This window comes from Paenibacillus sp. FSL H7-0918, assembly GCF_038007025.1.
In the GTDB taxonomy this organism is placed as follows: domain Bacteria; phylum Bacillota; class Bacilli; order Paenibacillales; family Paenibacillaceae; genus Paenibacillus_AQ; species Paenibacillus_AQ odorifer.
Genome location: NZ_JBBOWJ010000002.1, coordinates 864,390 through 1,325,762, shown reverse-complemented (window position 1 = coordinate 1,325,762; position 461,373 = coordinate 864,390). Strand labels below are relative to the sequence as shown.

General features: G+C 45.3%; 358 protein-coding genes, 15 tRNA genes, 6 rRNA genes, 3 pseudogenes, 7 riboswitches and 2 other annotated features (1 of these 391 cut by a window edge). Of the genes and pseudogenes, 292 read left to right on the top strand and 90 right to left on the bottom strand.

The window, feature by feature from the left end; genetic code table 11:
- On the bottom strand, window positions 1–325 hold the start of the coding sequence (locus MHI15_RS19770) for a DedA family protein (RefSeq protein WP_076106058.1). The gene continues 344 nt to the left of window position 1, outside the view; 325 of the gene's 669 nt are visible here — the first part of the coding sequence; its start codon is at window positions 323–325; its stop codon lies off the left edge, out of view.
- 107 nt (window positions 326–432) lie between these two features.
- Here MHI15_RS19770 and MHI15_RS19765 point away from each other — a divergent pair, with 107 nt between their 5' ends.
- From MHI15_RS19765 to MHI15_RS19755, 3 genes are all read left to right on the top strand, one after another.
- Window positions 433–1,806: a polysaccharide deacetylase gene (locus tag MHI15_RS19765; protein ID WP_341001102.1), complete on the top strand. Its 1,374-nt coding sequence runs from the start codon at window positions 433–435 to the stop codon at window positions 1,804–1,806.
- Between the two features lie 132 nt (window positions 1,807–1,938).
- Window positions 1,939–3,297 carry a DUF58 domain-containing protein gene (locus tag MHI15_RS19760; RefSeq protein ID WP_076305524.1) on the top strand — a complete coding sequence of 453 codons (1,359 nt, stop codon included), beginning with the start codon at window positions 1,939–1,941 and terminating at the stop codon, window positions 3,295–3,297.
- On the top strand, window positions 3,266–5,284 hold the full coding sequence (locus tag MHI15_RS19755) for a transglutaminase family protein (RefSeq protein ID WP_341164750.1): 2,019 nt from the start codon (window positions 3,266–3,268) through the stop codon (window positions 5,282–5,284). Before MHI15_RS19760 ends, MHI15_RS19755 begins: the two co-directional genes overlap by 32 nt.
- Window positions 5,285–5,396: 112 nt before the next feature.
- On the opposite strand, the gene MHI15_RS19750 is transcribed toward MHI15_RS19755, so the two are convergent.
- Window positions 5,397–5,585 (bottom strand): hypothetical protein, encoded by a 189-nt coding sequence (locus MHI15_RS19750; RefSeq protein WP_312151757.1) that lies wholly within the window; start codon window positions 5,583–5,585, stop codon window positions 5,397–5,399.
- Window positions 5,586–5,766: 181 nt separating this feature from the next.
- Between MHI15_RS19750 and guaA the strand changes: the two genes are divergently transcribed.
- From guaA to MHI15_RS19675, 15 genes are all read left to right on the top strand, one after another.
- Window positions 5,767–7,305 carry a glutamine-hydrolyzing GMP synthase gene (gene guaA, locus MHI15_RS19745; RefSeq protein WP_341164749.1) on the top strand — a complete coding sequence of 513 codons (1,539 nt, stop codon included), beginning with the start codon at window positions 5,767–5,769 and terminating at the stop codon, window positions 7,303–7,305.
- Between the two features lie 146 nt (window positions 7,306–7,451).
- Window positions 7,452–7,916 carry a hypothetical protein gene (locus MHI15_RS19740; protein WP_341164748.1) on the top strand — a complete coding sequence of 155 codons (465 nt, stop codon included), beginning with the start codon at window positions 7,452–7,454 and terminating at the stop codon, window positions 7,914–7,916.
- A 202-nt stretch (window positions 7,917–8,118) separates the two neighbouring features.
- Window positions 8,119–8,218, top strand: a riboswitch (purine riboswitch).
- A 122-nt stretch (window positions 8,219–8,340) separates the two neighbouring features.
- Entirely contained in the window at window positions 8,341–9,741 is a 1,401-nt protein-coding gene (locus tag MHI15_RS19735) for an NCS2 family permease (protein WP_036679893.1), read from the top strand.
- 400 nt (window positions 9,742–10,141) lie between these two features.
- Window positions 10,142–12,397, top strand: a complete 2,256-nt coding sequence (locus MHI15_RS19730) for a glycosyltransferase 87 family protein (protein WP_341164747.1) — start codon at window positions 10,142–10,144, stop codon at window positions 12,395–12,397.
- Window positions 12,387–14,165 (top strand): phospholipid carrier-dependent glycosyltransferase, encoded by a 1,779-nt coding sequence (locus tag MHI15_RS19725; protein ID WP_341164746.1) that lies wholly within the window; start codon window positions 12,387–12,389, stop codon window positions 14,163–14,165. Before MHI15_RS19730 ends, MHI15_RS19725 begins: the two co-directional genes overlap by 11 nt.
- Window positions 14,166–14,262: 97 nt before the next feature.
- Window positions 14,263–15,243: a glycosyltransferase family 2 protein gene (locus MHI15_RS19720; protein ID WP_341164745.1), complete on the top strand. Its 981-nt coding sequence runs from the start codon at window positions 14,263–14,265 to the stop codon at window positions 15,241–15,243.
- Window positions 15,230–15,637 carry a GtrA family protein gene (locus tag MHI15_RS19715; protein WP_076130538.1) on the top strand — a complete coding sequence of 136 codons (408 nt, stop codon included), beginning with the start codon at window positions 15,230–15,232 and terminating at the stop codon, window positions 15,635–15,637. The genes MHI15_RS19720 and MHI15_RS19715 overlap by 14 nt, the downstream gene beginning before the upstream one ends.
- A 102-nt stretch (window positions 15,638–15,739) precedes the next feature.
- Window positions 15,740–16,405 carry a class D sortase gene (locus MHI15_RS19710; RefSeq protein ID WP_254848855.1) on the top strand — a complete coding sequence of 222 codons (666 nt, stop codon included), beginning with the start codon at window positions 15,740–15,742 and terminating at the stop codon, window positions 16,403–16,405.
- Window positions 16,406–16,518: 113 nt separating this feature from the next.
- Window positions 16,519–16,601: riboswitch (cyclic di-GMP riboswitch) on the top strand.
- A 74-nt stretch (window positions 16,602–16,675) separates the two neighbouring features.
- A riboswitch (cyclic di-GMP riboswitch) is annotated at window positions 16,676–16,756 on the top strand.
- Between the two features lie 13 nt (window positions 16,757–16,769).
- Window positions 16,770–17,579 carry a transglutaminase-like domain-containing protein gene (locus tag MHI15_RS19705; protein ID WP_038568647.1) on the top strand — a complete coding sequence of 270 codons (810 nt, stop codon included), beginning with the start codon at window positions 16,770–16,772 and terminating at the stop codon, window positions 17,577–17,579.
- A gap of 367 nt (window positions 17,580–17,946) precedes the next feature.
- Window positions 17,947–19,504: ribosomal RNA gene (locus MHI15_RS19700) — 16S ribosomal RNA — on the top strand.
- Between the two features lie 232 nt (window positions 19,505–19,736).
- A 23S ribosomal RNA gene (locus MHI15_RS19695) occupies window positions 19,737–22,663 on the top strand.
- Window positions 22,664–22,791: 128 nt separating this feature from the next.
- A 5S ribosomal RNA gene (gene rrf / locus MHI15_RS19690) occupies window positions 22,792–22,908 on the top strand.
- The 16S, 23S and 5S rRNA genes sit together here, the layout of an rRNA operon.
- A 238-nt stretch (window positions 22,909–23,146) precedes the next feature.
- Entirely contained in the window at window positions 23,147–23,899 is a 753-nt protein-coding gene (locus MHI15_RS19685) for an acyl-[acyl-carrier-protein] thioesterase (protein ID WP_341164744.1), read from the top strand.
- A 196-nt stretch (window positions 23,900–24,095) separates the two neighbouring features.
- Window positions 24,096–24,683, top strand: a complete 588-nt coding sequence (locus MHI15_RS19680) for an RNA polymerase sigma factor (RefSeq protein ID WP_076128449.1) — start codon at window positions 24,096–24,098, stop codon at window positions 24,681–24,683.
- Entirely contained in the window at window positions 24,658–25,845 is a 1,188-nt protein-coding gene (locus MHI15_RS19675) for a DUF4179 domain-containing protein (RefSeq protein ID WP_076128451.1), read from the top strand. Before MHI15_RS19680 ends, MHI15_RS19675 begins: the two co-directional genes overlap by 26 nt.
- A 107-nt stretch (window positions 25,846–25,952) precedes the next feature.
- Here the strand turns inward: MHI15_RS19675 and MHI15_RS19670 are convergent, their stop codons facing one another.
- Together MHI15_RS19670 and tsaA are read right to left on the bottom strand one after the other, a co-directional pair.
- The gene (locus MHI15_RS19670; RefSeq protein ID WP_341164743.1) at window positions 25,953–26,870 is read right to left on the bottom strand and encodes an AraC family transcriptional regulator; all 918 of its coding nucleotides are present in this window, start codon (window positions 26,868–26,870) and stop codon (window positions 25,953–25,955) included.
- A 50-nt stretch (window positions 26,871–26,920) separates the two neighbouring features.
- A complete protein-coding gene (gene tsaA, locus MHI15_RS19665) occupies window positions 26,921–27,367 on the bottom strand; it encodes a tRNA (N6-threonylcarbamoyladenosine(37)-N6)-methyltransferase TrmO (RefSeq protein ID WP_341164742.1) in 447 nt (148 codons plus the stop codon).
- A 127-nt stretch (window positions 27,368–27,494) separates the two neighbouring features.
- On the opposite strand from tsaA, the gene MHI15_RS19660 reads away from it, so the two are divergent.
- From MHI15_RS19660 to ilvA, 18 genes are all read left to right on the top strand, one after another.
- A complete protein-coding gene (locus MHI15_RS19660; protein ID WP_341164741.1) occupies window positions 27,495–29,630 on the top strand; it encodes a DNA topoisomerase III in 2,136 nt (711 codons plus the stop codon).
- A gap of 161 nt (window positions 29,631–29,791) precedes the next feature.
- Window positions 29,792–31,015, top strand: coding sequence for an MFS transporter (locus MHI15_RS19655; protein WP_081387210.1), 1,224 nt, complete (start codon window positions 29,792–29,794; stop codon window positions 31,013–31,015).
- Between the two features lie 91 nt (window positions 31,016–31,106).
- Entirely contained in the window at window positions 31,107–31,370 is a 264-nt protein-coding gene (locus MHI15_RS19650; protein WP_036680925.1) for a DUF1294 domain-containing protein, read from the top strand.
- A 40-nt stretch (window positions 31,371–31,410) separates the two neighbouring features.
- On the top strand, window positions 31,411–31,845 hold the full coding sequence (locus MHI15_RS19645) for a universal stress protein (protein ID WP_036680923.1): 435 nt from the start codon (window positions 31,411–31,413) through the stop codon (window positions 31,843–31,845).
- Window positions 31,846–32,078: 233 nt separating this feature from the next.
- Window positions 32,079–32,180: riboswitch (purine riboswitch) on the top strand.
- A gap of 305 nt (window positions 32,181–32,485) precedes the next feature.
- Complete coding sequence (gene purE, locus MHI15_RS19640; protein WP_036680920.1) at window positions 32,486–32,971, top strand: 5-(carboxyamino)imidazole ribonucleotide mutase; 486 nt, start codon at window positions 32,486–32,488, stop codon at window positions 32,969–32,971.
- Window positions 32,968–34,200, top strand: a complete 1,233-nt coding sequence (gene purK, locus MHI15_RS19635; RefSeq protein ID WP_076136917.1) for a 5-(carboxyamino)imidazole ribonucleotide synthase — start codon at window positions 32,968–32,970, stop codon at window positions 34,198–34,200. The genes purE and purK overlap by 4 nt, the downstream gene beginning before the upstream one ends.
- A gap of 5 nt (window positions 34,201–34,205) precedes the next feature.
- Window positions 34,206–35,501, top strand: a complete 1,296-nt coding sequence (purB, locus tag MHI15_RS19630) for an adenylosuccinate lyase (RefSeq protein WP_036680917.1) — start codon at window positions 34,206–34,208, stop codon at window positions 35,499–35,501.
- Window positions 35,502–35,985: 484 nt separating this feature from the next.
- Entirely contained in the window at window positions 35,986–36,876 is an 891-nt protein-coding gene (locus MHI15_RS19625) for a phosphoribosylaminoimidazolesuccinocarboxamide synthase (RefSeq protein WP_341164740.1), read from the top strand.
- Between the two features lie 124 nt (window positions 36,877–37,000).
- Window positions 37,001–37,246, top strand: a complete 246-nt coding sequence (gene purS / locus MHI15_RS19620) for a phosphoribosylformylglycinamidine synthase subunit PurS (RefSeq protein ID WP_036680912.1) — start codon at window positions 37,001–37,003, stop codon at window positions 37,244–37,246.
- A 5-nt stretch (window positions 37,247–37,251) separates the two neighbouring features.
- A complete protein-coding gene (purQ, locus tag MHI15_RS19615) occupies window positions 37,252–37,941 on the top strand; it encodes a phosphoribosylformylglycinamidine synthase subunit PurQ (protein WP_340950278.1) in 690 nt (229 codons plus the stop codon).
- On the top strand, window positions 37,919–40,165 hold the full coding sequence (purL, locus tag MHI15_RS19610; RefSeq protein ID WP_341164739.1) for a phosphoribosylformylglycinamidine synthase subunit PurL: 2,247 nt from the start codon (window positions 37,919–37,921) through the stop codon (window positions 40,163–40,165). Before purQ ends, purL begins: the two co-directional genes overlap by 23 nt.
- The gene (gene purF / locus MHI15_RS19605) at window positions 40,150–41,646 is read left to right on the top strand and encodes an amidophosphoribosyltransferase (RefSeq protein ID WP_036680905.1); all 1,497 of its coding nucleotides are present in this window, start codon (window positions 40,150–40,152) and stop codon (window positions 41,644–41,646) included. The genes purL and purF overlap by 16 nt, the downstream gene beginning before the upstream one ends.
- Window positions 41,647–42,198: 552 nt before the next feature.
- Window positions 42,199–43,239, top strand: coding sequence for a phosphoribosylformylglycinamidine cyclo-ligase (gene purM, locus MHI15_RS19600; protein WP_340034578.1), 1,041 nt, complete (start codon window positions 42,199–42,201; stop codon window positions 43,237–43,239).
- On the top strand, window positions 43,239–43,856 hold the full coding sequence (gene purN, locus MHI15_RS19595) for a phosphoribosylglycinamide formyltransferase (RefSeq protein ID WP_076128467.1): 618 nt from the start codon (window positions 43,239–43,241) through the stop codon (window positions 43,854–43,856). Before purM ends, purN begins: the two co-directional genes overlap by 1 nt.
- Before the next feature lie 206 nt (window positions 43,857–44,062).
- Window positions 44,063–45,610, top strand: coding sequence for a bifunctional phosphoribosylaminoimidazolecarboxamide formyltransferase/IMP cyclohydrolase (gene purH / locus MHI15_RS19590; protein ID WP_340033930.1), 1,548 nt, complete (start codon window positions 44,063–44,065; stop codon window positions 45,608–45,610).
- 23 nt (window positions 45,611–45,633) lie between these two features.
- Complete coding sequence (purD, locus tag MHI15_RS19585; RefSeq protein ID WP_076142419.1) at window positions 45,634–46,899, top strand: phosphoribosylamine--glycine ligase; 1,266 nt, start codon at window positions 45,634–45,636, stop codon at window positions 46,897–46,899.
- A 287-nt stretch (window positions 46,900–47,186) separates the two neighbouring features.
- A complete protein-coding gene (locus MHI15_RS19580) occupies window positions 47,187–48,482 on the top strand; it encodes an SEC-C metal-binding domain-containing protein (RefSeq protein WP_076128473.1) in 1,296 nt (431 codons plus the stop codon).
- Between the two features lie 158 nt (window positions 48,483–48,640).
- Entirely contained in the window at window positions 48,641–49,903 is a 1,263-nt protein-coding gene (gene ilvA / locus MHI15_RS19575) for a threonine ammonia-lyase IlvA (protein ID WP_076104158.1), read from the top strand.
- Between the two features lie 87 nt (window positions 49,904–49,990).
- On the opposite strand, the gene MHI15_RS19570 is transcribed toward ilvA, so the two are convergent.
- Both MHI15_RS19570 and MHI15_RS19565 read right to left on the bottom strand, forming a co-directional pair.
- Entirely contained in the window at window positions 49,991–50,929 is a 939-nt protein-coding gene (locus MHI15_RS19570) for a hypothetical protein (protein ID WP_081383423.1), read from the bottom strand.
- Between the two features lie 50 nt (window positions 50,930–50,979).
- Complete coding sequence (locus MHI15_RS19565) at window positions 50,980–51,642, bottom strand: DUF1129 family protein (RefSeq protein ID WP_340033932.1); 663 nt, start codon at window positions 51,640–51,642, stop codon at window positions 50,980–50,982.
- A gap of 183 nt (window positions 51,643–51,825) precedes the next feature.
- Between MHI15_RS19565 and MHI15_RS19560 the strand changes: the two genes are divergently transcribed.
- Window positions 51,826–52,026, top strand: a complete 201-nt coding sequence (locus MHI15_RS19560; RefSeq protein WP_036680885.1) for a hypothetical protein — start codon at window positions 51,826–51,828, stop codon at window positions 52,024–52,026.
- A 13-nt stretch (window positions 52,027–52,039) separates the two neighbouring features.
- Here MHI15_RS19560 and MHI15_RS19555 read toward each other — a convergent pair whose 3' ends face one another.
- A complete protein-coding gene (locus tag MHI15_RS19555) occupies window positions 52,040–52,183 on the bottom strand; it encodes a hypothetical protein (RefSeq protein WP_341164738.1) in 144 nt (47 codons plus the stop codon).
- Between the two features lie 524 nt (window positions 52,184–52,707).
- On the opposite strand from MHI15_RS19555, the gene MHI15_RS19550 reads away from it, so the two are divergent.
- The 8 genes from MHI15_RS19550 to corA all read left to right on the top strand — a co-directional run bounded on the left by MHI15_RS19550 (window position 52,708) and on the right by corA (window position 60,627).
- Window positions 52,708–53,253, top strand: a complete 546-nt coding sequence (locus MHI15_RS19550; protein WP_341164737.1) for a hypothetical protein — start codon at window positions 52,708–52,710, stop codon at window positions 53,251–53,253.
- Between the two features lie 88 nt (window positions 53,254–53,341).
- A complete protein-coding gene (locus MHI15_RS19545; RefSeq protein ID WP_076195105.1) occupies window positions 53,342–54,172 on the top strand; it encodes an alpha/beta hydrolase family protein in 831 nt (276 codons plus the stop codon).
- 85 nt (window positions 54,173–54,257) lie between these two features.
- Window positions 54,258–55,034, top strand: a complete 777-nt coding sequence (locus tag MHI15_RS19540) for a DODA-type extradiol aromatic ring-opening family dioxygenase (protein ID WP_038568677.1) — start codon at window positions 54,258–54,260, stop codon at window positions 55,032–55,034.
- 204 nt (window positions 55,035–55,238) lie between these two features.
- Window positions 55,239–56,336, top strand: coding sequence for a DUF3048 domain-containing protein (locus MHI15_RS19535; RefSeq protein WP_076305709.1), 1,098 nt, complete (start codon window positions 55,239–55,241; stop codon window positions 56,334–56,336).
- Between the two features lie 202 nt (window positions 56,337–56,538).
- The gene (locus MHI15_RS19530; RefSeq protein WP_036686871.1) at window positions 56,539–57,156 is read left to right on the top strand and encodes a DUF47 domain-containing protein; all 618 of its coding nucleotides are present in this window, start codon (window positions 56,539–56,541) and stop codon (window positions 57,154–57,156) included.
- A gap of 13 nt (window positions 57,157–57,169) precedes the next feature.
- Window positions 57,170–58,162 carry an inorganic phosphate transporter gene (locus MHI15_RS19525; RefSeq protein ID WP_036686873.1) on the top strand — a complete coding sequence of 331 codons (993 nt, stop codon included), beginning with the start codon at window positions 57,170–57,172 and terminating at the stop codon, window positions 58,160–58,162.
- 81 nt (window positions 58,163–58,243) lie between these two features.
- On the top strand, window positions 58,244–58,789 hold the full coding sequence (locus MHI15_RS19520; protein ID WP_341164736.1) for a hypothetical protein: 546 nt from the start codon (window positions 58,244–58,246) through the stop codon (window positions 58,787–58,789).
- Window positions 58,790–59,667: 878 nt separating this feature from the next.
- Window positions 59,668–60,627, top strand: a complete 960-nt coding sequence (corA, locus tag MHI15_RS19515; protein WP_076136897.1) for a magnesium/cobalt transporter CorA — start codon at window positions 59,668–59,670, stop codon at window positions 60,625–60,627.
- An 82-nt stretch (window positions 60,628–60,709) separates the two neighbouring features.
- Here corA and MHI15_RS19510 read toward each other — a convergent pair whose 3' ends face one another.
- Entirely contained in the window at window positions 60,710–61,270 is a 561-nt protein-coding gene (locus MHI15_RS19510; RefSeq protein ID WP_038568686.1) for a hypothetical protein, read from the bottom strand.
- Between the two features lie 429 nt (window positions 61,271–61,699).
- Between MHI15_RS19510 and MHI15_RS19505 the strand changes: the two genes are divergently transcribed.
- The 4 genes from MHI15_RS19505 to rlmD all read left to right on the top strand — a co-directional run bounded on the left by MHI15_RS19505 (window position 61,700) and on the right by rlmD (window position 65,508).
- Window positions 61,700–61,990 carry a YerC/YecD family TrpR-related protein gene (locus tag MHI15_RS19505; RefSeq protein WP_019913624.1) on the top strand — a complete coding sequence of 97 codons (291 nt, stop codon included), beginning with the start codon at window positions 61,700–61,702 and terminating at the stop codon, window positions 61,988–61,990.
- Window positions 61,991–61,993: 3 nt separating this feature from the next.
- Complete coding sequence (locus tag MHI15_RS19500) at window positions 61,994–62,764, top strand: sirohydrochlorin chelatase (protein WP_340397714.1); 771 nt, start codon at window positions 61,994–61,996, stop codon at window positions 62,762–62,764.
- 229 nt (window positions 62,765–62,993) lie between these two features.
- Window positions 62,994–63,884: a diacylglycerol kinase gene (locus tag MHI15_RS19495; RefSeq protein ID WP_036680719.1), complete on the top strand. Its 891-nt coding sequence runs from the start codon at window positions 62,994–62,996 to the stop codon at window positions 63,882–63,884.
- A gap of 64 nt (window positions 63,885–63,948) precedes the next feature.
- Window positions 63,949–65,508 (top strand): 23S rRNA (uracil(1939)-C(5))-methyltransferase RlmD, encoded by a 1,560-nt coding sequence (gene rlmD / locus MHI15_RS19490; RefSeq protein ID WP_341164735.1) that lies wholly within the window; start codon window positions 63,949–63,951, stop codon window positions 65,506–65,508.
- Window positions 65,509–65,516: 8 nt separating this feature from the next.
- Here rlmD and MHI15_RS19485 read toward each other — a convergent pair whose 3' ends face one another.
- The gene (locus MHI15_RS19485; RefSeq protein WP_340397736.1) at window positions 65,517–66,635 is read right to left on the bottom strand and encodes a recombinase family protein; all 1,119 of its coding nucleotides are present in this window, start codon (window positions 66,633–66,635) and stop codon (window positions 65,517–65,519) included.
- Window positions 66,636–66,802: 167 nt separating this feature from the next.
- On the opposite strand from MHI15_RS19485, the gene MHI15_RS19480 reads away from it, so the two are divergent.
- Both MHI15_RS19480 and MHI15_RS19475 read left to right on the top strand, forming a co-directional pair.
- Window positions 66,803–67,363: a hypothetical protein gene (locus tag MHI15_RS19480; RefSeq protein ID WP_076282538.1), complete on the top strand. Its 561-nt coding sequence runs from the start codon at window positions 66,803–66,805 to the stop codon at window positions 67,361–67,363.
- 143 nt (window positions 67,364–67,506) lie between these two features.
- A pseudogene (locus MHI15_RS19475) lies at window positions 67,507–68,863 on the top strand (IS3 family transposase); the annotation flags it as partial.
- Window positions 68,864–69,034: 171 nt separating this feature from the next.
- On the opposite strand, the gene MHI15_RS19470 reads toward MHI15_RS19475, so the two are convergent.
- A complete protein-coding gene (locus MHI15_RS19470) occupies window positions 69,035–70,825 on the bottom strand; it encodes a flavocytochrome c (protein WP_076276947.1) in 1,791 nt (596 codons plus the stop codon).
- A 224-nt stretch (window positions 70,826–71,049) separates the two neighbouring features.
- On the opposite strand from MHI15_RS19470, the gene MHI15_RS19465 reads away from it, so the two are divergent.
- The 5 genes from MHI15_RS19465 to MHI15_RS19445 all read left to right on the top strand — a co-directional run bounded on the left by MHI15_RS19465 (window position 71,050) and on the right by MHI15_RS19445 (window position 76,255).
- Window positions 71,050–72,684 carry a histidine kinase gene (locus MHI15_RS19465; RefSeq protein ID WP_339281659.1) on the top strand — a complete coding sequence of 545 codons (1,635 nt, stop codon included), beginning with the start codon at window positions 71,050–71,052 and terminating at the stop codon, window positions 72,682–72,684.
- Complete coding sequence (locus tag MHI15_RS19460) at window positions 72,659–73,441, top strand: response regulator transcription factor (protein ID WP_076128491.1); 783 nt, start codon at window positions 72,659–72,661, stop codon at window positions 73,439–73,441. The genes MHI15_RS19465 and MHI15_RS19460 overlap by 26 nt, the downstream gene beginning before the upstream one ends.
- Window positions 73,442–74,006: 565 nt before the next feature.
- Window positions 74,007–74,156: a six-cysteine ranthipeptide SCIFF gene (scfA, locus tag MHI15_RS19455; RefSeq protein WP_076098734.1), complete on the top strand. Its 150-nt coding sequence runs from the start codon at window positions 74,007–74,009 to the stop codon at window positions 74,154–74,156.
- Between the two features lie 122 nt (window positions 74,157–74,278).
- Window positions 74,279–75,673 (top strand): thioether cross-link-forming SCIFF peptide maturase, encoded by a 1,395-nt coding sequence (scfB, locus tag MHI15_RS19450; protein ID WP_341164734.1) that lies wholly within the window; start codon window positions 74,279–74,281, stop codon window positions 75,671–75,673.
- A gap of 354 nt (window positions 75,674–76,027) precedes the next feature.
- Window positions 76,028–76,255 carry a hypothetical protein gene (locus MHI15_RS19445; RefSeq protein WP_341164733.1) on the top strand — a complete coding sequence of 76 codons (228 nt, stop codon included), beginning with the start codon at window positions 76,028–76,030 and terminating at the stop codon, window positions 76,253–76,255.
- Window positions 76,256–76,700: 445 nt separating this feature from the next.
- On the opposite strand, the gene MHI15_RS19440 is transcribed toward MHI15_RS19445, so the two are convergent.
- Complete coding sequence (locus MHI15_RS19440; RefSeq protein ID WP_341164732.1) at window positions 76,701–78,350, bottom strand: DUF2075 domain-containing protein; 1,650 nt, start codon at window positions 78,348–78,350, stop codon at window positions 76,701–76,703.
- A gap of 167 nt (window positions 78,351–78,517) precedes the next feature.
- The gene (locus MHI15_RS19435; protein ID WP_076128498.1) at window positions 78,518–78,862 is read right to left on the bottom strand and encodes a helix-turn-helix domain-containing protein; all 345 of its coding nucleotides are present in this window, start codon (window positions 78,860–78,862) and stop codon (window positions 78,518–78,520) included.
- Between the two features lie 178 nt (window positions 78,863–79,040).
- On the opposite strand from MHI15_RS19435, the gene MHI15_RS19430 reads away from it, so the two are divergent.
- The 17 genes from MHI15_RS19430 to MHI15_RS19350 all read left to right on the top strand — a co-directional run bounded on the left by MHI15_RS19430 (window position 79,041) and on the right by MHI15_RS19350 (window position 98,064).
- Complete coding sequence (locus MHI15_RS19430; RefSeq protein WP_076128501.1) at window positions 79,041–79,679, top strand: hypothetical protein; 639 nt, start codon at window positions 79,041–79,043, stop codon at window positions 79,677–79,679.
- Between the two features lie 178 nt (window positions 79,680–79,857).
- Complete coding sequence (locus tag MHI15_RS19425; protein ID WP_076128503.1) at window positions 79,858–80,190, top strand: nucleotide pyrophosphohydrolase; 333 nt, start codon at window positions 79,858–79,860, stop codon at window positions 80,188–80,190.
- Between the two features lie 218 nt (window positions 80,191–80,408).
- A complete protein-coding gene (locus MHI15_RS19420) occupies window positions 80,409–81,122 on the top strand; it encodes a restriction endonuclease (protein WP_076128508.1) in 714 nt (237 codons plus the stop codon).
- A 135-nt stretch (window positions 81,123–81,257) separates the two neighbouring features.
- A complete protein-coding gene (locus MHI15_RS19415; protein WP_341164731.1) occupies window positions 81,258–83,495 on the top strand; it encodes an MrcB family domain-containing protein in 2,238 nt (745 codons plus the stop codon).
- On the top strand, window positions 83,467–85,881 hold the full coding sequence (locus MHI15_RS19410) for a restriction endonuclease-like protein (RefSeq protein ID WP_341164730.1): 2,415 nt from the start codon (window positions 83,467–83,469) through the stop codon (window positions 85,879–85,881). Before MHI15_RS19415 ends, MHI15_RS19410 begins: the two co-directional genes overlap by 29 nt.
- Window positions 85,882–86,144: 263 nt before the next feature.
- Window positions 86,145–86,954, top strand: coding sequence for an ABC transporter ATP-binding protein (locus MHI15_RS19405; RefSeq protein WP_081387204.1), 810 nt, complete (start codon window positions 86,145–86,147; stop codon window positions 86,952–86,954).
- Window positions 86,955–87,044: 90 nt separating this feature from the next.
- Window positions 87,045–87,800 carry an ABC transporter permease gene (locus MHI15_RS19400; protein WP_370510809.1) on the top strand — a complete coding sequence of 252 codons (756 nt, stop codon included), beginning with the start codon at window positions 87,045–87,047 and terminating at the stop codon, window positions 87,798–87,800.
- Between the two features lie 153 nt (window positions 87,801–87,953).
- Window positions 87,954–88,961: an ABC transporter substrate-binding protein gene (locus MHI15_RS19395; RefSeq protein ID WP_076128516.1), complete on the top strand. Its 1,008-nt coding sequence runs from the start codon at window positions 87,954–87,956 to the stop codon at window positions 88,959–88,961.
- Between the two features lie 138 nt (window positions 88,962–89,099).
- Window positions 89,100–90,458, top strand: a complete 1,359-nt coding sequence (locus MHI15_RS19390) for an LLM class flavin-dependent oxidoreductase (protein WP_076279462.1) — start codon at window positions 89,100–89,102, stop codon at window positions 90,456–90,458.
- Window positions 90,458–90,991, top strand: coding sequence for an NADPH-dependent FMN reductase (gene ssuE / locus MHI15_RS19385; RefSeq protein WP_341164729.1), 534 nt, complete (start codon window positions 90,458–90,460; stop codon window positions 90,989–90,991). The genes MHI15_RS19390 and ssuE overlap by 1 nt, the downstream gene beginning before the upstream one ends.
- Before the next feature lie 283 nt (window positions 90,992–91,274).
- Window positions 91,275–91,853 carry a sigma-70 family RNA polymerase sigma factor gene (locus MHI15_RS19380; RefSeq protein WP_081387731.1) on the top strand — a complete coding sequence of 193 codons (579 nt, stop codon included), beginning with the start codon at window positions 91,275–91,277 and terminating at the stop codon, window positions 91,851–91,853.
- Window positions 91,846–92,697, top strand: a complete 852-nt coding sequence (locus tag MHI15_RS19375; RefSeq protein WP_341164728.1) for a hypothetical protein — start codon at window positions 91,846–91,848, stop codon at window positions 92,695–92,697. Before MHI15_RS19380 ends, MHI15_RS19375 begins: the two co-directional genes overlap by 8 nt.
- A gap of 213 nt (window positions 92,698–92,910) precedes the next feature.
- Window positions 92,911–94,023, top strand: a complete 1,113-nt coding sequence (locus tag MHI15_RS19370; protein WP_341164727.1) for a helix-turn-helix domain-containing protein — start codon at window positions 92,911–92,913, stop codon at window positions 94,021–94,023.
- Between the two features lie 112 nt (window positions 94,024–94,135).
- The gene (locus MHI15_RS19365) at window positions 94,136–95,152 is read left to right on the top strand and encodes an ABC transporter substrate-binding protein (RefSeq protein ID WP_341164726.1); all 1,017 of its coding nucleotides are present in this window, start codon (window positions 94,136–94,138) and stop codon (window positions 95,150–95,152) included.
- Window positions 95,149–95,970, top strand: coding sequence for an alpha/beta hydrolase (locus tag MHI15_RS19360; RefSeq protein WP_341164725.1), 822 nt, complete (start codon window positions 95,149–95,151; stop codon window positions 95,968–95,970). Before MHI15_RS19365 ends, MHI15_RS19360 begins: the two co-directional genes overlap by 4 nt.
- Before the next feature lie 67 nt (window positions 95,971–96,037).
- Complete coding sequence (locus MHI15_RS19355; RefSeq protein ID WP_036684813.1) at window positions 96,038–97,078, top strand: FecCD family ABC transporter permease; 1,041 nt, start codon at window positions 96,038–96,040, stop codon at window positions 97,076–97,078.
- A complete protein-coding gene (locus MHI15_RS19350) occupies window positions 97,078–98,064 on the top strand; it encodes a FecCD family ABC transporter permease (protein ID WP_170914305.1) in 987 nt (328 codons plus the stop codon). Before MHI15_RS19355 ends, MHI15_RS19350 begins: the two co-directional genes overlap by 1 nt.
- An 80-nt stretch (window positions 98,065–98,144) precedes the next feature.
- Here MHI15_RS19350 and MHI15_RS19345 read toward each other — a convergent pair whose 3' ends face one another.
- Both MHI15_RS19345 and MHI15_RS19340 read right to left on the bottom strand, forming a co-directional pair.
- Window positions 98,145–98,684, bottom strand: coding sequence for a PadR family transcriptional regulator (locus MHI15_RS19345; RefSeq protein ID WP_076128531.1), 540 nt, complete (start codon window positions 98,682–98,684; stop codon window positions 98,145–98,147).
- 46 nt (window positions 98,685–98,730) lie between these two features.
- On the bottom strand, window positions 98,731–99,918 hold the full coding sequence (locus tag MHI15_RS19340; protein ID WP_076185138.1) for a YhgE/Pip domain-containing protein: 1,188 nt from the start codon (window positions 99,916–99,918) through the stop codon (window positions 98,731–98,733).
- A 169-nt stretch (window positions 99,919–100,087) separates the two neighbouring features.
- Between MHI15_RS19340 and MHI15_RS19335 the strand changes: the two genes are divergently transcribed.
- Window positions 100,088–101,218, top strand: coding sequence for an NAD(P)/FAD-dependent oxidoreductase (locus MHI15_RS19335; RefSeq protein ID WP_341164724.1), 1,131 nt, complete (start codon window positions 100,088–100,090; stop codon window positions 101,216–101,218).
- A gap of 216 nt (window positions 101,219–101,434) precedes the next feature.
- A complete protein-coding gene (locus tag MHI15_RS19330) occupies window positions 101,435–102,601 on the top strand; it encodes a DUF4317 domain-containing protein (protein ID WP_076185135.1) in 1,167 nt (388 codons plus the stop codon).
- Window positions 102,602–102,674: 73 nt separating this feature from the next.
- Here MHI15_RS19330 and MHI15_RS19325 read toward each other — a convergent pair whose 3' ends face one another.
- Window positions 102,675–103,208 (bottom strand): NAD(P)H-dependent oxidoreductase, encoded by a 534-nt coding sequence (locus MHI15_RS19325; RefSeq protein WP_341164723.1) that lies wholly within the window; start codon window positions 103,206–103,208, stop codon window positions 102,675–102,677.
- Between the two features lie 191 nt (window positions 103,209–103,399).
- On the opposite strand from MHI15_RS19325, the gene MHI15_RS19320 reads away from it, so the two are divergent.
- The 4 genes from MHI15_RS19320 to MHI15_RS19305 all read left to right on the top strand — a co-directional run bounded on the left by MHI15_RS19320 (window position 103,400) and on the right by MHI15_RS19305 (window position 106,163).
- The gene (locus MHI15_RS19320; protein WP_076128545.1) at window positions 103,400–103,765 is read left to right on the top strand and encodes a winged helix-turn-helix transcriptional regulator; all 366 of its coding nucleotides are present in this window, start codon (window positions 103,400–103,402) and stop codon (window positions 103,763–103,765) included.
- On the top strand, window positions 103,747–104,316 hold the full coding sequence (locus MHI15_RS19315; RefSeq protein ID WP_076185132.1) for an SF0329 family protein: 570 nt from the start codon (window positions 103,747–103,749) through the stop codon (window positions 104,314–104,316). The genes MHI15_RS19320 and MHI15_RS19315 overlap by 19 nt, the downstream gene beginning before the upstream one ends.
- A 113-nt stretch (window positions 104,317–104,429) precedes the next feature.
- Window positions 104,430–105,152: an MBL fold metallo-hydrolase gene (locus tag MHI15_RS19310; protein ID WP_340395015.1), complete on the top strand. Its 723-nt coding sequence runs from the start codon at window positions 104,430–104,432 to the stop codon at window positions 105,150–105,152.
- A 252-nt stretch (window positions 105,153–105,404) separates the two neighbouring features.
- Window positions 105,405–106,163 (top strand): hypothetical protein, encoded by a 759-nt coding sequence (locus MHI15_RS19305; protein ID WP_341164722.1) that lies wholly within the window; start codon window positions 105,405–105,407, stop codon window positions 106,161–106,163.
- Window positions 106,164–106,177: 14 nt separating this feature from the next.
- Here the strand turns inward: MHI15_RS19305 and MHI15_RS19300 are convergent, their stop codons facing one another.
- A complete protein-coding gene (locus tag MHI15_RS19300; protein WP_076279451.1) occupies window positions 106,178–107,119 on the bottom strand; it encodes a helix-turn-helix domain-containing protein in 942 nt (313 codons plus the stop codon).
- A gap of 422 nt (window positions 107,120–107,541) precedes the next feature.
- Between MHI15_RS19300 and MHI15_RS19295 the strand changes: the two genes are divergently transcribed.
- Together MHI15_RS19295 and gnpA are read left to right on the top strand one after the other, a co-directional pair.
- Window positions 107,542–108,561: a glycoside hydrolase family 88/105 protein gene (locus MHI15_RS19295; protein ID WP_076128555.1), complete on the top strand. Its 1,020-nt coding sequence runs from the start codon at window positions 107,542–107,544 to the stop codon at window positions 108,559–108,561.
- A gap of 12 nt (window positions 108,562–108,573) precedes the next feature.
- Window positions 108,574–110,736: a 1,3-beta-galactosyl-N-acetylhexosamine phosphorylase gene (gnpA, locus tag MHI15_RS19290; RefSeq protein ID WP_076276968.1), complete on the top strand. Its 2,163-nt coding sequence runs from the start codon at window positions 108,574–108,576 to the stop codon at window positions 110,734–110,736.
- An 83-nt stretch (window positions 110,737–110,819) separates the two neighbouring features.
- Here the strand turns inward: gnpA and MHI15_RS19285 are convergent, their stop codons facing one another.
- Entirely contained in the window at window positions 110,820–112,343 is a 1,524-nt protein-coding gene (locus MHI15_RS19285; protein ID WP_076190098.1) for a flavocytochrome c, read from the bottom strand.
- Between the two features lie 483 nt (window positions 112,344–112,826).
- Between MHI15_RS19285 and MHI15_RS19280 the strand changes: the two genes are divergently transcribed.
- Together MHI15_RS19280 and MHI15_RS19275 are read left to right on the top strand one after the other, a co-directional pair.
- Window positions 112,827–113,714 (top strand): spermine/spermidine synthase domain-containing protein, encoded by an 888-nt coding sequence (locus MHI15_RS19280; RefSeq protein WP_254847754.1) that lies wholly within the window; start codon window positions 112,827–112,829, stop codon window positions 113,712–113,714.
- 51 nt (window positions 113,715–113,765) lie between these two features.
- Complete coding sequence (locus MHI15_RS19275) at window positions 113,766–114,635, top strand: aminoglycoside phosphotransferase family protein (RefSeq protein WP_076128561.1); 870 nt, start codon at window positions 113,766–113,768, stop codon at window positions 114,633–114,635.
- Window positions 114,636–114,861: 226 nt separating this feature from the next.
- Here the strand turns inward: MHI15_RS19275 and MHI15_RS30795 are convergent, their stop codons facing one another.
- Entirely contained in the window at window positions 114,862–114,936 is a 75-nt protein-coding gene (locus MHI15_RS30795) for a putative holin-like toxin (protein ID WP_367946837.1), read from the bottom strand.
- A 371-nt stretch (window positions 114,937–115,307) separates the two neighbouring features.
- Between MHI15_RS30795 and MHI15_RS19270 the strand changes: the two genes are divergently transcribed.
- The 4 genes from MHI15_RS19270 to MHI15_RS19255 all read left to right on the top strand — a co-directional run bounded on the left by MHI15_RS19270 (window position 115,308) and on the right by MHI15_RS19255 (window position 121,534).
- Window positions 115,308–116,864 (top strand): glycosyltransferase family 39 protein, encoded by a 1,557-nt coding sequence (locus MHI15_RS19270; RefSeq protein ID WP_341164721.1) that lies wholly within the window; start codon window positions 115,308–115,310, stop codon window positions 116,862–116,864.
- Between the two features lie 31 nt (window positions 116,865–116,895).
- The gene (locus tag MHI15_RS19265) at window positions 116,896–117,144 is read left to right on the top strand and encodes a hypothetical protein (RefSeq protein ID WP_076190102.1); all 249 of its coding nucleotides are present in this window, start codon (window positions 116,896–116,898) and stop codon (window positions 117,142–117,144) included.
- 96 nt (window positions 117,145–117,240) lie between these two features.
- A complete protein-coding gene (gene yaaA / locus MHI15_RS19260; protein ID WP_076185122.1) occupies window positions 117,241–117,993 on the top strand; it encodes a peroxide stress protein YaaA in 753 nt (250 codons plus the stop codon).
- A gap of 175 nt (window positions 117,994–118,168) precedes the next feature.
- Window positions 118,169–121,534: a HEAT repeat domain-containing protein gene (locus MHI15_RS19255; protein WP_341164720.1), complete on the top strand. Its 3,366-nt coding sequence runs from the start codon at window positions 118,169–118,171 to the stop codon at window positions 121,532–121,534.
- Between the two features lie 81 nt (window positions 121,535–121,615).
- Here MHI15_RS19255 and MHI15_RS19250 read toward each other — a convergent pair whose 3' ends face one another.
- Window positions 121,616–123,391 carry an ABC transporter ATP-binding protein gene (locus MHI15_RS19250; protein WP_036684845.1) on the bottom strand — a complete coding sequence of 592 codons (1,776 nt, stop codon included), beginning with the start codon at window positions 123,389–123,391 and terminating at the stop codon, window positions 121,616–121,618.
- Entirely contained in the window at window positions 123,378–125,153 is a 1,776-nt protein-coding gene (locus MHI15_RS19245) for an ABC transporter ATP-binding protein (RefSeq protein WP_076098706.1), read from the bottom strand. The genes MHI15_RS19250 and MHI15_RS19245 overlap by 14 nt, the downstream gene beginning before the upstream one ends.
- Window positions 125,154–125,427: 274 nt before the next feature.
- Between MHI15_RS19245 and MHI15_RS19240 the strand changes: the two genes are divergently transcribed.
- From MHI15_RS19240 to MHI15_RS19230, 3 genes are all read left to right on the top strand, one after another.
- On the top strand, window positions 125,428–126,129 hold the full coding sequence (locus tag MHI15_RS19240; RefSeq protein ID WP_036684849.1) for an ABC transporter ATP-binding protein: 702 nt from the start codon (window positions 125,428–125,430) through the stop codon (window positions 126,127–126,129).
- A gap of 13 nt (window positions 126,130–126,142) precedes the next feature.
- Window positions 126,143–128,788 (top strand): FtsX-like permease family protein, encoded by a 2,646-nt coding sequence (locus MHI15_RS19235; protein ID WP_341164719.1) that lies wholly within the window; start codon window positions 126,143–126,145, stop codon window positions 128,786–128,788.
- 728 nt (window positions 128,789–129,516) lie between these two features.
- Window positions 129,517–129,891 (top strand): hypothetical protein, encoded by a 375-nt coding sequence (locus MHI15_RS19230; protein WP_341164718.1) that lies wholly within the window; start codon window positions 129,517–129,519, stop codon window positions 129,889–129,891.
- A 162-nt stretch (window positions 129,892–130,053) separates the two neighbouring features.
- Here the strand turns inward: MHI15_RS19230 and MHI15_RS19225 are convergent, their stop codons facing one another.
- Both MHI15_RS19225 and MHI15_RS19220 read right to left on the bottom strand, forming a co-directional pair.
- Window positions 130,054–130,500, bottom strand: a complete 447-nt coding sequence (locus MHI15_RS19225; RefSeq protein ID WP_340395023.1) for a GNAT family N-acetyltransferase — start codon at window positions 130,498–130,500, stop codon at window positions 130,054–130,056.
- A gap of 21 nt (window positions 130,501–130,521) precedes the next feature.
- Window positions 130,522–131,511 (bottom strand): annotated as a pseudogene (locus MHI15_RS19220) (DUF4003 family protein).
- Window positions 131,512–131,734: 223 nt separating this feature from the next.
- Here MHI15_RS19220 and MHI15_RS19215 point away from each other — a divergent pair.
- Window positions 131,735–132,577, top strand: coding sequence for an aldo/keto reductase (locus MHI15_RS19215; RefSeq protein ID WP_076305172.1), 843 nt, complete (start codon window positions 131,735–131,737; stop codon window positions 132,575–132,577).
- A 44-nt stretch (window positions 132,578–132,621) separates the two neighbouring features.
- On the opposite strand, the gene MHI15_RS19210 is transcribed toward MHI15_RS19215, so the two are convergent.
- The gene (locus MHI15_RS19210) at window positions 132,622–133,188 is read right to left on the bottom strand and encodes a TetR/AcrR family transcriptional regulator (RefSeq protein ID WP_076305173.1); all 567 of its coding nucleotides are present in this window, start codon (window positions 133,186–133,188) and stop codon (window positions 132,622–132,624) included.
- 192 nt (window positions 133,189–133,380) lie between these two features.
- On the opposite strand from MHI15_RS19210, the gene lpdA reads away from it, so the two are divergent.
- From lpdA to MHI15_RS19195, 3 genes are read left to right on the top strand one after another with little or no spacing between them, the layout of a single operon-like run.
- Window positions 133,381–134,775 (top strand): dihydrolipoyl dehydrogenase, encoded by a 1,395-nt coding sequence (lpdA, locus tag MHI15_RS19205; RefSeq protein WP_341164717.1) that lies wholly within the window; start codon window positions 133,381–133,383, stop codon window positions 134,773–134,775.
- Window positions 134,772–135,401, top strand: coding sequence for an HlyD family efflux transporter periplasmic adaptor subunit (locus MHI15_RS19200; RefSeq protein ID WP_076128586.1), 630 nt, complete (start codon window positions 134,772–134,774; stop codon window positions 135,399–135,401). The genes lpdA and MHI15_RS19200 overlap by 4 nt, the downstream gene beginning before the upstream one ends.
- Window positions 135,385–136,536: an ABC transporter permease gene (locus MHI15_RS19195; RefSeq protein ID WP_341164716.1), complete on the top strand. Its 1,152-nt coding sequence runs from the start codon at window positions 135,385–135,387 to the stop codon at window positions 136,534–136,536. Before MHI15_RS19200 ends, MHI15_RS19195 begins: the two co-directional genes overlap by 17 nt.
- Window positions 136,537–136,556: 20 nt before the next feature.
- Here MHI15_RS19195 and MHI15_RS19190 read toward each other — a convergent pair whose 3' ends face one another.
- Window positions 136,557–137,009: an NAD(P)H-dependent oxidoreductase gene (locus tag MHI15_RS19190; protein ID WP_081387515.1), complete on the bottom strand. Its 453-nt coding sequence runs from the start codon at window positions 137,007–137,009 to the stop codon at window positions 136,557–136,559.
- A 134-nt stretch (window positions 137,010–137,143) separates the two neighbouring features.
- On the opposite strand from MHI15_RS19190, the gene MHI15_RS19185 reads away from it, so the two are divergent.
- Window positions 137,144–137,413, top strand: coding sequence for a hypothetical protein (locus tag MHI15_RS19185; protein WP_341164715.1), 270 nt, complete (start codon window positions 137,144–137,146; stop codon window positions 137,411–137,413).
- 2 nt (window positions 137,414–137,415) lie between these two features.
- Here the strand turns inward: MHI15_RS19185 and MHI15_RS19180 are convergent, their stop codons facing one another.
- Window positions 137,416–138,354: a helix-turn-helix transcriptional regulator gene (locus MHI15_RS19180; RefSeq protein WP_076308498.1), complete on the bottom strand. Its 939-nt coding sequence runs from the start codon at window positions 138,352–138,354 to the stop codon at window positions 137,416–137,418.
- A gap of 99 nt (window positions 138,355–138,453) precedes the next feature.
- Between MHI15_RS19180 and MHI15_RS19175 the strand changes: the two genes are divergently transcribed.
- From MHI15_RS19175 to MHI15_RS19140, 8 genes are all read left to right on the top strand, one after another.
- Window positions 138,454–138,903 (top strand): VOC family protein, encoded by a 450-nt coding sequence (locus MHI15_RS19175; protein ID WP_076128596.1) that lies wholly within the window; start codon window positions 138,454–138,456, stop codon window positions 138,901–138,903.
- Between the two features lie 240 nt (window positions 138,904–139,143).
- Window positions 139,144–140,841, top strand: a complete 1,698-nt coding sequence (locus tag MHI15_RS19170; RefSeq protein WP_341164714.1) for a hypothetical protein — start codon at window positions 139,144–139,146, stop codon at window positions 140,839–140,841.
- Between the two features lie 113 nt (window positions 140,842–140,954).
- Window positions 140,955–142,835: a PAS domain S-box protein gene (locus MHI15_RS19165; RefSeq protein ID WP_076220374.1), complete on the top strand. Its 1,881-nt coding sequence runs from the start codon at window positions 140,955–140,957 to the stop codon at window positions 142,833–142,835.
- Between the two features lie 233 nt (window positions 142,836–143,068).
- A complete protein-coding gene (locus MHI15_RS19160; RefSeq protein ID WP_076128602.1) occupies window positions 143,069–143,413 on the top strand; it encodes a YojF family protein in 345 nt (114 codons plus the stop codon).
- Window positions 143,414–143,436: 23 nt separating this feature from the next.
- Window positions 143,437–144,090 (top strand): bacillithiol biosynthesis deacetylase BshB2, encoded by a 654-nt coding sequence (bshB2, locus tag MHI15_RS19155; protein ID WP_038574105.1) that lies wholly within the window; start codon window positions 143,437–143,439, stop codon window positions 144,088–144,090.
- Between the two features lie 239 nt (window positions 144,091–144,329).
- Complete coding sequence (locus MHI15_RS19150; protein ID WP_445668007.1) at window positions 144,330–146,201, top strand: flagellin N-terminal helical domain-containing protein; 1,872 nt, start codon at window positions 144,330–144,332, stop codon at window positions 146,199–146,201.
- A 165-nt stretch (window positions 146,202–146,366) separates the two neighbouring features.
- Window positions 146,367–147,740 (top strand): hypothetical protein, encoded by a 1,374-nt coding sequence (locus tag MHI15_RS19145; RefSeq protein WP_341164712.1) that lies wholly within the window; start codon window positions 146,367–146,369, stop codon window positions 147,738–147,740.
- 80 nt (window positions 147,741–147,820) lie between these two features.
- The gene (locus tag MHI15_RS19140) at window positions 147,821–148,477 is read left to right on the top strand and encodes a M48 family metallopeptidase (protein ID WP_038574107.1); all 657 of its coding nucleotides are present in this window, start codon (window positions 147,821–147,823) and stop codon (window positions 148,475–148,477) included.
- A gap of 58 nt (window positions 148,478–148,535) precedes the next feature.
- Here MHI15_RS19140 and MHI15_RS19135 read toward each other — a convergent pair whose 3' ends face one another.
- Window positions 148,536–150,233: a PucR family transcriptional regulator gene (locus tag MHI15_RS19135; protein WP_339189592.1), complete on the bottom strand. Its 1,698-nt coding sequence runs from the start codon at window positions 150,231–150,233 to the stop codon at window positions 148,536–148,538.
- A gap of 583 nt (window positions 150,234–150,816) precedes the next feature.
- Here MHI15_RS19135 and MHI15_RS19130 point away from each other — a divergent pair.
- From MHI15_RS19130 to MHI15_RS19095, 8 genes are all read left to right on the top strand, one after another.
- A complete protein-coding gene (locus MHI15_RS19130; RefSeq protein ID WP_341164711.1) occupies window positions 150,817–151,485 on the top strand; it encodes a DUF2877 domain-containing protein in 669 nt (222 codons plus the stop codon).
- A gap of 3 nt (window positions 151,486–151,488) precedes the next feature.
- Window positions 151,489–153,033 (top strand): acyl-CoA synthetase FdrA, encoded by a 1,545-nt coding sequence (fdrA, locus tag MHI15_RS19125; RefSeq protein ID WP_076308503.1) that lies wholly within the window; start codon window positions 151,489–151,491, stop codon window positions 153,031–153,033.
- Window position 153,034: 1 nt separating this feature from the next.
- Window positions 153,035–154,465 (top strand): YlbE family protein, encoded by a 1,431-nt coding sequence (locus MHI15_RS19120; protein WP_341164710.1) that lies wholly within the window; start codon window positions 153,035–153,037, stop codon window positions 154,463–154,465.
- Between the two features lie 89 nt (window positions 154,466–154,554).
- Complete coding sequence (locus MHI15_RS19115; RefSeq protein WP_036684876.1) at window positions 154,555–156,096, top strand: hypothetical protein; 1,542 nt, start codon at window positions 154,555–154,557, stop codon at window positions 156,094–156,096.
- A 34-nt stretch (window positions 156,097–156,130) separates the two neighbouring features.
- The gene (locus tag MHI15_RS19110) at window positions 156,131–157,396 is read left to right on the top strand and encodes a tetratricopeptide repeat protein (RefSeq protein WP_076308505.1); all 1,266 of its coding nucleotides are present in this window, start codon (window positions 156,131–156,133) and stop codon (window positions 157,394–157,396) included.
- A 36-nt stretch (window positions 157,397–157,432) separates the two neighbouring features.
- Window positions 157,433–158,383, top strand: a complete 951-nt coding sequence (gene arcC / locus MHI15_RS19105) for a carbamate kinase (RefSeq protein WP_076128616.1) — start codon at window positions 157,433–157,435, stop codon at window positions 158,381–158,383.
- 192 nt (window positions 158,384–158,575) lie between these two features.
- Entirely contained in the window at window positions 158,576–159,157 is a 582-nt protein-coding gene (locus MHI15_RS19100; protein WP_076128618.1) for a hypothetical protein, read from the top strand.
- A gap of 21 nt (window positions 159,158–159,178) precedes the next feature.
- Window positions 159,179–159,472 carry a transposase gene (locus tag MHI15_RS19095; protein WP_076136793.1) on the top strand — a complete coding sequence of 98 codons (294 nt, stop codon included), beginning with the start codon at window positions 159,179–159,181 and terminating at the stop codon, window positions 159,470–159,472.
- 69 nt (window positions 159,473–159,541) lie between these two features.
- On the opposite strand, the gene MHI15_RS19090 is transcribed toward MHI15_RS19095, so the two are convergent.
- Entirely contained in the window at window positions 159,542–161,263 is a 1,722-nt protein-coding gene (locus MHI15_RS19090) for a cellulase family glycosylhydrolase (protein WP_341164709.1), read from the bottom strand.
- A 341-nt stretch (window positions 161,264–161,604) separates the two neighbouring features.
- Window positions 161,605–161,805, top strand: a riboswitch (cobalamin riboswitch).
- A 163-nt stretch (window positions 161,806–161,968) separates the two neighbouring features.
- Here MHI15_RS19090 and MHI15_RS19085 point away from each other — a divergent pair.
- The 5 genes from MHI15_RS19085 to MHI15_RS19065 all read left to right on the top strand — a co-directional run bounded on the left by MHI15_RS19085 (window position 161,969) and on the right by MHI15_RS19065 (window position 170,952).
- Complete coding sequence (locus MHI15_RS19085) at window positions 161,969–166,648, top strand: S-layer homology domain-containing protein (RefSeq protein ID WP_341164708.1); 4,680 nt, start codon at window positions 161,969–161,971, stop codon at window positions 166,646–166,648.
- A 71-nt stretch (window positions 166,649–166,719) separates the two neighbouring features.
- Window positions 166,720–167,709 carry a DUF4430 domain-containing protein gene (locus tag MHI15_RS19080; protein WP_076190128.1) on the top strand — a complete coding sequence of 330 codons (990 nt, stop codon included), beginning with the start codon at window positions 166,720–166,722 and terminating at the stop codon, window positions 167,707–167,709.
- On the top strand, window positions 167,709–168,599 hold the full coding sequence (locus MHI15_RS19075; protein WP_081392600.1) for an energy-coupling factor transporter transmembrane component T: 891 nt from the start codon (window positions 167,709–167,711) through the stop codon (window positions 168,597–168,599). Before MHI15_RS19080 ends, MHI15_RS19075 begins: the two co-directional genes overlap by 1 nt.
- Complete coding sequence (locus tag MHI15_RS19070; protein WP_339246472.1) at window positions 168,572–170,242, top strand: ABC transporter ATP-binding protein; 1,671 nt, start codon at window positions 168,572–168,574, stop codon at window positions 170,240–170,242. Before MHI15_RS19075 ends, MHI15_RS19070 begins: the two co-directional genes overlap by 28 nt.
- The gene (locus MHI15_RS19065; protein ID WP_076282586.1) at window positions 170,224–170,952 is read left to right on the top strand and encodes an ECF transporter S component; all 729 of its coding nucleotides are present in this window, start codon (window positions 170,224–170,226) and stop codon (window positions 170,950–170,952) included. Before MHI15_RS19070 ends, MHI15_RS19065 begins: the two co-directional genes overlap by 19 nt.
- Before the next feature lie 318 nt (window positions 170,953–171,270).
- Here the strand turns inward: MHI15_RS19065 and MHI15_RS19060 are convergent, their stop codons facing one another.
- Together MHI15_RS19060 and MHI15_RS19055 are read right to left on the bottom strand one after the other, a co-directional pair.
- Complete coding sequence (locus MHI15_RS19060) at window positions 171,271–172,545, bottom strand: MFS transporter (RefSeq protein WP_076279426.1); 1,275 nt, start codon at window positions 172,543–172,545, stop codon at window positions 171,271–171,273.
- A gap of 69 nt (window positions 172,546–172,614) precedes the next feature.
- Complete coding sequence (locus MHI15_RS19055; protein ID WP_076130090.1) at window positions 172,615–173,526, bottom strand: ArsR/SmtB family transcription factor; 912 nt, start codon at window positions 173,524–173,526, stop codon at window positions 172,615–172,617.
- A gap of 297 nt (window positions 173,527–173,823) precedes the next feature.
- Between MHI15_RS19055 and MHI15_RS19050 the strand changes: the two genes are divergently transcribed.
- The gene (locus MHI15_RS19050; RefSeq protein WP_341164707.1) at window positions 173,824–175,197 is read left to right on the top strand and encodes an MATE family efflux transporter; all 1,374 of its coding nucleotides are present in this window, start codon (window positions 173,824–173,826) and stop codon (window positions 175,195–175,197) included.
- A 19-nt stretch (window positions 175,198–175,216) separates the two neighbouring features.
- Window positions 175,217–177,547 carry a bifunctional glutamate--cysteine ligase GshA/glutathione synthetase GshB gene (gene gshAB, locus MHI15_RS19045; RefSeq protein WP_340393365.1) on the top strand — a complete coding sequence of 777 codons (2,331 nt, stop codon included), beginning with the start codon at window positions 175,217–175,219 and terminating at the stop codon, window positions 177,545–177,547.
- A gap of 80 nt (window positions 177,548–177,627) precedes the next feature.
- Here the strand turns inward: gshAB and MHI15_RS19040 are convergent, their stop codons facing one another.
- The gene (locus MHI15_RS19040; protein WP_036684901.1) at window positions 177,628–178,071 is read right to left on the bottom strand and encodes a hypothetical protein; all 444 of its coding nucleotides are present in this window, start codon (window positions 178,069–178,071) and stop codon (window positions 177,628–177,630) included.
- 196 nt (window positions 178,072–178,267) lie between these two features.
- Here MHI15_RS19040 and MHI15_RS19035 point away from each other — a divergent pair, with 196 nt between their 5' ends.
- From MHI15_RS19035 to MHI15_RS19005, 7 genes are all read left to right on the top strand, one after another.
- On the top strand, window positions 178,268–178,810 hold the full coding sequence (locus MHI15_RS19035) for a hypothetical protein (protein WP_341164706.1): 543 nt from the start codon (window positions 178,268–178,270) through the stop codon (window positions 178,808–178,810).
- A gap of 239 nt (window positions 178,811–179,049) precedes the next feature.
- Complete coding sequence (locus MHI15_RS19030) at window positions 179,050–180,414, top strand: Dyp-type peroxidase (RefSeq protein WP_081383601.1); 1,365 nt, start codon at window positions 179,050–179,052, stop codon at window positions 180,412–180,414.
- Between the two features lie 2 nt (window positions 180,415–180,416).
- Window positions 180,417–180,911, top strand: a complete 495-nt coding sequence (locus MHI15_RS19025; RefSeq protein ID WP_076179118.1) for a hypothetical protein — start codon at window positions 180,417–180,419, stop codon at window positions 180,909–180,911.
- Window positions 180,912–180,975: 64 nt separating this feature from the next.
- A complete protein-coding gene (locus tag MHI15_RS19020; protein ID WP_076282591.1) occupies window positions 180,976–181,911 on the top strand; it encodes a catalase family peroxidase in 936 nt (311 codons plus the stop codon).
- 136 nt (window positions 181,912–182,047) lie between these two features.
- Window positions 182,048–183,325: a glycoside hydrolase family 5 protein gene (locus MHI15_RS19015; protein ID WP_076282592.1), complete on the top strand. Its 1,278-nt coding sequence runs from the start codon at window positions 182,048–182,050 to the stop codon at window positions 183,323–183,325.
- A gap of 84 nt (window positions 183,326–183,409) precedes the next feature.
- Window positions 183,410–184,057: a response regulator transcription factor gene (locus tag MHI15_RS19010; RefSeq protein WP_341164705.1), complete on the top strand. Its 648-nt coding sequence runs from the start codon at window positions 183,410–183,412 to the stop codon at window positions 184,055–184,057.
- Window positions 184,041–185,450 (top strand): HAMP domain-containing sensor histidine kinase, encoded by a 1,410-nt coding sequence (locus MHI15_RS19005; RefSeq protein WP_081383430.1) that lies wholly within the window; start codon window positions 184,041–184,043, stop codon window positions 185,448–185,450. Before MHI15_RS19010 ends, MHI15_RS19005 begins: the two co-directional genes overlap by 17 nt.
- 192 nt (window positions 185,451–185,642) lie before the next feature.
- Here MHI15_RS19005 and MHI15_RS19000 read toward each other — a convergent pair whose 3' ends face one another.
- Genes MHI15_RS19000 through MHI15_RS18990 form a run of 3 tightly spaced genes read right to left on the bottom strand, consistent with a single transcriptional unit; the run spans window position 185,643 to window position 188,695 of the window.
- On the bottom strand, window positions 185,643–186,782 hold the full coding sequence (locus tag MHI15_RS19000; protein WP_076308512.1) for a DHHW family protein: 1,140 nt from the start codon (window positions 186,780–186,782) through the stop codon (window positions 185,643–185,645).
- Between the two features lie 20 nt (window positions 186,783–186,802).
- A complete protein-coding gene (locus MHI15_RS18995; protein ID WP_341164704.1) occupies window positions 186,803–188,188 on the bottom strand; it encodes an MBOAT family O-acyltransferase in 1,386 nt (461 codons plus the stop codon).
- Window positions 188,189–188,194: 6 nt separating this feature from the next.
- Window positions 188,195–188,695, bottom strand: a complete 501-nt coding sequence (locus MHI15_RS18990) for a DUF4358 domain-containing protein (protein ID WP_036684911.1) — start codon at window positions 188,693–188,695, stop codon at window positions 188,195–188,197.
- Window positions 188,696–188,922: 227 nt separating this feature from the next.
- Here MHI15_RS18990 and MHI15_RS18985 point away from each other — a divergent pair, with 227 nt between their 5' ends.
- Together MHI15_RS18985 and MHI15_RS18980 are read left to right on the top strand one after the other, a co-directional pair.
- Complete coding sequence (locus MHI15_RS18985) at window positions 188,923–189,360, top strand: HEAT repeat domain-containing protein (protein WP_036684913.1); 438 nt, start codon at window positions 188,923–188,925, stop codon at window positions 189,358–189,360.
- Between the two features lie 11 nt (window positions 189,361–189,371).
- The gene (locus MHI15_RS18980; protein ID WP_076190140.1) at window positions 189,372–189,950 is read left to right on the top strand and encodes an SMI1/KNR4 family protein; all 579 of its coding nucleotides are present in this window, start codon (window positions 189,372–189,374) and stop codon (window positions 189,948–189,950) included.
- 88 nt (window positions 189,951–190,038) lie between these two features.
- Here MHI15_RS18980 and mbcS read toward each other — a convergent pair whose 3' ends face one another.
- Window positions 190,039–191,634: an acyl-CoA synthetase MbcS gene (gene mbcS / locus MHI15_RS18975; RefSeq protein WP_076282593.1), complete on the bottom strand. Its 1,596-nt coding sequence runs from the start codon at window positions 191,632–191,634 to the stop codon at window positions 190,039–190,041.
- Between the two features lie 169 nt (window positions 191,635–191,803).
- On the opposite strand from mbcS, the gene MHI15_RS18970 reads away from it, so the two are divergent.
- A complete protein-coding gene (locus MHI15_RS18970) occupies window positions 191,804–192,325 on the top strand; it encodes a GNAT family N-acetyltransferase (RefSeq protein ID WP_036684918.1) in 522 nt (173 codons plus the stop codon).
- 186 nt (window positions 192,326–192,511) lie between these two features.
- Complete coding sequence (locus tag MHI15_RS18965; RefSeq protein ID WP_076130101.1) at window positions 192,512–193,216, top strand: hypothetical protein; 705 nt, start codon at window positions 192,512–192,514, stop codon at window positions 193,214–193,216.
- A 98-nt stretch (window positions 193,217–193,314) separates the two neighbouring features.
- Here MHI15_RS18965 and MHI15_RS18960 read toward each other — a convergent pair whose 3' ends face one another.
- Window positions 193,315–193,440 carry a DUF4023 domain-containing protein gene (locus tag MHI15_RS18960; RefSeq protein ID WP_051491363.1) on the bottom strand — a complete coding sequence of 42 codons (126 nt, stop codon included), beginning with the start codon at window positions 193,438–193,440 and terminating at the stop codon, window positions 193,315–193,317.
- A gap of 168 nt (window positions 193,441–193,608) precedes the next feature.
- On the opposite strand from MHI15_RS18960, the gene MHI15_RS18955 reads away from it, so the two are divergent.
- From MHI15_RS18955 to MHI15_RS18890, 14 genes are all read left to right on the top strand, one after another.
- Window positions 193,609–197,991 carry an S-layer homology domain-containing protein gene (locus tag MHI15_RS18955; protein WP_081383431.1) on the top strand — a complete coding sequence of 1,461 codons (4,383 nt, stop codon included), beginning with the start codon at window positions 193,609–193,611 and terminating at the stop codon, window positions 197,989–197,991.
- 244 nt (window positions 197,992–198,235) lie between these two features.
- On the top strand, window positions 198,236–198,364 hold the full coding sequence (locus MHI15_RS18950) for a hypothetical protein (protein ID WP_341164703.1): 129 nt from the start codon (window positions 198,236–198,238) through the stop codon (window positions 198,362–198,364).
- A gap of 405 nt (window positions 198,365–198,769) precedes the next feature.
- Window positions 198,770–198,970: a hypothetical protein gene (locus tag MHI15_RS18945; protein ID WP_341164702.1), complete on the top strand. Its 201-nt coding sequence runs from the start codon at window positions 198,770–198,772 to the stop codon at window positions 198,968–198,970.
- An 88-nt stretch (window positions 198,971–199,058) separates the two neighbouring features.
- Window positions 199,059–204,113, top strand: a complete 5,055-nt coding sequence (locus MHI15_RS18940) for an endo-beta-N-acetylglucosaminidase (protein ID WP_341164701.1) — start codon at window positions 199,059–199,061, stop codon at window positions 204,111–204,113.
- Between the two features lie 178 nt (window positions 204,114–204,291).
- Window positions 204,292–206,115, top strand: coding sequence for a cache domain-containing sensor histidine kinase (locus MHI15_RS18935; protein ID WP_076195153.1), 1,824 nt, complete (start codon window positions 204,292–204,294; stop codon window positions 206,113–206,115).
- Window positions 206,108–207,628: a response regulator transcription factor gene (locus MHI15_RS18930; protein WP_076195154.1), complete on the top strand. Its 1,521-nt coding sequence runs from the start codon at window positions 206,108–206,110 to the stop codon at window positions 207,626–207,628. The genes MHI15_RS18935 and MHI15_RS18930 overlap by 8 nt, the downstream gene beginning before the upstream one ends.
- A 175-nt stretch (window positions 207,629–207,803) precedes the next feature.
- The gene (locus MHI15_RS18925) at window positions 207,804–209,306 is read left to right on the top strand and encodes an ABC transporter substrate-binding protein (RefSeq protein WP_076130103.1); all 1,503 of its coding nucleotides are present in this window, start codon (window positions 207,804–207,806) and stop codon (window positions 209,304–209,306) included.
- A 124-nt stretch (window positions 209,307–209,430) separates the two neighbouring features.
- On the top strand, window positions 209,431–210,336 hold the full coding sequence (locus MHI15_RS18920) for an ABC transporter permease (RefSeq protein WP_282579979.1): 906 nt from the start codon (window positions 209,431–209,433) through the stop codon (window positions 210,334–210,336).
- A gap of 24 nt (window positions 210,337–210,360) precedes the next feature.
- Window positions 210,361–211,284, top strand: coding sequence for a carbohydrate ABC transporter permease (locus tag MHI15_RS18915; protein ID WP_076219931.1), 924 nt, complete (start codon window positions 210,361–210,363; stop codon window positions 211,282–211,284).
- Window positions 211,281–213,575, top strand: a complete 2,295-nt coding sequence (locus MHI15_RS18910) for a glycoside hydrolase family 3 N-terminal domain-containing protein (protein ID WP_341164700.1) — start codon at window positions 211,281–211,283, stop codon at window positions 213,573–213,575. Before MHI15_RS18915 ends, MHI15_RS18910 begins: the two co-directional genes overlap by 4 nt.
- Window positions 213,576–213,579: 4 nt before the next feature.
- Complete coding sequence (locus tag MHI15_RS18905; RefSeq protein WP_341164699.1) at window positions 213,580–216,738, top strand: alpha-mannosidase; 3,159 nt, start codon at window positions 213,580–213,582, stop codon at window positions 216,736–216,738.
- Window positions 216,739–216,774: 36 nt separating this feature from the next.
- Window positions 216,775–218,094, top strand: coding sequence for a glycoside hydrolase family 125 protein (locus MHI15_RS18900; RefSeq protein ID WP_076130111.1), 1,320 nt, complete (start codon window positions 216,775–216,777; stop codon window positions 218,092–218,094).
- Window positions 218,091–221,252 carry a beta-galactosidase gene (locus tag MHI15_RS18895; RefSeq protein ID WP_445668006.1) on the top strand — a complete coding sequence of 1,054 codons (3,162 nt, stop codon included), beginning with the start codon at window positions 218,091–218,093 and terminating at the stop codon, window positions 221,250–221,252. The genes MHI15_RS18900 and MHI15_RS18895 overlap by 4 nt, the downstream gene beginning before the upstream one ends.
- A gap of 21 nt (window positions 221,253–221,273) precedes the next feature.
- Window positions 221,274–224,021, top strand: a complete 2,748-nt coding sequence (locus MHI15_RS18890) for an alpha-mannosidase (RefSeq protein ID WP_341164697.1) — start codon at window positions 221,274–221,276, stop codon at window positions 224,019–224,021.
- Between the two features lie 44 nt (window positions 224,022–224,065).
- Here the strand turns inward: MHI15_RS18890 and MHI15_RS18885 are convergent, their stop codons facing one another.
- Window positions 224,066–224,353 (bottom strand): hypothetical protein, encoded by a 288-nt coding sequence (locus MHI15_RS18885; RefSeq protein WP_312151109.1) that lies wholly within the window; start codon window positions 224,351–224,353, stop codon window positions 224,066–224,068.
- A gap of 470 nt (window positions 224,354–224,823) precedes the next feature.
- Here MHI15_RS18885 and MHI15_RS18880 point away from each other — a divergent pair.
- The 19 genes from MHI15_RS18880 to MHI15_RS18790 all read left to right on the top strand — a co-directional run bounded on the left by MHI15_RS18880 (window position 224,824) and on the right by MHI15_RS18790 (window position 231,842).
- A 16S ribosomal RNA gene (locus MHI15_RS18880) occupies window positions 224,824–226,377 on the top strand.
- Window positions 226,378–226,635: 258 nt separating this feature from the next.
- Window positions 226,636–229,558, top strand: a 23S ribosomal RNA gene (locus MHI15_RS18875).
- A gap of 145 nt (window positions 229,559–229,703) precedes the next feature.
- Window positions 229,704–229,820: ribosomal RNA gene (gene rrf, locus MHI15_RS18870) — 5S ribosomal RNA — on the top strand.
- 57 nt (window positions 229,821–229,877) lie between these two features.
- A tRNA-Ile gene (locus MHI15_RS18865) sits at window positions 229,878–229,954 on the top strand.
- A gap of 3 nt (window positions 229,955–229,957) precedes the next feature.
- Window positions 229,958–230,033 (top strand) — tRNA-Asn (locus MHI15_RS18860).
- A gap of 5 nt (window positions 230,034–230,038) precedes the next feature.
- Window positions 230,039–230,131, top strand: a tRNA-Ser gene (locus tag MHI15_RS18855).
- Window positions 230,132–230,147: 16 nt separating this feature from the next.
- Window positions 230,148–230,219, top strand: a tRNA-Glu gene (locus tag MHI15_RS18850).
- 6 nt (window positions 230,220–230,225) lie between these two features.
- Window positions 230,226–230,301 (top strand) — tRNA-Val (locus MHI15_RS18845).
- Window positions 230,302–230,316: 15 nt separating this feature from the next.
- A tRNA-Met gene (locus MHI15_RS18840) sits at window positions 230,317–230,393 on the top strand.
- Window positions 230,394–230,464: 71 nt separating this feature from the next.
- Window positions 230,465–230,541 (top strand) — tRNA-Met (locus MHI15_RS18835).
- A 25-nt stretch (window positions 230,542–230,566) separates the two neighbouring features.
- Window positions 230,567–230,644, top strand: a tRNA-Asp gene (locus tag MHI15_RS18830).
- Window positions 230,645–230,660: 16 nt separating this feature from the next.
- A tRNA-Gln gene (locus tag MHI15_RS18825) sits at window positions 230,661–230,735 on the top strand.
- Window positions 230,736–230,742: 7 nt separating this feature from the next.
- Window positions 230,743–230,818: transfer RNA gene (locus MHI15_RS18820), tRNA-Lys, on the top strand.
- 15 nt (window positions 230,819–230,833) lie between these two features.
- A tRNA-Leu gene (locus MHI15_RS18815) sits at window positions 230,834–230,918 on the top strand.
- Window positions 230,919–230,925: 7 nt separating this feature from the next.
- A tRNA-Gly gene (locus MHI15_RS18810) sits at window positions 230,926–231,000 on the top strand.
- A 10-nt stretch (window positions 231,001–231,010) separates the two neighbouring features.
- Window positions 231,011–231,087, top strand: a tRNA-Arg gene (locus MHI15_RS18805).
- A gap of 32 nt (window positions 231,088–231,119) precedes the next feature.
- A tRNA-Pro gene (locus MHI15_RS18800) sits at window positions 231,120–231,193 on the top strand.
- A gap of 12 nt (window positions 231,194–231,205) precedes the next feature.
- Window positions 231,206–231,276 (top strand) — tRNA-Gly (locus MHI15_RS18795).
- A 101-nt stretch (window positions 231,277–231,377) separates the two neighbouring features.
- The gene (locus MHI15_RS18790; protein ID WP_341164696.1) at window positions 231,378–231,842 is read left to right on the top strand and encodes a YdeI/OmpD-associated family protein; all 465 of its coding nucleotides are present in this window, start codon (window positions 231,378–231,380) and stop codon (window positions 231,840–231,842) included.
- A gap of 69 nt (window positions 231,843–231,911) precedes the next feature.
- On the opposite strand, the gene MHI15_RS18785 is transcribed toward MHI15_RS18790, so the two are convergent.
- On the bottom strand, window positions 231,912–232,367 hold the full coding sequence (locus tag MHI15_RS18785; RefSeq protein ID WP_036686880.1) for a GreA/GreB family elongation factor: 456 nt from the start codon (window positions 232,365–232,367) through the stop codon (window positions 231,912–231,914).
- 396 nt (window positions 232,368–232,763) lie between these two features.
- Here MHI15_RS18785 and MHI15_RS18780 point away from each other — a divergent pair, with 396 nt between their 5' ends.
- Window positions 232,764–232,958: a sporulation protein Cse60 gene (locus MHI15_RS18780; protein ID WP_036686883.1), complete on the top strand. Its 195-nt coding sequence runs from the start codon at window positions 232,764–232,766 to the stop codon at window positions 232,956–232,958.
- Between the two features lie 151 nt (window positions 232,959–233,109).
- On the opposite strand, the gene katA is transcribed toward MHI15_RS18780, so the two are convergent.
- Both katA and glgP read right to left on the bottom strand, forming a co-directional pair.
- Window positions 233,110–234,567, bottom strand: a complete 1,458-nt coding sequence (gene katA, locus MHI15_RS18775) for a catalase KatA (protein ID WP_341164695.1) — start codon at window positions 234,565–234,567, stop codon at window positions 233,110–233,112.
- Between the two features lie 262 nt (window positions 234,568–234,829).
- Window positions 234,830–236,446 carry an alpha-glucan family phosphorylase gene (gene glgP, locus MHI15_RS18770; RefSeq protein ID WP_341164694.1) on the bottom strand — a complete coding sequence of 539 codons (1,617 nt, stop codon included), beginning with the start codon at window positions 236,444–236,446 and terminating at the stop codon, window positions 234,830–234,832.
- Window positions 236,447–236,702: 256 nt separating this feature from the next.
- Here glgP and rbsK point away from each other — a divergent pair, with 256 nt between their 5' ends.
- Together rbsK and aroD are read left to right on the top strand one after the other, a co-directional pair.
- Window positions 236,703–237,632 carry a ribokinase gene (rbsK, locus tag MHI15_RS18765; RefSeq protein WP_218640948.1) on the top strand — a complete coding sequence of 310 codons (930 nt, stop codon included), beginning with the start codon at window positions 236,703–236,705 and terminating at the stop codon, window positions 237,630–237,632.
- A gap of 61 nt (window positions 237,633–237,693) precedes the next feature.
- A complete protein-coding gene (gene aroD / locus MHI15_RS18760; RefSeq protein ID WP_076130672.1) occupies window positions 237,694–238,458 on the top strand; it encodes a type I 3-dehydroquinate dehydratase in 765 nt (254 codons plus the stop codon).
- 84 nt (window positions 238,459–238,542) lie between these two features.
- Here aroD and MHI15_RS18755 read toward each other — a convergent pair whose 3' ends face one another.
- The 4 genes from MHI15_RS18755 to bglX all read right to left on the bottom strand — a co-directional run bounded on the left by MHI15_RS18755 (window position 238,543) and on the right by bglX (window position 243,652).
- Window positions 238,543–239,295 (bottom strand): MerR family transcriptional regulator, encoded by a 753-nt coding sequence (locus MHI15_RS18755; protein ID WP_076282127.1) that lies wholly within the window; start codon window positions 239,293–239,295, stop codon window positions 238,543–238,545.
- 173 nt (window positions 239,296–239,468) lie between these two features.
- Window positions 239,469–240,221 carry a 3'-5' exonuclease gene (locus tag MHI15_RS18750; protein WP_036686897.1) on the bottom strand — a complete coding sequence of 251 codons (753 nt, stop codon included), beginning with the start codon at window positions 240,219–240,221 and terminating at the stop codon, window positions 239,469–239,471.
- A gap of 186 nt (window positions 240,222–240,407) precedes the next feature.
- Complete coding sequence (locus MHI15_RS18745; RefSeq protein WP_341164693.1) at window positions 240,408–241,376, bottom strand: metallophosphoesterase family protein; 969 nt, start codon at window positions 241,374–241,376, stop codon at window positions 240,408–240,410.
- A 116-nt stretch (window positions 241,377–241,492) separates the two neighbouring features.
- Entirely contained in the window at window positions 241,493–243,652 is a 2,160-nt protein-coding gene (gene bglX, locus MHI15_RS18740; RefSeq protein ID WP_341164692.1) for a beta-glucosidase BglX, read from the bottom strand.
- A 643-nt stretch (window positions 243,653–244,295) separates the two neighbouring features.
- On the opposite strand from bglX, the gene MHI15_RS18735 reads away from it, so the two are divergent.
- The 5 genes from MHI15_RS18735 (at window position 244,296) to MHI15_RS18715 (ending at window position 249,838) form a co-directional block, all read left to right on the top strand.
- Window positions 244,296–245,240 (top strand): ABC transporter permease, encoded by a 945-nt coding sequence (locus MHI15_RS18735; protein ID WP_305953532.1) that lies wholly within the window; start codon window positions 244,296–244,298, stop codon window positions 245,238–245,240.
- A gap of 28 nt (window positions 245,241–245,268) precedes the next feature.
- Window positions 245,269–246,165 (top strand): carbohydrate ABC transporter permease, encoded by an 897-nt coding sequence (locus MHI15_RS18730; protein WP_076105429.1) that lies wholly within the window; start codon window positions 245,269–245,271, stop codon window positions 246,163–246,165.
- Window positions 246,166–246,245: 80 nt separating this feature from the next.
- Window positions 246,246–247,823, top strand: coding sequence for a DUF3502 domain-containing protein (locus MHI15_RS18725; protein ID WP_076105428.1), 1,578 nt, complete (start codon window positions 246,246–246,248; stop codon window positions 247,821–247,823).
- A 68-nt stretch (window positions 247,824–247,891) separates the two neighbouring features.
- Window positions 247,892–248,914 carry a LacI family DNA-binding transcriptional regulator gene (locus MHI15_RS18720; RefSeq protein ID WP_341164691.1) on the top strand — a complete coding sequence of 341 codons (1,023 nt, stop codon included), beginning with the start codon at window positions 247,892–247,894 and terminating at the stop codon, window positions 248,912–248,914.
- A gap of 36 nt (window positions 248,915–248,950) precedes the next feature.
- A complete protein-coding gene (locus tag MHI15_RS18715; protein WP_076194375.1) occupies window positions 248,951–249,838 on the top strand; it encodes a sugar phosphate isomerase/epimerase family protein in 888 nt (295 codons plus the stop codon).
- An 87-nt stretch (window positions 249,839–249,925) separates the two neighbouring features.
- Here the strand turns inward: MHI15_RS18715 and MHI15_RS18710 are convergent, their stop codons facing one another.
- The 6 genes from MHI15_RS18710 to MHI15_RS18685 all read right to left on the bottom strand — a co-directional run bounded on the left by MHI15_RS18710 (window position 249,926) and on the right by MHI15_RS18685 (window position 257,257).
- Window positions 249,926–250,705 (bottom strand): spermidine synthase, encoded by a 780-nt coding sequence (locus MHI15_RS18710; RefSeq protein WP_341164690.1) that lies wholly within the window; start codon window positions 250,703–250,705, stop codon window positions 249,926–249,928.
- Entirely contained in the window at window positions 250,677–252,176 is a 1,500-nt protein-coding gene (locus tag MHI15_RS18705) for a response regulator transcription factor (protein WP_341164689.1), read from the bottom strand. Before MHI15_RS18705 ends, MHI15_RS18710 begins: the two co-directional genes overlap by 29 nt.
- A gap of 17 nt (window positions 252,177–252,193) precedes the next feature.
- Window positions 252,194–254,026, bottom strand: a complete 1,833-nt coding sequence (locus MHI15_RS18700; RefSeq protein WP_076130665.1) for a cache domain-containing sensor histidine kinase — start codon at window positions 254,024–254,026, stop codon at window positions 252,194–252,196.
- 35 nt (window positions 254,027–254,061) lie between these two features.
- Entirely contained in the window at window positions 254,062–254,895 is an 834-nt protein-coding gene (locus MHI15_RS18695; protein ID WP_076130664.1) for a carbohydrate ABC transporter permease, read from the bottom strand.
- A gap of 2 nt (window positions 254,896–254,897) precedes the next feature.
- Complete coding sequence (locus MHI15_RS18690) at window positions 254,898–255,791, bottom strand: carbohydrate ABC transporter permease (RefSeq protein WP_076105422.1); 894 nt, start codon at window positions 255,789–255,791, stop codon at window positions 254,898–254,900.
- Window positions 255,792–255,898: 107 nt separating this feature from the next.
- Window positions 255,899–257,257 (bottom strand): ABC transporter substrate-binding protein, encoded by a 1,359-nt coding sequence (locus MHI15_RS18685; RefSeq protein WP_341164688.1) that lies wholly within the window; start codon window positions 257,255–257,257, stop codon window positions 255,899–255,901.
- 312 nt (window positions 257,258–257,569) lie between these two features.
- Between MHI15_RS18685 and MHI15_RS18680 the strand changes: the two genes are divergently transcribed.
- From MHI15_RS18680 to thrC, 5 genes are all read left to right on the top strand, one after another.
- Window positions 257,570–260,122, top strand: a complete 2,553-nt coding sequence (locus tag MHI15_RS18680; protein WP_341164687.1) for a beta-mannosidase — start codon at window positions 257,570–257,572, stop codon at window positions 260,120–260,122.
- 25 nt (window positions 260,123–260,147) lie between these two features.
- Complete coding sequence (locus MHI15_RS18675; RefSeq protein WP_341088542.1) at window positions 260,148–262,301, top strand: alpha-galactosidase; 2,154 nt, start codon at window positions 260,148–260,150, stop codon at window positions 262,299–262,301.
- A gap of 324 nt (window positions 262,302–262,625) precedes the next feature.
- Window positions 262,626–263,591 carry an alpha/beta hydrolase gene (locus tag MHI15_RS18670; protein ID WP_076282136.1) on the top strand — a complete coding sequence of 322 codons (966 nt, stop codon included), beginning with the start codon at window positions 262,626–262,628 and terminating at the stop codon, window positions 263,589–263,591.
- A gap of 3,223 nt (window positions 263,592–266,814) precedes the next feature.
- Window positions 266,815–267,318, top strand: a complete 504-nt coding sequence (locus MHI15_RS18665; RefSeq protein WP_036680734.1) for a CYTH domain-containing protein — start codon at window positions 266,815–266,817, stop codon at window positions 267,316–267,318.
- A gap of 248 nt (window positions 267,319–267,566) precedes the next feature.
- Window positions 267,567–268,958 carry a threonine synthase gene (gene thrC / locus MHI15_RS18660; protein WP_076307163.1) on the top strand — a complete coding sequence of 464 codons (1,392 nt, stop codon included), beginning with the start codon at window positions 267,567–267,569 and terminating at the stop codon, window positions 268,956–268,958.
- 87 nt (window positions 268,959–269,045) lie between these two features.
- Here the strand turns inward: thrC and MHI15_RS18655 are convergent, their stop codons facing one another.
- Window positions 269,046–270,320, bottom strand: coding sequence for a PucR family transcriptional regulator (locus MHI15_RS18655; RefSeq protein ID WP_339189652.1), 1,275 nt, complete (start codon window positions 270,318–270,320; stop codon window positions 269,046–269,048).
- 121 nt (window positions 270,321–270,441) lie between these two features.
- On the opposite strand from MHI15_RS18655, the gene MHI15_RS18650 reads away from it, so the two are divergent.
- The 6 genes from MHI15_RS18650 (at window position 270,442) to MHI15_RS18625 (ending at window position 278,410) form a co-directional block, all read left to right on the top strand.
- The gene (locus tag MHI15_RS18650) at window positions 270,442–272,382 is read left to right on the top strand and encodes an NAD(P)/FAD-dependent oxidoreductase (RefSeq protein WP_076219701.1); all 1,941 of its coding nucleotides are present in this window, start codon (window positions 270,442–270,444) and stop codon (window positions 272,380–272,382) included.
- 29 nt (window positions 272,383–272,411) lie between these two features.
- Window positions 272,412–273,224 (top strand): acetoacetate decarboxylase family protein, encoded by an 813-nt coding sequence (locus MHI15_RS18645; RefSeq protein ID WP_081386450.1) that lies wholly within the window; start codon window positions 272,412–272,414, stop codon window positions 273,222–273,224.
- A gap of 77 nt (window positions 273,225–273,301) precedes the next feature.
- Window positions 273,302–274,075: an SDR family NAD(P)-dependent oxidoreductase gene (locus tag MHI15_RS18640; protein ID WP_036680744.1), complete on the top strand. Its 774-nt coding sequence runs from the start codon at window positions 273,302–273,304 to the stop codon at window positions 274,073–274,075.
- 251 nt (window positions 274,076–274,326) lie between these two features.
- Window positions 274,327–275,313: a Gfo/Idh/MocA family protein gene (locus MHI15_RS18635; RefSeq protein WP_038568824.1), complete on the top strand. Its 987-nt coding sequence runs from the start codon at window positions 274,327–274,329 to the stop codon at window positions 275,311–275,313.
- 22 nt (window positions 275,314–275,335) lie between these two features.
- Window positions 275,336–276,211, top strand: a complete 876-nt coding sequence (locus MHI15_RS18630; RefSeq protein WP_076105414.1) for a radical SAM/SPASM domain-containing protein — start codon at window positions 275,336–275,338, stop codon at window positions 276,209–276,211.
- Between the two features lie 129 nt (window positions 276,212–276,340).
- Window positions 276,341–278,410: a class I SAM-dependent methyltransferase gene (locus tag MHI15_RS18625; RefSeq protein WP_076129614.1), complete on the top strand. Its 2,070-nt coding sequence runs from the start codon at window positions 276,341–276,343 to the stop codon at window positions 278,408–278,410.
- 97 nt (window positions 278,411–278,507) lie between these two features.
- Here the strand turns inward: MHI15_RS18625 and MHI15_RS18620 are convergent, their stop codons facing one another.
- From MHI15_RS18620 to MHI15_RS18610, 3 genes are all read right to left on the bottom strand, one after another.
- On the bottom strand, window positions 278,508–279,323 hold the full coding sequence (locus tag MHI15_RS18620; protein WP_076129613.1) for a hypothetical protein: 816 nt from the start codon (window positions 279,321–279,323) through the stop codon (window positions 278,508–278,510).
- Between the two features lie 174 nt (window positions 279,324–279,497).
- A complete protein-coding gene (locus MHI15_RS18615) occupies window positions 279,498–280,385 on the bottom strand; it encodes a helix-turn-helix transcriptional regulator (protein ID WP_076129612.1) in 888 nt (295 codons plus the stop codon).
- 73 nt (window positions 280,386–280,458) lie between these two features.
- The gene (locus tag MHI15_RS18610; protein ID WP_341164686.1) at window positions 280,459–281,349 is read right to left on the bottom strand and encodes an AraC family transcriptional regulator; all 891 of its coding nucleotides are present in this window, start codon (window positions 281,347–281,349) and stop codon (window positions 280,459–280,461) included.
- A gap of 128 nt (window positions 281,350–281,477) precedes the next feature.
- On the opposite strand from MHI15_RS18610, the gene yicI reads away from it, so the two are divergent.
- Both yicI and MHI15_RS18600 read left to right on the top strand, forming a co-directional pair.
- Window positions 281,478–283,799, top strand: coding sequence for an alpha-xylosidase (gene yicI / locus MHI15_RS18605; protein WP_076129610.1), 2,322 nt, complete (start codon window positions 281,478–281,480; stop codon window positions 283,797–283,799).
- 124 nt (window positions 283,800–283,923) lie between these two features.
- On the top strand, window positions 283,924–285,093 hold the full coding sequence (locus MHI15_RS18600) for an SGNH/GDSL hydrolase family protein (RefSeq protein WP_076129609.1): 1,170 nt from the start codon (window positions 283,924–283,926) through the stop codon (window positions 285,091–285,093).
- On the opposite strand, the gene MHI15_RS18595 is transcribed toward MHI15_RS18600, so the two are convergent.
- The gene (locus MHI15_RS18595) at window positions 285,094–286,755 is read right to left on the bottom strand and encodes a response regulator transcription factor (protein ID WP_076129608.1); all 1,662 of its coding nucleotides are present in this window, start codon (window positions 286,753–286,755) and stop codon (window positions 285,094–285,096) included.
- Window positions 286,752–288,572 carry a cache domain-containing sensor histidine kinase gene (locus MHI15_RS18590; RefSeq protein ID WP_076194393.1) on the bottom strand — a complete coding sequence of 607 codons (1,821 nt, stop codon included), beginning with the start codon at window positions 288,570–288,572 and terminating at the stop codon, window positions 286,752–286,754. Before MHI15_RS18590 ends, MHI15_RS18595 begins: the two co-directional genes overlap by 4 nt.
- A 136-nt stretch (window positions 288,573–288,708) precedes the next feature.
- On the opposite strand from MHI15_RS18590, the gene MHI15_RS18585 reads away from it, so the two are divergent.
- The 4 genes from MHI15_RS18585 (at window position 288,709) to MHI15_RS18570 (ending at window position 293,915) form a co-directional block, all read left to right on the top strand.
- Window positions 288,709–289,590, top strand: a complete 882-nt coding sequence (locus MHI15_RS18585) for a carbohydrate ABC transporter permease (protein ID WP_036680772.1) — start codon at window positions 288,709–288,711, stop codon at window positions 289,588–289,590.
- Window positions 289,590–290,423, top strand: coding sequence for a carbohydrate ABC transporter permease (locus tag MHI15_RS18580; protein WP_036680774.1), 834 nt, complete (start codon window positions 289,590–289,592; stop codon window positions 290,421–290,423). Before MHI15_RS18585 ends, MHI15_RS18580 begins: the two co-directional genes overlap by 1 nt.
- A gap of 61 nt (window positions 290,424–290,484) precedes the next feature.
- The gene (locus tag MHI15_RS18575; protein ID WP_094902687.1) at window positions 290,485–291,786 is read left to right on the top strand and encodes an ABC transporter substrate-binding protein; all 1,302 of its coding nucleotides are present in this window, start codon (window positions 290,485–290,487) and stop codon (window positions 291,784–291,786) included.
- A gap of 137 nt (window positions 291,787–291,923) precedes the next feature.
- On the top strand, window positions 291,924–293,915 hold the full coding sequence (locus tag MHI15_RS18570; RefSeq protein ID WP_340916554.1) for a beta-galactosidase: 1,992 nt from the start codon (window positions 291,924–291,926) through the stop codon (window positions 293,913–293,915).
- A 754-nt stretch (window positions 293,916–294,669) separates the two neighbouring features.
- Here MHI15_RS18570 and MHI15_RS18565 read toward each other — a convergent pair.
- Window positions 294,670–295,503 (bottom strand): AraC family transcriptional regulator, encoded by an 834-nt coding sequence (locus MHI15_RS18565; protein WP_254848824.1) that lies wholly within the window; start codon window positions 295,501–295,503, stop codon window positions 294,670–294,672.
- Window positions 295,504–295,622: 119 nt separating this feature from the next.
- Between MHI15_RS18565 and MHI15_RS18560 the strand changes: the two genes are divergently transcribed.
- Window positions 295,623–297,653 (top strand): beta-galactosidase, encoded by a 2,031-nt coding sequence (locus MHI15_RS18560; protein ID WP_341164685.1) that lies wholly within the window; start codon window positions 295,623–295,625, stop codon window positions 297,651–297,653.
- 100 nt (window positions 297,654–297,753) lie between these two features.
- Here the strand turns inward: MHI15_RS18560 and MHI15_RS18555 are convergent, their stop codons facing one another.
- Window positions 297,754–298,437, bottom strand: coding sequence for a hypothetical protein (locus MHI15_RS18555; protein WP_341164684.1), 684 nt, complete (start codon window positions 298,435–298,437; stop codon window positions 297,754–297,756).
- A gap of 199 nt (window positions 298,438–298,636) precedes the next feature.
- Here MHI15_RS18555 and MHI15_RS18550 point away from each other — a divergent pair, with 199 nt between their 5' ends.
- Both MHI15_RS18550 and MHI15_RS18545 read left to right on the top strand, forming a co-directional pair.
- Window positions 298,637–299,194 carry a DUF1273 domain-containing protein gene (locus MHI15_RS18550; protein WP_036680784.1) on the top strand — a complete coding sequence of 186 codons (558 nt, stop codon included), beginning with the start codon at window positions 298,637–298,639 and terminating at the stop codon, window positions 299,192–299,194.
- A 102-nt stretch (window positions 299,195–299,296) separates the two neighbouring features.
- Window positions 299,297–299,620 (top strand): YciI family protein, encoded by a 324-nt coding sequence (locus tag MHI15_RS18545; RefSeq protein WP_051491142.1) that lies wholly within the window; start codon window positions 299,297–299,299, stop codon window positions 299,618–299,620.
- 6 nt (window positions 299,621–299,626) lie between these two features.
- On the opposite strand, the gene MHI15_RS18540 is transcribed toward MHI15_RS18545, so the two are convergent.
- The gene (locus MHI15_RS18540) at window positions 299,627–301,084 is read right to left on the bottom strand and encodes an amidase family protein (protein WP_341164683.1); all 1,458 of its coding nucleotides are present in this window, start codon (window positions 301,082–301,084) and stop codon (window positions 299,627–299,629) included.
- A gap of 170 nt (window positions 301,085–301,254) precedes the next feature.
- On the opposite strand from MHI15_RS18540, the gene MHI15_RS18535 reads away from it, so the two are divergent.
- Window positions 301,255–302,382 carry a copper amine oxidase N-terminal domain-containing protein gene (locus MHI15_RS18535; protein WP_341164682.1) on the top strand — a complete coding sequence of 376 codons (1,128 nt, stop codon included), beginning with the start codon at window positions 301,255–301,257 and terminating at the stop codon, window positions 302,380–302,382.
- Between the two features lie 96 nt (window positions 302,383–302,478).
- Here the strand turns inward: MHI15_RS18535 and MHI15_RS18530 are convergent, their stop codons facing one another.
- From MHI15_RS18530 to MHI15_RS18520, 3 genes are all read right to left on the bottom strand, one after another.
- Window positions 302,479–302,973: a hypothetical protein gene (locus MHI15_RS18530; RefSeq protein ID WP_076099543.1), complete on the bottom strand. Its 495-nt coding sequence runs from the start codon at window positions 302,971–302,973 to the stop codon at window positions 302,479–302,481.
- A gap of 69 nt (window positions 302,974–303,042) precedes the next feature.
- Window positions 303,043–304,458: a HAMP domain-containing sensor histidine kinase gene (locus MHI15_RS18525; RefSeq protein ID WP_340977401.1), complete on the bottom strand. Its 1,416-nt coding sequence runs from the start codon at window positions 304,456–304,458 to the stop codon at window positions 303,043–303,045.
- The gene (locus tag MHI15_RS18520; RefSeq protein WP_036680796.1) at window positions 304,446–305,150 is read right to left on the bottom strand and encodes a response regulator transcription factor; all 705 of its coding nucleotides are present in this window, start codon (window positions 305,148–305,150) and stop codon (window positions 304,446–304,448) included. The genes MHI15_RS18525 and MHI15_RS18520 overlap by 13 nt, the downstream gene beginning before the upstream one ends.
- A 126-nt stretch (window positions 305,151–305,276) precedes the next feature.
- Here MHI15_RS18520 and MHI15_RS18515 point away from each other — a divergent pair, with 126 nt between their 5' ends.
- The 5 genes from MHI15_RS18515 (at window position 305,277) to MHI15_RS18495 (ending at window position 308,351) form a co-directional block, all read left to right on the top strand.
- Window positions 305,277–305,990, top strand: a complete 714-nt coding sequence (locus MHI15_RS18515) for a YceI family protein (RefSeq protein WP_076129600.1) — start codon at window positions 305,277–305,279, stop codon at window positions 305,988–305,990.
- A gap of 167 nt (window positions 305,991–306,157) precedes the next feature.
- Window positions 306,158–306,553, top strand: coding sequence for an 8-oxo-dGTP diphosphatase MutT (gene mutT, locus MHI15_RS18510; RefSeq protein ID WP_076129599.1), 396 nt, complete (start codon window positions 306,158–306,160; stop codon window positions 306,551–306,553).
- Between the two features lie 40 nt (window positions 306,554–306,593).
- Window positions 306,594–306,920, top strand: coding sequence for a nucleoside triphosphate pyrophosphohydrolase (locus MHI15_RS18505; RefSeq protein ID WP_076129598.1), 327 nt, complete (start codon window positions 306,594–306,596; stop codon window positions 306,918–306,920).
- Between the two features lie 37 nt (window positions 306,921–306,957).
- The gene (locus MHI15_RS18500) at window positions 306,958–307,308 is read left to right on the top strand and encodes a DUF1648 domain-containing protein (protein WP_081387265.1); all 351 of its coding nucleotides are present in this window, start codon (window positions 306,958–306,960) and stop codon (window positions 307,306–307,308) included.
- Between the two features lie 44 nt (window positions 307,309–307,352).
- Window positions 307,353–308,351 (top strand): Gfo/Idh/MocA family protein, encoded by a 999-nt coding sequence (locus MHI15_RS18495; RefSeq protein WP_438269054.1) that lies wholly within the window; start codon window positions 307,353–307,355, stop codon window positions 308,349–308,351.
- Between the two features lie 80 nt (window positions 308,352–308,431).
- Here MHI15_RS18495 and wrbA read toward each other — a convergent pair whose 3' ends face one another.
- Window positions 308,432–309,067, bottom strand: a complete 636-nt coding sequence (gene wrbA / locus MHI15_RS18490) for an NAD(P)H:quinone oxidoreductase type IV (protein WP_076129597.1) — start codon at window positions 309,065–309,067, stop codon at window positions 308,432–308,434.
- Between the two features lie 156 nt (window positions 309,068–309,223).
- Between wrbA and MHI15_RS18485 the strand changes: the two genes are divergently transcribed.
- From MHI15_RS18485 to MHI15_RS18470, 4 genes are all read left to right on the top strand, one after another.
- Window positions 309,224–309,811, top strand: a complete 588-nt coding sequence (locus tag MHI15_RS18485; RefSeq protein ID WP_341164681.1) for a GyrI-like domain-containing protein — start codon at window positions 309,224–309,226, stop codon at window positions 309,809–309,811.
- 393 nt (window positions 309,812–310,204) lie between these two features.
- Window positions 310,205–310,411, top strand: a complete 207-nt coding sequence (locus MHI15_RS18480; RefSeq protein WP_341164680.1) for a hypothetical protein — start codon at window positions 310,205–310,207, stop codon at window positions 310,409–310,411.
- 544 nt (window positions 310,412–310,955) lie between these two features.
- The gene (locus tag MHI15_RS18475; protein WP_340033996.1) at window positions 310,956–311,510 is read left to right on the top strand and encodes a pyridoxamine 5'-phosphate oxidase family protein; all 555 of its coding nucleotides are present in this window, start codon (window positions 310,956–310,958) and stop codon (window positions 311,508–311,510) included.
- Between the two features lie 553 nt (window positions 311,511–312,063).
- Complete coding sequence (locus MHI15_RS18470; RefSeq protein ID WP_341164679.1) at window positions 312,064–313,464, top strand: ADP-ribosylglycohydrolase family protein; 1,401 nt, start codon at window positions 312,064–312,066, stop codon at window positions 313,462–313,464.
- A 679-nt stretch (window positions 313,465–314,143) separates the two neighbouring features.
- Here the strand turns inward: MHI15_RS18470 and MHI15_RS18465 are convergent.
- From MHI15_RS18465 to MHI15_RS18455, 3 genes are all read right to left on the bottom strand, one after another.
- Complete coding sequence (locus MHI15_RS18465; protein WP_341164678.1) at window positions 314,144–315,916, bottom strand: hypothetical protein; 1,773 nt, start codon at window positions 315,914–315,916, stop codon at window positions 314,144–314,146.
- Window positions 315,917–316,063: 147 nt separating this feature from the next.
- A complete protein-coding gene (locus tag MHI15_RS18460; RefSeq protein ID WP_076308978.1) occupies window positions 316,064–316,990 on the bottom strand; it encodes a hypothetical protein in 927 nt (308 codons plus the stop codon).
- Entirely contained in the window at window positions 316,983–317,135 is a 153-nt protein-coding gene (locus tag MHI15_RS18455; RefSeq protein ID WP_155986556.1) for a hypothetical protein, read from the bottom strand. Before MHI15_RS18455 ends, MHI15_RS18460 begins: the two co-directional genes overlap by 8 nt.
- Window positions 317,136–317,340: 205 nt before the next feature.
- Between MHI15_RS18455 and MHI15_RS18450 the strand changes: the two genes are divergently transcribed.
- The 9 genes from MHI15_RS18450 to MHI15_RS18410 all read left to right on the top strand — a co-directional run bounded on the left by MHI15_RS18450 (window position 317,341) and on the right by MHI15_RS18410 (window position 336,590).
- Window positions 317,341–319,158 (top strand): vWA domain-containing protein, encoded by a 1,818-nt coding sequence (locus MHI15_RS18450; RefSeq protein ID WP_312151118.1) that lies wholly within the window; start codon window positions 317,341–317,343, stop codon window positions 319,156–319,158.
- An 88-nt stretch (window positions 319,159–319,246) separates the two neighbouring features.
- Window positions 319,247–322,636 (top strand): tubulin-like doman-containing protein, encoded by a 3,390-nt coding sequence (locus MHI15_RS18445; RefSeq protein ID WP_341164677.1) that lies wholly within the window; start codon window positions 319,247–319,249, stop codon window positions 322,634–322,636.
- A 4-nt stretch (window positions 322,637–322,640) separates the two neighbouring features.
- Window positions 322,641–325,043, top strand: a complete 2,403-nt coding sequence (locus MHI15_RS18440) for a transcription initiation factor TFIID (RefSeq protein ID WP_341164676.1) — start codon at window positions 322,641–322,643, stop codon at window positions 325,041–325,043.
- 293 nt (window positions 325,044–325,336) lie between these two features.
- A complete protein-coding gene (locus tag MHI15_RS18435; RefSeq protein WP_076129588.1) occupies window positions 325,337–326,611 on the top strand; it encodes a vWA domain-containing protein in 1,275 nt (424 codons plus the stop codon).
- Window positions 326,612–326,635: 24 nt separating this feature from the next.
- Window positions 326,636–327,277, top strand: a complete 642-nt coding sequence (locus MHI15_RS18430) for a beta-mannanase (RefSeq protein ID WP_076099551.1) — start codon at window positions 326,636–326,638, stop codon at window positions 327,275–327,277.
- An 83-nt stretch (window positions 327,278–327,360) separates the two neighbouring features.
- Complete coding sequence (locus MHI15_RS18425) at window positions 327,361–328,623, top strand: hypothetical protein (protein ID WP_076129587.1); 1,263 nt, start codon at window positions 327,361–327,363, stop codon at window positions 328,621–328,623.
- The gene (locus MHI15_RS18420) at window positions 328,620–331,616 is read left to right on the top strand and encodes a GAP1-N2 domain-containing protein (RefSeq protein WP_076279866.1); all 2,997 of its coding nucleotides are present in this window, start codon (window positions 328,620–328,622) and stop codon (window positions 331,614–331,616) included. The genes MHI15_RS18425 and MHI15_RS18420 overlap by 4 nt, the downstream gene beginning before the upstream one ends.
- A gap of 127 nt (window positions 331,617–331,743) precedes the next feature.
- A riboswitch (cobalamin riboswitch) is annotated at window positions 331,744–331,946 on the top strand.
- Between the two features lie 170 nt (window positions 331,947–332,116).
- Window positions 332,117–334,681 carry a DUF4430 domain-containing protein gene (locus MHI15_RS18415; RefSeq protein WP_341164675.1) on the top strand — a complete coding sequence of 855 codons (2,565 nt, stop codon included), beginning with the start codon at window positions 332,117–332,119 and terminating at the stop codon, window positions 334,679–334,681.
- Between the two features lie 202 nt (window positions 334,682–334,883).
- Window positions 334,884–336,590 (top strand): methyl-accepting chemotaxis protein, encoded by a 1,707-nt coding sequence (locus MHI15_RS18410; RefSeq protein ID WP_341164674.1) that lies wholly within the window; start codon window positions 334,884–334,886, stop codon window positions 336,588–336,590.
- A 1,425-nt stretch (window positions 336,591–338,015) separates the two neighbouring features.
- On the opposite strand, the gene MHI15_RS18405 is transcribed toward MHI15_RS18410, so the two are convergent.
- A complete protein-coding gene (locus MHI15_RS18405) occupies window positions 338,016–339,152 on the bottom strand; it encodes a polysaccharide deacetylase (RefSeq protein ID WP_076194154.1) in 1,137 nt (378 codons plus the stop codon).
- 487 nt (window positions 339,153–339,639) lie between these two features.
- Between MHI15_RS18405 and qoxA the strand changes: the two genes are divergently transcribed.
- The 11 genes from qoxA to MHI15_RS18350 all read left to right on the top strand — a co-directional run bounded on the left by qoxA (window position 339,640) and on the right by MHI15_RS18350 (window position 350,857).
- A complete protein-coding gene (gene qoxA, locus MHI15_RS18400; RefSeq protein ID WP_036680822.1) occupies window positions 339,640–340,659 on the top strand; it encodes a cytochrome aa3 quinol oxidase subunit II in 1,020 nt (339 codons plus the stop codon).
- Between the two features lie 38 nt (window positions 340,660–340,697).
- Window positions 340,698–342,641 (top strand): cytochrome aa3 quinol oxidase subunit I, encoded by a 1,944-nt coding sequence (gene qoxB / locus MHI15_RS18395; RefSeq protein ID WP_076194156.1) that lies wholly within the window; start codon window positions 340,698–340,700, stop codon window positions 342,639–342,641.
- The gene (gene qoxC, locus MHI15_RS18390; RefSeq protein ID WP_042124373.1) at window positions 342,638–343,234 is read left to right on the top strand and encodes a cytochrome aa3 quinol oxidase subunit III; all 597 of its coding nucleotides are present in this window, start codon (window positions 342,638–342,640) and stop codon (window positions 343,232–343,234) included. The genes qoxB and qoxC overlap by 4 nt, the downstream gene beginning before the upstream one ends.
- Window positions 343,235–343,238: 4 nt before the next feature.
- Window positions 343,239–343,529, top strand: a complete 291-nt coding sequence (gene qoxD / locus MHI15_RS18385; protein ID WP_036680878.1) for a cytochrome aa3 quinol oxidase subunit IV — start codon at window positions 343,239–343,241, stop codon at window positions 343,527–343,529.
- A 1,379-nt stretch (window positions 343,530–344,908) separates the two neighbouring features.
- Window positions 344,909–345,298 (top strand): GntR family transcriptional regulator, encoded by a 390-nt coding sequence (locus MHI15_RS18380; RefSeq protein WP_036680827.1) that lies wholly within the window; start codon window positions 344,909–344,911, stop codon window positions 345,296–345,298.
- Complete coding sequence (locus MHI15_RS18375) at window positions 345,291–346,193, top strand: ABC transporter ATP-binding protein (RefSeq protein ID WP_076194159.1); 903 nt, start codon at window positions 345,291–345,293, stop codon at window positions 346,191–346,193. Before MHI15_RS18380 ends, MHI15_RS18375 begins: the two co-directional genes overlap by 8 nt.
- Entirely contained in the window at window positions 346,147–348,189 is a 2,043-nt protein-coding gene (locus tag MHI15_RS18370; protein WP_143762782.1) for a hypothetical protein, read from the top strand. Before MHI15_RS18375 ends, MHI15_RS18370 begins: the two co-directional genes overlap by 47 nt.
- A 355-nt stretch (window positions 348,190–348,544) precedes the next feature.
- Window positions 348,545–349,099, top strand: a complete 555-nt coding sequence (locus MHI15_RS18365) for an RNA 2'-phosphotransferase (protein WP_076194165.1) — start codon at window positions 348,545–348,547, stop codon at window positions 349,097–349,099.
- A 39-nt stretch (window positions 349,100–349,138) separates the two neighbouring features.
- Window positions 349,139–349,660 (top strand): mismatch-specific DNA-glycosylase, encoded by a 522-nt coding sequence (locus tag MHI15_RS18360; RefSeq protein WP_076129577.1) that lies wholly within the window; start codon window positions 349,139–349,141, stop codon window positions 349,658–349,660.
- A 240-nt stretch (window positions 349,661–349,900) separates the two neighbouring features.
- Entirely contained in the window at window positions 349,901–350,071 is a 171-nt protein-coding gene (locus MHI15_RS18355) for a hypothetical protein (RefSeq protein ID WP_341164673.1), read from the top strand.
- 564 nt (window positions 350,072–350,635) lie between these two features.
- Complete coding sequence (locus MHI15_RS18350) at window positions 350,636–350,857, top strand: hypothetical protein (protein ID WP_341164672.1); 222 nt, start codon at window positions 350,636–350,638, stop codon at window positions 350,855–350,857.
- Between the two features lie 50 nt (window positions 350,858–350,907).
- Here the strand turns inward: MHI15_RS18350 and MHI15_RS18345 are convergent, their stop codons facing one another.
- Window positions 350,908–351,843 carry an MraY family glycosyltransferase gene (locus MHI15_RS18345; RefSeq protein WP_076129282.1) on the bottom strand — a complete coding sequence of 312 codons (936 nt, stop codon included), beginning with the start codon at window positions 351,841–351,843 and terminating at the stop codon, window positions 350,908–350,910.
- A gap of 168 nt (window positions 351,844–352,011) precedes the next feature.
- Between MHI15_RS18345 and MHI15_RS18340 the strand changes: the two genes are divergently transcribed.
- Window positions 352,012–352,713 carry a YjjG family noncanonical pyrimidine nucleotidase gene (locus MHI15_RS18340; protein ID WP_076194170.1) on the top strand — a complete coding sequence of 234 codons (702 nt, stop codon included), beginning with the start codon at window positions 352,012–352,014 and terminating at the stop codon, window positions 352,711–352,713.
- A gap of 59 nt (window positions 352,714–352,772) precedes the next feature.
- Here MHI15_RS18340 and MHI15_RS18335 read toward each other — a convergent pair whose 3' ends face one another.
- Entirely contained in the window at window positions 352,773–353,750 is a 978-nt protein-coding gene (locus MHI15_RS18335; RefSeq protein ID WP_076194173.1) for a ring-cleaving dioxygenase, read from the bottom strand.
- A 179-nt stretch (window positions 353,751–353,929) separates the two neighbouring features.
- On the opposite strand from MHI15_RS18335, the gene MHI15_RS18330 reads away from it, so the two are divergent.
- The 3 genes from MHI15_RS18330 (at window position 353,930) to MHI15_RS18320 (ending at window position 357,107) form a co-directional block, all read left to right on the top strand.
- Window positions 353,930–354,736 (top strand): AAC(3) family N-acetyltransferase, encoded by an 807-nt coding sequence (locus tag MHI15_RS18330; protein ID WP_076129279.1) that lies wholly within the window; start codon window positions 353,930–353,932, stop codon window positions 354,734–354,736.
- 99 nt (window positions 354,737–354,835) lie between these two features.
- Window positions 354,836–355,768, top strand: coding sequence for a manganese-dependent inorganic pyrophosphatase (locus tag MHI15_RS18325; protein WP_076129278.1), 933 nt, complete (start codon window positions 354,836–354,838; stop codon window positions 355,766–355,768).
- Window positions 355,769–356,000: 232 nt separating this feature from the next.
- The gene (locus MHI15_RS18320; RefSeq protein ID WP_076129277.1) at window positions 356,001–357,107 is read left to right on the top strand and encodes a Glu/Leu/Phe/Val family dehydrogenase; all 1,107 of its coding nucleotides are present in this window, start codon (window positions 356,001–356,003) and stop codon (window positions 357,105–357,107) included.
- 135 nt (window positions 357,108–357,242) lie between these two features.
- On the opposite strand, the gene MHI15_RS18315 is transcribed toward MHI15_RS18320, so the two are convergent.
- On the bottom strand, window positions 357,243–357,902 hold the full coding sequence (locus MHI15_RS18315; protein ID WP_339191122.1) for a peptidylprolyl isomerase: 660 nt from the start codon (window positions 357,900–357,902) through the stop codon (window positions 357,243–357,245).
- Window positions 357,903–358,112: 210 nt separating this feature from the next.
- Here MHI15_RS18315 and MHI15_RS18310 point away from each other — a divergent pair, with 210 nt between their 5' ends.
- Window positions 358,113–359,339, top strand: a complete 1,227-nt coding sequence (locus tag MHI15_RS18310; RefSeq protein WP_076194175.1) for an MFS transporter — start codon at window positions 358,113–358,115, stop codon at window positions 359,337–359,339.
- Between the two features lie 86 nt (window positions 359,340–359,425).
- Here MHI15_RS18310 and MHI15_RS18305 read toward each other — a convergent pair whose 3' ends face one another.
- A complete protein-coding gene (locus MHI15_RS18305; RefSeq protein ID WP_051490926.1) occupies window positions 359,426–359,830 on the bottom strand; it encodes a hypothetical protein in 405 nt (134 codons plus the stop codon).
- Window positions 359,831–360,087: 257 nt separating this feature from the next.
- Here MHI15_RS18305 and MHI15_RS18300 point away from each other — a divergent pair, with 257 nt between their 5' ends.
- Together MHI15_RS18300 and MHI15_RS18295 are read left to right on the top strand one after the other, a co-directional pair.
- On the top strand, window positions 360,088–361,986 hold the full coding sequence (locus tag MHI15_RS18300) for a sensor histidine kinase (protein ID WP_076309546.1): 1,899 nt from the start codon (window positions 360,088–360,090) through the stop codon (window positions 361,984–361,986).
- Window positions 361,987–362,099: 113 nt separating this feature from the next.
- Window positions 362,100–364,016 carry a sensor histidine kinase gene (locus MHI15_RS18295; RefSeq protein ID WP_256717070.1) on the top strand — a complete coding sequence of 639 codons (1,917 nt, stop codon included), beginning with the start codon at window positions 362,100–362,102 and terminating at the stop codon, window positions 364,014–364,016.
- Between the two features lie 10 nt (window positions 364,017–364,026).
- Here MHI15_RS18295 and MHI15_RS18290 read toward each other — a convergent pair whose 3' ends face one another.
- Window positions 364,027–364,266 (bottom strand): NHLP leader peptide family RiPP precursor, encoded by a 240-nt coding sequence (locus MHI15_RS18290; RefSeq protein ID WP_170914256.1) that lies wholly within the window; start codon window positions 364,264–364,266, stop codon window positions 364,027–364,029.
- Window positions 364,267–364,360: 94 nt separating this feature from the next.
- On the bottom strand, window positions 364,361–365,296 hold the full coding sequence (locus tag MHI15_RS18285) for a hypothetical protein (RefSeq protein WP_341164671.1): 936 nt from the start codon (window positions 365,294–365,296) through the stop codon (window positions 364,361–364,363).
- 101 nt (window positions 365,297–365,397) lie between these two features.
- Here MHI15_RS18285 and MHI15_RS18280 point away from each other — a divergent pair, with 101 nt between their 5' ends.
- The gene (locus tag MHI15_RS18280; protein WP_341164670.1) at window positions 365,398–365,691 is read left to right on the top strand and encodes a hypothetical protein; all 294 of its coding nucleotides are present in this window, start codon (window positions 365,398–365,400) and stop codon (window positions 365,689–365,691) included.
- A 53-nt stretch (window positions 365,692–365,744) separates the two neighbouring features.
- Here MHI15_RS18280 and MHI15_RS18275 read toward each other — a convergent pair whose 3' ends face one another.
- Window positions 365,745–367,676, bottom strand: coding sequence for a glycoside hydrolase family 20 zincin-like fold domain-containing protein (locus MHI15_RS18275; RefSeq protein ID WP_341164669.1), 1,932 nt, complete (start codon window positions 367,674–367,676; stop codon window positions 365,745–365,747).
- An 84-nt stretch (window positions 367,677–367,760) separates the two neighbouring features.
- Between MHI15_RS18275 and MHI15_RS18270 the strand changes: the two genes are divergently transcribed.
- The 21 genes from MHI15_RS18270 to MHI15_RS18170 all read left to right on the top strand — a co-directional run bounded on the left by MHI15_RS18270 (window position 367,761) and on the right by MHI15_RS18170 (window position 394,635).
- Complete coding sequence (locus MHI15_RS18270) at window positions 367,761–368,615, top strand: helix-turn-helix transcriptional regulator (protein WP_038568894.1); 855 nt, start codon at window positions 367,761–367,763, stop codon at window positions 368,613–368,615.
- A gap of 317 nt (window positions 368,616–368,932) precedes the next feature.
- Window positions 368,933–370,579 (top strand): sensor histidine kinase, encoded by a 1,647-nt coding sequence (locus tag MHI15_RS18265; protein WP_076137153.1) that lies wholly within the window; start codon window positions 368,933–368,935, stop codon window positions 370,577–370,579.
- A gap of 23 nt (window positions 370,580–370,602) precedes the next feature.
- Window positions 370,603–371,238, top strand: coding sequence for a response regulator (locus MHI15_RS18260; RefSeq protein WP_036676623.1), 636 nt, complete (start codon window positions 370,603–370,605; stop codon window positions 371,236–371,238).
- Between the two features lie 265 nt (window positions 371,239–371,503).
- Window positions 371,504–372,241, top strand: a complete 738-nt coding sequence (locus MHI15_RS18255) for a YveK family protein (protein ID WP_076129269.1) — start codon at window positions 371,504–371,506, stop codon at window positions 372,239–372,241.
- A complete protein-coding gene (locus MHI15_RS18250; RefSeq protein ID WP_341164668.1) occupies window positions 372,225–372,866 on the top strand; it encodes a CpsD/CapB family tyrosine-protein kinase in 642 nt (213 codons plus the stop codon). The genes MHI15_RS18255 and MHI15_RS18250 overlap by 17 nt, the downstream gene beginning before the upstream one ends.
- A 215-nt stretch (window positions 372,867–373,081) precedes the next feature.
- Complete coding sequence (galU, locus tag MHI15_RS18245) at window positions 373,082–373,972, top strand: UTP--glucose-1-phosphate uridylyltransferase GalU (protein WP_042185171.1); 891 nt, start codon at window positions 373,082–373,084, stop codon at window positions 373,970–373,972.
- A 30-nt stretch (window positions 373,973–374,002) separates the two neighbouring features.
- Window positions 374,003–374,695 carry a sugar transferase gene (locus tag MHI15_RS18240; RefSeq protein WP_076129267.1) on the top strand — a complete coding sequence of 231 codons (693 nt, stop codon included), beginning with the start codon at window positions 374,003–374,005 and terminating at the stop codon, window positions 374,693–374,695.
- A gap of 25 nt (window positions 374,696–374,720) precedes the next feature.
- On the top strand, window positions 374,721–375,656 hold the full coding sequence (locus tag MHI15_RS18235) for a glycosyltransferase (RefSeq protein ID WP_036676610.1): 936 nt from the start codon (window positions 374,721–374,723) through the stop codon (window positions 375,654–375,656).
- Window positions 375,657–375,665: 9 nt separating this feature from the next.
- The gene (locus MHI15_RS18230) at window positions 375,666–377,012 is read left to right on the top strand and encodes an O-antigen ligase family protein (RefSeq protein ID WP_076194187.1); all 1,347 of its coding nucleotides are present in this window, start codon (window positions 375,666–375,668) and stop codon (window positions 377,010–377,012) included.
- Complete coding sequence (locus MHI15_RS18225; RefSeq protein WP_036676606.1) at window positions 377,009–377,782, top strand: WecB/TagA/CpsF family glycosyltransferase; 774 nt, start codon at window positions 377,009–377,011, stop codon at window positions 377,780–377,782. Before MHI15_RS18230 ends, MHI15_RS18225 begins: the two co-directional genes overlap by 4 nt.
- The gene (locus tag MHI15_RS18220; RefSeq protein WP_076129265.1) at window positions 377,779–379,257 is read left to right on the top strand and encodes an O-antigen ligase family protein; all 1,479 of its coding nucleotides are present in this window, start codon (window positions 377,779–377,781) and stop codon (window positions 379,255–379,257) included. The genes MHI15_RS18225 and MHI15_RS18220 overlap by 4 nt, the downstream gene beginning before the upstream one ends.
- Window positions 379,223–380,608, top strand: a complete 1,386-nt coding sequence (locus MHI15_RS18215) for an oligosaccharide flippase family protein (RefSeq protein WP_076129264.1) — start codon at window positions 379,223–379,225, stop codon at window positions 380,606–380,608. Before MHI15_RS18220 ends, MHI15_RS18215 begins: the two co-directional genes overlap by 35 nt.
- 26 nt (window positions 380,609–380,634) lie before the next feature.
- Window positions 380,635–381,492, top strand: a complete 858-nt coding sequence (locus MHI15_RS18210; RefSeq protein ID WP_340395082.1) for a glycosyltransferase family 2 protein — start codon at window positions 380,635–380,637, stop codon at window positions 381,490–381,492.
- Window positions 381,479–382,666, top strand: coding sequence for a glycosyltransferase family 4 protein (locus MHI15_RS18205; protein ID WP_036676596.1), 1,188 nt, complete (start codon window positions 381,479–381,481; stop codon window positions 382,664–382,666). Before MHI15_RS18210 ends, MHI15_RS18205 begins: the two co-directional genes overlap by 14 nt.
- Window positions 382,666–383,805 carry a glycosyltransferase family 4 protein gene (locus MHI15_RS18200; protein WP_036676593.1) on the top strand — a complete coding sequence of 380 codons (1,140 nt, stop codon included), beginning with the start codon at window positions 382,666–382,668 and terminating at the stop codon, window positions 383,803–383,805. Before MHI15_RS18205 ends, MHI15_RS18200 begins: the two co-directional genes overlap by 1 nt.
- A 61-nt stretch (window positions 383,806–383,866) precedes the next feature.
- Window positions 383,867–384,967 (top strand): glycosyltransferase, encoded by a 1,101-nt coding sequence (locus MHI15_RS18195; protein WP_036676592.1) that lies wholly within the window; start codon window positions 383,867–383,869, stop codon window positions 384,965–384,967.
- Window positions 384,968–384,971: 4 nt separating this feature from the next.
- A complete protein-coding gene (locus tag MHI15_RS18190; protein ID WP_076129263.1) occupies window positions 384,972–386,312 on the top strand; it encodes a UDP-glucose dehydrogenase family protein in 1,341 nt (446 codons plus the stop codon).
- Between the two features lie 741 nt (window positions 386,313–387,053).
- Window positions 387,054–388,427, top strand: a complete 1,374-nt coding sequence (locus MHI15_RS18185; RefSeq protein ID WP_076129262.1) for a sugar phosphate nucleotidyltransferase — start codon at window positions 387,054–387,056, stop codon at window positions 388,425–388,427.
- A gap of 136 nt (window positions 388,428–388,563) precedes the next feature.
- A riboswitch (cyclic di-GMP riboswitch) is annotated at window positions 388,564–388,643 on the top strand.
- Window positions 388,644–388,655: 12 nt separating this feature from the next.
- On the top strand, window positions 388,656–390,206 hold the full coding sequence (locus tag MHI15_RS18180; RefSeq protein WP_081383414.1) for a glycosyl hydrolase: 1,551 nt from the start codon (window positions 388,656–388,658) through the stop codon (window positions 390,204–390,206).
- Between the two features lie 151 nt (window positions 390,207–390,357).
- Complete coding sequence (locus MHI15_RS18175) at window positions 390,358–391,878, top strand: glycosyl hydrolase (protein WP_340395083.1); 1,521 nt, start codon at window positions 390,358–390,360, stop codon at window positions 391,876–391,878.
- A 51-nt stretch (window positions 391,879–391,929) separates the two neighbouring features.
- Entirely contained in the window at window positions 391,930–394,635 is a 2,706-nt protein-coding gene (locus tag MHI15_RS18170) for a discoidin domain-containing protein (RefSeq protein ID WP_340011987.1), read from the top strand.
- Between the two features lie 87 nt (window positions 394,636–394,722).
- Here the strand turns inward: MHI15_RS18170 and MHI15_RS18165 are convergent, their stop codons facing one another.
- Window positions 394,723–395,787, bottom strand: a complete 1,065-nt coding sequence (locus MHI15_RS18165; RefSeq protein ID WP_341164667.1) for a GNAT family N-acetyltransferase — start codon at window positions 395,785–395,787, stop codon at window positions 394,723–394,725.
- A gap of 194 nt (window positions 395,788–395,981) precedes the next feature.
- Here MHI15_RS18165 and MHI15_RS18160 point away from each other — a divergent pair, with 194 nt between their 5' ends.
- Window positions 395,982–397,460, top strand: coding sequence for a potassium/proton antiporter (locus tag MHI15_RS18160; protein WP_076279908.1), 1,479 nt, complete (start codon window positions 395,982–395,984; stop codon window positions 397,458–397,460).
- Window positions 397,461–397,647: 187 nt separating this feature from the next.
- On the top strand, window positions 397,648–398,103 hold the full coding sequence (locus MHI15_RS18155; protein WP_076129259.1) for a Dps family protein: 456 nt from the start codon (window positions 397,648–397,650) through the stop codon (window positions 398,101–398,103).
- A gap of 94 nt (window positions 398,104–398,197) precedes the next feature.
- Here the strand turns inward: MHI15_RS18155 and MHI15_RS18150 are convergent, their stop codons facing one another.
- Window positions 398,198–398,902, bottom strand: coding sequence for an AIM24 family protein (locus MHI15_RS18150; protein WP_076129258.1), 705 nt, complete (start codon window positions 398,900–398,902; stop codon window positions 398,198–398,200).
- A gap of 49 nt (window positions 398,903–398,951) precedes the next feature.
- Window positions 398,952–399,419: a hypothetical protein gene (locus tag MHI15_RS18145; RefSeq protein WP_076129257.1), complete on the bottom strand. Its 468-nt coding sequence runs from the start codon at window positions 399,417–399,419 to the stop codon at window positions 398,952–398,954.
- 225 nt (window positions 399,420–399,644) lie between these two features.
- On the opposite strand from MHI15_RS18145, the gene MHI15_RS18140 reads away from it, so the two are divergent.
- The 5 genes from MHI15_RS18140 (at window position 399,645) to modB (ending at window position 404,373) form a co-directional block, all read left to right on the top strand.
- Window positions 399,645–400,331, top strand: coding sequence for a M50 family metallopeptidase (locus tag MHI15_RS18140; protein WP_341164666.1), 687 nt, complete (start codon window positions 399,645–399,647; stop codon window positions 400,329–400,331).
- A gap of 190 nt (window positions 400,332–400,521) precedes the next feature.
- A complete protein-coding gene (locus tag MHI15_RS18135) occupies window positions 400,522–401,208 on the top strand; it encodes a hypothetical protein (protein WP_076129255.1) in 687 nt (228 codons plus the stop codon).
- A gap of 199 nt (window positions 401,209–401,407) precedes the next feature.
- A complete protein-coding gene (locus tag MHI15_RS18130) occupies window positions 401,408–402,373 on the top strand; it encodes a helix-turn-helix transcriptional regulator (RefSeq protein ID WP_076129254.1) in 966 nt (321 codons plus the stop codon).
- A 508-nt stretch (window positions 402,374–402,881) separates the two neighbouring features.
- Complete coding sequence (modA, locus tag MHI15_RS18125; RefSeq protein ID WP_370511265.1) at window positions 402,882–403,676, top strand: molybdate ABC transporter substrate-binding protein; 795 nt, start codon at window positions 402,882–402,884, stop codon at window positions 403,674–403,676.
- 40 nt (window positions 403,677–403,716) lie between these two features.
- Window positions 403,717–404,373 (top strand): molybdate ABC transporter permease subunit, encoded by a 657-nt coding sequence (modB, locus tag MHI15_RS18120; protein ID WP_172628881.1) that lies wholly within the window; start codon window positions 403,717–403,719, stop codon window positions 404,371–404,373.
- 378 nt (window positions 404,374–404,751) lie between these two features.
- Here the strand turns inward: modB and MHI15_RS18115 are convergent, their stop codons facing one another.
- Window positions 404,752–405,750, bottom strand: coding sequence for a substrate-binding domain-containing protein (locus tag MHI15_RS18115; protein ID WP_076279905.1), 999 nt, complete (start codon window positions 405,748–405,750; stop codon window positions 404,752–404,754).
- A 66-nt stretch (window positions 405,751–405,816) separates the two neighbouring features.
- Window positions 405,817–406,566: a polysaccharide deacetylase family protein gene (locus tag MHI15_RS18110; RefSeq protein WP_076129284.1), complete on the bottom strand. Its 750-nt coding sequence runs from the start codon at window positions 406,564–406,566 to the stop codon at window positions 405,817–405,819.
- Between the two features lie 279 nt (window positions 406,567–406,845).
- On the opposite strand from MHI15_RS18110, the gene MHI15_RS18105 reads away from it, so the two are divergent.
- Window positions 406,846–408,255 carry a deoxyguanosinetriphosphate triphosphohydrolase family protein gene (locus MHI15_RS18105; RefSeq protein WP_038568916.1) on the top strand — a complete coding sequence of 470 codons (1,410 nt, stop codon included), beginning with the start codon at window positions 406,846–406,848 and terminating at the stop codon, window positions 408,253–408,255.
- A gap of 74 nt (window positions 408,256–408,329) precedes the next feature.
- Here MHI15_RS18105 and MHI15_RS18100 read toward each other — a convergent pair whose 3' ends face one another.
- Together MHI15_RS18100 and MHI15_RS18095 are read right to left on the bottom strand one after the other, a co-directional pair.
- Complete coding sequence (locus tag MHI15_RS18100; protein WP_076279904.1) at window positions 408,330–408,845, bottom strand: GrpB family protein; 516 nt, start codon at window positions 408,843–408,845, stop codon at window positions 408,330–408,332.
- A 78-nt stretch (window positions 408,846–408,923) separates the two neighbouring features.
- Window positions 408,924–409,880, bottom strand: a complete 957-nt coding sequence (locus tag MHI15_RS18095; RefSeq protein WP_076129248.1) for a D-2-hydroxyacid dehydrogenase — start codon at window positions 409,878–409,880, stop codon at window positions 408,924–408,926.
- A gap of 89 nt (window positions 409,881–409,969) precedes the next feature.
- Between MHI15_RS18095 and thpR the strand changes: the two genes are divergently transcribed.
- The 3 genes from thpR to MHI15_RS18080 all read left to right on the top strand — a co-directional run bounded on the left by thpR (window position 409,970) and on the right by MHI15_RS18080 (window position 412,334).
- Window positions 409,970–410,572, top strand: a complete 603-nt coding sequence (gene thpR, locus MHI15_RS18090) for an RNA 2',3'-cyclic phosphodiesterase (RefSeq protein ID WP_076309551.1) — start codon at window positions 409,970–409,972, stop codon at window positions 410,570–410,572.
- Between the two features lie 77 nt (window positions 410,573–410,649).
- Window positions 410,650–411,576, top strand: coding sequence for a cell wall hydrolase (locus MHI15_RS18085; RefSeq protein WP_076137184.1), 927 nt, complete (start codon window positions 410,650–410,652; stop codon window positions 411,574–411,576).
- 74 nt (window positions 411,577–411,650) lie between these two features.
- Entirely contained in the window at window positions 411,651–412,334 is a 684-nt protein-coding gene (locus MHI15_RS18080; RefSeq protein ID WP_076129245.1) for a metal-dependent hydrolase, read from the top strand.
- 66 nt (window positions 412,335–412,400) lie between these two features.
- Here MHI15_RS18080 and MHI15_RS18075 read toward each other — a convergent pair whose 3' ends face one another.
- Window positions 412,401–413,588 (bottom strand): MGDG synthase family glycosyltransferase, encoded by a 1,188-nt coding sequence (locus MHI15_RS18075; protein WP_076129244.1) that lies wholly within the window; start codon window positions 413,586–413,588, stop codon window positions 412,401–412,403.
- 265 nt (window positions 413,589–413,853) lie between these two features.
- Between MHI15_RS18075 and MHI15_RS18070 the strand changes: the two genes are divergently transcribed.
- The 5 genes from MHI15_RS18070 to MHI15_RS18050 all read left to right on the top strand — a co-directional run bounded on the left by MHI15_RS18070 (window position 413,854) and on the right by MHI15_RS18050 (window position 423,845).
- The gene (locus MHI15_RS18070; protein WP_076129243.1) at window positions 413,854–414,429 is read left to right on the top strand and encodes a TetR/AcrR family transcriptional regulator; all 576 of its coding nucleotides are present in this window, start codon (window positions 413,854–413,856) and stop codon (window positions 414,427–414,429) included.
- Between the two features lie 212 nt (window positions 414,430–414,641).
- On the top strand, window positions 414,642–416,996 hold the full coding sequence (locus tag MHI15_RS18065) for a YhgE/Pip domain-containing protein (protein WP_076129242.1): 2,355 nt from the start codon (window positions 414,642–414,644) through the stop codon (window positions 416,994–416,996).
- 376 nt (window positions 416,997–417,372) lie between these two features.
- Window positions 417,373–421,968, top strand: a complete 4,596-nt coding sequence (gene gltB / locus MHI15_RS18060) for a glutamate synthase large subunit (protein WP_076129241.1) — start codon at window positions 417,373–417,375, stop codon at window positions 421,966–421,968.
- Window positions 421,969–422,137: 169 nt separating this feature from the next.
- On the top strand, window positions 422,138–423,064 hold the full coding sequence (locus tag MHI15_RS18055) for an ABC transporter ATP-binding protein (protein ID WP_232061156.1): 927 nt from the start codon (window positions 422,138–422,140) through the stop codon (window positions 423,062–423,064).
- Window positions 423,057–423,845 carry an ABC transporter permease gene (locus tag MHI15_RS18050; protein WP_076185050.1) on the top strand — a complete coding sequence of 263 codons (789 nt, stop codon included), beginning with the start codon at window positions 423,057–423,059 and terminating at the stop codon, window positions 423,843–423,845. Before MHI15_RS18055 ends, MHI15_RS18050 begins: the two co-directional genes overlap by 8 nt.
- Window positions 423,846–423,853: 8 nt before the next feature.
- Here MHI15_RS18050 and MHI15_RS18045 read toward each other — a convergent pair whose 3' ends face one another.
- Window positions 423,854–424,303 carry a bactofilin family protein gene (locus MHI15_RS18045; RefSeq protein WP_038568928.1) on the bottom strand — a complete coding sequence of 150 codons (450 nt, stop codon included), beginning with the start codon at window positions 424,301–424,303 and terminating at the stop codon, window positions 423,854–423,856.
- Window positions 424,304–424,341: 38 nt separating this feature from the next.
- Window positions 424,342–425,622 carry a M23 family metallopeptidase gene (locus MHI15_RS18040; RefSeq protein WP_076185051.1) on the bottom strand — a complete coding sequence of 427 codons (1,281 nt, stop codon included), beginning with the start codon at window positions 425,620–425,622 and terminating at the stop codon, window positions 424,342–424,344.
- Window positions 425,623–425,783: 161 nt separating this feature from the next.
- Between MHI15_RS18040 and cls the strand changes: the two genes are divergently transcribed.
- Both cls and MHI15_RS18030 read left to right on the top strand, forming a co-directional pair.
- The gene (gene cls, locus MHI15_RS18035; protein WP_076129238.1) at window positions 425,784–427,214 is read left to right on the top strand and encodes a cardiolipin synthase; all 1,431 of its coding nucleotides are present in this window, start codon (window positions 425,784–425,786) and stop codon (window positions 427,212–427,214) included.
- Window positions 427,215–427,454: 240 nt separating this feature from the next.
- Window positions 427,455–428,294 (top strand): YitT family protein, encoded by an 840-nt coding sequence (locus MHI15_RS18030; protein WP_248547977.1) that lies wholly within the window; start codon window positions 427,455–427,457, stop codon window positions 428,292–428,294.
- A 204-nt stretch (window positions 428,295–428,498) separates the two neighbouring features.
- Here MHI15_RS18030 and ligD read toward each other — a convergent pair whose 3' ends face one another.
- Window positions 428,499–429,383 carry a non-homologous end-joining DNA ligase gene (ligD, locus tag MHI15_RS18025; RefSeq protein WP_076185052.1) on the bottom strand — a complete coding sequence of 295 codons (885 nt, stop codon included), beginning with the start codon at window positions 429,381–429,383 and terminating at the stop codon, window positions 428,499–428,501.
- A gap of 123 nt (window positions 429,384–429,506) precedes the next feature.
- On the opposite strand from ligD, the gene MHI15_RS18020 reads away from it, so the two are divergent.
- From MHI15_RS18020 to MHI15_RS18005, 4 genes are all read left to right on the top strand, one after another.
- Complete coding sequence (locus MHI15_RS18020; protein ID WP_256717243.1) at window positions 429,507–430,109, top strand: RNA polymerase sigma factor; 603 nt, start codon at window positions 429,507–429,509, stop codon at window positions 430,107–430,109.
- Window positions 430,073–431,257 carry a hypothetical protein gene (locus MHI15_RS18015; protein ID WP_076194211.1) on the top strand — a complete coding sequence of 395 codons (1,185 nt, stop codon included), beginning with the start codon at window positions 430,073–430,075 and terminating at the stop codon, window positions 431,255–431,257. The genes MHI15_RS18020 and MHI15_RS18015 overlap by 37 nt, the downstream gene beginning before the upstream one ends.
- A 704-nt stretch (window positions 431,258–431,961) precedes the next feature.
- A complete protein-coding gene (locus MHI15_RS18010) occupies window positions 431,962–432,777 on the top strand; it encodes a hypothetical protein (RefSeq protein WP_076194215.1) in 816 nt (271 codons plus the stop codon).
- Window positions 432,778–432,803: 26 nt separating this feature from the next.
- Entirely contained in the window at window positions 432,804–433,610 is an 807-nt protein-coding gene (locus MHI15_RS18005; protein WP_076194217.1) for a hypothetical protein, read from the top strand.
- 37 nt (window positions 433,611–433,647) lie between these two features.
- Here the strand turns inward: MHI15_RS18005 and MHI15_RS18000 are convergent, their stop codons facing one another.
- On the bottom strand, window positions 433,648–434,595 hold the full coding sequence (locus tag MHI15_RS18000) for an ATP-dependent DNA ligase (protein WP_076194219.1): 948 nt from the start codon (window positions 434,593–434,595) through the stop codon (window positions 433,648–433,650).
- 12 nt (window positions 434,596–434,607) lie between these two features.
- A complete protein-coding gene (gene ku / locus MHI15_RS17995; protein ID WP_076185058.1) occupies window positions 434,608–435,579 on the bottom strand; it encodes a non-homologous end joining protein Ku in 972 nt (323 codons plus the stop codon).
- A 139-nt stretch (window positions 435,580–435,718) separates the two neighbouring features.
- On the opposite strand from ku, the gene MHI15_RS17990 reads away from it, so the two are divergent.
- From MHI15_RS17990 to MHI15_RS17955, 8 genes and pseudogenes are all read left to right on the top strand, one after another.
- On the top strand, window positions 435,719–435,889 hold the full coding sequence (locus tag MHI15_RS17990; protein WP_175617343.1) for a hypothetical protein: 171 nt from the start codon (window positions 435,719–435,721) through the stop codon (window positions 435,887–435,889).
- Between the two features lie 31 nt (window positions 435,890–435,920).
- Window positions 435,921–436,106, top strand: coding sequence for an H-type small acid-soluble spore protein (locus MHI15_RS17985; RefSeq protein ID WP_036676525.1), 186 nt, complete (start codon window positions 435,921–435,923; stop codon window positions 436,104–436,106).
- A gap of 149 nt (window positions 436,107–436,255) precedes the next feature.
- Window positions 436,256–436,575, top strand: a pseudogene (locus tag MHI15_RS17980) (multidrug resistance efflux transporter family protein); the annotation flags it as partial.
- Between the two features lie 98 nt (window positions 436,576–436,673).
- Window positions 436,674–437,156: a tRNA (adenosine(37)-N6)-threonylcarbamoyltransferase complex ATPase subunit type 1 TsaE gene (gene tsaE / locus MHI15_RS17975; RefSeq protein ID WP_076137213.1), complete on the top strand. Its 483-nt coding sequence runs from the start codon at window positions 436,674–436,676 to the stop codon at window positions 437,154–437,156.
- 5 nt (window positions 437,157–437,161) lie between these two features.
- The gene (tsaB, locus tag MHI15_RS17970; RefSeq protein ID WP_076282079.1) at window positions 437,162–437,992 is read left to right on the top strand and encodes a tRNA (adenosine(37)-N6)-threonylcarbamoyltransferase complex dimerization subunit type 1 TsaB; all 831 of its coding nucleotides are present in this window, start codon (window positions 437,162–437,164) and stop codon (window positions 437,990–437,992) included.
- Window positions 437,989–438,513, top strand: a complete 525-nt coding sequence (gene rimI, locus MHI15_RS17965; protein WP_036676521.1) for a ribosomal protein S18-alanine N-acetyltransferase — start codon at window positions 437,989–437,991, stop codon at window positions 438,511–438,513. The genes tsaB and rimI overlap by 4 nt, the downstream gene beginning before the upstream one ends.
- Entirely contained in the window at window positions 438,510–439,559 is a 1,050-nt protein-coding gene (gene tsaD, locus MHI15_RS17960) for a tRNA (adenosine(37)-N6)-threonylcarbamoyltransferase complex transferase subunit TsaD (RefSeq protein WP_076099403.1), read from the top strand. The genes rimI and tsaD overlap by 4 nt, the downstream gene beginning before the upstream one ends.
- 42 nt (window positions 439,560–439,601) lie before the next feature.
- Window positions 439,602–439,896: a binding site (T-box leader), on the top strand.
- A 52-nt stretch (window positions 439,897–439,948) separates the two neighbouring features.
- Window positions 439,949–440,230: a binding site (T-box leader), on the top strand.
- Between the two features lie 236 nt (window positions 440,231–440,466).
- Window positions 440,467–442,002 carry a 2-isopropylmalate synthase gene (locus tag MHI15_RS17955; RefSeq protein ID WP_036676518.1) on the top strand — a complete coding sequence of 512 codons (1,536 nt, stop codon included), beginning with the start codon at window positions 440,467–440,469 and terminating at the stop codon, window positions 442,000–442,002.
- Between the two features lie 406 nt (window positions 442,003–442,408).
- On the opposite strand, the gene MHI15_RS17950 is transcribed toward MHI15_RS17955, so the two are convergent.
- Window positions 442,409–444,349 (bottom strand): ABC-F family ATP-binding cassette domain-containing protein, encoded by a 1,941-nt coding sequence (locus MHI15_RS17950; protein WP_076219612.1) that lies wholly within the window; start codon window positions 444,347–444,349, stop codon window positions 442,409–442,411.
- 244 nt (window positions 444,350–444,593) lie between these two features.
- On the opposite strand from MHI15_RS17950, the gene MHI15_RS17945 reads away from it, so the two are divergent.
- The 7 genes from MHI15_RS17945 (at window position 444,594) to groL (ending at window position 450,067) form a co-directional block, all read left to right on the top strand.
- Window positions 444,594–445,229: a 5-formyltetrahydrofolate cyclo-ligase gene (locus MHI15_RS17945; protein ID WP_341164665.1), complete on the top strand. Its 636-nt coding sequence runs from the start codon at window positions 444,594–444,596 to the stop codon at window positions 445,227–445,229.
- Between the two features lie 3 nt (window positions 445,230–445,232).
- Window positions 445,233–445,703 (top strand): cyclic pyranopterin monophosphate synthase MoaC, encoded by a 471-nt coding sequence (gene moaC / locus MHI15_RS17940; protein WP_076129224.1) that lies wholly within the window; start codon window positions 445,233–445,235, stop codon window positions 445,701–445,703.
- An 85-nt stretch (window positions 445,704–445,788) separates the two neighbouring features.
- Window positions 445,789–446,274, top strand: a complete 486-nt coding sequence (locus MHI15_RS17935) for a MogA/MoaB family molybdenum cofactor biosynthesis protein (protein WP_036676512.1) — start codon at window positions 445,789–445,791, stop codon at window positions 446,272–446,274.
- 139 nt (window positions 446,275–446,413) lie between these two features.
- Complete coding sequence (locus tag MHI15_RS17930) at window positions 446,414–446,656, top strand: twin-arginine translocase TatA/TatE family subunit (protein WP_036676510.1); 243 nt, start codon at window positions 446,414–446,416, stop codon at window positions 446,654–446,656.
- A 143-nt stretch (window positions 446,657–446,799) separates the two neighbouring features.
- Entirely contained in the window at window positions 446,800–447,567 is a 768-nt protein-coding gene (tatC, locus tag MHI15_RS17925) for a twin-arginine translocase subunit TatC (protein ID WP_076305009.1), read from the top strand.
- A gap of 508 nt (window positions 447,568–448,075) precedes the next feature.
- Window positions 448,076–448,357, top strand: a complete 282-nt coding sequence (groES, locus tag MHI15_RS17920) for a co-chaperone GroES (protein ID WP_036676506.1) — start codon at window positions 448,076–448,078, stop codon at window positions 448,355–448,357.
- 78 nt (window positions 448,358–448,435) lie between these two features.
- Window positions 448,436–450,067, top strand: coding sequence for a chaperonin GroEL (gene groL, locus MHI15_RS17915; RefSeq protein ID WP_076129222.1), 1,632 nt, complete (start codon window positions 448,436–448,438; stop codon window positions 450,065–450,067).
- Window positions 450,068–450,205: 138 nt separating this feature from the next.
- Here groL and MHI15_RS17910 read toward each other — a convergent pair whose 3' ends face one another.
- On the bottom strand, window positions 450,206–451,183 hold the full coding sequence (locus tag MHI15_RS17910) for a tRNA dihydrouridine synthase (protein WP_076129221.1): 978 nt from the start codon (window positions 451,181–451,183) through the stop codon (window positions 450,206–450,208).
- A 264-nt stretch (window positions 451,184–451,447) separates the two neighbouring features.
- On the opposite strand from MHI15_RS17910, the gene MHI15_RS17905 reads away from it, so the two are divergent.
- The 4 genes from MHI15_RS17905 (at window position 451,448) to MHI15_RS17890 (ending at window position 457,635) form a co-directional block, all read left to right on the top strand.
- On the top strand, window positions 451,448–454,384 hold the full coding sequence (locus MHI15_RS17905; protein WP_341164664.1) for an S-layer homology domain-containing protein: 2,937 nt from the start codon (window positions 451,448–451,450) through the stop codon (window positions 454,382–454,384).
- A 141-nt stretch (window positions 454,385–454,525) separates the two neighbouring features.
- Window positions 454,526–455,734: an MFS transporter gene (locus MHI15_RS17900; protein WP_036676501.1), complete on the top strand. Its 1,209-nt coding sequence runs from the start codon at window positions 454,526–454,528 to the stop codon at window positions 455,732–455,734.
- A gap of 300 nt (window positions 455,735–456,034) precedes the next feature.
- A complete protein-coding gene (locus MHI15_RS17895; protein ID WP_076187299.1) occupies window positions 456,035–457,012 on the top strand; it encodes a ring-cleaving dioxygenase in 978 nt (325 codons plus the stop codon).
- A gap of 17 nt (window positions 457,013–457,029) precedes the next feature.
- A complete protein-coding gene (locus tag MHI15_RS17890; RefSeq protein WP_038568951.1) occupies window positions 457,030–457,635 on the top strand; it encodes a flavin reductase family protein in 606 nt (201 codons plus the stop codon).
- 67 nt (window positions 457,636–457,702) lie between these two features.
- On the opposite strand, the gene MHI15_RS17885 is transcribed toward MHI15_RS17890, so the two are convergent.
- Both MHI15_RS17885 and MHI15_RS17880 read right to left on the bottom strand, forming a co-directional pair.
- On the bottom strand, window positions 457,703–458,611 hold the full coding sequence (locus tag MHI15_RS17885; RefSeq protein ID WP_341164663.1) for a DMT family transporter: 909 nt from the start codon (window positions 458,609–458,611) through the stop codon (window positions 457,703–457,705).
- A gap of 186 nt (window positions 458,612–458,797) precedes the next feature.
- On the bottom strand, window positions 458,798–459,337 hold the full coding sequence (locus MHI15_RS17880; RefSeq protein WP_036676495.1) for an NADPH-dependent FMN reductase: 540 nt from the start codon (window positions 459,335–459,337) through the stop codon (window positions 458,798–458,800).
- A gap of 281 nt (window positions 459,338–459,618) precedes the next feature.
- Here MHI15_RS17880 and MHI15_RS17875 point away from each other — a divergent pair, with 281 nt between their 5' ends.
- Window positions 459,619–460,071 (top strand): MarR family winged helix-turn-helix transcriptional regulator, encoded by a 453-nt coding sequence (locus MHI15_RS17875; RefSeq protein ID WP_036676493.1) that lies wholly within the window; start codon window positions 459,619–459,621, stop codon window positions 460,069–460,071.
- 11 nt (window positions 460,072–460,082) lie between these two features.
- A complete protein-coding gene (locus tag MHI15_RS17870) occupies window positions 460,083–461,294 on the top strand; it encodes an MFS transporter (protein WP_076130619.1) in 1,212 nt (403 codons plus the stop codon).
- The last annotated feature ends 79 nt before the right edge of the window (window positions 461,295–461,373 follow it).

Sequence of the window (461,373 nt, the reverse complement as noted above, 5' to 3'; positions counted from 1 at the left end):
TACTGCCGTATTTCTCGAACCATTTTTGCGTTTTATCCAGCTTGGCAGGGGAGAACAGCAACCACTTTCCGTATCGCTGGATGAAGGGCATTCCGGCTTTTAAGCCGACAAAATAGGTGAGGGTCATCCCGGCTGTGGTCCCAGCAAACGCCACTAGAATCAACGTTATGAAATCAAGTCTTCCCGTATAGGAAAGAAAACCTGCAAAAGCCATGGTAGTTTCTCCGGGAAACGGCAAGGCAACGAATTCGAGCAGCAATCCAAAAAACAATACGCTATATCCATATTTGCTGAATAATTCTTGTATAAAGTTCAGCATTTCCATAAGATTCTCACTCTCCAAGGGGCAGTTGCCTTATTCTATTTTGAAGCTTGTCTTCATACAATCTACCAAATGGCTTTTGAGCCAATAGAATGCTGGAGGTAGAGAAGATGAAAGGTAACAAAAACACTCACGGCCGCCGAAACTTGATAAGCGGATTGCTTGTTATGGTTGTAATCGTCATCGTAATGCTGGGATGGAACGCAGGGGAGAGTGTAGATTCTTGGATGAATCGTTCATTACAGTCCGCAAGTGCGGAGTCTGTCTCTGTTAAGAATAATCTCCCGTTAGTGGCGATGCAAGAATTGCCTCCTAAAGCAGAGTCCATTGTGACTGCTTCTCCAGAAGTTAAATTGAATTCCAGTACGGCACAAGTATCCAAGGTGTCGACAACATATTCAGCAATTACGGCCGCAAAGAAAGCTTCAAAAACGGTCTATATTACATTTGACGACGGACCGAGTGACAATACCTTCAACGTTCTAAAAATTTTACAGCAGCAAGGTGTGAAGGCGACCTTTTTTGTCCTTGGTAATCAAGCGAAAAGCCATCCAGAGCTAATTAATGCCATATGGGAACAAGGACATGCTATTGGCAATCATACCTATAATCATAATTACCATGATTTATATAGTGGATTCACTGAATTTTGGAGCCAGATTAAAAAGACCGAAGAAATTGTTCGGGGCATTACAGGGGTTCGCCCACAACTTATCCGCGCCCCGGGCGGAACCTTTGATCACTTTGATAATACCTACTTCAATTTGTTGAAGCAAGCCGGTTATATCGTTACGGATTGGACGGTGGACAGCGGGGATTCTAAACGCAAAGGGGTACCGGCGTCAGAAATCTTAAAAGAGTCAACTGCAGATCTGAAGTCCTCTCGGGTTATTCTTCTGCTGCATGATGGCGGCGGCCATCAGGAGAGTGTTAAAGCACTGCCTGATATTATTGCGCGTTATAAGGCTGCTGGGTACAGCTTTGGCCTTTTAGATGAGACGGTGGAGCCTGTACAATTCAGAGTCTCCTCAAAAGCAAATAGCTTGGGCAGAGTGAAACCTTCGGAAGCTTGGATCACCTCGAATATCATACCGAATGCAGAGCTGTTTGCGCCCGGCAAACCTTTGGTGCTGGAGGTTGGAAAGCTGGAGACGAAGCTGGCGCCAGGTGAATATGCTCTGCAAAAAGGGAAATATATGGTGCCACTTCGCGCTGTGATCGAACGGTTGGGAGGGCAGATTAGTTGGGATGCGGGCAGTCGCAGTGGGAAGATTGCCTGGAACGGCAAAGATATCATCGCGGATGTGGCGAACAAGGAACTCCTGTTAAATCTTCCTGATCATGTTCAAAAGATAAACGGTGCCAGTGTGGAGATGATTGGCGGTTCTATCTGGGTATCGCTGCGTGAGCTGCTGGAGACAGCCGATCATCCTCCTTTAAATATAAGCGTGACGGAAGGTGAGCGCCGGGTAATAGCCTTCTGAGATTTAGCGCTCAGGCAGTTTTTTTAAAAGAAAAAAACAATGTCTGGGCACCCTTTTTCATGGGAAGAATAGATAGTAATAAGTTCCTCAGCTGGGAACAAGTCTAGACCCAAAGGAAGGGTGTTCGTTCCATTGTCCTCTTCAAAAAAAGTAGAACACAAATTAAATAACAAGACTGAAAGAGTTAGAAGCTATCCGCGTAGCCGTAGTGCGTTGGGTGAATGGTTGCGGATGCTGGCTGTGGCTGGAATTATAGGTGTTTTATATGCATGGCGCGGAGGCGCATCACTCTTATTTCTGCTGATCGCTGTAGGCGTTATCATGGTTGGCGGACTGATTGTTCAACTTTCAGGTCCACGGGCGATAAAGATTGAACGGACAATCACTCCAGTAAGACCGATAGCTGGAAGTACATTGCTTGTGAAGGTGCGGGTGAATTTCTCTGCCCGGCTTCCACTGCCATGGCTGACTATCGCTGATTTTTGGGGGGACAGAGGACATCACAAGCTACTGTTTCCGGGATTCAGACGCTCTTTTGAATACACCTACCTTCTTGAGAATATGCCGCGGGGACATCATCATTTGCAGGGCTGTAGAGTAACCTGGGGAGATTTGCCCGGCTGGTTCACAGGCCGATCTGAGCCTGCTGAAGAGCATAGCGTTAAAGTGCTGCCAGCCCCCCTATATTATGGCGGAGCAGTCCCGGACAGCGGCTTTATTAGCGGTGATTCGCGCTATTCTAGAAGGGGAAGAAGCAGCAATGATGAGACCATGGAATCGCGGGAATATGAGCCCGGTGATCCGCTTAGCCGAATTCATTGGAAGAACAGCGCCCGGCTAGGAAATCTGCAGAGCAAAGTTCCGGAGCGTGAAAAGGCAAGAATGAGCTGTATCGTGTTGGCTAATGATCCCAAAAGCTATGAGATTCCAGCCAATGCACTTACACCTCGTGGCAGTCGGGAGGAGCAGCCTCCGGTATTTGAGAAGGCGGTGTCAACGGCGATGGGGCTGATGCTCTTTGCTGAGCAGTCAGGTGCTTATGTCCAGTTATTTAGCGGAGGCTGGCCGGAAGGAATGGCTAGGCATGAAGGACTGGGTAAAATCCCAGGGAGAGTGCTGGATATTCTAACTGATATTTCTCCGAATGGAACAAGAACCCTGTCCGAGCTGTTGGAGGATGCTTCTAGAGGCTGGATTCCGGGAATGACCGTTGCTATAGTGACCGGAAGATTAGAGGAACAATCCGCTAAGGTTATCGCTAAATTCTTAGTGCAAGGTGTAAAAGTTGAGCTCTATTATGCTTGGGATCAGCCAGCTCCGCTGCCTGCTGAGGTAATGCTGCAGGAGATCCGCCAGCCTGTGCGGGGAACGGTCGGGGATAGTCTGGGTCGTCTGGGAGCACGGATGTTTTGTCTGGATGATGCATTGCCAGCTTACAGGCTCAGGGAGGTAGAGTACCATGAATCATCCGGAAAACCAACGCTACGGTAAGCGGATACCGGGTGACACAAGCTTCTCTATGAATGAGCACAGTGGGAAGGAACCAAAGCAGCTCCATTTGGAAAAACTGGAGAACAGTCATGCCGGTAAACAGAGAAAGATACCTCTGTATTATCGCATGCTGTTCTCTTTGGCTATTTTGGGGCTGTTTTTAGAATGGCTGCTCCCTTTATATAGAACGACTTCATTGGAAGATACTGCTAGATTGCTGCAGATTCTGATGATTTCTGCTGCCGTGCTGTTGATGTGGGGAATCCTTCAGATTCCCGGGTGGCTATTGCTAAGTATCCAATGTTTGATGATCGGCACAGCTTGGCTATATCTATGCAGCGAGAGCGTAGGGACAGGATGGCTGGGCATTTATGCAGTAGAAATTCCAAATGATCTGATTTTGCTCTTTTCCGGGCATGTTTCTCAGCTAAGCGAGATCAGCAGACTTTTGATTTTGATTGTTGGCTGGGGGCTGCTGGTATCTTCGGTGCAGCAGCTTGCACTTTTCAGAGGTAGTACGCTGCTGTTTACAGCGGTGACCCTCATTTATCTATTAGTTCTGGATATTGGCTTTGGCGTTAATACGACAACGGATGTTGTAATATCAGTCGGGCTTATTGTATGGATGCAAGCAATGAGTGGTTTGCTCCGTCTGCGGGAACGGGTGGGCAGCATTCACCTGCCGTATGCCCGATGGGGAGTTTTGGCATTAGCAACTGCTATATTCGTCATGATGACAGCATGGTTTGGTGGGCAGGTATATGAAGTACGACCGCCTAACCAAACTACACTCCAGTCAACCTTTGAAAAGCTGCAGGAATGGGCTTCGGGCCATATGCCGGAAGATAATGAGGCTATACCTGCAGGAACAACAGGGTATAGTACAAATGATGGAGAACTGGGTGCTCCATTATCACGCAATACCGAGCCAGTCTTCACAGCGTTGACCAGTCAGCGTACCTATTGGCGCGGGGAGAGCATTGCCTACTATGACGGTCGCCGTTGGATCAGAGGGGGTGAGGAGTTTACTCCGCTTAACTTGTCCAGCCTGCCTCAGATTCCGGCGACGGTAACCACTACTAATGGGGGGCGGACTTTGCAACAGCGGATACAATTTGCTATTCCCTCTTCCGGTGGAATTCCTGTATTCAATGCGGGCACCCTAACAGATGTTGAGACAGTTCAACTATCCAATGGCAGCCAGCTTGGTTATGTTCTGGCGAATAAGGACAGGGATACCTTTCGTCTGCCAGATTCGGTGGGGTCAACTCGGATCACTGAGTATATAGTTGATTCTATACTTCCCGAGAGTAATCCAGTACTGCTGCGCGGGTTGGGTGATGCTGATCCTCAAGAGATAAAGAACAAATATTTGCAGCTGCCTGATTTATTACCTGAGCGAGTGAAAGCTCTGGCAGAGAAGCTCACAGCTTCCTCGGGCAACCGATATGACTCCGCAACCGCCATTCGGGATTATTTGCAAAACGGGTATTCTTACACGCTGGATACCATGGTTCCGCCAGCTGGGGCTGATTTTGTGGATCATTTCCTGTTTGAGACCAAACAAGGTTACTGTGTGCATTTTGCCACAGCGATGACCGTATTGCTGCGAAGCACAGGTATTCCAGCGCGGTATGTTCAAGGCTACGGACCTGGAACCCAGCAGGAGGAAGCCATGCCGGCGAAGTATTTAGTCACCCAAGGGGATGCGCATGCTTGGGTAGAGGTTTATTTTGCCGGCGCAGGTTGGGTTCCTTTCGATCCGACGCCGGGTCCTGCGCTTGCGGCTGGCTTCCCCGCGCCGGCACGGCCTGCGGCCGCGGCGATTGCACCGCAAGCAACGCGCAGCGCGGAACTGCCCGTCCTGCCGCTGGCGGGCGGGCCTTTTCAGCGCCGCTCGCGGCCGCGGCGCTGCTTCCCGCCGCCGCTTGGCGCTGGCGGCGCAGCCTGGCTCTGCTGCTGGCCGCGCGTCGCGGCAGCAGCTTGAGCCGTGAGAGGCAGCTGCGCGCGGCCTCTCTGGCTTGGCACGGGCTGGCGGAGCGGTTTGGACCGCCGCCGCCCGGCGTTACTGGCAGGGAGTATGTGGACTCCCTGCGGATTTACGATGCCGGACTAGATGTAGCCGTCCGGCAGTTTGTCCGCCAGTGGGAGACCCTGGCGTACGCGCCAGCTTCGGCCTCCACAGCCGTGATCTCTGCCCGCGACAATCCCGTAGACTCCGCTCCCGCCCTTGGCGGCGAACCTGCGGCTTCTGATGCGGCCGCGTTTATTCGCGAATGTCTGCTCATTACCTTCCGTTTAACATAAACGGCTAATAACGCTTAGATCCGCTATCTAATTTATGCCATAGCAAGGAAGGTTCTGCATGAAGTTTTATCACTCTCTGATTATGAGAGGCGTGTCCTCCTTTCCTTGACGATGAGAATTAACCATGAGTATAATGAATCCAATAATCAAGGGAGGCACGTAATGAACAAGCCAAATGAAATTATCGTCGTTCTCGATTTTGGGGGACAATACAACCAACTTATCGCGCGCAGAATTCGGGACCTGGGAGTATACAGCGAACTTTTGCCGTACAATACGCCAGTTGACAAGATTAAAGCACTTTCGCCTAAAGGAATTGTCTTCTCCGGCGGACCTAGCAGTGTATACGCTGAAGAAGCACCACACGTAGATCCGGCTATTTATGATCTAGGAGTGCCGATCTTCGGTATTTGTTATGGTATGCAGCTGATGGCTCATCAGCTTGATGGTAAAGTAGAACGTTCGGCTAAACGGGAATATGGTAAAGCTGATGTTGACTTTGCAGAAGGAACTGCTTTAGTTGCAGGATTGGAGAACCGCCAGACTGTATGGATGAGCCACGGTGACCATGTAGTTGAGCTTCCAACAGGCTTCAAGCTGGATGCAGGTACAGAAAGTGCTCCAATTGCAGCAATGAGCAACGCGGAGCGCAAACTGTTCGCTGTGCAATTCCACCCAGAAGTACGTCACTCCGTTCAAGGTAACGAGATGATCTCGAACTTCTTATACCAAGTTTGTGGTTGCGACGGCAAATGGACAATGGAATCGTTTATCGATGAAGCCGTTCAAGATATTCGCAATCAAGTCGGAGATAAAAAAGTACTCTGCGCTCTTAGTGGCGGAGTGGATTCTTCCGTTGTGGCTATGCTTATCCACCGTGCAATCGGAGATCAATTGACCTGTATGTTTATTGACCACGGCCTTCTGCGTAAAGGTGAAGCAGAAAGCGTTATGGAGACTTTCGTAGGCAAATTCGATATTCATGTAGTGAAAATCGATGCACGCGATCGCTTCATGAGCAAACTTGCAGGTGTTGAAGACCCTGAGCAAAAACGTAAAATCATTGGTAACGAGTTTATCTACTGCTTCGACGAAGAGTCAGCTAAGCTCGGAGATTTTTCATTCCTTGCACAAGGTACGCTTTATACGGATATCGTTGAGAGTGGAACAGCTACAGCGCAAACCATTAAATCCCACCACAATGTGGGCGGCCTGCCAGAAGATATGAAATTTAGCTTGATCGAGCCGCTAAACACCTTGTTTAAGGACGAAGTTCGTAAACTCGGTGAAGAGCTGGGCATGCCACGTGCGATCGTATGGCGTCAGCCTTTCCCAGGTCCAGGTCTTGCTATTCGTGTCTTGGGTGAAGTAACAGAGGACAAGCTTACCATCGTTCGTGATTCTGACTACATTCTGCAAGAAGAAATTGCTAAAGCGGGATTAGACCGTGAAATTTGGCAATACTTCACTGCCCTGCCTAACATGAAGAGTGTCGGAGTTATGGGTGATGCTCGTACGTATTCCTACACAGTAGGTGTTCGTGCAGTAACTTCCATCGATGGCATGACCGCTGACTGGGCACGTATCCCATGGGATGTTCTTGAGAAAATCTCTGTACGTATTGTCAACGAAGTTGAGAATGTAAACCGCGTAGTGTATGACATTACTTCGAAACCACCTGCAACGATTGAGTGGGAATAGCATATAGCAATAACAAACCTGCAGCTCCTTATTTATTAAGGGACTGCAGGTTTTTTTTATTAACCGTGAAGCTTGTGACGGACCCTATATAGCAACTTTAGAGAATGTGATAAACTGGGAAAAATAAACTTACAGGAGCCATTAGAATGGGATTCTCACTTATTGGAACACTAATAGCTATGGTTATTCTTGCCCCAAGTTTACTGATGATTAAGTTTCCGCCCAATCATGTTCCCAGCGGTTTAAAAGATGCCGGCATCGTCTACACTCTTTTGGAGAGAGTAGGGCAGTTGGGGTGTATAGCCATTCTTGCGATTTCAAAGGATAACTTTGAAAATGTAGAATTCGGGATCTGGGCTGCACTTATCTTTGTGTTTATCACGATTTATTACGGTTTATGGATTCGTTATATGGTTAAGGGACAGCAATTCAGATTATTATGGGCTCCACTATTGTTTCTTCCGATTCCCATGGCAGTTCTCCCTGTTTGTGCATTTGGATTTGCGGCTATATGGGGCAGATCTTTCTGGTTGGGTATTGCAGTGGTTTGTTTAGCTATAGGGCATTTTGCTAATTCTTGGCATAGCTATCAGTATTCCAAAGGCCAATAAGCCAGGGAACATCGAAATTGTTTTATAGGGAAAAATACCCGTTTGAAAAGGCCTTTGATAGTTAATAAGCTGCATGATTTAAAGGATTTTGGGGTTGAAGTTAAAGATAAAAATGTATGAATTACGAACAATAGAAAAAATAAAGTCGAAAATGTTCGCTTTTTTCATTGACAACTTATGTGATGTCCACCTAAAATGATAAAGCACAACAACATAATTCTTTCGTATATTTCCGGGAATAGGCCTGGAAGTTTCTACGAGGTCACCGTAATGACCTGGCTACGATTAAGAAGAGCTGAGCAACCTGTATCGTCCTGAATCTAGGGCTATAGTCATGGGTGCTACTCTTTTTTTCGAGCCGGTGTCGATCAGATACCGGCTTTTTGTTGCTGTCAGCCACAACATACCTTAGGGGGAGAACAATTTGAATCGGTTTTTCAAGTTGAAAGAGAACGGCACTACAGTACGTACAGAGATAATGGCCGGCTTGACTACGTTCATGGCTATGGCTTACATCCTGTCGGTTAATCCGAGCACATTAACAGCATTTGGCCGCATCGATATGGGCTGGTACTCTGTATTTCTAGCGACTGCGCTGGCAGCAGGTATTTTCACCATTGCAATGGGCGTGTTTATAAACTTTCCAGTAGCATTGGCACCAGGTATGGGACTTAATGCATACTTTGCTTCCGTAATTTTGTCTTCTGCAACCTCAGAACATCCATTCACTTGGCAAATGGGTCTGACCGCAGTATTTATTTCCGGTTTGATCTTCATCCTGCTTACGGTTACCCGAGTGCGGCAGATCTTACTGACAGCCATTCCTGACAGCTTAAAGCATGCCATTACCGTAGGTATCGGGATGTTCATTACAATCCTTGGGCTTAAGAACAGTGGTTTGATGACGATTGGTGTCGAAGCTGGTAAAGATATTTCCGCCAATACATTCACAGATGTCCTATCCTTTGAAACAATCATTCATATGGGTAGTCTAGAGAACACTGATGTACAGTTGGTAATTATCGGATTGCTTCTTATTTCCATCCTGATGGTACTGCAAGTTAAAGGTGCGATTTTATTCGGTATCTTGGGTACAACCCTCGCGGGTATACTGATGGGTGTAGTTGATTTTGGCTCATTGTCCAGTCCGACAACCCCTTGGGTGCCTGACCTGACGCAATTGAACTTTTTCGAGTTTGACTGGGATGGTATCCTGCACACCGGTATTGTTTCAGCAATCGCAACATTCACTTTTGTAGAATTGTTCGATACATTTGGTACACTTGTAGGTACTGCTCAACGCGCTGGTATTATGGACAACCCTGAAGAAGGTAACAAACGTGTAGGTAATGCAATGTTTGTCGATGCCATTGCTGTTGCTGGTGGTGCGGCATTGGGTACTTCCACTACTACTGCTTTTGTAGAAAGCGCGGCAGGTGTTGCTGAAGGTGGACGTACAGGTCTTACAGCTGTAACAACGGGTGTGTGCTTCTTGCTTGCGTTGTTCCTTGCACCAATAGTAGCTCTGATCCCTGGATCTGCTACAGCCGCAGCATTGATTGTCGTAGGCGTGCTCATGGCACAATCGATTCGCGAAATTGATTTTCAAGATATGGTTGTTGCGATTCCAGCGTTCCTTACTCTAGTAATCATGCCTTTCACTTATAATATTGCTAATGGTATTTCCTTTGGTATCGTAACTTATGTAATCCTTGCTTGTGTAGCTAACCTTGCTGGCAAGAAAAAATACGATATTCACTGGATGATGTGGGTACTTGCTATTCTGATTATTCTCCGTTATGTATTTCTTGGTAGTGCGGGCTAACTCATATATAGCATACAGATGTGCATTCAACGGCTCCTTCATAACTGAGGGGGCCCTTTTTTTATATTTTTGTTGGCACTTAACCATTCAGCCTAGTCTATGTTTCTAGCTTTTCATCATCTATGATTTAGATTATATTGTTGAAGAGGTGATGTTCAGGACGAGGCAGCCTTGGCGTTAGAGTCCAATTTGTTCCCTCCTTGATCCTGATCTCTGTTTATTTTGTACTGAAAATACTTCAAACCCCTAGGTGGTCCTATGGTCTTACCATTTTGTTAGTTCTCTCGCTTTATGCTGATAGAATGGCCTGTTTTTTTGCTCCGGTATTTGCTTTAGCCACTGCGATTCTTCTATTCTATATAAGAGTCTATATAAGAGCCTTGAGGCTTAGGGCGATCCTATGGAATGGAATATTGTGGATGGAAGGGTCTGCGATCCAGATAAGGTTAACATACCCTATATTTATATGCTCTTTTATGAGAAAATCAATCCAAATGATTTCTTAGCAACGGTGAAATACACTAATTCGGGAGTTGTTTTTCAGAAGGGATATGCTTTTGGCTGGACTAAGATGAATATAGGACGAGGTGAGGTTGGGACGATGATCAAGAGTACACGTGCGGCCGTAATGACTGTATTGATGCTGTTATTGTTTGTGCTTCCTGTAACAAGCATTTATGCAGAGGGGAATCTATTGCAGAACCCTAGCTTTGAGGAGGGGGGAGATGATGCGCCTTCTAACTGGACTAAGGATATGTGGATTTCAGGAGATAATTCAGGCCTACTTTCAATCCAATCGGAGGAAGTTCATTCAGGCAGCAAGGCGGCAGTCATTGAGAATATCGAGCCCAATCATTCGAAATGGGTGCAGACGATTGAGGCTACGCCGAATAGTTATTATAAAATCTCTGGATGGATCAAAGTAGTAAGTACAGCAGGGGAGGGAATGGGCGCCAACATTCTTGCCGTTGGAGTAGGCGGGGGGTATCCCAGCGTAACTGATACGGCAGGTGAATGGCAGTATCTTGAATATATCGGCCAGACAGGACCGGAGCAGAAGTCATTTGGCATAGGCGCAAGTCTGGGCGGCTACTCTAGCTTGATTCAAGGTAAGGCTTATTTTGATGATTTTGCTGTAGAAAAATTAGACGCGGCTCCCGAAGGGGCTAACGTTATTTCGCTGGATAGTTCAGCGGTTAGTCCAGATGCCGGCGACAAGAAGGCAGACACTCCACATAAAGTATCTCCAACTAAGATGTTGCTGATCTCAGCGCTGTTTAGCGTGTTTTTTGCAGTGCTTTATACTAAGGCATTCCGTAGTGAGAAGCTTATGAAGCAGCCTGAGAATATTTATTCCAAATGGCTGAGCATTGCCATCGGAATTGCTTTTATCCTGAGAGTGTGGATTGGTCTTACCGCGCAAGGATATCAGAATGATATGAATACCTTTATTTCTTGGGGACAGCGTATGGTGGATTTAGGTCCAGGCAAATTTTATGAAGAAGGTTATTTTGCCGATTATCCTCCTGGCTATTTGTACATATTGTACGTGCTTAGCGCCATTCGTGGCGTTTTAGGATTCACTCAGGGCTCAGGTGGAGAGAATTTGCTCTTCAAGCTCCCTGCGATCCTTTCTGATTTGGTGCTCGGCTACTTCATTTATCAAATGTCACGCAAAAAACTCGGCACAGGAATAGCTTTCGGCTTAATGTTGTTGTTTCTGTTTAACCCAGCGGTACTTATTAATTCAGCGGCTTGGGGACAAGCAGATTCATTCTTTTTGATCTTCCTGCTGCTCAGTATCCATGGCGCTGCGAACAAAAAGTTTGTCCGCTCCGCAATTTTGTTTGCCTTAGCGACGCTAATTAAACCGCAAGCGTTGATATTCACGCCGGTATTGTTGTTTGCTTTTTATCATCACCGCGCTTGGAAGCAGCTTGGATTCGGAGCTTTGTATGGATTAGGGATCTTCGGATTGCTTGCGGCACCGTTTTTCTGGAATAACGGAGGATTGGTAGGGGTTATTGATCTTTACAAGAGTACGTTATCTTCCTATCCGTATTCTTCAGTGAATGCATTTAATCTGTATGCACTGACTGATCCGATGTGGTCATCCCTTGATCTAACCTGGCTTGGCATTCCATACCGTGTATGGGGCTTCATATTTATTTTAGTGGCTGTAGCTGTTGCGGCATTTTATTCCTTTAAAAAGGATCGCTTGGACCTGACCAAATCCTATTTTATCGGGATGGTGCTTATAGTAGTGGTCTTTGTGCTTGGCACCAAAATGCATGAACGTTATATGTTCCCTGCTCTTATTCTTTGTTTGTTTACTTATATAGAAAGTCGGGACCGCCGCTTTTTATCGCTATTTCTCGGATTCAGCTTAACGCAATACATCAATGTGGCGTACACCTTATCCCACCTGAATGCAGATGTTAGCCCGGGTGCAGACGGAATCGTATTAGTGACTGCTATAGCTAATCTAGCATTACTGCTTTATATGCTGAATATCGGATACGATGTGTATGTCCGCAAGGGAATAAAACCTCTTCCAGCACCAATTACACCGGAAGAACAATATGAAGAAGACTTGAGAGTTGTCGGGCAAATTAAACCGCATCAGAAGGGAGGGCGATTTAACGATGAAGTTTAAGCGTATAGATTGGATATGCATAATAGCTATTACGGCCGTTTACGCAGCGCTTGCTTTATATAATCTTGGCTCTACTAAATCTCCAGAGACCTTATGGGAGCCTGCTGCCAGTGGTGAAAGCTTCTATGTAGATTTGGGGCAGAGTAAACCATTGGAACGGGTCAATATCTTTGGAGGCGTGGGCACGGGGAAGTTCAAGCTGGAATTCAGCGACAATCCTGAGGTCTGGAGCAGTCCGATGGATGTGAGTGAGGATGTTGGGAATGTCTTCATCTGGAAAAGCCAACCCCTGAACGTTACTGCGAGATATGTGAAGTTTACAGTTACCTCTCCAGGGTTCACTTTGAACGAAATGGCCTTTTATGAGCAGGGGGGAGAAAGAATCCCCCTTCCTATTGCCGGTGTGACACCGGATGCTAACGCAGTACCTAAAAGAGGAGCAGCGGCCAATCTTTTTGACGAGCAGTCGCTCATTCCGGAATATTCTAACTTTATGAATAGCACTTATTTTGACGAGATCTATCATGCGCGAACAGCTTATGAATATACACACGGGATAGTGCCTTACGAGAATACGCATCCACCGCTTGGCAAGCTGTTGATTGCCATAGGTATGGAGCTGTTCGGAGTCAATCCATTCGGCTGGCGTATTATCGGAACCTTGTTCGGAGTTGCCATGTTACCTCTTATATATGTAATGGCGCTGCGTTTGTTTAAGAAAAGCAAATACGCCGCTCTCGCGGCAGGATTGTTTTCGCTGGATTTCATGCATTTCACACAGACAAGAATCTCCACGATTGACGTATACGGAGTATTCTTCATTATGTTGATGTTCTATTTTATGCAGCGGTATTACACAATGAATTTCTACAAGCAGCCTTTAAGAAAAACATTAATTCCGTTATTCTGGTCTGGCTTATTCTTCGGAATCGGCGTAGCTTCGAAATGGATTGTGCTCTATGGAGGAGCAGGGCTGGCCATTATGCTGGCTATCTCCCTTTTTGAACGCTACAGAGAATACCAAGCCTCCGGACGCCTGCTGGCAGAGGGGAAGATTAAAGACAAGGAATTGCTGGGCACCTGTCGTGAAGCAGTAGATTCTTTTTGGAAAAAGACTATTATTACGTTGGCTAGTTGTATCGGGTTCTTTGTAATTATTCCAGTAATTATTTATAGCTTATCTTTTGTGCCAGGGTTATCTGCATCAGCAGAGGGCTTCACTATAAAAGGTTTGATTGATTCCCAAAAGAATATGTACAACTACCACAGCCAGCTTGTAGCTACACATCCTTTTGCTTCCTCATGGTGGCAATGGCCGTTTATGAAGAGACCGGTCTGGTTCTTTAGCGGCGGTGAAGGTTTGCCGGAAGGTCAGGTCAGCAGTATAGTGACTATGGGGAATCCTCTTATCTGGTGGACGGGTATTTTTGCGATGCTGGCAACGCTGTGGATTACGCTGAAACGTAAAGATAAGAACCTCTACATGATCTGGATCGCCTTCTTCTCGCAATATGTTCCGTGGATGCTTGTCCCAAGAGAAACATTTATTTACCATTATTTTGCTATGGTACCATTTATGATTCTTGGTATTGTATATATAATGAAGTTGCTGGATAGTAAATTCCCTGAGGCCCGTTACGTACAGTATGTCTATGTAGCCGTTGCTTTGCTGCTCTTTATCGCTTTCTACCCGGTACTGTCAGGGATGCAGGTCAGTGGAGATTACGTGAAAGATATGCTGCGTTGGTTCCCTACTTGGGTTTTCTAGGATTTAATAAAAATCTATAAAATAAGTTTATGAATGCAGCGTTATTATGAAGTGTAGATGGATGTAACGCTCCAAAAAGCTTGTAGGAGGAATAAAGGTGAAAGCCAGATATAGTGTGATTGTACCCATGTTCAATGAGGAGCAAGTAATTAGCCATACTTATGAACGTTTGAAAAAAGTAATGGACGAGTGCGGCGATACTTATGAGCTGGTCTTCGTCAATGACGGCAGTCGTGATCGTTCCGCCCAGATGATTCGGGAGATCTGTGAACGAGACGAGCATGTCAAGCTGATTGACTTCTCGCGTAATTTCGGACATCAGGTAGCGATTACAGCTGGCATGGACTATGCCGAAGGTCAAGCGGTTGTTGTTATTGACGCTGATCTTCAGGATCCTCCGGAGGTCATTCTGCAAATGATCGAGAAGTGGAAAGAGGGCTACGACGTTGTATATGCGAAACGCCTGAAGCGCCACGGAGAAACGATGTTCAAAAAGGTCACCGCGAAGCTTTTTTACCGCCTGCTCAGCAGTATGACAAGTGTGGATATTCCTACGGATACAGGCGATTTCCGTCTTATTGACCGTAAGGTATGTGATGTCCTGCGGGGACTTAAAGAAAAGAACCGCTATGTCAGAGGTTTGGTGAGCTGGGTTGGCTTCAAGCAGACTATGGTGGAATATGAACGGGAAGAACGTTTTGCCGGAGAAACCAAATATCCGCTGAAGAAAATGATTCGTTTTGCGTTAGATGGCATCACCTCTTTTTCATATAAGCCCCTTAAGATTGCTACGTATATTGGATTCTTTCTTTCATTTTCTAGCTTTCTCTATTTATTTTTCGTCTTGTTCCAAAGGATATTTTTCACCTCCTGGACGGTTCCGGGCTGGGCTTCCATTGTAGGTGTCAATCTGCTCTTTAACGGTATTGTTCTGATGCTGTTGGGTGTGATTGGGGAGTATATCGGACGGATTTATGACGAGTCTAAAGATAGACCGCTATATATTGTTAGTGAGACTAAAGGCTACCAGAACGAAGAACAACTGGACCGCCGGAAGGACCACAATGATGTCAGATAAGAACTTGCGCGCTGCATTCATACAGTTCCTCAAATTTAATGCCGTAGGTTTGCTCAATACGCTTATTGATTTTGTGATTTTCACATTGTTGAATTCACTAGGGATGGTATACGCATTGGCGCAGGTGATCTCCTATAGTGCAGGCACGGCGAATAGCTTTATTTTGAATAAAAAAGTTACCTTTCGTGATCGCAACCGGGGGAATAAAGAAGGCTTCGACCGCGTACAGCTGGTCAAGTTTATCGTGCTGAATCTGGTAGTGCTCGGAATATCACTGCTGTTAATGCATCTGTTGACAGACAAACTAGGTATTCAAGTCTTGATCTCCAAGGTGCTGGTTACCTTTATCACGGTGATCATCAATTTCTTTGGAAGTCGTAAATGGGTATTTTAAACATTAATTTCAGGCAGAAGGAGTTGCTATGCTTAAAGGCAAGTAGCTGTTTCTGCTTGATTTGTATATAACCATAGAAACAATATACGGAGGTGAATAACATTGCGTAAATTCTCCTATCTACTCATACTGGCTGGGATACTTATCATGTTATATCCGACAGCTAACGAGTGGTACAACGACAGGCAGCAGGAGAAGTTATTAGAAACGGCTGAACTAAGCACTGCCGATAGTACTCCCCAGCCAGATCTAAAGAGCAGGTATGCTGAAGTTACTCAGCTGTTAGCAGAGGAATCGGTTCTGGATGCTCAGGCACAGCCCCAACCCCAAGAGACAGAAAAGCCTGAACCGGAGATTGCAGTCGGTGGCAAAGTAATCGCACTAATTGAAATCGATAAGATTGATTTGAAGCTGCCTGTATTAGAAGGGGCTACAAAAGCTAATATGAAACATGCTGCAGCCCATATGAAAGAAACGGCACCCCTTGGAGAGATCGGGAATGCTGCAATCGCGGCGCATCGGGCTAGAACTACGGGGCGTTTGTTTAACAGATTGAATGAGGTTGTTGTGGGGGATGTTATCACGGTAAAGACTAGTGATCAGGTGTTTAACTATGAGGTATACGATATTTCTGTTGTAGATCCGAGTGATGTCTCCGTTCTTGACGGGAATGACAAGGATAAGATTCTTACTCTGATTACATGTGATCCGCTAGTGAATCCAACGCATCGGCTGATTGTTCATGCCAAATTAACAAAAGGAGAATAGTGAATGACAAGAAAACACAAATACCGGGAGATATTTATAAAATAATGGGTAATCTAGTAAATTAGGTCTTGTTCACAACTATAAATATGATAGTATTATACTATGAAAGCTAAACACGATAACGGCAAACCTTCCGAAAGGTAGGGACGCAAAGCTAAAGGGCCTTTTCCCGAAAGGATGGCAGCCAGCTACCGAATGAAGAGGCTTTTTTTGTTTGTTTCAAATGGATTCTATCAATTATATCTAGTAAAGCTAGAACAGATAGAGCTTATACGATAACGGCAAACCTATCGAAAGGTAGGGACGCAAAGCTAAAGGGCCTTCCCGAAAGGATGGCAGCCAGCTACCGAAAGGAGTTTTATCCGTGAAAAAGGTTTATTTTATGCTGGTGGCGTTGTTCGTCCTAATGACTTCAGTTCCGGTAAGTACAGCTCAAGCTGCAAGTGCAGATGCCAGCTGGTTGATTACATCCAAAGTGGCTCAAGGTGTGATTGGTATTAACTATGATATTCCGAAAGATAAAAGAATCAAACTCATGATCACCAAAGATAACAGCAGCTATACATATAACTTGTATGCTTCTGGACAAGCTGAGGACTTCCCTTTGCAACAAGGAAATGGGACTTATAAGGTTTCTGTTCTGGAGAACACAACCGGCAATAAATACAAAGCATTATATTCCGAAGTAGTAGACGTAACCATGAGTGACTCGAATTCCGTATATTTGGGCTCCGTACAGAATGTGAAATGGAGTTCTTCTGATAAAGCGATTGTCAAAGCTAAACAATTAGTACAAGGCAAAACAACAGACGAAGAGAAAGTTAAAGCGATCTATAACTATGTAGTTGCGAATGTACAATATGATTACTCTCTTGCAAATAGTGTAACTACTGATTATATTCCAAGCATCGATAAGACATTGACTACTAAAAAAGGGATTTGCTATGATTACGCTTCTCTTTTTGCCGCAATGCTGCGGAGTGTAGATGTTCCTGCTAAGTTGGTAATGGGGAATACAAGCTACGTTACGCAATATCATGCATGGAACGAAGTGTTGCTTAATGGGAAGTGGGTTACCATTGATACTACAGTGGATGCAGGACTTGCAAAGAGTGATAAGAAAACCGATTTAATTAAAGCCTCAAGCAAATATACTGCGGCAAAATACTATTAAGTTCGTCGCTAGAAACATAACTCTATTAAATAAACAACTGGCTTAATTATTAAGCCAGTTGTTTATTTTTATATTAGGGGTTGCTTTTCTATTAATAGTTGGGGTATTATAGGTAAGCGTTGTTAGACAGCGTACAGGCGATATAGACGAGGCTGATAAAAAGCTTCGAAAAATAAAGCTTGCATTTCTGAAAACAACATGATATATTATAAGAGTTGCTGCTGAGACATTAAACGGCGCCAACGAGAACTTGATCTTTGAAAACTGAACAACGAGTGAGTAGGAAATCACGCAAGTGAAATCCAAAATTAGAGAATTAATTTTCTCGTCAGATGTTTCAAAATGAGCATATCGCTCTTTTCAATACTAATTGGAGAGTTTGATCCTGGCTCAGGACGAACGCTGGCGGCGTGCCTAATACATGCAAGTCGAGCGGAGTTATTTTGAAAGCTTGCTTTCAAAATAACTTAGCGGCGGACGGGTGAGTAACACGTAGGCAACCTGCCCTTCAGACTGGGATAACTACCGGAAACGGTAGCTAATACCGGATAATTTCTTTTTTCTCCTGAGAGAAGAATGAAAGACGGAGCAATCTGTCACTGAGGGATGGGCCTGCGGCGCATTAGCTAGTTGGTGGGGTAACGGCCCACCAAGGCGACGATGCGTAGCCGACCTGAGAGGGTGAACGGCCACACTGGGACTGAGACACGGCCCAGACTCCTACGGGAGGCAGCAGTAGGGAATCTTCCGCAATGGGCGAAAGCCTGACGGAGCAACGCCGCGTGAGTGATGAAGGTTTTCGGATCGTAAAGCTCTGTTGCCAGGGAAGAACGTCCGGTAGAGTAACTGCTACCGGAGTGACGGTACCTGAGAAGAAAGCCCCGGCTAACTACGTGCCAGCAGCCGCGGTAATACGTAGGGGGCAAGCGTTGTCCGGAATTATTGGGCGTAAAGCGCGCGCAGGCGGCTATTTAAGTCTGGTGTTTAAACCTTGGGCTCAACCTGAGGTCGCACTGGAAACTGGGTGGCTTGAGTACAGAAGAGGAAAGTGGAATTCCACGTGTAGCGGTGAAATGCGTAGATATGTGGAGGAACACCAGTGGCGAAGGCGACTTTCTGGGCTGTAACTGACGCTGAGGCGCGAAAGCGTGGGGAGCAAACAGGATTAGATACCCTGGTAGTCCACGCCGTAAACGATGAGTGCTAGGTGTTAGGGGTTTCGATACCCTTGGTGCCGAAGTTAACACAGTAAGCACTCCGCCTGGGGAGTACGGTCGCAAGACTGAAACTCAAAGGAATTGACGGGGACCCGCACAAGCAGTGGAGTATGTGGTTTAATTCGAAGCAACGCGAAGAACCTTACCAGGTCTTGACATCCCTCTGAATCTGCTAGAGATAGCAGCGGCCTTCGGGACAGAGGAGACAGGTGGTGCATGGTTGTCGTCAGCTCGTGTCGTGAGATGTTGGGTTAAGTCCCGCAACGAGCGCAACCCTTAACTTTAGTTGCCAGCAAGTAATGTTGGGCACTCTAGAGTGACTGCCGGTGACAAACCGGAGGAAGGTGGGGATGACGTCAAATCATCATGCCCCTTATGACCTGGGCTACACACGTACTACAATGGCCGGTACAACGGGAAGCGAAGCCGCGAGGTGGAGCCAATCCCATCAAAGCCGGTCTCAGTTCGGATTGCAGGCTGCAACTCGCCTGCATGAAGTCGGAATTGCTAGTAATCGCGGATCAGCATGCCGCGGTGAATACGTTCCCGGGTCTTGTACACACCGCCCGTCACACCACGAGAGTTTACAACACCCGAAGTCGGTGGGGTAACCCGCAAGGGAGCCAGCCGCCGAAGGTGGGGTAGATGATTGGGGTGAAGTCGTAACAAGGTAGCCGTATCGGAAGGTGCGGCTGGATCACCTCCTTTCTATGGAGAATCGTTCTCTGCAATGAGGACATTCAAATCGGAAGCTAAGCTTCCAAAACTCAGGTTTAGGCCTGTTACTCACTCGTTGCTCAGTTTTGAGAGTTTAAGCTCTCAAGTAAGACTTGATCCTTGAAAACTGGATACCGAAACGAATTTGCGTTTTAGAACATCTTTTAGCAACTTGTGCAAACAAGTAAATGTTATTAGTGAGATTTTTCTTCGGAAGAATCAAGGTTAAGCTAATAAGAGCACACGGAGGATGCCTAGGCGCCAGGAGCCGACGAAGGACGTGGCGAACAACGAAACTGCCTCGGGGAGCTGTAAGCAAGCTTTGATCCGGGGGTGTCCGAATGGGGAAACCCAGCTGTGGTAATTCGCAGTTACTCATACCTGAATACATAGGGTGTGTAGAGGCAGACCAGGGGAACTGAAACATCTAAGTACCCTGAGGAAGAGAAAACAATAGTGATTCCGTCAGTAGCGGCGAGCGAACGCGGAACAGCCTAAACCTAAGAGCTTGCTCTTAGGGGTTGTGGGACGTCTCACATGGAGTTACAAAGGAATATGGTAGGTGAAGAGGTCTGGAAAGGCCCGCGATAGAGGTAAAAGCCCTGTAACCTAAACTGTATTCTCTCCGAGACGGATCCCGAGTAGTGCGGGGCACGTGAAACCCCGTATGAATCCAGCAGGACCATCTGCTAAGGCTAAATACTACCTGGCGACCGATAGTGAAACAGTACCGTGAGGGAAAGGTGAAAAGCACCCCGGAAGGGGAGTGAAATAGAACCTGAAACCGTGTGCTTACAAAAAGTCAGAGCCCTATTAATGGGTGATGGCGTGCCTTTTGTAGAATGAACCGGCGAGTTACGTTTAACATGCAAGGTTAAGCCGAGAAGGTGGAGCCGCAGCGAAAGCGAGTCTGAATAGGGCGAATTAGTATGTGGACGTAGACCCGAAACCGTGTGATCTACCCCTGTCCAGGGTGAAGGTGCGGTAACACGCACTGGAGGCCCGAACCCACGTACGTTGAAAAGTGCGGGGATGAGGTGGGGGTAGCGGAGAAATTCCAATCGAACTCGGAGATAGCTGGTTCTCCCCGAAATAGCTTTAGGGCTAGCCTCGGTATAAGAGTAGTGGAGGTAGAGCACTGATTGGGTGCGGGGTCCGCAAGGATTACCAAGCTCAGTCAAACTCCGAATGCCATATACTTATTGCCGGGAGTCAGACAGTGAGTGCTAAGATCCATTGTCAAAAGGGAAACAGCCCAGACCATCAGCTAAGGTCCCCAAGTGTGTGTTAAGTGGGAAAGGATGTGGAGTTGCACAGACAACCAGGATGTTGGCTTAGAAGCAGCCACCATTGAAAGAGTGCGTAATAGCTCACTGGTCGAGTGACTCTGCGCCGAAAATGTAACGGGGCTAAACACACCACCGAAGCTATGGCTAGATACGTATGTATCTGGGGTAGGGGAGCGTTGTGTAGGGGTTGAAGGTGTACTGAAAAGAGCGCTGGACACTACACAAGTGAGAATGCCGGTATGAGTAACGAAAAGATCAGTGAGAATCTGATCCGCCGAAAGCCCAAGGTTTCCTGAGGAAGGCTCGTCCGCTCAGGGTAAGTCGGGACCTAAGGCGAGGCCGAAAGGCGTAGTCGAAGGACAACAGTTTGAAATTACTGTACCACCGTAATCCGCTATGAGCGATGGGGTGACGCAGGAGGGTAGTGACGCGGACTGATGGATGTCCGTCTAAGCAGTGAGGCTGATGTGTAGGCAAATCCGCACATCATTAAGGCTGGGCTGTGATGGGGAGCGAAAATTGTAGTAGCGAAGGTCATGATCTCACACTGCCAAGAAAAGCCTCTAGCCAGGAGAAGGTGCCCGTACCGCAAACCGACACAGGTAGGCGAGAAGAGAATTCTAAGGCGCGCGGAAGAACTCTCGTTAAGGAACTCGGCAAAATGACCCCGTAACTTCGGGAGAAGGGGTGCCCCGGTAGTGTGAATAGCACGAGGGGGCCGCAGTGAAAAGGCCCAAGCGACTGTTTAGCAAAAACACAGGTCTGTGCGAAGCCGCAAGGCGAAGTATACGGGCTGACGCCTGCCCGGTGCTGGAAGGTTAAGGGGAGTGGTTAGGGGTAACCCGAAGCTATGAACCGAAGCCCCAGTAAACGGCGGCCGTAACTATAACGGTCCTAAGGTAGCGAAATTCCTTGTCAGGTAAATTCTGACCCGCACGAATGGCGTAACGACTTGGGCGCTGTCTCAACGAGAGATCCGGTGAAATTTTAATACCTGTGAAGATGCAGGTTACCCGCGACAAGACGGAAAGACCCCATGGAGCTTTACTGCAGCTTGATATTGAATTTGGGTACGATCTGTACAGGATAGGTGGGAGCCGTAGAAATCGGAGCGCAAGCTTCGGTGGAGGCGCCGTTGGGATACCACCCTGATCGTATCTAGGTTCTAACCTAGTGCCCTTATCGGGTACGGGGACCGTGTCAGGCGGGCAGTTTGACTGGGGCGGTCGCCTCCTAAAGAGTAACGGAGGCGTTCCAAGGTTCCCTCAGAATGGTTGGAAATCATTCGCAGAGTGCAAAGGCATAAGGGAGCTTGACTGCGAGACCTACAAGTCGAGCAGGGACGAAAGTCGGACTTAGTGATCCGGTGGTACCGCATGGAAGGGCCATCGCTCAACGGATAAAAGCTACCCTGGGGATAACAGGCTTATCTCCCCCAAGAGTCCACATCGACGGGGAGGTTTGGCACCTCGATGTCGGCTCATCGCATCCTGGGGCTGAAGTAGGTCCCAAGGGTTGGGCTGTTCGCCCATTAAAGCGGTACGCGAGCTGGGTTCAGAACGTCGTGAGACAGTTCGGTCCCTATCTGTCGTGGGCGCAGGAAATTTGAGAGGAGCTGTCCTTAGTACGAGAGGACCGGGATGGACGTACCGCTGGTGCACCAGTTGTTCCGCCAGGAGCATGGCTGGGTAGCTACGTACGGACGGGATAAGCGCTGAAAGCATCTAAGCGTGAAGCCCCCCTCAAGATGAGATTTCCCAATTAGTAAGACCCCTTGAAGACGACGAGGTAGATAGGTTGGAGGTGGAAGTGCAGCAATGCATGGAGCTGACCAATACTAATCGGTCGAGGGCTTATCCTATACGTAGAATGCAGATTCGTTTCGGATTCAGTTTTCAGGCATCAAGCCTGTAACACGCTTAGAAATTCATTGTCACTTCTGGTGATGAACTGAATTTCACGCGGCAGCGTCTGTTTCACAGACGCATGTTTGGTGGCGATAGCGGAGGGGTTCCACGCGTACCCATCCCGAACACGACCGTTAAGCCCTCCAGCGCCGATGGTACTTGGACCGAAGGGTCCTGGGAGAGTAGGACGTTGCCAAGCACACGAAGCCATTGTTGATTTATCAACAATGGCTTTTTTGTTCCCTTTATCACTTAATTTAAATAATGTGGATAAGTTATGGGGAATTAACGGAATTATAAAAGTTACTAACATGTGGATGAAATAATAAAATATATTCAAAAATGAAAGTAGTCCCCAATTTATGTGGATAGAGCAGTGGTATATGTGGATACTTCAAGTAAATGCAAGGATATTTTGCATGGCAGGAGGATAAACAATGGACAACAGTAGCAATCTTGTGTGGATAGAAGATTTTTCTGTACATGCGAGCGACACGGATTATCGTTCGCAGGGTAAGTTATCCTTTGTTCTGGATATCATGCAATGTGCGGCAGACTTCGCAGTGGGTAATTTGGGGATAAGTGTGGAAGAAATTCTGAATGCAGGAATGGGCTGGATGATGATTACGTTAGATCTTGATTTTAAGCGTATTCCCCGCCCGAATGATGTGCTTAGCGTACATACCTGGAGCAAAGGCACTAAAGGGGCACTGTGGCAACGGGATTATCGTATTTTCGATGCAGATCATATAGAAATCGCCACAGCACGATCCATATGGGCTTTAGTAGATATTGAGAAGAGAAAGATACTTAGACCGAATGCCCTTCCAGTTCAGGTTAAGCACTATAATGGCGATTCAGTAGGCGATATGCCTGTTAAGGTAACGATCCCTTCTGATATTACTATGGAAGAAGCTTATCGGTATCAGGTAAGATATAGTGGGCTGGACAGCAACGGACATTTGAATAATGCCCGATACGGGGATTTATGTTGTGATTCGCTCACTTTAGCGGAATGGGATAATGCAGAGTTCACACGCTTCCGGATTACTTATCTACAAGAAGCTAAGTTTGGGGATGAACTGACTATTTTACGTTCAGCTGTAACGGATGATGGTATATATGTACGCGGTCAGAATAGTGATACTGTATATTTTGAAGCATGTATAGCGTTAAAAAGTGTCCAATAGTACGAATAAGTAAGTAATTTATAAATATGGAATATTATTATAAAAGCGATTTCTCCGAACATCAATCGGGGCAATCGCTTTTTTTATTGAAAACGGATGATGTTTCTAACATATTTGGAAAATTTTTTTGAGCCTGTCACAATTAAAGGGATCACATTCGTTATATAGTTGTAGTCAATAACAAGGAGGTGATTCTTTGGAACGTCGCAGCCCCGGGGTCCAAGTGAATCAAACAATAATTGAAGAGGCTATCGATCAGGTTCTTGCGGGTAACCGCGAAGCCTATAGAACTATAATACAAGCCTATGAAAGAAAGATTTATACGTATTGCTATTATATTTTGAGAAGTCATGAAGAAGCAGAGGATGCTGTGCAAGATATATTTGTAAAAGTGTATCAGGAACTCAGACGTTATGAGAAACGAGTCTCTTTTAGTGCATGGCTGTATAAAGTGGCCTATCATCATTGTCTGGATCAGGTTCGCAAACGCAAGCGAAGAAACCGTCTGTTGTCGCTATATAAAGAGCAGCAGCCCAAAGCCTATTATAATCCTAACGATGAGGAGCCATTGCAGAAGTTATTTATGGATGACCTGACAGCCGAAGAGAGTAATCTCCTGATTCTTAAGGTGGTTGAGCAGTACAGCTTTGAAGAAATGGGTCAGATTATGGATTGTAATTCAGCTACTTTACGCAAGAAATTTGAACGTCTACGCAAAAAGTTAGTCCGGCAAAGAATGAATGAAGGAGGCAGCCCTCATGGAGAAATGGCAAGATCGAACTGAAAGTCAGAAGATGGAGCACATTCGTCAAACATTCCAAAATCATGAAATGCCGGTAGACAGTTTCAGCGATTCAATTATGAAGCGAATAGGAGACGAGGGAATGGAAAAACGAGCGTCAAGAAAGAATGGAAATAAGTTTCTGAAAAAATCATTGGTGGCTGCCTCGGCAGCAGCAGTGTTGGGTGCGGGGATAATCGGTAGCGGATTTGTATCCCCGGTCATGGCTGAAACATTGAAGCAGATTCCTGTTGTAGGAAGTATTTTTAAGGGGATTGACGATAAAGGTCTAAATGCTGCTGAGGAAAAAGGATTATCTACTGCCCCTAACCAAAGCGTTACCCATGATGGAGTGACCTTAAAGGTTACCGATGCCTATTATGACGGCTCGCGGTTGGCTTTTGCGATTGAACGGGAAGGCATTGATAATGATAAGATGATGGCTGAGATGATTATTGAACCGATTGAGTTCGATCCATCGCTAACAGAACAACATGCGAAAGTGACAATGAACCAGTCCGAAAAAGGGTTGTTGGGTTCAGCAGAAGTGAAATTGCCGAATGGGAAAAAACTGGAGAGCCAAATGTCATCTTTTGGTGATGTTGAGGGAAAAAAGAATGCTATTTTATACGATTACAGAAATCTAAATAATATAGAGGCTTTGGGGGATGAATTTGAATTAAGCATCAGTGTGCCGGTTACACAAATTGCAGAGCCTTTTGTAATCAAGGTGCCGGTGAAAAAAGTAACGGAAGGAATTATCAAGCTTGATCTGAACCAAACAAAAGAGGCAGAAGAATTCAGTTATACGATTACCAAGCTGGAATTAACTCCAGCCACAAGCAGATTACAGCTCAGCGAAGAAGGTAAAGCGCCAACTGTGAAAGAAAAGGATGGATACACAACCTCTGAAATGTTCTATGAAATCGTTGATGAACTAGGTAATGCGTTCTCATCGGGTGGTTCATTTAACTTGCCAGCTATAGTCTATCCTTTGGTAGACAAAGATTTCATACCGTTCGCGCAAACACCAAAGACAATTACAGTTAAGCCGTTTACTTACTCCATTGATGAAAATCATAAAGCATTAAGGGATGAAGAAGGAAAACAAGTTAAACATTATTATCCGGAGCTTGAACAAACGATTCAGGTGGAGCAAAAGTAACTATTAATCCCATAAGCAAAAAGAAGCCCGTGTCTGCATAGCAGATACGGGCTTTTTGTTAAAAAATGAGAATTTATAAGCTGAAAAACTATAATATCTTTATATTTCTAAGAGTAACGGTTGTCATCTATAAAAGACGACAACGTAGTCTCTTCTTGTAAAAATTCTAATGGAATGTAGATTTCACTCACCGAGTTTTCGTTATCTGGTCCAAGGTACAATTCACCATAATATTCCAATTTAAATGGAATGGACATCCTGTATTCTGTTTTCGGCAGCCAGATTCCGTAGATATATTTATAGGTAGAAGGGATATCACAAGAGCGGCCTTTATGGATGAATTTCAGATAACGTATGGGTGGTAAGATCTGAAGGGGGAAAGTCTGATTGTGGTCTGCTTTTATAGGACTAAGTTCGCAGGCACACATGATCGAAAACCCATTACTCTCATAGTCATCTGGCCAGAAGCCAAGCTGATAATATTTTTCAGGCTGTATTCTATCCGATATAGTGGCTACCTTATTGAAAAGCAAAGGCCAAGTATCAGAAATGACGGAGAAATCTAGGTCTACTTTAACTACGGGTCCTTGAAGTATAATTTCTCCGAAATCAACGAGCTGGGGGGAGAGATCACTATCAGAAAGGACTTGAAGTAGATCCTGTTCATATAGTCTAGGGAGCAAAGGGAGTTTCGTTTCAGTAAGTCTTTTTCGAACAAGAGAGGGAGTCGTGTGCAGCATTCTTTTGAAGGCACGGGTAAAGGTCTCATAGTTACTAAAGTTATAGTCTAAGGAGATGTCCTGGAGTGAACGTTCTGGCATTCGATGAATGTCTAAGGCTGCTTCAGTGATTTTGCGTCTGGCTATATAGTCTCCGGGTGCTATCCCAGTGACTGTTTGAAATAGACGGGTGAAATGATAAAGGGAGTATCCCATTTCTTTGGAGAGGACAGCTACAGGAAGAATCGTGGTTAAGCGATCCTCAATGAGATCTAAGGCTTGAATGATTAGTTGGCGATTGTTCAAGAGATGTCCTCCCATAACAGTTAATAGAAATGGTGTCTAGCACGATTACTTCAATGATTTGCTGTCCAGTCGCCCCAAGCAGCAGCCCAATCGGGAACAGTCACTTCCATTACGCGATCTGCACTAGGAAAATAGGCTTTGATGTCGAGAACCGGTGTGCCCGGATAGGCATCAAGCCCGGCCACCTCTACTATTCCAGAGTCTACATCGACAGACAGGATTGCTGCTACACTTAGCCCAATCGGATTAGGGCGAATAGGGGAACGGGAAGCGAATACTCCAGTTAAGGTCGCATCATAAGGAGGCTGAATCTGTGTAGTCTGCCGGAAATGATCATCTGCAAACTCATGCAGCCACCAAAGCACTTGGCAATGACTAAACTGAGATAAACCTTTAAGCGCTGGTCTGAATTCCGGGTTGATTTCAAGCCGCAAATTATGTGCTGTACCTCTAACCGATCCTATAGATAATATATTATAGCTTTCTTGTTCATTCATTGACTATGACTCCTTTCGGGTATCAGATATGATCTAGTGTATAACAGAGGCATACGGTAAAGCCTGACGATATTTGCTAACATTCATTTAATGCTATAATGAAATTTGATGTGGAAAGGGGAGCATTATGAAGACATTAGTATTGGCTGAGAAGCCGTCTGTTGCACGCGAGATTGCACGGGTCATGGGATGTAATAATAAACAGAAGAGTTATATTGAAGGTCCAAAATATGTGGTTACCTGGGCGCTGGGTCATTTGGTCGGCCTGGCAGAACCAGAGGATTATAATAAAAAGTTTGCAACTTGGGCCTTGGAGGATCTGCCGATTTTGCCGGAGAAGACCAAGCTGAAGGTGCTGCGGGAGACCAACCAGCAATACAAAGCTGTCCAGCATCTAATGAAGCGTCAGGACATTGAGGAGCTTATTGTTGCTACAGATGCTGCCCGTGAAGGGGAGCTGCTGGCTCGTTGGATTATGAATATGGCAGGGTGGAAAAAGCCATTCCGGCGGTTATGGATATCCTCGCAGACTGATAAGGCAATTAAAGAGGGATTTGCAAAACTCCGTCCGGGCCGGGAATTTGATCGGTTGTATGAATCTGCACGTTGCCGCGCAGAGGCGGATTGGATGATTGGACTGAATGTCACAAGAGCTTTGACCTGTAAGTTCGGTTCGCCGCTCTCAGCAGGACGGGTACAAACGCCGACATTAGGGATGATCATGGATCGTGAACAGGAGATTACGGGTTTCCGTTCCGTCGATTTTGAGACGCTGACTGCTGATTTTGGGGATTTCCAAGCGGCATGGCGGGCCAGTAACGGTGATGGTCGAATATTCGAAAAGGATAAGACAGCCAGCTTAAAGGATAAGCTTACAGGACGCAGCGGCCGTATTATTAAGGTACAGAAGAGTGAGAAAAGTGAACCTCATCCACTGGCTTATGATCTGACTGAACTGCAGCGTGATGCGAACCGGAAGTTCGGCTTCTCCGCGAAGCAGACCTCCAGTGTGCTGCAGCGGTTATATGAGCAGCATAAACTTGTCACATACCCGCGTACGGACAGTCGTTACTTAACTTCAGATATGACGGGCACACTCAAGGAAAGACTGGACAGTGTTGCGGTCGGTCCATATGCAGCGTTAGCACGTCCATTGCTGCGCAAGCAGCTGCCGATTACGAAGCGAATCGTGGATGACAGTAAAGTCAGCGATCACCACGCTATTATTCCTACAGAACAGACCGTATTGTTAAATGGTCTGAGTACTGAAGAACGTAAGTTGTATGATCTGATTGTGCGGCGTTTTATAAGCTTGTTCTATCCGCCAGCTCGTTATGATGCGGTAGCTGTAACCGTCAATGTGGAAGGCGAAAGCTTCCATGTCAAAGGGACGACAGTAAAAGATGCCGGCTGGCGCGAAGTATACGGCGGGGATATGAGTAGTGATGACGAGGAGGAATCTGCGGACGAGCCGGCAGTGGGCAGTGTAAAGCTGCCTGAGCTGCGCGAAGGGGCTACTGTCACGATTGGCCGCTGTATGGTGCGTGCTGGCCGAACACAGGCACCGAAGCGTTATAATGAAGCTTCGCTGTTGACGCAAATGGAGAAGCACGGCCTCGGAACCCCGGCTACACGCGCGGATATTATTGAGAAGCTGGTAAGCTCCGATACGATTGAGCGGCAAGGTAATCTCCTGCATCCGACAGGAAAAGGTAAGCAGTTAATCGAGCTGGTATCCACTCAGCTACGAACCCCGGATCTAACCGCACGTTGGGAAGCTGAGCTGGAGAAAATAGCGCGTGGTCAAGGCAAACCGGAGCTCTTTTTACAAGGTATCCGCAGTATGGCACAGGAATTGGTAACAGGTGTGAAAACTAGCGGAGCAGAATATAAGCCGCATAATGTCTCTAACAGTCATTGTCCGGAATGCGGTACAAGACTGCTCGAGAAGAAGAGCAAACGAGGGAAGCTGCTGGTGTGTCCTGCAGATAACTGTGGTTACACCCGTGCAGGTGAGAAAAGACTATCGAATCGCCGCTGCCCACAGTGCCATAAGAAAATGGAGCTTAAAGAGGGTAAAGCAGGCATGTTCGTACAATGTCTAGGCTGTGGAATCACAGAGACCTTAGATAAGGATCACAAGCATGTTAATAAACGTGAACAGCAAAAGCTGGTGCAGCAATACAGCAAGCAGGAAAGCATTGGTTCTAACCTTGGGGAACTGCTGAAAGCAGCGCTTGAAGGACAAAAGAAGGATAAGTAGTAGGAATCATCGGATGGTTAGCTTCAATTAAAACGAATGATTAGAATAATGAAGGCTGCTGAGTGTGCTCAGCAGTCTTTTTTCTATCCTAGTAAGTTTATGTGGTCTACGGATAGGCTTTGAATTAGAATGGTAAGCAAATGAGTGGAGCAGGTGATTAGGTGGCAGCTGAGCAGCAGGCGAATCCGTTGAAAGCGGCAGATCGCCCACAGGGGCAAGGAAGCAGCAGGTTTTTCTTTTTGGTTATTGTATTTATGTTTTGGTTCTCTTCTTATATTTATGTGCCGGTGCTTTCACCATATGTTGAGCATTTGGGAGCATCGTATTTTATGGTGGGCATGGTGCTTGGGATATATGGGTTAATGCAGATTCTATTCCGTATACCCATTGGCATCGGTTCAGATTATTTAAATAGGCGGCGGCCGTTTATCTATCTGGGATTAATTGCGAGTGGAGTCAGCTGTTTTCTTTTTATGTGGGGAGCACAGCCGGGTTGGGCGTTGGCAGCACGTGCGGTATCCGGGATAGCAGCATCGGCATGGGTTGTGTACTCTGTAATGTTCGCAGGATATTTTCCAAAAGAGGAAGCTGGAAAAGCGATGGGCATGCTGCAATTCACTACAGTAATCGCCCAATTGACCAGCATGATGATCAGCGGCTATATGGTAGAGCATTGGGGCTGGAATGCCCCCTTCCTGATTGGTGGAATTGTAGCTATTGCGGCACTAATACTTGCGCTTCGGTTACCGGAACAAAAGCAGGAAAAACGGCAAAATGCCATACAGATCAAGGAACTGGCTGGTGTCGTAAAGGAACCTCTGCTGGTAAGAGTATCACTGTTGTCTGTGCTGGCGCACTGTGTGCTATTTATAACGATGTTCGGATATACTCCGAACCAGGCGCTGAATATCGGAGCAAGCAAAGAAAGCTTGGGCTGGCTAACACTGGCTTTTATGATTCCGCATGCCATCGCAACGCTCTACGGCTCACGTCTGTTTGGAGGGCTGCTGGGTGATAGAGGGAAGCTTATGCTAGGCTTTGCGGGAAGCGCACTGTTTACGCTGCTCATTCCTTCTATGCCGACGTTAGCGGCGCTTTGTCTGACTCAGGTGGGGAATGGTTTTATGCAGGGACTTATTTTTCCGCTGCTGTTGAGTAAATCCGTATCAGAAATAGATCCTTTTAAACGGGCTACAGCTATGGGCTTCTATCAGGCCGTTTATGCGATAGGGATGTCAGCAGGGCCATTCGTAGCAGGTTGGATGAGCTCTGTATATGGCTTGACCGGAGGATTCTGGTTAGGTGGGATTGCGGCGGCGTTGGCTACAATTTTATCCTGGGTATGGATGAAGGATACGAAGCAGAAGCAGCTAAAAGCAACTTAACAGACTTGGCAGAGCGTGTAAGGATGATTGGTTTTTTGTGCAAAAGGGGAATATAATAAAGATAGGAAGCAAGGAGGAGGAGCCCGGGAGAATGGTCAAGGTTGTAATGTTGTGGTTTGTGGTAATTAATATAATCGGGTATGTAGTGATGTCCGAGGACAAGAACAAAGCCCGCAAAAGGCGGGAACGTGTACCTGAGAAAACACTTTTTCTGCTGGCAGCCATGGGCGGCGCACTAGGTGTGCTGATTGCCATGTACCGTAAGCGCCACAAGACGCGTCATACATCCTTCAGGATCGGAATTCCGCTTCTGCTGCTGCTGAATATCTTTTTGTACAGCTATTTTTTAAGATAATAGTCTTTAGGATTACAAACTAGAAAAAGAGGTGGCGTACATGTTATTCTCTAAAATTTTGCTAGCCTATGACGGTTCAAAGGCTTCTAATCAAGCATTGGAGCGCGCAATTGAACTCGCTAAAGTCACACCAGGTTCTATATTGCATGTCGTACACGCATTTGAATTCCCAAGATTTTTTATCGGAGAAGCTCTTGCACCACTACCAGCTTCAGTAAATAAAGAATATTATGATTTGGCGGTGCAGACTACAGAAGAAGTGAAGGGACGTCTTGAGGCTGAAGGCCTGAATGCTGAGGTTGAGCTTTTACAAGGATCTCCTGCGGAAGTGATTTTGAAATATGCTAAGGAAAATGCTATAGACATCATAGTTATCGGCAGCCGCGGGCTTGGCGGTATACGTGAATTTGTTCTGGGCAGTGTCAGCCATAATGTAGTACAAAGCGCTCGTATTCCAGTGCTGGTTGTAAAATAATATAGAGTTCAAAGGGACGCTGATAGCGTTCCTTTTTTTCAATTTAAGGAAGTACAGGTCGTATTCTGGAGCTTAAACATCATAGAGCATTAGAGTTAGGAGTGTACGGAAAGAAGTCTTTCTTCACAAAATATAAGGTTATTGAGAATTCAAATCCGCCCAAAAGCGAACGTTTATTATGGTGATTTTACCAATGTTCGTGTTTGAGTTGACATCATGTGTAGGGGATTGTTAAACTGATGTCATGAAGAGCTCGTATAAAACCGGGAATATGGCCCGGAAGTTTCTACCCGGGAACCGTAAATTACCGGACTACGAGGAAATAGGATGCTAGAATGCGATAATGCAGTCCAGATAATGGAGTGATGCATTGTGCAGCTTTCCGCGCTTAATGCCAGTTTGGTGAGAGGCAAGCGGGAGTGTTTTTTCCTAATTCCTTTACTAGTCCGATCCTCCCGCAGCAAAATGCGTCTGGACATCGGGCTTTTTTAATATAAGGAATAAGTTACACGTAATACATCAACCTTATATTATTAAGGAAAACGATAGTCATCCCTGAAGGACGAGAATGTAGTCTCTGCTTGTTCGGATTTACAAGATAAAGATATCTCATACTAGTGATTGGAAGGTAGGTCGAATCATGTCTGTGCAGGTAGCTGTCATCATGGGTAGTAAGTCGGATTGGGATACGATGGAGCACGCTTGTGGGGTGCTGGAAGAGCTGGGTTTGTCTTATGAGAAGAAGGTAGTATCCGCGCACCGTACACCGGACTTGATGTTCCGCTATGCGGAGGAAGCCGCTGGCCGCGGCATTCGCGTGATTATTGCAGGAGCAGGCGGCGCCGCGCATTTGCCGGGTATGGTGGCTGCAAAGACGATCCTGCCAGTGATTGGAGTGCCCGTGCAGTCGAAAGCACTTAATGGGCTGGACTCGCTGCTCTCCATCGTGCAGATGCCTGGAGGCATACCGGTAGCAACGGTAGCTATTGGTAAGGCAGGCGCTGTAAATGCAGGCCTGCTGGCCGCACAGATCATCGGAGCGTTCGACCCCGAAGTGCAGCAGCGTGTGCAGCTGCGTCGGGATGCGATCCGCGATGAAGTATTGGAAAGCAGCGACAGCTTATGAGGCCGGAGGAGCTGAAGCTGCAGGAGGCTGGCGGCGCAGCTTCGCCAGCTGCACAAGCGTCCGGTGCGGACACCGTCCGGACGCTGCTGCCCGGCTCGACCGTCGGCGTGCTCGGCGGCGGGCAGCTCGGGCGCATGATGGCGCTGGCCGGCAGCGCCATGGGGTACCGCTTCGTGGCGCTGGATCCTGCGCCGGATGCGCCTAGCGGTCAAGTTACGCCGCAGATTACGGCGGCGTATAACGACCGGGACGCGGCGCGGGAGCTGGCCCGCCGCGCGGACGTCATCACGTACGAGTTCGAGAACGTCGATGCGGGCGTAGCCGCGCTGCTGGCGGAGGAATCGTACGTGCCGCAGGGCAGCGCGTTGCTGTATACCACGCAGCATCGGCTGCGCGAAAAAGCCGCTATCGAGGCGGCGGGCGTTCCGGTCGCCCCGTACCGGAAGGTGGACAGCCTTGCGGAGCTAAAAGAGGCGGCGGCTGAACTTGGACTACCTTGTGTGCTCAAGACAGCCACAGGCGGTTATGACGGCAAGGGTCAAGCTGTGATTCGTCAGGAAGAAGAGCTGGAAGAAGCTTTTCGGCAGGTTGCACCCGGTGAGGTGATTCCGGAGCTAGTGCTTGAGAAGTTTGTAGCTTTTCAATGCGAAATATCCGTTGTTGCTGCACGTAGTGCATCTGGGGAGGTCAAAAGCTTCCCGCCTTCTGAGAACATTCATGTAAACAATATTTTGCATCTGTCCATTGTGCCTGCAAGAGTGTCAGCGGACATTCAGCGCAGAGCTTGCGAGCTGGCTGAGACTTTAATCGCAGGCCTGAATGCGGTTGGACTGCTTGCCGTGGAAATGTTCGTCACAGCGGACGGTGAATTGTTCGTCAATGAGCTGGCACCAAGACCGCATAATTCCGGCCATTACACCATGGATGCTTGCGTGACCTCACAGTTCGAGCAGCATGTCCGGGCGATTTGTAATCTGCCGCTGGGCGATACAACGCTTTTGACACCTGTAGTTATGGTAAATGTATTAGGTCAGCATTTGGATGGTGCGATTAAAGCGACCTGTACACATGAGGAAAAAGATAATAAGCTGGGTATTGTACCTAAGCTTCATATATATGGCAAGACTGAGAGTAAGACTGGTCGTAAGATGGGTCATATCAATCTGCTGTGCAAGGATACCGGAGACGGCCTATCCTGGGTGGAGCAATCTAAACTTTGGAGGAACTAAAGAATATGATCGAACGTTACAGCAGACCCGAGATGCGGGCCATTTGGACTGAGGAGAATAAATTCAAAGCGTGGCTGGAAGTGGAAATTTGCGCTTGTGAAGCATGGGCGGAGCTGGGAGTCATCCCACATGAAGACGCTGCTAAGCTGCGTAAGGATGCTAAATTCGACATCGCACGTATTGATGAAATCGAACAGGAAACACGTCATGACGTAATCGCCTTTACTCGTGCGGTTTCCGAAAGCCTTGGCGCAGAACGCAAATGGGTACACTACGGCCTTACTTCCACAGATGTGGTGGATACAGCACTGGGTTACTTGTTGCGTCAAGCGAATGAGATTCTAGAGAAGGATATTATTAACTTCATTGAGATCCTTAAAGATAAAGCTATTGCTTATAAAGATACACCGATGATGGGCCGTACACATGGGGTTCATGCTGAGCCAACTACTTTTGGTCTGAAAATGGCATTGTGGTACGAAGAAATGAAACGTAACCTGGAGCGTTTCCGCCATGCTGCGAACGGTGTGCAATTTGGCAAAATCTCCGGAGCCGTTGGTACGTATGCCAACATCGATCCATTCGTAGAAGAATTTGTCTGCCGTAAGCTGGGTACAAGCCCTGCACCGATCTCGACACAAACTCTACAGCGCGACCGTCACGCTGAATATATGGCAGCTCTTGCTCTGGTAGCAACCTCGCTAGACAAATTCGCTACCGAAATCCGCGCTCTGCAAAAGAGTGAGATTCGCGAAGTAGAAGAAGCTTTTGCCAAAGGTCAAAAGGGTTCATCTGCTATGCCGCATAAACGGAATCCTATTGGCTGCGAGAATATTTCCGGTCTGTCCCGCGTGATTCGCGGACATATGGTTACAGCTTACGAGAACGTGCCGCTCTGGCATGAACGAGATATCTCGCACTCTTCAGTGGAGCGTATCATCCTTCCGGATGCAACGATGCTGCTGAACTACATGCTGAACCGTTTCGGAAACATCGTGAAGAACCTGACTGTATTCCCAGAGAATATGAAGCGTAACATGAATCGTACCTTCGGCGTTCCTTTCTCTGGCCGGATCTTAACCAAGCTGATTGATAAAGGCTTCAGCCGCGAGCAAGCGTACGATACCGTCCAACCACGTGCGATGCAAGCTTGGGAAGAGCAAAAGCAGTTCCGTGATATCGTGGAAGCTACACCTGAAATCACTAATGTCCTCACCCCAGAAGAGATTGAAGATGCATTTAACCCTTCTTGGCACCTTAAGCATGTGGATACCATCTTCCGCAAGCTAGAACTTATCTAAGAAAAGATAAGTTAGTGGTGAACTAAGGAGCTAGGAATAGTACGAGCGGTTAAGGTTGTGCAGAATTGAAATGCAACTGGTCGATAAGGAACGGAGAGAAATTTTGGAACTGTAGAAGCGTTAGCGTTCGCCTTTATCCTCGGATTTCTACCGCAGCAGCGGTTCAATCAGGAAATCTGAGGATAACAGCGATCGGAAGTCCAAACATTCCTCGGAGTTACGCCTTTGAGACTCTAAAAAAGATAAGTTAGTGGTGAACTAAGGAACTAGGAATAAAAGAAATCGGTCGAAGGAGTAATGGAGAGGAAGTTTGGAACTGTAGAAGCGTAGCGTTCGCCTTTATCCTCGGATTTCTACCGCGAGAAGCGGTTCAAATCAAGAAATCTGAGGATAACAGCGATCGGAAGTCCAAACATTCCTCGGAAGTGCTTCCTCCTAGACCAGCCCAACTTAGGAAGATCATTAGTTCAAGGGAGGAAAGGTCATGACATCATCGGCCGTATCCACAGCCGTGGAACTCATCAATGCGCCGCTGCTCTACAAAGGGAAGGTTCGTGAGCTATACGATTTAGGGGGAAATGTACTGATCGTAGTTACAGATCGGATATCTGCTTTTGACTATGTGCTGGACCCGGCAGTCCCTGAAAAGGGCAATGTGCTTAACCGTCTGAGCGCGTTCTGGTTCGGACAGACTAAAGAGCTGATGGAGAATCATGTCGTTCATATCGATGTGGATCTGCTCGGCGACGTAGTTAAGGACAAAGAGGCTCTCAGAAACCGTGTTATGGTGGTACGCAAAGCTGAGCGTATTGATATCGAATGCGTAGTGCGTGGATGCATCACTGGCGGCGGCTGGAGACAGTATCAAGAAACCGGCAAGGTAAATGGTATTGAACTTCCTGCTAACCTCCGCAAAAACGCGCTGCTGGCAGAACCGATTTTTACTCCTGCGGCTAAAAATGATGTAGGTCACGATGAGGATATTCCGTTTGAGAAAATGCAGGAATTAATCGGAGCTGATCTGGCGCTTGAGCTGCAGGAAAAGAGCTTAAAGCTGTTCGCTTTTGCTAGAGAGTATTGTGCTGAGCGTGGGATCATTCTTGCGGACTGCAAATTCGAATTCGGCTTGTTGGACGGTAAGGTGATTCTGATCGATGAGATTTTTACACCGGATGCTTCCCGCTTCTGGGCTAAGGATAAATACGCGCTTGATATTGAAATTGATAGTATGGATAAAGAGCCTGTTCGTACGTATCTATCTGCATCTTCCTGGGACAAGAATAGTAAACCTGATCCGCTCCCACTGGAAGTAGTAGAAGAAACTACACGGCGTTATCTGGACATTTATCATCGTCTTACTGGCAAGTCTTTATAGTTCAACATAGTGTGTGCACTCATGGGAATAAATTCAGTATATATTTTTGAAGCTAAATGTACTCATTGTAGAATTTCAGTTTCAGAGGGTATGCTCATTAAAATTTAGGAGGAACTACAAGCATATGTTAAAAGCGACGGTATATGTCACCATAAAGAAAAGCGTTCTTGATCCACAAGGGGTAGCAGTACAAGGAGCACTTCATTCGGTAGGCTTCCAAGAAGTTGAAAGCTTGCGTATCGGGAAATATATGGAGCTGACTTTGGATACGGATAACCGTGCTGAAGCGGAAGTTCGTCTCAAGGAAATGTGCGAAAAGCTACTTGCCAACACGGTGATCGAGGATTACCGCTACGAATTGGAGGACTAAACGACATGAAATTTGCTGTACTTGTCTTCCCAGGCTCCAACTGTGATATTGATTGCTACAAGGCGGTAGAGGACAGTCTCGGCGAACCAGTCGACTATGTGTGGCATACAGCGACGGATTTGTCGGCGTATGATTGCATTTTGGTTCCAGGCGGATTCTCATATGGTGATTACCTGCGCTGTGGCGCGATTTCGAGATTTGCTCCTGTTATGGCGGAAGTTGCTAAAGCAGCAGAGCAAGGGAAATACGTGCTAGGCATTTGCAATGGGTTCCAAATTCTTACTGAGGCTGGTTTGCTGCCAGGTGCGCTTCGCCGCAACATGTCGATGAAGTTCCGCTGTCACGATACAGTGCTTAAGGTTGTTAATAATGAAACCCCATTTACTATTGACTATGCTAAAGATGAAAAAATCATCATCCCAATCGCACACGGTGAAGGCAACTACTACTGTGATGACGAGACTTTAGCAGAGCTGAAAGCTAACAATCAGATCGTGTTTACCTATAGCGATAATCCTAACGGCTCCGTAGCCGATATTGCGGGTGTTAGTAACGTACAAGGGAATGTGGTTGGCATGATGCCTCACCCTGAGCGCGCGGCTAATAGTTTACTTGGTTCAGAAGACGGCAAAAGAATGTTTACATCCATACTGAAGACTTGGAGGGATCGTCATGACGCAGCAAGTATCCGTTAAGGAACCGACCGCAGAACAGATTGCGGAGCAGAAAATTTACAGCCAGTTCGGTGTGTCGGACAGCGAATATGAGCTGATCAAGTCTTTTATGGGACGTTTGCCGAACTACACTGAAATCGGCGTATTCAGCGTAATGTGGTCCGAGCACTGTGCCTATAAGAACTCCAAACCCCTCCTGAAACGTTTCCCAATTTCCGGACCACGTGTCCTGATGGGACCTGGCGAGGGCGCAGGGATTGTAGATATCGGTGACAACCAAGCGGTTGTTTTCAAAATCGAAAGTCATAACCACCCTTCAGCGGTAGAACCTTTCCAAGGTGCGGCAACGGGTGTCGGCGGGATTATTCGTGATATTTTCTCCATGGGCTCCAGACCTATCGCAATCCTCAATTCACTACGTTTCGGGAAGCTGGAAAGTGATCGAGTGAAGTATTTGTTCGAACATGTAGTGTCTGGTATTGCTGGTTATGGTAACTGTATCGGGATTCCAACGGTTGGCGGCGAAATCATGTTTGATGATAGCTATGACGGCAATCCGCTAGTTAACGCAATGTGTGTGGGTCTGATCGATCATGACAAAATCCAACGTGGTGTAGCTAAGGGCGTAGGCAACCCTGTCTTCTATGTAGGCCCTCCTACAGGACGTGATGGAATTCATGGTGCTACTTTTGCATCGGTAGAGCTTAGTGAGGAATCAGAAGCTAAACGTACCGCTGTACAAGTCGGCGATCCATTTATGGAAAAGCTCGTTATGGAATCTTGTCTAGAACTGATCGACAGCGGCATCGTTATCGGGATTCAGGATATGGGCGCAGCGGGTCTTACATGCTCTAGTGCGGAGATGGCAAGTAAAGCAGGCAATGGTCTGGAGCTGTATCTTGATCAGGTGCCACAACGTGAAGAGGGCATGACGCCTTACGAAATGATGCTTTCAGAATCACAAGAACGGATGTTGTTCGTCGTTGAGCCGAAGGATGAGGCCCAGGCACAAGAGATTTTTGACCGCTGGGGTGTTATCTGCTGTAAAGTCGGTAAAGTTACGGATGATGGCCGCTTGAAATTGTATCATCACGGCGAGGTTGTTGGTGACATGCCAGTAACGGCGCTCGTGGATGAGTGTCCAGTATATAACAAACCTTCTGAGGTTCCTGCTTATTATATTGCGAATGAAAAGGTAGATACCCTTCGTTACGAGGAAGTTACGGATCTGGGCGGTGCATTGCGTACAGTACTTGGATCACCAACCGTAGCAAGTAAAGCATGGGTATACAATCAATACGATTACATGGTGCGGACGAGCACAGCTGTACGCCCTGGATCTGACGCGGCTGTAGTTACCATTCATGGTACTCGTAAAGGACTTGCGATGACTACAGACTGTAATGGCCGTTATGTTCATCTTGATCCTGAAGTGGGCGGACGTATTGCAGTAAGCGAAGCGGCACGTAACATCGTTTGTTCCGGTGCTGAACCGCTGGCTATTACGGATAATCTGAACTTTGGAAATCCTGAGAAGCCTGATGTGTTCTGGCAAATGGAGCGTGCGGTTGATGGTATGGCTGAAGCATGTCGTGTGCTGGATACTCCGGTTATCGGTGGTAATGTCAGTCTTTATAACGAAAATACTACGGGGTCCATCTATCCAACGCCGGTTGTCGGCATGGTTGGTTTAGTAGCGGACACGGATCATATTACGACTCAAGGGTTCAAGCAAGAAGGAGATTCTATTCTTCTGCTGGGAGTGACCAAGGCTGAGCTGGGCGGCAGTGAATTCCAATATGCTGTTCATGGTGTGACCGAAGGTCGTCCTCCGGCTTTGGATTTGGCTACTGAGAAAAAACTACTGAACGCAGTCCTTACCTCAATTCGTGGCGGTCTGGTGCGTTCCGCACATGACTTGTCCGAAGGTGGACTTGCCGTAGCGCTTGCAGAGAGCTGTATCAGCGGCGAAATCGGAGCGAACGTTGAACTTTCAGCTAACGGTCTTAGATCTGATGTAGCATTTTTTAGCGAAAGCCAATCACGCATTGTGCTGACAGCCGCTCCTGAACGTGCGGAAGAGCTGAAAGCAGCGATTGCAGCCAGCGGTGTTCCCGTGGAGATCATCGGAACTGTAGGTGGAGACAGACTGCGCGTAAATCTGGACGGTGTGTCCGCACTAGATGAAGCTGTAGCAGAATTGAAATTCGTTTGGGAGGATGCTATTCCATGTCTTATGAAATAAAGACCGGGAAAGAGCAGGAGACTCCTATCCTGTGGACTGGTGACTTTTACAATGAAGGAACGGGCTCGGGAGATATTTTTGACACATTAAAAGAAGAATGCGGCGTTTTCGGGGTCTTCGGACACCCGGAAGCGGCGTCCATGTCTTATTACGGCTTACACGCCTTACAACATCGTGGAGAAGAAAGCGCGGGAATCTGCGTAGCAGACGGTCGCGATTTCAACTATCACCGCGGGATGGGGTTAGTAAAAGAAGTATTCGACAAGGACAAAATTGCCTCATTGGTTGGAGACATGTCCATTGGGCATGTACGTTATTCCACTAGTGGAGACAGTCGCTTAACCAATGCGCAGCCACTGGTATTTAAATATCGTGACGGCGATTTGGCGATTGCTACGAACGGCAACATAGTAAATGAACCGTTGATCCGCAAACAGCTGGAGCAAAGCGGATCGATCTTTCAAACTACGAGTGATACAGAAGTGCTGGCGCATCTGATTGCCCGTTCGCCAAAGGATTTTGTTGAGGCGGCAAAAGATGCGCTGCAGCAGCTCGTTGGCGGGTTTGCTTTTCTGCTTATGACAAATGATAAGTTAATTGTCGCTTCAGATTCCCATGGCTTGCGTCCGCTAGTGATGGGACGGATTGGTGAAGCGTATATTTTTGCTTCCGAGTCCTGCGCATTAGAGGTCATTGGGGCACAGCTGGTTCGTGATATTGAGCCGGGCGAACTGCTAGTCCTCGACAAAAACGGTCTCTTGGAGGACCGTTTTACCGAACCCAAACGTAAAGCGCTGTGCGCGATGGAGTATATTTACTTCTCACGCCCAGACAGTGATATGAACGGCTCTAACCTGCACTCCGCCCGTAAGCGGATGGGTAGCCGCATGGCACTGGAAGCTTTTGTCGATGCTGATCTTGTAACCGGGGTGCCGGATTCCAGTATTTCAGCAGCCATCGGGTATGCCGAGCAAACGGGAATTCCTTATGAGCTTGGGCTCATTAAGAATAAGTACACTGGACGGACCTTCATCCAGCCGAGCCAAGAACTGCGTGAGCAAGGTGTGAAGATGAAGCTGAGCGCCGTGCGCAGCGTAGTTGATGGCAAACGTGTCGTTATGATCGATGATTCTATCGTTCGTGGCACGACCTCACGCCGAATCGTCAATCTGCTTAGGGAAGCGGGAGCTGTTGAAGTGCATGTGCGGATTACTTCGCCACCGTTCAAGAATCCTTGCTTCTACGGCATTGATACACCAGACCGCCGCGACCTCATCGCGTCCTACAAGACCATTGAGGAAATGTGCGAAGAGATCAACGCCGATTCCTTGGCATTTTTGTCGCCGGAAGGCTTAATCTCTTCCATTGGTGGACACAACAAAGATGACTATAAAGGCGGACTTTGCCTTTCTTGCTTTGATAATGATTACCCGACGCAGGTGGATTTTGGCGGGGCAGAGAAAGATGGCTGCTCGTGTTGACATCCCCCTAAGTCCCCCTTTCAAAGGGGGATTCCGAAGGGCTCTGCCCTCCGGCCACCCGAAAGCTCGGCGGTAGGAGTTAGGTTATAACTTGCTAAGAAGACTTGGGTACGAGTGCTCGCTTTGTCCCTGTGTGCTGCGCACGGACGGGACACGGCTCCGCCCCCCGCTGCATCCGCCGCCGGGACTGGCTCGCCAAGCTTCCCTCTGTTTGCTTCGCAAATACGAGGGCCGCTTGTCTCGCTTAAGGAGGTGCATGGCGCAGCTCATGCACCGAGGTCTTGAGGTCCGTGTGCAAGGCGCGCACTGCGGCTTGCAGTAGGGACAAACCGGTGGTTGGAGGGAGTTATGGAGAGGAAGTTTGGAACTGTAGAAGCGTAGCGTTCGCCTTTATGGTTGGATTTCTACCGCGAAGAGCGGTTCGAATCAGGAAATCCAACCATAACAGCGATCGGAAGTCCAAACATTCCTCGCAGTAACTCCCCTACAACCACCCAAAAGCCGAATGCGCCCAAACGCGCTCTAAACTATTAAAAGATGAGGTGTCCAATAGTGTCGGAAGCTTATAAAAACGCCGGAGTGGATATTGCGGCTGGTAATGAAGCGGTAGAACGCATGAAAAAGCACGTAAAACGTACTTACCGTCCAGAAGTAATGACGGATCTTGGTGGGTTCGGAGCGCTGTTTGGCCTCAATAAAGATAAATATGAAGAGCCAGTGCTTGTATCGGGAACCGATGGTGTAGGCACAAAGCTCAAAATCGCGTTCGCGGCGGATCGCCATGATACGATTGGCATCGATGCTGTAGCTATGTGCGTGAACGACATTGTAGTGCAAGGCGCAGAGCCACTCTTTTTCCTCGACTATCTGGCTTGCGACAAAGTGGTGCCGGAGAAAATCGAGGCTATCGTAGCCGGAATCGCTGAAGGCTGTCACCAAGCGGGTTGTGCACTGATTGGCGGCGAAACGGCTGAGATGCCGGGTATGTATTCAGCAGGTGAATATGATATTGCTGGATTCACAGTGGGCGTAGCTGACAAAGCGAAGCTGGTAACAGGCGCTAACATCGCTGCTGGAGACACAGTGATTGGTCTGGCTTCCAGTGGTGTGCACAGCAATGGCTTCTCGCTGGTGCGCAAGCTTTTGCTTGAGCAAGAGGGTTATAGCCTGAATGACGTGCTTCCTGAGCTTGGTGCTCCGCTGGCGGATGTACTCCTTGCACCAACTAAGATTTATGTGAAGCCTTTGCTGGCACTGCTGGAGCAGCTTCCGGTAAAAGGTATGGCTCATATTACGGGTGGCGGATTCATCGAGAATATCCCACGCGTATTGCCTGATAATGTAGATGTGGAGATCAATTACGGATCGTGGCCGATTCTGCCAATCTTCGGGTTGATGCAGAACAAAGGTAACGTAAGCAACCGTGATATGTTCACTACTTTTAATATGGGAATTGGTCTTGTTCTGGTAGTTAGCGCTGCTGATGGAGAACGCGCTCTTGAACTGCTTAAAGCTAGCGGAGAAGAGGCGTATATCATTGGTAAAGTAACAGAAGGGGAACGCAAAGTAACCTTTACTGGAGCTGAAGTGTGATGCAATCAAGTCGAATCGCTGTTTTTGCTTCGGGGCAGGGCAGCAATTTTGCAGCACTGATCGAGGCACAGAAAGCAGGTTTGCTTGGAGACGGCAGGATTGAATTGCTTGTCTCGGACAAGCCGGAAGCGCCTGTAGCACAACGTGCGGAGGATGCGGGAATTCCCGCCCTCTTGCTGCGGCCAAAAGACTTCGCCAGCCGTGAACTCTACGAAGCAGAGATTGTAGCAGAGCTTCAGCGGCGGGAAATCGGGCTGGTTGTGCTGGCAGGGTATATGCGCCTCATTACACCAGTGCTTTTAACGCCGTATGCGGGTCGGATTATTAACATTCACCCATCGCTGCTGCCTGCTTTTGCTGGAAAGGATGCGATCGGACAAGCGCTGGATTATGGCGTGAAGCTGACGGGAGTCACTGTGCATTTTGTCGATGGAGGTATGGATACCGGGCCGGTTATTGCTCAGCGTAGCGTAGTTGTGTTGGATAACGACACGGCAGATTCATTGGCGGAACGGATTCATAAGGTTGAGTATGAGTTGTACCCTGAAGTGGTTGGCGCTTTTGCCAGCGGGAAAGTGGAACTGAGTGGAAGAAAGACGATTATCCGCGAAAAGTAAGCCACACTGTAGCCATTCGAAGTTTTGGATCGACATTTGGTGACAGGCGGAGAGATTTCAGGGTATTTCTCGGGAAATATTGCATAAGCGGCATTATGTGTCGTGTAGTAGGTAATAGAGTCAGATTCTTTCTTATAGTAATTTCCCAAGCTTTTAGATGTCATCACATTAAATCGCACGTACAACCCGAAGGAGGACTATTCAAAGTGAGTATCAAAAGAGCGCTAGTTAGCGTATCGGATAAACAAGGTATCGTGGATTTTTGCCGCGAGTTGTCTGCATTAGGCGTAGAGATTATTTCCACAGGTGGAACAAGCACGCTTTTGGCTAAGGAAGGTGTTCCAGTCATCGGTATTTCCGATGTTACAGGATTCCCGGAAATCATGGATGGACGTGTCAAAACCTTGCACCCGGCTGTACACAGCGGATTGCTAGCGGTTCGTGACAATGAGGAACACACGCGTCAAATGAAAGAGCTTGGTCTGGACTACATTGATCTGGTAGTAGTAAATCTGTATCCGTTCGCGGAAACCATTGTTAAACCGGATGTATCGTATGAAGAAGCCATCGAGAATATCGATATCGGCGGACCGACGATGCTGCGTTCTGCGGCGAAGAACCATGCTTTTGTAAGTGTAGTGGTAGATGCTAACGACTATGCTACAGTGCTTGAAGAGGTTCGCGCAGGTGGAGATACAACGCTGGAAACACGCAAACGTCTTGCGGCAAAAGTGTTCCGTCATACGGCGGCTTACGATGCCTTAATTTCCGATTATTTGGCTAATGTTACTGGCGAACCGCTTCCTGAGCGCTACACCGTGACTTATGAGAAAATTCAGGATCTGCGCTATGGCGAGAATCCGCATCAAAAAGCGGCTTTCTATCGCAAGCCTTTGGCTGCGGGGGATACTCTTACAGCAGCTGAGCAATTGCATGGCAAAGAATTATCCTACAACAATATCAACGATGCTAACGCAGCGCTGCAAATCGTGAAAGAATTTGAAGAACCTGCTGTCGTAGCCATTAAACATATGAATCCTTGTGGTGTAGGTGTCGGTGAAAGTGTATACGAAGCTTATCAAAAAGCTTACAACGCAGACCCAACCTCTATCTTTGGCGGAATTGTAGCCGCTAACCGGATTATCGATGCAGACACTGCTAATCTGCTGAAAGAGATTTTCCTCGAAATCGTATTGGCGCCAGGGTTTACGGATGAAGCACTGGAAATCCTTACGAAGAAAAAGAACCTGCGTTTGCTCAAAATCGGCAATCTTAGCACGGCTAGCGCGCGTAAGAGCAGCTTCGTAGTCACCTCTATTGATGGAGGAATGGTTGTACAGGAGAGCGATGTGCATTCTGTGAACCCGGATGATCTGCAAGTTGTTACGGACCGTAAGCCAACCGAAGAAGAATTGAAACAGCTGTTGTTCGGCTGGAAGGTAGTTAAGCATGTGAAATCTAATGCGATTGTATTAGCGGCGGATGATATGACAGTTGGCGTAGGTGCAGGGCAAATGAACCGCGTTGGCGCGGCAAAAATTGCGATTGAACAAGCTGGCGAGAAGTCCAAAGGATCAGTCCTTGCCTCTGACGCCTTCTTCCCAATGGGAGATACACTTGAAATGGCAGCTAAAGCAGGCATTACCGCAGTTATTCAGCCAGGCGGCTCCATTAAAGATGAAGAATCGATCAAGGTCGCGAATGAGTATGGAATTGCTATGGTCTTCACAGGCGTCCGTCATTTCAAACACTAGAACGCTGGGAGGATTTTATTCTAATGGATATTTTAGTGGTTGGCGGCGGCGGCCGGGAGCATGCGATTATTTGGAGCCTGTCCCAAAGCCCCAAGGTTGGTAAAATCTATTGCGCACCCGGCAACGCCGGGATCGCGCAGCTAGCAGAATGTGTGCCTATCGGTGTGTTTGAGTTCGACCGTCTGACGGCTTTTGCCAAAGAGAAGGAAGTAGGTCTTGTTGTAATCGGACCGGATGATCCGTTAGCAGGGGGCATTGTGGATGCTTTTGAAGCACAGGCTATTCCAGTGTTTGGTCCACGTAAGAATGCAGCTGAGATCGAAGGCAGCAAAACCTTTATGAAGGATCTTTTGCACAAATATAATATTCCGACAGCAGCCTATGAAAAATTTGATGGCTATGAAGCTGCACTGGCTTACTTACGCGAGCAACCGCTGCCGATCGTAATCAAGGCAGATGGGCTTGCCGCAGGAAAAGGCGTGACCGTTGCCTATTCACGGGAAGAGGCAGAGCAGGCACTAGCTGATATTATGGTAACCAAAGTGTTTGGTGAGGCTGGCGCTCAGGTTGTCATTGAAGAGTTCCTAGCGGGTCAGGAAATGTCGATTTTGGCTTTTGTTGATGGAGAGACAGTTCGTCCGATGGCTGCCGCTCAGGATCATAAGCCCGCTTACGATGGAGATAAAGGCCCTAATACCGGTGGAATGGGTACCTATTCGCCTCTGCCGCATATCGACGAGGCGATTATCCAAGAAGCGATTGAGACCATCATTAAGCCAACAGCCAAGGCTATGGTAGCTGAAGGCCGTTCTTTCAGCGGCGTTTTGTTCGCAGGGCTGATGATTTCTCCAGAAGGTAAACCAAAGACCATCGAATTTAATGCCCGGTTTGGGGATCCGGAGACACAGGTCGTGCTGCCTAGATTGAAGAGCGACTTGTTAGAAATCTTTTTGGCAGTAACCGAGGGTAGACTTGCGGATATCGACATTGAATGGAGCGACGAAGCAGCGGTGTGCGTGGTTCTCGCTTCTGGAGGATATCCAGGCTCTTATCCTAAGGGAGTGCCGATCGAAGGGCTTGAGGACAGCCAAGGAGGGCTGATCTTCCATGCCGGTACAGCACGGGGGGCAGATGGCAGCTGGGTAACGAACGGCGGACGGGTCTTAGGCGTGGTAGGCCTGGGTGCTACGATTGCCGAAGCTCGTTCAGCAGCCTATGCTAGGGCTGAAGGAATCTCTTTTTCCGGGAAACAGAATCGCAGCGACATCGCTATGAAGGCTCTGGTATAAGGATAAAGCACTGTATCTAGCAATTTTTTGCGCTTTAAGTCCTAAAAAAGGACTGACAAGTGATAGAAGAAGTGCTATAATACTACACGTACGGGGGAAAATGTGCGGATATATACAGATAAGGGCCTTTCCGATCATGGGAAGGCCCTTTTAAATCGGAGTCCTTCAGACTTTGTGCAGTAACCTTATAAAGGATGCCTCGTGCCTGAAAATGTTGATACTTATAGTGCATACTAGCGATACGCTTATGGCGAATGGCTACTCACAGATTTAAGGGGGAATTCGTTTTGAGTAAGATTGGAAGAAATGATATGTGTCCTTGCGGAAGCGGGAAAAAATATAAGAAATGCTGCCTAGGGAAAGAAACTTCTGCAGTGGAATCCATCATGCGACTGGTAACAACGGAAGAATCCGCTGCTACTGTGGCTGTGGCCGAGAAACCAGAAGCGGCAGCAATTCCTGAAGCTAAGCTTACCCTAACTACGCTCAAAAAAAAGGTGTCACGTGATCTGAAATGGGAGCATCCGGCGCATGAACAATTGGCTCTGCATCTTATTGAGACCATGAGAGACAGCTATGACCGGGAGCTAATCTGGGAAGGTCTGGTTCTATGGAATGGTTATTCCCGTCACATCAAGCCTGCAGTGAAGAAAATGGGCTCCTTCTGTGCAGCTATCGAGTTTATCTTGTCTGAGGAATATGGATTCCTTCAAACTCAAGCTGATCTAGCGATCAAACATGAGGTTACTGCACCTACCATCTCCAGAAAAGTTAAAGAGATGCTTAATTATATCGAACAGTACGGCATGGGCGGGGCAGAGGAAGAATTACTTTTGCTCAACGTTTCAGGCACTCCGAAGGATCAGGAACAGGCTTTGCTGCAAAAAGCAATGGAAACTAAAGCATCCAATCGCCGGATCCAGCTAGCAGAAGCGGCATTGGAAGTTTATCCGGACAGTCCGGATGCCTATCTCATTTTGGCTGAGGAAGCTGAGAATGAAGCAGATGCCCGTGCTTATCTGAAAGCAGGGATGGAAGCGGGTGCGCGTGAGCTTGGAGAAGCCTTTTTCACTGAGAACAAAGGACATTTCTGGGGTCTTTACGAGACACGTTCGTACATTCGAATCTGCAAAAGCTACGCTGACTCCTGCTGGTTTAGCGGAAATGCAGAAGAAGCACAAAAGACGCTGGAGCACATTCTAGAATTGAACCCAGAAGATAACACAGGTGCACGTTACCTTCTAACGGCAACGTACCTTTACACTAATAAGCTTAAGAAGACCGAGAAGGTACTGGAGAAGTTCGGCAAGGATGCAGCAGCAACAGTAGCATATGACCGTATGGTTTTAGAATATAAGAAGAACGGGATTACTTCCCAGCTCAAAATGCTATACCGCGTGGCGAAGAATGTGAACAAGCATGTGCCAGATTATCTGTTAGGTATCAAAAGATTGCCGCATAACCTGCCTGATTTTGTAGGCGTGGGTGACGCTAACGAGGCTATCGAATATGTTATTGTACATTCACGTTTGTGGACAAGCTTACCAGACCTGGTGAAGTGGATGCTGAAGCAACAAGACTAGTAGGTTTCATAGCGTAGGGATAGCAAATATTAGTAAGAGACTATAGGGTTCCTTTAGTCTCTTTTTCTTTATCACTGATTAGGATGCTTGAAAAAATGTCCTCGGGAGAGTATGTTACAAGAAGTAGAATAACAGATAGATAGTGAGGCGAGAGGGTTATGAGAGAAGAGGAAGACCGAATCGTAGGAATGGAAGATATTGTGCGGGCTCATCACGTACTGCGTGAAGTCATAATCCGGACACCTCTACAACGTGATGCTGTATTGTCAGCCAAGTATGATTGTGATGTGTATTTGAAGCGCGAGGATTTGCAGATTGTACGTTCTTTCAAAATCCGCGGAGCTTATAATATGATTCGTAGTTTGTCAGCAGAAGATAGAGCAAAAGGGATTGTCTGTGCGAGTGCGGGCAACCATGCACAAGGCGTAGCCTATTCCTGTAAAGCGCTTGGAATTAAAGGCAAGGTCTATATGCCAAGCACTACGCCTAACCAGAAGGTTAAGCAGGTTCGGCGGTTCGGCGGTGAGTTTGTTGAGGTCATTCTGAAGGGCGATACCTTTGATGACGCTTATGATGAAGCACTGCAAGCTTGTATAGATCATGGGATGACGTTGATCCATCCCTTTGATGAGCCACGAATCATTGCGGGCAACGGCACCATTGCAATGGAAGTGATGGAGAGTCTGGACAACCCTGCAGACTTTATGTTCGTAACCATTGGTGGAGGCGGCCTGGCAGCGGGCATAGCCACCTATGTGAAGACAGTTAGTCCTTCTACCAAGTTGATTGGTGTGGAGCCACTCGGAGCAGCTTCTATGACGGAAGCGATTAAGCTTGGAGAAGTGGTGACTCTAAAGGAAATTAATAAGTTCGTGGACGGAGCGGCTGTAAAACGTGTTGGCGGATTGACGTACGATATTTGTTCCCGTCATCTGGATGACATCGTGATGGTGCCTGAAGGTAAAGCTTGTACCACGATTCTGGAACTATATAACGAGAATGCCATAGTGGTTGAGCCAGCAGGTTCGCTGCCTATCGCAGCGCTTGATCAATATCGTGATCAAATCCGCGGCAAAACAGTTGTCTGTATCATAAGCGGCGGCAACAACGATATTGACCGGATGCAGGAGATCAAAGAGCGTTCATTGATTTACGAAGGCTTAAAACACTATTTCATGGTGAACTTCCCGCAACGGGCAGGTGCGCTGCGTGAGTTCTTGGGCGAAATCCTTGGACCTCACGATGATATTACCCGTTTCGAGTATATCAAGAAGCATGATAAAGAAAATGGTCCCGCGCTTGTTGGCATTGAATTATTGTCAACGGATGCCTACGAACCTCTCATCGAACGGATGCAGCAGAAGGGCGTCGATTATGTAGAGATCAATAAGGATTCTAATCTCTTTAACATCCTTATTTAATTCTCGCATCCACTTCATAATCACGTTAATGAACATAAACAAGCCCGTCCCTATTCATTTCAGGGACGGGCTTTTGTGATTTCTTTATTAGAGAGGTAACGAAGTCTTACGATATTGCTCGACCTCATCGGTCAATTTATAGCTATTATCTTTCATTAATTTCATGAAGCTATCCAGCTTTTGTAGAAATGGGCTGTTGTCATTATTTTTGGTCAGAATACTGGAGTAAGCCTTTTGCGCCTCCAAATCCATTTCCAGATTGTCATAATGGAAGAGAGGAGTGTTATTCTGGCCGTAAAACGTATTATTCACGTACTTAGTATACAAGGCTTTTACAGCAGAAATTCGGTTTGATTTCGGATGATTTTGAATGAATTGCTCTTGAGATAAAGCTCTGGCTGCTACCTCAGTCCAGGCGATAACTAGCCCGTTGTCCTTGGAAGAGGGCAGGTCCGATTCGGTGGCCATAATGGTTATATAAGCGCTGATATCATTGGTGACGTATAGCTTATACTTGCGGTAAGCCCCATAATCGATCACCGGGAAAAAAGTACCCTCTGCGGTCTCCAGCTTATATCCGCTTTCGCTGGCACTTTTCAGCAGTGTACGCAGCTGGAGATCATCGGTAATAGCGGCAAGAGAAGACATGCTGGCGCCTGCTTTATAAATGGCGGTGAGCTTCCGCTGGACAGTGCTGGTACTGAATTTACTTTCCCAGGCTTGCAGCGCAGCTTTATGCAGATTCTCAAGCTTCAGCGTCATCATTGTTGCACGATACGAACCTACCGCATACATATTGGAGTTCAAATATTTTATGGCTTCGGGTAACTTGTCAGAGGTAGATAACAGCGGTAACGCAGCTTTATAGACAGCCTCTGCATGATTATTGCTAGCTGCTTGGGTTATTGCCTTAGCGCCTTCCCCAGGAGGGCTGGTAGCACCTTCGGCGTGAATAGCACTGGGCACTATGCCTAGCCCTAAGGCTATAGCTAGAACGGAGTAGAGAATATAATGCTTCTTAATCATGGAAGTTTCCCCCTATCTATCGGATGGAATAAAATTTTCAGCCTAGAACTTTATTTTTTGAAAAATATAAACTTCAGTCCCAACCCCCCAATGATGCACAGAATTAAGCTTACCCACGGGGATATTGTAATGACCGGAAATAACCGATCGAGGAACATACCGATAAATACAGCAGCTACTGCGATGCCAATATAGATGCCAAGGCTTTTTATATCAAAAGGTTTGGCACTGGGTGCATCGCTTTCCGACAAGGAAGACATCCATTTCATAATAAGTTCAATTAAGATAATAGAGCCTACTCCCACAGCGAGCAGGGTGAAAAGGCTGATCTGTCCGAACATTCCCGATGAACCGTCAGTCCATTGGAAGAAGAGTCCACCGATTGCCAATATCCCAAAAAGACAGGTCAGAGCTGCGCAGGGAATCATCAAGTAATAGTTCCATTTACTGCGCACCGGGCGCCCGGGAACACTGTCTATGATTTCTTTAAAATAATCGTGCGGATTCTCGCCGAATACTTGCTTGGCATTTTTCCCTTTACGTTGTTCCTTCAACATCAGCTTGGCCGCATCCAGCAAAAGTTCTTCTCCGCGCAGGGGTTCAATTCGACTGGCCCGCACCGCAAGAATCATATCTTCTAAATAGGAGCGATTGAAAGGCGTCAACTGCTCACGCAGGGCGTTATTTTCCTTAATCATATCTTTCACTTTCATAATTTGGATGTAAACCTCCAGTGTTGTTAATCGGTATAGTCTTTAACCTAGAGTATACGTTTGCATGACAGGTCTACGCAAGGACAACCATTTCTATGGCGATATGCATAATCCTTTTAGAAGAGTGAACACTGATAATGTTGTTGCTTGATCAATATAGCATTGGGAAAGGTTGGGAGCTTTATGGAACATGAGAACAAGAAAGAACAGGGAAGATCCATGGGCAACGGTTTCGAGCCTACGCCCAATAATTCAATGGGGGATTGGGGCGGCTCCGATGGATTCAGCATGTGGGATTCCGCGGAAGATGCTCCCGAGGGCTTGCTTAAGGATTGGGAAGGCAGCCATGAAACCCATGAGATGTTTAACGACAGCTACGATTGATTAACAACCCTGGTCATTCATCTCGAAAAAACAACAGAGCAGCGATCCTCCGATACTGGGGATCGCTGCTTTTTGTTTTTTGGTGGGGTTCTTTGGGTTGAGCTGTTGGAATGGTAGGTGCCGCAAGACCTGAAGCCAAAGCTAAAGCCAAAGCCAAACCCAAGCACCCCCGGAACCCGGGAATCCCAGAACCCCAGAACCCCAGAACCCCGGAACTCCGGAACCCGGAACCCGGAACTCCGGAACCCGGAACCCGGAACTCCGGAACCCGGAACCCGGAACTCCGGAACCCGGAACCCGGAACTCCGGAACCCGGAACCCGGAACTCCGGAACCCGGAACCCGGAACTCCGGAACCCGGAACCCGGAACTCCGGAACCCGGAACCCGGAACTCCGGAACCCGGAACCCGGAACTCCGGAACCCGGAACCCGGAACTCCGGAACCCGGAACCCGGAACTCCGGAACCCGGAACCCGGAACCCCGGAACCCGGAACCCCGGAACCCGGAACCCCCGGTTTCGTAGAATCCACCATCTTTCGGACTCAGATGACGTTATTAGCCAAATTATCGCCTTTTCAGTACAGTTTCGGACCCCAGTGACGCTATTGCTCGAAAAGTAGCTCTTATTTGCTGTTTTACAGGGTGATAGCGACTATGGGGTCCGATAGAATTCAAAAAGTGTGCTAAATCTGCGAATAGGGTCTTCTGAGTCCGCTGGAGCTACTGAGTCCGCTGGAGCTACTGAGTCCGAAGGAGCTACTGAGTCCGCTGGAGCTACTGAGTCCGCTGGAGCTACTGAGTCCGCTGGAGCTACTGAGTCCGAAGGAGCTACTGAGTCCGCTGGAGCTACTGAGTCCGCTGGAGCTACTGAGTCCGAAGGAGCTACTGAGTCCGAAGGAGCTACTGAGTCCGATGAAGCTACTGAGTCCGAAGGAGCTGCTGAGTCCGATGTAGTTACTGAGTCCGAAGGAGCTACTGAGTCCGATGTAGTTTCTGAGTCCGAAGTAGCCGCTGAGTCCGATGAAGCTACTGAACTAGAGGGAGCTGCTGAATCCCGGATTGGCGGTTTCAATCCACTCGACGTGGGAGCCCTAGAGTCATGTTCATATCTTACGGGACACCCTGATTGTCGCGCAGACTCTAATGCCCAAATACTCCGTGCGTTTATTAAGAATTGTCCCCTTGCTGTTGACAATATGAACGAAATCTTTATAATTAGATTATAATTCATACTAAGTTAATCGGAATTCTAATAAATTAAAATAAATTAAATTATAAATATAAATATAAATATAATTATAGGAGGATGCGGCAATGGAACGGAATATTGTAATCCGGCATAACGGAGAAGAATTGACGGCGAGCATACATTACCCGAACAAAGAGAAGGGAACCTCTTCGCGTTGCAAGGATAGACTGCCATTAGCCGTGATCTGCCACGGATTTGTGGGGAATCGTATTGGCGTAGACCGGATTTTTGTGAAGGCTGCTCGTGAGCTGGCACAAGAGGGATATATGGTTATTCGTTTTGATTATGTGGGCTGCGGCGAGAGCAGCGGGAATTATGGCGGCGAAGACATGGAATCGATGATCGCTCAGACTAGAGCGGTGCTTGATTACGGAATTAGCTCTGCTGATGTGGACCCACAGCGCGTGACGCTGATTGGCCATAGCCTGGGTGGCGCGGTGGCGTTGCTGACAAGTATTCGCGATCGCCGCGTGAAGAATCTCGTGTTATGGGCCTCTGTTGGTTATCCTTTCAATGATATTGTGAAAATTGTAGGGCGGGAGGCGTATGATCGTGCTGTGAAGAATGGGTCAGCGGATTATGTGGGCTATTCGTTTACACCGGTATATTTTAATTCTTTGGCGGCTTTTCAGCCCTTCCAAGAAGCGAGCAAATTTAGCGGCGATGTACTCGTCATTCATGGCACCTCTGATGATGTCATTCCGGTGGATTACGCTTTTCTTTACCAGAAGCTGTTCTGGACACGTCCCGAAGGACGTTGCGACAAAGAGATCATTTTTCAAGGGGATCACACCTTTTCTTCTGGACCGGCGCAGCAGCAGCTGCTTAAGCGGACTATAGAATGGATGAACGAACAAGAGCATCTGCAGACAGAGTGGCAGAATTGGATGATTTAGGAGAAGGTTTTTATTCGCATTAACTTGCAATAAGCGGTAAAATAAAGATGCACACCATATACTGGGTTATGGAGGTTGGCATCCTATGAAATTACCGTCATTTTTTATTGCGCACGGTTCTCCGCTCCTCGCACTGGAGGATAACGAGTATACCCGTTTTCTGGAGCGGCTTGGTCAAGAACTTGAAGCGCCACGCGGTATAGTAGTTTTCTCAGCGCATTGGGATAGCCCTGAACAGCTACTTACCGTTGATGAACTGCACGAGACACAGCATGACTTCTACGGATTCCCTGAAGAAGTTTACACGCTGACCTATCCGGCCCCGGGCGATCCGGCCCTAACAAGACGGATTTCTGAGCTCTTCAAGGATAACAATCTATCACATCAGCCCGTTCTGGGGCGAGGACTCGATCATGGAGTCTGGGTGATACTGAAAAAAATGTTCCCGAACGCCGACATTCCGGTAGTTGCTTTATCCGTCGATTCCCTGCGCTCTCCCAAGGAGCAGTACAATATCGGGCGGATGTTAGCACCGCTTCGTGACGAAGGCATACTGCTGATTGGAAGCGGTGGACTTGTTCACAACTTGCGGATGCTAAGTGAAAGTGAGCAGCCTGAGGATTGGGCACTTGAATTCGATGCCTGGATTGCCAAGGGACTAGAAGCCTGGGATTTGCCTTCACTTTTTGCGTATGAGAAAAAAGCTCCACATGTACGCGATGCGGTTCCTTCTTATGGAAGAGAGCATTTTGCACCTCTCTTTTACGCGATGGGAACAGCGGATGGCAGCAGGAAGGCAGAGCGGATTTTTCAGGCTTATCAGTATGGGACATTAAGTCTTAATTGCTGGAAGCTAGACTAACTGAATGAATAAGAGACCCGCAGGGTGCAGCCCCAATGGCTGTACCCTTTTTTTTATATAAGAATTTATCTATTCCATGATATAAAATTTCCTTATGCTTGCTATGAAAAAAGGGAGAAGGTGATCAAGACAAATGGGACTGACTGTGATTAAATGGAAGGAATCAGTGAGTTTCATAAAACGTTTAGGAGGAACTACAAGCTTATGAAAGTAAATTGCTCTTCTTCCCGTCTATTATCTGCCATTGTATTGACCACCCTATTGCTCTCCGCTTGCGGAACACAGAGTGCAAATAATGAGATCACCCCGACACAGCAGCCTACCGCAGAGCCCACGCCTATCGAAACGATTCAACCCTCACCTACTATTGATCCCGCTGCTGAGCTCGTATCCGGATTAACAGGTCTTCCAGTTTCTGAAGACAGTCTTCCACGTCCCTTGGCCGTAATGATAAATAATGCTCCTGCCGCCCGGCCGCAATCGGGGGTTAGTGAAGCAGATATTTTGTATGAGATTCTTGCCGAAGGTGGCATCACACGTTTGATTGGTATTTTTCAGAGCCATACAGGTGTGGTGAAAATCGGACCGATTCGCAGCATCCGCCCCTATCTGCTGGATATTGGCGAGAGCTACGGTGGTGTGACGGTGCATGCCGGAGGGAGTCCGGCGGCTTATGCCATTTTGCAAAAAGAGAAAAAAGAAGATATGGACGAGATCGGCCGTGCCGGAGCTTATTTTTGGCGGGATAAAGCGCGAAAAGCACCACATAACCTGTACAGCAACGCAGCCAAACTGCGGGAAGGTGCCGAGAAGCTTGGGTTTGCGCAAAGTGTGAAGGTACCTGGGTATCTTTTTAACAATCCAGATTACATACCGGCGGACGGAGAGAAAGCCGCTGAATTTAGCATAAACTATCTGCTCAAAAGTTATAAAGTTGACTATAAATATGATCCTAAACGTCAGACCTATCAGCGTTATGTGAATGACAAACCTCATTTGGATCTAAATAACGATAATCCGGTGGAAGCGGCCAATGTGATGGTTATAGGAGCCGATCATAAAGTGCTTGATGATGTCGGAAGACTTCAGATTGATGTGGAGCTTGGCGGGGAAGCGTTGCTTTTTCAGCGGGGACAGGTCACCAAAGGCAGATGGTCGCGTGAACCAGAGGATGTGATCCGCTTTGTGAGGGATGGAAAAGAAGAGCTGATGTATCAAGGAATTACCCATATTTTGGTGGTCCCTAATGCGCCTTCATTTAGCAGTCATGTGGTATATGGCGGGGCGGATGGTACAACATAAGAAAGTCGGAATATCCAGTGTTATACAGATTTGTGTTCGGAATAATGGGTATGTGTTAATAGAGTGTAAAAAAGTTCATTTCTATAGCTTCTATACCTTGTACGGATATGATAAGATAACAAGGGTTGTCATTCATTTTCATGCTTTTTACATATGAATGGCTCTGTATTCACGGTAATTTTATGTAAAGGGGTTTAAAACAATGAAGTTGAGAAAAAAGGACATATTCTTTGAGACGCTGGAAAATATGGCCGATACTATTGTCCAAGCTGCAGATTATTTTGCTCAGAATATCACTGATCTCCGGAATAATGTCGATAATTTCGCTGCAGAGATGAAAAAGTACGAATCCCAATGTGATACTTACACGCACACCGTCATCAAAGAATTGAACAAGACGTTTATTACGCCGCTTGAACGTGACGACATTATGGACTTGATCACAAGCATGGATGATGTCATCGATGGTCTGGAGGCATCCGCCTCACGTTTCTATATGTACAACCTTCTTGACCCGGATGAATACATTGTGCAATTCGCCGAAATTCTTCGCCAGTGTGCTTATGAAATCCAAAAAGCGGTTCATTTGCTCTCCCAGAAGAAATTGTTGGCGATCCGTGAATATACAATCCGTCTGAATGACCTTGAGAATCAAGGGGACGAAGTGCTGCGTATTTGTACTAAGGTCCTGTTCGAAACTGTAAAAGACCCGATTGAGCTGATTAAACGCAAGGAACTGTATGAGCGGCTCGAGACCACTACAGACAAATGTGAAGATGTAGCCAACATGTTGGAATCGATCATCATGCGCAACTCATAAGGGGTACTAGAATATGGAAACATCTATATGGATTCTTGGAATTGTTATATTTCTCGCGCTTGCGTTTGACTTTATCAATGGATTCCATGATACGGCCAACGCAATTGCTACCTCTGTCTCAACACGTGCCTTAAAACCGCGAACAGCAATTATTATGGCAGCACTGATGAACTTTGTTGGGGCCTTGATGTTTACAGGTGTGGCCAAAAAAATCGGCGGAAGTATCACCGACCCGACCTTGCTTGAAAATGGGTTGGATATCATAATAGCCACGCTGATTGCTTCGATTATTTGGAATTTGATCACTTGGTGGCTCGGGATTCCATCCTCATCGTCTCATGCACTGATCGGCGCTTTAGCGGGTGCAGTATACGTGGGGGCAGGCTCAGCACACATCAATTGGGGCGGGTTTGTGGAAATTGTCGAAGGACTGATTTTCTCCCCAATCATTGCGTTTGTTATCGGTTATATTATCATGACCATCCTGAAATGGATCTTTGCTAAGCGTAGTCCGCATACGGTCAACAAGGGCTTCCGCTCTATGCAGGTCCTTACGGCAGCGTTACAGTCGTTCACACATGGTACGAATGATGCGCAAAAAGCGATGGGGATCATTACTTTTGCACTCGTTACCTCAGGACGTCAAGAAACTATGGATGTTATCCCTTTGTGGGTTAAGATAGCTGCAGCTACGGCTATGGCGCTCGGTACCTCCATCGGTGGTTGGAAGATTATTAAGACTATGGGTACGAAGATTTTCAAAATCGAACCTATTAACGGTTTCGCGGCTGATATTTCCGCGGCATCTGTTATTTTCTCAGCAACGCTGCTGCATTTGCCAGTAAGCTCAACGCATGCGATCACATCAGCGATCCTTGGGGTAGGCTCTGCCAAACGTTTCTCTGCAGTGAAATGGGGAGTAGCCGGACGTATTGTGGTCACTTGGTTCATCACGATTCCAATCAGTGCGGTATTAGCAGGTCTGATTTTCAAAATCATTTTTTAAACACCCTTTAATAAAGATGTCAGTTAGCCATTGGGCTGCGGACATCTTTTTTTGTTGTGTGGACATGAGGATGGGTGAAGAATGTACGGTATAAATCCCGTAGAAATGACGAAGTTTGGCGCTAGAGGGGGAATGTACGGTATAAATCCCGTAGAAATGATGGAGTTTGGCGCTGGAGGGGGAATGTACGTTATAAATCCCGTAGAAATGACGAAGTTTGGCGCTGGAGGGGGAATGTACGGTATAAATCCCGTAGAAGTGACGAAGTTTGGCGTCGGAGGGAGAATGTGCGGTATAAATCCCGCAGAAGTGGCGGAGTTTGGCGATGGAGGGAAAATGTACGGTATAAATCCCGTAGAAATGACGGAGTTTGGCGTTGGAGGGGGAATGTACGGTATAAATCCCGTAGAAGTGACGAAGTTTGGCTATGGATGGGGATTGTGCGGTATATATCCCGTAGAAATGACGAAGTTTGGCGTTGGAGGGGGAATGTACGGTATAAATCCCGTAGAATTTACGAAATTCGAGGATGGTGACAAAAAGAAGAGCATAATTGCCCTAGAATTGGAGACACTTCGTCGAAGAAGCAGAAAGAAAGGCATAAATGCCTTAGAATTGGTGAACTAACGTCGAAGAAGCAAAAATAAAGACATAAATGCCTTAGAATTAGTAGAATAGGGTCGAAGAAGTAAAAGGAAGGGCATATATGTCTTAGAACGATGGAACCTGACTTGTATGAGGTTGGACCAGCCCAACTTAACACATTTCAAGGGAACCCAGCGCACCTAAATCCAGTCCATCGTAACGTAACCTAGCCCAAATTAAATCAGCACTGTCCAACTTGTCTCATTTCAGCAGAATCGAGCACATCGAAGTCCAGCCCTGCACAAAGTAACCTAACACAAATTAACTCAACAGCCTAACGTAATACATTTCAACGGAATCCAGTGCACCCAACCCAACCCAACCCAACCCAACCCAACCCAACCCTTACCTTTCTCCCTGCTTTTCTGCCGTCGAAGAATATCGCCTTATTTCCATTATCCCGCCCGCACTCAACTTGAACTTTACAGTCAAGAATTGCATCCCTATCCCACGGTCACTACCAGCCCAAAGTAAACCATATGTTACTTACGTTAAATGAACGCGAGGCGATGAACTTAATCTTTTGCGAAATCAAGGTCAGTCTGCTTACGATCGAAGGGTTGTTTACCATTCCTAATGAGCACTTTTTCACCAACTAATTAGTAAAAATAGCGATAGTAATTCACAGCTATGAATTCATCTCACTCATAAACCCGATACCGACAGCAGAGAATAAGGACAGCTCGCCCCCAGCGCAACCAACCTTACACAAATGAATCGAGCATTAACGAACGACGAAGCACCAAATGTTTCTTAGTCTAGCTTGAGCGGTGCTGCTGGCTATGTTTTTTGCTTTTTGGAAGACTTGTCTTCTTGCTGTACAATAGAGGCGTGGAAGAAGATGAAGCGGAGGAACATTTATGATACGTACACTTGTTGTCACACATAAAGGTGAGGTGCTGACAGAGATCCCTCTGCAAAATATCCGGCTGGAGGATTATGCTTGGATATGGGCAGATTTTGCTACGCCTACGCCAGAAGAAACGCTTTTGCTGGATCAATATTTTCATTTTCACCCCTTGGCGATAGAGGACTGTATGCATGTATTGCAGCGGCCGAAGCTGGATCATTACGAGAATGTGCAGTTTTTTGTGCTGCATGCACTGAATGAGCGGACGTTGGATGCTGAGGAGGTTGACCTATTTTTAAGCGCGAACTTTCTTGTCTCCTATCACCATCAGGAAAAAGCAGAGATGAATGAAGCGTGGGAACAGGTGAAGAGCGAAATACATAGTCGAAAAGGCTGGTCGGGTGGGCCGATGGCAGCTGCATATACGGTAATGGACAAGTTGGTGGATAAATATTTTCCATGTCTCTACAGTTTAGAGGACGAGCTTGCGGATCTGGAGAGCAGCGGTAGCAGTGAGTCGGTGGAGGAATTGATGAGCCAGGTGTTTGGCGTGCGCGGAAGACTCCTCAAAATGCGGCGGACGATTGTGCCAATGCGCGATTTGATGTACCGGATCGTGAATTCACAGCATGTCCAGAGCAATGGCGAGGAACGGATTTATTTTGGCGATATTTATGACCATCTGCTAAAACTCTCCGATATGATTGAGGCTGATCGGGAAATGACAGCGGATTTGCGTGACAGCTACATTTCACTCAATTCCAACCGGATGAATTCGATTATGAAAACACTAACGGTAATCACCACCGTATTCATGCCGCTGACGCTTATCGCCGGGATCTACGGGATGAACTTTGTGAAGATGCCTGAACTAGAGTGGAAGTATGGTTATTTTGGTGTGCTGCTGTTTATGCTGGTAGTTGGTTTTGGGATGTTCCGATGGTTTCGACGGAGTGGCTGGTTTAAGTAAAAATAGAGCAGAAGCGCTAACAGCAAATCTCTTTCCTGCGAGAATTGCTGTTTTTCTGATACATAGCTAGAAAACGTCACCGCTATTTGCGGCGACGTTTTCCGGTGGAAGAAGTAGAGCGCCGGCGAGTAGTTGTAGTAGATTTGCGACGGGGTGAGGTGGAACGCTTTTTTTTGCGGCGATTAGGACTGTACAGGGCGGCATCCTCTTCGGCGGCTAGTGCGCCTGCTGCGCCTTTGTTTTTACCGAAGCTACCCATGAACAGCTTAACCATTGGAGCCATCTGCTGGAAGCCGGACATCACCTTTTGTACTTTACCCATAGAGTTTACGATCCCGTCAATGCCGCCCATACGATCGATGATGCCTTTGATTTGCTCCATATTCCCACCAATTCCGCCACCGCCGCCTAAGCCGCTGAGCAGTCCGGCAAGCCCGCCGCTTGCCTTTGTTGCAGCTTCAGCTGCAGGGAGCGCTAGCGCAGTTTCGGTGGCAGCTTCTGCTCCTAAAGCAGGAAGGATTCCGGTCTCACCTGGGAGAGCTGAGGGCGCATATGAGCTGAGGCCAGGATAGGCAGAGGCATTATACGAATCGCTCAGTGAACGCTGATTCCGGCGGGAATGATTATAGTAATGATCAGGCATAATATCACATTCCTTTGTTAGTGGTCTGCTATACTGTATGTCATGGGCGAACATACGGTATAGACGAATGCCCGGGTAATAGGGATAGGAGCGGAAAAGGGCGTATGCCTATAAACAGGTTAAAGTAGTGAAGAAACCGTGTACGAGCTTGATTTTCGGCGCTTTTGTAGTACTATAGTGTAGGCGATAATTCTTATGTAGAGAAAAATACTTGTATTGGGGTACATAAATGGTGTGCGCGTGGGGTGGACGTTTGTCCGTCATTTTCGTTCTTTACAGCGTGAAATCGTTAATGCTTGAAAAATGCGCTCCAGTGCAATATAGTAAAGGCAGGATAGTGACATTAGGTTGATGTTTCCGGAGCTAGTTTTGTACGGAGCTTAATCAGAGAAACTAATGCTGATAGAACTTTTAGGGGATGAAAAATTGATGCAACTTAAGAAGTTAAATGATAAAAGTATAGACCAATTATTTGAAGCCATTTTAACATTAAAGAATATGGAAGAATGTTATGTTTTCTTTGATGATTTGTGCACCGTGAACGAGATTCAATCGCTGTCGCAACGACTGGAAGTAGCGCGTATGCTTGGCAAAGGTTCGACCTACAATCAGATCGAAGCAGAGACAGGAGCAAGTACAGCTACTATTTCCCGTGTAAAACGTTGCCTGAACTACGGAAATGATGGTTATAAATTAACGCTGGAACGTTTGGGACGCTAATTTATGGTACCGGGCGTACTTATTATCAGTCACGGCTCCCGCGACGAGGTTTGGGTGTCGATCGTGGAAGAGGCCGTAAGCGAATTATCGCTAGATGAAGAGATGCCAGTGGTGATCTCTTTTTTAGAGCTGGTAGAGGGCCGTCTGATTCAAGATGGAATAAATGAACTGGAACATGCAGGGGTCACAGATATAATTGTGATCCCATTGTTCGTTTCCTCGGGAAGCACACATGTCGATGAAATAGAATATGCACTAGGGGCTAAACCTGCACCTGAACGTGAGACCGATTTAGAGCCGTTCCACGTGAAGGCTAAGGTTCACTATGGTTATCCTGTCGACGATGACCCGGACATCGCTGTGATGATCTGGGACAAGCTCCGTAAGCTGTCTACGGAACCTGAACGTGAGACGATTCTGTTGGTAGGTCACGGCAGCATTTATGATGGCTTCCGCCAGCGTTGGCAGCAGGGCATCTCTTCACTGGCAGGACGTGTACGTGAGGTGAGCGGCGTAGCGGCGGCCGATTATGGTCTGCTGAATCCGGACAGTGTAAGAAGCAAAGTGGAGTATTGGCAGGAGCAGGGTCACGAGGTATTGGTGGCGCCGCTTTTTTTGAGTGAAGGTTATTTCACTAAACATGTGGTTCCGAACAGACTAAAAGGGTTAACCTATAAGTATTCTGGCCAGACGCTTTTGCCGCACCCGCTTCTTCCGCATTGGATTGAGAGACAGGTAGAGACACTCCTCGAACAGATTCGAAAAAAGAGTTAAAAAGTTTCTTTTTAGCCCACTTAATCATGAAAAATAGTGCCCATTTCCGTGGATAATACGGGATTTGCTGCATAGACATATATATAGTTATTTTTGCCTAATAAGGTGTCGTGAATTGTTGTATAATGGAATATTTACGATAAATGTCCTCTGACATTGATTGTAGTGGTCCGAATTAGGTATAATCAATTAGGTTATTCTATTATAAAAAACAGGTGGCGTTCCGGTAATGAAAACTGCGAGATTGATTTATAATCCCACTTCTGGACGGGAAGAAATGAAGAAGCGGCTCGCCGACATTTTGGACCGGCTGGATACGGGTGGCATTGAAGCCTCCTGCCATGCAACGACCGGAGAAGGCGATGCTATGTTAGCTGCTGCGGATGCAGTAGAGCGCGGTTATGATCTAATCATAGCAGCCGGTGGGGATGGCACTTTAAATGAGGTTATCAATGGTATGGCGGAGAAACCTAATCTCCCCCCGCTTGGCGTATTGCCACTTGGGACTACCAATGATTTTGCACGTGCGATGGGTATCCCGAAGAATTGGGAAGATTCCGTTGATTTGATCCTTCGTCAAGAGTCGCGTCCGATTGATATCGGTAAAGCCAATGATCGTTATTTCATTAATATAGCAGGCGGTGGCAGTCTAACCGAACTGACCTATGAAGTTCCAAGTAAGCTGAAGACCATGATAGGGCAGCTTGCGTACTATTTAAAAGGTATTGAAAAAATGGTCAGCCTATCTCCTCAGGAACTAATCATTCGTGCCAATGGGCAGGAGGTTATTCATGATGAGTTCATGCTGTTCCTGATTGCAAATACGAATTCTGTTGGCGGCTTTGAAAAGCTTGCTCCCGGCGCTCGAATCGATGACGGTCTGTTAGATGTTATTGCGGTTAAAAAATGCAACTTGGCAGAGTTTGTCCGTTTGGTTAGATTGGCCCTTCGTGGCGAGCATTTGCAGGATAAAAAGGTTGTGTATTTCCGTACGGATGCAATGGATGTAATCTCTCCAGGGCATGTCCAATTGAACTTGGATGGAGAACTTGGCGGAGAGCTGCCGGGTCGTTTTCGGATTTTGCCGCAGCATCTGCGGATTTTTGCTCAGAATAATTAGGTTGATTGAAAGCAAGAGTGTGGGATTATACAGCGATGATAATGAAAGAAGTGAACTATAAATAATGAGTAAACACCGCAGTGGACGCAGCACCAGCCGCCCAGCCGGCAAGGCGCCTGTCGCCGGACTGCCTGTGAATAAAAATGATGAGGTTATGCTCGATATTATCGGCATGACCCATGAAGGTGAAGGGGTAGGCCGCGTAGAAGGCTTTACCCTTTTTGTGCAGGGAGCCCTTCCCGGAGAGAAAGTCCGGGCAAGGGTGCTCAAGACCAAAAAGCAGTATGGCTACGCCAAACTGCTGAATATAGTAGAAGCGAGCAGCGCCCGCATCGCGGCGCCTTGCGAGATCTATGACCAATGCGGCGGCTGCCAGCTGCAGCATATGGACTACACTGCTCAGCTGGCGTGGAAACGGCAGCTGGTGGTGGACAACCTGGAGCGGATTGGGAAGCTTCGGGTGAGTGGTGGCGGGGATAGCGGAAAGAGCAAAGAGAATGAAGCTGTTGAGAGTCAGATAGATAGTGCTAACGATGGTGGCATCGTGGATGGTACGACTGATGGCGCTGGAGTAGCTCAGACAGATGGCATTCTTGTTCGCCCTACACTCGGCATGGACGAACCTTGGCGTTACCGCAACAAGGCTCAGGTACCAATTGGCGTAACCGAAGGTGGCCTTGTAGGCGGTTTTTACGCACGGGGAAGTCACCGTATCATCGATATGGAGACGTGCTTAATCCAGCACGAAGATAATGATGACGTTGTGCGCAAGGTGAAAGACATTGGCAGAGAACTTGGCATCTCTGCTTATAGTGAAGAAACCGGTCGTGGCCTGCTGCGTCATGTCGTCGTGAAGAAAGCTTTCCGCACCGGTGAAATGATGGTCGTCCTCGTAACCAACGGCCGCGACATCCCGCATCTGGACGCCTGGATTGGCAGCATCCGCGAACAGCTGCCGCATGTAGTCAGCATCTGCCAGAACGTCAACACTCAGCGTACGAATGTCATCTTCGGTGGCGAAACCCGCGTCCTGTGGGGCAGAGACGTCATCTATGACTACATCGGCGATGTACAGTTCGCTATCTCAGCGCGTTCGTTCTATCAAGTGAACCCGGCACAGACTGAGGTGCTGTACGGAAAAACCGTAGAATACGCCGGACTGACTGGCAATGAAACGGTTATCGATGCCTATTGCGGCATCGGTACGATCTCCCTCTTCCTGGCACAGCACGCAGCCAAGGTATATGGAGTAGAGATTGTGCCTGAGGCAATTGAGGATGCTCGGGCGAATGCGAAGTTAAATGAGATGAAGAATGTAGTGTTCGAGGTTGGTGCCTCTGAGGATGTAATCCCTAACTGGAAAGAGCAGGGGATTACGGCAGATGTTATCGTTGTCGATCCACCGCGTAAGGGTTGCGATCCGCGGTTGTTAGAGACGATTCTGGCGATGAAGCCAGAGCGTGTGGTGTATGTGTCGTGTAATCCATCGACACTGGCAAGAGACTTGCGGGTGCTCGAAGATGGAGGGTACAAGACAGTGGAGGTAACTCCGGTGGACATGTTCCCGCATACGGTGCATGTGGAGTGTACAGTAAGACTTGAAAGAAAAGACACAGCCGATTAAACTGTATCTTAGTTCTGTGGAAGAGGGTTAGAGAGATTATAGTGAATTTTAATCTTTTCGCCCTCGAATACTTCAATTTTCTGTATTAACCTTTTTAGAACGTGTTTCACGACCTGTACATCGCTAATGTCGAGGGTCGAGAACCGTTCTATTTCTTTTTTGAAAACTTGTAATTGTTCGGTGAGGTCTTGCCTTGCTTCAAACAATACAATTAGTTCAGCTTTTCTATTCGATAATTCTTGTTGTTGCTTTACTATTCGTTCGTTTTGTTGCTTGAATTGCTCTGACGTAATCTTATCATCAACGTGTAGACTTAACAGCTTGTCAAAGCGTTTATCCATTTCGGCTAATTCTTTGTCAATACGCGCCAATTCCTTTTTGGTATTAGTGTGTACCGAATTAGCTTTTTCCTCGGCAATACCGTATAGCCTATCCATACTTACGTTATCCCTAACCAACGCCGCTAGGTCGTCCTTAACTGCTTGTAGTAATTCTTTTTCTGCGATAATATGCGACGAGCAGTAACTAGATGTATATTTAACGTATCCGCCGCAAACATACGCCCCTTTACGTCTATCGGGCTTGAAGTGCATTCCGCTACCACAAGCAGGACAAACAACGATATAGGAAAACAGGCTTTCTTTACCGTTGCTTTTATGCGTACCCTTCTTACGCATGAGTACTTGAATCACTTCGAAATCTTCGTCAGACACTAATGCAGGATGAGTGTTTACGGTAATAATTTGCTTATCCGCTTCGACTTTTCTGCGAATTTTATATAGTTCCGATTCTGCAAGCGTTCCTGTCGTTTCTTCACGCCGATAAACAAGATTACCTAGATATACGGGATTGGATAAAATGCCCTTAATCGTGCTCTGTTGCCATTTGGTGCCTGCATTTGAAACACCCGCGCTAGCCCTTGGTGTCGGAATACTCCTACGCATTAGGACATTGCTTATCGTGAACATTCTCCGACCTTTGTGTAAGTATAACTCGAATATTTCTCGCACGATTGGGGCGGTATTCTCGTCAATTTCAAGGGCGTTTGTCGTCTCGTTGAACGTGTATCCGTATGGCGGAATTGAAACTCGACGTGTACCCTGTCTTGCACTAGATTGTAGTCCCAACTTTATACGTTCGGATAACTTAGCGTTCTCCTATAGATGTTCACGTTAAGCTAACTGGCAGGATTGTTGAATAAAGTTGGTAGCTTCTTCATATTACTTCCACAAACTTACAACTTTATAAGCGTATATATAGTCTAAAGCAATAATAACAAATACAGGAGGTATTTATGAGAAACAAAGCTATTAGCTCATGCCTTTTAATTTTTATGCTGATCTGTTCGGCTTGTTCTAATGTCGAAGCTCTGCAGCGGGAAGGAATATCAACCTCAACCAACCAAGCAAAACAAAATAATGGAGAGTCTTCTAACGAGATTGTAAACAATCAAGATAGTTTAACATTGTTAAATATTGTGTTACCTAAAGATTGGAAGCTTGATAAAAGTGAAACTGTTGTATATAATTTTTTAGATGAAAACGACGAGAATAGAGGAACAGTTAGTGCAATTAACTACATGGATAACTTTAATTTTCTAACACAAATGCCTAATCATAGTAGTGTAACTAATGATGAATATATTGATCTACCTTTGGGTAAATCTAGATTAATTACATTAGATTCCGATAATGGTTCTGCTGCCTCAGGTATTACAGGAACACATGATATTTATTATGCATCACTACCTATAAAAGGAAAGGCTATTTATATGTTAAACTTCACAAAAAATGATAAGAAGCCTGAAACTAAAAGTCAATTTATAGAGATATTAAATAAGTTAAGTTTAAAGTAATTAGGCAAAAGAATTTATAGCTCAATCACAAATTAAAAAGAACTATTACGCTAATGGGACACGATAGTTCAAAATTGACCGCCTAATTATGAACTGCACCCCAATTGTTAGACATAACTAACATTTGGAGGTGCAGTTTTTTTATGACCAGGTACAGTACAGACGAAAAAATCCAAGCTATTATGCGTTATAAAAGGGATCCGAGAGCTTGAAAACCATTGCAAAATCAATCGGGATTCACCATTCTGTCTTTTCAAACTGGATTAGTCAATATGAGCATCATGGTGAAGAAGCTTTTAAAAAGGGCTATACATCATATCCTGCACAGATTAAACTAGACGTACTTAATTATATGAACGAATTCGGGACGTCTGTTAGAGTAACGGCTGCGATATTTAATATTGCGAGTCATAGTACCATTTTAAGCTGGCATAGAAGCTTAGAGTTACATGGAATGGACGCCCTACAACCAAAGAAGAAGGGGCGTCCATCCATGAAAAAAGAACCTAATAAACGAAAGATTCAAACGTTAAAAGAAGGGTCTGCTGAGGCATTACAAGCAGAGGTAGAGCGTTTGAGAATGGAAAATGCATATTTAAAAAAGTTGAATGCCTTAATTCAAAACAAGGAAAAATCACCAAACAAGACAAAGCACGAGTAGTCTATGAACTAAGGAACGAATTTTCGGTGAAAGCCCTCCTGCAGCTAGCAGATATCCCTCGTAGTACGTATTATTTCGTGGTAAAAACGTTTGGTATGCCCGATAGAGATAAGGAGCTAAAAGACATTATTCAAGCGATTTACGAGGAGCATGAGGGTCGTTATGGTTATCGTCGTATTCGTGACGAGTTAGTGAATCGAGGACACCATGTGAATCATAAAAAGGTACAACGCTTGATGAAGGTATTGGGTTTAAAGTGTGTGGTACGTATGAAGAAATATCGTTCCTATAAAGGGACGATTGGCAAACTCGCACCGAACATATTAGAACGTAACTTCCACGCTGAGAATCCAAATGAGAAGTGGGTTACGGATATTACAGAGTTTAAATTATTTGGAGAAAAGCTGTACTTATCTCCAATTCTAGATCTATATAATGGTGAGATTATTACGTATACAATCGGTTCAAGGCCGGTCTACTCGCTTGTTTCAACGATGTTAGATCAAGCATTCCGTCGATTAACCGATGAAGATAACCTCCTTATTCATTCTGACCAAGGCTGGCACTATCAGATGAAGCAGTATCGTCATGCCCTTGAAGAACGAGATATCAAGCAAAGTATGTCCCGTAAAGGTAATTGCTACGACAACGCCGTCATTGAGAACTTCTTTGGTATCATGAAATCTGAATTTCTATATTTAAAGGAATTCGAAAGTATCACACATTTCAAACAAGAGCTATCAAAATACATCGATTATTACAACAACAAGCGAATTAAGGCAAAACTAAAAGGCCTGAGTCCGGTACAGTACCGAACTCAGGCCCAACAAGTCGCTTAATTATATACCTGTCTAACTTTAAGGGGGCACTTCATTCGCAATGTTGCTAACAGGGCGGTTTGCTATGTCATAGAGGGCAGCATGAAAGTTAGAGTCAACCTGCACTTTACGAACTATCTTGCACGTTTTTAAGGCTAACTTATTAATAGAGCAGTTACACAAAAAATAAGATTACTCTGCTACAACTTGTTTGCCTGCAATCCGGCCGAATGTGAAGATATCAGCGATGGCATTACCGCCAAGACGGTTTGTACCATGAATGACCCCTGTTACTTCACCTGCAGCGAACAACCCAGGGATGACTTCGCCTTTTTCATTCAAAACGCGAGTCTTCTCGTCGATCACCAAGCCGCCCATTGTATGGTGAACGGAGGGTACAGCTTTTTCGATGTAGTAAGGGCCTTTTTCAAGAGATTTCAATCCACCGCGATGTTTGAAATCAAGGTCTTTACCTGTTTTCGCATAATCATTTACTTTATTAATCGTTTCTTTCAAAGTGTTCACGTCAATTTTAAAGAAATCAGCGGCCTCTTCAATCGTATCGGCTTTAAAGAGCAAGCCTTGTTTAACGAGTTGATCGTATTCGTCTTGATGAACTTCTATCGTTTTACCGATATCCTCAATGCCTTGATTCCATAATTGATACGTATATCCACCCGTTTGGGCAAGAATTGCTTTAGAAATAACGTCACGACGTTCTAATTCCTCAACGAAGCGCTTGCCTTCTTGGTTAATCAGGATTGCACCATCGAAGCGGGAGTCTGCAACCAGAGAAATAACACCTGTCTCAGGATTACAGATTGGATACGTTTGAATACTCTCCATGTTTGTCAGTTTGGCGCCAATCGTTTCTGCCATAACGATACCATCACCTGTAGATCCTGGTGTATCGGTAGTCATATATTTTTCATCCATTGTAGGGTTATACTTCTTACGCATCTCTACATTGGATCCAAAACCACCGGTAGCGATGATGACGCCTTTGTTCGCATGGAATGTGATTTTGTCGCCAGTACCCGAAGTCGCAGTTACACCTGTTACTTTGCCGCTTTCGTCCTTCAGCAAGGTTTCGGCTTTCATATTCGTTTTGATCGTGATTTGATCAGCGTCTGTTTTGGCTTTTAACTTAGTAATCAATTCAACACCTGTATGACCTACAGGAATCAACGCACGTTTTCTGGAATGGCCTCCAAATTGGAACAGATGATCAGGTAAGAACTCTACCTTGATATCATCGCGCAGCCATTCGGCAGATGCTAGAGCATTGTCGGCAAGAATACGAACCATCTTTGGATCCCCGAGGTTGTCTCCGCCTTTCATCGTATCATTATAGAACAAGTCAGCCGTGTCATCTGTGATGCCAAGAGCACGTTCAACCCAGTTGTCAGGCGCATTCATCTCACCACCGGAGATCAATGTGTTGCCGCCAACAGCTGGCATTTTCTCGAGCAGAACTACATTAGCTCCAGCACTCTTCGCTTCGATAGCCGCACTAAAGCCAGCACCCCCGGCACCGATGACGACAACATCATAGGTTTGCTCGACTTCTTCTTTGTCTTTGCTTCCACTGACTGCAGCGCCAGCGACAAGGGTAAGTCCAGACTTCGTAATTGCATCTTGAATGGCTTCGAGATATCCTTTGCTTGTAACTGTAGATCCGCTAATGGCATCAACTTTTGCGCTGTTAGTTGCCATGACCTCTTGCTTGAGCTGTGTATAAACAGGTTCTGCAAGTACTTCATTTTCCTTATGCTCTGTCACTTTAATGTCAGTGATCTTGTTATCTAATAAGGAGACTTGTACTTTAATATCGCCATGTTTACCTTGCCCAACTCCTTCAAAGACTTGAACTCCGTTTGCATCTGCAGCGGGTTCTGCATCTTTACTGCCGCAAGCAGCAAGCGTGAACATAAGACTGAGGACTAGTAGAATAGATAACAGCTTTTTCGTGTGAGTTCGCATAATATCTCCTTCATTCTGTTGTGGATTGGTTACATACACTAGGGAGAGGAAGATTTGCTAGGCAAATCCTTTATCTCTAGCCTAGACATGAATGTTATTTCATGTGAAAATATGCACAAGACCTATTATAGATTTAGTACAGCATTATGTATTTGCACAGATTAGTGTTTTTTTGTCTTTTTCGGGCATGTAAGAAACGGATATTGTGAAGGGCTATGATTACAATGAAATCAATTCACTTAAAAATTACGTTAATCGCAGGAGGCTGCTTCTTGCTGCTGTTCGTTGCATTGCTTGTAACAATATATTTGGAGATGAACCATACGGTTGTCCCTTTGAATAAGAACTTAACGCAGCAAGTGGTTACTGCACGCAGCGACCAGATTGATTATTGGTTTAATCAGCGCATTGGAGAGATAGACATGCTTGCTTCTCTAGCTTCGGACCATCAGTGGACACGAGATGAATTGCTACAAGAGTTCGATAAGTTCGAGGCGAAGAAGAAAGTAGAGTACGAATCCATACGCGTGGTGGATATTCACGGAAATTCCTGGTCAGCAAGGGACAAGCCTTTTTCGATACTAAACCGACCCTACTATCGAAAACTGCTGAATTCAGATTCCAATTATGTGGTAAGCAATCCGATCGTATCCAAAGCGAATGCAGCCGAAATCGTCGTCATTCTTTATCGCGTGAATCCATCGGTGAATGATGAGGTAGCTTATATTGCCGCAGCCGTCTCCGTCAAGAAGATGAGGGAGATTGCTCAAGATGTAATGCTATATGACCAGTCAGGCCAGCTTATCGTCGATTGCAGAGAGCTGGGTGAAGAAGATGGAGCGGAGGATACAGCAGATAAGAAGAACATGAGTGTATTTGAGGCTCCAATTCAAAATGTGGAAGGCTGGAAGTTAGTACTCAAAGTACCGAATTCAAGTCTATCGTTAGCGGTGATCAAAACCCAGCGGACTGCATTGCTGGTAGGCGTTCTTATCGGTAGTGCGTTTATCGTCTTTCTGGTGCTGCTTGCTTCTTCCATTATTCGTCCAATTCAGTCGCTTCGCCAGGTAATGGAAAATGTGCAGAACGGCAACCAAACCATACGAGCAGATGTTACGCGCTCGGATGAGATCGGCGATCTTGGACGAAGCTTCAATGACATGCTTGTTCAATTATACGCTGTGGAGCAGGACCGAAAGGAGATGGAACTCAGACTGATTCATGAGCAGATCAAGCCGCACTTTTTATACAACACATTGGATACGATCCAGTGGATGGCAACGGAACATGGAGCAGACAATGTGGTGGAGATGGTGGAAGCGCTTAGCGCGTATTTCCGATTAGGGCTTGGCACAGGCAGTCCATACATTCTGCTTGATCAGGAGTTGTACCATGTCGAGAGTTATCTTCATATTCAAGGTGTGCGATATGAGGAGATTCTGGACTACGAGCTTCGATATGATGAAAAGCTTGCTCAGTGCCAAGTCGTTCGCTTCATACTGCAGCCTTTGGTGGAAAATGCGATTTATCACGGGATTAAGCCACTTGGGGATCAAAAGTGCAAAATTTCGATTACAGCATATAAACAGGCCGATTATTTGGTCATTAAGGTTGAAAATAATGGGGTTATGATTCCGGAAGAGAAGCTTGAGCAGATAAATCAAGCCCTTCTTGATGATACATATGATCGTTCTGCCACAGGCTTTGGGCTATACAGTGTAAACCATCGCATTCGACTAGCTTACGGAGTGCCATATGGCCTTGCAGTGAAGAGCGAAGATGGCATTACCGTTATGGTCATTCGAATACCTTTGGACGGGGAGTGGAATGAAGATGTGGAAGATTGTCATCGTCGATGATGAAACGATCATTCGCAAAGGCTTGCGACAATACATTGAGGAGAGTCCGTATCTTTTTGAGGTTGCAGGAGAAGCGAAAAGTGCAAACGAAGCATTGAATATGGTGGAGGAAGCCCCACCACATGTATGTCTTGTGGACATCAACATGCCGAATATGAATGGGCTCGATCTGATGAATATATTGCGCGAACGCTGCCCGTCGGTTCTGGTTGTCATCATCAGCGGGTACGATAACTTTGAATATGCGCGTCAAGCCGTGCAACTGCAAGCATTCGATTATGTATTGAAACCTGTGCCGAAGAGTGATCTGAACAAGCTGCTTCATCGGATCGATGAGCATCTTCAGGTAAAATATCCTTTGCATTCACATGAAGACAGGGTGGATAAGGAGCGGGAGCTTCCCGGGTATACAGGGGATGGAACAGTGCTTATCCAAAAAGTGACCGAGTATATTGACAGTCATTATCAGGATCCGGAGCTGTCTATTACTCGAGTAGCAGCACTATTTCATATCAACCAAACCTATCTTAGTAAGCGTATGAAGCAAGAAATCGGTGCTTCATTCCTTGACTATGTCACCGAGCTTCGGATATCGAAGGCGAAGGAGATTCTGGATGACGTAATGCCGAATATCAAAATCGGGGATCTGGCCGTGAAGGTAGGGTATAAGAGCCAGTACTATTTTAGTCGTGTGTTCAAAAATAGAGTCGGCTCAAGCCCCTTAGAGTACAAAAAGCATCCGTTCGGTTATGGATAGGAGGGCCATTCTCGTCCCTCTGCAGCACGCCATAGATGCTATGCTCGGAGCCGCCTTCTATCAAAACGGTTGGATTTTAAACATGAGCGAGAAGATGAAGTTAAAGCATCCAATTGTGCAATATTTTTATGAACTAAGGCGTCAAGAGCAGATAAACTGTCTGGAAGTGTCTTAGGGCTCCTCATATAAGTTTGTTCACATTGTCCACCCACGCATGTGGAGAGTGTCGCTCTACTGGTAAGGAAGGATACAGTGCTATGAAATCCTTATATTTATTGGACTTTACGGACAAGTATGAGAAAAAATGTTGTTAAAGAGATGGCATCATTGCTGTCTCTTTTTTGTTTCACTTTTTTAGCATTGCTCTGACTCTGGTTCCCGCTGCCGCATCCTACGATTACAAGCATGAAAGACTGCACGAAAATTAGTGTTGATGCTTATGTTTAACCCCTCTCTGCTCTGCTAGGTGACAGGCATCATAGACGTACCTGCGTGATGTTGCTACGATGTTCCATGGAAATTAAGTGAAAGTGATCACAAGAAATTACAGAAGGAGTCATTTATCGTGAAAAGAATCGTAACACTGAGCACCCGCAAACTGATGGATACCGCAAAACACGGCGGATGCGGCGCATGCCAGACCTCTTGCCAGTCCGCTTGTAAAACTTCCTGCGGCGTTGCAAACCAGAAGTGTGAAAATGCAATGAACAGATAGGATTCGGAATTTTACCGCCCATTGCTCTGCTGATGGGCGGCTATTTTTAAGAAATGGATACTATCCCTAAAGGATGGCGAAGCCGTTTCTACTTGTGTGCAAAAGGAGCTTGATTAGTAAGTATGATTCATCAATATAAACTAAACGGATACAATATCGTGCTCGATACCTATAGTGGCTCGGTGCATGTTGTTGATGACCTAGCATATGAAATTATAGCGGATTATGAGAAAACTTCTGTCGATCAAATCGTGACAACAATGTTGGATAAATATAAAGATGATTCCAGCATTTCCGAGAGCGACATTCGAGAAACCATCGTGGATATCGAGGAGCTTATAAATGATGGACAGCTTTTTACAAAAGATGAGTATGAGAACCTCTCGCTCGATTTAAAAAAACGAAAAACTTATGTCAAGGCACTCTGCCTCAATGTTGCGCATACCTGTAATTTGTCATGTGACTATTGCTTCGCTAGTCAGGGGAAATACAACGGAGATCGAGCAATCATGAGCTATGAGGTTGGACAAAAAGCTATCGATTATCTGCTTGAAAACTCAGGTCATCATCGAAACCTGGACATTGACTTTTTCGGCGGGGAACCACTTTTAGCCTGGAAAGTGGTTAAACAGATCGTAGCTTATGCAAGAAGCAAAGAACAAGAATACAAAAAGAAGTTCCGCTTCACCTTCACGACGAACGGGATGCTGCTGAACGATGAGGTCACCGAGTTTTTAAATCAGGAAATGTACAATGTCGTATTAAGCCTGGATGGAAGAAAAGAGGTTCATGACCGGCTTCGCCAAACGGTTAACGGAAAAGGCAGCTATGATCATATTCTTCCGAAGTTCCAGGAATTCGTTCGTAAGCGCGGAGACCAAGAGTACTATGTACGAGGAACTTACACTCGTAACAATGTCGATTTCACCAACGATATATTTCATATCGCAGACCTTGGTTTTGACAAAATTTCGATGGAACCGGTCATCTGTGATCCAAAGGAGCCCTATGCACTTACCGAGGAGGACCTGCCGGAGATATACAACCAGTACGAAATTCTCGCGAAGGAAATGATCGGTCGCGGTGAACAAGGCAAGGGTTTTACCTTTTATCACTACATGCTAGACCTCTCGGAAGGACCTTGCATCCAGAAGAGAATCACTGGCTGTGGGTCAGGAACCGAATATCTTGCCGTCACCCCTTGGGGAGAGCTTTTTCCTTGCCACCAGTTCGTAGGGGATGAAGAGTATAGCATGGGGAACCTCTGGGATGGCATCACAAAACCTGAGCTGCAATGTCAATTCCAAGAGAGCAACTGCTACTCGAAGCCGGAATGCAAGGACTGCTGGGCTAAACTCTACTGCAGCGGTGGTTGTCCAGCCAATGCACTGCACGCGACGGGTTCCCTGGTCGGAACCTATGATTTCAGCTGTGACGTCTTCCGCAAAAGAGTCGAATGTTCCATGATGGTGAAGGTGGATGAATCTATTAGAGCGATGGAAGAGCAACCTAACTAATTAAAATAACGAATGAATACACGATAACCGAGAAATAGACACTTATAAATGAAGTGACTTTTCTCGGTTTTTGTATGAATTTAGAGAAGGAAAACCGTAAAACGAGCGAGACTACCGGTTTCTGCATTTGAGAACGAGATAAAAATGAACGGGTGTTTGGAGGATATGAATCATGAGGGTTAAAATATTTCTTATCGTGACTATATTGTCTGCCTGTTTGGTTGGATGTAGTAATGGAACAGTATTTAAAGATCAAAATGATGGAATTGCAAAGAATATCCCTACGATTGAACCATCAATGGAGATGATCTTATTCCAAGTAATACATCTGAACCTTTTGTAGGAAGTAAGGATTTGGATAGTGAAACTGAGAAGTTCTTCTATGGAACTTGGAAAGTTGAAAACCTTTTAGGATTTGCAAATTCTTACAATGATGCTTCGGAATATCCAACAGGGCAAAACGTTATTGGTGATGAAATTTTAATCAAAAAAGATTCCTTTTTATCAAAAGGGTTTGAACACTATCCTGTTTATCAATATCAGCTAGAAGCTCCACTCTATAACATTACAGAAGTACACTAAAATAATGACTCTTCTTATAGAGTTTATAAAATGGATATGCCGAGTTTAAGCATGAATGATGAAGTAAAAGTATTAAGTATCTCCGACTCTTCTACAGGACTTGCTATACCCCTAAGTTTTTTGGATCTGAATAATGACAGACTTATCTTGATATTAGAGGCAACACAATTTGAACTGAAAAGAGTCATGAAGTAAAGGTTATACCAATTGGTTAACGGTGAGCGACCCTCGACAGAACCATTCAGCATTGTTTCACCTGAGGCGTTAATTCTAATAGAGAATGTTCTGAATGATAAGTTTTTAGTGAAAAAATTGAACCATGGTTTTCTGATAATTAGAAGGACAATGGCGTGCAATTTGAATGATGTGGATTAATGATCGATGAAATAGGCAATAAAAGATGTAGTTAGAGAAGTGAAGTGAGAGAGAAGGTTATTGCAGACTCCTAAGAGTCTGCATCGGGACGGCATGATAATAATCTTGCTCTTAGCTTTGGGTCGGTAGCATAAATATAGAGTCCATGGATGCCACGTTTCATTAAAACATTGAGCGAATTCAATATGATCTCTTCTTTAATCTGTTTTATTTTCTCATTGGCGAAATCAGTTCGTGAGGTAAAGGCACCTACGTCCTTGTACTTAGTGACGTCAATTAGAATTTGATCTGTTTTCTCATCGTATCTAATGGATGGGCCAAGGATTACACCAACATAATTCAAGTCAAAACCCTGGATCGTATAAATAGAACCTACTTCTTGAATAGTATGAACTTCTTCGGCCCAAGTAGTATTGTTTCTCGTTATATTCCACGGCATTTTCAGCCCATCAGCTTCTACGTAGTATATCTCCCCATCCTTTTTATGTTCATAATCAAAGGTAGATACCATTCTGGATAAACCGAATTCCTGATTCTTGTCTTCAATCGCTTTCTTTAATTTATGTATGTCACTGAAGATTTGTAGATCATATGCATTATTGCTTACTGTAGGAATCTTGACAAGCTTCTTAGAAAGAAAACTGTCGATCCAATTTATGATTTCTGGACCTGCATCCATTCGAAATTGGTCGGTTAACAGGAATTTTTTGGTGTGATATTTTTCTGTTATTTCATTTAGCATTTGTTTATTCCAATAACTTTTAATCTTGAGAACCTGCCTCGGATCAAAGATTACAATAGTTACAGCACTTCTTTTAATGATCTCCTCCAATTGATTCGCATACCGGAAGTTGTTATAAGAGTCTTCTTTAGTTAAGAGTAAGTGTGCTTCATCTACTAATACAATATTAGCTGGTTTGGTATTTGGATCAACTGTTTTGTTTATGAAAGATGTTGGTTTCAAAAAGTTTTTCTTTTTCAAATTAGGGAGACTCTTAGCTATACTTTGATAGGTTTTTAACATTTCGCTATGATTTACCAATAAGTAATTATTTGTACCATTCAAATTGGAGCTATCATCGTTAGCATAATCTTGAATAGTGTTAAATAGAGAACTTAATAATACACTTTTGCCTGTGCCTGCGTTGCCTTCAATTAATAGTACGTGAGGAGTAGTTTTTTTAGCGTGCTTTTTGCAAAACTCGATAACCGAATTTTTTACTTCTAGTTGCTGTTCCGAGAGCTCTCTATACGGAGAAAGCTTATACGTATCCTTATTTCTTAAGTTCTCAAGTGTCTGCTCTACAATATGTTCTTGCTTCAACCTTTCCCATATTTGCATGAATATTTCTTGGTTGTAATATTCCTTTTGGTAATAATTGTGCATCTGGGTTTTTACTGTTTGGCTTACATTTTGGAGTTTGAATTGATTTTCAGCAATAAAATAATTAATTAGATTGGTCTCGATGTTATAAGTAGCAGATTGATGAAACCTCTCGTCCCCAATAATTATTGTTTGATTATGGATTTTGCGTTGTGGATTTTTAAGGTGCTCATTTAGTCGTCTCTTCACGTGAACAGTTTGTCCAATATAAGCTTGGGACAACTTTTGATTATAAAGAATATAGATGACTGGATGGTTGATTAAATAATCTGCTTGGATGTGATCAGAATCCCATTTATTAAAGCCTATTTTCTCAAAAACAAGTTCTCTCGCCATTTTAGTCTCCTGCATGATTGGATTTTCATAGAGATTGAATACAAAGCTTCGATGTTCCAATATTTGCAATCAACTCCAAAATACTAAAGCCATTTTTAGACTTTTACAGAAAAAAACGTTTATGTATGAAGGGAAAATAACAAAGATAACCTAAAAGAGCTAGTGCACTATTTTAGGACCCCGCTTACCTCTTTTACAATCCTCATCATAGCCTCAATTTGCTTAATACTTAAGCCGCTCACAGCAACCATATACTCATCAACTGCCGCTTGTTGAGCAGCTTCAACCTCATTTTGTTTATCGTAATTCTGAAAAAACTCACTTGGCTGAACCTTTAAGGCTATCACAATTTTCTCAAGTGAATCTATGGAAAAGTTTCGTTCTCCTCGTTCTACTGACCCTATATAAGCATCATCCAGATTTGATAACTCCGCAAGTTTTTGTTGGGTTAAGCCCTTTGATTTCCGAATATCCCTTACTCTATCTCCAACCAAGTTGCGTAACTTTGTCATTATTATTCACCTCTCCTAAAGGGTAGGAGAGTAAAGGTATAAATAGCAGGGATTCATAGGCGGTAAAATTTATTGAAAAAACTGCTTATGAGTAGTATATTTTATTTATTCTACTACTTGCATATGAATCGAGAAAGAAGCTTTTTCTGGAAAAACCCTTTATAAGGAGGTTATACTTATGCACCTCTCAATTCTTAAGTCCTTCAACCCAGATTTTCTTGTCGAAATGCTGGAAACTGCGCACTATTTCGAACAGTGGAACAAGTTGCTATACACTGCAGATATTTTGCATAGCTATGCCCAGCGTATTTATGAAGAGCGGTTGTACTGTAAAGCGATGGGGACAACGATCCCCTTAGTTAAGATGCAACGCCCTCTTGTTTATTATTTTGGTTTCAGTCAACAGATGCGGGGAGTTGCATATCAGCATCTGGGGGATTACGAGCAGGCCAGGGATAGTATTTATAGATATGTAGAACTTGGGTGGTTAGAGGACTTAGGAACGGAGGGGCAAGAAATTGCTTGTAAATTTCGACATTTGGCAAAAGTGAATTTATATGCTGTAGAGATTTTATCTGGAAAAATAGAACTCTTGGATGAGTATGTTCGCTTTCTTCATACCTATCCAAAGGGATTGCTTGATGGGTTGGTTGTGATTATGAAAACTGCAATTTGTTATGGATTGAACGTGGACGAGCATTTGAACAACTTAACTGATGATATAAGTGAAATCAAATCAGTACAGGATAATACCACGCAGTTGAAGTACAGAAGGTTTTGTTATCTAGTGAATCTATATAATATGCGGAAGGTTTAATAGAGTTGTCTACCTTATTTAGTTTGACTATTCCTGGTCTCCATAATATTCTTAATTAAGAAGCATATAACAAGGCCAAAGCGTGGCCATGAGTGACCATTCAGAGGCGAATCCTAGGTAAAGGGAGAACTGCCTCTTTTTGCGTTCTTTACTTATTTATCATGACAGGAGCACACAGATGAGAGAAGAGCTTTTAAAACAAATCTTGGCCTTTCGAGACAATAGGAACTGGGAACAGTTCCACAATCCGAAGGATTTGGCGATTTCGTTGAGTATTGAAGCGTCTGAATTGCTAGAAATCTTTCAGTGGAAGTCTTCCGAGGAAGCAGTTCAGTCCAAAAAGGAACAGATCGCCGATGAAATTGCAGATGTACTAGTGTACGCAGTGTACTTAGCACAGTCATTAGAGCTAGACCTTGAAGATATAATACTCGCTAAGCTGAAGAAGAATGAAGCCAAGTATCCAATTGAAAAGGCGTTTGGGAAGAAAGAAAAATATACTGATTTATAGGGAGCATACATGATCATTTGCAGCAGCTGTGCACTAGCTTTCCAGGAGAAAGTTGATAGCAACCAGCCAACAGTGGAAATTGAGAATGCATTTATCAAATGGGGATGCGGCTCAGTGCCGGGAAAGAAAAGCCTAAAATTGAGAGTACCTGGAAGGTCAACTCAAGCGAGTAATGGCATAGCCAACGTAATTATACTAATGAATCAGAGGAGTATTTAATGCCATCAATTATTGGATTTATAGTAGCTATCATCGTTTTATCCATCTTGTCCGGACTAATACAAGGAAATAAGAGAAAAAAACGTAGTTCAGTCAAACGGAAAACACCTGTAAAGAAAAGTACTGCCACTGCCTTTAACCGTTCCTCGACAACGTGTAGACCTGATGAATTGCTCTTAAAAGCGCCTCTAGATCAAATTAACGGTGCTGAGTTTGAAAGATTGCTGTCTTTATATTTTCGGGATCAAGGCTATATCGTCAAAGAAGTAGGAGTAGGTGGCAAAGATGGGGGTGTAGACTTGGTTATTATCGATAAGCGCGGAGAGAAAACCGCGGTGCAAGCCAAGTGTTATGCTGAACACAACAAAGTGCAGGTTATGACGGTTCGTGAATTGGTAGGTGCTAAAAGAAACCATGACTGCATCTTGTCTCTGCTTATCACCACTTCTGATCTTACGGTGGATGCAAAACGGGAGGCAGAGCAATTTAAAGTCGATTACTGGCATGGAGCTCTAATCGAGAACAAGCTTCGAGCCTGGGGAAAATGGCAGCCTACAAAAGGCAAATTAAAGCCTAAAAAAGCTAGTAGTAGCAAAGTCAAAGCCGCAACCTGCGCATGCGGGGCACAAATGGTTCAGCGTAAAAGTAAGGAGGGCACAACTTTCTGGGGCTGTAGTAATTATCCAAGCTGTCGTAAGACAAAGGCTATGTAAACCCAGTGAATCATATCTCAAACAATTGTATAAGTGAGAGAAAGCTAATTATATATTGTTGTCCGACCAAAGATTCGCAAACTTCATGTAAAAAAATATGACTACTAGAATCGTTAACTAGTCTTGGAGGTCAACATGCCATTACCGGAATCAGTCACGCAGATTTTCAAGCGTAAGCAAAAATCATACAAAATGGTCCTCATCCTATCCTTAATTGAAGAGCTGAGAGCAACCAATCTGGAGCGCGTTTCGTTCGATCACGTTAAGGATCGGTTTCTTGAATACTTTATAGCTGAACAGGAAAGAGGAAATCGGGTGGATCAGCCACCAGGACGGGAGCTATGGAAGGATGCACCTAAAAGCCAGCTTAAAGATATTATTAACAGTCCAGTTAATGCGCTCTCGCATATTTTGTTTGTGAACTCGGAAGATAACACCATAGGATTTCATAGCCAGCTTCGAAGCCAGCTAGGGGAAGAGGGGCTTTTGCAATTGGAAAGTCTGGCCTATAACGAACTGGGTTCTTATAACGGCGCTTTGCAGCATTTCTCTTTGCAAGGTTATCTGGAGAAGATCATGGCGGAGTACACTTCTGCCAAAAAAGAAACCTTTGCAAGTCATGCACTAGGTACGTTATTTCGTCAGACACTTCCTTCTGAGCTCAAAGCGTTACCATTCTTAGATGATCAATATAAAATTCAAGGTTCTGTTGGTCAAGGGAATTGGGCAACAGTTCCTTGGCTTGCAATACTGGATAAGCGGATCACGGAAACGACTCAGCGTGGGGAGTATGTTGTGTATCTGTTTGCTGAGGATATGAGTGCTGTCTATCTTACTTTTAACCAAGGAGTGACGGCGCCTATTCAAGAGAAGGGGCGTAGAGATGGCTATGCCTATCTGCGAACTCGAACACAAGAAATACAAGGGCTCCTTTCACTGAACCATATGAATAAGGATGATAATATTCACCTGGTAGACAGCGGTCTAGGTCAAGATTATCAGGTGTCTACTGTCGCTTACATCAAGTATGAAAGAGGAGCCGTTCCGAATGACGAGCAACTAATTCAAGATCTCGAGAATGTGATGGAAGATTACCGTCTATATGTGGACACTGTGACTTCTACAGGTAATGTAGCTGATAATGAGGAAGTGGAAGTAGTGACACAAGAAGCTGATCTGCTGAAGGATGAACAAGTAACAGGTATGCTCCACCAAATCCAATCCCACATCCGTCGCAAAGGTTTCTTCTTCCCTGAGCACCTTATCGAGAATTTTTACCTCTCGCTAAAGACTAAGCCTTTTGTCATCCTGGCGGGGATATCGGGAACAGGGAAGACTCGGTTGGTGAAGCTGTTTGCAGAAGCTCTTGGTGCAACGGGGACTAACGGACAGTTTACCTTGATCCCAGTGCGGCCGGATTGGAGTGATCCTGCGGATCTGCTGGGGTACAAGGATCTTTCGGGCAGGTTCAAACCGGGTCCGCTTACGGAAGTATTAGTAGAGGCGCGGAAGCAGGAGAATGGACATAAACCATATTTTATCTGTTTGGATGAGATGAATCTGGCGCGGGTAGAGCATTATTTCAGTGATCTGCTAAGTGTGCTGGAAACACAGGACTGGCAGGAGGGTAAGATCCAGACACAGGATCTCATATCTTCTACCATGCTGGATACGCCTGAGGATCAAGGGAAGTTTGGCAGCCTCGGTATCCCGGAGAATGTGTTCTTGATCGGGACTGTGAACATGGACGAAACGACACATCCTTTTAGCAAAAAGGTACTGGACCGAGCTAACACACTGGAGTTCAATTACATCAATCTGCAGCAGTACCCGGACATGAGTGAGCAGGAAGAGACGGACCCCGCTGATCTTGCCGAACTGAATCATCTTTTTCTGCGCTCCGATTATTTGCAGCTAGTGGATGCCTATGATGCCAATAAAGAGCTAGTTGTCCGGACGACAGAGAGATTGGTTAAGATCAATGCTCTGCTTGAGGATGTCCATGCTCATGTAGGTTTCCGGGTACGCGATGCGATTTGCTTCTATATGATCTATAACGAACGGTACAAGCTGATGAATGAGGAAGAAGCTTTTGACTGGCAACTGCTGCAAAAGATACTGCCGCGCATTCAAGGGAGCCATTCTTCGGTTCGCCGGGTATTGTTGAACTTGATGAAAGGGGCTCTTGGTACAGGATCTGGTGTGACGGTAAATATTGAAGATCTTATGGACAATGATGCTTCTCCACTCTACCTGAGATGGGCTGCTGGACAAACTCCCCCTACAGCCAAACATCCACAAAGTGCGCGTAAATTGGCTTTTATGCTTAGGAGGCTGGAAGAAGATGGATTCACCTCATACTGGCTCTCTTAATCAGGCGGTAGAATTGCTCCGTGTAGAAACGGAGCTTTTTACGCTTTTTCTTCAAGGAAGGCCATATCATCCTACTGTGGAGACCTTGCAGCTTCATCGTTCTTCTAGTCAGGAGTGGGTAAATGCTCAGTTTGGGATTACATGCTCCGAACGGCTTGGTAATGTTCAGATTAAAGTGTTTTCTCCTGAAGCTCACGGGATGGTGGACTGGCAGCCGGGGGAGTCTGTTTTTCCTTGTTTTTATGAGACACAGTCGTATGAGCTGGTGATCCAGAGGAAGACCGCTGCTAACCTCTCTTTTTATCATGAAAATGTGCTGCTTCGGCAGGCAATTAAGCCCCTAGGTGAGTCTATTCTTGCGGGTGTGCTGAACTTTGGGAATGAGGTCGGTTTGACGGAATGGGAGATCCGCAGTTCGGGACAGGCTTTGCTGCGGGTAGAGATGGAGATCTTCCCCTCTAAAATGGATTACAAGCTGGATTACCAGAATATTTTAAATGAAGTGAATGAGCAGATTTATAACTTGGCTTTTGATTTTTTGCGCAAAACCTACCAACTAACAGGCTTGCGGGAGACGCAGCATCAGAGCCTGACGGAGTTTTTCACCATACTTCAGCATGTGTTTAGACAGCTCTTGGATGCCGTTGAGCGGATTAACAAGAATCCCAATTACGCTCTGCTTCAGGACCGCCGACTAGTGGATGCCAACCGGGTCAAAAAGGCAGGAAGAGAGAACATCCGCGAGCTCGCGAAGCATCCCGAACGATTAAGAGAAGACATGAACCATGGATTCTTGACCATCGGCAGCCGAAATTACACAGCCACACATTTAATGGAGACACGAAGACGCCTCGCCTATGATACTAATGAGAACCGGTTCATCCGCTGGATGCTGGAACGCATTCATGGAAAGCTGAAAGAGCTCAAGGGTCGCTGGAAGATTAAAAACCGAACCCCAGATCCATTACTTATAAAAAGGTTAGACACCATGCTCACTCAACTAGAGCGGGTGCTCAAGATGGATTTTTTGCGTGAGGCTGGAGTACTGAGGCAGATGTCCGTTACACTGGTGCTGCAGATGGCCCCTGGATACCGCGAAGTCTACCGCTGTTATCTCATGCTGCTCAAAGGCTTGTCGATCCAAGGTGATCTGCTGCGCCTGTCTATGAAGGATGTCGCGCAGCTCTATGAATACTGGTGCTTCCTCAAGTTGAATCAGCTTCTGGGTCAGAAGTATAAGCTGGTGAAGCAGGATATTATTAAGGTGAATCGGAATGGTATTTTTGTTACCCTTGACCGCTCGCAGAGCGCTAAGATGGTGTACGAGAATCCAGTTAACGGAGAGCAGTTCATCCTGTATTATAATGCGATTCCTAACTCGGATAAGGCACCGACGCTCAATCAGCGTCCGGATAATGTGCTGACACTGAAGAAGAAGGATGCTGGCAAAATCAAAGAGTATAAGTATGTTTTTGATGCGAAATACCGATTAAATCCGGCTTATGAAGGGACTTCCTATCACCGCACTTATAGGCAGCCTGGTCCTGAAGAGGATGACATCAACACCATGCACCGTTATCGGGATGCCATTGTGTATCAGGAGAAGGGATCGGAAGAATATGAGCGAAGCATGTTTGGCGCCTATGTGTTATTCCCCTACCCGGATGAGGAGCGGTATAAGACCCACCGATTCTATAAAAGCATCGAGCTATTGAACATTGGCGCTTTGCCATTCCTACCGAATTCTACGAGCCTAGTTGAGCGATTCTTGGAAGAGATTATTCAGGATAGTCCGGAAAAAGCTTATGAACGCTCGACTCGTCCGCGCGGCACGAAAGAATACTATGCCAACCAACTCGCGGGCAAAAATGTGCTTGTTGGTTCTGTCCGGGGACCCGAACAAGTGGAGGTGGCGCTGGGGAAAGCTTTTTATCATATGCCGTTAAGGAATCTTGCAAATCAGAAGATCCTAACGCAAATTGAATACGTAGCGATGTGCCAATCCCGCAAAAAGTTCATTGATCCTGCAAAAACGGGGATTCACTGGGTAGGGAAAGTAGCGGATTGGAAGGTGCTGCGGCGTAATGAGATTAAAGAGGTTCCTTGTCGCCCGGGTACTGAAGAAGATCTGTATGTACGATTTACGGTCGAGGAATGGAAAGCAATTACGTCTCCTATCATGCTAGGTGGTCAAAGAATACAAACGGTGCTCTATACGAGTAAATATATTCTGGATCGTGCCTTGGAAATCGCGGAGCTTCGCTTAGAAACGGAGGGAGATCTTCGTGAATGGCGTGAGAAACGCCGAAGGGGCAGAGTGAAGGTGAAGTTGGATCATGAGCAGTATGTGGACTTGGGAAAGGTTGTTGAAGTTCGGAATATTTAAGGTTAGTGAACATGAAGTAAGGTTTGTTTAGTTAATTCCATAATTATGAATTTATTGTTGACAACCCCAGCGGATTAAAATATAGTAATCCCATCAGATTAATACAAATTATTGATGTTTAAATTTTAGTGATTGTGAGTACGAAACGGAATATGCTGACTGGTTCCACCAGAGGCTCAGGGGACAAACGCTAGTCGTTGTCATCTGAGCCTTTTTGGTGAACAATCACTTTCCCGTAATAATAACTAAAAGAGGTGAAGTCAATGGCTGCTGCTGAAAAAATCAGATTTGAGAGTGTCACCAAAACGTTCAGTGTCCGAGATTCTAAGCAAAAGGAGGGAACGCAGCAATTCACGGCGGTAAAAGAGTTGGACTTTTCCGTAAGAAAAGGTGAATTCATAACGATAGTGGGGCCAAGCGGGTGCGGTAAGTCAACTTTGCTTGATTTGATTAGTGGTTTATCATCCCCCACACAGGGTCGCATTTTAATAGATGGTCACCCAATAACAGGTCCAGGGCTTGATCGAGGTATTGTGTTTCAGCAGTATGCTTTATTTCCTTGGAAGACGGCGCGTGGCAATATTGAATTTGGGTTAGAGGCAAAGGGGATTCCGAAGCATGAACGTAGCGAGCAGGTTGGGCATTTTCTTTCGTTAGTTGGGCTTAGTGATTTCGGAGACCGTTATCCACATGAGCTTTCCGGAGGGATGAAGCAGCGTGTAGCCATTGCCAGAAGTCTTGCCTTTAACCCGGACGTCTTGTTAATGGATGAGCCTTTTGCCGCACTGGACGCCCAAACACGTGAATCCCTGCAAAGTGAGCTTTTACGGATTTGGCAGAAGACCCAAAAAACCATCATATTTATTACGCATGGCATTGATGAGGCCGTTTATCTTGGGGAGCGGGTAGTCGTCCTGACACCAGGGCCCGGGACGGTGAGGAAGATTGTAGATATTCCGCTTCAATCACGATTGGAAGATGCGGATATTCGCTCACATCCTGATTTTGTGAAGGCTCGACATGAGGTATGGGGTTATTTGCATGAACCTGAATACAAAGGTGCATATATTTAATCTATAAAGGGGGGGATTCCCATCGAATCCGTTAAGTCTGTTCATTCAACGTTACAGCTAAAGAAACGAAATCCTATTTCTTTTTCCGGCGTGCTTAAGGTGTTCAAACAGTCCATTGTCTTAGTCTTATTGTTCTTACTATGGGAAGTCGCACCACGGACCGGCTTAGTTGACGCAGCATTTTTCCCGCCTATTTCTGAGGTAATCACCGCCTTATGGAATTTGATAGCTTCAGGTGAGCTATTCACTCATTTCTTAGCGAGTATCATTCGCTCGTTCAGTGGATTTGCATTAGCGTTAGTGATTGCGATCCCATTAGGTTTATTAATTGGCTGGTATCCCTTAGCTAGGGAGCTATTAAATCCAGTGTTGGAATTGTTCCGAAATACAGCTGCGCTCGCTTTACTTCCGGTATTTATGCTGCTGTTAGGGATTGGTGAAACCTCTAAGATTACAATCGTCTTATTTGCTTGCACATGGCCTATTCTTCTAAACACGATTGCTGCTGTAGGTAACGTCGATCCCTTACTTATTAAAGCGGCTAAATCCATGAATATTAAGTCGTTCAAATTATTTCTGAAGGTCATTTTGCCGGCATCCGTGCCAACTATTTTTACAGGGATTCGAATGGCAGGAACAGGGGCGATATTAGTATTGATTGCGGCAGAAATGGTAGGTGCAAAAGAAGGCTTAGGCTATTTAATCACTTATTCTCAATATAACTTTCAGATCCCTCAAATGTACGCCGGTATATTAACCATTGCTTTGTTGGGTTTGCTAATCAACCAAGGCTTGACCATGCTTGAGCGTAAATTTTCTAAATGGAAGCAACCGGTGAATGAATAGAAGGATGATTTTGAATGATATTTTTTTGGAATAATACCAACTAAACAAATTGAATTAATTGTACTTAAAACAATCTAAAAAGGAAGAGTGGCGGAGGGAAGTTTGGAACTGTAGCTCAGAAAAATACAATTCATTTGGAAAAGGAGAAGTGAGATGAACAAAACAGTAGCACTGCTTATACTTGTAGGCTTGGTTAGTGGTATTTTATCTGGCTGCTCAGAGGGGAAGTCCTCCGCCAAAAGTGGAGAAGATCAGATCCTGCAATATCAGTCTGCACCTGGAAGTGTCTCTTTCCCAGAGCTGGCCGCCGATTTAGGTTACCTAGGAGATTTGAAGTTAGAGTCTATAGGTGACAGCGTGGGTGGTCCGGAAAGTATTCAGTTAACCGCGACGAAACAAATTGACTTTGGTGCAGCATTCAATGGAGCCATTATTAAATCCTACGCCAAGAATGTAAAAATAAAGTCGGTCATTGGCTCCTACGGCAGTGATCAAAATACGTATGTAGGTGCATATGCCCTCGAGGGGGGAGCTATAAAGTCGGCTAAAGATTTTATTGGTAAAAAAGTAGGGGTGAATATTCTCGGTGCCCATTCGGAATTCGTCATTAAAGATTATTTACGCCAAGGTAACTTGACCGAAAAGGAAATTGAACAAGTAACCTTAGTGACAGTTCCAAGTTCTAGTGCAGAACAGATTCTGCGAAATCATCAGATCGATGTGGTTATGTTAAGCGGGATTGCCCGGGATCGGGCTTTAACAACAGGTGGGGTCGCAGAAATTTTTAAGGATATTGATGTGTTTGGCACAGAGTTTACTGCGGGTGATTATTTCTTTACAGATCAGTATATCAAGGATAATCCGAATACCGTCAGGCAATTTGTAGATGGAGTTGCAAAAGCCATTGAATGGGCCCGAACGACACCTAGGGAGGAAGTAATTAAACGATTCGAGGAAATTATTAATAAGCGTGAACGCAAGGAAACCACAGATAATCTTAAGTTTTGGAAGAGTACGGGCATCTCTGAAAAAGGCGGCGTGATTACACCCTCGGAATACGATGTCTGGATTGATTGGCTTGTGGCAAATGGGGAGCTAAAGGAAGGCCAAGTGAAGCCGGAAGAGTTATATACGAACGAATTTAATCCATTTGCTAAATAATTTTTTATATGAGTTGACTCTACAACAATCTAAAAAGGAAGAGTGGCGGAGGGGAAGTTTGGAACTGTAGGAGCGTGAGCGTCCGCCTTTGTGTACGGATTTCCTTAATAGAAAATCAAACAATAGGGAGTGGTTAACATGACAAAAAAACAAATGAAATTAGGGGCATTCATTAATCTACCCGGTCATCATGTAGCAAGCTGGCGTCATCCTGCTTCAGGGGCAAGTCGGGCATTTGATTTGGAGTATTTAACGGAGATTGCACAAACGGCGGAGCGCGGCAAGTTCGATATGATATTTTTTGCAGATGTATTAGGTCAAAAGCTGTCCGGAAATGCACAATCATCATTAAAGCTAGATCCCGTTATTATTATCTCAGCACTTGCAGCAGTGACTAAGCATATCGGGCTAACGGCGACCTTGACTACTACCTATAACGATCCATACCATGTAGCGCGTAAATTCGCAGCGATTGATCATTTGTCCAAGGGGCGTGCCGCCTGGAATGTAGTAACATCAGCCAATGAGGGTGAAGCTCTCCTGTTTGGTAAGGATAAACATTTGCAGCATGCGTCCCGCTATGAACGTGCTGAGGAATTTGTGGAGGTTGTCAAACAACTCTGGTTGTCTATTGAGTCTGAGGCGCTGGTCATCGACAAGGAGCAAGGTCGGTATTTAGATGTAGAAAAGGTACATCCTGTTGATCATCAGGGAGCTTGGTTTAAGGTACAGGGTTCACTGGATTCCTCAACTACACCACAAGGGCATCCCGTGATTGTTCAAGCTGGATCATCGGAATCTGGAAAAGAGTTAGCTGCGAAGACCGCAGAAGTTATTTTTACAGCATGGCAGACGCTTGAAGAAGCGCAAACCTTTTATCGTGATGTGAAAGGGCGGTTGGCTAAATATGGACGTAAACCGGAGGACTTGAAGATCATGCCGGGTGTGTTTATTACTGTAGCGAAAACAGAGGAAGAAGCTTTGTTGAAGCAGCAGCAATTAAACAGCTATATTTTACCTGAAGTAGGACTATCGTATTTGTCGTCTTTCACTAATATTGATCTGTCAGGGTATGATGTCGAAGAACCACTTCCGGAATTCAGTTCAATTGAAGATGACACCAATCCGCGGATCCGCTACAACATTATTCGTGATATCGCTAAACGTGAGAATCTGCAATCTATTCGTGCAATCTATGAGCGTATCGCTGGAGCACGCGGACACCGGGAAATCGTTGGAACCCCTGAACAAATCGTAGATCAATTAGAAGAATGGTTCTTAAACGATGGTGCAGATGGATTTAATGTGATGCCTCCCCATTTCCCGGAGGGCTTTAACGATATTGTTGAATTAGTGATTCCTGAATTGCAGCGTAGAGGCTTATTCCGTACTGAATATGAGAGTTATACGCTTCGAGGAAATTTAGGGCTATCTGTACCTGTTGTAACAACACTTGAAAAAGCACTAACCGGTGCGAGTACAGGAGGGAATGTGTAATGAGCAAAGCAGTCATTATTAATGGAGGAAATACTAGAAAATCTCGATTAACAGCTATTCATCAGCAGGTTGAAAGATTTCTAACGCAAGAGGGGATTTGGCATCATTCGATCTATGTACATGAGTTACCAGCGGACGATTTGCTTACGGCCAATTTCGCCAGTGAGGCGATTCTGCGGGCCAATGCGCTAGTGGAAGAAGCGGATATTGTCGCCGTATTAACGCCTATCTATAAAGCCTCCTATACGGGAATCTTGAAGACCTATTTAGATCTCCTTCCGCAAAAAGCGCTGGTTGGTAAGCGAATTGTACCTATTGCTATTGGGGGTTCGTTAGGCCATCTTCTAGCGATTGAATATGCATTAGAACCCGTCTTATCTGTACTGGGTGCTACTGAGATTTTAAATACGGTTTATTTCTTGGATCGGCAAATTGAACGTTTAGAAGCTGATGGGTATCGTATTGATGAGGAAGCGGAGCAGCGGCTAACCGTGGAATTACTAAAGCTTGCACCTGCAAAAATAACTAATTAGACTAGGGAGAACAGGAAGTTAGGGGTTAACGTTAACGCAGCCTTTCGGGGTTGCGTTTTTTGTGTTGTAATTGTTAATCTCATGAACCAACGTTGAAAAAGGTCCCTAGTCTCCATTTGGTGAACTATAAGTTGTATGATGGTTTTTTGCCATTCCACGATTACATCAAAACATTTGTTAATGGTTTGGGCGTTTCTCCGTATTAACATATGTAAGTTTCTTCACAACAAATTGCGCAATTTGTTTAGCTTTTCGATGAAGGTGAGGTGGAAGGAGGGTGGAGATGGAGGTTATCCAGGGTAAAGTGGAGCGTTACATGAATAATGAAAGATCACGTGAAGCTATCATGTCCAAAGAGGAATTTACCCGGATGTATGATACGTACTACCAACGTGTTTACAAATATATCTGTTATCGGATTAATAACCACCACGCGGCAGAGGACATATGCAGTCAGGTGTTTGAGACGGTGATGTGTAAGTATTATAGTTTTTCACAAGAAAAATCGAATTTTGAGGTGTGGCTGTTTGCCATTGTAAGAAATGCTGTGACGGACTACTTTCGGGCGCAGAAGAAAAGAAGCTATACCTCACTGGATTCGTTGCTGGAACTTATATTTCCCAAGCCGTCTCCTGAGGAGCTGGCGATCCGTGAGGATAATAATCAAGCACTGTTCAAGGCGCTCTCCAAGCTGCGTGAGAAGGAACGAAATATCATTGCAATGAAATATGGGGCTGGGCTGAAAAATTCCGAAATTGCACAGATCATGGGAGTTAGTGAGTCCAATATCGGTGTCGTAGTATATAGAAGCTTGAAAAAACTGCATATTTCCTTAAAGGCAGGAGGGTTCAAAAATGAATAAGAAAGATGATCTCACCAAATTCAGCAAAACCATAGAACTGCTTGAGAATGCCGAACAGGGCAGCACTACCGATAAAGAAAGAATCTATAACCGCTTGATATACAAATTGGACCATGGGGCACTTAACCCCCAATCAGAGATAAAGGACGGGATAACGATGAAAAAAAGCAGCTGGAGAAATGCAATAGTGATTGGCAGTGCAGTAATTTGTCTGGGTGGAGCATTCTCTGCAACCTCCTATGCACAGGATATGTTCCAGTCGATCATGGCAAAGTTTGAAGTGGGAAATCTCGAAATCACACAATACGATAAGGAAATCCCATCGGCTGCACAGTCAATGACTCCATCTGAAGATGCCCAAGGTGGGGAGAATGCGGTCATTGAATTGCCGGTTGCAGCTAAGTTGAGCCTAGATGAAGCACGTGCAGCACTTGGCATGAACTTCCCGGCACCCGATTGGATGGGAGACTATGAGTTTGTGAATTGTGTTCTTCAGGGTACCAGCATGGTTGAAGTGCAGTATAATTCCGGTGAGAATGCTGTGAATTTTCTAATCTCCAAGGGCGGGGACAATGGGATCAGCACTACGGAAGAAGTGAAGACAGAAGTAATTAACGGGACTAAGGTTTATTATGCAAATGGAATTGTGATTTGGGAAGAGGATGGCTATACAGTAGAGTTGTATTCCCAAGTAGACTTTGACCAAGCTACACTAGGGGAAATCATTGATAGCTTTAACATTGGTGCTCCTGTTCAGCCTTTAGAGCAAGGTCAAGTGAAGGAGAACTCGCAAAAGAATGGCGCAGCAGTTGCAGCTCCGGCTCCGGCTGTAGATTCAAAATAAAAGACTTACTCTGGGCAGCAGCAGCCTATAGTTACACACAGAAGACGCGAGGGGATTAGTCCCCTGAGCGTCTTCTTTTTTGAGCACACTTTTATAGAACGTTCCCCAACCATTGCCACCCCCCAAAAACAAAAGTATAATTGATAATGATTATCAATTAATGAATGAATAAAGAGTTAAGTGTATTTATATAAGCAGTAAAGAGGTGACAGCATGCAAAAACAATCGCAAAAGACGGATTTAAGCGAGGTTAGAAAATATATAGAAGAGAATTTCACGAAGCACTTGTCTTTAGCACATTTAGCTAATCTTTCTGGACTTAGTTCCAGTTATTTTTCCTCGGCGTTTAAACAGGAATATATACAAAGTCCAATGGAGTTTGTTACCCAGCTGCGGATTCAAAAGGCTAAACAATTATTGCAAAAGGAAGATGTTCGCTTAAAGTTTATAGCAGAGGCGGTTGGATATAGTGATGAGTTTTATTTTAGCCGAGTGTTCAAAAAGGTTGAAGGGATATCCCCAACGATGTATTCCAGCCAGCAAAAATCTCATATCGGTGTTGTAACTGGGAACATGATGGGGTATTTACATGCGGCAGGAGTCATTCCGTTTGCTGCACCCTTAAGTGCAAAGTGGACACCGTACTACTATAATTTGTGGGCGCAAGAAATCGAGCATAAGGTAACCTTGACACAAAACAAAAATTATTGCAGCCCCAATGAGCTATTGCATTTGCCAATTGATCTTCTTATTTCTCCCAAAGATTTGTCGTCAGAGCTGGTAAAACGGATAGAGGATCATTTTCCAATCTATTGGCTGGATGATAAGCAAGATTGTTTAGTAGCCTTAACTGAACTTGCTGCCCGACTAAATAAACAAGAAGAAGCGAAACAGTGGATCACACAGTATAGGGCAAGATTGGAAGACGTTCGGCGCAGGTTAGACTGGACCTCTACACCACCTAAAGTTCTAGTTATACGTATCTATCAGCAGCAAATCTTTGCTTATTGTAATACAGGCATTCAGCATCTTTTATTTCAGGATTTGGGAGCGGAATCTAGTTATGAGCAGCCCGGTCTATATAATGCAGAGATTACTTTTGAAGAGTTAAGTAGATTGAAGGTGGATAAGCTGTTTACGATTATTTGCCCCGATGATGAGTCACGAGCAACTTGGCATCATTTGCAGAGAGAGGTTGGGTTCAGACAGTTAGAGGCTATTAAGCAGCAACAAATCTATGTTATTCACTCCGATCCTTGGTTTGAATACTCTCCTGTGGCTTTAAAACGAATGCTAGAGGAAGTTGCAGTAATGATGATACCTTGAAAATGTACATGTCTAATCATAAGATGTTACATGGTCAATGCGTCCTATCTCTTATACACTCAATACTGAGAATGATTATTATTGAGAATATAGGAAAGAGGGAAGGTCTATCATGAAGGGGTTTAATACAAAAACAATAAGTTATGTTGTAATGGTTGCTTTATTATCCATTCTACTGACAGCTTGCGGCGGCAATAATACAGCTGATCAGCAAGCAACAGATACTCCAGTAACAACCAGTGAAACGAGTGCAACTGCAACGGATGAACCCGCTGTACAAGAACCGGAAGTAGCGGCTAGAGATGCGTTTGTAGTAACAGACCAAGTAGGCAATACAGTAAACATCCCGGGGACTGTACAAAAGGTGTATGCCCCTGGTCTGGAGGATTACTTAGTTACCCTTGGTGTAACCCCAGTAGCCCAATGGTCCACGGGTGAAAGACCGCAGCAGTATCTACAGGATACGTTAAGTGGTGTAAAAGAAATCAGCTTCGCTAATGGTGTTCCCTCTCCAGAATCTGTAGTAGATTTGGAGCCGGAATTAATTATATTCCCCACTGCTTTTTATGCACAAAATGGTGTTTATGAAAACTACTCGCAAATTGCTCCAACTTACGTGTTTAAGAATGCACTCGGCAATGTAGTGGAGGCCACAGAAACGATTGCGAAATTGCTAGGTTTAGAGGATAAAGCAACAGAAGCTATTGCTGCTTACGATACAAAGCTAGAAGCAACTAAAGCACAGTTAGCCAGCGTTTCTGCCGGTAAAAAAGCAATTTATATTAATGCGAATGCCCGTGCAATCTTTTTAGTGGGTAACTTCCATTACGGGGGTTATGTGCTGAGTGAGCTAGGCTTTGCTCAAAGTGCTCTTGTAGAAGGAGAAATGTCCGCTGATATTTCGCTGGAAATGTTGTCTGATTTAGACGCTGATTATATCTTTATTAACGATAATGATGGTCTGGGAGATGCTTTCCTGGCAGACATTAAAGCTAGTCCTTTATGGAAGGCGCTGCCTGCAGTTCAAGCAGGTAAAGTGTTCGAGGTGGATGGCGATCACTGGAGATCCAGTGGATTAATTGCTTATCAAAAAACGATGGACGATATTGTAGCGTTCCTGCTGCCATGATTATCAAACCGTACGTAAAACCAAACTATGAAACGATGTTGATCACGAGTAAAGCTAATCATAAGGACTATGAAATCTTTATTGCAAAACCGTTGGATGAGTCTGCAAAAGATGGCTACGGCGTCATTTATGTTCTTGACGGCAATGGGCTTTTTGAAACCGCTGCTGAAATCACCCGATTGCTGACGCGTAAGCCTAAAGGCTATCCACCCGCGATTGTTGTTGGCATTGGTTATCCTGGAGGTGAGGCGTTTGATACCGTGCGTCGAACCTATGATTTAACCATGCCAGCTGAGCTCGCGAATTTACCGAAACGTCCCAATGGGGAGCCTTGGCCTGAATTTGGCGGGGCAGATGAGCTGCTAGCTTTTTTTGAAAAAGAGTTAATGCCAGCCATTGCCCAGCGGTTCGTTATCAATAAGCAGAAGCAAGCATTGTTCGGCCATTCCTTTGGCGGATTATTTGTTCTGCATGCGTTGTTTACTCAACCCACCTTGTTCTCACATTATATTGCAAGTAGTGCTTCCATCTGGTGGAATGATTACGCACTTTTAAAGGAGTATGAGAGTTTTAAAGCTGATTTACACAGCGATACACTAAGTCAGTTACCTAAAACGCTTATGATTGCCGGTGGAGAAGAGCTGGATTATATGGTCAAGGATAGCTTGGATTTATGTAACAGCATGATGGCCTTACACCTTCCAAGCTTTGAAGTAAGCTGGGCATTGCTTGAGCAAGAGGAGCATGTGAGTGTAATCTCGGGTGCGATTAGTCGGGCCGTCAAATTTTTGCTCACCACATCCTCTGACTTGCGTTAGAAATCATATTATTTTGCAACCTGAGCTGGCCCTTGGCTGGCTCTTTTTGTAAAGTGAAGGGAAAGGGTTGGAAACATTGGCCGCAAATGTTCAGAAATCATCACTAGCAGGAGAAAAAAAGTTCTCCTTTTTATTATTGCTAATCCTCATGCTCCTCCTATTAATTGGCGTATTAGTGCTTGCTATGGCCCTTGGCGCGAAAAAAATACCCTTCGCAGATGTATTCATGTCGATCATCGCTTTTGATGATAAGGCGTCTACTCATCAGGTGATCCAGTCGATTCGTTTACCCCGGGTACTTGCCGCTATGGCAACAGGCGCTGGATTTGCAGTAAGTGGAGCGATTATTCAAGGGATTAGTCGCAATCCTTTAGCCGATTCGGGGATTCTTGGATTAAATGCTGGGGCAGGGGTCACGTTAGTTATTGCTATGGTTTTCCTGCCGACGATTTCATTCACAGGTACACTTTGGCTCTGTATTCTAGGTGCGGGATTGGGCGCAGGTTTAGTCTTTAGTGTGGGCTTATTAAGTAAACGAGGCATGACGCCTATTCGGCTTGTATTGGCGGGTGCTGCCATCTCTGCTATGCTAACTGCCCTAAGTGAAGGAATAAGTATCTTTTTTTCAGTGGCTCAGCAGGTGGCTTTTTGGTATGGAGGAGGTTTAAGTGGCATTAGCATGGCCCATCTACAGCAAATGTTGCCTTGGATGCTTCTTGCGCTATTACTTGCCATCGTAATTTCAAAGTCGATTACTATACTTTCTGTAGGGGATGAGACAGCGGAAGGGTTAGGCGTTAATATAAAACTTATCAAAAATCTCTCGCTTTTAGCCGCATTCATGTTAGCCGGGATCTCATGTGCTTTAGCCGGATCTGTAAGCTTTGTGGGCTTAATTGCTCCTCATTTGGTACGTTACATAGTGGGTGTGGATTATCGTTATATTATTCCATTATCCGCAATTCTGGGAGCCACCCTTGTTGTGCTTGCTGATTTAGTGGCACGTATCGTAAATGCCCCTTATGAAATCCCTGTAGGTGCTGTAATTGCGGTTATTGGTGTTCCGTTCTTTCTATATTTGGCTCGTAAAGAAAGGCGGGAGCTATAGTGAAGCTAAGATGGAAGTTTATAATTATAGCAATCATTTTACTGCTAGGCTTTATATATAGTGTATCTACTGGTCAAAGTAGCTTAAGCTTACAAGAGTTATGGCAAACCGTATTAGGAAAGGGAACACCGAGGCAGGAGCTTGTACTTTTTCAGTTCCGTATTCCACGTATGATCTTGGGTTTTCTAGTAGGTGGCGCGTTGGCAATAGCAGGAATGCTGCTGCAAGCTATAAGCCGAAATGCTTTGGCCGACCCGGGCATACTGGGGATAAATGCTGGTGCTGGATTATCCATGATGTTATTTTTACTCTTACAAAATAGCTCAACCGGCTTACATACTTATGTTCAGCCACTGTATGCTTTATTGGGCGGATTTATCGTTGTCGCTCTATTATTTATGCTTTCCTATGATCGCAATCAAGGCATTATTCCCATTCGATTAATTTATACTGGTATTGCTGTTGCGGCTGCGATTAGTGCATTTATGATTGTGTTAACCTTCGTACTAGATCCTTCGCAATATCAGATGATTAAGGTGTGGCTGGCAGGGAACATAGGGAATAGTAATTGGAGCCACGTGTATGCTATGCTGCCTTGGTTACTTCTTATTGTGCCTTTATTAATTCGGAATCATCTTATATTGGATGTACTAAGGCTTAACGATCCTGTAGTCATTAGTTTAGGGGTATCTCTAAATAAGTATCGCGTTTGGTTTTTAGTATGTAGTGTATTATTGGCGGCACCAGCGGTTGCTGTCAGTGGGAGCATTGGATTTGTAGGACTAGTAGTTCCACATTTAGTTAGACGACTCTTTCGTGGCCATAAAATAATGATTCCCGCATGTTTATTAATCGGTGGCGGATTAGTTGTTATTGCAGATGCGCTTGGTAAAATGGTAGTAGCCAATACTGAAATACCAGCAGGAGTAATCGTGGCTTTAATCGGTGCTCCATACTTTTTATATTTATTAATTAAAAGTGAATAACTGAAAAAAGCTATTGTGTGATTGATGCTGGAAATAAAAAAAGAATGCCTTGATTATGCAATAATCCAAGGCATTCTTTTTTATATCGTTTTCGTTTTCAGCTTTTCTAAAAGAACTTTCCACCAGTGTATAGATTGCTCAAGTTGAGAAGCGTAGTAGCTTTCCATGAAATCTACACTTTCACGAGTGGAGCTATCTACATCTATTTGCTGGTAGATTTGATTTAATTGATCTTTTTTTATAAGTGACTGTTCAATTTTCTTCTCGATAATCGGGATCACTTTATCAGTCTCTACAAAACGAAGATTCACAAGAGCGACAATCATATCTGAAATAGATTCTGCATCTTCTATTACCTTATAAATTTTGAGCGGGAGCTGCTTGCGCCCTTTATCGGTAATGGAAAACACCTGTTTGTCTGGACGATGTTCTTCTTTGATAATCTCTACCTGTTCAACTAAGCCCTGTTTCGTAAGAGATTCAAAGTGATAATACAGTTTGCTTTCAGATAGATTGAGCAATTTATCAAAAGGAATAGGGGTGGATAGTTCTTTTTTTAATTTATAAGGATAATTATTTTCATCCATTAACTTACTTAAGATATAAATTTGAATTGACATCACAGAACCCACTCCTAATTGTTGGCTAAACTCTATCTTACCAAACCTAGGCGGTTATTTCAGCTGTATTTTTAACTTCAACGGGCAGTATAGTTTCTTTAGTCACAGGTACAGGTTTATGAACAAACCGGACGATTACAATGTTAATCATCATAGCCCCGGCAAATACGCCTGCTAATCCCCATAAGAAGGGGGCTGGACTAATGGAACCAAACATTTGTGCCAAATAAGCTTGCACAGAATAATACATCGGGGTGATGCGCCCGAACCAATCGTATGGTGTATACATCATATCACGAGGCATGGTAGCACCATTGGCGATGGTTTGCATGAGCAGGATTGGAATATTTAAGACCATACCGCCTTCGCCAACTAGGAAGACCATAATCGCACACACGTTGAATGCAGCCATATACATTAGAATTTGTTGAGCAGCAACTGGTAACAGTAAGGATAGGTCTACATCTGCAACAGAGAAGGCAATGGTTAAAGCAACGACTGTTGATAATACAGCGATTAATAAAGCTGTGAATTGAACGAACATAAACAGTTTTGTCTTGCTTGCTTTCCCGCGGTTTGCTTTAAAAGAAGCAACTAATTGCATGGAGGCAATCATTGCCCCAACATAACCAGCCATAGTTAAGAACATAGGTAACATGTTGTTGTGCATGCCGTCCGGAACATCATTGATGACAACATAATTCCCGACATAGCTATTTTCAATTTGTGTAGCCATTGCGGTGGCTTGTTCTTCTGGTACGTTAAAGTTCATTAACACACCTTTTGCGGTTTGCTCTGAGAAGTTCGCGCTTAATTGTTTGTTAATTTCTCCTACAACGGAAGACATGGCTGAAGATACCATGGTGGCAGAAGCTTCGTTGACTGTGAAATCAATACTTGCGGATACCTTACCGCTTTGAACGTTGGCTGAAAATTCTTCTGGAATATGGACAACTAGAGCTAACTTATTATGTTCTAATTCATCCATCGCTTTTTTATTCGATACATCGGTTTTTATCGTTTTGAATGGTAAGCTCTCCGAGAACTGACTCGAAATCTGAGCCCCATATTGACCTGCATCATCATTGACAATAGCAATTTTTAAATCATCCATGTTTCCTGGAAGTGCTGTATACCCTGGTAAGAAAATTCCAAGCATCGCAATGGCATAGAACACCCCCATAAAAATAGAACCAATGGCCCCTTTGGACTTCAAAAACTGTGAAAACTTCAACTGTATTCCTTCTTTCTTCTGAATAACGCTTTTATTTTAGTACTTCAATTAAAGTACTTTTAACTGAGTGAAATTTATAGTACGATAATTCATTAGAAATGTCAAATTTAAGATACAATGGGTAAGTAGTGAATGATTAAAAAAATGGATAACTGAAGGGACTTCGAATATGAACAAGGTTATTGTAATTGGTGCAGGCATATTAGGGGCTTCAGCAGCTTATCAGCTAAGTAAGTTAGGTGCTGAGGTCATCATTATAGATCGTAAGGATGTTGGACAAGCAACGGATGCAGCAGCAGGGATTATTTGTCCATGGTTGTCTCAACGCAGAAACAAAGCATGGTATCGTCTTGCTAAAGCGGGAGCAAGCTTTTATCCGGCACTTATTCAAGAGTTGGAAGAGGCTGGAGAAACCGAGACTGGATACGCAAAAGTTGGAGCGATATGTATCCATGAGGATTTGAAAAAGTTACTCGCGATGAAAGAAAGAGCGGAGCTGCGCAGAGAGGACGCCCCTGAAATAGGGGAACTTACGATGCTGACGGATCTTGAAGCGCAAGAGAAGTTTCCATTATTGTCGGAAGGTTACCATGCGCTGCATGTATCGGGTGCAGCAAGAGTGAACGGACGTGAATTACGTGATGCTTTGCTAAGGGCTGCTCAGCGTAATGGTGCGCAAATGATTGAGGGAGATGCTATTTTAGAACATGATGAACATGAAATTAAAGGGGTTAGTGTAGGAGAACAGACATTCACAGCGGATGAAGTGATTGTGTGCGCAGGGGCTTGGTCTAACGCTTTGCTTCATCCGCTTGGGATCATGCTTCAGGTGCGTTATCAAAAAGCTCAAATTATGCATTTGAAGCTTGCTCAACAAGCGAGTACAGAGCAATGGCCTGTGGTAATGCCGCCTACAGATCAATATATACTCGCATTTGCGGATCAAAATATCGTGGTAGGTGCTACTCACGAAAATGATGTCGTAGGTTATGATACTGCTGTAACCGCAGGAGGAATGCAAGAAATTCTGAATAAAGGTCTGCAAACGGCTGCCGGTCTTGCGGATTGTAGCCTAAATGAGATAAGAGTAGGGTTCCGTCCATTTACAGCAGATTTTCTTCCCGTGTTGGGCAGGGTTCAAGGATGGAATAAACTAATTGTTGCTAATGGACTAGGGTCATCCGGATTAACGATGGGACCCTTTCTTGGTGAGCAGCTAGCCAAGCTGGCCATGAATCAACAGGTAGATATTCAGCTTGAAGACTATACATTAGAGCATGCGATAAGTTTGGAACTGTAGGAACGTAGTGTCCGCCTTTGTCACCGGATTTCAACCATGAAACATGGTAATAATCGAGAAATCTGGTGACAACAACGGCCGGAAGTCCAAACATTCACCGGAGTCACGACCTTACCTTAATAGAAAAATCTTAAGTTCAACTAGTATAGCGAAGCTTTTTTTTATCCTTTATACTGAAAAGACCAATTAATCTTCCTAGGAGTTGTCTAACGAATCATGATAAAGAAAGAAGTCGCGCATATACGCAAGCAATTTAAGCTGGATCACGATTTAATGAGTATTTACGATATTCTCAACGTGTATATTATGAAGGAAAGCAACGAGATCTATCATTGGGAGCGCCAGCCATTTGGAATGGTGGACAGAGAGAAGCAGGAGCTGTATATGGGCAATTTCAAAAAACTCCTGACCGGTGAACTGGATCAGAAATTGTTCGAGTTGAAGTTTCAAGCGGAAGCGGAGGAGCCAGCGCAGGTGATGCTTCATCAAGCTTTGGTGACAGGGGATCCAGATGAATGGCAGGACCTGATGCTACTGTTGGTGGACAGAATGATGGCGGATACTCATTATGAACGGGATACGGTGATCACTTTCGTTCGAGGACAGTATTTCCGCCCGACTAAAGATAGAAACGATGAAGCCGAGGAAAGTGAGAAAAACGAATTATTCGCGCATCCTTTTATCCTATGCAGCGTGAATTCCACGGAGAAACAACGGAAGGCTCTCTTGTTTGATTACGTGGAGCGGGAGTTCAAGTACAATGTCATTGTAGATCCGATCGTCAAGTTAAGCACACCGGAGCAAGGTTTCTTTTACCCAAGTGTGACGGACAATTATTCCGATGTGAACCGTATTCTGTATTGTACGGGGAAATCGAACTTTCCAGATCCGCATTTTGTCGGAGAGGTCTTGAATGCCGAAAGATCCATGACAGCACTGGAAGAGAGAGCTATATTCGAAGACATCGTGAAGGAAGTGGCGGGCGAACAGCTTGATGCAACCACTCTCGCACAGGTGTACGAGGAGATCCATCAGGTCATCGAAACCAACGACGATAAGGAAGAACCTCCAAAGCTCGATTATAGAGACCTGGAACGTGTACTAACGGTAAGTGGCGTTGAGAACGTGACAATGGAAAAAGTGGAACGGGCGTTTGAAACGATCGTTGACGATAAGCATTATGAGATGAAGGCGAGCAGCGTAATGCCGAAATTCACTACCAAATCGATTAAGATCGATACAAAGGTAGCTACGATTTCGGTCAGCCCGCAGGATTTAAAATATGTGAAGCAAGTGAATTATCATGGGAGACGCTGCATTTTGATTGAGGTTGACGAAGATGCCGTGATCGAAGGCTTCACCCTTACTACAGAGAATCTTTAGACTGCTTCAACAATGCTATGGGCTATCCTTAAAGTCTTTGAACAAGACTAAGGATAGCCCAATTTGTTTTGTATCAAATACGGTGATTAAAGATATATTCGATATATTCTTTTGCGCTAGTATTAATTTCTTCATCGCTGGCTTGAAATGAAGCTCCAAAAACAGCAAAGTACGGTAGGGCTTCTGCGCCTACATGTTTGGCACTGGCTTTAAAGGGTGCGATCACTTGGTCTACGGTAAAAGAAACAGAGCCCGCTGGCTGATAATTTTCTTTTTTATCACCGATGGATAGGGCCAGCCCTAACTTTTTCCCGTTAAGCTTGTTCCCGTTTGATCCATAAGCCCATCCGTAAGCCAACACATCGTCAAACCATTTTTTCAATAGCGGCGGATAACTGTACCAATACAACGGGAATTGAAAGATCACATGGTCATAAGCTTCCATTAGATTCTGCTCTCTAGAAACATCAATATTCCAGTCAGGATACTCTTTATAAATCTCATGAAGGGTAATATCGTTGGGATATAACAGCAGTTCTTCTTTCCAGCGCTGGTTGACCCTCGAATTCTCAAGGTTCGGATGCGCCAAAATCACTAGTGTTTTCATGATGAATCTCCATTCTCAGGCCTATATTATTTATGAATATTATTATTATCTTGCAGGTTGTAAAAAAAGAAAATACACACAATAAAGTAAGATGGTTACTTCGAGGTGTGTACTGGACTCCGAAAAAAATATATGCAACAATGAAGTTTTGAGTAAGCTTAATTTGATCAGCATGAACGAGGTGTTATTCTATGAAACAATATCATTTAGGGATAGAGGCAACACTAGAAATCATCGGCGGAAAGTGGAAAGCTTTGATCATTTGCTTTTTGATGTCCGGTGCCAAAAGAACAAGTGAATTACAGCGTAATATTCAGGGCATCTCACAAAAGGTTCTGATCCAGCAGCTTCGTGAACTTGAGAGGGATGGGCTTGTCAAAAGATTCGTGTACCAGCAGATGCCGCCAAAAGTTGAATACAGCCTCACGGAATATGGCGTTACAGCCAATAAGATCGTGGATGTTATGTGTTCTTGGGGAAAAGAAAATATAAAAATAAGACAAAGACGAGGAGAAGAGATCGTCTTGTTGGAGGATACATGTCCTGGAGCAAATTAAAGCAACAACTGGAGAGTTTTCTATGTCCTGCGTTATCCGGCAAGGTTGAATATCGCGCAAGCAGCTACCGTTATTTACCTGATAAATCAGGGAGCTGTTATATTTCGGTAGATAAAAAGAACGTACTCAATATGAATGATAGAACTAACTCAATCAGATGGTATCAGACGGAGCAGGAGATTAAGAATGATTCAGAACTCCAAATTCCAATCCACCCTGAAGACATTGAAGCTGTTAGAAAAGATAGTAAAGGGAACATCCCGGAGGATCGTCTAATAGTCATTGCAAGAAGCAGAAAGATATCAGAAGTTGCAAAGGAGCTTTTGTCAGCACAGACGTCATTAAGTAAATCGAATTTTATCGTTATAGCTAATAAGTTTTTATCTACTTCTATAGAGGAAAGCATAGAGAGCGATGATATCTTATTGAATATTCTGGCTTTAGTGGACAGACGGGTTGGGAAAAAGCGGATTTTAAACATGAGCGAGAAGATGCAGTTAAAGCATCCGATTGTGCAATATTTTTATGAACTACGGCGTAGTACATTGTGAATATAACTAAACTCTCCCTTGCTCAATGGCACCTGCTTCATCCATTATAAATAGGTAATCATCTCCCCCATAGAGCGTATCTTTACCTGTATCCATAAAGGAGAGAAAATAGGATGGAACTCAAAAAAATAAATGACTCTATTTATTATTTGGAAAGTGTCCGAGAAACAGACAGACCTGTTTTGGGATATGTTGTAGGTGACAGCTTTTCAATTATGATTGATTGTGGCAATTCAGAATCGCATTTAGATGCCTTTATAAAGTGTTTGGATGATAACAATCTGCCACGTCCCAAATATGCTTTGATCACGCACTGGCATTGGGATCATACCTTTGGTATGCATGCTTTTGACGGGGAAACTATAGTCTCTTCAGCAACGAATGAGGCACTAAAGCGCCTGAAAGAATGGGAATGGGATGAAGAAGCTGTGGTAAAACGCTTAGAGACCAAAGAAGAAATAGCATTCGCCTATAACTGTATGAAAAAAGAATATGATACGTTTGATAAGATTAAGGTTAGCACAGGAAATATTATGTTCGAGGATGCTTTAACGCTGGATTTAGGGGGCACCACTTGCCAGATTATAAAGGTAGGAGGGCCACATGAAGACGATTCTTGTGTTGTATATATAAAAGAAGCGGGAGTATTATTCGCAGGCGATGCACATAGCGGGGATTATTATCATGGAGAAGGTAAAATTGATCCGATAAAAATGAAAGAATATATTGAGCTTTTATCGACTCTTTCATTTACTACGTATATCCCGGGGCACGACGCCCCTATGAGCAAGGAACAAATCATTCCCTTGTTAAATAGATTTTGTGAGGTCAAGTAAGGGCTAGCCTTACCACATAACAGCTTATTTTATTAGGCGACTTGTTAGGTATGAATTCGGTAGTGTACCGGACGCATGCCTTTTTGTTGTGCCTGATGGGGCAGTTCATAGAGGGGGCTTATTTGCGTTTATTGGGAAGCAGCGTTACGATTAACCATAAGCAGCCTTGCTTCAGACCCCTTCCGAGCTATTAGAAATCTTAGACGAATTATACATCGATGGCTGGGGACTTGTACAGAAAGGGAAACAGAAATGAATAAGAAAATAAGCGTAGAGAATCTAAAACTGACACCACAAAATGATACATATTATATTGCTTGGAGTATCGGAGTCGATAAGAAGTATAAAAAGCATATGAAAAAAGAAATAAAGAGCCAACTCACAGACGTTCTAGGATCCATGACTCAAAATAATGCTGTGGAGGATATTTCAGTTTACAGTCATAACAAAACAGCCGAAAAACATGGAGAATTCATTATATGGGATTATCTTATCCTAATGCAGATCAAGGAAAAAGAAGATGCCGAAATCATTTTACCTAACTTAAAAAATGTGAATATACCTTTCGTGCTCGAAACAATCCGTATAGAGTTACTTGTAACCACACCAAACAGCACGTACCCTACACCAGGGGAAGGCGCGCGAAAACGGCATGTAAAGCCATTTTATGCAATTGAATATGTCGATGTTCAGCCTAATCATTTAGATGAATTCCGAGACATAATGATTAACAATAACGGACCGGCAATGAAGTACATAATGGAGGAAGCGAGATGGTGTCATAATTTTTATGCATTAGAAACGCTGACTGTCTTCTATCATCATTCAAGTTATCCTACTTGGAATCAGATTCATGTCATAGGTTTGTATTTGGAATCAATTTTTCTATATAAAAAAGATTTCTCAAAAGGGCTGGCACTGACCCACAGCATTTCATTTGAAGAAAACTTTGCGCAGTTAAAGAAGATAAGAACCATGTTATATAAAACAATCGGGAGAAAGATGATCTAGAATAGATCAATGGATCATACCCACCCCGTAAACTCCAATATAGACGCTTTAGCGGATTGTGCTTCGGATTGTGCGCCTTTACGCCATTGTTTAGGTGAATCACCCATAAGCTTGGAGAAACATCGGTTGAAGCTGGATATGGACTGAAAACCTACTTGCTCAGAGATGGAGAGAATGGAATCATCCGTACTTTTTAACTGCTTGCAGGCCTCTTCAATACGGGTACTGTTTAGGAAGTCGAGAGGTGCGGACCCCATAATCTCATGGAATTTCCTGCGGAAATGAGTGGTACTTAGGTGGCACAGATCAGCTAAAAAATCGATGGTAATCGGCATCATGTAGTTTGTAGTGATGTATTCCAGAACGGGTGAGATGACAAAATCGCCCTTCAGGCTATGCTCTGTGTCTTGATTAACCAAGGGTTCATTCCGGGAATGAATTCTAAGAAGCTCTATATAAAGCGATAATAATAAGCCGTAAGCACTTTCTTGATAGTAAGGATTTTTTTGTTTCAATTCCTCTACGACCGATGTCGCAAGGGTATATACCTTGGGATGTTCCTCTTTATTCAAAATACAGTTTGTTCCCTTAATTGCCCACAGATTCGGCTCAAAGTTGCTGTAAGCGCTTTTGAAGGATTGCTGAAAAAGATCCTCAGGCGAAAAAAAGATATAAGACCACAGACTGGCTTCATTCGGCGAACTATAAGTTGTATGAGGGAGATACCTAGGGATGAAGGTCACATCTCCGGCTTTAAAAGGCACAGATTCTCCTTTGATCTCCATGATGCCGCTATCCGAATGGCAAATGCCAATCTCCAAATGATTATGGAAATGCAGATGTTCACTTTTAATATCAGAAATCTTCCAACGTTCACCACTTAACAGCAAGATAGGAAAGTTTATCGGTAAGCTGTAGTGGCGGTATTCAATGATGGGTTTCTTTTTTCTGGGCATATACTCAATACTCCCATTCTTATTACGTAGGTTGAGTAGATTATAGGTTAACGTTATATCAAATTCAACTATATAAAGAGAACTTGATATTATACAATTTGAGGAAAAGTGGCGGAGGAGAATCTTGGAACTTTAGGGGCGTAGCGTCCGCCTTTGTCTCCGGATTTCAACCGCTAATAGCATTACAAATCAAGAAATTCTTACGACAACAGCGGCCGGAAGTCCAAACTTTCTCTGTAGTCACGGCCAATCCCGAAATATAAGAACTACTAGTTAATGGTTGAAATTGCACAGTTTAGTTATGAATATGCTTAGAATCAGACCATTTTACTACTTACAATAGAGTTAGTAAAGCGTTTACAATATGGACGGACAGCTCTCAAGCGCCTTTGGGGGCGTGTGCGAAAGAGAGGAGAAACAAGATGCTTCAATTAACTTATGACAGAGAAGAGATTTTAAGGGTCATCGACAAAGTGGTCAGAAAAACAATGGCGATGGATTTAACATGGGACTGGCCTTGTGGTGTGGCTTATTATGGGGTAACCAGAGCTTATGAAACTACAGGAAATAAAGAGTATTTGGATATGCTTGTCCAGTGGGCAGATGAATATATCGAGCTGGGTCTGCCGGATTGGACGGTAAATACCTGTGCCATGGGTCATATGCTGATCACTTTGTATGAGGAAACAGGCAATCAGAAATATTGGGATATTGTGATGAGCAAAGTAGATTATCTGCAGAACAATGCGCTTAGATTCGGAGATCATGTGTTGCAGCATACCGTCTCTATTTCTAATGATTTTCCAGAACAGGCATGGGCGGATACCCTGTTTATGGCGGCATTTTTCCTGCTCCGTGTAGGAAGCAAATTAAAGGATCAGGAAATGATTCAAGATGCCTTGAATCAATATTATTGGCATATCAAATACCTGCAAGATCCTAGCAGCGGGTTTTGGTACCATGGCTACAATAATGTGAAGCAGGATCACATGTCTGGACTATTCTGGGGCAGAGCGAATGCTTGGGGCGCATACACCATGTCGCAAGTCAAAAAGCTTTTGAAAGAATGGTATCTGTATCCGCAGTGTATGGACGTGGAGTGTTCGCTGCGCGATCAGCTGGCCGCACTCAAGCTGGTGCAAACGGAGAACGGCCTGTGGCGGACAGTACTCGATGACGAGGAGTCTTATGAAGAAGTATCCGCGTCTTGCGGCATTGCGGCTGCTATGATCAATAACGGCAATCCGCTGCATACCAAATATGTGCAAAAGGCCCTGAAAGGTATTTTGAACAATATCAGCGAAGACGGACGGGTACTGGGTGTCTCTGGCGGAACAGCGGTTATGAAGGATCGAGAAGGTTACCGTAATATTCCAAAAGACTGGATTCAAGGCTGGGGTCAAGGCTTAGCATTAGCTTTTCTATCCGATATGCTTAAATAGGAGGGATCCAAGTTGTCCAAACAAACAACGGGGGCCTTTACACTGCCGGGAGAATCCGGTTATGAGGCATTGACCCTGGAATTAGCTGAACGTTGGGGTGCCGATGTCATCCGTGACAGTGACGGCACACAGTTGTCCGATGAGATTATCAACGCAGGATACGGCATTTATTCTACAATCTGCATCATCAGAGATCATAACGAATGGGCGTCCCAGAATTCAGACAAGCTGCAGCAGAGCTTTTTAATAACTAATCCGAAGGTAGCGGTACAAGATTATTTATCCATCTATCTGATGGAGGATTTTTTTGCTGAACAATTCCGAGTGAATGATTCCAAAGAGGCGTTTAAGTACTGGCAGGTTTTTGACCGAACGACGGGCGAAGAGGTTCCAAGAGAACTGTGGAATTATGAGCGGGAATCGGGAAATGTAGTCATTACTGGAATAACGCCTTGGCATAAATACACAGTCAGCTTCATGGTCTACCGGATTTGGGAAGAGATCTCCATGTACAATCACACCACGAATCACTGGGAAAAAGAGCATCTGATGCAGATTGATCCCATCTATGTAGAAACGCAAAAATATTTACTCCATTGGATTGAAGATTGGTGTCGTAAGCATAAGGAAACAACAGTGGTTCGGTTCACCTCCCTCTTTTATAATTTCGCCTGGATCTGGGGCAGTGATGAGCGCAATCGCCATTTGTTCTCGGACTGGGGTTCATATGATTTTACGGTAAGCTCAAGGGCGCTTGATCTGTTTGCCAAGAAATATGGGTATTCGCTCACGGCCGAGGATTTTGTGAATGGTGGGAAATATCGGGTCAGTCATATCCCGGCGCAGCAGCGGAAGCTGGACTATATGGCATTTATCAATGATTTTGTCATCGAATTTGGTAAGCAATTAATTGATATTGTGCATAAGCACGATAAGCTGGCGTATGTCTTCTATGATGATAGTTGGGTTGGCATGGAGCCTTACAATGACCGTTTTGAGGAGTTTGGTTTTGACGGGATGATTAAATGTGTGTTCTCAGGGTATGAGGCAAGGCTTTGCTCTGGTGTAAAAGTAGATACCCATGAGATTCGGCTGCATCCCTATTTATTTCCGGTTGGATTGGGAGGGCTTCCTACGTTTATGGAGGGAGGTAACCCTACGCTCGATGCCAAAAAGTATTGGATTAATATCCGGCGCGCCTTGCTCAGAGAGCCTATAGATCGGATTGGTCTGGGCGGATATTTGCATCTTGTAGAGCCTTATCCGGATTTTTGTGATTATATCGAAAAGATCGCGGATGAATTCAGAGAAATTAAAGAGCTGCATCATAAAGGCAAACCGTATCACATTAAGACGAAGGTAGCCATTTTGCACGCTTGGGGCAAATTGAGATCGTGGACCTTGTCCGGGCATTTCCATGAAACGTATATGCATGATCTGATTCATATCAACGAGGCTTTGTCCGGGTTGCCGGTTGAGGTGCAGTTCATTGATTTTGAAGATATCCGTAAGGGAGTATTACAAGAGTGTGATGTAGTGATCAATGCCGGCTCGGCAGGTTCAGCATGGAGTGGTGGAGAATATTGGAGTGACCATAAGTGCGTGGACTTACTGACAGAATGGGTTTATGAGGGCGGTACTTTTATAGGTATCAATCAGCCTTCGGCGCTTGATGGTTATGACAGCTTTTTCAGAATGGCACATGTGCTTGGTCTGGATGAGGATACAGGCTCCAAGGTAGCTCATGGAAGATGGACATTTGAGGCTAGAGATGAGCAAGGTTTAGTGCCTGAAGGAGCCAGCATAACACCTAAAAATAACATCTATCTTACGGATGGCTCAGCAGCGGTATTGTGTGAAAAGAGTGGGATGATAACATTGTCCACCCATGCCTTTGGTAAAGGAACGGGGATCTACCTGCCTTCTTTCACCTTAAGCTTTGAAAATACAAGATTGCTGTTAAATGTGATCCGTTTTGCCGGCAATGAGTTAAAGGAAACAAAGTATATTACGGATAATTTATATACAGAGTGTGCTTATTATCCAGAAAGTAAAATACTCGTCGTGATTAACAATAGCGACCAGCTTCAAAAAACTACGATTGATACGGAATATGGACAACAAACCCTGGAATTAGATCCGTTTGATACTATTATCCGAACTATTGGCGATTAATCCCATTAAAAAAGCTCAAGCCAGCGGCTAACTTGCCGATGCTTGAGCTTTTTGCTGTGAGGCCTATAGTATCTGTTATCTACTTATTTTGCTTTTATGAATTCAGCAGATTTGATCCCAGCTTGACGGCCGAAAATAATGATTTCGGCAACAGAGTTGCCGCCAATCCGGTTTTGTCCGTGTAAGCCGCCTGTAACTTCGCCTGCCGCAAACAGACCAGGGATAGCTTCACCGTCTTTATTTAGAACCTCTGTGTTCGTATTGATCTTCACGCCACCCATGGTGTAGTGAATCCCAGGAGCAATTTTAATAGCGTAGAAAGGACCAGTGGACAGGTCATTGTCCATTCCTGTAGTTCTGCCAAATTCGGCATCCTTTTTATTCTTAACGGCGCTGTTCCAAGTATCAAGCGTTGTTGCCAGCTTATCCTCTGGAACACCGATTTCTTTGGCCAAAGCTTCGATGGAATCCGCCTGAATCACGAAGCCCATTTTGTCATATTGTTCAACAGCCTTCACACGGGATTTAACACCGGAATCAAAGACCAGCGTAGCTGCTTTTTCAGGTAGTGTATTGATGGAAGCTGTTACTTTATCACGGGTATCCAATTCATTGGTGAACCGTGTACCTTCACTGGAAACAAGGATAGCGCCTTCCCCACGAACAGCTTCGCCGATGAGGTAGGATTTTTCTTGCTGCACAGTCGGGTGAACTTGGATTTGATCCATATCGACGGTTGTGCCGCCGAGTTTCTCAATCATCTTGATGCCGTCTCCGGTACTGCCGATTTGGTTAGTAGTAACGTAGCCTTCCAAGTCAGGTCTTACTTCGGAGATCAAATCCATATTGGCACCGAATCCGCCAGTGGTTACAACGACAGCATCTGCCGTAATTGTTTTTTCCTCTGTTTGGTTAAAGAGGACCTTGACGCCATTTACTTTGCCATCTTTTTCAGTGATTTCTTTGACATCAGCATTCACGAAAAGTGGGATTTCTTTCTCTTGTACGTTTTTTACTAAACCTTTGACAAGGTATTGACCCACAGCAGAGCCATCTTCAGGACGGTGTGTACGTTTTTCGTTCATGCCGCCTGTAATGGTGATATTGTTCAAGCGGATTCCGATGGAATCCAGCCAATCGATCGCACTCGCGGAATTATCAACGAAGAAACGAAGCATTTCTTTGTCGTTAGTGTCATGGCCACCTTTTAATGACTCTTCATAAAATAAATCATTGCTGTCTTCAATGTTTTGTTCTTTTTGGAATTTCGTTTCAGAAGCGTTCATCCCCGAAGAGGATTTGGTTGTGTTCCCGCCGGCAACCGGCATTTTTTCCAAAATAACAGGGTTCATGCCTTTCTCTTTGGCCTCAAGCGCCGCGGACATTCCCGCACCACCCGCACCGACAATGATGATATCATATTTATCTTTTAATTGATCGAATGGTGTGTAGCTTGCTTCAGATGCCCCGGAGACGGCTTCAACTTCTTTTTTCTCGTTGTTATTACTCTTGCTCTCGTTCACCTTGTCGTTTCCATTACCGCAACCTGCGGTAACGAGCATGACAGAGAGGACGAGACTCAGAGCACCAGCTGCTTTCTTTTTCATTGTTAACCCTCCACTTTTATATTTCTCTATTAAGATGTACCAAAAGAACCCGACAAAAAAGAAAGGAAGTATCAGAGGGAGTTGGAAGTGGAGAAGCGCGCGCGTCGCTGTTATTCTCCTAACTTCAAATCTTCTACGGTTACGTCCACAGTTTCCATCGTTATTCTCTTTAGTTCATCTTCTTATTAAGTATACCATCAATCATGACTATTAGTGAAAGTTTTCACAAATTATACAAGTCGTCTATTCTAACATAGGGTAACGAAATATTGAGCGGATTAGGCGGAAAATGGACCATAAACCATATAACTAGAAGATTTGGCGTGAGATTTTCTCACTGTAGAAGTGGTAACTGTCACGGATTAGTAAAGCGGTTTTTGTTCTTCTGGATTTTTAAATGGTAAAATGAGAGTATTGCCTACTAGTCAATCCGGAAAGACTAACATGAGACATAGAAACAAATTCTAATTAATAGGTGAGAATATGGAATTTAATAATGTAATAAAAGAAAAAGTAAAAGAAGATAACTATAAAGTGTTTGCTTTACTAAGCCGCTATTTGAATAATACCCCCGACTTTATTAACAAAGAAGAAATTGAAGAAATCGTAAACTGTGGTGTATCTTATGAATACGCTTTTGGTTTAATGCTGGCTGCTGCTTTTGGGATGGATACGGTTGATAATGTTGATGATAAGGAATTGTTCAACCAATATTTTAGCAATATGCTTCATAAGCTTGATGCAAATGAATATTATGACAATCCATATTATAAAAATATCAAGATACCAACTATAAAGATTAATAATAGTGAATTAAAATATGAAAAATATAAACCTTTTGAAGGTTTTGTTTGCAATGATATCATCCGGACAGAAGAGGGAAGACAAATTCCTCAGGTTGGTTTTTTTCAAACTGAATTCATGTTCCCGGCTGTCTTGGAGAATGAAAGAATATGGATGACGATCACACCAAATGAAATAGAAACAATGAAAGAAGCTGTTGATAAAGCGTTTGGGAATGTTCTTACGTTTGGGCTTGGACTTGGCTATTATGCTTATATGGTTTCTGAAAAAGTTAATGTTGAAAGCATAACGGTTGTTGAAAAAAATCAAGATGTCATTGATTTATTTAATAAATATGTACTGCCACAATTCAGTAATGCTCACAAGATCAGGCTTATCCAAGCAGATGCTTTCGAATATGCAGAACAACATATGTCTAAGGAAAAATATGATTTTGTATTTACGGATTTATGGCATGATGTTTCTGATGGAATGGATATGTATTTAAAAATGAAAAAGTTTGAAAAGGAAAGCCCAGATACTGTATTTATGTACTGGATAGAACAATCTATTTTATGTTATTTATAATTTTGAGTTCCGTTAATCTGTTGTAGCTGACTCCGAAAGGAAGACCCATTTTTGAAAACTCCTATATCTATCATAAATTGGCTAGAGCACAACGAAATCATAAACGACTTATTAAATCAGGAAGACAGCTTAACTGCGCATACAATGGATCAAGGATTTGAAGCTGAGGTCATGAGGATTAATTCTGATCAAGAGAGCTATGTACTGAAAACATGGAATAAGGAATCCAGACCGGATGTCCAGTTTCAATATCGTTTATTGGATGTTCTATCCGAACGAGGAGTAGCCGTCTCTAAACCAGTGGGCTGGGGAATCAATCCGGAGGGACATAAGGTGTTGTTAACAAGTTTTGACGGAACCCCTATTCATAAAATGAATACCAGGAAAATGAAGGAACTCGCAAGCCTATTAGCAAAAATACATAAAATTCGCGTTGAAGAGATTGGAAATATACAACTGCCAAAATACGATTTCATCGGCTACTTTTTCCCTGAAGCTAAAGAACAATCTGATATTTATAATGTATTGACTTCTCTGGTTGAGCAAACTCCAATGAAGCAAGACTGTATCATTCATGGGGATTTTCATATCGGAAATATAGTGGAGGATAAAGAGCGATATACCATAATCGATTGGACGAACGGCCAGTTGGGAGACTCTAGATATGATTTTGCCTGGTCACTTATTCTGCTGAAAATATATATCTCTGAGCGTTATGCTGATGTGTTCAGAACTGCTTATCTATTGGAAAATGATATGGATCAGGAAGAACTTGAGATCTTTGAAGCCTGGGCATGTCTACGGTGGATTTTGCTGAATAGAAGAGGTAGCACACCGAAAGGGCCTAATACAACGAAGAGAGTGAAAGGCTTAATCGCTAATAATCGGTTTTTAAAAAAGATGGATAGTAAATTGTTCTGATGTACGCAAGGATGGATGGATTTTCTGGGAGATTGGAAATGTAGTGTAACACCGTACATTATTACGTTATTAAATTATTTGTGGTATATTAAAGGTAGAAAAGACGTAAAATGCAAAGAGAGCCGTGCTGTAACACGACTCCCAAGGCAATAGCCGCTTTTAAGGGCGGTAGGCTTCAGCAAATAGGACACGACAGATAGACCGCATGCCTTTGTGAGTGGGCGGTCTATTTGCGTTTATTGGACAGCAGCGCTACGATAAGCGAACCAAAGGTTAGCATAAGCATCATTGCTTCAAACACTGTCACAAGGCATCCCTCCCTTCGGTGAGAGGTAGCCGACCGACCCTTTAAGCCTATTCTATTTGCTCCACCAGTATAGCATAATCGTTTGAAAGAGAATTAAGACTCTTGTCATAATACTCCCTAGGATTGGAGTAGTTTTCCATTTCCTCTCTTTGTCTCCGCAACTCTCTCCATTTTGAAACTTCCGTATCACATTTGCGACTTTTTGATTCCCAATTGTAGGACGTACCTCTCTTTCTAAATCTCTTCTTTGCGAATTCCCAAACATCCGATTTTCATTGGATTTTCAGTTTGGGTGTTTATAATGCTTTTTATGAATCGGGGCAGCGGATTGTAAAGGGCTTTCGATTGCGCAAAGGAGGTTTTCCATGATAAGAGGAATTCTAAAAACATTGTATCTCATACTTGCATTCTTTATCGGTCTTTTTATCGCATCCTCCTTTTTTATTAGGGCGAAATATAATTATTTCGTATATGGGGACACGCCAATTTTGGAGAGACAACAGCTGGGTCTTTTTATTCTAGTGATCGCAGTGGTGCTGGCATTAAGCGTTATTTTGTATAAAATGTGCCTGAAGCTTAATAAGTACAGTTGGAAAATAGTCATTCCAGCCATACTGCTGTTTTCTTTTGCAATCCAGATGGTGATTATCTTTCTGTTTCCACGCTTGCCGACGGATGATTCGCAGACAGTCCTTTCATTGGCACTCGACATGCTGTACAGGAATGATTATTCGTCTTTTGACACGAACGGCTATCTGCATATGTTTCCGTTTAATTTTTCGATCGTTTTATATTTAAGGACGTTGTTGTTGATCTTTCCGGATAATTATCTGGTAATCAAAATATTTAATATTCTGTTTACACTCTTAACCTCATTAATGATTTACATGCTGTATAAAGAGCTCAATTATAAGTCTAAGGATAGGGATTATGGCATCCTCGTGTTTGCTGCAACCTATATCCCTTCATTGTTTATGAGTAATTTTATCTATAACGATGTGATCGCTACCGCCTTTCTGACAAGTGCTTTATATTTTGCCATAAGATTTATTAAAAGAAGGTCCATTAAGGATATTCTCTTCGCAGCTCTCTTACTGGCAATAGGCAACTATTTCCGCAGTATCGGTGTTATTTTTCTGATTACCGTGGTGGCGGGTCTTTTATTCAACATACGTTCTATCGGGGTGAAAAAGGTTTTTAGCGCTTTGGTTATCACGGCCATATTGTTTAATGTTCCTGGCTGGACGCAAAATGCAGTGCTGCAGGCGACGAATGTTGCAGATGAACCGATGAACGAAAATTCCGCACCTGTCTACATGTGGCTGAATATGGGGATCAATCTGGAGACGTTTGGGTTCTGGGACAACCGGGAGAGCTACGCTATCTATCAGCAGGATGCAAATTATAATAAGGCAGAAAGTACGGAGTTATTTAAAGAAGAAATCAGTAATAAACTCTCCGAGGCGGGCCTAAGTGACTTAGTGAAGATGTATTATAAAAAAATCGTTTGGACCTGGACGGAAGGAACCTACCAGATGGAACGATATGGGCTCGGAAATGACGGATCATCCAGTAACGGGGGAAGAATGGGCTTTGTCATGGACCGTTATAGCTACACTAATGCTGCTACGGATTTGTTTAAGGCAGACTCCAATTATAGAAGTGGAATGTTGTGGCTGCTGTATGTTCTGAATTTTCTGATGTATGTATTTATACTCGTTCGCTTAATGGGTGGAATAAGAGCCAAAAGATTCGAAGAGACCTCTTTGATTCTTGTGGTGCTGGGCTTTATCGGATTCTATCTTTTATGGGAGATCAAGTCCCGGTATATTTACCCGGTGTATCCGCTGCTGATCGTATTATCCTACATGGGTTTTAAGGACGTATACGATTATATGTTAAAAAGATGTTTTCCACGTTAACTATGTTCGCTCGGAAAGAGGGGATTCAAAGATGCGGACCAAGCGGTATTTCGCTTTGCTCATAGCAGTGCTAAGTTGTTCCATGGTGCTCGTCTCCTGCGATGCTATTACCGCACAGAAGATAACGAGTACTGACTCCGGGTCAAGAGCGAACGGGGGACAGGGCTTCACCGGCGGGCGGGGGAAAGATGGGGGCGGATCTCCCAACATGAATGGTGGGACAAGGAGAAACGGCAACCCAGGTACAGATGGCGGTGGCGCACAAGGTGGGCGGCAGTGAACAAATTTCATGAACTTGCCCCAAGCCTACGAAGATTAAGTGTGATAGGATAAGGTTACATTTAAAATCCCCGCGGGGGTAAGAAAAGGGAGCACCATGAGAATCATTATATCGCCTGCCAAGAAGATGAAGATGGATACGGATTTCTTGGATTGCCGCCAGATGCCGCAATTCATAAGCGAGTCGCAGACTCTTCTGGCCTTATTACAAAAGTTGAATTATGAAGAAGCCAAATCGTTATGGAAATGCAATGATGCCATCGCCACGCTGAATGTGGAGCGGATTCGGGATATGGATGTAACACGGGATCTTACACCGGCTATCTTTTCTTATGAGGGTATCCAGTACCAGTACATGGCACCAGGGGTACTTCAAATGGAGGAGCTGGAATATCTTCAGCAGCATTTACGGATATTATCCGGATTCTATGGAATCGTCCGGCCATTTGACGGCGTTGTGCCGTACAGGCTGGAGATGCAGGCAAAGCTTAGCGGACCTGGTTTCAAGTCTATCTACGAGTTTTGGAACAGGAAGCTGGCAGATCAGCTGTTTTCGGAGACTGACATCATTCTGAATCTGGCCTCTAAGGAATACAGCAAGTGCATCTCCCCTTACATTGGCGGGAATGTTCGCATGGTTAGTTGTGTATTCGGGCAGGAGATCGGCGGTAAGGTAGTAGAGAGAGCGACCCTGGTCAAGATGGCCAGAGGTGAAATGGTACGCTTCATGGCTGAGCGGCAAATCAGCTGTGTGGAGGATATCAAAGGCTTCGACGGATTTGATTTCAGCTTTGCTGATGAGCTGTCGGATGAGCGTACGTATGTGTTTATTCAGAAAAAGAATGACTAGAGCAAGCAGTACATGATGGGTAATTCTGAAGGGGGTTGAATAACCAGCTTCAGGGTTACCTTTATTTTTTGATCAACGAAACCAGATGCTGAATTCTAGTTTTTTTAAAGGGGATAGATTAGGGTATAGAGAATAAAGTTCGGGTGGAATAAGAACAGGTTAACGAGGAGGACTTATGATTTTCAAAAGAGATCCATTGGATAAACAGAGCTTACTTAAAGAATTGGATTCGCTAGGTTATTCCGACAGAATCAAAAAAGTAGCAATCCTAGGCCGTGATCATCTCGGATCTGTCCAGTACTCCCAATTACTAGCCTCTTTGCTGGAGGATGGTGTTTATGAAGCACGACTTGCCTTAATCGGCGCCATTGCAACACAAGATGCTGCTATTATTCTATCAGCACTGCGGCATCCCAAGGCAAGTATCAGAAATACGGCTGCGGGTCTTTTGGCAAAGGTGGCTTCGGATGCTGATATTGAACGTGAGCTCCCCCATTTATCCCATGATTGCCGCCGCAAGCTGTTGCATAGTATTTCACAGATTAACCGTCAGGAATTAGCAGAACGCTTATTGCCTGTAGTGTATGCCCGATGGGGAGCGGAGGAAGCCGCGATTATATTGCAGGCCTGTTATTCGGCTACGGTAAGTAAATGGCTTGCTGATATCGGGTATGCCATAAAAGACTGGAAGAAATTATCCAGCCGGCATCTTAACGTAGTAGCAGAATACTTTGCAACAACACTGGAAAGCACACCACTCAGGGAAAAAGGCTATGTCTGGTGGAGATTCTCATCAGCTCTGGAGATCCTATGCAATCTGAAGGCAGACTTGGTGCTGGAGTGTGCGCTGAATCATGGACCTATGGGCATCATACATCCTGCGTTAAAAGAACAGCTTGGCACGCTTGTACGCCAAAATCCTAATAAGGTATATCAGCTGTTAACACGAACGGAGTCGCGGAGCGATCTGATTTCTTATGGTATTCCTGAAGCTGTTCTTAAAAGGAAAAAATATTTATCCATGGATCAATGGATGGAGATAGCGAAACTACTCGCAGATCACCCTATGCACATAGCAAAGCTGCTTCATAATATTGCACCTTCTAACCGCAAAGTCATTTTCGATGCTGTGTATGAAGAAGATAAACGTAATGAACGTATTTTTCCGGAAAGATTACTGTATGTATTACCGCATGTCTTGCGTGACAAGGAAGCCACCCGGATGCTTGGCCTTCGTGAAATCAATGATGACCGGGAGAGAACAATCAGATTTACAGCTTGCCGTTCTATTCTTCATTCAAGAGCGGGACTTGAACAAGCAACACAGGTATCCAGTGCAGACGAACGTGCCACGGCGCTTATGCAGCTGATCAGAAGTACCGTTCTGTCGAGACAGGGTATGAATGAAACTTTGGTGTACCTGGGCCGGATTAAAAATGATCAGGATCCTGTCCGGGGCGCTGTGTTTAAAGAGCTATCGGAAAGTCCTGCGTCTGTGTTCACGGATGCCCATGTACAAGAGCTTACTTTGCTTGTTGATAGTGTTATAGAGGCCAGAGATACTTCATATGGTACAAAATTTTCCGTTCAACAACTGGCGTTTGCTATTCTCCGGCATAACGCATTACATCCTCATGGTGAGCTGTTTAAGTTTTCTTTAAAAACGATTCAGAAATTGGCCAAGCAGAATGGGCAGCTTTCCCTTCCATCCTTGGAGAAGAATTTACCCCGGGGAGTAGAAGAGATTATCTTCGACGAAATTTATACATTAGCTGTACAGGCCAACAAAAGAGAAGACTACAATCTGGTGTTAAGCCTAGCTAGCTCATTCGGTAAAAGAGGTTACGGCATCATAAAACTTCAGAATCTGTTAAAGGAAGCAACGAAGGCAAAGGCGGATTCTACAGCCATACAAGCGGCCAGATACTGGCTTGCGCCTCGTACAACGCGTGATGCCAGAGTTAAGGAATTATTAGTTTTAGATAAATCGTATATTACGATCCATGAAGTGTTCCAGCATCTGCATCTGAAGCGTCAGGAATGGCTCGATCCTTTTATTTCAGGAGCTGTCATTAAGGGCAAGTTCCTATCAGGCAAAACTATCTATCTTGTGCCGGCCGCGGATGGATTCTACAGATGGCTGCCACGTCAGCAACAAGCTTTAAGTGCCTTATTAGAAAAAATTGCATACGATGCCAAACGTAATCTTTGGGAGCGTGCAAGCGTTATTAAGATCATGGCAAGCATGCCTGATCTCGGTTCGGATAGGTTACTTGGGCTTATGCAGGATAAGGAAGTAACTGTAGTAGAAGCTGCACTTCATGCCTTTTCGCTTATGGAAGAACCGGAGAAGGCACTTCCCGTTCTGCTGGAGAATCTGGATGGGGACCGGGCCCGTGTAGCCATGTACTCGATACCCAGATGCATCCGCAGGGTGAATCCGGTGTTACTGGTTACCATGCTGAAAGAGCTTCTGAATCGGGATAAGCTGAAGATCACTGTCAGAAAAGAAGCCATCCGCTTACTGGGCGCTTATAGAAGCGATGACAGCCTTCCGCTATTAATGAATGAGTTCGAGAAACCCAATGCACACAAGGATGTAATCATAGCCATAGGGCATGCTGCGAAACAGCTTTTAGATGATGAACGCGCTTGGGATATGTTAAGTACAATGGCTTCTTCATCAGAAAGTGACATTGCAGGAAGTTTATTATCTCAACAGCCTAATGCTCTTCCGCTAGACTTTAGACCACGTTATCTAGGATTAATCCTTGAAATCGCAAGGCACCAAGATGCGTATATTGGCAGATATGCTTTCATTTCTATGATGCGGTGGACAAATGGAAATGAAGGGATTGTTGCAGCTGCCACCGCTCAGTCTATTACGGATTTGGAAGACAGCACTAGATGGGAAACTGCTATGAACACGCTGGTAGAAACCTGTCGCGATGGTAAGATCAATGAGGTTGTAGTTGGTGTATGTCAGAGACTGGTTAGTGCAGCGATAAGGGATGAATGGAACGCCACTGCCAAAAGAGATTTGCCTCATCGGCAACGTCTACTGAAATTAGTCAACCAGCTGATAGCGTTGCCAAAAATCACCCGGATGCACCTTATCCCTTTGTATACGGATCTGATTGACTGTCTGGCATCTGAGGAGACCTTACAGCAAGCTGTGATGAAATTGTATATAGCAGCAATAGATTGGAATAATGTGAAGGAATCCGCCAATTATCTCAATCGGATGGTTACCACTATTTCAAAGCAGCCCCAGCTATTAAGCGATGTCTATAAGCAGGTCGCGTATAATTTAGAAGAGAGCACGGGATACTGGAGTCCGGAAACTTTATTGGAAATTGTAGATGTTCTAGGGTCTGAGAGCCGTTATGAATCTCAGTATATTGGACTTTCGTTGCTTGAAGTTGCCGGAAGTGCTCTATTGTGGAGTCCAGAGCCTGCAGAGCGTCTGCGGTTGTACAGAAATCACACGAACCTTGCGGTTCACTCACTTGCGCTAAATATTTGGACGGCGATAGATTAGTTTTTGATATTTTTTGAAAATAATAAAACATCAAAAAGCTTAGGCTGCAAATCGGCCTGAGCTCTTTTGATGTTTATTCGATTAAGCTTCCATCTTCTGTGCTGTGTAGAGGCGGTAGTAAAGGCCCCGCTGTGCGATAAGCTCATCATGTGAGCCGCTTTCCGCAATGCCTTTGTTAGATACGTACATAATACGATCGCAGTTTTTTACAGTGGAGAGGCGATGCGCGATAATGAACGAGGTGCGTCCCTTAAGCAGTTCATTCAGCCCTTTTTGCAATAAGCGCTCAGTCTTCGCATCAATGGAAGAAGTGGCTTCATCCAAGATGAGAATGCGCGGATCTGCCAAAAGTGTTCTTGCGAACGAAATGAGCTGCCGCTGTCCTTGAGACAGCTTGGAGCCACGTTCATTGACCTCTGTCATGTAGCCTTGATCGAATTCACGGATGAATTCGTCGGCGCAAACGGCCTTTGCAGCGGCGATTACTTCTTCTTCGGTCGCATCCAGTCGGCCGTACCGAATATTGTCCAGAATGGTACCGGAGAAGATGAAGCTATCCTGTAACATAATCCCCATCTGGCTGCGAAGAGATTTTAACGTCACCTGCGAGATATCCTGGCCGTCGATCAGAATCTGACCACTGGAAATGTTATAAAAGCGTGAGATCAGATTGACGACGGTTGTTTTGCCCGCACCTGTGGGTCCTACCAGCGCGATGCTTTCTCCCGCTTTGACCTTGAAGGAGATATTCTCCAGAATATTAAGCCCCGGGTCATAGGCGAAAGTTACATCGTCGAAGGTGACATGGCCCTGTACAGATGGCAGTGTTTTGGCATCCGGGATATCACTGACGGTAACCGGTTCATCCAGCGTTTCGAAGATACGCTCAAGATAGGCAACGGCGTTGATGAAGTTATTGTACAGGTTCGAAAGATTCAGAATCGGCTGCCAGAAGCGGGCAGCGTAGCTGCTCATCGCCAGAATGACACCGAGGGTCATGTCTTGAGGACTCAGTGTTAGTAGGCCTACAAGGAAAATTAATGATGTAACGATCGTAGACAAGTTGTCTACAGAGAACGGAATAAGTAAGTTGTAACGTTGAGCCTTCATCCATTCTTTACGGAAATTACCCGCGAGACGTGTGAAGATTCCTTCGTTACGTTGTTCCCGGGAGAACATTTGTGTCACACCAATACCGCTAATGCTCTCTTGCAGATAGGCGTTTAGGTTGGAGCTTTTGTTGGACACTGCTTGCCATGCCCGGCGTTGCCGGGTTTTGATCAGCAACATGATGCCAAGGAAGACTGGCAGTCCGGCAAGGATGACAAATGAGAGTCGTACATCGACAGCGAACATGAAGGCTGCGATAAAGAGCAAATTCACGATTTCTAGAATAAAGTTGATAATCCCGTTGGACAGCACATCTGAAACGGCGTTGACGTAATTTACGACCCGGATAAGGATCTTGCCCTGTGGGCGGTCGTCATAATATTTGAAAGGCAATTCTTGCAGATGCTTAAACAAATCCGTTCGGATGTCAAAAATAATATCCTGCCCAACACTCGTCATGATGCGCGAGCGTATCGTAGCCAGATAAACGCTGACCACGATGGTCACAAGCATCAGTGCAGCCCAACCCAGCAGTGCAAGCTTCTCTTTTGCCGGAATGGTCACGTCGATGACATGTTGCATGATCAGCGGAGCCGACAGTGAAATGGCTGCTGAAAGTGCACTGAGCACGAACGCAACAATCATTGGGGTTTTCTTTCGTTTGATATATACCATCGCACGCCGGAAGTGTTTTATATTAAACGGCGATTCAAGATTTTCATCGACGTCAAATTTATTCCTTGCCACTTGCGGTCACCTGCCTTCCAATACCCTCGTTCTGCAGTTTAAACACTTCGTAATAGTAACCACGTTTCGCTAGCAGTTCAGTGTGTGTCCCTTCCTCAACTAGCTTCCCGCCATCCAGAATGAGAATACGGTCGGCTTGCGAGGTAGTAGATACACGCTGCGCAATAATAATTTTCGTACAAGGATAGTCCAGTTCACGTAGACTTTTTTGGATATGCTCCTCCGTCTCAAGGTCGACCGCAGAGGTCGTATCATCGAGAATCAGAATAGGACGGTGTACCGCCAAAGCACGCGCTAAGGCAATACGCTGCTTTTGCCCCCCCGACAGTCCGACTCCGCGTTCCCCGACAACGGTATCATAACCTTCAGGCATTTTGGTAATGAAGTCGTGTGCGGCTGCGAGCTCTGCATAACCCATTGCATCTTCTTCCGGAAGATCAGGATCGCCATAGGCGATGTTTCCATCAATGGTATCAGAGAACAAGAGTACATCTTGGGTCGCCATGCCGATATTTCCACGAAGTTCATCAAGCTCCAGCTGCCGAACATCAACACCGTCTACGAGTACGCGCCCTTCAGCTACATCGTAGAAGCGAGGGATGAGGTTGATGATTGTTGTTTTGCCTGATCCTGTCGCGCCCATGATTGCTACAGTTTCACCGGGTTCAACGGTAAAGCTAATATCGTCCAGTACGATAGCGCTATCATATTTGAAGCGGACATGATCGAATTCAATACGGCCTTCATAACGGCGTTTGTCAGTGACAGTATGCTCATTAACAATATTTGGCCGGGCATAATAGATATCTACGATTTTGGACAAGCTCGCAAAAAAGCGCTGAATGTCGTTGATAATGATACCGATGTTGCGCATAGGGTTCGATATAGCCCAAATAAGCGAAGAGAAGGCCATAAACTCACCGAAGGTGATCCGGCCGTTCATAAGGAACAAACCACCAACCAACATAAGGATTACGTTGAAGCCCTGAGCGAAGGATTCCAGATAAGGAAAATAATCAAGCCATACAAGGGCGGCCTTTTTGTTCGCTGTAGAATAGTTGACATTCTTCTCTGTGAATTTTTCGACCTCGAATTCCTCACGGGCAAAAGCCTTGACCACACGGTTGCCTGAGATATTCTCCTGTGTAGTCGTGTTAAGCTGGGACAGCCGTTCACGCAAGTCAATATACATAGGACGGACGCGTTTAGCGAATATGTAAGCCACGATAAAAATGGGCGGTGACAGGATAAGCATCCACAGCGTCAGTTCCGCATCTATGGTGAAAAAATAGATAACGGCGGCAAGGAAGATCGTTAGCGATTCAATGATCGTCTTAAAAATCCAGGCCATAGAGTGACGAACCATGTCCAGATCGCCTGTCATCTTGGTCATGAGATCGCCGGTACGATTATGATCGTAGTATTTTCTGTCCTGTCCCTGAATTTTGTTGTACAAATAAATGCGGACATTGTACATCATATTTTGCGAGGATATCTCGTACTGCATGGTCGTGAAATATGCGAGACCTGTGCGCAGTAGAGAAAATCCGATCATGCCCAGACAGAGCATAATCAATAATTGCCGTTCTTGTGTAAGATTCTGCAGGGCGTTGTCACCAGCTATAAACGTATCGACAATGCGCTGACTGATGTACGGATTCACGATTGTAAGACTTGAGCCCACCACCGAAAGGCAGAGTGCCAGAATGTATCGCGTCCGGTTTCCCTCTAGGTTCTGCCATAGCCATTTCAGTTCGAACATCTGATCACCTGTTTCTGATTGTTCTTGTTCTTTCACTCTTGCCTGAAAAGAGTAAATAAAACAAAGTGATTATAACATTATCAAATGACTAAGTATCGTTTACGGTAAAATTTCCTTGTTACATTATTGTTACAAAAAAATGAACTTATTAATGATGTGAATTTCACCTTGTGTAATGAGGGTTTGCCATTCGGGCTTGGGCGTTCTAATTATGATAAACTGAGACAATGTAGAGTAATTAGACTTAGTTCGGATAGGGACAGGAGGAAGAGGAATGAGTTTTGTTGCTGTAAAAGGGGAGTACAAGCGTTACAAGATGGGCGAGAATGTAATTGTCGCGAATGACGGGATTGATTTTGAGATAAAAAAAGGTGAATTTGCCGTGATCGTCGGCCCAAGTGGTGCGGGTAAATCTACGGTGCTTAATATTCTGGGTGGAATGGATTCCGCCGATGAAGGTCAGGTCATTGTGGATGGCATTGATATCGCCAAGTTTAGTGCCAAGGAGCTGACAGGCTACCGCCGCAATGACGTAGGTTTTGTATTTCAGTTCTATAATCTAGTACCTAATCTGACCACACTGGAAAATGTTGAGCTTGCTTCGCAGATTTCCCCGCGTGCACTAGATGCACGTAAGGTGCTGGAGGATGTGGGTCTGGGCGCGCGGTTAGATAATTTCCCGGCTCAGTTGTCCGGTGGTGAGCAACAACGTGTCGCTATCGCCAGAGCGTTGGCTAAACAACCGAAGTTGCTGCTCTGCGACGAGCCGACAGGGGCGCTTGATTATAACACAGGCAAGCAGGTGCTGAAGCTGCTGCAGGATACTTGTCGTAACACCGGGACAACGGTCATCGTAATTACACATAATCTGGCGATCGCTCCGATGGCTGACAGGGTTATAGAGATTAACAACGCTAAGGTACGGAAGATGGTGATCAATCCTTCGCCGGTATCCGTTGACGATATTGAATGGTAAGGAGAAGGCATCTATGAAAAAGCGAGCATTGTGGAAAGATATTTTTCGTGAAATTGGGCATACCAAAGCCCGGTTTATTTCGATTTTTGCAATTATTATGTTAGGCGTCAGCTTTTTTGCCGGAATCAAGGCCACTGGGCCAGATATGCTGAATACAGCTGGAACCTTTTACAAAGAGCAGCGCTTGATGGATCTGAAGGTGCAGACTAACTACGGCCTGACCGAAGACAACATCGGGTTACTCAGAAATGTACAGGGGATCGATGAGATTCAGCCGAGCTATAGTGCAGATGTATTCATAGGTGATAATGCCTTAATACTTAAAGTCAATTCTTACAACACGGATAAACCACTTAATCAATACCGTATTATTGAAGGCCATCTACCGGAGCGTTCCGGTGAAATCGTGCTGGACGATAAGCTAGCGGAAGAATATGCGTTGGGTGACAAGGTATCTTTCAGTGGAAACGGTACGGATGCGGAGCTGTCGAACAACTTCGAGACACTGGAGTATACCGTAGTTGGCTTTGTTAGAAGTCCACAGTTTATTGAGCAAAGTACCCGGGGCACCAGTGGGATCGGCAAAGGTACGGCGGATGCGTTCGCCGCGATCCCGGAGTCAGATTTCAAGCTTCCGGTGTATACGGAAGCCTATCTGTCCTTTAAGGATACAGCCGGGGTGAAGGCTTATTCGCCGGAGTATGAAGATCTGATCGAACAGCATACCCATGCTGTAGAGCAGGCGATGTCTGGCGTGCCGGAAGCACGGCTTGCTGAGCTGCGGGCGGAAGGCGAGAAAGAGCTTTCTGGTGGCCGCGCAAAGGTGGCCGCCGCCGAGCAGCAGCTTGCGGATTTGCAGCGCCAGCCGGAGGAAGCGCAGCAGGAACAGGCTGCAAGTATGAAGGCAATTGCTGCCGGACTTGCTTCTGCCAAGGAGGAATTGGCGGCAGGGGAGCAAAAGCTTGCAGAGCTGGAGCAGCTTAAGGTCTACGTTACTGACCGAAGCGCTAATCCGGGATATGCCGAATATAAAGATAACGCTGATCGGTTGTCGGCGATTGCCAGTGCGTTTCCTGTGTTCTTTTTCCTGATTGCTGCGCTGGTCAGCTTGACCACCATGACACGGATGGTTGAGGAGCATCGCCTGCAGATCGGGACACTGAAAGCACTCGGTTATGGCAACCGCGACATTATGGCCAAATTTCTGGTCTACGGTACGCTTGCCAGTCTGGCGGCTTCAATTGCGGGTCTTGCGGTTGGTTTTACCCTGTTTCCGGGTATTATCTACGATGCGTATAGTGCAATCTATAATTTACCGGATATCACGAAGAACTTCTATCTTTCGTATTCGATCATATCCGTTATCGTAGCGTTAATATGTACTACGTTGACGGCGTGGATTGCCTCACGGGTAGAACTGCGCAGCAATGCTTCCGTATTGATGCGTCCGAAGGCACCAAAGAGTGGCCAGCGTATTTTACTGGAGCGGATCACTTTTATATGGAAGCGATTGAGCTTTGTCCAAAAGGTTACCGCACGGAATCTATTCCGCTATAAGCAGCGGATGTTCATGACTGTATTCGGCGTGGCTGGCTGTACAGCGCTGATCCTGACGGGATTTGGTCTCAAGGATTCAATTGGCAGCATCGCCGGGTCGCAATTCGGCACGATTATGAAATATGATGCACTGGTGGCACTGCATGAAGATGTGTCTGCCGATGTGCTAAAAGCCTACGACCAACTAATCACTGGTGAATCTGCAGTAACTGGGACGCTGAGTGTGGCGCAAGAACGGATGACCGCACATGCTATTGGTGTAAATGACCAAGAGGTTCATCTGTTCGTTCCTACCTCTGTTAACTCTTTATCCGATTTCGTGGAGTTGCGTGATCGAAAAAGTGGAGAAGGACGGATGCTTACGGATGATGGGGCTATTATCTCAGAGAAGCTGGCTAAGCTGTATGGGCTGGAGTCTGGTGATAAATTGACCGTGGTGGACAAAGATAATGAAACATTCGAGATTGAGGTCGCAGCGATTACAGAGAATTATGTAATGCACTATGTTTATATGACACCGGCATATTATGCTTCTGTGTTCGGAGAAAAACCGCTATTCAACACAGAACTGCTGAACTACACCGCACACGATAAAACATGGGAAGACAAATTTGGTGAGAAGCTGACGGCTAATGAGGGCGTCGCTGCCATCAGCTTTTCCAGCAGTGTAGGTTCCGCCTTCGATGAGACTATGAAGAGTATGGACGTTGTAACTTTGGTGCTCATTGTTTCAGCGGCGGCGTTGGCTTTTGTCGTCCTCTACAATTTGACCAATATCAATGTGTCCGAGCGGATCCGGGAGCTGTCAACCATTAAGGTACTGGGCTTCTACGACAAGGAAGTAACCATGTATATTTACCGCGAGAATATGCTGCTTAGCCTACTCGGTATTGTGGCTGGATCGGGTCTCGGCATAGTGCTGCATAGCTTCGTCCTGAAGACGGCCGAGCTGGATGCGACGATGTTCGCTCCGATCATCAAGTGGCCAAGTTATATTTATGCGGCGCTCCTAACCCTCTTGTTCTCCGGTATAGTCATGGCGTTCATGCATATTAAGCTCAAACGAATCCATATGATAGAGGCTTTGAAGTCGGTGGAATAGCATCTAAAAATGCCAGAGCTGCGGCTCTTTCTATGAAATAGCTTCACTGGAGTCCGAAACTATGCCTCAAAGGCGATAAATGAGCAAATAGCGTCCTCTGGGTCCGTAAGCAACAGGGGATGGTTAGGAACCGACGCTATCGTTCGCTATCGTTCGCTATCGATACCATCCGATGATTTCTGACGATATTGGATGCTATCTGAATCTATGCCTGACGCTATAGGACGCTATCGGACCCAGATGACCTTAAACGCCGGATTATCCGCCATTTGGAATGTTATCGGACTCCATAGCAGCTATTGGCATAAAAAACGCCAGAAATGAGGCTCTTTCTATAGAATAGCGACACTGGAGTCCGAAACTATGCTTCTAAGGCGATAAACGTGCAAATAGCGCCCCCTGGGTCCGTAAGTAACTGGAGATGGTTAGGACCCGAAGATATCGGAGCCATCAGCTGCCATCCGACGTTTTCTGACGATATTGGATGCTATCTGAAACTATGCCTGACGCTATCGGACGCTATCGGACCCAGATGACCTTAAACGCCGGATTATCCCCCATTTGGGATGTTATCGGACTCCATAGCAGCTATTGGCATAAAAAACGCCAGAAATGAGGCTCTTTCTATAGAATAGCGACACTGGAGTCCGAAACTATGCCTCAAAGGTGATAAATGAGCAAATAGCGTCATCTGAGTCCGGAAGCACAGAGAGCTTTGATTTGGCGATGTGCATGAGGGTATATGCGTAGATTTAGAAGTGGTTGCAGAAGTAGAAGTAGAAGTAGAAGTAGAAGTAGAAGTAGAAGTAGAAGTAGAAGTAGAAGTAGAAGTAGAAGTAGAAGTAGAAGTAGAAGTAGAAGCAGAAGCAGAAGCAGAAGCAGAAGCAGAAGCAGAAGCAGAAGCAGAAGCAGAAGCAGAAGCAGCAGTAGCAGCAGTAGCAGCAGCAGAAGCAGTAGAAGTAGAAGTAGCTGTAGCAGTAGAAGTAAATGCAGAAGTAGAAGCAGAAGTAGAAGTAGAAGTAGAAGTAGAAGTAGAAGTAGGGGTAGAGGTAGAATTAGATGAAGATACAGCTGAACCGAATACTCGGAGCCGTTTCGCCTAGCTCCTCCTATCTACGCCTAGCTTCTCCTATCCGCTCTTGCTTCGCCAACCTAAACTGCAGACAACTAAACAACAGAGCAGCGTTCTCAAACGAGAGAATCGCTGCTCTGTTGTCTTTTTACAATATTAAAATGCATTGAACTGTCTCCTGCATAGGAAAAAGCTACTTAAGCGACATGTGCAGGATAGGAAAAGGATTACCTTGTTCGTCGAGTGCTGAACGCTCAAAAACCTGAAATCCCATATGCTCATAGAAACCTAAAGCTTGGGGATTTTGCTCATTCACATCCACGAGGTGTACGGCGAGTTTCTGCATGACATAAGCTACTAGCGCTTTTCCAACCCCTTTTCCCATTGCAGCAGGTTCTACGAACAGCATTTCAATCTTATTATTCTGAACCCCTATGAAGCCAAGCAACTGTTCCTCATCATCTGTGAAAGCAAACAAATCGCTTATGCCCTCAAGCGCCTGCGTGACCAGCGGCCGCAAAGCATCGATCTCCTGCTCGGATAGAAAAAGATGAGTATGCCGCACGGATGATTCCCAAATGTTCAGTAGACGGTTTAACAATTCTTCATTTCTAGTTGTGAAGATTTTTATTGAGTCCATATCTTTCCCTCACGATTCAATCTAATTCGAAGAAGAAGCTGCAGCCGCAGCTGATGCAGCTGCTGCACCGGCAAGAGCAGCCTGTTGCGCAATTACAATATTGGTAATGTTGGTAGAAAGCATCGAAGTTAATACGCCGTTTTGCACATCCTCCACAGATCTGAAGGCTACCAGTGCAGAAGACAAGAGCAGTAATTCCTGCTTGCCAATAGACCAGTTCCCGAAGCCCTTTTTTGTACGCAAAAATTCGTAAGTCTCCGAGACATCAGTAACGATGTCCTCCTTGTTGCAAGGGAGCAGGGATAACACGCCCAGTGAGGAGAGGGTATATTCCTTGTCTAGCCGGATACCCTGTGCACGAAATGCATCTCTTAATGCCAATACACGGTCCGCTGCTTGAGGGGCTTCTTCCCCAAGAACCAATACCTGGGTCAGGGCTTGCACACTGTTGCCTGACATAAACTCGGGCTTAAGCGTTACATAGAGCTGCTCCATGCGGTCCACGCCACTCTCAACATCGATATCGGAAAGACCAAGCATCGCGGAGAAGATATAATCGTCCTATCCGGTAAGGAAACGATGTTTTGCCTTCATACTATCGTAAAATAGCTTTGCCCGTTCTACCGTACGCTGATACTGATCCGATGTTGCATTAGCAGCGATTTGATAGGCAGCAACGACGAGATAATCAGAGGCTCTGAATTTGGCTTCCTTCATTAAATCATACACGGCAAGTGTGTTTGCAAGCAGAGTTTCCTTCTCGTCAGAAAGAGAGAGCAGGGCAGCAATACTGATCACCGAAGTCCCTCTAAATTGAGAGAAAATCCCGGTACTCTCCTTAATTAGCTCATAGCTGGCACGGATGGCTTCGTCATCTGCAACTTTGTCTTCTACAGCATACAATAGTGCCGCTAACCGATTAACCATTGCATTTTGCCATGAGAAAGCTTTTTTGATCCTCTGAGCGTTGTCTGCGAACAATTCAAGCCTAGCTGGATATTGCTCCTTCATTGGATACACCTCTTATCTCTACTTTTAATTCATAACATTACGAAAATCCTGTGTTGTAGATTCATTTTACTATAAAAAATAAATCGGATGCCCACGAAAGCGGCTTACTAATAGGCTAGAGGTTGTTCAGGTGACCCGATGATTGAGTTTACTATGAGGATGTTATAATAATTATAAGATGGATCGACTGGGGTTTAAATGACAACAAAGGAGAAGAGCGACGATGACTGAGAGAATACCTGAAATCGTATTGAACGATGGAGTGAAGGTGCCTGCGATTGGTTTTGGTACCTACGCGTTAAACGGAACTGAGGGAGCACAAAACATCACTAAGGCGATTGATGTTGGCTATCGTCTGATCGACACTGCGTTTAATTATGAGAACGAGGGTGCTGTAGGCCAGGCTGTTCGGCAAAGTTCTGTGCCTAGGGAAGAGCTACTCATTACTTCCAAACTGCCAGGACGCCATCACTCTTATAAAGAAGCGTTGTCTACTATACAGGAGTCTTTATTCAGAGCCGGATTGGATTACTATGATTTCTATCTCATCCACTGGCCTAACCCTAGAGTGAATTTATATGTTGAGGCCTGGCAGGCGATGATCGAGGCACGTAAGCAAGGTTTGATTCGCTCCATCGGTGTATGTAACTTTTTGCCGGAGCATATTGAACGTTTGATACAAGAAACTGGTATAGCGCCGAGTATGAATCAGATTGAGCTGCATCCTCATTTTAATCAGGAAGAGCAACGTGCATGGAACAAAGAGCATGGGGTAGTGATTGAATCGTGGAGTCCATTGGGACGGGCTAGCAGTATACTGGAAAATGAGAAAATAGCGGAAATAGGCAAGGTTCATAATAAATCGATATCGCAAGTTATCTTACGTTGGCATATACAGCTTGGGGCTATTCCCATTCCAAAGGCTTCTTCTCTAGAGCATCAACGTGATAACCTGAATATTTTTGATTTTAAATTATCGGAAGCTGAGATGACCGTTATTTCCGGATTAACCTCGCCAACAGGTCGCATAGCTGATCAAGATCCCGCATCGTATGAAGAATTTTAATAAATTTAACTACAACACGCCATTTATTGGCGTGTTTTTTTATATTAGACTCTTACTAGCGCTTTGGCATACTGTTTGCCAGACGAGAGTAGGTTGTCGCTCAGTTCAGGATCTTTAACCGTCCGTGCAAGAACAAGGGAGCCAACCATAGTACTGAACAGTGCGCTACCTTTGGACGCGTCAATTCCTGCCAGATCAGAGATAAAAGCAATCATCCGTTCCAGTTCCTGCGTGAATACCTGCCGAACTTCTTCTGAGGAACGGGATATTTCGCTAGAAAGGGCAGGGATAATGCAGCCCATCTCCATTTTGTCGCGGTGATACGGACTTAAATAATAATCAATGACAGCATCGATTTTGGGGTTCTGCTCTTCCTGGTCAGCGACCTTCTGCAGAAGTGCGATGGTATCGCTGATGGCATACCGGCAGGCTTCCGCGACAAGCTGTTCTTTATTGTCAAAATGGGAATAAAACCCGCCATGAGTTAATCCGGCCCCCTTCATAATGAACGGAACGCTTACATCGTGAATACCGTTGGTGCGAAAAGCCTGAGCAGCACTTTCAACGATTTTATTTCGAACTTTTATTTTATGACCTTTGGGATACGGCATTGTAATCACTCCACAGCTTCATAGTTCTACTTTTAAAATATTATAGGCGTCATAATAAAGCCTGTCAATTTAGCGATTCTGAGAAAGTTAGCTCGTGAAAGGCGAGGTAAGGTTATTGACTGTTTTAAAATATGATGGTAATAATATATTACGATCATCATATTTAAAAAGTTCAACAGGAGGTATCAGGAGATGAGTAAGCTTGAAGCCGTAGAAACATTAGTCATTGGATCAGGTCCGGGAGGTTATGTGGCGGCGCTGCGATCTGCACAGCTTGGAATGAAGACAGCGATTGTTGAACGCAACCAGCTTGGCGGAGTCTGCACGCATGTTGGATGTATCCCATCCAAAGCATTAATTGCTGAATCACATCGCTATGATTTGCTCAGTCCTTTCAATTTTGCAAGTGCGTCAGCATCTTTTAAAAATGCTCAGGATTTTAAACAAGGAGTTGTGAATAAGCAGGCAGGTGGAGTCAGTTATTTATTAAAGACTGCTGGGGTGAGCATTTTCGAAGGAGAGGCTAGCTTGGTTGATGAACATACAGTTATGATCAGTCAGTCTGGACAGGAGCAAACCTTATCCTTTAAAAACGCTATCCTGGCTACAGGATCTCGTCCGATTGAGCTGCCAGCCTTTCCTGTTGGCGGACGTATTTTGTCTTCCACAGAAGCGCTGTCGCTCCCTGAGATTCCAACTAGCCTAGTAGTTATAGGTGGGGGCTATATTGGTTTCGAGCTGGGGCAGATGTATGCCAAATTCGGAACAAAGGTAACGATTCTGGAAGGGGGAGAACAAGTGCTGCCTGGATTTGAGGCGGAGCTTGTGAGCCCTGTTGGAAAGCAGCTGAAAGCCGATGGCATGAAGATTATTACCGGAGCGACAGCTGTGAACGTAGTAGAGAGTGCAGATACCATTACACTGCATTATTTAAAAAATCAGGAACAGCAGCATGTTACAGCGGAATATGTGTTAGTTACTGTGGGCAGAAAACCAAATACAGACGGCAATTTAGGACTAGATCGCATAGGCTTGCCAGTGACGAGTAGGGGATTGATTGCGACGGACGAACAGTGCAGAACAGCTATCCCGCATATTTTTGCAATTGGAGATATTACGGCAGGCCCGACTCTCGCTCACAAGGCATCCTACGAAGCCAAGATTGCGGCAGAGGCCATTGCAGGTCTCTCCTCCGAAGTTGATTATCGAGCCATCCCGCTCGTTGTTTTTTCGCACCCAGAGCTGGCCAGTGTCGGCTTAAGTGAAACAGAAGCAAAGACAAAAGGCATTTCGCTGGTTATTGGCAAATCCTCCTTTGGGATTAACGGGAGAGCCTTGGCCTTGAGGGAGACGGAAGGTTTCGTCAAGCTTGTAGCGGACCTAAATTCAGGAGTCGTAGTGGGTGCACAAATCGTTGGAGTAGAGGCATCCACACTCGTGTCGGAGCTTGCTCTTGCTATTGAGATGGGAGCCACTGTGGAGGACTTGGCGATGACCATTCACCCTCATCCCACATTGGGAGAAGTAATTATGGAGGCTGCTGAAAATGCAGTTAAAAAAATGGTGATGAAAGAGAGTGGAAAATGAAGATAAAAGCAGGGCTATATATAGGAATTGCGATTGTGCTGATTGTTGGAGGGGCGCTTCTTGCTGTAAAAGGAAAGGATGCAGTCAGTCAGGCTGAGAGCAGGAAACAAGGGATTCTGGATGCGGAGCAGAAGACAATATTTTATCAGAATAGTCCAGGGTCAATTGTCGAGGTCGGTGTGGCTGCAGGTGATTCTATAAAACAGGGAGAGGTGCTGTTTAAGGTTAAATCTGCTGAAGGAGAAACGGATGTAGTTGCGCCGGAGGACGGATCAGTCAACAAGATTATTGTAAAGCCGGGGGATCTAGTCCAGCTAGGAATGCCAATGGCGGTTTTGCAAAAAAACAGCTTTTATACAGATCTCTACATACAAGAAAGTGAAATCCAAAAGCTAGAGGTGAATCAAAGTATTGGCGTTCATTTTCCATATTTGGAGCACCCAACGGAGGTGACAGGTGTAATTACATCTATCGCAGCCGCGCCTCAATTTGCGAGCTTACGTATGTCACGTGAAAAAGGGCAAGCCGATTTAAGCATGTTTCTTGTCCGTGTAACTATGGATGGGAATGCTGATTTGCTTCCGGGGATGACAGCGGAGGTGAAGCTCGATGAAGTCACTGATTGACGAATGGAAGTACGTGGTGGGCAGTAAGTATTTACGCCTGATTTTTATAGGTCCGCTTATTGCGGCCCTGTTTTTTGGCTTAATGTTCTCGAAGAACCAAATCAGCGAATCGCATGTTGTTGTCATTGATGAGGATCACAGTTCGTATTCACGACAGCTGATCTCAAAGATAAATGCCTCTCCATATATGAACGTAACAAATGTGTACTCCAGCCGCCTGAACCCAGAGACGTTACTGGCAAATGAGCAGGCTGTAGCGGTCATCATGCTTCCCAAAGAGTTGGGGCAACATCAGCAGCAGGGGATATCAACGAATATTGGCATCTTAATGGATAATACAATGCCATCAGGGTTAACCAGCATCCGGACTGCGATTCAGGAAGTCATCCAGACGGAAAATGTGACTCTTTCTATGACCCGGTTCCTCCAAAAGGGGATGGATGCCGAAACCTCTAAAGGGCTTGCTTCTCCGTTATCTCTCCAGCAGCGGATGTTGTTTAACCCGACCACAAGTTATGTGGGTTTTATGGTCATTGGATTTGTGAATATTGTGGTGCTGATGATTACAACAAGCGCAGCGGGTTCAATTGTCCCTCGGTTGCGGCAGGAGGGGAAACTCTTTGCAAACGGGAAGTCTCCTTGGCAGATTTGGGTTCGCAGTGTACCTTACGCTGTTTTGACCACTATTTCGCTGCTCCTATGTTATGGCTTATTAAAGCAGGTGGGGGGAATGCGCTTTGAAGCAGCGCCTTATCTGTTTATTATTCCACTGTTTGTATATGCCTTTGCCTTGTCGCTTATGGGTCTGTTGATTGGTTATACTGCCAAAGATGTATCCAAAGTTAATTTACGAACCAATTTCGTGTTGTATCCGTCGTTTCTTGCTACTGGAATCCAGCTGAGTCCACTTGCCTTTCCAGAGTTCTTTCAAATTTCCGCATGGGTATTACCTATGAACTGGCTTAATCGCCTTATACGTGGAATGGCTTTTCGGGATGGTGCGCTAACAGCCTACAGTCAGGAGCTGGGGGCGCTGCTGATTATTATCGGCGTTGTATCCTTATTCATTGGATTGCTGGTGCTTAGGGAGATGAAGAAACCAGAGATTCAGTTCTTAGAATCAGTCAGCGCTTGAGTAATTTGATCTAGTCTAGTTTAGTCCAGTCGTGCAAACCGTTGTTCTGTTTTATCAAGATGTTTCACCCGTTCTTCTAAGCTGCGATCTGACATCCCGGCATAATTATACCAACGAAGATTCTTACGTATTCCCATTTTGCGAAAGGTGCCTCTGAATAGAATTTTGGTGATGGGGTTGCCAAAAATCCAGCGATAAAAGAAGTCGGGCGTGTTCATTACGGTCAGCAGGGACACTCCTTTAATATTCGGGAGCAAGCATTTGAAGGGCCGCCCAGGTTTAGTTTCTTCGTAGACAATGCCTTTTGCGAATACCTTATCAAGAAAACCTTTGGTAAGAGCGGGCATGGCTTCCCACCATATAGGGAAAATGAAGACAATATGATCCGCTGCTATAAGACGCTGCTGATAATTGGCGACTAGCGGGTCGGGGGTTCTCTTTTGCCGCCAAGCAGTGAGTTCTTCGTGCGACATGACGGGATCAAATCCATCGGCATGCAGATCGTATTCGCACGGAGTTTCTCCCCGATAATAAAAAAGAAGTGCTTTTTCTTACAACACCTCTAGGGAAAGAAATATTCGATTTGCATTTAGCCCTACATAAGCAGATGAATAAAGGGATAAACCGGTTTCTACAGAGATATAACCCAGATGAATTGTTATTTATAATCCAAGCCTTCGAGGATACTTTGGAAGCGTCATGGGTTCATTCGGAATCGGTTGCTGAAAAAGAACCATTAACTGCCGGAGCATCTCTTGAGCCAGTGGAAAACGATGAAATGAGTCAAATCGTAGACATGCTGAACCAACTGGATAAGCGTAACCTCAAAAAGGCTAAGGCAGTTCTACAAGCTATGTTTTTTACCCCTTTTGATTAGCTTTATATTTTTTGATAGTGATTTACGAGTTGCTCTAATTTATCTTTGATTATTTGTTTTAAGGCTTCAGGTTTCACGGATGTAACAGCATGACCATATCGCATAAAATAATTAGCCAAGAAATCCTCTTCACCTGGATTATAGAATCCCTTAATGACTGTTTTCGGACCAATTTCTATTTTCATAGAAGGATAATGCTCTTTATAAAAAATATCCTTTGCTTGTTCCGCAATCTCAACTTCAAAGTCCATACTTTTCGCAGACTGATAGATTTCTAATGAACGACTAAGAAGTTCTTCTATAGAATAACGAGCTTTGCTTTCCTCTTCTTCAATGAAGGTTATTCGATCACATCTAAAAACTCTATATGTATTCGTCGTAAGCTCTATTCCAGTGGCATACCATTGACCAAACTTAGCGGAAATCCTAAAGAATTGAACAGGGTAGATTTTTGTTTTGTTTTCTTTTGTATATGCAATGTTACAGGCACTCTCATTTAGAATACTTGCTAGGATTTTATCTAAAAAACGGCTGACATGCTTATGCTGATACATTTCGAATTGCAGGACCTTTTTCATTTTGTGAATTTGGTTGATTTGTGTACTCGAAAGACAGTGCTCGAACTTTTCGTTTAGCTTGTTAACACTCAGATGAAAGGGTGTAGATTGATAAGATTCTAACGTCAGCATGGCAAAATACAGCGCATAGACTTCATCTATCGTGAAAATAATAGGGGATAACAATCTGTTTTTTAGAATACCATAACGTCCGTGTCTTCCATGTTCTGCGAAAATAGGCATACCTAATTGTTCTAATGAACTAATATCGCGTAGAGCTGTGCTTTTTGAAATAGCGTATTTATCCATGAGATCACTTAAATTAAAGAATTCTCGACTGTTTAAGTACCTCATCATGTCATTTAATCGTTCTGATTTCTTCATATATAAAACTCCTTATAAAGGTGTCATGTTTTGATACCTTTATATAGGATAATAAGTTTAAGGCCAGATATCAAATATATAAAAGGAGAGATTTATACTATGAGTACAACACTAGAAGTAGCTATTTTTTTATCGATGAATGGAAGAGCTAAGGAAGCTATAGAATTTTACAAAGAACATTTTAACGCAGAGGAATTGCTACGTGTCACCTATCAACAACTAGCAGAGCGTGACAGCTCCATACAGCTTACGGATGAAAATAAGGATTATATTACTCACTCTGTCCTGTTAATCGGAAAAACAAAAATAATGATAGCAGAAGATACAATGAATACGAATGAGAAATATACAGTGGGCAATAACACTTCATTATGTATTCAAAGTGCTGACTTAGAGGGGATTGAAGGTTTTTATAAAAGCTTAATCACAGACGAGCGCGTGAAAATTATTGCTCCTTTATCTAGCAATGTGTTTAGCAAAGCCTACGGTATCATTGAAGATCCCTTTGGTATTCAAATCCAACTCATGTTTGATGAAAGATTACATTAAAAAAGCTTCCTACTTCTAAAACAAACTAAGTTTAATATTCAGCCGACTAAATTTCAGGTGTATTGTCCTGAGTTTGGCCGGCTTTTTTCTTGAGAGACGGGTTGTCCCAACCAAACGATAGAACGCAGATCGCGAGACTGTGCAGATTGTGCTTTTTACGTTCATTTCAAAATTAAGGCGGCACAGCAAATTACCGATAAATATAATAGCTAATGATTATATCTAATGGAGGAAAGACGGATGAAGAGGATTTTTAGTATATTGCTGATGTTATTACTGGTTACACCAGCACTCGGCACTACAACCTTTGCGAGCAATACGGTGAAGGCTAAGGTAACCGAGAGCAGTACATATTTTGATGGAGAACAGCGGAACCTGAATGGGTTCAACATATCGAATAACAATTATTTCAGACTACGCGATTTGGCAGAGTATTTCTCGGGAACGAGCAGCCAGTTTGATATCACTTGGAATAAAGCGAACAATGCGATTGAGATCATAACTGGACAAGCTTATACGCCCGAGAAGAAAACAACAAGTAACTATTATAGCCGCAATAAAAATTATGCTGCTACGCTTTCAAGCTCTAAGGTGCTAGTCAACGGACAGTTACAGTCTATTACGGCGTACAATATTGATGATAACAATTATTTTCAGTTGAGAGATTTGGCGGGTAAAATCCCGTTCGATATTGAATTTGACGTTCAGTCTGACCGCATATCGTTATTTTCCAAAATCCCAGATCATGCTTACCGGGTAAAGACGGCGGCTGTAGCTGAGAGTAACGGGGAATCTTCTTATTTTCCTAGATGGAAAAGTACGGCCTCTTCTTATCTTGTGAATAATAAGGATGGGACTGTAAGTGTTATTGAGGCGAACAAAGAGTTTACGATTGAAACGTACAATGAGAAGTACGAACTAACAGGCAATAAGAGCATTCCTTTTGAGCTTCCGGTGTTTGGTGGATTCTTTAGTGGGGAGAAGTATAACTATATTGCTTTTGGCCAAGAGAACCGCGAAGAGAATGATAGCAAGGAAGTCATTCGTATTGTCCGTTATGATAAAAGCTTCAATAGAGTAGATAGTGTCTCCATAAAGGGTGGGGAGAGCTATACCGTTAGCCCTTTTGATTCAGGCTCCGGCAGGATGGCTGAAGCTGGAGATACGCTTGTATTTCACACTTCACGTACACGATACACGACAGAAGATAAATTAAATCATCAATCCCAGCTTACCATTATTGTAAATACTAAAACCATGACCGTGACCAATGATCTGGGAAGATTCCAGAAGAATCATGTCAGTCACTCTTTTGACCAATATGTATTGTTTGATGGTACTGCGCATGTTCTAGTCGATCATGGCGACGCTTATCCCCGTTCGATTGTTCTGAATAAAGGAGACGGAGCCAGTTATAACGAAGTGGATTTATTTAATATTCCCGGCAAAATCGGAGCGAACGCGACGGGTGTTTCTATAGGCGGATTTGAGATGTCCCCGGCGAACTATATAGTCGCTATGAATTCGGTAGATCATTCCCTAGTCAAAGAGTATACATCTTTTGAGATGGTGGGTTTAGAAACGGACCAAAGGGATGTCATGCTTAGTGTGTTGCCCAAGTCCAACCTGAGCAGTAATTCGGTGAATCACATTACCTTGGCTAAATATGTAGGCACGAACCTGATCGCGTCCATCCCTAAGCTAGTAAAAATCACAGACGAAAAAATGATGGTGCTGTGGCAGGAGTTTGATAAAGAGAATCATCCGGGTGATCTGAAATATGTTCTTATAGATGGAGCGGGAAAAGCTACTAGCGACATCCAAACGATCAAGCATTTTGCCTTATCAGAGTGCAGTCCTATTATTAGTGGAGACAAAATCATTTGGTATACGAACAATAAAGGATCCAGAGTGTTCTATTCGATCCCGTTAAATTAACGGATTCAATTAACAACAAAGTGGGTAAATTAGACTATAAGCTATAAATAGGACCTTCTAAATAGAAGGTCTATTTTTTCACGCAAAAATTACATCATCCCATGGAGGTCGCTATGCATCGCGTAAATCTAAACCAGGAACAATTCAACCAACAGGTGATTAATCACGCCTCCTTTGGGATCGCCCTTTTATCGCCAAATGGTTTGATTCTGACCGTAAACCCGGCCTTTGAGCAGACTTTTGGTTATTCCACTGAAGAGTTTGAGGGTATGCGGTTAGAAGACCTTTCTCACCCCGAGGATTTCGGCAACCTTCATGATTTAAAAGCAGTTTTGGGTGAGGAAACAGAAGTTCAGATGGAAAAGCAGTTTATCACAAAAAATGGAGATTATATTTGGGGACAGCTCACGCTCCACCTATTCAGCGACGAGTCGAACCAGCCAGCATATTTCATTTGCCAAATCGTTAACATTACAAAGCAAAAGGAATCCGAGCAACGACTTCAGGAGTCTGTTGAACGGTATACGTCGCTTAAAAAATATAACCATGACGCCGTCATTTCTTTTGACCTTGACGGTCGAATCATTAACACCAATAGTATGGCGGAAAAGATAACGGGCTATGCCATCGAGTCCGAGTTGATCGGGATGAAGCTTGCGAGTCTGATTGGAGAAGAGAATGTCCAGCGCATTCTGGAAAGAGCCCTTTACGATAATACAGTTGAGCAGTATATCAATAAGCTTGTCACTAAGGACAGCGAAGTCGTTGAAGTGCTCACCAGTATTGCACCTATTTATGTGAACAATCATAATATCGGATTTTATCTTATATGCAAGGACATTTCCGAGCAAAGGCAATTGTCGCTAGCTAAGGAAGCCGCAGAGTCCACGAATAGAGCTAAAAGTGAGTTCCTAGCTATGATGAGTCATGAAATTCGCACTCCCATGAACGGGGTGATAGGCATGACTGATATTCTGCTTGAAACAGAGCTTAATGAAGAACAACGTGAATATGTAGAAATCATTCGCAAAAGCGGAGGAATCCTGCTCAATATAATCAATGATATTCTTGATCTTTCAAAAATTGAGGCAGGCCGCAGCGAGCTACAAGAGGATACATTCGATCTGCGAACTTGCCTCAAGGACAGTTTTTCTGTTATTGCAATAAAAGCTGAACAAAAACATCTGGAGCTTACCAGCATCATAAATCATGATGTTCCTGACTTTATTTACGGTGACGAGGAACGCTTGAAGCAGGTGTTCTTGAACCTGCTAGGGAATGCTGTGAAATTCACACCCGCGGGCAGCATATCGGTAAAAGTGAGGCTTGTAAAGGATGATCCCTTCCTGCTGGCCTTTACGGTAACCGATACTGGCATTGGAATTGATCCTGATCGACTTACTGATATTTTTGAACCGTTTGAGCAGGTGGATAGCTTTATGATGCGGAGACATGAAGGCACGGGTCTTGGCCTTGCCATCAGCCGCAGAATTGTCGAAATGATGGGTGGTGAGATCTATGCGGAGAGTGACGGCAAGAGCGGTACGTCGGTTACCTTCACAATCAGGCCCAAGAAATCAGTGGTAATTCCTAGCCAAGAGGCTAACATTAACAAGCTTCATACCGCACGTGAGGCAAGAATTTTACTTGCTGAAGACAACTCTATCAATGCGCTAGTGCTGACCAAAATACTCGAAAAAATGGGTCACAGTGTTATCGCCGTCACAAACGGCATAGATGCGGTTGAAGCAGCACGGAAAGAACCCTTTGATCTTATTTTATTGGATCTTCACATGCCCGTTATGAACGGTATAGAGGCTATGAAGATGTTAAGAGATGAGCATCAAGAGAAATGTCCGCCCATCATCGCGGTCACGGCTAATGCTTTGAAGGGTGACCGTGAAAATTGTCTAGCTGCCGGAATGGACGAGTATATCAGCAAGCCTGTAAAGCGTGAAGTCATCATAAAGATGTTAGATCAGTTTGTGATCTAATATAAACAGCATAACCTCTCAGTGATATTATCCCCTTCAGGTGAACAGTAAAAAGCCAGTCCATTACTGTTACACTTGGAGGGGATCGCTCTATCCATTGAATTACATAGCATTGCACGTTATACTTTGATGAGAAATACGGACCCGCTTATCATATAACAGATCCGTCCTTCTATAAGGTATGGATCTTATTTTTTGTATGTATATATTCAGTCAGAGACGGAGGCGCAACATTGCAGCTAATCAATCAATCAGAAGTACAAGATAGGATCGACCTGCTTAAAGATCAGGATCTATATATCCATCTTGAGATGACAACGGGAGCCTACGCTGCCCATTTAGATAGTTCGAAGCATCCAGCCGCTACTTTTATTACCAATGCTGTTATTCGATATTCCCATGGTTCGATTTCCGGCAACGGTCCTTATCGGGTCGGCTTAAAAATGTCGCAGGGCTGGGTTTACTCGGAAGGGCTAACTCACTATGAAGAGAGTGAGACAGGCAGATTGATTATGGCTGGACATGATGCTCAAGGCAAACTGATCGTATCGTTACAATTAAGCCGAGAGCCGTTCTAATGGAAGAGGAGATGAAGAGTTCTGTGGAAAAACATATTCTTGTTATTTTGCCACATCCGGATGATGAGGCCTTCGGTATATCAGGTACCCTTGCCAAACATATACAAAATGGGACCCAAGTTACCTACGCATGCCTAACGCTTGGAGAAATGGGCCGAAATATGGGCATCCCGCCCTTTGCGAATCGGGTAACCCTCCCGGAAATACGTAAGAAGGAGCTGGAGGAATCCTGCGAGGCTATTGGCATACAGGATTTAAGAATGCTTGGTTTTCACGACAAGACGATAGAATTCGAAGATCAAGTCTTGCTCGATGGGCAGATTGATGCGCTCTTGAAAGAGCTTAAACCTTCGTTGATCATCACTTTCTATCCAGGGTACAGCGTACATCCTGATCACGATGCTACTGGAGCCGCAGTGATCCGAACCGTTGCAAGACTTCCAAAGGAAGAAAGACCTCCTGTTCACTGTATAGCTTTTGCTAATAATATTGTAGAGATTGGGGAGCCAAAGGTTATCAATGATGTGAGAGATTTCCTCAAGCACAAGATGGCGTCCATTCAGGCGCATCGTTCCCAATTCCAAGCTGCTGAGCTGTTGGGCAGCAAACCTTTAAATGATAAAGAGATCCAAGCTCGTTTTGGAACAGAACATTTCTGGATTTATCCGTTTGAATGATAATGATCTAGTCAGAATTTTAGCGGTGATCTGTTGTCGGTGCTTAACCGGTGATAGATCGCCGTTTTTGTATGTGAATATTCAACTTTTCAGCGGGGGACGGTGGGAATTTAAGGCGAGGCCTTAAGACACGGGTAATTTGACCTAAAAAATTACTAAGGACTATCCGATATAGAAGATACTAACAATTGAAAGGTGATTAAATGCGAATCGGTCACAACATCACGTCTTTAAATAGTTTGAACAGATTAAATAAAAATAATAAATCTATTACAAGTTCACTAGAGAGGTTATCTTCTGGACTTCGGATAAATATAGCGGCAGATGATGCTGCAGGATTAGCAATTTCTGAGAAAATGAGAGCACAGATTCGTGGATTGTCTCAGGCAGCAAGGAATACACAGGATGGTATTTCACTAATTCAGACTGCTGAGAGTGGACTTGGAACTATACAAGATCCTAATCTGCTAAGACTACGGGAGCTTGCAATACAGGCTTCAAATGATACCTTAACAAATTTTGATCGAACATTGATTCAAAAAGAAGTTGAGCAGATAAAGCTTGGGATAAATGATATTGCTAATAACACTCAATTTAATGGAATTCATTTATTGAATAATGACCTCGAAGTAAACACGAATATTAACCCAGTACAGGGCAATATAAGTACGAACTGGACCGCTAACATACCTGCCAGAGATTTATCTAAGACTTCAGATGGAGGTTACGTCGGAATAAGAATTCCCGGTAATAATCCCTTCAAATTAGATAGTATGGGTAATCTGGTTTGGTCACAAGCAATTCCTAATATGGATGTGTATAGTATTAAGGAATCTAGTGATGGTGGTTATATTTTATTAGGAAATGATTTCTCAGCAGGGGCAATTTCCGATCAAAGGATAAATATAATTAAATGGGATGCGAATTTGAATGAGCAGTGGAGTACAGGGGTATCTGGTGTCTACTCCATTATGGGGAATGAAGTAATTGAGACTAGTGACGGTTCCTTTATTGTGGCAGGGACGGGTTCCGGTATTCAAAATTGGGATGGCCTTATGGCTAAATTTAATAGTAGTGGTGTGCAACAATCCACCTCGATAGTGGGTTCTTCACAATCCAATCCTGTTGGCTATGGAAGCGAAGAATTTAATTCTATTATTGAAACTGCTGACGGCGGTTATTTGGCTATTGGTTCATCAAGTCTCAAACTAAACGGTTCTTATACCGATAAGTCAAGCTGGGTTGTGAAATATGATAGTAACTTAAATCCGTTATGGGACACACGAGTCGGTGCTGCTGGGGATGATGAAGGTTACCGGGCCATCGCAACCAGTGATGGAGGGGCCATAATTGTTGGTTCTTATAACGACTCTACTAAAACTAGTGGATTAATCTATAAACTAGACAGTAGTGGAAACGTATTGTGGGAGAAGAATATCTCAAATGAAACTTCCAACTCCAGTCAACTTACAAGCATTACAGAAATGAAAGATGGGAATTACATCGTTGGAGGAATAGTAGATAATAGTTATCGTCTTTCCATCTTTGATCCACAGGGTAATGAATTGGCTAATGTTAATCTAAATGGTGGGGCCTCTACGGATAGACTAAATAACATTATTAGTAATGATGACGGAAGTTACACTTTTTCAACTACAACTGGGATAACCAATTTCAATGTATCTTACGGATCAAACCCTGGTACCACATATGATTACAAAACAGTAAATCTTCAGGTGGGAGCAAACTCTGGGAATAACTTCGCTGTTAAATTAACAGATGCTAGAACTACTGCTCTGGGAATTGCGGATATAGATCTTTCAACTAGACAAGGTGCCGAATTAGCGATTTCGAAAATAGACAAAGCTATAAATACCGTTTCATCCAGGCGTTCAATGTACGGCGCGTATCAAAATGCATTAGAACATATCCATAATAACCTAACCAATTACGAAGTAAACTTAACAGCAGCTGAATCACGAATAAGAGATGCGGATATGGCAAAGGAAATGATGAAGCTTACCAAATACAATGTCTTATCTCAAGCATCACAAGCGATGTTGGCTCAAGCTAATCAACAGCCTCAAGGTGTGTTAGAGTTGTTAAAATAGGGCTATACATACAGTCTATGCATTTCAGTGCATAGGCTTTTTTTAGAATCTATGATGATTTAAGAAATGATTTACAAAAAAATTTCCAGAGACTATTATATTTCTATGCGTAATATTTTCCTTTTTTAACTAGATTATTGTAAGAATTTATCTTTGGAGGTTCAAATGAAAAAGCACGACAAAATCATTTCCTTCATCTTCATGTTCATTATGATGGTGACGGCTATTTTCTGGGTAAACTCGACCACTAGTTGGTCTATGATGGGTACCCTTGCTTCCGTGGCCTGTTTCGTACTTTTTGTATTATTGGGACTCCGCACTATACCTGTTTTGACAGATTTTGTTCTGACAAGTACAGCACCTGAAGTAACTCTGGAAGATAAAATACGGGACAGAAAGCAGGCTTGGCTATATATTATCGGCTTGGTTGTGGCTAGTAGGGTCTTGCTTATGATTATCGGGTATATATTTTTGATCATACAGAATGGCTATTCCGGTGGTTTGTTTAGCAAAATAGCTGAGACCTGGCATATATCGGGGATCGACGCTTCACATTATTTGGGCATCGCGGAGAATTGGTATGTGACGGAGGGAGATCCGAAATACCATATTGTGTTTTTTCCTTTTTTTCCAAATCTAATTAAAGTAGTTCAGGTATTCGTAGGGAATTATCTCGTCGCTGGATTCATCGTTTCTAATATTTGCTCGCTTGTCGCTGCCTTGGTCGCCTATGAGCTTGCCGCACTAGACATGCATCGAAAGAGTGCTATGCGAGTAGTAAAGTATATTTTTATATTTCCGGCTGCGTTCTTTTTCTTCATCCCAATGACCGAATCTTTATTTCTGGCCTTATCGCTGTTGTGTTTATATTTTGTGAGAAAAAAAGAATGGCTCATCGGATGTTTATGCGGTGCACTTGCAGCGTATACGCGTTCTCCAGGGGTACTGTTGATTGTACCGGTTGCGATTGAATTTGCACGAGAACTTATCGGGAATTATAAATTACTAGAGAAAAAAGCGTTTATACATAAACTGACCACCGCCATTGGCTGTCTTGCTATCATATCGATGGGTTTGCTGGCTTATCTTTACATCAACTACTATGTTACGGGAAATGCTTTTCAGTTCAGTATTTACCAGAGGGAGCATTGGTCACAGAAGTTCTATCTCTTTTTCGATACCGTAAGATATCAGATGGAATATGCGGTGGGCACCTTTAAAAGTGGAGATAGCCGTTCTTTTCTCGGCATGTGGCTGCCTAATTTAATCGCTATATTCTCAGCACTAATTATCATGTTAATGGGAGCAAGAAAACTACGGCCATCCTACACTGCTTATTTTATCGTGTATTTTGCTTTCGTAGTGGGAGCTACTTGGCTGCTGTCAGCCCCGCGTTATTTGCTTGTTGCCTTTCCGCTAGCTTTTGCTGCCGTTGCGCTCACTAATGAAAAGCCGAAGGATGTTGCACTCACTGTTATATCTGTTGTGGGTAGTATACTGTACTTGGCAATGTTTGTAGCGGGATATCCGGTGTATTGAGGAATCGTGTTAAAATAGGAGAACGCCTAGGTGCGTTCTTCTTTTTTATTGCGAATAATCTTATAGAAACGATGGTGGGTATGAAGATTGATTACGACAATCAGGTGATCGAGTTTAATGTTCAATATGGAAACGGGAAAAAAATCTCCATTCATATAGATTCGTCAGGGCGCATAACACTCAAGGTACCTAAGAAAACATCTGAAGAGACGATTAAAAGTGTGGTTGAGCGTAATGGAAAAATGATTGTGGAGAAGCTGCAAAGTCTCGAAGCGGCTCGTGAAACACCAAAGATGATCAGAGCGTACGAAGATGAAGGAAAGTTCCTGTATCTAGGCAAATATTATTCTCTGCATGAGCTTATAGAGACAGCGGAGCTAAGTGAAGAACAACTTCAGTTAAAGCTGAAAAAGTTCTATTTCTCTAGCTGCAAGAAGCTTATAGGAGAGCGGATCACTAGGTACCAGACGCAGCTTAGAGTAAAACCTAAGAGTATCGAGATTGTAGAGTCCAGGACCAAATGGGGAAGCTGCAGCTCCGATAAAAAGCTAACCTTTAACTATCGTCTGGCCATGGCTCCCGTGGAGGTTATCGATTATGTGATCATCCATGAGTTATGTCATTTGCTGCATATGAACCATGATCGCTCCTTTTGGCGACGGGTTGGAAGCCTAATGCCGGATTATAAGGAGAAGGAAGAATATTTAGCAAGATATGGACGGGCTATGACGTTATGAAAAGAAGGGTATTCCAGTGCAACTAGAGTAATAGTTGCCGGGAATACCCTTCGTTATTTTAACCCCTTTGCAGCAATCGATAGAGGTTAAGTGCCAGTTGAATCTCGAATAACTCATCTGAGTTTTTCAGATCTATATTTAGCAAATCTTTGATTTTATCAATCCGGTAAATAAAGGTGTTGCGGTGAATAAACATCGCTTTGGCGGCTTCGGTTACATTCTGATTGTACATAAAATAGTACTCCAAGGTAGACATGAATCTCGTGTTCATCGTCTGGTCATGTTCATAGATGCCTCCCAGAACTTTGTTAAAGAATGTCTCCATTTCCGTAGGCTTAATATTGGAATCCAAAAAATGATAGACAGAATAATCCTCGAAGTGAGCAATGCTCCGGCTGTCTTTATTAAACCGCTGCATGAGCCGCATAGCTTCCTGGGCCTCGAAGAAGCTTCGATGGAGCGAAGCAAGTGTCTTATACTGACTGCCAATGCCGATGAGAAAATGATTTTTAGTCATTTCCTGAGCCAGCAACTGCAGCACCTCTTGAGCAAAGGCTTTCGTATCGCTTACGGAAATTGGCGGTTTATTTTCATTTTTTCCGATCAAGATGATGATTTGCTGATTGCGATAGTAACAGATTAGCTCTCCACCTGCATTACTGGACAAGCCATAGATCAAATTGACACATTTTTTGACCATATGCTCCATTTCGTATTTTCTATAAACCATGTCCGTGTAGTTTTCCAGCTGTGTAGCTTCAATATGGATAACTGTACAGTAATACGCATAGTTAACTTTAAGCCCATGCATAGCAGATAGGGAATGCAGTGTTTCTGTTGAAGTAATATTGCCAGCTAATAAGTCGTCGAAGAAGTCCTGCCTAATTTTATGCTTTACCTCTTCGATTTCCTTGGCTTTGATCCGGTCCAGTGCAAGCATCGTGGATACATGCTCTAATGCGGTGTAGTCAAATTCAACCAGCTTGCGTACCGTTTGCAGAACGACGATATACGCGTAAGCGTTACTGGATACAGAAACCGGCATAATGCAGCACTTGTACGGCTGTCCCTGAGAATAGTAGGTGCGTTTGATGGATTTTTTGATTTCAGTAATATACTTTGGAAAAGCTACCGTGAACTCTGGTGGAAAAACTGGCCTGTTCTTCACCAGTGGCAGGAATTCCTGAAGTGGAGATGGGTTATCCTTATGATCTGTATAGCAGAGTAGGTTCCAGTCTCTATCTAATATAAGAACAGGGTTATGGATCGTGTCGGACAATTCCGCCGATATTTGCTCAATACCGCCTCCTTCGAGTGCGATTTTGAACAGCGCATTATGAAGGTCGAGCGAGCGTCGGTTCACAGCATCGTAATCCGCGTTGGTCTTTTCGTTAATGATCGCAATGACTCTGGACAAGGTGTATTCAAAAGGGAGCTCCAGTAGCGGGAGTCCATGCTTATCAGCAAGCTCGATCATATTCTGCGGGATAGCATCGAAATATCGCTTCATTTTGATGCAGAGTCCTGCACAGTTATTCTCCACCAGCTCATGAATGAATTTGTTCTGCAGCTCCGTGCTGTCTTTGAAGATATATCCGGTGGATAAAAGCAGCTCGTTCGAGGTCAGCCAGTCAAATACGTCCGGATTCTCGATGATATTAACTACGGAGATTTGATTGTTTAGACCAGAATGCCCCGCAACGATCTTTATGCCTTCGATGGATTTGATTTGTAAGATATCTTTTATCGTTAGCATCAATTCACACCCCTTATCTTCACCCATTGTGCAATGTGCATAGTGATTACTTGTTGTTTTTAGTGTTCTTGTATGATGACCCCCAGTGTGCGGAGGACTACAATAAGGGTGTCAGGTAACGTTTATCCGTTAAACTGTGATATATTTCACAAAAATATCCTTTTTCACACAGAAAGCAGCTCAATCTTCATCATTCTTGGAATTTTATGAACTGAGTGTAACATCTTCTATCATTCATCATCAACCGTTAAGGTTTTTTTATGAGAACGCTTTCTATATAGGATAACCTGACAGTAAGTGACCAAACCATTATCTACTTCCTTCTCAAGGGGGCGATCAAACGGAGCATTCTCAGAGCAAGTGTACCTCTTATTTAAAAGCTGGGATATCCAGTGATAGCGCGTTCTTTCATCGGATTCGAGAATCAAGATTTTTCGGAAATGTACACAGCATATTTGAGCGGACGATAAATGTAAGGTGCAAGACAACTGATGAATTATATACCATTGCGAGCAGTAGGATAGATAATGCGCCTAATACTTTGATCACAGAGGTTAGTAGTTTTTCGGATCTTGGACTGGTTGTGGGAGAAGAAGTTTTTGCGGAGAATGATCAATTATATATTGGCACTAAGCTTTCAATATCGATCAAGGAACTGACAGTTTGGCAGAGCTCTTTATCTATTTTTCCAATAGAACTAAAGACGCTAAGAGATAATTTGGCTGCGGCAAGGGCTTATATCAATAGCTATGGAAAACCAGGCGGTATAAAGCAGTTTGCGGGTTCTAGCAGCTTTGAGAGAGAAACGATGCGGCTGCTGGAAGAGCGATCTTCAGGTCTTCTCAATGCCTTGGCGAATGACAGCATGGAAGAGGCTACTCATTATGCAATTCGACTAATGGGGTTAGGCTCAGGGCTGACTCCGTCGGGAGATGATTTTTTAGTTGGATTGTTTGCTGCGATCCATCTGCCTCAGAGTCCTATTAGTAAATATCAGCCGTGGTGCAGGGAAGTCGTGAACGAAGCAGCTGAATTAACGAATGAAATAAGCTATATGGCTCTGAAAAAAGCGGCTTGGGGTCAGGTGAGAGAGTCAATGGGTCAGATGCTGCATTCGCTCATGTATGAGAGTAAGGAAAATATGCTTTTTGGCTTATCGGCAGTGCTGGATATAGGTTCTTCTTCCGGAACAGATATTGCCTTGGGGATCATTAGCGGTTTGAATCTTAATCTAGAACAACGTTGGAGGTAAGATATGTCGACTAAAATAGTAATTAAAAGAAACACATACTTTGATTCCGTCTCGCTCATGTCGTTGTCGACCAAAGCGAATCAAATAGAGGGTGTCGAACAAGCTTTTATCGCAATGGCTACTCAAATGAATAAAGAGGTATTAGCGAATGTAGGGCTGATAACCCCTGAGCTAGAGGAAGCTAAGAATAGTGACCTGATGATCGTAATCAAAGCAGCATCCCCTGAGCTGGCTGAAGTTGCCTTTGAAGCAATCGAAGAGCTGTTTATTAAAAAAGATAGTGCAGTTGGCGGTACAGCGCTTAAATATCCAACAATTGAGTCGGCAGTGAAGAATATGACAGCAGCTAATCTTGCAGTGATTTCAGTCAACGGAGCGTTTGCAGCCAGAGAAGCAAGAAAAGCGCTGGAGAATAATCTACATGTCATGATGTTCAGTGACAACGTAAGCGTAGAAGACGAAATTGAATTAAAAAAAATTGCACATGAGCGTGGATTGCTGATGATGGGGCCGGATTGCGGAACCGCGATCATTGGAAATATGGCCTTATGTTTTGCCAATAAGGTTCGTAAAGGCAATATCGGCATCGTGGGTGCATCCGGCACAGGAAGTCAGGAAATCAGCGTGCGGATTCACGATTTTGGCGGAGGCATCTCACAGTTGATTGGCACAGGCGGCAGAGACCTAAGTGAACGTGTCGGCGGAGTAATGATGCTTGATGCTATGAAAGCGCTTAACGAGGACGAAGCCACTAAGGTCATTGTGTTGATTTCCAAGCCACCCGCCAAAAGTGTGGAACAAAAAGTGCTGAATGAAATCAAAAATATGCATAAGCCTGTCGTGGTCTGCTTTATCGGAGGAACGGAGGAAGCTGTTCTGGAAGCAGGTGGACATTTTGCCAAAACAACTAAAGAGGCCGCGCTAAAGGCGGCAATTCTATCCGGCATTGATGAGAGTCAAATTGACAAGCATCCGCTAAACCTTCCGCTGATTGAAGAGATTAAGGTCAAGCTGAAGCCAGAACAGAAGTATATTCGTGGTTTATTCTGCGGCGGTACTTTATGTGATGAAGCAATGTATCTAGCGATGGAGAAATACGACGATGTCTATAGCAACATTCCAAAAGATTCGGAATATCAGCTGGGTGATATCCATATCAGCCAAGGACATACATTTATTGACTTTGGGGATGATGGGTTCACTAACGGCAAACCACATCCGATGATTGATCCTTCTTCACGGATTGCCAGATTCAAGCAGGAAGCAAAGGACCCGGCGGTGGGCGTGATCATTATGGATTTTGTATTAGGCTATGGATCGCATGAGGATCCAGTAGGTGTTATGGTGCCTGCAATTATTGAGGCTAAGCAAGCAGCGGAACAAGAAGGCAGACATTTGGAGATTGTCGGCTATGTACTTGGAACCGATCTGGATACACCTTCCGTCCAAGAACAGCTTGATAAGTTGGTATCCGCGGGCGTTACCTATGCAAGCAGTAATACGAATGCAGGACTTCTTGCCAGAGGTTTTGTAGAGAAGGGAGTATAACATGAGCAGAATCAATGAGTTATTTAAGAGTGAACTTCACGTTATCAATGTCGGCCTAGAAATGTTCAAGGATGATATCCTGAAGCAAAAAGGCAACGTAACCCATCTGGAATGGAAGCCACCTGGTGGAGGTAAGCCCGAATTAATTGCCGCACTGGATGCGTTAGAGCAAGAGGGGATTGCTGCAAAGATTGAGGCTGCCAACAAGCTGGCTGTAGAGCGAATTGTGAATTCACAACCGGTATTGGTTGGTTTTGATCAAGCGATCAATGTCGTACCAGGGATGACTAAGACTACGATATTACATGCAGGGCCTCCGATTACCTGGGATAAGATGAGTGGTCCCATGAAAGGTGCAGTTACCGGCGCTTTGGTCTTTGAGGGCTTGGCGAAGGATCTGGATGAAGCTGCCGAACTAGCGGCATCAGGTGAGATTACGTTCTCCCCTTGTCACGAGCATAATTGTGTGGGGTCCATGGCAGGGGTAACCTCAGCCTCTATGTTCATGCACATTGTAGAGAATAAAACGTATGGCAACATCGCTTATACGAACCTTAGTGAGCAACTGTCGAAAATCTTGCGGATGGGTGCAAACGATGAAACGGTCGTTGCCCGTTTGATCTGGATGAGAGATGTGCTTGGACCGATGCTGCGTGAGGCGATGAAGTTCTCTGAGAACGGCATTGATCTACGGCTCATGTTATCACAGGCGCTCCATATGGGAGATGAATGCCATAACCGCAACAACGCTGGAACGACTCTTTTGATTCAGGCATTAACGCCGCTTATCCTGAGAACGGATTTTACTAATGAGCAGAAAATCGAAGTGTTCGATTTTGTGGCTATGAGTGATTATTTCTCCGGACCAACCTGGATGGCTCTTTGTAAATGTGCGCTTGATGCTGCCCATGGCATCGAGCATAGCACCATCGTAACAACGATGGCCCGCAATGGCGTGGAATTCGGTATTCGTGTCAGTGGAATGCCAGGCAATACCTGGTTTACCGGCCCTGCGCAAAAGGTTGTCGGACCGATGTTTGCAGGGTATAAGCCGGAAGATTCGGGTCTCGATATCGGTGACAGTGCGATTACCGAAACGTATGGTATAGGTGGCTTCGCCATGGCAACCGCGACGGCGATTGTAGCATTAGTTGGGGGAACCGTAGATGATGCCATGAACTATTCTGTGAAAATGAAGGAAATCACTACAACGGAGAATCCAAATGTGACGATTCCTTTGTTGAACTTCCGCGGAATTCCTACTGGAATCGATATTCGTAAAGTGGGTCAAACCAGCATTATGCCAGTGATCAACACGGCTATTGCCCATAAGGATCCAGGTATCGGAATGATTGGAGCCGGAATCACTCATCCTCCAATCGAGTGTTTCGAGCAAGCCATTCTCGCTTTTAGCCAGAGCATGCATTCATAGAACCACCCGCCCTTCAGGCCTATTCAAGGGCCTGAGGGCTTCATAAGCCATTGGTATGTAAGCGCTAACGATCTAGGGGGAGATTTATTATGGATCAAGTATTTATGAAGATGTTCTGGAAAAAGGGAGATTGGGCCGCGTTTTTCGGGTTGCTTGCTAACAATTTAACCAATCTGCTTACGATGATTTCACTGTTAATTTTTGTAGTAGGATTTCCGGAAGGTATGGTTTACGGCAGAGTCGTTCCTGCGTTTGGACTCGCGATTTTTATCGCAAGTATTGCTTATGGCTGGTTTGGATATCAGCTAGCCAAAAAAACAGGCCGAACGGATATAACCGCATTACCTTCAGGACCTAGTGCTCCATCGATTTTTACGGTAACTTTTCTAGTGTTAATTCCCGTATTTAGAGAAACCAATGATGCATCATTTGCGCTGCAAATTGGTCTCGTATGGTGCCTGTTCGAAGCTTTGATCCTTATTGTCGGCTCATTTCTGGGAGATGTGCTGCGTAAGGTTATTCCAAGAACCGTACTTTTATCTTGTTTATCTGGACTTGGATTGTTATTGCTGGCCATGAACCCGATGCTGCAATCCTTCGAAACACCAGTTGTTGCTTTTGTTGTACTTGTGATCATCTTTATTAACTGGTTTGGCAAATCGCCGATATTCAAAAAAATTCCTACAGGATTCCTGCTGCTGATTGCAGGAACCGCGCTGGCTTGGATATTCGGCTTGCAGAATCCAGAAGCGATCACAACGGCTCTTTCAACACTGGGGTTTAATCCACCTGAGGTGCATATTACCAGCTTAATTCAAGGGATTCCGCATGCCTTGCCATACCTGGCTTCTGCAATTCCATTGGGACTGGCGAATTATATTTTTGACCTTGAAAATATTGAGAGCGCACATGCTGCGGGAGATCCTTATAACACTCGTAACGTCATGCTAACGAACGGGGTTGCTTCAAGTATTGGTGCTTTTACAGGTAATCCGTTCCCGGTAACTGTGTACATTGGTCATGCAGGCTGGAAATCTATTGGGGCTGGACTTGGTTATACCATAGCTTCTGGTTTCTCCATGTTAATTATTTGTCTCTTTGGTATAGGGGCACTGCTGTTGTCTATCATACCTGTTGTGGCGATTGTTCCGATTCTGGTCTATGTCGGGGTCGTTACGGCGAATCAGGTGGTTCGAGAGACACCTAAAAATGAAGTTCCCGTTATCTTTATCACCTTGTTCCCATGGATTGCTAACTGGGCTTTAACGCTTGCGAACAACATTTTTAATGCGGCTGAAACTTCGGCTTCTAAGGTGGGGATTGATCTCTTATTAAGTAAAGGGGTTTATTACAACGGCCTGATGCATTTAGGAAATGGTGCACCGCTTAGCAGCTTGATTTGGGGCTCAATCACTATTTTCTCTATCCTGAATAAACCACTGCGGGCTGCTGTCTTTGCTGTAATCGCGTCTGGCCTATCTTTATTTGGGATCATTCACGCGCCGACTGTTGGATTTGCTCAAGCTTCACTTATGCCGTTCGTATACGCCTATTTGATGGTTGCAGGATTATTTGTTTATAAGCATTTTTCAGACCTTCGTGACCCAGCGAACAAGCTGCAATCCGAATAAATAATTGATAAAAAGAAATAGGAGAGCTAAAGCCATGACTAATCAAACTCTGTCAGAAGATTTAATTCAAGCAGCGGATCGCGGGGATTTAGCTGCCGTAGAACAGCTTTTAGCTCGTGGTGCCGATGTTCATCATAAGGATGCCAGTGGTCGTACTGCGCTGATGGCGGCAACGCAAAAAAATCATATTCCTCTCGCTCAAAAGCTGATTGAAGCAGGCAGTGACGTGAATGCAAGAGATATCACTATGTTATCACCCTACCTGTGTGCCGGTGCCAATGGATTCCATGAGATTCTGTCTTTAACTCTTGCCGCAGGTGCGGATACAACCAGTGTAAATCGTTTTGGGGGAACTACACTGCTTCCTTCCAGCGAGAAGGGGTATCTAAGAACTGTTCAGAAATGCTTGGAAGCAGGCGTTGCAGTTAACCATATGAACAATCTGGGATGGTCTGCCTTGTTGGAGGCAGTAATTCTCGGGAATGGTGGCCGTTTATACTCCGATATTATTCAGTTGTTGGTGGATGCTGGAGCGGATGTTCAATTGCCGGATCGTGACGGCAAATCATCGTTGCAGCATGCAGAAGAGCTGGGACAGGAGAGGGTCATCCGTATTCTCAATAAAGAAAAGCTAACGATTCATCCAAGTATTCAAAGCGCTCAAGAGCTAGCTCGGGCAGAGGATTTCCTGAAAGCGAGTTTGGTTATGGAACATGCAATGCAAGAGGACAGTAATAATTCAGACTTCTATTACTATAAAGGATACTTCTTAGGGGAACTCGGGAGATATGAGGAAGCTCTGGCAGCCTATCAACAGGCACTTACTATCGATCCGGATGACCTTGATTTCTATTTCTACACCGCAAATGCCTACCGAATGATGAAGCGATCCGAGCAAGCGTTAGCAGAGTATGATAAAGCGATAGAACGCGATCCTGGCGAAAGCTTCTTCCGCTATCATAAATCCAATTATTTAAGAGAGTTGGGCAGGCATGAGGAAGCGGTTAAAGTTATGGATCAGCTTCTGGAACAGCAGCCTGAACGGTATGATTTCTCGTTTCATAAGGCGAACAGCTTGAGATCACTTGGCCGGCATCAAGAGGCAGTTGAGGCGATTGAGAACGCAATTGCTAACGATCCGAGCAATCCTTTATATCATCATCATAAGGCACAGTCACTTGGTTTACTTGGTGATCATGAAATGGCCATTCAAGAAATAGATATTGCTATCAGCTATAATCCTGCCAATCCGGATTTTCACTTCGCGAAGGAACAATTTCAGCTGGCCCTTAAACGCTAATAAATGAGGATCAACTGATCCGTCAGGAGGAATGGAATGAGTAAATTTATAGTTGTAGCCATTGGCGGTAATTCATTGGTGAAAGACAATGGCCGCGATTCTATAGAGGATCAATCTGAGGCAGTACGTGAAATTGCTGTCAATATCGCTGATCTGGTGCAAGCAGGCAACGATGTGGTGGTTACTCACGGCAACGGTCCACAGGTTGGATTCGAGCTGAGACGAAGCGAGGTGGCTTCGGAAGTCACTGGAATGGATGTTACTCCGCTGGTCAATTGCGTGGCGGGCACGCAAGGGGGCATAGGCTATTTAATTCAGCAGGCCTTAACAAATGAATTCATTCATCGCAGATTAGACAAAAAGGTTGCCACAGTCATTACTCAGGTCGAGGTTAGCAAAAATGATCCGAATTTTCAGTCTCCCTCGAAACCAGTGGGCTCCTTCTTCACGCTTGAGCAAGCAGAGGAGATGAAGCGTGCCAAGCCAGATTGGGTCATCATTGAGGATTCAGGACGAGGTTACCGCCGTGTTGTTCCATCGCCTAAGCCGATTGATATCGTTGAAAAAGACGTCATTAAATCACTCATTGAGACGGGTTATGTGGTAATCGCTGTTGGCGGAGGCGGGATTCCTGTGATCAAAACCGAAAATAATACCTACGAAGGTATCGATGCAGTCATTGACAAAGACTTTGCTACAAGTCTGCTGGCCGAACAGATCGATGCAGAATCTCTTATCATTACAACAGGAGTTCCTCAGGTATGTGTGAATTTCGGTACGCCTGAGCAGAAGGCTCTTGAAGAAGTTACAGCGGCAGAAATGTTGGTATATGCGGAGCAGGGTCATTTTCCTGCTGGCAGTATGCAGCCTAAAATTGAAGCAAGTCTTGGCTTTTTGAAAAAAGAGGGACGCAGAGTTATCATTACCAATCCGGAAAATATGAAAGCTGCGATGAGCCAACAGGCTGGCACACATATTGTAAATTAATAGGATCTAATTTATCTCATCATTTCATGGAGACCGCCACTGATCTAAATCAGGGCGGTTTTTTGACATATTCATGAATTGTTATCTAACTGTTGCTTTCAGATGGCCATATTCTGGTGAATAAAAGGAAGATAAGAGGTAAAACTATGTCCACTATAGAGAAAAAAATACATTAAAATGCGGGGGTAAAAGATGATATCGAATAAAGGAACAACACAACGTTTTACCAGGGCTACAATTCTTTGTTGTATTTGTGCATGTACAGTATTGCTAAGTGGATGCACTAAAGCAGCGGATGAGACTCAAGTGCCTACTCCAACAGCTCAAGTAGAAACCGCAGCACCTTCTGCAGAAGCAACTACACCTGTACCTACGAATAACGCAACAGAACAACCTCTAACATCTGCGTCACCCGGCTCAAATACTGGGAAACTTCCAGAGGGGGTTAGCGTTCAGAGAGTTATCAAGGAGGTTTCGTTAAAAGATAACTATCATAAAAAGGTTGAGCTGCTAACTGACGGAGGCAAGCGGGTCACCATTACAGATCCGAATCAAAAGATTGTTTTGCAGCAGATTGAATATGACGGAAGGATCACTGCGGTTAAGGGTAAACAGGTTACCGTTCAAGTGGAGGGCGGTAAAGAGCAAACCTTAACGATTCCTGATCATATAGTCATTGAAGATGAAGACAAGCTCGGATTGAATAATGGCGTTGAAATCGAGTGGACGGTAAATGCAGATGGACAAATCGAAAGTGTGGAATTGGACGATTAAAAATTTACCGAGGTGAGCTGGATGAAATTTCTAATCGTACTTGGTAGTATTCTTGTTCCCATTGTTATGCTGATGTTACAGGGGAAATCGATAAAGTGGCGTATGGTTTTTAATGTTGTTTCGGTCTTAAGTGCGATTATCTTTGGAAATATTTCCGCCTTGGCGATTTACGAGATATTAAGAGATCATGCTGTGTTTATGACCTCGATCCATGCGATATTTTTAAATCCAATGTTTCTTATTACCGGAGCCTATCTTGGCGTATATTTAATTTATCGGTTGATGATAATTTCGTATGATGAGGTTTATATGTGATCGGTAGAACATAAATAGGGATGTTCCCTGAAGGGACACCCCTATTTGTGTTGTTAACAGGACGGGGGGTTAAGAGGACTTTCCTACAACGTTTGTTCCGCTCTTCGTGATCTTGTAGGTGATGATATCCCCATTCCAGAAGTGGAACTTCAGGATAACCTCGCCGTCTTTAACATCTTTAAAGAACGCGGGAAGCAGCTTGATTTCTTTAGTGTTATAAGAAGGTGAGAAGGTATTGCCGAATTCCTTAAATGGAGTCCAGTCCTGCGGACCTGCATTGCCACCAGCGGTATACACAGCTTCCATTGTGGCAAGCTGGTTACCATTAAAGGTGGTCGGAATGGCAAAGGATTCAGTCGTGCCTTTTGCATCGCTTAATTTAGCTGTGTCATACACAATGACCTTAAGTCTCCACGCAACACCCTTGTTGAATTTCAGAGTCAGCACGGCATTTTCACCATATTTTTGGGAAGCTGTGAGCTTTTTGAGTTGGCTGGCTTTGAGGGTGAGCTCCTCACCATTTAAGGTGTAATCTTTACCTTTGGTCAGATACTTTCCGTTGGCACTAATGGTGGTTAGCTTATTGCCGTTCAGGTTTAGCTTAACCTTGGTATCTTTAATTTGTGCACCTTTTTTTAGGTAGACCAAATCGCTTTCGGTGCTGGAGGAACGCTCCTTCAGACCAGACATTAATACATTGTGGAGTTCAGGATCAGACCACTTATAAGTTTTACGGTTGAAATGCTGCCCGTTATCCCAGAGCATGGAAGTCATTTTCTTTTCTTTCAAATAATAAGTCAGATACTCGAAGAATTTAAGCTTCTCGCCCTGTTCAATCACACCCGTGTCTTTATCGAAACCTAATAAACCAAATTCGCCGACGATGACAGGGATGCCTTTAGCTACAAATGTATTGTAAACGTTATCAAAAGTTTGAGTGATATCATTTTTTGTATCTTTTTCAAATGTGGTGTAGCCGGCAATGTTCACACTAAACGGCCAGAAGCCATAGAAGTGAACGGTCGCAATAATATTTGAATCGTTCAGAGCCGTAATCGTCTTATAGAGATGATCCATTCTTGTTTGCGTAGGTGAAGACTCTAATGAAGGTAATACAAGTGGGCGGAGGTCGTTTTTCCCACCGGATTTCCGCACGATTTGATAGAAAGAGTTATTAAGTTCAGTAAGCATTTGCTCCATTTTTGCTTCGTCTGTGCTTCCACCATCGGTGAACCGAGGCTCATTTATGCTCTCGAACATCAGCTTATCGGATTTGTCCTTGAAGCGATCGGCAATTTGAGTCCAGGCTGCATTATAACGTGCCAGCGTTTCATCGTGTTTTTCTTCCATATGGCTTACCCATAGCCAGGAATCATGATGGACATTAATCATGACATAAAGCTTGGCGTCCAGTGCCCAGCCGACAACTTCTTCCACACGGTCGAGGTAGGCCTTTTCTAGGGTATAGTCTGGTGCCGCACCCATGTGAGTATCCCAGGTCACAGGAATCCGAATGCTTTTATAGCCTTGAGCGGCGATCTTTTTAATAAGATCTTGGGTCACACGTGGATTGCCCCAGGAGGTTTCATCCTCACCTGTAGCATCTAAAGTATTGCCAAGGTTCCATCCGGGCTGCATTTCGTCTACATAGGATTGGATCTTACTCTTTGGCGCTGCCTTAGCTTGTTGCTCGTCCTTAGTTGCAGCTGCGGCCATGGATGAGAACAGAGAGAGCAGAAGAGCGGTGACAAGTGTCAATGATAAGAAGGATTTCTGGATTCGCGTAGTCATTGAATTCTCCTTTGTGAGATAAATTTAGGATGCTTGGACCTGGCTTTGACGCTGTACTCGGTGGTTAGATGAACACAAACACCTCCAGTTTTATTTTGTAAACGCTTTCTGAATATACCCTAACATAGAATACACTTAGCGAGTACCTTACTAATTTGTGGTAAATTCATATAAGAATTAGTGATTTAAATTAATTTACCCCACAGTTGGATAAAGAAATTATTTAAATAACCCTACTCATAGAAATTGGTTATTCAATAGGATTATCTCTAGCTGCCCGTTATACAAAAAAGAAATATAACATGACAAAAGCATATATATTAGTTATGATGAAGCATGAAAATTTAAAATTAGAAATAGGTGCCAACTATGAATGTTGCGGAAGTACAATCATAGATTGGTTAAATGGAAAGCGGGTGTGAATCCCGCGCGGTCCCGCCGCTGTGAAAGAGGAGTCCTTGCAAAATGCCACTGGGAAACTGGGAAGGCAGCAAGGGTGATGATACTTGAGCCAGAATATCTGCCTTTTTCTGTTACACCATCAAACTCTACGATCGATAGAGAGGTGCTTGAATAGTGTTTGCCAGCTATTACTGTGGTTCACTATCTTAACCTCTTGACGTTTATGTTGAGTGGTTTTTTTGTGGTTATGAGAAAGTTTATTCTGTTTTTTATCATAGGTATGAAGGGAAGGGTTATGGAAAAATGAAGAAAAATAAGTTTTTAGCGTGGTTACTTATTGTAGCTGTATTTATTACGACATTCTCTACAAGTGTAATCCCGGCTCAAGCAGATGGAGCAAGCTCTACCCTTAAAGGGTATGTATCTGTATCCGTAGAGAAATTCACCTTAGGCCAAGGGTATATTAAGGAACCTATTAAAGTTCCGATTTATGAAGGCGATAATGGCGCATCTTTAATAACACGTGCGCTAGGTGATGGGAATTATAGATATTTAGGAAATATAGATAGTGGTTTTTATTTATCAGAAGTTAAAGATAGTGGCAGAAGCGAAGTCAATATTCCACAATATATTTTAGATATGATTTCAGCCGATGGGAATACAGTCAGCACTAAAGCAGACCCCGAGTGGTTAAGTCAGTTTGACTACACCTCCATGTCGGGTTGGATGTATGCAGTAAATAATGTGTTTCCTCCGTTTGGGATGACCGATTATAAGCCTCAAGACGGTGACATCATTCGAACTCAGTTCACCACTTATGGCTATGGTTCTGATCTTGGCGGCTGGGGGGAAATCCCAGTTCAACTTGCCAATAAGGATGCTTTAACTGCGGAAATCGCCGAGATTAACAGTGCCCCTAATAAAGAAACTATTTTGGACAGACCAGTAGTGCAATCGGCAGTTTATGAAGCCTATTCCGTGCTCGAAAACATGGCAAGCTCTCAAATAAGTGTAGATCATGCGCTTGTCGGTCTTAATAATGCATTAGACATAGAACCCCCTGTTATTACAGTAAGTGGCATACAAGATAAACAGGAAGTATCCAATAAAGAAATAAGCTTCAAAGTAGCTGTCACAGACAATGTATATAGTGACATTACTCCAGAAGTGAAGCTGAATGGAGTTACTTTATCACCTGCAAATGGGGAGTATAAAGCTACTCTGAATTCAGGCAGTAATGCAATTACTGTAACGGCTCTTGACGGAGCTGGAAACAAAACAAATGTAACTTATCAGGTTACTTACAAACTGGAAACTTCAGTTGCCGTCAAACAACAGTTAGATAAAAACCTTGCTTATATTTTAAATACTGTAAAGAATCCAACGTTTGGAACAGGCAGCGGAGAATGGTCGATCCTTTCTCTGGCCCGGGCGAACTATACAGTACCTAACGGTTATTATGATCTCTATTACAATAATGTAGCTACGAAAATAGCATCAATCATTAAAGAGGATGGAAAACTCGACGCCAATAAAAGCACAGAGAATTCCAGAGCGATTCTAGGACTTACCTCTATCGGAAAAGATATCACAAATGTTGCGGGATATGATCTGAGAAAAGCACTCGCTGATTATCAATATATCCAAAAGCAAGGCAATAATGGTCCGATTTTTGCTCTGATCGCGTTAGATAGCCATAACTATGAGATCCCTGTAGTTGATGGAGTTACAGAACAGACCACAAGAGAAAAACTAGTTCAGTACATTTTAGATAAAGAGGTTAAAAAAGGTACAGCAGAAGCTGGTGGCTGGGAATTAGGCGTAACCAAAGCCGATGTCGATATGACTGCGATGGCGATGCAAGCTCTTGCACCTTATTATGCATCCCGTGATGATGTAAAAGCTGCCGTGGATCGGGCCATCCAATGGCTGTCCGATAACCAAAACAATCAAGGCGGATTTACAAGCTGGGGAAGCACTAGCAGCGAGAGTATCTCGCAGGTAATTGTAGCCTTAACTGGTGTAGGCGTAGATCCGCACACTGACGCTAGATTTGTTAAAAGTGGAAATTCGCTTATTGATGCATTACTTAGCTTTGCTGCACCTGAGGGTGGATTTAAGCATATCCTCACAGGCAAAGTGGACAATATGGCGACGGACCAAGGTACGTATGCTCTTGTGTCCTATGATCGTCTGATCAATCATAGCAACCGTCTCTTTGATATGAATGATGTGCAACTGGAACAACCAGAAGAACCGGGGCCTGGGCAACCAGAGGGTCCGAAAGAACTTCCGTTACCTTCTGGGGAGAACCCGAAAGTTGAAATCCCAAATGACGCTAATGATTATATCGTTCCGATCAGCGCTGGAGATAGCAACAAAGAAATCACAGTAGCTATTTCAGAAGAAAATCAATCAAAGGTTAGTGTCAATTTACCAAGTAACAGCGACCTTCCTCAGATAGAGGCCATAAAAGGTAACGTATCTGTAGTCATTCCTAAGGGTGCAAAAGTTACGAGTGGGGATGCCTCAACGATTGAACTGATTTCAGCTTTAACCGGTGCAGAATCTGCACTAAAAGATAGTGTGAATCAGATTATTCCTGGGGACAAGAAGCTTGATAACATTCTTCAAGCATTTTCCATGGGTGGTAGTGCAAGAGTAGAATTTAGTCAATTTATTACGTTAACCTTTAAGGACCTTAAAGGAAAAGAAGCTGCTTATATTCAAAATGGCACCCCTCATGCCATTCAAAAATTTGCAAGTGATGACTTAGGTTTTGCAAGCGGTAAGTCTGAGTATGCCTATGATAGTGGAAATGACTTAATTGTAAAAACCAATCACTTCACTGACTACATTGCGTATGCTTCCAGTGCAGTACAAACACCTGGCGGCGACGGTGGTAACGGTAATGGTAGCGGAAATGGTGAAGGAAATGGCGGCAACAATGGTGGCAACAATGGTGGCGGAACCACTCCATCGAAACCATATGTAATCCTGTCCGTGGATAAGCTTACGATTAATAAGGGATATGTTGTTCCATCTGTACAGGTAGAGCTACAATCTGGTGACACAGTGTGGTCTGTACTAAAAAGAGTGCTGGATAGCCGCGGTATCGACTATAGAGATTCCTGGAACAGTGACTTTGGAAGTGTATATGTTGAATCCATAGCTGGTGATGGGGAATTTGACCATGGCAGCGGCAGTGGATGGATGTATAATGTGAATGGGAAATATCCTAATTATGGAGCATCTTCATATGACCTAAGTTCCGGGGACAGAATTCAGTGGCGTTATACTACGAATTTGGGTGTGGATCTAAATGCACCGATACCAACTACAAGCCCTACTCCAACCCCAACGCCTAAGCCTGGTGCTACTCCTGCTCCTGGTGGGGGAGCTAATCCGGAAGCCGGCGTTGATCCAAATGTGAGTCCATCTCCAACAGTGACTCCTAAGGATCCTACCCAGAACACGAATGATATTAAACAACTGTATACAGATGCTGATAAGATCTCTTCCTGGGCCTATTCAGCGATTGAAACAGCTACAGTAAAAGGATATATCCAAGGTAATAATGGCCAGGTGAATCCGAAAGCTTATATCACAAGAGCGGAGTTCACTAAGATTCTCGTTTCTGCATTAGAACTTGATATTAAGAGTGATAAAGGCATTACCTATAAGGATGTCGCTCTAGGTGATTGGTTCTATCCATATGTGAATGCTGCGCATAAGGCAGGTCTAATCACAGGCTTTAATAATGAATTTAAGCCAAATGACAAGATTACTCGTGAGCAGATGGCAGCAATTATCGTCAGAGCATTGGCCATCCCGGCGACGAAGCCAGGAACAGCGATTAAAGATATCAACACCGTATCGGCATGGGCCAAAGCAGATGTAGAGACCGTTGTTGCGACTGGTTTGATGTTAGGTGATGATAATCAATTTAAACCTAAAGAGCTTGTAACTAGAGAAATGGCGGCTGTTGTAGCTACTAGAACCCATGATTATAAGAGTGGGAACAAAGTGGTTAGTCCGACTATTCAGAATAAAGCAGTTAGTTCTTATATTCAGAACACAGCTGCCTTTTTGCAAAAAACAGTAACAAACCCGGTTATCTCCTCGGTTGGCGGGGACTGGACAGTGTTCGGGCTGGCACGTTCAGGCGTGAAGGTTCCAGATAGTTATTACACTAAGTACTACGCGAATGTAGAAGCAACTCTTAAAGAAAAAGCTGGGAAGCTGCATAGCGTAAAATATACGGAATATGATAGAGTTATTTTGGCATTAACTTCAATCAACAAAAATATTGATAAAGTGGCGGGTTATAACCTACTGGAACCGCTCGCGGATTTTGATACTGTAATTAAGCAAGGTATTAATGGACCTGTGTTTGCTCTCATTGCACTGGACAGTAATCATTACGACATTCCAGTGGTTAAGGGTGTAAAGACGCAGACGACTAGAGAGCTGCTCATTGATTATATTTTGGGCAGAGAGATCAGCGGCGGTGGATGGGCACTAGGCAGTAATGCTACAGCGGCTGATCCAGATATCACGGGGATGGTCATTCAAGGCTTAACGCCTTATTACAAAACCAACGCCAAAGTAACAGCTGCTGTGGACCGGGGGATTGCTTGGTTATCCAAAACACAGACTGCAGACGGTGGTTTTGCAAGCTGGGAATCTACAAATTCCGAAAGCATCGCTCAGGTGATTGTAGCTTTAACTGGCCTTGGTATTGACCCGCATAAGGATTCCAGATTTATCAAAAATGGACATTCCGCAGTAGACGCATTGCTTAGTTTTGCTGCACCTGAAGGTGGCTTTTATCACGTGAAGCAGGGTGGAGTAGGCAATGGAGGCGCGCAACCAGGAGAAGTAGATCTTATGGCTACGGATCAGGCGATGTATGCACTGGTTTCCTATGATCGGCTCGTTAATGGCCAGACACGTCTTTATGATATGACAGACGTCAAATAGAATTTTATTTAGAGAGATAAGCAAGGGTAGCGTGTATACCCTTGCTTATTATTTAAGGTGGGACTAGAGAAATGAACAAGAAGAAATGGTTAACAGCGATACTAATCATAGGTGTATTGGCTATCGCCTTCTTTTGGGGCGGGGATTACCAGAAGAGCCCAAACAAGGTCGCAAATAGTAGCGTTGAGACACAGGTTATAGAGCCAGAGAACACTGCTTCCGCAACAAATGATGATGTTGAACCCACTGAGGCAATCGCTACCGAGACAACAGAGATAACACCGTCAGCTACGCCAAGTGAAACAGCTAAGCCCATTGAAACCCTAAAACCAAATGAATCGGCAACACCAACGGAAGCTGTAACACCAACAGGAACTGCAGCACCAACAGAAGTTGTAACGCCGGTCGCAACAACAAAACCTGCTGCAACGAAGCAACCGACCGCAACGCCGAAAGCGGCTAAAACGTCCGTGCCGGAAACGAAAGCGACGGCAAAACCCGTAACAAAACCTGATTCAAAAGTAGCGACAACAGAAACCAAGCAGGAACCGAAAAAGGATAAATTTCTTACCGATCCAGTGCCAAGCGGGAAACCTAAACCAGTGGAATGGCAAGATGCAACGGTAGATAAGAAGAAGCAATTAACGGCTACCTTGTCCGTCTCAGCGGCAACAATTTTAGATAACATGGATATTTTTAATCAGGATAAGCTTGAAGTATTGCCGGCAGATGGTATCATTTATAAAGCGCAGAAGGTAACCTTTTATGAAGGTGAGTCTGTGTTTGATGTTTTACTAAGAGAAATGAAAAAGAATAAAATCCATATGGAATTTAGCATGACGCCGATCTATAACAGTAATTATATTGAAGGCATAAATAATCTGTATGAATTCGATGCTGGAGAGCTTAGTGGATGGATGTACAAAGTAAATGGCTGGTTCCCTAACTACGGCAGTAGCCGTTATGTTCTCAAAGATGGCGATGTCATTGATTGGGTATACACTTGTGATCTAGGTCGAGATGTGGGTGGTTATGTAGCCACAGGAGGAGCTCAGAAATAATGAAGGATAGCTTTTCTACCTTTCATCCGTTTGTGAATTTTCTATATTTTGTTGTTGTATTGCTGTTTAGCATGGTGTTCATGCATCCTATATTTCAAGTGATTGCCCTTATTAGTGCTGTAGCCTACTCAATTATGTTAAAAGGAAACAAGGGCATCCGATTTAATCTGCTTTACATGATTCCTTTTCTGCTGTTTATGGCAGTGATGAATCCTGTTTTTAATCATCAAGGGGTAACGATCTTGTTCTATTTAAACAACGGGAACCCTATTACGAAAGAATCGATTCTTTATGGCGTGGCAGCGGCGTGTATGTTTGTGACGGTAATTATTTGGTTCTCCTGTTATAACGTCGTGATGACCTCGGATAAGTTTATTTATATATTCGGAAAAATACTGCCGGCACTGTCGTTGATTTTTTCGATGGTGCTTCGTTTTGTTCCTAGATATTTAGCGCAAATCAAGGTGATTTCTAATGCTCAAAAATGTATAGGCCGGGATGTCTCCCAGGGAAATCTCCTCGCGCGTGCGCGGAATGGCATTACGATCCTCTCCATTATGACCACCTGGGCTTTGGAAAATGCGATTGAGACAGCAGATTCCATGAGATCGAGAGGGTATGGATTGCCGGGCCGTACAAGCTTTTCTATCTTTCGGTTAGATGCCCGAGACAAAGTAGCCCTCTTGATCATGACAGGCTTAATTGCGCTGGTAGCCGTAGGGGCAGTGATGGGTGAGAACACCATGAGATTCTATCCGTCGATTAAAGCGAGCGCAATTACGCCTTTTAGTATTCTTATATATATCGCTTATTTTGCGTTATGTATGATCCCAGTGCTCATCAATATGGTGGAGGCAATGAAATGGAAATCTATCGAATCGAAGAACTAAGCTTTACTTTTCCTGAACAAGAGCAAGCGGCTCTTTCGAATATTAATCTTACGATTGAAAGTGGAGACTTCATTACTATTTGTGGAAAGTCAGGCTGTGGCAAAAGCACTCTGCTTAGACAACTGAAAACAATTCTAACCCCACATGGCAGTCGCCAAGGGGCAATTTATTATAAGGGTCAACCTGTAGAGGAGATTGATCAAAGAACGCAGGCAGCGGAAATTGGTTATGTACTCCAAAGTCCGGACAATCAAATAGTGACAGATAAAGTATGGCATGAGCTTGCCTTTGGGCTGGAGAGCTTGGGGTATGATCATTCTACTATTCGTCTGCGTGTGGCGGAAATGGCCAGTTTTTTTGGGATCCAGACCTGGTTTCATAAAAGTGTGACCGAGTTATCAGGCGGCCAGAAGCAGCTGCTTAACTTAGCCTCCATAATGGCTATGCATCCCTCGGTTCTAATCCTCGATGAGCCTACCTCCCAGCTAGATCCTATTGCGGCTTCCGATTTTCTGGAGACGGTCAAAAAAATAAATCGTGAGCTGGGAACAACCGTGATCATGACCGAGCATCGTCTAGAGGATGTTCTTCCGCTTACAGATCGGTTGATTGTGCTGAATGAGGGAGTTGTGATCGCCGATGATACCCCGCAAAAGGTGGGCGAGGCTTTAAGTAAGCTGAACCATCCGATGTTTCTGTCCATGCCCTCACCGATGCAGATTGTTGCAGGAGTAGATCATGACTTAGCGTGGCCTGTGACTGTGAAGGAAGGGCGCCAATGGTTGGATGCTTTTCTAAAGGGTAAGACTCCTGCAACGATGGCAGAAACTCAGCCTAGCACGAAAGAGGCCGGCCCTGTAGTCATAAAGTTTAAGGACGTATGGTTTAAATATGATAAAAATGGCCCGGATATCATTAAAGATTTGTCGTTTGAAGTGAAGCAAGGGCAATTTTATTGTATTGTTGGCGGGAATGGGACGGGGAAGACATCAACGCTGTCGCTGATGAGCGGGATCCTTCAGCCTTACAGAGGGAAAGTTCTAATCGGTGGGAACAACCCTGCGAAGATGAATGCCAAAGCGTTGTTTACTAACAATCTGGGCATCCTCCCGCAAAATCCGCAAACCTTATTTGTGAAAAAAACAGTCGAGCTAGATTTATATGAAATGTTATCCCAGCTCTCTTTGACGAAGGAAGAAAAAACCGCCAGAGTTGAAGCTGTGGTAAAGTTCGCAGAACTGGAACATCTCCTCTCCATGCATCCGTATGATCTCAGTGGGGGAGAACAACAGCGTGCAGCGTTGGCGAAGGTGCTTTTGTTAAAACCAAAGATTCTGCTGTTGGATGAACCGACCAAAGGACTGGATGGACCCTTCAAAGAGAAGCTAGCCGTATTCCTGCAAAAGCTCAATGCCGAAGGCGTTACTATTGTAATGGTCTCGCATGATGTTGAATTTTGTGCCAAATACGCTGAGGTCTGCGCCATGTTTTTTGATGGAAGTATCATCACTACGAATGAAGCACAGAAGTTTTTTGCGGGAAACAGCTTCTATACAACGGCCGCCAACCGTATGGCGCGTCATGTATGGAATGAGGGAGTAACGATAGAGGGTGTGATTGATTTATGTCAAAGAAGCAGATAACGGATCGTCGTTTGAGTCGTCGAACTTTATTAGCGGCACTACTAATCCTCATAGTCATTCCAGCTACGATTTTATTAGGCATCTTTGTGCTAAATGATCGGAAGTATTATTTTATCAGTCTATTAATTGTTATCTATACGATGATTCCTTTTGCGATGGTATTCGAGAACCGGAAGCCGCAGGCGAGGGAGCTGATCGTTATAGCGGTGTTAGCAGCCATTGCCGTGGCGGGACGCGCAGCCTTTTTTATGTTGCCGCAGTTTAAGCCAGTGGTTGCTATTGTCATCATCGCAGGGGTAAGCTTGGGTGCGGAGGCAGGGTTTCTGGTTGGCGCTGTTGCAGGCTTTGTCTCGAATTTCTTCTTTGGGCAGGGGCCTTGGACGCCTTGGCAAATGTTTTGTTTTGGCATCATTGGCTTCCTGGCGGGCATTTTCTTCAAGAAGGGTCTGCTTAAAAAGAATAAGCTGTCGCTGTGTATATTCGGAGGCTTAGCGACGTTTTTCGTATACGGAGGCATTATCAATATAGGCTCGCTGATGATGTTCACTTCAGAGTTCTCATGGCCGGCTTTAATGACCACTTATATTTCAGGTTTTTGGTTTGATATGGTGCATGCGATCTCGACGGTGGTGTTTTTGTTTTTTATTGCTAATCCTATGATTGAGAAGTTGGATCGGATAAAAACGAAATATGGGTTGATTGCCCCTTAGGTTCTTGGTGTTAGCTTTTGGACGTTGTGCGCTGTGGGCTTTTTACGCTGGCGGACGCTCCGCTTTTCCACAATCAGTCCGTTCTCTCCGCTGCTATCAGCGCGAATTCCAAAACACCAACACACAAACACAAACTAAAGGCTCAACGCCTCCCGCTTCGGTTTTTACCGGAAGGGGGAGGGGAACTAGTGGCTACGAATCAGGCCACTGTGACAAGCCACTGAAAAGAGAATATACCTAGTAGCGATGCTCCTAGGTGAAAACTTATAAAAACAGGCGATGTTCCGGTATCCGGTATCGCCTGTTTTTTTGATTCACTTAACGTTCAGCAACAACTTTGTGCGGGGGAACCCCGGCATCGGGCTGCTTATGAGTGGCTTCAAGTGTGGAGAGGTCACCGTCCAGTGTTTTGAGTCCGGGGAGCAGCAAGGCTGCGCTGGCGCAGAGCATTGGAAGCAAGCCGGCGATGACAAAAAGCGCAGGCACACCATAGAGTTCAGCAATCGCGGCGCCGGCAAAAGCACCAAAAGGCTGTAAACCGCCACCGATTAAAAAACGGATGGAGTTGACTCTTCCTTGCAGATTGCTCGGAACCAGACGTCCATGGAGTGAAGAGCTTAAGGAGCCGAAGAAGGGACCTATCGTTCCGGTGGCGAATACGGCGGCGAGAGCAAAAGAAAAACTAGGAAATAACCCCCATAATGTTGTAACTAAACCGATGGTCCCCAGACTTCCGAGCATGACAAACCGCCTCTTTTTAATTTCCCCTATCATGGAAATGACGCTTAGCCCGACTAAGGTTCCAAGTGCGAAAACTGTACTAAGTGTGCCCATCGTCGCCGCATCACGGTGGAGCACTTCGCGTACAAAAGGAACCATCATGGTCCAAACGGCAATTGAGCTTAGATTACTAATAGAGGCCATCATCATTATCGTAAGCATGGCGGGGAATTGTTTATAGAAGGTAAAACCCTCAGCTATTTCGCGAACGTAGATGGCAATGGAGAAACGGCCTGGAGCTGGAGAGGGCTTGGGTAGCTTCTGCAGGCACAGCAAGGTAGTGATGGCCGCAACGTAACATAACATGTTGATGCTAAGGGCTGGCAGCGCGCCACTGGCAGCGGTCAACGCCCCAGCCAGGGCGGGGCCCAGCAAGACTGCTGCACTTTTGCTGCCATCGATGATAGCAAAAGCCCGCACCAGCTTCCGGCTATCGGCAACGCCGGGAATAACAGCCATGGCTGTTGGCATGAACAGGGCGGCGCAGGCCCCGCTGAGACCAGCGGCGACAAACAGATGCCACAGCTGCAGTTGGCCAGCCAGACCCATGCCAAGCGGTAATGCTATAGCCAGCAGGCGAATGGCTGCCAAGCAGGCCATAAAGCGTACCCGGTGGAGTCGGTCGGACAGCGGCGAGCCCAGCAAGCGCAGCAGCAGCTCAGGTATGCCGGAGCTGAGCGCGAGTGCTCCCATCGCTAGTTTGGAACCCGTCAGCTCATAGACGAGCCATTCCATAGCCAACAAGCCAAAAGCATCCCCAAAAGCACTTAAAGTTATGGTTGAGAGTAAACCATAATAGCTGCGTTTTATCATAGCCTGTTTGCTCCTTTCTTATATTTCTCGCATATACACTTACCGTCCTTATAAGGATGCTTAAGGCGTTTATGCTTGACTCTCTAGATATGACCCAATCTGCTGCGGTAGCCCATTTAAGGCTTCCAATCGCAGGCTGTACGATGTGCTTTTAACGTTGGTATGGACAATGACCAGCCCTGCTGCGCGCAGCGCGATCAGATGGTAGTGGATTGTACTTTTAGAAAGTCCGACTTCCCGCACGATTTCCGTGAAATTCAACTGCTTGCCTGTAAGCAAACGAAGGATATACAGCCGCGTTTCATCCGAGAGTGCCCGGGTAAGGCGAAGTAGTGCTGGAGCAGGCCGGCCAGCTTCCGGAGGGAGAACATCACAAGAGTAGCTAGTGAACACGAATTCATCAAACATAGAGGTGGTGACCAGTGGGCGGGCATGATATTGCGGAATGATAATGACCTGCTTCAGACGTTCGGTTGGATAGAGGCGCATTCCGTCGGTTGCTGCTTCAAAGACTTCCATATCATTGTTCCCATTCAGTGTCGTTCGTCTTGACTCGGCTTCCTGTTCAAGCCCCTTGAGGATATTAGGGTCGATTCCATTGAAGTAACCCGCGTTCCATTCGCGCAGGATGTCAGAGGCAGTGTCCCTTAGCTCGGAAAGATTAGAGGGGACCGATTGGCCGAAACGTCCAGATATTTCATACAGTTCACCCGAAGTTAACCCATCAAACCAATCCAGAAAGCTGCTAACCGAACGTTCTACTGGACAGCACCAAATGTAGGGAGCCAAACTGAAATCATCAAGTTTCTTAACGACCTCTTGCATTTTACGAAGCAACATCGGGGCAAATCTTGCTTGGACTTCACGCACCCAGAGCTTACCGGAATCCATAGCAGTATGGTTCTGCTTGCTTAGAAAAGCAGTCATACTGTTCACACATTCATACATGGGGGCAAAATCGACTTCTACTTTATATTCCATGAGCTTCTCCATCCTTTGATTAAGTTACTGAAACATTAATTAGTTCTATAATTATAGAACTTTTTATTGGTTTTATTGTAAACGAACAATATTCCATTTTCAATAGCTTTTCGACTGAAAAACAAAAGAAATTTTAATTACGAAAAAAGACAGTTCCGTTGGGCACATTTTGTGCATTAGGAACTGTCTTTTGATGTCTACACAATTTATATACTTTTTAGGAGTTCTGAGTAGATTGCTCAAATATAATCAATTGATTATATAAGTGTTTGGTTATATAATAAATCTGAAACTCAGATGAAGAAGGTGTTTTTAGATTTGAAGGAATTGCAGGGCACGAATGATTTGACTCAGGGTCCTATTATGCCTACCTTAATGAAATTAACGCTTCCCATTATTGCGACGAATTTCATCTCCACAACCTATGGCCTCGTCGATATGATTTGGGTTGGAAGATTGGGAAGTGGTCCTGTTGCCGCGATTGGCACGGCGAGTTTTTTCATTAATCTAGCGATTGCATTGTCGACTATGATTACGATCGGTACAGGGATTAAGGTTGCGTTTTGTATGGGATCTGGCCAGATAGAGAAGGCTAAATCTTATATGAAAAACGGGTTTACGATGTCTATTTTATTAGGACTTCTCTATATGAGTTTAGTTCTGTTGACCAACAATCAGTTGATTGGTTTTTTTGATCTTGGAAGTGATGAAGTTGAACGGATGGCACGACAATTTTTAATGATTTCGATCTTCGGGACGGTATTTTCCATCGTAAATACTTTGTTTGCCACACTCTTAAACTCGATGGGAAATAGTAAACAACCGTTTCAGATCTTCTCTGTTGGTCTTATGGTTAATATCGTCCTTGATCCATTTTTAATTTTTGGCTGGGGCAGTTTTGAAGGTTGGGGAGTAGCGGGGGCAGCCACGGCAACATTGACAGCGAACATCTTAGTTACGGCTCTTTTTATCATAAAGACAAGAAAGTCAGAAATCATTTCGAACACATCAGCATGGGACATTCGTCAAATGAAAGAAGTAATTCGTATGGGACTTCCGATCACAATCCAACGGGTCACCTTTACGCTCATATCGATCGTCATTGCTAAGATCATTGTACGTTTTGGGGCGGATGCGATTGCGGTGCAAAAAGTAGGGATTCAAATTGAATCTATTTCTTATATGACTATTGGAGGACTACAGGGAGCTATTGCTGCCTTTTTTGGTCAAAATTATGGAGCACGCCGATTGGACCGTATAGGGCAGGGATATCGTAAGGCTTTGATCTTAACCTCCATCTTTGGCGTGATCATATCGCTTATATTTATTGCGTTCCCGCAGCAGCTATTTTCCTTGTTTTTATCAGATCAGACAAGCCTGGAATTAGGCACTGATTATATGCGCATCATTGGCTTCTCACAATTATTTATGTGTATGGAATTGATGACAGTAGGTGCTTTTAACGGCATTGGCCAAACTCATATCCCGCCAATCTTCAGTATTATATTTACTGCACTGCGAATTCCACTAGCCTTGATTTTATCCGAACCTTTTGGCCTGAATGGGGTGTGGATGTCGATTGCTCTAAGCAGTGTTTTTAAAGGGGTTATTCTTGTGTTCTGGTTTAGAAGATCTTTATTCAAAATGAACAAACAGCAGATAAACTACTAAGCAAAGGATGATCGTTGAAATGGCTTTATTAAATCGTAAACTCATAGAGCTTCTAAGGGATAACCATTTGAATAAGGAGCTTTTTCACGGCGAATTTGGATTGGAAAAAGAAAATGTCAGAGTGGATCCAGAGGGAAGACTTGCGCTGACAACACATCCTAAAGCTTTTGGAAATAAAATGGAGAACCCGTATATTCAAACCGACTTCTCAGAGAGTCAAATTGAAATGGTCACCCCCTCTTTTGATTCTATTGATGAGACTTATAACTTTCTGGAGGCGCTGCAGGATATTGTGTCGCTTGAGCTCAAGGAAGAATATCTGTGGCCAAGTAGTAATCCTCCAAGGCTACCGAATGATCAGGACATCCCCATTGCCAAGATGGGTAATCCGATTGAGGATGAATACAGACATCAGCTAGCAGACAAATACGGTCGCAAAAGACAATTGCTGAGCGGAATCCATTACAATTTCTCTTTTGATGAACAATTTCTGAGACAGCTTCATGACATAGCAGATCCACAGGTGAGCTTTAAAGAATTCAAAGACGCTACCTACTTAAAAATAGCCCGTAACCTATTGCGGTACCGTTGGCTTCTTATCTATTTAACAGGCGCCAGCCCTGTTTTTGATAAGACTTATATGGAACAATGTGTTGCTCGCGGGGAATCAGATGACGACAAAAGCTTTTATTATCAGAATATGAATTCACTGCGGAATAGCGAATGTGGGTATCGAAATGAAAAACCTCTTTATGTATCTTTTGCTTCGTTAAGGGATTATGTTCATGATTTACAAGCTTTGATCGAATCGGAAGAATTATTAAGTGTAAAAGAGTTTTATAGTCCGGTTAGAGTGAAGACAGCAAGAGGCAAACATCCTTTAGAGGAACTGATGCAAGATGGGATAGCTTATTTGGAGCTTCGGTTTATTGATCTGAATCCACTCTACAAAATAGGAATCGGCAAAGAAACGATGATTTTCATTCATCTTTTTATCCTGTATATGCTGCTGAAGGAGGACGAACCGTTCGGAGTAGAGGATCAGAAGATGGCGAATCTTAATCATGATCAACTAATCATGGAAGGAATAAAGGGATGTTTGCATGATTACGGGGATTCATGTACAACGATGGAGCAGCAGGCATTAACTTGTATTCATGAGATGCAGAATATGATCCAACTGTTGAACCCGGAGAATGAAGTTTTTTTGAACGTATTGCATGGAGCTAAGAATAAAATTGTAGAGCCAGACCGGAGTTTTGCAGCTATTGTGAAGTCGGAAGTTCAACAATCCTCTTTTGTACAATACCATCTGAATAAAGCTAAACAATATGCTAAGGAAAGTCTTGCGAATGGATACCGTTTTGTGGGATATGAGGATCTGGAGCTATCTACACAGCTTCTTTTGAAGGCAGCGGTTAAACGTGGCATTAAGTTTCAATTGATCGATCGGGAAGAGAACTTTGTAGTTCTTACGCAAGGTGATCATAAAGAATATATTAAGCAAGCTACGAAGACCTCCCTTGATTCTTATAGTACGGTATTAATCATGGAGAATAAGATCGTTACGAAAGAAGTTCTTAAACAGCAAGGCATTCGTGTTCCCGCAGGAGAAGCTTTTCGAAATCTGGAAGAGGCAATGAATGCGCATGGCACTTACCGTAACAAGGCTATTGTGATTAAGCCCAAATCAACCAATTTTGGACTCGGCATTACTATTTTTACAGACGACTTCTCTAAAGAAGATTATCAAAAAGCCTTCGAAATCGCCTTCGAGTTTGATCGAACAGTGCTACTAGAGGAATTCATGACGGGTAAAGAATATCGTTTTCTTGTCATGGGTGATGAAGTAGTCGGAGTATTGCACCGGGTTCCTGCAAATGTGATTGGAGATGGTGTACATACGATTGAACAACTAGTGCACGAGAAAAATAAGGATCCGTTAAGAGGCCGTGGGTATAAGACACCACTTGAGAAAATTCAGATCGGTGAAGCAGAAGCGATGTTCTTGAACAACCACGCTCAGGCTTGGAGTGATATTCCTCCATTAAACGAAGTCATCTATCTTCGGGAGAACTCTAATATTAGCACGGGTGGTGACAGCCTGGATTTTACGGATGAGATCCCAGATAGTTATAAGGCTCGGGCGATTCAAGCGGCTAAAGCTGCGGGCGCCACTTTTTGTGGAGTGGATATGATGATTGATGACATCAAGGAAGAAGCCAATGATACGAACTATAGCGTTATTGAGATTAACTTTAATCCAGCGATTCATATTCATTGTTATCCTTATAAAGGGAAGAACCGAAAGGCGGATGAACGGATTCTGAATCTATTATTTGGGGAATAAACAGAAGCTCAACCAGTACCTTTGGTTGAGCTTCTGTTTTTAAAGGGGCAATTCGCTCCCTCACCCACTACATGTTCATGTTAGGAGTTACCCGCAGCTGCAACGCCACTAAAGTTTCTGGCTTGGACATTATTAAAGGGATCTGTTGCAGCTGCATTTGTGAAGATCTCTGCTGTGTACTGAATTTGCCCTGTTGCGACAGCCGCTGGTGGTGGAATATCTACTGCTGTAAAACCGAAAGCTTCATTTTCTCTGCTGATCGCAACCCCAAATGTCGTGGTGAAAATGATCGTTCCGTTTCTGCGAACATTAACGGTATTGGTATTGAAAAGAGGATTGTTTTCTACTTTTAGAAATCCGGTCAAAAGTACGCGGACATTGCCTTGATTCTCAGCCGACACGCCTGCGGTCTGAATACCAATATCCCCAAAAACAAGGGGAGTCGCCGCTAGTGGAATAACTGCTGGTGTAGCATCCGAAGCAGCTTGGTTGGATAGTCTTAAATCTACAAACTGAATGGTCATCTTATATTCACCTCCTAGAAATAGAATATGATAGAAGAAGAGTTAACTCTTGGATTTGCTATATAATTCATCAGCTACCTACTTGCATGGCTTGATGATCAAGTGTTAAATGAAAGAAGGGTTATAAGTTTAAGGAAAGGCGGGAGCTATTATCAAATATAGGAATAAGTCTAAAAGGATATTATTGATTTCATTGATGCTGTTGGCAGTAGTTATCATTGGTGCGGTGGTGCTTGGGGAACGCGGAGGAATAATGAGTAAATCCGAGAGCTCTTTCAAAAGTCCTGCTGAACCGTCGCCCCTTATCATTACACATGAGAATAGTACAGATGCTATAGAGAATTATGTCATTCTAAAGACGAGCTGGAATGGAGCGGACTATGATCGGGCTTCCTTTTACTATACGGCTTGGCATAGTGAACCTACGCTTCTAATGGGGCTGCATCGTTTGAAACCAGGGGAGAAACTGCAGGTCGACTTTGGAGATTACGCACCGAGTGAAGTCACAGTAAAGATGGCCTATCTAACTGAGAGCTTTGATGAATCGCAGCTTCCAATTGTAGAAGTTCCTGTAACACTCGTCGAAGGGAAATATGAATTTGTGAACCCTCCAGCATCCACCAGTGATATTCCCACTTCGGGTCGCGTCTTTAGTGTTATAGCTAGATGGGGTGAGAACAGCTGCGAATATGTCTTCGCATCAGATGGCAAGTTTGATAACTATGAATATGATTTGTGAGGTTAGTCGAAGATAAGAGATGTTCTAAAGCCGGTACGGTTTTAGAATATCTCTTTTTTGTCTCGATTTTAGACAAATCTAACGATGTGTCTATTTTTTAGACAATGTACCGTTATTGTCTAGTTGGGGAGGACTGTTAACCTGATTAACCATTTAGGGCTAAGTTTAATTAGATCCAGAGACGGATGAGAGAATACCCGTTTTTAATATTATGAAAACAACTTTAAGACGAGGGAGGAGTGAGCGTCATAGGTACAGAAACGGAAGAACTGAATTATGATGACATTCAAGGAATCGTCTTACAAGAACGGCCTACCCCCTACGTAGGAACCTATGTATTGCTGTCTATCGATCATCAACAGGACGGGAAAGTGATGCTGAAGCGGCTTCTCGACGAAGTGACGTCGGCCGGACAGTGGAATAATCCTCACGAAGGTGCTTGGGTCAACGTTGGTTTTACCTATCAAGGACTCCAGAAGCTGGGGATTCCCAAGGAGTCACTCAACAGCTTCGACCTGGAGTTCCGGGAGGGCATGGCTGCCCGGGCAGCTAAGCTAGGGGATGTAAACGAAAGCAGCCCGGAGCACTGGGAAGACCCGCTGGGTACTGACAAAGTCGATGTGGCGCTTGCTCTGTTCGCGCCCACCAAAGAAGCGCTGCTACAAGCAGAAGAAGCAGCCCGTCGAATCCACTGCGAACTGAATGGTGTATCCGTCGTTTACCAGCTGGATGTCGGAATGAATCCTGACGGACGTACTCATCTGGGATTCATGGATGGAATCAGCAATCCGAGAATCGAAGGAAACCATATACCCAATGCGGTGGGACAGGAAGCGGAGATTAAAGCCGGTGAATTCCTGTTCGGGCATTTAAATGAATCCGGCACTATAACACAGGGACCACAGCCGGCAGAACTTGGCCACAATGGCAGTTACCTCAGTTTTCGCAAATTGCATATGAGGGTCGCGACTTTCCGTCGTTATTTGCGGGAGCATGCGGATAACCGGGAAGAGGAAGAACTTTTGGCCGCTAAAATGGTAGGAAGATGGCCGAGCGGAGCCCCTTTAAGTCTGGCTCCTGAAGCAGATGACCCGGCACTGGGCGAAGACGTCAGCCGACGGAACGCATTTACGTACGGGGATGATCATAAAGGGTTGAAATGTCCGGTAAGCTCGCATATCCGTCGTGCATTTCCCCGAGACAGCTTGCAGGATTCGGTTGTTAATGTGAACATTCACCGGTTGCTCCGGCGGTCAACGATGTATGGCCCTATACTGCCAAAAGGTGTAATGGAGGATGATGGTCAGGATAGAGGCCTTATTTTTGCAGGTATATGCAGCTCATTGTCCCGCCAATTCGAGTTTATCAAGAGCGATTGGTTAAATGGAGGCAATTTCGCGGGCATGTCAACCGAGAAAGACCCTATTACCGGTAAGAATGAGGGGGAAGGGATGTTTACCATTCCGGACAAACCTATTCGCCACCGGATGAAAGAAATTCCAAGTTTTTCAATCACCAAAGGCGGGGAGTATTTCTTTGTTCCCAGCATGACTGCATTGCGGTGGATGGCAGAGTTGGATCAACATACATCTAAGGAGGAATAAACATGTTAGAAAGACAAGATCAGACTAATCCGATTACAAGCGCTGGACGTGCCGGCCTGCGGGAAGGTGAAATATCTGAGCTTACCATCATTGCGCCGCTTAAAGAAGGTGGGGCGGATCGTCTCCGTGAGAAGCTGAAAAAAAGTGCATCGAGACAAGCCGAAACGATGGCGAAGATCGCGACCGTTCACGACATGCGCTTCGTAATCTTTGATAACGACACGCGGCTGTTGTTCGCGACGGCTTATGATGGAGATTGGGATAGTTATATCGATGATTTTGGAACTGAAATTCCAGAGTTGTTGAATAACATGTTTAATGAAGTGAAGGATTTTCCGGGAATTGAATCTTCGGAAGCGAAAGACTTCATCGCCAATCATCAGATCACTGCATCCGGCTGGTACAGTGCTTATCCCGATGCCACGGTCAGAGATATTTGGCGCGGACAGCGAATTACGAAGGCCTGGAACGACTTGCTTGACGCATCACAAAGCTAAATAACTAGAAAAGGGGGCTTTGTCCCCTTTTCCTTCCTGATAAATTACAAAGAGGTGAACGAAAATGAACAATAATAAATCAGTGTCGTCTGAACTCGCAGAAGAAGCGGTAAACTCCATTGAGGAGGTAGCAGGCAAATATCCGGGTTATCGACGCGCGCACGCCAAAGGTGTTGTCTACCAGGCGGTGTTCACCCCTAACGGCCAAGCGGGTCCTTTGACAACAGCGCCACATTTGCAAAATCATGAGGTGCAAGCTCTTGTACGCTTCTCCAATAGCTCGACTAATCCGTCCATCCCTGATGTTTTTTCGCCTGCAAAAGGAATGGCGGTTCAGTTTGTATTGCCTGATGGGGGCGTGACAAGTTTGGTGACAATTACATTGCCGATCTTTTTTGCCAAAACACCGCAATCCTTTATTAATATCTTACGTACAATTAAAGAAAATTCGTTTGAGGGAGCGACTATTGCAGACAAATTCAAAGCCGTCATGGAGAAGTATTCGGAAAGCCGGGCTGGGCTTCAAGCCGTGAAAATGCTGCAACCGCCACTCAGTTTTGCAACCAACCTTTATCATTCCATTCATGCCTATTACTTCACCAATGCTGCTGGCGAGCGGCGGGCTATTAAATATGAGTGGGAACCGGAAGCGGGTCTGCACTTTCTGGCCCAGGAAGAGGTGGAGAATCGATCTCCCGATTATTTGGAGGATGAACTAATCGAGAGACTGTCCAAAGGTCCGGTGGCGTTTCAATTGACAGTAATCCTCGGGCAGGAGGGAGATCCTACGGATGACCCGACGTCTGCTTGGCCTGAAGACCGGGAACGGATTGTTGTCGGCCATTTGTCGATCACCGGCGTGGCAGACGAGAAGGCTCAAGAGTACGTCTTTGATCCGACAGTTGTACCTGCCGGCATTGAATGCTCTGAAGATCCTATTCTGAACTTTCGTCATGATGCCTATGCGGAGTCACATTCCCGTCGAAGTATTAATCAGTAAGCATTTATTTTATATTCTATGAATATGATCGGGCTGTCCTAGAATGTCTGCCGACATCCTTAGGGCAGTCTTTTTAGGTATGTCTTGTGACACTCTTGTAACAGAGATTGGCTACGATAGGTTACGAGGTGAGAGAATGAAGAAGTTTAAAGGATTTATCGTATTGATTTTGTTGGCAGTCGTAGGATGCAGTGCAGCAACACCACAAGCAAATCTTGAACCGGAGAAGGAGGTAAAGAAAGAGGTCAATGAGAAGATCGCTTTCTGGGATCAACAGCGTAAAGGAACAAATTTCATGAATTCCAAATCTATACCCGAAAATTATGATGCAGCGAAAGAAAATAATATAGAGTTCATTCGACTTGCGCCAGATAAATGGGCAAAAGATAGTGATTTCCTGTTTAACGATCAACCGGATGCTACTCCAGATAAAGACTTTTTAATAGGGAATGCAGATAAATACGAGGGGCTTGTTGAGGATGATTTTACAGCGTTAAAAGCAGACTTGGATGCAGCCGAGGCGCGGGGTTCAAAAGTAGTGCTGACAGTCCTTAGTCTGCCTGGAGATCGGTGGCGACAGTTTAATGATTATACAAATGATGATCGAATCTGGAAGGATTTCAGTTATCATGAACAAGCGGCAACGTTTTGGAAGGATCTTGCGGAAAGATTAAAGGATCATCCTGCGGTGGTCGGCTATAATCTGATTAATGAGCCACATCCTGAACAAGCTACTGGATTTAATGATTTCTGGACAGAGGATTACAACGAATGGTATAGCTCAGTGGAGAATACTCCGGCGGATTTGAATCTTTTATATGAGACTATTGTGACAGCGATTCGAACCGTAGATACGGAAACCCCTATTATCGTCAATTCTGGTCTGTATGCTACACCATGGGCCTTTAAATATTTGAAACCCATCGATGATGCGAATGTATTATATGCTTTTCATATGTACGAACCCTACGAACTCACCAGCCAAAATAAGAAAAAAGGCTTAACCCATGAATATCCTGGAACAGTTAAAGTAGGTGAGGAGAAGACGGAAAAAGCATTCAATAAGAAAGCCTTAAAGGATTTTCTAGAACCTATCGCACAGTGGGCAGAAAAAAATAACATCCCTGCTAATCGTATTGTCGCTGAAGAATTTGGCACGAACCGGCTTGTAAAAGGTGCAGATCAATACTTGGCTGATTTAATCTCGATTTTTGCTGATTACGGCTGGCACTGGGCGTTTTATGCGTTCCGGGAGGATACTTGGGATGGCATGGATTATGAACTTGGCACTGAGCCACTAACCTGGGAGTATTGGGAAGCGATAGAGAAGGGTGAACAGCCTGATCGAAAGACGGTCGATAACCCGATATGGAACGTACTGACGAAGGGATTAGGTGTAGAGAAGTTGCAATAACGTAGCATGAAAATATATGAAAAGGTGAAACCTGTAAAGGATTTCGCCTTTTTCTTCTGATAATTATAGGAAGGAGAATCTACTTTGAATATTTTAATTGCGGATGATGAGAAACATATGACCACTATATTGAAGACTTATTTTGAAAAAGAAGGCTATAACGTTTGGACAGCAGCGGATGGTGAAGAGGCGCTTGAGCTCTTTTTTTCGAATAGGATCGATCTGGTGGTGCTGGATTGGATGATGCCTAAGCGAAACGGGCTTGAGGTTTGTAATGAAATCAAGAAGGTTAGTTTGGCTAAAGTTGTAATGCTGACCGCAAGGTCTTCCCATGATGATGAATTCAGTGCCTTGGATATAGGGGCAGATGAATATATAAGAAAACCATTCGACCCAAGGATTTTGATGCTTAGAATTAAAAAAATGCTAGGCACTGAAAAAATGGCTGCGATTAGGGATTTAGAAATCGATTTTGAGCGGAAGAAAGTGTACAAGAATGGGGCCGAACTGGCGTTATATAAAAAAGAATTTGAATTGCTAACCTTCCTGTATGAGCATAAAGGACGTATTTTATCCAGAGATGCCTTATTGTCTGCGGTTTGGGGAATGGATTATCTGGGCGAAGAAAGAACGGTAGATACGCATATTAAGAGGCTGCGCGATAAGATTGGGGCCGACCACGTGATCACGCATAGGGGAATGGGGTACAGCTTCCATGATAAAAATTCATAAAATAAGTACGAAGTTATTGATCATGGTGAGCATTATTTTGCTGATTGTTTTTGGTACGTCTTATTTCCTGCACAACTATTTCTCAGCAGATTATTACCTATACAAAATGAAAACCAAGATCAACACCATTTATGACGAAGTAAAGGATCTCCGTTTGGATCAACTCATGGAAAATGAAAGCAGGATCGAGAACAATAATAACGTAACGATTGTTAGGGTTGAAAACAGTGGAAGTACAGCAGAAATTAACGAAAATATTCAATTTGCGTTGTTTAAAGATAAGGTGGCACTTAATAAATTTTGGATCACAGATGAGGTATTACAAAAAGTAAAACAAGGCAACACGGTTAATCTTTTATTTAATCAGGGCAAATTGAAATCGAGTCTGTTAACGAAAATATACGAGCAGGATAGCAGTCTAATCCTCATAGGAACTGTGGTTGTGCACAATACAGATGCCTTGACCCTCGTAAATCAATTCAGCTTTTACTCCATTCTACTGGGGATTATTATCAGTTTGCTGTTAGTGGCTTATTTTTCAAAAAAGATCATTACACCGTTAGAACAATTACAGGATGTCGCGAAGGATATATCCAATCTCGATTTTAAACAAGTGACGATTCAAACGGGGGATGAAATCGAAGAGCTCTCGAAAAGCATCAATCAGATGAGTCAGCGTCTAAAGAGCACCCATGCCAAATTAGAGGAGAAAAATCAAAGTTTAAATACCCTTATCTCAAGCATTTCGCATGAAGTGAAAACACCATTATCCTTAATCCAAGCCTATACGATTGGCATTCAGGACGGTCTGGATGATGGCACGTATACGGATATCATTTTGGAGCAAGTGAAGTATACGTCGGATATGGTGGATTATTTAATTAAATTGTCCAAGATCCAGAAGTCAGAAGTGCATAAAGAGCCTTTTGATCTTAAAGAGCTTCTGCTAAAAGTGATCTCACAATATAATATTACGTTAAAAAATAAAAACATAACCTTAATGAGCGACTTTCATTCGTTTGAATCCTCAATCGTTGAAGAAGATATCAGCCAAATCGAGATAGTATTCAACAACTTAATTAGTAATGCCATTAAATATGGTGAAGAGGATTTTTTTGAAATAAAACTAGGGAGTGACACTACTCGTACATTAAAATTTACGATCTCCAATAAAACCACTCGCCTGAAAACGGAGCATTTAGCGTATATCTGGGACCCATTCTATGTAATTGAAGAGTCTCGAAATAAAGAAATCTCCGGTACTGGACTTGGTCTGTCCATCGTCGCGGAGATTCTTGGCAAAAATGATCTGAAATACGAGTCCAAATTAGAGGACTCATATATTAGTTTTAGTATTTGGTTTGAAGTTAAGGAAGGAATTTTGGAACTGTAGGAGCGTTAGCGTTCGCCTGAAAGCTTTCCGAAGGAAAGCTCGCATCGGAAGCATAAGCTGTCTCCGGAGGTTATCCGCTGATAGCGGTAAAATCAAAAACATCTGGAGACAACAGCGACCGAAAGTCCAACATTCCCGCAGTTACGCACAACACCTATTAAAGATCTTTTCACCGCATCCATCGCAATATCATTAATTTAACTTCAATAGCGCCGCATTATCAATAAAAGTAGCCGTATTAAAAAGCAGCAAGACATCCTTGATATCATTTTGAGCCATATAATCACTGATGTTTCCATTATAATAACGGATATCGATCACATGGATTTCAGGCACATGCTGAGTTAGGAAAGGAATAACGCTATGTGCATAAGAGTCCTTGATGACGAGCAGCTTTTTCTGTTTGACCGTTGTTGGATCAAGCTGGCTGGTGATTTTCATGAGCGCATGTACGCCCCCTAGGAAATAAGAGTACTTATCCTTTTTCACCAGATAACTTAGGTCATACATACTTGTTAAAGTCTCACCGGTATCTTGAATGTACATTTGGGTGGATACCTCATGATTAGGTTTGTACATTTGAATGGAATCAGGTGTGACCCCGATAAATTGCCCCCGGGTATGATAGCTTCCGAGAAATGAATTACTCACAGTCTGAATCTGGTATTCGCTCTGGGACAGAGGCTGCCAGCCCATGCTTTGAGCATAGGCTACATAAGCTAAGTAGGCACCGTAGGTTGTCCAGTGATGGTCGGTCCGATAGTAAATGGGCTCTGCGGCATGTGGGCTAAGAACATCAAATCCATTTATAAAAGTAAGGCTATCTCCTACATCCTTAGCTATTGTTTGATTCACCTCAGCTTGCGAGTAGACAGGAGCTAACCAGGGTAGACGTTCCTTGTACAAGCCAACCGATGTCGGTGCGAGTAAGAAAGTGGTGTTTGCATCAGGATTGTTATCGGCAAAGCGTTTCACAGCTGCTGCATATTGCTGAACTTTAGTGTAATCAGGTGCTGCGAATTTTTCGAAAAGATAGCCGTCTTTTCCTTTATAGATTCCGTTATTCTCTTGCTGTAGCCTCATCTGTTCCACCGCCGATTTCACCCATACCCATTTGGCCCGAAATGGAAAATGATCAGTTACAAAGCTTTCGGCCTCTTCCGCATAGGTGTGGGATAATAAATTGTCCCATGTCAGATGGGGGGCCTTTTGCAAATACCGGTTCTCAAGCTCAGAGAAACGCTGAACAGGCAGTAAGAAAAAGAGGATAGCGACCAGAAATAACGTTGCAACAAATCCCCCAGCCAGGATTCGATCCGTCTTCTGCTTCATAAACAATCACCCCCTAATGGTTAGAACCGGAAATATAAAAATGGATTAAAGGTTGCATCTACTAAGTAGGCAACAGATAGGAAAAATAACACACCATACCAAACAAGAGCAGGAACCGATCTAGAATCCATCCGCTTGGAGAGCTTCACAGGTGTAGAGGCAAAGGTTAACACCACGAGTAGAATCGCGTTCGTGTAAGTGAAGTATAAAGTGGTGTTATTCCATAACGGCTGTCCATTAAAGCCAAGCATCGCTTGTAAGTAGCCAATGACCAGAGGAAGTTCTTCAAAAGCGAATAAGACCCATCCGATGAGTATAAGTACTACAGCATATAAATGTCTTGTCCAACGGGGGAGGCGGCTTAATAGCGTTAATCCCCACCATTTTTCAAAGATAAGAATGACCCCGAAGTATAATCCCCAGAGCAGAAAATTCCAGCTTGCCCCGTGCCAGATTCCCGTGAGCAGCCACACGATGAGAATGTTGCGCACTTGAACGCTTAACCCCCGGCGGTTGCCTCCAAGCGGGATGTAGACATAGTCACGAAACCAACTGCTAAGGGAAATATGCCATCTCCGCCAAAAGTCAGTAATACTCTGAGAGATATAAGGTTTGTTGAAGTTCTCGTTAAAGCGGAAGCCGAACATGAGACCGAGACCAATAGCCATATCCGAATACCCGCTGAAGTCAAAATAGATCTGAAAAGCAAACGCAATAATCCCAAGCCAAGCGGTAAAAGCAGGCAGGGAATCTAGATTGGAGCTGGATATGGTGTGCCAGAGCATACCGATGTTGTTGGCGAGCAGTACTTTTTTGGCTAATCCGATTATGAATCTCCGTACACCTTCTGCGAACATGGAGATATCGACCGTACGTTCACGTAGTTGCCCGGCAATGGTGTTATATTGAACAATCGGACCTGCTACTAACTGTGGAAACAGGGCTACGAATGTACCGAAATCAATCCAATTGCGTTGTGCTTTCGAAGTTCCTCTATAGACGTCAATAATGTAGGACATGGATTGAAAAGTATAAAATGAAATCCCAATAGGTAAAGGTAAATCCGTTAAAGGAATATGTGTACCGAGGAGTCCATTTATATTTTGGATGAGAAAATCTGCGTATTTAAAATACGACAATAAGCCTAGATTAATAATGACGGAACTAACCACAATCCACTTGCGCTGCACCGCAGTCAGCTTTGGTCTGCTGAGCAGTAGACCAAAGCTGTAATCTGTAATGGTGGACAGCAACATGATTACAATGTAGACAGGTTCGCCCCAAGCATAAAAAACCAGGCTGCTTAAAAACAATATGAGGTTTTTGATTCGCCAGGGCGAAACATAATAGAGCGCTAGGACAGCCGGCAGGAATAGGAATAGGAAAAGTAGGCTGCTGAATACCATGGTTATTTATTTTTCTGTGAAGTAAGTATCGAAGTCTGCTACGAGTTTATCTTGATCCGCAGGATCAGCAATAACGAACAGGAAATAGTTACCCTTTTTAATAAGTTTATAGTTCTTGGCATTTTCGTATTGATCAGGCAGATAGGTTTCGAATTGTTTTTGAACATCTGTTGCACGCGCTTTGATGGCATCCTCAACAGTAGTCATATCTTTTACATCTTTAACTTTCAGAACGGCGATTTCGTTAGTTTTCACATTCATCATAGGCATTCTAATGCTATAATCTTCAAGCAATTCTGGGTTGAGATGATATAGCTGTTCGACTGTAGCCGCATCAAGCTCCATTAATGATGGCTGCTCTACTTTGCTCAGCATTTGATCGACCATTTCTTTTGCAGTTAGATTCGTTTCAATGGCAGCTCCATTGTTACTGTTGTTGCTGGAACAGGCGCCAAGCACCACACTTAGTACAATGGTTAACGCTAGCATGAAGGTATGCTTTTTCAACTTAGGTCACTCTCCTTGATGTATTGTCTGAATTTCTCTAGTTACTAACGTATATAGTCGATAGAATGTTGCGCTGGGGACTTACTCCGGATACTTTACCCATATTTTTGCGGAAATATGATATTCACATGAATTCATGCAAAGATCTTCCTCTCTTAGCTTGCGCAATGGTTGGTTATACTGTTACTGTAAGATAGATAGTTTTTAATAGAAGGGGATTGAACGGAATGATCGAAGAACTGAACAATGAACTACCGGAGAATTATGAGGAATTAAAGAAAGCTGCCAACCGCTCTGCGGATTGGAGAGCGCGTCTAGAAGCAGTTGAAGAGCTGGGACAGACCAACCACAAACAAATTATCGATATCCTGACGCGTTTAATGGAGAGCGATCCTGTATATACAGTTCAAGAAGCTGCTTACCTTAAGCTGAAGGCTTTTGGTGAAGACGTTAAGGTGCCATCGAAGAACAAGCCTGAACTAGTTAAAGGCGTATCCAAGATCCTGCTGAGAATTAAAAAGAGCCTGCCAAGAGATCATTCTTACGAGGACTTCAAAGAGAAGCTGAAGAAGATGAGAGTTGACGTGTACGACGCTTATGAAGGTGAAAAAGGCGCTGACTTCGATACGTGGCTGATGAAGATGTGGACTTCCGCAAATAAGTAAAGGATGACAATATGCACACCAATAAATTGACAGAACAATTTCAAGAATACCTTAAGCTGTCCGCAGAATTACGCCCTGATTATATTGCCAGCTTGGGCAAGGGTGGTAACGAAGCAAAGATTACGGCTGTTTTGCCGGAGACTCCTGAACTGCTGAAAGCTATTTATAGCACTGTCTCAGGGACAAGCAGTGAGGAAGAGGAACCAAGCCTTATCGAATTTATTCCAGGGTACCGCCTGATTCATATGGATGAATATGAAGAGGAGATGAAGGTATTAGCTGGGATATTGGAGGAAAAAGGTCAACATCCTGATGGAGTTATCTTGCCTATCTTAACGAACTATGGCAGTGATTTCATTTGTTATTATAAGTCTGCTGAGGGTGTGGAACAGGTATGTGACCTGCTCCATGATTTCGGCGATTTAATTGTGATGTATGATTCGCCTGATAAATTCCTAGAGACCTTATGCGAGTTCTACAAGCAGGAGGTTTATTTCCTGGATGAAGAGGGCTACCTCGATTGCGATTTAGTATTAGAAGGCGAAGTTGGTGCGGCGCTGAACCCGGATGCGAAATATTGGTCCGAGTAACGGCCTGATGCCAAATAAACAAGAGCAGCAGTCCATTTATGGACTAGCTGCTCTTTATTTTTTAATAAGGTGAATTTTATGGCTATGTTTATTCCTGCGCAGCTTGGTTCTCTTGCTCACGAAGCTCTACTCGCCGTATTTTACCGGAGGTCGTCTTCGGAAGATCCTGAATAAACTCGATTTTGCGCGGATATTTATAAGGGGCTGTCCACTCTTTAACATGGGATTGCAGCTCTTTTACAAGCTCTGGTGAACCAACAATCTCATCCTTGAGCACGATAAATGCTTTAACAATGTGCCCACGGATCTCGTCTGGACTGGCTACGACCGCACATTCCTTGACGGAGGCATGCTTCATCAATGCTTCTTCTACCTCGAAAGGACCGATAGTGTAACCTGAGCTAATGATGATGTCATCCCCACGACCCTCGAACCAGAAATAACCATCTTCATCTTTTTTTGCCCGGTCGCCGGTTATGAAGAATTCGCCGTGTGTGGAGCTTTCTTTTCTACCGGGATCTTTGTAATAAGTGTGGAACAGGGCTGGCATACTCAAATGTACGGCAATATCACCAACCACTCCAGCAGGCAGTGGCTTGCCGTCTTCGTCCACAACCTCGACTAAGCCGGGAGCGATTGATTTACCCATAGAACCAATGCGTATTGGAGTATCTTTGAGTGTTCCGATAATTAGGGTGCTTTCCGTCTGGCCGTAACCATCACGGATTGTGATATCGAACTCACGCTGAAAGGTGTTAATGACCTCTTGATTTAATGGCTCTCCGGCAGATACTGCACAACGCAGGGTAGACAAGTCGTAACGACCTAAGTCTTCTGTTTTAGCCATTAGACGATATTCCGTTGGGGTGCAGCATAATACTTGAATTTTGTGATCCTGCAATAGCTGCAAATATTTTTTGGGATGAAAGGATCCACTATATACAAAACCTGTAGCTCCGTTGCCAAGAACGGTTAAGAAGGGACTCCAGATCCACTTTTGCCAGCCGGGAGCTGCTGTTGCCCAGACGGTGTCAGATCCTTGAATATCCAGCCATTGAGGTGAGGTGATCCGCAAGTGAGCATAACCCCAGCCGTGACTATGAACGACCGCTTTAGGGTTGCCAGTGGTACCTGAGGTGTAGGCGAGAATAGCCATATCATCCCGGCGGCTTGCGACTGCTGTGAAGGTCTCTGGTTGTCCAACCATAAGACTTTCTAGATCCAGCCAGCCTTCACCGAGTTCGTCTGAGCTGCCAGATACGGAAAGACGGTAATCGAGAGCAGGAAGATCCTCTGAGATTTTATTCACTTCCCCGGTTACTTCGGACCAAGCAATAACGGCTCTGGCTTCAGAATGGCGCAGGCGGTAGGATAAATCTTTGGCACGCAGCATTTCTGAGGATGGAATGATGGCAAGTCCTTGTTTCAGACAAGCTAAATAGATGACATAAGCGATGATGCGGCGTGGAACCATAACAAGAATACGATCCCCTTGTTGCAGCCCAAGCTTCGCAAGTCCTCCGGCCAGCCGGTTAGCTTGTTTGCGTAATTCACCGTAAGTAATTTCCTCATAATCTCCTTGCTCATTTAACCACTTAAGCGCAATCTTCTCAGGAGCATGGCTTTCCATTTCCGAAGTGAGATTGTAGAACTCAGGTGCGATCCATTGCTGATTATCCAATATGAACCTCTCCTATATCAAACAAGATGTGTATAACTGTTCTATTTAGTATATCACGTTATCCTAGTACCAGGTACTAGTACCTTGAGTTCTTAATGAATTTCGGGTTAAGATAATATGTGTAAGGTAAACTTATAATAGACCACAAATCCAGAAAGTGAGAACTTATGTTATGAATCACACAACTTTTGATGAAATATTCGCTATTATGGAAGCCTCATTTCCTACTTCTGAGATCAGAACCTTTGAGGGACAACAGGAGTTATTGGACGTTCCAGATTATCGTCTCATTACCGAGATGAATTCTGAGGGTAAAATTGTTGCTTTTATGGCCTGCTGGGAGTTTCCCGGCTTTCGTTTTGTAGAACATATAGCAGTCGACCCAAGCATCAGAGGTGGAGGAATTGGCAAAAAGCTGATGACTGAATACATCAGTCTATCTAACAAGCCTGTCCTTTTGGAAGTTGAGCGGCCACTGGGTGAAATGGAGCAGCGGAGAATCGGCTTTTATGAGCGGCTGGGCTTTCATTTGAACCCTTACGATTATGTGCAGCCTCCTTTGCGTGAAGGAAATGAAGATTTACCACTCTTAATTATGACTTACCCTAACCCTGTTGATGAAGAAGAATTCCAACTTTATAGAGAAATTTTATATTCAGAAGTGTATAAGGTTACAACTCCGTATCAAGGTTAAAGCCCTCAGCAATCCGTTAAATCCTTATGGGATAAGCGGGTTGCTGTTTTTCTTATACAAACCAGAGCTCCAGATGAATAGTTTCTTTACAAATTGGGTACAAGTTAAATACAACTTAGAGACATATTCCTTTAAAACTTGAGCTAAAGTAAAAACCGAGATTGATCTTCTAAGGAGGCATAACATATGAAAAGTAAAAAGTTCATTATAGCAACGATGGTATTTGGGATGGCAATTACAGGTTCGGCTGGTGTGTACGCAGGAACTAAGCTGCAAAAAATCACCGCATACCTCAATCACAGCATTGGATTTAAAGTGAATGGTGCAGCTTATACGCCTGTTGATAATAAAGGTAACACATTAGCTCCGATTACTTATAACAATACAACCTATCTTCCTGTACGTGCCTTGGCTGATGTGTTGAAGGTGCCAGTGACTTTTGATGCGGCAGCGAATCAGGTCATTCTGGGTACTGGAACTGTGGTGCCGGATAAAGATACATTAACACCAGTACAGTACAGCAACGCTCAAAAAGAACAAATTTCTAAAGCTTTTGCAAATTTCGATGGGTTTAAAACGGTTTATGCACCAGCACAAATGGTGAGTGGAGATGCTTTTCAAAAAGCAGCTAGCTCTGAAGATGGAGTGTACTTTTTGTTCGACCATATGAGGGTGAACGTTTCTCCACGTGACTACTCCTATGATTACAAAGGCGATACCGTAAAGCTTTCCAATGGTACAGAAGCTAAGTGGTACAGCCCTACCAGCGATTCATTGTTTTTGACCTATAAACTGGATGATCGTTTTGTGACGATTAGTTCTCCAGACAAGGCTTTGAGCAAGGCGCAATTAGAGAAGGTAGCCGTGAATGTGGTGAAATGGAGTAAATAACTCCTTTAAAAGCAAAGCTCAATTTACAAAAAGTAAAGCAGCAAGTCACTCCGATCCGGGAGGGCTTGCTGCTTTTTTTGTTTTCGTGTCTGCGTGTTCTATTTACTGTGCTGTTTATTAGGCAGCTTTTGGCTTGGTGTTCCTTTACCGTGATTCTGTTTGTTCTTTTCTGCTTTCTTCTGGGTGTCGTGTACTTTGTCTACAAAAGCCTGAGTATCGTCCATGTTTGTCCTCCTTGATCATAACCTTGCCGTTACTGTAACCACTTTTGCCTGATTAAATACACAAGCCGTTTTTACAAACTAGTGGATCAATCCGTACATTGTGAAAATATTTAGTAGTTACTATGAATGGATGCAAGCATTTCATAATAACAGTAAGGGAGACTGATTATGAACAGGTTATTAAAACAAGCAGTATCCATGACACTAGCCTTCGTTATGGTACTGGGACTTACATTTACAGGAATGCCAGCTTTTGCAGAAGACAGCAATGAGGATGCTGGATTACTGCAATTACAAATGCTAGAGCCAATAACACTACTGGCGGGCAATTCTACATGGAAATATCTAGATAACGGAACGGATCAAGGTTCGGTATGGCGGTCTGTTTACGATGATTCTACATGGGCATCAGGCCAAGCGCCGCTTGGTTATAAAGATTCTGGGGCCGGAGTCAGCAGCAAGCAATTTGGTGCTCTGAATACAAATATAAGCTACGGCACGGATAAAAAGAAGAAATATCGTACTTCCTATTTCCGGACAAATGTAACTGTGAATAAGGAAGAAATTACGAAATCGGATAAAGTATTAGGTAATTTTGCATTTGATGACGGAGTAGTGCTGTATCTGAATGGTGCAGAAATCTACCGCGAGGCTATGCCAGCTGGTGAAATCGACTATCAGACACTTAGTACAACTAATGGCAGTGATCCAAATGAGTATACAAAGGTTGACCTAACGGAAATCGTAAAAGCCAATCTGAAGGATGGAAGTAATGAGCTTTCAGCTGAAGTTCACCAGACGGGCGACACTAGCTCTGACCTTTATTGGGATATGAGCCTGATTGCTTATCCTGTAGTGGAGACAGTAGAACCTGGAGTTGGGAAGCCTGATTCTATCGCAATTACTTTTAATGGCAACCCGCAGACTAGTATGGGATTCAACTGGTATGCACCTGAAAGTGTGACTGGCACCAAACTGGAAGTAGTAGAAGCTTCTAAATTGGAGAATGGCCAGTTTCCTCCGGCAGGCGCTCAATCTTATGAAGGGACATCCGTTACAACTAGTGTGTATATGACAAAAGCGGATAAATCAGCTAAAAAACCAGTTGTGCTAACCAGCCATAAGGTAATAGCGGATCATCTGCAGCCGGGAACGGAATATGCTTACCGTGCTGGGGATGGACAAGCTGATAACTGGAGCGACGTAGGAACTTTTAAGACAGAAGGCTCCAGTAATCAGGCTTATAAATTCTTATATACAACGGATTCCCAAGGAACAACTGAAGAAGATTTTGATATCTGGAATCATACCCTTCAAGAAGGATTAGCTAAATTCCCGGAAAGTGAGTTTATCCTGAATTCTGGTGATTTGGTGGATAACGGTGATATTGAGGAGCAATGGGGATGGTTTTTCAATAAGCCTAAGGATATTTTAGCGAATATTCCGTTGGTTCCTTTGGTAGGCAACCATGAAAGTAAAAATTATAGCAATTATAGCTCTCATTTTAATTTGCCGAACGTATCGAATACAGGTGCGAAACCTGATGGTTCTGTATATTCTTTTGACTACGGTTCAGCACACTTTATGGTAATTAATACAGAATATTATGGTGCAAGCTCAAATCTTGAGAATAACGAAATTTACAATAAACAAGTGGAGTGGCTTCGTAGCGAAGCGGCAAAAAGCAATCAGAAATGGAAGGTTGTGCTTCTGCATAAATCTCCTTATTCCGTTGCCAATCACACCAATGATACAGATGTACTTTTTTACAGAGCGCAATTAACGAAGGTATTTGACGAGCTTGGCATTGACATGGTAATTGGCGGGCATGACCACACCTTTGCTAGAAGCTATCAGATGTACAACAACAAGCCATTGACGGATATTGTTCCGGACTCAAACGGAGTAGTAACTGATCCTAAGGGTACTTTATACCTGATTACAAATGCAGCGGGCAACAAGAAATACAACGTAGCTTCAGGAACATTCCCGTTTGCAGCTAAATACGGACAGCCTGGTAAGGAAATGTTCACGGGGATGACGGTAACGAATGATGAGCTTTCTTACGAAGCCTACACCACAACAACTGGTGGTTCTACAGACTTGTATGATAACTACAGCATTCATAAATCGGAAGTAGCAGTTAAACCTGTGCAAAATGCAAAGGCTACTGCAGCAGATGGTAGTAAAATAACGTTGACTTGGGATGCGCCAGCTTCCGGTGCACCAGTGTCTGGATATCGTATTTATGAGCAAAATGATCTGGTATCGGCAAATTGGACGGTCAGTGTTCCTAATGAAGAAGGTAAAGCTTCTTATACTTACACTGTAGAAAATACTAATCCAAACCAAACCTATCAATTTGTTATCAAAGCTGTAAGTGACAGAACAAATTCAGAAGCTGCTATCGCTTCAACGGATTCGATTAAAAAAGTTACAGTTACCTTTAATGGCGACCCAGTGAGTGCAAAAGGATTCACTTGGTACACAGCGTTGAAGTCTACTGGAAACGATCTGCAGGTTGTAGAAAATACGGGCGTTACTCCAGACTTTGCTAAGGCTGCTGAGTTTACAGGACGTTCGGCGGTTTCCAGAAATTCAAAGGATGAATTAGTTCATAAAGCGGAAGCTTCTGGCCTGAAAGCTGATACAAAATACTACTTCCGTGTAGGGGATAAAGCACTAGGCCTGTGGAGTACAGTGGGAACTTTTGAAACTGCCGCTAAGACAGGAGCATTTACTTTCATCGATTTGGCTGATACACAGGCTAAGACCGAAGATGAAGCGATTCTTTCCGGTGAAACGATGGCAAAAGCACTTACGACGTTCCCGAATGCTGAGTTTGTGGCGATTAACGGAGATATCGTGGATACCGGAACTAATGAATCCCAATGGAATTGGCTGCTTGGTCATTCGCAAGACACCCTGCTTAACACGACAATCGTGCCAGTGGCAGGGAATCATGAGGATAAGGCAAATGCCTTCTATGAGCACTACAATATTAAGGAAGCACCGGGCTCCGCCACAGAAACAGGAGCTTATTATTCCTATGATTACAGCAATGCTCACTTTGTAGTCCTGAATACAAATGAGAATTCCGATGAATTTGCTAACTTCAGCCAAGCACAGTTGGATTGGATGAAGGCTGACGTAAAAGCAGCGAAAGCTGCTGGTGCGAAATGGATTATCGTAGCTATGCATAAAGGTCCATACACAACCTCTAACCATGCTACTGACAAAGACATTATGGGTACAAATGGAGAAAGAGCGTTGGTTGCTCCAATGATGGCTGAACTGGGCATTGACTTAGTTCTTCAAGGCCACGACCATATTTATGCCCGGACCAAGCCAATTAAAGCTGATGGAACTGCGGCAGACACAGTGAAGATCAAGGAAAGCTTCAATGGTCAAACTGTAGAGTACACAGTAAATCCAGATGGAACGATCTATCTGATCCCAGCTACAGCGGGAGCGAAGGTTTACTACAAGAACATGAAACCAGAATTGGGAGATGCGTATTATAATCTCTTCGAAGTAGCAAATGAGAATACAGCCGCTAAATACGGACCGGACCCAAGTGATGCTACGCGTCCCAAACGCGGTCAAGTTCAGACCTTTGTAGGTATTACTGTAGATGCTGGCAAATTAACAGCTGTATCTTATGAGATCGATCAGAATATTAATGATGCTAAACCGTACGTTCTGGAAGAGTTCGGTATTATTAAGGAAGCAGATCCTGAAGTAAACCCAACACCAGAACCAACAACAGCGCCGACAACGGAACCGACAACAGCGCCAACAACGGAACCGACAACGGCGCCAACGGCAGCGCCAACGACAGCACCAACGACAGCGCCAACGACAGCACCAACACCAGCACCAACAACAGGATCATCAACAGGACCAGTGGCAACAACAAAACCGACAGCAACGCCAACGCCAACAGTAGCACCAACAGCTACACCAGCACCAACAACGGTGCCTACACCAACCGCAACACCAGTAGTCAAACCATCATTGACGGATACTGGCAGCCATTGGGCAGCAGCGGCTATTGAGAAAGCAGTAGCAGGGGGCTTCGTTAGTGGTTATCCGGATAATACTTTCCGTCCTAATCAGAAAGTAAATCGGGTTGAATTTATCACTATGCTGGCTCGTGCCCTGCAATTGCCAGACAGTGGTAGTACTTCAAGCTTTAAAGATTCAGTGAAGATTCCGGCATGGGCTAAGTCTTTTGTAGCTCAGGCAGTAGCTTTGCAAATTATCAGCGGCTATGATGATGGTACCTTCCGTCCTACGCAGGAGCTTACTCGCACTGAATTAGCAGTTATGGTTGTTAGGGCTCTGGGTATTACAGTAGATCCAAAAGCGACCTTAACCTTCAATGATGCTAAGGATGTACCCGCATGGGCAGTACCATATATTGCGGCAGCAGCAGAAGCGGGCATTGTGAATGGCATAGGACAAAATCGTTTCGCACCTAACCAGGTAGCGTCCCGGGCCGAAGCAGTAACAATCATTCTGAACCTGCTGGAGAAGCAAGGAAAGTAACTAAATCGGATGGTTTGAAAAAAGATTGCCTCAAGGTCATCGTTGATGACGGAGAGGCAATCTTTTTTTTCGTAGCTGGGTAGTGTGAGGGAGGAAGCGATACGGTGGTGTGGCGGAAAAGAGAGGCAAAAGTGCCTCTGATCTGAGCGAATGCGGCGATGCGGCGTGAAAGAGAGGCAAAAATGCCTCTGATCTGAGTAAATGAGGCGGATTGGCGTGAAAGAGAGGCAAAAGTGCCTTTGAAATGAGTGAATTCGGAGGAGTGGTGCGAAAGAGAGGCAAAAGTGCCTTTGATTTGAGCGAATACGGCGGAGTTGCAGTAAAGAGAGGCAAAAGTGCCTCAGAAATGAGCGAATGCTTTGGATTGGCATGAAAGAGAGGCAAAAGTGCCTCTGAAATGAGCGATTGCGGCGGATTGGCGTGAAAGAGAGGCAAAAGTGCCTTTGAAATGAGTGAATTCGGAGGAGTGTGCGAAAGAGAGGCAAAAGTGCCTTTGAAATGAGCGAATGCGGCGATTGGCGGACATGAGAGGCAAAAGTGCCTTTGAAATGAGTGAATGCGGCGGAGTGGCGGAGATAAGAGGCAAAAGAGACCACGCTCCTTCATCCTCTTTATATTTTCAACCAACATATGTTTAACGACCCACTCATTGACAGGATATCGAGCCCTGATAGCACGATAATCTTTAATTTATCCAGCATATCTTTAATTTTGCGGCTATTTGTAAGGAAAGATCTGGGTTAGATTAGGGTGGACTAATCAAAGTAAGGCAGGAGGGGTGCCGACAAAATTGAATGCGCTTGCACGATCGGGGTTGAATACAGAATGTGCTTGCACGAATGTGGTTGGATACAGAATCTGTAGGCAGAAGAGAGTAGAAGTAGAAGAAGAACAAGAAGTAGAAGAAGAAGAAGAAGAAGAAGAAGAAGAAGAAGTAGAAGAGGGTAGGAGCAGCAGAGGGACGGGACAACAGAAGTAATCTACTTGCTGTTCGGCGACATAGTGAGACACATTACGCTTCATGGATGAGAGTAACCGAAACAACTACAGGACGAGGAGAGTGGAAAATGAACCTTCACACCGGTAAAAAGGCGCGTCGTAAGCTGACATCAGCTGTTCTGGCGGCAGCTTTGCTAGTTTCAGGACTTCCCCTAACGGCTTACGCCGGCGATACGTGGCCTTTTACAGGAGACAGTGCGCCGGGTGCCAATCAGCCTAATGTACATGGATATACGAGCAGCCATATTGCGAACTGGAGTCCGGCAACCGATCCGGATGCAGAGCTGTTGAGATCGCGGGTGCCGCTGCAGAAGCGGAATGCCCCATTTGCTGCAACCCAAGCTAACCCAGCGCTTAGCGCAGATACACAGATGATCAACGTTGCTGGCGACTACGGGAATGCTTTTATTGAGAACGCACCGTATACGAACAAGTTTGCGCAGTATCACTTTAACTTTTGGCAATATATCGATTACTACTCCTACTGGCATGGTACAGCGACTGCGTATACCCCGCCGGAATATTATGATGAATTGGCCCAGAAGGACTGGCAGCAAAAATGGTTCGAATTTGGCATGCTGAACATCCCGAACCCTACCTACACCGATGCAGCGCATAAGAACGGCGTGTTGTCATTGGCGGGGATCTTTTTTTCCAATAATGACCGTGGACAGCAGACGTACAAACAAATGATAGTTAAAGATGAGAATGGTAATTTTCCGGTGGCGGATAAACTGATCGAGATGGCCGGGTATTTCGGGTTTGACGGTTATTTTGTAAATCAGGAAGAGATGAATCCGAATGTAGCGACCCAAGATATCCCCGATTACATCGCTTTTATGAAGGTGCTGCAAGAGGGCGGCCTGTATGTACAGTGGTACGACTCGCTGAACACCAATACCGGTGCTAATACGTTCGCCCGGACGATTAATGATACCAATATCTCCTTTTTAGTGGATAAAAGCACCAAGGAACCCGTCTCCAATTCGTTTTTCTTCGACTACGGGGCTGGCAATACACAGATTACCAACGCGGCTAATTACTTAAGCAATCTGAATGCCAGTCTGGGAACAAGCTACAACTTGTTTGAAGTTGGTTTTGCAGGGCTGGAAGCAGGTCGTGACCGGTTCAAGTCCGTTAACGGAACAGCGTTGATGAACAAGCTGGATAGCAATGGCTTGCCGCGGCTCAGCTTGGCTACACTCGGTGCGGACTTTGTTCATGCCGGTCTGGATGAGGACATGAACCTGTCTTACCCGGTCTCACACAGATCCGAAAATGACTACCAATGGATGACAAAACTGCGTGAGCAGCTATGGTGGTCAGGCCCGAACGTGGACCCTAAGAATACGGTCAAATCGGCAACCAATACCGTTGCCGATGTTTATGCCGACAACCGTTACTGGCCGGGAATCTCGTCCGTCATTGCGGAGCGTTCGGTGATTAAGGACAAGAACTTTTACACCAATTTTAACACTGGACAGGGCTTGTCCTATTCCGTGAACGGTGAAGTATCGAACCCGGATGAGTGGTCTAATATGAGCCTGCAGGATATCCCAGTGACTTGGCAGTGGTGGCAGGATACTGCTGGCAATAAGCTTACTGTAGATTTTGATTATGGACCGGAGTACAACCTTGCGAGTACAAACCGTTACAACTATGAGCAGATCGGTGCGTATAACGGTGGCAGTTCACTGGTGGTGAACGGCAATCTGAATGCGAAGAACTTCTTGCGTCTGTACAAAACAGAGCTGGAGGTCAATGGCAACTCCAAGCTGTCGATCAGCTTCAACAAGCCATCTGCCACAGATGCTTCGGCGATGGCAGTAGGACTCATCCTGGCTGATGATCCGAATACCGTCGTAGAGGTCGCTGTTCCAAACAGTGGTCAGCACTCGGACGGTTGGTTGACAAAGGAGCTGGACCTCAGTGCATACGCGGGTCATAATATTGCAGCCCTTGGACTGGTCTTCGATCCCGGGCAAGGAACAGCGTCCACCTACCAGATGAACGTCGGACAGCTGCGCGTCTATGACGGGTCTGCCGTAAAGCCCGCAGCTCCTGCGGAATTAGCAGTTGCGGAAGCTTTTACAGATACAGGTGAAATGGTTGTGAAGTGGAAGCTAGATCCCGATTACACTAAGATCAAGCAATATAATGTGTACGTGAATGATGTATTTATAGGCGGCAAATACGATGAGGTGTTCTACCTGAAGCATCTCCCGGTGAAATCCGGAACCCTTAAAGTGGTTGCAGTGGGTGCGGATGGAGTGGAGGGTGAAGCCGCAACGCTGGCTTTTGATCTGGATGCGGCGGTTTCCGGAGTGAAGGTGGATTCAAGTCCGGACGGGGAGTTGACTGTGAACTGGACGAACTCCGCCCAAGCTTCCGGTGACATTACCGTTCGAGTGCAGTCTTTGAATTGGATTACGACATCCGAACCGGTGTCACAGCAAGTGGTTGTCCCGGCAGGTGCAAGCACTGCGCTGTTCACGGGGATGCCGATAAACGGCGATGATTACATTGTCACCGTTACCGCAGGTAACACCGATCCAGTCTCGGTCAGCGGCCAGTTCATCGACACGGTCGCGGAACCTTACGCGGAAGAATGGTCCTGGACGGCCGGTAAGCTGAATCTGCCGATGCCGAATACCAGAGACTGGCGGTATATGTATGTGTATGAGGATGGGAATGCAAAATCTTTTGCCACAACGTATAGCTCTGGCAATAAGCCGATGATTATCCGTGGACGGACAACTAAGGCGAGCTTAAGCTTCACCTCGTCGGCAAAAGTTGTGCATGTGGTGATGGAGGATTATGCAGGCAACAGCTCCAAACCTTTCTATCTGAAAGGAAGCTATCCCGTTCTCTTTGATGCTAATGGGGGTGAACCAGCAAATACTGTGGCCGAGGCTGTGTATGGCACTTTGCTGATGGAGCCTACAGGCATTGCCAGAGAGGGTTATGACCTGGAAGGCTGGTACATTGGAGAAGGAGAAGATGCGCGAAGATGGAATTTTGCCGAAGATCTAATAACCGGTGAGCTGAACTTGCAAGCGAAGTGGGCCTTGCAAGCTCCAAAGGTGCAGATCGTAGGGGAAGGCTCCTTCCGTGAAAATACGTCCGCGACACTAACGGCAGTTGCCACTGGCGCAGGGCAGCTGACTTATGCCTGGTATGCGGACACAGGCAGCGGTTATGGAGATGCGTTGGGAGTGTCCGCCTCCTATACTATCCCTGCTTTGACTACCGGGATGGATGGCAATAAGTACAAGGTCATCGTCACCAATGAATCTGGTGACAGCAGTGAAGCAGAGTACACAATTAACTTAACTCCGGCTGAAGCACCATGGGAAGCGCCTGATTTCATAACCGATCTTCCGTCTGCACTTGATGTCATTACTGGTGAAGAAGTGAAGCTGTTCGTACAGATCCGCGGGGATGTGGAATCGGTTCGCTGGGAGACGAAGGCAGCAACCGCAGAGGAATGGACTGTGGCGGAGAGCGTGACTTCGGCGGTATACGCATTTACTGCTTCTGAAACAGACAGCGGTACGCAGTTCCGTGTGGTTCTGACTGGAAAAGAGGGAACGGAGCCTTCAACAAGAACCGGTAATGAACTTACGGTGACAGTACATCCGGCACCCGATGCGCCAATTATCACCTCTAATAGTGTAGATAAGAATCCGGCAGTTGTAGGTGATAAGGTGTCTTTTGCCGTAGTAGCTTCTGCAGTTTATGGCGAGTTAAGCTACCAATGGTTGAAAGACGGGCAGGCCATTGAAGGTGCTGTGGAGCGTAATTATACGATTCCTTCTGCAAAAGAAACAGACAGCGGCGAGTACACGGCCGTAGTCACCAACACCAAAATACTGAATGGTCACCCTTATACGGCTGTTCAAAAGAGCGGAATTATTAATTTCAAGGTCCACAATACTCCTGTATCTACACCGCAGCCGACATCGGCTCCAGGGACAGGTACGGGAACTGGTGGAGCGACTCCGGCAGCGACAGCAACACCGCTTCCAACTCCGACTAGTGCAACATTGACGATTCCAGCAAGTACACTCAGTGCACCTACTGAGAACGGCAAAGTGACGGTAATGGTGCCGGCAGGCGTTACAGCTATCGAGCTGCCTGTAAATGCAGGTGAGTTGCTAGGGATCCGTCAACTTGAATTGTCCGCTTCGGGAACCACACTTGGTATTGCGCCGGAATTGCTGGTGCAATTGAAGGCTCTGCTTAATGAAGCCCAAGCTTCAGGCAGCAAGATTCTGGTGAAGCTCAGCCCGGAGACTTTGAACATGAGCACACTGAAAGTAGAGCGTGGGGTGGTCTTGCGGGGTACAGGTATGACGTTTGATCTGAGCATCATCGCGGGGAATGGCACATCTAGCCGTCTTCCAAGCTTCAGCAAACCAGTAACCTTACAATGGAGTGCAACAAATACGGATTATAATACTAATTTGCTTGGTTTATATGCTATTGCTGAAGGGGGTTCGCTTACCTATCTCGGCGGAGTGTATGCGAATGGCTTCCTGCAAGGGGAGTTTAGCGGAACAGGCAGGCTGGCTGTGCTGGAGTACAATAAATCCTTCGCTGATGTTCCGTCTACTCACTGGGCTGCGGACACTATCCGCCAGCTGGCGGCTAAACATCTGGTACAAGGCACTTCCGAAAATGGATTTGAACCCGCCCGCAGGATTACAAGAGCGGAATTTGTGAAGCTGCTGGCTGGCGTGCTGGGACTGCAAGATCAGGCGGAATTGAAATTTAGTGATGTGCCTTCTGGTGTCTGGTATGAGCAGGACCTGGCGCGTCTGGTCCGGGCAGGTATTGTAGGTGGACGCACTGCTGAGCAGTTCGATCCGAGTGCGAACATCAGCCGCCAGGAGATTGTCACTATGCTAATGCGTGCCTATGTACTGGAGCATGGAGCGCTTCAGTCATCAGCCCCGGCAACATTCACCGATTCCGGTGAGGTAGCAGCCTGGGCGGCAGACAGCGTGAATGCTGCTTCATCACTGGGTCTGGTGAATGGCCGCACGGACGGGAAGTTTGTTCCCGGTGGCTTGGCGACCCGTGCCGAGGCTGCGCAGTTCATCTTGAATTACATCCGGTAGATTATATTGCCTCACCACGGTCTGCCCAAGGAGCCCTTTGCTCCATGGGCAGACTGTCTTTGCTTGGCGGAGGATTGCAAGCTTTTACCAGCCACAGGCAGGAAGCACCTCATGCTATACTTTATTCATAATGACAAGCAGCGAAGCTTAGTCTTCCCCCTGCTGTAGGAGGTTGCTGATGTTTCCGGGGAAATTGTACAGAAAGTATCTGAAGAATAATCTGTTTATGAAAATCATCCTGCTCTTCTCAGTCATTGCCGTGGTCACCATTATCACCTTCTCCTACCTGATGTTCTTGCTCATGTCTCAGGCTGTAGTGCAGCGGCAGATGGAGATTCAGAAACGTACCGTGGAGAGCATCAACAGCTATATTGAGCAGAAATATGACTCTGTACAGTCTATGATGCGGGACGTGTACCGGGACACGGAGCTGACTGCTAATACGTCGTATTTGCTGGAGCATCCGTATGAAGATTACGTGAGGTACCGGCTGGACCGCTATTTCAACGAAAGTAATGCTACGACGGATACCGTGCAGTTTTTTCGCAATCAAGTTGAAGATGATCCTGATATCCGCAGTTTAATGCTCTACAGTGCAGCTGAACAGCAGCTGTATGTCTATAATGACCAAGGCAAATTTCAGATTATTTCCACTAATGCAGCCCACTCTTTCGTACCGGATGCGCTGTATCTGGAGGAGGAAGGGAGTGTCACTGCTCCAAACACTTGGGTCAGTCAGGCGATCTCATCTCCGGAGGGGCCAATGTTTACGGTCCGTACCCCAGTCAATAACAAGATATCACTGCGCAACATTGGTCAGCTTCTAGTCTATTTTGATGCCAGTGAGGTCTGGGGGAGTATGGGCAATTATAAGGATGACTTCAAGGGAAAGATTCTGGTGCTGGCAGCGGATGGGGATGTGTTATTTGATACCTCGGGCACCTATTATGGAAAGCGCTATCCTTATCCCGAGCAGATGAATTCTGCCTATACAGATGGTGAAGAAGTCGGCGGGATGATCATTACTAAGCAGACTCACACCCAAGGCGGATTTACTGTGTTGAGTGCTGTACCTAAGCAGGAATTAGCCGCCACTTATAGGGGATTGCGGAACATGATCTTCATTATCTGCTTGATCTGCCTGTTGTTTGCGATTATTACACCCACTTTATTTATCAATAATTTTGCCAGACGGACTCATAAAATTATCAAGTTCACCCGCAAAGTGAAAAACGGTGACCTGGATGCCCGGATTACCGATGTCAGAGAAGACGAGCTGGGGCAGATCTCCAAGAGCTTCAACGACATGCTGGATGAGCTGAATCTTCATATAGACCGTGTGTTCAAGGCTGAAATCAAGCAAAAACATACCGAAATCGCCGCGCTTGAAGCCAGGGTAAACCCACATTTTCTCTACAATACCTTGGAGGTGATCCGAATGAGAGCAATCTCTCAAGGAGCTTCAGATGTCGGGGAGATGATCTACAGCTTGTCGGTGTTGTTCAAAAGCTATGTTCATCAGAAACCCAAGCATACGATGAAGGATGAACTAGAGGCCTGCCGTTTATATCTGGAGCTGTTCCGCATCCGTTATAAGGATAAATTCTCTTATACAATGGAATGCGGGAAAGAGCTTACAGGAAGAGTTGTACTCAAAATGTCGCTGCAGCCTATCATTGAAAACTACATTCTACATGGGATGCGCGTGGACAAGAATGATAATCACATCAGTGTGGCTGTGGTCAAGGATGGCCAATATTTGCGTGCGGTAGTTACAGACAATGGGCGGGGGATTGCCCCGGACAGATTGGTCCAGCTCAAAGAAGGTCTTTTGCAGCCAGATGAACAATCGGAATCATTCGGCCTGCGCAGTATTCATGAACGTTTGAAGCTGCTTTATGGCAGTGAGTATGGCATTGAATTACAAAGCGAAGCGGGTACCGGCACAACCGTGACTGTGTATTTTCCCGATCTGGGAGAGGATGATCCAAACCATGTATAAAATTTTCATTGTGGACGACGAGCCTTTTATTATCGAAGGATTATATGACATTGTGGATTGGGCAGCACTGGGGATGGAGATTGTCGGCCACGCCGAGAACGGACAGGAAGCGCTGGAGTCGTTGCGGTTTGTTCCAGCGGATATTCTGATTACGGATATTTCCATGCCGCTGATGAACGGGCTGGATCTGATCCGGGCCGTACGGGAGATTCAGCCGGAGATCAAAGTTGTTATCCTCAGCGGCTATGATGAGTTCGGTTATCTTAAGGAAGGAATGGCGCTCGGCATTGAAAATTATCTGCTCAAGCCTATTAATTTGCAAGAGTTCCGGGCAACATTAGTGACTGCCGCCGAGAAGCTGGGTGTCTCCCGTCAAGAGAGTCAATTCAATGCGCATAGTATTTCCATTCTGCGCGATAATGTGATGTACCGCTGGCTGCGGTGCCAGATTGGGCCGAAGGAATTCTGTGAACGGACTGATTTTCTGGGACTTAGACTAGATAAGCCGCTGGTGCAGGTAGCCCTGCTTCGCCCTGAACAGGACGCTGCCGAGCTATTTCAGGCGGTGGAAGAGGTTGTAGGCGGTAACCCGTCTTTGATTGCATTCCGGGATATGGATGGAGATACCGTGCTGCTGCATCTGCTTAGTGAGTATCAGCAGGGTAAAGAAGCGGTGGAAAGGCTTCATGCGCAGCTGCTGTTATCCCTAACTGGCGGTCCGCCAATGCGTCTGTCCGTAGGAACAGTGGAGGAGATGGAGGAGGCGGCGGCCCAGAGTTATGCCCATGCAAAGATGACTCAGGAATATTTCATGCTGTTTCCAGAGCGGAATTTGCTGCATTATGAGGAAGTTCAGGACAGGCATGAGGTTGCCGTCCAAGGCATGCCGCTGAATTGGGAAGATGATCTCAAGCTGATTATGGCGAAGGATAAGGAAGCGCTGCTGGTGCGGATCCAGGATCATTTTGAGCAGCTGCGGCGGATGGAGGGGATTACACCCGTGCTGCTGCAAGGCATTGCCATGGAATGGTTGATCCGCTTCAAGATGCAGCTGCAGGAGATTCGTCATGTGGAAGAACCGGAGCTTTTCGCAGACGGTTTTGGCCTCATTCGCTCTACAGTTTCCATAAATGAACTGACTCAGATTATTCAGGAAGCCGCTACCATTACGGTAGACGCCTTAGTTCGGGACGTAAAGAGTCCAGTCGTGCAGCAGGTGCTGAATTATATCCATGAGTCCTACAATGAAGATGTGTCACTGAAGACCCTCGGTGCCCAATACCATATTCACCCGGTGTATTTGGGACAGCTGTTCCATAAAGAGGTGAATGAGTCATTCACCGAATATATCAATAAATACCGGATTGAGAAGGCGAAGGAGCTGCTGCGGAATACCTCACTTAAAGTTCATGAAATCGCTCTCAAAGTAGGCTATTGGGAGACCGGCTATTTTTACAAACAGTTTAAGAAGCATGTCGGGATATCTCCTACGGAGTACAAAGGGCTTGTCTAGCGGACCCCCGCTGCAAGCTTTTTCTTTATTTTCTACATGATTTATTTAGTTTATCTTCTGTTTGAAAATGCTTTCATAAATTACAGTAAAGATAGTCCTTGAAGGAGAAAGCTGCTGGTTTAATTCCGGATTAGGCCAGCGATCTTGAGGTAAACAAAGGGGAGGTTATACAGGAATGGGCAACAACAAAAGAAAAAGGTTTTCCCTGTTACTGACATCACTTATGGCATTCTCGCTTGCGCTCAGCGCATGTGGCGGCGATTCAAACAACGCGGCAACTAACAGTTCAGGAGCGGGCGGCGACGGTGCATCATCCGAGAAACCAGTCGAACTGATCTGGTACACGATCGGCGGACCGCAGAAGGATCTGGACCGTGTCGTGGAAGAAGTCAATAAGTACACTAAAGAGAAGATAAATGTCACCCTGAAGATGAATATGATTGATTTTGGTGATTATACACAAAAAATGCAGGTCAAAGTAGCCGCTGGCGAACCCATGGACATTCTCTTTACGTGCTCCTGGGCGTTCGATTATGTGCAAAATGCCCGCAAAGGCGCTTTTATGGAATTGGACAGCCTGCTTAATGAATATGGAAAAGGCATCGTAGACACGATTGATCCGGCGTTCCTGGAAGGCTCCAAGGTAGATGGACATAATTATGCCGTACCTGCCAACAAAGAGCTTCCGGCGCAAGAAGTTTGGCGCTTTAATAAAGAGCTGCTCGACAAATATAACCTCGACATTTCCGGGGTGAACACAATGGAAAGCATTGAACCACTGCTGAAGACGATCAAAGAGAATGAACCGGGCATCACGCCTTACGCTATGGTGAAGGATTTCATGCCAGTGCTGCCGTTCGACTACATCATTGAAAAGATGCCAATGGCTGTTTATATGGACACAAAGGATTACAAGATCGTGAACATTCTGGAAACACCTGAACTCAAAAGCACTCTTGAAACCGTTCGCAAATATTACAAGGCAGGTTATATCTCGCCGGAAGTAGCAACTACAACTTCGGTGGATGATCTCTATAAATCTTCGAACTGGTTCATGGATCGTGCGGCTACCCAGCCGATGGCGGATAATCTGTGGTCGGCAAGCTACGGCTATCCTGTAGTTTCCACGCCAGCTGGAAAACCTTACATTTACAACTGGTCCGTTATGGGTTCGATGCAAGCCATCTCGGCTAACTCCGCATATCCGGAGAAAGCGATGGAGTTCCTGAACCTGCTCAACACCGATCCGGTGCTGCGCAACATGATTGACTCCGGAATCGAAGGCGTGCACTACGAGAAGACCGGTGAGAATTCTATGAAGAACCTGGATGAATCCAAGAACTATGACATGCCAACCTTCTCGCTGGGCAATATCATGATCAACTATTTGAACGAGGGTGACCCTGAGAACAAATGGGAAGAGTTCAAAAAGTTTAATGAATCCGGTGTGAATGCACCACTGCTTGGTTTTAACTTCGACACTTCCAAGGTGACCACTGAAATCGCTGCGGTTCAGAACGTAAAAGAAGAATACTGGTCACCACTGATGACTGGAACCGTTGATCCTGACGAGTATCTACCGAAAGCTATTGAGAAATTCAAGGCAGCCGGTTTGGACAAAATTATCGCTGAAGCGCAATCGCAAATTGATGCCTGGAAAGCGTCCAACAACAAGTAAAACATCAACGTAAGAGAAGATCGGGGCAGGGGCGTGGCCTCTGACCCGGTCTTTTTTTTGAAATATAAGGACATACAGGAGGGATCTAAGTGTGAAGACAATCAGCGGATTTATAAAAAATATTATGAATAACAAGATTATGCTGCTCATGGTTTTACCAGGTGCGCTTTGGTTTCTCTTTTTCTCTTACCTGCCGATGATAGGGACGATTATTGCATTCAAAGAATACCGCTTTAGCCGCGACGGCTTCTGGGCGAGTATTATCAACAGCAAATGGGTGGGGCTAGACAACTTCAAGTTTTTGTTTACCACCAATGACGCGTACATCATTACCCGCAACACCTTGCTCTACAATGGAGCGTTTATCCTGCTTGGCTTGATCTTGTCGGTTCTGATGGCGATTGTGCTGTCCGAGATTGTGAACAAGAAGCTGGCCAAAGTGTATCAGACCGGCATGTTCCTGCCCTACTTCCTGTCATGGGTCGTTGTCGGCTATTTTGCATTTAGTTTCCTGAGCTCCGAACGCGGGATGCTGAACCAGATCATGGGCTTTTTTGGCGCAGAGTCAATTCAGTGGTATTCGGAAAAAGCCTACTGGCCGTTCATCCTGATCCTAGTCTATCTGTGGAAAGCAGTTGGTTACAACAGCGTAGTTTATCTCGCAGCTATTATGGGGATCGACAAGTCGCTGTATGAAGCGGCGATGATCGACGGAGCTAGTAAGTTCCAACAGATTCGCAATATTACACTGCCGTTGCTGAGTCCAATTATCACGATCATGACCCTGCTGGCCATCGGTAAAATCTTCTACGCCGACTTCGGTCTCTTTTATCAGGTGCCTCGTAATTCCGGTACGCTCTACAGTGTCACGAATGTTATTGATACCTATGTCTATCAAGGCCTCAAAACAACGGGTGAGATTGGTATGAGCACTGCCGCAGGTCTGTATCAATCGGTTGTCGGCTTTACGCTAGTGATGACCTCTAACTATATTGTCCGCAAATACAACAAGGATAGCGCTTTGTTCTAGAACCTCATGAAAGGAGTGGGCCATATGTCTTCCATTACTAAGACTAAAAAAGAACGTGATTTCCACCATCTCTCAAAGCCCTGGAATGTCACTTTTAATCTGATAGCCGGCATCTTTGCGTTTCTGTGCGTGTTTCCGTTTCTGTTCGTCGTGATCATCTCCTTCACCGATGAGGTGGCGCTGGCGCGGGATGGCTATAAGCTGATTCCGGCAAAATGGAGTCTCGGCGCATACCGTTATGTGTTTGAATCCGGAGATATGCTGCTGCGTTCTTATGGTGTGACGATTTTTGTAACGGTGATAGGGACGATTATCAGCCTTTTGTTTATCGCTTTTTATGCGTATGCCATTTCCCGGAAAAGCTTCCGTTACCGCAATTTTTTCTCGTTCTTCGCGTTTTTTACCATGCTGTTCAACGGTGGACTTGTGCCGACTTATATTATCGTTACGCAGTTTCTAAGCCTGAAGGATACGATCTGGGCGTTGATTTTGCCGCTGGCGGTGAATGCTTTTTACATTATGATTCTGCGCACCTTCTACAGCACGAGTGTGCCTGATGCCATTATCGAATCCGGCAAAATCGACGGGGCGGGCGAGTTCCGTATCTTCCTGAAATTGGTGTTGCCTTTATCACTGCCCGGTCTGGCTACGATTGCTTTGTTCAGCACCCTCGGCTATTGGAATGACTGGTTCAATGCGCTGCTGTACATCGACAACCCGAATTTAGTCCCGCTGCAATCGATGCTGATGCGGATCGAGACCAGTATGCAGTTTATTTTGCAGAACTCCCAGAACAGTTCGCTCAGTCTGGAAGCTCTTCGCTCCATGCCGCAGGATACATCGCGGATGGCGATGGTCGTGCTGGCGACAGGACCGATTATTTTTGCCTATCCGTTCTTCCAGCGTTATTTCATTCAAGGTCTTACCGTAGGGGCTGTTAAGGAATGAGTTATACAAACCCGAATTTACCTGCTGAAGAACGGGCGGAGCATCTGCTCGGACTGATGACTTTGGAAGAGAAGGCCGGTCAGCTGATTCAGCCTTTTGGCTGGCAGGCCTATGAACATAGAGACGGTAAGATGACCTTGACAGAAAGCTTCAAGGAGAAGGTTGCCGGGGGCGGCGTGGGCTCGCTTTACGGGATGTTGCGCGCTGACCCGTGGACCGGCGTGACGCTGGCTACTGGCCTGTCTCCGCGTGAAGGTGCGGAAGCGGTGAATACGCTCCAGCGGTATGTGCTGGAGCATTCGCGGCTGGGCATTCCGGTATTGATCGGCGAGGAATGCTCGCATGGCCACATGGCGATCGGGGCCACCGTATTCCCGGTGCCCCTGTCGCTCGGCAGCTCCTGGAATGTAGAGCTGTATCGTGAGGTCTGCCGCGCCGTAGCGCTGGAGACACGCAGTCAGGGCGGTGCGGTTACGTATTCGCCGGTGCTGGATGTGGTGCGCGATCCCCGCTGGGGCCGCACCGAGGAGTGCTTCGGCGAGGACGCTTACCTGATCAGCGAGATGGCGGTTGCGGCTGTTGAAGGTCTGCAGGGGGAATCCTTGCAGAGCGGCGGCAGCGTGGGGGCTACGCTGAAGCATTTTGTGGGATACGGCAGCTCAGAAGGCGGCCGGAATGCCGGACCTGTGCACATGGGCTGGCGTGAACTGCTGGAAGTGGATCTGCTGCCCTTCAAAAAAGCGGTCGAAGCGGGTGCAGTCTCCATTATGCCTGCTTATAACGAAATAGACGGCGTGCCTTGCACGACAAATACAGAGCTACTAGAGGATATACTCCGCGAAGCTTGGGGATTTGAGGGTCTAATCATTACCGACTGCGGAGCTATAGAGATGCTGGCCTCTGGCCATGATGTGGCTGAAGATGGCATGGATGCAGCAGTGCAGTCACTGGAAGCCGGCATCGACATGGAGATGTCCGGGGAGATGTACGGCAAATACCTGGTGGATGCCGTTCGTGAAGACAAGCTGGACCCGGCACTGCTGGATCGGGCGGTCCGCCGTGTGCTGACGCTCAAGTTCAGGCTGGGCCTGTTCGAGCAACCATTCGCTGATCCCGATGCGGCTGAACGCGTCATCGGCAGCAAAGCGCATCAAGAGCTGGCCCGGCAAGTGGCGGGCGAGAGCATCATCCTGCTGAAAAATGAAGCAGGTGTGCTGCCATTGTCCAAGACCGCCGGCACGATCGCCGTCATTGGCCCTAACGCCGATGCCGGGTATAACCAGCTCGGCGATTATACCTCACCGCAGCCTCCGGCTAAGGTAGCGACCGTGCTCAGCGGCATCCGCAGCAAGCTGGCTGCAGAGCCGGAGCGGGTGCTCTATGCACCGGGCTGCCGGATCAAAGGCGATTCGCGCGAAGGTTTTGAAGCCGCGCTCGCTTGTGCAGAGCAGGCCGATACCGTTGTTATGGTCGTCGGCGGCTCCAGTGCACGCGATTTCGGGGAAGGCAGTATTGATCTTAAGACAGGCGCGTCCAAGGTGACGGAGAATGCCTGGAATGATATGGACTGCGGCGAAGGCATTGACCGGGTGTCATTGACCCTGTCGGGAGTGCAGCTGGAACTGATCCAGCAGGTTCATCAGCTCGGCAAACCTGTGATCGTTGTTTATATTAACGGCCGTCCGGTGAGTGAGCCTTGGATTGACGAGCATGTACATGCCATTCTGGAAGCCTGGTATCCAGGCCAAGAAGGCGGGCACGCTGTTGCGGATATCCTGTTCGGCGATGTGAACCCGTCCGGGAAGCTGACTGTATCCGTGCCGAAGCATGTGGGCCAGCTCCCGGTCTATTACAACGGTAAACGTTCCCGTGGCAAAAGATATCTGGAGGCCGATTCCCAGCCTCAATATCCGTTCGGCTTCGGGCTTAGCTACACTGAATTTACGTACTCCGGGTTGAAGGTGGAGCCGGAAGTAATTGCGGCTGGGGAGGCGGCTATAGTTTCCGTGGACGTTCAGAATACAGGAGACCGTGAGGGCGCAGAGGTGGTGCAACTGTACATTTCCGATGTCGCCAGTAAGGTCACCCGTCCCGCCAGGGAATTGAAGGCTTTTGACAAAATCAAGTTGGCTCCGGGTGAGAAGCAAACCGTGTTGTTCACGGTAGGGCCGGAGCAATTGCAATATATCGGACCGGATTTAAGACCTGTTGTAGAGCCAGGAGCGTTTAAAGTGCTGGTGGGTAAGCATGTAAATGATACACTGAGCACCGATTTGACGGTGAGGGGGTAAAGACATGGAACGCATTAAACGCTTCATCCGCGAGCTCTCCGAGCAGCAATGGCTAGAGGTGCAGGAATTGCGCGATTGGGAGATTCTGTCCTCGGTGTATCAATTGCCGGGACAGTATGACAAGCTGCAGCCTTATAAGGACGGCAGCAATTATGATCTGTTCCCGAGTGTGCAAGGAACGACCTATTTCTTCCGCCGTACTTTGGAGATTCCGGCTAACTGGCTGCCGGGCCACATCGGGTTGATTTTTGCTTCCGGTGGGGAAGGGCTGCTGCGGGTGAACGGTGAATCGCGGCAAGGACTCGACCGCAATCATACCTTTGTAACTCTGGCAGGTGATCCATCGGGCCGTCCGTTGGACCTGGAAATCGAACTCTTCGATCCGGTCCCCGAGCCGGTGGACCCATTAAATCAACAGGCGGTGATCCAGCCGCCGATTCGGATGATCCACAGCCAGCTGGTGCTGGTGAATAGACCTGTGCAGAGTCTAATGTACACGGCAGTAGTGATTCGCGATTCGGCAATTCTGCTGCCTGAGCAGGACCAGCGCCGTAACCGGATGCTGGAAGCTTTGTATGTGGTAATGGATGAATTCGTTGGCCTTACCACGCAGGAGATCCGCGAGGGTGGTGAGATTACGCGAATCGAGCAGAAGCTGCGGGGCAGAGTCGGGGAGATCGGCGGTCATGCCGAAGGAACAATCCACATGGTGGGCCAGTCCCATATCGATATTGCCTGGCTGTGGCCTGCGCGCGAGACCGTGCGCAAGACGAGCCGGACATTCTCGACGGTGAATGCCCTGATGGACGAATATCCTGACTATCAATATGCGCAGAGCCAGCCGCTGCTGTTCGAATATTTGAAAGACAATGACCCGGTACTCTATGAGAAGGTCAAGGCACGCATCCGTGAAGGACGCTGGGAACTGGTCGGTGGGATGTGGATCGAACCGGATCTGAACATTCCGAGCGGAGAATCGCTAATGCGGCAAATGTTGTATGGCCAACGCTTTTATCTGGAAGAGTTCGGGCGCACCTCACAGATTGAGTGGCTGCCGGATACCTTCGGCTACTGTGCTTCTCTGCCGCAGATTCTGCAGCATGGTGGCATCAAATATTTTATGACCACCAAGCTGGGCTGGAATGACACCAATGTCTTCCCTTACGATCTGTTCGATTGGGTCGGCATTGACGGCACGCCGATGTTGTCTTACCTGAATCATGGGGTCAATGAGAATACGCTGCCCAAAGATATTCATGAACACTATCAGTCCTTCCGTGAAAAAGATAAACATAATGAGCAGATGCTGCTCTATGGGCATGGTGACGGCGGCGGCGGGGTCACCCGCGAGATGCTGGAATATATCCAGCGTGCCGAGCTAATGGTCGGCCAGCCGGAGAGTAAATACAGTAATGCCGCGGATTTCTTCGCGGGCATTACGCGCAGTCAGCCGCAGCTGCCGCAGTGGCGGGGCGATCTGTATCTGGAGCTGCACCGCGGCACCTACACCACGCACGGCCGCAACAAGCGGAACAACCGCAAGGCGGAAGTGTTGTACCGTGAAGCGGAGCTGTGGCAGACATTAGCTTCGCCGCAGCTGGACACGGAGCAACATGCCGTAGTTGCCGGGCAGCTGCATCAGGGCTGGAAGCTGATTTTGTTGAACCAGTTCCATGATATTATTCCGGGCTCGGCGATTACCGAAGCTTACGAGACCTCGGAGAAGGAATACGCAGAGGTATTTGAGCTTGGCCGTGTTGCGCTTCAGCCAGGGCTTGCGGCATTGGCCGGGAACATTAACACGTCAGGCGAGGGTACACCTTACATTGTTTTTAATGGTTTGGGTTGGACGCGGGATGCCGTGGTCGAACTTGCTCTCAGCGAAGAAGTAGCCGCCAGCGGAAACTTTGCGGTGTATGGCGAGGATAACGTACTGCTGGAAGCAGATGTCCTGACGGAGGAGGCAGCAGTTTCTGGTGTCGCGGTTCTCGTTCCGGAGATTCCGGCCTTTGGCTACAAAACAATCTGGATTCGTGATCTGTCTCAGAAAACATCCGATGAAAGTAATGTAGAATCTGCCGCTGCTGAACATAATCAAACTGCTGTAGGAGCTATTCCCTTCGGCGACCGTTGGGAGACGGACTATTATCGTATTACCTTTAACGAGCGGGGAGAAATCACCAGTCTTTTTGATAAAAAAGGAAACCGGGAGATCGTAAAATCCGGTGAGCCGGCGAACCGCTTCCACTTTTTCCATGACCGTCCGACGCTTTGGGATGCCTGGGACATTGACAACCGTTATGAAGCCCAACCCGCCGGGGAGGCTGAACTTATAGAAAAGGCAGTGATCCGCACTGGTGCGGTGCAGGATATTTTGCGCTTCCGCTGGAAGCTGGGCCAATCCGAGATTACTCAGGATATGATTCTACATCACCATAATCCCCGGATTGATTTCCAGACGCATGTGAGCTGGAACGAAGCCCATAAGCTGCTTAAGGTAGGGTTTCCGATTGATGTTGTGACGGATAAGGCGACTTACGAGATTCCATTTGGTGCGCTGGAACGTCCGACCCACCGCAACACCAGCTGGGAGCAGGCGCAGTATGAGGTTTGCGGGCATCGTTTTGCCGATGTATCGGAACGTGGATATGGCGTCAGTCTGCTGAATGATTGCAAATACGGCTATGACATCCAAGGCAGTACCATTCGTTTGTCGCTCCTGCGCGCGCCGAAATGGCCGGATGCTACTGCGGATCTCGGCGAGCACGACTTCACCTATTCGCTATATCCGCACCGTGGGGATTGGCGGGAGGCTCATACTGTTCGCCGTGCAGCAGAGCTAAATCATGAGCTGTATACTTTTGCCGCTTCATCAACACAGGGGCAGCTGCCGCCAACAGGCTCATTTATTGGATTCTCCGGTGAGCATGTGGTGCTGGATACGATTAAGCCATCCGAGGACGGGCAGGGGACTGTTCTCCGTTTCTACGAATCCTCGGGAGGCCGTGAGCAGGTTCAGCTCAAATGGCAGCATCCAGTTCAGAGCGTCTACCTGTCCAATGCTCTGGAAGAGCAGCTGGAATTGATCGAACATACGGCTGGCGGTGAATTGGAACTTCACTTTGCCCCTTACGAGATCAAAACAATTTACATCAGAAATTAAATAATCACATCACAGATGCAAAGGAGCATATCTCACTTGGAACAATTCCGATTACCCAAAATAGCAATGCCCCAGCTGCCGCTGCCGCAGGCCGTACAAGAAGTACTTGCCGAAGCAGAGGAGAAGCTGGCACATCGCCCGAAGCTGTTGCAGCTGTTCAAGAACTGTTTTCCGAATACGCTGGAGACGACGACTAAACTGCTGGATGACGGAACCACCTTTGTGATTACCGGCGATATTCCGGCCTCCTGGCTGCGTGATTCAGTGGAGCAGGTAATTCAATACGTGCCTCTGGCCAAAAACGATCCCGATCTCCAGCGCATTATCGGCGGTCTTATCAAACGCCATATTCAATATATTCATATCGATCCTTACGCCAATGCATTTAACGAGTCGGCCAATGACTGGCACTGGAACACTACGGATGTGACCGAGATGTCGCCATGGGTGTGGGAGCGTAAATTTGAGATTGATTCGTTATGTTTTGTTGTGCGCCTCGCTTATACCTACTGGAAAGAGACGGGCCTGACTGATTTCTTCGACGCTGGGTTCAAGTCGGCCATGCGCCAGATTTTCGATTTGTTCAAAAGAGAGCAGCGGCATTTCGAGCAGTCTCCGTACCGGTTCAGCCGCAATAACGGCATTCCGGAAGATTCTCTGCGCAATAGCGGTCTCGGTATGCCGGTGAACTATACCGGAATGATCTGGTCGGGCTTCCGGTCCAGCGATGATGCCTGTGATTTCCACTACAACATTCCTGGCAATATGTTCGCTGTTGTCGCGCTGCGCCAGATGCAGGAATTCGCGGAGTGGGTCTTCCGCGACCTAGAATTCCTGGCTGAACTTAAAGAGCTGGAATTTGAAGTGGATCATGGCATCAAGCTCTACGGCATTTATCGCCATCCGGAGTTTGGTCCGATTTATGCTTATGAGACCGACGGCTTCGGCAATTACTGCCTGATGGACGATGCGGGAACGCCCGGACTGATCTCCATTCCGTATCTGGGTTACGCTTCGGCGGATGATCCCATCTACCAGAACACCAGACGTTTCGCATTGAGCAAAGAAAATCCGTTCTATTATGAAGGCACAGCTGCCAAAGGGATCGGCAGCCCGCACACTCCGGAGAACTATATCTGGCATATGGCGTTGTCTATGCAGGGCATTACGGCTCAGACTGCCGAAGAGAAGCTGGAACTGATTGCGATGCTGGAAAGTACGGATGCTGGAACCGGATATATGCATGAAGGCTTCCATGTGGATGATCCTAGTGTATTTACCCGCAGCTGGTTTGCATGGTCGAACAGTTTGTTCTCGCAGCTTGTCTATCGGGCGATGAAGGAAGGTATTCTGTGAGCGGGGGCCGTATCATCCTGTTCGCGGACCCGTCTTTTCCCGGGTATACCGCAGCGGGCGGACTGACAGCGGAACAGGCACAGTCTATAGGAATACATCATACTGACCCTCCTGTTCATGCAGCACAGCTGGCCGAAACGCTGGACAGCGCCAAGGCCGGGGACTGCTTCGTTAGCTTCCATGCTCCGTACTTCCCGAAGGAGGCTTGGCCTTCCATCGTCGCCTATTTGAGCAGAGGCGGCAGCTTGATCAGCATTGGCGGTGCCCCGTTTAAGCATCCAGTCCGCCTAGTCGCTGAAGAGTGGCGGGTCGAAGCTGAGCAGACTGCCTATCACCGCCAGCTGCATATCCATGAAGCGCTGCAGGTGAGCAGCGCAGATCGCATACAGCAGCATGTCGCGCTTAGAGACATTCCGCTCTTTGTAGGCGATGAGCAGCTGCTGGCCCTGTCGGATACCTGGAACCTGGTGCCGCATGTCACTAAAAGCAGTGACCTGCCGGAGCAGATGGGTTCCAGTGGACCCATGGACACGCGGATCTACCCGCTGCTTAAGGGCATTACCGCCGCCGGGCGGGAAGTTTCAGCTCCAGCTGTGCTGTGGGAGCATATCGGCGGGCCTTTTGCCGGTGGCCGCTGGATCTTCATCGGCCAACCGCTTTCGCCTGATTTCTGGAATCAAGGCGGAACGGAAGCATTAACCCGCTGGGCAACTTTTGCCGCTCGGGGAGTAACAGAGCTGTGGCTGAAGCCTAACTATGCTTCTTATGAAGAAGGCGAGCGGCCGCTGCTGTTTTTGCAGGGTCAGCGGCTAAGCCGTAGCCAATCGTCACCGACATCAGCGCAGTGGACCCTGAACATCACTCTGAGCAAAGACGGGGAGTCTATCCCATGTTTCACTCACGAGTGCAAGCTTGAGGTCAGTCGCGAGCTGAACTTCCTACGTGTACCGCTTGCTGTAGAAATTCAACCTGGCCTGTATCATCTTTCTTGCCATGCTGTATCGGAAGAAGGCGAAGTGCGGATGTTGCGTCAAGGCTTTTGGGGATATGACGTGGGCCTGTTATCGCAGGGGGAACCGATTAAGGCGGGAAGAGATTATTTTATCAAAGACGGTCAGCCTTTACCTGTTGTCGGCATGACTTATATGACCTCTGACGTAGCGCGGAAGTTTCTATTCCTGCCAAATGCTGATGTCTGGAATCGGGATATGGCACAGATGCGGAAGGCAGGCATCAACTGGATTCGTACCGGCATCTGGACAGCCTACCGGAATATTATGCAGGTAGACGGTCACGCCTCGGAAGAAGTGCTGCGGGCGATTGATGCTTTTCTACTGACTGCTAAGCGGCATGAGCTGCAGGTTACCTTTACGTTCTTCTCCTTTACGCCGGAGACTTGGGAAGGGACGAATCCTTATCTCGATCCGCGCAGTGTAGAAGCGCAAAAACGGTTCATCCGCTCCATCATCGCACGGCATCGCACGACAACCCATGTGGATTGGGATTTGATCAATGAACCGTCAATGTTCGATCCGCCGCGGATTTTCTCGGACGGACCGAGCTCGGCGCGAGATAAATATGAACACGCTGCTTTCTCTGCTTGGCTGGAAGAACGCCATGGTGATATAACTTCGCTGCAAGAGCGCTGGAATATGACGCCGCTGGAATTGCCGGATTTTGCGGCTGCACAACCTCCTGAGCAAGAAGAGATTAACTTTAGTGTGCAGGATATTCATTCCGGAAAGCGCGGCACACGTTGGCTCGACTACTGCCTGTTCTCCATGGACATGCACAACGTATGGGCAAGGGAGCTTAGCGGGACTATCAAGGAACTCTGCCCAGATCATTTAGTGACCGTAGGGCAGGATGAGGCTTTAGGTGCCCAACGGCCATCGCCGTTCTTTTATGAGCGCGATGTCGATTACACCACTGTTCACAGCTGGTGGTTGAATGACAATCTGCTCTGGGATGGAATTTTTGCCAAAACCCATCATAAACCGAACCTCATTCAGGAGACCGGCATCATGTACGTAGAGACGCCAGACGGACGGGCTAAACGCAGTGAGGAAGAATTGCGGGCCATGCTGGAGCGCAAATATGCCTATGCGTTTGCTTCTGGAGGTGCCGGGGCTGTGCAATGGATCTGGAACACGAACTTTTATATGGATAATGCCAATGAATCACAGATCGGTGCGCTGCGGGCCGATGGGACTGAGAAGCCGGAAGCGGATGTGTCTTATGATTTTGGGCGGTTCATCGGCGAAGCCGGGGGATTATTTGACGGGCGGAAGCTGGAAGAGATTGCCGTGGTTTTCCCTTACTCTAATGACTTCTCTAACCGGAAGCTCGCCTTTGATGCGACTACCCGCCTGACGCGGATCTTATCTTATCAGCTTCATTTGCCTTTCCGCGCCGTATCGGAATACGATCTGGCTCCGCTGGAGGCAGAGCCGGCTAAGTTGATTCTCCTGCCGAGTGTGCACAATCTGGATAATGACGCCCTTCAGCAATTGCTGGACATAGTGGAGCGTACAGGTGCCGTTCTGCTCATTACTGGAGCATTGGGGGTTGATGCGTATTGGCAGCCTTCGGATCGTATGGACGCAATAGTAGGAGCCCGTAAACTTGGCAACATGCGCCGTGAGGAGCAGCTTCTATTGAACGGACGCAAGTTTGCGGTGTCCTATGGACAGAAGCGAATCGCGGAGCTAGTCAAAGAAACGCCAGCAAATGCAGATGTTGATTCGTCTAGCTCAGGTGGTGTGGGTGATCACCTCATCGAACGCCAGCTTGGCACAGGTCGCCTGATCTGGTGCCCGCTACCTTTAGAACTGAATGACCGCGACGAGCCGATCGCCGCGCTCTACCAATATGCTGCACAAGCCGCAGGTATCGAAACCGGGCTGGAATGGATCAGCGGTGGAGACCTGCCAGGTGTGTACGGGCGAAAGCTTGCTTTTGCAGAAGGTTCATTGTATATCTTCGTATCTGAATACGCCTGGGATGCCGAACTTGAAATAAAAGATCCTGCAACTGGAGCTCATTACTCATTTTTACTGGAGAAAGAACGTTCGGTGTTGTTTGCAGCTGATTCAGCGGGCAAGCTGGTAGCTGTCTACAGACCTGAAGAGGTTAACATTACGCTTAATAAATGCTGAAGAACTGAGGTGTACACACAGATGACCCACACAACAACCAAAACAGCCCATATCGTGTCCCATACTCACTGGGACCGTGAATGGTATTTGCCCTATGAGAAACACCACGTCCGTCTGGTTCAGCTGGTGGATGCACTGCTTGCCAAGCTGGACGGAGATTCCGCCTTCCGCAGTTTTTACCTCGATGGGCAAACCATTATTCTGGAGGATTATCTTCAGGTTCGGCCAGAGAACAAAGAGAAGCTGGAGAAGTATATCCGGGATGGGCGAATCTTGATTGGACCTTGGTACATTTTGCAGGATGCGTTCCTGACGAGCGGCGAGGCAAATGTGCGGAATATGCAGATCGGCCATCAGGATGCCGAGAAATACGGCGAGCCTTCCAAAATCGGCTATTTTCCCGATACGTTTGGATTGGTCGGACAGACTCCGCAGCTGATGTTGCAGTCAGGGATTACGAATGCTTTTTTTGGACGCGGGGTGAAGCCTACGGGATTTAACAACACTGTATCGGATGCAGGTTATGAGTCCTCTTTCTCCGAGCTGATCTGGGAAGGGCCGGATGGATCCAAAATTCTCGGTATCCTATTTGCCAACTGGTATTCTAACGGCAATGAAGTTCCTGTTGAGGAAGGTGCGGCTCGGGAATTCTGGGACCGTAAGCTTGCGGATGCAGAGAAGTATGCTTCAACGGGGGAGTTATTGTTCATGAACGGGTGCGACCACCAGCCTCTGCAATTGGATTTGCCGGAAGCTATCCGCACCGCCGAAAAGCTATACCCTGAAGTGAAGTTCGTGCATTCAAATTTCCCGGACTATCTGCAAGCCTTGGATCAGCAATTATCCTCGGGTCAGCGGGAGCTCTCCACCGTTACAGGGGAACTGCGCAGCCAGCGTACAGACGGATGGGGCACCTTAGTGAACACAGCCTCAGCCCGGGTGTATTTGAAGCAGATGAACCAGCTGGGCCAGACTCTTTTGGAAAAAGTAGCCGAGCCGCTGGCCTCCATCGCCCGCCTGTCCGGACAGGACTACCCGCACCATCTATTCACCTATGCCTGGAAGACGCTGATGCAGAACCATCCGCATGACAGTATCTGTGGTTGTAGTGTGGATGAAGTGCATCGTGAGATGGTAACTCGTTTTGATAAAAGCCGGCATGTTGCTGAGAGCATCATAGATGACAGTGCTAAGTTTATCGCAGATCAAGTGGAGACTTCTGGCTTTTCCGCATACGGGGAAGATGCAGTTCCTTTTATAGTGATGAATACCACGGGGTGGAAGCGTACGGGAACGGTAACTATAGAGCTGGATGCTGAACGGTTATATCTGCGCGAGGGTTATCCTTTGGATGAGACCGCCCGCAGAATGCTGGCTGTTGATTTGTCCGGCAGGATTCTCGTCGATCACACAGGGGAGGAATTAGCGTCTACAGTGGATGATCTGGGTTTAAGCTTTGGTTATGATCTGCCTGATGACCAATTCCGTCAGCCGTATATGTGCCGCAAAGTGAGACTTACTTTTGAAGCACGCAATGTGCCTGCACTTGGGCTTTGTACTTACGCTTGGGTACAATCAACTACGGAATCCGCTCAGGGAAGCTCTTTAATAGAAGGAGAGCGCAGCTTGGAGAATGCATCTCTCAAGGTAGTTGTTGCTGAGGATGGTTCATTTACGTTATTGGATAAGCATAGCGGTACCACTTATCGTGAGTTGGGGATTTACGAGAATACCGGAGACGTAGGCAATGAATACATGTACAAGCAGCCAGAAGGTGAACAAGCGCTGACGACCAAAGGCCAGCCTGCAGTTATTAAGGTGATTGAAGACTCTCCCTTCCGTGCGGCCATTGAGATCCGAATAGATTGGGAGATTCCGGCTTCGGCGGATGACACCTTGGAGGCGGAACAGCGTGCACTTGTGTATTATCCTGAGCGTAAAGCGCAGCGGAGTGTAAATACGGTGGTTTTGAAGCTTCGTACCGTCGTATCGCTGGAGCGGGAAGGCAAAGGTGTGCATATTGAATCCACAATTAATAACCAAGCCAAGGATCACCGGATACGAATGCTGTTCCCGACCGATCTGTCTACCGATGTGCATCGTGTGGATTCTATGTTTGAAGTGGCTACCCGAGATAATAATCCAGCACCAGAATGGGCAAATCCGAGCAACACTCAACATCAGCAATCCTTTGTGGATGTCAGCAATGGCGATGTAGGACTTACGGTAGCCAATCAGGGATTGAACGAATATGAGGTTCTGCGGGATGGACGCAATACTATTGCCGTCACCTTGCTACGCAGCGTAGGGGAATTGGGGGATTGGGGCTGGTTCCCAACACCGGAAGCTCAGTGCCTGGGCGAATATACAGCACAACTGGAGCTGATTCCTCATTCTGGTGAGGGAAGTGAACAGCGGGCATTTACAGAGGCCTATCAATTCCAGACCCCTTGGACGGTATGTCAGACCGGCCTGCATAGCGGGAAGTTGAACTCTGGATATACTCCATTGGTTTGGGAGGGAGATAACATGGCCTTCTCATCCATGAAAATGAACGGAACTTCCGGCGACTTGTTTTTGCGTTGGTACAATATGTCCGCTCAGCAGACACAGTTGCAACTGAAAGTGAATAGTCCTCAAGAGTATTTATTTAAGAGCAATATCTTAGAGCAGCCTAACCCTGCTTTACAAGGAGCAACGTCTTCGGTTCACCACTTAGAGGTCGGACCATCTGAGATTGTAACTGTAGGTGCGAAATTAAGCTTCTAAGTAAAAAGATGCCCCGGCGCTTCCCTGCCGGGGCATCTTTTTACTTACTTTCTTCTATAAGACTTGTGCCAATCTTGAATGGCCTCTTGGCGGGAGGGGAATCTCATCTGGATCCAATTGTTTGTTTCCCATTCATGAATCGCCTGCTGTTTAGTTTGGTAAAAGCTGTAGTCGCAAATGTTCCAGCTGTTATACAGTTTCTGATACCATTTCCCTTTAGGGATGTCGCGAGGGTAACGGCGGACGGCTTTATTGGCTTGTTTTTTAGCCCATGATGAACCATCTTTCTGTTGGTCGCTGCACACGGGTTGCTTTTTCACACTTCTGCTCATTGATTCTCCAACCTCCTTTTAGAGGGAAGCTAGAGATCATGCAAGGTCTTTATATGAATCACCTCTTTGCCAAAAAATAATGGAATTGATACCTATGTATGAAGGGGCTTTGATGTTAAATAGATAGACGCGGAAAAGGGGAATACGGTTGCGATACAATTGCGGAGAAGTATGTGTTTAGTTTTTTTAAAATAAAGCTTGCAATGCATCTCCATACATGATATATTCTAAGTCCGGCCAAGAAGTACACATGCCGAGCTCGAAAAGAAGTTAAAAAAGAGCTTGACATTAAATAGCCGAACATGATATAGTATAAGAGTTGATGCTGAGACATTGAACGGCGCCAACGAGAACTTGATCTTTGAAAACTGAACAACGAGTGAGTAGGAAATCACGCAAGTGAAATCCAAATTAGAGAATTAATTTTCTCGTCAGATGTTTCAAAATGAGCATATCGCTCTTTTCAATACTAATTGGAGAGTTTGATCCTGGCTCAGGACGAACGCTGGCGGCGTGCCTAATACATGCAAGTCGAGCGGAGTTATTTTGAAAGCTTGCTTTCAAAATAACTTAGCGGCGGACGGGTGAGTAACACGTGGCAACCTGCCCTTCAGACTGGGATAACTACCGGAAACGGTAGCTAATACCGGATAATTTCTTTTTCTCCTGAGAGAAGAATGAAAGACGGAGCAATCTGTCACTGAGGGATGGGCCTGCGGCGCATTAGCAAGTTGGTGGGGTAACGGCCCACCAAGGCGACGATGCGTAGCCGACCTGAGAGGGTGAACGGCCACACTGGGACTGAGACACGGCCCAGACTCCTACGGGAGGCAGCAGTAGGGAATCTTCCGCAATGGGCGAAAGCCTGACGGAGCAACGCCGCGTGAGTGATGAAGGTTTTCGGATCGTAAAGCTCTGTTGCCAGGGAAGAACGTCCGGTAGAGTAACTGCTACCGGAGTGACGGTACCTGAGAAGAAAGCCCCGGCTAACTACGTGCCAGCAGCCGCGGTAATACGTAGGGGGCAAGCGTTGTCCGGAATTATTGGGCGTAAGCGCGCGCAGGCGGCTATTTAAGTCTGGTGTTTAAACCTTGGGCTCAACCTGAGGTCGCACTGGAAACTGGGTGGCTTGAGTACAGAAGAGGAAAGTGGAATTCCACGTGTAGCGGTGAAATGCGTAGATATGTGGAGGAACACCAGTGGCGAAGGCGACTTTCTGGGCTGTAACTGACGCTGAGGCGCGAAAGCGTGGGGAGCAAACAGGATTAGATACCCTGGTAGTCCACGCCGTAAACGATGAGTGCTAGGTGTTAGGGGTTTCGATACCCTTGGTGCCGAAGTTAACACAGTAAGCACTCCGCCTGGGGAGTACGGTCGCAAGACTGAAACTCAAAGGAATTGACGGGGACCCGCACAAGCAGTGGAGTATGTGGTTTAATTCGAAGCAACGCGAAGAACCTTACCAGGTCTTGACATCCCTCTGAATCTGCTAGAGATAGCAGCGGCCTTCGGGACAGAGGAGACAGGTGGTGCATGGTTGTCGTCAGCTCGTGTCGTGAGATGTTGGGTTAAGTCCCGCAACGAGCGCAACCCTTAACTTTAGTTGCCAGCAGGTTAAGCTGGGCACTCTAGAGTGACTGCCGGTGACAAACCGGAGGAAGGTGGGGATGACGTCAAATCATCATGCCCCTTATGACCTGGGCTACACACGTACTACAATGGCGGTACAACGGGAAGCGAAGCCGCGAGGTGGAGCCAATCCCATCAAAGCCGGTCTCAGTTCGGATTGCAGGCTGCAACTCGCCTGCATGAAGTCGGAATTGCTAGTAATCGCGGATCAGCATGCCGCGGTGAATACGTTCCCGGGTCTTGTACACACCGCCCGTCACACCACGAGAGTTTACAACACCCGAAGTCGGTGGGGTAACCCGCAAGGGAGCCAGCCGCCGAAGGTGGGGTAGATGATTGGGGTGAAGTCGTAACAAGGTAGCCGTATCGGAAGGTGCGGCTGGATCACCTCCTTTCTATGGAGAATCGTTCTCTGCAATGAGGACATTCAAATCGGAAGCTCAGCTTCCAAAACTCAGGTTTAGGCCTGTTACTCACTCGTTGCTCAGTTTTGAGAGTTTAAGCTCTCAAGTAAGACTTGATCCTTGAAAACTGGATACCGAAACGAATTTGCGTTTTAGAACATCTTTTAGCAACTTGTGCAAACAAGTAAATGTTATTAGTGAGATTTTTCAAAGAAGATATCGTTCGATATTTTCCTACGGAAAAATCGAGGTTAAGCTAATAAGAGCACACGGAGGATGCCTAGGCGCCAGGAGCCGACGAAGGACGTGGCGAACAACGAAACTGCCTCGGGGAGCTGTAAGCAAGCTTTGATCCGGGGGTGTCCGAATGGGGAAACCCAGCTGTGGTAATTCGCAGTTACTCATTTCTGAATACATAGGAAATGTAGAGGCAGACCAGGGGAACTGAAACATCTAAGTACCCTGAGGAAGAGAAAACAATAGTGATTCCGTCAGTAGCGGCGAGCGAACGCGGAACAGCCTAAACCTAAGAGCTTGCTCTTAGGGGTTGTGGGACGTCTCACATGGAGTTACAAAGGAATATGGTAGGTGAAGAGGTCTGGAAAGGCCCGCGATAGAGGTAAAAGCCCTGTAACCTAAACTGTATTCTCTCCGAGACGGATCCCGAGTAGTGCGGGGCACGTGAAACCCCGTATGAATCCAGCAGGACCATCTGCTAAGGCTAAATACTACCTGGCGACCGATAGTGAAACAGTACCGTGAGGGAAAGGTGAAAAGCACCCCGGAAGGGGAGTGAAATAGAACCTGAAACCGTGTGCTTACAAAAAGTCAGAGCCCTATTAATGGGTGATGGCGTGCCTTTTGTAGAATGAACCGGCGAGTTACGTTTAACATGCAAGGTTAAGCCGAGAAGGTGGAGCCGCAGCGAAAGCGAGTCTGAATAGGGCGATTTAGTATGTGGACGTAGACCCGAAACCGTGTGATCTACCCCTGTCCAGGGTGAAGGTGCGGTAACACGCACTGGAGGCCCGAACCCACGTACGTTGAAAAGTGCGGGGATGAGGTGGGGTAGCGGAGAAATTCCAATCGAACTCGGAGATAGCTGGTTCTCCCCGAAATAGCTTTAGGGCTAGCCTCGGTATAAGAGTAGTGGAGGTAGAGCACTGATTGGGTGCGGGGTCCGCAAGGATTACCAAGCTCAGTCAAACTCCGAATGCCATATACTTATTGCCGGGAGTCAGACAGTGAGTGCTAAGATCCATTGTCAAAAGGGAAACAGCCCAGACCATCAGCTAAGGTCCCCAAGTGTGTGTTAAGTGGAAAGGATGTGGAGTTGCACAGACAACCAGGATGTTGGCTTAGAAGCAGCCACCATTGAAAGAGTGCGTAATAGCTCACTGGTCGAGTGACTCTGCGCCGAAAATGTAACGGGGCTAAACACACCACCGAAGCTATGGCTAGATGCTTTGCATCTGGGGTAGGGGAGCGTTGTGTAGGGGTTGAAGGTGTACTGAAAAGAGCGCTGGACACTACACAAGTGAGAATGCCGGTATGAGTAACGAAAAGATCAGTGAGAATCTGATCCGCCGAAAGCCCAAGGTTTCCTGAGGAAGGCTCGTCCGCTCAGGGTAAGTCGGGACCTAAGGCGAGGCCGAAAGGCGTAGTCGAAGGACAACAGTTTGAAATTACTGTACCACCGTAATCCGCTATGAGCGATGGGGTGACGCAGGAGGGTAGTGACGCGGACTGATGGATGTCCGTCTAAGCAGTGAGGCTGGTGTGTAGGCAAATCCGCACATCGTTAAGGCTGGGCTGTGATGGGGAGCGAAAATTATAGTAGCGAAGGTCATGATCTCACACTGCCAAGAAAAGCCTCTAGCCAGGAGAAGGTGCCCGTACCGCAAACCGACACAGGTAGGCGAGAAGAGAATTCTAAGGCGCGCGGAAGAACTCTCGTTAAGGAACTCGGCAAAATGACCCCGTAACTTCGGGAGAAGGGGTGCCCCGGTAGTGTGAATAGCACGAGGGGGCCGCAGTGAAAAGGCCCAAGCGACTGTTTAGCAAAAACACAGGTCTGTGCGAAGCCGCAAGGCGAAGTATACGGGCTGACGCCTGCCCGGTGCTGGAAGGTTAAGGGGAGTGGTTAGGGGTAACCCGAAGCTATGAACCGAAGCCCCAGTAAACGGCGGCCGTAACTATAACGGTCCTAAGGTAGCGAAATTCCTTGTCAGGTAAATTCTGACCCGCACGAATGGCGTAACGACTTGGGCGCTGTCTCAACGAGAGATCCGGTGAAATTTTAATACCTGTGAAGATGCAGGTTACCCGCGACAAGACGGAAAGACCCCATGGAGCTTTACTGCAGCTTGATATTGAATTTGGGTACGATCTGTACAGGATAGGTGGGAGCCGTAGAAATCGGAGCGCAAGCTTCGGTGGAGGCGCCGTTGGGATACCACCCTGATCGTATCTAGGTTCTAACCTAGTGCCCTAATCGGGTACGGGGACCGTGTCAGGCGGGCAGTTTGACTGGGGCGGTCGCCTCCTAAAGAGTAACGGAGGCGTTCCAAGGTTCCCTCAGAATGGTTGGAAATCATTCGCAGAGTGCAAAGGCATAAGGGAGCTTGACTGCGAGACCTACAAGTCGAGCAGGGACGAAAGTCGGACTTAGTGATCCGGTGGTACCGCATGGAAGGGCCATCGCTCAACGGATAAAAGCTACCCTGGGGATAACAGGCTTATCTCCCCCAAGAGTCCACATCGACGGGGAGGTTTGGCACCTCGATGTCGGCTCATCGCATCCTGGGGCTGAAGTAGGTCCCAAGGGTTGGGCTGTTCGCCCATTAAAGCGGTACGCGAGCTGGGTTCAGAACGTCGTGAGACAGTTCGGTCCCTATCTGTCGTGGGCGCAGGAAATTTGAGAGGAGCTGTCCTTAGTACGAGAGGACCGGGATGGACGTACCGCTGGTGCACCAGTTGTTCCGCCAGGAGCATGGCTGGGTAGCTACGTACGGACGGGATAAGCGCTGAAAGCATCTAAGCGTGAAGCCCCCTCAAGATGAGATTTCCCAATTAGTAAGACCCCTTGAAGACGACGAGGTAGATAGGTTGGAGGTGGAAGTGCAGCAATGCATGGAGCTGACCAATACTAATCGGTCGAGGGCTTATCCTAAAAATACCCCAAAAAGTGAAGAAAAGGCTGCGAAGCTAATTCCGAATACTTTCCGGGGGCCCCGAAGAGATGACGGGCGACGCAAATTCAATTCGGATTCAGTTTTCAGGCGATTAAGCCTGAGCATTTACGCTGTAAATGCCCGTTTGGTGGCGATAGCGGAGGGGTTCCACACGTACCCATCCCGAACACGACCGTTAAGCCCTCCAGCGCCGATGGTACTTGGACCGAAGGGTCCTGGGAGAGTAGGACGCCGCCAAGCGGACAACCACATTACCCGTGGTATTTTTTTTGCCCTTAATATTAATATGTCTTAGAAGGGCCTTTAGCTCAGCTGGTTAGAGCGCACCCCTGATAAGGGTGAGGTCGGTGGTTCGAGTCCACTAAGGCCCACCATATTCCCTGATAGCTCAGTTGGTAGAGCACTCGACTGTTAATCGAGTTGTCACAGGTTCGAGTCCTGTTCGGGGAGCCATTTATGGAGAGGTGTCCGAGTTTGGCCGAAGGAGCACGATTGGAAATCGTGTAGGCGCCACAAGCGTCTCGAGGGTTCGAATCCCTCTCTCTCCGCCATAAAAATTATTAGCATGGCCCGTTGGTCAAGGGGTTAAGACACCTCCCTTTCACGGAGGTAACATGGGTTCGAATCCCATACGGGTCATATCATGGAGGCTTAGCTCAGCTGGGAGAGCATCTGCCTTACAAGCAGAGGGTCGGGGGTTCGATCCCCTCAGCCTCCACCATATTATTTTCACTGACGCGGGGTGGAGCAGCCCGGTAGCTCGTCGGGCTCATAACCCGAAGGTCGCAGGTTCAAGTCCTGCCCCCGCAACCAATTTACTCTTATACATTATGTTTAGGGATAAGCTGGTATGGTGAAAATGAATAGTATATACTTATTAATGACGCGGGGTGGAGCAGCCCGGTAGCTCGTCGGGCTCATAACCCGAAGGCCGCAGGTTCAAATCCTGCCCCCGCAACCAATTTACACTTATGCATTATGTCTATGGAACCGTGGTGTAGTTGGCCTAACATGCCTGCCTGTCACGCAGGAGATCGCGGGTTCGAATCCCGTCGGTTCCGCCATTTAGTTAATTATTATTGGGGATTAGCCAAGCGGTAAGGCAACGGACTTTGACTCCGTCATGCATAGGTTCAAATCCTATATCCCCAGCCATTTATGAGAGCCATTAGCTCAGTTGGTAGAGCACCTGACTTTTAATCAGGGTGTCGAAGGTTCGAGTCCTTCATGGCTCACCATTTTCTTTAAAGTGTGCGCGTGTGGCGGAATTGGCAGACGCACCAGACTTAGGATCTGGCGTTTCACGACGTGGGGGTTCGAGTCCCTTCACGCGCACCATGTTTTTGCGGACGTGGCTCAGCGGTAGAGCATCGCCTTGCCAAGGCGAGGGTCGCGGGTTCGATTCCCGTCGTCCGCTCCATATAGATTTTGCGCCCTTAGCTCAGCTGGATAGAGCGTTTGACTACGAATCAAAAGGCCGGGAGTTCGAATCTCTCAGGGCGCGCCATTTTTATTACTAAGCAGTTATAGTATTGTTAACGGGATGTAGCTCAGCTTGGTAGAGCACCTGGTTTGGGACCAGGGGGTCGCATGTTCAAATCGTGTCATCCCGATTTTATACCTTTGCGGGTGTAGTTCAATGGTAGAACTTCAGCCTTCCAAGCTGATAGCGTGGGTTCGATTCCCATCACCCGCTTATAAAGAGAAACACCTGCCGGTATTAGGCGGGTGTTTTTTTGTATAGTTAAGCACGTATGGATACAATAGGAACTAGAGATTTTATTTGAGGAGGGGCCAATGTTTGAATTTGAAGCAAGGTTAGTCAGACCAGATACGAATGGGAGTTGGACATATCTTACGGTTCCTTTTGACGCTGAACAAATATATGAAACTAAATCAAGGATACAAGTTAAAGGAAGCCTGAATGACATTCCCTATAAAGGAACACTCATGCCGCATGGTAATGGGAAACATTTTATGGTCGTGAAAAAAGAACTGCGAGACTTAGCCCATGCTCAACCTGGAGATATAGTTCGGGTGACAATGGAACAAGATCATCAATTGCGAGAGATAGAAGCTCCAGAAGATTTTCTGGACGCACTAAGCAGCAGTGAGCAGGCAGAGGTATATTATAACAGCTTGGCTTATTCCTATCGGAAGGAATATGTGAGCTGGATCGAAGGGGCGAAAAGACCGGAAACCAGAGCAGCAAGGATCCAGAAGTCAGTTAATAAGCTGGAAGAAGGTTTGAGGCTTAAATAATAGAACAGCGTCCTCCTCCTTAATATCTGGAAAGGGACGCTGCTGTAGTGGGTATATAAGGGATCGTCCTTATATAAGAACGCCTACTTCACCATTATTCACGAACTTAATGCTTTCGATCTTCACCTCTAGTTGACCTGAAGGAATCGCTAGCTGACAAGTACTGCCGAGCTCAGCCAGCAGCAGCTGCATGCCTATAGGTGACAACATAGAAATCTTGTTATCGTTAGGTTCTGCTTGGTTAGGAAATACGATGGTATAGATATCTGTAGTATTATCGTCCAAGTAACGAAGCTGCAGCTGACTTCCGATAAAGACCTGTGAATTTAAATCTTCACCATTGAACTCAGTTAGTAATTGTTCCAGCTCGGAGCAATAACGGGATAACAGCGTTTCAGCGTTGCTTCTATCCTTGCTTCGTACCGGAAAGTATTGATTTAGAAATGCGATTTTTTCCTCATCAAAATAGATAAGCTGCTGAAGCAGCTGTGTCCGTGAGCCTTCATAGATAAGACTATGGTTCATAGTAGATTTCACCCCCTCTAAGTAGCACATTCCTTGTAAACCTGTTATGGTGTGTTGCCATCTTAAAATCCCTCCTATACAAATAGAGGTCCCCCAATGGAGACCTTCTGATCAGTATACCAGCTTCTATTTGTAAATCCAATCCATTTTAAAAGGGGAATTAAAACCTTCTAAATATTGTAATGAAAACCTTTGACTATTACATACTTGGGTGCTATGATAGGCTGATGCATAGGCATTTCGTAGAAAACTGCGAAATGCCTATACTGTATTTTGAAGATATTTTTACATTAATTGTTACCTGGGGAGTGATACGCCATGTACATTTCGTTGAGTTCACATATAGATTCCAGAACTATAAAATAACTACTTAATTTATTAAAGGAGGAGATCAGGATGATTCAAGTTAAAGAGTTTGTAGATGCTGATAATTCTTATGCAGAGAATAAAGCTAATGAGTTCCTGGCAGGACTACGGGAGGAACAGATTGTGAATATCTGTTACGGTTCGGTAGTTAAATCATCACGTGATGGGGCAGAGCACCAAAGAACCACTATACTGGTCGTGTATAAGACAAATGAAAGGCAATAACTGGAACACGTTTTTTTCATGTCTATCCATTGTCTCCACGCTGGGCGTTGTGATTGTCATCATTTATTATGTTTTCAGCTAATTAGCAAAAAGAGGACCTTTCCCATCTACGGGCAAAGGTCCTCTTTAGTTTATAAGTGCATTTACAATCTTACATTCCGTCTGGTACAGATAAACCCAAACCGGATGCGATACGCTGTCCCAAGTCTGGATCAGCTTTAAAGAAATGCTCAATCTGGAGACGTTTGATATCGTTACTTTCAACAGGAGTCATAGCGCCAACGATATTTTGAACTAGACGGGTACGTTCTTCTTCAGACATTAGACGGTACAAGTCACCTGGTTGTGTATAGTGATCGTCACTATTGTAGGAGACACTATCCGCATAACCAGAGATTTCGAACGGAGATGTTTTATGCTGCGGTGATTCTTTAGGTCCTCCTAAGCTGTTAGGCTCGTAATAGGCACCGGAACCGCCATTGTTGCCCAAGGCCATGCCACCATCACGTTGATAGTTCTTCACTTCTACTTTTGGACGGTTGATAGGTAAACTGTTATGGTTGGGACCAACCCGGTGACGGTGTGCATCACCATAAGCGAACAGACGGCCTTGTAGCAATTTATCAGGCGAAGCTTCAATACCAGGAACGAAAGAGCCGGGGGAGAATGTAACTTGTTCTACTTCAGCAAAGTAGTTCTCCGGATTGCGATCCAATACCATACGTCCAACCTCGATTAACGGATAATCTTTTTGCGACCAGACCTTTGTTACATCAAATGGATCAAAACGGTAAGTCTTCGCATCCTCGATTGGCATAATTTGCACGTAGAGCTTCCAAGCAGGGAAATCTCCTTTATCAATAGCATTAAACAAGTCCTCTGTATGATAATCCGGGTTTTCCCCAGCGATTTTGGCAGCAAGGTCTGCATCTAGATTCTTAATGCCTTGTTCTGTTTTGAAATGGTATTTCACCCAGACTGCATTGCCCTCGGCATTTACCCACTTGAAGGTATGGCTACCGAACCCATGCATATGTCTCAGCGTAGCTGGAATTCCGCGATCCGACATCAAAATCGTTACCTGATGCAGAGATTCAGGCGATAAAGACCAGAAGTCCCATACAGCATTCGGGTTCTTCAGATGTGTCTGTGGATCACGTTTCTGTGTATGAATAAAGTCCGGGAATTTAATCGCATCACGAACGAAGAATACAGGCGTATTGTTACCTACGAGATCATAGTTTCCTTCTTCAGTATAGAACTTCACGGCAAATCCACGAGGGTCGCGTACGGTATCAGCAGAACCTAATTCACCAGCTACAGTAGAAAAACGAATGAACAACGGTGTACGTTTGCCTACTTCAGACAAAAAGTTAGCTTTTGTGTATTGGGTTAGATCTTTTGTAACTTCAAAATACCCGTGAGCGCCAGCACCTTTAGCATGAACGACACGTTCAGGAACCCGTTCTCTGTTAAAGTGGGCTAATTTCTCAAGCAAATGGACATCTTGCAGTAAAGTGGGACCGCGGTCACCGGCTGTCATTGAATTCTGATTGTCGCCTACTGGAGCACCCCAGCTGGTTGTAAGATTATTATTATTGGAGCTCATTAATAGAATCACCTCGTGAGATTTGATTTTAGATTTAGTATAAGTTCTATATTAATGTTTTTTAGAGAAATTGCAACACTTTTTAAATAATTGACTCATTACAATATGTGGTAATCGTCATTACAGCGTTGGCACATTCAGATATATATGATAGACAAAGTGATTAATTACTTAGCAGAATTAAAAAAGAAACAGCGCATCCCTACCATCACTGAAGGGGTGCGCTGCATTTTTTGATATAGAAGATATTCGGTTCTTGTACTTAGGCTTTAATGTACATTCTGTTGTAATATTCATCTAACATTCTTTTGGTGGCAAACTCCGTACGGGTGGTTTCGATACTCTTTTTCATCATTTGTACCCACTGTTCACGATTCTCGTAAAAGGTTGGGAGTACACGTTTCAATAAGGTGTCGTACAGTGCATCACTATCATGCTTATCCAGCACCTCAAAGTCTGTAGTTTCGAAGCCGTCTCCAATCTGCCAGCCATTCTCACCATCGATGCAGGCTTCCGGCCACCAGCCATCCAGAATAGAACAGTTCAATACACCGTTCATAGCTGCTTTCATCCCGGAGGTGCCGCTGGCTTCCAATGGTCTGCGTGGATTGTTGAGCCAAATATCAGTACCGCGCGTCAGCTGGGCGCCAATCGTCATATCGTAATTCTCGAGGAACACAACACTCTTTGGATACTTTTTCATCATCGCTACTAGGTTACTGACGATTTTTTTACCGTTATCATCGAGTGGGTGCGCTTTGCCGGAGAATACAATTTGTATCTTTCCAGACTCCAGATAAGGTTCGATAATTTCTGGCTGCGAGAAGATCAGGTCGCTTCGTTTATATGGAGCTGCTCTGCGTGAGAAGCCGATGAGTAAATTGTCAGCATTTAAGCTAATGCCGGAACGTTCTTTGATGAACTGGATCAGTTCGCCCTTGATCTCTTTATGCACTGCCCATAAGTCTCCATCCTGTTCGTAGGCTTGCGTCATTCTATCATCTACCCAGGTAGGAGTATGGATGGCATTAGTAATGCCTATAATTTCCGATCTTCCGGCTACTTCCTTCCACATTTTATTAGCCGTATCGGCGTGTAGCTGGGCTACTGCGTTGGAAATACGTGATAGTCTTAGACCTGCAACCGTCATATTAAATGGCTCGCCGCCGATCCGCTCCATCTGGTCACGGGTTAAGCCGTTGAACGCACTCATATACTCAAGTCGGTCGAGAGGATGGGTTTCGTTGCCTTCTTTGATTGGTGTGTGGGTAGTGAATACGACTTCTTCGCGAGTGGCTTTCCACGCTTCTTCGAAGGTATGGCCTCCGGACATTTTTTCACGGATTAGTTCGATAGCCGCTAGAGCCGCATGACCCTCATTGAAGTGATAGACATCAATAGGGATTTGCAACGCACGCATAGCTTTGACTCCACCAATCCCAAGCACGATCTCTTGTGCGATCCGTTCTTCGCCGAACCAGCCGTACAATTGGCCTGTGATCCAGGCATCATTATTCTCGGGAATATCCGTATCCAGTAAATACAATGTGCTGTTGCCAAAATAATCAGTTTTCCATACTTTGCATACCACATCGGTTTTTCGGACTTTAACAGTTACCTTAACCCCTGTATCTTCAAGAAACTCATAAACATAATTGTGATAGGAGTCGTACGGATTGCCATTAGCATCAATCTTTTGGTCCGTGTAACCTTGTTTCCACTTCAGCCCAATAGGGATGATAGGGGCGTTGATATCTTTTGCACCCTTGATGTAGTCTCCGGCAAGAATGCCCAGACCTCCGGCATACATTTTGAAATCGGAATGCAGCCCGTACTCCATACTAAAATAAGCGACTGACGGTAATTTTTGTTCGTTCACTTGATAAGCCTCCTAATCACGGATTAGATTAAATTGCAGTGAAGCTGCGGGCATTATCTCAGGTGCAAACGTTTGCTCAAAATAGTGCAGGCAATCATTGTGGAAGCGATTGCACCACTATTCTAGCACACTCGATGAATAAAAGCATAACGTCAATTTGGTGAAAACAACCATTTTGAATCCAATTGAGCGGAATTGATTGATAAAGTGGACAGAAGCCCCTAAGATAAAGAGATTGAAGAAATAATTAATGGTGGTGTCTAAGTTGGATATAGTTGTGATTGGAAGCTTGAATATGGATATGGTGGTACGTACAAACCGGTCACCAAATGCAGGAGAAACCCTGATTGGACAAGCCTTTGCTCTATCTCCTGGCGGAAAAGGGGCAAATCAGGCCGTTGCCGCAGCACGTCTGGGTGCAGAGGTTAGTATGATCGGAAGAGTTGGAAAAGATACCTTTGGTAGCGAAATGCTGGAGATTATCAGGAATGAAGGCATTCATATAGAGCATATTTCTGTAAGTGAACATGAGGCAACAGGAGTCGCCTCAATCGTTATTGAAGAAGATGGAGAAAATCGGATTATCGTGGTACCTGGAGCGAATATTGAGCTTACGGTAGAGGATATTCAGGCATTGGAGGCTGTGATTAGCCAGGCTAAGATCATTGTGCTGCAGCTTGAAATGGATCTGGCGATGAGTGAGCAGGCGATTGCGATTGCCCATCGTAAGGGGATTCCGGTCATCCTTAATCCTGCACCAGCTAGAGTGCTAAAGGATGAGATGCTGGCTCAGGTATCTTACCTGACACCTAATGAGACGGAAGCCGGGATTTTGTCCGGAATGACTGTGGATAGCGCAGAGACTGCTGAGCAGGCAGCCCGTATTTTGCTGCAAAAAGGAGTACAGAACGTAATTGTAACCTTGGGTTCAAAAGGTGCCCTGATTGTGAATGCTGAAGGTGCCAAGGCTGTTCCAGGCTTCCCGGTAAAGGCGGTAGATACAGTTGCTGCCGGTGACTCATTTAATGGCGCATTAGCCCAGCAGCTGGTCATAGGGAAGACCTTGGAGGAAGCCGTGAGCTTCGCTAATGCTGTAGGTGCATTGGCTGTAGGGAAAGAAGGGGCGATCCCTTCATTGCCGCAGTTGTCCGAGGTCGAGCAATTTCTAAAACGTAAATCGCTGTAGAATAGACAGTACAGGATATTCAAGATCTATACTAGATGAGATAGGATAAGGAGCTTAAATAATGAGCAGAACAGTAACCGTTAAAAATGTGATCATCGGCGAAGGAATCCCTAAGATATGTGTTCCGCTAATTGGAGCGACCTTGTCTGAGCTGAAGCAGGAAGCGGAAGCGCTGAAAGTACTGCAACCTGATTTGGTGGAGTGGCGGACGGATTTTTTTGCTGAAGTGGAAGACGTTGCAGCTGTAAAGAACGCACTAAGCGAAATCTGTTCTGTGATTCCAGATCTGCCGCTGATTTTTACTTTTCGGAGTGCAAAAGAAGGCGGAGAGAAGCAAGTCAGCACGGAATATTACACAGCACTGAATAAAGCTGCTGCCGAGAGCGGTCTAGTAGATATAATAGATGTTGAACTATTTAATGATGAGCAGGATGTAAAGCTACTGGTCGAAGCTGCTCATGCTCATAACGTGTCTGTCATTATTTCAAATCATGATTTTCAGGGTACACCTCCTAAAGAGGAGATCATCTCACGGTTATGCAAGGCGCAGGAGCTTGGCGGGGATTTGCCCAAAATTGCCGTTATGCCCCAAGATGCAGGCGATGTGTTAACTTTGCTGGAAGCTACACATATCATGAAGGAAAAATATGCAGACCGTCCGATTATAACGATGTCTATGGCGGGAGCCGGGGTGATCAGCCGTTTGGCAGGTGAAGTTTTTGGTTCAGCGCTTACCTTCGGAGCTGCACATAAACCTTCTGCACCTGGCCAGGTAGCTGTCGCTGAGCTTCGGAATACATTGTCGCTGCTGCACCGCAGTCTGTGATTTCTGCTGATTGCTATTGCCTCAAAAAAAAGGCATCTGGAGTATCCGGATGCCTTTTTCTATTTTAAAATATTGTTCGTGCGCTTACGCATTTTTTCCCGTATATACATGTACGGCATCTCTTAGAAACGCAGCGAGTCCAGGGCGGCGTTTGTCATAGTATTCGGTAAAACGTTCATCATCAACATACAATTGTGCAACACCAGCATGAGCTTCTTTGGAATAGGAATTCCAGTAGAAGGAGAGCCACTCACGATGTAGGTCTGCACTTTTTTGCGCTAATACACTGGCAGGGTCTCCATGCTCCATTGCTTGCAAGAGTGTTTCGAACATCTCTTCCTCAAGCTGTTGTATAGCGGCATATTGTTCTTCTGTCATTCCTTTAAGCTTTTGGTTGGATTGATTAATGGTGTCATCTCCGTATTTCTCCCTTATTTCTTGGCCATATTTCTTTTCGTTGTCATCTACCAGCTTTTGTTTAAAGCCTTCGAATTTTTCAGTATCACTCATGGTAATTCTCCCTTCTTTTTGAGCCAGCGTCTTTTCGACGTTAGCGATTAATAGATCTAATTGCTGTCTTTTTTCCAGTAGCTTGTCATGATGCTCCCGCAGCGCTTTGGCTCCGTCGAATGAGGGCTCTGTCATAATAGCCTTGATACGTTCCAGACTTAAGCCAAGCTCCCGATAAAATAAAATTTGCTGTAGTAGATCTACTTCGGTACGGCCATAGATACGATACCCCGAAGAGTTGATTCTCGCCGGCTTAAGAATGCCAAACTCATCGTAGTAGCGCAGGGTCCGTGTGCTGATTCCAGCTAACTCTGCGAGCTTCTGCACTGTGTATTCCGTAGTATCACCTCCTACAAATCAAATGTACACCTTTACGTAACGTGAAGGTCAAATGGTTTTTTTAGCATATCCAAAACAGCGGCAGCTACCCTCTGAATGATCATGGGGAAGTCTGCCGCTGCTATGAATAAGTCTATAATGTTAAGCTTTGCTGCTTGAATTTATTTATGGCCCATCTGTGCTGTGAAATAATTGTGCAATTCCTCCAGCTTACGAGGGTCCGCAAGGGTTGCTTTGTCTGAGAAGTAGTGTTCAACGACAAGGTCCCAGGTAGGTACAATTTTTTGTGAGGTCATAGCCTTTATGGCTACCTTAACTGTTTTGCGTTCTTTGGCATTGGAGAAGGTATCTACGTAATGCTGTGAACGCTCAAAATCCAGATCCTTAAACACGGCGCGGAAGATCTCTGACGTCATCCGTGCATCATCCAGCGCCCGGTGTGCAGATCCAGTAGGCTCAAGCTCAAACAATGCCATCGCGCTTTCCACGCTGACATCATTGCTAAGACCACGCGCACGAAGAACTCCTTTGAGCAAATCGAAATACGTAGCGGACATCCAGTAGGATTCGTCCATCTTGTGCATGCGCACATCCTGAATGATTCGCTTCATGTCTTCGCCACCCCAGGTAAGCAGCAGAACTCCGTCTGTACTTAGATCAAGCCACTCTCTAAAAGCAGTGATGACTTTGGGGAAGCGGGCGGCAATATCGATTTCCTCTTGAGGGATACCCGTTTTTTTCTTAATAAAGGAATTCAGGGTGGAGAAATATATAGGTTTGATCAAGGAAGAAAACTCATCCTTATACTGCAGTGAAGAGTCTAACCGGACGGCTCCAATCTCAATGACCTCCATAGGGTGCTCGCTGGCAAACTTACGGCCGTTGAATTCGATGTCCAGAATAATATAATCCACAGGTACTTGCCTCCGTTTCCATGACTGACGCTGTAGTGCTTAATACGTCGACTTCTCTATTTTAACAAAAAAAGTGATGTAATGGGGAATATGGAGACAAGCTAATATTTGCACAAAAAAATGAACCATCGTAACATCTGCGCACTGGTTCATTTAATCACTATTAAAATTTAATCCTATAAAAGATTAATGTCCTGAATCGGCAGCAGGTTCAGGCATATGAATCGGCTGTTCATTTATAACGGATCCGTCATCAAGACGAAGCCAGGTATTGAAGTCTTGAGTGCCTTTGAACAGTTCGATGACGCGTGCTCCCCGCATAAAGCCTTCTTGTCCATAAGTATTGTAGCCGGTAGCACGGCCATAAGAAAGACGTATGCCATACAGGTTGCCGCTAAAATCGTTGATATGGTCATGTCCGCAGAAGGTGCCAAGCACATCACCCATTTCCAGCAAAGCTGAGAATAAGCCCGAGTTCACCTCAGGTGAGCATACACGCTCAAACTTATGCCCATGACAGACTTGTGTAGACCAGACATCCCGATATTCGGGAATTGGAATATGGAAGAAAGCCAAGGCAGGCAGCCTGTTCTCAGCAGTCTTCGGATTCAGCCGCGCAGATTCAGCCGTCAGCCAGTTGATCTGATTCCGCCCAATCCAATTGTAGCCCGGGATATCCTCATACTCGGAGTAGCCGCCAGAGTCCAGAAAATACAAAATAGCAGCCGAGTCGTCCTCCTGATCTTTAATTTCAAGAGTGTAATTGCCCGAGCCTTCCAGCTCTTCTGGACCGGCTTCGGTCAGGCAGTGGGGATGTTCCAGGGCAATTTGCATCAGTTCACTCTTTGAAATCAGAGTTTCTGTGTCATGGTTGCCAAATACAAAGGTCCAAGGGATGCCGGATCTCTCCACGGCAGCGACAGCCTCACGAAAAGCTTGTGCGGGGTGCTCGCATGCCTTGTTTCCCGGTGATACAGGACCCGTGTAAATAAGATCTCCCGTGAAAACCACAAGATCAGGTTGTTCCGCATCCAGAATGCGTTCCATCAGTGCCTCGGTAAGCTGATCCTCAGCTCTTCCATCCATCCAGTGCAGATCTGTAAATTGTACGATTTTAAAAGTGCCATCTTGCTGAAATGATAAACTGTGTCTCATTAGAATAATCTCCCTTACTATCGAATATTGAATAGCAAGCTGTGGAGGCGCCAACCCCTCATTGCGCCAAGAGGGCAATAAGGGCTGACGTCGTTAGAAGCATAGCTATACGCAGGTCAGCAGATCCAGATCCGCTGAGTGCAATGATCTCCAGAGTTTCTACCGATCATAATATCATATTCCCCAGGCTCGAAGACCAACTGATCGTCTTTTCCGTAGAACATTAACATTTCTCTGGTGATTTCGAAGGAAACCACCTGTTTCTCATGCGGTGCGAGTGTAATCTGCTGGAAGCCTTTCAGTTCCTTGACCGGGCGCACGACACTTGCGCTGACGTCGTGGATGTAGAGCTGAATGGTTTCCTTGCCGGCGATGTCCGAAGTATTCTCTACTTCAATGGAGGCAACCACCCGATCCGTAGCTTCAACATTGAAGCTGTTGTAAGCAAACTTGGAATAACTCAGGCCATAACCAAAACAGAACAGCGGGTCATTTGGGCAGTCCAGATAACGGGTCACGTAACGCACATTAGGATACATAGGATCATAAGGACGTCCCGTTTGATAAGCATTGTAGTAGACAGGAATTTGCCCAACCGAGTAGGGGAAGCTCATCGATAAACGTCCGGAAGGATTATAATCTCCGAACAGCACATCGGCCAGCGAATTTCCTGACTCTGTACCCAGAAACCAAGCCTGCAGCAGAGCGTCGCTGGCATCAAGAACGGGTTTCAGCTCCAGTGGTCTGCCGCTGAATACAATGGTGACGACCTTTTTTCCGGTATCCTTCAGACGCCAGATCAGCTTCTCCTGATTGGCTGATAGGCGGAGATTGGATTTGCTTCCGCCTTCCCCGGTATCCTGCTGGTTCTCACCGACAGCGGCGAGAATTACATCACAATCCTTCAGCGCCTGGTAGGCGTCTTCAATTTCATCCTCCACATCAAAAACACCCTCAAGCATGCTTCCCAGCTCACCAGTCATGGCCGTAAAAATATTTTCGGCAGATGTTTTTTGCGAAAGGCCGGTGTAGAGTGATACAGCCGGATCTTTTTCTGTCCCGGCCCAACCGCCCAGCACATGAATGGAGGTGGCGAAAGGACCAGCCAGACCAATCTTCATGCCACGTTTAAGGGGCAAAGCATCATTGTCGTTTTTGAGCAGTACAACTGAGCTAGCTCCAAGCTCCCGTGCGGCCTGCAGATGCTCCGCGCTAGGTTTCGGAGCCTCATCCACCAGCGGATCTGCATCCTTGAATGGATTATCGAACAAGCCAAGCGCGTCCTTGAGCTCAAGCACCCGGATGACGGCTTCATCGATCAAGGCGATATCAAGCTTTCCTTCCTCGACCAGAGCAGCGCCGTGGTTTAGATAGTGAGTGGACATCATCTCAATATCCAGCCCAGCAGCCAGACTTTTCTCGGCTGCCTCACGGCCATCTATCGCGGCGCCATGGGGAATCAGCTCATTAACGGAATTGAAATCGGCGATGGTAACGCCGTTGAAGCCCCATTCTTCCCGTAAAATCCCGCGAAGAAGCTCGGAATTACCACTTGCCGGGATACGGTCAATGGTATTAAATGCGGCCATCACCATGGCCACACCAGCATCTACGGCAGCCTTATAGGCTGGCAGGTAGAACTCACGCAATACGCCGGAAGACATATCCACCGTATTGTATTCCCGTCCGCCTTCGGGAGCACCGTAACCAGCGAAATGCTTCACACAGGCAGCGATGCGTCCTTTTTCTTTTAGGTCCTTGCCCTGATAACCCCGCACCATACTTTCGGTGACACGGGCATTCAGATAGGGATCCTCACCAGATGTCTCCATGACGCGTCCCCAGCGCGGGTCGCGTACGAGATCAGTCATGGGCGAGAAGGTGACGTGAATGCCGGCAGCCGCACTCTCCTTGGCGGCGATTTCAGCAAACCTTTCACAGGCTTCAAGGTCAAAGCTGCTGCCCATGGCCAGCGGAATCGGGAGGATGGTCCGGTAGCCGTGAATGACATCCGCCATGAAGAGCAGAGGAATCTTTTGTCGGCTGGTTTGCAAATGTCGGGTCTGTTGCTCGATTACATTCCGGGCTCCAACACCGTTCAGAACACTTCCGATGCTCTCCATTACCTGCGGCTTAATATTCAGTTCCTTAAATGGTCCGGTTAAATCCACGGTATCGTCCAAACCCCAATAGTGAGGACCTAGCTGGGTTAATTGGGCCAGCTTTTCGTCCAGGGTCATATCGTTCACAAGATCTTGGATAAACGTTTTAGTCATGGTTAACTCCTTCCTCGTGAGCGCATTGAAAGTTAGTTTGTTAAATAGATGTGTAGTTCCCCGCCGGGCAGCGTAAGCATGATTTTATTAGCAAAACTTACGTTAGATAGGCGATAAGGATGGGAGTGAACCGTTAACTCTCCTGGCACACAGCTCCGAGATGCGGAATGGGCCTGAGCTATAATCAGGTTCATTTTTTGTGAAAATCATAGCATTTCTCTCTTCGGATACAGGGATGAGGCATAAATTAAATCAGAAGAGGATTGCATCATTAAGATGTTACATATGGAGACTGACATGTCTATGAAAGAAAAGTATAAAAACGTTTCCACAAACGATACACCTCGATATTAGTCTGAACACCAAAAAAAGTCAATCGCCTTTGGAAAAACAGCTAATTTATATTTTTTTACGTGAAATATGTAACTTTAGTACTTGTAATTCAAAAATAAAATGAATTGACAGCGCATACATTTTGGGAGTATGCTTCTCACACAGAGAGTTTTACAGAAACACTGGAAACGTTTCTACAACACTCGATACACTTTTTTATGAAGGTTGGGCAAACTGTTTTTATTCTGGCTGCTGGACAAGAAAGGAAGGTAATTTATGCATGTGACTGAATGCATCTTTCAAATTGGAGGTGGGCACTTTGGCGAGACTGAAGCTTGTGGGTGGAAACATTGTTCGGGAAGTCATTAAGAACAAAGTTCTTTTTCTAATGTTGCTGCCTGTAATCGTATATTTCGTTATCTTTCACTATGCTGTAATGCCTGGAGCTTACGTCGCATTTGTAGATTACAAGCTCAATAAGGGGATTTTTGGAAGTAACTTTATCGGCCTTAAGAACTTTGAGTTTCTGGTTCAAAATGGGGATCTATGGAATATTACCAAGAATACGCTGCTCTATAATATCGTCTTTCTGGCTTTAGGTAATATCATTCAAATAGTATTTGCCATTATGTTGTCTGAGATCTCAGGCAAGTGGTTCAAAAAAATATCACAATCCGTTATCCTGTTACCGAATTTCATCTCCATGGTTATCGTCGGTGTGTTTGCCTACAATATATTCAATTTCAATTCCGGGTTTATCAATACGATGTTAACTGGAATGGGGCTAGACCGTTACGAGTTCTATTCCGATCCGGGCATCTGGAAATATATTATTGTGGCTTTCAAGATCTGGGCGGGTACCGGATATGGAATGATTGTTTATCTGGCAACGATCACAGGGATTAATCATGATCTGTACGAGGCAGCTTATATGGATGGAGCGACTACCTGGCAGCGAATCCGTTATATGACCTTGCCGATTCTGAAGCCAACCTTTATTCTGCTTCTACTGTTCGGTATGGGTGGAATTCTCAAGGGATCCTTTGACCTTTTCTATAATCTGATCGGTACGAACTCTGTACTGTATCCGCAGACAGATATCATCGATACCTATGTCTTCCGTTCACTGGTGGGACAATTCAACTTCTCTATGGGTGCCGCAGTGGGCTTCTACCAATCCTTATTCGGTCTGATCCTGGTGCTTGTAGTTAACTTTATTGTACGCAAGGTAGAACCGGACAGCGCTTTGTTCTAAGACTAGACACGAAACAGGGGTGATAAATATGGAAAAGAGTACAATCAAACAGGATTCCGGAAGCATTCTCATAAAAGCAGTCAGTTATATCTGTATCGCTATCTTTGCGCTTTTCTGTTTATTTCCCTTCGCGTTGATGATCTCCTCATCGTTCATGAACGAGCAGGAAATTGTTCGTGAAGGTTACAAGCTGCTGCCGAAGGCATTTTCCTTTAAGGCTTACGAGATGCTATTCAACAACTCTACTCAGCTGGTGAATGCTTATCAGGTAACTATCTTCATCACCGTAGTGGGTACGGTACTCGGACTGTTTATGATGTCGATGGCCGGATTCGTGCTCAACCGTAAGGATTTCAAGTACCGCAACTTCTTTTCCTTCTTGATTTACTTTACAACACTATTCAGTGGCGGCTTGATTCCGACATACATCCTGATGGTTAAGCACCTGCATATGAAGGACAGCTTATTCGCCATGATTCTTCCGGGTGTAGTTGGTGCATGGTCCATCTTCCTGATGCGTAATTTCATGAAGGCGATTCCGGATTCTTTATATGAATCCGCTACCATTGACGGTGCTGGTGACTTTCGCATCTATTGGCGGATATTTATTCCGCTGGCGGTTCCATCCTTGGCTACTATTGGACTTTTCTCAGCACTAGGCTTTTGGAATGAGTGGTATAACGGGATGTTGTATATTGACAGTCCGACGAAATATCCGCTCCAATACTTTTTGCAGCGAATGGTCAATCAGACGAACTTAGGAGCGCTAATCAACTCGGGAGCGGTCATCAATACTGCTGATCTTCCGACGCAATCCATCAAGATGGCTACAGCTGTGCTGGCCACTGGACCGATTATTCTCCTGTATCCATTTGTACAGCGTTATTTCGTAACAGGCCTCACCATCGGGGCTGTAAAGGGTTAATGGACGCAATCTTCTTTTCGAAGAGCGTTTATTATAAATGAAAGTTTCATAAATAGAAGAGAAAAGGGAGGCTTACCTAAATGAAAGGTAAAAAGATCGCGTCTTCTTTAATTGCTGTCCTCATGCTTACTGGAGCACTGACAGCCTGCACATCCAAGAACAACAATGAGCCGAGTAATGATCCGGCAGCCACGAAAGCTCCAGAGGCTTCAGCCAATGCAGGCGGAGTGGATACTTCCAAGGAAGCTAAGCTGGTGTACTACCTGTGGGGCAGCGAAGGAGTTAAAAATAAAGAAATCCTCGCTGAGATTAACAAGAAGCTCAAGGCTGATCTAAACGCTACGATTGAAGTGAAGTATATTGACTGGCCGGATATCGCTACTAAGTACCCGCTGCTATTTGCTTCAGGCGAAGAATTTGATATGTCGCATGCATCTCCCGGAGCTCCAGTGTCTTATTTCACATTGGCTAGTGAAGGCGCTCTAGTGGACCTTACAGATATGCTGGATAAAGTTGCTCCTAAGCTAAAAGCGGAAATCCCGGAAAGTGTGTGGGAGAATACAAAATACAAAGGCAAAATTTATGGTGTACCAAGTCTTTATAGCGAATACACACCTGCCGGTTATGCCTATCGTTCTGACTTGCTGAAGAAATATGGAATGGACAAAATCACTTCCATTGATGATATGGTTAAATACATGGATAATGTGGTTGCTAATGAGTCCTTCCCACCAATTAACGGCAAGGCAGAAGATGCAGCCAATATGTTCAGAATGCTCGTAGATACTACAGGGATGTGGCTTAACGCTCCTGGTATATCTTTGAATGAGCTGAATCTTGTGACCAAAAGTCCAGAGGACTACAAGACCGTCTTCCATCCAGCCTTCACTCAGGAATTTGAAGATTGGGCTGTGAAGATGCGTGAATGGGCGGATAAGGGTTACTGGAGTAAAGATGTGCTGTCTGCGACCCTAGGCAGCAAGGATAACTTCAGAGCAGCTAACTCCGCAGGTTATTTGACTCATGCTCAGGACTGGATCGGCCAATACGGTGCGGATTTGAAGGCACAACCGGAATCAGATCCTTACTTCTTTACTTTTGCGGAAGCTAATAAGAAGATCAAACGTAAGATGGGCGTTGACAACTCGACTGTAATCAGCACGAACTCAGCTAATCCAGAGCGCGCTCTGATGGTGATCGAGAAGTTCATGACCGATGAAAGCTACTACAACCTCATCCAAAACGGTATTGAAGGCAAACAATATGTTATGGAAAATGGTGTTAAAAAGCAGCCTGCAGGCTTCAACGATAAAACGGACGGCGGAGGTTTCGCTGCTTGGTCACTTCGTAATGACAAATTCGTAGTTCCTACGGATACAGAAAACCCAATCCGTAACTCCTTATTCGCAGAATGGGATAAAGTGGCTATCGATGATCCTTACAATGGCTTCAGCTTTGATCCAACCAATGTTACAACTGAAATTGCTTCGATTTCCAACGTGAATTCACAGCTTGGTATTCAATTGATGCTTGGTAAAACAAGCAAAGATCCAAAAGCAGCTGTTGCAGAGTACCGCGATCAGCTGAAAAAAGCAGGAGTTGACAAGGTCATTGCCGAAGTAGAGAAGCAATTGGCTGCGTTTGTTCCTGTCAACTAAAGAAAGTTAAGGGGTGTAAGGGAGCTATAATTCGATATAGCTCCTTTACCCATAAATGGGGGAGTAAAGTGGATGTAAATATCAAGGATATCGCGCGGATTTCCGGTGTGGGCATCTCGACGGTCTCCAGGGTAATCAATAACAAGGGACCGGTGAGCAAGTCTACACGTGAGAAAGTGATGAGTGTGGTTAAGGAATACAATTATATTCCCAATTCCAACGCGCGGAATTTGAAAACTACACAATCTAAGAACATTGCACTTATGGTCAAGGGGATTACCAATCCTTTTTTCTCTAATATGATCAGAGAAATTGAACGGCAGGTCAATCTGCGGGGCTACCCGTTTCTTATCCAGCAAGTAGAGGATGGGACCGATGAAATCAATGCTGCAATTCAACTGGTGAAGGAGAAGAATCTGTGTGGGATTATCTTCATGGGTGGAACCTATGATCATTCTGAAGAGAAGTTCAAACAGCTGACGGTTCCGTTTGTGCTGACAACGATCACCTCAACGCAGGAGGTGAACCCGCTTATTTTTTCCAGCGTTATTATCAATGAAACGAAGGAAGCCTATAAGGCTACCAATTATTTGATCTCATTAGGTCATACGAATATCGGCTTTTTAGCCAAGTCTCCATTATTGGATGAAACCACGGGCAACCGGCGGTATTTAGGCTACAAAAAAGCACTCGAAGAGCAGGGTCTGCCCTATGATTCAGGGTTGGTTGAGGATTGTGAATACAGTCCCAGCTCGGGATTTAATGCTACGCGGAGACTGCTCAACAAGAATAAGGGAATTACAGCTATATTTGCCGCTTCCGACACGATTGCCATTGGTGCTGCCAAAGCGGTGCTTACCGCGGGGTTATCTATCCCTGATGACATTTCGATCATTGGCTTTGACGGGATCGAGATGGCTGAATATTATCATCCTTCTCTTGATACAATCAGCCAGCCGGGTACGGAAATGGCCTTATCCAGTGTAGGTGTTCTGTTCGACCTCATTTCCGGACGTTCAAACCATCAGCATATTGTCTATGATGCGGTATTGCTCAAGCGTGGTTCCTGCAAGATGATTAAACCTCGTTAAGATCACACTATAAACCTTTATTGGAGTGGAACCCAAATGCAAGATACACTGAGAATAGGTACGATTGTTCGTGGTGGAGAAGCCGTTAAGGTCATTCCACAAATTGTGGGGCATGGATTTGAATCATTTAATCTGAATTTTTGGCAGACCACCGGCGAAACCGATTTGATAGAAACGGCTGCACGACTGAGGGAGTTAGCTGCTGAACATGATTTTGTCATCTCTTCTGTGGGCATCTATGGCAATCCGCTCGCAGGCAGCGGCGACAATGCCGACACGTTGGCCAGCTGGGAGCGGCTGATTGATCATGCACATTTATTTGGCACAGATATTATAGGCGGCTTCACTGGCCGATTGCCAGGCTTGTCCATTGATGAGTCCATCCCGAAGTTTACAGAGGTGTTCGGAGAACTGGCGAAGAGAGCGGCAGATCGTGGCCTGCGGATTGCTTTTGAGAATTGCGCTATGGGCGGAAACTGGCAGAGCGGAGAGTGGAACATCGCTCACAATCCTTCGGCCTGGGAGAAGATGTTCAATGCCGTTCCGGCGGATAATCTGGGATTGGAATGGGAGCCTTGCCACCAGATGATCGCATTGATTGATCCGCTTCCGCAGCTGCGCAAATGGATGGATAAAGTATTCCATGTGCATGGCAAGGATGCGACCATCGCTTGGGACATCGTTAAGGAATACGGTATTCATGGCCCCAAACCTTATGTATGGGACCGAACCCCTGGCTTCGGGGATACCAATTGGGTAGATGTAATCACCATCCTGCGCCAAGCGGGTTATAAAGGTACGATTGATATCGAAGGCTGGCATGATCCAGTGTATCGTGATGAGCTGGAAATGACCGGCCAGGTGCATGCATTGAATTACTTGAAATATTGCCGTGGTGGCAGCTTTGTGCCTAATCCGGTTTAAATGGTGCCGTATGAAAACAACCCAAAAATGACCTCGAAATCCACAGTGAAGTGGAGGATGAGGTCATTTTTTATAGTTAATCCTGATTTAATCCTGAATCAGATATCCTTGTCCCAGCTGTATTTCTTTGAAGCCAGCCAAATGGCGGGCTTGAAAGCGGATAGGGGTGCTGCCGCCAACCATAATGATATTTTGGATATCGGCAGCCCCTTCTGAAGGCAGGGAAAAGGCTCTGATATAGGCGTACTCTTCGGCTAGCGTCGTATAAATCGCGTTGATCAGCGGGTCATGTTCACCTTTTCCCATTAGATTCATGAGAATATATCCGCTTGTGGTCAACTTCGAACGGGTAATACTGAAAAATTCACGGGAGATCAAATGCCTTGGTGTACCAGCGGCAGTAAAGGCATCCAAAATGATGTAATCATATACCTGCGGGTCTTCGCCTTCAAGGATCTGACGTCCGTCACCGATCACTACGTTATCTTGACTATATCCAAAACAGCGGCGGCTTAATTCGACTACTTGTTTGTCTAGCTCGGCTACTTTAAATCTTTTGTCCGGAAAATGTCCGGCAATTGTTCCAATTCCATGCCCAATAAGAAAAACATCCTCAAAAGAAGGGAGGTTGAACTCCATGAAGTGAATGATGGCCCGCGGATATTCAAAGAGAACTCGTTGCGGGTCATTAAGATCCATCGCACCTTGAGTGGCATGATTCGAGAACTGCATAACACGGAAGGAGCCTTTTTCACCATATAGTTCTGTTGTGTCGTAGACGGTTATTTCATGATTTTCGCTATTTCTTTGAAGCTCTGAATGCAAGTGATCGATCTCCTTATACAATACTAATTCGTTTATATTCATTGGGTGTAACCCCGACAACACGTTTAAAAAGCTTGTTGAAGTAGGCAGGATCGCCATATCCAACCTCTGCCCCAATCTCGTGAACCTTCAGGTCCGGAGCATTCTTGAGTAGATGTTTGGCTTTGCGCAGCCGAATTTCCGTGATATAGTCCGTCAGTGTAAGTCCGGTCTCTTGCTTGAACAGCTTGCTTAAATAGCTTGGAGTCAAAAAAACCATATTCGCCAAAGTGTTCAGATCCGCATGCTGATTATAGTTAGCGGATATCCAGCGTTTTATGGTTTCTATGGCTGTGCCGGACATCTCCAGACGATGGGTTCTGATTTCGGTCAGAATGTTTGTGAAATGAGCGGTAAACATCTCCTCAATGTCGCAAAAGCTCATACTGGACGCGATTCTGTCGTCCAACCTGAGGTCGGGAGCACTTTTATTGCGGGCCTCGAATTCTTGCAGTTCCTTTTGTGCAGTTTCTTCAACCCAGCGACAGATCCGGAGAATTTGGTCAGGACCGGCTTGTTGTGCTTTCAGCACTGAGAACAGGTCATGAATCCATTCTAAGACGCCTGTCACATTCAGAATCTGCAGGTTATGGATCAGCGGTCCTCTAATTGTATTAAAGTGATCCAGGAGGTTCATCTCCGGCTGTTGAATATTCTGAATATTCGCGTAATGTACAGGCTCCGGATTATATATGCCCATGTTGCAGGCTTGTTTAGCATCTAGGTATGCCTGTCTAAGCTTGGATACCTCATTATAACAACCGCTGGTACCTACATGTAGGATCTTTCCGTGTGCAGATATCCGCATAATGTCACCGATATCTTTTAAATCGTTGTCTGACAGCGGCTCAGCAGAATATACAATCCAGACGTAGAGTCCTTTTTGAATCTCCAAGCTGTCGAAGCTCAACGCCTTCTCTTGCCGCAGACTGTCTGCGCAGGAGCAGACGGTTTCTCTGGCGCTCCCTTTGAGGACAAAGACCGAGAAATAAGGCTGGGGCAAGGTAAGGCTGGATAATAGGAGAGGGGAAGAGGGCTCTTCGATATGTAAGACTGTCAATAAAAGCCCGGAACGGTGGCGTTCTTCCTTGTCGCGCGCGAGCTGCCGTTCTTTGTCTAGCCGATAAAGCAGCTCGAACAGCTGCTCTTTATTAATTGGTTTTAATAAATAGTCTACAGCTGAGCTGCGGATGGCTTCTCGGGCATAATTAAATTCAACAAATCCACTCATTAGAATAGAGTAGATCTGCGGATGGGTGGCTTTTAACTGTTTAATCAGCTCCAAGCCATTGATTTGCGGCATACGAATATCTGTAATCACAACATCAAGTTGAAGTGTGCTTAACTTATCTAATAGATGTTTTCCGTCGGAGTAGGTGCCGATGACCAGAAATTCGGCGCTTTCTTTACTGATCATTCGGGCCAGTCCTTCGCGGATTAAGATCTCATCATCCACAATCGCAATACGCAGCAATCTGAGCAGCCCCTCTCCTAAATAAATTCATCTTCACTGAATTTAGCGTTAATATCCGCAATGCGCAGGGTAACACGAGTGCCGATTCCAAGCTCACTCTCAACAAGCAGACCAAACGAACTGCCGTAATGCAGGCGAATTCTTTCATTTACATTTCGTAGTCCAATCCCGAACCTTTCATTGTCCGTTCCAGTCTGCAGACTATTGTTTAAGGAACGAAGGGTGGCTTCATCCATACCGATCCCATCATCTTCTACACAGAATACGGCATCTCCATGCTCGCTCCATGCGGTGATGCTCAAGGTGCCCGGTCCTACCTTTTGATCCAAACCGTGAAAGACAGCATTTTCTACGATCGGTTGAAAGACAAGCTTAATAACAGGAAGATGAAGGAATTCGTCCGGCACGTCGATGTTAAGTCTGAACTTGTCTGGGAATCGGATTTCCAGCAGCTGATAATAATTTCTCACATGATCCAGCTCTTGTCTAATTGTAACAGCCTCTTCGTTTCGGACAATGCTGTAACGCATTTGAAGCCCAAGTAAATAGGTTAGCTTCGCCACACGTGGATCATCATTGCTCTCTGCAAGCATGCGGATGGATTCCAGCGTATTATAAATAAAATGGGGATTAATCTGGTTTTGAAGCGCCCGCATATCAGCCTTTTGCTTCCGTTTCTCCGTGATAGACACTTCTTGTAACAGATCTTTGATCCTTATGATCATCCGATTAAAATGACTGCCCAGCATCCCAATCTCATCATTATATTTGGAATGCTGCCAGACATCCAGATTACCATGCTGCACTCGTTTCATTAAGCGGACCAAGGATTTAAGGGGTTTGGTCAGGGCATGGGAAATTATAGTCGCAACAAAAAGTGCAAAAGCAATGATAATCAGTGTGGTCAAGATAAGCGTATTACGATTCTTTTGTACAGGGGACAGGATACGTGTTAAAGGAATCGTAACCATAGTGGTCCACCCGGTCTGTTTCGAGACGGTATACACTGCAAGATAAGACTGGCCATTCAAGTCTATTTGAAAATGATCCTGCTGCTGATTTACTTGCTGCAGCAACAGCTTTGTATTCAGAGTTTGTGTATCGGCAGCCAGATTCGGAACCGCGGAATCTTCACTGGCATAAATCAGATCTCCATTGTTATCTACAATGAACGTGTTTCCTTGCGTAACTGCATTTACGGGATCGATAATGCCCTTAAACAGATTGATGTCTACATCGAAAACGAGAATTCCTATATTCTGTAATGTGCTTACAGAGTTAATCGTACGCAGAACACTAAAGACCTCTTTATGGACATTCGAGTTGGTGCGGATCGTATGTCTGCCCTGAATGACAGGCGCTGCTCCGGCATCTTCACTCATGGTTCTCCATTTGGCTAATCGTTCCTCTGGATACAGTTCATTAATTCCAGCGTCTTTATCATAAAAGACAGAACCGTACTGATCCACCAAATACACGGCAATGATCTCTTCCTTAGTATGATTCAAATAGCTAAGGAACATCGCCATGCCCGTATTTTTTTCCCAGTCGGTATTTTGCTGTGTCAGGTAGACTTGCACATCGGTGTTATACAGCGGCAGGGCTGTATATCTTTTGAGGTCGGCAATATATCGGTCGATGGTATCTGAAGCATTCGATGTCATTTGACCCGCACCGTCAGTCGCATTCACAAGAACCGAGTTGAACATGGAGCGGGACGATAGATAACTTACATAAGTGATCGGCAGAGAGATCAGAAAGACAAAGATAACGATCAGCTTGCGCTCCATCGGTAGATTGGCAAGGAACAACCACATTTTGCGTAAAGTTAACCGGATGTATGATAGCATTTGCGTTGTTCCTTTCCTGTAATAAGCTACCTACCTTATTTGACCGCTCCACTGGTTACGCCTTCAAAGATGTAACGCTGCAGGAAGAAATATAGAATTACTGTTGGCAGCAGGATAAGCAGAATAGCCGCACAGATTAAATTCCATTCCCCCGAATTGACCCCTTGAAAACGCATTAGGATCGTCGTAACTACACCAAGGCTTTGTTTCGGCATGTAGAGGTAAGGGATGTACATGTCATTGTAAATGCTAATGGTTTTCAGAATAATCAAAGTAGCCGTAGCTGGCGTAAGTAAAGGGAAAATAATCGACCGATAGATTCTGAACAGAGAGGCACCTTCTACCATCGCACTTTCATCGAGATCCACGGGAATATTACGGATAAATTGCAGATATAAAATAATTTGAATTACATCCGCTCCAATATAAAGCACGATCGGGGCGCCAAGTGTATTGTAAAGCCCCATGCTTTTGATGATACCAAAAGTCGCCACTTGTGTCGTGATACTAGGAATAATGGTGGCTACTAGATATGCACCGAAGACTACGGGTTTCAATTTGAAAGAGAAGCGTCCCAATACAAATGCTACCATAGTGCCGAACAGAATGTTCAGAATTAAAGTAATAGCTATAATGATTAACACATTACCAAATCCGTTAAGTAGACCCCCACGCTGGAAGACGGCAGTGAAATTATCGAAATTCAAAAAGCTTTTTGGCAGTGCCATGGAGCTGCTGCTGTTAAATTCGTCAGTGGATTTAAAGGCATTGACGATGACCACATACGGAGGAAAGAGTACAACAAATACGCCGATAAGCAGCGAGAAGTATTTAATAACATCTGTGAAGCGAAATTTGGAGTATGTCATATCTATTTGTCCCCTCCCCGGCTTAGAACTAGTTGCTGTACTAACAGTACGATGACGACAAAGAAAAGCAAGATAATACTCATGGCAGAAGCGAGGCCGTAATTATTGTAAGCAAATGCAGTATCTACAACTTTTTGTACGTATGTTTCGCTGGCGCCTGCGGGGCCGCCCTTGGTCAACACGAAGGGGAGATCGAATACTTCCAGTGCCCCTGTGACGGTAAGAAATAAGTTAAGCTGGATGACTGGCTTCATATTCGGTAAAGTAATTCTCCAAAGTGTTTGAAAAGGTCCGGCACCATCGATCTTTGAGGCCTCATAGATATCGTTTGGAATGGCCTGCAAGGAGGCGATGTAGATTACCATGTTATAACCCATGAAACGCCAAAATCCTGTGGACGCCAGAGAATAGTTAACCAGTCCTTCTGTTCCAAGCCAACTGGTCTGTCCTAGTCCGGTAAGTCCGATGCTATTCAGGAACATATTCAGAGAGCCATTGGTGGTGTCAAAGACATAACCAAACATAAAGGCGACGGCGACACCGTTCATAATGTAAGGGAGGAACAGTAAGATTCGAAATGCATTTTTTCCTTTCAACTTACTATTGAGCACAATCGCAAAATAAATAGCGACGATATTCTGGAGAATTCCCATCGCGAAATAAGCAAAGTTATGGGTAAATACCTTGAAAATATCGGGGTTGGAGAAGACTTCGCGGTAATTATCGAGACCGACCCAAGGCTTCTCAGGGCTATAGCCATCCCAGTTCGTAAAACTGTAATAAATCAGCTTGAGTGCCGGATAATACGTGAATGTTGCGAGCAGCAACAAAGGAATCGTGAGGAAGGATACAATGATAATCGTCTTCTGTTTGTTATAGGAAAGTGTTCCGAACATCGCTAGCCCTTCTTTCATAAAAACGTGGTATGGAAAGGCAAAATGGATTATCCGTAAAAGCAATAATCCATTTTGCTCCGTAGTGTACTTCGAATCAAAAGCTCAAATTAATAACCGAGGTCCTTCTTGGCTTTAGCCCAAGCTTTATTCCACTTGTCTAATACGGTTTGTGGATCTTTGGCAAGTACAAATTCCTGTACAACAGCAGGGAGATCCAGCTGTGCCTTGTTGCCGATTTCTGTAACCTTTGCATCGTCAACAGTTCCTTCTACCAGTTCTACTCCGGTAGCTTGGAATTCTTTCAGCTGAGTCAGATTGGATTCCTTGCCTTTTAATGGAGAGATAAAGCCGGCGAAATCCTCATAACCTGAATCTTCAATCATCCATTTTACGAAGGCTTTAGCTGCCTCTAAATTTTTGCTGTTTTTGGCAACGGCATAGAAGAAGTCAGGGCTAAGGGTAGCAGATGGTTTACCCGAATTGTCATAAGGGAATGGGAAGAAGCCCACATTGTCTGAAGAAGCGCCTGCTCCGATAACTTGGTTAATAACCCAGTTGCCAAGATAGTACATAGCGAATTTGCCGGAAGCGATGTCCTTTTTCGATTGCTCCCAGTTGGTGGAGTTGATGTCTTTTTCCAGATAGCCTTTTTCATTGAGCTCTCTAAGTAGGCTGAAAGCTTTGCCATAACCGTTGTCTATAGTGAACGGTGTTTCAGAGTTCAGCTTAGCATTTGGAAAATCAGGATTGCCTTCAATTAAGCGTGGTGTGTCATAAGCCCAAGTACCAAGTGGCCATTTGTCTTTAAAGTTAGAGGACATTGGAATAACACCTTTTGCTTTCAGCTTCTCGCAGGCAGCCAGGAATTCATCCCAAGTCTTAGGCGTTTCGGTGATGCCGGCATCAGTGAATGCTGTTTTGTTATAAACAATACCGGAAGTAGAGTTCCCTGTAGTAATTCCGTAAAGCTTACCATCAAAGGATTTGAAGTCTTTAAAGGTGATCTGATCGTTCAAGCCGAGATCATCCAGTGAAGCAAAATATTTCGGCAGGTCGGAGTTAGGGATAGAAGGAATAAACATAACGTCTGGAAGCTCGCCGCTGGCCATTCTGACTTTAGCCTGTTGGTTATAGTCGGTTTGGGAAGCTTCGAATTCGACTTTAATGTTCGGGTATTTTTCATTAAAGCGCTTTAAATATTCGTCATATTCTTTGCCGATCATGTCTGTTCTGTTAGTTAGGAAGGTGATTTTGCCGCTGATATCAGCTCCTGCTGCAGCTCCTGCTGCAGGTTCGGCAGTTGCATTCGTGTCACCGCCGGTATTCTCTGCGTTAGTTGCTGCGGGCTTTTCAGTTGCGGCAGCACCGTTATTCGTGGTGTTGTCATTATTCGAACCACAGCCAGCAAGTGTTGAAGATAAGACCATAATCATAACAAAGGATAACGAAAATAACTTATTTCTCATAGCTTAATCCCCTTTTCGTTTTTATTGTTAGCGTTTACATGAACATTATAGCTTTATCGAAGCCGTTAATAAATGTATTGTATTATTATTTATTGTCTTTATTTGTTTTGTTTCTGCGTTTATAATTAGCATGTACCTAACAATCAGATAACAAAATACAAAGAATATCAAAAGGGTTCAATGAATTAATTGAAGTCTTATGCTATTTTTGAGAAGTCTATGCTTACAAAACTTTAGGCATCTGCTTTCGAAGCGAGTTTTGCGCGAAGTCATTCAGAGAAGTCTATGCTTACAAAACTTTTAGGAGGTATTATGAAACATTTGCATATGAATCTTGCGAAGTGGGAATTTAGAGGCTGTGGTGATGAGGAGTGGCTTCCGGCGACTGTGCCAGGTACAGTCCATACGGATTTACTAAAGAACGGGAAGATTTCAGACCCCTTTTATGGAACAAATGAACATGATCTACAGTGGATCGATAAGAAGGACTGGGAATATCAAACCTCGTTGCAGTTGGGGGAAGAGTGGCAGGAGCTTGCTTGTACGGAGCTAGTTTTTGAGGGACTGGATACTTATGCAGATGTGTACGTGAATAATGTACATGTGCTCGCTGCTGATAATATGTTTCTGGCATGGAAAGTGGATGTCAAAGATCAGTTAAAGACTGGAGAAAATAATATACGGGTGAAGTTCCGCTCTGTGGTTAAGGAAGATTTACCGAAATTAGCGAAGCTGGGTTACGCGCTGCCTGCCTCGAATGATCAATCCGAGCTTGGGGGATTAGATGAACAACGGATTAGTATTTTTGCGCGCAAAGCACCTTATCATTACGGCTGGGATTGGGGCCCGCGTTTCTTGACCAGTGGAATATGGCGTGCGGCAGCTCTGGTGGGACGTGACACCGTTCAAATTACAGACCTCTATATCCGTCAAAATGTGATTGCTAAGGAAGAAGCTCGCCTGACCGCAATTGTTGAAGTGGATGCTCCTGCTGCTTGGCGGGGAATGCTGCGAATAAGTGCCGATGGTTTGGAGTGGATGCAAGCGGTTACTTTAGAAGAAGGCATGCAGCAATTAGAGATGAATATTGTTATATCCGAGCCACAGCTCTGGTGGTGCAGAGGGCTCGGAGAGCCTCATTTATATACATTCCAGGCAGAATTGGTACAAAATGCGGAAGTAGAGGTTAGCAAAAGTGTGCGGACTGGGCTTCGCAGTATTGAATTGATACGGGAGCGTGATGCCAAAGGAGCTTCGTTTTCTTTTGCACTGAATGGAGTTTCCGTCTTCGTCAAAGGTGCCAATCATATTCCAAATGACAGCTTCACCACAGAAGTAACCGAGGAGCGGTATCGGCATGAAATTGCCACGGCAGTAGAATCGAATATGAATATGCTGCGCGTTTGGGGCGGCGGTATATATGAAGAAGATATTTTTTATCAGCTCTGTGATGAATACGGATTGCTGGTCTGGCAGGACTTTATGTTCGCTTGCAGTATGTATCCCGGGGACGAGGCGTTCCTAGAAAATGTGAAAAAAGAAGCCGAATATAACGTCAAAAGATTGCGCAATCATCCCTGCATCGCCTTATGGTGTGGCAACAACGAGATTGATTCGGCCTGGTCACAGTTCGAGGAAAATATGGGCTGGGGCTGGAAAGAAAAACTCGGCGCTGAGCAAAGAACGACAATGTGGGCCGATTATATTAAAATCTTCCACCGTATTCTGCCGGAGGCTGTAGCCGCGTTCCATCCGGGAGTGGACTATTGGCCGTCTTCGCCGCTGCGGGAGCTGACTGGCGATATTAATCAGCATGCGACACGGATTGTGGGCGAAGGGGATGTGCATTACTGGGGCGTGTGGCACGGAATCGAGCCTTTTGAGAACTATAATACAAAGGTTGGCCGCTTCATGAGTGAATATGGCTTCCAGTCGTTCCCGGAACTAAAAACGGTAATGAGCTATGCAGAAGAGCAGGATTTGGAGCTTACCTCAGAGGTGATGCTGGCGCATCAGAAGAATGGTCGCGGTAATCTGCTGATCAAAGAATATATGGATATGTATCTGCCGCAGCCAAAGGACTTCAAAGCCTTTTTATATATGAGTCAAATCCTGCAGGCCGAAGCGATCCGAATCGCGATTGAAAGCCACAGAAGAAATAAACCTTATTGTATGGGCACTTTATACTGGCAGATGAATGATTGCTGGCCGGTGGCTTCTTGGGCGGGCATGGATTATAACGGGCGTTGGAAAGCCCTGCAATATACCGTGCGTTCAAGCTTCCAAGATGTTCTGTTGTCTATCGACGGTACAGACCGTGAGAAGGTAGACGTTCATGTCGTATCTGATTTAAGAACAGCAGTGAGCGCTGAGTTGGTGCTTACTTTGTATCAGTTTAACGGTTCGGTGCTGCGAGAGTGGACACATCCCGTTGAGCTGGGAGCTGGTTCTGCTGCTATCGTATTCTCGTCTCCTGTGGCAGACCTGCTAGAAGGTCAAGGGGTGGGTGATGTATTGCTTGGAATTGGCTTGCAGGCGGATGGCCAGGTGATAGATCACAAGCTGCATTATTTTACTCCGGAAAAAGAAATTCCATTGCAGCGCTCAGTAATTACTGTGCTGGAAACTCCAGAGAGCGGTGAATTAAGCTTCACCGTGACCAGTGATGTATTGGCTAGAGGTGTATACCTGACTTCGGAAGAGGAAGGAATATTCTCTGACAATTATTTTGACCTTCTCCCAGGTCAGACCAAGACGATAGAGTTCTCACAACGCGGGAACGATGGAAGAGACTGGATTCCTGCCGCACCTAAAGGGCTAAAGGTTCAATCGATGGTTGATTTTGTGAGCGAAGATTTGCTGTAAATCCTAAGGAGAGAAGGACTGGCACATGGGGATTTTAGTTCAGGAAGATAAGGGATTATTCCATTTACAGAGCGCAGGGATGAGTTATATTCTTCAGCTTGTTAATGATTATCCGGCACATGTGTATTGGGGTAAAAAGCTGCGTAGTGGCAGCAATTTGGAAGGGCTGTTGAATCTGGGAGGAAATACGGGTCTCGACCGGCTCCCGCAGGAATATCCCCAATACGGCACGGGAGATTTCAGAACACCTGCTTATCAAGTTAGGCTCGAAGACGGCACTCGTATTACAGAGCTGAAATACAGCGGGTACCGGGTAGTTGAGGGTAAACCCTCACTGCCGGGTCTGCCATCTGTATATGTTGAGTCTGCGCAAGAAGCACAGACGTTGGAGCTTACACTTAAGGATGATTACGCCAAGCTGAGTGTTATTTTGCGCTATACGGTTTTTGAACATACCAACGTAATTACACGCTCTGTGGAGTTTACCAATGCGGGGGAAACGCAGCTGCAATTGCAGCGTGCACTGAGTGCTAGTGTCGATTTCTCGTCTGGCGATATGGATATGATCTATTTGGCAGGAGCTTGGTCAAGGGAAGGTAATCTGACCCGTAGACGTCTGGTGCAAGGGGGTACGACCATTGGGAGCCGCAGAGGGATGAGCAGCCACCAGTTAAATCCATTTGCAGCGCTGGTGAAACCTGAAACGGATGAAAATCATGGAGAGGCCTACGGCTTCAGTCTTGTATATAGTGGAGGCTTTGAAGCTGAGGCAGAGGTCGATTCCTTCGGGATGACCCGGTTTACGATGGGGCTGAATTCATTTGATTTCTCCTGGCTGCTGGAGCCGGGCGAACAATTCCAGACCCCAGAAGTAGTGATGGTGTATTCTTCCGAGGGGATCGGGGAAATGTCGAGAACCTATCATCGCCTGTACCGGACCCGTTTATGCAGAGGGTTATATAGAGATAAGGAACGGCCCATTCTGGTCAACAATTGGGAAGCCACCTATTTCAACTTCGATGCGGATAAATTGGAGTCGATTGCCGCGGAAGGAGCGAAACTCGGGATAGAGCTATTCGTACTGGACGACGGTTGGTTTGGCAAAAGAGATGCAGATAACTCCTCTCTCGGAGACTGGGTAGAGGATCTGCGCAAGCTTCCAGGCGGATTGTCTGATGTGGCGCAGCGTGTGAACAATCTAGGCTTGCAGTTTGGCCTCTGGTTCGAGCCGGAGATGATCTCGCCAGACAGCGAGCTCTATCGTAAGCATCCCGACTGGTGTCTGCATGTGCCGGGACGCCGCCGTAGCGAAGCCCGCTGGCAATTGGTGCTGGACTATACTCGGGAGGATGTACGTCAGTACATTTATGAGTCACTGTCCCGGATTTTCTCGACCGTGCCCATTAGTTATGTGAAATGGGATATGAACCGTTGTTTAACGGAGATTGGCTCTGCAGAGTTACCTTCTGAACGCCAAGGGGAAACCGCTCATCGTTATGTGCTTGGTCTGTATGAGCTATTGGAGCGAATAACTTCAGAGTTTCCGCATATCCTGTTCGAGAGCTGCTGTAGTGGTGGTGGCCGCTTCGACCCAGGCATGCTGCATTACATGCCGCAGACCTGGACCAGTGACGATACCGATGCTGTGGAACGACTGAAGATTCAGTATGGAACAAGTCTGGTGTATCCGGTTAGTTCGATAGGCGCGCATGTGTCTGCCGTGCCGAATCATCAGGTAGGACGGATCACCCCGCTGTCTTTTCGTGGAGATGTAGCTATGTCCGGTAATTTCGGTTATGAGCTGGATCTTACGAAGTTTACAGACGAAGAGAAGGAACTTGTGAAGGAACAGGTTGCGAACTATAAACAAATCCGCAGTCTTGTGCAGCAAGGGAATCTGTACCGGCTGCAAAGCCCGTTTGAGGGCAATGAGACAGCATGGATGTTCGTGTCCGATGATCAGCGTGAGGCATTAGTTTATTACTTCCGGGTAATGGCTGTGCCGCACCCGCCCCGCCGTAGCCTGAAGCTGAATGGTTTAAATCCGGAGCTGGATTACATTCTGGAGGCAAGTGGTGAGGTTTACGGTGGTGATCGGCTAATGCAGGCTGGACTGGCTCTGCCGGATATCCAGCAGGATTTTGTTAGCGGATGTTATAAATTGAAGGTGCAGGAATAGAGTTTATTACAAGTCATCAGCAAGCCATGAGCCTAGCTCGTGGTTTGCTTTTTTTGTTCAAAGATGAATTTGAATCAGCTGAAGCTGCGGATGGCAAGGCAGCCTTGATCGTATCAACCTCCACACATATATTCCTCCTGTTTTGGCATCCTGTGCAGCTACCCTTGTGCATGACGCTATAGCTTTTTTGCATGTTCATATTCCGTTCATATTGAGGTCATAGAGAGTACATCTTCATTGGTTAATCTTAGCTTAGCAGTTAGTTATGGTAGTCCAAAACACAGCTGATGACAGGAGAAGATACGGGTGGAAATAAAAGAAAAAATGAAAATGAAGGCGGGCACGAGAACAAGTAAAATACTAAACATACTACTTAAAGTAGTAGGAGCAATAATCATCGCAATCGTGCTTTTTCTCGCTATTGTCTATACAGTTAATTTGATCAGCAATAAATCGGAACAAAATAAAATAGAACCCTATGGTCAGTTAGTACCCGTAGATGGGAAAAACATGAATGTTTATATTCAAGGAAAAGGTGAAGAAACAGTCGTGCTACTACCGGGTTATGGCACAGCAGCGCCAGCTCTTGATTTTAAAGCATTAATAGATGAACTGTCGCCGTTTTACAAAGTTGTCATGATTGAGCCTTTTGGGTATGGATTAAGTGATCTGACCAAAAAGGAGCGTAGCACGGAGAATATTGTAAGTGAAATTCATGAAGCTTTACAGGCTCTTAATATTGACCGTTATATTCTAATGGGCCACTCTATTTCAGGCATATATGGACTAGATTATGTTAACAAGTATGAAAATGAAGTGAGTGCATTTGTCGGGCTTGATAGTAGTGTCCCATCGATAAGCGAGAGGAAGATCGAAGCTTCGGAATTAAGAACTATAAATCTGCTCAAAAAATCAGGTTTAATCAGATTGCAAATGAAATTTAGTGCTGACCCAATTGCTGAACTACCATTTGATGATAAAACAAAAGAACAAATGAGACTGATCAATCGCAAAAACATATTTAATCCCACCCAATTAAATGAAGCTGAAATGATGTATTCTAATTTTAAATCAGCTGAAAGCTTAAGATTTCCTAAAAATCTTCCTCTTATTTTCTTTATACAAGCGAATCAACCAGCAACGGATAGATGGATACCAGAGCATGAAAAGCAAATCAAGGACTCTGTGCATGGAAAAATAGTGAAGTTTGAAGAGGGACATTATTTATATCGCACTAAAGCAAAAGAAATCGTAAAAGACTTTCAGGCATTTATGAAAGAAATAAAATAAGTGCTGCCGTCGAGCCGACCGGATTTCAGGATTTCCTCTGATTTTCGTTCGGTTTTTTATTAGTCCGTAAGATATGGGGGAGTGCCACCAGTAACGATGGTCTAATCTTTAGGTTTGGTCTGGGATAAGAATGAGAAGGCGTCGGCTACATTTAATGGAGAGTCCCTTGGTTGCTGCTAGGTTCCTAGGTACCCTGCTTCGGATCGGACTCAGTAGTCCTTATTTGCTAGAAAAGAGGCAATTGAGGCTACTTTCGGACCCCAGCGACGTTATTGGCTAATTATTGCGACCGTATGGGGTGTTTTGGAGTAAATAGCTGCACCTGAGTCCGATACCATCTCAAATATGCGTTTTTTTCGCAAATAGTGGCTATACGGTCCGTAAGTAAATAGGGAGTAGGGGTGGTATGAGAGAGTATGAGAAAGTATGAGAAAGTATGAGGGAGTATGAGGTAGTATGAGAAAGTATGAGAAAGTATGAGAAAGTATGAGGGAGTATGAGGTAGTATGATGGGGTTCCACCAGTTAACGATGCTCCAATCATTATGGTCTGGTCTGGGATAAGAATGAGAAGGCGCCGACTACATATGATGGAGAGTTCCCTTGGTTGCTGCTAGGTTCCTAGGTACCCTGCTTCGGATCGGACTCAGGAGTCCTTATTTGCTAGAAAAGAGGCAATTGAGGTTACTTTCGGACCCCAGCGACGTTATTGGCTAATTATCGCGACCATATGGGGTGTTTTGGAGTAAATAGCTGCACCTGAGTCCGATAGCATCTCAAATATGCGTTTTTTTCGCGAATAGAGGCTATACGGTCCGTAAGTAAATAGGGAGTAGGGGTGGTATGAGAGAGTATGAGAAAGTATGAGAAAGTATGAGAAAGTATGAGGGAGTATGAGGGGGTTCCACCAGTTAACGATGGTCTAATCTTTAGGGTTTGGTCGGTGATAAGAATGAGAAGGGGCTGACTGCATATGATGGAGAGTTCCCTTGGTTGCTGCTAGGTTCCTAGGTACCCTGCTCCGGATCGGACTCAGAAGTCCTTATTTGCTAGAAAAGAGGCAATTGAGGCTACTTTCGGACACCAGCGACGTTATTGGCTAATTATCGCGACCATATGGGGTGTTTTGGAGTAAATAGCTGCACCTGAGTCCGATACCATCTCAAATATGCGTTTTTTTCGCAAATAGTGGCTATACGGTCCGTAAGTAAATGGGTGAGTAAGACCAGTGGAGCGTGACCAACTAATCGAATGGGTGAGTAAGACCAGTGGAGCGTGACCAACCAGTTAACGAAGCTCAATCATTATGGTTTGGTCTGGGTTAAGAACGAGAAGGCGCCGATTACATTTGATGGAGAGTTCCCTTGGCTGTTACTAGGTACCTAGGTACCCTGCTTCGGATCGGACTCAGGAGTCCTTATTTGCTAGAAAAGAGGTAATTGAGGCTACTTTCGGACCCCAGCGACGCTATTGGCTAATTATCGCGAGCGTATGGGGTGTTTTGGAGTAAATAGCTGCACCTGAGTCCGATAGCATCTCAAATGTGCGTTTTTTCGCGAATAGAGGCTATACGGTCCGTAAGTAAATAGGGAGTGGGGAGTATGAGAAAGTTGAGTAAGTATGAGAAAGTATGAGCAAGTATGAGCAAGTATGAGAAAGTATGAGAAAGTATGAGAAAGTATGAGAAAGTATGAGAAAGTATGAGGAGGCACCACCAGTTAACGAAGCTCCAATCATTATGGTTTGGTCTGGGTTAAGAACGAGAAGGCGCCGATTACATTTGATGGAGAATTTCCTTGGCTGCTGCTAGATACCTAGGTACCCTGCTTCGGATCGGACTCAGGAGTCCTTATTTGCTAGAAAAGAGGTAATTGAGGCTACTTTCGGACCCCAGCGACGGTATTGGCTAATTATCGCGATCGTATGGGGTGTTTGGAGTAAATAGCTGCACCTGAGTCCGATACCATCTCAAATGTGCGTTTTTTTCGCGAATAGAGGCTATACGGTCCGTAAGTAAATAGGGAGTGGGGGAGTATGAGAAAGTTGAGTAAGTATGAGAAAGAATGAGCAAGTATGAGGGAGTGTGAGGAGGTACCAACAGTTAACGATGCTCCAATCATTATGGTTTGGTCTGGGTTAAGAACGAGAAGGCGCCGATTACATTTGATGGAGAGTTCCCTTGGCTGCTACTAGGTACCTAGGTACCCTGCTTCCGATCGGACTCAGGAGTCCTTATTTGCTAAAAAAGAGGCTATTGAGTCTACTTTCGGACCCCAGCGACGCTATTGGCTAAATATCGCGATCGTATGGGGTGTTTTGGAGTAAATAGCTGCACCTGAGTCCGATACCATCTCAAATATGCGTTTTTATCGCAAATAGCGTCTGTGCGGTCCGTAAGTAAATAGGGAGTAGGGGTGGTATGAGAGAGTATGAGCAAGTATGAGCAAGTATGAGCAAGTATGAGCAAGTATGAGCAAGTATGAGCAAGTATGAGCAAGTATGAGGAGGCACCACCAGTTAACGAAGCTCCAATCATTATGGTTTGGTCTGGGTTAAGAACGAGAAGGCGCCGATTACATTTGATGGAGAGTTCCCTTGGCTGCTACTAGGTACCTAGGTACCCTGCTTCCGATCGGACTCAGGAGTCCTTATTTGCTAAAAAAGAGGCTATTGAGTCTACTTTCGGACCCCAGCGACGCTATTGGCTAAATATCGCGATCGTATGGGGTGTTTTGGAGTAAATAGCTGCACCTGAGTCCGATAGCATCTCAAATATGTGCTTTTTTCGCAAATAGTGGCTATACGGTCCGTAGCGTGACCAACTAATCGAATGGGTAAGTACGACCCGTGGAGCGTGACCAACTAATCGAATGGGTGAGTACGACCCGTGGAGCGTGACCAACTAATCGAATAGGTGAGTGCGACCAGTGGAGCGGAACCAACTCATCGAATGGGGGAGCCTCACCAGTGGCACACGGAGCAACTCATCGAATGGTGCTTTCCAATGATCGCCGGCTGACTCGCTAATTATCCGTAGTTTCCAGTAATCTATGGTGAGCCCTATCTTTCCACAACCTCCATAAATCCCACAATGAGCACCGCGGTAGCCTTTTTTAAGCTAGAGCATGTCCTATTTCCCTATAATCCACATTGACTTGGGTTTGTCACACCCCTATGATGATTATTAATATAAAAATATATGACACGAAGAGGAGCGAAACATCATGGCTTTGGAGATCGAACGCAAGTTTCTGCTGCCGGAATTTCCGGAGCAGCTGATTCAAAAGGGAGAATTGAAGATTGTTACCCGTCATAATATCGATCAGACATATCTGGCAATAGATGGTGGTCAAGAGCTTCGTGTGCGTAAAATTACGGATCTGGACTCAGGTGAGGTAACCTACACGCATACGTTTAAGGATGGCAAAGGGATCAAACGCGAAGAGATCGAATATTTTATCTCAGAGGGTTTATATAATCAGATGATCGAAGCGGTAAATGCGGTAGCTTTGGTCAAAGAGCGAATTACAGCGGTGTGGAATGGCACAACGGTTGAGATCGACGTATATTCCCAGCTGAAATTGTCCGTATTGGAGGTTGAATTTGAATCTCTAGAGGAAGCGGAAAGCTTTAAAGAGCCGGAATGGTTCGGTAAGGATGTTAGTACAGAACGGCAGTACAGCAACAAAACGGTCTGGAGAGAGCTGCAAAATAAGACAAAGAATTAACGGACTTTAGCGCGTAAACGTGGTAGTATATAGGGAAAACAAGCAGAAATAGCTTTATCATCCCTAACTGGCTTAAGGATAACGTTTAGGGTGAAACTTATAGTTAATTATAAGAATTTATAAGTGGTGCAACTATAATAGCCTTATATTTCTGCGAGAAACAGTTGTCTTCTACATAGGACGACAACGTTGTTTCTTCTTATCATATATTCTTGTCATATATTAACGAGGGGTTCAGGAGGATGAGCATGAAGTTTATAAGCACAAGAGGTAATGTGGAACCTAAAGGTTTTATTGATACGGTGTTGATGGGACTTGCGGACGACGGTGGGCTGATGGTTCCATCCGAGATTCCAGTGGTTTCAGCAGCAACGTTGGAAGAGTGGAGAAGTCTCAGCTATCAGGAGTTGTTCCTGAAGATTGTTGCCTATTACACCAATGATGAGATTCCTTACGAGGATTTGCAGGAAATGGTCAACACCAGTTATGCTAATTTCCGCACACCTGAAGTAACACCTATACACCAAGTGGATGATTCTTTATATGTCCTTGAATTGTTCCATGGGCCTACTTTTGCTTTCAAGGATGTAGCGCTGCAGTTTATGGGTGAGCTGTATTCATATATTTCCAAAAAACAAAACAAAATCATCCACATCCTCGGTGCAACCTCTGGGGACACTGGAGCGGCGGCCATTCAAGGTGTACGCGGCAAAGAAGGCATCAAGATCTGTATTCTCCATCCACATGGCAAGGTAAGTAAAGTGCAGGAGCTGCAGATGACTACGGTGGACGACAGCAATGTACTGAATCTGTCTGTTCATGGTAACTTTGATGATTGCCAGAAGGTGATTAAGGATCTGTTCGCAGATCTGGACTTTAAAGGTCGGTATCATCTGCGTGCAATCAATTCCATTAACTTTGTGCGGATTCTGGCGCAGACTGTTTATTATTTCTATGCATATCTGCATGTCGATGGCAGCAACGAGAAGAAGATTAATATCAGCGTGCCTTCCGGTAACTTCGGTAATATTTTCTCGGGTTATTTGGCTAAGCAAATGGGGCTTCCTATTAACAAGCTGATCATTGCTACGAATGAAAATAATATTTTGGAGCGTTTCGTGAATACTGGCGAATACAAACCAGGTAATTTCACAAGCACTTACAGCCCTTCGATGGACATCCAAGTGGCAAGTAATTTCGAACGGTATCTGTATTATCTGGTAGGCGAGGATTCTGAGAAGTTATCCGCGTATATGTCCAAGCTGCAAACCGAAGGCAAGATTACGGTTGAAGGCGAGGCGCTTCAGCAGGTGCAGAAGGATTTTGCAGCGCTGGGTGTGAAGAATGATCAATGCTTGAATACGATCGCTAAGTATCAAAAAGAACACGGCTACCTGCTTGATCCACATACAGCATGTGGAATCGCGGCTTACGAAGCTTTTAATGGCCCGGATGAGATTGGCATTACCTTTGCGACTGCACATCCAGCTAAGTTCGATGAGGCAATTACTTTGATTGATATTAAGCAGGAATTCCCGGCACAGATTAAAGCATTGTTCGAGATGCCACAACATCAAACCGTAGTGGATCATGACAAGAATGAAATCGTGCGTCAGCTGCAAGCTTTTTACGGATTGTAATATCATATACAGTCCTACTTCACAGCACAGCCCCCGTTCTTGGGATAAAGACGGGGGCTGTTTGTGCGTTTATAGTAGCTTCTAACATTAACGTTGCGGCGTACGGGTCTGCTCCCTAGCTTTTTCACAAAAAGCAGCGACCTTATAAGAGACATAGTACGCCAGCATTTTTTCAGAATCGGTAAAGTCGGTGTCCAGCAGTCTGCTGATAAGATCGAGCTTATATCTGAGTGTATTCCGGTGAATGTACAGCTCGTCTGAGGTAATCTGCATGTTCCGGTTATTTTTGAGATAAACGTAAAAGGTATGATACAGATTGGACTGGTGCAAAGTATCGTATTCTTGAAGCTTGAGCAGCTCTGGATGGTAGTAGTTATTATCCTCGTTAAACACAACATCAGCAGAGAGCATCTCATAGAGCTGGATATCTGAATAGTAAGTCAGCTGCTGCTGCGGGCTGAGAATGGAACCGATCCGAATAGCATTTCGGGAGTGAAGATAGTGTCTCCTACATTGCGTAAGATTAGTGAACATATTGCTGATGCCAAGCGAGATGCCGGTTTGGGCTAGAAATTCCTGCAGCTGCTTATTTACAAGCTCTTTGGAGAGGTTTCCATCATGGATCATTACAATCTGCCCGTCATAATAGGTGGAAGGACTGCCCGGAAAAAGCTGTTGCAAACGTTCTCTTAAATAATCATCATAACGGCCTGAACCCTCATACCAGGTAAGATCGAACAGCAGCACAAGCAGCTGATTCCCGAACTTTAGTCCTGCACTCCGCATCCTGTCCTGAATAATCCGGTTGTCCTGAAGCTGTTCCTCTAGCAATGCGCAGATAAAATCTTCAACTTTTATATTTTTGGCGTTGCGATAGTAGCTATTTTTGCCCATCTCTTCGGCAAGTATGGTAGCGGTGATGGACAGCAGCTCGTTATCTCTGGCGCGAAAAGGATTTGTGCATCCTAGAAGCAATACATTGCCGATTTGTTTGCCGGCTACTTTTATTTTGGAGATCAGTTTTGAGTTTGATGTTTCCTCGCAGGTTACCTCATAAGATTCATCGCTTTGTTTCCCACGCTGGACACTGTTCATTTTGCTCACAGCCGCAATGAAGTCGTAAGAGCAATAACCTTTGCGGATATTATCACTCCATATGTAATCGTCGATATCGGAAAGGTCAGAGTGAGCTACAATTTTGAAGCTGCAATCAAATACAATGACGGGATTCTGCAGTAGCTCGGCAGCTGTCTGTACGATAGCTGAAAGGCCTGCACCTGAAATGTATGCAGTAAACAAAGATGCGGTATAATGCTCCATTTCGATTTTACCTGATACTTGCTCATTTAAGGAAACATCCATTCATATCGCCCCCTGTTTCAATAATAGTGCAATATGCACTATAAAGAAGTGATTTTTGGTGCTTGTAAATATATTCACAAAGTATTGGACGCCTTAAACTAAAGGTGGAGGTGCTAAGCAGATGAAATATGAAAAACTGTTTGCAGCAGGTAAAATTGGACGCCTTGAACTTAAGAATAGAATTGTATTGCCGGCTATGGGAACGTCACTGGCCGCGGCCAGTGGTGAAGCGTCGGATGAAATGATTGCTTTTTATGAGGAACGTGCCGCGGGTGGCTGTGGTCTAATCATTACGGAAATTACGCGTGTGGATAATGAGACCGGAGTAGGTACACCGAACCAGCTGAATGCAAGTGACTTGCTGTTTGTGCCGCGTCTGGAGAAACTGGCAAGAGCTGTGCATCGTCATGACAGCAAAATATTCCTTCAGCTCCAGCATCCGGGCCGGCAAAATCACGGACGGCTTATTGGAGGCAAACAAATTGTTGCTCCTAGCGCAGTGATGTCTTCAGCGATTGGGGAAATGCCCCGGGAGCTGTCTACTGAAGAGGTAGAAGAGTTAGTTCGTAAATTTGTGTTCGGAGCTTATATAGCTAAAACAGCAGGTATTGATGGTGTGGAGATCCATGGTGCCCACGGCTATCTCGTAGGACAGTTTCTGAGCCCACTTACCAATCTGAGAACTGATAAATATGGCGGTTCACTGGAAGGTAGAATGTCATTCCTGAACGAAATTGTGCTTGGCATCAAAAAGACCTGTGGCGCAGGATTCCCTGTATCGGTGCGAATCGACGGCGATGAATTTGTCTCAGGCGGGATTACACTGGATGAGGCTATCCAGACTGCGAAACATCTGGAAAGCATCGGAGTGGATTGCATAAATGTAAGCTCCGGCACTTATGAATCATCCAATACGATCATTGAGCCGATATCCTACCCGCAAGGCTGGAAAAAACATCTCTCCGCAGCCATTAAGCAAGCGGTGCAAATTCCAGTGATTGCTTGTGATGTGATCCGTAAGCCTGAATTTGCTGAGAGTCTGCTACAGGAAGGAAACACGGATTTTGTAGCCCTTGGAAGAGCCCAACTGGCCGATCCGGAGTGGGGTAACAAAGCGGCAGCAGGCAAAGAAGCAGAGATCAGAACCTGTATCTCTTGCCTGTACTGTATTCAGGAAGTAATGGAGTGCAAGGTAATCAAGTGTGCTGTCAATGCCAGAGTGGGCCGTGAGCTTGAATTTGCAGAACCAACCAAAGATGGCGCTGGCAAAGTAGTAGCTGTGATCGGCGGGGGTCCAGCAGGTATGGAAGCAGCACGGATTCTGGCGCTCAGAGATTTTAAACCTGTATTGTTCGAAGCCAGAGATGTGCTAGGCGGCAGCGTGGAGCTGGGAAGCCGGCCACCATTGAAGGAGAAGCTGAACTGGTTTATTGATAATATGCAACATCAGTTAGAGGATCTGGATGTTGATGTCCGTCTCTCTACGAAACCTACGCTGGAACAACTGAAGCAACTGAACCCTTATGCGGTATTTGTTGCTGCTGGGGCACAGCCTATAGTGCCTGTTATTCCGGGAGTAAAGAAGGCAGCGGTCTGCACCGTTGTTGACGTACTTAGTGGGTCAGTTGTGATTAAGAACAAGCAGGCTGTGGTCATCGGCTCCGGCATGACAGGGCTGGAAACGGCTGAATATTTGGCCGATATGGGAAATCAGGTCACGGTGGTGGAAATGCAGCCGCGGGTTGGTCCAGATGCCTATCTGCCAAATCTGATCGACATTGTGACTAGACTGAAAAAGAACGGCGTGGAGCTCTTAGCATCAACCAAGCTGGTAGAAGTGCAGGATGGCGCGATTGTGCTTGAGAATACGTCCACGGGGGAAACTTCGCTGAAAAAGACGGATGCTGTTGTATTATCCATTGGTGTTACACCCGATCGCTCATTTGTTGATGAGTTGAAGCAGGTACTGCCTAATGTGAAGGTGATCGGCGATGCAGGCAAGCCAGGCCGAATCGGACAGGCCATTCAATCTGGATTCGAAACGGCTTTTGTGCTGAACTAAAGGGTTACTAATCTAAGGAGGGTTCATTCATGGTGAGTTTTGTGAAAAGTTTCGCAGATATGCAGAAATACGGAGGCAAGCCAACCACCTTTTATGATGCAGAGATGCTGACGGTGTATTGGGAGACCAAACCAGAGATTATCGAGCGTTTGTTGCCGAAGCCACTGAAGCCAACAAGCCGGCCGCTGGTAAATGCTTTTATCGCCAATTACCCAGCTACGAACTTTTGTCCACCTTATCGTGAAGCTGGATTGTTCGTTCTAGCGGACTATAACGGACAATTAGGCAACTACTGCCTGTCGATGCCTATTACAAGCGATATCGGGATGGCTATGGGCCGGGAAGTATGTGGGCTGCCTAAGAAAATGGCCGATGTGCGTATGAACACCTCAGAAGATGGCATTGATGGGGCAATCGGCCGGCATGGCATTGACTTTTTCAACGTAAAAGCCACTATGGATGGACACTTCAATGACAATGGAGCCGAGAAGATTCTGGAGGAATATTACGGCAAAGATATCCCTTTGTATAACATCAAATATGCCAATGCAATTGACGGAAACGGCTTCGATCTGATGCCAACCTTGGTCACACAGCGTTTAGTAAGTGAGGTTAAAGTCTATAAAGCGGCTGAAGCCTCTATCACCTTCCAAGACTCCCCGCATGATCCTTGGAGTGAGCTTGAAGTTGTGAATATGCTGGGCGCGGTTTACACCGTCAGTACAAATGTGCTTGAAAAAGGTAAAATTCTGGAGCCTCTGAATCCAATGGAGTATCTTCCATACTGCTATCTCCGCTGGGACTGGTGGGAGAACAATTTGCAACCTGTTTCCTCAGTATAAGCCTACGTGTTTGAAGTGAGTTTGTGCGAAATGAAACCGAAGAAGGATCGGCTAACTAAACATTAGGAGGAATTAGAATGACTAACCTTTTTGATTTGACGGGTAAGACAGCTATTATCGCAGGAGCATCCAGTGGGATCGGGGTACAATTCGCAGAGATGCTTGCTGAGCAAGGAGCAGACATTGCTATTTTGGCCAGAAGATATGACAAGCTTGTAGCAGTAGCCGAGGATATCCGGGCTAAATACCCTGAACGCAGAATAATTCCTATCGAGTGTGATGTAAGAAAAGAGGATCAGATTATTGTGGCTGTTCAAAAGGTTATGGAAGCCTTTGGCAAAATTGATATTCTGCTGAATAATGCTGGTGTGGTGGATGCGGTTCCGATTGAGGCGCTGGAAGAAGAAGCTTGGGATCGGGTACTGGATACGGATTTAAAAGGTGTTTTCCTGATGTCGAAACATGTGATCCGGCATATGAAGGAACGGAATTACGGCAAAATCGTCAATACAGCCTCAATGCTAGGCCTTACAGCTTCAGCTTCGGTTCCTACGCATTCTTACAATGCTGCTAAAGGTGGAGTGATCCATCTGACAAGAGGGGTGGCGGCAACTTATGCTAAGCATGGTATCACTGTTAATGCGATTGGACCAAGCTTGTTCAAAACTGAAATGACTGAGAATACGTTATTTGCAGAAAAAGCGCTAAAAATGTACAACGCAGTGTGTCCGATGGGGCGCCCTGGTAATCCGGGAGAACTAAACGGCGCCGTGCTCTACTTTGCTTCAGATGCTTCCAGCTACACTACAGGTCAGACTTTGTTTGTAGATGGCGGCTGGACGATTATATAGAGCTCATCTGGTTCTGTAAGCTCGGGGAATGATTGTAACTCCAAAAAAAGGGTATCTCAAAAGCCATGAAAGGGTGGCTGGGATACGCCTTTTTTTGCGTTGTACGATGAGCGGTGCTCCGCCAGTAACAAGAGAATTGCTGAATTTATCAGAAATTGTCGTTAATTTGCCTTAAAAAGTAGACATGACTACCTATGAGTGAGAAAATAGCATGTAGAGTTAGTAATAACTAAAAAGGACGGGATAACATCATGACAATTCGTTTCGGGGTCATTGGAACAAACTTTATTACAGACCGCTTCGTGCAAGCCGGCTTGGAGAATGAGGAGTTTATCCTGACAGCCGTGTACTCTCGCACAATGGAGAAAGGTCAGGCCTTTGCTGCTAAATATGCGGGAGCTACAATTTATACGAATTTGGAAGATATGGTGAAAAGCAAAGATGTAGATGCTATATATATTGCCAGCCCAAATTCTATGCATGCAGAACAAGCGATTATGTGCTTAAATCACGGCAAGCATGTGCTCTGCGAGAAACCGGCTGCATCCAACAGTACGGAGCTTAAAGCTATGATTGAAGCTGCGCGCACAAATGATGTGCTACTGGTAGAGGCGATGAAATCGACCTTTATGCCGAACTTTGGAGTGATTCGTGATAATTTGTATAAACTCGGCCAAGTTCGCCGTTATTTTGCAAGTTACTGTAAGTACTCCTCCAGATATGATGCCTACCGGCAGGGGACTGTGTTAAATGCGTTTAATCCCGCTTTTTCCAATGGCTCGTTAATGGATCTTGGAGTGTACTGTTTGTATCCAATGGTAGTGCTCTTTGGCAAGCCTCAATCAGTACAGGCAGTGGGTGTCATGCTCTCGTCAGGTGTGGATGGTGAAGGAAGTCTCATTATGAAGTATGACGATATGGATGCGGTAGTTATGCACTCCAAGATTTCTGACTCCTATCTGCCAGCTGAGATTCATGGAGAGAACGGTACGATGGTGATCGACAAAATCAATGAGCCTTATCAGGTGAAAATTTACTATCGTGATGGTACAGTTGAGGAGCTTACGTTGCCTCAGGTGTTTGAACCTATGTATTATGAGGTGGAAGAATTCATCAACTTGATTAAGAATGGTGAACGGGAGAGCAGAATTAATACTCATGAGAACTCCATGGCCGCAGCAGAGATTATGGAGGAAGCCAGAGCACAGATCGGTCTCCGCTATGCCTCAGATTTATAATAAATAGAATGGGGAGCAGGACTTGAAGACTTTTAAAAAGGTTTATATTGAGATAACAAGCGTCTGCAACCTCGCCTGCAGCTTTTGTCCACAAACCGCCCGGACGAAAAATTTCATGAAGCTTGATACGTTTAATACGATATTGGATGAAATTAAACCACACAGCAATCATATTTATCTTCACGTCAAAGGGGAGCCGTTGCTGCATCCCAAGATCGGTGAACTGTTGGATGCTGCTCATGCCAAAGGGTTCAAGGTTAATATTACAACCAATGGCACGTTAATTCATAAAGCCGGACCTAAAATTCTTGGTAAGCCCGCACTGCGTCAGATGAACTTTTCTCTGCACAGCTTTGATGGGCATGAAGGGTCAGAGAACCGTGAAGGCTATCTTTCAGAGATAATTTCTTTTGTACGGGAAGCCTCAGCGCAAGGGGTTATTATTTCTTTCCGCTTGTGGAATTTGACGGAGGATAATCTGACGAATCTGGAGAGAAACCGTAACCGTGAAACCCTTGCCCTGCTGGAGGAAGCCTTCAACTTGGATTTCAAGATCGAAGAAAAGGTTATGCCTGGCAGTGGTGTCAAGATTGCCCCACGCGTCTACCTTAATCAGGATCATGAGTTCCGTTGGCCAGCGCTGAATGAGCCGGAAGATGACGGAAAAGGGTTCTGTCATGCCCTGCGGAGCCAAGCGGCAATCCTTGTGGATGGCACGGTTGTGCCATGCTGTCTGGATGGTGAAGGAGTAATTAACCTAGGCAACATCCATGAAACTCCGTTCTCAGAGATTGTAGAGGGGGAGCGGGCGAACAATTTATTCTATGGCTTCTCACGTAGAGAAGCGGTGGAGGAGCTGTGCCGCAAATGTGGGTATCGGCAGCGGTTCGGAACCTAATGATTGGAATGCAAACAGAACCGGGACATGGCTATTTCATGAGTCCTGGTTCTGTTTTTTAATTAACGGGATTGTATATATATAATAATAGGTCTTTATAGTCTCCACTTTGGAGCGAAGGAGGAGCATATGCTGAAATCACTGGAAGCCATCGCCTTATACCGTGAAGGTGTGCAAGATCATTTGGAGGATCACCTCTGGCTGAAGCTTATTGTCCAAGCGGAGGAGCAGATTGTAAATTTGGAACGTGTGGAATCTCTGGAGGAGCTGGATCGCAGGAATCCCGTACTGGACTATGTGGAACGTAGCTTGCAGATTCTGGACCAACTTCCCCGGTCTATTTGGATAAAAGAGCTGGTGGAAGAAACGTTAATTTGGTCAGAAACGGCTAAGGGAGGTACAGCAAAGGAGCGGCTGGTTTGGCAGGAGGAAGGGATCAATTGTTTTGTACATAATTTAGGTTCCGCACAGTTATATGAGAGGTATTTAGGGAAGGCTGTCTCCGAGAAAGGTACGATGATTCAGCGGCTTATTGAGACTCATGGACTTATAGGACAGCAAATTCGCGGAGAAGTGCCGCCGGAAGTCAATAAGCCACTCCATGATATAGTGGAAGATCAGCTGCTGACCGCGGAGGAACTGGAACGCCTGCTGACCGTGCTCAATCATTGCATCATCGGAGCTGTGTCTCCCGAGTTATGGCAGAGTGTGCAGCATGAAGTGAAGCAGCTTATTGAGCTGATTTCTTCAGGCAATCTTGCTAGTCCTATGCCGATGAAGGAACGACTGCGCAGAATGCGGCTGGGTCCGATCTCTAGAGGAGAGGATTTCACTACGGAATGGGCTAAGCTGACGCAGGAAGGTTTCCATGCTGAACGGTTGGTGTCATTAAGTAAGATTACCTTCTGGTATGTAGAATCTGCACTACAGACCTTTTCGCTGGAGCAATTTCTGAAGGTGATGGTGCTTGCTGCCCAGAGGGCGCAGAATGAATCCTTAAGCCATATCAGCTTCGAGCATGTCATGAACAGCATTTACTACGATTACAAGGGTGTTAAGAAGACCAATGTTTATAAGAAGCGGATTATCGAAAAATATTTAGCGGAGCTTACATGGAAGGATATCGAGCAAGGGACTTTGCCTGCTGAGAACCCTCACCTACTCTTGCGGCAATATTCTAAGGAACATCTGCCAGACACGGTATTTTTTCAATTCCAATTCTCGGCAGCGGCAGAGAAGCTGATCGAATTTTGTATGGAAGCTGAAAAATCACCCTTGTATGAACGTGCTGTATTGCTGTTATTCGATCTATTCGAGCTGCGCAGGGATGCTTTTGACCGTTTTCATAATGAAGATACCTACTTAAGCCAAATGAATAATACAGCAGATTATAAAGCTGTAATTCTAGATCATGTCACTGGACAAAAAGTGCTGGATATCGGTCCGGGCGGCGGTGTGCTGCTGGATTTACTGGAAGAGCGTATGCCCGAGGTTACTCCTATCGGCATTGATATATCAAGCAATGTAGTGGAAGCCTTGCGACAACGCAAGCAGCGGGAAGGTCGCCACTGGGAGGTGCTGCAGGGAGATGCGTTGAACCTTAAAGATTTCGTGGAGGCCGGAACGGTGGACACGGTAATTTTCTCTTCGATTTTGCATGAGCTATATTCTTATGTGCCGCTAAATGGTAATAAGTTCAATCACGACACCGTCTCCGCAGCTCTGCGAAGTGCCTTTGCTGTATTGTCAGCTGGCGGGGTTATCATTATCCGCGATGGGATCATGACTGAACCTGCATCATTGCTGCGGAGAGTTCGCTTTCTGGAAGAGGATGGTCTGGTGTGGCTGGAGCGTTATGCGAAGGATTTTGCTGGACGTCAGATTCAGTTTCAGAGATTAGGGGAACAAGAAGTGCTCATGCCCGTTAATGATGCCATGGAATTTTTATATACTTATACCTGGGGCGAAGAGGCTTATATTCACGAAGTCCAAGAACAGTTTGGTTATTTCACCCCTACGGAGTTTGCCTCATTTATTGAACAGATTTTAGGAGAGCAGGCAAAGATTGAGGTCTTGCGACATTACTTGCAAGAAGGTTATACCGAAGCTCTGCGTGATAGAGTAAGGTTCATGGATGAGAGCGGACAGGAAGTGGCGCTGCCGGACAGCACCTGTTTTATTGTGATTCGGAAGGAATAGCCGAAAAATACATCAGCTGCATCTAAAAAAGCAATCGGCAGACCCTCTGATGCGGAGGAGATCCGATTGCTTTTTTATATAGAGATTCTTGCCCTTGTTAGATTAGCACTTCTAGCTGCGACTTATCAGATTCTTCGGCTAAACGTTGAATTTCTTGATAGGTAGCTAATTGTTCTGTCCGCTCATTGGTGTTCTCTTCAGAAGGTTTAATTTCTGTTGATCCTGCTTTATCGATCTGATCTTTAATTTTATCTCCCGTGTCTTTCATGGCATCGCCTAACGTTTCGTTCGTTTCCGATAGTTTAGTTTCGATTTTGGATAACTGTTCCCGTTTGGCTGTTGCGGAATGAGTAGAACGAGCCTCATCCAGCTCTATTTCCTTGGTCAGAACTTTTGCCTCGCCACGCATCTTAGTGTGGGTAGAAGAAACTACCTCCATTTGGCTAACATCTTGGCTTACAGAAACAATCGTATTCAATCTTTCGTTCTGTATCTCTTGCTCGGTTTTAGGTTCATCCTTGGGATTAGCTTTTTGAGCATCTTCTAAGTTCTTTTGTTGCTCTTCGAAGCTGTATTTTGCAATTTGTTGGTCAATCGTTTGGAGCTGCTTGTCGAACTCCTTAAGTTGATCTTGAATAGATTCGAGATTATGTGAACTTTTGGTAGTTCTTTCAATCAGACTGTTCTTACTGTCGATGATATTTTGTTTTTGTTTAAGCAGGGAGTTAACCATTCCGTCCATTTTGGATTGATTTTGAAAAGCAGCCTTTGCAGATTTACTTATTGATAATTTATCTCCATTACCATTACCACTAGTATTGCTGTTTGATTTCATAGTTTTATCATTAGTTTGGTGACTAACAGATACATTAAACCTCGTTCCCATAGATGCGGTCATATTCGTTATGTGCATGGTTCATTATCCTCCTACGACGATAAGATCTATCTATAATATATCGGTAAATCAGCAGCAATACTTAATAAGGAGAGCTGTTAGCCGCAGCGTTGTTTGATGGACGCTTAACAGCTTCTTTGTCCAAACTATCCCGGAAGAGGAAGATATTTTCGATTCCAGGCTTTGTAATGTCTATTTACCGGTGAATTTTTGTCGAAAGTTAGAGGGAGAAATGCCTTCTTTCTTGGAGAAGCAGGAAGAGTAGTAAGTAATATGATGGAAGCCAACCTCTTCAGCGATGCGGGCAATGGACCAGGAAGTTTGAATTAACAGCCGTTTGGATTGTTCTAGACGATAGGACAGGAGATAGGCCATAGGGGTCACACCGTATATTTTTAGCATGTTTTTGGCGAGATAGTTGGGATGATAGTTAAGTTCTTTTTGAAGTAAGGAGTTAGAGACATCACGAGTATAATTTTGCCGAATGAACAATTCAATCTTCTCGGCAAGATGAATGGCGGTTGCATCGGATGCCTCGGCCAGATCACGGTCCAAGAATTGCAGGAACTGTTGAAAGGAGGCTTGGCGCTTCCAGTTGCGCATCGACTGGGGTTCTTGTTCCAGATGGAAAAAGAACTCTAATACCTCCATTGCCTTCTCTGATATTTCCGTATACTTCGGAATAAAGATCGAGCATACATCGCAGTGATTTAAATAAGCTTTTTGTTTATGGCTTTCGATGAGCTCGCTCTGATTCTCCAGACATTCGTTCATATCCTGACACTCGATCCAGCTGCCGAAGGTTTGGAAATGAATCCAGATGATTTCTGTTTCGATAGGACAAGGGGCAAAGCCATAGTGATGGGCATCTGGACGAAGGATGAGGAATTCTCCTTCCTTTAGCTCCCAGTGCACCTCGTTCTCGGCGATGGGCAACATCCCCTTTTTAACAATGATTAGATCAAATACGCCGATGCAATTACGACTGATATGATAGTCTCCAGCATTGTAGTGAGCACGACCACAGTCTATGAAATAAGGAATAGGCGGTGTGATAAAGCTAAGAATCGGTGAGTTCATCGCGAGCCTCCAAAAGGTTGTATTTCCTAAAAATCAGTTTGGAATCCATCGTTTTTTTATGATGTAGATGAAACTAGCCTGCACCTTTCCTGAACTCCGAAGGCGAGCATTTCATCGCTTTACGGAAAACCTTTATGAAATAGCTTACATTATCAAATCCGACCTCGAATGCGATGTCGGATATTTTTCTTTCACTTTGTTGCAGCAGATCGGCAGCCTGGCGAATCCGGTATGAGTTGATGTAATCGACTGGCGTTTTACGAGTCATCATTTTGAAGAAGCGGCAGAATTGTCCCTCGCTCATGGGAATAAGCTCTGATAGATCACGGGTACGTATCGGTTCCTGATAGTTATCTTGGATATAAAGGATCACCTTTTTAAGGCGGTTAATTTTGGTGGTATCAGCATCATCCGATTGGCTGCGGTTCTCAAATCGGCCCTCTGCGGTAATCTTGGAAAGCATGATTAGCAAAGTTCCTTTCATAAAGGTCTCAAATCCGGGCATTTTATTAGCGTATGCCTCCATCATTTGCTCCAGATGATGAAGCAGCTCCTGCTGCCAAGGGACATCGGGTGTAATATGTCTCGGAAAGCTCTGGCGTTTCTCTTGCAGTGGCAAAATCGCGTTTTGCTGGATCGTATCGTACTGGGCGCTAGCCAAAAGATCAGGCAGAAATACAAGCGCACAGAATTTGCAGGGGGTGTCTTCGTTCAGCACATAGGCGGCGTGTATATCGCCAGATTCGATAAATACCGCTTCGCCCGCGCGGAGTGGAAAATATTCTGTGTCTAATTGGAACAGAATTTCTCCTTCTAGCAGCATAAAGAACTCCGCTTCTTCATGCCAATGTGTATCGAGTACATGCGTTCCGGATGGAAGTTCTATCCAATAAGCTGCGAGTGGAAACATACTATCTCCATGAACTCTGTTTTCTTTTAGCAAACTCTGAGTTGTACGGTCCATATAAAGGCCTCTTTTCTTAGAAAAACATCAAAATAGTGTTATAAATGAGCTATATAGTATTAGTTTTGTTCATTTTTTATCGGTATAATGCAACTATAAACACCAAATTGAAAGGTGGCAAGTACACAATGAAATTTACTGATGGTCTCTGGCTGGTTCGTGAAGGTATCACGATTAACGGCGCAGTTCAAAATTATGTTGTAGAAAAGACTCCCGAAGGATTAACAGCAATTACACAAACGACTCCAATCACAGGGCGCGCAGCAACGCTGAATTCAACCCTGCTTACTGTAAAATTCCATTCCCCGCTTCCAGGCGTGGTAGGCATTAAAATTATTCATCATGATGGTGTACAGGAACGTGGTCCGGTTTTCGAACTGACTAAAGGTACTGGCGATCATGTGAAGATTGAAGAAACGGATCTCGAAACCGTGCTGATCAGCGGCGGACTTCGTGTAGTGATTCGCAAAGGCGAACAATGGGCGGTGGATTTCTATCGCGGCGAAGAACGTATTACAGGCAGTGGCTTTAAATCCATGGCTTACATCACCGACCAAGACGGTAACACGTACATGCGTGATGAGCTGGATCTCGGCGTAGGCGAATTCGTATATGGTCTGGGCGAACGTTTTACCGCTTTCGTGAAAAATGGACAAACCGTTGATATCTGGAACAAAGACGGCGGCACTAGCTCTGAGCAAGCTTACAAAAACATTCCTTTCTACGTATCAAGCAAAGGTTATGGCGTATTCGTGAATCATCCGGAATTGGTTTCCTATGAAATCGCTTCAGAAAAAGTGAAAAAAGCCCAATTCAGCGTAGCTGGAGAAAGCTTGGAATACTTTGTGATTGATGGACCTACCATTAAAGACGTTATTAGCAACTATACTGCTCTTACTGGTAAACCAGCGCTTCCACCAGCATGGACTTTTGGCTTGTGGCTGACAACTTCGTTCACTACCAACTATGATGAAGAGACTGTAAATTCCTTCGTAGAAGGTATGGCAGAACGTGATCTGCCGCTGCATGTATTCCACTTTGACTGCTTCTGGATGCGTGAGTATCAATGGACTGATTTTGAATGGGATAAACGTGTATTCCCAGATCCAGAGGGCATGCTGAAACGCCTGAAGGAAAAAGGCCTGAAGATCTGCGTATGGATCAACTCTTATATTGGTCAACGTTCACGCTTGTTTGAAGAAGGCAAGAAAAACGGCTACCTGATCAAAAAGCCTAACGGCGATGTTTATCAATGTGACCTGTGGCAAGCGGGTATGGGACTGGTGGATTTCACTAACCCTGCGGCTTGTGAATGGTATGCCGGCTACCTGCGTGATTTGGTAGATATGGGCGTAGACAGCTTCAAGACAGACTTCGGTGAGCGGATTCCTACAGATGTAGTTTATTTCGACGGATCTGATCCGATGAAAATGCACAACTACTACACTCAACTGTACAACAAAGTTGTATTTGAAGTATTGGAAGAGAAGCTTGGTAAGAATGAGGCAGCATTGTTCGCACGTTCTGCAACTGCTGGCGGCCAACAATTCCCAGTTCACTGGGGCGGAGATTGCTACGCAGATTATGAATCCATGGCAGAAAGCCTTCGCGGCGGTTTGTCTCTGGGCTTGTCCGGTTTCGGTTTCTGGAGTCACGATATCGGTGGTTTCGAGAACACTGCTCCGGCACATGTATTTAAACGCTGGTTAGCTTTTGGACTGTTGTCCAGCCACAGCCGTCTGCACGGCAGCACTTCGTACCGTGTGCCTTGGGCGTACGATGATGAAGCTTGTGATGTTACCCGCTTCTTCACGAAGCTTAAATGCAGCTTGATGCCTTACCTGTATGATGTGGCTGGGCAGGCTGCAGAGCATGGCTGGGCTTCTATGCGGGCGATGGTTATGGAATTCCCGGAAGATCCAACATGCGAAGTGCTCGATCGCCAATACATGCTGGGTGATTCCTTGCTCGTAGCGCCTATTTTCCAAGAAAACGGCGAAGTGAAATACTATCTGCCAGCAGGTCGCTGGACTCACCTGTTATCTGGTGAAACTGTACAAGGCGGATCATGGCGCAAAGAGAAATATGATTTCTTCAGCCTGCCACTGTTCGTTCGTCAGAACTCCTTGCTGGCAATCGGCAGCATCGACAACAAACCGGATTATGACTTTGCGGATGGCGTGAAATTTGGCCTATATTCACTTGAAGAAGGTACTACTACTTCTGCAACCGTACGTGATCTTAAAGGTGCTCCTGAATTGACTGTGAAGGCTGCCCGCAAAGGCAACAGCGTAACAGTTACTGCAGAAGGCAGCGGTAAAGAATTCTCGCTTTCCCTTAAAGATCTGGGAGCTATCGCTTCCGTAGAAGGTGCAGAGCAAGTGGATGAGACTACAGTGAAAGTAAACGCAGGTGCAAAATCTGTATCGTTTACCATTACACTGAAATAAGATGATTTCTTAAAGCATATTGATATAGCCATAACCTCTCTTGTAGACTGGGTGAACGATCCGTTCCCTGGTTTATAGGAGAGGTTTTAGTGTTACAATCTTAACTAATAACGGGGGAAACGTTATGAATACTAATTTAATTAAGGGAAGTGGAGTTTTGAATCAGACGGACTATACCTCTGCTACGGTTCTTTCAACCGCCGCTAATTTTATTATGAATAGGCAAGAACCTTTTACACATACCTTCCGGACTTATATTCGTTTACGGGAAAACGGCCCGGTGCAGCTGAAATTTTGGCATAGCAATGCGGTGGATTCCACCTGGGACCAAGGGCTTGAAGCTTCGGGCAGTGAACCTGGGGGCAGTTGGGTGATCGAATCGGCATTTATCGCGGATGGGGGCACTGAGCCAAACGGAGCTATTATTGAGCATACACAACATGCTGTCACTTTTGAAGGCAATGTCTCCAAGTCAGTAGCGGCCGGTGAATGCTTCTGGAGTGATGAGACAAGCATCAACCTACCTGATGGCCATTACTTAGCGTTTACATGGACGATTAAGACAACTACTGCGGGTAAATCCATTCCTTTCAACGTAGAAGGGATGCTGGCAACCGCTTATGATGCGCCCGGAAATCTGGCTGCACAGGAGTCAGCCGATGGGTTTACAGAATCTGACAAGCTTTTGGTACTGCCAAGCTATATCGGATATAAGAAAGCTGTGAATAAGAAGCTAGTATTTTTGGGAGATTCGATTACTCAAGGTGTGCGGACATTAAAGGACGGATACGAATATTGGGCAGCGAGAATTGCGGATGGTCTTGGTGCAGAGATTGGTGTATGGAATCTCGGCTCAGGCTGGGCTAGAGCGTATGATGTAGCTGCGGATGGCCCTTGGCTTCACAAAGCTAAACAGAGTGATGAACTGATGATTGTCCTCGGCGTAAATGATATTGATATTGGCTGCCGCTCTGCAGATGAGTTACTTGGTGATCTGACAACTATTATTGCTAAGATCAAAACAGCAAATGCTGATGCTAGTATTATTCTAAGTACGGTGCCGCCGTTTAATTTTCAGGAGGCAAGAGAAGAGACTTGGCGTAGAGTGAATCATGAAATCCTGACTAACCCACCCGCTGGAGTAGACCGTGTGTTTGATATAGCAAGCCTATTATCGTTGCCTGCACCAGACGATCACCGGATCAGACCGGAATATATGAGTGGACAAGACGACCCGCATCCGAACGGCATAGCCGGTAAGACGGTTGCGGACGCCTTTTTAAACTGGTATTGATCAACTCTTAAATGTGTCCCGGTAGTCCTTAGGTGAAGATCCAACCTGCTTCTTAAACACTTTGCTGAAATATTTAACATCATGAAAACCGACCATTTCGGAGATTTGGGCCAGCTTCAGACGAGGATTCTGCAATAGTAGTTTAGCTTTATCTATTCGAATATTAACAATAAAGTCGGAGAAGTTAATCCCGTATTCCTGTTTGAATCGGCGAGAAATATATTCACGGCTAACAAAAAACTTTCCGGCCACTTCCTGTAAGGACAGGTCGGAAGCGTAATTAAGCTCGATGTATTTGACGATATCATGCATCGGATTACGTTCTTTAGCTTGTTTCAGGGCGATTACTTCGGCCAGCTCCTGCATTAGGGTATACGACCAGTCACGCCAAGCGAATAAGGAGAACGAGTAACCGTTCGTATAAGGAGCTGGGTGAAGCTGGTCGGCCTGTTCAAGCTCGGCCAGTGCGCCTTCAGCTTCAGGGCCTAACATTTCCCGTACTAGCTGGGAACGAAATAGTAGAGCATCATTTTTCCATGAGTTTAGGATTTCTGGTGTCACAACCCCACCTCGGCTAAGCTCATCTACCCAGTGCTGCGCAGCTGTTGATAATATCTCTGGACTTCCGCTGATGACTGCCATTTTCCAATCTTCCTTGACGTCAGCAAAGTTCGTTGTTGATACATTACCGCGAACCTCTGCTTTGGCGATCTCTTTACGATCTCTGAACTCTTCGGAGGAAGAGGAGAAATGGCAGTAATCCTCATGAATTAATAAGTTTCGGCGTTGTAAGGCCTCTGCCACCTCTGCACGCTGATAAGGTAACTGCTTAGGTAAGTTGCCGATGCTGCTGATTCCAAAATGCATTCGGACCTGCAAGGTAGAGTAGATGCCATGATTGATTCTGCCTATTAGCTCGACCACAGAGGTTTGAATATCCCACAGAATAATCGCAATCTCCGGAGGACCTCCCCAATAACGAAAAGCAACACCCTTATGCGGACTGTGCAAAAATTCATTACAAATATTGACGATAGCGTAGTTCATTAGCTCGGTGTCTCCGCCAAAACGTTTAATCAACGGATTGTTACCCGCATCTGTCTGCACCAATATTAACCGAGCGGAATGGATGTTTTCCGGAATGATACCATCACTGCATAACCTCCGCAAAGATAAATCAGAATTGATCGGATCATCAATTAGTGCAGATAATAGCTTTTCCCCATAAATGGGCTTGAACTCATTAAGCTGAATACTCTGTTTCTGCCGTTCGCTTCGGTCGTCTTCTTCTGAGCGCCAGGCTGCAACTGCTTTAGCTACCGCTACATTGATTGCCTCGGCTTCGATAGGTTTCAGGATATAATCAATACCCCCATGCCGCACAGTCTGCCGTACGAACTCAAAATCATTATGTCCGCTGACTACAATAAACTTAGTGTTGCCGGCGAATTCGTTCACCCAGGTCATTAACTCTATCCCATTACCTGATTCCATCATCATATCCATAATGACTAATGCTGGTTTAGCCTGCCGGATGATCTCGATGGCTTCATTTCCATTTCCGGCTTCCAGAATTTCATCTATTTGATGGGCGTCCCAGTCGACAAGCAGTCTGACTGCCTTTCTAACTCTTGCCTCGTCATCAACAATCAACGCCTTCATATCTTTTCACGCTCCGCTATAATTTCAATTTCCAATTTCACTACTACTCCGCCTGCTCTAAGGTTATCCACAGTTAAAGTGGCACTATCTCCGCACACAAACTTGAGTCGAGCCAGAACGTTCGGCAGACCAATACCTGATCCTGTAGCTTCCTTGGTTTGCTCTGTATTTCTTAATAAATCTATATCTGTTCTAGTAGGATGCTGTAGCTTCTGCTTTAAAAGATCTAACTTCGCTGAAGGGATCGCATTTCCGTTATTTTGGATACAGATTTCCATCCGGTTGTCATCCACTCTTGCTGCGGTGATTTCAATGAATCCGTCACTGCGGGAAAGATTAAAGCCGTGTTTGAAATAATTTTCTACAATAGGCTGTAAAATCATTTTCGGCATAAACGTCTCTAAAAGTGATTCCTCCATATCGTAGCGGAAACTGAACTTATTTTCAAAACGTTCCTTTTGCAGTTCAATGTAGGCTTTGACATGATCCAGCTCATCCTTAACAGTTACGATCTTCTCCTCATTGTACATGCTGTAGCGCATCATTTTGGCTAGAGCTGAAAGAAGTGAGTAAATTTGGGGCACTTTAAGCTCTAAGGCCAGCGTGCCAATGATCTGTAACGTGTTATTCAGAAAATGCGGGTTGATTTGTGCCTGCAGTGCCCGCAGTTCATTGGTCTTATTGGACAATTCCAGCTTGTACTCTCTTAAAATCAGGTTGTTGATCGTGTCCATCATACTGCGGAATCGCTCGGTAACCACGCCAATCTCATCTTTGCCCATAGGTTGAATTTCAACATCAAGATTACCGGTCTGCACCTGATTCATGTAACGAGTCAACTGCTTGATAGGAGCCGTGATTCGAAAAGAGATCAGGGTCGTTAACGTGGCAATTGTAATCAAAAGTAGAACAAGGAGGAATATATTGATCGCTGCCGCCTCGTTAGCTTCCCGGAAAAGATAGGACGTAGGAATCTGCTTCACGAGGGTCCAATTTAAACCTTGGGTTTCGATTCTTTGGTAAATAAACACAGCATCTTCCTCTTCAAAATACCCTTGCGAGCTTTGATTCGTGGCGATTTGCTTGTTGTACCAAGAAGCGTGTAGGCGCTTGCCGTATTCCTCACTATTGCTTCCGTATACAATCCTGCCATCGCCATCCAGCAGCCAAATGTTCTCCTGCTTCTGATCATATAACTGGCTGACGATGTCGGTAAGAGCCGTTAGCTTAACATCGATCGACAGGAAGCCGAGTGGGGTGGTAGTGGGAATCCTTTCAATTCGTCTATGCAATGTAAACACAGGCTCCGGTATGAGTTGCGGGATAGGTGAGGTTAGACCATAGCTGTGACTTATATGTGTACTTTGTATAAACACAGGAGAACTGCTAGTGATCTCTGAGTCAGCATAAGGGGGGATACCCTGCCAACGTTTGGGTGTATTTTGGGTGAGCAAAGTGGCTTTTCTATCCTTTACACCGTAAAGATACACCTGGGATATATCTGGCATGGATGAAGAAATGTAATTTAGAGAAGAATAAATTCGTGTATTTGCTGCCATATCCTCGTATCCCGCTTCGAGCAGTCTGTAGAAATCTGAATCTGAATAGACGATAAGGGAAAGACGATTGATCTCCTGAATCAGACTTTCGATGTTTCTATTGCCTTGAAAGAGGAGGTTCGTATTCTCATCTACTGCCCTTGTTCTTAGGGATTGAGTGCTATAGTGATAGCTAATAAACATGGTGGCCATAATACAGATTAACGTTGGCAGTAGGATAAAAACGATCAATTTTGTGCGAATCGTGTTCCATTTCATCGAAATTTGTCACATCCGATCAATATTTTACACCTGAAAGATCACTTTAGTAGGTGTGAGGTACCCTGAAAAAAACAGATAATATGTGTATAAAGCATAAACAAGTAAGTGAGCAAAAGAAAGGGGGGGGCAATAAATGCGCGGCACTAAGTTGTCCCAGTTAGGTCAACAGCTTTTTTTCGTTGGTCCGGCAGTTTTGTTTTTTACCTTAATAACGATTATCCCATTTTTGATGGGGATGTATTACTCTTTCACAGATTGGAACGGTGTATCCGGTAATGTAAGTTGGGTCGGATTTCAAAACTTTTCCACTATTTTCTCAAATGACCCTGACTTCTGGTCTTCCTTTTGGTTCACGGTAAGATTTACGGTGTTAGGTGTGATTTTGACTAACGTGGTAGGCTTCTTCTTAGCTTATCTGTTAACTAAACCTTTAAAGACACGTAACATGCTTCGGACTATTTTCTTTATGCCGAACGTTATCGGGGGATTGTTGCTTGGTTTCATCTGGCAATTTATCTTCATCAAAGGGTTCGCCACTATGGGCGACCTCACAGGATGGTCCTTCTTTAATCTTCCTTGGCTCGGTGATGCCACAACAGGATTCTGGGCGATTGTAATGGTCTTTGTTTGGCAGTCTTCCGGTTATCTAATGGTTATCTACATTGCCTCGTTGAGTAACGTATCTAAAGAAGTACTAGAAGCGGCTGATATTGATGGTGCATCCCGTTGGCAGGTGCTACGCAATATCGTAGTTCCGCTAATTATGCCTGCTGTAACTATCGGATTATTCTTGGCCATTTCCTGGTCATTCAAAATGTTTGACCTTAACTTGTCCTTGACGAAGGGTGGACCGTTCAAATCGACGGAATCCGTTGCTATGAATATTTACAATGAAGCCTTCCTGAACAATCGTTACGGGCTGGGTACTGCAAAAGCGCTGCTGTTCTTTGTAATTGTAGCCATCATTACTCTGATTCAGGTCCGTATCACGAAGAGCAAGGAGGTTGAAGCGTAATGAAACCTACGGAAAAAAAGAGATGGAATATTGGTACGGAAGTGATAATGATCCTTCTGGCGCTGCTCTTTCTCTCTCCATTCTATTTCTTGCTCGCAAACTCGGTGAAATCCTTCGGTGAAATTCTGAGTGATGCGGCAAGCTGGCCAAAAGTATTTATGTGGTCGAACTATTCAACCGCCTGGAAATTAGCCCGTTTCGGTGAAGCATTCCGAAACTCGGTTATTATCACAGTGATCAGTGTTATTCTAATCTCTCTGTTCAGTGCGATGGCATCTTATCGTATGGTTCGGGCGAATACGAAATTCAATCAGTTCTTGCTGCTTATCTTTGTAGCAGCAATGGTAGTTCCGTTCCAAACGATCATGATTCCAATTCTGAAGGTCGTAAATGTTATTGGAGTAAATAACTCTTTCCTTGGTTTGATTATCACGAATCTAGGAATCAGTGTTCCGATGGCGATCTTCCTGTTCCACGGCTTTATCAAGTCCGTTCCTCTTGAAATTGAAGAGGCGGCTACAGTAGATGGATGTAATCCTATTACCGTGTTCTTCCGTATTGTGCTTCCTTTGCTGAAGCCAATGGTGATGACAACAATCGTGCTAAACGCACTTGGAATATGGAATGACTATCTGTTGCCATCCTTGATTCTTCAGGCACCAGAGCTTCGGACCATTCCACTAGCGACTTTCTCCTTCTTTGGTCAATACACCAAACAATGGGATATGGCACTTCCGGCTCTCGTAATCGGGGTCGCACCAATTATAATTTTCTACCTGTTTATGCAACGTTACATTGTTGAGGGAATAGCGGCTGGCTCGGTGAAAGGTTAACACCGAGCCCTCCGTTCCAAATATTTTTTAAGCAGTCCACTATTTTAAGGGGGAATATATAATGAAGAAGAAACACTCCGCAGTTGCTCTATCAGCAGTAATGGCAATGAGTTTAGCTCTAACGGCATGTGGTGGTAATAATAACGCTTCTAGTAACTCACAAAATGGAAGCGCTGGCACAAATTCAGGTGAAGTGAAGACCGTTAAGATCTTCCAATTCAAAACTGAAATCGTAGAAGGCCTCAATGAGCTTAAGGTTGAATTCGAAAAAGAATACCCTAACATCAAGCTGGATATCCAAACAGTTGGTGGTGGTGCGGACTACGCAGCAGCATTGAAAACTAAATTCGCTTCCGGCGATGCGCCTGATATTTTCTCCAATGGTGGATATGCAGAAATGGAACTTTGGGGAGACAAGATGGAAGATCTGTCCGACCAACCTTGGGTAAAAGATCTGATTCCTATGGCTGCAGAGCCTATGACTAAAGATGGCAAAGTATACGGTATGGCAATGAACCTTGAGGGTATCGGTATTGTGTATAACAAGGACTTGTTCGCTAAAGCGGGAATCACTGAAACTCCAAAAACATTGTCACAGCTTGAAGAAGCAGCCAAAAAGCTGCAAGCTATCGATGTAACTCCTTTTGGTAATGCATATCAGGAATGGTGGCTGCTAGGTAACCAAGGGATCAGCGTAGCCTTTGCACAACAAGATAATGTAGATGAATTCATCAAAGGTTTGAATGAAGGAACTGGTACAATTGTAGGCAATAAAACGTTTGAAGAGTGGAGCAAGTATCTCAAACTGACTTTACAATACGGACAAAAGAATCCTTTGACCACAGATGCTAACACTCACCTGGCAATGTTCGCAAAAGGCGAAACTGCAATGATGCAAGAAGGTAACTGGGCACAAACTCTTGTTGATAACATCACTCCTGATATGAACATTGGCATGTTCCCTATGCCAATCAATGAAGATGCTGAGAAGAATGACAAAATGACTGTTGGTATCCCTGCGAACCTTGTAGTCAACAAAGAATCCGGTTCTAAAGAAGAAGCAAAAACGTTCTTGAACTGGTTGGTAACTTCCGATATGGGTAAAGAGTACATCGTTAAAAAATGGAAATTCATCCCTGCTTTGTCCACAATCGAAGCAACACCTGAAGACATCGGTATGCTTGGAGCAGACGTATGGAACTATGTAAAAGAAAACAAAGTTTATGGCCTGCAATCCTCTAAATTCCCTGATGGTGTAACGCAAGAATTTGCCAGCGTGATTCAACAGTTCATTGCTGACAAGGTTGACGTTAACGGTTGGATGACTGGTATGCAAGCTGCATGGGACAAGCTTAAAAAATAAGTAAAGCACATTATAGAGAAGATTTAATGGATATTAGTGGTTAACAGAAGCGCTCTCCGTATACCTCATCAATTTGAGACGGGGAGCGCTTTTTTTGGGAAACAGGGCTGATTATCAAGGGATGGGGAGAAGCGCCAATGAAACGATATGATCATGTTCAGATGGGTGTGGACTATTACCCGGAGCATTGGGATGAATCCATGTGGGAACCAGATATCAAGTTGATGAAAGAAACAGGTGTTAAAGTAGTCCGGGTTGCTGAGTTCGCATGGAGCCGACTGGAGCCAACTGAGGGGAATTACCAGTTTGAGTGGCTGGACCGTGCGCTGGACCTTTTTCATCAATATGATCTGCAGGTTGTGATGGGTACGCCAACAGCTACACCGCCAAGATGGTTAACGACGAAATTTCCGGATGTGCTTCCGGTGTTTGCTAATGGAGAGATTTTTCACCCGGGGGTACGTGGACACCGCTGCTATAACAGCACATCGCTGCGTGAGTATGGCAGCCGTATTATTCTGCGTCTTGCCGAACGTTACAGTGAACACCCGGCCGTCATAGGCTGGCAGACTGATAATGAATTTGGCATGTTGGATTGTCATTGTGACGCTTGTAATACTGCTTTTCGAGCATGGGTACAAGCTAAATACGGAACACTGGCTGAGGTCAATGCAGAATGGGGAACCGTTGTTTGGAGCGGGGAGTACAGCGATTGGAATGAGCTTACCGTGCCGTTGGGCGGATCACCTCATCAGAATCCATCTTTTCTGCTGGACTTTCAGCGGTTTCAGTGGGATTCGGTGGTAGCGTTTCAGACAGCGCAGATCAATATTTTGCGTATGATTTGTCCAGAGCATTTCATAACCCATAACTTTCACAGCTATCCGCAGCGTCTCGATATGTACGCAGTGGGTGCAGATCTGGACGTGGCTGCGTTTGATTATTATCCGAATACTTCGCCAACCAAACAAGAGACAACGCCTTATAGCGGAGCACTTTCATTGGACGTAACCCGTGGCATCAAACGCCAAAACTTCTGGATCATGGAGCAGCTGAGTGGATCTCCGGGTTGTTGGATGCCGATGTGGCGAACCCCTTATCCGGGACTGATTCGTGCCTATGCATGGCAGGCGATTGCTAGAGGTGCGGATACTGTTGTTCATTTTCGCTGGAGAAGTGCAACTTCAGGAGCAGAACAATTCTGGCACGGGCTGATTGATCACAGCAATGTTCCCGGACGCAGATTAGCGGAGTTCACGCAGCTATGTCATGAGGTTAATGGGCTGAGCGGCAAGCTCCAAGGAACGATGCTGAAAAACGAAGTGGCTATCCTCCATTCTCATGAAGAGAAGGCTGCGCTGGATATTCAGCCGCAGGCAGAGGGCTTTGATTATTATGAGAACATTAAGCAGATTCACCGGGCGGTGACCAAGCTTGGCATGGGCTGCGATGTTATCGACCTCAGACAACCGCTTGATGGATACAAAGTAGTAATCGCTCCGAATTTATATTTGCTGGATGAGGAGATCGTACGTAATCTGGAGGATTTTGCCCTCGCTGGCGGGACCTTGCTGATCACCAACCGTAGTGGCGTCAAAAATATAAACAACATCGCAGTCATGCAACCGCTGCCTGGGCAGCTGAGCTATTGTACCGGCGTTGAAGTGCTGGAGTATGATCCGATTGGCGTTGAAACACATGTCATCGTGGATGCGGAGGGTAACCCATATGAATGTACGCAGTGGTGCGACATCCTCCGACCTGTAGTGGCCCAGCCAATTGCCTGGTATGGTGATGATTTCTATCGCGGCACACCCGCTGTTACTGTTAATTCCTTCGGCAAAGGTCAGGTTTATTACTTTGGAACCCATGCGGAAGAGCAATACTGGTCAGTTCTATTGGAGAACCTGGCTAAGGAAAAAGGGTTGTTATACTATGAAGGATTGCCAAACGGAGTACATGCCTCCGTGCGGACTGGAGATCAGGGAAGCTTCTTGTTCCTGCTTAATCTGAGCCGCGAGTCGGTGATCGTTCCGTTGCCACGAGAATACAGCAGCCTGCTGGATAATAAGATTCGATCGGGAGAGCTCCAGCTCGAGCCGTATGGTGTTGAGGTGCTGGAGATTTGAGTGGTTTTGAGTAAAGAGATTTTGGAGTGGGTTTGGGAGTGTGGCAGGAGAGGGGAAAGTGGAGTGGGAAATGTGTGGAGTAGGGTGAAGTGAAGGTTGGTGAAGATGGAGTGGGGGATGTGTGGAGTAGGGTGAAGTGAGGTTGGTGAAGATGGAGTGAGGGATGTGTGGAGTAGGGTGAAGTGAAGGTTGGTGAAGATGGAGTGAGGGATGTGTGGAGTAGGAATAGTGAAGTAAGTGGAAGTGTGGAGTAAAAAATGAGTGGAGTAGGGCATGCAGAAACTTCAACAGAAGCACAACAGAAAATAGTTGCACTTCGTACACTTATTTGAAGTGTTGGAGTATTTAATTGGTTTTAGTTGCACTTTGTGCAGCTGAAAATTGGCTTATCCCGCTGCAAGGCCATATTCCGAGAATATAGTTGCACAGAATACACTTATATGGATAATTTCTGCCGTGCAGGCTATTTTAAGTGTACAAAGTGCAATTATTTCGTCTGACTTACTCATACTGACTGAAGAGAGCTGCACCCCAACATAGCAGATTTTCACAAGGACTCCACCATGTGCAGATCTGCACGATCCATCTCACAGGTGCCGTACACTCGCAGCCAAATGCACCCAGCCACCGTACCGTACCGCACCGACTTCACCGTACCCCCCAATTCTACACAATAGTAGCGCATACCATACTCTTACTACGTTCTAGCCGCATATTCCCAGCGAGCAATTTCTCCACAGCAGGCGGGGCATGTTTAATGCAGGCGTCTAAATTGCTCCGGCGTAGTCCCGGATTGCTTGCGAAATGTGGCTACATAATGGCTGACATCGCGGAAGCCGACTAGCTGGGAGATAGCTTTTACCGTAAGATCGGGTTGGCTTACGAGCATTTCTTTGCTTTTCCGGATGCGTAAACGTACGAAATAGGCATAAGGCGAGAGTCCGAAAGTTTGGACGAATAGGTTGTTAAGATAGCGCCCAGATACGCCTAGTTCATCGGCTAGATCGTTCAGTCCAAGATCAGGATCGCCATAATGGCTGTCCATCCATTTTAGCAGTGGCTGCAGCTTATCTACATTGCGGGAAATCGCCGTATTATTTTGAAGCTGGCCATATTTACTCAAAGTAAGCAAAAAACGATAAGCATCTGTTGAGGCGCCGAGACCAAACATATCCTGATAGGCATCATGACGATCCAGCATTTCCTTCAGCAAATTGGGGAGAGGCGCTTCATTTTCCCAACGGTAAAAAGAATTACTATTCATCCCAAGGGTCTCCAAAATAGAGTGTGCCGAATCGCCACCAAACGTTAGATAATAGGTACCCCAGTTTTTAGTGGAAGCCTCATAACGATGGGGTGTATAAGGAAGTAGTAATACGCCGCTGCCTTCGGGCAGGGAAAAGGTTTTATTGTCAAAATGGATGATCCCTTCACCTTCTGAGGTTTGAAGCCAATGATACGTGTCATAACCATCGGGGCGGGATACTTTTTCCTGATCATGATTGTGCCCCATACTGTCTAAAGTGATTGGCAAGTGCTGTCCACCTTCATGGACGAATACGATCCTGCGATGCATGATTTCGGACAATGTTATCCTCTCCTGTTAGTTCTATATTCTTATATGTATGAGATATTATTTTATATTTAAAGGGCAACCTTAACCATTTACAATAGATATATAATTATACTATAAAGGGTGTGCGAAGTGTGATTAACGATAAATTACCTAAAATTTGGTACGGTGGAGACTACAATCCGGAGCAATGGGATGCGCCAGTATGGGCTGAGGATGAACGGATGTTCAAGCTGGCGGGAATTGATGTTGCCACAATTAATGTGTTTTCCTGGGCTTTAATCCAACCTTCCGAAGATACTTATGATTTCTCCTCATTGGATGAATTAATGGATAGACTATATAAAAATGGAACTTATGTATGTCTAGCTACAGGAACAGGAGCACATCCAGCTTGGATGGCTCATCGTTATCCTGAAGTGACCCGTGTCGATGTGCAGGGCAGAAAACGTAAGTTCGGCGGACGTCATAACTCCAATCCGAACAGTTCAGTTTACCGCAAGTATGCAGCGAAGCTGGCTGGTAAGCTGGCAGAACGCTACAAGGATCATCCGGCACTGGTAGCTTGGCATATTTCTAATGAATATGGTGGCTATGATTATTCCGAACAGTCCGCTGCTGCCTTCCGTGTCTGGTTGAAGGAGCGTTATGGTTCGCTGGATGCTTTGAACAAGGCTTGGAATACACGCTTTTGGGGACATACGTTTTATGATTGGGAAGAAATTGTGGTGCCAAATGAGCTGAGTGAAGAATGGAACGGTAACCGTACTAACTTCCAAGGAATCTCGTTGGACTATCGCCGTTTTATGTCTTATAGCTTGCTCGAATGTTACAAAATCGAATACGAAGCGATCAAAGAACACAGCACCAACGTACCTGTTACAACGAACCTGATGGGCTTTTATCCGGAGCTGGATTATTTTGAGTGGGCCAAGCATATGGATGTAATTTCTTGGGACAACTATCCTTCACTGGACACACCGGTCAGCTTTACAGCAATGACACATGATCTTATGCGTGGATTAAAAAATGGCCAACCGTTCATGCTGATGGAGCAAACACCGAGCCAGCAGAACTGGCAACCGTACAACTCTTTGAAACGTCCAGGCGTTATGCGTCTATGGAGTTACCAGGCTGTAGCGCGTGGTGCAGATACTGTGTTGTTCTTCCAACTGCGTCGTTCGATAGGGGCTTGTGAAAAGTATCATGGAGCGGTAATTGAGCATGTGGGTCATGAACACACACGGGTATTCCGTGAATGTGCTGAGCTGGGTAAAGAGCTCGAGCAGCTTGGAGATCAACTACTGGATGCGCGCAGTGCAGCTAAGGTAGGGATCATCTACGATTGGGAAAATCGTTGGGCGCTTGATCTCTCAAGCGGTCCGTCGGTTGCCTTGGATTACGTGAATGAAGTCCACAAATATTATGATGCGCTGTATCAGCAAAATATCGAAGCCGACATGATCGGGGTCGAAGAGAACCTGTCCAAGTATGAAATTGTTATCGCACCCGTAATGTACATGGTCAAGCCAGGTTTTGCAGAGAAGGTTGAAGCTTTTGTAAAAGCGGGCGGCACATTCATTACAACTTATTTCAGCGGTATTGTTAATGAGAACGACCTCGTGACGGTTGGAGGTTATCCAGGCGAATTGCGTAAAGTGCTTGGAATTTGGGCAGAGGAAATCGATGCATTACTGCCAGGTATGAGCAATGAACTCGTGCTGGATAAAACGTGGGGTAGCTTGAGTGGTTCTTATAAATGTGATCTGCTCTGCGATCTGATCCATGCCGAAGGGGCAGAAGTTTTGGCAGAGTACGGTTCTGATTTCTATAAAGGAATGCCTGCATTGACTGTGAATAAATTTGGCGAAGGTAAAGCTTATTATGTGGCGACTAGCCCAGAAGCTGGATTCCTACAAGGATTCTTTGCGAATCTATGTGCCGAAAAGAACATTCAGCCGCTGGTAACTGCACCGGAAGGTATCGAATCTGTTCAACGTGTGAAGGATGGCGTATCTTACTTGTTCTTACTGAACCACACTGCCGGGGATTTAAGCGCGGATATTGGGGCAGCTGAGCGTACTGATCTACTGACAGGTAATGTAATCAGTGGTTCAGCAGTTGTACCGGGTCGTGGAGTATTGATTTTGTCGGACAAAAAATAGTTGAGTCTCGTCTAACCTATATAAATTTGAAATCCCCACTACAAAACGCTTTTTGAAGCTGATCGTAGGTGGGGATTTTTTTCTGTTATTTTTTGGTAGTTCAGTCGCTGCTCTTTTTGCCTTCAGCCATCCCCATTGGGTTTCCGCTGCTTAAGGTAATGCTCTCCGCCACAGTGGAATCTGATTTAAGTGTATATTGGATAATGTCATCAGCTTTCAGGTCAGCTAAGCTGATCGTGTTCTCCTGACGCGTGCCATTGTCGAAGGTAACCGTTACAATTTTGGTATCAGCATCAATTGTAATATCTGTGGTTTCCTCGGAGAAGGTTTGCTGCATCCCGCCGCCCTGTGGTCCACCACCTTGTCCACCGCCGTCAGGGGCTCCGCCTTCCGGTATTCCCCCCTCTGGAGGTGTACCGTTTTCTGAGCCTTGATCACCTTCGGGTCTTTCCGGTGGAGTACCAGCCTGGCCGTTCTGCATATCGGCTCCAGCCGTATCTCCAGTGCCTTGTGCGGGCGGGGAAGGCATTTCTGACGTATAGATTGTAATTGTGTTGTCGCTAATACTCTTAATCTTGCCGAAGTTCATGGACATGCCGGGTCTGCCGTTTTGTTGATTGCCGTTTCCTTGAGATTGCTGTGCCTCAGTGTTATCTGCGGGTGTTGTGCTCGCTTGGTTATTAGTAACAGCTGTTCCTTCGGACTCCGAATTGGTGCTGCAGCCAGCCAATAGTAGAGAAGCGAGTAGACTTCCTGAGATCATAATCGTTATTAATTTCTTCATTTATTTTCTCTCCTTAATAGTTTTAGATTGATTAGGAGAAATATATCAGACGGTTCTGAAAGGTTGCTTAAGATCAGCTGAAAGTTTGCCTAAAGAAATAGATCATGTAAATGCTATATAATAATCATATAAGTGGGATAAAACTCTACAAAGGTAAGTCATGGTAAGAGATAACCAACGTTCAGGAAAGAGGCAGTACATGAAGAATTTACTCGTAACAGGCTACCGTGCGCATGAGCTCGGTATTTTTGACAATAAGCATCCGGGAATTCCTTATATCAAAAAGGCGCTGTCTAACAGATTAAAGCCGCTAATTGAAGAAGGCGTCGAATGGATTATTACCCCCGGCCAGTATGGTGTCGATCTTTGGGCTTGTGAGGTGGTATGTGAACTCAAGACTCAATATCCTGAATTGAAATTGGGGATCATTACGGCGCATACTGGACAGGAAGAGAAGTGGAAGGAAGAGAAGCAGGAGGAATACCGACGTATTATTGCGGGTGCGGACTTTTGCAGGGCGGTCAGTAATGCCCCTTATGACGGCAGCTGGCAGTTCAGGGCCAGAGATGACTTGTTGTTCCGCAAAAGTGACGGGATATTGCTCTTTTATGATGAGGATGCGGCGGAAGGCAGCCCGAAGTTTTTTAAAGAACGAGCGCTGAAGCTGCATGCAGAGGGGGACTACGAGCTGTTTCTTATTCATTCTGATGAGATTCAAAATATTGCCGATGAAGAAAATCAGCGAGATTATGAATAAAGCTACGAACGAAGACATCGCGAAATAAAAAAGCCCGAATCGGCATTGGGAAATCACCGTTACGGGCTTTAGTTTCTATTTGAACGAGAGGCGGAGAATAGGATGAGTGAGGTCAATCAAGCAGATATTTGTTATGTTATTTTGCTTAGCCCGACGAATCAAGACCGTAGAGACATGGAGATTATTCGTGGTCATGTTAAGCATTTACAAGAGCTGGACCGTAAAGGACAATTAGTGCTGTGTGGTCCCTTTAGTGATTGTCCTGGCGGTATGGTTATTGTAAGAGCGAACTCACGCGAAGAAGCCGTTCTCCTTGCCGAAAAAGATCCTTACGTGCTGTCTGGCATTCGTAGCTATGAAGTGCGTACATGGAGTCTGTCCCATGAGGGAAACAGGCATTTAGGTATTGTTCCACTCCAGGAATAGGTTTAATCAAATGAAGCTTTTTAGCGAAGGTGCTTTTCGCACTTTGTAATGCTCCTCATAGGCATAGGCTAGCTTGATAAGCGTAGGCTCCTGATAAGCTTTTGCTGAGAAGGTTACACCAAAGGGAGCGCCGGCCGAAGTGTATCCAGAAGGAACGACGATGGACGGATATCCTGCTCTGGAAGTAATTCTGGCGCCAAAATCGGCAGGGAACAGCAGGGCATCCAGATTGTATTCTTTCATAGTGGCATCGATCCCTTCTTCCTTGCACAGCTTCAGGTCAGTCGCACGATGGCGTAAATATTGAGCTTCGCTTTGTGTGCCGGAGGAGGTATATTCCGCATCTATTAATGTAGCTTGACCAAATCTCAAAGTCTCCACAGGGTGTGCATGATTAAAATCAATAATATCCTTCAAGGTTCGCATAGGTGCTCCGGGGCCCAAATGAGACAAATAAGCATTCAGTGCTGTTTTGAATTCGTTTAATACCACCGAAGAGTAACTAATTTCCCGGGCGGTCTTAATATCCGCAGGATCAATGATGGTCGCTCCAAGCTCTCTCATCCTGTCGACGGAAGCGTTGAACAAAGCAAGCTGCTCATCTGTGAGCTCCTCAAAATAATAATCACGTGGTATCCCAATTCGAGCGCCCTGCAAACCATTCGGATCAAGGAATACAGTATAATCCTCGTGGATTCTACCTGTATTTGTTCCCATAGCTGCATCGCGTTGATCCTTGCCCAGCATGGCGTTTAGCAGTAACACGGCATCATGAACGGTTCTAGCCATAGGGCCTGCGGTGTCTTGTGTATTGGAGAGCGGCAGGATTCCTGAACGGCTGAGCAGCCCCACGGTTGGCTTAATGCCGATGATGGAGCCCAAATTACCGGGATTAAGAATCGATCCCGAAGTTTCTGTGCCAACAGAGACCGTACAGAAATTACAAGCGACAGCTACTGCTGAACCCGCACTAGAGCCGCCGGTTGGCGTAGAAATATTGTAGGGGTTAAGGACTTGCCCGCCGCGGGAGCTGTAACCGGAGGGCATGCCGTTCGTCATAAAATTGGCGAATTCGGTCATATTGGCTTTACCCATAATAATGGCGCCGGCTTCACGCAGCTTGGTAACTATAAACGCATCTTCCCCGGCAAAAGAATTCGCCAAAGCCAGCGAACCCGCACTTGTATGCATTTTGTCCCCAGTATTGATATTATCTTTCAATAACACAGGTATCCCGTGCAGGGGGCCGCGTGGGCCATTAATTGCCCGTTCCACATCCAGAGATTCTGCGATAAACAACGCATCAGGATTAATCTCCAGTACAGAGTTAATCGTCAGGCCGTTTTTGTCGTGATCAGCAATGCGTTCATAATACATGAGAACTAGTTGTTTTGACGTAATTTCTCCGGCTTCTAATGCGGCTTGGATGTCCGGTATGGTGGCCTCTACGATTTCAAAACTCATATGCGTTCACGCTTCTTTCCCTCTAGGATATGGCTTCTCCTTCATCTAACCATAATTTGGGTGTCGTTGGTAGTTTTCTTTTTAGACTTACATTTTGATTGGCCATTTGATATATTCAGGTGTGCATTGTAATTTTTTTATTTTTCTAGATTAGGAGCTAAATTAAGAACATGAAAAACCACAACTTTGCTTCAAAAATTATCACTTTTTTTGTGGTGATGATAAGTTTTGCTGTTTTATCTTCAAGTCAAGCCTTTGCGGAAGACAGTGATCTCAAATGTTATTTGGACGGTAAGCAATTACATTTTAATGTAAGTCCTATACTGAAAGATGGAGTTACATACGTACCTATGCGGGCGATCTTTGAAGCTTTAGGCGCAACTATTAAATGGGATAATCATACGAAGTCGGTCTCAGCGGTTAAAGGGGATATTAACATTTTTTATCTGGTCAAGGAAGGAAGAGTAATTGTAAACGCCAAAGAGCATGAGCAAGTCTTAAAAGGTATCAATTTTCAAAATAATACACTCGTCCCTTTAAGATTTATTAGCGAAGTGTTGGGTAGTAGTGTCACTTGGGATGAAGGTACAAAATCTATTTACATAACCTCACCAGTTGCCGAGGAGAAGATTATTGCCCCGGTCAACAGAACAATTTCAGTAGGAAGCCAAGAGCAATCAAAATCGTTATCAGATGAGAGAAACAGGTTTGTTATAAACGTAAAGCACTACGGAATTAAAAATAATCAGTTGTATAGCTTGCTCGAATTTTCTAACATGGATAATAAAGACATCTCAATAAATTTTAAGTCTGGTGATCAAAAAATCATAAAGACATTCTCAAAGGAAAAGGACCCCATGCCGACTCTGAAAATTGAAAATTGTACGGAAGTAACCCATAAAGTAGTTATCGATAATATTGGCGGGAATATATATAAAATCCCTGAATTTTCAGTTAATCAGGCATGTGTCAGTTCCAACCAATCCCAACAAGATGCGCTTGATGTATGGCGGAACGACAATTCCGGCCTCTCGGAATTAGGCAGTAACCTCGTATCTGTCCGTAAATATATTCAAGATCAGACGGGTGGGCTGCAAAACTTTGTGATCCCAGCCAATAAAGCTGAACAGCTGATCTTGGTCGCCCCAGTTGGAGGGAAGGATAGGTTGGTTGTGGAGGGCGGTTATTTTGTAGGAGGTCTATCAAATAAGACTATAGAATTCCAACTAGATTATGAAGTGGTTTCCGAGCTCGATTTGGGTATTTATAGTTACATATATACGGAACCTGTATATTAAGGATCGTTTTATTAGAAAAGAGGTGTCCGAACGGCCAAAATAAATGGCTGCTCAGACACCTCTTTTGTTGTGAGTGTGTAGATTAAAGTCTGACAATTACTCCTGCGCTGCTGTAAATCCCTCTTCCGCTAAATATTCTTTAGCTTCCTCAAGCGTTTCAAACGCCATCTCCAGATTGAGGTCGGCATAGACATACCATAAATCATCCTCAAGCTTTAGGGTTAGGGTTTGGCCCTCATCATTAGTCCAGAGTGTATCGGCAGTTGCCGCAGCCTTTTTCTTTCTTTTGCTGGCTACAGGAGCATCAGGAATGTAAATAGACAGTGAGGTGATGGAGGCATCCAGCAAACTGCGCAGCTCGGATTCCGAGTAGTCGCGAATATTCACGAAGCCCTTATCATCTGTCTCGTAGCCCCGCAGTAAGCCTGCGAACACATAGCCATTACCATTTGGATGCAGGTGAAAAGCCACGGTTTTCTTATCATGCTGGCTTTCCTCGTAGTGATAGTTCACGCGCCCAAGGGATACATTTTTGCGTTCCAGCTGGGGATAAGAGTCGAGAATCGCTAATTTTTGTTCAAAAGTAAGCATATACAGCCTCCGGTTTTCGGTGTGATTGTGCACATGATTATACCATGTCGCTGGATCGTAGACTATTTTTTAATCATCAAGCGGCAGAGACAGCACGAAGGTGCAGCCTTTGTCTGAGTGCTCCTCAAGCACGAGGCTTCCGTTCATAGATTCGGCCAGCAGACGGCTGAAGGTTAGGCCGAGTCCCAGACCACGCAGTGTGCTCTGCTTATCGCTGCCCCGGAAGAAGGCTTCGAAGACATGCTCACTATGATTGGATGAGATGCCAAGCCCGTTATCTTGAACACGGATTTCGGCAAAGCCATGACCTTGCTGCTCCAGCAGGTCTATCGTAAGCTGCACCTTTCGATCCGGAGCTTTGGCTTGTACGCTGTTATTAAGTAGATTGACGATAATCTGCTGGATACGAAGGGAGTCCCCACGCAAAAATAAGGGATTAATCGGCATATGAAGCACGGGTTCAGCAACATCTTCCGCCTGTGTCAGTTTCCATTGATATACGATTTCTGATAGTAGTGGTACGGCATCCAGTCGGTCGTGACGAACAGAAACCATTCCTGCAGTCAGGGCATTGTAATCCAGAAGGTCGGCTACCATTCGCTGCAACCGTCCAGCCTCCAGCAGGGCAATATCCAGAAATTCCGCAGCTTCATCACCTTCAACGACCCCTTCGCGTACAGCATGCACCAAGCCTTTAATAGAAGTTACGGGTGTTTTCAGCTCATGGGAGACTCCGGCCAGCATTACGGCTCGAGACTGCTCAAATTGCTGTAATTTGCCTGCCATCTCTTCAAAAGACATCATCAGCTCATGAATTTCCCGCTCTTTAGCATCCTTATCTAGAACGATATCATAACGGCCATGGCTGATTTGAGCCGCAGCCTCGACTACCTTCTGAATGGGTTTTGCCAGTTTACGAGATAAGAGGTAAATGGTTAGCCAACTTAAGATGATTAGAAACAGCAGCAGTATGGAGAAAAATATGATCTCCTCCTGTGGAATATGCCGCAGCGATTTTTTGGATTGCAGGACAATAACCTGTCCCAGTGTTTTGTCATCCGAATTTATGGGAGCCACAGCAGCCTTAAACTCAGGACTGCGGGAGTCGTTCAGGCTATCATTTAGCTTATATCTCATTTCCTTGTCAGTTAGAGGTGGCAGGGAGAATAGCATTTGACCTTGTTGATCAGTAATGATCACGCACATCTCTATGGTTAACTTGAAAAACCGCTTCCGGTCTTCGATCAGTTTTTCGAGATTATGGCTGATTTCAATGGAGCCTTCCATATTTAAGCTGCGATCTGCAATCTCCTGTGCCAAAAGCCCCGCAGTCTGCAGACGATTGCTCATAGCCTCCTGACGGATCCACCATAATGTAGCTAAAGCTGTGAGGAGCAGGCCTACACTAATAATGAGCAGATAACGTATCGTCCAGTAAGAAAGGATAGAGGTACGTTTGGCGTTGTTTCTCTTTAAGTTGTCCATAATTGATATCCCGTCCCCCTTAGGGTACGGATTTCCCCCTCACTAGTAGGCCAGTGCGACAACGCTTGGCGTAGTCTTTTGATCGACAAATCTACCGCCCGGTCGCTTCCTTCATAATCCATTTCCCATACAAATTCTATTAATTGCTCACGCGTACAAATCTGATTAGGTCTTTCAGCGAGAAATAACAGCACTGACATATCCCGAGGACTAAGACTCAGCTCAGCCCCATTTAAAAAGACAGCACGTGCTGTGAAGTCGATAAACAAACTGCCATAATGCCGTTTACGGCTGCCATCAGACCACTGCGAGGGACGGCGTAAGACAGCGTTCACGCGTGCTACCACCTCCTCGGGAATAAAAGGTTTAGACATATAATCATCCGCACCACCGTCGAGGCCGGCTAGCCGGTCATTGATCCCATCTCTTGCCGTTAGCATGATCACAGGGCAGCTGCTTTTTTCACGGATGAGCTTAAGCAGTTCAAAGCCGTCCATGTTTGGCAGCATGATGTCTAGTAATACTAATGAAGGAGGAGATATAGCAAAAGACTCCAGCGCAGCGCGTCCATCGGCTACACGGGTGACTTGAAAGCCTGCTTTTTTCAGATAAGCACTGAGGACCCTAGAGATGGCTTCTTCATCTTCTACAACAAGAATGGATTTCGTCAAATTGGAGTACCTCCAGTCCATAAAATTTACGACAAGTTTAACACATCATAGCCCGTTCTGCTCTGACTTCTTCCCGACATATTGCTTTGTTAGAATGAGGGACGAGCTTGAAAGCATACAGAAATTATGAATATTGGAGGGAACAGGATGAAGAGAAAAAGAATAGCCTTGATCGCTGCAGGAGTTATTATCGTAGGAGTAGTCACAGGTTATACATTACTGGATAAATCGCTGGGCAATAATGTAGAGATCGAGTCCGTGATTCCAAATCAAGCAACCACAGCAGATGCTGGAGAGACAACAAATAACACTGGAGCATCAGCAGGGGTGGCGGTCACAGCCGAACAATTAAACGGGGATTGGACCCTTGCGGAAACCTCTAAAGTCTATTGGTCAGTGACGACCTCTAAAGAAACAGTAAACTTCGTAGACAACAAAGTTCAGGGTACCTGGAAGGTAAATATAGAGGATTCTACTTCGATGGCCGGGGAAGGGACAGTGGATATGAGCGCTCTGGATTCTGGCAATAGCCAACGGGACGAGCATGTAAAAGGAGAGGATTTTCTATCCGTTACGGAATTTCCACAATCCACGTTTGTAGTGAAGTCATTTTCGGAGCTGCCGGCAGAATGGACTGAAGGAGCAACTGTGCCTGTTGAAATGCAGGGGACGCTTACCGTAAAAGGAGTAGAAAAGGACGTCACCTTTCAGTCGCAAGCGGCGTATAGCGGGGGACAGTTGATGCTGTCGGGAACGACAACAGTGGCCTTTTCTGACTTTGGTCTAAGCAATCCCCACACCGTTGTACTGGATACAGAAAATAATCTTGAGGTTCGTTTGGAGCTTGTGCTGACAAAATAGTAGCTCTTTCGTAAGGATAACGCTGCTGTGAAATTTATAGAGAGACTGTACTGAAGAGATTTTCCCAGGCCGTGTTGGCGTTTGGGAGAGTCTCTTTGGTTTGGAATGAATTGTATGTTTTAATAGTAGTATCTGTCGAATAACTAGCAATAGTGGAGGTGTTCTTTGTGATCAAGGTGGCGGCAGCAATTATACATAATGAAGAAGGGCAGATTCTTATTGCCCGGCGGCGGCAAGGTAAATCGCAGGCAGGTCTGTGGGAATTTCCTGGTGGCAAAATAGAGCAGGATGAGAGCATCGCAGAGTGTCTGCAAAGAGAGCTTCAGGAAGAGATGGGGATCACAATCCTTCCCTATGAGAGCTTTGGCATGAACGAGCATCACTATGGAGAGATAAAGATCCAATTGATTGCTTGGAAAGCGCGGTATCAGGGAGGTGTAATTGATCTGGTGGATCACGACGAACATAGGTGGGTGCTTCCGGCTGAACTGGATCAGTTCATGTTTGCTCCGGCAGATCTTCCTTTTGTAGAACGTCTAGTGATGGAATCAAAGCCGGATTGAAGGGAGATATAATATAATATAGAAGAAAGGAAGAGCTTAAATGCCTGTATATGAAAAGCTAGTGCGTGACGGCATCCCCGATTTGATAGCTTCTCAAGGTAAAGATTTTAACACAAGGATATTAGAGTCCAAAGAATACATAACTGAACTACGCAAAAAATTGCAAGAAGAGTCGAAGGAATATTTACAGGCAGCAAGTGATGAAGAAGCTCTGGAGGAGCTTGCCGATATGCTGGAAGTAATTCAGGCTCTGGCGGAGACACACGGGAGCAATAGCGTGGAGCTGGAGAAGCAACGTGCAGAGAAAGCTAAACGTCGCGGTGGATTTAAGAAGGGGATATATCTGATTGAAGTGGAAGGAGAATAACGGGGAGATTATTTTTCCGCACAAGGAGGGTAAAACGTTGTTCAAAACCAAACTGACGATGATCTTAAGCAGTGTGGTGGCCTTGATTCCTGTAGCTATTTATTTATTCCTTTATTCCAAAATGCCGGATACCGTGCCGATTCATTATGATGGGAACATGGCTGATCGATTTGTAAGTAAAGCTAGTCTGGAGGTTATTTTGCAAAGCGGGCTGGGTTGTTTGGGATTCATAATCATGAAGCTTTTACAGTTCCTTTTGCAAAAAGCGTTTATTCAAAGCTCTAACGAGCACTCAGCGGCCTTGAGCAAGATCTGGAATATTGCTATTTTGGTGGTGACGGTGGTGTTTGCTGGCATCAGTTCCTATACATTCATTAGAATGGTCTGATAGAATTAAAGAGACTTAGCAGAAGGATTAGGAGGAACATGCAAATGAAAATGGACAACGCTTACAAGGTGAGATGGGGAATTATTAGCACAGGCTGGATTGCTCATCAATTTGTTACTGATTTGGCGCATGCCAGTAATGGTGTGGCTTATGCCGTTGGGTCAAGATCTCAGGAAAGTGCCGATGAATTTGCTAAAAATCATGGGATTCCGCATGCCTATGCAACCTATGAGGAATTGCTGAATGACCCGAATGTAGACGCGGTATATATTGGAACGCCGCATCCTTTTCACAAAGAAAATGCTTTAATGGCGCTGCGTGCAGGCAAAGCTGTCCTGTGTGAGAAACCTTTTACCGTAAACAGCGGTGAATTGGAAGAAGTTGTGGCCTATGCTAGAGCACATAAGCTATTCCTGATGGAGGCAATGTGGAGTCGCTACATCCCGGCGATTGTGAAGGTTAGAGAATGGATTGCTGAGGGTAGAATCGGTGATGTTCGTTTGGTGAAGGCAGACCTAGGGTTTCGTACCGACTGGAATCCGGAAGGCAGATTGCTGAATCCGCAGCTGGGCGGGGGTGCGCTGCTGGATGTGGGGATTTATCCGGTTTCTTTTGCCTCCATGGTGTTTGGACCTCATCCTGAGTCTATTTCCAGCACAGTGCACATAGGTGAGACTGGAGTGGACGAGCATTTCTCGATGCTGTTGTCATATGGTAACGGGAAAACCGCTTCGTTGAACGGTGGTATTCGTCTTAACATGTTGGAGGAAGCGCATGTGTTTGGCACAGAAGGCCGTATTATTGTAGAGGGTACATTAGTGAACCCGAAATCGGCTGCGCTTTATATAGGAGATGAGAAGGTAGAGAGCTTTGTGGACGACCGTGCTTCTATTGGATATTGTTTTGAAGCGGAGGAAGTAGGACGTTGTCTTCAGGCAGGGCTTACAGAGAGTCCGGTGATGACATTGGATGAATCGTTAGCGATTCTGAAACTGCTGGATCAAGTGCGTGCACAGTGGGGACTTAAATACCCTGGAGAGTAATTAAAATATAAATTAAACACCCCTCGGTGCAGTGCTACACAAGTAGCTCCGAGGGGTGTTGTTATATTAACTAAGCTGCGCTAGTTCTGATTATTGGCGTTTTTGCCTGCCTGGACCCAGCCGGCCACTTCAACGGTACGCTTCGCTTGATGAAAAACAGCGTCACGGATCCGATCCTGATCTTCGATCATTTTACCGTCTCCATCTACACTGACACTTGTTCCGTAAGGGTTGCCTCCCGCACCAAATGTGACTGGATCGGTATAACCGGGTGCTGCAACAATGGCTCCCCAGTGATACATCGACGTATAGAGTGCCAAAATCGTAGCTTCTTGTCCACCATGCGGGTTCTGTGCTGAGCTCATGGCGCTGACGACTTTGTTTACTGTTAGTCCTTTGCCCCAAATGCCACCGGTTGTATCAATGAACTGCTTCATCTGGGAAGCAATGTTACCGTAACGGGTTGGGGAACTGAAAATAATCGCATCCGCTTCGACTATATCGTCGGGTGTGGCAACTGGGATATCTTTTGTTTTCTCAGCTAGGGCTTTCATGGCTGGATTTGCTTGAATTTTGTCCTCGGGGACGAGTTCCTGCACCTTCAGCAGTTTTACCTCAGCTCCTGCTTTTTCTGCGCTTTCCGCGGCCCATTGTGCTAGCTGGTAGTTAGTTCCTGTGGCACTGTAGTAGATGACAGCTAATTTGATTTTTGGCATGCTGTAGTCATTCCCTTCGAGTGTAGTTCCATACTATTAATTGCCCTAATGGTGTCTTTATAACCCAGAATGAAATCAATCTATTCGAACTGGACAGACAGATGTCCACTTTGCCTGTGTATACTAAGTTCAAGCACAGGAAATGAGGGAGAATGGATGAATACTTATTTTGTAGAGAAAGCGAAAATGATCTTGGCGGGGGTTAGCATACACACAACTAATGAAGCAGAAATGGGACCTGATGGAGGTTTGTCGCAGTTGTGGGAAACTTATTTTCAGAGTAATATTGCGGGGCAGATAGCTACGGTAAATCCTGAGTATATCTATGCTTTGTATACGGATTATGAGAGTGATGCGAGCGGAGCGTATACCGTTGTGATCGGGCATGAAGTAGCTGAGGAGAGACATATAGAGGGAAGGCAGCTAGAGGAAGGCGAGCTAGAGGAAAACGAACCAGATGAAAGCGAACTAGAGGAAAGCAAGCTAGAGGAAAACGAGCTAGAGGAAAGCGAACTAGTGGAAAACCAGTTCACCTATGCGGCTGTACCGGAGAGCAAATACATGGTTTTTAAGACGAAAAAAGGTCCGGTATTTGAAGTAGTCGCGCAAGCGTGGGAGGAGATTTGGGCGTACTTTAAGGAGTCTGGGGAGGTAAGAACTTACACGGGGGATTTTGAGATTTATGATTCACGGAATTTTGACCCTGCTGACACGCAGGTTGAGATTTATATTGCGATTGAATAGATAGGGGAAGGATGGTTTTGTGTGCTTAGTGGGTTAAGTGCTTAAGCGGGAGATTTTTTAGGGAAAAGTGTTATAGGGAAGTGTTTAAAGGGAAGTATTTTATAGGGAAAAAGGGATTTAAGGGAGTTGCTTCTGACAGTAGTATCAAGCAGCTTGCGAGAGAAAGGGGGCTGCCGAGAGGTAGTCCCTATTTTTGCTGACGGCCAGGTACCGGGGAGAAGGGTTACTTGACGGTGGAAGAGAATTTAAACAGCTTAAAATTCTCGGGATGTGTTGTTAATCTTTGCTGAGGCTTGCATTTAGGCAGACGGGGGGAGACATAAGAAAAGCCCTAGAGTATATATACTTAACTAATGTGTCTGCGGAAAAATATACGGTAAAAATCCCGTAGATTTGCTGGATTGGGCAGAAATGGCGGGGATGTACGGTAAAAATCCCGTAGATTTGCTGGATTGGGCAGAAGTGGCGAGAATGAACGGTAAAAATCCCGTAGATTTGCTGGATTGGGCAGAAGTGGCGGGGATGTACGGTAAAAATACTCTACATCAGCTGCATAACGTCGAATTAGTCAGAAATAAGAGCAAAAGTGCCCTACATTAGCGGTATCGATCCCAAAGTAGCAAGAAAGAGAGGCAAAAGTGCTCTACCTTAGCCGTCCCAAGCCAAAGTAGCAAGAAACAAAGGCAAAAATGCCTTACATTTGCTCCACCGAGCCAAAGTAGCAAGAAAGAGAGGCAAAAGTGCTCTACATTAGCCGCACCAAGCCAAAGTAGCAAGAAAGAGAGGCAAAAGTGCTCTACATTAGCGGCAAACGCCGCTTGGACCTAGTCAAAGTTAGTTTGATGGAGGAGCTATTGGAGTGGGTATTGTTAATGGAGTTAATGCACTTTTGGAACTGATCCAGTTGGTGAAACTAACGGAGTTGATAGAGCTAATGTAACTATAGAAGTTAATGTAGTCGGCAAAGCTAGTTAGTTAAGCAAATGTGGTTGATGGAACTGAGATGATTGGTGAAGCTGTTGTAGTTCATGTAGTTCATGTAGTTCATGTAGTTCATGGAACTCATTGAGTCGGCGGATCCGATAGAGTTGAGTAGAGTGACCAATTAGCCAACACACAAATATACAGAAATGGAGAATGCCAAATGGGAAAACAATTTACCGCTATACTACCTGTACATGAAGAGTTTATTCTTCGGCAGCACCTATTTTTCGTAGGGTCAGCGCCGCTTTCAGAAGATGGGCATGTTAACCTTTCGCCGAAAGGACATGATTGTTTTCGGATATTGTCTCCTAATCAGGTGGCCTATCTAGACATGACTGGCAGCGGTAATGAGACGAGCGCGCATCTGCTGGAAAATGGAAGAGTGACGGTTATGTTTTGTGCGTTTGAGGGGCCGCCTAATATTTTAAGACTGTATGGAACAGGGGCTGTGATTTTGCCTGAATCAGGAGAATGGGAAACACTGTCCCCTTTGTTTACATCTCTGCCTGGAGCTAGACAGATCATTTTGATAGATGTTCATAAAGTACAGACTTCCTGCGGATTTTCAGTCCCATTCATGAGTTATGCGGGTGAGCGGGATACGTTGCAGCGTTGGTCTATCCAAAAGGGCGAGGCAGGCCTGAAAGAATATAGACAAGAGAAAAACACTAAGAGTATAGACGGGCTACCCACACCTCTTGGACAAAAAAACTGACCAGAGAGGGAGAGGATTTCCCATACTTATGGTCAGTAGAAGGAAGGCACAAACCATAGGGTTGCTTACTTAAGTCATTAAAAGTTGTCTACTTCGAATAGGGATGTACATCCAAGTCGTTCAAAGTTGTCTGCTTCGTATATGTACACCCAAGTCGCTATAGTTGCTTGACTACCATTATAAATGTTCACTAGGTGGATACAGTGTATGCTATAAACCATTACATTCGATCTCATTAGGCAAAGTATTAAGCTAATTGAACGCGACAAGTAATTCCTTAATCCGTAATCCTGTAATCCCGTAATCAAAAAAATGAAGGACATAAGGGTGACGATTCATTTGGCATCCCATTGGAGGGTTTTTTAGAGTGTCTTACCCTATTTAATAGTCTATTAAACTTATTGCTTTTACTGTTATTTCTATCATCGCATGCTCGTTTATTTAAACTTATAATGAAGGCGATGGGATGGGCTGCTTTTCCATCAATCATCGTTTACATTCTCATGTAGAAGTTATTTTACGTAGATTAATAAACGGACAAAGGAGATACAGCATGCTGCCATCACTCGCATTTCTTAAACGTCAATTAGAGGGGATTTTACGCAATAAATTTGCACAGGGGCATCAAACCTCGGGTTATTTAGCCAAGCTGGAACAGCTTCCCGCAAGCTATGATGCCTATCTGGAATTCGCTCATAGCTTGGTGGCCATTCCAATGAGGGACAATTGGCCTTACTATGAACCAAACGATTTACAAGAGATATGGCAGGAATGCGATCCGGCACGACCTTTAGGCCAGGTCGGCATCTTGAATCTTAAGGATAGCTCCAAGCGTGTGGAGGCGGGATTCCTCGCTTCAGTCTGTGGTTCAATGCTAGGCAAACCGATTGAGGTAAACCCCAGCTTGTCGGAATTGCGTAAAGCTTTAACTTCTGTAGGGGAATGGCCACTGAATGATTACATTTCTGATGAAGTTCTCCATGCTTTGGATCGTCGACATTGGTCTTGGTTTGAGACGACGCGGGGGCGAATTCGTTATGTGGCACCTGATGATGATATCAATTACACATTAATGGGAATGATGGCGTTAGAACAATTTGGCGATGGTTTTACGAAAAGAAATTTAAGAGATTTATGGATAAATCATCTTCCGATAAGTACTACTTGGGGGCCGGAGAGGACCATCTTGCTTCGATCGGGGATTAGCTATTTGGAGCATGATAGAGAACTATTCAATCATTCTGAAATAGAGGCTTGGCCCGACTTCATGGTGCAAGATACAGAACTATGCGGAGCAGCGATTCGCGCAGATGCTTACGGTTATGCCTGCCCCGGTCAACCCGCTCGTGCCGCTGAGCTAGCTTGGCGTGATGCAAGTTTTACACATCGCCGGACGGGGATCTACGCCACGATGTTCATCGCCGCTGCGATTGCAGTTGCGCAAGTGCTGCGCGATCCTATTAAAATAATAAGTACTGCACTGCAATTCGTACCTGGAAGGAGCCGATTCTATGAGATTACTCAGGATTGCCTGCAGAGGGTAGCGAATGCAGATAACTGGCTGGAAGCTTATCAGAGCATTAACCATAAGTATGCAAATTATAGTCACTGTCAGGTTTATCAGGAAATAGGTACCTTAATTAATACATTTCGATTTGCAGACAATGTCGGTGACGGGATATGCAAGCAGGTGATGCAAGGCAACGATACGGATAGTTTTGGAGCAACAGCAGGCTCTCTGCTCGGGGTTTATTTCGGTTCTGACAGCCTGGAAACAAGATGGCTTGAGCCTTTCCAAGACCGGATTCATACGGGATTATCTAATTTTCATGAGCAAAAGCTATCCCGTTTGGCTGAGCGGATGGGGCGTTTGCCAGAGCTGTTGCATACTCACCAACATCGAATTGAACCCAGCGAGCTCTATGTAAACGAGAACACCGATTTAAACCTTTGAATTTGATTTCATCAAAAAAATGGTTAAGATATCTGTTACTACGGTTCACAATTTTATTTCCTTGGAGTGTTTGTGGGACCTATATAGAAGTGCTTTAGAAATTAAAAGTGCCAATTGAGTAGCTGAGTAAAAGTCACCGTGCTTAATGCAATACGACATTATCCCGTAACAGGTTACTTTTTGATTTTTTTCATCTATCCATAGACTGCTAGTACATGGACAAAAAGACACCAACCCCCGGTTAGTGTCTTTTTGTCTAGCAACAGGTACTGCTAACAATGGCAAATTTGCTTGAAGATGTTACATCAAACGTAGATCACATAAGGGATGATGCGTAACCAATGGTGTGAAAGCGTCTAGAGCAGATTACTTGAAAGTTCAATGGTTTGTTAAAAACATCCACAATAGGTAAATTAACGAGACTTAGACTACAGGATAATTACGAATGATTAACGAGCTATGTGATCTTCATGGCATTACGTACCTATTAACCATCGAAGCGCTGTCCAACGCTAGTTGCTATAAGTGGTGGAGCTTACAGGATCGTCGAGCCGACACAAAGACAAGGTTATCCCGTATGCCGTATGCCTTATCCTGTATCCCGTATGCCGTATCCCGCATGCCGTATCCCGTATGCCATATCCCGTATGCCGTATCCCGTATCCTGTATCCCAAATTCCTACCGCCCAAAGCTCATGCTACCCACGGATTCCACTATAAACACAGGCACATATTGCTCGCCCATGTCTGTTCCAACGAGCTCATAGCCATTCTGATATTGGCCACTAACTAACGCGTTACCTGTAACGGAACCCACTTCTCCTTGGAGCAAAATATAAATCCCATCCGAGTAAGCAAGACTATTGCCGAAGTTATCTACGATGATCTCACAATGAAAAGAGACCTTTTCAAAAGGATGAGTGGTAAGATCCGCAGCTGAGATTACAGCATACTCCTGAACAATCTCCGCGAATTGATAGCTGCCGTCTACTTTACGGTAAAGCGCATTTTGCCCGTCAACACCGTCTCCAAGATCCGCATTAGGCACGAGAATAGAGTCATCCGGCTGCAGTTCATAACTATCACCAGCTAAAGAAAATAACTGCGAAATACCATTCGATTTCATCTCATATGCTGTGAAAAGGGTGCGTCCACCTTCAACCTCAGATTGGGCTAAAACTACAGGTACACCTGAAGAGGTTGCCAACTGTTCATTAAAAGTAAGACTGCGCAGACTCTCAAAGCGTGGCAAGCTGTTTCCGGTTAATGTGACCACATTGTCGTCGTTATTCATCGCGGCATAATAGAGCACGCCACTATTATCCGTCCCGGCAACGATCACTTTTGTGCCCAATAGTCCTTTGCGGGAGATGACGTTGTTGTATTTGTCTTGCTCTTCACCGCCAGGAAGGAGGCGAACAGGCTCTGCGATATTCCAAGCCAGCCTAGTAGCGGCAATGTTTGTCGAAGTATCTTCTAGCGGGGCAAGATCTCCGTATAATTGTATCGCTTCAGCATATTGACCTTTAGTTGTCAGACGTTTGGCGTTTTTTAGTAGCTTAGCCTTACTAGTATCGATCAAAGTCAGCACCTTGGATGACGTGATGCCTGCCGATCCTGCAAAATTACGATAAGCTACAGCATGCCCAGCAAAAGCTGTGATATTGTCACCTTCAAGATCTTTGTTCAGGATGATCTTCCCGCTGCTTTCTGCTTGTTGAAGTACCCAAGGAGCTTCGTAATTATGCTGGCTATAAGCACTCATCAGGGACAGGGTGCTTTCCAGCATGCCGGTAAAGTTTCCTGCTCCTGCTAAGGATTTTAATATAGCTGTGTCATGGCTTTTAAACTTTGAGGCTAGTAAATCCTCTTTGGAAGCTGCACTTCCATAATAAGCATCAGGAATCTGCAAAAGATTCCATTTGAAGTTCTCTTCATTACTCACCCCTCCGCTCTGGTTCTGGGCAAGCTCGGCAAGGAACTGCTCCTTAAACTGACGGAAATAAGAGGTGAACTGGTCTGAAATGCCTGAGGCCGACGATAACTGGCGATAATAGGATTCATAGGGACCGCCTGGCTTCATATATGTAGCTTTTAAACTGAGCAGAGCTTGATAGCTTTTCATAAATCCGGCAAAATCCTTAGTCGCTGCTTCCTCCTTAGTAGAGGCTACCAAATCATTCAGAACTTTGCGGATGTCTGTGATTGGAGCTAATTCATCCAGACGTTTTGCGACTCTTTCTTCCTGGTAATCAATGGAATAGTTGGCCGCTGCTTGACGGTACTGATCCTCTGCATTAATCAGATCCCCGGCAGCGTAGAGACGGTCGGCTTCTTTGGTGATTTGTATTTTATCTGCGATGAGAAAAACCTTCTGTCCAAGCAGCACAAGCATGCATATACACAAAATGATCATAAAGTTTCGCAGGGTTATTAATTGTTTGAACGTCATATAGAGTAGCCTCTTTTTTCAAAATATAAGAAAGCCTAAGAAAGTATAAGTTTTACGGTATACATCATCCTTATATTTCTTTGAGAAACGGTTGGTTGTCATCAATAAGGATGTTTGCTTTATATTGGTTCATCTTAGCTTTCAGGTCTATTGGACCTCCGGGTCCCAGCGATATTTGGCTTCACGAATGTCAGCTACCCTGAGGTCTAAGCCGTTCCAAGGTTCATGGGGATTCGCAGCAATGAGTTTGGACAACCGCAAGAAACGGTCCTTGGGCAGATCTTGCACGTATCGGCCAATCATATTGGAGTAGAGCAGGGCATAACGCTTCATTCTTACCGCCGCTCCTGCAACGCTCGTAAGGATGGTTAAGCCGTTAGCCATCTGGCGAATCTCCACTTCATAGTTCTTCACGTAGCGTAGTGTACGATCCTTAATGAGATCGGGACGGACTTTAGCGATCTCGCCGATATATTCGGCTAGCAGTGGTTCGAAGTCTTTTAGAAGAAGCTGCTCCAGTTCTAGATCCATATCCTTGCGGAGTAAAAATCCATGCAGCAAAGCCACTCGCTGCCGCGCGATCCGGTCGCCGCGAAGCAGGATGGAGAGCTCCCGCAGCTTCTCATAGGCAAGAACATCATCCTCACGGAGTACGGAGACAGCTTCCTGACGGTTGACCTCCAGCCCTTCCTTGATGATGCCGATCCCACGACCAAGCAGCTCATTGAGAGAACGAAGATTCTCGTTCTGCCTTACTTTTCGCTGCGTATAGTACAATAGTCCAGCAAGCACAAGACCCCCGGCACCACACAATATCATTTGTTGGATGCTATTTCCAAAATAGACAGAGGCTAGTGTGAGCAGTAAGATGAATAGTAGGCGGGTATGCATCTTCCGTCTGGCTAGTGATGCTGCGTGCTGCTCTACAGCAATAAGTGAGGCTCTGCCACATTTGCTACAGCGGTCTTCGCCAAGAGCGGTATACCGCCCGCAGTGGCGACAGATGCGCAGCTTGTCATAAGCGTAACGCGGGGCCTTGAAAGGCCGGAAGGTAACGGGTCTTTTCTTATTCACGGCCTTTATCGCCTCCGTTCAAAGCGGCTAGCAGTCGATCGTTAATATCATCACGTGTCAGTGGTTTGCGCTGATGTGCGGCATAAATGGAAATCTGAATTACGGCAATTAGGAACGTAATCCCAAGAATGACGTATGAAATCATGGAACAATCCTTTCTCATGGACGCTCTGCAGTCCAGATGGCTTTTAGAATGATAATCTTCTATGCATCAATGCACTGGGTCCGGCGGTCCTAAAGTTGAAGTTTACAAGGTTTAATTATATCATAATGGCATGCTATTTACAGATTTTAGCGATAGTGCTGAACCTGTCATATGTGCCTAATATAACACAAGAGGAGCCCTATTTATGCTTCGTAAATATCAAAGTATTAGAACAACCAAGACTCTCTTTCTACGTATCTTTCCGGCATTGCTCCTGACTCTTTGTCTAGCTGCCTCGCCTTTTGCAGCTGTTAAGGCCTATGCGGCAACGTCGGCGCAATCCCACATTGACGCTGTGCTTCTTATTGATGTCAGCAACTCCATGAAGACTAGTGACAAGAACAAAATCGCCAACGAAGCGATGAAAATGTTCATAGATATGTTATCCACCCAAGGTGATAAAGTAGGTATTGTTGCCTATACCGACAAGGTGCAACGGGAAAAGGCCCTGCTGCAAATTAGCTCGGAGAGCGATAAGCAGGATTTGAAGGATTTTATTGATGGTTTGGACCGAGGAGCTTACACCGATATCGCTATTGGCGTAGAGGAAGCTGTAAAGGTTCTGCAGAATGGAAGTGACCCTTCCCATGAGCCTATCATTGTAATGCTCGCTGACGGCAATAACGATTTCAACAAAGCGACAGGCCGGACGCAAAGTGAATCAGATAAAGAGCTGAAGGCGGCCGTAGAGGTTGCCAAAAAAAATGGCTATCCCATCTATACCATTGGACTTAATGCAGATGGCAAGCTGAATAAACAAAGCCTCGCCGACCTGTCCAACGAGACGGGTGGTAAAGCATTTTCGACGGACTCAGCAGACGATCTGCCGCAAATCCTGAGTGAGATTTTTGCCAGCCATTTGAAGCTGAAGGTAGTGCCTGTGCAGTCGATTACTGCAAATGGCGATTATCAGGACGTGACCGTCAACGTGCCTAACGGCAGTGTTTTGGAAGCCAATATCTCAATTATGTCTTCACAGCCTGTGACAGCGAAATTAACGGACCCGTCAGGTAAAGAAGTTGCGATCCCCTCAAACAATGTCCTGCTGTCCAAGTCTTCTACTTATAGCTTGATTAAGCTACTGTCACCGCAGGAAGGAGATTGGAAACTTCAGGTTAAAGGTGTGCCAAAGGATAAGATTGATATTAATCTAGTCTTTAACTATGACCTGGAGCTTAAGATCGATGCGCTGCCATCAGCAACCTATAAAAAGGGTGATAAAATCGACATCACCTCGCATCTGTTCAGCAACGGTACTCAGGTAACACTCAGTAATTTGTATCAAGATATGAAGGCGGTACTGCTTGCTACAGATATTGATACAGGTGATGTGCAAGAAATCGAACTGGATAACTCCGGAGCTGTCTTCAAGGGTACCTTTGAGGTAAAAGAAAGCCATAACTACGAGTTGAAGGTACGGGCAGAGGAAAGCAGCTTTTATCGGGAAAGTGCACCTGTCCAGATCAGCGCGAAGACAGGCGGAGCAGCAACAACAGCACCTTCTACAGGGACTGGCAACGAAGAACCCCTGAAGGAAGCCTCATCCAAAACCCTGTATTACATTATAGGGGGCATTCTTTTAGTGCTGGCAGCGGGTGCAGCATGGTATGTGCTGAATAAGAAATCGGCACGTGGTTTTGTTGGACAGCTGGTAGTAGAGGTTAAAGACAGCAATACGGGTGAGAAGACCTACCCACAATATAAGAAGCTTGCAGGCTTCAAGGGCAAGTTCACCCTTCATCAGCTGCTGCAATTGGCGCCTGAACTGAAGGAGAGCGAAACTGTTATTTTCACACCGGCTAAGAATGACCGATTGCTGTTACGCAGCGGAGAAGGTGTTACTGTGGAGAGATCCGGACGTGCTGCGGATGCTTCGCGTGGTCTTGAACTGAAGAGTGGGGACCGCGTTTCAGTATCTCTACAGACGGTAGATAAGACGATTTATCTGGAATATTTAGTATAGTAGGCAATGGCAATGTATGCCGCAGAAACAGTTTTGCTGCAAGATATCTGAAGTACAGCTTCCGCAAAACTTTTAGGAGGATAAGCATATGAAACCAGTAGTAAGAGAGCATATACAGCAATTGGATGTATCACTAGGCGGCGGGATTGTCAGCGATAAGATCAGGGTGGATACGATTGATAATCCGATCCTGATCATTGGACTAGGCGGCACGGGCATTGATGCTCTGCTGCGTCTTAAATATCAGATTAACCGCCGCTTTAAGCTGCCGGAGGATCCGATATCCAAGAAGAAACGGGACAAGCCGGATAATGTGGAATTTCTAGCTTTTGAGACGAATGAACAGGATCGTGGAAAAAAATACAAAGGCATTGGGCTGGACCCGCAAAATGAATTTGTACTGTTGGCGAATGCCGAAATCGGCGGATTGTTGCAGAACCGCAGTATCCTCGATTCCTATATTACGGATTGGCTGTCACCTGAGCTGAGTATTACAGATGGTATGAATGGTGCTGCTGGTGTGCGGCAGGCTGGACGTCTGCTTTTGTTCACCAAGATTAATCAGGTTGTAGGCGCGATTGATAAGAAGATCAAGACGTTATCCGTAGGCACTAACAAAAAGCTGATGGTCTTTCTCCTGACAGGTCTGTCGGGCGGTACAGGCAGTGGGGCTTTCTTGGATATTGCCTATATCGTGCGCGGTATTATTGAACGTGACTATGGATCAGCTGGTATTGACCGTGTGAACACACTGGGGTACCTCTTTACACCTGACGTGAATTTGTCTAATAAAAGTCTAAGCGAGCACACGCGTGAATATATTCGCAAGAACGGTTATGCAGCGCTAAAAGAGCTGGATTACTGGATGAATGTGGACAGTCGTGGTGAGCGGTTCCAGCAGCAATACGGTAATATTTTGACGGTAAATTCACCGCTGCCTCCATTTAATCTATGTCATTTGATCTCTGCAACGAATACCGAGGGTAAGCTGCTGGAGAATGCGTACGATTACTGTATGAACGTAACGGCGGAGAACATCACGAACTTTATGGCGAGTGAAGAAAAACAGTCTGGTGAAGAATTCGCCATCCATGATTATATCAGCAATATCCGCACCAACATTGCGCAGATGAACAAGACCTACCCAGCTAACTATGAATACAACATTATCGGTGCCTCGTCCGCTGTGCTTCCGATTGAGGAAATGACGACTTACCTGGCTTTCCGCTTGTTTGATAAAATGGAAAAAATGTTCCAGCAGGCGCCAGGTCAAGAGGATGTAGAGAAATTCGCACGTAAGCTTGGGATTGATCTCGACAGTATGATTAAGACGTTTGAATCCCGTGTGCCTGAGCCGTTGCCAGGCTACGAGAACAGCGAACGCTTGAGCCATGCCAATGTTGTTAAGAATCAAGTGGTAAGCATGGATACAGAGCTGGAGCAGAACTTCCTGGCTCGTGCCCGTGAAGAATATATCAAATCGAAAAAGCAGCTGCCTGGCGAAATTGTGGGACGTTTCAGTGAAGAGCTGGAGCGCATCTTCCTGCACCCAGAGCAAGGACCGTTCTACGTTTCCCGCCTGCTGTATACCGAGAAGGGCTTCTGTATTTTGAAGCTGATTCAGTCTTATATTGAGGCTTTACGTGAAAGCTTGTTGCGTTTGCCACGTGATATTGAGACGGCGCAGGACAGTGCGGATGAGAAGCTGAGCGATGCCCGCAGTGCTTTTGTCTCCAAAGAGAAGAAGAAAAATGCCTATATTGAGGCTAAAATCAATGAGTATTGGCTGCACGCCGATGTAGAACGCACTGAACAAATGATTCAATTTTACGAGGACTTATATGAGCTATTAAACGATGAGAACAGCCGGATTTACGGTGTGTTTACAGAGATTCTTAGTGCGCTTAGCTCGATTTTTGCCAAGAACGGGGACATCCTTATCAATGGCGAAGAGCAGGCAGACTATAAAGGAAACAAAACTTATTATTGGAACATTGTGAACGTGCCGGATATTTCGGCGACCATCTCCAAGATTATGGATCAGAAGGACGGCGACGACCTGATTCGTGACTTCACCCGTGAAATGCTGAAGCATTCCGGACGTTGGGTTAAAGAGCAGGAGATTGATATCGTTCGCTCAATTTCGGAATTCCTTAGCGATAAGTTTGGGGATCTGATTACCCGTTCGATGGAGGATTTCCTTGTGATGAAATTCGGCCATGAAGAGCCGCTGGATAAATTCGTTGAGCGGATTATTGCCGGTAAATTGGACGAAGAGGCTGTGCCTACCTTCCACCTTAGCAATAGCTCAGGCAGCTTACATTTTCCATCATGGGGTTTCGTTTCCGTGCCTGTAAAAGCGCCGGGTATCCTAAAAGGGATTCGTAATTATCAGAATAATGCGCTTGGCAAATCGCAATTTACGATCAAGGAAAGCCAAGTGAAAAACCGTATTTTCTGGCTTAATACACGTAACGGTGTGCCACTTTTCGTATACACGCCGCTGCGGGTGTTTGAAGAGAACTATGAGCGGACCATTCTCGACAAGGAAGGGATCGGCCGCCATCTCGTGATGACGGATAAGAACAACTGGACGTACCTGCCTTCTCCGATTCCAGAAAAATCATGGGGCGACACTTACGTCAATTCTCGTGTACGTGATTATAACGCTAGAGTGCGTGCAGACTTTGCAAAAGCGCTGGCAAGTGGAGTCATTATTGAAAAAGGTGTAGATGAGAACACAAGTAACAGATATTCTGTTGTGTTTACCAAACCTTTTGATCTGGACGCCATTTTGAACGGTTTCGATATGCAGCTGCAATCCACACGCCCAAATCTCGGTGAAGTGAAGAAGGCGGTTGATGAGCTGAAGAGCCTGCGTGAGAAGGGCTTGGAGCGGGAAGGCCTTAAAGATATCTTTGGCAGCATCAACAAGGACATGGCGCAGGAGAATCTCATTCGTTCACCGCAGCTGATTTCACGTGTTCGTGTGGAGCTGGCTAAATATGCTGAACTGACTGCCAAAGCCGCTGAGCTTGAAGGTGTGCTTCATCAATATCTGGACGAAGATAAGTGGATGGATCAGTTCATTGAAGCTTTGTATACAGACAGCATTATCAAAAAAGGCGCACTCTACGTTTATGACCGTGATGAAGAAGAGGACGCTTGGGAGCCGTTTGCTAATTTGATGAAAGAGCGCAGCTACGTAGAGTATGCCGTGTATCGGCACTTCCGGGAGCTGGATGAGAAGAGCCGCAGCATACTGCTGCGTAAGGCCGCACGTCGTGCAGGTGAAATGACTGCCGCTGAAGACGTTACCCCGCTGCTCTATAAGCTGGAAGGACTGTATGTATCATTCCTGGAAGCACGCGACAGCTTGGAGTACGAACGGGTAGAGTATGAGAGCGGCGATGAGATGTACGGATTCTACAAGAGCATGACTAGCAAGCTCGGCAGTATCCGCAGAAAGTTGAAATAGGCCTATGATCAAAACACAGGCATTATCTTATGGTGAACAATATGCGGTACAGGAAGAGGCACAGCGCAGCAAAGGGGATGGACGCAGCAGCATCCATTACCCTGCCCTGTTTCTGTTCGTAGGCGACAAGGTTGCTCCGGCCATCGGTCCGGTGCTGGATAGCTGCGAACGAAAATGGGATAACGCCGGCGGTGTTATGGCATTAAATGCTGTGTCAGGTGCAGCAAAAGAGGGAATAGACGGAAGTATAAGTGGATCTGTTGCGGGAGGAAAAGACCGGGTGCTGGCCATGGCCTTGCCGGAAACGGCAGGGTCAGATCCACGCACTGTGCGTCATGAACTTTACCGCAAGTTTCATGAGGATACACGTTATCTTGCTGAAATGAATAAAGTTATCCGGCGGCTGAGCAACAGTATAGCGGATTATGGACGTCTATATTCATCTTTTGACGTCATCCATCTCTCTATCATTACGCGGGTTGATGATCCGCTTAATGTATTGCTGCCGGAAATTACACTGCTGGCTCGTGCTGTACTCGGCCAGTCCTTTAAGTCCGTACAGACAGATCTCTACGCTCTGATCAATGAGCGGGAGCAAGGGGATAATTTTGGATATTCCAGCTCAGTAGGGCTGGCTTTTCTGCGTGAATTGGACAGAATGCAAGCTACGGACTATAAGTTTAATGCGCCGTTACTTGTGACGGAAGACGGTCTGTCGATTCCAGTTGCCCATGGTCCTTCCGCATTATTTGACCTTGTGTATCTGCTCTCCGATAAGAATGAGCGCGGTATGATGTCTGCACACGGTATGGATGACAACTACGAGATTATTTCTCATATTAGTCTGCTCAAAAATCGGGTCCGCCCGGCTTCTGATCAGGCTACTGGTCATGGCGGATATAACAATATGACCTTCAAAAGCGGCATCAGGGGCAGCACTGGAAGACAAGGCTACGCCTCTGCTGGCTTTTCCGGGGTAAGAAGACCTAATGTTCAAATTGCTTTGGCGGTGCTGTATCATGCGTTCCGGCGGCTTGTCTCCGATATGCGTGAGGGCAGTTCGTGGACTATACGTGAACGGCAGGCGTTGTTAGGGCTGGACCCTGACAGCTTGCGGGAACACGCGGTACACCTACTTCCGGAGAAAGACGGCCTAAATGAAATGACGGGGTTAATGAGTCACGGACGCCCTACCTATAATGAACTGAAGCAGCTGTCACTTCGTGAAGCTGAACGGCAGTTGTTCGGTGACGGGGGCGAAGCTTATTTCCGCAATAACTTTGTGGCAGAGTCAAACCGGAGAGTAGAGGGAATGAATCCATTACGCCAATGGCGCACTATGCTGGCGGCGCAGGAAACATCTACGCCAGCGGTAAGCTTTTATCAGCTTGCGGAGTGGACGGCAGATCGTGATGAAGCCGGAAGTGTGCTCCATCTTTTACGTCAGCATATGGCAGGCCTGCGTTCCGCGATTCTCTCCATGCAGGAGGAGCTTGAGGACCTTTACGCAGAAAGCGTGGAGCGCCAGCCGTTCCAGCGTGTGCCGCTTTTTGATAAAAGAACAGTACGTAACTTCATTCATTATTTATTCTCAGCCGTATATGGAAGAAAATATGAACTATTGGGCCTAGAAAGTGAGCTTGCCCTATGCAGTCGTTTGGAATCTGCACTTGAGCAGCTTCATATGGAAAGTATGGCCCGTGTGAAAGCTATGGAGACTTTGGAGGAAGAATTGCGTATTACTGTTATGGACAGCATTGGGCGAACAAACGAAACAACGGGCCAGAACGTAATGGAATACTACCGCGTAGTCACAGAAGAAGTGATGAAGGATATCGAAACCCGGCGTGGACCTGGAATATTCTTCAGTGAGAAGTACATGGGCAGTATCTCCAAGCTCTTAGAACAAGGGAAAGAAGCTGTGATTGAGCGTTTGATTGATATTTGCCGCCGGGAGCTGCTGACAGCAGAACCTTTCAATTTATCTTTTGAGGAAGAGCTTCTGCGGCGTGCAAATGTTGCGGCAGCCTATGAGAATCGTCAGGTTCTATCGAGGGAAGAGCTGTTCAAGCGCTTGTATCATAATTTGGAAGAGGGCGCGGCCATTAATGTTCGGCTATTCGAATACACGCAAGAGCATCGTCATGAGGAGAAATATTTCTTCGGAGACAGCTCATCAGAATTCCTACGCTACGCCTTTGGAGTGGATGAGACAACCCGGATTTACCGGTTAGGATTCGTGCATGAGCAGCGGAGGAGCGGAGTGGAGAAGCTAAACCTGATGGGCGGCTTTCATTTAGAAGACCTGCTCTATTATCGCAACGGTAAGGTCTATTATGAGACTTATGCTCAGAATGGCTATCAGCTCCATGGGCTGAGTGAAGATCAGCTTCCTGAGATGCGCTGATGGCGTAATAGATAGGTACCCTCACTTTGAGTCCCTTTATTGCCTTTGTGCAATAGAGTCATCGGATATAACGCTTAATTAGAGTTCCGGGATAGGGACATTTCTCCTTATTTCCACTGCACACTATGCAATAGAATAGAAATAGATGTTTCTCCTATTCCATTCTATTGCACAAAGTGCAATCTGGGGGATGATAACACATCCGGGTAGCCCGTTTATCAGGCAGCATAACCCCCGGAATGTTTAAAGGATAAGAGTACAATTCAGATTTTACCCGGAAAGGAAGTATAACGATGCAGAGAAAAATCAATCTGCTGCTGCTCTTCTTCAGTCTGATCGGCGGCGGGGTCGCCTTTCTTTTTGGCGAATGGCTGCTAAGCTGGTATAACGATCTGCCTTCCATCCTGCTTGTGGGTATTTATTTTGCCATTGTGGCGCTGGGAGTCGGTGTAGGCTGCCTGCTTGCAGAGATGATCTCGCCACGACTGAACGGAGCTTCATGGAAGCAGCGCTATCTGGGGTTATCGTGGAAGCTGCTGCCTCTGATGATTGTTCTTGCACTTGGTGTTGGAGCCTTAACGGAGTTTGTTTATGAGCTGAATTTTGGCGGAGCCAGACCAGTTAAGAATGTAGTAATGGCTATCGATGACTCAGGCAGTATGACACAGAGTGATCCCGATAATAGCCGGTATTCCGCAGCAAAAGCGTTAATTACAAAAATGGACACTGACAATAAGGTAGCCGTGGTGACCTTTAACAACGAAGCTGTAGTTGTCCAACCTTTAACGCCACTTTCAAATTCGGAGAATCGTGAGAAGGTGCTGACTGCAATCGATAATCTGCAGCCAACCGAAGGCGGTACGAATATTAGCGGTGCGGTCTCGGAGGCACTCAAGGAGATTGACAGTGACGGCAAAAAAGACCAAGGAGCCATGGTCATCTTGTTGTCTGACGGAGTGAGTAATTTCGATACCACAAGAGAGTTGCAGGCTTATGTAGAGCGCGGCATTGCCGTGAATACCATTGGTCTGGGCTTGAATGATCCAGCAGGCACTCAGCTGTTGCAGGATATTGCGAGAGTGACAGGCGGACACTATTATGATGTCAAGGATTCAGCCCTACTGGGCGATGTGTTCCAGCAGATCTATGACCGTCTGGGAGATCGGACGCTGCTAACTGAGCGCAGTGATTCAACGGCAGACAGTCCTTATTATGCTGCGGTTCGTATTTTGTCACTGATGTTGATGGGAGCTGCGCTTGGATTAGGTCTGGGAATTATGTTTGATAACCGTCATTTGGCTAAAAGCTTTGGGATTGGCGGCGTAATATCAGGCTTGTTCGCAGGACTGATTCTGGAATTTGGACTTAGCGGTGACTCCTTTACAGATAGTCTTATTCGTCTTCTGGCTGTTCTTATATTAGCTGCTATTATTGCATTATTTACAGGCGTCATTCCGGTAGGAGAAGGACGTATTTATCGAAATAGAAGAAACAATAACGCAGCGCCTGCACCAGCATCGGATAACTTTCCGGGTCGGCGCAGAAGCCGGAACAGCAAAGGATTCTAGTGTAGCGGAAAGGGGTTTACAGTAATGAGGTACGCCGAGGTTAATGCTTCCGCTCCGGGAATAACGGATGTGACATCCCAAGTGGATGACCGATTCTGTACGCTGAGATGGCGCTGGCCGGACGGCGTGCAGGCGGTGTACATCCACAAAACCTCCGCAGAAGCGGCTGACATGGGAACCGGAGATGATCCGCCGATCGGGATGAAGCTCTACACTCGTGAGGAATACAAATCTAACAATGGTTATCGTGATCGATTGGATGAGATCGGCCTGATATCCTATACGATATTTGCTCGCCTTGCTGAGAACGGTGAGACTGCCCTGGTGAGGCAAAATGATGGTGTGAACCGGGTGATGGTCAGTGCAGGCAAAGCCCGGATCTATTATTCCATTCAACAAAAAAAAGCCTTATTCGGAAAACAAAAGACCGTACATATGGCGATTACGGCAGAAGTGCCCGTGGCACGGGATGTCCTCTGTTATGTCAAGAAACGTGGAGGGCATCCTGCAGGGAAAGAGGATGGTATTCTCTTTCCCTTCGTCCAGGATTTCGCTCCTGGACGCAATGTACTTCCGCCGATTGAAATCGGTAAGGATGATTTTGTACGCATCTTTTTCACCGATGGCAAGAAATATGGGCTTTATTACGAATTGGTACCGGAGTGAGACTCGGTCTACACGTACAAGCGGGTAATGAGCAGTGGCGTTCATAGCAAGTACGTAGATACAACTTTTGGGAGGATGAGTAGATGTCTTTTTTTAGCCGTTTTATGAAAAAGAATCAGCCGGAGCCGCGGCCGCTTTTTTACGATATAGTGTGTCCGTATTGCTTCACCAAGTTCTCTCCGGAGGATGTCGTCTTTCGGGCTATGCACAGCCGGGAGGACGATGAAAATTACGCATTGGGTGAGGATGACGCCTTGAACAAATACCGTGAGCGCTTTGGGCTTGATACGGTAGATGACATAGAAGCGATTATCAACCCGGCGGATATTCCGGAAGAATATCATCATTACACGGATCATGTGTTAACTGGGCTTACGGATCGTTACGGTGTGCTTACGCGCAGACGGCTTTGCCCGTCCTGCCATAATGAGCTGCCGGTGACTGCCGGGAAGGTGCCAAGTAACATCATCTCGATTATCGGGGCATCCCAAGTCGGGAAATCGGTGTATATGACCTCGCTGATCCACACATTGCAGCATACTACAGCAGGTCATTTTGATGCCGCTTGTATGCCGCTTAATGCAGAGATTAGCCGTAAGTTCCGTACATTGTATGAGGAACCGCTTTTTGAGCGTGGGGATCTGCTGGCTTCTACACAGAAGGAAAAAATGCAGGAGCCTTTTATCTTTCAATTTGTCTTTAAGGATGAAAATAAACCGCCACTGACACTTGTATTCTTTGATGTAGCAGGTGAGGGTATGGTGGATCAGGATTATCTTGGACTTCATGGTCAGCATATCAAGAACTCTGCGGGTATTTTGTTTATGGTCGATCCGCTGCAAATCCGTTCTATCCGTGAAAAGATTCATATTAACATCGGTGACCGCCCGGGAGAATGGGTCTCACAATATGACGAGCCGCGCGATGTGGTGCTGACGATGTTCGGTGATTTTATTGCCTATCAGGAAAAGAGTAAGACAGACATTCCAACAGCGGTTGTGCTTGCCAAAAGTGATATGCTGCATTCGCTGAAGGATGAGGATGGCGATTACATCAAGTCCAACAGCAATGTGTTCAATAACTATGTTCACCGCAAAACATTAAACATGGACGAGTTCCATAATATCGACGGGGAAATTCGCAGATTTATTGGTAAGGTGGACAGACCCTTTAAAGATACGATGGATGTTTATTTCGCGAATACGGGTTATTTTGCAGTATCTGCATTGGGCAGCAATCCTGTGAATCAAAAGATTGAGGGTGTAGTAAGCCCGATTCGTGTAGACGAGCCTTTTATTTGGCTGCTGCATAAGCTGAAGTATATTGAGGGGAGCGACGGCCCGTGAATGTTTTCTCAGGGTCAACAATCGCCCAACAGATGTACACCCGCGAACGTCGCGGAGTGTTTCGTTCCACAGAAGGCTTCGATACGGTAGCGAAATCAGATAGTTTAGACAATAATTTTGTGAAAAAAATCCTTCATCCCTTCTGCCTCTACGATGCTCCTGCGGAGTTAACCGCACGTGGAGAGAAGGATGAGGCTGCATATCCTGGTGCGCTGCACCTATTTCATGCTGAGAACGGGGATACAGTTATTGGGCTTAGTCGTTATCAAGCGGCCGATTTCACAGGCCAACGAAGCGCTTTTTTTGCACATAACTATGTAGTTCCTGCTTCACGTTCCGAAGAAATTGTGCAGAGCTATGGAGACTGGCTGCATGCTGATTTTGCAGAGCGTCATACGGGAGAGCTTGGTGGAACCTTGCCGGAGCTGCCCTCTATTCCAGTTGTTCGCACAGACCGCAGCCCGGATCCAATCGCAGGCTTACGTCTGTTAGGGATTGATGAAGGGATATTCAAGGCGTTATTGCAAGCCGTAATGCTCTCTGTAGCGGGTAAGAAAAAAATCTACGTGGCTCTAAACGTACCTATCACCGAGTTGTCCGCGCGGGCGGTGGAGCTTACAGAAATTCTGTATAGCGTGCTGCCGTATGAATTCCGCCGTAGATTAGGCGTGATTACGTATGCGAATGAACCGCAAAGCCGTAAATATATACATCTTAGCTTTGTGGAAAAAGGTTCACTTCGTCCCGGTGATCGCAGTATTGAGAAGGATTATACCTTTGATTTGGCTTCCGGACGGATGGGGAATGTCGATTTTGGCGAGACCCGCCAGCCTTATGCTGATTTGGTGTGGAAGCTATTACTGCTGAATCCAGGAGATATTAACGACTTCGTAAGCTTCGCCGATCAGATTCTACGTGGAGAGAGTCCTGAGCACAAGCTATCCCTTTCTTTCTATAATGAGCTGGCTATATTTTATGAGATTGAGCAAGGCAACGAGCATTTATATACGGAAAACAAGAGTGCGGTGCTAAGTGGTTTGCTTTCTTACCTTAAACCAGACGGTGCAATTCATTCTAGAATCCGCTTGAATGATATTTTCTTAGAACGGTTTGACCGGGAATTTGATCTGATTCGGCAAAGAAATGTGCCAGATCCGGCGATTATGGAATGCTTTAAAGAGTATTTTGTACTTAAAGATCACAATTACAGGGTCAGAATCGTGGATTATTTCATCAATGGGATGCTTCATAGTGTGGAAGCGGGCCGCAAGGATATTTTGAGTGCTGCTTACAGGATCATTGAGAGTAATGATGAGTTAAGTGCAGCTTACTTCCAGCGCGTGATGTCTGAAACTTATTTCCGTAAGCAGCTACTTGAGCCTTATATGGAATCAAGACTAGCTGCGGCGTCCAGATCTGCGGATATTCTGAGCTTTGTGCTCCATTGGGGGCGGTTCCTGCCAGTGGCGTTAGAGCAGTCTTTTGCTCAAAATGCTGTGAAGGATTATTTGCTAGAAAAGCTCCAGCTGGAGCATGATCCAGTGGCTTCTGTGGCGGAAATTCATGAAATTGTAGATAAGGCAGAAAAAGATCGCCGCAAAGGAACAGGAGTTGCTCCTAAGGCACTCTCCCTAATGCAGGATCTTGCTGCTTCAGCAGATAGATTCTTACTGAACCGCTTATCGCTTTCTGATATGACGCAGGAGGAGCTTCTGGAGGTAGTTTTTTTACGGTATGGTAATGTTGTCGATTGGCAGCCGCCACTGGATAGGATTAGCAAGCAGAAAGAGAATGCGCTGCGTGCCGCTTACCGCTGGTTTGGTGAAGAGAAGCCGAATGAGGAGATTTTTACAGGATTGTCTCCGCAGGAACTAGACGATGTGCAGCTACTGGGTCGTCGTTTGCTAAAAGAGGCGCGTGTTCTGGAACCCTTTGAACGGCTTCCGCTAGCCTTTTACTATACAACTCAGCGTGAAGGGGGTCCGCTGGATTACGATGCGCTTCTGGAGCTGTTAAAGCGTAAAGCCGGTTCCGACAAAGAAATCATCTATCGGTTTTTTGCTTGGTCGCAAGGCAATCCTTTATTTACGGTTTCGAATAAAAAGCTGCAACCGGGTTACCGTAAGGCGATTCTGAAGTATTTCCTGAGCAGTGATCGTGAAGCGTTCAAGAATCGGGAATTCCGAAAGAACTATGTCGCGGCAGCTCGGCCTGCTCTGCAAAATGTGTACAATGAAGCCCGCTCCCAACTGGCTTCCCCGCTGGCGCGCTGGATCAGCCGCAGCCGATTTCGACTCTTAATCTCCGGCTCCATTACGGGTATTCTGGTGATTATTGCAATTATCGTATTCAGTATGCTGCGTCCGGATGATACGAAGACGGCTCTGCCGGGGACAAGCCCTGAGCCGACCCCTGTTCAGAGTGCAGGCAATATACTGCCTCCAGCTTCAGTATACTTGAAGGATCAGAGCGTCGAAGGAGATAAGGGGAGCAGCATATTGGTGTTCACCTTCGCAAGTGCAGATGACTGTGTGCAGTTTCAACCGACTGAGATTAGTTTAATGTCTTCGTCTACAGAGATAGATAAAAGCTTTAAGGTCGCTGCTACAAATGGGACTTGTCCAGTGCCGTCAACGGATGGGACGGATGAGGGAAACGCTGCTGACGAGTCAGATGCCGCTGGCACTACTGGAGGAACAGCAGAAGGTGCAGATGCTACTAATGCTGTAGCTGATGCATCTCCGTCTCCTACGCCTTCCTCTAATACTGAGGACAGCACTGGGTTGCCTTCCGCAACAGCTGTGACTGAAGGTGAACAACCTTCCTATCAGGTTGAGGTTACATTGGAGCCTGGAGCGACAATTCTAGAGAAAAGTATGATCAAAGCCGGAAGATTTACATTGATCGTAGATCCCGATCCTAATATTCCACCAGCTTCTGATTCAAGTGCTGAACCCTCCCCGACTGCAAGTCCGGAAGGAACAGCAGAATAACAAGCTTTCTGAACAGCAATACCCACCGGAAGGTGGCGTATTGCTGTTCATTTTTTTGCTGCCCATACTAAGCTTTTCTATAGACATGCTATGTATTAATAGATATGATTATGGATGTCAAAATAAGATACTACATACTGGAAAAGGTGCAGACTAAATCAATCTAGTCGTCTGCTTAAAAGGGAAGTCCGGTGCAAGAGTCCGGCGCGGTCCCGCCACTGTATGTGCGGAGCGTTTCTTCTATAAGCCACTGCCCCGAAGGTAGGGTGGGAAGGTGAAGAACAGCGATGAAGCATTAGCCAGGAGACCTGCCTTTTTCGTGAGCGTTTCTATTCTTCGTGGGGTAAGAATGTGGAACATATACAGATGGACTGTTGGCAGGAAGCAAGCGCCGCAGCCTCAATTTGTAATCTTCCCTGACCGCCCTCCAAAGGGGCGGTCTTTATGTTATGCGTCTTATTCCCGGCAGTACCCATTCTTATACAGAAAGAGGTTAAACAATGAAGAAAATCATGTCTTCCAAGTTTGTAGCACTTGGGCTGGCCTTATTCATGGTCATTTCAATTCTAGGAACATCTCTTGCTCCGGCGGGACAAATATTTGCAGAAGCGGGCGCTGGCGCCGGTCTGGAGGCAACTGCCGCGGAGCGGATTAATGTTGCGGATGCGACTTATGCGGCTGCAGAATATCTCTTGAAAGGTGGCGTGCAATCGGATTGGCAAGCCATTGGATTAGCGCAAGCAGGGTACAAGCTGCCGGCTAGTTACCTTTCAGAGCTTGAGAAAAAAGTAAAGGATGCAGCTGGCGATTTCACCAATGTAACCGATTATGCTCGAATCGTGCTCGCAGTGAGAGCGATTGGTGCAGATCCTACTAGCTTTGCTGGTAACGGAACGACTCCTGGCTATAATCTGATTGAGAAAATTTATAATAATAGCAAGCTCAGTGAACAGACGCTTAATAATCCGGTATATGCTTTACTTGCGCTGGATTCTGGTAAATATAATATCCCAAGTGACGCGAAATGGACGGCGGATAAGCTCCTTACGGAGATTCTCTCCAAACAGAATCCGGATGGGGGCTTTGCACTAACCTCAGGCGCAAGTGAGCCTGATATGACAGCGATAACCTTGACGGCTCTGGCGGCACATAAAAATAATCCCGAAGCCTACTTAGCAGGGCTACAAGCCGTAGCTTGGTTATCTGCAGCTCAAGATAGCCATGGGGGTTACGGTGACAGTGCTGAAAGTAGCGCACAAGCAATCCTTGGACTCACCTCCTTCGGAGTTGATCCTAGTGGATTAGAATACACCAAAAACAAAGTGGATCTAATGGAGAACCTGCTTAGCTATCGTCTAGCTGATGGTAGCTTCACCCATAGCCGTGGTGGAAGCAGTAATATTCTGGCGACAGAGCAAGGGCTTCAGGCGCTGGTTGCCTATAATTTGCTATATAAAGGAAGCAACAGTAAGCTATACGATTTTTCCAAATCCTCCATTCAGAGCTCACTCATCTACGCTCCAGTAACGATTGAGGGACCACAGGCCACGTTGGCACAAGGGTACGCCTATGCTGGCAACGCACTTGGAGCGTTAGAGAAGCTGGCGCTTCAAACGAACTTGCCGATCACGAATCCTTCGGGCAGTTATGTGACTGGCATCGGAAGTATTGCTGCTGGAAGCTTTGGTGGTTATGACGGATGGATGTATGTTGTATCACGTGACGGAAAATGGATTAATCCCGATGTAGGCATGAGTGATTTTGTACTTAAAGATTCAGATCAGGTACTGGTTTATTATGCCGGAGATGACACTAAGCTTGTGGATTCCGTTACGCTTTCCAAAGCAAATCTTAAAGAGGGCGATTCCTTTACCGTCACTGTAACTAGTAAGACGTGGAAATGGGACGCTGCTACGAACACTTCCTCTCCTGTAACTGCAAAAGCTGCGGGTGTTCAGGTCCAAATTGGAGCTCAGACGGTAACGACGAATGCTAAAGGTGAGGCCGTATTCTCAGGAAATATGCCCGCAGGTGACTATACACTGACTGTAACTGGCTACCGTGAAGGCAAAGCCCCAACGATTGCTAAATATACAAAAGCTCTAAAAGTGATTTCTAAGAATGTAACAGCTTCGCTAACCGTTGAAGGCCCGGAAGGGTTGATTAGTGAGGGGACTTTGAAAGCCTCCAATGCCCTTGAAGCGTTGCAACAACTAGGGTCTACCGATGATTTTAAAGTAGATATCACCAAATCGTCTTATGGCAACTTTGTATCAGGTATCCATGGAGTTTCGCAAGGTACTTACGACGGATGGTGGAGCTTCGTGGTATCACGCGGCGGGGAGTGGATATATCCAAGTGTGGGTATGGATGCGTTCGAACTACAGGAATCCGATCGTGTACTTGTCTATTATGCAGGAGAAAATACACAGGTTGTAGATGCTGTGGTGCTTACCCCATCACAGCCAAAAGCTAATGAAGCTTTTACTGTAAAGGTTTCACAGAAAAAGTGGGTGTGGAATCAGGAAAGCTTAACTTCTGATCCGGTTACCTCACCAGCTGCAGGTGTGCAGGTTTCGGTTGGTGATAAGAAGGTAATCACGAATGAACAAGGTGTGGCTGTTGTTGATGGGGGTCTCCCAGCAAATAGCTATACAATAACTGTTACCGGTTATGCTAAAGATAGCGTACCGAGCGTAGCGCGTTATACTCAGTCTCTGACTGTCGGATCGTCTGTTATTGCTCCAGCAAAAGCTACCGCTACCCTCTCAGTGATTGGAGATAGCCGGAAAGGAACCATCCTAGCCAGTACAACAGTAGCTCTAAAAGAGGGCGAAACGGCTTATAGCTTACTAGTCAGTCAATTAGGGACTAAGGTAGTATCATCCGGCAACGCTGGAAGCATCTACGTGAAATCTATTGACGGGTTGGCTGAATTTGATGGAGGCCCAAGCAGCGGATGGAAGTATAAAACGAACCGGGATGCGGATCCAAGCATCAGTGCAGACAGTTATATTTTGCAGAACGGTGATACTTTGTACTGGTACTATACCTCTGGAGAATAAGGAAGAGGAAGTTTGATTAGGCGGGCACACATGGATTCGGAGTAATAGCGGATCGGGTGCCCGCCCTTTTTTATTTGAGGAAAGTCGTTTTATGACAATATATACTTTTATTCGACACAATATTTTAAAAATCATCAAACTCTTAGCCCTTCCGACCGATAAAAATAGATAGATCATAAGATAATGTGAAGGCGGAGTGTAGATGAAAAATTTGAAAGTGAAATACAAAATAGGGCTGCTTTTGGTATTCGCAGTAATTATGGTGAATGCTGTAGGGGGCATAGGCATCATCACAATGAACAAAATGGCCGAAAAGACAAATGAGACATATAATGAAAATTTATTGCCTGTTTCTTACGTAGGGCAGATGCGTACGAATAATAGGGCTATTGAATCCTATCTTTTGGAGCGTTTGATTAGCGTTGATGCCAGCAAAAACAAAGAACTTTCTGAGAGTATCCAAGTGAAGGTTCAAGATAATAATGAACTTATGAACAAGGTGAAAGCGATTCAGTATAATGATCTTGCTATTGTAAGTAAAATCAAAGAGTATGAGTCCTTTTTGCCAGATTATCGTGCACAGCGGGATAACATTATAAAGATTGCTGATAGTAATCATAATCAAGAGGCCTATAAAGTATTTTCAGGCGAATTTAACGAATCCCGTGAAAAAATGATCAACCTGCTTAAAGGAATTAGTGATTCTTTGCTTAAAGATGCTGATGAACACAATTCAGGTTCCATGGCAACCGCTAAAAGCATGCGGGTAAACAATACCTTAATGATTACGTTCGCTTGGGTGATTTGTATCGTGATTAGTATTGCAATCATTCGACTGATAACAAAACCGCTTAAAGAACTGCAAGGACTAATGAAGCGGGCAGAAGATGGAGATTTGACCGTGGTAGCAACGTACACCGCCAAGGATGAGATCGGCCAAATTAACAGTTCATTTAACAATATGCTGCAGGGCTTGCGGAAGATGATGCAAGGCATTGCAGAGAGTGCAGAACTGCTGTCAGCTTCATCGGAAGAGATGAGCGCTAGTGCTGAGCAGACCTCATTGGCTTCACAAATGATCGCTGTATCTTCTGGAGAGATTGCTGCGGGATTTGATGAGCAGACAGAGAGCATTAACAGTACAACACGTTCTATAAAAGCAATGACCAATGATATTGCAGCCGTAGAGGGCAGCAGCTATGAAATGTCGGATCTAATGGGAGTAGTTTCCGGTTCATCGGATCGTGGAGTAGAGGCTGTAGACCAAATCATTGTGCAGATGAAGGAAATTGACCTCAGTGTAACTCAGAGTCAGGAGATTGTTTCTAATCTAGGGACATTGTCACAAGAGATTAATACAATTATTACAACGATTAACGGTATTGCTACACAGACGAATCTGCTTGCGCTCAATGCTTCTATAGAAGCAGCACGGGCTGGTGAGCATGGACGGGGATTTGCTGTAGTTGCTGGAGAAATTCGTAATCTGGCGGAAGCAACTAGAAATAGTTCTTTGCGGGTTACAGATATTATTACACATATCCAAAAGCAAACCGAAAGCGCAGTAGAATCCATGGCTTTGGGTACTGAGCTAGTCACCAATGGCGTAGTTCAAAGTCATCTGGTATCTCAAGCTTTTCATGAGATTCAGACTTCCATTAAAGAAGCTACCTTACAGACAGGGGAGATTAGAGAAGCGGTTGCTCATGTCGCCATGGAATCACAAGGTGTGGCAGCAGCTATGGAACAGGTCAACGTTATATCTAGTAAAGGTGCAGAAGGTGTTCAGGACACAAGTGCAGCGAGTCAGGAGCAACTATCCGCAATGGAGGAAATGTCGGCTTCAGCTCAGTATTTAGCGGTGCTCGCAGAAGATCTGCAAAAGACATTGTCCAGCTTCAAACTATAGACTTCATAATAATATTAAAACAGCAGAGCAGCGGTTCTCCAGTAACGGAGATCGCTGCTCTGCTGTTTGTGGTTATAGCAGATTGGGAGCAAGTGCGAGCCAACTGATCTCAGTTGGTCAAGGGGGAGGGATGTAAGCTGGTCTCAGTAGGTCAGGGGGGAGAGATGTAAGTTGGTCTCAGCAGGTCAAGGGGGGAGAGATGTAAGTTGATCTCAGTAGCAGTAGCTCAGGAGCGTATAGACGTAGGCTGGTCCCAGCAGGTTGCGGGCAAACATATGCTATGTGATCTCCAGCGACACTAGTGGTAAGACGGAGGCGTGGAAACAATAAAAACCTTGGAGATGATCGGTATGCTCATACCTCGTAACCTGTAACCCGTAACCCGTACCCCGTACCCCGTACCCCGTACCCCGTACCCCGTAACCCTATTGTCCCCGGCTGTTCTCTAGTTTTTTAAACACACTATCTACTTGATATTCCCCAGTTTAATGTCATCTGAATCCGATGCATGGGCTCATGATCATCCCCAAAGGCTATCGGACTCAGCCGCCGCTATTTACATATCTATCGCCATTGGAGCGAAGTTTCGGACTCCAGTGCAGCTATTGGTGTGGAAAACACTGATAACTGGTGTTTTTTGTACCAATAGCGGCTATGTGGTCCGATAACACCCGAAACAGAGGCAAATCCAGCAATTAAGGTCATCTGGGTCCGATAGCATGGGCTCTTACTCATCCCCACTGGTTTGGCGGACACAGCAGATGCCATTCGCTCATTTAGTGGCTTGAGAGTGGAGTTTAGGACACAGCCGCCGCTATTTCTATATTTATCTCCATTGGAGCGAAGTTTCGGACCCCAGTGCAGCTATTGGTGTGGAAAACGCTTATAACTGGTGTTTTTTGCGCCAATAGCGGCTATGAGGTCTGATAGCATCCGAAATATAGCTAAATCCAGCAATTAAGGTCATGTGGGTCCGATAGCGTGAGTTCATACTCATCCCAACTGGTTTGGCGGACACAGCAGGCGCCCTTCGCTCATTTTGTGGCTTGGGAGTGGAGTTTCGGACTACACAGTAGCCGCTATTCGCATATTTGTCGCCATTGGAGCGAAGTTTAGGACTCAGTAGCCGCTATTTGCCCATTTATCGCCATTGGAGCGAAGTTTCGGACACCAGTGCAGCTATTGGTGTGGAAAATACTGATAACGGGTGTTTTTTGCATCAATAGCGGCTATGTGGTCCGATAGCACCCGAAATAGAGGCAAATCCAGCAATTAAGGTCATCTGGGTCCGATAGAAAAACTCGGGAGCATGAATGTGATCGGATTAAACAAAAATTAGTGTTTAGTTCAAGACCTGAAAAAAGAGGGAATCCCAACAGCTAGTTCACAGCTGTTGGGATTCCCTCTTGATTTTTTCAAAAAAACTCAGCGTGTATCCTTCCAGAAATTCAGAGGTTTCAGATCTGAGCTAATGACGTGGAATGTATAGCCTTCTTTTTTCAATGACTCTAAGATACGCGGAAGTACTTTAAGTGTAGCTTTTTGATCATGCATCAGAATCACTGGATTGGTCTGCGATTTCTGCAGCTTATGAACCTGATTCATTACCGAATTATAGATCGTCGTACTAGCATCCTTGTATTTCCAATCCTCTGAGTCCACGTTCCAATCCCATAGATGATAACCTTGAGCCAGCACTTTATCTCTAAAGGCCTTTGTGAAATAAGGCTTGCTTCCATAAGGAGGACGAATCAGTGTAGTGCTTTGACCTGTAATCTTTTTCAAAATGGCGTTATCGTTATCCATCTCTCCCAGCGCAGCCGCAGGTGAAGCATAAAACTTCTCTTTCCGGTGCGTCATTCCATGCAATGCGAGAGCATGCCCTTCATTCGCAATCCGTTTCACTTGCGCAGTATGCTGGTTCATATTCGGTCCGATCATGAAAAAAGTTGCCTTCGCATCATATTTTGCCAAAATATCAAGCAATGTAGAAGTTGTAGCCGTTGGCCCATCATCAAAGGTGAGGTATACGGTCTTACCTTGCTTCCCAACAGTTGGCGTAGAAGTTCCAGGAGTTGCGCTTGGCTTCAATTCCTTTTTAAACTTACTTACAAATGTTGCATCATCTAATGTAGCCGAGCCATCTTTTACACGCAATAAATATTGATCTGCTTTAAAAGAAATTCCAAAACCAAGATAAGAGGTCAATTTCAGTGGAACCATTGTTTTTCCGTTTTTCAAAAATGTACTCATGGATATGGTCTTTCCATCGCCTAGAGTAGCTGTTGCATGATCATTCAGCAGTTTGATTGATCTGTTCTGACCTGTAACTTTTATCCCATCGCTCACTCCAGTTAGCGTTAACTTAAGTTCCTGTGATAGATCACGTAGAGGAACGTAATAGGTATCTTTTACCGAAACTGCTTCAATAGTTGTTAACTTATCGTTCACACCTAACCTAAGGGAGCCTGCACCTGCTGCATTCACTGAATCTATCGCTCGTATTGATCCGGAACCAATGAATAATACGATTAATAATAGCCATACTTTCTTTAAAGACATCGTCAAAAATCTCCTATCTATGTATATTTGTCTATTACCTTAACATACATTGATAGAATGAAATTTGAGAGATTGTAACCCCCAGCAGAATAATTTGTTACCTTTTAGAAGTTAACTGTGATTTCAACCACAATCATAAAAAGCACGCGACTCCGGCTAAATACTGGCGCATCAACAAAAAATGGTTAAAATCACCCTGTTTTGCGCAGAATAGATGTGTCTAAATTAGCAACTTTAGTAAACTATTGAACAAAGTTTGAACGGAATTTTTCAACCCATAAACAGCGCCGTTACAGTGATCTTTATCATACTATTAGAAACTTGTAACAAATTGATCACACATATTTAACTTGTTCGCCATTATTAAGGTCTTTTTTAGGCTAAATGGAAAAATAAGTCTTTTGCTTTCTTCCCCATAAATTCTTACTATATATTAAGGTTAATGTTGAGGGTTAATAAAAGAAGTATTGAAGGAAGGAGCTTAAGCATGAACAAAAAGGGACCGTTATACGCTTTATTTCTCAGCCTAATTTTACTCTTGCCAGGATGCAGTTCAATCGCTGTTCTGAATCCGAAGGGGCCGGCTGCAAGAACTTTATCTGACACGATCATTCTCTCCATTGTTATGATGCTCGGCGTTCTGGCAGTTGTCTACATCTTATATGTCTTTGTGCTTTTGAAATACCGTGCTAAAAAAAGCAACGAAGATTATATTCCTCCTCACGAGGAAGGAAACAAATGGCTGGAGGCTATCTGGATTACCATTCCGATTATTATCGTGGCATTCCTCTCCGTAGTCACCGTCAAAACAACAGTAGATGTAGAAAATGTTGCAGCGGATTATAAAGATCAGAAACCGCTTGTAATTTATGCTTCCTCCTCTAACTGGAAATGGCATTTCAGCTACCCAGAAGAAGGTATCGAAACAGTAAACTACGTTAACATTCCAGTTCACCGCGCTGTAGAGTTCAGACTGTATTCTTTCGGTACGATCTCAAGTCTTTGGATCCCACAATTGGGAGGACAAAAATACGCGATGAGCGACATGATCACAACCTTGCATCTTTCAGCTGATACTGTAGGTTCTTATGTCGGAAGAAATGCGAACTTTAATGGTAAGGGTTTTGCCCACATGGAGTTTGAAACACTTGCGATGACAGATAAGGACTATCAGGAATGGGTGAAAGACGTTAAAGAAACGGCGGGTCCACTGACGGAAGATGAATTTAAAGGTCTTTTGGAAATGGAACATGTCGGACGTAAAACGTATACGAATACTCACTTATCCTTTAGCCCGCCTCCGGGAAGCCATGGTGACCATATGAGTAATGGTGGCACTGAAATGGATACGGATAACGGAAGTATGGAGCATCAGGATAATAAAGAAATTCACCCGACTCCAGCACCATCCAGCGAGACGGAATTCAACACCGAGCCTAATCCAGAACTGGATGAGCCGACACCTAGTTCTCCATTAGAAGAGAGCACAACACATGACGGACACTAGTCAATGTTAATTGAACAACTTGAAAGGAGCGATTCCTAATGGATTGGGATAAATTTAAGGTCCACGGCGAACCCCTGATATACGGAGCTATGGCAAGTATTGTTCTGGCTACAATCGGGATTATCGTCGGCCTGACCTATTTTAAAAAATGGGGATATTTATGGCGCGAATGGTTGACTACTGTTGACCACAAACGTATTGGGATTATGTATATCCTCGCTGCATTGCTTATGCTTTTCCGCGGCGGCGTTGACGCTATTATGATGAAGCTGCAAACAGCAGCCCCGGACATGAAATTTCTTGACGCACAGCATTACAACGAGGTATTTACAACACACGGCTTGATTATGATCCTTTTTATGGCCATGCCGTTTATTATCGGTCTGATGAATGTTATCGTTCCGCTGCAAATCGGTGCTAGAGACGTTGCCTTCCCGCGTCTGAATGCTGTCAGCTTCTGGCTCTTCTTCTTTGGAGCTATGCTGCTTAACATTTCGTTTGTTATCGGGGGATCGCCAGATGCTGGTTGGTCCGCATATTTCCCGCTAGCAAGTTTAGAGTTCAGTCCAACGGTGGGTAATAACTATTACTCGCTCGCACTACAAATTTCAGGTATTGGTACGCTCCTCACAGGCGTTAACTTTATTGTAACGATTCTGAAAATGCGTGCACCAGGCATGAAGTTGATGAAAATGCCGATGTTTACTTGGTCCGTATTGATCACCAACGTAATTATCGTATTCGCATTCCCTGTGCTTACGGTTGCACTCGCGTTGATGATGTTCGACCGGTTGTTCGGCTCTCAATTCTTTACGATGGCCAATGGCGGTATGGATATGTTATGGGCCAACCTGTTCTGGGTATGGGGTCACCCTGAAGTATATATCGTTGTCTTACCGGCATTCGGTATTTATAGTGAAATTATCGCCACCTTCTCTAAAAAGAACCTGTATGGATATACATCCATGGTATTCAGTATGTTGATCATTTCCCTCTTGTCCTTCCTAGTATGGGCTCACCATTTCTATACAATGGGTCAAGGTGCTATGGTTAACAGCTTCTTCTCGATTACAACCATGGCCATTGCCGTACCAACAGGTGTGAAAATATTTAACTGGCTATTCACCTTACGAAAAGGGCGAATAACCTTTACGACACCTATGCTATACACCCTGGCCTTTATTCCGATCTTTACGATTGGTGGGGTAACAGGTGTCATGCTGGCTATGGCCAGTGCCGATTACCAGTACCATAATACGATGTTCCTGGTTGCCCATTTCCACTACGTTCTTATTCCGGGTGCGGTCTTCGCCGTTATCGCAGGGTTCCATTACTGGTTCCCTAAAGTATTCGGTTTCCGTCTGAATGAACGTCTTGGCAAGCATGCCTTCTGGTGGATTATCATTTCCTTTAACGTATCGTTCTTCCCGCTGTTTATTCTCGGACTTAAGGGCATGACCCGTCGACAATACACCTATTCTGCGGATACCGGATTTGGCCCGCTGAGTATGGTCTCATTCGTAGGTGCGATCGGTCTTGCTATTGGATTTGTAATCCTGGTTTATAACATTTACTGGAGTACTCGTTACGAACCAAGAGATACTGATGGAGATCCGTGGGATGCACGTACTTTGGAGTGGGCAACGAAAAGCCCGATTCCAGCTTACAACTTCGCAGTGGTTCCAAATGTAAAAACACGCGATGCTTACTGGTCTGCTAAACAAGATAAAGTACCGCTTTTTGAAGATAAGATTACTAAGATTCATATGCCTAGCAACACAGGAAAACCATTTATTCTGGGTGTTATCTTCTTCATTGCAGGGTTCTCTCTGGTCTTCAGTCTTTGGATTCCAGCGATCCTCTCTGGAGTAGGTATCCTCATTGTTCTAGCTGCTATGTCCTTTGATCGGGATCACGGATTCTACATCCCAGCAGAAGAAGTTATTGCTACTGAAAAGAAATTGCGGGGTGAGACAGTATGAAAATAGATGCGTCTAAGCCGCTTGAATACTCAACAGAAGAGAATAGTAATAAAATCTTTGGCTTCTGGGTTTTTCTAGGAGCGGAGATTGCACTGTTCGCTACGTTGTTCACTGTTTATTTTGTAATGGTAGACCGTTTTGCCAGCGGCCCTAGCGGGCCGGATCTTTTCGAAATTGGTCCAGTAATGATCGAAACATTGCTGCTGCTGACAAGTTCGTTCACGATTGGTCTTGCAGTTCATGCCATGCGGCATGGTTACCAAAAAGCCATGATGGTCTTTTTCGGACTAACCCTTCTAATGGGTCTCGGCTTCCTTGGTATTGAAATCACGGAGTTTGTCACTTATGTTCACGAAGGGGCTACACTTCAAACCAGTGGTTTCCTATCCAGTCTCTTTGTACTGCTGGGAACACATGGAGCTCACGTATCGTTCGGGTTCCTGTGGGGTGCGGCTATTCTAATCCAGTTGAAGCGTCAAGGTATTAATCCGGCTACGGCCAATAAATCCTTTATCTTCTCGCTGTACTGGCATTTCTTGGACGTTGTCTGGATCTTTATTTTCAGCTTCGTCTATCTGAAAGGACTGATGTAGCATGATGAAGCAATTGTTTCCAATTCGCCATGTGATGGGTTTCTTAGCCTCTCTTGTCCTTTCTGTGGCTGCACTTGCTGTAATCTACCTTGATCTATCCAACACTGCGAACATGGCTATCCTGCTTGTTACAGCCCTCATTCAGGCTTCCTTGCAGCTCTTCCTGTTCATGCATATTGGTGAATCAGCAGATACCAAGAAAGAACTTTACATCAATATCGCCTATGCCTTATTCGTTGGTCTAGTTACGATATTCGGTACGCTCTTCATCTTCGTATGGGGCTGGTATGCTTAATTACAGTCACTAATACTCAAAGGGACGTCTCTAAAGCCAAAATGGCTTAGGGGCGTCTCTTTTTTTGCGTTTATTTAGGAGGTTTATTGTAGCGGATGCCCGGAAATGTGCGTCTTTTTAGGCAATAGCCGCACTGGAGTCCGGAACTTCGCTCAATAGGCGAAAAATGTGCGAATAGCGTCATCTGGGTCCGAAAGCTACGGGGGATGAGGATGGCACGGCGCTGTCGGACTCAGATGACCTTAAAAGCGGGAAACAGCGGCGTTTGGAGTGGTAACGGAACCCAAAGCCGCTATTGGTGTGAAAAACGCCCAAAATGAGCGCCTTTCTAGGCAATAGCTGCACTGGAGTCCGAAACTTCGCCCAAAAGGCGGATAATGTACGAATAGCGGTATCTGAGTCCGAAAGCTACGGGGGATGAGGATGGCTCGGCACGATCGGACTCAGATGAGCTTAAAAGCAGGAAACAGCAGCGTTTGAGTCCGAAAGCCCCGTGAGACAAGGTCGGCTTGGCGCGATCGGACTCAGATGATCTTAAAAGCGGGAAACAGCGTCATTTGGAGTTGTAACGGACCCCAAAGCCGCTATTGGCATGAAAAACGCCCAAAAGAGCGTCTCTCTAGACTATAGCTGCAGTGGAGTCCGGAACTTCGCTCAATAGGCGAAAAATGTGCGAATAGTGGCATCTGGGTCCGAAAGCTAGCGGGGATAAGGGGGCTCGGCGCGATCGGACTCAGGTGAGCTTAAAAGCTGGAATCAGCGACATTTGGAATGGTAACGGACCCCAAAGTCGCTATTGGCATGAAAAACGCCCCAAAAGAGCGTCTCTCTAGACTATAGCTGCAGTGGAGTCCGCTCAATAGGCGAAAAATGTGCGAATAGTGGCATCTGAGTCCGAAAGCTACGGGGGATGAGGAGGCTCGGCGCGATCGGACTCAGATGACCTTATAAGCGGAAATCAGCGGCTTTTGGAGTTGTAACGGACTCCAAAGTCGCTATTGGTGTAAAAAGCGCCCGAAATGAGCGTCTTTTTGGGCAATAGCTGCACTGGAGTCCGAAACTTCGCTCAAAAGGCGGATAATGTACGAATAGCGTCATCTGAGTCCGAAAGCCACGGGGGTGAGGTTGGATCGGCGCAATCGGACTCAGGTGAGCTTAAAAGCAGGAATCAGCGTCATCAGGGTCCTAAAACTACTGTGGACGAGATTGGCTCGGCGCGATCGGACGTAATTTTGATTAATAGCAAGGAATAGATAAATCCCGAAGGAAAATCTTGGGGATGTTTTTGTTGACATATAAATAAAACTGTATTAATAATAGTAGTACAGTTAGTACACATCATAATGGATTTAATGCAAGATAGTGGAAGGAGGAAGGTTATGTTCGAACTGGACGTTCGTAGTCGGAAGCCGATTTATGAGCAGCTGACCGATAAGGTCAAGGAGATGATTCTGCATGGTATTTTGCAGACGGATGAACAGCTACCTTCTGTAAGGACGTTATCCCAGCAGCTAACCGTGAATCCCAATACGATTCAGAAGGCTTACCGTGAATTGGAACGTGAGGGGTATATCTATTCATTACAGGGGAAAGGAAGTTTTGTAGCCCCGATGAAAAAAGAACAAAATGCGATCAAAAAAGCGGAAGTCCGGAACGAGTTGCTGAGGCTGATGGCGGAGGCGGTATACCTTGGGTTCACCGCAGCTGAGATTAGTTCTTTGTACCAACAAGTGGAGAAGCAAAGAGAAGGAGGGAAGAGTGATGATTGAGATTCGGGGAGTCAGCAAGTTATTTCAAGGCGAGAAGGCAGTCGACGATATCTCTTTAACGGTACATAAAGGAACAATTTATGGGCTGCTCGGCTCTAATGGCGCGGGCAAAACAACGCTGCTCAAAACATTGGCGGGCATCTACTCTCCAGATAAGGGGACCGTGCGGGTGGATGGTGAAGCGGTTTTCGAACACACGACGACTAAGCAACGGGTTATTTTTATGCCGGATGCTCCTTACTTTTTCCCACAATCCACCATGCTGCAAATGGCGGCATTCTATCGCTCGATTTATCCGAGCTGGAATCAGAAGCGTTTTGAAGATTTGGGAACCGTATTTCAGCTCGATAAAAAGCGCAAGCTCAGTCGTTTCTCCAAAGGGATGCAGCGGCAAGCGTCATTCTGGTTATGTTTAAGCTGTATGCCGGATGTGCTGATTATGGATGAACCGATTGACGGATTAGATCCGGTGATGCGGCGTCAGATCAAAAACCTGCTATTTCAGGAGGTTGCTGAACGCGAGCTGACGGTAATCATATCTTCCCATAACCTTCGTGAGATTGAAGATCTGTGCGATCATGTCGGGATTATGCATGGTGGGAAGATGTTGATTGAGAAGGATCTGGATGATCTTAAGGCGGATACACATAAGATTCAAGTGGCGTTTCGGGATGAACGGCATGAGATTCCGTTAGCTGCCAAGCTACAAGTTCTGCATCAAGAGCGCCGGGGAAGTGTGAACCTATATATTGTAAAAGGGGATCGTGAACGGATCAAAGCGGCTTTTCAGGTGTACGAGCCATACGTATTCGATTTGCTTCCATTAACGTTAGAAGAGATCTTTATTTATGAAATGGGGGATGTCGGATATGATGCGCAGCCATTACTACTTTAATAGCAGTATTTTTCGCCAGAACTTCCGCCAGCATGGCTGGATAGGGATTATATATGCACTCGGCTTATTATTTGCACTTCCATTACAGCTCTTCATGAGCAGCAATCCGGATGCAAAACCGCAGGAAGTTGATCATTTATTTCGCATAGCTGGTAGTGTGCAAGCCTTGTTTATCATTACGATCCCAGTTGCCGCAGGACTATTCTTATTCCGATACCTTCAGGCGAAATCACCCGCAGATCTTTGGCATAGCCTGCCTTTACGCAGAGAGCATATATTTACAGCTCATCTGACGAGTGGACTTACCTTACTATTGCTGCCTGTTTGGTTAACTGCTGGGGTGGTTGCCGTTGTTAAGCCGTGGAGTGGTAATTTTTATATTTTTCAAGGCGCAGATATTTGGCAATGGTGTATTACAGTTAGTATTCTGACTTTGTTCCTCTTTTGCTTTAGTGTTTTTGTGGGAATATGTACGGGCCAATCTATTCTTCAGGGAATTATCATTTATATTTTGCTTATTCTTCCTGCTGTACTGATCTCATTAATCCACAGCCATTTAGCTATGTATCTTTATGGATATGCAAATGCAAACTCTAACTTGCGTGATTCTATTTCGCAGATATGGTCTCCTTTTGTTCATATCGTGTATTATTTTACCGGCAAACCCTTCACCAATACAGAATTATGGATTTATGGGGTATTGGCACTTCTATTTATCGGGTTGTCGTACCTGTTATACCGTAAACGTAATACGGAAAAAGCGGGTCAGGCTATTGCCTTTGGATATTTCAACCCACTGTTTAAAGCAGGGGTTATGTTATGTGCCATGCTTATTGCCGGTAATTATTTTGCGCAAATGAAGCAACAGCAAATGGGCTGGGTGATTGGTGGATATGCCATCGGAGCCATTATTGGTTATGTTGCCGCAGAAATGATTGTTCGGAAAACATGGCAGATTATGACGCGTAAAATGGTAGCTGAGTTTGCAGTTTATGCGGTAATGATAGGGTTACTTCTGTATATCCCGGTATCAAGTGTTACGGGGTATGAAGCTAGAGTGCCTTCCGGTGATAAGATTAGCGGTGTATATATGGGAGCTAACTACCGGTTGTATGCCCCAACGGATGATTTGTACACTACAGCCTACATGGGGCAGAACCCTTTTTCCGATGATAAAGATTATATAGAAGCTGTCCGTAAACTCCATCAAGCGGTAGTTGCGGTACGTCCAGAACTTACCTCACAACAATACGTTTATGAATATTTTACTCTGGCTTATCAATTGGAGAATGGTCACAAGCTAGTGAGGGAATACTGGATCCCTAATAAGGGGTTTGAATCAGAGCTCAAGGCGGTTAAGGATACCGAAGCTTACAAGTATGAAAAGTATAATTTAGCTCTCTTAGACAAAGACCTGGATTTTATGTGGGTTACTAACAGGAATAAAAAAGTAGCCATTTCTGATCCCGGGGAAATTTCAGAGCTAAAGGAGATTATCAAACGCGAAATTTCGAATATGTCCTACGAAGTACAGATAGATAAGGATGGAATACCTGATGTGGCTAATATCCAAACAGAGGTAAAGGCAAAAGAGGACAGCAATCAAGTTTCTTCAAGTTATGGTTATAATTATCCATGGAAATCTTCTTTCCATGAGCTTGAAAAGTGGATGAATGAAAAAGGTTATGCCGATAAAATACAAATAACAGCTGAAGATATCCAATCGGCAGAGATTATAAAAGATGATTATATGGACGAGCAAACACCTAAGAACCCTACTAGTCCTGAACAAAGAGTAGCGCTTGCACGCGAAAAGAATCGTACGGCTGTTACGAAGGATAAGACATTATTAACAGATATTTTGGACCATCATTTCCATTATGGTGTTGAGAATGGCAACTACATTGTGAAGTTGATGTACAAAGAGGGTTATAGCGATTTCGTAATGTTAAAAGAATCGGATATGACGCCTGAATTGAAGGCATTGCTGAAATAAGTTAAGAATTAGTTTAGAATAAGGTAAGTAAAAGATTACAGTTAAAAGACTACTGGTTTACATAAACTGGATAGTTGGATTATGCTTTTGGAGATACGATAAGGATGAAATGGAACTTTCAGGTCAGCCTCTGAACCAGTATATTCATTTCCGGTAAAATAACATCGCTGTATTAACTGGTAAGGAGTTTTGTATTTAGGTGAAGCCCGACCATGGACGATAGAGTCCATGGTCTTTTTTGTATAGTAAGAGGTAATACATGGATGTGTGATTGCTGTAATGCCTCTGGAATCTGCTTCGAAGAGATCCTTTACTGTAGAATAATATAAATAGGAAAAATTGAGGTGTAAATATAATGTTAAGCAATACAGCGGAAGTGTCGTTAAGTAAATTTATGACTAAGCTGCTTCGGCATACCCCGGAGCAATATGGTCTTATTTTGGATCCAGAGGATGGTTCCTGTAGGTTGGATGATTTACTGTTTGTTATTGTAAGCACTCCTAGATGGTCAGAGGTGACTGTGGGAGATATTCGGCAAGTGGTTGCAGGTTGCGACAAGCAACGATTGGAAATCGTTGATGACCGGATCAAAGCCCGGTACGGGCATAGCCACACAAAAATCACTTATGAGCCGGGGACTCCGCCTGCTATACTTTTTCACGGAACTCATTCTGGTGTGCTTTCTGTGATTTTGGAGGAGGGGCTCCAATCGATGGGACGGCAGTATGTTCATTTGTCTGAGGGGACTCATTTTGCCAGTTTAGCCGGAAGTCGCAGAGGGAAATTGATATTGTTAACCGTTGATACGATTAGAGCGGGTCAAATGGGTGTAACCTTTTATAATGCGGGTAATAAGGTATGGTTGGCAGGTCATATACCGCCGTCCTGTCTTAAGGTGTATACCCCGTAAGTTGAACTAGATCGACGTTTGGTTAGGAGGCATAATAACATGGATGAAATTCCAGATCACTTAGATCACGGATTACAGATTGTATTTATTGGGTTCAATCCTAGTATCCGTTCTGGCGAGGTAGGACATCATTACGCGAATCCGCGGAATAATTTCTGGAGAATATTACATCAGTCTGGACTTACTCCCCGGTTGTATGATGCGTCTGAGGATGGGGACTTGCTTAAGCTGGGCTATGGGTTTACAAATATTGTTGCCCGTCCCACACGGGGAATCGACGATATTACTCGTGAAGAATACCAGGAGGGTCGGGAAATGCTTCGCTCCAAGCTGGAGAAATATCGGCCTCAAGTCGCCTGTTTTGTAGGTAAGGGTGTGTATACAGAGTTTAGCCGCAGAACAAAAGCTAACTGGGGATTTCAAGGGGACGTGCCTCCAAAGGTAGATGGCGTTCGTGAATTTGTTGCACCCTCTTCTAGCGGATTAGTTAGAATGCCGATGGAAGAGATCGTTGGGATTTATCGCAGATTAGCCGAGTTTACGCAAGAGAACGATGGGTGATTGATGTATTTGGAGTTAGGGTGCTAAAGGACACAGGAGTCGCTAAAAGTAACAATTCACTCTTATTTGTGCGCTATCGGACTCCGATGCAGCTATTGGGTGGAAATAGACTGAAAATGCGTCCGATTTGGTGTGATAGTGTCTTTGGAGTCCGAAAACACCAATGAATGGCCGAAAATCCACAAATAACGGCGCCTGAGTCCGTAAGGATAAAGGCTGGAGAGTTCGCTATGAATCACTGTGGATCGCTGTGGATCTCTGTGGATATCTGTAGATCCCGCAGATCCCGCAGATCCCGCAGATCCTGCAGATCCCGCAGATCCCGCAGATCCCGCAGATCCTGCAGATCCCGCAGATCCCGCAGATCCCGTAGATTGCAACTGTTTTAACCAGCGGCAGAATGTAGGATAGAAAGACTGAGCAGTAACGCTGCAAATGGAGCTAAAGGACACAGGAGTCGCTAAAAGTAACAAGTCACTCTAATTTGTGCGCTATCGGACACCAATGCAGCTATTGGGTGGAAATTGACTGATTATGAGTCAATTTCGAGTAGATAGCGTCTCTGGAGTCCGAAAACACGACTAAATGGCCGAAAATCCACGAATAACGGCGCCTGAGTCCGTAAGGATAAAGGCTGGAGAGTTCGCTGTAGATCTCTGTGGATCTCTGTAGATCTCTGTAGATCCCGCAGACCCCGTAGATCGTAACTCTTCCCCCTAGCAGCAGAGTGTAGGTTAGAAAGACTGAGCAGTAACGCTGCAAATGTAGCTAAAGGACACAGGAGTCGCTAAAAGTAACAAATCACTCTAATTTGTGCGCTATCGGACTCCGATGCAGCTATTGGGTGGAAATTGACTGATTATGAGTCCATTTTGAGTAGATAGCGTCTCTGGAGTCCGAAAACACCACTGAATGGCCGAAAATCCACGAATAACGGCGCCTGAGTCCGTAAGAGTAAAAGCTGGAGAATTGGCCATGGATCTACGTAAATCCGTAGATCCCGCAGATCCCGCAGATCCCGCAGATCCCGCAGATCCCGCAGATCCCGCAGATCCCGCAGATCCCGCAGATCCCGCAGATCCCGCAGATCCCGCAGATCCCGCAAGCTCTGGCAAACTCTCGCATCTTAGCTATCTCTCGCTACCCTCAAACACAAAAGGAGCCAGATTCCATATCGGAATCTTGCTCCTTTTATAACTTCAAAGGGCAGTCTCAGTATATGAGACATGCCCTTAGTCCCTAATACATTAGGTCTCAATCAGCAGCAGAATGATAGAGGATAAGGATAGGCAAACACTAATCAGGCAAAGCACGGCAACGACCTGCTTCTGGTTCAGGCCTGCCCGAAGCAGGCGGTAATGAGCCTGGGTGGCATCGGCTTGATAAATGGACTTGCCTTGGATGAAACGTTTGACTACGACAAAAATGTTGTCGAAGATCGGTACGCCCAGCGCCAGAATCGGAATGAACAGCGACAGGACGGTGGCTTGCTTGAACGCTCCGTCGAGTGCAATTACCGCTAGGATGAAGCCGAGAAAGGTTGCCCCGGCGTCGCCCATAAAGATTTTGGCGGGCGGCTTATTGTAGCGCAGATAAGCAAGCGTAACGCCAATCAGTGAAATAGCCATAATGGCAGATGAGGATTGCCCCTTTGCCAGTGCGACAACAAATAACGTAATCGCCGAAATGGCCGTCAAGGCACCAGCCAGACCGTCCATGCCATCCGAGAAATTAATAACTGTGGTTACACCGAAGATCCAGATAATCGTCAGCAGAAACGATAGAATGACAGGCAAAACGATATAATCGCCTGAGAATGGATTGTAGAATCCGGTAAAGGCATTGCCAGAAACATAAACCAGGATCGCTGCGCTAACTTGTACAATTAACTTGGGCAGAGCTGGGAAATCTTTGCCTTTCGTTTTGTACCAATCATCCACCGTGCCTATGGTCAGCAACAGTACGCCACCTACAAATAATGCGACAGTCTCCATGGAGAAATCACGCGCGAACACCAGATAAGTGATAAAAAATCCGATGAATATGGCGTAGCTGGCCGTTAGCGGAATGGGCTCTCTATGAATTTTACGCTCAACGTCCTGCCGAGGCTTGTCCACAAAATCAAGCCGAAAAGCAAGCTTGCCGAGCGGCGGAATTAGAAAGTAGACGATAAGAAATGACATTAGAAATGATAAAACGTATAAAATGACGCTCACCACCGTTTTCTTTTTAAAATACCACAGATCGATTAAATCTACCTTAAAAAAGTAAAATTTTGTCGTGAGGGGTGTGAAGTTGACTTGCCAGCAACGCTGTAGTACCTTGTTGAGAAAAGCCTTTGGGGGATATTTATGAAATACGATGTTATTTTATTTGATGCCGACGATACGTTGTTTGATTATGGAATGGCAGAAAGTCACGCGTTGTCTAATGCCTTTCTACACTTTGGGATGCCCACAGGTGCAGCAGATTATGCTGCCAGTTATCAAGAGATTAACCACGCATTGTGGAGGGATCTAGAACAAGGAAGGATTTCATCTGCGGCGCTGCGGGTAGAGCGGTTCAATCGGTTGTTTGCTGCACATGCGCTTGAGCTTGATCCTGAAACATTCAGTGAGGCCTATCTACGTTTCTTAGGCGAAGGAACCTTTCTGATGCAGGGAGCAATCGAGCTATGCGGAGAGCTTGCAGATTGCCGCCTGGCGATTATCACGAATGGAATCAAGGATGTGCAAACTTCCAGAATCCAAGGCTCGCTGCTGAGTGATACATTTGAGCAGATCATTATCTCAGAGGAGGCAGGATGTCAGAAGCCAGAGACGGGGATTTTTGATTATGCTTTTGCCAAATTGGGGATTGAAGATAAGGAAAAAGTATTGATTGTGGGTGACTCCTTAACCTCTGATATTCAAGGCGGAATTAATTATGGGATTGATACCTGCTGGTTTAACCCGCTAGGTAAGATTAATGAGTCCGGCGTTCAGCCAAAATACGAAATCCGAAACCTGTCGGAGCTACTAGATATTGTAGGGAAAGCTACTAACCTTCAATAAAAAAATAAGGTGTGAGCGCATAAGCGGCTCACACCTTTTATTTAGTAACCTGAAGAGGTTTATTGCCGAGTATCCAGCGGCTTCAGATACGCCTCGATTTGCTGGCGTTTCGATTCCAGAAATGGCGGCAGCGCAAGGGATTCACCTAAACTTTCCATAGGCTCATCTGTAGCAAAGCCTGGTCCGTCTGTAGCCAACTCAAAAAGGATGCCGTTAGGCTCGCGGAAATAGAGGGAACGGAAGTAGAAGCGGTCGACGAAACCGGAATTAGGAAGCTGTGCCTGGCGGATGTGTTCGATCCATTGCTTCAATTCGTCTTCATTATCTACGCGGAATGCGACGTGATGTACCCCGCCACGTCCCAAATGCTCTTGCTCCAGATCATTGCGTTCCTCCAGATGAACCTCAGCACCTGATCCGCCTTCACCAGTCTCGAATACGAGCACATCTGGCTGGCCGGCAACTGTTGAAGGGTAGGTTCCTATACGGCGGAAGCCGAGCAACTGCTCCAGCACTACCGCTGTATGTTCTGCACTTTCTACTGTGAGATGTGCCGGTCCTAAGCCTACAATGCCATATTGGGCAGGTACTGGGCTTTTAGCCCAAGGAGTACCGCCGGCAACACCGTTATCATTTTCGTCGGATACGAGAATGAAACGTTGGCTCTCGTGATCGCGGAAGGATAAAGTCTGGCGTCCACCAAGTTCCTGTATCGTCCCATGCTCCACGTTAAGCTCGGTGAAGCGTTGCTCCCAGTAGGTAAGTGCGGCATCGCTTGGCACTCGAAGGGAGAGCGCGGAGATGCTGTTATTGCCCTCTCGGTTGCGGCCTGCCATCGGAAGCTCGAAAAAGGTTAATTCGGTTCCGGGATTCCCCTTCTCATCTCCATAGAATAAATGGTACACTGAAATATCATCCTGATTTACTGTTTTTTTAATGAGACGCAGTCCGAGTACCTCTGTATAGAACTTAAAGTTCTCCTGTGCTTTGCCTGTAATAGCTGAGACATGGTGAAGTCCTTTTAACGTTGAACTCATGGTAGTTACCTCCGTGTAAATGCTTTGGGTTTGTGGATTATTTTAATTTATTTTTAATATATCGATAGAATCTTTGGTGAATATTATTAAGTTACTATAATTTTAATAGTAATAAGAAACTTTTGCAAGTGGATATTAATGTTTCATGAAATTTAATTCATACATAAGGAGAGAGTATAGTGCACACAACAACAAGCTTGATGAAACAATTACAGGAGTTAGGGATTGATCCACGGGGGACCATTCTAGTTCATTCCTCGTTAAAAAGTGTTGGCGAAGTAGAAGGAGGCGCGAACACGGTGCTGGATGCACTCAGTGAATATATGAAGGATGGGCTGCTTGTTTTGCCAACGCATACATGGGCTTATATTAATGCGGATAATCCGCGCTTCTTTGTTCAAGATTCCCCATCTTGTGTAGGGATATTACCGGAGCTGTTCAGAAAACGTCCAGGTGTTGTCCGCTCTTGGCATCCGACTCACTCTGTAGCGGCTTTGGGTGTTGATGCTGAGGCGTTTACTGCAGGGGATGAACGTTGGGATACGCCATGCGCCCGTGGTTCAGTGTGGGGCAAGCTGCTTGATCGGAAGGCGGAAATAGTACTGCTAGGCGTCGATCTGCGGCGGAATACGTTCATTCACGGTATTGAAGAGTGGGTGGATATTCCGGGCAGAATGACGGATAGTCATGAGGAATTATATACGGTGACGCCGGGTGGCGATGAAATCATGGTGCCTTCTCGCAGACATTGTGGTCTCTCTTGGTCGGAGCATTTTTGGAAAGTGGAACGCGAGCTTGAGGAAGGCGGTGCCATGCGTAAGGGGAACTTCGGGGATGCACTAGTTAGAGTGTGTGGAACAGTAGAAACGACGGATATTTTAAGCCTGATGCTAAAAGAGAATCCTGATCTTTTCTCCGATAATGAACCGCTGCATGGTGAGTCCAAACCAGATCCGCTTCCAAAGACCAGACGTGAACAACCGTAGGTGGGAGAGGCTAAACCATTTTTTCAGCACGCACAATCTGGAAGCCGCTATCAATGTATGGTATATTAATCTCACTAAAACATAGTAAGGAGATTGGAAATGGAAAAAACATTGGTCTTTGGACACAAAAATCCGGACACGGATACTATTTGTTCGGCAATTGCTTATGCAGCACTCAAAAAAGAATTAGGCTGGGATGCTGAGCCAGTTCGTCTGGGAGACGTTAGTGGTGAAACGCAATTTGCGCTTGATCATTTCGGAGTAGAGGCTCCTCGTCTGGTAGAGAACGTAGCTGGAGAAGCTAATCAGGTTATTCTTGTTGACCATAATGAACGCCAACAAAGTGCGAATGACATTGATCGAGTGCGTGTAATTGAAGTTATCGACCATCACCGGATCGCTAATTTTGAGACTGCACATCCGTTATACTACCGTGCTGAGCCAGTAGGCTGTACTGCTACTATTCTTAACAAAATGTATAAAGAAAACGGTGTAGCTATCCCTAAAGACATCGCCGGATTGATGTTGTCTGCAATCATTTCTGATTCCTTGCTGTTTAAATCTCCAACCTGCACCGCTGAAGATGTAGCTGCAGCACGCGAATTGGCTGAAATCGCTGGTGTAAATGCAGAAAGCTACGGCCTTGATATGCTGAAGGCTGGTGCTGACCTTAGCGACAAGAGTATCGCTCAACTGATCTCCTTGGATGCTAAGGAATTCAAAATGGGTGAATACAAAGTAGAAATCGCCCAAGTGAACGCGGTCGACGTTAATGATGTACTCTCCAAGCAGGCTGAACTAGAAACTGCACTGACTTCCATTATTGCTGAAAAAGAATTGGATCTGTTCCTGTTCGTAGTTACAGATATCCTCAACAACGATTCGGTGGGTCTGGCTCTGGGCCGTGTTGCAGGTGCAGTAGAACAGGCGTACAACGTGAAGCTTGATGACAATAAAGCCCTTCTTAAAGGTGTAGTATCCCGTAAATCACAAATCGTACCGGTACTTACAGAGACGATTGCTAAACTGTAAAGCATTTTGACAGTTGCGTTGTATTTTGTACAATAGAAATCCTGTCTATGAGAGTAGATTGGATAAAAAGAGCTCATGCCCCATCAGTAGTTAAGATGGTGACATGAGTTCTTTTTGTTTTACGGCGTATTCTGCTACAATATTTTGGGAGGGGATCCAACTGATCCTCTTCCAATTGCATGAACTTTGAACCAGCATGAGGAATATGACAAAGGGATAGGGGATATTGGAAATGGAATTGTTTGCAGCATTGGAACGGGACGACTACGAGGAATTATTATTTTGTCAGGATAAGGCATCGGGATTAAAGGCGATCATCGCGATTCATGACACGACACTAGGACCAGCACTGGGTGGAACACGGATGTGGACCTATGCTACGGAAGAGGAAGCTATTGTTGATGCGCTTCGATTAGCAAAAGGGATGACCTATAAAAATGCAGTATCCGGCCTGAATTTGGGTGGTGGGAAAACAGTAATCATTGGAGATCCCAAGAAGGATAAAAATGAAGCCATGTTCCGTGCTTTCGGAAGATACATACAAGGTTTAAATGGACGGTACATAACTGCTGAAGATGTAGGGACTACGGAAGAGGACATGAACATTATTTATCAAGAGACAGATTATGTTACTGGCACCTCACCTACGTACGGTTCTTCGGGCAATCCGTCACCAGCAACGGCTTACGGTGTTTACCAAGGAATGAAGGCAGCCGCTAAAGCCGCCTTTGGCAGTGATTCGCTTGAAGGGAAGACAGTAGCTGTTCAAGGCGTGGGGAACGTGGCCTTTACACTGTGCAAACATCTTCATGAAGAAGGAGCACAGCTTATCGTAACGGACATCCATAAACCAGCCGTTCAACGTGCAGTAGAGGCCTATGGCGCCAAGGCTGTAGATCCAGGCGATATCATCAGTGTAGATTGTGATATTTATGCTCCTTGCGCTCTTGGAGCGACAATTAACGATGAATCCTTACGGGTAATCAAGGCGAAAGTGATTGCAGGAGCTGCTAATAATCAGCTGAAGGATTCCTCGCATGGTGATGCACTTCATGAGATGGGGATTGTATATGCTCCAGATTACGTGATTAATGCAGGTGGCGTCATTAATATTGCGGACGAGCTGAACGGCTATAATAAGGAACGTGCCTTTAAGCAGGTGGCGAAGATTTACGACAATATTACCCGCGTAATGGAAATTTCCCGTTTGAACGGAATACCTACTTATGCCGCCGCGAACCAGCTTGCAGAGGACCGGATAGCGCTATTAAGAAATAGCCGCAGCACCTTCCTGCGTAATGGTCAACATGCACTTAGCAGAAGATCGCTGCGGGGATAAGCTGTAAAAAAAACTCGGCAATTTCCATCCGATTACAACTTCGGAGGGACTGCCGAGTTTTTTATGTTCTTTTATTTCTACAAGAAACGTTTATTCTCTTTCGAGGACGGTAACGTGGTTTCTGCTTATTCCTAATTACTGAACCTTTTGCGGTTCTGGGTAAGTGACGCCGAAGGTGTCGACCGTCACCTTTTTCATGACTGGTGGCTCATCTGGACGATCAGAACCGTCACGAGGCAGGCTCACAATTCTTTTTACAGCTTCGATACCTTCAGTTACTTTACCAAAAGCGGCGTAGCTTCCATCTAGACTAGGGTAAGCTGCATCCATAATAAAGAACTGGGAACCGGCAGAGTCAGGAGCCTGTGATCTTGCCATGGATAGAACACCTTCTGTATGCAGAAGGTTATTGGTGAACCCGTTGCCAGAGAATTCTCCGGCGATACTGTAACCCGGGCCTCCCATACCTGTACCATCAGGGTCGCCGCCTTGAATCATGAAGTTAGGAATTACTCTATGGAATATAGTGTTATCATAAAATCCTTTTTGAATAAGTGAGATGAAATTGTTTACGGTGTTAGGGGCAACCTCAGGGTATAGCTCAGCTTGGATGATATCCCCGTCTTCCATTTCAATGGTTACTAAGGGATGACTTGCCGTAGCTGAAGGAACGCCTTCAGCTGGGGCTGCACCTTCCCCAGGTGCTGATCCGCTGCTTCCATTATTACTGCTTGCATTGTTATTGTTTGGCTTGTTACCGCAACCTGCCGCAATAACCATGACCAGGCATAACATGATCAGAAGAATAGCGGATTTTGTTCGTGTAGACTTCACTAAATAATCTCTCCTTTTTATTGAATAATCTCGTAGGTACTTCCCATAATACCTCCTTTGTCCTATTACATGCAAAGGTCAGTTATGACTTCTGGGATTGGCACATCTTAAAAAGAAGTTTACAATGGTAGGATGTTTCCAAAGAGAACATCGAGAAAGGATGTGCATAGGATGCTCTTTTCGTGGAAGCGGAATTTGATCGTGCTTTGGGTAGGGGTTTTCTTTTGTAGTACAGCTTATTCGATCTCGATTCCCTTCCTTTCCATTTTTTTGAGCGACGAACTTGGGGTTTCAAATCATTTGGAGATTTGGTCAGGGGTTAGTTTTGGAATAACCTTTCTTGCCAGCGCTTTAATCTCTCCCTATTGGGGTTCGCTAGCCGACAAGTATGGTCGGAAACCGATGCTTATTCGCTCGGGTTTTAGTCTGGCAGCTTTATACCTTATTAATTATTTTGTACATGATCCTTATGTTTTTTTGATTGTGCGTGTGCTGCAAGGACTGCTTGCCGGTTTTGTTCCAGCAGCTATTGCAATGGTAGCCACCAATACACCTGAGCATAAGACGGGGTACGCTTTAAGTATTATGTCTACAGCCGGAGCGACAGGTAGTATTATTGGACCATTAATTGGCGGTGTAGTGAGCTATTATACCAGCAACCGGATTGCTTTTTTATTCTCAGCGGGTATTGTACTTATCTCAGCGCTCATTGCTACTTTTTTTGCAAAAGAGGAGAACTTCGACCGTTCGGCTCCAAGGTCACATGTAAGTGATGATATCAGGGAAGCGAGAAGTAACCGAGCTTTTATTACTTTGCTCTCGCTGGCGGGAATCAGTACCTTCTCCGTTATGATTCTGGAACCGTTAATCCCAATTTATCTACTGGACATGGGGATCTCCAAAAATAGTGCCTCGCTAAGCTCGGGAATCGTATTCTCTGCTGTGGGGATTGCTACGGTGCTGATGGCTCCGCAGTGGGGCAGACTCGGCAGCCGAAAAGGCTTTGGGATGATCTTATTTATTGGTCTGATCGGGGGCGGGATCGGTAATATTCTACAGTTTTTTGTTTCGGGCTATGTAGAGTTCGCTATCCTTCGCTTTGCATACGGCTTGTTCTATGCAGGTGTGCTGCCGTCAGTCAATGCCATGATTGTACAAGTAATTGAGCCGGGATTCCGTGGACGGGCCTTTGGCCTGAATCAGGCGGCATCTCAGCTTGCGACGATGGCTGGACCGATTATCGGCGGCTTATTGGGCGCGTTTATTCCAATTCGTTGGGTGTTTGTAATCAATGGAGTGATGCTGCTGGTAGCAGCGATATTGGTTAAGACCCGCAAGCTGGAAGCACAAATCGCCGCTGCTCGTCCCGCAGAACAGCCAACAACGATGCAGGGCTAACTGCTACCTCAATGAGCATGTCGTTATTTAGAAATAACATAAAGCCGCCGGGCTCACAGCCCGGCGGCTTTATTCATATTAAGCTGCTATTCTCCCTGCGAACCGTTCAAAACGTCTGTTCCCGGCATAACATCCACTGGCGGGGAGGCAGGGTCAATAATGGAATTTGGATATACATCGTCCGCATCTGGAACATCCTCCAGCGGCTGATCTTCTTCTTCCATCTCCAAGAGTTCCTCATCCTTAGTATAATCCGTATCATCTAGGGTTAATCCTGCGGTTTCAGCGGCTAGATATGCATCGGATTCCACCAGCTCATCTCTTTCGATTACATCCTTAGGTGAGTTTAAACCAATATCTGCTGCCAAGTATTTATCGCCAACCAAGACAGGATCTGCGTCATCATCAACAATATCCTCTTCATCCATATCAGCTTGTATATAACGTTCATATTCAAAGTCAGCTTCAGTTTTATTTGGTGAACTATCCATAGCCGTTCACTCCTTTTTTATGATAAAATTTGAACTTCCTATGTTTATCTTTACCCGTTTGACCATGATCGAATCGCTGATCCAATAAATGGGTATGTCTATATTGGATTAGTAAAAAATGGGTGAAAGCAAAAGCTGATGAAAAACGTTCTTTTTCGAGAAAATTTACAAGAATAGGCAGGGATAGTGCGAAGCTTGTCGAAATTAAGAAGCATATATGAACGTTTAAACAACTAATGAATTACTGAGGTGCTACGATGAAGTTGCCAAAGCTCAATATAGCGGCTGCTTTTTTATTAATTCTACTGCTGACCGCTATGGTTCCTTTTGGTACGGCGATAGTGAGTGCTGAATCATCAGACTCTACGCTGCCCAATTGGGAGATTAAATTTGAACGTATAGAAATAGATCATATTGAAGAAGCTGTGGCAGCTCTTGATGAAGAATGGACTCGTGTTATGCCTCATGGGAAAAGCCCAGAGACTCCAAGTGGAGCAACCTCAGCCTGGCTGCGGTTTACTTTACCACAAATTAGTGATAAATCTGCGTTATTCATAGATAAAGTATATGGAAATAATGTTAAGGCTTATTTAAATAACGAATTAATATATGATTCCGGAAAAGATTTTAATTTCAATGGCAGTAAGGTTTTCATTCCTCTGTCCAAAAGTGTTGGAGGACAACAGCTATATTTATGGACCCATGGTGGCAGCAAAGACTTAGGGATTCACGGCGAAATAAGAGTAGGCCAATACGATGAGCTGTTATCTGTTTATGTAAAGCAGGGCTTAATGGATCTGATCATTGGAACGACGCTTATTTTTATTGCGATTGTACTGCTGATCTGCTCGCTATTCATGAGAAAAGGCTATTTTTCAGGCGGATATCTATTGGTGCTGATTATTTTATCCATTGGCGTCTTAGTGGTAACGTATTCATCGTTCCTGCCGACAATCCTCGGCGATTATGGAGAGATCGTACTTGTTTTCTTTGATGTAGCTTTATATACGCTTTTGCCATCCTTTACATTTTATTTTGAGAAAATATTTGGTCCAGGGAAAAAGAGAATCGTTACACGATTCCGTAAGTTTCAAATTGTCTATTCTGTATTTTGTTTTTCCCTAATGGTTATTAATATTCTTTTGTCCTATCAGGTAGATGACTTTTATAGATTGATGACTACGAGTGTGCTAGGTATCCTTATGATTGTACAAATTATACTTTTGATCAGCTTAGCGTTTATACACGCGAACCGTGGCAATGTAGATGCTGTTATTTTTACTTCAGGGTTCTCAATATTTGCTTTCATGTCTCTTAGTGAACTGGTCATGTTCTATGCATCGGGGCAATCCTATCAATTATATTGGTGGAAATGGGGAATGGTGATTTTCGTAATTGCCTTAATCGTCATTCTGGGAAGAAGGTTTACTCGAAACCATGAACAGCTTATTGAATATTCCCATCAGCTTGAGAAGTTCAATAATGATTTGCAGCGCTCGGAGAAGATGGAGATTATTAGTGAGCTGGCAGCTTCGGTTGCCCATGAAGTACGGAATCCATTGCAGGTTACCCGGGGGTTTCTGCAGATTCTTGGGGAGCGTTCAGATCAAAAGGAGCGGGAATATCTGCAAATGGCAGTGACAGAACTGGATCGAGCTACGCTCATTATTACAGACTTCCTAACCTTCGCTAAACCAGGACTTGAAACCGTAGAGCAGCTTGATGTGTCTGAAGAGTTGAGGCATGTGACGGGTATTCTTTCTCCGTTAGCGAATCTGCAAGGGGGCGTCATTGAACTTAATCTGCAGCCAGGACTTTACGTTACTGGATCATCTGCCAAGTTCAAGCAAGCGTTTATCAACATTCTCAAAAATAGCATCGAAGCTTTAAAGGACAATGGGCTGATTAAAGTCACAGCCTGGAAGGCTGGAAAACATATAATAATCAGTGTTCATGATAATGGGGAAGGGATGAACCGGAATGAGCTGGCTCGGTTAGGGGAACCTTATTACTCCAATAAGACCAAAGGAACGGGGCTTGGACTGATGGTAACCTTTCGGATTATTGAGGCGATGGAGGGATGCACTGAGTTTCGCAGTGAGAAAGGGGAAGGGACTGAAATTATAGTAAAAATACCAGAACTTAGAAGAATTTAGAAGTAATTTATGATAATTCCGTTTTTTAGAAGGAAAGAGCGAGGGGCTGAGCGAAGTAGTACAGACAGAATATTGTTTCTGATACTTATTTCTGAGGTGCATATATGCGCTTGATGATTAAAGTCCTACATATAGCAATAGCCCTTACTCTCCTTCTGATAGGATATAGTTCAATTGTTGTATCAGCAGCGACCCCATATCCATCCCAAGAAATTACCAGTTGGCAGATGAGATGGGGTGATGGAACCGAAAACAGCGGCATAGAGGTTCCACAGAATAATGACCAGCAGTATTGGATAAATGTGAATGCTACGAAGGAAATCCCACATCTGCCATCAGGCGTATCCACTTCTTGGACTCGTATTTCCATACCTAACTTTAGTTATATCTCCCCTTCAATCTACATTGATACTTTATATGCTCTTCATGTGAAGGTGTATGTGAACGACCGTTTGATCTTCGAGGAAGATCGTAATTATATTAAGGATAACTATTCTTTGTTGTTGCCTTTGAGTCAAAGCGATAGTGGGAAAACATTATACATTTGGACTGAAACGCTGCAGGATAGAATCGGAATTAAAAATGAAGTAGTGATCGGTGAACACAACCTGTTAATCAATGATTATATTAAAAATGGACTCAGCGATGTGATTTTGGGCTGTGCTTTTTTTCTTGTGGCTATCGTTCTATTTATAAGCTCTCTCTACATTAATAGGGACTATTTTTCCAGTGTGGCTTCACTAGCCGTTGTAATAGGTTCAACCGGAATTCTCTCGATAACCTATTCTCCTTTTATTTATACCTTTTACAGCGATTTAGGCGCGATTAGTAATGTATTTCTTGATTTGGCTTTATTCTCACTTTTACCGGCGCTTACTCTTTTATTTGAAAAAATATTTGGCAGTGGAAAATATGCGATCGTCCGTCGTTTTCGTCAATTTCAAGTCATTTACTCCTCATTTTGTTTGCTATGTCTTTTGATCAATTTTCTATCGAATAATAGCTATATTGAGTTTTATTATTTTGTATCTACCACTATTATCGGGTTCATCCTCATCCTTCAGTTCATCTTGCTGATCGTATGTGTGATTATATTTTCGCTTAAAGGGAATAGGGACGCTATCATTTTTGCCATTGGCTTTGGAACGGCTGCATTTACTGTAGTGTCAGAGTTACTGTGGTATTACATTCATAAGGGGAACTATGATTTATTCTTGTGGAAGTGGGGCATTGTTGCCTTCATAATCTCCTTGATCGTAATTCTGGAGCGAAGACTAGCCTATAGCCATCAACAGGTTGTTAACTATTCTAAAGAATTAGAGCGTTTTAACAACGAATTGCAGCGTTCAGAAAAAATGGAAATTATTAGCGAGCTTGCTGCATCTGTTGCTCATGAAGTGCGGAATCCACTCCAGGTAACTAGGGGGTTCCTTCAGCTGCTTAGCGAGAAATCCGTTGGTGAAGAGGAAATATTTATGTCGATGGCCCTTAGTGAGCTGGATCGTGCTTCCGGGATCATTACGGATTTCTTAACCTTCGCAAAACCGGAATTTGAGACGATTTCCAGTCTGAATTTGTATAATGAATTTAAGCATATTGAGAGTATTATGCAGCCGCTTTGTCATTTAAATGGAGGAAAAATGATTCTCGATGTATCGGGCGAATTATGGGTGAAGGGGAATTCCTCAAAGTTTAAGCAAGCCTTCATCAACATTATCAAAAATAGCATTGAATCTTTCCGTGACGAAGGGTTTATCTATATGTCGGTGTATGCGGAAGAGGAGAACGTAATCATTCATATCAAAGACAACGGGGAAGGGATGGACGCGGATGTCCTGCACCGATTGGGAGAGCCTTATTTCACTAAAAAGAATAAAGGGACTGGTCTTGGATTAATGGTCACTTTCCGTATCATCGAAGCTATGCAAGGTAAAGTGAAATTTACAAGCAAAAAAGGAGTGGGAACCGAATCCATCACCATACTGCCATTGGCAGAAGCTCCGGATGATTCTCACTCCTTAGGGGGTTAATCTTGTTGTCTTACCACGAACCGCGTGGTGCTGCGGTTGCCTTCAATACATCGGAAGTAGGACTTGGTGGAATTACAAGATAGAATTCGTTGGAGCCTTCTTCAACGGCTTTCAAGGTAACGCTGTCGGGAATAATTACGCCTAGTGCTTCTTGGAGAGCCGCTTTTGGGTCTGAGAGTAGTCTTTTCTTGAAACTTGGATCTTCCCATGCCTTTTGAATGACTTGATTTCTAAGAATTGCTTCTGACATAATAATCACCCTTCCCAAATTGTATATATTTACCTTTAATAATATAACATAGCAAAACTACTAATACTATTCTTTTTATTACAAAATAATAGAATTAATGGACATTTTTTGACAACCAATGATATAATCCTCCGTTTAGCAAGAGCTGCTTGTCCGCTTCGATGGAATCAGAGATCTGCTGTAAGTTACTTACTAGCATGGAATGGAACGCGATAAGATGAGGGGTATCAAGGTCGGAAGCTGTAACTTTGTTATGTGTGTCGTGTGCTAATTGCGTATAGGTATGTAGACCATTTGCAGTGAATAGATAAAATTCGACCTCTTGCGTAGTGAGTTTAGCTGCACTGCTGTTTGGCAGATGTTTGCGAGTTAGGGAGAGAAGACAATTATAGTTGCCCGCGGATAAATCTTCTTTCCAGTCCTCATAGTCATCCAGCATTTGCAGTGTAAGCAAAACCGAATGGATAAGCTCTTCAGCTTGCGGCACTAAATCACTCTTTCCAGACATCAGAAGGGCAGCAGTGCTGGATAGCTTGAGCGGACTGGCTTTATAGGCAATTTTGACCCGATCATTAAGAAAATAGTCACTGGTATTTTCGTTGCTAACACTATCTGCCCACTCCATGATATAACGATTAAATAAGATCCAGAAAGCGGATGGCTCCGGAAATAGTATCCGGTAGATATTTAAAAATTCGACATAAAGCAAATTTGCCAAGGGCAATTTTTCGTATGCGGAGGATTCTTGGCTGTCCATCAGGTCATCCTGTATGAAGAAATACAACATAAAAAAGACGTTGCCCATCGACATCTGGCGAGTAACCTCTGCAGAGATTCCGCATCCCTTCTGCAGCCAAAAGGGTAAAAGATAACATATGTAGTTTTTGTGGCTTTCAGCGTTAAATACGTTAAAATGCTCAAGATAGGACATACCTTGTTGATTTAGAGGTTCTGGAAATTCGGAAATAATCCGTCTGCTTTCTTGGAATACCAAGCGTAGTTCATCTTCGTAGTCATTTAGCCAATCCATAACAACCCTCCTATAAAATTTTTACGAAAATGGTTCTTTTGCCCTGATTATAGCTTTCTCTTTATTCCATTACAACTAAAATTTAGGAGGTATTAGCAAATATGGAATGGTATACTTTCGGCCAAATGCTTATGGCGATTCGAATGGGTCAAAAGGCGGAAACACCGGATGGCCGCATGGTTATGCGTACCTCCACAGGACTTTTTTGGATAAACGGAATCCTGCAGGGAAAAGTGGTAGAAATCAAAGACTATCTGTTCTCTGACCTATGGCGAATCTATGAGGATGAGGAAAGCAAGCAGGAGGGAATTGGCAGGGAACAACACGAGCAACGTGAGCGGGAGATGCTTGAGAATCAATATGAAGAGCTGCGCTGGGCGAACCGAAAACGTTAGTTCAACGTTCGATTACCCAACAGCAGCTATATAGAGAATCTTAATAAGAGGGATTAGGAACTTACGGATGCGGAGAGCTCTGATTTTAATGCTTCATATTGACTACGCAGGCGTTGAAGTTTCGAGATACTTTGCTCCAAGCCGCCGAGCCGGTTGCGTTCCGTCCACAAGAGACGATATTGGTGAAGGAGTATATCAAGATCATTGATTTGCTTCGTAATCAGCGCAGGATCAAGCGAATCTGGTGCTGATGTCAACTGTAGCTTGATTCTGCCAAGCTGCACAGCATGCTTCACGAAATGGATGCCATTACTCAATTCTTTCAGCACAAGAGCAGCATCCTCGCATTGAAGATCTAGCCCCGATAGCCGCGCCTCAATGGAGAGCAGATATTCTTCGAGATGATTGAAGTGTTCCTCAGTAAGCTTCTCTATGATTAGGAAATTGTCCAGATGGGTACGCAGCAGCAGGGACATTTCTGCATCATTCGAACGGTTGATACTGGATTCAAGCTGATAGTAATTGCCGAGATCCAGGAGCAGCTGGCCAATTCCCTCAGAACGATCTGCAAAAATAAATCTATTTAAATACTGTGCAGTATCTGCTTCCAGATTATGATCTACACTCCAGGATAGGGCTGCGCCGTAGGCGAAGCCGGCATAGCTGACCGGCAGATGCTGCCAGTGTCCAAAATCTCCCCAATCGGTAATGAGATAACCGATAGCGCCGTTGTTTTTGCCATGAATAGCTGCACTGCGCAGATTGGCTAACATATTGTCCGTGCGTCCTGTAATGGAGTTCCATGAGCTGGTGCCTGGGCAGACATAAAAAGGAATACCTGCTTCACGGAATTTGAGCGTATCGGACTCGAAGGGATGCTCCGCGCTATAACCCCATTCCATAGCAATAATATCCTTAGGAAGCTGAGGAATCAGTTCGGGATGCTGGATAATGATATCGCCCCAGAATTGCATCGTTTTGCCACGTTTTGTAACCAATTCATAAATCTTTTGCAGGAATGATAAATAGAGTTGACCTTTGCCTTGAGTTTCTGCCAGAGCTTTATTTTTACCAAGACCGAGTTCATAGGTCTCATCGCAGCCTACATTAAATTGATTGGAGCTAAAGTAAGGCAGCAGATCGTCAAACATTTTGTCTAGCAGAGGTAGTACAGCAGGATCTTCGGTATCAAAAGTACCAGGGTGCATAAATAAGCCTTCTGGATAAACGTCCGGCGCATACAAATTCTTCGGAAGCATAAAGCCTTCGGGAATTTCAGCTAAAGCGTTGAATTCTGGACGAGAGAGCCAGCCCTCCATATGCCCAAAGCTGTTCTGATTGGGAACAAGCTCTATATAACGTGCTTTGCAATAGGCATCCAGAAGCAGGATTTCCTCTCCGGTAATTGGGGTTTCAAGCTCCCAGACTTGAGGGAAGGATTCATAAGCGAACGGAGCACCTTCTATATATAGCTGAAGTTCATTCATCTTCAAATCAGCCATAAGGTCAATGATCCGGTACAAGGTTTCTTGCTTCGGGATTTTATTGCGGCTGATATCTATGAGCAGGCCTCTGGCTCCAAAATCAGGTTCATCGCGAATATGCAGCTGAGGTATAGATTTTCCACTTTGTTCTATGATTTGTTTCAGGGTTGCTGCTGCGTAGAAAGCGCCTACAGGAGAGCTATAGGAGACAACGATACCCTTCTGTTCGACAACAATCTCATAGGCCTGTGCAGACAATAATGGCACATAGTTAAAGTTACAGACAGATACAACGGTTGGACGTAAGCCAATGGATAAAGTCAGCTGCAGATTCAATGCTTGTGCAATTACTTCCTGTAGTTTTCGTGCAGCTGGCATGGCAGATTGTTCTTCCATATTAGGAAGCACGATGCTTCCGCTTGTTGGGAAATGGAAGGAGCCTTGTGACAATGTGATTTCACGCGGATTAGGGAAAAGCAGTAGTGTAGAATGATTAAGCATAGCGTGGACACCTCTTATTCATGTAGAATATGATCATCTTCACAATAACCTTATCACTACTAAACAAGGGGAGGAATGCCTATAATGTCCAAGCACATGGATTATATGATCAGTCCATATCCAATAAGAATTATTGATCCCAAGGTTGAATCCTCCAAGCTGAAGCTCAAGAATATAAGGGTGGGACAGGCAGGACATCTGCCAGGAAGAACGTTATTCCGTTCAGGTGTAGTTTTTGAGCACTGGGCCATTGTTTACATAGTGTCAGGTAGTGGCTCCTACATGGAGATTGGGGGAAAAGAGCAGCAGGTGCGTGAAGGCAGCTTATACTTTTTCCGCCCAGGTTACAGTTATAACTTTGGTCCACCACCGGGAGGCAGCTGGGATGAGTATTATATTAACTTTAATGGCACGCGTGTATCCGAATGGCTGGAATCGGGCCTCATAGCCGGGGGAAATGTTTTTCAAGCCCAATCTATAGTAGGTCTTACTACCTTATTTGAAGAAGTGCTGGAACGGATGGAGAGCGGAGAACCTGTAGATGCGGATCGGGCAGCATTATTGCTCGAAAGAATGCTGCTGGAGTGTTCTTTTATAATAGAAGAAAAAAGTTGGAATTCTCAGGCTGATTATATGCGTCAGATTCGGGAAGACCTGAACTTATGCATTTATGGTGAAATGGACCTAGAACAAATAGCGGCAAAACATCATGTTTCGATGTCTACGCTTCGTCGTCTTGTTCGGCGCAGCAGTGGATACCCGCTTCATGAATATATTCACCGTCTAAAAATGGCGGAAGCCAAAAAGTTGCTTTTCAACACATCATTACAAATTAAGGAAATTTCTAGTATGCTTCATTATAATGATCCGTTCTATTTTTCTCGTTTATTTAAAAAATATATGGGGATCGCACCCCAGCTTTGCCGGAATAACATTTAAATCGACATCATCCTACTAGAGTCCCAACAGCAATTGTTATAATTTGTATAATTGTTGTCGTTTTATAAGATATGTTGAAAATTATGGATTAATATTACATAAATACGTTAGTTCTTATTAACTATAGTGGATAAAATTCCAAATTTTAGTGATAAAACCTACTAAAAAAATAATAAATTTTTTGTAACTATTTTTCAAATGGAAGCGCAAACATGGGAAATGTCAACTTGTTATTGTGATTTTTCTCATGTATGATGCTTTTATCGAGCACAGTACAATCTTGCATTTTCCAAAAAACTGGAGAATAGGGTGGTGGGATGAAAATCAAACCAACTGCAGAAGACAAACTGATTGCGTATTACAGGTATTTTTCATTGTCCCTCACATCACTCATGTATCTTCTAGATCAGACGGGACCTTCCATAATTTATAAATCACTTATTATTGCTATACTTGTTATGTTTGCACAAACGTTCTCATTTTGTTATCGAAGGCTACGCAGCAGGCCGAAGACTCTCGTCCTGGCTGTTAGTATAGAGATGGTGGGAATTATCGCATTGACCTTGTTTACGGGTGGGTACGAAAGCTCTTTTAGGCTTTATGTGCTAAATCCTGTATTGATTGCTGCAGGCTCATTGTCCATTTATTTTGGATGGTCGTTGCTCTTAAGCTACATCAGTATTTTTGCGGTGCTCTGTTATTTTTTTATCAATTCTGCGAACAGAAATTTTCTGGAAATTGTATTTATAAATGGGAATCTGTTTCTAACACTGGTACTTACGGTTATAATAATGCAGATCGTTAATCGGATGAAGCGGCAACGTGAAGAATCGAATGCTCGCACGAAAGAGACGATGGAGCATATCAAATCCCTGTACCATATCGTGGAAACCTCAAGCCAACATGATTTCATGAATATCGGTCAAGTGATCACCGATTATGTTGTTAAGCTAACGAAGCTGGATAAGGCTTTGTTTTGGTTCGCCAAGAAAAGCGGAGAACCAGCTCCGCAGAGCAGGCAGACCGGCTGGCAGCAGGAAGAGGAACAGTTCCTATTCTCAGAACTGGGAAAACATGAGCATGAATGGAGATTGCAGCGAGAGCCTATTTTTAGAAATCTGCCGGGATTAGGAGATTTCCTGCTGATGCCTGTACGGATGAGCACCCGTTTTGTAGGGATGATTGGACTCAAGCTGGAGTCTACAGAGGGGCTGGAAGGCCGCAGATGGTATATTCAACAATTGATATTCTTATCTGAGCTAAGTGCGAATATTCTTGAAAGACATGAGCTTGGTGTGATCGAGAACCGGTTGATCATCACGAACGAACAGAACCGGATTGCGGATGAAATGCACGACAGTGTATCGCAGAGCCTTTTTGGTATTGTGTATGCGACGCATTCGCTGAAGGAATCGTGGAAGAGAATGTCAGATCATGAGCTAGAAGAACAAATTGAGCTTATTCATGACTCTGCTACAAAGGTTGCTAAAGAACTGCGGATCACGATCTACAGTCTTAGCTCCAAGAAGAGTGGCGGTCCTACTTGGTTGGGCATGGTAAGATCACATTTGAAGAGCTTATCCAGGTTAAATGATGTTGATATTGATTTAAAAATAACGGGCGATGATTTCAGTCTCCCTTATCCTTACCACAAAGCGCTTTTTCGGATTATCTCCGAAGCCACTGGTAATGCCATCAGGCATGGTGCTGCCAGTCGAGTGGATGTAGAACTGTCTCTAAAGCCGACTTGGATTCGATTATTGATTTGTGATAATGGTGTTGGTTTTGATACTGATTTGTTATGGATTGAATCTGAAGATAGTGTAAGCGGACTTGGCATGAAGAATATGCAATATTTGACCCAGTCGCTCGGTGGCGACTTTCAGTTGTCCAGTAATGAGAGCACAGGAACAAGAATTATGATTTCGATTCCTGTCGGTGTAGCTGAATTAAAGAATGCATAAACTTTAGGCGGGAGGTCGTTTCTGTGAAAATCGTCATTGTAGATGATCATCCTTTAGTTAGAAGAGGACTGGCATCTGTCATTTCAATGCAGCCGAATGTGCAGTTTGCAGGTGAGGCAACGAATGGCCAAGAAGCGCTTCTTGTGATTGAGGAGACGCAGCCTGATCTCGTATTGATTGATCTTAAGCTAGCAGATGAATCGGGATTGGATGTCATTAAGACAGCACGTGCTCGTGGTATCGTTAGTAAGTTCATTTTGTTGACGTCATCTGCGAGCAGAGAGGATTTCCTGAAGGCTGAAGAAGTACTGGTAGATGGATATGTACTGAAAGAGGCGTTGCCTGAGGAGTTACTGTTTGCTATCCAATTGGTGCATAAGGGAAGAAAGTATTACGATCCTGGTCTGATGGAAGATAAAATGCGCATGAGTGGAAGCAGCCCAACGGATGAATTGACACCCAAAGAAAAGGAAGTCCTGATCGAGCTGGGGCAGGGCGCATGCAACAGAGAAATTGCTTCACGTCTTTTCATTAGCGAATTTACGGTGAAAAAGCATGTCAGTCAGATTTTAGCTAAATTACAGGTGGCTGATCGTACACAGGCAGCGCTTTATGCAAATGCTGTCGGATTAACCAAATATGAAATGTCATACGAGTGAAAATTGAAATAATTCGTAAGCATTGTACATGAACACGGACAGGTTGTCCGTGTTTTTTTGTGCGTTAAAACTTAAATTAGCCCTATATATGGCACTAAAGTATACCTAATCCCCCTCTTAAGAGGTATAACGTCTTACTCCAAAGTGAAGAGGAAAGTGATGGTATGAGCCATGTGGCGAATGGTGTGGATTGATAGAATTAAAGCAACAACTGAAACTTTCATGAATGCTTTCAGAATGTAATTTTAGCGGAAGGAGGGTTACTGTGGAAAAGACGATTCTGGATTACATTAACCTGATTAAAAAAAGGTTTTGGCTCATCATGGTGTTCGTTTTGATCTCCTGTGCTACGACTTACTATGTTAGCAAAAACTTCGTTGAACCCGTCTATTCCGCTTCCGGACAGCTACTTGTCAACAACATTGCCAAAGCTCCCGAGAGCAACAATCTTAACGATTTGAGCTTTAGCCTGAATTTAATTGAGAGTTACAAGGAAATTATGAAATCACCAACCATCATGAAAAGCGTAATAGAAAATCACCCGGAGTTTGGTCTCACGGCCGATGAACTAAGTCAGAAGCTTGAGATTAAAACTTCAGAGAAGAGTCAGGTGATCAACCTCAATGTTCAGGATGAAAGCTACACCAAAGCTGCCGGGATCGTAAATGCGGTATCGCAGACATTCATTCGTGAATTGCCGTCGCTGATGAGGGTAGACAATGTTACCTTGCTGACACCGGCCGATCCGACTGATGTTCCAGGGCCCTCGAACGGCGGGTTTGCGATGAATCTCATCATTAGCTTTGTTGTATCCCTTATGGCTGCCTTAGGAATTATTTTGCTGATGGAAACACTTAACGGCACATTAAGGTCTGAAAAGGAAGCGGAATATGACCTTGGTCTACCGGTAATTGCTTCGATCGCAACCATTCGCAAACGTGATTTGGGCAAGGCGGCAGGCGACACCAGAGTGAAGGAGGGTGCTTATGTTGCGGCTAAATAAGAGTCTGGTTACAGACGTTAATCCATCCTCGCATATCTCCGAATCGTTCCGATCACTGCGCACATATATACGTCAGCTTGAACTAGCGCAGGGCGGCGGAGGAAAAGTGCTGCTCTTTACATCAGCAGAAGCTGGGGCAGGCAAGACGACAATCTTGTCGAATCTCGCGGTTTCTTTCGTCCAGGACGGCAAGAAGGTAGCGGTGGTTGACTGCAATCTGAGACATCCCGGTCTTCATACCGTGTTTGGAGTAGAGGGGAGTGACGGGCTTGCGGCTTATTTAAGTGGGCAAGAGGAAGCAGATAACATCGCAGTCCTCGGAAACTTAGCCAATCTTTCAGTCATCCCGGCAGGAAAAACTCATGTTAGTCCGCCGGATTTGCTGGGGAACCCCAAAATGACCGCTTTGCTTGAGGAACTAAAAGAAAACTACGATCTGATCCTGCTGGATTCTCCTTCGGCAGTCGATTTCAGTGATGCTCGTATATTGGCACCTCAAGCGGACGGCGTGATTCTGGTGGCCAGATACGGAAAGTCCAAACGGGAATCGATTCGCAAAGCGAAGACGCTGCTTGAACAGACCGGCTCTAATCTAATCGGAATTGCCATGAACCAGGCGAAGTAAATGTTTATGCTTTCGAAGGAAGTTTTGCTTGAAGTCAAATTATTGAAGCTAATGCTCACAAAACTTAAGTTTATGCTTTCGAAGTGAGTTTTGTACGAAGTCAAATCATTGAAGCTAATGCTCACAAAACTTAAGTTTATGCTTTCGAAGTGAGTTTTGTACGAAGTCAAATCATTGAAGCTAATGCTCACAAAACTTTTAGGAGGTAAAGTGCGATGAAAAAGGTAAAAAAAGTAATCATACCCGCGGCAGGACTAGGTACGCGCTTTCTTCCTGCAACGAAAGCCATGCCTAAAGAAATGCTTCCGATTATCAATAAACCAACCATTCAATACATTGTTGAGGAGGCTATTGCTTCCGGTATTGAAGATATCATCATTGTTACTGGTAAAGGTAAAAGAGCCATTGAGGATCATTTTGACAATGCGTTTGAGCTGGAGTCTAGGCTTCTGGAAGATGGAAAGCTGGATCTGCTTAAAGAGGTTCAACGTTCAGCTAAGGTAGAAATTCACTATATCCGCCAGAAAGAACCGAAGGGTCTGGGGCATGCCGTATGGTGTGCAAGACGGTTTATCGGAGATGAGCCATTTGGTGTCATGTTAGGCGATGATATCGTCACAGGAGCCGTACCTTGCCTTAAGCAGCTGATCGATCAATATGAAGAAACACAAAACTCGGTTATCGGAGTTCAAGAGATTCCTGATGAATTCACGAATCGTTACGGTATTATTGAACCGGATTTGCAGGACGGTAAATTGTATCGGGTTAACAATTTTGTAGAGAAGCCGCCACTAGGTACGGCACCTTCCAATCTTGCGATCATGGGCCGGTATGTGTTTACGCCGAAGATCTTTAAGTATCTCGATTTGATGGAAGAAGGCGCTGGCGGAGAGATCCAGTTGACAGATGCCATTCAGAAGCTGAATCAGAGCGAACGGGTATATGCCTATAATTTTGACGGAACAAGATATGATGTCGGCGAGCGGCTTGGATATATTTTGACAACACTTGAATTTGCACTGCAAAGCGAAGATTTGCGCTATCCGGTGATGGATGCAATGGCGGAATGGCTGAATAAAATGGGACAAACCAGCTTGAGTAGTTAAGTTGAGTTCGCAAAATTTTAGATGAGGAGGATGAGCATGCAAAAACTGCCGGAAGACTACGAGGCGGTCCTGCCGAAACTTTACATGCTGCATACCGATGAGAGAAGGAAAGAAGCAGAGTCCTATTTGATAATGAAACGGATGATCGATATCTTTTTTTCCGCTCTTGGTCTTCTCGTGTTAATGCCATTATTTGTTGTCGTGGCGATTCTGATCAAGCTGGAGGATCCGAAAGGAAAGGTGTTCTTTCGGCAAAACCGGGTTGGGAAGAATGAAAAGCAATTCCCGATGTATAAGTTCAGATCCATGGTCAGTAACGCTGAGGAGTTAAAAGAAAACCTGATGGCCTATAACGAAGTGAGCGGTGCCATGTTCAAGATTAAGAACGATCCGCGGATCACACAAATAGGGAGATTCCTGCGCAAGACGAGCATCGATGAGCTACCTCAGCTGTGGAATGTGCTGATAGGTCAAATGAGTCTGGTCGGTCCTCGTCCTCCGCTGCCAGAAGAGGTGGCTCAGTATACGGATTATGACAAACAGCGTTTGACGGTTACTCCAGGTTGTACCGGATATTGGCAAGTAAATGCCCGAAACAGTGTCGGCTTCGACGAAATGGTACAGCTGGACTTAACCTACATCCATATTCGGAGCACCATGCTGGATCTAAAAATCATTGCTAAAACCGGACTGATGTTACTCGGTTCAAAAGATGCTTATTAATAATGTGGAAATTAGGTGAATGCCGATGCGTGAATACGGAGACGTTCCTAAGCTTTCCATTATCATCTGTACCTACAACAGAGCACCTTTATTGATCAAGACGCTTCAGTCACTTTTAAAGCTGGATCACTTAGAGCAGGCGGAGATCATTGTTGTGGATAATTGTTCCAAGGATGATACTGAAGCTTGCGTCAAAAAGTTTATAGGAAAGCATGGAGCTGATGTGGATATCCGCTACATGATGGAGCCGATGCAGGGGCTTTCAGCGGCTAGAAATACAGGAATTCTGGCTTCCAAATCGCCGCTGATTGCCTTTCTCGATGATGATGCCATACCTTGCCAGCGTTGGATAACAACGATTGTCAGTACTTTCGAGAGTAAACCGGAGGTCATGGCTATGGGAGGCAAAATCGCTCCGATATTTGAAAGTAAACGTCCGGACTGGTTGATTAAACCCTTTGAGCTTCCGTACACGATTGTTGATTTAGGTAGCCGGATTAAGGAATATCCCAAGCAACTTCATCCTTGTGGGGCCAATATGGCGATGCGGAAGCTCGTATTCGACATCAGTCTTTTTCCCCTAGATCTCGGAAGAAAGGGTGATTCTCTGCTCTCTGGTGAAGAGACCTGGTTATTCGGACAGATTCAAAAAGAAGGGCATTCCATCCTCTACCATCCGGAAATGGCGGTTGACCATTTCGTGCCGGCGGCCCGTTTGACGGAAGACTGGATTATGAGGCGCTATTATAGCCAAGGCATCTCTAACGCTATGAAAAGCGAAGGACTAAAAGGCAAGCTGCTTCTAGTGGGAAAGACAGCCGCTAAGCTCGTGTATATCCTGGCTGATTCTATCCTCTCAAGAAGTAAAGGAAGAAGGCTTTTGAATAAATGCAGGCTGGAGAGTATTCGTGGAACGCTTCATATGATTCTCAATCGGGAGAGGCATTCCGCAGCGGGGTGAGGGATTAACATGACAAATTTTGAGTGGGGCTCCAAATTAAATGTTTTGCCATACGGGATGCTCTATCTCATGTCGGCCCTGTTCTTTGGAACGGCGGTCATCTACCAGCCGATGATTGCGATAGCTGCCGTGCTTCTGATTATTTTGCTGGGAATCTCGATTTCACGGCCTGAACTGATCAGTTATTTCGTTCTAATCACGACGGCAATATCGATTAACTTTTTATATGATGGCAGCATGTTCGGAATGGAGATACTGTCCCTTTATAAATTGGTTATCGTGATGCTGCTTGTTCCTTGTATTCTGGTCAATGGCTTGCGGTTTCGTCTGAGTCACCCCTTGTGGGCAATGGTAGCGCTGCTGGTGATTACCTTTGGGTCTTCGATCTGGCTGCCGGAAATGACCTCATCCATTGCAGTTAAAGCTTTTATCGGTCTATCCATTCCATTCGTATTTTTATTAATCAACTGGAAAAAGAATGTAGCCGAGCTGCAAATCAAAATTATCTGTATGCTTCCCCTTGTTAGTGTAGTGGTTGGTTTGTTGCTGCAGCTTGCGCATGTTCATAATTTTCTCAACATCGAGTATACAGGCGCTGTACGGATTCAGGGGGCTAATATTCCTGCGCATTTAGCGATGCTGGCCTTTATGGGAGTAGCGATTCCATTTATAGAGGTGAAGCGGAATCCGCAGCAAGCACGCTTTTTCTATATCATGTTAGTTCTAAATTTCTTTATCTTGATTGGAACAGGAACAAGAGGGCCTATATTGGCACTTGGACTTACCGTTCTCTATTACTTCTATGATATTCTCCGCCAATATTTGAAGGGCAGAACCTATCTGCTAATTCCGTTGATGGGTGCATTTTTCCTGATTATGGTCGCCGTTTTCTGGCAGCTCGATAATTTTGAGAAACGTTCCTTTGAGAGACAGACAGATACGGCTGTTGATTTATCAGGAAGGTCAGAGGCATGGGAGTATTTCTTAAACAAGGCTGCGGACTCTCCTTGGTCTGGTAGAGGGCTTGGAGCAGTGACGGTAGCAAATGATGGAACATTGTATAAGGGTTTTGTAGTTCCGCACAACGAGTATATCCGCTTTTACTTCGATGGGGGATATATTGGCGCTATTCTGTTGATGTTCTCTTTATTGGCTGTATTTATTCTGGTGTACAGAGCATTGGCTCCGCCGATCAAACCTTATTATCTGTTATTTCTTGCAGCGTTTTTAATCTACTCATTCTCCGATAACACGCTGTCGACGGTCCAATTTATTATTCCGTTCTGTTGGTACCTGAACTGCCTGTATCGATCTTCACAGCCAACCGATTCCCCACAAAAAGAAGTGATACGATGAGTCAAGTGAATATGTTCGATGTCAATTTTGATAACTATGATTTCATGGATTTGCTTGATTACATTGATAAAACCATTCAGGAGAGGAATCAGTCTTATATCCTCACTTGCAATGTAGATCATGTGATCAAGCTTCGTAAGGATAAAGAATTTCAAACGGTATATTCGAAGGCAGGCGCAGTTGTTGCTGACGGAATGCCACTGATCTGGGCATCCAAAATGCTAGGCAAGCCGCTTAAGCAGAAGGTATCCGGCGCGGATCTATTTAATCGATTGGGCAACGCCTTTGAGCAAAGGAAGTACCGGCTGTTCTTCTTAGGCTCAGCTGAAGGCGTGGCGGAACGGGCAGCGATGAATTTGAAAACAGCACATCCCGGAATAAATGTGGTTGGCTGTTATTCTCCATCCTATGGATTCGAGCACAATGAGGAGGAGAATGAACGCATTATAGAAATGCTGACAGAGTGCCAGCCAGATATCGTGTTTGTTGGTGTAGGAGCACCTAAGCAGGAAAAGTGGATTTACCGCCACTATACCTCTTATCAAGCTCCGATATCGATCGGAGTGGGAGCGACCTTTGATTTTCTGTCAGGCTCAGTGAAACGAGCGCCTAGCTTCATGCAAAAAACAGGGTTCGAATGGTTCTGGCGGCTTAGCCAGGAGCCAGGCCGGCTCTGGAAAAGATATCTTGTGGACGATGCACAATTTCTACTTTTATTACTTAAGGAACTGCGTAAGCGGGATAAGGTGAAGGAAGGAGGCTTGGAATGAGTGTATTTACGCCCCCATCACTTAGGTTCATCAAGACAGTTGGATTAATAGGGGGGACTGCTGCTGTAGGTGTCTCTCTTCCGCTGATCATCGGCTTCTCCAGTGCGATGCTGAGTTCATCGAACAGTCTGCAGGGAGCCATTCTCTCAGCCATCCTATTCCCAGCTTTCTTGTTAGCCATACTTAGACCGAAAATGCTGGTTGCTTATACCTTGCTAATCTGGGCCGTAGCTCCAGAGCTGCGCCGCATTGCTGACTGGTCAGAAGGAGTGTATCACTCTGTATCCTTGCTGAGCTTAGCTCCCTTGTTAACCGGTGTAACCTTGATCATTCCGCTGCTGAAGGAGATTCATAATATTCAAAAAGCCTCCACGCGGATCATGTTAATGTTCGCAGTTGCGCTGGGTTATGGTGCTTTAATCGGTTTGGCTAAGAATGGCATGGGCTCAGTTTATGACTTAGCGAATTATATTGTGCCACTGCTGTTATTGCCGTACTTTGCCGTCACGAAGTTCAAGCCGAAGGATATCGATCGACTGCTTACCGCTTTTGCCAATATTGCAGTCCTAGTTGCCATTTACGGGATTGTTCAGTATTTGACGGTGCCACCTTGGGATGTGTTCTGGATGAAACATGCGGATATGATGTCCATCGGAAATCCATATCCATTGGAAATCCGAGTGTTCTCTACGCTGAATTCGCCCGGACCGGCTGCAACCTTCTTAGCGTTTGCTTTAGTTCCGATGATACTGGAGAAAAAATGGCGGGGAACATTGCGCTGGATCGGCGTTCTGCTAGTTGTAATCTGCCTGCTGACTACTTTGGTACGTGCGGCATGGCTGATACTCCTGGTGATGCTGCTCATGTATATTGGAACCTCTCCTTCTAAGGGAAAGTGGAAAACCTTGATCCAATTAGTTTTTGTGGCTGCTGCGTTGTTCTGGGTTGTGCCGAAGTTGCCTGGTGCCGAAGGACTGGTTGCTCGGGTAGAGACACTTTCTTCTGTTCAAGAAGATCACTCTTATAATGAACGGCTAAGCTTATGGCAAAACATGCTGCCGATGGTTGCCGCCAATCCAGTAGGTCAGGGAATTGGTAGTGTAGGCCAAGGGACTAAGCTTGGTAATGACGGCGAGCTTGGAGAGTACGGAATTATGGATAACGGAGTTATCGCTTTACTGCTTACCTTTGGTGTTCTGGGTGCTGTTTTCTTCTTCGGAGCTTTAGGCGCAGTTGTCAAACAGATATTCGCTAGAGTAATCAGCAGGGACCAATTGCAGCCCTACGCCCGACTTGCGTTAGCTACTTGGACCGGTGCGATTGTCAGTCTAGTTTCAGATAATGGGTTTCCCGGACTCAAGGGATACTTAATCTGGATGCTGATCGGTCTTGGCCTCAGCGCAAGGGAGATTACTCAAAGTAGAAGGAAGGGAACACCGTATGCAGCAGTTGAATGCAAAATCTCTCCCCGCTAGAACAATCTGGTCATCTTTTAGACTGTTCGCCAAGAGCAAGGACAACAGCTCGGCAGCCGTAAAAACTATGTTTGTCAGTGTCATGATCCTATTGATTAACATGTTAACTGGTGTACTGACCGCACGTTATCTTGGACCGACAGGTCGTGGGGAACAGACGGCAATGATTAACTGGTCACAGTTTCTGGCGTTTAGCATGAGCTTTGGCATTCCTTCAGCTCTCATCTATAACGCTAAGAAAAATCCGGAGGATGCCGGAGTGCTTTATCGTATGGCATTGCTGCTCGGTACCATTTTTGGAGTCATAGCGATGATTATAGGTATCGTGGTCTTGCCTTATTGGCTGAAATCCTTCAGTCCGGAGGTCGTGACCTTTGCTCAGTGGTCTATGATTCTGTGTCCGATTATAGTGATCTCTCAAATTAACAATGCAGCTTTTCAATTCAGAGGCGAATACAAGAGGTTTAATTGGATTCGCTATCTAGTGCCGTTGCTTACACTGACGATGATCGGGATATTGATCGCGCTGGATCAGATGAATCCATTTACAACTGCAGTTGCCTATCTTCTTCCGGGAGCTCCGCTGTTTATCGGAATGACGATTTCCTTGCTTCGTACCTATAAGGTGAAGATGAGAGGGGCCTATCAGAATTTAAAAAGATTGTTTACTTACGGGCTTGGTTCCTACGGCAATGACTTGCTTGGCAATTTCTCTACCTATATCGATCAGATCGTAATTGCCGGTTTGTTAAGACCTGCTGATTTGGGGCTGTATGTAGTGGCTGTGAGTCTATCACGAATGGTTAATTTTTTCTCAAGCTCAATTACGATCGTGTTGTTTCCTAAGGCTTCTGAGCTGTCCAAAGAACAGGCAGTTGAGTTAACATTCAAAGCCTTCCGAATAAGTACGACCTTCACCATGCTTGGCGGAGTATTCCTGATGCTCTTAGCCCCTTTAGTAATTCCGTTGATGTACGGCAAAGACTTCAATGCGGCATTAACCGTGTTTCGCTTATTGCTCCTTGAAGTGACCATTAGCGGAGGGACGATCATTCTGGCGCAGGCATTTATGGCGTTAGGCAAGCCAAAAGTGGTTTCGATGCTTCAAGGTTTCGGCTTACTTTTGGTTATCCCAATGTTGTTCCTGCTCATCCCTAAATTTGGCTTACTCGGAGCAGGGATAGCGATGTTGTCATCAGCAATCCTGCGATTTTTCTTCATTGTTCTCAATATAAAGTACACCTTAAAAGTTAAACTTCCGCGGCTGCTCATTACCCGGGAGGACATTCAGTGGATGAAGACGACGATGAATTCTTACATTCGCAAGAAACCTATGGATATGAATGGATAATGCGAAAGATAAAGGAGGAAACCTTCATGGATTCAGTAAAAAGCGTGGTAGGCGGCCAAGGCAATTATCCAATATCGGCTGTCATCATCGCTCAGGATGACGAAGTTCGAATATCTAAGGCCATACAATCCTGCAGGTTATTCGCCGACGAGGTGGTTGTGATTGACGGAGGCAGCAAAGACGGGACAGTACAGCTTTCTGAAAGCTTGAATTGTCGTGTATACGTCAACCCTTGGCCCGGATATGCGAAACAGAGGGAGTTCGGAGTAGAACGCGCGGTTCATGATTGGGTCTTCCTTATTGATACTGACGAAGTGGTCAGCGACGAGTTGGCCACGAGTATTCTTGAACTGAAACCGGGGCTTATGGATCAATCGGTTGCCTATTCTATCTACCGGATCGGTGATTTTATGGGCAGATGGCTGGATCGTGGCGAATATCTAGTGCGCCTTTACAACCGCAAAGCGTATGGCATTCGAAATAGCTTGGTGCACGAGATGCCCGAGGTCTCTGAAGAGCGAACCATACGTTTGACAGGAACCCTCTGGCATTATGGTTACCGCAGTATTAACGATCATGTGGCACGTTTCAATAAGTACACTGACTTGGAAGCTGAAAGTGCGTATGCCAAGGGCAAACGATTTCGGGTCAGTCATCTGCTGTTAAGACCACCAGCCCGTTTCCTGCAAAAGTATTTCTTACACGGGTTGTTCAAGAAGGGAATGTCAGGTTTCGGAGTATCCGTATTCTGGGTCATGTATGAATTCATGGTCGGCTTCAAGCATTACGAATTAATTAGATCGGGAAAGCTGACTCAGCACAATGCGAAGACGAGTCAGACCGAGAAGGAGAATAAAGGAGAGAGAAGCTATGCCGTACAGTGACGGATTGAACATTATGACGACAGGCCTTAGCTGGCCGTCGCTACAGCCGGGTGGGCTTAACACGTATTTCAAATCCGTTTGCGAGCAACTCTCCTCACGTAATCGGGTGCATGCGCTGATTTGCAGTCAAGAGACGCCTGCTACCCCTGAGGAATTGATTATTCACAATGCCGGAGATCCAAAAGATGGGATCTGGAAACGTAAGGATGCTTTCCAGCGTAAGGCGGCCGATCTGATGGGAGAGGGCAGTGGCCGTATAGATATTTTATACACTCACTTTGCTCCTTATGGTATTGGTCCAGCCCTGGAAGCAAAGAAACGTGGGATTCCTGTAGTGATGACTTTTCATGGCCCATGGAATGAAGAAATGAAAATCGAAGGCCAAGGCATTAAGCACCGGGTCAAAACAACCATCGCCAAATCCATTGAACATAGAGCCTATAAGCTTGCGGATAAGTTCATCGTGCTTAGTGAGACGTTCCGCGATATTCTCCATAAGCTGCACGGAGTGCCACTACACAAAATTATTGTGATTCCAGGCGCAGCTAATGTGGAACGTTTTATCCCCGCTACGAATCGATTGGCGATTCGCCGAACCTTGAATTTACCTGAGGGAGCAACAACCGTGCTGACTGTCCGGCGGTTGGTCAATCGGATGGGACTACTCCAGCTGCTTGAAGCCTGGAAGCAAGTTGCGGAGCGATTCCCGAATGCAATTCTGCTGATTGGTGGTAAAGGGCCGTTGCGGGGGGAACTGGAAGAAAAGATCGCCGACTATGGCTTAAGCAACAAGGTAAGGCTGCTAGGCTACATTCCTGATCATGAACTGGCCTCTTATTATCAGGCAGCGGACATGTTCGTGGTTCCCTCACAGGCATTGGAGGGCTTTGGTTTGATTACCGTTGAAGCCTTATCTTCAGGATTGCCAGTGATGGCTACACCGATTGGCGGCAATAAGGAAATTTTGCAAGGCTTCCGGCCGGAGCTGCTATTTAAGAGTTCAAGTAGCGACCACATGGCTGAAGGCATGATCCATATGCTTAGCAATCGAAAGCTGCTTCCGAGCCGGGATGAATGTAGGGAGCATGTACTGGAGAGATACACCTGGGAGCATGTTACGGATCAAGTAGAATCCGTGTTCCTACAAGCCTTAGGAGAGGAGGTGACCACGTAATGCTTAGAGTGGCCTATATAGATCACACTGCTAAATGGAGTGGTGGAGAAGTTGCCCTGTTTAACATCCTTACCCATATTGGAGAACAGATCGATCCCCTGGTAATCCTGGCTGAGGATGGTGCCCTGGCTGAACGGCTACGAGAAAAAGGGATGGATGTCCGTATTATTCCGCTGGATGAGAGCATCAGAAGTCGTGGTAGAAATGCAGTTAACTTGGGAGCACCTGCTGCAGCCTTCAAGCTGTTGGCTTATGGCCGCAAGCTTGCGCCGCTTTTAAAAGCGGAGAAGGTAGATTGCGTGCACACCAATTCCCTGAAATCTGCATTATACGGAGCCATCGCTGCAAAAATAGCGGGCGTTCCATTGATCTGGCACATCCGGGATCATATTGGAGCTCCTTATTTAAAGCCAATCGTTGCCAAAGGCATTCGTTTGCTGTCGCGTCTGCTCCCCAATGGAGTCATCGCAAATTCACATTCTACGCTGAATGCTTTGGAGTTGCCGCGTTCGAAAAAAACGCTGGTCGTATACTCCGCTTTTGCTAAAGCGATTGGTAATGGAATCGGTATGCGGGACCAGAAGGATTTTAACGTACTGCTAGTTGGTCGATTGGCGCATTGGAAAGGTCAGCATATTGTGCTGGAAGCCGCAAAAAGCTTTAAGAACGAACCTCGTGTGAAATTCTGGCTGGCCGGAGACGCTCTGTTTGGAGAAGAGGCTTATAAGCAGGAATTGCTGCAAAAGATAAAAAACGACGAGCTTACTAATGTAAGCATGCTAGGGCATGTGGATGATATCCAAGGCCTTATGAATACTGCTGATTTACTGATTCACACTTCGGTAACTCCTGAGCCTTTTGGCCAAGTTATCGTTGAAGGAATGGCAGCGGGATTGCCGGTGATCGCCTCCAATGAAGGCGGGCCGGTAGAAATTGTAGTTCAAGGTGAGACAGGGCTACTGATAGAGCCTGGTGACGCGGCGATACTGGCAGACTCCATTAAATGGATGCTGGATCACCCAGAGGAAAGACGGCGGATGGCGGACAATGGGATGAAACGAGTGAAAGAGCATTTTGTTATCGAGAATACGGTCAAGGACATCGTTGACTACTATAAAGGTTTGTTGGCGGGCACCTGACAGATGATATGACGCGGTAATTCTGAAGATGATGCTCCATAAAACTTTGAGGATGATTCACATGAAAATTGCGATAGCGCACGATTACTTAATCCAAATGGGCGGCGCGGAAAGAGTGGTGGAAGTCTTTCATCACATGTATCCCGAGGCTCCAATCTACACAACGGTTTTTAACGGAAGCCGCCTTACTGACAATCTCAAAGATGCGGATATCCGTGCCTCCTGGCTGCAAAAGATTCCGGGGGTAAAGACCAATTTTAAAGGGGTGCTGCCACTTTATCCAATGGCCATCCGTGATTTGGACTTTCGCGGTTTCGATATCGTCCTGAGTTCCAGCAGTGCTTTTATGAAAAGTATTCAAGTTCCTAAACATACGTTTCATCTTTGTTACTGCCATACGCCTATGCGCTTCGCATGGGATTATGACACCTACATGGAACGTCAGTCGAATTCCGGGCTGTTCAAAAAAATGCTTAAGGTATACATGCAGCAGCTCAAAACGTGGGACCAACGGACTTCCAAAAATGTGAATCAGTTCGTAGCCAATTCTTCAGTAGTGAAGACGAGAATTCAGAATTATTATCACCGGGATGCAGATGTCATATTTCCACCGATTAATACAGCCCGGTTTACAAGCTCTTCTACCATTGGTGACTACTATTTAATTGTCTCCCGGCTTGTTTCCTACAAGCGGATTGATCTGGCAGTAGAGGCTTTCAATCGTAACGGTCTTAAGCTTTATATCGTAGGAGATGGACCGGATCGCAAGCGTCTCGAAGGCATGGCTAAGGATAATGTATCGTTTCTGGGCCGGCTAGAAGATGAACAAGTAACTGGAATGATGGCACAGTGTAGAGCATTTATTTTTCCAGGAGAAGAGGACTTTGGAATTACACCGCTGGAAGCGAACGCTGCAGGAAGACCGGTAATTGCTTATCAAGCAGGTGGGGCACTAGATACTATTATTCCTTATGTAAATGGTGTGTTCTTTCAGCATCAAGAAGTGGAGGATCTACTTAAGGCTATTTATGAGGTAGAGTCCTACGCTTGGGATATCGATCAAATTATGGAGCATGCACGTAAATTCGATGAGCAGGCGTTTATGGTTAAGTTCAAGCAGTATGTTGAGCAGGCGTACGTCAATTTTCTAAAAGGAGGATGATAATATGAAGCTGACAGTAATCGGTACTGGGTATGTGGGTCTTGTATCTGGCGTGTGCTTTGCACTGGGCGGACATCATGTCATCTGTGTGGATAAGGACGAGGAAAAGATTAAGAAGCTGAAACAGATGGAATCGCCCATCTATGAGCCGGGAATCGAGGAACTGATTGAACTGAATCTTCGTGAGGAACGGTTATCTTTTTCTGCAGATCTTCAAGCGTCGGTGCGCCGTTCAGATATTATCATTCTTGCTGTAGGTACGCCATCATTGCCTAACGGTGAAGCAGACTTAACCTACATTGAGGGTGCAGCCGCTGAAATCGCCAAAGCGATGGAAGGGCACAAAATTATAATGACTAAATCTACAGTTCCAGTAGGAACAAATGAAAAAATCTCTCAAATGATCTCTAAGTATACCCAACATTCTTTTGATATCGTGTCTGCACCTGAGTTTTTACGTGAAGGGTCAGCGATTCGCGATACCCTCCATCCTGATAGAATTATCATTGGCCTTGATAATCCAGAGCTGGAACCAACAATGCGCGAGCTTCATAAGGGTTTCACAGAAAATGTATTTGTAACAGATATACGCAGTGCTGAAATGATCAAATATGCTTCGAATGCATTTTTGGCCACGAAGATTTCCTTTATTAATGAGATCGCCAATATTTGTGAAAAAGTGGGAGCTGATGTAACCGAGGTAGCACAAGGAATGGGTATGGACCAAAGAATCGGGTCATCCTTCCTGCAGGCTGGTATCGGTTATGGAGGCTCCTGTTTCCCGAAAGACACTAATGCGCTCATTCAAATTGCGGGCAACGTCGATTACGAATTCAAATTATTGAAATCTGTAGTCGAAGTGAACAAGGGACAACGGTTTATGATCATCTCCAAGCTGCATGAATCACTTGGCAGCCTGCGCGGTTCGACGATTGGGATATGGGGGCTTGCCTTTAAGCCTAATACTGATGATGTCCGCGAAGCTCCCGCCAGAGAGATTGTTGAGGCACTGGTGGCTGAAGGGGCAACAGTCAAACTATATGATCCAATCGCAGCTACAAATTTCAGGCAGCAATATGATCATCCGCAGCTTCGCTGGTGCAATCTGCCTGAGGAAGCGGCTGAGGGCAGCGATGCCGTATGCCTCTTGACCGATTGGAGCCTACTCAAGGATATTGATCTGCATCAGCTGGCGAAAAGCATGCGCAATGGGGTGCTGATCGATGGACGCAATGTGTATTCCAAGGAGCAAATTGAGGGTACCGGACTCGTTTATCATTCTGTCGGCCGCCCGCAGATGGGTGGATTGAGCGGTTATTCTGCTAGTGTGGCTGGAGCGGTTTAATCTAAGTTATATTGATTGAACTTGTGATTTTTCTATTTAGGGATGAGCCGTGACTCCAGAGAATGTTTGGACTTCCAGCCGCTGTTGTCTGCAGATTTCCTGATTTTAACCGCTGATAGCGGTAGAAATCCGCAGACAAAGGCGGACGCTATCGCTCTTACAGTTCCCAAATTCCCCTCCGCCACTTCGTTCCCTTATTTTAAGGTTCTAAGCAATTTATAAAGTTAGGTACTCTGATTATATACCGCAGTAGCAGTAGCATTTGTAGTTGTAGTTGTCATTGTCTCTGTGGTGGCAACTAGTCTTGCTCTTGTAGTTGCAGTTGTTCTTACAGTTGTTGCAGTTGCAGCTGCCTCCCCCAGAGCAGAAGCAAATCTTTAGAAAAACGTGCCTGCTTCCGGCTGGTACAGCCCGGTACGCACGGATCAAGTATTAAGAAGAAGTTGGTTAGGTTAAGAACGGAAAGGGAATTTGGAACTGTAGAAACGGAGTGTTCGCCCGAAAGATTTCCGTAGGAAAGCTAGCTTCGAAAGCATATGCATCCTCGGATTTCTACCGCGAGAAGCGGTTCAATCAGGAAATCTGAGGATAACAGCGATCGGAAGTCCAAAATCCCTTGGAGTGGTTTCTACCTAACAAATTTTTTTAGTGCATCCGCTCGAAATAAGGCTAAGCGGAAGCTGACGTTTTGATTACAATTCAAATATGCTCGATTTCCATAATTCAAGGAGGGTTCATTCTATGAAAATGGTACTTCTATCAGGCGGTTCAGGTAAACGGTTATGGCCGTTGTCCAACGACTCACGTTCAAAGCAATTTCTAAAGGTACTTGAAAGCCCTCAAGGTGAACCAGAATCCATGGTACAACGTGTCTGGAGACAGCTGGAGGAAGCAGGGATGGCAGAATCATCTTATCTGGCCACCGGCCGTGGCCAAGTAGAAATGATACAAAGCCAACTGGGAAGTCATGTGCCGATTATCGTTGAACCGGAGCGTCGGGATACTTTTCCGGCTATCGCCTTAACAGCTACCTATCTTTATTCAGTGGCAGGTGTTTCTCCAGCGGAGACGGTAGCAATATTGCCTGTTGACCCTTATGTAGAAGCATCTTTTTTCGATACCATAGCTATGCTTGAGGGGACCATGCTGGAAAGTGGAGCAAATCTGGCTCTAATGGGTGTTGTTCCTGAACATGCCTCAGAGAAATACGGATATATTATTCCTACCACCGAAGAGGCGGGGGAAAATGGTTTTATGAAGGTGAGTCACTTTCAAGAGAAACCTGACCGCATACAAGCAGAACAGCTCATCGAGCAAAATGCCTTGTGGAATTGCGGAGTGTTTGCCTTCCGCTTAGGGTACTTGTTAGATATTTTGCAGCGTAAAGGGTTGCCTTTAGGATATGAAGAATTGCAGAAGCAGTATAAGCTATTGTCTTCCATCAGCTTTGATTATGAAGTGGTGGAGAAAGAAGAACATATTGTGGTGCAGCCGTATGATGGATTCTGGAAGGATCTTGGAACGTGGAATACGCTGACAGAGGAAATGAGCAGCAAGCATGTAGGAAAAGGTTTTGTGACGGCGGATTCTGAGGGGACTTGCTTGATTAATGAGCTGGACATTCCGATTACGGTAATTGGTGCGAAGGATCTGATCATTGCGGCTAGCCCGGATGGGATTCTAGTTACCCATAAAGCTGAGAGCCCACGGATTAAAGAAGTGCTGAAGACCTTTGAACAAAGACCGATGTACGAGGAACGCCGTTGGGGTCATTACAAAGTTATTGATTATGTGAAATATGATGAAGGCAATGAAGTGCTGACCAAACGGATTTTTATATCCGAGGGGAATAATATCAGCTATCAATTACATCGCAAGCGTAGTGAAATTTGGACAATCGTCAGCGGCGAAGCAAGTATTGTGCTGAATGAGAAAAAACATAATGTGAAGGCTGGGGACGTGGTACGTATACCGGAAGGAACGAAGCACGCGATCCTTGCTTTGACGGATGTTGAGTTTATAGAGGTACAGACGGGGTCTGAATTAGTAGAAGAAGATAACATACGTATTACTTTAGACTGGAATGATATAGAACTACAACAATTCATTTCATAGGTCTAACCTATCTATTTAACCAATTCAAAATTTCTTGAAACAGGTAAATTGACTCAATTATCAAAAAAAGTCATAAAAACACTAAATATATCATTAATTGTCGTCGATACTTACGGTAAGAGAGATTATTTCTCTTAAATTGAAAAGGCAAACCTATCGAAAGGTAGGGACGCAAAGCTATAGGGCCTTCGAAAGAGTGGCAGCCTGGCTACCGAAAGGGAGATTATTTTGAAAGCTTACCGTACGTATCGATTGTTTGGTGCATTTCTGTCACTCGTCCTGTTTCTGACTGCACTTCCGCTTGCTGTTGGAATTTCGCCGTCTGTTGTCATAGCTGCTTCAAATTCTGGAACGCCAGTTACCCCAGGTGCCTCACCTGAAGCCGTAAAGCTGCTTAACTATTTTTACTCGATCTCAGGAAAAGGTATTATTGCCGGTCAACATGACTATTTAGAAAGTCCAGATGAAATTAACAATATGCTGAAGGGAACCAGCGGACAATATGCGGCTCTTCACGGTTATGAAATGGGTGCGATCAGTGGCCAGTCCGAAGCAACGATGGCTTGGCAACGTCAAAATGTGGTGAACAGCGCCATCAACTGGAATAAAGCGGGCGGGATCGTAGCTATGACTTTTCATGCTAACCTGCCGGGCACCTCTTATGACTGGGATAATGTGAAAAAAACACTTAGCCAGAGTGAGTTCGATAGTTACGTTACACCGGGTACCAAGCAATATAACAATCTGATCGCTGAGCTTGATAAGGTGGCCGTCTCTTTAAAAAGCTTGCGCGATGCCAACGTTCCGGTGCTTTGGAGACCCTATCATGAAATGAACGGGAACTGGTTCTGGTGGGGGAAGAAAAATAACTTTTCTAAACTATGGAATATTATGTATGACCGTTTTGTTAACGTTCATAAATTAAATAATTTGTTATGGGTATGGAGTCCGAATGCTCCCAATGTTTGGTCAGATCCTTATGCGCTAACTTATCCAGGTGCTGATAAAGTAGATATTCTGGCAGCAGATATATACGAAAATGATTACCAGCAAAAATACTATGACAGCTTATTGAGTCTAGCCGCAGGCAAACCGATTGCGATCGGGGAAAATGGTGAAATGCCTAATCTGGAGAAGCTTCAGCAATCGCAAAGTAAATGGACGTATATGATGAGCTGGGGAAAAATGCTTTACGAGAATAACAGTGCAGACACAATCAAAACATTTATGAATAGCAACTATACCCTGACCAGAGATAAATTAAATACTGGTCTGGCACCGACACCTAGCGCCGCACCAGCGCCGGCACCTTCCGAAGAAGAGGGGGAGGCAGCAATTCCTCTCGCGAAGGGGCTTGCAGGAGAGTATTACAACAACATGCAATTGTCGGGAGCAGCAGCTCTTAACAGAACTGATGCAATAATCGATTTCAATTGGCGGCAAGGCTCGCCGGATGCCGCCCTCGGGATTGATCGGTTCTCCATACGTTGGAGCGGTAAAATTAAGTCATTATATAATGAGCAATATACATTTTACACTACCTCAGATGATGGTATCCGTGTCTGGGTGAATGGGGAATCCGTGATTGATAGTTGGACTAAGCAAAGTGGTACTGAGCGTAAGGGCATTATAACGCTGAAGGCTGGCCAGCTATATGATATCAAGGTGGAGTATTACGAGAATGAAGGCGATGCGAGAGTCCGCTTGATGTGGGAAAGTGCTAGTCAAGCTAAAGAGACAGTTCCAGCAAGTGCACTTTTTCTTCCGGATGTCTCCTGATTGATGAAAATTAAAGGTCGATCCTTAGTGGCTCTGCGTTATTGCAGAGCTACTAAGCTATAGTCCTCATTAGGTCAGAAGACGATTGTCCGATAACAGGTATGTTTTTAACACCTGTGGAGGCAGTACAGCTACCGAAAGGAGGATTTATTTGCGTAAATATTATAAGAAAAACAGATTGTTGTTTACTATGTTACCGGTGTTTATTATTTTTTCCTTGCTGCCTTGGGGAGAGGTTAAAAGTCTTCCGAAGGCTATGAGTGTTTCTTCCTCCCTACCTCCGGCTATACCAAGTAATCCTTCGGCTTCTGAAGAAGCCAAGCAACTGCTGAGTAATTTGGTAAATCTACGTGGCAAAGGGCTCTTGTCCGGCCAGCATGATTATCTAGAAAGTCCAGATGAACTGGTTCATAAGCTGAAGAATACTTCGGGACAAAATGCTGTTCTACATGGTTATGAATTAGGGGCGATTAATAATCAATCCGAAGAGACGATCGCAGAACAGCGGCAAGCTGTTATAGACAGTGCAATTGAATGGCATCAAGAGGGTGGCATTGTAGCGATGACCTTCCATCAGAGCTTACCGGGAACCTCTCCAGAGTGGTCCAATGTAAACAGAAGTCTCAGTCAAGAGAAATTTAATGCTTATGTTACACCTGGGACAGCTCAGTATAAGAGGCTAATCTCAGATCTAGACGAGGTTGCTGGATATTTGGGTCAGCTGCGTGATGCCGGAGTTCCGGTCTTATGGCGACCTTACCATGAAATGAATGGTGGTTGGTTTTGGTGGGGGAAAAAGGACAATTTTTCAGAGCTGTGGAGTATTGTCTATGATCGTTTTGTAAACACACACAAGCTAAATAATCTACTGTGGGTGTGGAATCCGAATGCGCCGAATGAATGGTCAGATCCATATGCTGCATATTATCCCGGTGGGGATAAACTCGATGTTCTGGCTGCGGATATCTACAATAACGATTATAAACAGTCCTACTATGAGGATCTGCTCGCATTGGCCGAGGGTAAACCTATCGGAATCGGGGAGAGTGGGCAACTGCCGAACCCGGATGTATTAACTGAGAAACAAAATAAATGGGTCTATATGATGACCTGGGGAAAATTACTGACAGAAAATAATACGCTACAGTCAATTAAAAGCTTTATGAAAGACTCGTTTATAGTATCAAGAGAGGACTATGTTCTCACAACAGGAGGTCCTTCGATAGCACCCGTAACTCCGGTAACCCTAACGGGTTTAACTGGAGAATACTATAACAATACTGATTTAGAGGGAGAAGCGGTACTTATCCGCAATGACCGTAAGATTGATTTTAATTGGCATGGCGGGTCTCCTGCCTCAGAGATAAATGAAGATCACTTTTCTGTACGCTGGAAAGGGAAACTCAAACCCAAATTCAGTGAAAAATATACGATTTCGGCATCCTCTGATGATGGAGTCCGTGTCTGGATTGACGGAAAGCTGATCATCGACAATTGGAAAAATCAAAGTGCAACCCTTCATAAAGGAAGTATCCCACTCACAGCCGGAACGCTTTATGATATCCAAATTGAATATTATGAGAATGAAGGAGATGCCAATCTTCGTTTGCTATGGGAGAGTTCCCGCCAGAAGCAGCAGGTAATTCCACAAGGGGCATTGTTCCTTCCTTAATCTAATGAAATGATAGGGTAAGACATTCCGGAAGAAAGAGAGGACCTATGGATGGGAATAACGAGGAGAATATCTAATAGAAAAAATAAGATATCTGCAAACAAACCATTACTGTTATTACTAAAATTCGCCGCATTAACCGTCTTGTTTCTGTTGTCTGTCTCTGTCTTCGGAACGAATAGGACAAACGATTATAAGGTAGGTGCCAATATACCAAGACTATCTGCAGGAACTGATGCTGCAGCAGAAATACCGGATGGTACTGTGATCTGGAATCTGGGACAACATGATGGCTCAGCAGCTGAATTCGCTGCGAGTGGCACTTCTGGCAGCAAGAAGGAATTTAATGTTACTTCTTCGGTGCTCAAATCATCGGCTCTTCAGAGCTTGCCTGCAGGCTTGAATGGAAAGACCCAGCCGGAATTAACGATCACCTATCAGCTAAATAAGATCCCGGAGAATGGGGTCTTATTTAGCGTAGGTATTCTGGATGCTTATAAATCCGTGCCGCAAATGAGTGTGTTCTCCAATCATCAATTGTCGGGGATCATTCAAATTGCGGGCGTTGCTGGCACAGAAAGCGAATATAACTTTCAAAAGACCTATGAATTATATATTCCCAAGGAGCAATTGAAGATAGGAACGAATGAATTGAAGCTGCAAACGTTTCGCTGTTTATATTGCAGTGACAAAGAAGACGAATATTCCTGGTGGACTTGGGATAATCTCCGTTTAGAATCTCTTAACGCTCCAATTTCTGAGCCTATCCATGGCAGCTATACACTGACGGGAACAGTAGTGAATAATAAACAATTTTATTTCGATGAAGGTGCAGTTACGCACTTGCCTTATGTTATCAAATGGCTAGGGATGGCTTATAGCGGGAATGTGATGCGTACTAGCTGTGCCAGTGATGTCGGGAGATCCTGCTCGGATATGATGGAATATTACAAGGTATTACAGGATTACAACATGCAGGCGGTTGCTTTGTATTTGCATACTGGTGATATTAAGCTTAAGGCAGATGGATCGTTGCCTGCTGACGCGGAGAAAAAGCTGACAGATTATTTTGAGCAATATAGCCCCTATTTTCAATATTATGAGGTAGATAATGAGCCGGGATTATTCAATCGTTCTAAGGCAGTGAACCTGGCGATTGCGGACTGGCTGAATAAAAAGGGCAAGCAAATCGCGCCCCATTTACAAACTGTTGCTCCGGGCTGGGCATATTGGCCGAGCTACAGTGAGGATTCTTGCGGTAATCAGAAGGGAACTGGGAAGGAATGTGGAGATCCGGATGGCTGGGAACGTGATCCAGAGCAACGTATGGAGCTGGAGAAGGTTACGGATTTGACCAATGGACATTCCTACGGCGACTCTTATATTTTTAGTAATGGAGGAAGCTTTACTGAGAATTTGAAGACCTTCACTGGTGCAGACAATGGACTCGGCAAAAAAATGCTGACCACTGAATTTGGTACCTCGGACAGTCATGTGGATGCCTATCAATACGGGGCAACGGAGCGGACAGCGGCTGTATTCGACCGGATCATGCGTGCACATATTGGTTATGCGGATATGTTTGTGCAGCATGCTGCTTTTTTTAAGGATTTCAGTTTATTCAAATACGGGTTTAATTTAGAAGAGCATGATCCGGCGACCACAGAGATTTATTATACAAAAGAAAATGAGGATTCACGTGTCAGCATCATGAGAAGGCTCAGTCTTGCCTATGCTACACATGGAGCTCCGCTAACTTATCAAATTGCCAACAAAGATGTGTTAGCCGACAAGCTGGTATATGTTCGGGCCGTGGATACTTCTACATTGAAGCCTCTTGCGGGAAGCGGAGCGACCTCAAATAAGGTGCTGGTTAATTTCGTTAACTTTGAATCTACTCCACAAACTGTGAGTGTAAATGTGACTATGCCGAAAAACGGGGTGTATGAAGGGGAACGTTTTGGAAACGGGGATACGTATGAAAAAGCAAGAAGTTATGTAACAGGTAAAAAGGCTACTCCTACGTTAACCTTTACGGAGACCCTTGCTCCAGGAGAGGCTGTGCAGTATATTTTGCAGCCTTCCTCTGAAGTAAAGCCGTCGGCACCTAAAGGATTCAAAGCCGCAGCAACAAAAGGTTTAGCTGTAAAATTAAATTGGTTGGAGGCACCAGGAGCAAGCTATGAGCTGCTTCGCGCTGAAGGTAGCGGCGGGGAAATGAAGGTGGTGGCCACCGATGTGAAGCTTACAGAATATACGGATCATAATTTACGTGAAGGGACGTTATATACCTACGCGGTAAGGGTATCCGGCTCTAATTTACTGTCCGATAAAGTTCAGATTACAGCCACCGGACTGGTTCCTCTGGATCGTACTAAATGGAAGGTATCCTCAAATGTGAATACGGCAGCATCAGCTCCTAGTCTGGCTATCGATGGGGATCGGCGCACGCGCTGGGATACGGGAAAACATCAGGTATCCGGAGAGTATTTTCAGATTGATCTGGGTGAAGCACATGAAATTGAAAGAATAGATTTGGATAGCACGTTATCACCGTTTGATTATCCAAGAGACTATGTAGTCTATATTTCTGACGATGCTCAAAACTGGAAAAAACTCACGTCTGGAAAAGGTACGAAAGAGCTTACTAAGATATCCTTTTCTAAAGTGAAGACGAGGTATGTCAAAATTGTACAGAACGGAGCCGGCGGGAATTATTGGTCTATTCAAGAGCTACAGGTGTACTCCAGAGAATAAGCAATTATTTGAATTTATATAACTGTTAATAGAGCATACTAAATAACCTCAGCGGGATCCTTCTCCCGCTGAGGTTATTTTTGTGCTTTAAATAAAATGGAGGCCTGACATATAAGGTAAAGGAATTGCCTCTGATTCCTCCAAGGAATCAGAGGTGCGAAGCGGGCTCGCTGGATCAAACAGCAGCGAGATCAGCTCCTTGTCGTCCACAGACGACAAGTCGAGGCTACGCTTGCGGCATACTTCCGTCTGCCGCAAAAGCGCTTCCCGGTCTGCGATGCAGACCGTCCCGCTGTTCGCGCCGGCGCTTAAGGAGGCGCCGGCGTCCCGCAGAAGCGCGAGCAGGCTGCGCTCCTGCCACGGCACAGGCACTTGCAGCGTGCCAACGCCGCTGCACAGAGCCGCCTTGGCCAGCAACGCCGCTACCGCTTGCGGCTGGCCGGCCCATTCCACCGCCGTCGCTGGGCTCGGCGCCGGCACATCCGCCGCGGGCACAGCCATCGCGGCGAACCCCTCGATGCTGCCGTCCCGCACGGCTACGAGTGTGCGCTGGGACAAGCCCAGCACACCCGCGTAAGCCTCGGCACCCAGCAGCAGCGCCAGCTCACCCGGACTGTACACCTGTCCGGCTTCGCGTTCATTCAGCAGCCGGTTGACGGCGAAGAAGTCGCCCGGCTGCATGGGCCGCAGCGTCCATTCTTCCCCTGCTGCGGCAGCAAGTGCGTGAGCCGAGCTTGCGTTCAGCTCGGCAAATTGCGTACCGCCGAACGGTACGCATCCCGCTCGGGTATACAGCGAGCGGTCACCCGAGACAAAGATAAGCGATGCGCCGGCATTCGCAGCATGGGTCTGGCATAGCTGTAGAAGCTGACCGGCTAGTCCCTGTCCGCGATAAGCAGGATCTGTGCAAACCGCGCCGATGGAGAACACGTTCAGGAGAGCTTCTCCAGTGCGGATCGTGGAGGGCACTAATCCCATAAAAGCAGCGATGTTACCGTCCTCGGCAACGGCTGCATAAGAGTGAGTGTAACCAGGGCTAAAAATCAGCGGAAACAGCTCTTTCATAGAAGTGTCGCCAGCTTTACGAAAGATGGAATGGGCTAGAAGAGCGGCTTGCTCCAGCTCCGCAGGTGTTATTAATCTCAATTGCATATACAGTCAGCCTCCTTATATGTAAATACGAGTAGGGTAGAAAGGAATTATTTTAAGTATAAGCCCCAGCGGATGAAATCTTCAATCCTGCTTATATTATTCAATGTCTCAAAAGGAGGTGGATAAGGGTAATAACGTACATAAATAAGGAAGCTTATATTTTAAGCTAGAAGCGAAAGGGAAGTGAATAAACGGTGACCCAACTTGCAGATAATATCATATTATTGCTGGCAGCTCTCTTACTTGTAGGTGTGTTTTCCACCAAATTCTCCACTAAATTTGGAATGCCAGCTCTAGTGCTTTTCCTTGCTGCGGGGATGGTACTGAGTCAATTTATCTTTTTTAACAATGCTTCCTTAACACAAATGGCTGGGATTTTTGCGCTGGTTGTTATCTTGTTCGAAGGTGGGATGCAGACCAGTATTAAGGATATCAAGCCTATTATTCGGCCGGCATTATCCTTATCCACGGTAGGCGTATTGTTAACGACAGCTATCGTTGGGGTGTTCGCTAAGCTGATTCTTGAGGTGTCATGGGCAGAAAGTTTTTTGTTCGGAGCTATCGTGGGTTCGACTGATGCGGCTGCGGTCTTTTCGGTATTAGGCGGTAAGAATATTGACAAACGACTGACCTCGACACTCGAAGCGGAATCAGGCAGCAACGATCCTATGGCGGTATTTTTGACAGTATCGCTGATCGAATGGATTCAGCATCCGGATATGGCGATATGGGGACTTGTGCTGTCCTTTATATGGGAGATGGCAGTTGGTTTGGTGATAGGGATTGTACTTGGTAAAGTCGCAGTATATCTTATCAATCGAATTAACCTGGATTCTACGGGACTTTACCCGGTATTGGCAATTGGATTTGCTGTCCTAACCTACGGCTTATCTGCACTCGTTCATAGCAGCGGCTTGCTGGCTGTCTATGTAATGGGTCTTACCCTTGGCAATTCCGAGCTGATGTATCATCGAACCATTATGAATTTTAGTCATGGCTTTGCTTGGATGATGCAAATATTTATGTTTATATTGCTGGGTCTACTGGTATTTCCACAGGAGCTGGCAGAGGTGGCTTGGCAAGGTATATTGCTGTCCGTCATTCTGATGGTTGTGGCAAGGCCAATAGGAGTGTTTATAAGCTTGCTCTTTTCCAGATTCTCTATTCGTGAAAAAACACTAATTTCTTGGGCCGGCCTGCGCGGAGCCGTTCCAATTGTGCTGGCAACCTATCCGCTGCTAGCTAATCTTCCCCACGGCCGACTGTTCTTCAATGTGGTATTCTTCGTCGTGCTGACCTCAGCAGTGATTCAAGGAACAAGCATTTCACCGCTGGCTTCCCGGTTGAAGCTGGTGGGGCAAGAGGATTCAGCACAGCCATCCCTGATGGAGCTGGTCGCCCTTGGCAAGACGGATTCCGAGTTCAACCACATAGGAATTGAACCTTACATGCCCATTGCCGGGCAGAAAATCTCCGATATCGGACTGCCAGATGATATCTTATTTACTGCTATTATCCGGAATAAAAGCATTGTCACCCCCCATGGCAGTACCGTCATTAAGCCAGGGGATACTGTATATGTCTTAAGTCCAAAGAGCAAACGCGATGAGATGAGGGCTTTTTTCCGGAGTCAGAAAGGGAAGACGGCGGAGGAAAATATATCTTTGATTTAAGTCTAGAAAGAGGACGTTATCCAGAGTGTGACAGAGATAATAGGCGTTATAACAAAAGTTATGCTAGAATCGGCAACATGCAAATCTTCAGAGTGGTTGCAAAAAGCAAAAGGATGTGTTAAATTGTATATAGATTTAGAACGAGTCTAAATACAATATAATAAATTAACCATAGGAGGTTTTATTAATGACTACACAACTAAAGAGCCAAACTGAACTGCACGCTGCTTTGAACCGCCAGACCGCGAACTGGTTCCTGCTTGGGGTAAAGCTTCATCATTATCACTGGTATGTTAGCGGATCCCAATTCTTCACGCTGCATGAGAAGTTTGAAGAACTCTACAATGAAGCTGCTGGTTATGCAGATGATTTGGCTGAGCGCCTGCTTGCTATTGGTGGACAACCTGCCTCCTCTATGAAACAATATCTGGAGCTTTCCGATTTACAGGAAGCTCGTGGCGGCGAAGATGCCAAGGGTATGGTAATGGAGCTGGTTAGAGACTTTACAACTGTTTCTAAAGAACTGCAAGCTGCGATTGCTACTGCAGAAGAACTGGCTGATCAACCCACTGCGGATCTGCTGATTGGTATTAGAAGCAGCATTGAGAAACATGCTTGGATGTTGAATGCTTTTATCGCCTAAGACAACATTCTTATAAAGGATAGAACCACAAAGAGCGCCTGCGTATAGGATACGCATGGCGCTCTTTGTTTTGTTGTTTTACTGCTGAACACAACTATTTAATAAACACACCCCCGAAGGGAACTACCTCGCGTAGAAATCGTTTAACAATTCCATCATCGTTGTTATCTCTTTCGAATCGGCGGTTCTGACGTCCTGCCTGAAACAGCACAGGCCCGTGACCTGTCATCTTCCAGTGATAGCTCATATGCTGGCTAGCCAAATGGTTGCCGTAAACGGTGAGCTCCAGCTTGGCATTCTCAGGGTAGGCAATAATGCTGCCTGCATCGACATAAAGGGGGTTGGTCGGGTGCAGTACAGCTTCACAGACCGTACCCTCCGTCAGTATGCCAATCATGCCATTGCCCGAGAATTTCACTTTTACAATGTCCCGTGTAACGAGCACATTCTTCATGCTTAGCACTCGGGTCTCCAGTGAAATACCTATACTGTAGAAGAAGAGATGCTTAAAGTCGTACAGCAGATCGCTTTTGCCATCGAGCTGCAGGATTTTTATGCGATAGCCTGGTGGAAGGGCGGCGACGAAATGGCAAGGACCTGCCATATCGGAACGAATCAACTTTCGCTTGCGGTATATGCCCTTCACATCCATAAATCTGTCCGCTCGTCCTGAGGAAGGACCTTGATAAGCGATAATTTGTTGTGGATGGAGTACATGAACCTCTTCCTTCTCCTCAAGGGAGAAGGCTACGGCTTGTCCGCTTCCACTGTCGCTTTCATCTTGGATATCGATGTTCATAGTTCATCTCCCTCATGCTGTAACTGTGATCTTCAATGAATACGTAAGACTAACGCAGACGGTCGCCTTTTCGCGAACGGTAAAGCATGCTGAAACGAATAAAACGGATCAGTATAAAATAACCTAGGATTAGTCCAATCCCTGTAAAAATAGTCACTTTGATTTTATGATAATATTCTTCACGTGCCGTCCGGTCATTTTTTAATTCATCAACCATCTGCGTTAGTTGGCGATTTTGCTCTTGTAGGCTTTCGTTCTGTATCCGGTAAGCTTCTATCTCCTGCGTGGTATTCGCGAGCTTATCCTTTGCCTGCTGAAGCTCTTCAGCGGTTTGCTGAAAACCTTCCTTTAATTCATTCACTTCGTTTGGCAGCTCGGAGAAATTTTTAACTCCATTATAGATATCACTGAATATATTAGCTTTTGCTACAGGAGCTGGCAGGCATACAGTAAGCGTCAGCAAGAACAGGAGCGAATATAACAGCTGTAGATATGCTCGGGATTTATGTTGCTTCATCTATATAATCACCACCCAATTTAGGCTTGTAGTTCTTTTATTTTAACACAGCTTGACAGCTTCTGACAGCGTACGCCATGGGACTGGTAATGCTTATAATGAAAGTGATTTTTACCTCCTTAAGGTTTTCGTTTACTCATTATTAAACACGATCAGTCCGTGATTATCTCGATTGAGAAGAGGTACTATTTATCGTATACTTTGGACGAAAGGGGCTGCTGTCGATTGAACAAATGGCTTAAAACAATATTGCTTCTGATCGGATCTGCTTTTTTGACTAGATTGATCCCATTTTCATCTTTGTTTCGGAATTTAGACACGATGATTCATGAATTTGGTCATGCTCTGATGACCTTACTACTGTCGGGTAGTGTGCTGAGGATTGAATTATACGCAGATCATAGCGGTGTAACCTATTCAGCCATTCAAGAAGGGGGCAAGGCAATATTAGTTTCCCTCTCGGGTTATTTGCTAGCCTCCTTATTTGCACTTCTGCTCTTCTATTTATACAGTAAGGGACGCCATGATTGGGGCCTTATCTTAGCTACGGGTGTGGCGTTGATTATGCTCCTGCTATACGTGCGAGGAAGCTTTGGCATGATGTGGTTGGGCGGATTTATTGCGCTAAATATTCTAATGCTGGTGGTTTGGAAGAAGGCCAGCAAATATTATTATTTGTTATTGGCCTTTTTAACCTTGGAGGAGTCTGTAATGGGAAGTTTATTTCTGGTATACGCGGCTGCTGTATCACCGTCCAGTGCAGGAGATGCCAGCAATCTGGCAAGAATGACTCCCATACCCGCTATATTTTGGGCTACACTGTTTTTTATATTTTCTCTGTTGTGTGCCAAATGGGCACTGGGACTATTTTTCAAGCGAGAGCGAATGCAGACTAAATTAGGGAGTCGATGAGAAAAAAACATAAAATTTTCGTCATAAAAAGACAAAAGGAGTTGTTTTTACAAGAGTCAGTCTACTAAGCATGTAGAATGACTCTTTTTTTGTCGATAATATAGAACCGAACATACATTCCATGACATGGAGTTGTCCGCCATTATTGGTACATTAATAGAAGACCCAAAAAAAGAAAGAGGTGGAAATAATGATAGAAAGTATTCATCCCGTATTCACATGGAGTCAAAATCGTATTTTTGCAGGCGGCAATCGTAAGGTTATTTTGCTTGTCGAATGGAAAGGGAGTATACCTGCAGAGCACAGCCGACCCAGCAGTTATAAAGTGGTTGCGCGTGAAATTGAGCTGCGGGTTTGGCTTGAACCCCATGTAACTTTTAAGCGTTCGTATGGGTGTGAGTTTGAAGTCGGTGAAGGCAGATCGCTACTTCTTAAGCTTGGCAAAATAAAAACGGGGCAACGAAAGTTTATTGCTTTGGAATTCAATATCTCTACTACTATTGCAGGTAGATATGAAGCTCTTTCCTTACAGTGGAAATATAAAAAGCCAACCGTAGAGCGTGTTCAAGAGCTTCCAGTAAAGGTTCTTGAGCTAGAATACACGCATCATACTCAGGTTCTGAGTGAAACCTGCTGCTTTCACGTAGAGAAACATCTGGAATTGTTAAAAACAGCTGAAACGATTGAGGAGGCAACCACGTTGCAAAATGAAGGACAACATAGTCAAGCTCATGAAAAGCTTTGCCGTCACGCAGATAAATTACTATTACTAGCCGTGCGTTCTGGAGATCCTTTACTACTTAAAGAGGCCGAAATGTTGTATAAACAGATTGGATTCGAGTATCAGAAGCGGGGGAAAACTGCTACTGGAAATTGATATAGGACATACAACTAGAAGATGCATATTGACGAAAAAAGACCTATACATAAATTTGTTTTGTCAGCGGGTTCGGCGGAAAATAATCAGAAGAATTGTAATATAAAATGTGGTAACATAGTAAAAAAGTTCTATCACACTATTACTTTTTTTCATAAAATAATGGGTCTATTTAACCATAAATCAAGGGGAACTGAATATGACAGACCGATTAATCCGACTGATGCGCATTATTACACTTGTTCAAGCCAAGCCAGGGATATTAGCCCGTGAATTGGCGGAACGCTGCGGCAACAGCGAGAGAACGATATACCGGGATATGGACGCGCTTAGCGCCATGCATATTCCTATAACCCACCTTGGACATGGAAAAGGCTATGCTTTTATTGGCAATTTTGCACTTTATCCTTTGGATTGGTCGGAAGAAGAGGCGTCTGCGTTTTCGCAACTACGCTATATTATGGAAGATATTAAACCCGTTCTGCCTATCGATTTTGAAGGCGCTTATGAAAAAGTAGTTGCAGCTGAATACAAGCGAAAGGCGGAGCGGGAAGAAACGATAGAACGTGCAAGAAGAGAAGCAGGTACAAGCTGGTTGGAAAGAAGCGGTGCACAGATGGAGCATCAATCTTTTTTAACACCTATATTGGAGGCTTTATTAAAGCAGAGGAGTATTCAAGCGAATTATTGTGAGAATGCAGTGGAGGAGAAAGAAATAACCATCGATCCTTATTGTTTAGTCCCACTGGAAAATCGTTATCATCTCATTGGATTTTGCCATCATCAGGGTGTTATTCGTACATATCATATCAACGATTTTTCAAACGTGAAGCCACTAAACCGCTGCTTCTCAAAGGAATCATTTGATTTGCAAGCTTTTATGAAGCAAAAATGGTCACTTGACCGCGACAGTTTGCAGGTAGAGTTTAAAGTGAAATTTTCGGAGCGAATCATGGAAGGGCTTAAGAGAGAGGATCTGCCCTATAAGCCGAATAAAGTAGACCGTCAAGCTCGGTGTTGTTATTTTAAAGTCGCGTTGGAACAAGATATTGCGTTTGTCCGCTGGATTAAGAGATTCGAAGAGGATGCTGAAATCATAGAGCCGTTATATTATCGTGAAGTGCTCAGGCAGCAGTTGGAGAAATGGATATCACAATATAAATAAGATGGATTCTCACCTTCAAATGAAATATTCGTTTACATATATTGTTACAAATCAAAAATTATAGAATATTTCTCTTGTTTGGTGAGTCTTTTTATAATATCATCATACATTAAATAACATAATTATAATTTATAGGGTTATTTTTATCCTCGAATTTGACCTTTGTTCAATTTTATATAGAAGAAAAGTATTCTCAAGATTCATTTGATTCTTAAAAATGAATATATTAATCCGGGTGAGGTTCCTGGGGGAGTGGATTATCCATTATGTTGAATGTACTGGGCTTTAACGTGAAGAATTAATATCATTCGTGTTAGGTGTCTTTGCAGCCCTATTTAGGGGTGTCAGAGGCATCTTTTTTGTGTGCAAAAAGCCAAAATCATCGTTGTATATTGTCTAATTATAACAATATATAACTAAACATATACAAACACAACTGTACTTATAGAAAAACGAAAAACTGTATGCTAGAATAGCATCTAAATATATACATACGAAATTGGGAGGAATGGAAATGTTTAAGAAATGGGCACTCTCCGTGATGGGGATATTGGCAATCCTTCTGGTTGTGAATTTATCTGCAGGTTCAGGTGTAGAGGTGCAAGCAGCCACCAAGAAGACCGAAATTATTGTTTCCGCAGCGGCTAGTTTGCAAGACAGCCTGGATAAGATTGCTCTCCTTTATGAAAAGAAACATCCCGATATTGATTTGGTTTTTAATTATGCAGCATCCGGCACTCTGCAAAAGCAGATTGAGCAAGGGGCCCCGGCGGACCTGTTCTTCTCTGCAGGTGATAAACAGATGAATGCACTGGTGGAAGGTGGACTTATCTCCGATCATAAGGTTCTGCTTAAGAATCAATTGGTTGTAGTTGTACCCTCAGATTCAAAGGTCAAATTAACTACGATTACTCAGCTTACGGATAAAGCTTTTAAGAAGGTGGCAGTGGGACAGCCTGAATCTGTGCCGGCGGGTCAATATGCGCAGCAATCGCTGGCAGCGAAAAAGGTATGGGATCCGCTGCAAAGTAAACTCGTATTCGCCAAGGATGTGCGTCAGGTTCTCTCTTATGTAGAAACAGGAAATGCCGATGCCGGTTTTGTCTATAAGACAGATGCGCTTACTTCAAAGAAAACTAAAATCGCTTTGACGGTCGGTCCACATGTACACAAAGCCATTAATTATCCGGCAGGCATCGTGAAGAGCTCGAAGAATCAAAAGGCAGCTAAGGAGTTGTATAGTTACCTTCAGAGCAAGGAAGCTAATGATATCTTTGTAAGTTATGGCTTCCTGCTTCCTTAAATAGAAATTACGAGTAGAAGCGGGTGGAATAAGGTTGGAAATAAACTGGACTGATTTCTTCGCCCCGGTATGGCTTTCCGTAAAAATATCTGTGATTACCAGCATTATTGTATTCATTTTGGCCACAGCTGCTGCGAAGGCCATGGCAGGCCGGAAGTTTCCTGGCCACAGCTTGGTAGAGACTATAATGCTGCTTCCGCTCGTTTTGCCGCCGACGGTCGTAGGATTTGTGCTTTTAGTTATTTTAGGCCGACGAAGCTGGATCGGCAGATGGTATGAACAGATGACGGAGCAGACGATCCTGTTCACATGGGGGGCAGCTGTTATCGCTGCTGTAGTTGTAGCTTTTCCACTCGTATATCGCACAGTGAAGGCGGGTTTCGAAGGGATAGAAGCAGATCTTGAAGATGCAGCGCGGGCACAAGGGGCAAGTGAACTGCAGGTACTGCGCTATGTCACGCTGCCGCTTGCGGGCCGGTCGCTGGCAGCCGGTTATGTTCTTGGCTTTGCCCGCGGTCTTGGGGAGTTTGGCGCTACCATCATGGTAGCTGGCAATATTCCGGGCCGTACGCAAACCTTACCCACAGCGATCTATGTTGCGGTAGATGGAGGCAATATGACGCTCGCGTGGATGTGGGTATGCTCAATTATTGTTATTTCAGCCGCTATGCTGATGTTTGTGAATCGGCGTTCTTAAAAAACACCAGACAGCGATTCTCCGGTTATGGGAGAGTTGCTGTCTGGTGTTTTGGGTTTGAAGCGGGCGGCTTGAGCAGATGCTGAGCAAGTGGAAACCCGGCGACTTTGATGCAGCTTTTAGCGCCGCCAAATTTTGATGGAGTCTGTGAGTTAACTGCATTCTATACAGTTATTCGGTCTGCATAAGGGAACGTTCTAACTTTAATTGTATTCTATACAACTAAAACGCGAAAAATCACCTATGAGGTAGTAAATCAAAAGAAATAGGTGTACCAAATACAGTTATATCTAATTTGCTAGTTGTTCGAAGTAATATAGTTGTACGAAATACAGTTAAACGCTTCTGCAGATTGCTTCCTTCTTCTGTCTGCGACCATTAAGTCTCATAAATAATCGTCCCAGTTTCCGTGAGATCATATCCGTGAATGGATCCAAGCTCACTCTGGAAGGCTGGTGAACGCAAAATATCAATCACGGCAGCGATCCATTGCTCATGCTCCGGTTTTTTTATCATCACCAGGTCGTAGCACTCCTGAATCATAGGAATAAAATCAACGCCGTCGACAATCTTGGCGGCTTTCTCGGTGCCGATGGCTACATCAGCTTCTCTCCGGGCCACTTTACCGGCAACTGCCAAATGGCTGTTCTCCTCGTTCATATAGCCTGATAGGCTGGCTGCTGGAATGCCATGCAATCGAAGCTGTTCATCCAATAATACGCGTGCACCTGAGCCTCGTTCTCTATTGATCAGCGTGAGTCCATCCTGCTCTAAGTGAGACCATTCCTGAATACCTCTGGGATTCCCTTTTTGTACGTATAAACCAGCACTTCGGGTTAGCAGGCGAACTACAACATAAGAACATCCGACGAGTATTTTACGGATATAGGGTAGGTTGTATTCTCCAGTATCCCCGTCGAGTAAATGTGTGCTGACAATGTCCGATTCCCCTTTATACATGGCAATCAGGCTGTCTAGACTTCCGGCATAAGAACGAAGAGGACGTTCAGTAGGCAGAGCCCGTTCTAAATAGGTAGCTAGAATATCCAGTGACATATCCTGACCTGTAATCACCAAGCTGTGTCCTACAGCTTTAAGGTGAGGAGATTGTGCTGGCATTTGAGCTGGATTTGTACCGGAAAAGGCCAAGGGGATTGCTGGTGGAGTCTGGCCCATTATAGTAGTAGGGTTAGCGGTAGACACCCCACTCCGTGTATTTTGTTTGTAGGCTTCTAAATCGGATTGATCCACGCGCATTTGTTTTCCTACACGGTAGGAGGGGAGCTCCCCTTTTTTAATTAGATCATATACTTTTAATTTTGATATTTTTAATAAGCGGGCAATTTCCTCTGTCGTATAGGATGTATTATCGGACATCACAAAAGCCTCCAGAACTTCATATTAGGACAAGACTACCCTATTTTGAAGTCCTGTGCAATTAGGCTATTGTTGTTTCCCAGCCTGCTGTGTACTGGATAATTTGATCAACTCAGAGACAGTGACAAATCGAAAGCCTTTCTTTTCTAATTCGGGCAAAATAATTTTAAGCGCTTCTCTAGTTTGTGACTGCCCGTGCACATGATCATGAAACAGAACGATGTCTCCATTTCGTGCATTTCGAATGACCTTGTTCGAAATACTGTATACCCCTGGGCGATTCCAGTCACGTGTATCTTGATGCCAGGACCATAATATTGGCTTCAAGCCCATATTGTTAGACAGATCTACTAAGGTCTCGTCATACATGCCGCCTGGTGGTCTGAACAGTGAACTATGTTTACCGGAGACTTTTATAATCTCTTCTTCGGTCAATTTTAGCTCCTGCTCAAATTGGGCTTCATTAATAGGTCTTTTAAAATAAACGTGATTGTAGGTATGGTTAGCTAATTCATGCCCCTCAGCAATCACACGTTTCGCTACCTCTGGATAGGCTGCAATTCTTTTTCCTATCGCAAAAAAGGTGCATTTCGCGTGGTATTGATTCAATACCTTTAAGATTTGATCGGTTTCAGTAGGGTCAGGACCGTCATCGAACGTCAATGCAATCACTTTTTGGTTAGTATGTACTTCCCAAATCATGTCTCCTCTTTTTTCGTAGTAGTCGCGGTTTTTGCTTGGACTGCCTAGAGCAGAGTTCGTGAAGCATAAAAAGAGTGTAAGGGTGATCATCATAATTTTGCTGCGAGTTTTCATCATTTCACCTGTTTTTTTTATTTTAGAGTGCTCCTTTTGGGGGTCGGTATATTCATAGTTTAAGTTTTGTAAAGACAACCAGTCTTTTTTCGTGCTCTTTCTTCTTTCTACTATACCTTCATGTACAGGTTATGAGATTCATTTTGGCTTCTGATGATTACATAGTTATCGACATGCCCGTTTATAATTAAATTAGCTTTTGTATTTTGATGTGAAAATAGTTATGAAAATGCCTTATAATGAAGTACTATATACAGACATTTGGTTAGGGGTGGGAATATGACACTTATTGAAAAAAGAGAACACCGGCAATATCCGGAGATTACCCGCCTTGAAACGTCGAGAGCTGCTTATGAGCGTGATTATTCACGCCTGATTCATTCGCCTACTTTTCGTAGGCTACAAGGTAAATCACAAGTATTCGGAGCAGGGACGGGTGATTATTACCGTACACGTCTGACTCACTCACTTGAAGTTGCGCAGATTGCCCGTGAGGCGGCGAAAAGTCTGCTGCGATCGTATCCAGAAGTGGAAACCACTAAAGCGGAGAATCCGGGGCTTGTTATCGATCCAGAGGTAGTGGAATGCGCAGCTATCGCTCATGATTTTGGCCATCCTCCCTTTGGACATAAAGGGGAAGAAGTGCTGGATAATATTTTGGAACAGCTTATTGAGAAGAAAACTAACGAAGCTGCGCTGCAATCAGGCGCAACGGGTGTGGATCGGCTGCTGATCCATGAGCAGATGAAGCAACGTTATGAGCATTTCGAAGGCAATGCCCACAATTATCGGCTGATTATGTTTCTGGAGAAGCGTGAAAATATTGATGGCCTAAATCTGTCGGATGCTGTGCTGCTAGGCATAAATAAGTATCCTTTTCCCGGCACCTCGCTGAAGAAGGGGATGTACCTGCACGAATGGGGATATATTTCGGAGATCCGCAAAGAGTGGGGAATACCAGCAGGTAAGAAAACGTTGGAGGCTCAGCTTATGGACCTTTGTGACGATATCGCTTATTCTGCACATGATCTGGAGGATGGGATTAAAGCCGGAAAGATTGAAGTGCATGAACACTTTATGCATGATTCTTATATCCAACGGTTAATCGTGGAGAAAATCACCACGCTCGAGGATTTCTTCTGGAAGGGCTGGGAAGAGGAAGGCATTCGCGCGAAGGTCGAGGAAGTGCTCAGTTCATTTCTTCGGGTTTGGAAGGAAAAAATGCCAACCTGTGAAAACGACTATTCCCGCACTCGACGTGAAGTTAAGGCTTATTGGGTAAGTACCTTTGTCGCAAGCTTGGGAGTGATCCAAGATGGAGACTGGAAGAAGGTCACCTTTATAAAGGAAGGAAAAGAAGATGAAGATATGCTGCGGACCGTCAGTGTGTTGAAAAGCTTCGCATGGGTCACTATGATCCGTGATTTGCGTGTGCAGCGGCTGCAGAAACGTAGTGAGTGGATTTTGCGCCGACTATGGGGAGCATTTCTGGATCCACAGACCTCTAAAGCCATTATTCCATCGGATTGGCTGCAGCGCTTTGAGAAAGATCAGAAGCAGGCAAAGCCGATTTGGACTTGGGAGCATATGGTGATTGATTATATCGCAGGGATGACTGATGCTTTTGCAGAGAAAATATATAATGAGCTGTACGGACTGAAAGTCGGCTCGATTTATGATTTGGATTAGAGGCTCTTAGACAAGTAGTCCCTGCTGTTCATTTAGATCATCTAAATGAACAGCAGGGGCTATTTTTATAAGGATTATTGATTTAAATACCACTCATATGCAGTTTTTTCAAGATTAACCACAAATTCTTCTTTCCCGTCTATATAAGCTCCAATATCCTCTGGGAATTGTTTGGCAAGAGTATCTTTTAAATCTCCGTACTGTTTAACCGCCTCCGGATATGATCGAAGGTAGTCTCTTACAGCCAGATGACGACCGATATCTATCTTATTATCCATTTGGAAGACATGAACATGATGGGTTCTGCTATTTCCGCCTTTTCTGAAATATCTTCTGCCACTGATACCGAACTCACCCATACATTCATAACCAAGTGCTGTCATTTGCTGGTTGAACTCATCTACAGCTTCGATATTTCGTACTACTGGCATTATATCTATGATTGGTTTCGCTTTGAGTCCGGAAACAGAAGTGCTGCCAATGTGGTGAATATCAACGAGGGCATCAGCAAAGATATCTTTAATCTTCTGAGCTTCTTCGTTGAACATTAGACTCCATTGTTCGTTAAATTCTGTGACCGTGACCTTCATTGCACTAACCCTCTCTTTATGGATAACTTTGGATTTTTTTATTATAGAACAGATGTTCCTGTTTTGTAAAGCTTATTATTAATATTGCCGGTCATAATCAACAAGATTTAGAGAAGGTGTGCCTGATGATAAGTAAGACTTCACATTTTCGGTAAAAATATTAACGATCCGGTCAGCGTATTGATCTGTAATTCCAGCGGAGTGTGGAGTGATAATAACCTGCTCCATAGACCAAAGCGGATGATCCTGCGGAAGGGGTTCGGTCTCAAAAACATCCAACCCAGCACCACGGAGTTGTCCGCGATTCAATGCATCGATCAGCGCCTCTGTATCGGTAGTTGCGCCCCGGCCAATGTTAATGTAATAGGAGCCTTCTTTAAACGCGGAGAAGCTGGTGGCATTAAATAAATGCTTGGTCTCATCGGTAATAGGAAGGGTATTGATGATGAAATCGCCTTGACTTACAGCTTCGGATAAACGATCTGTTGTATAGATTTGATCAAAGTCTGCGACTGGCTTACCGGAACGGCTGACACCGATAGTCTTCATCCGGAAGGCTTTAGCAATTCTGGCGGTTTCACTGCCGATCGCTCCAGTTCCAGCTATTACGGCTGTTTTACCGAACAGCTCGCTTTCACTGCCATCAGATTTCCAAATCCGGTTCTGCTGATTGCGTACAGCTGTATGCAAATTACGGGTGAAGAGAAGTATGAACCCGAAGATTACCGCAGAAATAGGTTCGGCATGAACCCCGCTCCCACTGGTGAGCAGGATTCCTTGTTGCTTAAGACGATCGAGAGGAAGCTTCTCAATACCAGCAGACCAGGACTGAACCCAGCGAAGGGAGGACTCGGGGCGAAGGAGTGTATCCGAAATACCTTTTGCCCAGCCAATTACAATTTCTGCTTCTGCAAGCAGCTGCAAATCCGGATTTTTTGCGTCTCCTTGTGTAAATGTATAGCCTGGGGCAGCCGCTTTGATCCTTTCCTGCTGCTGAGATGTAAGTGGTTGTAGACATACTATAGACTTAGTCATGATGTGTTCCTCCTACTTTGTGGTTTAATGGATATGGATCATGTTATAGGTTAAGAATACCAAATCTATTGGAGAAGGTGAAATTGACCATGGATGCTAAAGCATCAGAGAACGAATTAGAACGGCTTTTTTTAGCTGTGAAATTACCTTCTGAGCTGCAAGAAATAGTGGCGCAGGCATGTTCAAAGCTATCTGAAAATTTTGATTTTGCTAAATGGACAAATCCGCAAGATTATCATATTACCCTGCAATTTTTAGGAGATACCCCAAAGGCCAAAATTCCAGATTTAGTGAAATCCTTGAGGCAGACTGCGGGGCAAGGCAGACCCTTCAATCTCTCTTTGGACAAATGGGACACATTTGGTCTTCCAGCTTCCCCAAGAGTCCTGTGGATAGGGGTTTCCGGCGAAATAGAGGCATTAAATCAATTAGCTGCCAGAGTGCATTCAGCGACGTTTCCACTAGGTTTTTCAGGCGAATCCAGGGCCTATAAACCGCATCTTACCGTGGCTCGAAAGTACCGGGGAAAAAATTCATATGATGATAAATTGCTGGAAAATTTACTGAAATTGGATGATGATTGGAACCTAAAAAACTATCAGAGAGACTGGACGATTGATAGTTTTGTGTTGTATGCTACCAGAATGTATGCCATTCCTATGTATGAAATTATTGAAAAGTTTACAGTTTAAAATCGATAATAAAGTTTTCAAAGCTTCCGTTTTCGGTTACATACAATAGGAATGTGCCGTGAAATAGGAGGAATATCATGTTAATTTTTAAACAAAACCGCTATATTGCGTTGCTCGTTGGCGTTATACTAGTGTGTTTCTCTGCCATAAGCTTATTGCAACCCGAACAAGTTGCGGAAGGGAAGATGGACAGGGTGCAGATGGATAAGTTGCAATCCACTAGCCGTGCATCCGTACTTTCTCTTTTGCAAGATGAATCGAAGTCTAGTATAACGAGTAGCATTACGAGGGGCATTACAGAAGTTACACAAGCCAATAAGCTTAATAACACATTCAGTCTTTTAAGTTCCGCTTGGAAACCGGCGAAGGGTGTGGAATGGCTTAGTGTAAAAAAATTAAAACAAAAAAACACAAAAAACACATCGAACGTTTCCATTATTCGGGTGAAGGCTGATGTAGTACAATCCAAGCCAGCTGCGCAAAAAGCGTCGCAATTGGCGGAAACAGCAACAAAGAGTAGTCAGGCGACAGCGAAGACAGTCTCGGCTTCTCAGAAACATCCCCTCACAACATTGTACTTCTCTCGGACAGAGCTATTAAGCCAGGAGCAGCAAAGTAAAGCAACCCGGCGCTACGCTGTATCCGAAGAAGAACTGCTTCTGCTACAAAAAATTGTAATGGCAGAGGCGGAAGGTGAACCGTACAAGGGCAAGGTGGCAGTTGCCAACGTTGTTCTGAATAGGCTGCGGTCAGCCAATTTCCCCGACACGATATATAAGGTTATTTATCAGAAGAGCCAGTTCAGCCCTGTAGCTAACGGGCGTCTTAACCGTGTGAAGCCTAACGATGATAGTATAAAAGCGGTGAATGCTGCACTCTCCGGAGTAAAGGAAGTTCCCGACAATACTTACTTTTTCTTGTCGCTAAAACTTGCACAGGATCTGACCGTACATCATACACAGACTTATGTTAAAACCATTGGCAATCATACTTTTTATAAATAAATTTGGTGGATCTGTGAACCTCAGCGCTATATAGGGTAAACTAAACTATATGAATCTGGAGGTGGAAGATAACCATGAAAATCACTTATTATGGACATTCAGCTCTGCTGGTAGAGACGGAGAACGTGAAGGTTATTATTGACCCTTTTTTGTCAGGCAATCCGAACTCCGGTATTTCACCTGCCAATATTTCAGTTGATGCCGTTCTGCTTACTCACGGCCACTCTGACCATTTTGGAGATGCTGTCGAAATTGCCAAGCAGAATGATTGTCCGATCTTTGCGGTGTTTGAGCTTGCCGAATATTGCCGGATGAAAGGTGCACAAGTAAAGCACATGAATATAGGTGGTAGTCATACCTATGCCGGGATGACTGTGAAATTTACGCAGGCATTTCATTCCTCATCCATTCAGGAGGGCGACTCTTGGATTTATGCTGGACAACCCGCGGGGATTTTGTTGACGATTGAGGGCAAGACGATTTTCCATGCGGGGGATACCGCGCTATTCAGCGATCTGCGCCTCATTGGAGAAAGGAACGCGATTGCCCTGGCAGCTCTGCCTATAGGCGATATGCTAACCATGGGACCGGATGACGCCTTGCTGGCCGCACGCTGGCTGCGGGCGGATAAGGTGATCCCGCTACATTACAATACATTTCCGGATATTGCTCAGGATGGAGCTGATTTCTGCGATCGCCTGCATCAAGAGGGAGTGGAAGGTTTCCCGCTTAAAGCTGGTGAGAGTGTAGAAATTTAAACCAATCCGATTTATATTAAAAAAAGCAGGTAGCCGGGGGAAATTCCCTGACTACCTGCTTATTCTTTAAGGTGTAATACATACAGGTTCTTCATTACGTGCTTGCGCTCTAGAGCCTCTGATTTCAGTTGCCTCGCTTACGGGGTTACCTAACATCTTCAGAACAGTAGTCGCACAGCTTTGCGGTTGATGTTTATCTGGAGCGAGACGTCGTCTGCGTTGCTCTTCCAGAACTGAATATTCACGAAGCATCATAGTGAACCATTTGTTCACTACTTCCGAGTCGAGCACCTCTGCCAGCCCAAGCTCTACGAAATATTGGCAGTTTTTCTCTTCCTGACCTGGAATAGCTTTATAGAAAAGCATCGGAATTCCTTTGGCCTGACCTTCTGTGCAGGTCATCCCTCCAGGCTTCGTGATCAGCAGGTCTGAGGCATCCATCAATTTATTGATTTCACTGCTATATCCCAGAATTTTAACATTGGGATGATTAAGCAGTGGATTGGACTTCATTTTGGCGATTAGCTTCTCATTGCTGCCCATACAGAAGACGAGCTGAATATCATCCATTCTGGCGGTGAGGGAATGCATAATCTCTTTGCCGAACATTAACCCCCAGCCTCCACCCATAATGAGTACGGTTGGGATATCAGCCAATCCCAGTTCCTTGCGCAGCAGCGTCTTGTTGGAGCGTTCCCAGAACTTTGGATGCACTGGGATGCCAGTGACGGTTACTAGCTCTGGAGCGATCCCACGGCCTGTCAGAATGGATTTGACGCGTGGGGTAGATACGAGATAACGATTGACCTCGGAATTTACCCAGCTCCCATGTGCATCATAATCTGTAATTAATGTATACAGAGGCACATTTAATCCACGACGCTTTAGTCTGGAAATGACCGCAGCCGGAATGGGATGAGTGCAGATAATCAAATCAGGCTTTAGCTGTTCGATCACCTGTGAAGCATGTGTATAAAAAATCCGGTGAAGCGCCATTTTAGTCAACGGGTTCAATGATTTATGATATTGTGTCTTATACATCATGCCGACCAGCTTAGGCTGGCTGCTAACTGTTTTGCGGTAAGCGGAAAGAATCCAAGGGGCGACCGTCGGGTTAAGAAATTTCCCCAGCTCGATGACTCGGCACTGGACATCCGGATTCAGCAGCTTTATTCCTTCGGCCAGAGCATAGGCTGCTCCTGTGTGGCCCGTACCGAAGCCTTCCGAAAACAGCAGTACTCTTTTCTTTCGCATAAGTTCACCTGCTACTTTCCTTTTCTATAGAAATGCTTTCCTTCTTCTAATTATACTAGGAAATCTATACTATACTCACATTATACAAGTAAGACGTAAATAGAAAGTTAAAACCCTGCAATAAATAAAAAAATAAAAGGTTCGCCCAAAGTATTGCAAACTAGAAAACAACATGATAAAGTAGTGAATGACCAATTGACCGGATTAGTAAAGTGGTCAGAAGTCAGCGGGAACGATATTTTCTGGAGAAAGGAAGTGTGCACAGGTGGCAGTGGTGGATCGAAGACAGCAGGTGCTTCAGGCCGCAGCGAAATCTTTTTCATTATTTGGCTATAAGGCAACTACAATGGATCAGGTTGCTAAGATTGCAAATGTCGGTAAGGGAACCATCTACACCTTTTTTACAAACAAAGAGCAATTGTTTGACGAGATCCTGCGCGATATGATGATGGAAATGAAGACGATAGCTGAACGGGAGATCAGGCGAGACAGACCTTTCTTTGATAACTTGCATCGTGTGCTGGATGCTCTGCTTGAGTTTCGAAGTGAGCAGGAGCTATTCATAAAACTTTCCCAGGAGAATCGCGAATTCGGTACGCCGCAGGCTGGAGAAGGACTCGAGAAGATCGAGAACGTAGTTTTAGAATATTTAGAACGGGAGGTGCAACAAGCGCTCCAACAGGGAGAAATCAAACCTTGCGATCCCAAAATCGTCTCGGTAGTCATGTTCAGATTATATATTGTATTGACTGCTGAACTGAATAAAACACATACTCCCTTGGACAAGGAACAGATCAAGATGTATTTTCATTTGTTTCTCGCCGAAGGATTGGCACAGTAAGGGTTGATTCAGGATAGGGATGGCGTTCTCAGCATCACTCGATTCGCTTTCCCTTAACAATTCTCAAGATGATTAGGCATTGAAGAAGAGCCGCAAGGCATTTTTTTATACCCTGAATTGACCGAATGGGGAAAACAGTCACTTAGTGTTACGTAATATTTCGCAAACAAAGCATTTTAAAGAGAGCATAAGCTCATAAGGAGAGAACCAGAATGAAATCATTATCCGTATTTACCAAGGATCTTGGCGCAGCCCTTAGAAATCCGAAGGTGCTGATTCCAATGATTGCTATCCTATTTATTCCGGTGATGTACAGCGGATTCTTCCTGAAGGCATTCTGGGATCCGTATGGCAAGATGAATGAACTTCCGGTTGCTGTGGTCAACCAGGATGTCGGCGCTAATTATGAAGGCAAGCAACTACAAGCCGGTAATGATCTTATAGAAGAGTTGAAGGTAACCGACGGCTTCCAGTGGAACTTCGTTTCCCTTGAAGAAGCGGAAGCAGGAATGAAGGACAATACTTATTATATGTCGATCATTGTTCCGGAAGACTTTTCTGCCAAAGCTACTACTCTTATGGATGATGAACCACAGCCGGCAAAAATTATTTATGAGCCAAATGAAGGTTATAACTTCTTGGCTGGTCAGATCGGTGGTACGGCTGTAGCAGAAATTAAAAATAAAGTATCTGCTAAAGTAACAGAAGCTTATGTGGAGTCTGTATTCAATCAGATTACAGAAGTATCTGATGGATTGGGCGAAGCCGGAGATGGTGCTTCCAAGATCGCTGATGGCGCTGGTAAGCTAGATGACGGAGCCTTGAAGCTGAAAGATAATCTACTTGTACTGACAGATGGTACAGGTAAACTTCAAAATGGTGTAGAACCCCTTACACAAGGCGTGACTGATTTGAATGCAGGTGCTACGGCGCTTAAAACAGGATCAACCACGTTGGCAAGCGGATTGCAACAATTGTCTACTGCACATACGCAACTTCAAGACGGTGTTGCCCAAAGTTCTGCCGGCAGTAAACAGCTTAGTGACGGCTTGAAACAAGCTGTAACAGGTGCTACACAGCTTCAGGCGGGAACACAGTCTGCTGTGGATGGTACTTCTAAACTACAAGCAGGAACACAATCTTTAGTTGATGGCAGCGCGAAGCTGGAAGCGGGCTTAACTTCTTCCGTAGATGGCAGCGCGAAACTGGAAGCGGGTTTGCAAGCTTCCGCCGCAGGCAGCACGAAGGTAACTGAGGGTGCTAAAGCGGTAGCTCAAGGATTGGAGCAATTGGCACAGGCTAGTCCTGAGCTGGCACAAAATCCAGCGGTACAGAAGCTGCTGGCAGCTAGTGCAGCCGTGGCACAAGGCAGTGAGCAACTGCAACAAAGCCAAGAGCAGCTGGCACAGGGTGCTACTGCACTCCACAGTGGGCAAGAGCAACTGGCACAAGGTGCAACTCAACTGCACTCGGGGTCACAGCAGTTAGCTGCTGGTGTAACTCAGTTGCATGATGGAGCTAAGCAATTAAATGCTGGTAGCACACAGCTGTTGACAGGACAACAAAAACTGGCACAAGGCGCATCTGCACTTGTAGCTGGTGGCGATAAGCTGAATGCAGGAATGCAACAATTTGGTGCGAAGCTTAAAGAAGCTGCAGCTGGAGGCAGCAAGCTGGCTGAAGGCGGTAAAGCACTTGGTGATGGTACCTCAAAACTGCTTAGCGGTGTAGGCGAACTAGGTTCCGGTATCAGTGCGGTAGCAGATGGTTCGAAAAAACTGGCTGATGGCGCAGGCGAGCTGAAAGATGGTATGGATGATCTGAAATCTGGATCAACAGAACTGGCAACTAAGCTTGGCGATGCTGCTGAAAAAACAGGCAGCGTGAACAAAACAGATGCAATGATGGAAATGTTCGCACAACCAGTTGTGGTTGAGGATAAAGTTGTGAATCATGTTCCGAACTATGGTACAGGTTTTGCTCCTTACTTCCTATCCCTTGGATTGTTTGTAGGTGCTTTGATTTCAACAATTGTTATTCCAATGCGTGATTCGGCTGTCCTTGGTGCTAGCCGTATGAACCGTTTCATCAGCCGTACGCTTACCTTCACAATCATGAGCTTCATCCAGTCTATGCTGGCTGCTGTGGTTGTATTGTACGGACTTGGACTGGAAGTACAAAGTAAACCGCTATTCTTCGTATTTACATTCTTAACAAGCTTAGTTTACACATGGGTAGTTCAAGCGATTGTTACTTGGATGGATCAACCGGGACGTTTCGTTGTTATCGTTATTCTGATTTTCCAATTAACAACTAGTGCCGGAACATTCCCACTTGAATTGATCCCTGACTGGATGAAATTCTTTAATCCACTGCTTCCAATGACTTACACAGTTAGTGGTCTCAAAGCAGTAATTTCTACAGGTGATTTCAGTGCAATGTGGGGAGATGTAGGTATCCTGGCAATCTTTGGTCTTGGATTCCTTGCTCTTACCTTCGCTTACTTCATGACACGTAGCCGTGAGAATGAAGTTGGAGTGAATAGTGAACAAGTTTTGACTGTATAAACTGATAAATTTTTTGAAAAAAAAGTATAAAAAAGCGTCTCCTCTGGGAGACGCTTTTTTTGATTTAAAATCATAAAAACCCTTTTTCTTGCAAACATATTAGAAGGAGTGAAAAATCTTGTAACGCTTTCATTGCATATGCACTTATGCGTTATTTATGTATAATTATGCAACATGAAGTTTTTTTAAACTTTTACTCGCTAAAGCTGTGATGCAAAAACAATTGTTAATCAGCATCATAAAAAAGTTTAAATTGCGCTGATGATACCTCGGTGATAAAATAATAGCACTAATCTGGATTGAATAATTATTAAGATTTTCATGTGAAAAATTTTCCTAACACATTGCATACTTTATAATAGAAAGGTTGCGTTCGATGAAACACACTGAACTGCCCGTAAAACAGGGCCTGTATGATCCCCAGTTCGAAAAAGATGCTTGCGGCATGGGATTTGTAGCTCATATTAAAGGCACACCGTCTCACAATATCGTAAGTAATGCTTTGACAATGCTCTTTAATATGGAGCATCGGGGAGGCCAAGGTAGCGAACCCAACTCTGGTGACGGAGCAGGTATCATGCTTCAAATTCCGCACCGTTTCTTTGCAAGCGAAGCTCAGAAGCTAGGCTTTGCTTTGCCGGAACAAGGCCATTATGGCGTGGGCATGATCTTTTTATCTCATAACGAAGAAGTTCGGGCGCAGCATGAAGCTCTCTTAAGCAATATTATTGCTGAAGAAGGTCAAATAGTACTCGGCTATCGTGATGTGCCTACCTATGATGAAATGCTTGGCAAGACAGCGAAAGCTGCTAAGCCTTTTGTGCGTCAAGTATTTATCGGCCGCTCGGCTTCGGTCACGAATGAGTTGTCTTTTGAACGTAAGCTTTATGTAATCCGCAAACGTGCAGAGCTTGCCATTCGTTACGGTGGTGCAGAAGAGGATGAATCCTTCTATATTCCAAGCTTGTCGTGCCGTAAGATTGTATACAAAGGCATGCTGACTACAGAACAAGTCGGACAATTCTACCTGGATTTGCAGAACGAAGAGCTGGAATCAGCGATCGCGTTAGTTCACTCCCGTTTCAGCACGAACACCTTCCCAAGCTGGGAACGTGCGCATCCCTACCGCTTTATGATCCACAACGGTGAGATCAACACCTTGCGTGGTAATGTGAACTGGATGCATGCGCGCCAGTCATTGTTTAAGAGCGAAGTGTTTGGTGAAGATCTGAACAAGATCAAGCCTGTTATTAACCCGGATGGATCGGACACTGCAATGTTCGATAACACCTTTGAGTTTCTCTATTTGAGCGGACGCTCCCTGCCACAGGTAGCCATGATGATGGTTCCTGAACCATGGAGCAATCATGATAGTATGGATGCTGATAAAAAAGCATTTTATGAATACCACAGTACTCTAATGGAGCCGTGGGACGGGCCTGCTGCAATGGGCTTTACCGATGGGATACAAATCGGCGCTATTCTGGACCGTAATGGCCTGCGTCCTGCTCGTTATTATGTAACGAAAGACGATATGATTATTTTATCCTCAGAAGCCGGTGTACTGGACATTCCAGCAGAGGACATCTTATATAAAGACCGCCTGAAACCTGGACGCATGCTGCTCGTGGATACGAAGGAAGGCCGCATTATCTCCGATGAGGAAGTTAAATCGGCTATCGCCTCTGAGAAGCCTTATCGCCAGTGGCTGGATGAGCATTTGATCAGTCTTGATGAGCTTCCGGATGCACCTGAACTGCCAAATCCTAAGCATGACAATGTACAACAGCTACAGCAGGCTTTCGGCTATACTTTTGAAGACTTGCGCAAGGTGCTTGAGCCAATGGCATCTACTGGTGCTGAAGCTGTCGGTTCCATGGGTTATGATGCTCCGCTCGCCGTATTTTCGGACCGCCCGCAACGTCTCTATAACTATTTCAAACAAATGTTTGCTCAGGTAACGAATCCACCCATCGATGCCATTCGTGAAGAGCTGGTTACATCCACAACGACTACGATTGGACCAGAGCGTAATTTGCTTAAACCGGAACCGGAAAGCTGCCGCCAGATCTCGCTGCAAACGCCAATTCTTTCGAACGAAGATTTTGCTAAGATTCGCCATGTTCGCCGTGCAGGCTTCAAATCGATGTCTATTCCAATTCTTTTCCCGGCTGAGCTTGGGGCAGAAGGATTACGCATCGCGCTTGAGCGCATGAACGAGGCTGCTGACCGTGTTATGGCTAAAGGGCATAACATTCTGATTCTGACTGACCGCGGTGTGGACAGTGAGAATGCTGCGATTCCAGCTCTGCTTGCGGTATCGAGTCTGCATCACCATTTGATCCGCCAAGGAACACGGACGAAAGTTAGTATTTTGCTGGAATCCGGTGAACCACGTGAAGTCCATCATTATGCGCTGCTGCTCGGTTATGGTGTGAGTGCAGTAAATCCTTATCTGGCTTTTGAAAGCTTGGATGACATGATCGGCCAAGGCTTATTGCGGGGAATCTCGCATGAAAAAGCAGTGAAGAACTATATTAAAGCTGCGACTAAGAGCGTAGTTAAGATTCTTTCCAAAATGGGAATTTCGACGATTCAATCTTACCGCGGTGCGCAGATTTTTGAAGCTGTGGGTCTGAACTCTGAGTTCGTGGATCGTTACTTTACTTGGACACCTTCCCGCATTGGGGGGATTGGCCTGGAGGAAGTGGCAACTGAGGCGCTTATCCATCATAACCGTGCTTTTACAGAAAAAGACGGAAATGATAAGGTGCTTGACTCCGGTGGCGATTATCAATGGCGTAATGATGGGGAAGAGCATCTATTCAATCCACAGACGATTCATCTGCTTCAGCACTCTGTGCGTAGCGGGAATTATGATATGTACAAGAAATATGCTGCCCTTGTTCAAGGAGAAAGCGAGAAGCAATTGACGCTTCGTTCCTTGTTGCAATTCAAGTCAGCCTATGAACCGATTCCACTGGAAGAAGTAGAATCTGCATCGTCCATTATGAAACGTTTTAAGACGGGTGCAATGTCCTTTGGTTCCATTAGTAAGGAAGCACATGAGACATTGGCCATTGCGATGAACCGGATCGGTGGCAAGAGTAATACAGGTGAAGGCGGCGAAGATCCAGCCCGCTATATTCCGGATAGCAATGGTGATTCACGTCGCAGTGCGATTAAACAAGTAGCTTCTGGACGTTTTGGTGTTACCTCGAACTACCTAGTTAACGCTGATGAGATCCAGATTAAAATGGCTCAGGGCGCTAAACCAGGGGAAGGTGGACAGCTTCCGGGACGTAAAGTTTATCCTTGGGTCGCTGAAGTACGTGGCTCAACAGCAGGTGTGGGTCTGATCTCACCTCCACCGCATCATGATATTTACTCTATCGAGGATTTGGCAGAGCTGATCTATGATCTGAAAAATGCAAATCCACGTGCAAACATTAATGTTAAGCTCGTATCGGAAGTTGGAGTGGGTACGATTGCTGCGGGTGTAGCCAAAGGGCGCGCTGATATTATCTTGGTTAGTGGCTATGATGGAGGTACAGGGGCATCGCCGATGAACTCCATTCGTCATGCGGGTCTTCCGTGGGAGCTTGGCTTGGCTGAAACCCATCAGACATTGATGCTCAACAATCTGCGTGACCGTGTAGTTCTGGAAACAGATGGTAAAATGCTAAGCGGCCGCGATTTGGCTGTAGCTGTATTGCTTGGGGCCGAAGAGTATGGTTTTGCCACTGCTCCGCTAGTATCTGTTGGCTGTATAATGATGCGTGTCTGCCAAATGGATACTTGTCCGGTTGGTGTAGCTACACAGAATCCGGATCTTCGTAAGAATTTTACCGGTGATCCGCAGCATGTAGTTAACTTTATGACCTTCGTGGCACAGGATCTACGTGAAATTATGGCAAGTCTCGGCTTCCGTACAATTGAAGAGATGGTAGGCCGTACCGATTGTCTAGACGCAACTCAGGCGTCGAAGCATTGGAAGAAGAAAGGCATAGATTTGAGCAGCCTGCTGCATACACCGGAATTACCGGAAGGAAGCACACGCTTCCGCAGTAAATACCAGAATCATGGTCTGGAAGAGACACTGGATGTTTCGCAGCTGCTCGACCTGGCAGCACCTGCACTGGAATCAGGTACGGCTGTTGAGGCATCACTGCCAATCACGAACGTTAATCGTGCCGTCGGAACTATCCTTGGCAGCGAGCTGACCCGCAAGTATGGGGCCGCAGGTTTGCCGGATGATACGATTCGGCTTCATTTCACCGGTTCTGCTGGTCAAAGCTTGGGTGCATTCGTGCCTAAGGGAATCACGCTTACGGTGGAAGGAGATTCCAATGACTATGTAGGTAAAGGATTGTCGGGTGGTAAGATTATTATCAAGCCATCTCCGAAAGCTACCTTTGCTGCTGAGGACAATATCATTATCGGAAATACTGCATTCTACGGTGCAACAGGTGGAGAAGCTTATATTAACGGTATCGCTGGTGAACGTTTTGCCGTCCGTAACTCCGGAGCGAAGGTTGTTGTAGAAGGCGTGGGTGACCACGGCTGTGAATACATGACTGGAGGCCGAGTGGTTGTCCTTGGTGAAACTGGCCGTAACTTTGCGGCAGGGATGTCAGGCGGCATCGCTTATGTCTACGACCCAGATAGAACCTTCATCGGCCGCTGCAATCTCGAAATGGTACTACTCGAGAGAGTGGAAGAGTCTGAGGAGATCGAAGAGCTGCGTGAGCTGATTATCCGCCATACCGAGCTTACAGGTAGTGCGGCTGGCGCACGGGTACTGAATCAATGGGCAGATAGCTTGCCGAACTTCGTTCGTGTCATTCCGAAGGATTACAAACGGATGATGGAGCAAATTCGCAAGGTAGAACAAACCGGATTGACCGGAGAAGCTGCGTTGATGGCTGCATTTGAAGCAAATATGCGCGAGCTTGCCCGTGTTGGCGGTTAAACTGTTGTACTTGAATGAAATAGGAACTAAATGAATAAGGGGACCTGACTCTTCCTAATACCGGAGAAGTCAGGTTCCTTTTTTAACTGGCAGACTCTTATCCTCTAGTGATTTTCGGAAAAAAGGGTATATGTGGTAAACTAGGTTATAGATGAAAGGAAGTGAGACTATGTCGAATACAGAAATATTGATGGAGCCTGTTGCCCGCCTGCAGGGAGTCACCAAAAAAATCGGCTCGAAAACGCTGGTGAGCGATTTAACGCTGGACATCCCGCCTGGACAAATCTTCGGTTTTTTGGGACCCAACGGAGCAGGTAAGACTACTACAATACGGATGATGGTAGGATTGATTTCCATTAGTCGTGGAGACATCTTGATCTGTGGCCGTAGTATTAAAAACCATTTTGAAGAGGCTATCGCAAATATAGGGGCCATTGTAGAAAATCCAGAGATGTACAAGTTCCTCACCGGTTATCAGAATCTGCGCCAATATGCACGGATGGTGCCAGGGGTAACAAAGCAACGGATAGATGAGGTTGTCGAGCTAGTCGGACTAGGTCAAAGAATTCATGACAAAGTTAAGACCTATTCGCTAGGTATGCGTCAGAGGCTGGGAGTGGCTCAAGCACTGCTGCACAGACCCAAGCTGCTGATTCTAGATGAGCCAACCAACGGGCTGGACCCACAAGGGATACGCGAGCTCCGAGACTATTTACGCCGTTTATGTCAGGAAGAAGGAACAACTGTATTCGTCTCCAGTCATTTACTTTCCGAGATGGAGCTCATGTGTGACAGCGTTGCGATTATCCAAAATGGACGACTGGTGGATGTGAAGCAGCTGAAAGGGGTAGGCAATACTGTAATGCCTCTGGGAGAAACCTTGTTCGAGGTTGATAATGCTGAGGCTGCGTTAGCCCTCATTGGACGTGGAGTATTTAAGAGTGGGGGACTTGTGCTTGAGGCAGAGCGTGAGGAGATTGCAGAATTAAATGCCAAGCTAGTGGCAGGTGGGATTAAGGTGTATAACATCAGAACCCTTGCCCGTACGCTGGAGGATCAATTCTTAGAGGTTACAGGAGGTGAAGGAATTGGGTGAGTTTACAGCTCTCATACATAATGAGAATATCAAAATATACAGCCGTGTCCGCACATGGATTATGCTGCTTATTCTTGCAGTGATGAGCGTGCTGCTTCCTGCGCTTATTTATTTCACAAGCGAAGGCGATTCATCGCTTATGGGGCTTTGGGACAACTTTCAGATGACGGTGAGTATTGCGTTCTTCTTGAATACAATCTTTACCGTTGTAGTGGCTTCTGACTCCGTAGCGGGCGAATTTACCTGGGGAACCATTAAGCTGCTGCTGATTCGCCCGTGGAGTCGCTCCAAGATCCTGCTCTCGAAATATATTTCCATGGTGTTATTCAGTTTGCTTAGCACCGCAGTATTGATTGCTTTTGGGTTTGGTGCTTCGTTAATCTTCTCCTCATCTTCGGGAGATACGATGTCATCCATTACGGCTTGGAGTCCAGCGGAATATTCCTTCCTAGATCTCCTATGTCGTTACATTGAGCTTTTCCTGACTGCTGCTCTGGCTTTCATGGTATCTAGCGTATTCCGCGCAAGTGGGCTGGCTATTGGATTATCCTTATTTATTATGTTTGCCAAGAGTATTTTTACGGTTATTTTTAGTCCAGAACGGTTTGAATGGGCCCAATACTTAATCTTCACACATATGGATCTAAGAGGTTACCTATTGTCGGATACGGGTCCGGGGGGCTCAACACTTGGCTTCTCCATAGCTGTATTAGCGGTGTACTATATCCTATTCCTGGCCATTTCCTGGATTGTCTTCCGTAAAAGGGACGTTGCTTCATAGAAATAAGTCTAGCCGGCTTCAAGTGTTCCTTGAGCTTTGGAGGAGCGCTTGGCTGCCTTGTCCTTTTTCATATTACTTTTGGGCTCACCTGCTTTTTCAGAGGTGGGCTGTTCTTGCATGGCAATGGAGCCATTCAGGAGGCTGCCTTCCATAATGCTAAGTGCTCCTGCTGAAATATTGCCATGCAATTCTCCGGTTCCGGTCATAATGAGTCTGCGATCAGCCGTAACATCCCCGTATACTTTGCCGGCAATCACGATTTCTTCCGCTTTAATACTGGAGCGCACTGTTCCTTCTTCTCCTACAGTCACGACACCACTGCAAATAATCTCACCGCTAAAGGTACCCTCAATCCGCAGGTTTGTATCACATTGCACCTTACCCTCCAGTGTTCCTCCATGCCCAATTAGGGAATCGGTAGATTTAAAGGGGACACGCTGCTGCCGTTTGTTCCACATTTATAAATTCCTCCTATTTTGAAATTAAATGCAACCCTTTAGGGTTTGACATACGCCAAAGGGTTGACTGTTTTATTCTGCTTCACAACCTGAAAATGAAGATGAGGACCTGTGCTTCGGCCAGTGCTTCCAAGCAAGCCGATTTTCTGCCCTTTGCTAACCTTGTCTCCCGCAGATACGATCATTCCGTTCAAATGCATGTACCAGGTTTCCAATCCATTTGAATGCTTAATCACGATGTATTTTCCGCGTGCGCCCATTTGTTCCGCAGTAATAACCTCGCCATCTAAGGCAGCATATACAGGATCACCGATGTTCCCAGCAATATCGACACCGGAATGGAACGCAGACAAACCTTTGAATGGATCTGAGCGGTAACCGAAGCTTGAAGAAATGACTTTGGACTCGGTAGGCCAGAGCGGTACAGCGTTAAGTTTAGCCTTTTCTGCACGGGCCTTTTGAGCTTGCAGATTTGCCTGTACGTTATTCTCATGCTCTGCCTGTGTGATCGTCTGTGTGATACTTTCCACCATTTCATCAAGCATCCCGTGAATCTCCTCAAAGTCATCCTTAGTTTCTTCCACCAAGCTCGTAGCGTCGTTCTGATACACCGCGATGTATTCTCCACCAACCTGCGGGGTGAGTGTTTTTGGAAGGGCTGCGGTGATGGCCCCAAAGCGGAAACTTATGGCGGATAGAGAAGTGGAAGATGAGTTCTCTTCTGTACTCTGCTTAAAGGAAGTCTCTTTAGGAACAGGAGAAGAAAGACGGTTCGATAAACCTAATGTTGAATTTGAAGTGGCCGATCCAGCTTTTGATTTTTCTGTTGCGGATTTCTCCGGTTGAGATTCATTCGTGTCTGTAGCGGCAGCAGCACCTTTGCTTTTGTTAATCAATGCTTGCAGCTCCTGTTCCAGTGCATTTACACTCTTCAGCTTGTCTTTAATGTTATCTGCCTCTTCCGAAAGTTCGCTGACCTGGCTACGAAGCTGTGTTAAATCTTTATCCTTGTCGGCGACCTTCATTTCCATGCGGAGATTGGTTAGCGATAGTGCGGCTGCCTCGGCTTCTAGCTGTGAGATGGACTGAGAGGCATGGAAATGCATAGAGGTGACCAGACTGGAGATAGACAGGGCTGCTGCTGCCGGTAAGGCGAACGCTAGCGGTTTGGAGATGTGGAGCTGTTTGACTGGACGTCCGGCATCCCTTACGACAAGCAGCGTAATCCGTTTATGATCTGGCTGACTCTTCATGGCTTCTCCTTTCTGCGGCTTATGGCAGCCGCTTGCGATACCTGAGGCTAACGATTTTTCTTCCATTAGGCTCATCCGAATTGTCCTACTACTCTATGTATTCCATATCTTTCAGGAACATGACAACGGTTTGTTTGAATAAAGAAGGAGAGTTACGGCAAAACCTGTACTAGAGTCATCGCAGAGAGTCTATTGCATCTGTTTTTATTAATTGAGGGGGTAGAGAATTGAAGATTTTCGCGATAATTCTAATTCTTTTTATCATACAGATTGCATTGATTGTATTTCTGGAGTACCGACGCCCGCAAAGGGCTATAGCATGGTTGTTTATTTCCTTCTGTTGTCCACCGCTCGGTCTGGCATTCTATTATTTTCTAGGTCGTGACTACAGACAGAATAGAAAATTGAACAAAAGATGTACTTCACTCTTCCGGGAAATCCGTTCGTATGTCACTGGTAAGATTAAGGTAGTAAAACAAGCGTCGGATACTGGAAACGCTCAGTTTGAGAATAACGAGGGTTTATTGGTTTTGCTTGCAAAGCTCTCGGAAGGGCCTATTACAGGCCATAACAAAAGCAGAGTGCTGTCAACTGCAAGAGAAGCTTACGACGCTATGCTGGAAGCCATGGAAGAGGCAAAAGAACATATCCACATGCAATTTTATATTTATCGTGATGATGAGATCGGAGAACAGTTTCAGGACGTTATGATTCGAAAGGCGCGGCAGGGAGTAAAGGTGCGTTTGCTTTGTGATGGACTGGGCAGTCATCGATTAAGCCGTAGGTTTATTCGAACCCTGAGAAATGCCGGGGTGGAGTTCCACTTTTTTTTACCTCCGATTAGTTCTTTACTGGATCGTCGGTTTAATTTCCGCAATCATCGGAAGATCCTAGTGGTGGACGGATTGATTGGTTTTACGGGGGGAATGAATATCGGTGATGATTACTTAGGAAAGGACGCCAAGATGGGTTACTGGCGCGATACCCATCTGCGTTTAGAAGGAGATTCTGTTTATTATATTCAGTATGTCTTCCTGAAGGATTGGAGACTGGCCTCTGGTGAAGGTATGAGTCATCCTCGTTTGTTCCCTGAGCACTCTTGCAAGGAGCAAGAGGCCGTGCAGATTGTAGGAAGTGGACCGGATGCTGCGATTGATGCTTCTCAGGAGATGTATTTTGCCGCTTTTTGCTCTGCTAGGGAACGGATCTGGATTACTTCACCGTATTTTATTCCGGACCCTGCGATTTGTCGTGCTTTGAAGAGTGCAGTCCTTCGTGGAGTGGATGTTAGAATCATCATTCCGGCAAAGCCTGATAATAAGCTTGTTTATCATGCTTCTTTGTCTTATCTGGAGAATTTACAAGATGCAGGCGTGAAGTTCTATCGCTACACCAAAGGATTTATGCATGCTAAAGTCATGATTGTGGATGATCTGCTGGGTACGGTGGGAAGTGCGAATCTGGATATGCGCAGCTTCTATTCTAATTTCGAAATGACAGCGGTTTTGCTGCATCCTGAGACGATAGCAGAGCTAGTCGCGGGTTTTGAAAAGGATCAAAAGAACAGTGAATTCATTGATCCTGTAAAATTTAAGGAGAGAGGGAGAATTGTCAAACTCGGTGAAGGGCTATGTCAGTTGTTATCACCGCTGTTATGACCGGAAAGAGGACTAAATCTGAATTTTTCGAAGGATAGTACGTGTTCCATTCATTATTAGAGCATATTTTGTGATATAATAATTGTATAAGAAGAAATGTAAGAAAGTATAGATTGTAGTTATACTTCCGAATGTTTCAAAACTATACTGTTAAATTGTAGGGGGAGTTCTATGAATGTGAGTCCACAAATGTTTACCAAAGAGGAGCAGAACAAACTGCAGAAGACCGGTGCCCATAAAATGGCTAAGTTCGCGCAGCGTATGATCATGTTATCCGTAGGGGCCGCCATGATGGCTGTTGCACTTGAGATATTCCTAGTACCTAATCAAATGATTGATGGCGGGATTACCGGTATCTCCATTATTTTATCACATTTATTTGACATTCCTCTGGGTATATTATTGACACTGCTCAACCTTCCGTTCCTGTTAATCGGTTATAAGCAAATCGGTAAGACATTTGCCTTATCTACCTTATATGCGATTTTACTTATGTCTATCGGCACTTCAATGCTGCATCATGTAGAGGCCTTTACAGTTGAACCGATGCTTGCTGCCGTGTTTGGCGGTATCATTCTAGGTGTAGGTGTTGGATTGGTTGTACGTTTCGGGGGATCTCTAGACGGTACAGAAATTGTTGCGATTTTGGTAGCCAAGAAGCTTCCCTTCTCTGTAGGTGAAGTAGTTATGTTCTTCAACCTGTTCATCTTGTCCGGAGCTGGATTTGTGTTCGGTTGGAATAACGCGATGTTCTCCCTGATTGCTTATTATATTGCATTTAAGGTTATTGACATCACCCTTGAGGGTCTGGATCAATCGAAATCAGTATGGATTATCAGTGATAAATTCCGCGATATCGGGGAAGCTCTGACTGAGCGTCTTGGACGTGGTGTTACTTATTTAGATGGAGAAGGCGGATTTTCCGGTGAGAACAAGAAAGTGATCTTTGTAGTTATCACCCGTCTGGAAGAAGCTAAGCTTAAAACCATTGTTGAAGATTGGGATTCTGATGCATTCATCGCAATAGGTAACATCCATGATGTTAAAGGTGGCCGCTTCAAGAAGAAATCCATCCACTAGCGTAGCTCTTAAGTATCATTAACTGAAAGAAGGTATTTTTACGGATAAAAAAGCAATAAATACGGTGAACAAAGCTCGGCCTGCCGTATTCTTATATAGTATACCTTCTGTCCTTGAGTGGGACGCCAAATAAGCTCGTAGCATGTAGTTGATGCTGCGGGCTTATTGCTGTTTTTAGGGTCTTTTTTCTATGGGATTGCTCCTTTATGGGAGCTTAGCAATGAGCTGTTCAACGGGCTGTGGGGGCACTTTCTCTAAAAGATCTCCCATACGCAGAAGGCGTTCCTCGATATTGAGCAGATGAAAATTAGAGGGAGATACATTTTGCTGAACCTCCTCCCAGAGCAAGGGTGTAGAAACTGTAGCAAATGGTCTTGCGCGTGGTGTGTAAGGTGCAGCTAATGTTTTGCCGCTATAATGCTGAAGGTAGTCAAAATAAATTTTATCTCCGCGATTCTTTTTTAGACGTTCCAGGGTGAACAGGTTGGGATGCTTTTCGGTGACATAACGACCCACAAAATGCCCGATTTTCCGCAATCCATCAAAAGTAACGCCAGTCTCGATAGGGACGATGATTTGCACCCCGGTAGCACCGGAGGTTTTGGGTACAGAGGAGAGGCCAAGGGAGGTTAAGACCCCTCCAACGATCGCAGTTGCTTCCATGATGCGAGGTTCGATTTCAAGTGACGGATCAAGATCAATCATCCACTCACAGGGCAGCTCGCTGCCTACATAATGCAGGGAAGGGTGGAATTCCAAAGCGGCGAGATTTCCCAGCCAAATCAGCTCAGGTAAACCTTGCAGCTTGATATAGTTAATATTCTCGTGCACAGCGGTTTGGACAAAGGCCGGAAGCGGATCAGGTGCATTTTTTTGATAAAAGGACATTCCAGAGATGCCGTGCGGATAACGAATGACGGTAAGCAGCCGGTCTCGGCAATAACGCAGCAGATAGGGAGAGAGTGCAGCGAGCTTTTGCAGATAAATCCGTTTGGTAATGCCACATTCGGGCCACAGCAGCTTCTCTGGGTTAGTGATGATGATTTCTTCTCCGTCTATGGTAATTGTACCTTTGATCGCTGCCGGCATCGGGGAAACTCCTTTCTGTGATAGGAATGAAGGTATTATGTGTCAGTCTGCTCCTTTTCATGAAAAAAATATTCCCATAGTGTCCCTTTTGGATGATCATAAGACTTATAAGGATATACGTTAATGAGAAAGGGGAGTTTGCTGATTTTGGACGGGATCGAGCACACTGTTGTTCGGGTACAGGCAGGCGAGGTAGATTCCTATGCCTTGATCGTCGAGGCTTTTCAAAAGCCGATTTACCGCTATTGCTGTCGGCTGCTTGGGAGCCGTACTGAAGCGGAGGATGCAGTACAGGAAATTCTGGTAAAGGCATATCAGCATATAGGCACATACCGCCCTATCGCGAGCTTCTCTTCATGGCTATATAAAATTGCCTACCATCATTGCCTCAGTCTGATCCGCAAACGTCAAAGCCAAATAAAGTTTATGGCGCTTTTTCAACCAGATCCGCCTGCAGAAAGCCCGGAACAGTTGATGGACCGTTACATATTTAACGAACATCTGACTTTTGCCCTCGAGAAGCTGAAGACAGAGGAGCGAAACCTGTTAGTACTTAGAATCTTTGAGGAACAGAGCTTCCCGGAGATTGCGGAGATTCTGGATAAGAATACTGATGCTGTGAAGAAAAAATACAGGCGAACGATTACGAAGCTTGGCAAAATGCTGAATGCTCAGAAAGGGGGAACGGAATGGTGCGGCAACGAGGCTTTGTTGAAGAGAAAATGATCAAGAAAATGGATGCGGTAGGGAGCTGCGAAGAGCTGGATGTAAAAGCAGCTGTTATGAAGCGGGTAAGAGCAATTCATGAACAACAGAATAGGATTGACGGTGAAAGGACGAACATCGTTATCGAGCTGAATCCGTTTCCAGAACCGGAAGATCCTATTATGCAGAAGCAAAAAGAGATGCCCCAACACCCGTCTAGGTTTAGAAAAAGAGTGCTCACTGGAGTCTCCGCGGCTGTATTGCTGGGGATTATCGGGTTGGGTGCTTTTCAGCTATCTGCTGATGGAGATTTATCGGAACAAGGTAGCCAGGTTACAATTGATATCTCAAAACCCCAAGGTGGTATTATTACACTAGTGAACAGCGGAGGGAAGGCTGTTGTGAAGACGGTGCATAATAATACGCCTGATCCGACAACCTCGCCTGCGATAGAAAAGTATCAGAGCTTATCTATGACTTATAAAGAGCAAGTGCTTGCTCGTTTAAACACTGGGGAAATGGCTGCTTATTATGTGAAGGATGCTGAATTAAATAAGCTGGAGTTAGGGTTAGGCTATGGAAATCAATTGCAGTTTGCTTTTATTTCGCCGGTGTATTCGAAATATCAAGACTTCGTAAAAGAATTAAAAACGGTTGGCGATTTCTGGCCAGGGTTGCCTTCCTCGTTAGCTGATGGTTATGAATTCGAGCAAGGAACTTTTAATGCAGCTCCCCTATACAAGTCGCTAGACACAGAATATGAAGAAATCCTTGAACAATTTCAAAAAAAGGCTACAACCGATAAAACTGGACAAAACTTGTTTATGGAGAAGATAGCTGCAAATTCCATAGATAATGCTGAGGTTACCTACCACAACGGAGATCAAAGAATTACACTATCCTTAAGGCAGAGTGTTTTTAAGGGTTATAACATGCAAGTGTCTATCTTGGAAGGCCAGACTGCTGAAAAATGGTCTGTGACAGGTACAGGTAAAGAGGCAATATTTATCGCGGCGGGTACTGGAAAAGGGAAGAATGCCTGGTCTTCTCAGAATCGATTGTATTGGTATGATGAAGTCACCCAGATGGTTTTTTCTCTAAGCGACAAGCAGGAGAGTAAACTGACTCGTGAGCAATGGCAAAAGATTGCCACCAGTTTTATTCACTAGCTACTGTTCTAACTGTACATTAGGAGAAGCTGTCTCAAAAGTAGTGAATTCTACTTGGGAGGCAGCTTTTTTATGGAATAGGGGAATAATGGATTTTACTGTGCCATGTGACGATATGCCACGCGTAGAGTTCTATGTTAATGGTTGGGGCGGTGGGCGATGTGCGATGTGCTATGTATGATTTTCGTGCGGCTTGCAGTAGATGATTTGTGGAATTAGTGGTATATGTGACGGTGGACTATGGGCGATACGTTCTGTGTTTGTGCAATGTATAGAATGCTTTAAACTAATTAGGGAAAAACTCCCTGAAAATAGCCGCTATTTGCTCTAAATGAACGAAATCAGGGAATTCCTCCCTAATAATCAGGAGAATTGCTTTATTCGTTGCCGAATTGGCTGAATTTCAGGGAAGTTTTCCCTAATTATAGGTCCAATGAACAGAAATATCTGAGGTTTAGGGAGAAATTCCTCAATTGTTCTATAAGTACTTCACTTATTGCATCATTAGGAGCGTCACTTGATGCGTCACTTGTAATGTTAAGAACAAAAAAGAGGCTTTCCCAAGCAACTATTTCATGGCTTTTGGGACAGCCTCTTTTTTGTGAGAAAATGTCCCTTTTTCTAATGTTGGATTGTTATAGAAGTGTAGTTAAAAAACAGGGGTGAAAATACATTTACCTTATTGAAGGAGAGGATGTTAGAAATTGAAGCTCCATTATGATTTCAAAAAAACAGTTATCGCGTTCTCTGCAGCAATCTTGCTGGGAACAGGAGTGGCCGGGGGTGTGGATGTACCCGGCTTGTCTCTTACAATTGCGGCGGCATCAGGAGCGCAGGTTGCCTCACAAACCGATCAGAAGACCCAAAAGGAATTGCAGGCACTCGTAGCTGGAGTGAAGGAAGGTACGCTTTTGGCCTACTACGTACGGGATAAAGTCTCCAATCCACAGGATGCGATCAGCTTCTCTGGCAAAGGGTTTGTTTTTAAGGACTATAAATCCTTTGCTGCGAAGTTTAAAGCGCTAAGGGGTCCGTCTATTCCGCAGCCCGGAAATCTTCCTAAAGGCTTCACTCTGGCGAGAGCCATCATCTATCCACCGGCTGTAGCTAATGATTCAGAGCTGTATTTGCAACTAGAGCAGGAATTGAAGGCAGCAGCGGTTGCTGGTAATTCTAATAAACAGTTGTTTAGTAAAATCATCAGCTGGAACCAGACGAATTTGTCTATGCAGCTGTATGCCAAAGGAAAAGCCAATTTTAGCATTGTAACTGGGTCGCCGCCCGCCAAACTTCCGGAAGGAGCGGTACCTTTTGTAAGAGCCTCGGAATCTAAGAAAGAATTAACGGTCAACGGCAGGAAAGTAGTACTTACAACTGATTCCGCTAAAGACGCAAGCTTTAACACAAAGCTAGTATGGCTGGATAACTCAGGCACGATACAATATACCCTTTCAGACAATCGGGCCAGTACGCTGACGACAAATGAAATGCTGGCGGTAGCTAAAACCATGATCAAATAACCAAGGGGCTAAAGGAGGATATTATAATGATGATTAAGAAAAGCGCGGCGATTACAGCCTTAAGCTTATTAGTATTGATAAGTGCGGTGAGTGGAACAGCAGGCGCAGTGCCTGCGGGGAGTAATAATAAAAGTAAAGCTACAGCACCCGTTGAGCAGAATACGCCCATATCTTCAACGATTGAAGCTTTGATTGCCAAAGAAAATACAGTTCCCTTACAAGCAGGCGAACTTAAGATCCTGTATGTAAATGATAAGAAATCTAATCCACATGAAACCTTGAGTATAAGCTATATGCCATATAGATTCAGTTCTATAAACGAAGCGGCGCAGAAGTTACTTTCATTAAGCGGGAAGTCACTCCTGATACCTACTTCTCTACCAGAGGATTATAAGTTACAGGATGTCGTTTTAAATCCGGTGATTCCAATGTTTTTTAGCTCAGAGTATAAAACCCTTAGGGATCAGTTAAAAGCTAAAGCCCAAGCTGGTGGTAAAAAGGTGATTTCGCAAAGCTTGAAGTGGAGCAATACAGAAACCTCTATCACCTATCTACGAAATGGAGAGAGGTTGAATTTAAGATCTGCACCTGCATACACGCTACCGGAAGGGGTGACTTTGGCCCAGCTGCCTGGGGATCAGGATGAGAGCTTGACCCTCAACGGGGTTGAGGCGATTTACACAGTTTTTGGGCCTCATCACGGTGATCTTAAAGTCCAGCTGGTATGGTCCAGTGCTGATGGAAGTGTCGATTATACACTTACGAGTACAAAAAATACTGCGCAGACAAAGGCAGAGCTTGAGGCCCTTGTAACAAGTTTTACAGCACAATAAGAAACGTCCTCCCATTTCAGATTGGGAGGACGTTCTTTTATCCTTTTTGCTCCATTGTGCATGCCTCCGGGGGAAGATTCACTTTAGCTTGAGTAACAGGCTGACGCAGAGTGCCCGAGGTGTTCCATTCCAGAAAATGAACTTTGAAGACGAGCTCCGGCTTTATCCAAAAAGCATCCTTACCTCGTTGTGGAACATCTGCAAAGGGCATCCGATCCAGCTTAAGGCGGTGTGCCTCCGCAGTTAAGTCGCGTTTATCCTGCACAGTCAATTTTCCCGGACCGGCATGTCCGATATAATGCAAATTTCCTTTATCATCATAAAGACCAAGAAGCAGTGCGTTGACGATACCGTCACGGAACGTCACACCCCCGGCTACAGCTGTAATATCAGAACTGATTTTGCGTTTCTGCCAACGTTTATCTTTTCCGCCCGGAGCATAAGTGCTGTTGATGTCCTTGCAGACGATTCCTTCCAAGCCCTGGTTCTGAGTGGCGGCGAACAGTTCTGTAGGATCGGTATAACTTGGCACAGCTTGAACATGGGGATGCGGCAGCAGAATGTCACTTAACAGCTGCTGCCGCAAGAATAATGGTTGATCCATCGTCGATTGGCCATTATAAAACAGAATATCAAATATCATATAAATGACAGGAACCTGATGCCTAACGACGGAAATCGTGGAACCATTTTTCAAACTGTCCCTCCGCATCACCTCATGAAATGAGGGTTTGCCGTCCTTGAGCGCGATAATCTCACCATCAAGAATCACGGAGTCAGCCTTGCAGTAAGCAGATACATCAATAAGTTCTGGATATTGCGTGGTACGGTAATTGCCACGTCTGTTAATAAGCTGAGTAGTGCTTCCATCGTAATAGGACAACATCCGTACGCCGTCCCATTTAATTTGTGCGATCCACTGGTCACCTGCTGGAAGCTGCCCAGCCAGTATAGGTTCAAAAGGAATAATGGGCTGAAGCTTCATCCGCAGAGCCTCCTAAGATACGGTTGTTTTGCTTTTCGTGCTGCGGCGTTTCGGTTTTGGCGTGATGACTGGAGTCGGCCCGGAGACCTCGTTTTGCTGCTCCGCAGGTTCCGCGGCGGTTGTTTTGGTCTTGGCTGTTTTTCTTTTGGCAGCAGGAGCCGCTTTAGTTTTGGTTTTTGTGTTGCCTGTTAATGAAGGACCAGGGTCTGAAGGAATATGCTGCACAGCTTGAATACTAGCCTGCAAGGCAGCCATTAGATCAATCACATTGCTTTCCTGTTTAGCAGGAGCGATATGAAATTCCTCGCCTGCAATTTTATGTGAGATCAGATCAAGCATACGCTGGCGATAATCATCGGTATATTTTGCCGGATCAAAAGGAGTGGATAGCTGTGAGATCAGCAGCTTAGCCATTTCCAGCTCTTTATCGTTCACTGTCCCTGCTTCGGGCAGACCAGGCACTTGCGAGATCGGCCGCACCTCATCAGGATAAAAAATGGTCTCAATCGCAAGGCAATCCTCAAGCACACGGATCGCTGCCAGACTGCTTTTTGAGCGGATTGAAATTTTGGCGATACCAATTTTACCTGTCTGCTTCATGGCCTCCATAAGAAGTCGATAAGCATTTGAGCCTGCCTGATCCGGGGATAAATAATAGGTTTTTTGAAAATAAATCGGATCGATTTCCGTCAGGTCTACAAAGTCGAGAATGGAGATGCTTTTACTGGTCTCGTCGGATAGTTGATCCAATTCCTCTTTGTCGAAGAGCACAAACTTCCCTTTTTCATACTCATATCCTTTACCGATCTCTTCCCAAGCTACCTCTTTGTCACACACCGGGCATTTGCGTACATACGACAGCGGGCTGCCACACTCCTTATGGATATAACGCAGAGAAATGTCCTTGTCTTCCGTAGCGGAGAACATTTTAACCGGAACATGCACAAGCCCGAAGCTGATGGCTCCTTTCCAAACGGTATGCATGAGAAACACCTCCTGATCTAAGTTGATTTGCTTTGGGTTAGTATGAGGCAGGAAAGGCTTTTCTAGCCGGGTGCATTTTTTGAGAAGCTTGGGAAAAAATAAACTCGGACCTGTGAAGTTGAGGAGGAGAATCTAAGGTATGGAACCAAGAGATAACGAATGGAGCGATGCGCTGAGCGAGCAGGATATTCCGGCCACAGTTGTGGATTGGGAGAGCATTATTGCGTCCACGGAGGCCAGTCAGGTTTCCGATTCGGAAAAGCTAGATGCGGAACGAACCCTCGAAGATACGTCACCCTTAGAATCGTAAACTTTAGGAAAGATAAAGGAGGAGAACAGTTGTGGACGTCAAACGGGCACAGGATATTTATGCTTCTAAAGAAACTGTAAGTGTACATTTGGATGGGGAGCCTGTATGGATTGAACATGTGGATGAAGAGAACGGAATGGCTACGGTACAAGTTGGCTCTCGACCAACCAATACGCACACTGTGGGTGTTGAACGACTCGAAGAGCAAGAGCACTAACAAAGGTCTACTTAGAGCGTACGTTAAAGCTGAATTATAGTTTAAAAAAAAGAGACTTTTTATGCTTAAGTTTGCGTAAAGGTCTCTTTTTTGATTTGGAGCATAACTGACGTCAAGGTTGACGGTGTAAGATTTAAACCAATATATTGGATCAGGCAGGACAGTCCATTATTGTTGCGCTGTGTTCAGGAGTTATTGCCACAGTATTATTCTTTCAAGCTACAGATATGGTAGGAGCAGCATGAGCGGATTAGCGGCAGTCGAAGCCACCCAAACCCTAGAGGTATTATTCGCATTATTAAGTGAAATGTTGATCCTGTCTTCGCCTTCACCTTCTTTATTGTCATGGGGAGGAATCTTAGTCATTATCCTTGGAATGATACTACATAGCCTTTTCTCGCAGCGATCGGTATCGAAATCCAGCTTGACCACGCAAGTGAAGAAGAGGACTGTATCTCCTTCAGCTTAAACAATGGGCAGGGACAGTTGTTGCGGTGGATGCACCATACCGATATAATTGAATGTAATGGTTTTCGACAGGTATATTTTAAAAGGTGGTAGTTGTAGTTGGACAAAACAGTCGAAACGGTGTTCACTTACCGTTCTTACAATCTGCAGGATACGGAGCAACTGGCAAGTGCAATAGCTGCTGCTTCAACGGCAGGCATGGTTATCGGTTTGGACGGTGATCTAGGCGCAGGAAAAACGGCCTTCTCGCAAGGTTACGCTCGCCATCTTGGAGTGAAAGGGATCGTAAACAGTCCTACTTTTACTATTATTAAAGAGTACGAAGGTCGTCTGCCGTTATATCACATGGATGTATATCGGATTTCACTTCAGGAAGCAGATGAGCTTGGATTGGATGAGTATTTCTATGGTCAGGGTGTTTGTTTGGTAGAATGGAGCAGTATTATTACGGAGTTAATGCCGCCGCGGCATATGCATATATACATGGAAACAGTTGGACCGGAGGAACGAATCATTACGGTGACCGGAATCGGGGAGCCTTATGGTGAGCTTTGCCGGGAGCTGATCCAGAAGTGGGGTTAATAAAAATGACGAACGAGAATACAGAGCCGCGCAAGCGGCTTTTAGCGCTGGATACATCAACTGCCGTATTGGGGGTTGCAGTGACCGAGAATGGAGAATTATTGCATGAAATTAATGCTTCCGGTGAACGGAATCATTCGGTGCATTTGCTGCCGATTATAGAGCAGGCGCTGCAAGCTTCGGGAACAACCGTTGCTAATCTGGGCGGGATTGCGGTTGGTGTGGGCCCGGGATCTTATACGGGAACACGGATCGCGGTTACCGCTGCCAAAACACTGGCTTGGGCATGGAATGTCCCGGTAGTTGGTATTTCGAGCCTGCATGCTGTGGCATGGGGTGGGTATGAAACAGCCCTTAAGAATAAGACGACAGCAGAGTCAGGACAAGCCACTGCGAACAGTGGCTACGGTCCAGATTGGATCATTCCACTGATGGATGCGCGTCGGGGACAGGTTTACACAGGATTATTCGCAGCGGATGGGAATAGTTCTCTTAGCCGCCTTGAACCTGATGCCATCCGGTTGATGGCCGACTGGGTGGAGTACTTGGCAGAACGTTTACAACAGGCTTCAGCTGAAGGAACTAAACCAGCTATTCTATGGTTTGTTGGAGAAACCGCTGTACATGGCAGCGAAGAATCACTACATCCGCTGGCGGAACTCGGCACTTCTGTAGCTGTTCCATATGAGCTGGAGGGCCGCTGGACAGGCTTCCTTAGTGAAGCCCGGCTGCAAGTAGAGAATGATGATATTCATAGCTTGATCCCTAACTATACTCAGATTTCGGAAGCGGAGGCCAATCTGCGGTTAAGTAGTAAAGGAGGCTTAAAACGATGACGGAAGTGGAATCATTGAGAGCACAAGAGGCTGACCTTGTTTTTCGTCTGATGAAGCTGGAGGATATTCCGGACATTCTTATTATTGAGCGCGAAGCCTTTACCATGCCGTGGACGGAGGAAGCTTTCCGGAATGAGCTGACGCATAATCATTTTGCTAAATACATGGTTATGGAGCTGGCAGGTCATATAATTGGCTATGCTGGAATGTGGGCTATCGTGGATGAGGCGCATGTGACGAATATTGCCTTACTCGAAGCTTATCGTGGACGTAAATGGGGGGAGCGCCTGTTGGAGGAGTTAATGAATACTGCCTCTTACGTAGGCATGAAATCCATTACGCTTGAGGTGCGGGTATCCAATGAGGTAGCTCAGAATTTATATCGTAAAAAAGGCTTTCGTTCTGCCGGTACGCGCAAAGGATATTATTCCGATAATCGCGAGGATGCACTCATTATGTGGGCGGATCTACCGGAGTATAAGGAGCATGGCTATTTGGAAGGAAGCGTGGACTTGAAATGAAGACAGAAACGGGCGCAGCTCAACCTGTACTAATACTTGCTATAGAGACCAGTTGTGATGAAACCTCGGTGGCCGTGGTCAAAAACGGATCAGAAGTGTTATCCAACATCATCTCGAGTCAAATAGAGACACATCGTGCTTTTGGGGGCGTGGTGCCAGAAGTGGCTTCCCGTAAACATGTGGAGGTAATTACGCTCGTAATCGAGGAAGCGCTCGCCAAGGCAGGCGTTACACCCGAACAATTGACTGCGGTAGCGGTGACTCAAGGCCCGGGTTTGGTGGGAGCTTTACTGGTCGGGGTAGTAGCAGCTAAAAGCCTTGCTCTTGCATGGGGCAAGCCGTTAATTGGCACGCATCATATTGCAGGCCACATCTATGCTAACCGCCTGGTTGCAGAGTTGCAGTATCCATGTATGACACTAGTGGTGTCAGGTGGACATACTGAACTGGTTCATATGGAGCGTGAGGGTGAGTTTCGAATTATCGGCCGCACGCGTGATGATGCTGTAGGTGAAGCATATGATAAAGTGGCTCGGGCGCTAGGGTTCCCTTATCCCGGCGGACCCCATGTAGATCGCCTGGCACGCGAAGCGACGGAAGTTGTTGCTTTGCCGCGGGTATGGCTGGAGCCGAACTCTTATGATTTCAGCTTCAGCGGTCTAAAATCGGCGGTGCTGAATGTGGTAAATCAGAGCAAAATGAAAGGTCTTGAACCCAATGTCGCAGGCATCGCCCGGGGGTTCCAAGAATCCGTAGTTGAAGTGCTGGTGGAAAAGGCGGTACGCGCCGTTAAAGCCACTAACTCCAGACAGTTATTGCTCTGTGGGGGGGTCGCTGCTAATGGTGGACTCCGCTCGGCATTAATTTCGCGCTGTGAAACGGAGGGCATTGAACTTATTATTCCTCCACCGGTGTATTGCACGGATAATGCGGCGATGATTGGAGCGGCTGCATACGTGAAGTGGCAGCATGACGGTGGAATACCGCTGGATATGGTAGCTGACCCTGGATTCTCACTGGAACAATGGTCTGTATCTGCCTATTGACATCATTTGGAGCTAACGAGTATAATCAGTTCAATTAAACAAGCAAACGCGATGAGCGGAAGTAGTAAGGATACTCTGGGATAAGAGAACTGCGGGTGGGTGCAACGCAGTCGAAGGAGTCCTGAACTCGTCTGGGAGCGGAGCGGTGGAAGCATTACTGGCAATTGTCGCCGGAACGTTTGTACACCGTTTACGGGTAACCTCCGTGATAGGGTGGTCTAGTACCTAACATACTGGACCGTAGAGTGGATGTTCAATTGGAATCGGCAGGAACTTAGCCGATACAGAGCATCAACAAGAGTGGTACCGCGAAGGTTAACAGCCTGTCGTCTCTTGAATGAGATGGCAGGCTTTTTTGTATGGATTTAGAGTGGTGAGTAATTTATATAATACACGCTAAGAACGGGAGTAGTAGAGTTTGACGGTGAACAGAGAGCTGCGGGTTGGTGCGACGCAGTCACCGGATTTCTTGAAGCTCGCCCGGGAGCGGAGCGGCGGAACAAGAGTACGCTGCCTACGGCTGTCCTCGTTATCGGACCTTTCCGGATTTAAGCTGGCATGCCAGCTTGAACCGGGAAGAAGAGCTGGACGCAGCTTTGAGGCTTGTTATTAGTGACAGCCGATGCGTCAAAAAGAGTGGTACCGCGGAGGGGTAACCCGCCGTCTCTTTATTAGAGACGGCGGGTTTTTGCGTTCTTGTAGAAGAAGTCCGGGGAATGGACTCAACGCTACATAAGACGCCAAAAGTGAACACTCTGCACATTGTGCAGAGATTCATTTGTTACAGCTGCCGGCAGCAGTGGGTGGGAAATGAGCAGAACCGCAAGTCGACGTGTGGTTCTGCGCTGAAGCATAGGATAGAGATAAGGCATCCAATTACATGAAAACAAAACTAGGAGGAATTCAGATGATTATTCCAGTTAAGAAACGTATTCAAATTTTCGATACGACCCTGCGTGACGGTGAGCAGGCCCCTGGGGCTAGTCTGACTCCTGAGCAAAAAATATTGCTGGCTTATAAGCTAGCTGATCTGGGTGTTGATGTAATGGAGCCGGGGTTCCCGGTATCGAGTCCTGGAGATTTTGCAGCGGTGCAGACGATTTCGCGCAAGGTGCGCAACGTGGAGATTTGTGGTTTCGCACGGGCCGTAAAAGGGGACATCGATGCTGCAGTCCGGGCCACTCAAGATGCTGAACGTCGGCGGATTCACTTGTTTATCTCCTCTTCTGATATTCATTTGCAGCATCAACTGCGTATGAGCAGAGCTGAAGTCGTAGCTAAAGCGCGTGAGATGACGGCTTATGCGCGACAATTCTGTGATGTAGTTGAATTCACGGCCATGGACGCTGCGCGGACAGGGATTGATGATCTGATTGAAATGGTTGAGGCAGTTATAGAGGAAGGGGCCTCCATTATTAACCTGCCGGATACAGTAGGATACGCATTGCCACATGAATATGGCGAGATGTTCCGGAGAGTGCGGCAGGGAGCAAGAGGTGGTGGCAAGGTCAGCTATAGTGCCCACTGTCATAATGACTTGGGGCTGGCTGTAGCTAACAGTCTGGCAGCGATTGATGGAGGGGCGACTCAGATAGAAGTCACCGTGAACGGTGTAGGCGAGCGCACAGGGAACTGCGCACTGGAAGAGCTTGTTATGGCGCTTGAAACCCGCGGCGATGCAATCGGTGCAGAAACAGGTATCGTGCTGGATAAACTGTATGATACTTCCCGGCTGATTAGTGGAGCGATGCATTTCCCAATCGCCTATAACAAGCCGGTCGTCGGAAGAAATGCCTTCCAGCATGAGTCCGGGATTCATCAGGATGGCCTGCTCAAGGATCGTAGTACCTATGAGATTATGGATCCCGAACGGCTGGGCATCCCCCGCAGCATGATCATTCTGGGCAAACATTCTGGCAGACATGCGCTGAAGGATCGGGCTGCGAAGTATGGAATAACGCTGGAGCCTGCGGAGCTGGATGCACTTTATGAGTCCTTTAAAGAGACCGCTGACCGTCAAAAGGTCGTCAGTGATGACCAGCTGCTGCAAATGGTAAGCAGTACAACTGGACAACAAGCTCAGGTCTATGAGCTGGGTGAGGTTCAGGTATTGGCGGGCAGTGCCCAGCGCCGTGTAGCTGCAGTTACGGTACGCCATCTGCAGACTGGCCGGGAAACGTCACATACCAGCACTGGCGAAGGCCCGCTTGAAGCGATTATCGCCGCTATTGGGCAAGGGATCGCTGAGGAGATAGACTTTGCAGGACTCGAGCTTCATTCGCTTGGAAGCGGAGAGAATGCGCAAGCAGAAGCAGCGGTGATGGTGGAGTGGGAGGGCCTTAAATTCAGAGGCACGGCCACTCACCAAGATATAATTATGGCGGCAGGCATCGCTTATATCGCAGCCTGTAATGCCGCCCTGCTCTCTACACAGATTGTCTAAAATACGACGTGCCCGCTGTCAGTTTAGGAGATAGCGGGTTCTTTTTTAGCAGAAAATCAGTCTTGTAAAATGGGGTTACGTCTTTTGTCAAGTTGTGGACAACGTTATCCACATATTCTGCCTGAGTTGTGTAAAAAGTGCGTAAAATCAGCAATAACGGCTTTTTTTAAAATGCTCTAATAAACAATTTTGTTGGCAATGAAACACTGTGAGAATTGTGGATAATGTGGATAGATCAGTGGATAATAATTCCTTTTCCTTGAAAATACCGATTTAACGCATAAAAAAGACCCCGAAGGGTCTTTTGAAGTAGGGAGTTATACACGAAACCTGTGTATAGAGCTGTGGATAACTATTTATGAACAAATCTAGAACGATGAAAAAATATTTATAAGGAGGATTTACATTATTCGTCAGCAAGGATTTCCCATTCGCTAAAGAAATCTGTCAGCTGAGATTTTTTGTTCTTCAGGTCCTCTTCATAACCTTGAAGTGCTAAATAATCCTGATAAACTTCAGGTTTAGTCATTTCATGCTCTATAAATACGATTGATTCTTCAAGTGAGGCGATGTTCTCCTCAAGCTCTGCGATACGCCGTTTGCGGTTACGCTCTTCACGCTTAGCCTGCTTGTCTGCTTCAAAAGAGGTTACAGCGCTTTTTTCAGGTACAGCAGTGTCCTTATTGACGTTTTTAGTAGCTAGTTCAGCGGCATCTTTTGCAATCTCTTCTAATTCTCGTTTCTTCTCGACATAGTCATCGTAGTTGCCGAGGTATTGGTCGATCCCTTCGGGATGTAGCTCCAGTACCCGTTCCGCCATTTTGTTCAAAAAATAACGGTCATGGGAGATGAACAGCAGGGTGCCTTCGAAATCAATTAAAGCAGATTCCAGAACTTCACGGCTGACCAGATCCAAATGGTTGGTAGGTTCATCGAGAATTAGCATATTTGCACCGCGGAGCATTAGTTTAGATAAGGAAACCCGAGCTTTTTCGCCGCCGCTAAGTGCGGAAATCTTCTTAAGAACATCCTCTCCGCTAAAAAGGAAATTACCAAGGATCGTACGAATTCTGGCTTCCTCGATCATTGGATATTCACTCCACAGTTCTTCCATAACCGTATTTTGTGGATTAAGGCGGGTCTGTTCCTGATCATAATAAGCAATTTTTACTTTAGTGCCCCAATTCACCGTTCCAGCAGAAGGCTCACGGGTTCCGGTCATACACTGCAGCAGTGTGGATTTACCGATACCATTGGGACCGATCAGGGCAGCAGTCTCCCCGCGACGAAGCTCAAAAGAAGCGTCCTTGAATAAAGGTGAACCTTCATTAAAGGCAACCGCAACATTGCGCACTTGAAGCACCTCTTTTCCAGACATGAAGTCTGGCTCAAAGGAGAAGCTAGCCTTCTTCAGATCGCCCATTGGACGATCTAGACGATCCATCTTCTCAAGCGCTTTGCGTCTGCTCTGCGCACGTTTTGTGGTGGAAGCCCGGACAATATTTTTCTGAACGAAATCCTCCATTCGAGAAATTTCATCCTGTTGCTTCTCATATTGCTTCATCCGTGCTTCATATTCGGCAGCCTTCAAATCTACATAACGACTGTAGTTACCCGTATAACGCCGGGACTGGTGCCGCTCGATCTCTACAATAGTGGTCACGAGACGGTCTAGGAAATAACGGTCATGGGATACAACCAGAATCCCGCCAGCATAGCTGCGGAGGTAATCCTCCAGCCACGTTAACGTTTCGATATCCAGATGGTTAGTAGGCTCATCCAGCATCAGAAGATCTGGAGCCTGAAGCAAAATACGGGCCAGCGCGAGCCGGGTCTTTTGGCCTCCACTAAGGGTAGAAATGGGTGTATCTGGTGGGAAATCACTGAAGCCCATGCCGTGTAGGACACTGCGAATCCGTGTATTCATTTCATAGCCGCCGTGGTCCTTGAACCAATCCGATCGCCGCGCATATCGTTCAAGCAGTTCTTCGTACCGCTTGGGGTCTTCCGCGAGCTTAGGATCAGCAATACTTACTTCTAACTCTCTCAGCTCAGTTTCGGCTTCGATCAGCGGAGCGAAGACCGCCATCATTTCTTCATGAATGGTTTTGTCAGATTGCAGTCCGCTATTCTGAGCTAAATATCCGATTGTTGTTTCTTTTGATTTATGAATTTGACCGCTGTCATAAGACATCTCACCGGCCAGAATTTGTAGAAAAGTTGATTTGCCGGCACCATTCACACCCACTAGCCCGACACGTTCCTTTTCATTTACCTGTAGGCTTATGCCATCCAGTACGTTCTGTATACCATATGATTTAGTAATTCCTGTCGCTTGAAGAAGCATAACGATGAAACCTCCACCCTTGCATATTTCGCCTTGGTATTTATCCCTCAGCCGTATGAACAACTTATTCTATAGTTTACATGAAAAGCGTTTCCCAAGCGAGGGTTCGATCTAATGTAAGGAGGGAATAACGACCTAGTCCGATAACACAGTTCTATCCACCTTGGCGAACCGGGGAGAAGAGTGGTAAACTGGATTTACAAACAAGGATAAGCTAGGGATGAATAAGAGGGGGAGGCCGACAATGTCCAGCAAGGAGTCGGAGATCTCCAAAGTAAAGCAACAATTACGAACGGAGAAGACCATCGCCCGAAACGAGCTGTCTTCGGACCAGAGAAGTAAACTATCATCTGAAGTCTGCCACTATGCATTTGAGTGGCTGGAGTTGAAGGGTATAACTTCACTAATGGCCTATGTGTCTTTTCGTTCAGAGCTTGATACCCGCCCACTTATCACACAGGCGTGGAAAGATCAGCGTAAGGTGCTGTTGCCGCGTGTAATTCCAGCAAGCGGTGAAATGAGTGTCCACGCGGTGAATGCATGGAGCGATTTAGAGCCGGGGGCTTATGGTATCCAAGAACCTATTGTCTCCAGCAGAGATTTATTAGAGATTGAAGAGATTAAGCTACCTGCTGTTGTGTTCGTACCAGGGCTAGCATTTGATCTTCAAGGCGGCAGGCTTGGCTACGGTCGAGGATACTATGACCGGTTACGTGCGTCTTGGGAGAAAGCCGGGTACGTTAGCGCACAGCCCCCGATATGGATCGGGTTAGCTTACGGCATGCAGTTGGTTCCAAGGGTGCCGATGGATGAGCATGATGCTTTAATGGACATGCTGATTACTGAAAATGGTATAGTGCACTGCCGAAAAGGAGAGTGAGCCATGGAATTGACCCATTTCAACGAGCAGGGAAGAGCTCGTATGGTGGATGTGAGTGAGAAGGAGATTACGAAGCGGACAGCTGTCGCGCGGAGTATGATCAAGATGGCTGCTGGAACGCTGAGCGCCATTAAGAGTGGCAAGATCAGCAAAGGTGATGTCCTTGCTGTTGCACAGATCGCCGGGATTATGGCGGCTAAGAAGACGTCAGACTGGATTCCGATGTGCCACCCGCTGCCACTTACCGGTATTGATATCAGCTTCTCCGATAACAGCGAAGATGAACTTTATATAGAAGCAACAGTCCGTACTACAGGAAAAACCGGAGTAGAGATGGAAGCCTTAACCGCTGTTTCTGCCTCAGCACTAACGGTGTACGACATGTGTAAGGCTATTCAGAAGGATATGATTATCGGACCGACGCTTCTGGTATCTAAGAGCGGGGGCAAGAACGGAGATTATGCGCTCGAATAAGTATCAGCTGCTTTTGTTCGAAGCGCTGAGGCGAGCAGGCTGAACTGTACAGCCAACTATACATATAGAGAGGAAGGACAAACCTATGGCGTGGAAGACAGCAATCCTAACGGCCAGTGATAAAGGGGCCAGGGGCGAACGGGAAGACACGAGCGCCCAGGTTATTCGGGAGCTGGTGGAAGAGGAACTAGGTGGCGAGATCATTGAATATCGAATCGTTCCCGATGAACAAGATGAGATTATCGCAGCCTTGATTGAACTGACGGACTATTTTCAGGCAGATTTGGTACTGACCACCGGAGGCACAGATCTGGCGATTCGTGATGTGACCCCGGATGCTACTCGGCGAGTGGTAGAACGGGAAGTGCCTGGGCTCTCAGAAGCTATGCGAAGCACAGTGATGCAAAAAAACCGTGCAGCTATGCTTTTTCGTGGGATATGCGGCATTCGCGGTCGCACGTTGATTGTCAATTTACCTGGAACGCCGAAGGGTGTTCATGAGAATCTGGCAGCTATTATGGATCAATTACCGGAAGCACTGCTCATGGTAACTGGCCAATACCGCCAATAACCCTTTGTCATCTTCTTGTCACGTCACAATGATAATCTATTTATAGAAGAAAGTGGATGTAACTGTGACATAAGTTATGGTATTATTAAATTAAAGTAAACGATACCATGAACGGACAGGTGGACAAGGAGGAATAATAATGTTTAGTGGAATTGGTACTCCTGGTATTATTTTGTTGGTCATACTGGCACTTCTGCTCTTTGGCCCAAATAAACTGCCAGAGCTAGGCCGTGCAGTTGGACGAACCTTCCGTGAATTTAAGGAAGGCGCGCGTGAAATCATCGGGGATAATGAACCGGTGAAGAAGAGCGAAGCTCCTGTGCCGACGGCCCCGCAAACGGTCGCTGCAGATATTCCTCAGGACAAACGCCTGCCGGAATAATAGAAGATCTTTCAATGGGGCATTCTCAGGAGTCTACTAGACTTGAGGAGACGCCCCTTTTTCTTTGCTTTCCGCAGCAACGGACACTGCTTTGAAGAAAGTTAGTGTTATCTTTTTTACTCTTGTCATGGGATGGTGTCTGGATGTCTCTGAAATCGGAAGAAATGTCGGTGGTGGATCATCTCACCGAGCTACGCAAACGGATTATTTATGTGTTAATCGTATTTGTCCTTGGATTAATAGGCGGATTATTTTGTGCAAAGCCTATTTACGATTATTTGATTAGCACGGACCTGGCGCAAGGTTTTGTTCTGCATGCATTCTCATTCTGGGATGGCATTGGGATGTACATGAAGATCGCGATGGCCGTTTCGCTAGTGATTTCTGTCCCGTTTATTGCCTACCAGCTGTGGGCATTTATCAGTCCGGGCCTGCGGCCAGAGGAGCGAAATGCGACACTTCGTTATGTTCCCTATGTGTTTGTTCTTTTCCTTATCGGTCTTTCTTTTGCTTATTATATTGTTTTTCCAATGGCACTTTCGTTCACGATCTCAATTACCAGAAGCATGGGACTGGAAGAGACCTACGGGATTGCACAGTATTTTAACTTCATGTTCAGCCTGGTATTGCCGCTGGCATTGCTGTTTGAACTTCCATTGCTGGTGATGTTTCTGACCAAACTAAGAGTACTCAACCCGCTACGCTTGCGTAAAATGCGTCGGTACGCCTATTTCACGCTTGTTTTTATTGCTGTAGTTATCACGCCCCCGGATTTTATCTCAGACTTTCTGGTGACGATTCCACTGCTCATTTTGTATGAGTTCAGTGTATTTTTATCTGCATTTGTCTATCGCAAGCAACTTGCTGCGGACGCGGCACGGGATGAACGGTATGTTCAGAAGCAGGAGTGAGGAGAGAGGCTGCCGCTAAGTAGATTTTCTACGAATGTGGCAGCTTTTTTGCTATAAGTTGATTTCATTAGTTGGATTGAATAAACTTAGTAAGTAATTGTTATCGATCAGGATCATTAGATGCAAAGGTCTAACCATTCTAGCAACCTTCATATCTATAAGGGGTGAGAGGAAAGCGCTGGAATCCTACGCATATTTTCAAAACCCGTGGATACAATGTAATAGAGTGTGTGCTTGGACAAGCATTGAAACGTATTTTTTTGCGAAAACTAATACGAATTTGTGTAAAAAGACTTGAAATCCGGGCTCAAGTTGAGTATCATAAAAATTGTTGTTAGCACTGCACGCTGTTGAGTGCTAACGCTCTTGAAAAATAGGAGATGGGCTGGAGATTAGCAGGGTTCCATTGATATTTTTCAAGAACATCACAGCATTCTAAGTTTGACCGGTAAGTTCTAAACTATGTTTTGAAGCAAAATAACATAATTTTAAAGGAGGCTATTTTTTCATGATCAAACCATTAGGTGAACGCGTATTGGTGCTACCGAGCGAGCAGGAGGAAACAACTTCATTCGGGATTGTGCTTCCGGACTCCTCGAAAGAAAAGCCACAAGAAGGAACTATTATTGCAGTAGGCAGCGGAGCTTTGAAAGATGGAGTACGTGTAGCACTTGAAGTTAAAGAAGGCGACCGTGTTCTTTTCTCAAAATATGCAGGAACAGAAATCAAATATGAAGGTAAAGAATATTTGATTATGAAAGAAAGCGACATTCACGCGATTCTTGACTAAGCAAGAGTCGATCATAAGCTAAATCTAAACTACTTAAAGTAATATGATATACAAAAAATTCTAGGAGGTAATTACACAATGGCTAAAGAAATTAAATTCAGTGAAGAAGCTCGCCGTTCTATGCTTCGTGGTGTAGATGCTCTGGCAAACGCGGTAAAAGTTACACTTGGACCAAAAGGCCGCAACGTGGTGCTTGAGAAGAAATTTGGTAGCCCACTCATCACTAACGATGGTGTAACGATCGCTAAAGAAATCGAACTTGAAGATGCATTCGAGAACATGGGTGCTCAACTGGTTAAAGAAGTTGCTACTAAGACTAATGATGTAGCCGGTGACGGTACTACAACTGCAACGGTTCTGGCTCAAGCTATGATCCGCGAAGGTCTGAAGAACGTAACTGCTGGTGCTAACCCAATGGTTATCCGTAAAGGTATCGACAAAGCGGTTCGTGCAGCTGTTGAAGAATTGCAAAAAATCGCTAAGCCTATCGAAGATTCCCAAGCTATCGCTCAAGTAGCTGCTATCTCTGCTGCTGACGATGAAGTAGGTCAATTGATCGCTGAAGCTATGGAAAAAGTAGGTAAAGACGGTGTTATCACTGTTGAAGAATCCCGTGGATTCGCTACTGAGCTTGAAGTAGTAGAAGGTATGCAATTCGACCGTGGTTACATTTCCCCATACATGATTACTGATACAGACAAAATGGAAGCTGTTTTGGAGAATCCATACATCTTGATCACTGATAAAAAAATCAGCAGCACTCAAGAAATTCTTCCATTGCTTGAAAAAATCGTTCAACAAGCTAGACCGCTTGTTATTATCGCTGAAGATATCGAAGGCGAAGCACAAGCTATGCTGATCGTGAACAAACTGCGTGGAACATTCAACGCTGTTGCTGTTAAAGCTCCTGGCTTTGGCGACCGTCGTGAAGCTATGCTGCAAGATATCGCTGCCCTGACTGGTGGCCAAGTGATCACTGAAAAGCTCGGTCTTGATCTGAAGAGCACTTCCATTGAACAACTGGGTAACGCACGTCAAGTACGCGTAACTAAAGAAAACACAACAATCGTAGACGGAAGCGGCGACAAAGCGGACATCAATGCACGCGTAAGCCAAATCCGTGCTCAACTGGAAGAAACAACTTCCGAGTTCGACAAAGAGAAATTGCAAGAGCGTCTGGCTAAATTGGCTGGTGGCGTAGCCGTTGTCAAAGTTGGCGCTGCAACTGAAACTGAACTTAAAGAGCGCAAACTTCGCATCGAAGATGCCCTGAACGCAACTCGCGCAGCGGTTGAAGAAGGTATCGTATCCGGTGGGGGTACAGCTCTTGTGAACGTATATAACGCTGTTGCTGCTGTAGACGTAACTGGCGACGAGAAAACTGGCGTTAACATCGTGCTTCGCGCGTTGGAAGAGCCAATTCGCACCATCGCAGCTAACGCTGGTCAAGAAGGTTCCGTAATTGTGGACCGCTTGAAAAAAGAAGAAGTAGGTATCGGCTACAACGCTGCTACTGGTGAATGGGTGAACATGTTCGAAGCGGGTATCGTTGACCCTGCTAAAGTAACTCGTTCCGCGCTTCAAAATGCTGCATCCGTAGCTGCTATGTTCTTGACTACTGAAGCAGTTATCGCTGACAAGCCTGAGCCTGAAAAAGGCGGCGGCATGCCAGATATGGGCGGCATGGGTGGAATGGGCGGCATGATGTAAGGAAATCATTATCGAAGCAATTCGATGATGAGTTTCCTTGAGAGGAAACACCATTTGACCACATAGTACAAAAATGAGAGACCTTTCATAAGTTCATTGAACTTTTGAGAGGTCTCTCATTTTTTTTGTGGGTATAATTTAATCTAATTCTTGCTCTAAAACAGTTTTTACTAAACGACGTACTTCATCAGTTGATCTTGTATCCATTAATTGATTTCTTAGTTCGCCTGCGCCTCTAAATCCACGAACATAGATTTTGAAAAAGCGAAGAAGTGGTTTAAATAAACGTGGCTCGAGTTCATTTGAATATTTATCGTGAAGATCCAACTGTAAAAGAAGTAAATTGAGAAAATCCTTCGCGCTGTGTTCTTTAGGTTCTTTTTCAAAGGCAAATGGATTGGTGAAAATGCCGCGGCCAATCATGACTCCATCAACGCCGTATTGTTCTACTAATTTTAATCCTGTTGCGCGGTCAGGAATATCTCCATTAATAGTTAACAACGTATTTGGAGCAATTTCATCGCGTAATTTTTTTATTTCAGGGATTAGTTCCCAGTGTGCCTCTACTTTACTCATCTCTTTTTTTGTACGAAGGTGAATGGAAAGGTTCGCAATATCTTGTTTCAATATATGTCCTAGCCAATCGCGCCACTCGTCAATATCAGAGTATCCTAATCTTGTTTTAACACTAACTGGCAATCCACCTGCTTTTGCTGCTTGAATAATTTCTGCTGCAACTTCAGGATGTTTTATTAATCCAGCACCTTTTCCATTCGATGCGACGTTTTGTGCTGGGCACCCCATGTTTAAATCGATACCACGAAAACCAAGTTTTTTCATATCAATGCTCATCTGTTCAAAAAATACGGGTTTATCACCCCAAATATGAGCGACAATCGGTTGCTCATCTTCTGTGAACGTTAATCGACCACGTACGCTGTCTTTTCCTACAGGGTGACAATAGCTTTCTGTATTTGTGAATTCTGTGAAAAATACGTCGGGTTTTGCGGCTTCACTAACGACGTGACGAAATACAACATCTGTGACATCTTCCATGGGTGCTAATATAAAAAACGGCTTCGGTAAATCAAGCCAAAAGTTTTGTTCGTTACTCATATTATCTCCTCTTGTTGTAATATATAAAAACGATATAAGGATAGCAAAGTCCTATACCCATCATACATAGTATCATTTTTTCTCGTTTGATGCACAGAATCAATGATATGAGAATGTTCGTCCATGGCTATTTGTTTATAATCTGTTTATTGATACTTGTTATAATCCTGTAGATGAAAAGTTTGTAATATAAAGTCGAATCGTGTTAACGAATCGATTATAGACAAACGACATAACGCATCCAAAGAACAGGGGGATAAGCAAGTGAACAAAAAGCAATGGATAAGCTCTATATTGGCTGCTGCTGTATTATCAAGCCCTATCATTATGCCGACCAAAGGATCGGCAGCGGCTTCCTTTATTGATATTGATGGCTCATATGCAAAGAAAGCGATTGTTGAGCTATTCGATCAGGGGATAGTGACTGGTGTCGGAGAGAGTAAGTTCTATCCTACGTCGAATATTACAAGGCAGGATTTTGCAATTATTTTAGCAAAGACATTAAAGCTGGATGTTTCAAACCCTCCTGCACTGCCAACCTTTCTGGACGTTCCCACAAGCAACTACGCATACAGCTATGTAGAGGCAGCTGTCAAAGCCGGATTGATTAAGGGTACAGGCAGTAATCTTTTCGGTACGGGGCAAAATTTATCACGTCAGGATATGGTCGTCATGTTCGTGAGAGCATTGGGGGTCAATCCTACGGGTAAAGCTGGAACTTTGCAATTTGCTGATAGTAGCCAAATTGCTGATTATTCCAAAGATTTTATAGCTGCTGCTGTGGAATATGGATTGATTACCGGATATAATAATTTTTTTAATCCTGATGCCAAAGTAGATCGTCAGGCCGTAGCTCTAGTAGCCTCTAAGTTTCTGAAGTTTAAGGAGAACGGAAACACTGAGCAGCCCGCCTCCACCCCAACTGCTCAACCGAGTAAAGAACCGGTAACAGTGCCTACTCCTGTTGTTGGAGGATCTTCCTCTTCGCAAAGTGAGCATAGCAGCAATTCAGATACAAATGCACCTATGGTTGAAAGTACCAAGTTCGAGGCGATCGACAACTACAACGGGACACAAGATCAGCTTCGCGGGTTAGCGGGAGCCATCGGGGAGCAAGGAGCAGCGGTACAAGCCTACCTGTGGACGGATGCGAATGAGAACGGTGAAGTAGATGCCGACGAATTAGGAACAGCCATCGCTTTAGGCACTAGCGAAGCAGACGGATCTGTGAATGCGGCCAATATTGGGGATCTGAACGCAGGAACGTATCGTTTCGTGATTACCGCTAAGGATTCATCCAATAATGAATCAGCGAAGAACGCTGCCCATGCGGTTACGGTGACCTTAAGCAAGAACGAAGTTCCGGATACGAGTGCACCAGTAGTGGACGCAACTAAGTTCGAGGCGATCGACAACTACAACGGGACACAAGATCAGCTTCGAGGGTTAGCGGGAGCCATTGGCGAGCAAGGAGCAGCGGTACAAGCCTACCTGTGGACGGATGCGAATGAGAACGGTGAAGTAGATCCCGACGAATTAGGAACAGCCCTCGCATTAGGCACTAGTGCAGCAGATGGATCTGTGAGTGCGGCCAATATTGGGGATCTGAACGCAGGAACGTATCGTTTCGTGATTACCGCTAAGGATTCATCCAATAATGAATCAGCGAAGAACGCTGCCCATGCGGTTACGGTGACCTTAAGCAAAAACGAAGTTCCGGATACGAGTGCACCAGTAGTGGACGCAACTAAGTTCGAAGCGATCGACAACTACAACGGGACACAAGATCAGCTTCGCGGGTTAGCGGGAGCCATCGGCGAGCAAGGAGCAGCGGTACAAGCCTACCTGTGGACGGATGCGAATGAGAACGGTGAAGTAGATGCCGACGAATTAGGAACAGCCCTCGCTTTAGGCACTAGCGAAGCAGATGGATCTGTGAGTGCGGCCAATATTGGGGATCTGAACGCAGGAACGTATCGTTTCGTGATTACCGCTAAGGATTCATCCAATAATGAATCGGCGAAGAATGCTGCCCATGCCGTTACGGTGACCTTAAGCAAAAACGAAGTTCCGGATACGAGTGCACCAGTAGTGGACGCAACTAAGTTCGAAGCGATCGACAACTACAACGGGACACAAGATCAGCTTCGCGGGTTAGCGGGAGCCATCGGCGAGCAAGGAGCAGCGGTACAAGCCTACCTGTGGACGGATGCGAATGAGAACGGTGAAGTAGATGCCGACGAATTAGGAACAGCCCTCGCTTTAGGCACTAGCGAAGCAGATGGATCTGTGAGTGCGGCCAATATTGGGGATCTGAACGCAGGAACGTATCGTTTCGTGATTACCGCTAAGGATTCATCCAATAATGAATCGGCGAAGAATGCTGCCCATGCCGTTACGGTGACCTTAAGCAAAAACGAAGTTCCGGATACGAGTGCACCAGTAGTGGACGCAACTAAGTTCGAAGCGATCGACAACTACAACGGGACACAAGATCAGCTTCGCGGGTTAGCGGGAGCCATTGGCGAGCAAGGAGCAGCGGTACAAGCCTACCTGTGGACGGATGCGAATGAGAACGGTGAAGTAGATACTGACGAGTTAGGAACAGCCATCGCATTAGGCACCAGCGAAGCAGACGGAGCTGTGAGTGCGGCCAATATTGGGGATCTGACCGTAGGAACGTATCGTTTCGTGATTACCGCTAAGGATTCATCTAATAATGAATCAGCGAAGAATGCTGTACATGCGGTTACGATTGAGCTTGTTAATGGTATTCTGACCACACCTACGGTTACTAGCTCTATATATGGCTTTGACGGAGGTGGCGGTTCAAAAACAAAACAACTGATAACGGGTTCTACACAATCGCGCATTCGCTTCGACTTTTTCTCCGGAGAAAGCTTTACGAATGCTGAAATTCAGGTAACGCTGGAAGGCATTACCTTTACCACAAACGACTATTATACCATTAGTGGATGGACACATCCGACGAGTGATCAAATTAGCAATAATGGGCATACGTTAACTTTCACAGGAAGTAACATAGGTGTTTCGGATATCGCTTTTGAACTTCATAATAAAGTGATGCCGGCACCCGGGACCTATCTCATTAAGTTCAAAGCAGATGCGGATGGACCTGGAACAGCCAGATCTTATTCCGAGGAACAAGTCATTACCTTAATTATTTTGCCACCGGCTTAAACTAGAAGCTTCTCATGAGTTCTTTGAACTTGTGGGAAGCTTCTTTTTTATGAAAAATAGGATTGCTCAATATAGTCTAAATGAGTATTATGAGTAAGGTATGTTCATATAAAAATAGAGATAAACAGGATGGAGAGCACCATGAAAACAACACGTCAGAACGCATTGATTTTCTCGTTTACTTTTATGGCTTTTATTCTGGGTACGACGGAGTATATTATTGTTGGTTTACTCTCTGAAATATCCTCAAGCCTCGGAGTTACGCTTGCGACAGCCGGGGGATTGGTATCTGGCTTCGCGATTTCTTATGCCATTGGCACACCAATTATGATGTCCTTGTGCAGCCGTGTTCCGAAACGGATTACGATTCTTGTATCACTTGTATTGATTTTACTGCTAAATTTGTGGAGTGCTGTAACTGGAACTTACAGTATGCTGCTGGTGACTAGAATAGTTACTGCCATACTATGTGGCTTTGTTCTTTCTGTAGCTATTACGGTAGCGAATGAAGCGGTTGATCAGGAGAAGAGAGGCAAAGCGATTGCTACAATTTTGAGTGGTTTTGCTATTGCGAATGTTTTTGGTGTGCCGATCGGTACTTTCGTCGGGCAGTTTTTTAATTGGCCAGCAGCGTTTGTTCTGAATGGGATATTAGCTGGAGTTGCCATAGTCCTAAATTATATCTATATTCCACGCCAATTACCGAAACCTGTGCCTAGCTCACTCAAGGATCAGATCGGATTGCTCACAAACGGCCGCATTATTCTTGCATTTCTCATTCCGGTTACGGCAGTGGGAGCCGTATTTGTGATGTACACTTACATTACACCTATACTGGAGCAAGTCATGAACGTTCCTAAAAGCTCAGTTAGCGGTGTGCTGTTTGTATACGGAATTGCCACGATTGTCAGCAACTGGATTGGTGGCAAGGTTGCGACCGGGAATGCGGTTAGTAAGCTGAGATTCGTGTTCCTTATCCAAGCTGTGGTCTATGTTATCTTTAGTATGACCGCATCTGTTTCCATTCTAGGAATGATTGTGCTAATGGCTCTAGCCATGATGTCGAGTATTGTGAGCGCCCCTGCGCAGCTCTATTTGATTGACTTAGCTAAGCAGTTCTCACCAAAAACGAAGGATCTTGCTGCCTCATTGAATCCAGTAGCCTCAAACCTGGGAATTGCAGGCGGGTCCGCGATCGGTGGAGTGGTTGCCGGGCATGGAGGATTAATCTCTCTTCCTGTAGCTGCTGCCATCCTGGCGATATTGGCCTGTGTGATTACGTTGATATGTTATAAGATGGATCATCAAAGCCAAGCAGCGGTCATCACTCAGCATCATAACTTAACCTAATGAGATGATATAAAATATCCCGGCTTCATACGAGTTCATTGAACTTGTGTGGAGCCTTTTTTATATGGAAAGCTTCAAAGCGTTGACTTCCTACAGATTCAGTGCTAAACTTATCTTAAGTTAAAGATATTTAAAGTGAAGATAATAAAACTCGATGTTATCCACCAAAGAGCTTGTACAGTAGAAAAAGATCTTTTTTTTTAAGTGATATCTTAACATTAAGATAATTAAACTAAACCTTTTTGTTCTTGGGAATTATATTACGAGTCAAAATCAACTAAACATTAGGAGTGTATAACAATGAGAAACTTAAAAGGGATTCACCACGTTACAGCCATCACAAGCAGTGCAGAGAAAAATTACGAGTTTTTTACTTACGTGTTAGGTATGCGTCTAGTGAAGAAAACAGTTAATCAAGATGATATTCAGACGTATCATTTGTTTTTTGCAGATGATAAGGGCAGCGCCGGAACAGATATGACCTTCTTTGATTTTCCTAACATCCCTAAAGGGGTTCATGGAACTAACGAGATTGCGAAAACATCCTTCCGGGTACCAACAGATGCTTCATTAGACTACTGGGTTAAGCGTTTTGATCGGCTTGCAGTGAAGCATACCGGCATTAAAGAGCAATTCGGCAAAAAGACATTATCCTTCGTAGATTTCGATGATCAACAGTATCAACTTATTTCAGATGAATTGAATAAAGGTGTCGTATCAGGTACACCGTGGCAAAAAGGGCCTATCCCTTTGGAGTATGCAATAACTGGCTTGGGACCGATCTTTGTACGAATTGCTGACTTCAACTATTTCAAAGAAGTATTGGAGAAAGTAATGTTGTTTAAAGAAATTGCTCAGGAAGAGACGTATCATTTATTTGAAGTTGGCGAAGGCGGAAACGGTGCACAAATTATTGTAGAGCATAATGAGTTCTTACCGAATTCACGCCAAGGTTTTGGGACTGTTCACCATGCTGCTTTTCGTGTAGAGGATCGTGCGATGCTGGACGAGTGGACAGAGCGTTTTGAAGGCTTTGGATTCCAAACTTCAGGATATGTAGATCGTCACTTCTTCGAGTCGTTGTATACACGTGTTGCACCACAAATATTGTTTGAGCTTGCCACTGACGGGCCAGGATTTATGGGAGATGAGGAATATGAAACCGTTGGCGAGAAGCTTTCATTGCCACCTTTCTTGGAACCTAAACGTGAGCAAATTGAGAAGTTAGTCCGTCCTATTGATACCGTTAGAAGTACGATCGACTTTGTGAAAGAGTGAAGAAGGGGCTGAGGAAATTGATTTCAATTGATCCAAAGCACAACAGTGAGCGGGAAAATTACAAATTATTAATTGGCACTATTATTCCTAGACCTATAGCCTTTGTCACAACACAATCAGAAGAGGGTCTCTTAAATGGTGCACCTTTTAGCTATTTTAATATCGTTTCGTCCAATCCTCCAATGGTTTCATTGGCAATTCAAAGACCAGCAGGGCGTTTAAAAGATACAGCCCGTAATATTTACGATAATCAACAGTTTGTTGTGCATATTGTAGATGAGGAGAATGTTGCGAAGATCAATCAGACTGCAGCCACATTACCTGCTTCTGAAAGTGAAATTGAATTGGCGAATCTTACACCGATTCAAAGTACAAGTGTAGCTGTACCTGGCGTTTTGGAAGCGAAGGTGCGGATGGAGTGCAAGCTTGTTCAAGCAATTCCTCTAGGGGGCGAAGAACCTGGGAGTGATTTGTTTATTGGCGAAATTGTTCAATTCCATATCGATGAATCGATCTATCAGGAGGGGCATATTGACCCGAGAGTTCTAAACGCTGTGAGCCGTTTGGCGGGAAATAATTACGCAACCCTTGGAGAGATTTTTACAATAGATAGGCCGGAATAAGCAACTATAGAATAGACCTGCTAGTAAGCAATGAAGCCTACTTAGCAGGTCTTTTTGTGTACCGAAGCTACAGCTCGTCCGCAACCCCCAACAAAGCAATCCCTAGAATCACAACGATAATAACGGCATATTGTGCCTTGCTTAGTTTTTCTTTGAGGAAGATTCGCGATAATATTACGGAAAAAATGCTGTATGAAGCAATAAGTGGTGCCGCGATAATCGCGTTGCTGGACATAGCAAATACGTAGAAGAATTGTCCGGTCGTTTCCAGAATGGCTGCGAAGCCCTTATCCCGTTCTTTAAATAGGTTGAACTTTACCTTTTTAAAAAATTTCAGGTATGTAAAAGACAAGATGGCACATATAAAGAAGGTGTATTCATACGCGAGCAGAGCTGCTTTTTCGCTAATCAGGCTGAGTTCATCCAAATAAATAGCATCGGCAAAGGTGCCAAGTCCATCGATTAGGCAGTATAGGATTGGAAAAATGATGGCGACCACGCCAATCTGATATTTTTTATCAATCTGTGTGGTGCTGTTTTGAAGCGCTTGGTGTTCTGCTCTCTTTTCCAAGATGGCGATCCCGATAATGCCCAAGGTGATAACGGCAACACCAACGATTTCAAGCGCCCCTAGCTCATGGGTGAAAAAGATAAATAATAATATCGTCGTTACAGCGCCTGATGAATTTTGTACGGGGGAGGCAATGGATAACTCAATATATCTAAGTCCAATATAGCCAACTGCCATCGACAGGATATAGAGTGCAGACACAGGGAAATATCGGATTAAGTCCATAGGATCAAAGGTTAATCCTTGAATGAGCATATAAGCTGTTGCGTGAATACCCATGACTATCCCCACGATAATGATAATCTTAATATGGCTATACCGATCCTGACTATCGGTCCCCTTTTTATAAAATAAGTCGGCCCCTCCCCAAGCGAAGGCTGTTAATAATGCAAACATAAACCACATAATCATTGCTCCTTGCTGTAGATTAAAATCCCCGCCGATTATACCAGATTAGATTCTACACAGGGTGCCCATTTCGTCACACATAAAAAATACACCCTCTAGAATCGACCGGACAAACCAAAGGTTTATCAAATGTCTATTCTAAAGGGTGTACTTCATAACATAACAGAGGGGTAAGGCGCTATCTTAACGTAGAGTTTTCAATGCGCCACTCCAAGCCAAGACTTGATCCAGCATCCCATTAAGATTGGTAAGATGCAGATCCGCTGGTTTAAACACAGTTCCGTTCTCGAAATCAGTGAACAGTGACAATGCAGGGTGTACACGAACGTCTGCTACAGATAGTTCTCCCAAGATTCCGCGTAGATGTTCAGCTGCACGAGCGCCCCCTACGGAACCATAACTTACGATACCTGCTGCTTTATTATTCCAAGCTTCACGGGCATAATCGAGCGCATTTTTCAGTGATGCAGAAATACTGTGGTTATATTCTTGTACGATAAATACGAAACCGTCTAGTGTAGCGAGTTTAGTGTTCCATGCTGTTGCTTGTTCAGTTGCATCAGCCTCACCCAATAGTGGAAGCTTGAAATCTGCAATATCTATGATCTCATAATTAGCATCCCCGCGTGCATCCGCAATCTTTTTAACCCATTCTCCTACTTGCGGGCTTAAACGACCTTGACGAGTACTTCCGAGAATAATACCGATGTTTAATTTTGACATTGTTTGTTCCTCCTCAATTTTTGTTCTACCAAATAGTTTGTCTAGAAATCCCATGAAGTACACAACCTTTAAAAATTATTTATCTCAAGAGTAGTAAACTCTGGTTGTCTTTAAGTTAAGTATCTTTAAGATGAGATAATAATACCGCACATAGTGTGCTTTGTCAAGCAACTTTATAATAGTTAGTTTATAGCTTTGCTTCACCTTTACAAAATTAGTTGTTAGGAATATAATTGTTTAAGCAACTATTAAAACAGTGTTAATTGAGAAGGGATACGATCATGACGACAAAGCATAACCAATCCGAGCTTACGTTAGGATTTATGATGGGCACGACTTATCGTAAATTAAGCATGTTATTTCAAAGTGGGCTGAAAGAACATGATATAACACCAGAGCAATGGTCAGTCCTTTTTCATATTGACAGAACGGAAGGTTTGATTCAGAAGGACATTGCTAAGCGCTCTGGTAAGGATAAGCCAACTACAACGCGAATTCTGGATCATTTGGAAGGAAAGGGACTGATTTACAAAAGAACCGGTGAGAACGATCGGCGTTCTTTTAAAGTCTATATTACGGAAAAAGGAAGGTCTCTGGTGAAGGAAACCGTTCCTATTGAAGATAAGGTGACAGAAGAGATTATGAACTGTATTTCTAGTAAGGAATATGAGTTGCTCATGGAATTGCTGCTAAGAATAAACAATCATGTAGATCAAATAACAGATGGAGAGTAGGAAGGCAAGTTATGTTAGAACAACAAGAACTACGTACGAAATTATGGACCAAATCTTTTATTGCTTTAACGATTAGTGCTTTATTTTTATTTATGAATTTACAGATGTTGTTATCTTCATTTCCGTCTTACGTAAAAAGCGAATTTCAGGCCGGAGATATTATGGTCAGCCTCGTTACCAGCGTCTTTGCATTAACTGCGATCGCTTCACGTTTTATGACCGCTTTTCTGATGAGGAAGGTTAGTCGCAATGTATTATTATATATTGGCTTAGCAATTGCCGCCGCTATTACCGGCCTTTATGTTGTAGCAGATTCTATCGGATCACTGCTGCTGATGCGTGTGGGCTATGGGATTGGATTCGGGATTGCCAGCACGATTATCCCAACGATTGTTTCACAGATTATTCCAAGCAAAAGAATGGGTGAAGGGATAGGTTATTTCGGTTTATCCACCAGCCTGGCGATGTCGATCGGTCCAATGATTGGCTTGAATGTGATGAAACAATCAGGTTTTGGAACACTGGCTATGATCGGTATGGTAACTTTACTTCTTGCTTTTCCAGTACTTTTATTTTCTCGTTCACTTCCAGCGCAACCGAAAAAAAAGCCTACCCCAACTCAAAGCGAATCCACCAAACCTCTCAAGGTTCCGTTTAATACAAAGTTAGTATTGCCTGCCATTCTAAATGTCATGTTGGCAATTACCTACGGGGGATTGCTAAGCTTTATCGCTTTATTCGGCGAATCAGTTCATCTGGAGCAAGTGGGTTTGTTCTTTTTATTTAATGCGGTTACGATCATCATTATAAGACCTATCTCCGGCAGATTATTTGATAAAAGAGGACCAGCTTCTGTCCTAATCCCGGCGGCGGTTTGCGTCGTTGCAAGCTTAACTGTGCTTTCTTATACGACCTCTATGCCAATGCTCATCGTTTCTGCACTGCTATATGGACTTGGCTTCGGCGCTATTCAGCCAACGATCCAGGCTTGGATGCTTCGCACCTCAACTCCAGCACAATATGGTATGGCCAACAGTATGTTCTATAACTCAACGGATTTGGGTGTAGCCAGCGGAGCCATTATTCTGGGGGCAATCTCGGCAGCAACTGATTATGGGATAATGTATCGTTATTCGGCTGGGTTTATGGTGTTGTTCCTTATCGTGTATGTGGGAATTCAGATTAACAAGGCTAGAGTGAATCCATCAACCTTAAGTCAATAGGGTTCGGAGATTAAGCCAATCTTTATCTACTATTCATATTATTTTAAGCTAAGAGGGTTATAGTAATCACATAACCCCC

Bases quoted from the DNA above. Each gene is read 5' to 3' on its own strand.
- MHI15_RS19765 (WP_341001102.1), top strand. From the start codon at position 433: ATGAAAGGTAACAAAAACACTCACGGCCGCCGAAACTTGATAAGCGGA.
- MHI15_RS19755 (WP_341164750.1), top strand. From the start codon at position 3,266: ATGAATCATCCGGAAAACCAACGCTACGGTAAGCGGATACCGGGTGAC.
- MHI15_RS19750 (WP_312151757.1), bottom strand. From the start codon at position 5,585: ATGAGCAGACATTCGCGAATAAACGCGGCCGCATCAGAAGCCGCAGGT.
- guaA (WP_341164749.1), top strand. From the start codon at position 5,767: ATGAACAAGCCAAATGAAATTATCGTCGTTCTCGATTTTGGGGGACAA.
- MHI15_RS19740 (WP_341164748.1), top strand. From the start codon at position 7,452: ATGGGATTCTCACTTATTGGAACACTAATAGCTATGGTTATTCTTGCC.
- MHI15_RS19730 (WP_341164747.1), top strand. From the start codon at position 10,142: ATGGAATGGAATATTGTGGATGGAAGGGTCTGCGATCCAGATAAGGTT.
- MHI15_RS19725 (WP_341164746.1), top strand. From the start codon at position 12,387: ATGAAGTTTAAGCGTATAGATTGGATATGCATAATAGCTATTACGGCC.
- MHI15_RS19715 (WP_076130538.1), top strand. From the start codon at position 15,230: ATGATGTCAGATAAGAACTTGCGCGCTGCATTCATACAGTTCCTCAAA.
- MHI15_RS19685 (WP_341164744.1), top strand. From the start codon at position 23,147: ATGGACAACAGTAGCAATCTTGTGTGGATAGAAGATTTTTCTGTACAT.
- MHI15_RS19675 (WP_076128451.1), top strand. From the start codon at position 24,658: ATGGAGAAATGGCAAGATCGAACTGAAAGTCAGAAGATGGAGCACATT.
- tsaA (WP_341164742.1), bottom strand. From the start codon at position 27,367: ATGAATGAACAAGAAAGCTATAATATATTATCTATAGGATCGGTTAGA.
- MHI15_RS19660 (WP_341164741.1), top strand. From the start codon at position 27,495: ATGAAGACATTAGTATTGGCTGAGAAGCCGTCTGTTGCACGCGAGATT.
- MHI15_RS19650 (WP_036680925.1), top strand. From the start codon at position 31,107: ATGGTCAAGGTTGTAATGTTGTGGTTTGTGGTAATTAATATAATCGGG.
- MHI15_RS19645 (WP_036680923.1), top strand. From the start codon at position 31,411: ATGTTATTCTCTAAAATTTTGCTAGCCTATGACGGTTCAAAGGCTTCT.
- purE (WP_036680920.1), top strand. From the start codon at position 32,486: ATGTCTGTGCAGGTAGCTGTCATCATGGGTAGTAAGTCGGATTGGGAT.
- purK (WP_076136917.1), top strand. From the start codon at position 32,968: ATGAGGCCGGAGGAGCTGAAGCTGCAGGAGGCTGGCGGCGCAGCTTCG.
- purB (WP_036680917.1), top strand. From the start codon at position 34,206: ATGATCGAACGTTACAGCAGACCCGAGATGCGGGCCATTTGGACTGAG.
- MHI15_RS19625 (WP_341164740.1), top strand. From the start codon at position 35,986: ATGACATCATCGGCCGTATCCACAGCCGTGGAACTCATCAATGCGCCG.
- purS (WP_036680912.1), top strand. From the start codon at position 37,001: ATGTTAAAAGCGACGGTATATGTCACCATAAAGAAAAGCGTTCTTGAT.
- purQ (WP_340950278.1), top strand. From the start codon at position 37,252: ATGAAATTTGCTGTACTTGTCTTCCCAGGCTCCAACTGTGATATTGAT.
- purL (WP_341164739.1), top strand. From the start codon at position 37,919: ATGACGCAGCAAGTATCCGTTAAGGAACCGACCGCAGAACAGATTGCG.
- purF (WP_036680905.1), top strand. From the start codon at position 40,150: ATGTCTTATGAAATAAAGACCGGGAAAGAGCAGGAGACTCCTATCCTG.
- purN (WP_076128467.1), top strand. From the start codon at position 43,239: ATGCAATCAAGTCGAATCGCTGTTTTTGCTTCGGGGCAGGGCAGCAAT.
- purD (WP_076142419.1), top strand. From the start codon at position 45,634: ATGGATATTTTAGTGGTTGGCGGCGGCGGCCGGGAGCATGCGATTATT.
- ilvA (WP_076104158.1), top strand. From the start codon at position 48,641: ATGAGAGAAGAGGAAGACCGAATCGTAGGAATGGAAGATATTGTGCGG.
- MHI15_RS19570 (WP_081383423.1), bottom strand. From the start codon at position 50,929: ATGATTAAGAAGCATTATATTCTCTACTCCGTTCTAGCTATAGCCTTA.
- MHI15_RS19565 (WP_340033932.1), bottom strand. From the start codon at position 51,642: ATGAAAGTGAAAGATATGATTAAGGAAAATAACGCCCTGCGTGAGCAG.
- MHI15_RS19560 (WP_036680885.1), top strand. From the start codon at position 51,826: ATGGAACATGAGAACAAGAAAGAACAGGGAAGATCCATGGGCAACGGT.
- MHI15_RS19545 (WP_076195105.1), top strand. From the start codon at position 53,342: ATGGAACGGAATATTGTAATCCGGCATAACGGAGAAGAATTGACGGCG.
- MHI15_RS19540 (WP_038568677.1), top strand. From the start codon at position 54,258: ATGAAATTACCGTCATTTTTTATTGCGCACGGTTCTCCGCTCCTCGCA.
- MHI15_RS19535 (WP_076305709.1), top strand. From the start codon at position 55,239: ATGAAAGTAAATTGCTCTTCTTCCCGTCTATTATCTGCCATTGTATTG.
- MHI15_RS19530 (WP_036686871.1), top strand. From the start codon at position 56,539: ATGAAGTTGAGAAAAAAGGACATATTCTTTGAGACGCTGGAAAATATG.
- MHI15_RS19525 (WP_036686873.1), top strand. From the start codon at position 57,170: ATGGAAACATCTATATGGATTCTTGGAATTGTTATATTTCTCGCGCTT.
- MHI15_RS19520 (WP_341164736.1), top strand. From the start codon at position 58,244: ATGTACGGTATAAATCCCGTAGAAATGACGAAGTTTGGCGCTAGAGGG.
- corA (WP_076136897.1), top strand. From the start codon at position 59,668: ATGATACGTACACTTGTTGTCACACATAAAGGTGAGGTGCTGACAGAG.
- MHI15_RS19510 (WP_038568686.1), bottom strand. From the start codon at position 61,270: ATGCCTGATCATTACTATAATCATTCCCGCCGGAATCAGCGTTCACTG.
- MHI15_RS19505 (WP_019913624.1), top strand. From the start codon at position 61,700: ATGCAACTTAAGAAGTTAAATGATAAAAGTATAGACCAATTATTTGAA.
- MHI15_RS19500 (WP_340397714.1), top strand. From the start codon at position 61,994: ATGGTACCGGGCGTACTTATTATCAGTCACGGCTCCCGCGACGAGGTT.
- MHI15_RS19495 (WP_036680719.1), top strand. From the start codon at position 62,994: ATGAAAACTGCGAGATTGATTTATAATCCCACTTCTGGACGGGAAGAA.
- rlmD (WP_341164735.1), top strand. From the start codon at position 63,949: ATGAGTAAACACCGCAGTGGACGCAGCACCAGCCGCCCAGCCGGCAAG.
- MHI15_RS19480 (WP_076282538.1), top strand. From the start codon at position 66,803: ATGAGAAACAAAGCTATTAGCTCATGCCTTTTAATTTTTATGCTGATC.
- MHI15_RS19470 (WP_076276947.1), bottom strand. From the start codon at position 70,825: ATGCGAACTCACACGAAAAAGCTGTTATCTATTCTACTAGTCCTCAGT.
- MHI15_RS19465 (WP_339281659.1), top strand. From the start codon at position 71,050: ATGAAATCAATTCACTTAAAAATTACGTTAATCGCAGGAGGCTGCTTC.
- MHI15_RS19460 (WP_076128491.1), top strand. From the start codon at position 72,659: ATGTGGAAGATTGTCATCGTCGATGATGAAACGATCATTCGCAAAGGC.
- scfB (WP_341164734.1), top strand. From the start codon at position 74,279: ATGATTCATCAATATAAACTAAACGGATACAATATCGTGCTCGATACC.
- MHI15_RS19440 (WP_341164732.1), bottom strand. From the start codon at position 78,350: ATGGCGAGAGAACTTGTTTTTGAGAAAATAGGCTTTAATAAATGGGAT.
- MHI15_RS19435 (WP_076128498.1), bottom strand. From the start codon at position 78,862: ATGACAAAGTTACGCAACTTGGTTGGAGATAGAGTAAGGGATATTCGG.
- MHI15_RS19430 (WP_076128501.1), top strand. From the start codon at position 79,041: ATGCACCTCTCAATTCTTAAGTCCTTCAACCCAGATTTTCTTGTCGAA.
- MHI15_RS19425 (WP_076128503.1), top strand. From the start codon at position 79,858: ATGAGAGAAGAGCTTTTAAAACAAATCTTGGCCTTTCGAGACAATAGG.
- MHI15_RS19420 (WP_076128508.1), top strand. From the start codon at position 80,409: ATGCCATCAATTATTGGATTTATAGTAGCTATCATCGTTTTATCCATC.
- MHI15_RS19415 (WP_341164731.1), top strand. From the start codon at position 81,258: ATGCCATTACCGGAATCAGTCACGCAGATTTTCAAGCGTAAGCAAAAA.
- MHI15_RS19410 (WP_341164730.1), top strand. From the start codon at position 83,467: ATGGATTCACCTCATACTGGCTCTCTTAATCAGGCGGTAGAATTGCTC.
- MHI15_RS19405 (WP_081387204.1), top strand. From the start codon at position 86,145: ATGGCTGCTGCTGAAAAAATCAGATTTGAGAGTGTCACCAAAACGTTC.
- MHI15_RS19395 (WP_076128516.1), top strand. From the start codon at position 87,954: ATGAACAAAACAGTAGCACTGCTTATACTTGTAGGCTTGGTTAGTGGT.
- MHI15_RS19390 (WP_076279462.1), top strand. From the start codon at position 89,100: ATGACAAAAAAACAAATGAAATTAGGGGCATTCATTAATCTACCCGGT.
- ssuE (WP_341164729.1), top strand. From the start codon at position 90,458: ATGAGCAAAGCAGTCATTATTAATGGAGGAAATACTAGAAAATCTCGA.
- MHI15_RS19380 (WP_081387731.1), top strand. From the start codon at position 91,275: ATGGAGGTTATCCAGGGTAAAGTGGAGCGTTACATGAATAATGAAAGA.
- MHI15_RS19375 (WP_341164728.1), top strand. From the start codon at position 91,846: ATGAATAAGAAAGATGATCTCACCAAATTCAGCAAAACCATAGAACTG.
- MHI15_RS19370 (WP_341164727.1), top strand. From the start codon at position 92,911: ATGCAAAAACAATCGCAAAAGACGGATTTAAGCGAGGTTAGAAAATAT.
- MHI15_RS19365 (WP_341164726.1), top strand. From the start codon at position 94,136: ATGAAGGGGTTTAATACAAAAACAATAAGTTATGTTGTAATGGTTGCT.
- MHI15_RS19360 (WP_341164725.1), top strand. From the start codon at position 95,149: ATGATTATCAAACCGTACGTAAAACCAAACTATGAAACGATGTTGATC.
- MHI15_RS19345 (WP_076128531.1), bottom strand. From the start codon at position 98,684: ATGTCAATTCAAATTTATATCTTAAGTAAGTTAATGGATGAAAATAAT.
- MHI15_RS19335 (WP_341164724.1), top strand. From the start codon at position 100,088: ATGAACAAGGTTATTGTAATTGGTGCAGGCATATTAGGGGCTTCAGCA.
- MHI15_RS19330 (WP_076185135.1), top strand. From the start codon at position 101,435: ATGATAAAGAAAGAAGTCGCGCATATACGCAAGCAATTTAAGCTGGAT.
- MHI15_RS19325 (WP_341164723.1), bottom strand. From the start codon at position 103,208: ATGAAAACACTAGTGATTTTGGCGCATCCGAACCTTGAGAATTCGAGG.
- MHI15_RS19320 (WP_076128545.1), top strand. From the start codon at position 103,400: ATGAAACAATATCATTTAGGGATAGAGGCAACACTAGAAATCATCGGC.
- MHI15_RS19315 (WP_076185132.1), top strand. From the start codon at position 103,747: ATGTCCTGGAGCAAATTAAAGCAACAACTGGAGAGTTTTCTATGTCCT.
- MHI15_RS19310 (WP_340395015.1), top strand. From the start codon at position 104,430: ATGGAACTCAAAAAAATAAATGACTCTATTTATTATTTGGAAAGTGTC.
- MHI15_RS19305 (WP_341164722.1), top strand. From the start codon at position 105,405: ATGAATAAGAAAATAAGCGTAGAGAATCTAAAACTGACACCACAAAAT.
- MHI15_RS19300 (WP_076279451.1), bottom strand. From the start codon at position 107,119: ATGCCCAGAAAAAAGAAACCCATCATTGAATACCGCCACTACAGCTTA.
- MHI15_RS19295 (WP_076128555.1), top strand. From the start codon at position 107,542: ATGCTTCAATTAACTTATGACAGAGAAGAGATTTTAAGGGTCATCGAC.
- MHI15_RS19285 (WP_076190098.1), bottom strand. From the start codon at position 112,343: ATGAAAAAGAAAGCAGCTGGTGCTCTGAGTCTCGTCCTCTCTGTCATG.
- MHI15_RS19280 (WP_254847754.1), top strand. From the start codon at position 112,827: ATGGAATTTAATAATGTAATAAAAGAAAAAGTAAAAGAAGATAACTAT.
- MHI15_RS19270 (WP_341164721.1), top strand. From the start codon at position 115,308: ATGATAAGAGGAATTCTAAAAACATTGTATCTCATACTTGCATTCTTT.
- MHI15_RS19265 (WP_076190102.1), top strand. From the start codon at position 116,896: ATGCGGACCAAGCGGTATTTCGCTTTGCTCATAGCAGTGCTAAGTTGT.
- yaaA (WP_076185122.1), top strand. From the start codon at position 117,241: ATGAGAATCATTATATCGCCTGCCAAGAAGATGAAGATGGATACGGAT.
- MHI15_RS19255 (WP_341164720.1), top strand. From the start codon at position 118,169: ATGATTTTCAAAAGAGATCCATTGGATAAACAGAGCTTACTTAAAGAA.
- MHI15_RS19245 (WP_076098706.1), bottom strand. From the start codon at position 125,153: ATGTTCGAACTGAAATGGCTATGGCAGAACCTAGAGGGAAACCGGACG.
- MHI15_RS19240 (WP_036684849.1), top strand. From the start codon at position 125,428: ATGAGTTTTGTTGCTGTAAAAGGGGAGTACAAGCGTTACAAGATGGGC.
- MHI15_RS19235 (WP_341164719.1), top strand. From the start codon at position 126,143: ATGAAAAAGCGAGCATTGTGGAAAGATATTTTTCGTGAAATTGGGCAT.
- MHI15_RS19225 (WP_340395023.1), bottom strand. From the start codon at position 130,500: ATGGACTCAATAAAAATCTTCACAACTAGAAATGAAGAATTGTTAAAC.
- MHI15_RS19215 (WP_076305172.1), top strand. From the start codon at position 131,735: ATGACTGAGAGAATACCTGAAATCGTATTGAACGATGGAGTGAAGGTG.
- MHI15_RS19210 (WP_076305173.1), bottom strand. From the start codon at position 133,188: ATGCCGTATCCCAAAGGTCATAAAATAAAAGTTCGAAATAAAATCGTT.
- lpdA (WP_341164717.1), top strand. From the start codon at position 133,381: ATGAGTAAGCTTGAAGCCGTAGAAACATTAGTCATTGGATCAGGTCCG.
- MHI15_RS19200 (WP_076128586.1), top strand. From the start codon at position 134,772: ATGAAGATAAAAGCAGGGCTATATATAGGAATTGCGATTGTGCTGATT.
- MHI15_RS19195 (WP_341164716.1), top strand. From the start codon at position 135,385: ATGAAGTCACTGATTGACGAATGGAAGTACGTGGTGGGCAGTAAGTAT.
- MHI15_RS19190 (WP_081387515.1), bottom strand. From the start codon at position 137,009: ATGTCGCACGAAGAACTCACTGCTTGGCGGCAAAAGAGAACCCCCGAC.
- MHI15_RS19185 (WP_341164715.1), top strand. From the start codon at position 137,144: ATGAATAAAGGGATAAACCGGTTTCTACAGAGATATAACCCAGATGAA.
- MHI15_RS19180 (WP_076308498.1), bottom strand. From the start codon at position 138,354: ATGAAGAAATCAGAACGATTAAATGACATGATGAGGTACTTAAACAGT.
- MHI15_RS19175 (WP_076128596.1), top strand. From the start codon at position 138,454: ATGAGTACAACACTAGAAGTAGCTATTTTTTTATCGATGAATGGAAGA.
- MHI15_RS19170 (WP_341164714.1), top strand. From the start codon at position 139,144: ATGAAGAGGATTTTTAGTATATTGCTGATGTTATTACTGGTTACACCA.
- MHI15_RS19165 (WP_076220374.1), top strand. From the start codon at position 140,955: ATGCATCGCGTAAATCTAAACCAGGAACAATTCAACCAACAGGTGATT.
- MHI15_RS19145 (WP_341164712.1), top strand. From the start codon at position 146,367: ATGAAAAAGCACGACAAAATCATTTCCTTCATCTTCATGTTCATTATG.
- MHI15_RS19140 (WP_038574107.1), top strand. From the start codon at position 147,821: ATGAAGATTGATTACGACAATCAGGTGATCGAGTTTAATGTTCAATAT.
- MHI15_RS19135 (WP_339189592.1), bottom strand. From the start codon at position 150,233: ATGCTAACGATAAAAGATATCTTACAAATCAAATCCATCGAAGGCATA.
- fdrA (WP_076308503.1), top strand. From the start codon at position 151,489: ATGTCGACTAAAATAGTAATTAAAAGAAACACATACTTTGATTCCGTC.
- MHI15_RS19120 (WP_341164710.1), top strand. From the start codon at position 153,035: ATGAGCAGAATCAATGAGTTATTTAAGAGTGAACTTCACGTTATCAAT.
- MHI15_RS19115 (WP_036684876.1), top strand. From the start codon at position 154,555: ATGGATCAAGTATTTATGAAGATGTTCTGGAAAAAGGGAGATTGGGCC.
- MHI15_RS19110 (WP_076308505.1), top strand. From the start codon at position 156,131: ATGACTAATCAAACTCTGTCAGAAGATTTAATTCAAGCAGCGGATCGC.
- arcC (WP_076128616.1), top strand. From the start codon at position 157,433: ATGAGTAAATTTATAGTTGTAGCCATTGGCGGTAATTCATTGGTGAAA.
- MHI15_RS19100 (WP_076128618.1), top strand. From the start codon at position 158,576: ATGATATCGAATAAAGGAACAACACAACGTTTTACCAGGGCTACAATT.
- MHI15_RS19095 (WP_076136793.1), top strand. From the start codon at position 159,179: ATGAAATTTCTAATCGTACTTGGTAGTATTCTTGTTCCCATTGTTATG.
- MHI15_RS19090 (WP_341164709.1), bottom strand. From the start codon at position 161,263: ATGACTACGCGAATCCAGAAATCCTTCTTATCATTGACACTTGTCACC.
- MHI15_RS19085 (WP_341164708.1), top strand. From the start codon at position 161,969: ATGAAGAAAAATAAGTTTTTAGCGTGGTTACTTATTGTAGCTGTATTT.
- MHI15_RS19080 (WP_076190128.1), top strand. From the start codon at position 166,720: ATGAACAAGAAGAAATGGTTAACAGCGATACTAATCATAGGTGTATTG.
- MHI15_RS19075 (WP_081392600.1), top strand. From the start codon at position 167,709: ATGAAGGATAGCTTTTCTACCTTTCATCCGTTTGTGAATTTTCTATAT.
- MHI15_RS19070 (WP_339246472.1), top strand. From the start codon at position 168,572: ATGGAAATCTATCGAATCGAAGAACTAAGCTTTACTTTTCCTGAACAA.
- MHI15_RS19065 (WP_076282586.1), top strand. From the start codon at position 170,224: ATGTCAAAGAAGCAGATAACGGATCGTCGTTTGAGTCGTCGAACTTTA.
- MHI15_RS19060 (WP_076279426.1), bottom strand. From the start codon at position 172,545: ATGATAAAACGCAGCTATTATGGTTTACTCTCAACCATAACTTTAAGT.
- MHI15_RS19055 (WP_076130090.1), bottom strand. From the start codon at position 173,526: ATGGAATATAAAGTAGAAGTCGATTTTGCCCCCATGTATGAATGTGTG.
- MHI15_RS19050 (WP_341164707.1), top strand. From the start codon at position 173,824: ATGAAGAAGGTGTTTTTAGATTTGAAGGAATTGCAGGGCACGAATGAT.
- gshAB (WP_340393365.1), top strand. From the start codon at position 175,217: ATGGCTTTATTAAATCGTAAACTCATAGAGCTTCTAAGGGATAACCAT.
- MHI15_RS19040 (WP_036684901.1), bottom strand. From the start codon at position 178,071: ATGACCATTCAGTTTGTAGATTTAAGACTATCCAACCAAGCTGCTTCG.
- MHI15_RS19035 (WP_341164706.1), top strand. From the start codon at position 178,268: ATGCTGTTGGCAGTAGTTATCATTGGTGCGGTGGTGCTTGGGGAACGC.
- MHI15_RS19025 (WP_076179118.1), top strand. From the start codon at position 180,417: ATGTTAGAAAGACAAGATCAGACTAATCCGATTACAAGCGCTGGACGT.
- MHI15_RS19020 (WP_076282591.1), top strand. From the start codon at position 180,976: ATGAACAATAATAAATCAGTGTCGTCTGAACTCGCAGAAGAAGCGGTA.
- MHI15_RS19015 (WP_076282592.1), top strand. From the start codon at position 182,048: ATGAAGAAGTTTAAAGGATTTATCGTATTGATTTTGTTGGCAGTCGTA.
- MHI15_RS19005 (WP_081383430.1), top strand. From the start codon at position 184,041: ATGATAAAAATTCATAAAATAAGTACGAAGTTATTGATCATGGTGAGC.
- MHI15_RS19000 (WP_076308512.1), bottom strand. From the start codon at position 186,782: ATGAAGCAGAAGACGGATCGAATCCTGGCTGGGGGATTTGTTGCAACG.
- MHI15_RS18995 (WP_341164704.1), bottom strand. From the start codon at position 188,188: ATGGTATTCAGCAGCCTACTTTTCCTATTCCTATTCCTGCCGGCTGTC.
- MHI15_RS18985 (WP_036684913.1), top strand. From the start codon at position 188,923: ATGATCGAAGAACTGAACAATGAACTACCGGAGAATTATGAGGAATTA.
- MHI15_RS18980 (WP_076190140.1), top strand. From the start codon at position 189,372: ATGCACACCAATAAATTGACAGAACAATTTCAAGAATACCTTAAGCTG.
- MHI15_RS18970 (WP_036684918.1), top strand. From the start codon at position 191,804: ATGAATCACACAACTTTTGATGAAATATTCGCTATTATGGAAGCCTCA.
- MHI15_RS18965 (WP_076130101.1), top strand. From the start codon at position 192,512: ATGAAAAGTAAAAAGTTCATTATAGCAACGATGGTATTTGGGATGGCA.
- MHI15_RS18960 (WP_051491363.1), bottom strand. From the start codon at position 193,440: ATGGACGATACTCAGGCTTTTGTAGACAAAGTACACGACACCCAGAAG.
- MHI15_RS18955 (WP_081383431.1), top strand. From the start codon at position 193,609: ATGAACAGGTTATTAAAACAAGCAGTATCCATGACACTAGCCTTCGTT.
- MHI15_RS18950 (WP_341164703.1), top strand. From the start codon at position 198,236: ATGAGTGAATTCGGAGGAGTGGTGCGAAAGAGAGGCAAAAGTGCCTTT.
- MHI15_RS18940 (WP_341164701.1), top strand. From the start codon at position 199,059: ATGAACCTTCACACCGGTAAAAAGGCGCGTCGTAAGCTGACATCAGCT.
- MHI15_RS18935 (WP_076195153.1), top strand. From the start codon at position 204,292: ATGTTTCCGGGGAAATTGTACAGAAAGTATCTGAAGAATAATCTGTTT.
- MHI15_RS18930 (WP_076195154.1), top strand. From the start codon at position 206,108: ATGTATAAAATTTTCATTGTGGACGACGAGCCTTTTATTATCGAAGGA.
- MHI15_RS18925 (WP_076130103.1), top strand. From the start codon at position 207,804: ATGGGCAACAACAAAAGAAAAAGGTTTTCCCTGTTACTGACATCACTT.
- MHI15_RS18920 (WP_282579979.1), top strand. From the start codon at position 209,431: ATGAATAACAAGATTATGCTGCTCATGGTTTTACCAGGTGCGCTTTGG.
- MHI15_RS18915 (WP_076219931.1), top strand. From the start codon at position 210,361: ATGTCTTCCATTACTAAGACTAAAAAAGAACGTGATTTCCACCATCTC.
- MHI15_RS18910 (WP_341164700.1), top strand. From the start codon at position 211,281: ATGAGTTATACAAACCCGAATTTACCTGCTGAAGAACGGGCGGAGCAT.
- MHI15_RS18905 (WP_341164699.1), top strand. From the start codon at position 213,580: ATGGAACGCATTAAACGCTTCATCCGCGAGCTCTCCGAGCAGCAATGG.
- MHI15_RS18890 (WP_341164697.1), top strand. From the start codon at position 221,274: ATGACCCACACAACAACCAAAACAGCCCATATCGTGTCCCATACTCAC.
- MHI15_RS18885 (WP_312151109.1), bottom strand. From the start codon at position 224,353: ATGAGCAGAAGTGTGAAAAAGCAACCCGTGTGCAGCGACCAACAGAAA.
- MHI15_RS18790 (WP_341164696.1), top strand. From the start codon at position 231,378: ATGTTTGAATTTGAAGCAAGGTTAGTCAGACCAGATACGAATGGGAGT.
- MHI15_RS18785 (WP_036686880.1), bottom strand. From the start codon at position 232,367: ATGAACCATAGTCTTATCTATGAAGGCTCACGGACACAGCTGCTTCAG.
- MHI15_RS18780 (WP_036686883.1), top strand. From the start codon at position 232,764: ATGATTCAAGTTAAAGAGTTTGTAGATGCTGATAATTCTTATGCAGAG.
- katA (WP_341164695.1), bottom strand. From the start codon at position 234,567: ATGAGCTCCAATAATAATAATCTTACAACCAGCTGGGGTGCTCCAGTA.
- aroD (WP_076130672.1), top strand. From the start codon at position 237,694: ATGAGCAGAACAGTAACCGTTAAAAATGTGATCATCGGCGAAGGAATC.
- MHI15_RS18745 (WP_341164693.1), bottom strand. From the start codon at position 241,376: ATGAGACACAGTTTATCATTTCAGCAAGATGGCACTTTTAAAATCGTA.
- bglX (WP_341164692.1), bottom strand. From the start codon at position 243,652: ATGACTAAAACGTTTATCCAAGATCTTGTGAACGATATGACCCTGGAC.
- MHI15_RS18730 (WP_076105429.1), top strand. From the start codon at position 245,269: ATGGAAAAGAGTACAATCAAACAGGATTCCGGAAGCATTCTCATAAAA.
- MHI15_RS18725 (WP_076105428.1), top strand. From the start codon at position 246,246: ATGAAAGGTAAAAAGATCGCGTCTTCTTTAATTGCTGTCCTCATGCTT.
- MHI15_RS18715 (WP_076194375.1), top strand. From the start codon at position 248,951: ATGCAAGATACACTGAGAATAGGTACGATTGTTCGTGGTGGAGAAGCC.
- MHI15_RS18710 (WP_341164690.1), bottom strand. From the start codon at position 250,705: ATGAATATAAACGAATTAGTATTGTATAAGGAGATCGATCACTTGCAT.
- MHI15_RS18700 (WP_076130665.1), bottom strand. From the start codon at position 254,026: ATGCTATCATACATCCGGTTAACTTTACGCAAAATGTGGTTGTTCCTT.
- MHI15_RS18695 (WP_076130664.1), bottom strand. From the start codon at position 254,895: ATGACATACTCCAAATTTCGCTTCACAGATGTTATTAAATACTTCTCG.
- MHI15_RS18690 (WP_076105422.1), bottom strand. From the start codon at position 255,791: ATGTTCGGAACACTTTCCTATAACAAACAGAAGACGATTATCATTGTA.
- MHI15_RS18685 (WP_341164688.1), bottom strand. From the start codon at position 257,257: ATGAGAAATAAGTTATTTTCGTTATCCTTTGTTATGATTATGGTCTTA.
- MHI15_RS18680 (WP_341164687.1), top strand. From the start codon at position 257,570: ATGAAACATTTGCATATGAATCTTGCGAAGTGGGAATTTAGAGGCTGT.
- MHI15_RS18675 (WP_341088542.1), top strand. From the start codon at position 260,148: ATGGGGATTTTAGTTCAGGAAGATAAGGGATTATTCCATTTACAGAGC.
- MHI15_RS18670 (WP_076282136.1), top strand. From the start codon at position 262,626: ATGAAAATGAAGGCGGGCACGAGAACAAGTAAAATACTAAACATACTA.
- MHI15_RS18665 (WP_036680734.1), top strand. From the start codon at position 266,815: ATGGCTTTGGAGATCGAACGCAAGTTTCTGCTGCCGGAATTTCCGGAG.
- thrC (WP_076307163.1), top strand. From the start codon at position 267,567: ATGAAGTTTATAAGCACAAGAGGTAATGTGGAACCTAAAGGTTTTATT.
- MHI15_RS18655 (WP_339189652.1), bottom strand. From the start codon at position 270,320: ATGGATGTTTCCTTAAATGAGCAAGTATCAGGTAAAATCGAAATGGAG.
- MHI15_RS18650 (WP_076219701.1), top strand. From the start codon at position 270,442: ATGAAATATGAAAAACTGTTTGCAGCAGGTAAAATTGGACGCCTTGAA.
- MHI15_RS18645 (WP_081386450.1), top strand. From the start codon at position 272,412: ATGGTGAGTTTTGTGAAAAGTTTCGCAGATATGCAGAAATACGGAGGC.
- MHI15_RS18640 (WP_036680744.1), top strand. From the start codon at position 273,302: ATGACTAACCTTTTTGATTTGACGGGTAAGACAGCTATTATCGCAGGA.
- MHI15_RS18635 (WP_038568824.1), top strand. From the start codon at position 274,327: ATGACAATTCGTTTCGGGGTCATTGGAACAAACTTTATTACAGACCGC.
- MHI15_RS18625 (WP_076129614.1), top strand. From the start codon at position 276,341: ATGCTGAAATCACTGGAAGCCATCGCCTTATACCGTGAAGGTGTGCAA.
- MHI15_RS18620 (WP_076129613.1), bottom strand. From the start codon at position 279,323: ATGCACATAACGAATATGACCGCATCTATGGGAACGAGGTTTAATGTA.
- MHI15_RS18615 (WP_076129612.1), bottom strand. From the start codon at position 280,385: ATGAACTCACCGATTCTTAGCTTTATCACACCGCCTATTCCTTATTTC.
- MHI15_RS18610 (WP_341164686.1), bottom strand. From the start codon at position 281,349: ATGGACCGTACAACTCAGAGTTTGCTAAAAGAAAACAGAGTTCATGGA.
- yicI (WP_076129610.1), top strand. From the start codon at position 281,478: ATGAAATTTACTGATGGTCTCTGGCTGGTTCGTGAAGGTATCACGATT.
- MHI15_RS18600 (WP_076129609.1), top strand. From the start codon at position 283,924: ATGAATACTAATTTAATTAAGGGAAGTGGAGTTTTGAATCAGACGGAC.
- MHI15_RS18595 (WP_076129608.1), bottom strand. From the start codon at position 286,755: ATGAAGGCGTTGATTGTTGATGACGAGGCAAGAGTTAGAAAGGCAGTC.
- MHI15_RS18590 (WP_076194393.1), bottom strand. From the start codon at position 288,572: ATGAAATGGAACACGATTCGCACAAAATTGATCGTTTTTATCCTACTG.
- MHI15_RS18585 (WP_036680772.1), top strand. From the start codon at position 288,709: ATGCGCGGCACTAAGTTGTCCCAGTTAGGTCAACAGCTTTTTTTCGTT.
- MHI15_RS18580 (WP_036680774.1), top strand. From the start codon at position 289,590: ATGAAACCTACGGAAAAAAAGAGATGGAATATTGGTACGGAAGTGATA.
- MHI15_RS18575 (WP_094902687.1), top strand. From the start codon at position 290,485: ATGAAGAAGAAACACTCCGCAGTTGCTCTATCAGCAGTAATGGCAATG.
- MHI15_RS18570 (WP_340916554.1), top strand. From the start codon at position 291,924: ATGAAACGATATGATCATGTTCAGATGGGTGTGGACTATTACCCGGAG.
- MHI15_RS18555 (WP_341164684.1), bottom strand. From the start codon at position 298,437: ATGAAGAAATTAATAACGATTATGATCTCAGGAAGTCTACTCGCTTCT.
- MHI15_RS18550 (WP_036680784.1), top strand. From the start codon at position 298,637: ATGAAGAATTTACTCGTAACAGGCTACCGTGCGCATGAGCTCGGTATT.
- MHI15_RS18545 (WP_051491142.1), top strand. From the start codon at position 299,297: ATGAGTGAGGTCAATCAAGCAGATATTTGTTATGTTATTTTGCTTAGC.
- MHI15_RS18540 (WP_341164683.1), bottom strand. From the start codon at position 301,084: ATGAGTTTTGAAATCGTAGAGGCCACCATACCGGACATCCAAGCCGCA.
- MHI15_RS18535 (WP_341164682.1), top strand. From the start codon at position 301,255: ATGAAAAACCACAACTTTGCTTCAAAAATTATCACTTTTTTTGTGGTG.
- MHI15_RS18530 (WP_076099543.1), bottom strand. From the start codon at position 302,973: ATGCTTACTTTTGAACAAAAATTAGCGATTCTCGACTCTTATCCCCAG.
- MHI15_RS18525 (WP_340977401.1), bottom strand. From the start codon at position 304,458: ATGGACAACTTAAAGAGAAACAACGCCAAACGTACCTCTATCCTTTCT.
- MHI15_RS18520 (WP_036680796.1), bottom strand. From the start codon at position 305,150: ATGGACTGGAGGTACTCCAATTTGACGAAATCCATTCTTGTTGTAGAA.
- MHI15_RS18515 (WP_076129600.1), top strand. From the start codon at position 305,277: ATGAAGAGAAAAAGAATAGCCTTGATCGCTGCAGGAGTTATTATCGTA.
- MHI15_RS18505 (WP_076129598.1), top strand. From the start codon at position 306,594: ATGCCTGTATATGAAAAGCTAGTGCGTGACGGCATCCCCGATTTGATA.
- MHI15_RS18495 (WP_438269054.1), top strand. From the start codon at position 307,353: ATGAAAATGGACAACGCTTACAAGGTGAGATGGGGAATTATTAGCACA.
- wrbA (WP_076129597.1), bottom strand. From the start codon at position 309,067: ATGCCAAAAATCAAATTAGCTGTCATCTACTACAGTGCCACAGGAACT.
- MHI15_RS18485 (WP_341164681.1), top strand. From the start codon at position 309,224: ATGAATACTTATTTTGTAGAGAAAGCGAAAATGATCTTGGCGGGGGTT.
- MHI15_RS18475 (WP_340033996.1), top strand. From the start codon at position 310,956: ATGGGAAAACAATTTACCGCTATACTACCTGTACATGAAGAGTTTATT.
- MHI15_RS18470 (WP_341164679.1), top strand. From the start codon at position 312,064: ATGCTGCCATCACTCGCATTTCTTAAACGTCAATTAGAGGGGATTTTA.
- MHI15_RS18465 (WP_341164678.1), bottom strand. From the start codon at position 315,916: ATGACGTTCAAACAATTAATAACCCTGCGAAACTTTATGATCATTTTG.
- MHI15_RS18455 (WP_155986556.1), bottom strand. From the start codon at position 317,135: ATGATTTCATACGTCATTCTTGGGATTACGTTCCTAATTGCCGTAATT.
- MHI15_RS18450 (WP_312151118.1), top strand. From the start codon at position 317,341: ATGCTTCGTAAATATCAAAGTATTAGAACAACCAAGACTCTCTTTCTA.
- MHI15_RS18445 (WP_341164677.1), top strand. From the start codon at position 319,247: ATGAAACCAGTAGTAAGAGAGCATATACAGCAATTGGATGTATCACTA.
- MHI15_RS18440 (WP_341164676.1), top strand. From the start codon at position 322,641: ATGATCAAAACACAGGCATTATCTTATGGTGAACAATATGCGGTACAG.
- MHI15_RS18435 (WP_076129588.1), top strand. From the start codon at position 325,337: ATGCAGAGAAAAATCAATCTGCTGCTGCTCTTCTTCAGTCTGATCGGC.
- MHI15_RS18430 (WP_076099551.1), top strand. From the start codon at position 326,636: ATGAGGTACGCCGAGGTTAATGCTTCCGCTCCGGGAATAACGGATGTG.
- MHI15_RS18425 (WP_076129587.1), top strand. From the start codon at position 327,361: ATGTCTTTTTTTAGCCGTTTTATGAAAAAGAATCAGCCGGAGCCGCGG.
- MHI15_RS18415 (WP_341164675.1), top strand. From the start codon at position 332,117: ATGAAGAAAATCATGTCTTCCAAGTTTGTAGCACTTGGGCTGGCCTTA.
- MHI15_RS18410 (WP_341164674.1), top strand. From the start codon at position 334,884: ATGAAAAATTTGAAAGTGAAATACAAAATAGGGCTGCTTTTGGTATTC.
- MHI15_RS18405 (WP_076194154.1), bottom strand. From the start codon at position 339,152: ATGTCTTTAAAGAAAGTATGGCTATTATTAATCGTATTATTCATTGGT.
- qoxA (WP_036680822.1), top strand. From the start codon at position 339,640: ATGAACAAAAAGGGACCGTTATACGCTTTATTTCTCAGCCTAATTTTA.
- qoxB (WP_076194156.1), top strand. From the start codon at position 340,698: ATGGATTGGGATAAATTTAAGGTCCACGGCGAACCCCTGATATACGGA.
- qoxC (WP_042124373.1), top strand. From the start codon at position 342,638: ATGAAAATAGATGCGTCTAAGCCGCTTGAATACTCAACAGAAGAGAAT.
- qoxD (WP_036680878.1), top strand. From the start codon at position 343,239: ATGAAGCAATTGTTTCCAATTCGCCATGTGATGGGTTTCTTAGCCTCT.
- MHI15_RS18380 (WP_036680827.1), top strand. From the start codon at position 344,909: ATGTTCGAACTGGACGTTCGTAGTCGGAAGCCGATTTATGAGCAGCTG.
- MHI15_RS18375 (WP_076194159.1), top strand. From the start codon at position 345,291: ATGATTGAGATTCGGGGAGTCAGCAAGTTATTTCAAGGCGAGAAGGCA.
- MHI15_RS18370 (WP_143762782.1), top strand. From the start codon at position 346,147: ATGAAATGGGGGATGTCGGATATGATGCGCAGCCATTACTACTTTAAT.
- MHI15_RS18365 (WP_076194165.1), top strand. From the start codon at position 348,545: ATGTTAAGCAATACAGCGGAAGTGTCGTTAAGTAAATTTATGACTAAG.
- MHI15_RS18360 (WP_076129577.1), top strand. From the start codon at position 349,139: ATGGATGAAATTCCAGATCACTTAGATCACGGATTACAGATTGTATTT.
- MHI15_RS18350 (WP_341164672.1), top strand. From the start codon at position 350,636: ATGGATCTACGTAAATCCGTAGATCCCGCAGATCCCGCAGATCCCGCA.
- MHI15_RS18345 (WP_076129282.1), bottom strand. From the start codon at position 351,843: ATGTCATTTCTTATCGTCTACTTTCTAATTCCGCCGCTCGGCAAGCTT.
- MHI15_RS18340 (WP_076194170.1), top strand. From the start codon at position 352,012: ATGAAATACGATGTTATTTTATTTGATGCCGACGATACGTTGTTTGAT.
- MHI15_RS18335 (WP_076194173.1), bottom strand. From the start codon at position 353,750: ATGAGTTCAACGTTAAAAGGACTTCACCATGTCTCAGCTATTACAGGC.
- MHI15_RS18325 (WP_076129278.1), top strand. From the start codon at position 354,836: ATGGAAAAAACATTGGTCTTTGGACACAAAAATCCGGACACGGATACT.
- MHI15_RS18320 (WP_076129277.1), top strand. From the start codon at position 356,001: ATGGAATTGTTTGCAGCATTGGAACGGGACGACTACGAGGAATTATTA.
- MHI15_RS18315 (WP_339191122.1), bottom strand. From the start codon at position 357,902: ATGTTATGCCTGGTCATGGTTATTGCGGCAGGTTGCGGTAACAAGCCA.
- MHI15_RS18310 (WP_076194175.1), top strand. From the start codon at position 358,113: ATGCTCTTTTCGTGGAAGCGGAATTTGATCGTGCTTTGGGTAGGGGTT.
- MHI15_RS18305 (WP_051490926.1), bottom strand. From the start codon at position 359,830: ATGGATAGTTCACCAAATAAAACTGAAGCTGACTTTGAATATGAACGT.
- MHI15_RS18300 (WP_076309546.1), top strand. From the start codon at position 360,088: ATGAAGTTGCCAAAGCTCAATATAGCGGCTGCTTTTTTATTAATTCTA.
- MHI15_RS18295 (WP_256717070.1), top strand. From the start codon at position 362,100: ATGATTAAAGTCCTACATATAGCAATAGCCCTTACTCTCCTTCTGATA.
- MHI15_RS18290 (WP_170914256.1), bottom strand. From the start codon at position 364,266: ATGTCAGAAGCAATTCTTAGAAATCAAGTCATTCAAAAGGCATGGGAA.
- MHI15_RS18285 (WP_341164671.1), bottom strand. From the start codon at position 365,296: ATGGATTGGCTAAATGACTACGAAGATGAACTACGCTTGGTATTCCAA.
- MHI15_RS18280 (WP_341164670.1), top strand. From the start codon at position 365,398: ATGGAATGGTATACTTTCGGCCAAATGCTTATGGCGATTCGAATGGGT.
- MHI15_RS18275 (WP_341164669.1), bottom strand. From the start codon at position 367,676: ATGCTTAATCATTCTACACTACTGCTTTTCCCTAATCCGCGTGAAATC.
- MHI15_RS18270 (WP_038568894.1), top strand. From the start codon at position 367,761: ATGTCCAAGCACATGGATTATATGATCAGTCCATATCCAATAAGAATT.
- MHI15_RS18265 (WP_076137153.1), top strand. From the start codon at position 368,933: ATGAAAATCAAACCAACTGCAGAAGACAAACTGATTGCGTATTACAGG.
- MHI15_RS18250 (WP_341164668.1), top strand. From the start codon at position 372,225: ATGTTGCGGCTAAATAAGAGTCTGGTTACAGACGTTAATCCATCCTCG.
- galU (WP_042185171.1), top strand. From the start codon at position 373,082: ATGAAAAAGGTAAAAAAAGTAATCATACCCGCGGCAGGACTAGGTACG.
- MHI15_RS18240 (WP_076129267.1), top strand. From the start codon at position 374,003: ATGAGCATGCAAAAACTGCCGGAAGACTACGAGGCGGTCCTGCCGAAA.
- MHI15_RS18235 (WP_036676610.1), top strand. From the start codon at position 374,721: ATGCGTGAATACGGAGACGTTCCTAAGCTTTCCATTATCATCTGTACC.
- MHI15_RS18230 (WP_076194187.1), top strand. From the start codon at position 375,666: ATGACAAATTTTGAGTGGGGCTCCAAATTAAATGTTTTGCCATACGGG.
- MHI15_RS18225 (WP_036676606.1), top strand. From the start codon at position 377,009: ATGAGTCAAGTGAATATGTTCGATGTCAATTTTGATAACTATGATTTC.
- MHI15_RS18220 (WP_076129265.1), top strand. From the start codon at position 377,779: ATGAGTGTATTTACGCCCCCATCACTTAGGTTCATCAAGACAGTTGGA.
- MHI15_RS18215 (WP_076129264.1), top strand. From the start codon at position 379,223: ATGCAGCAGTTGAATGCAAAATCTCTCCCCGCTAGAACAATCTGGTCA.
- MHI15_RS18210 (WP_340395082.1), top strand. From the start codon at position 380,635: ATGGATTCAGTAAAAAGCGTGGTAGGCGGCCAAGGCAATTATCCAATA.
- MHI15_RS18205 (WP_036676596.1), top strand. From the start codon at position 381,479: ATGCCGTACAGTGACGGATTGAACATTATGACGACAGGCCTTAGCTGG.
- MHI15_RS18200 (WP_036676593.1), top strand. From the start codon at position 382,666: ATGCTTAGAGTGGCCTATATAGATCACACTGCTAAATGGAGTGGTGGA.
- MHI15_RS18195 (WP_036676592.1), top strand. From the start codon at position 383,867: ATGAAAATTGCGATAGCGCACGATTACTTAATCCAAATGGGCGGCGCG.
- MHI15_RS18190 (WP_076129263.1), top strand. From the start codon at position 384,972: ATGAAGCTGACAGTAATCGGTACTGGGTATGTGGGTCTTGTATCTGGC.
- MHI15_RS18185 (WP_076129262.1), top strand. From the start codon at position 387,054: ATGAAAATGGTACTTCTATCAGGCGGTTCAGGTAAACGGTTATGGCCG.
- MHI15_RS18170 (WP_340011987.1), top strand. From the start codon at position 391,930: ATGGGAATAACGAGGAGAATATCTAATAGAAAAAATAAGATATCTGCA.
- MHI15_RS18165 (WP_341164667.1), bottom strand. From the start codon at position 395,787: ATGCAATTGAGATTAATAACACCTGCGGAGCTGGAGCAAGCCGCTCTT.
- MHI15_RS18155 (WP_076129259.1), top strand. From the start codon at position 397,648: ATGACTACACAACTAAAGAGCCAAACTGAACTGCACGCTGCTTTGAAC.
- MHI15_RS18150 (WP_076129258.1), bottom strand. From the start codon at position 398,902: ATGAACATCGATATCCAAGATGAAAGCGACAGTGGAAGCGGACAAGCC.
- MHI15_RS18145 (WP_076129257.1), bottom strand. From the start codon at position 399,419: ATGAAGCAACATAAATCCCGAGCATATCTACAGCTGTTATATTCGCTC.
- MHI15_RS18135 (WP_076129255.1), top strand. From the start codon at position 400,522: ATGATAGAAAGTATTCATCCCGTATTCACATGGAGTCAAAATCGTATT.
- MHI15_RS18130 (WP_076129254.1), top strand. From the start codon at position 401,408: ATGACAGACCGATTAATCCGACTGATGCGCATTATTACACTTGTTCAA.
- modA (WP_370511265.1), top strand. From the start codon at position 402,882: ATGGAAATGTTTAAGAAATGGGCACTCTCCGTGATGGGGATATTGGCA.
- MHI15_RS18115 (WP_076279905.1), bottom strand. From the start codon at position 405,750: ATGTCCGATAATACATCCTATACGACAGAGGAAATTGCCCGCTTATTA.
- MHI15_RS18110 (WP_076129284.1), bottom strand. From the start codon at position 406,566: ATGAAAACTCGCAGCAAAATTATGATGATCACCCTTACACTCTTTTTA.
- MHI15_RS18105 (WP_038568916.1), top strand. From the start codon at position 406,846: ATGACACTTATTGAAAAAAGAGAACACCGGCAATATCCGGAGATTACC.
- MHI15_RS18100 (WP_076279904.1), bottom strand. From the start codon at position 408,845: ATGAAGGTCACGGTCACAGAATTTAACGAACAATGGAGTCTAATGTTC.
- MHI15_RS18095 (WP_076129248.1), bottom strand. From the start codon at position 409,880: ATGACTAAGTCTATAGTATGTCTACAACCACTTACATCTCAGCAGCAG.
- thpR (WP_076309551.1), top strand. From the start codon at position 409,970: ATGGATGCTAAAGCATCAGAGAACGAATTAGAACGGCTTTTTTTAGCT.
- MHI15_RS18085 (WP_076137184.1), top strand. From the start codon at position 410,650: ATGTTAATTTTTAAACAAAACCGCTATATTGCGTTGCTCGTTGGCGTT.
- MHI15_RS18080 (WP_076129245.1), top strand. From the start codon at position 411,651: ATGAAAATCACTTATTATGGACATTCAGCTCTGCTGGTAGAGACGGAG.
- MHI15_RS18075 (WP_076129244.1), bottom strand. From the start codon at position 413,588: ATGCGAAAGAAAAGAGTACTGCTGTTTTCGGAAGGCTTCGGTACGGGC.
- MHI15_RS18065 (WP_076129242.1), top strand. From the start codon at position 414,642: ATGAAATCATTATCCGTATTTACCAAGGATCTTGGCGCAGCCCTTAGA.
- gltB (WP_076129241.1), top strand. From the start codon at position 417,373: ATGAAACACACTGAACTGCCCGTAAAACAGGGCCTGTATGATCCCCAG.
- MHI15_RS18055 (WP_232061156.1), top strand. From the start codon at position 422,138: ATGTCGAATACAGAAATATTGATGGAGCCTGTTGCCCGCCTGCAGGGA.
- MHI15_RS18045 (WP_038568928.1), bottom strand. From the start codon at position 424,303: ATGTGGAACAAACGGCAGCAGCGTGTCCCCTTTAAATCTACCGATTCC.
- MHI15_RS18040 (WP_076185051.1), bottom strand. From the start codon at position 425,622: ATGGAAGAAAAATCGTTAGCCTCAGGTATCGCAAGCGGCTGCCATAAG.
- MHI15_RS18030 (WP_248547977.1), top strand. From the start codon at position 427,455: ATGGCTAAGTTCGCGCAGCGTATGATCATGTTATCCGTAGGGGCCGCC.
- ligD (WP_076185052.1), bottom strand. From the start codon at position 429,383: ATGCCGGCAGCGATCAAAGGTACAATTACCATAGACGGAGAAGAAATC.
- MHI15_RS18020 (WP_256717243.1), top strand. From the start codon at position 429,507: ATGAGAAAGGGGAGTTTGCTGATTTTGGACGGGATCGAGCACACTGTT.
- MHI15_RS18015 (WP_076194211.1), top strand. From the start codon at position 430,073: ATGGTGCGGCAACGAGGCTTTGTTGAAGAGAAAATGATCAAGAAAATG.
- MHI15_RS18005 (WP_076194217.1), top strand. From the start codon at position 432,804: ATGATGATTAAGAAAAGCGCGGCGATTACAGCCTTAAGCTTATTAGTA.
- MHI15_RS18000 (WP_076194219.1), bottom strand. From the start codon at position 434,595: ATGAAGCTTCAGCCCATTATTCCTTTTGAACCTATACTGGCTGGGCAG.
- ku (WP_076185058.1), bottom strand. From the start codon at position 435,579: ATGCATACCGTTTGGAAAGGAGCCATCAGCTTCGGGCTTGTGCATGTT.
- MHI15_RS17990 (WP_175617343.1), top strand. From the start codon at position 435,719: ATGGAACCAAGAGATAACGAATGGAGCGATGCGCTGAGCGAGCAGGAT.
- tsaB (WP_076282079.1), top strand. From the start codon at position 437,162: ATGACGAACGAGAATACAGAGCCGCGCAAGCGGCTTTTAGCGCTGGAT.
- rimI (WP_036676521.1), top strand. From the start codon at position 437,989: ATGACGGAAGTGGAATCATTGAGAGCACAAGAGGCTGACCTTGTTTTT.
- tsaD (WP_076099403.1), top strand. From the start codon at position 438,510: ATGAAGACAGAAACGGGCGCAGCTCAACCTGTACTAATACTTGCTATA.
- MHI15_RS17955 (WP_036676518.1), top strand. From the start codon at position 440,467: ATGATTATTCCAGTTAAGAAACGTATTCAAATTTTCGATACGACCCTG.
- MHI15_RS17950 (WP_076219612.1), bottom strand. From the start codon at position 444,349: ATGCTTCTTCAAGCGACAGGAATTACTAAATCATATGGTATACAGAAC.
- MHI15_RS17945 (WP_341164665.1), top strand. From the start codon at position 444,594: ATGTCCAGCAAGGAGTCGGAGATCTCCAAAGTAAAGCAACAATTACGA.
- moaC (WP_076129224.1), top strand. From the start codon at position 445,233: ATGGAATTGACCCATTTCAACGAGCAGGGAAGAGCTCGTATGGTGGAT.
- MHI15_RS17935 (WP_036676512.1), top strand. From the start codon at position 445,789: ATGGCGTGGAAGACAGCAATCCTAACGGCCAGTGATAAAGGGGCCAGG.
- MHI15_RS17930 (WP_036676510.1), top strand. From the start codon at position 446,414: ATGTTTAGTGGAATTGGTACTCCTGGTATTATTTTGTTGGTCATACTG.
- tatC (WP_076305009.1), top strand. From the start codon at position 446,800: ATGTCTCTGAAATCGGAAGAAATGTCGGTGGTGGATCATCTCACCGAG.
- groES (WP_036676506.1), top strand. From the start codon at position 448,076: ATGATCAAACCATTAGGTGAACGCGTATTGGTGCTACCGAGCGAGCAG.
- groL (WP_076129222.1), top strand. From the start codon at position 448,436: ATGGCTAAAGAAATTAAATTCAGTGAAGAAGCTCGCCGTTCTATGCTT.
- MHI15_RS17910 (WP_076129221.1), bottom strand. From the start codon at position 451,183: ATGAGTAACGAACAAAACTTTTGGCTTGATTTACCGAAGCCGTTTTTT.
- MHI15_RS17900 (WP_036676501.1), top strand. From the start codon at position 454,526: ATGAAAACAACACGTCAGAACGCATTGATTTTCTCGTTTACTTTTATG.
- MHI15_RS17895 (WP_076187299.1), top strand. From the start codon at position 456,035: ATGAGAAACTTAAAAGGGATTCACCACGTTACAGCCATCACAAGCAGT.
- MHI15_RS17885 (WP_341164663.1), bottom strand. From the start codon at position 458,611: ATGTGGTTTATGTTTGCATTATTAACAGCCTTCGCTTGGGGAGGGGCC.
- MHI15_RS17880 (WP_036676495.1), bottom strand. From the start codon at position 459,337: ATGTCAAAATTAAACATCGGTATTATTCTCGGAAGTACTCGTCAAGGT.
- MHI15_RS17875 (WP_036676493.1), top strand. From the start codon at position 459,619: ATGACGACAAAGCATAACCAATCCGAGCTTACGTTAGGATTTATGATG.
- MHI15_RS17870 (WP_076130619.1), top strand. From the start codon at position 460,083: ATGTTAGAACAACAAGAACTACGTACGAAATTATGGACCAAATCTTTT.